Below are 452,561 nucleotides of genomic sequence, written 5' to 3' on the forward strand. Positions count from 1 at the left end.
GGATCCGGTCGCGCTGCTGCGCCGGGCCACCGCATGGTCGGCGGCGGCGGTGCTGATGCCGCTGGCGGGCGAGATCCACCCGTCGTGGCCCGACCTCGAATCCGCTGTGATGGTCGACAGCCCGTCGTTGACCGCGCTGCGCCGTCCGTCCGTCGAAAGGACCCCCCGATGACCCTCGTCTCCGCCCGCGACCTCGTGCACGACGCGGCCCGCCGCGGCACCGGCGTCGGAGCCTTCAATGTGATCCACCTGGAGACCGCGGAGGCGCTCGTCTCCGCATCGGCCCAGGCCGGCCTGCCCGTGATCCTGCAGATCTCGCAGAACTGCGCCGACTACCACGGTGCGCTCGAGCCGATCGCACTCGCGACGCTCGCCGTCGCACGCCGCGCGTCGACGCCGGTGGCGGTGCACCTCGACCACGCCGAGCGCCCCGAGCTCGTCGACGAGGCCATCGCGCTCGGATTCGGATCCGTGATGTTCGACGGCGGCACGCTCGACTACGCGGACAACGTCGCGCTCACGGCGCAGGTCGTCGAGCGCGCGCACGCGGCGGAGGTCTACGTCGAGGGCGAGCTCGGCGAGGTCGGCGGCAAGGACGGTGCGCACGCCCCCGGGGTGCGCACCGATCCGCGGGAGGCGCGCGCGTTCGTCGAGGCGACGGGGGTGGACGCGCTCGCCGTGGCGGTCGGCTCCTCGCACGCGATGACCGATCGCACCGCCGCCCTCGACCTCGACCTCATCGCGCGGCTCCGCGAGGCCCTGCGCGGCGCCGGGGAGGACGGGGCGGACGTGCCGCTCGTGCTGCACGGGTCGAGCGGGGTGCCCGACGACACGATCGCGGCGGCGGTGCGGGCCGGGATGACGAAGATCAACGTCTCCACCCACCTGAACGGATTCTTCACCCGTGCCATCCGGCAGAGGCTGGAGGAGGACGAGCGCCTCGTCGACTCCCGGAAGTACCTCGCGCCGGCCCGCGACGCCGTCGCCGGCGAGGCCGCCCGCCTGCTGCGCCTCTTCGCCGGACCGACCCCGTCATGATCCTCCCCTTCGCATTCGAGGAGCGATGTTCGTCGCCGTCTACGCTGTTCCGGGGCGGACATCGCTCCCCGAAACCCGAAGGGGCGGCATGAACCGGGCCAATCGCCTCACGGCCATCCTCGACCTGCTCGCCGTCCGCGGCGACGTGTCGGTCGAGGAGCTCGCGGAGCGCTTCGACGCGTCGGCCGCCACGATCCGGCGCGACCTCGACAGCCTGTCCGAGCGGCGGCTCCTCACGCGCACGCACGGCGGCGCCGTCGCGCAGTCGGTCGCCTACGAGCTGCCGATCCGCTACAAGAGCCACCAGCGCACCTCCCAGAAGGAACGCATCGCGCAGGCCGCCTCGGCGCTCGTCTCCCCCGGGGCTGTCGTGGGACTCTCCGGCGGCACCACGACCACCGCCATCGCCACCGCGCTCGCGGCACGGGAGGACCTCGCCGAGCAGGGCCTCACCGTCGTCACCAACGCGGTGAACATCGCCGCACAGCTCGCCACGCGCCCCGACTTCAAGGTCGTGGTGACCGGCGGCGTGATCCACTCCCGCAGCTACGAGCTCGTCGGGCCGTTCGTGGAGCAGCTGCTCGCGGGCGTCAGTCTCGACATCGCCTTCATCGGCGTGAACGCGCTCTCGACGAGCGGCGTCGCGACCACGCACGACGAGCGCGAGGCCGCGGTGAACCGGATGATGGCGAGCCGTGCCCGCCGCGCCGTGATCGTCGCCGACTCGTCGAAGGTGGGGGCGTCGGCGTTCGCGGCGGTCGGCGGATCCGACCTCTTCCCCACGCTGCTCACCGACGACGGCCTCGCGCCGGACGATCGGCGCGCCCTGCGCGACGCCGGCTACGAGGTCGTCCTGGCGGACTGACGCACGGGATCCGGCCTCACGCCAGCGGGAAGTCCGCTTCGGCGCGCAGGCCGCCCTCGGGGCGGGCGGTGAGCATGCGTGCGATCCGCTCTGCCATCGCCGTCGGATCCCAATCGTGCCAGGCGCCGCGAAGCTCCTCCGCGGTCCCGTTCGCGTCCGACTCGGCGACGGCGGAGGCCGCTTCGGTCATGCCGGGGAACGTCTCCGTGCCGACGAGGGCCAGCACCGGGGCGTCGATCCCGGAGAGGAAGGCGCGGGGAGAGCGCTCCTCGACCAGGGCGAGCGCCGTGCCGTCGGGGATCCAGCTGTGCACCAGTGCAGGGAACTGCGGGGATGTGCGCAGCTCGTCGATCCACTCGGGGGGCATGCCCGCCATGTACCGGACGATCGCACCCTCGAGGTCCCCTGCGTCGATGCTTCTCTTCACGCCGGCCCACCACGCGGGCGCGCCCTCGGGGAACTGCCACAGAGGCGCCTCCCACAGCATCACCCCGGCGAGCGTGGGGACGCCGGCCGCGGCGAGGATCGCCAGGGCGCATCCCGACGAGTGCCCGATCAGCACGACCGGGGCGCTGAGCGCCTCGGAGACTGCGGTGATCGCGCTGAGTTCGCGGTCGAGGTCGACGGGACCGGAGGCGGCCGATTCGCCCCGTCCGAGGCGCTCGGGCACGGCCGCCCGGTATCCGCGTCCGGCGAGCAGACGCGCGGTAGACGAGGGGATCGGGTTCTCGGCCCGCCCCGGTCCCGCTCCCTGGACGAAGAGCGCTGCGGGGGCGCCCTCGGGCCCGTGCAGCTCGACGTCGACGGCGTCGCCGTAGGGCGTGCGCACTCGCATCATGCCACCGGTCCGTTCAACCGCACGCGCACCAGGTCGCCCGCGGCCTTGCCGAGCGCGGCCCGCGTGGCGGCCTTGACCGGACCGACGTGGGCGCCGTTGCCGATCGGCATGAGCGTGATCGCGACCGGCTGGTCGTCGATGGTCCCGGTCACCCGCACCGGCCTGCCGGTGCCGAAGAAGGCGCGCGATCCGGGAACGTCGAACACCGTCCAGGATGCGGCCTCGGGTGCGACGCGAAGACGGGCGTCGAACTGAAGAGCGGACTTCTCTGCCATGGGGCACCTCCACTTTCTAGACTGTTGAGTCTTGTTTTGGATATTAGACTCGCGAGTATGATTTGCGCAAGGAGGTGATCGGATGCGCCCGAGTTCGCAGCCGAAGCGAGCCGCGGCCCTCGCGGCGGCAGAGCGGCAGTTCCTCGCGACGGGATACGAGTCGGTCACGATGGAATCGATCGCGCAGGAGTCGGGGGTCGCGAAGCAGACGCTGTACAGCCACTTCGGCAGCAAGCGCGACCTGTTCCTGGAGATCGTGCGCGCCCAGACCGAAGGAGCGAGCGCCTCCGTCCTCGATCCCGCGCCGACCTTCCCCGACGCTTCCCATGCGCGCGAAGGCCTGCACGACCTTCTCGTCGCTCAGCTGACCGCCGTCCTCGATCCGCGGATCCTCGCGCTGCGTCGTCTCGTGATCGGCGAGCTGCGTCGTTCGCCGGAGCTCGCCGAGGCACTCTACGAGCTGGGACCGCGACGCGCGATCCTCGCTCTCACCGCGGTGGTGGACGAGCTCTGCGCCGCCGGCGTGGTCCGTCCGGTCGATGCCGAGCAGGCCGCCACGCAGCTGAACTGGCTGGTGATGGGGGAGCCGATCAATCGCGCCATGCTGCTCGGCGACGCGGCGGCGCTCTCCCCCGCGCAGATCCCCGCGCACGTCGAGGCCGCGCTCGACATGTTCTTCGCCGCCTACGGGGCGTGAGGGCTCCCTCCCGTCGTGGGGCGGCCCGAGACCCTCATGCCAGAGGGAAGCTCGCCTCGACGCGCAGGCCGCCCTCGGGGCGCGCGGTGAGCACGAGGGATCCGCCGAGCACCTCGACGATCGATCCCGCGATCGCCAGCCCCAGCCCGGATCCGCCGTGACCGCCGTCGCGCGCCCGTCCGGAGCCGCGCTGGAACGGCTCGACCAGCGTCGCGACGAGATCCGGGTCGAGCCTCTCGCCGGTGTTCTCCACCACAAGCGCGCCGCGGCCGCCCAGGCTCACCGTGCGCACGGTGGCCGAGCCGCCGGACGGCAGGTTGTGCACCAGCGCGTTCTGCACGAGGTTCAGGGCGAGCTGGTCGAGCAGCGCCGCATCGCCGCGCACGAACACCGGGTCGCCCACGGCGTCGATGCGCACGTCGTGCGCCGCCGCGACCTCGTGCAGCAGCTCGATCGCACCCTCCGCCGCGAGCGACAGGTCGACCTCGACCTGCTGCGGCGGGCGCGCATCCAGCCGTGCGAGCAGCAGCAGCGCCTCGGTGAGCGCGACCGCGCGCTCGTTCGCGGTGCGCAGCCGTTCGAGCAGCTGCGGCACGTCCGGATCCGGCTCGGCCTGCGCGACGTCGAGCAGTGCCCGCGTGATCGCGAGCGGGGTGCGCAGCTCGTGCGACGCGTTCGCGGCGAACCGCCGTTCGCGCTCCAGATCGGCCTGGATCCGGTCGAGCATCCCGTCGAACACGTCCGACAGCCGGCGGAACTCGTCGTCGCGTCCAGGCAGCGCCATCCGTGCGCTCAGCTCTCCCTCGCCCACGGCGCGGGCGGTGTCGGCCATGATCGCGAGCGGGCGCAGCACCCGGCCGGCGAGCAGCCAGCCGCCGAGCACGCTCAGCCCGATGAGCGCGAGCAGCGCCCAGGTCGCCGCCGGCACGAAGGCGCGAATCAGGTCGGTGCGGTTCGGTGCCCAGCTGCCGCCCGCCAAGGGGTCGCTGCTGTAGACCTCGCCGTCGGGCACGTAGCGCAGCAGCCAGAGCGCCACCACGCCCAGCAGCACGGCCCCGGCGATCGCGACCAGGGCCACGTAGCTGAGGGTGAGCCGCCATCGCACCGAGAGTCCGCGGCTCCGCTCGGCGTGCGGCCCGAGGGGCACGGGTGCCATGGGCTCAGGCACGGGGAGCGGATTCCGTCGTGTGATCGTCGACGGGGCGGGCCGCCGCGTCGTCCGCGTCGATCCGGTAGCCGACGCCCGGCACGGTGAGGATCACCCACGGTTCCCCGAGCCGCTTGCGCAGCGCCGACACGGTGATCCGCACCGCGTTCGTGAACGGGTCGGCGTTCTCGTCCCAGGCCCGCTCCAGCAGCTCCTCCGCGCTGATCACCCCGCCCCCGGCCTCGACGAGCACCTGCAGCACGGCGAACTGCTTGCGGGTGAGCGCCACGTAGCGGCCGTCGCGGTAGACCTCGCGGCGGAAGGGATCGACGGTGATGCCCGCGAGCTCGTGCACGGGCGGGGTCGATCGCGGTGCGCGGCGGGCGAGCGCGCGGATGCGCAGCACGAGCTCGCGCATCTCGAAGGGCTTGGTGAGGTAGTCGTCGGCCCCGAGCTCGAAGCCGGTCGCCTTGTCGTCCAGCCGGTCGGCCGCCGTGAGCATGAGGATCGGCAGCCCGGATCCTGCGGCGACGATCGCGCGGGCGATGTCGTCGCCGCTCGGCCCCGGGATGTCCCGGTCGAGCACGGCCACGTCATAGGAGTTCAGGTCGAGCAGCTCCAGGGCAGTGTGGCCGTCGCCGGCCGTGTCCGCCGCGATCGCCGCGAGGCGCAGTCCATCACGGACCGCACCGGCCAGGGCGGGTTCGTCTTCCACGATCAGCACGCGCATGCCAGAAGCCTAGGCACCCGCGCGTATCGGGAGCGTATGCGAAAGCGCGTACGACCCGGCAACGTCCGCATCGATGGGGTGGAGGCATGGACACCCCCACGAGAACGACCACGTCCCTGCGGCCCGGCACGGCGCCCGAGTGGATCCTGGATCCGTCCGGCTCCACGGATCGGGAGCAGCGCGCGGGCGGGCGTCCTCCCCGCCCGCGTCGCCGGCTGTTCCGGCTGCTGGTCGTGCTGCTGGTGCTCGTGACGATCGGGGCGGGCGCGGCGGCAGCCGTGGTCACCGCGGCGATCGCCGCCCGGCCCGACTATCCGGACACGGTGGTCTCAGGCGGGACGGACGCCGGATCCGCGGTCGCCCGGGGCGGCGGCCGGCCGACCGCGGAGGACGGGTACATCGCGGACGGCGACTCGCTCGCCGTGTCGGACGCGGCGCCGGCGGTGGCCCGGCTGGATCCTGCCCTGCGCGAGGCTCTGCAGCAGGCGCACGCGGCGGCCGCGGAGGACGGCGTCGATCTGCGGGTCGGCGGGGGCTGGCGCTCGAAGGCGTACCAGGCGTGGCTGCTGCGCGACGCGGTGCGCACCTACGGGTCGGCCGCGGAGGCCGCGCGCTGGGTCGGCACTCCGGAGACCTCCCTGCATGTGAAGGGGCAGGCGGTCGACGTCTCGCCCTATGACGCGGCCGACTGGCTGAACCGCCACGGCGCGCAGTTCGGACTGTGCCGCACGTACGACAACGAGGCGTGGCATTTCGAGCTGAGCCCGTCGGCGGTCGGCGCCGGGTGCCCCCCGATGTTCCGCGACCCGACCGAGGACCCGCGCATGCAGGGCTGAGCGGGTATCCCCCTCTTCGCTGGTCGCAGATTGCGGGTTTCAGCCCGTGGAAGTCGCAATCCGCGACCAGCGAGCAGCCGGGCGGGGAGCAGTCAGGGAGTTGCCGCCGACGGGTCGGGCTCAGTCCTCGGGGGCCATCTCGAAGTCGTACCACGACGGGACCGGGCGACCCGGGAAGGCCTCGTGCCACAGGGCCGACATGCTCAGCTCGCCCTCGCGGAGGTTCGGCACCTCGAAGCGCTCCTCGAGGATCCGCCCCGCGGTCTCCCGGTCGCCGACGGCCAGGGCCGCGCGGATTTCCACCACGCGGAACCGTCCGAGCCCGCGGAGCTCCGCCGGAAGTCCGCCGATCAGTGTGCGCACCTCGTCGGCCCGGCCGTCGGACAGCAGCGCCTCGGCGAGCTCGAGGGCCAGCGGGGCGAGATCGGGGGCGAGCTCGCGCGCCTCGGCGAGTCGATGGATCCCCTCCGCCTGCGCCGCGGTGCCGCCGTCGGACTGGCGCAGGGCGAGTCCGAGTCCGCGCAGCGCCCAGGGGCTGCGCCGGTGCCGCAGGGACGCCTCGTAGTGCGAGACCGCGGTGCCGTGCTCGCCGCGCGCGTGTGCCGCGACAGCACGGTGATAGTGGGTCAGCCAGGTCGAGGGCGCCTCGGCGAGCACGTGGTCCCACTCGTCGCCGGTGACGTACGAGTCAGGGGCGACGAGCGGATCCGGCTCCGCGATCCCGCGTCCGATGCGGTCGGACGGAGCATCCAGAAGGGCGGCCCAGTAGGCACCCTCCTCGCCGTCGCGCACGAAGCGCACTCCGGCCGGCGACGCGAACGCCGTTCCGGTGCGCGCGGCGAGCTCCTGCTCGAGCGCTCCCCAGGGCGACCCGATCGAGATCAGCGCCTCCGGGGCGACGTCGACGGAGGATTCGAGCCGGGCGATCCCGGCCGAGCCGATCCGCTCCGCCGCCTGCACCACCTGGGGGCCGACCTCGGCGACGGCGTCGTCCCAGCCCCCGTCGAGACGCGGATCCGCCAGCTGTAGCGGCAGGAAGGTCTCCGTCCACTCCCACGTCGCGCCGCCGGGCATCCGCAGATGCTCGTACTGCGTCGTGGCCAGCCCGGCCTGGATCTCGAAGTAGGCACCGGTCTCGCCGCCGAGCCAGTCGCACCAGCGGCGCCCGCCGGGGGTGTCTCCCCAGACGAAGAGCTTGCGGCCGGTGAGCGGCGCGGTCGAGACGTGAGCCAGGCCGGATCCCTCGGCGTCGACGGCGGCGATCCACGGGCGCGGCGCCGGGGCGTCTGCGGCGTCGGCGGAATCCGCGAGGCCGGGCGCGAGGTCGAAGAAGTAGTCGGCCGCGGCGGGCGCGGCGGCCGGGAAGCGCGGGTCGGCCTTGCGCAGATCGACGCGGCCGAGCGTGCCGTCGTAGCCCGTCATGTATGCGTGGGTGGCGGGCGCGAACACCCGGCTGCCCTCCGACTGGGCGACGGCGATGTTCGTCCACCAGTACATCCCGGTCTCACGGTCGCGCGGGTTGCGCACCCGCACGTGCACGTGCAGGGCGGGGCCTTCCAGCGTCGCGTCGATCTGCAGGATCAGCCCGCGCACCCGCTCGTACTCCCACAGGCGCAGGATCGGCTCGCCGTCGTCCCCGGTGAGCTCGGCGGCGTAGAGCGGATCGACCGTGAGCGGCCAGTGCCCACGCATGCCGATGTTCCATTCGGCGCCGCCGGAGAACCAGGCGTCGCGCAGGGCGAGGTTCGCCGGCTGCAGGATCGCGTTGCGATAGACGAGGTCGCGCCCCGTGGTCTTGTCGAAGAGGCGCACGAGCCGGCCGCCCAGATCGAGGGCGAACTCTGCCCGCAGCTGCTCGTTCTCGAGCACGGCGACGCGCATCGGGGCGGGCGTGCGGGTGCGGTCGTAGCCGTCCTGGATCAGGTACGGATGGATCGACGACACCTGTCCGTACCGGATGTTCGCCGCCATCTCGGCGGGGAGCCCCTCGGCGGAGGCCTCATAGGGCGCCTGCGGCATCCCCGCGATCGCGGGGAGGGGGTTCGGGGATCCGACGGGGGCAGTGGGGAGGACGACCTGGGTGACGGTCAACGTTGCGCTCATCGTTGACCAGTATCCTCGCCCGGGCGGTGCGCCGGGAAGGAGCCGGACCCGTGAATTTCCCCGGTTCCGGGGCGAGCGGCGACCCCGCGTACTCTGGGCGGGTGCCCGAGTTCCCGTACGCGCGCCTGCGCCGGTTCCCCGATGTCGAGGCGCCGAACCTGCAGGCCTGGGACGCGACGGACGAGCTGCTCGTCACAGCGGCGCTGGCCGAGGCTGCAGACCGCGACATCGACGGATCCGCGATCGCCGTGATCGGCGACGGGTACGGCGCCCTCACGCTGCCCCTCGTCGCCGCGGGCCTCGCCGGCGTGCGCGTGCATCAGGATCTGGTGACGGGCCGCCGTGCGCTCGCCCGCAATGCCGCCGCCCTCGACCTGACCGGTTTCGCGCCGCACGAGCTCGACGCCGAGCTGCTGCGCGGCGCGCGGCTCGTGCTCCTGCAGCTGCCGAAGGGGCTCGCCGAGCTCGAGGAGATCGCCGACGCGGTCGCCCGCTGGGCGGCGCCCGACGCGGTGCTGCTCGCCGGCGGCAGGGTGAAGCACATGACCCTCGCGCAGAACGAGGTGCTCGCCCGGTTCTTCGCGCGCGTGCAGCCGCAGCGCGGGGAGCGCAAGTCGCGCCTGATCCTCGCCGCCGAGCCGCGACCGGTCGCCGCGGATCCGCCCTTCCCGGTGTCGTCGCCGCACCCGGAGTTCGGGCTCACGCTCTGCGCGTACGGCGGAGCGTTCGCCGGCGATCGCGTGGACATCGGCACGCGGGTGCTCCTGGAGGTCATGCGCGAGCGTGCGCAGGATCTCGTGGCCCTCGCCCGGCGTGACGGATTCACAGCGGTCGACCTCGGCTGCGGTACCGGTGCGCTCGCCGCATCCCTGGCCGTCGCGGCACCGCAGGCGCGGATCATCGCGACCGACCGCTCGGCCGCCGCCGTGCGCTCGGCCCGCGCCACGATGGCGGCGAACGGCGTGGCGGCCCGCGTGGACGTGACCCTCGACGACGCGGGATCCGCGATCCCGGAAGGATCGGTGGATCTGATCCTGTTGAACCCGCCGTTCCATCTGGGCGCGAGCGTGCACGAGGGCGCGGGCCGCCGGCTGATCGATGCCGCCGCGCGGATGCTCCGTCCCGGGGGCGAGGCATGGACCGTGTTCAACTCGCACCTCGATCACCGTCGGGCGCTCGCGGCGGCGGTCGGAGAGACGGTGCAGCTGACCCGCACCCCGAAGTTCACGGTGACCCGGTCGGTGCGGCGCTGACCGTTCCCGGTTCGAGGAGCGATGTTCGCTGCGGATGAGGCCGATCGAGGGCGAACATCGCCCTTCGAACGCGCGGCCCGCGGGCGGATCCGTCGAATCCCGTCAATCTCGCGCAACTTTCTTCCACACGGCCACACATTGCGTTCGGAGCTCTCTCGCGGCGCCTCCAGCCCCCGGGTCTGGTGACGAAGGTCACGGATTCGAACGGAGGCGTGACGGCCAAGGAGTACGACGGGAACCAGAACCTCACGAAGGTGACCGACCCGACCGGCGCGGTCACGTCGTACGCCTACGACAGCATGAACCGGCCGACGACCGTCACGGACGCGAACGGCGAGGCGACCGCGTACTCGTACGATGCCGCGGGACGTGTGACGAAGGTCACCGACCCGACCGGTGCCGTCACGACCTACGCGTACGACAAGGCGGGCAACGCGACCGGCAGCACGGATCCGCTCGGGCGGACCACCACGACCGCCTACGACAAGCTCAACCGTGCCGTCTCGGTGACGAGCCCCGCGGGGGGCGTGACGTCCTACGAGTACGACGCGGCGAGCCGGGTCACGAAGACCACCGACGGCGCGGGCCGCACACAGCAGTTCGGCTACGACCCGGCGGGTCAGCTCACCTCGGTGACGGACGGCGACGGCGCGGTCACGAACTACGCGTACGACCCGGCCGGCAACATCACGGGCGTCACGGATCCTCGCGGCGGCACCATCAGCCTCGGCTACACGCCGACGAACCTGCTGGCGTCGCAGTCGAACCAGAACGGCGAGACCACCCAGTACGCGTACACCGCGGCGGGGGTGCTGAAGTCCGAGACGAACCCGCTCGGCGTCGTCACGACCTACGGGCATGACAAGAATGCGAACCTCACCCAGGTCGTCGAGAACGCCCAGGCAGGTGCAGGGTCCTCGGTGGACACGAACGTGACCACGACGTACGCGTACGACCCGGCGAACCGTCTCACCCAGGTGACGGACCCGAAGGGCGGAAAGACCGGGTACGAGTACGACCCGCTCGGCGCGTTGACGAAGTCCACGAACCAGGTCGGCGACACGACGAAGTACACGTACGACGCGGCGTCACGCACCAGCACCGTCACCGACGGCAACGGGAAGAAGACGACCTACTCGCGGGATGCGGACGGTCGCATCACCAAGGTGGCTCCGACGGATGCGGATCCGGCGTCGTACACGTACGACAAGGCCGGGCAGCTGACCCAGATGGTCGATCCCACGGGGAAGACCACGTGGGAGTACACGCCCGACGGGCTCACCAAGGTGGAGACCACCAAGGCCGGCACGGCGGATGCGAAGTCGGTGTCGTACGGGTACGACGCCGGTGGTGCGCGCACGAGCCTGACGTACCCGGACGGCACGCAGGTGGGTTACACGCTCGATGGTGCCGGGCTGGTCACGGCGATCACGGATCCCACCGGCACTAGCAGCTACGCCTACAACGCGTCCGGGCTGGTGACGACCGCGAACCGGTCCAACGGCACCGCCAGCACGTATGGGTACGACCCGGTTGGGCGCATCACCGACATCCTGCACACGGGATCCACGACGGTGAATGCTGACGCGAATGCCCCGGGCGCGGGCGCCGCTGCAGCGCTGCCGGCGGATCCGGCACCGAACACCACGGTGACACCGGGCGCAGCGGTCGTTTCTGCTCCGGTCGCGCCCACGACGGCACCAGCGACCCCCGCGGCGACCGCGCCGTCACCGAGCCCGACTCCGTCCCCGTCGCAGACGCCGTCGGCGAAGTCGACACCGACACCGAGCCCGTCGATCACTCCGGCACCGAGCCCGACTCCGTCGACCACGCCGACGCCCACACCGACTCCGTCCCCGTCGACGCCGTCGGGTGGGACCACCGGTCCCGGGTGCGGCAACGGCGGTGTGACCCCGGGATGCCCGACCGCTTCGCTCACCGCGGCGGACGGACTCCCGCTGCACTTCACGTACACCTACGACAAGGCAGGGGATACGATCCGGTTCGTGCAGACGGGGGCAACCACGTCTCTGACGACGGACTACACCTATGACGCCCTCGGCCGGTTGATCGGCTCGAGCCGCACGGACGGGGTGAAGGCGACTTACGGGTACGACGCGAACGGGAACCAGACCTCTGGTACCGACACGGATCGGCTCAAGCGGGGGATCCCGCGGTCAGCGCGTCGGCTCTGATCGAAGACAATCTCGCCTGTGTCGCCGACATACCTGATTTGGGCGCGACTCTCGCCACCGTCATCCTCGTGCGCGAGAGCGCACGCGACAGTGCCCGAGCAGGCGAGGGCAGCGATTGGCTAGACCTGTGCCGACCTCTCGGCGCGCTAGCCAACCTCGACAATCGAGTCGGCGCATACCCCCTCGGCGATGTCTCGGACTCCAGCAGGTGGCGGCGGCCGATCGAGTCATGGTTCGAAGGCATCGCAACAGCAGTATTCGATGCGGTTCCGTTCGTGTATGCCGTCACGGGAAACGAGGTATCGGGACTCGCGCCCTCAGAACAGACAAGCGGGAACGTTGGACTCTTCGCGCCGGATGCGAACGGGAACCTTGCGATTCGGCCGGTGACCTCTTGGAACTGGTGAGCGCCCGCCAGCCTGGGGTGACGGCGATCGCGGTGGCAACAGCGAGAGGCAGAACGGCAAGGGCGGTGGCAGCGGGGCCGGGAAACGCCGTGTCGAATCAGACTCTGAGCGCTGTGACGCGCTCGATGCGGCGCCCGCGCTCGTGGAGCGGAAGATCGACGATTACACGCGCCGTCTCGGCTAGTCTGTCCCCCGCCGCGACTGCGCACCGCACTCTCGGCATACCGACGGATTTGCCTCCGGATCAGGATCTCGTTACGTTGGAATGCGGGCCTTGTGGCCCCAAGACCAGTCCGCGGCCGCGTCCTTCTTTCGACTCTGCTGTGCACGAAGAGGCGCGGGCGTACGGTCGATGATCTCTGTCGAGGATCCGAAATCCTCCTCCTGCGCCGCCTGCACGGCTTCGTCGAAGCGGCCCCGTGATCGTCACCCGGGCGTGACCGATGCAGGCCTCCCGAACGGTGAGGCCGCGGGGGAAACGTGTCCGAAACCGCTCTGGAAGCGCGTCATCTGTTCAAGGTGTTCGGGAGGAATCCGAACCAGGCCATCCGGCGCCTCAAGGCCGGCGAAACCCGATCCGAGGTGGCCGACGCCGGCACCGCCGCCGTGATCGACGCCAGCTTCACCGTCAACCGCGGCGAGATCTTCGTCATCATGGGCCTGTCCGGATCCGGCAAGTCGACGATCATCCGCATGCTCAACGGCCTGCACGAGGCGACCGACGGCTCCGTCCTCGTCGCCGGCAACCCCATCACGGGCATCCCCGCCTCGCGCCTGCGGGAGATCCGCCGCGACCGCGTGTCGATGGTGTTCCAGCACTTCGCGCTGCTGCCGCACCGCACCGTGGCCGCGAACGTGGCCTATCCGCTCGAGCTCAAGGGCGTCGGCAAGGCCGAGCGCCTGGCCAAGGCCGAGGAGATCCTGGGCCTGGTGGGGCTCGAGGGGCAGGGCGAGAAGCTCCCCTCCGAGCTGTCCGGCGGGATGCAGCAGCGCGTCGGCATCGCCCGCGCGCTCGCCGCCGACACCGACATCCTGCTCATGGACGAGGCGTTCAGCGCGCTGGATCCGCTGATCCGCCGCGAGATGCAGGAGCAGCTGCTCGAGCTGCAGCAGAAGCTCCACAAGACCATCGTGTTCATCACGCACGACCTGAACGAGGCCATGTTCCTCGGCGACCGCATCGCCGTGATGCGCGACGGCCGCATCGTGCAGATCGGCACGCCGGAGGACATCCTCACCGACCCGGCGAACAGCTACGTCGAGCAGTTCGTGCAGGACGTCGACCGCGCCCGCGTGCTCACGGCGGCGAACGTCATGGAGCGTCCGCGTCCGGTCGTCTCGGAGAACGCCGGACCTCGCACCGCGCTCAAGCAGATGCGCGACGCGTTCATGTCGGCCACCTATGTGGTCGGGCGCGACCGCAAGCTCATCGGCATCGTCACCGACCGCGACGTGGTGAAGCTGATCCGTCGCGGTGAGAGCAGAATCACCTCCGCGCTCAAGCCCGCCGCGCAGGTGGTCGACGAGGACGAGATCCTGATGAACCTGTTCATCCCCGCCGTGGAGTCGCCGCTGCCGCTCGCCGTGGCGGACGCGGAGGGACGCCTCGTCGGCGTCATCCCGCGCATCACGCTGCTCGCGGCCCTCGGCCCGGGCGCCGGCGCCACGGGCGAGATCAACCTGCCGGTGCTGCCGCTGCCGCAGGCGGAGGTCGACGCCGTGCTCGACGACGGCTGGACGGCCCCCGCCCCCGGCTCCTCGCCGACCACGCCGGATGCGCCGACCGAGGAGGTCACCCGATGAACGTCCTTCCCCTCGGATCCTGGGTCGCCGTCGCGGTCGACTGGATCAAGGCCAACCTCGACGGCCTGCTGCACGTCATCTCGACCGTGGTCTCCTTCCTCGTCGACGGCCTGAGCTTCGTGCTGCTGATGCCGTGGTTCTACGTCGTGATCCTCGTCGCCGCGCTCATCGCGTGGCTGGTGCGCTCCTGGAAGCTCGCGATCGGCACCGTGCTCTCCTTCGGGGTGATCGTCGCGATGGGCCTGTGGGTCCCCGCGATGCAGACGCTCGCGCTCGTGCTCGTCGCCGGTGTCGTCACCGTGCTGATCGCGATCCCGCTCGGGATCTGGTCCGCGCGCAACGCCACGGTGCGCGCGGTGCTCAAGCCCGTGCTCGACTTCATGCAGACGATGCCCGCCTTCGTCTACCTCATCCCCGCGATCGTGTTCTTCAGCATCGGCGTCGTGCCGGGGCTCGTCGCGACGGTGATCTTCGCCCTTCCCCCGGGCGTGCGCTTCACCGAGCTCGGCATCCGCGGAGTGGACTCCGAGACGGTCGAGGCAGGGCAGTCGTTCGGTGCGACGCCGGGCCAGATCCTCCGCGGGATCCAGCTTCCGCTCGCGATGCCGACCATCCTCGCCGGCGTCAACCAGGTGATCATGCTCGCGCTGTCGATGGCCGTCATCGCCGGAATGGCGGGGGCCGATGGGCTCGGCAAGCTCGTGGTCGAGGCGATCTCGACCGTGAACATCGCCAAGGGCGTCGAGGCAGGTCTCGGGGTCGTGCTGATCGCGGTCTTCCTCGACCGGGTCACCGCGTCGCTGGGCTCGCTCGGTCAGCAGCCGTCGTCGCTGCTCGGCGTTCTCGCGCGCCGTCGCGCCGCGCGGCGCCTGGCGGCGGTTCCCGCCGTCGCCGGCGACACCCCCGCACCGACCATCGAAGAGAAGGAGCTGCAGAATGCGTAAGTCCAAGATCGCCGCCGTCGCGGCACTCGGCGTCGCGGCCGCCCTCGCCCTGGCCGGATGCGCGAGCGACGGCGCGGGCGGCACGCTCGAACTGGCAGGCAAGGCGCCGGCGAAGAGCTCCGGATCCGGAGACAAGGGCACGATCACGATCGGCTTCCTGCCGAGTTGGACCGACGGGCTGAGCACCGCGTACCTGCTGCAGGATCAGCTCGGCAAGCTCGGCTACGACGTGAAGATGCAGACGCTCTCCGACGCCGGTCCCCTCTACGCGGGCCTGTCCCAGGGCGACGTCGACATCTTCCCGTCGGCCTGGCCCGAGGTCACGCAGAAGGCGTACATGGACAAGTACAAGGGGTCGATCGACGATCTCGGCACGTACTACGACAACGCCCGCCTCACGATCGCGGTGCCGACCTACAGCGACATCGACTCGATCGACCAGCTCACGGGGAATGCCTCGAAGTTCGGGGGGAAGATCATCGGCATCGAGCCGGGAGCCGGTCTCACCGCGCAGACGCAGAAGATGATGCCCGCGTACGGTCTCGACAGCGAGTACCAGCTCGTCACGTCGTCGACCGCGGCGATGCTCACGGAGCTGAAGTCGGCGACCGACAAGAAGCAGGACATCGCCGTCACGCTGTGGCGTCCGTTCTGGGCCAACAGCGCCTTCCCGGTGAAGGATCTGAAGGATCCGAAGGGCGCGATGGGCAAGCCGGAGGGCCTGCACTTCCTGGGCGCGAAGGGCTTCGCCGAGAAGCATCCCGACGCCGCGGAACTGATCTCGAAGATCACGCTCGACGATGCGCAGTACGGCTCGCTCGAGGACCTGGTGGTGAACCGGTTCGGCGAGGGCAAGGAGCCCCAGGCGATCGACGCGTGGGTCGAGAAGAACGCCGGCCAGTTCGACTGGGTGAAGAAGTAGGGCCCTTCGCTCGTGTGACGCCCGTCTCTCGTGCGACGCCTGCAGGACCCCGATACGGAGGCATGACCAGATCCGCGAACGGGCCCTGCAGGCGTCGCACGATCCTGCAGCCGTCCCAGCCCGTCGCCGGCGCTCCCACCGGGCCGAGGCGGCTATGCTGTACCCCCGTGGGGTATTGGATCCGGAGCCGCGACACGTCGTCGACGTGGTCGCTGCGGATCCTGCTCCTCGTCTCCGCAGTGATCGTCGGACTGCTCGGCATGCATATGCTCGCAGGGCATGGCACGCCGGCAGCCGGGGAGCACCCCCTGCCCGGCCCGACCTGGAGTGCCGTGATCGCAGATCACGCGATCGCCGAGCCCACGCACGGCTGCGCCGATTGCGCCGAGCATGCGTCGATCGCGTCCTCCTGCGTGCTCGCGCCGATCGCTCCCGCCGCCCTTCCTGGGCCTCCTGCGGAAGACCTCCGTCCCGCGCTCGCCGTCGTCGTCGCCTCCACGGCGCCGGTCTCGGCGGATCCGCGTCCGCCGAGCATCTCCGTGCTCTGCATCAGTCGCAGATGAGTCGACGCCGGAGCGTCCCGTCATCGCCGGAAGCCGGTGGACGCCCCGGGAGAGACCACGCGCCCGCTGTCCAGCGGGGCGCGTCATCGACGACGAAAGCAGAGACACCATGACCATCCGCACTGTCCACCGCGTCCTCGCGATCGGCGCGATCGCCATCGCAGGAACCGCGCTCACCGCGTGCGCGCCGACCACCACCCACTCAGGGATGCCCGGGATGACGCACGCTGCGGGGCCGACCCCCTCGGCGACGGCGAACGACGCCGATGCGATGTTCGCGACCATGATGATCGAGCACCATCGGCAGGCGATCGAGATGAGCGATGCCCTGCTCGCCAAGACAGGCGTCGACCCCCGGGTCGTCGATCTGGCGACCAGGATCAAGGTCGCGCAGGCGCCGGAGATCACGACGATGCGCGGGTGGCTCGCCGACTGGGGCGTGCCGTCCGCAGCCCCGGGATCCATGGATCACGGGGACGGCATGATGAGCGACGCCGACATCGCCGCGCTCGACGCCGCGTCCGGCCCGGAGGCGGCGAAGCTGTTCCTCGAGCAGATGATCGCGCACCATGAGGGCGCGGTCGTGATGGCGCGCACCGAGAAGGCCGACGGCCTGGATCCCTCCGCCGTCGCGCTCGCGGTCGCGATCATCCGTGCGCAGACCGCCGAGATCGCAGAGATGAAGGAACTCCTGGCGCAGCTCTGACGACCACCGCGGCTGTCCGCTCCTCGGCGGACGCCCTCCCGCTCGCTGGTCGCGGATCGCGCTCATTCCGCAGGGAAAGCCGCGATCTGCGACCAGCGAACGACCGGGGCGCGGGCGGAAGTCAACCGGCTGTCCGGATCCGGGGGCCGCGCGTAGCCTTCCGGTATGGACGGCTTCGCGGCGGTCGACTTCGGCTTCGCGCGTGAGGTGCTCCAGCGGGGCATCGCAGCGCTCTACCTCGTCGCGTTCCTCAGCACGCTGAACCAGTTCCGTGCGCTGCTCGGCGAGCACGGCCTGCTGCCCGCGCCCGAGCTCCTCGCCTGGGCGGGGAACTCCGACCGAGCGCGCCGGCTGCTGCGCCCGACCCTCTTCCTGCGCATCCGGTACACCGACCGGCGGCTCGTGGCGCTCTGCACCGCGGGGATCGTCGTGTCGCTGTCGCTCGTGACCGGGATCCCGCAGCTCGCACCGTCCTGGGTGCCGATGGCGTGCTTCCTGCTGCTCTGGCTCGGGTACATGTCGATCTCGTCGATCGGGCAGACCTTCTACGGGTTCGGCTGGGAGATGCTGCTGCTCGAGGCCGGGTTCCTCGCCGCATTCCTCGGATCCGCCTCCGAGCCGCCGCCGACCGTCGTCATCGTGCTGTTCTGGTGGGTGGTCATCCGGCTCGAATTCGGCGCCGGCATGATCAAGATCCGCGGCGGGCACGAGTGGCGCAACCTCACCGCGCTCATGTACCACCACGAGACGCAGCCCATGCCCGGGCCGCTCAGCAGACAGGCGCATCTTCTGCCGCCGTGGTTCCACCGGCTCGAGGTGGTGGGCAACCACGCGGCCCAGCTCGGCGCCCCGTGGCTGCTGCTCGCGCCGGTCCTCGGGCTGTGGATCCCGGGGCCCGTCCCCGCGATCATCGGGGCGGTGGGCGCCGGCATCGTGATCGCGACCCAGCTGTGGCTCGTGTCCACCGGAAACTTCGCGTGGCTGAACGGGGCGACGATCGTGCTCGCGTTCTCGGCGATCGGGATGCCTTCGGGCGCTCCGCGGCACACGATCACGGCTCCGCCGTGGGTCATCGACGGGCTCTGGCTGCCCTGGCTCGTCGTCACCACCGGCGTCGGGGCGCTGTACGTCTGGCTCTCGGTCCCCGCGGTGCGCAATCTGTTCTCGCGACGACAGGCGATGAACGCCTCGTTCAACCGCTGGCAGCTCGCGAACGCCTACGGCGCGTTCGGCACGGTGACCAAGGAGAGGATCGAGATCGTCGTCGAGGGCACGATGCTCGTCGACGCGGATCCGGATCCGGTCGGAGGGCAATGGCGCGAGTACGGGTTCAAGGGCAAGCCCGGGGATCTGCATCGGGTCCCTGCGCAGTTCGCGCCGTACCATCTGCGCCTGGACTGGCTGATGTGGTTCCTGCCGCTGGGGCGCATGTACGAGGACTGGTTCGCGATGCTGCTGATGCGGCTGCTCGAGGCGGACCCCCCGACGCTCCGGCTGCTGCGGCACGATCCGTTCGACGGCGCCCGGCCCGCGCAGGTGCGCGCCGTGGCCTATCGCTACCGGTTCGCCACCCGTGCCGAGCATCGCGAGAGCGGGCGGGTGTGGATGCGCGACCGTCGCCGCGTCGTGGTGCGGCCGCTGTCGCTGGGCGAGGACTGACGGCGCGCGGCGGGCGCGTGCGCATATCGTCCGCGTATCGATAACCGGATACGCCCGGGCAACGCCGGGCTCGGTTGACTCGTCCCATGCGATCGCCGGCTTCGGAACTCGTCGTCCATGAGGACGCGCTCCGCGAGAACACCGCGCGGTTCCATGCCCTCACCGGGGGCCGGCTGATGGCGGTCCTCAAGGCCGACGCGTTCGGGCACGGGGACATCGTCTCCTCGGTTCTCGAGTCGGGGGCGGGATCGATCGGCGTGACCAGCATCGACGAGGCGCTCGCGCTGCGCCGCGCGGGCGTCGGCGCTCCGATCCTGAGCTGGCTCAACACGCCGGACGCCGACGTCGAGACGGCGCTGCGAGCGCGCATCGATCTCGCGGTCCCGAATCTCGAGCTGCTCTTCGCGATCGCCGCAGCAGCGCAGGCGACGGGGACCGTGGCCCGCCTTCACCTGCACATCGATGTCGGCACCGGTCGCGACGGCTGCCCGCCGCGCGAGTGGGCGACGCTGTGCGCCCTCGCGCGGGAGCACGAGGGCACGGGTGCCGTGCGCGTCGTGGGCGTCATGGGGCACCTGTCCTGTGCCGACGACCCGCGGAGCGGCCAGAACGTGCGCGAGCGGCTGATGTTCGACAACGCGGTCCGCACCGCCCGTCGGCGCGCCCTGCGTCCGCACCTTCTGCACCTCGCCGCCACCGCGGCGACGCTCACCGGCACCGCAGCCGGATATGACCTGCATCGCATCGGCGCGGGGCTCTTCGGCATCGATCCGTCCCGCACGACCGACGACCTGCGGCCCGCCCTGACGCTGACCTCGACGGTCGTGTCGTCCCGTGAGGCGCCGGCGGGCACCGGTGTCGGATACGGCCACGACTTCGTCACCCCTTCCCGCACCTGCCTGGCGCTGCTGCCGCTCGGCTACGCCGACGGGCTCCCGCGTGCGGCGTCCGGGCGGGCGGAGGTGCTGGTGCGCGGCCGGCGGCGACCGCTCGTGGGCAGGTTCTCGATGGACATGGTCGTCGTCGACACCGGCGACGCGCTGCTGCGGCCCGGTGAGCGTGTGACGGTCTTCGGCCCCGGCCGCGACGGGGAGCCGACCGTCGCCGAGTGGGCGGCGTGGGCGCGCACGATCGAGCACGAGATCGTCACCGGCGTGGGCGCCCGCGGATCCCGCATCCGTCGAACCCTCGACGCATCCCCCCGAACCACGTCCCTGCCAGGAGAAGCACGATGCCTCAGCACACCCCCCGCCGGATCGCCGTCATCGGAGGCGGCGCGAACCCCGAGCATGCGGTCTCCCTCGCGTCCGCGGCCGGCGTCACGCGAGCCGTCCGCGCGCTGAGGCACACGGCGGTCCCGCTCACCATCGGCCGGGACGGCGCGTGGCGGGACGAGCAGGACGTCGCACTGCCCGCCGCTCGCGCGGTCGAGATCCTCACCGGCTGCGACGTCGCGTTCCCCGTCCTGCACGGCGCCCACGGCGAGGACGGCGCGATCGCGGGTCTGCTCGAGCTGTGCGGCGTCCGCTTCGCCGGATCGCCGGTCCGGGCCGGCGCCCTGGGGATGGACAAGCACGCCACGAAGCTGATCGCCTCCTCGCTGGGGATCGCGACGGCGGACGCGCGTCTCGTCGGGGCCGGATCCGACGCGGTGGGCACCGGCTTGACGCTCCCTGTCGTCGTGAAGCCCGCGGGCGGTGGATCCAGCAACGGGGTCTTCGTGGTCGCAGATCCCGGCCGTGTGGCCGACGCCGTGGTACGGGCGAGGGTGTTCGGGGATCCGGTGCTGATCGAGGAGTACGTGACCGGCCGGGAGGTCGACGTCGCCGTCTTCCGTGATCGGCACGGCGCGCTGCGCATCGGCGCCACGCTCGAGATCTCCGTGGCGCCGGGGGACGTGTTCGGGGCGACGGAGAAGTACGACGGCAGCGCCCGCTTCACGGTGCCCGCACCGATCGGCGACGCCGACGAGGCGGGCGTCCGTTCGGCGGCGACGCGCCTCTACGACGCACTCGGGTGCGCCGGGGTCGCCCGGTTCGACTTCTTCGTGACCGCCGACGGGCCGGTGCTCAACGAGGTGAACACGACACCGGGGATGACCGAGCTGTCCCAGGTGCCGCTGATGTACGCGGCGACGGGTCTCGACTACACCGGTCTGATCGCCGAGCTCCTCGACGCCGCGCACCCGCGGGTTCAGGAGGGGGAGCGCGGTGATGAGCGGCACTCCGGCGTGCCGAGCGAGTCCGGATCCGCCGCGTGACCGGTGCCGGGACGACGCCCAGGCCCCGGTTGGCCTGGGCGGACACCGCCAAGGGTCTGCTGATCGTCCTCGTCGTGTTCTGGCACGTCGTGATGAAGAGCTACCTCACGATCGACTGGAGGCTGGGGATCCCCCTCCCCGGAGTGTGGGGGCTCGTCTCCGACATCGCGTACCCGGTGCGGATGCCCCTGTTCTTCCTCATCTCCGGGTGCTTCGCCGCGAACGCCGTCGTCCGGCCGTGGGCTGCGGTCTGGCGCAGCAGAGTCGTGCGCTTCCTGTATCTGTACCTGCTCTGGACGCTCATCCACACGGCGACGATGCAGGCGTTCCCCGACTTCCCGACCCTGGTCCCGAGATCCGTCGCGGAGTTCGTCGAGGCGATCACGATCAGCCCGCCGAACGCCTGGTACCTCTACGCACTCGCGCTGTACTTCCTCGTCGCGAAGGCGCTGCGGCGCCTGCCGGCCTGGATGCCCCTGGCGGCCGCCGCCGCGCTGACGACCGCCGTGGGGGCGGGGCTCATCGACGTCGTGAGCAATCGCGGATCGCTGCTCGCCAACCTGCTCTACTTCCTCATCGGCACCACGTTCTCGCGGCGGATCATCGGTTTCGCGGCCCGCCCGCGTCCTCTGCTCGCGACCGCGTCCGCGGCGCTCTACCTCGGCGCCTTCGCGGTGGTGCGGGCGACCGGGACGGACCGGGTCCCCGGGGTGTGGCCGGCGGTGGCCCTCGTCGGCGTCGGGGCGGGGATCGCCGTGGCCCCGCTGCTGGCGGCGGTGCCCCGGCTCGGTCGAGGTCTGGCGCGGCTCGGCTCGCGCACGCTGCAGATCTACGTGATCCACATGCCGGTCCTCGCGCTCGCCGACTCCCTCGTCGCGCAGCCGGTGTCGGACGCCGGCCGGCCGGTGCAGCTGGCGGCGGCCGTGCTGCTGCCCGTCGTCCTCACGGCGGCGGTCATCGCCGCCAGCGTCGCCGTCGGTGCGCTGATCACCCGGGACAGGCTGTCATGGCTCTTCGACCTGCCCGCGCTGCGCCTCGCCCGGGGATCCCGTTCCCCGCGACGCCCCCCGCAGCCGCACGCCCGGCCTCGCATCCCGTGGCGCACACCCGCGGCGGTGCTGGGGCTCGTGGCCGTCGGCATCGTCGCGACCGGGGCATCGGCGCTGCCCGCGCCTCCGGCCACGATCCCGCAGCAGTCCGCACACCGCGCCGGCGAGGTGAGCATCGGGGCGACCGGAGACATCCTGCTCTACGACGCGAGCCGCTCGGTGCCCTCCGACGGCGGGGCCGGCCATTTCGACCGCGTGCGCCCGTGGTTCACGGAGGACATCGTGACCGGCAACCTCGAACAGGCGATCTCGCCCGACACGGGGCACGACAAGTGCGGGAAGGATCCGGACTGCCTCGCCTTCCGCAGCGATCCCGGCTCGGTCGCCGGCCTCCGCGGCTTCGACATCCTCAACCTCGCGAACAACCACAGCCGGGACTTCGGGCAGACCGGCTACGACGACACCCGGGCGACGCTCGCCGCGGCCGGGATCCGCGCCGTCGGCGGGCGCGACGAGATCGTCTACTCGCGGATCGGAGCGGTCACCGTGGCGATGATCGGCTTCGCACCCTATGAGGACTTCACTCGCGTCACCGACCTCCGGCACGTGCGCGCCGTCGTCCGCGCTGCGGCCGCGCGGGCCGACGTCGTGGTCGTGCAGGCGCACATGGGGGCCGAGGGGCCGAACGCCGACGCGGTCACTCCGGGCACCGAGTCGATGTACGGCGAGGACCGGGGGGATCCGATCGCCTTCTCCCACGCGGCCGTCGACGCCGGCGCCGACCTCGTCCTGGGTCACGGCCCCCACGTGCTCCGCGGGATGGAGTGGTACCGCGGCCGCCTCATCGCCTACAGCCTCGGCAACTTCGGCGGCGGGGGAGTGTTCGGCAAGGATCCGGCGACGCGGTACGGCGCGTACCTCTCGATCCGGCTGCGCGCGGACGGGACCGTGATCTCGGGGCAGGTGCACTCGGTCCGGTTCGACGACGCCGACGGCATCCCGATGCCCGACCCCGCCGGCGGCGCGGCGCAGCTCGTCGACCAGCGCGGGCGCCGCGACTTCGGGGGGAAGGCGGTGAAGCTCGACCCGGACGGCACGATCGCCGTGCCCTAGGTGCTTCCGCGACGGCCCTGCTCCCGACCTGAAATCTTCTTGCGACGGAAACCGTAAAAGGATAGGTTTTCACGCACGAGGGCCGGAGCCCCTGGCGGCGCAGTGTGGCGTCCGCTCTCCTCCTCGACCGGCCAAAGGAGGCAGGTATGAGTTCTGTCAGCGGTTCCGCTGCAGGCAATCCGTCCGGGATGACGGCCGCGAGCCGGACGCTCGGTGCGCACGAACACCATTGGTTCACGGAGCCGACCGAGCCGGCGAAGAAGAGCTTCGTCTTCTGGCTGATCCTCGCGCAGTTCATCTTCTTCGTGGCGCTCCTCGGGCCCGCGATCGTCGGAATCGGGCTGAAGATCCTCGACCTCCAGCACATCGGCGCCGTGGAGAACACGGGTGCCGGACTGAACTCTGCTCAGGCGATCCTCGGCGGCGTCGGGGCCCTGTTCGCCACGCTCGCCAACGTCGTGTTCGGTCGGGTCTCCGACCGCACGACCAGCCGCTGGGGTCGACGCCGGATCTGGATCGTGCTCGGCACGATCATCATGACCATCGGGTTCGTGGTCATGGCGACGGGGACGAGCCTCCTGATCGCGACCGTCGGCTGGGCCATCGCACAGCTCGGCGCGAACATGACGCTCGCGCCCTTCGTCGCGACCCTTGCCGATCAGGTGCCGAAGTTCCAGCGGGGCAAGATCACCGCGGCGCTGGGCATCGCACAGAACGCCGGCATCGTGGGCGGTGTCTACGTCGCCGGATGGTTCTCGTTCAACCTCTTCATCGTGTTCGTGATCCCCTCGATCCTGGCGATCGGCGCGATGATCGTGTTCGCATTCGTGCTGCCGGACAAGGTCCTTCCGGTGAAGCCCCCGAGGATGACCTTCGGCGAGATCATCCAGACCATCTGGGTCAGCCCCGTCAAAGAGCCCGACTTCGCCCTCGCCTGGTGGTCGCGGTTCCTGATCACGTTCGCCTCCTTCGGCTTCACCGCCTTCCGCTTCGGCTACCTGATCAACCACCTCAAGGTTCCGGAGAAGGAGATCGGGCTCCTGATCGCGAACACGACCCTCGTGTACACCGGAGCCCTGATCGTCACCGCGTGGCTCGCGGGCATGCTCTCCGACAGGATCGGGAAGCGCAAGGTCTTCGTCTGGGTCGCCACGGCACTCTTCGCCGTCGGCACCTTCGCGCTGATCTTCGTCCAGGACGTCCCGTCTTATTACATCCTGGAGCTGTTCCTCGGGGCTGCGTACGGCATCTACGTCGGGGTGGATCTCGCGCTCGTCATCGACGTGCTCCCCAACCCGGACGACTCGGGCAAGGACCTGGGTGTGCTCAACATCGCGAACGCACTGCCGCAGACGCTTGCGCCGACGATCGGAGGCTTCGTGCTGCTCGCCACGGGCGGCGCCAACGGGTCGAACTACGCCGTCTGGTTCACGGTCTGCGCGATCGCGGGATTGATCGGCGCGCTCGTGATCTTCCCGATCAAGAAGGTCCGGTGACGCGGGGGACGGGCCGGCCGTGGCCGGCCCGTCCCGAGCACGTAGTGTGGCAGTCGTGAAGCGAGGCCCGTACGCCAAGGGGACGGCCAAGCGCGAGGAGATCCTCTCCGTCGCGCTCGAGGTCGTGGCGGCGAAGGGGTGCCGGAAGGCGTCGAACCGCGAGATCGCCGAGCGCGTCGGCCTCACCCAGGCCGGGCTCATGCACCACTTCGCGTCGCGCGAAGAGCTGTACCAGGAGGTGCTGCGCGCGCGCGACATCCGTGATCACGAGATGTTCTTCGCGCCGGATCCGACCATCGAGGGATTCCTCGCCGTCATCGCCCACAACGCCGAGGTGCCAGGGTTGGTGCGGCTGTACGTCGAGTTCTCCGCCGAGGCGAGCATCCCCGAGCATCCCGCGCACGCGTTCTTCCTGGAGCGGTACGCATGGCTGCGCGATGGACTCTCCGGGGTCATCCTGCGTGCGCAGGACGCGGGCGTCATCGGCCCCGCGGTCGACGTCTCCGCCGCGGTCGACCTGATCGTGGCCGCCGCAGACGGCCTGCAGCTGCAATGGCTCAACGACCACACGGTCGACATGGTGGCGCGCCTGCGCCGCCTCTGGGACGGGCTCGTGGCGGTCTCGCACGCCGCCTGACCGCATCCGTCCCGACCGCGACCCCGCGTTTCCCTCCTCTGCCCGTCGTTCCCTCCCCTGGTGGGCGCCCCTCAGGGGAGGGAACGACGCTGCGGCGAGGGAAACGCGGACGTGGATCCGGATCTGCGGGCGCTGCGGGGAGGGAGACGCGGACGTGGATACGGCGCTAGGCGGGGACCGCGGCGCCGCCGGCGGCGATCGAGGCGTAGGCCGCCTCCACGACGGCCACGGCCGCGACACCGTCGGCCGGGGCCACCCGTGCGGGGCGCCCCGTGCGGAGCGCATCGGCGAAGTCGGCGATCTGCGCGCGGTAGGGGTGGTCGTCGGTCGGCGGCGGGAGGTAGCCGACCTCGCCGGAGCGGGACGCGCCGGCGTCGGCGTCGGTCGTCTCTGCGCTGTCGTGCGCGAGCGTGCCGTCGGAGCCGACCGCCTCGATCGTGGTGCGGAACGGCGCCTCCTCGCCCAGCCAGCCGCCGTCGATCCGCGTCGTGACGCCGTTCGCGTGCGTGAGCTCGACCGTCGCGGTCACCGGTGCCGCCAGCCGTCCGTCGACGCTCGGCGGATCCTGCCGTGCCGAGACCGAGACCGCGGGCCCCGCGAGCCACAGCGCCTGATCGATGTCGTGGACGAGCAGGTCGCGGATGAGCCCGCCGCCGGCGTGCTCGTCGTAGAACCAGGTCGAGGAGGGACCCGCGCCGGATCTGCTCAGCCGCAGGGAGCGCAGCGCACCGATCCCACCGGCCGCGAGCTGCTGCTGGATCCGCCGGTACGCGGCGAAGTAGCGCACCACGTGGGCGGGGAACAGCCGCACTCCGGCGGCCTCCGCGGCATCGGCCATGCGCCGCGCGTCTGCAGCGCTCACCGCGAGCGGCTTCTCGCACACGATGTGCTTCCCCTGGGCGATCGCACGTCGCGCGAACTCGGGATGCGTCGGGGTCGGGGCGAGGATCCCCACGACGTCGACCCGCTCGATCAGCCCGTCGGCGTCGTCGGCGATCTCCACGCCGAACCGCGCGGCGAGCGCCTCGGGTCGCGTGCGCGAGAACAGGATGCACTCCGCGCCGAGCGCCTGCCAGGCATCGAGGTGGGCCGCGGCGATCCCGCCGGCGCCGAGGAGTCCGACCCGCAGTGGCGCGTCCCGTCCCGCCACCGGTTCAGGACTCCGGATGCGGCAGCGGCGCGGCCTGCCGGAGCGGCTCGGCCGGAGCGAGCGGATCCCGCACCGGGACCGGCTGCGGCTCCGCCTGCTCGGCCTGCTCCGCGGGTGCGGACGCGGCCGCGGGACGCGACTCGAGCTGCAGCGCGACCTTCTTCTCCAGGTTCTCCACAGCGGCGTCGGAGAGGTCGATGAGACCGTCGAGCTCCTCGCGCACCCGGCGGTAGGCGGTCTGTCGCTCGGCGGGGGTCGCGGACTGGTCGACCGCCACCTTCAGCAGGTGCTGCGCGCGTTCCAGGCGTTTGCGCTCGTCGTCCGTGAAGGTCGAGTCGCGCAGGCGCCGGGCGTCCTTCTCCGCGATCTCGAACGCCACCGCATAGGCGCCGACCGCGTCGAGGTACTCCGACACCTGCTGCTCGGTCACCGACGCGTCCGCCGATGTCGGCCGCAGCGCGTCCGCGGTCTTCTTGGCCCGCAGGAATGCCGCGGTCAGGGGCTGACGGCCGTCGCTCATCGCGGGGAAGGCGATCATCTTGGCGACATCGAGCTCGTAGTCCAGCCAGCGCGCGGTGATCGCGTCGTGCTCGGCGAACAGCCGCCCGAGCAGCTCCTTGGCCGAGTTCTCCTGCTGTCGCGCGGCCTGGCGCGGCGAGACCGGGGGAGCGATCTGGCCACGGGCGGCCAGTTGTGCGGCCTTGATCTCGCTCTTGAGACGCAGGGTCTCCAGCTTCTGCTTGTGCCGCTGGCGCGACAGCGCCTGCCACCGTCCGGCCATGGCGCCGCCCACACCCATGAGGGGGAAGATGATCCACCAGTGGTCGCCGAACCAGCCGAAGATCTGCTGCAGGGAGTCCATGATGCCCCTCAGCCTATGCCGCCGGAGTCCCCGACGTCATCGGCGAGGGCGCAGATCTCAGCGCTCTCCTCAGGATCCACGCCGTCCAGGATCCGTCGCGGTGCCGACGCGGCCCAGGATCCACGCGGTCCGAGATCCACGCTGTGCGCGGGCTACGGGTCCAGCCGGCCGGCCGCGACGTCGGCGCGGAGCTGCGGGAGCACGCGAGACCCGGATGGATCCAGTCCCAGCACGGTCGCCACCTCCAGGGCGATCGCCGCGTGCCCGGTGGCATTGGGGTGGAACGGGTCGTTCATGAGCCCCCAGGGCACGCCGCCGTTCCCGAGGTCGGCGAAGCGCGTGAAGATGTCGACGAGGACGGTCTGCTCGGCCACGGCGACGTCGCGCACCGCCTGCGCGAACTGCGCGATCCGGCTGCGCTCCGGTGCGTTCGGCACGTCCACCGCGGGCTGCGTGAGCAGCACGGGGGTCGCGTCGAGCGCGCGCACCCGGTGCACGAAGTCCGTCAGCGACGCCGCGAACTCGGCGGGCTGGACGGCCGGCGAACCGCCGTCCTCCACGCAGTCGTTCGTGCCGATCATGAGCGTCACGACCTGCGGGCGCCAGGTGGCGACCCGGCGGTCGAAGTCGTCCAGGATCTGCGTGATCCGCCACCCGCTGATCGCCGTGTCCAGGACGGCGTCGTGCACGCGGCCGAGCTCGCCGCGGATGATCTCGTGCAGATGCTCCGCGTACGTGCGGGCGCCCTGCGTATGGACCGTGCCGTGGGTGATCGAGTCGCCGGTGAGCACCCAGGTGAGGGGTGCGTCGGCGGCGAGGGCGCGGGCGAGGTCGTCGGCGGTCATGGGTCCATTGTGGTGGCTCCGTGCCGACGGCGATGACCGCACCACCGCCGGCGCAGTCCGTCAGGCCGTGGTCGTGGCGGCGTGCTCCGGCGGGGCGACGTCGAGGTGCGCCACGGTGAGACGGATCCGCACCGGGACCGAGGCGGCGCGGCGGATGATCCGCTGTGCCGCCCGCGCGGTCTCGCCGGCGGGCCGGGCGTCGTCGAGACCGAGCGCGACCTCGACCTGCGCGACCTCGCCCGGGCGCACCACGACGCGCGCGGCGTCGTCCGCGCCCCGCAGCTTCGCGGCGACCTCGCGCAGCCGTCCTCCGCCCGATGCCGGATAGACGGCGCTGATCCCGGGCTCCGCGAGCAGATCCTGCTCGATCCGCGCCGCCAGCTCGGCGGCCTCTGCCTCGGTCATCGCGCACTCCCTCCGCCGCTCGGAAGGTCCCTCACATCGTGCACCACGATGTCGATCCCGGTGAGGTTCAGCTCGGTGTGGGTGCGCAGGCGCTCGCCGATCTCGTCGCGCAGGCGCTCCGCGAGACGGGAGATCGGCAGCCCGTAGGGGACGCTGGCCTCGACCTCGATCCGCACGGGAGCGCCGGGAGTGGCGACCTCGCCGTCCAGGCGGCACCGGCCGATGAGCACCCCGGGGACGCCGTCGCCCGCGGCGCGGATGAGGCCGCGGACCGCGCCCTCGGTGATCCCGAGATCGTCGTCCGGCTCTGCGACCGGGAACGGGATGCGGCGTCCCGCACGCGCGTCCCGGGCGATGCCGTCGAGGATCGAGCGGACCCAGTTGTCGTCGGGCTGCGGCTCCCCTGCCGTGTCCTGGTCGAGCAGCGCCGGTCCGAGCCGCCGCAGCCGCTCGAGGGCGTCGAGCGCGATCCTGCAGCCCGGCGAGGCGTCGATCGACGGGTCGGCGGGCTGCCGGCCGGCGTCGAGGTAGTCCGACAGCTCGTCCATGGTGTGGCCGTCGAGGTCTTCGGGCTCGAAGCCGAGGGCGTTCGCGCCCGTGCTGTCGTCGCGTGTCATCGCCACTCCTCCATTCGCACGATGATGTGCTTTCGGGCGCGCGCCAGCAGGCCGCGCACCGTGCTCACCGGCTGGTCCAGCTGCTCCGCGATCTCGTCGTACGAGCATCCGCCGAGCTCCCGCAGCACCCACGATTCGCGCTGCGGGCCGGGCAGCTCGTCCAGGGCGTCGGCGAGCGCGGTCAGCTCGGCGCGGTGCTCGGCGCGACGCGCCGGCCCGTCGTCGGGGCGGGCGCTGAGGTCGATGCCGTCCACGGCGTCCAGGTCGAGGTGCGGGCGGGTCGCGCGCACCTCGTCGATCGCCTTCCTGCTCACGATCCGCATGAGCCAGCCGCGCACGCGGCCCGGGTCGTCGAGCTCCGGCAGGCGCTGCCAGGCCGTGACGAGGCTCTCCTGCACGATGTCGTCCAGGTTCGCCGTGCCGCTGAGGATGCGGCGGGCGTACGCGCGCAGGAGCGGCGTGTAGCGGCGCACGAGCACGGCGAAGGCGTCCACATCCCCATCCGCCGCGCGTCCCGCGAGGGTGCGGTCGTCGGCGGTCTCGAGGGCCGGTCCGTCATCTAGGCCGGTCATCGATCACTCTCCCTTCGAGGCGGCGGTTCTGACGCGCCTGCGGGGCCGGTGCCGGAGCACCGACCCCGAGGCGGCTCACCGGGACGAACCCGGCGAGCGCGGCGCGACCCGTCAGGCCTTGCGCCGTCCGACGACGAGGCCGTAGATCAACAGGACGACCAGCGAACCCCCGATGGCCAGCAGCCACGTCGTGAGACTGAAGAAGGACTCGAGGCCGACATGGAAGATCAGGCCGCCGAGCCATCCGCCCAGCAGCGCGCCGACGACGCCGAGCAGCAGGGTCACGAACCAGCCGCCGCCCTGCTTCCCGGGCAGGATTAGCTTGGCGATCGCCCCGGCGATGAGGCCGAGGAGGAGGAATCCGAGGAATCCCATGGGTTGCTTCCTTTCGTCTGCTCCGGCGTGCGCCGGAGCGGGTTTCACTTCTTGAAGAGACGTCCTGCCTTGTCGGCCAGGTCCTCCGCGGCGTCCTTGACCTTCTCCGCGGCGTCCGCGACGGTCTCGGTGACGTCGGCGACGACTTCCTTCAGCCGTCCCTCCGCGTGATTCTCGCGGCCCTGTTCGGCGATCCGGTCGTTCCCGGTGGCGTCGCCGACCTTCTCCTGCGCCGCTCCCAGGATCTGCTGACCCTTCGCTTCCGCCTTGTCCTTGAGGCTCATGCTCGTTCCTTTCTGTCATCCGGCACCGACCAGGCGCCGGTCGTCGTTCCCGCGATGCGCACCCCGCGATGCGATCGCGTCGCTTCAGCGCACCTTCGCCCCGAACCGGAGGCGATCGAGACCTCCGCGATCGGCCAGGTGCAGCACCATCGGGCTCTGACTCCCGCTGAGCGCGTCCCAGTCCGCGGCCGTGCGCTGCACCTCGGAGACCAGTGCGGCCAGATCCGCCCCGGCGCGCGGCACGACGGCGACGCGCAACGCCGTCCGCCTGGCCACCCGGTACGCCCGGGTGCGCGAGGAGAGCACGTCGGCCCGCGACCGCAGCGGATCCGCGAGCACCGCGTCGGCGACCGACTCGTCGACCGCCGTGCGTCCGGCGGTGTCCTCGAACGTCGCCACGGTGCGCGTGCGGCGGCGGCGCCGCGTGCCGAGGAACGCGATGAGGATCACCGCGACCCCGGCGCCGAGGGCGCCCAGCGCCACCGCGCCGCCGTCCACGACCGTCCCCGTCGCCGGGATCCGCCATGACGGGGCGACGCGGGCGAGACCGTCGATCGCGTGACGGACGGGCTCCCACCACGATGAGACGAGGAGCGGCGGGAGCAGAGGCTGCGCGGCCAGCAGCGCGGCGGCCAGAGCGAGCGCTCCGGCGAGCAGCAGCACCACCCGATTCAGGATCCGGGATCTCGTCCTCATGCCAGCACCCCCTTCGACGATACGATCACGACGGGCTGGAGCGGGAAGCCGAGCCGTTCCAGCGCCCGCTCCGCGGCACCCGCCGCCGCGCGCTCGTCGACGGGGACGCCGCTGATCGGCTGGATCCGCACGCGTGCGCGCCGTGCCGTCACGGTGACCGAGACCTGCGACGGCGCCAGTGCGCACCGCTCCGCCACCGCGTGGGCGGCGGCGTCGGCGAGCAGTCCGTCGTCGACCACCAGCTCCACCCTTCCCGCGGTGCGTCCGTGACGGGCGCGATGCCCCGGGACGACCGCCAGCGCCAGAAGGATCAGCCCGACGACGGCCGCCGCCAGCGCCACGGTCGCCCGTACGGCCGGCTCCTCCCATGCCGACCGCACGAACGCGACCGTGTCGCCGGCGGCTGCCCCCGCCCGCGCGTCCCCCGCGGTCCACAGGCACAGCGCGGTCGCCCCGACGACCGCCGCCAGCAGCACCACCGCGACCACGACCGCGGGAGCCGTGCGCGAGGCGCGGAGCTCACGGTGCAGGAGACGTCGTCCTGCATGTCGCTGCTCGTTCACCGCACCCTCCTCCTCTCGACGCGGCGGACCCCCGAGTAGCGGAGATCCACGCCGTCCACCCTTCGCCCTGCCAGATCCGCCATGCCGGCCGTCAGGGCCGCCCGCAGCTCGGCCCCCTGTTCGACGAGCGTGCGCTCGGGCGCGTGCCCCTGCACCAGCGGCAGGCTCACCGCGGCGTGCAGGCCGCCCCGCGCGTCCTCCCACCGCACCACGACCTCGCGCGCAGACGCCCCCGATGCGTCTGCGACGAGGCCCGTGGCGAGACGCCGCAGCGCCTGCGCGGTGAGCGTCGTGCGTCCGCGCTGCGCGGACCCGGCGTCCGTCGCAGCCTCGGCGCTCATGACGACGTGCGTCGCCCGCGCAGCGCCTGGGCGAGCCCGCGCAGGTCGATCTCGCCCTTCACGACCCGGGCGACACCCAGGCCGGCGAGCATCGCCAGACCCACGAACAGGAAGGCCCAGAAGCCGAAGGCGACCCAGGTCAGCGCCAGCACCGCACCGACGGCGGCGCCGATGGTGCTCGCACTCACTGGACTCGCGCCTCCTGGGCGTCGTCACCCTCGTCGTCGGACGGGATGTGCACGTCGTTGACGGTGACGTTGACCTCGGTCACCTCGAGGCCGACGAGCTTCTCCATCGCCGTGTACACCGCTGCGCGGACGGCGGAGGCGAGATCCTGCAGCGAGACCGGATACTCGGCGACGAGCGTCACGTCGACCGCGACCTGTCGTTCGCCGACCTCGACGCCGATGCCCTGAGCGAGGTCGGTGGAGTTCAGCGCGTCGCGGATCGCGCCGACGACCCGAGCGGCACCGCCGCCGAGCGCGTGCACCCCCGGAACCTCGCGCGCCGCGATGCCGGCGATCTTCGCGACGACCGCATCCTCGATCGTGGTCTTGCCGGACTGGGTCCCCGTCGCCTGAGCGGTCTGCTTGCCGGTGGTGATGTCGTTGGCCATGTGCTCTTCCCCTTCATGCTGCGCACCTCCGTGCGCATCCCCTCCGTGGGCGCCGCTTTTGCGACGTCATCTCTTTGACGCGCCGACGCACGGATTCGTCACAAAAAAGTTCCCGAGGGGCTGGAGCCGGCGGCAGGGCGGGTCAGCGACCGAGCTTCTCCGCACAGGCGACGCAGTGCTCGGCGAACGGGCGCACCTCGAGGCGCCCCGCAGGGATGGGGCGCCCGCACGATGCGCAGACGCCGTAGGTGCCCGCGTCCACGCGCGCCAGCGCGTCGTCGACCTGCTGCAGCTTGGCGGCGGCCGCGTCGGCGAGCCCGGCGAGGCGCGACCACTCGGACGAGAGCGTCACGCCTTCCGGGTCGTGCTCGTCGTCGTCGTGGGATCCCTCCCGGTCGTGCAGCAGCGCGCGGAGCGCCTCGTCGGCCGCCGCGACCTGCGCCTGGGCCTCGGAGCGGAGCTCTTGCCCGCGCCGCCATTCCCGGTGTCGCCTCAGCAGACGAGTCTGTGCGTGTAGGTCGCGATCGGGTCTGTGCCGCCGTAGAGGTGCACGACCGCGCTCGTCACACCCGTGTCGAGGACGATCGGCGCGTTGGCTCCCGCGTTGTAGTAGACCAGCCGGCCGTCGGGCGCGAGATACGTCGCGTGTCCGACGACGACGGAGTCCGCGGGGACGCCCGTCGCGGTCTGATACGTGCCGTTGGTGACGCCGTAGACCGCGGGGATGCCGGTGGTCACATAGGTCACATACGGATCCGTGCCGCCGTAGAGCGCCGTCGTCGCGCTGGACACCCCGGAGCTGACCACGATCGCGGTGCCGGTGGCCGCTCGGTAGTAGTAGAGCAGCCCGTCGGGGGCGAGGAAGGTGGAGTGGCCGACGGCGGTCGTTCCCGCGGGGACGCCGGTCGCGGTGACGTAGCTCCCCGTCGTGGCGTTGTACGCCCTCGCCACGCCGCCCGCCACGAAGGTCAGCACCGGCTGTGTGCCGTTGAAGAGCGACACCTTCGCGCTCGACACGCCGGAGGCGACCAGCACGGAGGAGTTGGTCGCCGAGTTGAAGTAGTAGAGGTCTCCGTTGGCAGCCAGGAACGTCGCGTGCCCGACCGCGGTGGATCCGTTCGGCACGCCTGCCGCAGCGATCGTGACGCCGGTCGCCACGTCCTGCACTCGGGCGACCCCGCCCGACACATACGTGGAGTAGGACTGCGTTCCGCCGATGAGGACGGTCGTGCCGCTGGTGACATTCGTCGCGAGCGGGATCGCCTGCCCAGCGACGGTGTTGAAGTACACGAGGCTGCCGTCGGGGTTGAGGAAGGTTCCGTGGCCGACGGCGACCGAGCCGAGGGGGATCCCGGTCGCCGGCGGGTTCCCGGTCGACACGACGTCGTAGATCTTGGCGCCGACCTGAGCCGTGACGGTCACCGGCGCGTTCGCGTTCGCGCCGGTCATCGATGCGCCCATCGACACCGCGGAGGTCGTGTTGGGGGATGCGGTGATCGCGGGCAGGACCACCTTGCCGTTCGGATCCGTGGTGAAGCTGCGAGGGCCCGTGAACCCGTCCTTCCAGGCGAGTCCGCTCGGCAGGACGACGGAGACCGTCGTGTTCGCCGCCGGCGACGTGCCGTTCGTCGTCGCCGCAAGGGTCACGTCGTTCAGATCGCCGCACCCGCCCACGGAGTAGGGGCCGTTGACGAATCGCAGGGTGGGGGAGCCCACAGACGCGGCGGCCAGTGGCGTCGCCGCGGTGGCCGCGATCACGGGGACGCTCCACGCGACGCCGCGAACGATCGTGCGTCGGCTGATCGGTCCCGCCGAGGTCGCCGGGCGGCCGCTTTCGATGGTCTCCGGTGCTTGCCGCGATTCAGCCGTCCGCCTGTGCAACATCTTGGTGTGTCTCCTTCGTCTCACGCTCTGGTCTTCCGTTCACGGCGCGGGCGGCAGACACGATAGTCGCGTCCCGACCTCCGTATCCTGCCCTCATGTCGGCAGAGCGCGACCCCACTCCCCACGTCCGCGGGTACCGGACACTGAACAGACTGTCCGAGAGACACGGAGCGAGCGACGGTTTCCGGGGTGAAATGGGGGTGAAAGCAGAGCACCGCGCCACGTCGGCGGGGCGAGGGTGCCGCTAGACGTGCGGTCCGCTCACCGGGCCTGCGCGCGTCGCCGGCGGATGTCCGACGCGAGCGCGAAGACGATCCAGCCCGACGGAATGAGGGCGAGCAGCAGGAAGAGAGCGGAGTAGTCCGGAGTGCCCGTGATCGCGATCACCGCGCCCAGGGCGAGCGAAGGACCGATGAGCTGGCCGATGCCGGTGACGGCGCTGTACACGCCGAGCCTCCAACCGGCCCGCTCCGATGTCGTGAGGGCCAACGCCGCAGTGAAGAGCAGGGTCGTGCTGATGCCGATCGCGATTCCGCTGAGAAGACCGGAGAGCATCAGCGGCGCCAGCGAAGCCGTCATCGCCCGCAGGATCAATCCCGACAGCAGCAACGCCCCTGCGAGGGACAGGAGAGGCAGCGTGCGCCTCAGCACGCGGGGGAAGACCATCATGACGACGGACGCTCCGACGAGACCGACGAGCGCGACCGCCAGCACGAGCGCTCCCGCTCGCACCGCCTGGTCCCATTCGAGACCGAGCCGCGCGACGACGTCCAGCGGGTGATAGGTCAGGTACGCGGACAAGGCGACCTGAGCGCTGAAGCCGAGCGCGAGCACCGACCCCCAGGACATCCGTGGGGTCGCCGTGCGGGCACCGTCACGCGCGGGCGGGGTCGTCGGCGCGCGAGACGCGCCGGCTGCGGGCAGGGAGGGTCGCCGCAGGGCGATCGCCGCCACCGCCACCGCGCACACCGCGAGGCAGATCGACGTGATCCATGCCGATCCGGGCAGGAGGATCAGCAACCCGAGGGGGACGAGCAACCCCACGGATGAGATCGCGATCATGATCACCGCGCTGCGTTCTCGGCGCACGGCCGGCACGTGCGTCAGCAGAGCCCGCGACACGGCGATCGCTCCCGACAGGCCTGCCTGTGCCAGCCCCCAGCCGGCCGCGAGCTCGCCTCCGGTGCGGGCGAAGCTCATCCAGGCGAGCGCGAGGACTCCCAGCACGGTCCCGCCGAGGAGAACCCACCAGCGGCTGCGCGCGGACCGCCGTCCCCGGTCGGCGGCCCACCCGGCGAGCAGCGAGCCCGCGATCCCGCTGCCGGAGCCGACGGCGATGCTGAGCGCGGTCCAGCCGGCAGCGCTGTCGGGTCCGCCGATCTCCGACGCCCGTCGCGCGATCGCCACGGTCGCCGGGGGAACGAGGGCGGCGAGCAGGAAGAACTTCGCGAGGTTCGCCTTCAGGCCGAGCATCCGTGTCTCGTCCGGCGGTGCGTCCTGGCGATCGTCGAGCAGCGGTTCCCCCGCGACGTGCTGCATGACGACCTCTCGTTCGGAGTGCCCGCCACAGTCCTGGGCGGCATGATCTGGGGCATCGGCTCGGGCGAGCAACGAGCTGCGTCCGCTGTCGGCCGGGATGTGACGACTCCGGCAGAATATCGGTTATGGAGAGCACGCCCGCTCGGGGAGACGGACACGCGAGCGGGACGGGCGCAGACGATCTCCGGCATCGCGTCGAGCTGGCCGTGCCCGCGACGGTGCAGAAGATCTCGAACGCCGTAGCGGACGAGGACTACGACGCCGTCATGGATCTGCTCCGGGCCGACTGGTTCCCGCTGATCGCGGTCCATTCGGATGAGCTCCGCAGCCTGCTCCGGGACATGCCGCCGTCCGACCTCCAGAGCCGTCCGCTGCTCGGATTCGCCTACGGACTGTCGTTCTACGGACTTCCGCACCACCGGCTCCGATCGGCCCGGATCCTCGTCTCCGTCCTGCGGGCGGCGCACAACCGGAAGCGCGAGCTCCCCGCGATCGATCGCGCTCTCATCCGGGCCAGTGAAGCGGTTGCGTACCGCCTCATCGGGCGTCCGCGTCTGGGTCTCCGCTCCGCGCGGGCGGCGGTGCGCGCGCTCGACGGCCTGAGCGAGGACCAGCGAGAAGAGGTCGGCGACATCCCGCGGATCTACAGCCAGATCGGCACGTCCTTCTATTGCGCGGGCAACGTCGAGGAGGCGCTCGGGACGTTCGTGAAGGGCTACGCCGAAGCGGCCCCCGAGCGGCCTCATAACGGCTTCGGGAACATCTCGATGCTGGCGGGCATCCACGCCTTCCGCGGTGACATGGGGCTCGCCGCGCAGTACGCGGAACTGGCGCGCGAGGACTGCTGGACGGAGATCCAGAGATCGATGTACTCGGGCACCTTCTACCGTCTGGCGGAAGCGATGATCGCCCTCGAGCGATTCGACAGCACCTCGGCGCGCGAGCATCTGGCGAGCATGGTCCATGATCGCGACACGATCGAGTTCTGGGCGGAGATCGCGATCGTCGAAGCCTGGACGGAGCTCGTCGATGGACGACCCGGGGAGGCGATCGCGCGTCTGGATGCGTTCGTCACCCGACGAGGCGCCGAGGGACGGTCCGTCGGGGCGCGGCACCGGCTCGCGGGCGTCCGCGGAGTGATCCATCTCGCCCTCGGCGACCCCCACGCCGCCTGGGCCGCCCTTCGCCGGGATCTGGGTTCCGGCGCCGATGCCCACATCCAGCGGGCGCGTGTCGCCCTGGTTCTCGGCCGCATCGATGTGGCTCTCGACGAGTCGCGACGCTCCGTCGTCGCGGGGCTCACGTCGCGCTCGGAGGCGGAACGGCTGACGATCGAGCTCGCCGCCCTGCTCCGCACGGCGCCGTCGACGCGCACTGCACGGCTCGCGCTCCACCTGGCCGCTGTGCTGGAGCACACCGGTCAACGCCTGGCACTCGCGCTGATCCCGCGAGCCGACCTCGAGAGAGTCCGCAGAGCGCTCGGAGACGTCGGTCGTGAAGACCTCGTCCAGAATGTTCCGGTGCGCTCGCTGCTGCTCTCCTGGGACGACCAGACGAGTCTGACCGAGCGTGAAGCCGTCGTGCTCGACGAACTCGTGCACACGTCATCGATCAAAGTGCTGGCGTCGACCCTCTACGTTTCGTCGAACACCGTCAAATCCCAGGTCAGGAGCATCTACCGCAAGCTCGGAGTGACCAACAGGGGCGATGCGATCGCCGTCGCCCGCGGTCGCGGCCTGTTGCGCGACGACGATCTCTCGCCGCTGCGCCCGCGGGACAGCAGGTCGAACGCGACGGATCGGTCATAGCGCCCGCTCGCCGCCCGTCGGCGGCGGACCGCGCTCGGTGCGGGCAGGGACGGGACGGCGCCGCTCGCGGTGGCGGACGCGGAGGGGCGCCTCGCTCGGAACACAACGCAGGGGAACCCGCCACCGGCATCGGCCCAGCACGCCCACACAGGGGTTTCTCCTGCGTCGTGTGCCGCCCCACCGCCCAGCCCGACCTCGACCGTGCTCAGCGTCCTGCGGTGGCCACGCCGTCGACGAGGGTGAGGAGCACCCGCGCGGCGAGGAGGTCCTCCGGCGAGGCGTCCAGCGGATCGCGGTCGACGACGACCAGATCCGCCGGTGCTCCGGGGGCGAGGCGACCGCCGTCGGAGCCGACCGCCCGGTGCGCATGGGTGGTGTACCCCTCGAGGGCCTGGAGGGCGGTGAGCGCCTGGTCCGGCGCGACGGGTGCCGAACCCGCGCTCGCGACACGGCGGCGCCCCTGGGCGTCGGCCATGATCTCCCACGGATCGAAGGGCGCGACGGGCCAGTCCGAGCCGAGAGCGAGGATCGCTCCGCTGCGGCGCACGTCGGCGGTGCGCCAGGCCCGCGCCGCACGCTCGGGGCCGAGGCGGCGGGACCAGTCGTCGGAGCCGTCGCTGCGTACGTGATGCGTGCAGTGCGTGGGCTGCATGCTCGCGACGATGCCGTTCGCGCCGATCAGCGCGATGACGTCGTCCTCCGCCGACTCGATGTGCTCGATGCGGTGCGGCACGCCCCCCGGCGGCAGTGCCGCGAGCGTCTCCGCGACGAACCGGATCCCCTGGTCGCCGATCGCGTGCGTCGCCGTGGGGACTCCCGCCCGGTCGAACCGCCGCACCCGCTCGGCATAGGCCTCGGCGGGCGCCCAGGCGGAGGAGAGCCCCTCGCCCTCGGCGTCGGGGGAGGCCAGCCACGCGGTGCCCCCCTCGACCGTGCCGTCGATGAAGAACTTCACTCCTTCGACCCGGTAGCGCCGCCCGCCGTGACCCTGCAGCGCGATGAGCGCGGCGACCTCGTCGTCCGTCGTCTCCGGGGTGACCCAGGGCGAGATGCGCAGCCGCACGGGAAGTTCGCCCGATGCCTCGATCGCGGCGAGCAGGTCGAGCGCATCCGCGTCCTGCAGGTCCATGACGTGCGCCGCCGTGATGCCGACCGCCGCCATGTCCGCCAGCAGGCCCCGCAGCTGCGCGACCCGGTCGGAGAATCCGAGCTCGGGAAGAGCGCGCTCGAGGATCTCCATCGTCGGGAACTCGATCAGATGCCCGGTGAGCTTCCCGTCCTGGTCGCCCACGGCGCCGGATCCGTCCGGGTGCGTGACCGGCGCATCGATCCCGGCGCGGGCCAGCGCGGCGGCCGACGCGATGCCCGAGTGCGCGTCGAACATCGTGATGTAGGCGGGACGCTCGTCGCCGAGCACCTCCTGCAGGACCGCGTTGCCGAGGGGACGTCCTTCGAAAGCGGTCGGATCCAGTCCCCAGGCGAGGAACCACTCGTCGCCGGCCTGCTCCGCGCGCCCTCGTTCGAGCGCGGCGACCAGCTCGTCGTAGGTGTGCACGTCCGTGAGCGACAGCCCGCGGACGATGCCGAGGCTGAAGACCGGGTGGCTGTGCGCGTCGACCAGCCCCGGGATGATCGTCGCCGTGGGGTGGGTGACGAGCGCGGTGCCGGGGCCTGCGAGCGGAAGGATCTCGGATCGGGGCCCGACGGCGACGATCCGTCCGTCGGCGATCGCGACGGCGTCCGCGCCTTCCGGGGTCTCGGGGGCGAGCGAGCGCACCCGGGCGGCGATGACGATCGTGTCGATCACGTCACTCCTTCAGATCGAGGGTCGGGGTCGGGCGGCGGAAGAACCGCGTCACGATGAGCAGGAGCACGAAGCCGATCGCGAGCCAGGACAGCCCGACCACGAACGTCATGCCGGTCAGGTTCGTCCACAGCCACACGGTGAGCGCGAAGCCGATCCCCGGCAGCACCAGGTTGTTCACGGCATGCCGGCCGCCGCGCTCGCCGCGATCGACGAAGTAGTGCTTGATCGTGGACAGGTTCACGCAGGAGAACGCGATGAGGGCGCCGAAGCTGATCATGTTCGAGACGGTGAGCAGGTCGGCGAACAGCGCAGAGAGCGAGACGGCCGAGACGATCAGGATGGGGACGACCGGGGTGCCGAACCGCTTGCTCAGGTTGCCGAAGACGGCACGCGGCAGCACGCCGTCGCGGCCCATGGCGAACAGGATCCGCGCGACGGAGGCCTGCGAGGTGAGCGCGGATCCGACGCTGCCGGCGATGAAGCCCGCGATGAACAGGACGGACAGCCACTGCTGTCCGAGCGACGCCACGACCTCGATGCTCGCGGTGTCCGCCGACGTGAAGCGGTTGGACGGGTAGGCGATCTGCGCGACGTAGGTGAGCAGGATGAACAGCAGGCCGGCGACGACCGTGACGATCATGATCGCGCGCGGCACGGTGCGCCGGGAGTCCTTCGCCTCCTCGGAGAGCGTCGAGACGGAGTCGAATCCGAGGAACGACAGGCAGAGGATCGCGGCGCCCTGGAACAGCGGGAAGAAGCTGCCCACGGTGCCGTCGCCGCTGAACGGCGCGAGCAGGTTCGCTCCGTGACCGGCCGCCGCCCCCAGGGACAGCGCGACGAAGGCGACGATGAACACGGTCTGCACCGCGATGATGACGAAGTTCGCGCGGGCGACCGAGACGATGCCGATGACGTTGAGCACGGTGACCACGGCGATCGCCACGACGATCCAGACCCAGGACGGGACGCCGGGGAAGCTGCTTCCCATGTAGAGGCCGATGATCAGGTAGTTGATCATCGGCAGGAACAGGTAGTCGAGCAGCAGCGCCCAGCCCGCGAGGAAGCCGATCGCGCCGCCGAACGACTGCTGCGTGTAGACGTAGGCGGATCCGGAGTACGGGTAGGCCACCGACATCCGCGCGTAGGAGCGCGCCGTGAACACCATCGCGACGAGCGTGATGACGTAGGTCGCGGCGACGCGTCCGCCGGTGAGCTGGGTGACGATGCCGTACGTGGTGAACGCGGTCAGCGGCACCATGTAGACGAGGCCGAACAGCACGAGCGAGGGCACGCCGAGGACGCGGCGGAAGCGTCCCTCGGTGACCTGGGCGGTGAGTTCGGTGGGCGCGGCCAGGGATTCGTCGGACGTTGACATGGGGGGCTCCTGATGGCGGACGCGACATCGTCGTCGGCCGCAGAGGTCAGCGGATCAAGGTGCTTGAAGAGTAGCAATATCGATAAAGCATCGCAAGCGCGTCGTTCGGAAGGCGCCGCAGGGCGGATCAGGCCGAGCCGCGGGTGGAGGCGCGGCGGTGCACGGTGATCGGCACGACCTCCCGGATCGGCGCGCCCTCCTCGTCGGCGGTGCCGTCGAGCACCGCGAGCGCGGCGCGCACGCAGCGCCGCCCGAACTCGCGGGCGTGCAGGTCGATCGCCGTGATCGAGGGACGCGTCAGCGAGAGCACCTCGGTGTCGACGAGGGCGGCCACGAGCAGGTCCTCGCCCACGCGGCGGCCGAGCTGCTGCGCGCTGGTCACGACGCTCAGCACGGTGCCGTCCGAGACCGACACGATCGCATCGACCGGATCCTCGTCGTCCTCGGCGAGGAGGTCGGAGACCGCGGCATGGATGACCTCGGGCGGCGCCGGATGCTCCACCTCGCTGATGCGGGGGTGCAGGCCGTGCTCGGCGCACCACTGCTCGAACGCATCGCGCACCGTGAGCGCCCAGTAGCCGCGCAGCTCGGGGAAGAGCATCGCCGGGCGGCGCATCCCGCTCTCGAGGAGGTGGTCCATGAGCTCGCGCACCGCGGGCGCGTGCTCGCTGGTGACCCAGGCGCGGGGCTCGGGGAGCCCGGCGGGCGTCGGCTCTCCGGTGATCACGGGCAGGCGGCCGGCGAGCAGCGTGTGCACGACCGGATCGTTGAGGTCGGGGTCGAGCAGGATGACCGCGTCGGCGGTGAGCTGGTCGGCGCGGTCGGCGCCCTGCTCGGTCGGCAGCATGATCACCGTCATGCCGGCGCGGTTCGCCTCCTCGACGATGCCGAACGTCGCCTCCATGTAGTACGACATCGTGGTGCTGTCGGGCGGGAGGCGCAGGGCGAGCATGCCGGTGCGCGAGCCCTTGAGATGGCGGGCGACGGTGTTGGGGCGGTACCCGAGCTCATCGGCCACCTCGTGCACGCGGCGCCGCATCTCCTCCGACACGCGCCCCCGTCCGGTGATCGCGAAGGACGCGGTCGAGCGGGAGACGCCGAGGCGATCGGCGATGTCCTGCAGGGTCACCGCACGGTCGGGTCGCATGCTGTCGAACCTACCCCGTGCGTCGGGGCGGTCGCGCCGCGAGGGCGTCGGCCGCCGCGTGGGGAGGACGTTCTGCAGGGACCCGGTGCTGTTCTGCAGGGTGGGTCTGCCGGGAGTGGGTCGAATCAGGCCGCGGCGCCCGTGTTGCGGCTTCGACACCCGGCCGAACCGCGAGACCTCCCTGCAGAACGGCCGAGCCTCCCTGCAGAACGGCGCGCGAGGAGCGGTGCCCGACCCCGGGTCAGCCCAGAAGCACCGTGAGCACCGTGGACCCGCCGCCCACGAGGATGAGGGCGACGATCACGACCCAGGCCGTGATGCGGATCCGGCGCTGCCGGCGGGCGCTGTAGATCGAGAGGTCCTCGGTGGCCCGTGAGCCTGTCGAAGGGTCGGGCGTGCTGTTCACGTGGTCTCCCGCGGCGTCAGGCGCCGACGGGCTCCGCGACGGTCGGTCCGAACGCGGCCGGCAGGGTCGCCTGCGCGGTCGCGCGCAGCTCGTCGACGGAGAGGGTGAACACGTCCTGCACCTCGAGCTGCGGCGCGCTGTCGGTCACGCCGATGCGCAGCGCCGGGTAGCCCCGGCCCTCGCACAGGCCGCGGAACTTGACGTCGTCCTCGCGCGGCACGGTCACGATCACGCGACCGGTCGACTCCGAGAACAGGGCGGTCGCAGCGTCCACGCCGTCGCGCTCCATGAGCTCGGTCAGCCATACGCGGGCGCCGACGCCGAAGCGCATCACGCCCTCGGCGAGCGCCTGACCCAGGCCGCCCTCGCTCAGATCGTGCGCGGAGGAGATCAGCCACTCGTCGCGGGCGGCGGCGATGAGGCCGGCGAGGCGCTTCTCGGCCGCGAGGTCGACCTTGGGCGGCAGCCCGCCGAGGTGGTCGTGGATGACGTCGGCCCAGGCGGATCCGCTCAGCTCGGTCGACGTGGTGCCGAGCAGGTAGATGTTCTGGCCCTCGTCCTGCCAGCCGGACGGGATCCGGCGGGACACGTCGTCGATGATGCCGAGCACGCCCACCAGGGGGGTCGGGTGGATCGGCACGTCGCCGGTCTGGTTGTAGAACGAGACGTTGCCGCCGGTGACGGGGGTGCCGAGCTCGTAGCAGCCGTCGGCCAGGCCGTCGACGGTCTGCCCGAACTGCCACATGACCTCGGGGTTCTCCGGGGAGCCGAAGTTGAGGCAGTCGGTGATCGCGGTCGGCTCGGCGCCGGTGACGGCGACGTTGCGATAGGCCTCGGCGAGGGCGAGCTGCGCGCCCGCGTACGGGTCGAGCTGGCTGTAGCGGCCGTTCGCGTCGGTCGAGATGGAGAAGCCCAGGCCCGACTCCTCGTCGACGCGGATCATGCCGGCGTCGTCGGGGAAGGCGAGGGCGGTGTTGCCGAGGACGTAGTAGTCGTACTGGTTGGTGATCCAGCGGGTGTCGGCGAGGTTCGGGCTCTCCAGCAGGGCGAGGAACTGCTGCTTCAGCGCTTCCGGGTCGTTGTCGCGGGGGAGCAGCTCGGCCGCATCGGCCTGCAGCGCGTCGATCCAGGTCGGGTAGGCGACGGGACGGTCGTAGACCGGGCCGTCGACGGCGACCGTGGAGGGATCCACGTCGACGATCCGCTCCCCCTGCCAGTCGATGATGAGGCGGCCGTCTCCGGTGACCTCGCCGAGGACGGAGGTCTCCACGTCCCACTTCTTCACGACCGCGAGGAACGCGTCGAGCTTCTCGGGCGCGACGATCGCCATCATGCGCTCCTGCGACTCCGACATGAGGATCTCCTCAGCGGTCAGCGTGGGGTCGCGCAGCAGCACGTTGTCGAGCGACACATGCATGCCGGAGTTGCCGTTGGCGGCCAGCTCGCTCGTGGCGCAGGAGATGCCGGCCGCGCCGAGGTCCTGGATCGCCTCGACGAGCTCGTCGCGGTACAGCTCGAGGCAGCACTCGATGAGCACCTTCTCGGCGAAGGGGTCGCCGACCTGCACGGCGGGCCGCTTGGTCGGGCCGGTCTCGTCGAACGAGTCGGAGGCGAGGATCGACGCGCCGCCGATCCCGTCGCCGCCGGTGCGGGCGCCGAAGAGCACGACCTTGTTGCCGACGCCGGTGGCGTTCGCGAGCTTGAGGTCCTCGTGGCGCAGCACGCCCACGGCGAGCGCGTTGACGAGGGGGTTCGCCTGGTAGACGGCGTCGAACACCGTCTCGCCGCCGATGTTGGGCAGGCCGAGGCAGTTGCCGTAGAAGCTGATGCCGGCGGTGACGCCGTGCACGACGCGGGCGGTGTCGGGGTCGTCGATCGCGCCGAAGCGCAGGGCGTCCATCACGGCGACCGGACGGGCGCCCATCGAGATGATGTCGCGGACGATGCCGCCGACGCCGGTCGCGGCGCCCTGGAAGGGCTCGATGAACGACGGGTGATTGTGCGACTCGGCCTTGAACGTGACGGCCCAGCCCTCGCCCACGTCGATGACGCCCGCGTTCTGCCCCATGCCGACCATGAGGCGCTTGCGCATCTCGTCGGAGACCTTCTGCCCGAACCGGCGCAGGTAGTTCTTGCTGCTCTTGTAGGAGCAGTGCTCGCTCCACATCACCGAGTACATCGCCAGCTCGCCCGAGGTGGGGCGGCGGCCGAGGATCTCCCGGATCCGCGCGTACTCGTCGTCCTTGAGACCGAGCGCCGCGTACGGCTGCTCCTTCTCCGGCGTCGCGGCGGCGTTCGCGACGGAGTCGGGGACGTGGGCGGTGGGGGTGTTCGGGGTGGTCACACGCACTCCAAGATCGGGCCGGCGGGGCGGGATCCAGTTTAGGTGTGTTTCAGCGGTTGATCGCCGCCCTCACTTTCATAGCCCTGCCTGCGAGGTGACCCAATCGCGGGCCAGCGTGCGCCCGCGCGACGATCAGCACACCATGCGACGATCAGCACGCGGATCCGGCGAGATCGTGTGTCGGTCGTCACGCCGTGTGCAAATCGTCACGTGGTTCGGATCCGAGCCGGGCGGGAGGGGGCCGTTGCCGTCGTGCCCGGCCTTCTTCCAGGCGCCGCGAAGCAATCCTCCAGCGAACCCATAGACTCGACGGGGGGACGCAGCGGGGCGACCGCCCTGCGACGCAGCATCCGTGGCGATGTCCACGTGCGGGAAGGCAGGATCCTGATGAGTGTGAAGTACGACCAGGGAGCGCCCGACCCGGCGACGCGCACGCTCGACTCGGTCACGGGCATCAGCAAGAAGGGCCTTCCGACCGGCACCGTCGGGGTGCTCGGCGCGCTGGTGATCGGGATCTCGACGTGTGCACCGGCGTACACGCTGACCGCCGCGGTCGGCCCCGCGGCGAGCGAGGTCGGGTACCAGACGCCCGCGATCTTCCTCATGGGCTTCATCCCCATGCTGCTCGTCGCACTCGGCTACCGCGCTCTGAATTCCGCGATGCCCGACTCGGGCACCTCCTTCACATGGGCGACGCGCGCGTTCGGCCCATGGGTGGGATGGATGGCCGGATGGGGCCTGATCGCGGCGACCGTGCTCGTGCTGTCGAATCTCGCCGGCATCGCCGTCGAGTTCCTGTTCCAGTCGATCAGCATCCTCGTCGGGGATCCGTCGATCGCCGACCTCGCGGCGAACAAGTTCATCAACATCGCGGTGTGCCTGGCGTTCATGGCCCTCGCGACGCTCATCTCATACCGCGGCATGACCTCGACCAAGGTGTTCCAGTACATCACCGTGATCTTCCAGATGGCGGTCATGGTGTGGTTCGTCGTCGCGATGTTCGTCGGGGCGGGCGACCCCGCCAACAAGGAGGCCAAGCTTCCTGAACTCAGCTGGTTCAACCCGTTCGAGGTGTCGAGCTTCAGCGCCTTCGCCGCCGGCATCGCGGTGTCGATCTTCGTGTACTGGGGCTGGGACACGGTGCTCACGATGGGTGAGGAGACCAAGCCGTCCAAGGGCCGTCTGTCCACCGAGAGCAAGGCCGCGATGATCCTCGTCGCGATCCTGGTCGTCCTCTACGTCGGCACCGCGACGGCCACCGTCGCCTACGCGGGTCTCGGCGACGGCCCCACCGGGCTCGGCAACCCCGACATCATCGAGAACGTGTTCGCGGCGCTCGCGCATCCCGTCATGGGCCCGGCCGCGATCCTGCTCTCCCTCGCGATCCTCGTCAGTGCCATGGCGTCGATCAACTCGACCGCCATCTCGCCGGCGCGCACGCTTCTCGCGATGTCGCACTACGGCGCGCTGCCGCCGTCGCTCAAGAAGGTGCACCCGAAGTACAAGTCGCCGCACGTGGCGCTGCTCCTGTCGTCGATCGTCGCCTCGGTGTTCTATGCGGTCATGCGCTTCATCAGCGAGGACGTGCTGTGGGACACGATCACCGCGCTCGGCATGATGGTGTGCTTCTACTACGGCGTCACCGCGCTCGCGAGCCCCTGGTACTTCCGCAAGTCCGCCTTCCGTGAGGGCTTCGGCTCGATCATGATGAAGGTCGTGCTGCCGGGCCTCGGCGGGATCCTGCTGCTGGTCGTCTTCGTGAAGACGACCATCGACGCGATGGATCCGGAGGCCGGATCTGGAAGCAGCATCGGCGGGATCGGCCTGGTGGGCATCATCGGCGTGACCGTGCTCGGCCTCGGCGTGATCCTCATGTTCGTGCAGGCGAAGGCCTCGCCGGAGTTCTTCCGCGGCACGCGCCTGGCACGCACCGACGCGACGAACGACACCTCCGCGCTGCAGGTCTTCGACGACGGCCTGGGCGGCTGACGCCGCAGGGATCGCGCAGGGACGTGAGGGGCGCCGGCCGCGGGCGTTACGCTCTCGGCATGGCGATGGAGCACGCTTGACGGATGCGGTGCTGCTCGACCGCGCCCGGGGCGGCGACGAGTCGGCGTTCGCCACGCTCGTCGGTCCGCACCGTCGGGAGCTGCAGGGGCACTGCTACCGGATCCTGGGCTCGCTCGCCGATGCCGAGGATGCGACGCAGGAGGCGCTGATGGCCGCCTGGCGCGGCATCGCCGGGTTCGCGGGCCACAGCTCGCTGCGCACCTGGCTGTACCGGATCGCGACGCGCACGAGCCTGCGGATCGCGGAGCGTCGACCCGCGCGGCTGCTGTCGTGGGACGCGCATCCGGCGCGGGATCCGCTCGGCGATCTCGGCGCTCCCGACGATGCGACGGCGTGGCTGGAGCCCTGGATCGCGTCGGCCGACGACCCCGCAGAGGCGGCGGAGCGCCGCGATGCGATCTCGCTCGCCTTCCTCGCGGCGCTGCAGCAGCTCCCGCCGGGTCAGCGAGCGGTGCTCATCCTGCGCGACGTGCTGGACTTCTCCGCCGCCGAGACGGCCGAGGCTCTCGAGACGAGCGTCGCCGCCGTGAACAGCGCCCTGCAGCGGGCCCGCGCGAGCAGAGCCGGCGCCGAAGCGGCCGCGGACCGAGGAACCGTCCGTAATCCGGCTCAGCAGCGCGCCGTCGACGCGTTCGTGGCCGCCTTCGAGGCGGGCGACGTGCCGGGGATCGTCGGGTTGCTCACCGAGGATGTCCGCCTCACGATGCCGCCCCTCCCCGCCTGGTTCGACGGGATCGCCGATGTCACCGCGTTCTTCGCCGAGCGGTCGCTCGTCACGCCCTGGCGCGTGCGCGAGCACGTGCTGGTCAACGGCATGCCGGCGCTCGTCGCCGATCAGCAGACCGACGGCGCCTGGCGGCCCGGCGCGGTCATGGCGCTCGGCTTCCGCGGATCCGAGATCTCGTGGATCGCATCGTTCCTGGATCCGCGGGTCATCGAACGCGCGGGATCCGAGCGCTGAGCCCGGCGACCGCGCCAGGTCGGCGGCGCGGCGCTCACGCCGGCGGCAGCAGGGGCCGGGGCGGCAGCGGGGACGAGTAGACGACGCTCGTGGTCACGCTGCCGAGTGTGCCGATCCTGCCGCTCACCTGTTCGAGGTGCTTCATGCTGGTCGCGACGACCTTCATGATGAAGCAGTCGTCTCCGGTGACGTGATGCGCCTCGATCACTTCCGGCAGGCCCGCGAGCAGCTCATGCAGCGGTTCGTAGACGCTGCTCGGGTAGCGCAGGCGCAGGTAGGCGAGGATGGTGAACCCCAGCCGCTCCGGGTCGACCTGAGCGGCGTAGCCGCTGATGACGCCGGCCTCCTCGAGCCTGCGCACGCGCTCGGCGGCGGCGCTGTGGCTCATGGTGATGCGTCGGGCCAGGTCGGCGATGCTCTGGCGGCCGTTGGCCTGCAGCTCCTTCAGGATCGCTGCGTCGACCTTGTCGGGCTGAAAGGGGAGATTCACGGCCATGCGCCAAGATTGCCACGAAATCGACGCCGTTTTCTTCGGACTGCCGTGGGAGCGGCCTTCACATCGCTGAAGCGCGTGAATAGCGTTTCAGGCATGACATCGACTGCTCCTTCTGCCGATCTGCTCGTTGCCCATTTCGCCGGCAAGCTGGCCTTCGAGACCGACGCCTCCGACGTGCACGCCGCACAGGAGCAGGGGGCGGGCTTCGTGCTGATCGACTCCCGCGGCGGCGCGGCCTGGGCGCAGGGACGGATCGTCGGAGCGGTGCACATGCCGACCGCCGAGATCGCCGAGCGTGCGCTCGCCGAGATCCCCCTCGACCTGCCCGTCGTCACGTACTGCTGGGGGCCCGGCTGCAACGGTTCGACGCGCGCCGCGCTGGAGTTCGCTCAGCTCGGCTACCAGGTCAAGGAGATGATCGGCGGATTCGAGTACTGGGCCCGGGAGGGCTATCCCGTCGAGGACGCGCACGGGCCCGTCGTCCGCGCCAAGGATCCGCTCACCGCGCCGCTGAGCACGATCACCTGTGACTGCTGACGCACCCGAGATCCGTCGCGTCCGCCGGGAAGACCTGCCCGCGCTCGTCGAGCCGATCCGGGATCATGCGCGCTACGAGCGTGCCGGGAGCTGCGGGAGGATCTGAGGGAGGACCTGGGGAGGCGCTCGGGCGGTCGCTGCCCTGAGCTAGCACGCCGGGGGCGCGGTGACAAGACCGCAGACGTCGCGGCGCCGCGCCCCTAGCGTGTGCGGTGCGCCCGGTGCGGCGTCCTTCACGGAGGACGGTTCCGGCCGGACGCCCGAACGCGAAGGAGCAGGCCGTGACGAACAACCCGCAGATGCCGCTGGTGCCCGAGGACCCGGAGGACAAGCTCTCCGACCCGCCGCTCGTGGAGGAACCGGACGGTCACGAGAAGCTCGACCCGGACCGCGACGACGACGCGATCGACAGCGCGGAGGCCGACCGGATCGCGGCCGAGACCGGTTCCGACGACCGCGAGAACTGACCGAAGCCGCGCGACGGCATCGGGATGTCCCGCAGCGCGCCGCGCATCGGGCGGGATCCCGGCTCCCCTGGCTGGACATGACGCAGGAGATCCTGCAGGTCAGCGGGCGGAGGGAGGCGGAGTGTGACGATTCTCCTGCGCTGTGTTCGGGAAAGGGAGGAGACGGGGCCGTCCGTACGCGAGGACCGGTCGACGGCTCCGTGGATTCCGAAGAATCTTCCGGGTGACCGATGAGTTCCGCGGATCCGGTGTCTCTGCACCTGTGTACGCACCTCTTCAGCCAGGAAAGGAACGCTCATGCGCTCGCTCATCGTCTCCAACGCCATCACCCTCGACGGCTTCTTCGCCGGCTCGGGCGGCAATCCCCTCGTGCTGAACCTCGACGCGGGGTTCGACGCGCACAACCTCGACCTGATGCGCGGGGCGGGCACGGTGCTGCTCGGCCGGAAGTCGTTCGAGCTGTTCAGCTCGTTCTGGCCGCTGATCGCCGATGCGCCCGAGGACCCGTCCAACCCGGCGCTGAGCGCCGTCAACCGTGAGTTCAGCCGGCTGTACGGCGACGTGCCCAAGATCATGGTGAGCGACGGGTTCGTCGTCCCCGCGGACAACCCGTGGCACGGGACCACGAAGGTCGTGGGCCGTGCCGGGCTCGCGGCGACGCTGGCCGAGGAGAAGGCGTCAGACGGCGGCGACATCGTCGTGTTCGCGAGCGCGACGCTGTGGAACGGGCTGCTCGCCGAGGGAGCGGTCGACCGGCTGGACCTGATCATGGGCCCCGACGCGATCGGCGAGGGCGTCCCCGCGTTCCGGGCCCCCGCGCGTCTGCGCCCCCTCGGCGCGACCCCGATCCCCGGCTCGTCGAACGTGCTGCTGCAGTACACGCCGGTGAGGGGCGAGTAGGCGCGCTACTGCACCGACCAGCCGCCGTCCGACGCGAGGATCGCGCCGTTGATGTTCACCGCGTCGTCGGAGAGCAGGAAGGTGATCGAGGCGGCCAGTTGCTCGGCGGTCGCGACGGTGGGGATGGCCTGCTGGAATGGGGCGAGCCGGCCGGATCCGTACTCCGACATGTGCGGAGGCATCGGGATGCCGGTCGCGACGCCGCCGGGGGCGACCGAGTTCACGCGGATCCCCTTCGGTCCGTACATGAAGGCCGCCGACTTGGTGACGCCGATGATGCCGTGCTTGCTGGCCGTGTAGGCGTTGCCCGAGGCGTTGCCGCGCAGGCCCGCTTCGCTCGAGACGTTCAGGATGGATCCGCGTCCGTTCGCCTCCATGATCGGGAGCACGGCGCGCATGAGCTTGAACGGCGCCGTCAGGTTGATCGCGATCACGCGGTCCCAGACGGCGTCGGGCGTCTCGCCGGCCGGGGAGAAGTCGTCGTTGATGCCGGCGACGTTCGCGAGTCCGTCGATGCGGTCGCCTGCGGCGGCGACGACACGGTCGATCGCGTCCTGCTGCGTGAGGTCTCCGGCCACCGTGACGACTCCCGGGAGGTCGGCGGCCAGCGCGTCGAGCTTCTCGGCGGCGATGTCGCACGCGATGACGCGACCGCCCTCTCGTGCGATGCGGGAGGCGGTGGCCTTGCCGATGCCGGACGCGGCCCCGGTGACGATCACGGTCTTGCCGGTGAAACGACCGGGAGTGACCTGCTCGATCCAGCCGTGCGGCGATGCGTCCTCGGGGATCTCGCCGCCGTTGACCGCGCGCACGAGGTCGTCGACGACCGATTGCGGCATCGCACCCTGGCTCATCACGACGAGCTGCTGCAGGGGCAGCCCCAGCACGGGGGTGAGCGAGTCGGCGCTCGCCCCCGACTGCGCGAGCAGCCCGCGGATGAGTTCGCCGCCGGCCGGATCGGCCAGCCAGTCGCCGATGGAGGAATTCGCGGTCAGGGCCATGGGTGTCTCCTTTGTTCGCCGTGGATCCGCTCCGCCGCACGCGACGGCTGCTGCGATCGGGTTTCGCAACGGTGCGTCCACTTATTGCTGAGCGTACACCTCGATACGCTCGGAGGGTGCCCCGTCCGCGCAGTGAGAACGCCCGCCAGTCCGTGCTGGCGGCGATGCGTCGTGCGCTGGCGGCCGACGGCTACGACGCGGTGACCATCGAGGGGCTCGCGGCGGAGGCCGGGGTGTCCAAGCAGACGATCTACCGGTGGTGGCCGTCGAAGGCGGCGATCCTCGGCGAGGCGCTGCTGGAGGGCAGCCTTCCGGGCGCCGACGTCGCGCTGCCGTTCTCCGACGACCTGACGGCGGATCTGCGCGGCTGGTTCACCCTGGCGGGCGAGAACCTGTCGCGTCCCGAGAACGTGGCGCTCGCGCGGGCGCTCATCGCGGTGACGGCGACGGACCCGGAGCGGGGTGCGGCGCTGAACCATCGCTTCGCGGATCCGGTCGTGTCGTGGATCGTCGCACGCGTGACCCGTGCGCAGGAGGAGGGGGACGTGCGCCCCGATGTCGATGCGGCCGCCGTCGCGGACCAGTTCCTCGCGGCGACGTCGTACTCCGCCTTGCTCGGGCGCCCGCTGACAGCGGCGCGCGTGGACGCCCTCGTCGAGCTCGTCACGCAAGGAATCGCCGCCCGCCCTGGGGGTCGTTGAGCGAGCGAAGCGAGGCGAACGCGGTGCTCGTCCGAGTAGGCCGCCTGTGGATAACTTCCGCGGCGGTGAAACGGATCTGGCTACGGTGTGGGGATGAATCGACGGCGAAGTGCACCCAAGACCACAGCCGGTCGAGCAGGCCTCGTCCGGGAGGCGCTACGCCAAGTCGTTGCGATGGTCCTGGCCGCTGCTGCCATCAGCCTGGTTGGCTGCACGCCCAGCCCTACGCCCCGACCCACACCAACCCCGCCGTTTGCAACCGAGGCGGAGGCTTTTAGGGCGGCGGAGCAGGTGTTTCACGAGTTTGTGAACGCCAAGAACCGTATGCAGAACGGCGATGAGACCGTACACCCCCAGAAGTTCCTTGCCGGCTCGGCTCTGGACAGCGACATTCGGTCGTCAAGGGATGCGGCGACGAAGGGTACTCATATCGAGGGGACCACCACCGTCCTTAGTTTTGTTCCTAAGCACTTTGGCGCTGCAGCCCGATCGGTGGAGGCGCTGGCCTGCATGGATATTGCTCAGAGTCGCTTAATGAGTTCGGGTGGCAAGGACCTCACCTCACCTGACCGTCCACCCGTGGTCGCAGTAGTGATCAAGGCGATGCCGGTGCGCGCTGAGATGCGCATATTCGAGATCTCGGGGGGTAATGCACCGTGTTGAACATGGGTGTAGTCGGCCTTGAAAGCCGCCGATCAAAGTTCGCGCTGGGGCTCTTTGTAACGCTGTTCATGTTCGGCGGCGTGCCTCCAGCGTCGGCAGTGCCCTTACCTTTGAGTGCTCCGTGCGATTGGCAGTTGGTTCAGGCTGGTCAATGTCCGGCGGATGGGAGCGGAGTTTCGATCACCGACACCCAAGCCGAAGGAGACCCCGGTGCAGAGACTCGCGGCGGCAAGCCCGACTCCGGCGATCCGGGCGCGCCTGCCGACGGCGGCACTCCGGCCCTAACCCCGCAGGAGGTCTGCGAGGCCACCCCCGGCCCACCGAGCGCCTTCTGCCGCTCGCTGACTCCAGTCGGTGTCGCGAGCGGGTTGCCCTCCGCGCCGACCGCTCCGGGGTGGAGCGTCACCGTCTCCGATCTCGCCCGGTTTGTCCCCGCCACCGCGACCGTCGTGGGAGAGCCCGACAACATCGCCGTTGTCGGATTGCCCGCGAACTTCGTCAGCAGCGCGATGACCGAAACGATCCCGGGCACCGTCCTCGGGCGGGGGCTGAACATCCGGTTCACTCCCGTGGGCTACGCGTTCGACTACGGCGACGGCGGGAAGCGCACGAGCAGCACGGCGGGAGCCCCCTGGGGCGCCATCGGTCTAGCGCAGTTCACCCCGACCGACACGAGCCACGTCTACACGCAGCCGGGCACGTACACCGTGACGGTCACCGTCACCTACGCCGCCGAGGTCGACCTCGGCGCGGGCTGGATCCCGATCAACGGCACGCTGATCGGCCCGGCTGCGAGCCAGCAGGTCCGCGTGGTCAGGGCCCACACCGCGCTCGTCCAGGGCACCTGCAGCGAACGTCCCGGCTCACCAGGATGCTGACCGCGCCCGGCCCCGCGTTACTGAAGAAGCGCTCCGACCGCTCAGGCGCGCACGCTGCGTCGCTCCCGGATCCGCGGCCCATCCGCAGACGCCGCCGCCAGCGCCCCGTGCGCAGGCATGCGGAAGTCCAGCGGCACCGGGCTGCGGAACTCGGAGGCGAACCGCCCGGTTCCGTGCAGGTCGGCGCCCAGCTCGCGCACCGTCGCGACGAGCTGCGTGAGCTGGTGCGACGACGGGCCCGCCGCTCCACCCGACTGCGCGTCCAGGAGCGCCTTCTGGATGGTGCGCACCGAGGCGATGCGCGTTGGCTCCGCATGCTCGGTCTCGTCGAGGCCGCCCGTCCAGACGCGGGCATCCGGGTGCGAGTAGAACACGCAGGTCTGCAGGGAGGGCGCGGATCCATGCTGCCCGACGAGGTGCTGGTGGAAGAGGTGCGCCTGCTGGCGCACCTGCGAGGCAGGGGAATCAGCGTCGAGCAGCGTGCGCACATCGAGGCGCTCGTTGCCATCGCGAGAGATCGCGATCGCGAACGATGTCGGAAGGGCGCTCTCGTCGAACAGCACCCCGAGCGCGCCGGCGAGCGTCGAGGGCTTCTTGCCGTCGAGGATGAGCCCCTGCCAGTACTTGCTCTCCACGAGCACGATCGCCTTCTCGGTGATCACCAGATGATCGAGCTGCGCGCAGTACGGGGCGATGGATCCCTCGTCGCGCGGCGAGAAGACGATGTTCGTCGCGATGATCGCGTCGAGGCCCGCCGCATCGCAGGCGTCCACGAGCACCTCACGCGAGGCGAGGTCCCAGCGCAGACCGCGGCCGGCAAGCAGCCGGGATCCTTCCTCGTTCGCGACCGCGGCGTCGCACTCCGCGATGAGCGAGCGCACCTGCTCTTCATGCGCCTGGATCCTCTGCGAGATCTCGGTGTGGTGTTGCGCGGTCAGCGCGGCCAGCGTCTCGTCGTGCGAGCTCTGCAGCTCACGCGTCACGTCGGCCTGACGCTCGATGAGCGTGTTCTCGCCCTCCGCGTAACGGCGCTGGAGCTCGTCCGTGACCCGCCGATTGCGTCGGCTCAGCATCCAGACGGTGACGATGAACGTGACCACCAGCACGGCGACGGCGATGAGCAGGACGAGAGTGGGGATCTCCATCCGTCCAGCCAATCAGCGGCCGCAGACTTTCCCGGCGCGTCGTCCGCGCGTGGCGTGGACTGCGTGGCTCAGCAGGTCGACGCGGCCGTCACGCCGACGTGTCTCTGCCCCCGGCGCGCTCGGCCGCGAGCTGTGTGTACTTCACCATCCGCCCGCGCGCCTGTTCGGTCGGGTACTTCTGTCGGCTGGATTCGAGCTTGCGCAGCACGATGTCGTCGAGGTCCACGCCGATCCGGTTCGCGAGATGGATGCAGTACGTGACGACGTCGGCGAGCTCCTCCTCGACGCGCGTCCGATCGAAATCGCCGCCCCATTGGAAGCACTCCAGCAGCTCGCCGGACTCGATCGCGATGCTCTTCGCGAGGTTCTCCGGGGTGTGGAACTGGTCCCAGTCCCGCTCCTCGACGAAGGCGCGGAGGGCGGCGAGAGTCGACGGCGACGGCATGGGGGTGAGGCTAGCAGAGCGCTCGAGCCGCGAACTTCGGCGCCAGACCGGGGTATCCAGCCTGGCCGGTGCCGACTCGGAGCGAGGCGGCGCGTGCCAGCGCGCGGCGTAGGCGGAGATCAAAAGGACCGGCAAGATAAATCATTTTGCATCAAATAGCTTTATCAACGATGGTCAGTACATGTCTATCTGATCCACGATTTGGTACGCCTCGTGTCTCGGGCGGATACTCGACCCGTCCCGGCCGTCTATTCCGGTCGGGGTCCAACAATGAACGAGACCTTCTCCTCCCTCCCCGCCGCGCCCGTCCGCGACATCGCCGTCGTCGGTGCCGGACGGCTCGGCCGTGTGCTCGCGCGGGCGCTGACGGCAGCCGGCTTCAGCGTCGCCGGACCTCTTCATCGGGGAGACCCGATCCCCGCGGTCGACGCCGCGATCCTCTGCGTGCCGGATGCGGCGATCCACGACGCGGCGCTCGCAGCGCGCCCGCACGCGCGGCTGGTCGGCCATGTCTCCGGGGCTACGGGCCTCGATGACGTCGACTTCAGCGTCCACCCGCTGCAGACCTTCACCGGAATCGAGGCGCCGAGCGTGTTCCACGGAATCGGCGCCGCGGTCGACGGACGCACGCCCGAGACCCTCGCCGTGGCGGAAAGGCTGGCCGTCGCGCTCGGAGCTCACCCGTTCCAGGTCGACGACCGGCACCGCGCGGGCTACCACGCGTCCGCGTCGATCGCCTCGAACCTGATCCTCGCCGTGTTCGACGCCGCCGAGCGGGTGGCCGGATCCGCGGGGATCCCGTCGGCGCAGGCACGCGCGGTCCTCGCGCCGCTCGTGCGGCAGACGGTGACGAACTGGGCCGATCGTGGCGCGGCCGGGGCCCTCACCGGGCCGATCGCCCGCGGCGATGAGGCCACTGTCGCCCGGCAGAGGGTGGCTGTCGCGGAGGGCAATCCGGAGCTCCTGGAGCTCGTCGATGCGCTGACGGCGCAGACCCGCGTGCTCGCGGGTCGCGAAGGAGACGGCGTTTCGTCTCGCTTCGCTCGCTCAACGACCCCGGGTGCTGACCAGGGAACGACCACGGGAGAGACCGGGAGGACCCGCGCATGAGGATCATCCGCACGATCGCCGAGGTCCGCGAGGCTGTCCGTGCGGCCAGGATCCAGGGCGGCAGCGTCGGTCTCGTTCCGACGATGGGCGCCTTCCACGCCGGCCATCTGGCGCTGATGCACGAAGCGCGCAGGAGCACCGACCTCGTCGTGGTCTCGCTGTTCGTGAACCCCACCCAGTTCGGCCCGAACGAAGACCTCAGCCGCTACCCGCGCGACGAGGCGCGGGACGCGGCCCTGGCGGAAGGTGCCGGCGTCGACATCCTGTTCGCACCCGCGCCCGCCGAGATCTACCCCGACGGCTTCGCCACGACGATCCACATCGCGGGCATCACCGACGTGCTCGACGGCGCGAGTCGCGGCGCTCACCACTTCGACGGGGTCGCCACCGTGGTCGCCAAGCTGTTCGGCATCGTCGCCCCCGACATCGCCTTCTTCGGGCAGAAGGATGCGCAGCAGGTGCTCGTCGTGCGCCGGCTCGTGCGCGACCTCGACATCGATGTGCGGATCCAGGCCGTCCCGACCGTGCGCGAACCCGACGGACTCGCCATGAGCTCGCGCAACGTCTACCTCGACCCCGCGGCCCGACGGCAGGCGTCGGCTGTGAACCGCGCTCTCGCGGCCGCCGCCGTCGCCGTCGAACAGGGCGAGCGCGAGGCCGCGGTCGTCATGGATGTCGCGCGGCGCGTGCTGGACGATGCCGGCATCGTCCCCGAATACCTCGAGCTGCGCACCGCCGACGATCTGCGGCCGGTCACGACGCTGACCGGCGACACCCTTCTCGCGGTCGCCGCGCACGTCGGCGCCGCCCGCCTCATCGACAACCGCCTCCTGAGAGTGAGCGCCTGATGCGACGCACCATGCTGAAGTCGAAGATCCACCGGGCGACGATCACCGGATCCGACCTGCACTACGTCGGATCCATCACGATCGACCCCGACCTGCTCGACGCGGCAGACATCCTTCCGCACGAGCAGGTGCACGTCGTCGACGTCGACAACGGCTCGCGGTTCGAGACCTACACGATCGCGGGCGAGCGCGGCTCCGGAGTGATCCAGGTCAACGGCGCGGCCGCCCGGCTCGTGCACACGGGCGATACCGTCATCGTCATCTCGTACGCCGACTACGCGCCCGAAGACCTCGTCGGCTACGCCCCGACCGTGGTGCACGTCGACCGGGCGAACGCGATCATCCAGGTCGACACCGCCGTGGACGCACTGCTCACGGAGGCCCGTGCGCACGCCGCACTGAGCGACCGGGGGGAGACGAAGTGAGCGCGCACGCCGCCCCGGACCGCCGGCTCGGCCTGGGCGATCTCGCGGCGAAGAAGGCCGCCGGCGAGCCGATCGTCATGGTCACGGCCTACGATCACCCCGGCGCGCAGATCGTCGAGGCGGCCGGCGTCGACATCGTGCTCGTCGGCGATTCCGCAGCGATGACGGTGCTCGGCTACGACAGCACAGTGCCCGTCTCCGTCGACGAGATGATCATGCTCACCAAGGCTGTGCGCCGAGGCCTCACGAAGCCGCTGCTCGTCGCCGACCTCCCGTTCGGTTCGTACGAGACGTCGGACGCGCAGGCCCTCGCGACAGCGCAGCGCTTCGTGAAGGAGACCGGCTGCGACCTCGTCAAGATCGAGCGCGGCGGCACCTCGGTGCAACGCGCACGAGCCCTCGTGGAGGCCGGGATCCCCGTCGTCGGCCACGTCGGGCTCACCCCGCAGACCGCCACCTCGCTCGGCGGCTACCGCTCGCAGGGGCGTACGGCCGAGGCCGCGCTCGCCCTGATCGACGACGCCCTCGCCCTGCAGGATGCGGGTTGCGCACTGCTGGTGGTCGAGGCGGTGCCGAGCGAGGTCACCGCAGCGCTCATGCCCCTCCTCGACATCCCCGTGATCGGGATCGGAGCCGGATCCGCCACCGACGGGCAGGTGCTGGTCTTCCACGACCTGCTCGGGATCTACGACGGCGGCGCGGCCCGGTTCGTCAAGCGGTACGCCGACCTGCGCAGGGCGGCGATCGACGGGGTCACCGCTTACGCGGACGAGGTGCGCGACCGCGTGTACCCGGCTCCGGAGCACATGTACTCCATGCCGGCCGCTGAGGCCGAGCGCCTGGAGGAGCTGCTCGCCGGGCGCTGAGACGCTCAAGGGGAGACGAGCGCGCCGACGCCGCCGGCGAGCACGACGGCCCCGAGCCCGATCACGACGAGCGACGCCAGGATCCCGATGAGGCGGGCCGCGCGCGCTCCGATCAGATGGCCGAAGGCCGCGCCGACGCCCGCCAGCACGAGCTGCCAGGCGAGCGAGGCGATCCCCGCGGCGACCACGAACACCACGGGTCCCGACAGCGAGGCGCTGCGCGCGGTGACGGCGCCGCCGAGTGCGAGGAAGTAGATCAGCGTCATCGGGTTGATCGCCGTGAGGCCGAAGAACCGCGCGTACGCGCCGAGCCCCGAGATCCTGCCGACCTCGGGCTCATCGGATCCGGCATCGCGTCGGATCCGGAACAGCTGCAGGATCCCGATCCCGACGACCAGGACCCCGGATGCGATCAGGAAAGGGCCACGGAAGCCCTCGATCACCGAGGCGAGGAACGCTCCCGCGGCCGTGGCCGCGGCGCAGTAGAGGAGGTCGACCGTCGCCACGCCGGCCGCGCCGGCCGCAGCGACGCGGAACCCGTTCACGATGCCCTCGCGCAGAAGGAGCGCGCCGATCGCGCCCAGCGGCATCGCGACACCGAGCCCGGCCAGCATGCCGGCCACCGCCGGGATCCAGAACCCCTCCATGCCGTCCAGTGTGACGGCTTCGTGCCGACCGATCGGGGATTCTGTCGGTTCAGTGGTTAGTCTGACCAACATGGACGCCATCGACGAGCAGATCCTCGGTCTGCTGCAGGAGAACGCACGCCGTTCGTTCAGTGAGATCGGGCGCACCGTCGGGCTCAGCACCAACGCCGCCGCCGTCCGCGTGCGTCGTCTCGAGCAGAGCGGCATCATTCTCGGCTACACGATCCGGACGGGGATCGACGCCCCGGATCCGCGCGGCGGGCTGGAGGTCTTCATCGACGTGCGACTGGACGACGCCACCGACTTCGACGTCTTCGCGGAGCGGGTCGGATCTATCTCGGAGATCGTCGACGCCGTGCACATGACCGGCGCCTACGACGGCATGGTGCGCGCGTTCACCCGCGACACCGCGACCCTGGACCGGCTACTGCGCCGCCTCAAGAAGGAGTGCGGGGCCGCGCAGACGCAGACGCGGGTGGCGCTGCGGTCGTACTGAGAGAGGATCGGCGCCACCCTCGCTCACGCCGCGCGCTTACGCCGAGCGGCGTCGCGCTCGCCTGCGCTTCAGATCAGCCGGCGCAGCGCCTCTTCGAGGGTCACGCCCTGGGCGTCCGCGCGGTCGCGGAGACGCGCGTGCTCCTCGGCGCTCAGGGCGACGTGCAGGTCGATCGGGGGAGTGCTCGCAGGCAGGTCCAGCCCGTCGAGCAGATCCGTCGCCTCCGCCCACAGCGTCTGCGCCGGTGCCGGCGACGGTGCGACGGCCGGCGCTTCGTGGCCGCGCGGGGGGAGCGCAGGCTCCGGCTCCGCGAGCACGACAGGGGCCTCGTCGAACGGCGTCGCCGCGGTGAACCCGGGTCCGCGGTCGGGCTCCTGCTTGCGTTGGTACGCGGTCGCGGCGGCGTTCGCGCGCAGGTCCGCGGCCTCGTTCAAGGGGTGCCCTGCGTGGCCCTTGACCCAGGTGAAGGAGACGTCGCGGCCGCGCAGCTCGACGTCGATGCCCTCGAGCAGGTCCCGGTTGAGCACGGGGCCGCCGTCGGACTTGCGCCACCCTTTGCGCTTCCACCCCGGCATCCACTTGGTCACGGAATCGATCACATAACGGCTGTCGCACTCGATCACGAGCTTCTCGCCGGCGACGACCGAAGTCGCGCGCAGCAGTTCCAGCACGGCCTGCAGCTCGCCCTGGTTGTTCGTGCCGTGCGGGGATCCGCCGGCCGCCCAGTTCGCGTCGTCGATGTACCAGGCCCAGCCGTTGGGCCCGGGGTTGCCCAGGGCGGATCCGTCTGCCGCGGCGGTGATCGTCATGCCTCCACCGTAGGGCGTGGCGGGATGCCGCCCGGGCGTGGCGGCTACTTGTCGCAGCCGATGCCGTCGCCGTCGCGATCCAGGTCGTAGATGTCGGTGCCGACCACCCGCACCGGACCCTGCACGTAGGCCGGGCCGTTGCCCTTTCCCCCGGCGCAGTCGACGTCGCTGGCGATCGGCACGCACGCGTCCGCATAGTTGGGATCGCACTGCGCCGCGGGCTCCGCGGCGACGAAGGGTGCAGGGGCCGCCGCCTGCGGCTCCCGGGTGCCGTGCGCCGTGACCTCCGTGACGGGCGCGACCGTCACCGTCTCGCCCACCAGCGTCCGCGCGGCCTCCACGCCGTCGACCCGCGTCACGCGGTAGGTGGAGACCTTCGTTCCGAGCGCGCCCGGTGTCACGATCTCGGTGACGCCGGCGTCTCGCTCGGGGTCGTCGACGGTGGTGCGTTCGAACGGGATGGAGGCGCTGACCTCGACGGTCTCGAACGTGGTCGCCTTCGGCGAGGGGCCGGCGGACGCCGGAGCGGCGAACGCATGCGGAGTCTCCGGGGCCGGATCGTGCGCAGTGCCGCCGCAGCCCGCCAGCACGAGGAGCGAGGCGGCCACCACGGCGATGGTCGCGGGTGTGCGTCGGAGGGCTGAGAGTGAGAGCGTGCGTCGCGGGGCGGTGAGACGCACCTCAGCGCCGGTTCGTGGGGACATCATCGTCACCATTCGTTCGATCGGCATCGGGTGCTCGGAGCCTAGCGACTCGCCGGGCCGAAATTCTACGGTCGGTGAGAATCGCCTCGGATGCGGATCCGGATCCTCTCTTCCCTTCCGATACATAGCGACATATCGTTAACTATCGCTCGACAAGGGGCAGACCTGAGGAGGTCGTCATGGACAACAACTATGCATCTCGTGGTTTCGGAGGACCGGGGTTCGGACCGGGCGGTGGCCGTGGCTTCGGCGGACGGCCCGGCATGAACCCGACGGCGGGGCTCTGGGAGGCGATGGAGCACCTGCGCTCGGTCTTCGACCAGCGGCCGCAGGCTCCGCGCATGGCCCGCGGCGACGTGCGCGCCGCCGTGCTCGCGCTGCTCGCCGAGCAGCCCATGCACGGCTACCAGATCATCCAGGAGATCGAGGAGCGCAGCGGCGGCTCGTGGAAGCCGAGCGCCGGATCGGTGTACCCGACCCTGCAGCTGCTCGCCGACGAGGGCCTGATCGAGGCTGCCGAGCAGGGTGGCCGCAAGACCTACTCGCTGACCGAGGCGGGCCGCGCGGTCGCCGATGAGGCCGGCACGCCGCCATGGGAGGGATCCGGTGCGCGCGCCGGTGCTGCCGCGTTCGGGGCGCTGCCCAAGGCCGGGGTGGACCTCGCGGGTGCGGCGGCGCAGGTCGCGCGCACGGGCACCCCGGAGCAGGTGCAGCAGGCGATCGAAGTGCTCGACGAGGCCCGCCGCAGGCTGTACGCGATCCTCGCCGACTGATGGCGGGAGGAACCGCAGCGCGCACCGAGCTCCCGGTCCCGACTGCGGTGGGGGAGGCCGCCTCGATCCCCGGGGCGATCTCCTCTCCCGGCGCGGCGGTCGCGAGGGGGATGTCCAGGGCGGCCCAGGGCACGAAGATGGGACCGGAGGCACATCGTGATGGTCGTTGATCGGAGTCCGTCGCCCTCGCCGCGCACCGCCGGGGCAGAGGGGCAGAGTGCTCCGCTGCGCGCCCGCTATCGGCGCATCCTCGCCTTCGCCGCGCGTGTGCTCGCGCAGACGTGGTGGTTCGAGATCGCGCTGCCGCGGATCGGCCTGGCGCGGGTCGCCGAGAGCAGCCGCGAGCGGCGGATGCGCACCCTCGCGCAGCGGTTCCACGTGCTCGCCGTCGAGCTGGGCGGTCTGATGATCAAAGTCGGCCAGTTCCTGTCGTCACGGCTCGACGTCCTGCCGCCCGAGATCACCACGGAGCTCGCGGGCCTGCAGGACGAGGTGCCCGCGGTGCCGATCGACCAGATCCGCGCGCTCGCCGAAGCGGAGCTGGGCGTGCCGCTCGCGCGCGCCTTCGCGTCGTTCGACGAGGTGCCGCTCGCCGCCGCCTCGCTGGGACAGGCGCACCGTGCCCGGCTCTCCGCGCAGGATGCGGCCGACACCGGGTTCTCCGAGGTCGTCGTCAAGGTGCAGCGGCCGGGGATCGACCAGGTCGTCGCCACGGACCTCGCCGCACTGCGCCGCGTCGCCGGGTGGCTGCGCCGGATCCGGTTCGTCGCCGATCGCGTCAACGCGCCCGCGCTCGTCGAGGAGTTCGCCCAGACGAGCCTCGAGGAGATCGACTACATCCACGAGGCGTCGGCCGCCGAGCGCTTCGCGGAGGCGTTCCGAGACGACCCGCGGGTCGACGCCCCGCTGGTCGCCTGGGAGCGCACCACGCGCCGTGTGCTCACGCTCTCGGATGTCACCGCGATCAAGATCAACGACGTGGACGCCCTCCGCGCGGCCGGCATCGATCCGGCCGACGTGGCCCACGTGTTCGCCGAGGTCATGTTCGACCAGGTCTTCACACACGGCTTCGTGCATGCGGATCCGCATCCCGGCAACATCTTCGTCACGCCGCACGAGGACCAGGTCCCGGAGAGTGCAGATCCTGCGGAAGACGGCGTTTCGTCTCGCTCCGCTCGCTCAACGGCCGGGCGCCGCTGGCGGCTGACCTTCATCGACTTCGGGATGATGGCGGAGGTGCCCGAGGGCATCCGGCACGGGCTGCGGACCCTGTTCATCGCGGCCGCCTCCCGCGACGGCAAGGGCATGGTCGCCGCAGCCCAGGAGATCGGCGTGCTCATGCCGTCGGCCGAGAACCGCGAGCTGGAGCGGGCGCTCACCGCCCTGTTCGCCCGGTTCGGGGGCATGGGGTTCGCCGAGCTGCGCGACGTGGATCCTCGCGAGTTCCAGGGGTTCGCCGAGGAGTTCGGCGACACCATGCGCTCGCTTCCGGTGCAGCTGCCCGAGGGGCTCCTCCTGCTGATCCGGGCGGTGTCGCTCACCTCGGGAATGTGCAGCGGGCTGGATCCGCAGTTCAACATCTGGGAGTCGATCGAGCCGTACGCCACCCGGCTGCTGGCCGACGAGAGCGGCAACATCGTGCAGGATCTCGCCGGTCAGGCGGTCGCGAACGCGGCGACGCTGTGGCGGCTGCCGAAGCGGATCGACGACATCATCACGCGCGTCGACGAGGGATCCGTCACGTTCGACACCTCGCGCATCGAGCGCCGCCTCGACCGCATCGACGGCCTCATCCGCCGCGGCGTCTCGGCGCTGCTGTTCGCCGCGCTGCTCATCGGCGGCGCGCTCGTGCTGACCGCAAACCCTCCGCTCGGCGTCGTCCTGATGAGCGTCTCGGTGCTGCCGCTGCTGCACACCCTCTTCGCGGGCCTGTTCCGGCGCGGGCCGCGCTGACCGGGAGCCCGCGGCGCGACGAGGAAGGGCGCACGACCGGATCGCGGTCGTGCGCCCTTCCTCGGGTGCGGCGTCAGTCCGCGTCGAGGTCGGCGCGGCGGCGGGCCAGGAGCAGCACACCCGCGGCGATCACGACGACGCCGGCGATGCCGAGCCCGATCGGCGCCTCGGATCCGGTGGTCGCGAGAGAACCCGCGGAAGCGGATCCGGATCCTGCCGAGCCGCCGGATCCGGAGCCCGGCGTGGAGCCGCCGCCGTTCCCGGCGCTCGCCGGGACGACCGTGAACGACGCGGAGGCGACCGTGGTGCCGCCGAACGAGACGGTCACCGTGTGGGCGCCCGCGGGGAGCGAGGCGGGCAGGGCGGCCTGCAGCGTGAAGGCGCCGGCGGCGTCGGTGGATCCCGTGCCGAGCGACACCGGATCCGAGTGCACCTCGACCGCGAAGCCCGCGACGTCGGACGCGAGTCCGGTCGCCGAGACGGTGACCGTGCCTCCCGGACGCAGGTCGCCCGAGATCGCCACCGCGCCCTGCACCGCGGCCGGGTCGGCCACCGCGACCGGCGTGGCGGCGGACGCCGTGGATCCGATCGCGTTGTGCGCCGTGACGGTCGCCGAGTACGAGCCGGGGGCGACGCCGTCGAACGTGAACGACGTGCTGCGCGCATCGACGTCCGCCGTCAGCCCGGCGCCGAGGGACACCGTGTAGCCGGTGATCGGGGATCCGCCGTCGGCGGGGGCCGTCCAGCTGAGCGTCACGTGCGACCCGGCGGACGAGGCGCCGCCGACGACAGCGGAGGGCGCGGCGGGAGCGGACGGCGCCGTGGGCGCGGGCGTCACGTGGCGCAGCCGGTACTCGGTCATGTACGCGAGCTTGCCCGGCTTCGCGTCGGTGTAGGGCTTGGCCAGTTTCGCCCACTCGCCCTTGCCCTCCGCCTTGCCGTCGTTCCAGGCGCTCAGCACGCTGAGGTCGCCCGCGGTGTAGCCCGACTGCGGGTCGACGACGGTGCTCGCGCCGAGCGCGACCTGCGCCTGGGTGAGCTGCTTCACGAGGGCCAGGGATCCGGCCCAGTCGTCCTGGTTCCAGCCGGCGACGGGGATGTCGGCCCGGGTACGCAGCCACGTCCCCCAGTAGAACTCCTGGAACGGCACGGCGCCGTCGGCCGAGTAGCCGATGTCGCGGGCGAAGTAGAGGATGCTGCGGAAGCGGTCGTCCTCGAAGTTCGAGAGCCCGACGTTCGACGGCAGCTGGGCGGGGGTGATCGCGTCGCCGTTCACGTCGCGCAGCCAGGTCCACTTGTTCGCCTGCATCGCGTTCCAGAAGTCCGCGTCGGACAGCCCGGACAGGTTGCCCAGCACACGCAGCCGCACGCGCACGTCGGGGCCGCTGTTCTCCTGGAAGGACGTGAGCGTGTGGTGTCCGTCCGTGAGGTAGAGCACTCCGTGGGGACCGATGACGACCGTCTTCATGGGCTCGATCGTGGCGGCGGTCTCCCCGCCGACGGGCACCGTGCACGTGAAGGTGGACGGATCCGTCAGCGTCGCGTCCGGCTGTGCGCTCGCGACGTCCTGCTGGCCGTTGGCCTCGCACCAGTCGGCGAACTTCTTGTTGATCGCGTCCTTCGACAGCTCGGCGTCGTAGCGGCCGAGCTTGTAGTAGACCTCGTCGTAGCCCAGCGAGGGCTGCGTCGGGTGCACGTCGCCGATGCGCACGTCGAGCAGCTCGCCGACGGGCGCGCAGAGGTCGCGGGTGTCGCCGACCGCGCACGACGCGTCCTTCACGTCGGTCGGCGCGTCGGCGGCGGAGGCGGGTGCGGCGGCGAGCACGGATCCGCCGAGGGTGAGGAATGAGGCGAGCGCGACGGCGAGCGTGCGACGCGAGCGGAGCAGGGGCACGGGGTCTCCAGAGGACGGGGGACGGGAGTCTCCCCCGAGCCTGGTCAGCCGAGGCGGACGAAGGGTTGCGGCCGAGTGAACGGTGGGTGACGCGCCGTGCCGATCAGCGCGCGGTGCCGCCCCGGCGAGACCGTCGTGCGAGGCGCACGTCGCCCGGCGCGAGCGCCGTCGCGGCAGCCGCGCGCACGTCGCCCGGCGCGAGCGCCGTCGCGGCAGCCGCGGGTCAGGCGGGGCGGCGCACGCGCAGGACGAGCGCGAGCAGCGACAGCGCGATAACGATGACGCCGTAGCCGACGCAGACCGTGCCGAGCCCCACCGGTGCGACCAGCACGCCGGCGATCACGGCCGGCACCCCGAAGGCGAGATACGCGAGCAGGTACAGCACGGCGAAGGCGTCGGCGCGCTGGGTGGCCGGGATCCGCGGGGCGAGGGATCCGACCACGCCGAAGAACGCGGTGCCGAAGCCCATGCCCGTCACGGCGGCGGCCACCAGGTAGGCGGGCAGGGATCCGAGCCCCAGCGCGATCAGCGACAGCGCGGTGCCGGTGGCGAGCGCCGCGGTGCCGAAGATCACGATCGTGCGGGCCGTGCGCCGCCGGATCGCGAAAGCCGTGACCGCCCCGACGCCCGCCAGCAGCGCGACGGCCAGCCCCTGCCACAGGTGCGCGGTGCCGCCGAGCTCGCCGTGGACGATGCTCGCGCCGAGGGAGAGGAACAGCCCTCCTGTCGCCCAGCCGGCGATGACTGCGGGAGCGGCCCGCCAGAACTCCGACCTGATCTCGGCGGGCACCGAGAGGCGGAAGCGCAGCGACGCCCAGGCTCCGGGCAGCAGCGGCGCGGTCTCGGGCGCGATGAGCACCAGCCCCGCGATCACGAGGTACGCCGCGGTGAGCGGGTCGAACACGTCGGGGAGCGCGTCGGCGGTCGCGTCGAGCGCGAGGGCGGAGACGAGGGCTCCGGAGGCGAGGCCGATCCCGGGGCTGAGCGCGTTCCAGAGCGCCGCCGTTCCGGGGCGGGCCGGCGGCGCGAGGTCCAGGACGGTCGCCGAGAGGGCGGCGATCAGCAGGCCGCTCGCTATGCCCTGCAGGATCCGGGCGAGCACGAGCAGCAGCACGGATCCTGCGTTCCCGAACAGGATCATGCTGACGGCGAGCACCACGAGTCCTGCGACGATGACGGGCCGTCGTCCGACGTGATCGGAGAGCGACCCGGCCGCGAGCAGCGTGAGCAGCAGTGCGGCGGCGTACACGGCGAAGACCACCGTGATGACGATCGCATCGAATCCGAGGCGCTGGGCGAGCACGGGGTAGAAGGGCGAGGGTGCGCTCGCCCCCGCCATCATCAGGATCTGCGCGACGATCGCGAGGACGAACCCGAACCGCGTGCGCGCGGAGCGCGCGGGCAGCGCGGCGGACTCCCCGATCCGAGGCGTCGCGATCGGCTGGGTGGTCATGGCGTCTCCTCATCCGTTCGAGAATTGTCGAACGTTGTGCACATTACTCGCCCACCGATGAATGTTCAAGTATTATCGAACCATGCCAGGCGCCGTCGATCTTCCGCATCCGGAACGCTCCGAGATCGAGCTCACCGCGGTGCTCTTCGCGCTGAGCGATCCCGAGCGCCTCTCGATCGCCCGTCAGCTCGTCGACGGTCCGCTCGACATGGCGGCGTGCCACGCGACGGATCCGAACCTGCCGAAGTCGACCAAGTCGCACTTCATGAAGGTGCTGCGCGAGGCGGGCGTGATCCGCAACGAGCCGAACGGCCGCCGGCGCATCCTCACGCTCCGCCGCGACGACCTCGAGGCGAGGTTCCCCGGACTGCTCGACGCGGTGCTGGGCTCTTCGGAAGCCTGACCGGTCCGAGCGGCGACCAGTGCCGCCGCTCGCGGAGATGGCGGGCAGGTCGTCGTCGGCCGGGCGTCAGTCCGTCAGGATCGCGAACACCGTCGTCCGAGTGGTGCCGGTCGCATCCGTCGTCTCGTATCGCACCGGCATGCCCGGGTGCGCGAGCGCGAACCAGAACACCGACCCGCCGTCCTCGTCTGCGACGTCGTAGCGTCGGCATTCGAGCCGGCCGAGCGGGTGCTCGATGACCTCGGTGGCCACGGTCGTGCGGTCGGCCGGGAAGGCGGCATGGGCCTGCAGCTCCCGCCAGGTGACGCGCGCGCCCTTCGCCGCCTCGGGCGCGTCGGCCGGATGGCTCTCCAGCAGCGCCCCGTCGTCGTCGCCGGCGGAGTATCGGCTGATCCGCTCGGTCGTGGTGCCGTCGGGCGCCTCGGTCCGCACACGGATGACGGCTCCGGTGCGCAGTGCGTCGCGGATCTCGGCGGCCGTGAACGGCGTCGGCAGCAGTGCCTCGGCGACGACGTGCGGATCCGGGTTCTCGGTCATGCGGCCAGGATAGGCGCCTCGCCGCCCGTTCCCCACCGATTCGTCGACGATCGGGTCAGGCGCGCGCTCCGAGGATGCGCTCCCGCTCGTCGCGTCCGCGGGGCGTCATGATCCCGGTCAGGAAGATCCGCAGCAGGTCGTCGACGCGGCGGGGCAGATCCTTGCGCGCCTCCAGCACATGCGACACGACCTGCGTGCCGGTGTAGGAGGCGACCAGCACGCGGGCGGCGGCGTCCGCGTCCACCTCCGCGTCGATGACGCCCTCGGACTGGCCCTGCCGCAGCAGGTCGGCCATCACGGTGATCCAGCCGAGGTACGGATGGACGGGGCTGTCGTCGAACGCGAGCTCCATCGTGAGCCGGATCCCGCCGCGCACCAGAGGATCGTCGAGGATCTGACGGGCCAGCCCATGGCTCATCATCACCAGCTGCTCGATCGGTCCGGCGCCGGTCGCGGCGGCCGCTTCGGTCAGACGGGACGAGGCGCGGTGCTGCTCGTCGATGACCGCATCCGCGATCTCGCGCTTGGTGGTGAACTGGAAGTACATCGCGCCGCGGGAGACGCCGGAGCGCTGCTCGATCAGGGACAGGGTGGCAGCCGAGTATCCGACCTCGTCGAACACGGCGGCGGCGCCGAGGAGGAGCTGCTCGCGCTTCTCGATCGCGCGCGACTGCACGACGCTCCTGCCGCGCCCTTCGGCTCGCACGTTCGACTCCGCCGCCACTGTGGACTCCTGTCTGCTCGGGCCCAGGCTACTGGCGTTGTCGAGGCGAGAACTGTGCGCGGCGGGCGGAGGAATCGAATCAAGGTGACCGGCTCGGTCCTGGTTAGGATCGGTCCGCAGAGCTCGCGTGACGACGGTCCCGTCGGCATGCCGACGAACCGCGTCCTCGAGAGGTACGACCATGACCACGATCCAAATCGTCGTGTGGAGCGTCTGGGGTGGATTCGTCCTCCTGATGATCGCCGTCTCGGTGTTCCAGCTGAGCAGGATCCGATACCGCGAGCGCGGGATGCGCCACTGGCCGCACGTGCCGGCCGTCGTCGTCGGTCACCAGGAGGTGCCGGGTCTGAGCGAGCCGGGCGAGATCTCGCAGCTGCCGTCGTACCTCAGCGTCTATCGGTACACAGCCGCCGACGGCCAGAGCTTCACGGGGAAGACCGTGTGGAGCGCCGGGCGACCGCTCCCCGAGTCCGAGCGGCTGACGGTGTGCGTCAACCCCGCCGATCCACGCGAGTCGTATCCGGTCGAGCGCACCAGCCGGGTCGTGCTCGTCAGCGCGCTGGGCGCCATGGCCCTGTTCGTCATCGGCTCGTTCTTCTTCGTCCGGGTGCTGGTCGGATCCTGAGGTCGCAAGTGCGACGGCACTCTTGACACGGGGATCCGGCCGCCGTAATCTACAACCAAATGGTTGTAAGAAATGAACTGAGCGATGAACAGATCGACCGAGTGTTCCAGGCCCTGGCGGCGAGCACGCGGCGCGACATCCTGCGCCGCACGATCGCCCAGGAGCAGTCCGTCTCCGAGCTCGCCCGCGACTACGACATGTCGTTCGCGGCGGTGCAGAAGCATGTGGCCGTCCTCGAGGCGGCCGAGCTCATCATCAAGCGCGCCGAAGGACGCGAGCGGCTCGTCCGCGCGAATCCCGAGATGATCGCCCGCGCTCGCGCCCTGCTGTCCCGCTACGAGGACCTCTGGCGCTCCCGGATCTCCCGCCTCGACGACCTGCTCGCCGAAGACGCCCCCGACTCCGGATCCGCTCCGCGCGGATCCTCGACCCCCTGACTCACACAGAAGGAGAGTGACATGCCCGTCACCGATGTGATCACCGATCCCGAGAATCTGACGCTGACGATCCTCGCGGACTTCGCCGCGCCGGTGGAGCGCGTATGGGCCGCGTACGCGGACCCGCGCCAGCTCGAGCGCTTCTGGGGCCCTCCGGGATGGCCCGCCACGTTCACCGAGTTCGACCACACGGTGGGCGGCTTCGCGCAGTACCGCCTGATCGGTCCTCGCGGGGAGAAGTCGTCCGGGCGGTGGGAGTTCACCCGCATCGAGGCGCCGACGATGTTCGAGGTGCTGGACTCCTTCGTCGACGACGACGGTCAGCCCGTCGAGGGCTTCCCGGCGATGCGGATGCGCCTCGAGTTCTCGCCGACCGCGGAGGGCACCCGAATGACCGGGACAAGCCACTTCGACTCGGTCGAGGCGCTCGAGCAGGTCGTCGCGATGGGCGTGATCGAGGGCACGAAGGCCGCGATGAGCCAGCTCGACGCGGTGCTGCAGGATCTGCGCGACTACGCCCAGGGCAAGGGCACCCGCCTCGAGGTGCTCGACGACACGCATGTGCGGATCACCCGGCTGGTCGGCGGCCCGCGGGACCTGGTGTGGCGTGCGCACAACGACCCGGAGCTGATGAGGAAGTGGCTGCTCGGTCCGGACGGCTGGGAGATGACGGAGTGCGTGATCGCGACCGAGCCCGGCCAGACCTACCGCAACGCGTGGGCGCCGGTCGGCGACACCGCCGGGCAGGCCTTCGGGTTCGAGGGCGAGGCGCTGCTCGTGGAGGCCCCGCGCCGGATGGTGACCACCGAGCGGATGCAGGGAACCGACGGCCCGACCACGCTGAACGACGTCTCGCTCTATGAGGAGGACGGCGCGACGCTGATCACGCTGCTCGTCGAGTATCCGGACGCCGCGACGCGCGACATGATCCTCGCCACGGGCATGATCGACGGCATGGAGGCTTCCTACGCCCGCATGGAGGACCTCGTCCTGGTCTGACCCACCCGGGTCTGATCCCCCTGGATCCGACTCATCCCGGTCTGAGAAACACAACGCAGAAGATCCCGGTCGATATCGCCCTCCGGGGCGGATTCCGACCGGGATCTCCTGCGTCGTGCACGGCCGGGGACCGAGACCGGGGGCCGACGGCCGGGTTCGACGCCGGGGCGACGCCGGGCCGCGGGCCGCAGCCACCACCCCGCGCCGGCCGAAGTCCCGGGACGCGGTACGGTCGGAGGATGTCCGCCTTCGTGGTGAAGATCCTCCTCGTGCTCGCCGTGCTCATCCTCGTGGCGGCGGCCGTGTCGAGGATGCGCGGGCGCCGATCGGTCGGCCCGGTGCGGCAGCGCATGCCGATGCTCGTGCTCTTCGTCGGCGTGCTCCTCGTCGCCATGGGCGGGCTGATGGCGCTCGCATCGTTCACCGCGCAGAATGCCGACGGTATGCTCTGGCCCTTGCGGGTCGCATCGGTCGTGATCGCGCTGGGCGGCGCGTGGTTCCTCGTGATGTACCGCAACTTCTACGTCGAGCCGCGTGCGGACGAGGTCGCCTTCCGCACCGTCTGGGGCAGGGAGGGCGTGATCGCGTATGCGGACATCACCGACTTCTCGGTGCACGCCTCCGGCGGTCGGCTGCGGCTCACCGTGCGCGCGGCGTCCGGCGCGCGACTGCGCCTCACCCCGAATCTGTACGACCTGTCGCCCCTCCTGCGGGCGAACGAGTTCCGGCAGCACAACGGCCGCTGGCCGGTGCGCGGCGAGCTGTACGGCGGGCCCGGCCCCCGCTGAGACGGCGACGCGGGTCGGATCCGGTCTCCGCGGACCGGCGCGTCGGCGACGTCCGCGGCGCGTGGTTCGATGACGGCATGGACACCGCCGAACGCCTGCGCGCCGAGACCCGCACGGTCTGGGCGACCGCGCTCTGCTTCGCCGCAGGCGCGATCGCGGGCTTCATCGTGCTGCAGGGACCGCCGCGTCCCCTGACCGGACCCGGCTCTCTGAGCCAGCCCGTCGCGGCGATCGCTGCCGTGATCGCCGCGGCCGCGTTCGTCACCAGCACGCTGCAGCACCGGCGCGGCGAGACCGCCCCGATGCCGCCGTGGCAGAGCGCCGTCTCGCACGTCTCCGCGGTCGCGCTTACGATCGTGTTCGCCGCCGTGACCGCGCTCGGAGTGCTGCTGGCGGGACTCGTGTTCGGCGCCGGGCTGCACGACTTCACGGCGCCGTCGCTCGGCGGGGGACTCATCGCGGGAGCCGCCGCCGCGCTGGGGGGCCGCTTCGCCTACACGGCGGGGATCGGGATCCGCACGCGGGACCTGTCCGCCCTGCTGTTCGGCTTCCTGGCCATCGGCACCCTGTTCGCGATGGCCACCGCGGCGGACCCGCTGTGGTGGCAGCAGAACTTCTCCCAGCTCGGGCTCGGCACCGGTGGCTGGGCGTTCAACGGCACCCTCGTGGTCGCGGGGCTGCTGTTCGCGACGGTGGGCTCCTACATCGGCCGCGACCTGCACCGGCTGCGCGGCGACGCCGCCCTCCGCGGGATCGCCGTGGTCGTCGCACTGTGGGCGGCGACCGGACTGGCCCTCGCCGTCGTCGGTCTCGTGCCGATCGAGCTCAGCCGGGTCGTGCACTGGATCGCCGCGGTCGGCACGCTCCTGCTGTTCGCGGCGGCCGCGGCGACCTCCGCGGCCGCGCTGCCCGGACGACCCCGTGCGCTCGCGATCGCGACCATCGGACTCGGTGTGCTGCTGGTCGCGGCCGTCGTGCTGCACTGGCCCGTCCGGCTGTACTCGTCCACCGGGCTCGAGGCGATCGCCGTGGGGCTGGGGCTGGTCTGGATGACGACGTTCGTGCGCGTGCTCGCCGTGCTGGTGCCCGACCTTCCGCGGGTCTCGGCGCGGGCCACGCTCCTGCGGGGCTGACCGCACCGGGCCGGGCTCGAGGGAGCCGACGCCTCGATCGGTCCGGTCGGCCGCGCACGGGCGCACAATGGAGCCATGGGCATGTTCACGCAGAAGCCGCAGGAGCCGAGCGCGTGGGCCGCGCTGCCCGGAGAGCCCCTCGACCGCGACGACGACCTGCTGCCCGAGCCGGCGGCGGATCCGTTCGGCATCGGCCTCGGCGCGACGACCTCGGCGACGAGCGTCGCGATCCCCCTCCCGCCCGAAGCGGGCGCGGTCGACGGCGAACCCGCCTCTGAGGGACAACCCCGCTAAGCCTGTTCATAGGTTCATGCCCCACGATCCCCGACGGGGACAGAATGGTCGCCGGCTGGGACAGATTGACTCATGCCGGCACGGACTGAGTTGGGGAAACATCACATGAGCAGATACCTGGTGCTCTACCGGTCGAATGTCTCGGCCGCAGACCAGATGCAGAACGCGGATCCTGAGGCAGGTGCCGAGAGCATGAAGGCCTGGATGGAGTGGGCGCAGCGAGCGGGCGACGCGATCGTCGACCTCGGCTCGCCGACGCAGACCGTCGACGGCGCCGACCCGGGCGCCACCTCCTTCATCGGTGGATACTCCATCGTCCAGGCGGAGTCGCTCGAAGCGCTCACAGCGATCTTCGACGGCCACCCGCACCTCGCCTGGGGCGGCACGATCGAGACGCTGGAGCTGCTCGAGATCCCCGGGATGTGACCCGGGCATCACGCGCCGCGAAGGCCTCCCTCGGTCGGAGGAAGGCCTTCGCGTCATGGAGGCGCTGAGCGCGTGCGGCTTATCCGACTCCTCAGCAGGTGCCGGTCTGGTTGAAGTTGACGAAGTCGGCATGCGAACCCTGGTCGCCGCCGTAGTACCCCTGGGCAGAGGTGACTCCGGACGCGACGACGGTGTTCTTGTACGACAAGGTCCCGTTGCTGAGGAAGTAGTGGTTCTTCAACGGGGTCGCCCCCGCCGGAACCGTCGCGTAGGTCTCGCTGAGGCTGCCGTCCCGGTAGCTCTTCCAGACGCCGTTGACGAGGGCGTCGGCGTAGTTGTTGTTCGGGCTGCGGAACGCAACGGCCTGCGTGACTCCGGTGGTCACGAGCGCATTGCGGAAATACAGGTTTCCCGCGTCGAGGAAGTACTGGTTGCCCAGAGGGGTCGCGCCGGCCGGCACCACGGAGTTCGTGTAGAGAGGATTGGTGAAGCCGTTCTGGTTGTTGTACGTGTACCAGACGCCGTTGATCAGCACGTCCACGTAGTCGGCATTGCCGCCGTACGAACCGAAGGCATCGGTCACGTTCGACAGCACAGGGGTGTTGCCGTAGTAGAGGGTGGTCCCGTCCAGGAAGTAGAAGTTCTGGAGCGCCGTCGCCGTCGCGGGCACCGCGGGGTAGGTCGCGTAGGTGCCGTTGGATCCCGTGGTGCCGTAGAAGCTGGTCCACGTGCCGTTGACCAGCATCGTCACCCAGTCGGCGTCGTGGCCGTTGCTGTCGGAGTGGAAGGCGACGGCCTGGGTGACGCCGGATGCGACGATCTTGCCGCCCTTGTTGGTGCTGTTCCCCCACCAGACGGCGCCGTCGGCCAGGAAGAAGTTGTTGCCGAGGGGCGTCGCCGAGGCTGGAATGTTCGCGTAGGTGGTGCTGCGATCGCTCGTGGTGTTGTTGTAGTTCTGCCACACGTAGGTGGTCGTCGTGCTTCCCGTCACGGTGACGCTCGCGGTGGCCGTGGTCGCGCCCGCCGCGGCGATGATCGCGTACGTGCCGTTGTTCGCGGGCGCCTTCAGGGCCAGGCTCACCTGACCGGCGGAGTTCGTCGTGAAGCTCTTCGGCCCCGTGGTCCCGTCGGGCCACATCAGGCCGTCGGGCAGCGACACCGTCACCGCGGCGTTGGCGGAGGGGGAGGCGCCGTTCATCGCCTGGATCGTCGCGGTCATGGTTCCGCACGCGCTCGCGGCGTAGACGGCCGCCGTGAAGGAGAGGGTGGTGATTCCCGATGCGGAGGCAAGCGGCATGGCCGCGGACGCCGCGATCACCGGGATCGACCAGCCCACCCCCTTGACGATCGTCCTCCTCTTGATCGGAAACGCAGCGCCTCCGACATTTCCGTTGATCTCGTTGTTCATTTCTCTCCCCCGTCATGAAAAGGACGGAAAGCGCGACGCGCATTCTCGATGATTGGATCCCACCCGGAGCGTGAATTGCACAGAGAGTGCGATTCGAAATGCATTCCGAGGTGTGGCCCAGCCGATGCTACTCCGCGCATTTTCCCGGAATTCGTAAACATATTGATATGTGGGTCATTGCGTCCGGCATGCCGGACAGTGCGTTATCTCGATATCCAGACGAGGGAGACGCCGCAATGCCCGCACGAAGGATGTCGTTGTGCCATTCACCCATCGAGCCCTGCTCGCCGTGCCGGAGCGCAGGCTGGGCGCCGACTCGCTCCGCCATGCCTTCGGTGCCGCCGAGCTGCTGCGCGCACCGGATCGCTCGACGCTCTCGGTGAGCGCCTTGATCATGCCGAAAGTCGCGATCGTCGAGATGGCGACCGACGCGCTGGCCGTGCGCTTGAGCGGCGGGGCGATGCGCGATTCCTATCCGAACGTCCTGTGCATCGTGACCGCCGGCGCGATGAGATATTCCGACGAGAGCCGGCACGTGGATGCCGGCGTCGGCGACGTCATCCACGTCGAGCCGAACATTCCCGCCGATCACCGGGTGACCTATGAGTTCGACGACGGCTTTCGAGGGATCTTCCTCATGGCGAGCCTCGCTGACAAGCCGGTGGCCGCCGGGCCGGGAGGGGGCGCCGATGTCCTTGCCTACGTCTCGCCTCTCGGCGACGCGTATGTGGCCTTCCTCGAATCGCTGACGAAGTCGGCGGACCTTCACGCCCGGGAGCAGGATCCGGAGACCGTCGCGGCCGCCGACGACATCGCCTCGTACATGTTCAACTCGCTGGTGAAGCGCGGCGGAGCGGCAGGCGAACCCGACGACCACCCGCCGGACGGCTCGCTTGCGCGGGCCCTGGCCGCGATACGCGAGACGGCGAACCTCGTCGAGACCACGCCGTCGGCGATCGCCGCTCGTCTGAACTACTCACTCGGACACATGCACCATCTCTTCGAAGGGCATGCGCGCACCATCGCGGAGGAGATCCGCTTCCAGCGCACGAGCCTGGCGTTGGAGGCGCTTCGGGATCCCCGTCTGCGGTCCGTCGGGCTGGAGTCCATCTCGACGTCGGCCGGATTCTCCAGCCTGCGCTCGATGAGGCGAGCCGTCACGGCGACGACGGGGATGAGTCCGTCCGAGGTGCGCAGGAACGCCCGGGCACAGCGCCTCGAGAGAAGAGACCGCCAGAGGGTCAAGCAGTCGGAGTGGCCGTGGCAAGGTCCCGGCAGCACCTCCGGCGCGAGACCGCTCGGGCCGACGTCGACGAGCACGAGCCGCGGCGGAACCGGCCGGTCCGAGACCGGCGTGCGCGGATGACGTCCGGCGGCACGAAGCCCTTATGACGGAGCGGCGCCTCCGCCGTCGGCGGCGCGCACGGCGTCGACGAGCTCACGCCAGGGGCCGGAGAGATGCTCCTCCGGGATCACCTGCTCGCGCCGCACACGGCGGACGCGGGCTTCGATGCGCCATACGAAGCGATCGGCGCCGGAGCCGGACGGCGGCTTCTCATCCCACGGGCAGCGGTCGACGAGCAGCAGCCACTGCTCCCTGTCGTCGCCGGCGGGCTGCACGCTCCACCGCCGCGTCATCCCCGCGATGCCTCCGCTGCGCGCGACACGGATCGCGACGCCGTCGTCGTCATCGGCGTCGGACGGGATCCCGACAGGCGGGTCAGCCGGCGGAGCGCCCATCGCCCGTCGCCTTGATCACTCCCACCGACGCCCAGGCCATGCGCGCCGCATCGCCTGTCGCTCGGCTGACCTTGTCGGCCTCCGCGATGGTCGCGCGGGCGAACTGCGCGAACGTCGACGACGCCGGCAGGCCGCCCGACAGCGCGCGGTACCAGACGGAGCCCGCTGTCTCCCAGGCGTTGCCCCCGAGCTCCACCGCGAAGAGCGCGAACGCCCTGTTGGGGATGCCCGAGTTGATGTGCACCCCGCCGTTGTCGTCGGTGGCGGTCACGTAGCCGCTCATGTCGGCCGGCTGCGGATCCTTGCCGAGCTCGGGGTCGTCATAGGCGGTGCCCGGATGGAGCATCGACCGGAGCGCCTTGCCGTGCACGGCCGGTGTGAAGATGCCCGCGCCGATCAGCCAGGTCGCCTCGTCGGCCGTCTGGTCGAGGAGATGCTGCTCGGTGAGCGCCCCGAACACGTCGGCGATCGACTCGTTCAGCGCGCCGGGCTGCCCCTGGTACTCCAGACCGGCGGTGTACTGGACCACGCCGTGTCCGAGTTCGTGCCCGATCACCGTGGTCGAGGCGGTGAAGCCCTGGAACACCTGGCCGTCGCCGTCGCCGAACACCATCCGCTCGCCGTTCCAGAAGGCGTTGTCGTATCCGGATCCGTAGTGCACCGTCGCGTCGAGCGCGAGGCCCTTGCCGTCGACGGAGTTGCGCTGGAACGCGTCGAGCAGCAGCTGGAAGGTCGCCCCCAGCCCGTCGAAGGCCTGGTTGACGGCGACATCGGCGACGGTCGGCTCGTCCTCGGTGCGCACGACCGTGCCGGGAAGGCTCTCGGTGCCGTGCGCGTCGCTGATGGTGCGGTTCGGCGCGGCTTCGACCGTCGCGACGAGGGATCCGTTCTCGTCGATCGACAGACGGAGCTGGGACCGATGGGCCGCGGGCGTCGGCGCGATCAGCGTCTGCCGCGCCGCCTCCGCCGCCTGCGTGTAGCGCTCCGACTCCGCCAGCTTCGCCAGAAGGTAGGACGGGATGATCCCCTGATGCAGCAGGGGCCGTGCCGATGCTGGTTCGCGTTCGTGAATGGTCATTGGCGGGCCTCCGATCGCTGGGTGTCTTCGACCCTACGCCGGGTCGCCGACACCGGCACCGGTTCTACAGGCGGTCCACAGCCTTCACGACGACGACCGCTTCCCCCGCCTCGTCGGAGGCGTCGAGATCGACCGTCGCGGTGATCCGCCAATCGTGGTCGCCCGCCGGATCGTCGAGGATCTGCTGCACCGACCACGCCCGCGCCGGCCGCTCCTGGTCGGGGCCGCCGGTCTCGTCGATGACGAGCAGCGCCGCACTGCGGGCGTCGGGGCCGGTGCGGATCTCGTCGTGCTCGGCGAAGTACGCGTCCAGAGCCGCGTCCCAGCCCTCGGCGCCGAACTCGGGATCGAGCGCGGCGAGGGCGTCGAGATCCTCGCGGGCGGCGAGCTGCACGCGCCGGAACAGCTCGTTGCGCACCAGGATGCGGAACGCCCGGACGTTCGTGGTGAGGCGCTGGGGCGCGGGGGGCACCACGGGCTCGTCGTCGTGGGCGACGGGGTGCCCGGAGACGAGTTCCTCCCACTCGTCGAGCAGGGAGGAGTCGACCTGGCGGACGAGCTCGCCGAGCCACTCTATGAGGTCGCGTAGCTCTTCGGTCTTCAGGTGCTCCGGGATGGTCTGCGACGCCGCCCGATAGGCGTCGGAGAGGTAGCGCAGCACCACGCCCTCCGACCGGGCGATCTTGTAGAGGGCGACGTACTCCCCGAACGACATGGCCCGTTCGTACATGTCGCGCACCACGGATTTCGGATGCAGCTCGAAGTCGCGGATCCACGGCTGCGCGGCCCCGAAGGTCTCGAACGCGGCGGTCAGCAGCTCGTCGAGCGGCTTCGGATACGTGATCTCCTCGAGCGCCTCCATGCGCTCCTCGTAGTCCATGCCCTCGCGCTTCATGGCCGCCACGGCCTCGCCGCGTGCGAGGAACTCCTGCTGGCTGAGCACGGCCCGCGGGTCGTCCAGCGTCGCCTCCACGATCGACAGCATGTCCAGGGCGTAGGCGCCGCTCCCCGTGCCCGACGAAGGATCCGGATCCAGCAGCTCGAACGCCGCCAGCGCGAACGGCGACAGCGGCTGGTTCAGCGCGAAGTTCGGCTGCAGGTCCACCGTGAGCCGGACCGTGCCGTCAGGGGCTCGCTCGACGATCCCGGACTCCCGCAAGGTCCGGTAGATCCCCAGCGCCCGCAATGCCAGGATCCGCTGCCGGGCGCGCGGCTCGTGGTTGTCATATACCAAGGCGCGCATATTCGCGAAGACGTCGCCGCCCCGCCCGATCACGTTGAGCATCATCGCGCTCGTGATCTGCATGTGCGAGGTCAGCGTCTCGGGCTCGGCGGCGATGAGCTTCTGGAAGGAGGGCTCACCCCAGGAGACGAATCCGTCGGGGGCCTTCTTGCGGATGATCTTGCGCTTCTTCTTCGGGTCGTCTCCCGCCTTGCGGATCGCGGCGAGGTTCTCCGTCTCGTGCTCCGGCGCCTGTGCGACGACCGTGCCCGCGGTGTCGAATCCCGCGCGGCCCGCCCGCCCGGCGATCTGATGGAACTCCCGGGCGTTGAGCTGGCGCATCCGCGTGCCGTCGAACTTCGTCAGAGCCGTCAGCAGCACGGTGCGGATCGGCACGTTGATGCCGACGCCGAGGGTGTCGGTGCCGCAGATCACGCGCAGCAGACCCCGCTGCGCGAGCTGCTCGACGAGACGGCGGTACTTCGGCAGCATGCCGGCGTGATGCACCCCGATGCCCATCCGCAGCAGCCGTGCCAGCGTCTTGCCGAAGGAGGTCGTGAAGCGGAAGCCGCCGATGAGCTCGGCGATCTCGTCACGCTGCTCGCGCGTGGCGACTTTCGCGCTCGCGAGGGCCTGGGCGCGCTCCATGGCCGCCGCCTGGGAGAAGTGCACGATGTAGACGGGCGCGCGGTCGGTCTGCAGCAGATCCTCGATCGTCTCGTGGATCGGCGTGGTCTCGTAGAAGAAGTGCAGCGGCACCGGGCGCTCGACCCCGGTGACGACCGCGGTGCCCCGGCCGGTGCGCCGGGTGAGGTCTGCGGCCAGTGCGGTGACGTCGCCGAGGGTCGCAGACATGAGCACGAACTGCGCCTGAGGCAGGGTGAGCAGCGGAACCTGCCACGCCCAGCCGCGATCCGGGTCCCCGTAGAAGTGGAACTCGTCCATGACCACCTGGCCGACCTCGGCGTCCGGCCCCTCGCGCAGCGCCAGGTTCGCCAGGATCTCCGCCGTGCAGCAGACGATCGGCGCATCCGCGTTCACGGCGGAGTCGCCCGTGACCATGCCCACGTTCTCCGCACCGAACACCTCGACGAGACTGAAGAACTTCTCGCTCACGAGGGCCTTGATCGGGGCCGTGTAATAGGTGCGCCGTCCGTCGGCGAGGGCCGCGAAGTGGGCCGCCACGGCGACCAGCGACTTGCCCGTCCCGGTCGGGGTGCTGAGGATCAGGTTCTGCCCCGACACGATCTCGATGACCGCCTCGTCCTGCGCGGGATAGAGCGTGATCCCGCTCTGCTCGACCCATTCCACGAACGCGAGATAGACCGCGTCGGGATCCGGATCCCCCGCGGCCGGGCGGACGACGGACGGATCGAGGCGCGCAGACATGATGTGTCGATCATCCCACCGCCCGGTGCGGGCGCGGCCACGCCGGGTCAGGCGGCGGTCGCGGCCTCGAGCGCGATGCGCACCATGTCGCCGAAGCTCTGCTCGCGCTCCAGGGAGGTCGTCTCCTCGTGCGTGACCAGGTGATCGGACACCGTGCAGATGCTCAGCGCACGCCGGCCGAAGAAGGCGGCGAGCGTGTAGAGCGCGCTGGTCTCCATCTCGACGGCGAGAGCGCCGTGCTGCACCAGCGGGTCCGTCAGCTCCGGGCGCGTGTTGTAGAACTGGTCGCCGGAGAACAGCAGGCCCACGTGCACGGCGTGCTCCAGATCCATCCGCTCGCTCGCCTCGACGGCGCGGCGCAGCAGGCTGAAGTCGGCGACCGGGGCGTAGTCCTGGCCGTGGAAGCGGATCCGGTTGATCCCGGAGTCGGTGCACGCGCCGTTCGCGATGATGATGTCGCGCATCCCCACCTTCTCCGTGAGCGCGCCGCAGGATCCCACCCGCACGATCGTCTGCACGTCGTACTCGCGGAACAGCTCGTTCGCGTAGATGGACATCGACGGCTGCCCCATGCCCGAGCCCTGCACCGACACGCGGTGCCCCCGCCAGGTGCCCGTGAAGCCGAGCATCCCGCGCACCTCGGAGTACAGCTCCGCGTCGTCGAGGAAGTTCTCCGCGATCCACTTCGCGCGCAGCGGATCCCCGGGGAACAGGACGACGGGGGCGATCTGGCCGGGGGCGGCGGCGATGTGGGTGCTCATGCGCTCAGCGTATGTGGCGCCTCGAGCGGCCGCGACGCAGCGCGCAGATGCGCGGGGATCCTGCGTCGTGGCGCACGCGGGGCGGGCTCATCCCTGGCGGCGCACACGGACCGCGAGGGTCATCCCTGGCGGCGCACCATCTCGGCGATCCACAGCGGCGCGAACGGCGACGTGCAGTTCGGCGGCACCGGATAGTCGGCGAGCACCTGCAGGCGCTCGCCGATCGCGATCGCCCGATCGCGCAGCGCGGGATGGTGGATCCCGATGGTGGCGAGGGTCTCGTTCATCGCCCACTGCTCGCGCGACGGGGCGTCCGCCAGCTCGCGCTCGATCCGGTCCAGCAGCGCGTCGAGATCGAGACCGTCGGGGTTCTTCGCGACCCGGGCGCTCGTGAGCGACCACGCGGCGGCGCGCGCGTTCGGATCCGCGTCGTCGATCCAGCGCCGGCGCAGCTCCTCGGCGAGCGGCGACTTCTTCACGACGTACGCGACGAGCCAGTCGTGCGCCTTGGCGCTCTCCGTGGCGCGGATCATGGCGTCGAGCTCGTCGGCGTCGAACGCGCGCGGCTTCGCGAGCAGGATCCCCAGCAGCTGCCCGGCGACGTCGCCGGAGGCCCAGAGTTCGCGGGCGAGATCCGGGTCGGTGCCGATCTTCTTGGCGAGGCCGCGCAGCTTCGTGAGGTTCACGCCGTGGGCATCGCCGTGCCGCTCGTTGATCGCGCGGGCCTTCGGGTCCTCGAGCGCGGCGAGTTCGGCGAGGGCCTCGGGCAGGGTGGTCGGCATGCCGCCAGCCTACGGCGGGCGGATCCGGTCGGCAGGTGTTCCCGCCCGCCGGTGGGCCGCCCCCGCCCGCGGGTGCTCTTGCCTGCGGAAGAGGCGGAATCTCCTGCGTTGTGCGCGGAAGAGTGCGCGCACCCGTCGAGTGCGCCAGAATGGTGACGCAAACATGACCCACGGCACGCCAGGAGAGCCATGACCGAGACCCCGCGCGCCGCGCTCACCCACGAGGACGGCGTGCTGCTGCGGCACGGCACGCCTTTCCGGATGCTGTCGGGGGCCGTGCACTACTTCCGCATCCACCCCGACCAGTGGGAGGACCGGCTGCGCCGTCTCGCGGCGATGGGCGCGAACACCGTCGACACGTACGTCCCGTGGAACTTCCACGAACGTGCCGAGGGTGACGTCGACTTCACCGGCTGGCGTGACGTGGAGCGGTTCATCCGGCTGGCCGGCGACGTCGGCCTCGACGTGTTCGTGCGTCCGAGCCCGTACATCTGCGCGGAGTGGTCGAACGGCGGGATCCCGTCCTGGCTGAGCGCTCGCACGCGTGCGCTGCGCACGAGCGACCCCGTCTTCCTCGCCGCGGTCGACGCTTGGTACGACGCGCTGGTCCCGCGGCTCGCGCCTCTGCAGGCCGCGCACGGCGGACCCATCACGGCTGTCCAGATCGAGAACGAGTACGGATCCTTCGGCAGCGACCACGACTACCTCGTGCACCTGCGGGACGGACTGCGCGCACGCGGCATGGTCGAACTGCTGACCACGGCCGATGGCACGACGGCCGACATGGTGCGCAACGGCAGCGTCGACGGGGCGATGGGCTCGTTCACCTTCGGCACCGGGGTGGCGCTCGCCGAGAAGCTCCGCAAGCCCGGCGACGCGCTGCTGTGCGCCGAGCTGTGGGGCGGCTGGTTCGACCACTGGGGCGAGCAGCACCACGTGCGCTCGGCCGCGAGCATGATCGGCACGGTCGAGGAGCTGCTGGCCGCGGGCGGATCCGTGAGCCTGTACATGGCGCACGGCGGCACGAACTTCGGACTCTGGGCGGGCGCCAACCATGACGGAGCGCTGCAGCCGACGGTCACTTCCTACGACTCGGATGCGCCGATCGGCGAGGACGGATCCCTGAACGCCAAGTTCCACGCGCTGCGCGCCGCGTTCGCGCCGTTCCACGCGGGCGACCTGCCGCCGGTCCCCGAGGCGCCCCGTCGGCAGGCGGCGGCCACGGCTGCGCTGACGCCGATCGGGACGCTGCTCGACGTCGTGGGAGCGGTGCCCGCTGCGCGCACCGCGCCGATGCCGCTGTCGTTCGAGGAGCTCGGCGCCGAAGACGGGCTGGTCGCGTACGAGGCGGAGGTGTCCTACGAGCCCGGGGCGGTGCTGAGCGTCGACGTGCTGCACGATCGCGCCGTGGTGTTCCTGGACGGCGAGCGCCTGGGCGTGCTGGAGCGCGACGGCGAGCGCTCGCTCGTGCTGCCGGCGGACGGCGGATCCGGCCTGCTCACGCTGGTCGTGGAGAGCCAGGGTCGCGTGAACTACGGCCCGCACACGGGGGAGCGCAAGGGCATCCTGGACGGCGTCCGTATCGGCCGCCGCTTCGCGCACGGGTGGACCCACCGCGTCCTGCCGCTCGATGCCCCCGTGGACGCGGGTGCGGACGCGGTCGCGCCGGCGGCGGCCGACGGTCTCGGCGTCGCCGTGTTCGACGTCGCCGATCCCGCCGACGCGTGGCTGGCCTTCCCCGGATCCGCCAACGCCCTGGTGTGGCTGAACGGCTTCCTGCTCGGCCGGTACCGGGCAGTCGGACCGCAGGTCACCCTGTACGCGCCCGCTCCGCTGTGGCGCACCGGGCGGAACGAGATCCGCGTGCTCGACACCGACGCGCTCGGATCCGCCGTGGAGATCCGCGAGGAGCCCGACTTCGGCCCGGTCGAGGAGTTCATCGGATCCTGACCGCACCGGCCGCGACGGCGGGGGCTCCGGCCCTCAGGCCTCGTCGCGGAGCCCTGCGCGGATGCGGCGCAGGTCTTCCGTGAGCGAGCCGATGAGCACCCAGTTGCGCGACGACGGCGGGCGGATGTCGAGCGGCGAGGTGAGCGCCGGGATCGCGGACGTGAGCGCCTCGGGCTCGGGGACCACCTCGGCGACCTGCACGGCGAGGCGCACGTCGTGGCCCGCCCGGTGCAGCTGCTCCGCGATCGCGGGGACCGCCGGCTCGGCGGGCAGCGTCGTGTCGTACTGGTCGACATAGGCGCGGGTCATCCCGATCACCTGGGTGACGATCGGCCCGAGCCTCTCGAGCAGGGCGCCCATGGCGGCGAGCTCCGTGCGGTGCCGGGATCCGCGCGGGTTCAGGGTGAGCGACTCCTCGCCCGCGCCGAGGGACGCGTCCGCAGCGTCCTTCATGGGGCGGAGCAGGCGCGCCTTCAGCATGAGCTCCTGCAGGTGCGCCTGGCTCTGGTCCTCGGTGATCGCGTCGCCGAGGCGGTCGAGCGTCGCGGCGAGCTCGGCACCGAGGAGCGCCAGATCGCGGCGCACCGGGTCGACCAGCACGGGCGGCACCACGGCCACGTTGACCACGAAGCCGATGGCGGCGCCGATGAGCGTCTCCAGGATCCGGTCCACGGCGTAGTCGGGGCTCGCGGAGCCGAGCGCGAGCACGAGCATCGCCGAGATCGCGACCTGGTTCGCGGTTCCCGGCGTCGCCTTGAACGACCACGCCACCACCATGGCCACGACGACCGCGAGCAGCACGACCCAGCTGAGTCCTCCGAGCGCGAGGCTCAGCAGCACCGCGATCACGACGCCGGCGATGACGCCGATGCTGCGCTCGACGGCCTTGGCGAACGACTGGTTCACGCTCGGCTGCACCACGAGCAGCGCCGCGATCGCCGCGAACACGGGAAGATGCCCCGGCACGAGCCAGCCGGCGACGAGCCAGGCCGCGATCGTCGCGGCCGCCGACTTCGCGACCTGCAGCAGCGGCGCGCGCCGGGCGGCACGGAGGGCGGCGAGCGGACGCATGCTTCCACGGTAGTCCGCCCCTCCGCCCGGCGCGCGAGCTGCGGGGTAGGCGGGGTCGGTTCGTGCGCGCAGTGCCGGGGCGACCGAACACAACGCAGGAATTGCTGCGGACGCACCAGGAGCGAGCCTGGGGATTCCGCGGATCCTGGCCGCCGCAGACGCCGACTCGAGAGTGCACTCCTGCGTCGTGTTCGAGGGCTGCTGCGGTTCGGGCCGGGATCTGAGGTGGGTGCTGCCGAAGATAGGGCATCTGCCCGATGGGGGAGGGGTGCCTTAGCGACGAGTGTATGAGTACCGGAGAAGGAGAGATCATGACCATGCACCCCTCGATGAGCTACCGCATCACGACGCTCGAGATCGAGCAGGCCGCGATCCGCGCCGAGCGCGCGCGGATCGCCGCCGAGCACGCCGACCAGATCGTGCGCCGCGACGGGATCCTGCGTCGCGCACTGCGCCGCCTGCAGAACAGCCGCGCGACGGCGACCGCCGTGCGCCCGGCCGTCCCGGCGACGGCCGTGGCGGAGGCACCCGTCCCCGCGGCGCCCGTCGCGGAGCTCGCGTCGGCGACCGTCGAGGCGTCGACGGCGGGCACGGCGCGCGACCGCGAGCTGGTCGGCTGCGCCCCGCACGCCGCGTGACCGGCGCCGCCGACGGGCACGTCGCACCGCCCGCCCGCACCCTCGCACCGAAGAGCCTCCCGACGTTGGATCCGATCCCGGATCCGGCCCCGGGAGGCTCTTCTGCCGCGCTACCCACGACCGCGCCCTCGGCCGTCTCCTCTGAGGCGTCCTCCGCCGATGTCTCTGCCGACAGCGGCGAGAGCCTTCCGGGGACGCCCGATGTCGGTGGCAGGTGGCACGATGAAGACATGTCCCTCGCCACCACGTCGGCCGCCATGGTCGGGCGCGATGCCGAACTCGCCGTCCTCGACACGGCCCTGCGCCGCGCCGTCGACGGCGAGAGCTCCTCGGTGCTCGTCGGCGGCGAGGCGGGGATCGGCAAGTCCCGGCTGACGGCGGAGTTCCGTCGTCGCGTGGCCGACGAGGCGACCGTGCTCACGGGCTGGTGCCTCGACTACGGCTCCACGCCGGCGCCCTTCGGTCCGCTGCCGGCGATCCTGCGCGCGGTGATCGACGAGCTCGGCGACCGGGCTGACGAAGCCGCGGGTCCGGGGCGCGACGCGCTGCAGCTTCTCCTTCCCGAGCGTGCGACGTCTCCGGTCGACCGCTCTGCGATCCGCCCCGAGGGCCTGCGCGAGACGATCGCGAACCTGCTCGAGGCCGCCGCTGCGATCCGGCCCGTGGTCGTGATCGTGGAAGACCTGCACTGGGCCGACGCGGCGACGCTGTCGATGCTGTCGTTCCTGCTGCGCGCACTCGCCGGCCGCCGTGTGCTGTTCCTCTTGACCTGCCGCATCGACGAGGTGCGCCGCGGCGGCGCCGTGCGCACGTTCCTCGCGGAGGCCGAGCGGGCGCGCCTGCTCGACAGGGTCACGCTCGAGCGCCTCGACGCGATCGCGGTGCGCGATCTGGTGCTCGGGCTGCGCGGCGCCGTCGACGACGCCGCCCTCGCGCGGCTCATGGAGCGCAGCGAGGGCGTGCCGTTCTTCATCGAGGAGCTGCTGTGCAACGTGCAGGGCCCCATGCCCGACACGCTGCGCGACGTGCTGCTCGCCCGGTTCGACGCCCTCGGCGACGACGCCAAGCGCGTGGTGCGGGTGGCCTCGGGATCCGACGGCGCGATCGCGCACGACCTGCTCGCCGCGCTGGCGGGTTTCGGCGACGAGCGGCTCGACGAGGCTCTGCGCGAGGCGATGGGCGCCGGGATCATCGGGGTGTCGGATCGGGAGAGCTACGGATTCCGGCACGCGCTGCTGCGCGAGGCGGTGCACGACGACCTGCTCCCGGGCGAGCGGGCGCGCCTGCACTGGGCGTACGCCGATGCGCTGGAGACGGCAGGGGGAGCGCCGTCGACGCTGGCCTTCCACTGGCACCGCTCGCACGACTACCCGCGCGCGCTGGCCGCCGCGGTCAGCGCCATGCAGGAGGCGAAGAACAGCTACGCGTTCTCCACCGCGGCGCGGTTCGGCGAGCTGGCGCTCGAGCTGTGGGATCAGGTGCCGGACGCGGCAGAGGTCGCGGGCGTCGAGCGGATCCCCCTCCTCGCCCAGGTCGGCTCGATCCTGCGCAACGGCGGCGACGGGGAGCGCGCGCTCGCCGTCGTCTCGCTCGCGCTCGCCGAGATCGACCCGGCGACGGAGGACCGCTCGGTGCACGCGCGGCTGCTGCGCGACAAGGCCCTGTACCTGCAGAACCTGGGCCGGGGCGGATCCGTCGATCTCTTCCTCGAAGCGCTCGCGATCATCGAGGACGAGCCGGGGCAGGAGCGGCTGCGCGCCGCTCTGCTCGGCTATCTCGCAGGTCGTTATCTCATCGGCGCCCGGCTCGAAGAGGCCGTCGCGACCGCCGACGAGGCATACCGGATGGCGGAGTCGATCGGCTTCGACAACGTGATGTCGGTGGCGGCGAACCTGCGCGGCTGCAGCAGGATCCACCTCGGCGAGGTCGAGGCCGGTCTCGCCGACTTCCGTCTCTCCTGGGAGCATGCGGTCGACCACGACGCCCAGCTGCGCTACCGGGTGAACTACGCCGACAGTCTCAACATGCTCGGCCGCTTCCGCGAGGCGGTCGAGGTCGCCGAGGCGGGGGTCGCGCACTCGCGCACGCTCGGCGTCGAGCGATCGACGGGCGCCATCCTGTCGCACAACATGGTCGAGCCGCTCCTCGAGCTCGGCGAGATCGACCGTGTGGAGGAGATCTCCGCGCGGGACCTCGCGGTGCGCACTCTGCAGGTGTTCCGGATGTACTCGACGATGTCGCGTATCCGGGCTCTCACGTGGCGCGGCGAGATGGACGAGGCGGTCCGCGTGCTGCGCGAGTGGCGCTCGATCGCCGAGGGCGTGGCCGCGGTCGAGCGGCAGGTCTGGTACTCGCTGCACGACGTCGAGATCCTGATCGCGCTCGGGCAGGGCGACCCCGTGCGCGCGGCCGCAGAGCTGCGCGTCGTGATCGAGGATCCGGGTCCGCGGCTGGCCCTGCTGGGGCGGATCCTGCTCGAAGGCGGCCGGGTCGTGGCGGATCTGCGCGCCGACGGCCACGATGCGCTCGCGCACTCCACGGCGGAGCTGGTGCGCGCCCGGTGGGACTCCCTGCCGGTCGAGCTGCAGCATCCGCAGTGGGGCACCGTGCTCGGCGTGGTGCTCGACGGCGATGCGGATCGGCTGCAGACGGCCGTGCCCGCGGCGGACGGCGACGACGTACCCGCCGTGTTCCGCGCGGTCGTGCGCCTCGAGCGCGCGAGGGCGCTGGTGGCGGCGGGCGACCGTGCGGCGGCGCTCGATGCCGCGGCCGAGGCCGCCGCGGTGGCGGAGGCGCTCGGCCACGATCGGCTGCGGCGCCGCACGGCGGAGTTCATCGACGCGGCGGGCCTGAGCCGGACGTCGTCCCGGGGTGCGCATGTCGCGGAGAGCGTGGAGCTCACCGCCCGCGAGCAGCAGGTGCTCGACCTCATCGCGGAGGGTCTCAGCAACCGCCAGATCGGCGAGCGGCTGTTCATCAGCGGCAAGACCGCGAGCGTGCACGTGTCCGCGATCCTGCGCAAGCTCGGCGTCTCCTCGCGCACCGAGGCCGCCGTGGCCCAGCGCGCCCGCTGAGACCGGGCGCCGCCGGTCAGAGCGCGAGCGTGCCGAGCAGGATCACCTCGATCGCACGCGCGAAGGATCCCTCGAACCGCTCCGGGAGGAAGATCAGCGACGGGTCGAGGGCATACGCGTCCTGAACGGCCTGCGGGGGATGCGTGTGCGTCCAGTAGGCGCCGACGGCGATCAGGATCGACCGGGCCGCGTCGCCCGCCTGCGCCGGTGTCAGCTCCGGGACGACCTGACGCAGCAGCGCGCCGAAGCGATCGAGGGCCTCGTATCCGTTCCGCTTGAAGCGCGTGATCGTCTCCACGGAGACGTTGTGCTCGAGGACCCCGGCCTGGGCGGCGATGAGCTCGCAGAGCATCTCGTGCCGCGCGAAGGCCGACGCGAGGGATGCGGCGGTGGCCGCCACGCGCCGTCTCACGTCGCCGTCGGTCGGGATCTCCGCGGGGAGGCTCACGTGCACCTCGGTGAAGAGCACCTCGGCCTGCTCGCCGAGCAGGTCGAGCAGCACCGCCTCCCGCGATTCGAAGTAGCGCAGCACGTTCGACTTGGCCAGGCCCACGCGGCGGCTCAGTTCGTTGAGGCTCACTTCGGCCACGGGCAGCTCCGTCAGCATCGCGGCGGCCGTGTCGAGGATCGCTCGCCGGCGGACCTCGCGCTGCTCCTCGGTGCGCGCGCGCTGGAACGTGGTCATGCCCTCACTCTACAGACTGCCGGTCTCTTGACAAAGGACCATCGGTTCTTTAACTTAGAGACCACTGGTCCGATAAGGACGTGGATAAGACGAGAGCGGGAGAGACGGACATGGCAGCGAAGGTCGCATTGGTCACGGGGGCCTCCTCCGGCATCGGGGAGGCGGCTGCGCGACACCTGCGCGACGCCGGGTTCACCGTCTACGCGGCGGCGCGAAGGGTGGACCGGATGGCGCAGCTGCGCGCCGTCGGGGTCCATACGATCGCGCTGGACGTGACCGACGACGACTCGGCGCGCGTGGCGGTCGAGCAGATCCTCGCCGAGCAGGGGCGCATCGACGTCCTGGTCAACAACGCGGGATACGGATCGTACGGCGCGCTGGAAGACGTGCCTCTCACCGAGGCGCAGGCGCAGCTCGACGTGAACGTGCTGGGTCTGGCCCGGATGACGCGGCTCGTGACGCCGCACCTGCGCGCCCAGCGCAGCGGCAGGATCGTCAACATCTCCTCCATGGGCGGCAACTTCACGACGCCGCTCGGCGCCTGGTATCACGCCAGCAAGTACGCGGTCGAGGCGATCAGCGACGCGCTGCGCATGGAGCTCGCGCCGTTCGGCATCGACGTGGTGGTCGTGCAGCCCGGATCCATCCGCAGCGAGTGGGGTGCCATCGCCGCGGCCAAGGTGCTCGAGACCTCGGGCGACGGCCCGTACCGGGAGCAGGCCGCGGCGGTCGCCAACGCGCTCGGCAACAGCTCGCGACCCGACGCCCGGCTGACGTCCTCGCCCGCGGTCGTCGCGCGGGCGATCGTGCGGGCCGCGACGGCGCGGCGACCGCGCACCCGCTACCGGATCGGATTCGGCGCGAAGCCGCTCGTGCTCGCACACCGGATCCTGCCCGCGCGCGCCTTCGACCTCCTCATCCAGCGCGCGGTGGGCGGCGGGGCCTGACCCGCCGGGCGAAGAGGGCTGCAGTCGCCGTCGGGCCCTCCGTCAGAAGTGCATCTGACGGAAGGTGCCGTACTTGATGAGGATCTCCTCGAGGTCCGGGTCGCCGTCGGGGATCTCGATCCGGATCGTCTTCGAGGATCCGTTCCCCAGGACGATGTCGTTGCCGTTCGAGAAGGTCAGCTTCTCCCAGGGCGCCGACCACACGACGTTCTCGGCGCGGTCGACGGCGCGGGCGCCCGACGCGTCCAGGTCGATGCTCGTCGCTCCGTCGGTCCCCGTGACGACGAAGCGCGCAGGGAACTCGCTGTGCTCCCACTCCTGGAAGTACACCGAGAGGCCGAGCTTCGCCTGCGGCCAGCCGGCGCGGAGGCTGCGACCGATCCGCGAGACGTGGAGCTCCCGCTCGATCGGCTCCCCCTCGGCGTCCGCGCCGCTCACCACGATGCTGCCGCCGACGGGATACGTGAGGCGGAACAGCTCCTCCTGGCGCGTGTCGGAGGCGTCGAGATCGGAGCTCTCGAGGAACGGCTGATCGCCGATCCACCCCTGGCGCACGGTGAAGGTGCGCTTCGTCGCGGAGCGCTTGCGACGAGAGCTCAGCACGCCGAAGACGACGATGCCGATGAGCACCAGCACGCCCGCTGCGAGGAAGATCAGGATCCCGGTGTCATCGTCCACGACCCGCACGCTACCATGAACTGAATCGTCATTCAGTCAATCTCGGATGCGCCTCTGACTGTCAGCGTGCCGGCGAGATCGAGATCGGCCGCCGAGCCCTGCACCCCAGCCTGCGCGAGCAGGGCGCCGCCCAGGGCCGCGCTCCAGAAGGTCCGGGCCTCCTGTGCGATCGGTCGGTCGGCGGTCCAGCCGCGGCTGTCGAGGATGGTGTGCAGGTATCGCTCCGACTGGCGGAACAGCAGCTGCAGATGGCGGTCGATGACGGGGGCGAGCTCGCTCCGCCCGATGCCGAGGGCGAGCGCCCCTGCGACGAGGGGCAGTGACGGGAGGGCGAGCACCACGCGGGCGATGCCGCGGCGGAACGCCTCGGGATCGGCGGCCTGACGTCCGACCCGCTCGACCCGGCGAGTGTCGTGGAGCAGCGCGAGGAACGCCGCGTGCACGAGGAGCGAGTCCTTGGAGCCGAAGTGGTAGGTGATCTGGTTGGGGAAGACGCCGGCGGCCTCCGCGATCTCGGCGACGCTCGGCTGGCCCCCGGATCGCTCACGGCCCAGCCGTGCGGCGGCCTCGATGATCGTCTGCCGGGTGGAGCGCGTGCGCTCGGTCCGTGGAGTCGACGTGTCGCCCGTCATCGCCTTCCGCGCCATCCCTCGATTGTATGTGATACAAATAGATCCGTTGTTTGTATCGCATACAAGAAGGAGGAGCGCGCATGAGTGGGATCGACGTCGTCGTGACGGGGCTCGGAGCGATCACGCCGCTCGGGGGTGACGTGCGATCGACCTGGGAGGCGCTCCTGGACGGGCGCTCCGGGATCCGCGGCGACGTGCTCGCCGGGACGGAGGATCCGGTGCTGTCCGGGGTGGCGGCCGGCACGATGGCCGTCGATCCGGCGGGCCTTCTCCCCGCGGTGCAGGCCAGGCGGCTGGATCGCTCGCAGCAGGCCGCGCTGGCGGCCGCCGCGGAGGCGTGGGCGGACGCGGGTGCTCCGGTCGTCGACCCGGAGCGGCTCGCTGCCGCGGTGGGCACCGGCATCGGAGGGGTGGGCACCCTCCTGAGCGAGGACGATGTGCGGGAGCGGTCCGGCGCGCGCCGTGTTTCTCCGCGCACCGTGCCGATGCTCATGCCGAACGCCGCGGCGGCCCTCCTGAGCATCGCCTACGGGGCCAGGGCCGGTTCGTACACCCCCGTCTCCGCCTGCTCGTCGGGTGCCGAGGCGATCGCGCTGGGCGCGCGGCTGATCCGGGCCGGGGAGGCCGACGTGGTGATCGCCGGAGGCACCGAGGCGGCGATCACGCCTCTCACGATCGCCGGCTTCCGCCAGGCCCGCTCGCTGTCGCACCATGCCGGCGACCCTGCCTCGGCCTCGCGGCCGTTCGCGAGCGATCGGAGCGGATTCGTGCTCGCCGAAGGGGCGGCGATCCTGGTGCTCGAGAGTGCCCGGCATGCGGCCGCCCGAGGGGCCCGGGTCCACGCGGTGGTCGCGGGTGCGGGGATCGCGGCGGACGCCCATCATCTGACCGCGCCCGCGCCGGACGGCTCGGGGCAGGCCTCGGCCATGCGCAAGGCACTGGCGCAGGCGCGCCTGTCGCCGGCGGAGATCGCGCACGTCAATGCGCACGCCACCGGTACGTCCGTCGGCGACGCCGCCGAGTCGCGCGCGATCCGCGAGGTGTTCGGACGCGTGCCGGTGACCGCCCCCAAGGCGTCCCTCGGACACCTCTTCGGTGCGGCGGGGGCGATCGAGGCGCTCATCGCCGTGCTCAGCGTGGAGCACGGCGTGATCCCGCCGACGCGCAACCTCACGCCCGAGACCGTCGATCCGGAGATCGGCCTCGACGTCGTCACCGATCGGCGCGAGGCCCCGCAGGGAGCGGTGCTCAGCAACTCCTTCGGCTTCGGCGGGCAGAACGTGTCGCTCGTGGTCGCGGCCGCCTCGGCGTGAGCGCGCGGCGGCTCAGGCCGCTTCGGCCCGTCCGCGGCGCCAATAGCCCATGAACGCGATCGAGCGGCGGTCGATCCCCAGCTCGCGCACGAGGTGTCGGCGCAGCGCCGTGATCGTGGACGCCTCGCCGGCGAGCCAGGCGTAGCAGGATCCACTCGCGGCCTCCGGCACCTCCCACAGCACCTCGTCCTCGTGCGGCTCGGCGAGGTCGACGGGCGCTGCGTTCGCGTGCGGGGCGGCCTGCGCGGCCCGCGTCTCGCCCCACGCGTGCACGGCGGCGCTCAGGCGCAGCCCGTGCGGAGTGCCCCCGCGGGCCAGCCAGGTGACGGCGACGCCCGCCGGAGCTGCGAGCGGGAGGGCGTCGGCCTCGGTGGGCACCTCGATGTAGACGGACCCGGTGAGGTGGGCGGGCAGCGATTCGACGATCGCGCAGATCGCGGGCACCGCGGTCTCGTCGCCCGCGATGAGCACGGAGCCGGCGTCGCCGGGATTCCACTCCAGACCCCCGGTCTCGTCGGAGCGGGCGTCCGGGCCGACGACCACCAGCGGCGCGCCCGGCGTCGCGGACGACGCCCACGCCGACGCGGGGCCCTCTGTGCCGTGCAGCACGAAGTCGACGTCGATCTCGCGGGCCTCCGGCCGCACCGCGCGGATCGTGTACGTGCGGATCGGATTGCGCTTCTCATCCGGGAGTTCTCGCCAGCGGCGGTACCACTGCATCATCCCGACCGACTCGTCGAACTGGCCGACGTCGGTGAAGGATCCGTCGGGGAGCGGCAGCACGAGTTTGATGCGCTGATCGAGTCCGGCGGTGCCGAAATGGACGAGGTCGGGGCCGGTCAGCGTCAGGCGCAGGAAGTTCGGCGACAGCTGCTCGCGACGGGCGACGGTGGTCCGGTAGGTCCGGTAAGGATGGTGGGGCACTCGTCCAGGATAGGTTAGGCTCCCCTAACATGACGAATCGCAGACAATCCGCCCGGCCTGCGCCGACCCGTCCGACGGGGCTCGTGGCGCACGGTCTGGCCCTCGACTACGGCCGCACGCCCGTCGTGCACGACGTCGCGCTGACGCTGGTCCCCGGTGAGGTGACGGCCCTCATCGGCCCCAACGGGAGCGGCAAGTCCACAGCCCTCCGCGCCATCGCCCGGCTCCATAGGATGCGGTCCGGCACCGTGCGGCTCGGCCCGTCCGGACGCGAGCAGGACGCCGCCGCGCTCGATGCCCGCGAGTTCGCCCGCACCGTGGCGATGCTCTCGCAGTCGCGCCCGCACCCGTCGGGTCTCGAGGTGCGCGACGTCGTCGCGTTCGGGCGTCACCCGCACCGCGGACGGTTCAGCGGCCTGCGCGACGAGGACCGGGCGGCGATCGACCGCGCGCTCGGCGTCACGGGCCTGACCGCGATGGGCGCGCGGCCCGTGGACGAGCTCTCCGGCGGCGAGCTGCAGCGCGTCTGGCTGGCCACCGCGCTCGCGCAGGCCACGCCGATCCTGCTGCTGGACGAGCCCACCAACCACCTCGATCTGCGCTACCAGATCTCCACGCTCGACCTCATCCGCGATCTCGCCGATGCCGGCACCGCCCTGGGCGTCGTGCTGCACGACCTGGACCACGCCGCCGCGATCGCCGACCGGATCGTGCTGTTGCACGACGGACGGGTGCGTGCCGACGGCACCCCGGCCGAGGTGCTCACCGGCGAGCACCTGTCGGCGGCCTACGGGCTGCCCATCGACACCGCGATCGATGACGACGGGCGCGTGCGCGTGATCCCGCGCGGACGGCACGGCGTGCGTCGCGTCATCCCGCAGCCCGCCTGATTTCGCCCCCGACGTCGACCGGCCCGACCGGATCCCCGCCCTCGATCGATCCCGACCCTGGAGAACCATGCGCAAGCCCCTCGTCCTCGCCCCGCTGCTCGCCGTGACGGCGCTCGTCCTCGCCGGCTGCGGCACGACCTCCGTCGCAGAACCCCGCGGCGGTACCACCGCGACGACCGCGGAGTGCGCCGCCGACGCGAAGGCCGCCACCGGACCCGTCACCCTGACCGACGCGATCGGCCGCACCGTGAAGCTCGACAAGCCCGCCGAGCGCGTCGCCGTGCTGGAGTGGCAGCAGGTCGAGGATGCGCTCACCCTCTGCGTGACGCCCGTCGCCGTCGCGGACGCCGCCGGCTACCGGCAGTGGGACACGTCGATCGCGCTCCCCGACGGGGTCGCCGACGTCGGCAAGCGCCAGGAGCCCAATCTCGACGCGCTGTTCGCCACCAAGCCGGATCTCGTCATCGTCGAGGCGCAGACCCGCGACGACGCGATCATCGGGCAGCTGGAGAAGTACGGCGTGCCCGTGCTCGTGACGGTCGGCGCCGACGCGAAGGATCCGCTCCGGCAGCTGCGCGCGACGTTCGACCTGATCGCGCAGGCGACGGGCCGCACCGAACGTGCCGAGGCGGTGACCGCCGAGCTGAACGCGCATCTCGAGACGGCGAAGCAGACGATCGCCGCGGCGAAGCCCGCGAGCACCGACTTCGTCTACATCGACGGCTGGGTCGACGCCGGCACGGTGTCGCTGCGGCCGTTCGGATCCGGGTCGCTGATCGGGGCGATCGGCGCCGAGCTCGGCCTCACCAACGTCTGGAAGGGCGAGACCGATCCCGCGTACGGCCTGGGCAGCACCGACATCGAGGGCATGACCACGATCGGGTCCGCGACCCTGCTGCACACCGGGACGGACGACCCCGACAGCACGAGCTTCATCGCCGCCGCGGAGAAGAACCCGGCCTGGGCCACGATCCCGGCCGTGAAGGAGAAGCGCGTCCACGCGTTCCCCACCGGGATCTGGACGTTCGGCGGCCCGCGTTCGGCGGAGCGCATCGCCGACGCCTATGTCGACGTGTTCGGCAAGTGACCCGGATCCGATGAGCGCGATGCGGACGGCGGGGACGACGGAGGCGGCCGAGGCGGGTGCGGATCCGCGGACGACCGGAGATCCGGGCACGAGCCCGGCGACCGGGGTCCGCGCCCGCCTCGGCGTCGTCGGCGTGCTCGTCGTGCTCGCTCTCGCCCTCGTCGCGTCCGCGGGCTGGCACCTCACCCAGGGTACGAGCGGGGCGGTCTGGGCGGAGCCCGAGATCCTGCTCGGCGCACGCGTGCCGCGCCTCGCCGCGGGCATCGCCGTCGGCATCGCCCTGGGCATGGCTGGCCTGCTCATGCAGTCGCTCGCCCGCAACGCGCTCGCCTCCCCCGACACGCTCGGCGTCACGGCGGGCGCATATCTCGCGATCACCGTCGTCGCCGCCTTCGGGATCTCGCTGCCGTTCTGGGCATCGGGCGTCGTCGCCTTCGCGGGCGGCCTCGCCGCCGCCGTCATCGTGCTGGGCCTCGCCGGCGGATCCGGATCCTCGACGACCCGCCTGGTGCTCGCCGGATCCGCTCTGGCACTGGCCTTCCAGGCCGCGACCTCGGCGCTGCTCATCCTGTTCAGCGAGCAGACCAAGGGCCTGCTCGCCTGGGGCAGCGGGAGCCTGTCGCAGCTCGGGATCGAGGCGTTCCTGCGGGCTGCGCCGGTGGTCGTCGTGGCGGCCGCCGCCGCGCTCCTGCTCGCCCGGCGACTCGACGTGCTCGCCCTCGGCGACGACCTGGCCTCGAGCCTCGGCGTGCCGATCCGGTCCACGCGGATGCTCGGGATCGTGCTGTCGGTGGTGCTCACGGCGACCGCGGTGACGCTGGCCGGCCCGCTCGGCTTCGTCGGGCTGTGCGCGCCGGTTCTGGCCCGGCTCCTGGTGCGTGTCGTGCCCGGACTCGGCCGGCACGCGCTGCTGCTGCCAACCTCCGGTCTCCTCGGCGCGCTCGTGGTGATCCTCTCCGACGCGCTGCTGCGGCTCATCATCGGCGCGGAGGGCGCGATCGCCGTGCCCACCGGGGTCGCCACGACGCTGCTCGGCGCGGGGGTGCTCGTGGCGATGGCGCGGCGACTGCGCGACTCCGGACCCACACGCCGTCCGCCGTCGATCCGGTTCGGTGTGCGCGGACGACGGCGCTTCGCGATCGTGCTGGCGGTCGCGGCCGTGCTGCTGGGGGCTGCCGTGCTCGCGGGCCTGCTGCTGGGCGCGACCCGGCTGCTCTCCGGCGACGTGCTGCTGTGGCTGCAGGGTCAGGCGCCCCCGCAGATCGCCTTCGCCCTGGACGAGCGCGCGCCGCGCGTGCTCGCCGCGGTCACGGCGGGAGCGGCCCTCGCGCTCGCCGGATGTCTCACGCAGGCCGTCAGCCGCAATCCGCTGGCGGATCCCGGTCTTCTCGGCATCACCGGCGGCGCGGGACTGGGCGCCGTGCTCGTGGTGACCAGCGCGGCGGCGACGACCGCGGGCATGCTCGTGGCGGCCGTCGTGGGGGCGCTCAGCGCCTTCGCCCTCGTGTACCTGCTCTCCTGGCGGGGCGGGCTGAGCGCCGACCGCTTCCTCCTGATCGGGATCGGCGTCTCCTCCGCCGCGGTCGCCCTCACGTCGTTCGTGCTGCTGCGGGCGAGCCCGTTCGACACCCCGAAGATCTACACCTGGCTGAGCGGCACCACCTACGGGCGGATCTGGGAGCAGGTCGTCCCGCTGGCGGTGGTGCTCGCGATCGCGCTGCCGGTCGTGCTCCTGCGGGCGCGGGAGCTGGATCTGCTCGCGCTCGACGAGGACACCCCACGGCTGCTCGGCGTGCGTCTGGAGCGCTCCCGGCTGCTGATCCTCGCGGTGGCCGCCGTGCTCGCGGCGTTCAGCGTGGTGGCGGTCGGCGTGATCGGGTTCGTGGGCCTGGTCGCCCCGCACGCCGCCCGTGCGCTCGTCGGCGCGCGTCACGCCAGGGTCGTACCGGTGGCGGTGCTGCTCGGCGCGGTGATGGTCGGGGCCGCCGACGCCGTGGGCCGCACCGTGATCGCCCCCGCGCAGCTGCCGGCGGGGCTCGTGGTGGCGCTCCTCGGCGCGCCCTACTTCGTGTGGCTGCTCTGGCGCTCCCGCGCGTGACCTCGGGATCCGAAGCGCCTGCCCTCCGGCCCCTTCCGTCTGTTTGCGTCAAACGGTGGGTTTCAGGCCCCGAACGCCACGGATCGGCGCAAACAGACGGAAGGAAAGGGGCGGCTCGCCCGGGGGTCAGGCCGGATCCAGCACCAGACGGTATCCCATGCCCTGCTCGGTGAGCAGATGCTCCGGAGCGCTGGGGGTGCGCTCGAGCTTCTTGCGCAGCTGCGACAGGTACAGACGCAGGTAGCCGGTGTCGGTGACCTGCTCCGTGCCCCAGATCTCCCGGAGCAGCTCCTGCCGGGTCACGAGCGCCCCGGGGTGGCGGGCGAGGTGCTCCAGGATCTGCCACTCGGTGGGGGTCAGGTGCACCCGGGATCCGTCCCGCGTGACGGCCTTCGCGGCCAGATCCACCTCGACGTCGCCGAACGAGACGGACGACTCGGACGGTGCGCCGCCGCGACGGCGGGCGAGGGCGCGCAGCCGTGCCAGCAGCTCGTCCACCTGGAACGGCTTGGTGACGTAGTCGTCGGCGCCGGCGTCGAGCGCCTCGACCTTGTCGGCGGACCCGGTGCGCCCGGAGACGACGAGGATCGGCACGTCGCTCCATCCCCGCAGGGCCTCGATCACGGCGATCCCGTCGAGCTTGGGCATGCCGAGGTCCAGCAGCACGATGTCGGGGTGCGCCTGCGCGGCCATCGCGATCGCGGCGGCCCCGTCGGGAGCGGCGATGACGTCGTAGCCGTGGGCGGCGAGGGTGATCCGCAGCGCGCGCACGAGCTGCGGATCGTCGTCGGCGACGAGCAGTTTCATCGGGTCCCTCCCTCGTCGTCGGAGCGCGGCTCCCGGTGCGAAGTGCGCAGAGTGTCGTACTCGGCGCCCGGATCCGGCCGAGTACTCACGTCGAGACCAGCATCGTCCAGAGGCAGCGACACCACCATGGTCAGGCCTCCGCCGGGCGTGTCCTCGGCGGTCAGCGTACCGCCCATGCCTTCGGCGAAACCGCGGGAGAGGGCCAGGCCCAGGCCCAGGCCGGTGGTGTTGTCGGTGTCGCCGTGCCTCTGGAACGGCAGGAACGCGCTCTCTCGCTGATCCTCCGGGATGCCCTCGCCGCGATCGGCCACGCGGATCTCGGCCCGCTCGCCGAGCCGGCTCGTCGACACGATCACGCGGTCGCCGGCCGGCGAGTGCCGCACGGCGTTGGTCAGCAGGTTCACCAGCACGCGCTGCAGGAGCACCGGATCCGCGCGCAGCGGCGGGAGCGCCGGGTCCAGGGCGAGCTCGACCTCGTCGGGGCCCAGGGACAGCTCGTCGAGCGCCGACACGACGCCGCCGCCCGCGTCGACCCGACCGAGCGAGACCGCCAGCACGCCGGCCTGCACGCGGCTCACATCGAGCAGATCGGTGACGAGGCGCGACAGCGTGGCGAGGCTCTCGTCGGCGGTCTCGACGAGTTCCGCGCGGTCCTCGGCGGAGAGCCGGTGGGCGCCGCGCAGCCCGCCGACGGCGGCGACGGCCGCGGCCAGGGGACGGCGCAGATCGTGGCTGAGCGCCGAGAGCAGGGCGCTGCGCACCTGGTCGGTCTCGGCGAGCACGGCGGCCTCCTTCGCCGTCTCGCGCAGGTCGGTGTGCTCGATCGCCGCGGCGAGCTGCGCGACGATCGCGTCGAGCAGGCGCCGGCCCGCGGCGTCGAGGTCTCCGCCGTGCAGCTCGAGGATCGCCCGCGGGCGCCCGTCCGCAGCGGTGCCGACCGGCACGGTCTCCACACGCGGCGGCCGCGGGGGCTGGGCTCCGTCCGCCGTCGCGGACGCGCCCGCCGTCGCGGTGGTCGTCCGCGCCTCCGGCCCGTGCGCGTCGTGCGCCGCGTGCTCCGGGTCTCCTCCGGGGACGTTGCCGCCGAGGGGTTCGCCGTCGACCGCGAGCACGTCGCCGTCGGGGGAGAGTAGCCGGATCCCGCTCAGTCCGAACGCCTCGCGCGCGCGGGCGACGAGCGCCGTCGGGGCACTGTCGCCGCGGAGCACGTTGCCGGCCACGGCGGCGAGCAGCTCGGCCTCGCCCGAGGCGCGCTGCGCGGCGCGGGCACGTCGGGCGGCCTGGTCCACGACGATGCTCACGAGCACCGCGATCACGACGTAGAGGACGAGTGCGAGGGCGTGCAGCGGATCCGCGATCGTCACCGTGAACAGCGGCTCGACGAAGAGGAAGTCGAGGGTGAATCCGCTCAGCACCGCCGCGAACAGCGCGGGCCGCAGGCCGCCGATGAGCGCGACCACGACGACGAGCAGCTGGTAGCTGAGCACGTCGGAGGTGATGGATCCCGGTGCTTTGAGCGAGAACAGCAGCCAGGACAGCAGCGGCCCGCCGATGAGCGCGACCGCGAAGCCGATGAGCTGGCGCCGCCAGCCCAGGGCGCCGCCGCGGATCGTCGGGAGCGGCCCGCGCCGGCCCGCCGCCGAGTGGGTGACGATGTGCACGTCGATGTCGCCGGAGCGGCGGATGATCTCGGCGCCGATGCCGGGGCCGGTGAGCGCGGCCGAGAGGCGACTGCGCCGGCTGACGCCGATGACGAGCTGGCTGGCGTCGACCGACTGCGCGAACTCGACGAGCGTGCCGGCCACGTCGTCGCCCACGAGCTGGTGGTAGCTGCCGCCGAGCGACTCCACGAGACCGCGCTGCTCGGTGAGGGCGCCGGGACGGTCGCCGCGCAGGCCGTCCTGCGTGGTGACGTGCACCGCGAGCAGCTCCCCGCCGGCCGAGCGGGCCGCGATCCGCGCGCCGCGACGCAGCAGCGTCTCGCCCTCCGGCCCTCCGGTGAGGGCGACGACCACGCGTTCGCGGGTCTGCCAGGCACTGTCGATGCCGTGCTGGCTGCGGTAGCTGCGCAGGGCGCTGTCGACCTCGTCGGCGAGCCAGAGCAGGGCGAGCTCGCGGAGGGCGGTGAGGTTCCCCAGACGGAAGTAGTTCGACAGGGCCGCGTCGATCCGCTCGGCCGGATACACCTGCCCGGCGGAGAGCCGGTCGCGCAGGGTCTGCGGGGCGAGGTCGACGACCTCCACCTCGTCGGCGTCGCGGATCACCTCGTCGGGCACGGTCTCCTGCTGCACCACGCCGGTGATCTTCTCCACGACCGCGTTCAGCGACTCGATGTGCTGCACGTTCACCGTGGTGATCACGTCGATGCCCGCGTCGAGCAGCTCCTGCACGTCCTGCCAGCGCTTGGCGTTGCGGGATCCGGGTGCGTTCGTGTGCGCCATCTCGTCGATCAGGGCGAGCTCGGGGCGGCGGGCCAGCACGGCGTCGAGATCGAGCTCGTCGAGCTGCACGCCGCGGTGCGACACGATCCGGCGCGGCACCTGCTCGATGCCCTGCGTCTGCGCGAGAGTCGCGGCGCGGCCGTGCGTCTCCACGACGCCGATCACGACGTCGCGTCCGAGCTCGTCCAGACGCCTGCCCTCGCCGAGCATCTCGTAGGTCTTGCCCACGCCGGGCGCGGCGCCGAGCAGCACGCGCAGGCGTCCCCGCGCGGACCCGCCCTCTCGCCGCCGCTCGGCCATCGCCGACACCCCTTCGCTCACCGACATGCCGGCCTGCTCACCGACCCTCGCGCATCGACCCGGATCCTCATCGCGGCAGGGCGTCCAGCGCCTGGTTCAGCTCGAGGACGTTCACCCGCGCCGTGCCCAGGAAGCCGAGGTCGCGCGTCTGAATCCTAGACTCCACCAGGCGGCGCACGGCGGACGCATCGAGGCCGCGCGCCTCGGCGACCCGGTTCACCTGCAGCAGGGCGTAGGCCGGGCTGATCTGCGGATCCAGTCCGGAGCCCGATGCGGTGACGGCGTCGGCGGGCACCGCCGATTCGGCGACGTGCTCGCGGGCCGCGATCGCCGCACGGCGCTCGGAGATCGCCTTCACCAGATCGGGGTTGTTCGGTCCGAGGTTGCTGCCCCCGGACGCGGTCGGGTCGTAGCCGTCCTTGCCGGCCGCCGAGGGCCGCGGCTGGAAGTACTGCGGCAGGGCATCGCCCTTAGAATCGGTGAACGACTGGCCGACGAGGGTGCTGCCGACCGGGGCGGACCCGCCGGTCCATCCGCCGGTCGGCGCGCCCTTGGCGTCGACGAGCGAGCCGTTCGCCTGCCAGGGCAGGGCGAGCTGGCCGATGCCCGTGACCACGAGCGCGTAGCCGACGCCGAGGACGAGGGTGAGCACGAGCATCGCGCGGACGGCGACGCCGGTGACGCGGACGGTGCCGCGGAGGTTCGACATGGGAGGTGCCTTTCGGGAGGGCCGCCGGACCGGCTCAGAAGCCGGGGATCAGGGCGACGACGAGGTCGATGAGCTTGATGCCGACGAACGGCAGGATGACGCCGCCGATCCCGTAGATCAGCAGGTTGCGCTGCAGGATCTGCGCGGCGCTCGCCGGCTTGTAGGCGACGCCCCGCAGAGCGAGCGGGATGAGGAAGACGATCACGATCGCGTTGAAGACGATCGCGCTCGTGACGGCGGACGCGGGGGAGTGCAGCTGCATGATGTTCAGCGCGGCGAGGCCGGGGAACGCGCCCATGAACATCGCGGGGATGATCGCGAAGTACTTGGCGATGTCGTTCGCGAGCGAGAACGTCGTGAGCGCCCCGCGGGTGATCAGTAGCTGCTTGCCGATCCGCACGATGTCGATCAGCTTGGTCGGATCCGAGTCGAGGTCGACCATGTTCCCGGCCTCCTTGGCGGCCGAGGTGCCGGTGTTCATCGCGACGCCGACGTCGGCCTGCGCGAGCGCCGGGGCGTCGTTCGTGCCGTCGCCCGTCATCGCGACGAGGCGGCCGCCCTCCTGCTCGCGCCGGATGAGGGCGAGCTTGTCCTCGGGCGTGGCCTCGGCGAGGTAGTCGTCGACCCCGGCCTCGGCGGCGATGGCCTTCGCCGTGAGCGGGTTGTCGCCCGTGATCATCACGGTGCGGATGCCCATGCTGCGCAGCTCCTGGAAGCGCTCGGACAGGCCCTCCTTCACGACGTCCTTGAGGTGCACGACGCCGAGGATCCGGGTGCCTCCCTCGGTCGACGACCTCGGGGCGCTGACCGCCACCATGAGCGGAGTGCCGCCCGACGCGGCGATCTCGTCGGCGAAGCGCGCGGCCTCAGCGGCGGCCCCCGCGCCGGTCCCTGAGGCCCCCGCGCCGGTCCCTGAGGCCGCCGCGCCGGTCCCTGAGCCTGTCGAAGGGCCCTCCGACTCGATCCAGGCGCGGATCGCGGATCCTGCCCCCTTGCGGATCTGCGTCCCGTCAGCGAGATCCACCCCGCTCATGCGGGTCTGCGCGGTGAACGGCACGGTCTCGGCGCCCTCGGGAGCGGCGACCACGATGCCGCGGCCCGCGGCGAGCTCGACGATCGAGGCGCCCTCCGGCGTGGGGTCGGCGAGCGACGACAGGGCCGCCGCGTGCAGCAGCTCGTCGGCGGTGACGCCCTCGACCGGGCGCACGTCGGTCGCGCGCCGGTTGCCGTACGTGATGGTGCCGGTCTTGTCGAGCAGGAGCGTGGTGACGTCGCCCGCCGCCTCGACCGCGCGGCCGGACATCGCGAGCACGTTGCGCTGCACGAGCCGGTCCATGCCCGCGATGCCGATCGCGCTGAGCAGCGCGCCGATCGTGGTCGGGATGAGGCACACGAGCAGGGCGATGAGCACGGGGACGCTCACGGGGGACGCGGAATACGACGCGATCGGGTTCAGCGCCAGCACGACCACGAGGAAGACGATCGACAGGCTCGCGAGCAGGATGTTGAGCGCGATCTCATTGGGGGTGCGCTGCCGGTCCGCGCCCTCGACGAGGGCGATCATGCGGTCGACGAAGGTCTCGCCCGGCTTCGACGTGATGCGCACCACGATGCGATCCGACAGCACCCGGGTGCCACCGGTGACGGCACTGCGGTCGCCGCCCGATTCGCGCACCACCGGGGCGCTCTCGCCGGTGATCGCGGACTCGTCGACCGTGGCGATGCCGGCGATGATGTCGCCGTCGCCGGGGATCGGCTCGCCCGCCGCGACGAGCACGACGTCGTCGCGGTGCAGTTCGCTCGAGGCGACCTCCTCGGTCGCGGCGCGGACCGCATCCGGGTCGGCGGCGGGGTCGTAGCCGACCACGCGCCGGGCCATCGTGCTGGTGCGCGTCTTGCGCAGCGTCGCCGCCTGCGCCTTGCCGCGTCCCTCCGCGACCGACTCGGCGAGGTTCGCGAAGAGCACCGTGAGCCAGAGCCAGACCGCGATCGACCAGGTGAATCCGCTCGGCGCGGGGGTGCCGCCGGATGCGGCGGCGCCCGGGCCGAGGAACGGCTCGGCGATCGCGAGCACCGTGGTGAGCGCGGCGCCGGCCCAGACGAGCAGGATCACGGGGTTGCGCAGCAGCGTCGCCGGGTTCAGCCTGCGCAGTGCGCCGGGGAGCGCCTGCACGAGCTGGCTCCAGCCGAAGGCGCGCTGCGGGCGCTCGGTCGCTGAGGCTCTCGAAGCGGCCGGCCCGGCGTTCGTCCCTTCGAGATCCTCGGGGAACGGGGTGGGTTCCGGGGCCGGGGTGGTCTTGAACAGGGCGTTCATCGGACGAGTCCTTCTGCGAGCGGCCCGAGCGTGAGCACGGGGAAGTAGGTGAGGGCGGTGACCACGACGGAGACCGCGATGAGCAGCCCGACGAACTGCGGGCGGTGGGTGGGGAGCGTGCCCGCGGTCTCGGGCACGTGCTGCTGCTGGGCCAGGGATCCGGCCAGGGCCAGCACGAACACGATCGGGACGAAGCGTCCGAGCAGCATCGCCGCGCCGAGCGCCGTGTTGAGCCACGGCGTGTTCGCGGTGAGCCCGGCGAAGGCGGATCCGTTGTTGTTGGCTGCCGAGGTGAAGGCGTAGAGCACCTCGCTCAGTCCGTGCGGGCCCGGGTTCAGGATCGACGTCTTCTCGACGTCGCTGCGGATGCCGGGGATCGCGAAGCTCAGGGCGGTGCCGGCGAGCACGAGGGTCGGCGTCACCAGGATGTACAGGCTGGCGAGCTTGATCTCGCGCGGGCCGAGGCGCTTGCCCAGGTACTCCGGGGTGCGCCCGACGAGCAGCCCGCCGACGAACACGGCGATCACGGCGAGGATGAGCATGCCGTACAGGCCGGATCCGACGCCGCCCGGGGCGACCTCGCCGAGCATCATGTTGATCATCGGCATCATGCCGCCCAGAGGCGTGAACGAGTCGTGCATCGCGTTGACGGCGCCCGTGGACGTGAGCGTGGACGCGGTGCCGAAGAGCGTGGATCCGAGGATCCCGAACCGCTGCTCCTTGCCCTCCATGGCCGAGCCCGCCAGCTGCGTGGCGGTGCCGCCGCCGCCGAGCTCCAGGGCGCTGAGGGCCACGAGCGACACGAGGAAGATCGTGCCCATCACCGCGGCGATCGCGTAGCCCTGGCGGTGGTCGCCGACCATGCGGCCGAACGTGCGCGGCAGGGCGAACGGGATCGCGAGGATGAGGACGATCTCGAGCAGGTCGGTCCACGGCGTCGGGTTCTCGAAAGGGTGGGCCGAGTTGGCGTTGTAGAACCCTCCGCCGTTGGTGCCGAGCAGCTTGATCGCCTCCTGCGAGGCGACGGGCCCGCCGGGGATCGACTGCGCCGTACCGGCGAGCGTGTGCACCTCGGTGAAGCCGGACAGGTTCTGCACCGCTCCGCCCGCGATGAGGGCGAGTGCCGAGAGCACCGCGAGGGGAAGCAGCAGGCGGATCAGTCCGCGGATGAGGTCGACCCAGAAGTTGCCGATCGTGGCGCTGCCGCGACGGGCGAAGCCGCGCACGAGGGCGATCGCGATCGCGATGCCGACCGCGGCCGAGGTGAAGTTCTGCACGGCGAGGCCCGCGAGCTGCACGAGGTGGCCCATGGTCTGCTCGGGCGAGTACGACTGCCAGTTGGTGTTGGCGACGAACGACGCGGCCGTGTTGAACGCGAGCCCCTCGGGCACCGCGGGCAGGCCGAGCGAGAGCGGGAGCACCTGCTGCACGCGCTGCAGCAGGTACAGCAGCAGCAGGCCGACCACGGAGAACGCGAGGACGCTGCGGGCGTAGGCGCGCCAGGTCTGCTCCGACGACGGATCCACGCCGATGAGGCGGTAGAGGCCGCGCTCCACGCGCAGATCCCTGGCCCCGGTGTAGACCCGCGCCATGTAGTCGCCGAGCGGGCGGTACAGGAGCACGAGGACGGCGATGAGGGTGGCGGCCTGGAGCACGCCCAGCCAGATGTCCGCGGCGCCCATCAGAACTTCTCCGGGGCGACGAGGGCGACCACGAGGTAGCCGATCGCGACGACCGCGAGGGCGGCCGCGATGATCTCGATGACGATCACAGCTTCTCCACCCCTCGGGCGATCAGCGCGACCAGGGCGAACAGCGCGAGCGTTCCCGCGACGTAGATGATGTCGAGCACGGATCCGATCGAACCGGGTCCGTCACCGCGGGAACGGCGTCCTCACGGATTCCCTACGGCTCCCCGCCGGATCCATACGGCCTGCCGACGGACGCGGGCGGGAGCGGCCCGCGAAACGCCGATGCCGTCAGCGCACGAGCGAGCGCAGCCGCCGCAGCGCGACCGACAGCACGGCGATGCCGGGGTGGGGGACCGCGGAGGCCGCCGCGAGCGCGGTGGCGGCCCGCTGCGCCGTGCTGCCGCCGCCTTCGAGCCACCGGGCGTACCGCTGGTCGAGCTCGACGTCGCCCGCATGGGTCTGCACCGAGGCGGTCAGGTCCACGAGCACGGCGTACAGGTCGTCGCGCAGGGACGCGCGGGCCATCGACTGCCAGCTGTCGTCCTGCGGGAGCTCCGAGACGCTGGTGAGCAGGTCGTCGAACCGGATCTCCCCGGAGAGCAGGAAGTAGGTGCGCGCGACGTCCTCGAGATCCCACCCCCTGGCCTGGGCGAGCTCGATCACGTCGAGCAGTCGCAGCGCCTCGAGCAGCCGGGCGCCGCGATGCGCGAGATCCTCGGGCACTCCCGCGGCGGCGAGCGCCGCCTGCCGTGCCGCGAACTGAGCCGCCTCGTCTCCGTGGAAGAACCCGGCGAGCCGTTCGGACAGGATCCGCACCGGCTCGGCGAACCGGGCGATCTCCGCACCGATGTCGACGCCCTCCGAGCGGTGCTGCACGAACCAGCGCGCCGCACGGTCGAGCAGTCGCCGGAAGTCCAGGTACAGCCGGGTCTGGGTGGCGGTGTCGACGAGGTTGTCGGTGGCCTCGACGGCGACGACGAATCCGCGAAGGTCGAAGATCTCCCGTGCCGCGACGTAGGCCCGGGCGATCTGCTCGGCGGTGGCGCCGGTCTCGGCGGCCGCGCGGTCGGCGAACGTGATCCCGCCGCGGTTGACCATCGAGTTCACGACCGTGTTCACGATGATCTCGCGGCGCAGCGGATGCTCGGCGAGCCGCTCGGCGAACCGCTCGCGCAGGGCGCTCGGGAAGTACTCCGCGAGCGTTCCGGCGAACCACGGGTCGTCCGCGAGGTCGGTCGCGGCCAGGTCCGTCTTGAGCGCGAGCTTGGCGTACGCGACGAGCACCGCGAACTCCGGACGGGTCAGGCCCTCGCCGGCCTCCACACGCTCCTGGACAGCGAGCCGGTCCGGCAGGAACTCGATGTCGCGGTCGAGTTCGTCGCGCGCCTCCAGGCTCTCCATCAGCCGCTCGTGCACGGGCAGCATGATCGCGGCGTTGGCGCGGGAGTTGCCGAGCAGCACGTTCTGCTCGTAGTTGTCGCGCAGCACCTGCACCGCCACCTCGTCGGTCATCGACGCGAGCAGGGCGTTGCGGTCCTCGATGCTCAGCACGCCCTCGCGCACGAGCGCGCCGAGGAGGATCTTGATGTTGACCTCGCGGTCGGAGGTGCCCACGCCGGCGGAGTTGTCGATGGCGTCGGTGTTGATCTGCACGCCCGCATGCGCCGCCTCGATGCGGCCCCGCTGGCTGACGCCGAGGTTGCCGCCCTCCCCGACCACCCGCACCCGGAGGTCGCGTCCGTCGACGCGGATCGCGTCGTTCGCCCGGTCGCCGATCTCCGCGTGCGACTCGGCCGAGGCCTTCACGTAGGTGCCGATGCCGCCGTTCCACAGCAGATCCACCGGGGCGAGCAGCACGGCGCGCTTGAGCTCGTTCGGGGTGAGCGCCACCACGGCGTCATCGAGCCCGAGCGCCGCGCGCAGCTGCGGCGACACCGGGATCGACTTGGCGCTGAGCGGGAAGGCGCCGCCTCCCGCGGAGATCAGCGCGGGGTCGTAGTCGCCCCAGGACGAGCCGGGCAGCCGGAACAGCCGCAGCCTCTCCGCGAAGGACGCGGCGGGATCCGGATCCGGGTCGACGAAGACGTGACGATGGTCGAACGCCGCGATGAGGCGGATGTGCTCGGAGAGCAGCATGCCGTTGCCGAACACGTCGCCGGACATGTCGCCGATGCCGACGACGGTGAAGTCCTCGGTCTGCGTGTCGTGGCCCAGCTCCCGGAAGTGCCGTTTCACCGACTCCCACGCGCCGCGGGCCGTGATGCCCATCGCCTTGTGGTCGTAGCCGACGGAGCCGCCCGAGGCGAAGGCGTCGTCGAGCCAGAAGCCGTACTCCTGGGAGATGCCGTTCGCGATGTCCGAGAACGTGGCGGTGCCCTTGTCGGCGGCCACGACGAGATACGGGTCGTCGCCGTCCTTGCGCACGACGCGATCGGGCGCGACGATCCCGGCTCCGATGCGGTTGTCGGTGAGGTCCAGCAGCCCGCGGATGAAGGTCCGGTATGCGGCCTTGCCCGCCTCCAGCCAGGCCCCGCGGTCGGCGGCCGGGTCGGGCAGCCGCTTGCCGACGAACCCGCCCTTCGAACCGGTCGGCACGATCACGGCGTTCTTGACCATCTGCGCCTTGACCAGCCCGAGCACCTCGGTGCGGAAGTCCTCGCGTCGGTCGCTCCAGCGCAGGCCGCCGCGGGCGACCGCGCCGAAGCGCAGATGCACGCCCTCGACCTCGGGGGAGTAGACCCAGATCTCGACCATCGGCCGCGGCGCCGGAAGATCCGGCACCCGCTTGCTGTCCAGCTTCATCGACACCCACGGCTTCGGATGCCCCTCGGCGTCGCGCTGGAAGAAGTTGGTGCGCAGGGTCGCGTCGATCACGCCGAGGAACGCGCGCAGGATGCGGTCCTGGTCGAGGCTCGCGACACCGTCCAGCCCCTGGAGCACGCCCTCGCGGATGCGCGCCTCCGCGGCAGGGTCGGCCGTGTCGGGGTCGAAGCGCGCGGCGAACAGCTGCACCAGCGACACCGCGATGGCCGGGTTCGTGATCAGGGCCTGATCGATGTAGCCCGTCGAGAACGCGGATCCGATCTGCTGCAGATAGCCGCCGATCGCGCGCAGGATCACGATGTCGCGCCAGTCCAGCCCGGCGTGCACGACCAGGGCGTTGAGGTTGTCGTTCTCCGCGGCGCCCGTCCAGATCGCCAGGAACGCGTCCTCGAACTGCGCCGCCCGCCTCTCGTCGCCCCACAGCGCCGCGTCGGGCAGCCGCAGGCCGAAGTCGGAGATGTGCCGCCGGCTGCCGTCCGGGAGGGTGACGGTGTGCGGGCGGTCGTCGACGACCTCGACGCCGAGCGCGGTGAGCATGGGCAGCACCTCGGCGAGCGGGCGCGGATCCACGCTGACAACGGTCAGGAAGCGCTGCGCCGGGTCGTCGCCCTCCGCGTACAGGTGCACGGCGATCCCGCCGGACTCGTCGAGCCGCTCCAGGCGCTCCACGTCGCCGACGGCCTCCTCGGGAGTCGCGAACTCCTTGTAGGACTCCGGGAACGCCGCGCTGTAGCGGGCGTGCAGGCTCCCGGCGGTCTCCTCGTCGTACGCGCTGTGCAGGGCGTCGACGAACTCCGAGTCCCAGGTGCGCAGAGCGGCCGCAAGGCGCGCGTCGAGGTCGGCGGGATCGACCGCCGGGATGTCGCGATCCTTCGGCATCCGCATCACGACGTGCAGCTGAGCGAGCGGCGACTCGCCCACCTTCGCCGTGTACTCGAGGGCGTCGACGCCGTAGGCGTCCTTCAGTAGCGCCTCGATCCGCAGCCGCACGGGGGTGTTGTAGCGGTCGCGCGGCAGCAGGACCAGCGCCGAAACGAACCGGCCGAACTCGTCGCTGCGCGCGAAGATCGCCGCGCCCCGGCGTTCGCGCAGCCGGCTGATCCGGGTGGCGACGGCGAGCAGGTGCTCCGGCGAGTCCTGGAACAGCTCGTCGCGGGGGTAGTCCTCGAGGATCTGCTCCAGCTCCTTGGCCGAGTGCGACCCCGGCGCGTGCCCGGAGGCCGCCAGCACCGCGGTCACCTTCGCGGCGACGATCGGCAGCGCGGTCACGGAGGAGGCGTAGGTGATGGACGTGAACAGCCCCAGGAAGCGGTGCTCCCCGGTCACGTTCCCCGCCTCGTCGAACGAGCGCACGCCGATGTAGTCGAGGTATACGGGCCTGTGCACGGTGGATCGGGAGTTGGCCTTCGTGATCGTCAGGATCCGCGGCTCGTGCGCGGTCGCGCGGGCCTCGGGCCGCAGATGGACGACGCGGCTCGGCGCGTCGCGGAGGATGCCGAGGCCGGTGTCGTCGATGGGGCGGAGCACGTCCTCCCCGTCGATCGCGTCGAGCGCGTAAGCGCGGTAGCCGAGGAACGTGAAGTGGTCGTCGGCGAGCCAACTCAGGAACTCCGTGCTGCGGGCGATCTCCGCGGGAGCGGCGGTCGGCGGCGGGGACGTGCGCAGCGCGGTGACGATGTCGAGGCAGGTGCGTCGCAGCACGCCCCAGTCGGCGACCGCGGCGTGCACGTCGGCGACGACGGAGAGGATCCGGGAGCGCAGCGCCTCGCGCTGCTCGGCCGTCGGGATCCGGTCGGTCTCGAGGTGCATCCACGACTCGGACCGGCCGCCCAGGCCGCCGACCTCGAGGATCCCGCCCTCGTCGTCGCGGCGGACGGCCACCACCGGATGCAGGAGCAGGTGGACGGTCGGGCCCTCCTCGGCGACGGCGGCGGCGACCGAGTCGACCAGGAAGGGCACGTCGTCGGTGCAGATCTGCACAATCGTCCGGCGCGACGTCCAGCCGTTCTCCGCGACGGTCGGCGTGAACACGGCCACGCGCGTCTCGCCGGCACGGCGGCCCTCGGCGAGGTCGATCATCGCGCTCAGGGCCCCGGTGACGTCGCGGGGATCCCGGTCCTCCAGCCCGTCCTGCGGGAGCCTGCTGCGGAGCCGGTCGATCAGGGCACTGGTCTCGGGCATCATCGTCCTTCCGCCGCCGCGCGGTGGTCGTTCACCCGCGGTCAGCCCGAGTGTCCCGCCGGGCGGGGCGTCATGTCAACGGCCGACCCGGGCGGGCGCTCAGCCCTTCTCGGGCGGTCCGGCGGGGCGCTGCACGCGGCGGGCGGCCTTGGAGTCCTCGCCGCCGTAGAGCGGCACAGGGCGGCCTGCGCGCTGCTGGCCGGGCACCGGGCGCGACCGGCGGCCGTAGATGAGCTCGGACGAGTCGAGCAGCCACGGGACGAGCGTGATCGTCACGCCGTGCACGAGCATCAGCTGGTTCGCCACACGGCGGGCGCGGCGGTTGTGCAGGATCGACTCCCACCAGTGGCCGACGATGTACTGCGGCAGGTACACGGTGACCACGGCGGGGCCGTGCTTCTGCCGGTACTTGTTGATGTACGCCTCCACGGGCGCCGCATAGTGGCGGAAGGGCGACTCCACGATCACGAGCGGGATCGGGATCCGGTGCTCCTGCCAGTCCTTCTGCAGCTGCACGCCGTCCTCAGGGTTGGCGGCCACGTGCAGGGCGATCGTCTTCTGGTGCTTCGCCGCGATCGCGTAGTCGATCGCCTTGATCACCGGCTTCTGCAGGCGGTTGACGAGGATGATCGCGACGTCGCCCTCGGATCCGAAGTGGGTCGTGTCATCGATCGCGATCTCGTGCTCGACGTCGCGGTAGTAGCGTTTCACGCCCATCATGAGCAGGGCGAGGAGCGGGATCGCGATGAAGACCATCCACGCGCCGTGGGTGAACTTCGTGATCGTGACGATCACGAGCACGGCGATCGTCAGCGAGGCGCCGAGCGAGTTGATCACGAGGCCCGTGTACGCCGTGCGCCGCACGGGCAGCGCATCCTTCACGCTCATCGACTTGGTGCTGCGCAGCAGCGCCTTCCAGTGCCTCACCATGCCGACCTGGCCCAGCGAGAACGACACGAACACGCCGATGATGTACAGCTGGATGAGGTTCGTCAGGTTCGCCTGGAACAGCACCAGCACGCCGATCGCGGCGATGCCGAGCACGATCATGCCGTTGGAGAAGACGAGGCGGTCGCCGCGCGTGTTCAGCGCCTTGGGGGCGTAGCCGTCGCGCGCGAGCACGGCGCCGAGCAGCGGGAAGCCGTTGAACGCGGTGTTGGCCGCGAGCAGCAGGACGCACGCGGTCGCCGCCTGGATGATGAAGAAGGGCAGGGAGCCGCCGCCGAACACGGCCGACGCGATCTGGGCCATGAGGCTCTGCTGCGGCTGGCCGCACGCGTAGCCGACGAGGTCGCGGCACGGGTCCTCCGCGTAGTGCACCTGCGTGATGAGGCCGAGCGCGGTGAGGCCGGTGAACAGCAGGATCGCGATGCCGCCCATCATGGCGAGCGTCGCCTGCGCGTTGCCGATCTTCGGGATCCGGAACGCCTGCACGCCGTTCGACACGGCCTCGACGCCGGTCAGGGCGGAGCAGCCGCTCGAGAAGGCGCGCAGCACCAGCAGGATCACGGCGGCGTTCGCGAGCTGGTCGCCGTGCATCGCGTACTGCGAGCTCTCGGCGATCGGCACATCGCCGAGGAAGGTGCGCACGAGACCCGTGACGATCATCACGGCGACGGATCCGATGAAGATGTAGGTCGGCACCGCGAAGAACGTCGACGCCTCACGCACGCCGCGCAGGTTCACGATCACAATGAGGATCACGAAGCCCACGGCGAGCTCGACGCGGAAGGGATCGAGCTGGGGGACCGCGGAGATGATGTTGTCGACGCCCGAGGCGATCGACACCGACACGGTGAGGATGTAGTCCACCAGCAGTGCGGCGGCCACGACGACGCCGGGGATCTCACCGAGGTTCTTCGAAGCGACCTCGTAGTCGCCTCCGCCGGAGGGGTAGGCCTGGATGAGCTTGCGGTAGCTCAGCACGATCACGATCAGCAGCAGCACGACGGCTGCCGCGACCCACGGGGCGAACGCGAGGAACGCCAGCCCGCCGATGCCCAGAGTCATCAGCATCTCCTGGGGGCCGTAGGCCACGGAGGAGAGCGCGTCGGATGCGAAGATCGGCAACGCCATCCGCTTCGGGAGGAGCTGCTCGTTCGCCTTCTCTGTGCTGAGCGGCTCGCCGAGCAGGATGCGTTTGGCTACCTGCGGGGCGTCGGCGCTCTCACGGCTGTCATTTGCCACGAGCGGCTAAATTACGCCTGGAACGGGGCCGATGCAATTTCGCGCGCGCGTTGTTGCATCACTGTTCCATCACTCTTTGCCCCGGTCCGGCGCCGGGCGTGTCCCGGGGCGCTACGGGAGAGCGTTCTCCGGTGCGTCTCGTCGCTCCCCGATCCGCTCAGAACGAACACACAGGAGATCCGAACGCCCGTTGCGTAGCGTCGCAGTCATGAGCACGGTCCCCCTCGACGACGACGCGCTGAATCAGACCCTCTCGGAGGCGCGGGAGCTGCGCGACGAGTTCCAGCGCTTCCTGCACGAGTACGAGTTCGGGATGCGGGAGATCGAGACCAAGATCTCGATCCTCCGGGACGAGTTCACCCACCACCACTCCTACAACCCGATCGAGCACGTGAAGAGCCGGGTGAAGTCGCCCGACAGCATCGTGGAGAAGGTGGCGCGGCGCGGCGTCGAGCCCGACTTCGCGTCGATCCGGCAGCACATCACCGACATCGCCGGGGTGCGGGTGACCTGCAGCTTCGTGGCCGACGTCTACCGCCTGTTCGACCTGCTCACCGCGCAGGACGACATCACGGTGCGCATCGTGAAGGACTACATCGCGACGCCGAAGGCCAACGGCTATCGCAGCCTGCACGCGATCCTCGAGGTACCCGTCTTCCTGTCCTCCGGGCCGATCATGGTGCCGGTCGAGGTGCAGTTCCGCACGATCGCCATGGACTTCTGGGCGAGCCTGGAGCACAAGATCCACTACAAGTTCCAGGGACAGGTGCCCGCGCACCTCGTCGACGATCTCACCGCGGCCGCCGATGCCGCCAGCGAGCTCGACGGCCGCATGGAGCGGCTGCACCACGAGGCGCACGCCCCGCTCGCCGCCCTTCCGACGGTGCCCCTCGACGTCTGAGGCGGGGCTGCTGCGCCGTTCACAGCCGCCTCCGCGACCCGCCCCTTGGCGTGGCTCATGCCGTGCCCGTCTCCGAAAGGCGATCGAATGAGAACGAGCATCCCCAGCCCTCCTGAGCAATGGGCGCAGTTCCAGGTCGGTCCGCTGACGATCCATGCGTACGCGCTGTGCATCATCGCCGGCATCATCGCGGCGACCCTCATTCTCGGCAGGCGTCTGAGGAGGCGCGGCATCGAGCCGGGATTCGCGATCGACATCGCCCTCTGGTCGGTGCCCCTCGGGATTGTGTGCGCGCGTTTCTACCACGTGTTCACGCACGTGGGCGACTACTTCGCTCCCGGGGACGACCTGTGGAACGTGTTCGCGATCTGGGATGGGGGCAACGCCCTCTACGGCTCCCTGATCGGCGGCACCGTCGGCATCGCCATCGCCTGCCGCCGCGCTCGGGTGCGGTTCTGGAGCGTGGCGGACGCCCTCGCACCGGCGCTGCTGGTCGCCCAGTCTCTCGGCCGACTCGGCAACTACTTCAACCACGAGCTCTTCGGGTTGCCGACCACGCTGCCCTGGGGCCTTGAGATCGAGGCGACGAACTCCAAGTTCCCGCCCGGGCTGCCGGCGGGCACCCTGTTCCAGCCGCTGTTCCTCTACGAGATCGTCTGGAACCTGCTCGGTTTCGCCGTGATCCTCTGGGCCGAGCGCCGTTTCGCGTTGCAATGGGGCAAGGTGCTCGCGCTGTACCTGATCTGGTACGGCGCGGGCCGCAGCTACCTCGAATCGATCCGCATCGATCCTTCGAGCATCGGCTTCCTGGGCGTCCCCGCCAACGTATGGGCGTCGCTCGCCGCCGTCGCGCTCGGCATCGTCCTGTTCGTGGTGCAGACCCGGCGCCACACGGGCGCGGAGCCATCCGCCTTCACCGGGGCATCCCGGTTCGCGCTCCCGGCCGGAGGGTCGGGCGCGCCGGTGGGCCGCCGTGAGCCCCTCGACGAGACGACGGATGCAGGAGAACCGGCGGGGAGGGCGTCGAGACCGTAGTGCTGCCCTGATCCGGACACGGCGCGACGTCAGGCCACGAGGACCTCGTCGCCGAGCACCGCCCGGGCCGTGAGCATCCCGCCCGACAGCGACGCGGAGTCGAAGCCCGACTGCGTGAGGAGCCGGTGGGCGATGTGCGACCGCACGCCGGAGCCGCACAGCACTCGCACCGGGCGGCCCGCGGCGGCGGCGCGCACCTCGTCGAGACGGCCCCGCAGCTCGGTGTGCGGGATGTGCAGGGCGCCCGGCAGGTGCCCTGCGGCGTACTCCGCCGCGCTGCGGACATCGAGGACCAGCGTCTCGCCCCGGAGCCGCTCCCAGTCCTGGGCATACCACAGCGCGAGGGTGCCGTCGGTGACGTTCGCGCCCACCATGCCGACGAGATTCACCGGATCCTTCGCGCTGCCGTAGACGGGGGAGTAGGCGAGGTCGAGGTCGATGAGGTCGGCCGCGGTGAGCCCCGCTCGGATGGCCGTCGCGAGCACGTCGATCCTCTTGTCCACGCCCTCGCGGCCGACCGCCTGCGCGCCCAGCAGGAGACCGTCGCCGCGGCGGATGTGGACGACGAGCGCCATCTGTGTCGCTCCCGGGAAGTAGCCGGCGTGCTGGGTGGGGTGCAGGTGAAGGGTGTCGGTGTGGATGCCTGAGGCGCGCAGCGCGTCCGCATTCGCCCCGGTGAGCGCCGCGGTGATCTCGCCGACGCGCAGGATCGCCGTGCCGACGGGGGCAGGGAGCGGGCGAGCCGATGCGGGGCGGAGGATGTGGTCGGCGATCCCGCGCCCCGCCCGGTTCGCAGGGCCGGCGAGAGCCACCGGCCGACGCAGTCCCGTGACGGCATCGGCGGACAGGACCGCGTCTCCCGCGGCATACACGTGCGGGACGTTCGTGCGGCCGTGTTCGTCGACGAGGATCGCACCGCGCTCGCACGCGACGCCGGCCGTCTCGAAGACCGCGGTGTCGGGGCGGACGCCGACGGAGAGCAGGATGAGATCGGCCTCGATTCGTCGCCCGTCCGCGAGCACCAGGGTGTCGTGTCCTTCGTGCTGCTCCACGGCCTGTGCCGCGACGCCCGCGTGCACGGAGATCCCGAGCCGCTTCAGCTCGGTCGTCACGGGGGCGGCCATCACGGCTTCCAGAGGGGGGAGGACATGCGGGGCGAGCTCGACGAGATCGACCTCGAGGCCCTGGCGGCTCAGAGCCTCCGCGGCCTCCAGGCCGATGAAGCCGGCGCCGAGCACGACGGCGCGTCGTGCGGGGCGGGAAGCCTGCGCGTCGATGCGCGCTCGCAGACGCACCGCATCCTCGACGGTCCGCAGGGTGCTCACCCGCGGCGAGTCGAGTCCGGGTAGCGGGGGGCGCACGGCGGCCGCGCCCGGCGCGAGGATGAGCGCGTCATACCGCAGCTGCTCCTCGCCCTGAGGTCCTCGTACGGCCACTGTCCGGCGGGCGGGGTCGAGGGCGATGACATCGTGACGCACGCGCACATCGAGGTCGAGGGCGTCGCGCAGCTTCGCCGGCGTCTGCACGAGCAGCGCGGCCTCATCCTGGATCTCGCCGCCGACGTAGTAGGGAAGCCCGCAGTTGGCGAACGAGACGTGCTCGCCCCGCTCGAGGACGATGATCTCGGCGTCCTCGTCCAGGCGGCGTGCCCGGGCGGCGGCGCTCATCCCGGCCGCCACGCCGCCCACGATCACGATCCGGCGCGGCGGCGTCGTGGCCGCGCTCATCGACCGAGGATCCGGGACAGTAGACCACTCCGAGCGGGGCTGGTCGCGTCGATCTGCGCCTGTGTGTGCCGGCCGTCGCACCACTGTGCCGCCGGCACGGAGCGCTTCACCTCGGACACGTGCTGGCCGCACCCGGCCCAGGTGGTCTTCCCGCACGTCTTGCACGTCACTGCACGGCACATCTCTGCTCCTTCATCCCGGCATGGTCGAATACTCCCGGGAGTATCACCGTAACATACTCCCCCGGGTATAGTTGGCTCCATGGTCAGCAGGGAGACGACTCAGGGCATCGCAGACGACGAGACGCGCGCAGCGGGGCACGATCCGGACGCGGTGCGCAAGATCGCGAACCGGTTGCGACGTGCGCACGGTCAGCTTGCGGCGGTGATCGCCGCGGTGGAGGGAGGCGAGGACTGCCGCGCGATCGTGCAGCAGCTCTCCGCGGTCACAAAGGCGCTGGACCGCGCCGGTTTCCTGGTGATCTCCACGGCGCTGCGCGAGTGTCTGACCGACCCCGATGCCGCGGGGTCTCCGAGTGCGGAGGAACTGGAGAAGCTCTTCCTCACACTCGCCTGAACGACGACGCCTCGCCGGTCGACGGCAATCGGGCCGGAATGCATTGAACAGGCATTCAGTTGATCGGTAGGCTCTGTGCCTATGCGACGGCACCGGGGAGGGCGAGGGGGCGGTCTTCGGCAGGGCGGCGCAGGGGCCCGCCGTGCGACAGCCGCCCTCACTGTGCTGACACTGCTGGGCGCCCTCACCGCGTGCTCGGCGCCGGGGGACGTCAGGGAGGCTGAGCGCGCCGCCGCTGCGACCTGCGAGGCACTGAAATCGTTGCCCGGGGTCGCCTCGGCGAAGTGCGTCGTGGACGACGGCGGGTTCGATGCGGGGATCGCACGCGACACGGACGTCCGGCTCGAGCGCGGCGTCACGGCCGGCGAGGCGCATCGCGTGATCACGACCTGGCTGTCCGCGAAGGGCGGCGGAGGTGCCGAGTACGGGATCCCAGGCTCACGTGCACGATCGCTGCACCTCGCGCTGGAGGCTGTCGCCGAGGCGTCGTTCACCGTGGCCCCCGGCTCTCCGCCGCCCGGGGTCCGTTTCGTCGGCGAATGGCTCAGCCGGGCGGAACGCGGAATCCCGCTCTCCGGATCCGTCGGCGACGGCCGCGCCCTGCGGATCGCCGACGAACGGCTCTCGCCCTCGGCGCAGGCCGCGCTGCTCGACGAGTTCTCGATGCAGACGCGCACCGATCGACTGACCCTCTCGCTCGGCGAGGACTCCACCATCGAGTCGCCTGTTCCTGCGTCGCTGGGGGCGATCCTGCGAGGTTTCGACGCCGGCTACCGCGGCTTCGCCGCGGCCGATCCTGACCACGAGCTGCGGTTCGCCGTCGACGTGTTCCCGAGTGGGCCGCCGCGGCTCTCCGTGAGGATCCCGACATCGGCGGCGCCGGCGCTCCCGTCGGATCTCGCGCTCACGGATGCGCCCGGGTGGCCGGCCATCCGCACGGTTCTCGAGAACGCCGCGCCCGGCGGCGACGTCTACACCGTCACCCTCACCGCTCGCCCCGGGCAGGTCATCGGGGGGTTCAGCACCTCCGGATGCACGCCGGAGCTCCCCGGCCCTGCGCCCCAGTTCGGCGACGAGCTGCAGGTCCAGTGGGCGACGATCCACGGCATCGCACCGGCGCGGACGTGCGACTCGGGAGGGCAGTGAGCGTGGACGGAGAGGCGCGAGCGGCGGGATGCGGAGCTGGCGAGGCGCTGGAACGGAGCCACGATCTGGAACCCGGACACCACGGCGAGGGTGGTCCGGCTGTCGCGGGTCGAGCCGGGTCGCGGATCTGCTACCAGAACGCTCCGACGAACGCGCGCCAAAATGCGACGTACCGGCGTCGATTTTGTGAATCACCCGCACGTGTCGTAGCGTCTTGAACAGATCCACTGTCCGCGCGCGGTAGTGCATCCGTCCCTGGGGCCGGATGCGGGCGAGGACGGGATCCAGGTCGCCAGGGGATTGGCGGTCGTAGGGGACTCACGGGAAATGGGTTCCCGACAGCGGGCCAGGGGATGGTCCGATGGGGAGGAGAGAGCCGAGTGATCGGCTCTCGTGAAGGACGTTCCGCGGGGAGCGGACGCCCTTCTTCTGTGGCTGGGGAGCACAATGAAGCTTGGGGACCACTTTGCGCGCGCCGTCGTGGCGCTGGGGGCGAGCATCGCGCTGGCATTCGTCGCAACGCCCGCCGCGCAGGCCGCACCCGCATCGCTCTCGCTGAGCGGATCGCCGGCGACGACCTCGGTGCACTCTGCCGCGCTGGGCCCGCTCGCGGCGCGCACCGCACCGGCCGCGAGTGCCGGCCTCGTCTGCGCGACCGGAACGTTCTACGCGCTGTCGGGCACCGGCCAGCTGCAGCGCGTCGCGAACGGCGCCGTCACGTCCGTCGGCACGCCGGCGCTCGGGGTCTCGTCGTTCAACGGCCTCGGCATCGGCGCGAACGGCTCCACCGCGATCGCGTACGAGCGGACGAACAACAGCCGCACCGCGACCATCTGGTACTTCGACGGATCCACGTGGAAGTCCACGGGGGACAGCTACACCACGTCCGCGACGCTCATCGCCGGTGCGATCGACCTCAAGACGGGCGACTACTTCTTCGGCGGGTTCGCGTCGGGCAGCTTCTACATCTACAAGTACGTGCTGAGCACCGGCGCCTTCTCGCTCGTCGGCACGATCGACACCTCGGCTGCCGGCGGCACCAACGGCGACATGGCGTTCGACGCCAACGGCAACCTGTACGTGGTCGGCAGCGCGTCCACGACGACCGTCTACTCCGTCACCGCCGCCGCGCTCGCCGCGGGCACCGGCGGGCAGCTCGCGTCGTCGCCGTCGTTCTCCTTCACGCCGGCCGGGTTCTCCAACATCAACGGCATGGCGTTCAACACGACCGGGTCGATGTACCTCGGCAACGCCTCGACCGTCCGCGAGTACAACGCGTCGACCGGCGCCCAGATCGGCGGCGACGTCACCAACAGCCTCTCCAGCACGGATCTGGCGAGCTGCAACTCGCCCGCGAACCTGACGGTCAAGAAGAACGTCGTCGCCCGCGCCCACGTCGGCGACCAGTTCCGCCTGTCCGTCAAGAGCGGCGCGACCGAGTCCGCGACCGCGACGACCACCGGGGCCGCCACCGGGATCCAGACCGCGCAGATCGGCCCGCTGCCGGTGATCCAGAACAACACCTACACGGTGTCCGAGGCGATCGCCGCCGGATCGCCCGGCACGCTGGCCGACTACGCGAGCTCGCTCGCCTGCGTCGACGACCTCGGTGCGACCGTGCCGACCAACGCCGCCGGCCAGCTCACGATCCCGAACCGCTCGGGCGCCAGCGTCGTCTGCACCATCACGAACGCGCCGCTGCTGGCGACCGTCGCAGTGCACAAGACCGTGCTCGACATCGCCGGCAACAACCCGGCGCCGGGCTCCGGCTGGACCCTCGGCGCGGCGACCACCGCGACCACCGGGACCGCCACCTCGACGCCGGCCGCGACCACGCAGACGACCCCGGCCTCGGGCGACGCGAACTGGACCGTCGTGTTCGACAAGACGACCTCGCGGGCGACCGTGCGGGTCTCCGAGACGCAGAAGAGCGGGTGGGACTTCGTCAGCGGCAGCTGCACCGTCACCTCGCTCGGCGGCGCGCAGCGCTCCGTGACCCTGCCCGGCGCCGCCGGTGCGGACATCACCGGCGTGGCCCCCGGTGACGCGGTGGCCTGCACCATCACGAACAAGCCCTCCGCGGCGAACCTGACCCTCAAGAAGCAGGTCGACAACACCTACGGCGGCACGTCCACGATCTCCGACTGGACGCTCACCGCGACGGGCACGCAGACGATCACCGGCAAGACCGGCGACGCGAGCGTGACGGGCGCGATCGTGTCCCCGGGGACCTACGCGCTGTCCGAGAGCGGCAGCCCGGCGGGCTACGCCGCGGGTGCGTGGACCTGCACCGGCGCGACCGTGAGCGGATCCTCCGTCACCGTCGCGGCGAACGCGAAGGCGGTCTGCACGATCACCAACGCGAGCAAGCCCGGATCCGTCGTCTGGACCAAGACGTCCAAGGCGACCGGCGGCCAGCTCGCCGGATCCGAGTGGACCCTCACCGGCCCCGGCCTGCCCGCCCAGGGACTCGTCGTCAAGGACTGCACCGCGGCTCCCTGCGCCGGCCCCGACCTCGACCCGGCACCGGGCGCCTTCCGCCTGGACAAGCTCGCCTGGGGGACCTACTCGGCGAAGGAGACGCTGGCTCCCGCCGGCTACATCGCGGCCGGATCGTTCACCTTCACGGTGAGCGCGGCCAACGCCGGCACCACGCTCGACATCGGCGCCCAGCCGAACGAGCAGCAGCCCGGCGCGGTGCTGCCGCTGACCGGCGGCATCGGAAGCGACGCGTTCCTCCTTGCGGGCGGCGCGATCGTGTTCGCCGCCCTCGCGCTCCTCGGATTCCTCCGACTCCGCCGCACCTCGCGCCGCACCTCCTGACCCCTCACCCACCTCAACCGACAGCACGACAACTGTCGGCCGACGGGTGTCGGTCGACGAACCACAAAGAAAGCAGGAACGGAAATGACCAGCAGGTCTCTCGGGCTGCGCAAGCTCGCAGCCGGGCTCGGAGTCGCGGCCCTCGCCGCCCTCGGCGCCCTCGCGGTGTCGCCGGCCGCCAACGCCGCCGACACCCTGAGCCCGTCGAACATCACGGGCACCACGGGCACCCTCACCATCCACAAGCACGCCGGTGACCCCGGCGCCGCGGGCGACGGCACCCAGATCACCGACCCGGCGAAGATCGCCGCGCTCGGCCAGGGCCTCGAGGGCGTTCAGTTCAGCGTCCAGCGCGTGAGCGCGAACGGCACCCCGATCGACCTCACCACCGCTGCCGGCTGGGACCAGGCGAAGAGCGCGACCCCCGCGAACGTGTCGTCGGCACCGTTCTCGCTCGGCACCGGCACCACCGCGACCACCGACGCCTCCGGGCAGGCCGTGGTCTCGAACCTGCCGTACGGCCTGTACCTCGTGACGGAGACGAGCCCCGGCGCGAACCCCATCGTCTCGCCGGTGCAGCCGTTCCTGGTCTCGGTGCCCTACCCGAACCAGGGCACGTGGCTCTACAACGTCCACGTCTACCCGAAGAACAAGCTGAACTCGACGGAGCCGACGAAGACCGTCGCCGACCCGAAGGCGCCGGTGCTGGGCTCGCAGATCGTGTGGACGGTCAACGCCCCGATCCCCGCCCTGGCCGCGGGTGACACCTACCGCAGCTTCTCCATCACGGACAACCTCGACCCGCGCCTGACCTACGTCGGCGCCGTGGTCAAGGTCGACGGCACCACCCTCACCGAGGGCACGGACTACACCGTCTCCGGCAACACCGTGATCACCTTCACCGCGACCGGCCTCGGCAAGCTCGCCGGCAAGACCGCGGTGACCGCGGACATCACCACGACCGTGACCTCGCTCGGCGCCGACGGCCAGATCCTGAACACCGCCGTCGTCAACACCAACGGATCCGACCGCACCACCAACACGCCGCAGACCAACTGGGGCCCGCTCAAGGTCGTCAAGCAGGACGGCAACACGAAGAACACGCTGCAGGGCGCGATCTTCGAGGTCTACGACGCCAAGAACGGTACCAAGGTCGCCGGCCCCGTCACGACCGACGCGAACGGCCAGATCCTGGTCGACGGCCTGTGGGTCGGCAACAACGATGTGAAGAGCAAGGACTACTGGCTCAAGGAGGTCCAGGCCCCGGCCGGCTACGTGCTGCCCGCCGACCCGTGGACCCAGGTCACGGTGACCGCGAACGGCTCGGCCAACCCGACCAGCATCACCATCTCCAACACCCAGCAGGTCGGTCCCAACCTGCCCCTGACCGGTGGTGCGGGCAGCACCCTGTTCGCCGTCATCGGCGGACTGCTGGTCGTGGCCGGTGTCAGTGCGATCCTGGTGCGCCGCGTGCGCGCTCGTCGTCACTGAAACCCTCGTCCGTCGGTGACTCCTCACGCAGGGGTCGCCGACGGGCCCGAGGAGGGCAGAGCCCCCAGAGCTCCTGCCCTCCTCCCCCCAATCCCGTGATCCCGCTCGCGTCGCGCGCCCGGGATCACGGGACCCTTCACGTCAATCCACCGAGGCCGAGAGAGGAGCCGTCGTGACGCAGACCGCTCCGCTTCGTCGTCGGGACGTGAGGCCCGCGCCGCCTGCGCGGTGGCGGATGCCCTGGGCGACCGCGATGCTCGCCGCGGTCGCCTTCGTCGGCGTCCTGGTCCTGATGTATCCGACGGTGGCGAGCTGGTGGTCGCAGTACAACCAGTCGCAGCTGATCGTGAAGGTGGACTCCGAGGTCGGCGGCTCCGCGCCCGATGCGCGGCAGAAGGCGCTCGACGAGGCGCGGGCGTACAACCGGGCCCTCGTCGGCGGAGCGCTCGTCGCGCCGGGATCGCGCGTCCCCACCAGCACTGCGGCCGCGCCCGGCTTCGACTACTCCCGCATGCTCAAGGCCGATGCCGACGGCGTCATGGGCCGGCTGCGCATCGCCGCGATCGGCGTCGACCTGCCGATCTACCACGGCACCTCCGACAGCACCCTGACCAAGGGCGTCGGGCATCTCGAGGGCACGTCCCTCCCCATCGGCGGCGTCGATCAGCACTCCGTGCTCACCGCGCATCGCGGCCTCGCCGGCGCGACGCTGTTCGACAACCTCGATCAGCTGAAGGTCGGGGACACGTTCACCGTCGAGGTGTTCGGCCAGGTGCTGACCTATCGGGTGCGCGACACCAAGGTGGTCCTCCCCGAGGAGACGCAGGCGCTGAGCGCCCAGCCGGGTGAAGACCTCGTCACGCTCGTGACCTGCACCCCGCTCGGCATCAACACCCACCGGATCCTGGTCACGGGCGAGCGCGTGACGCCGACCCCGCAGAAGGATCTGGACGCCGCCGGTGCGGCGCCGGACATCCCCGGCTTCCCCTGGTGGACCATCGTGCTCGGCGGGGCGTTCCTCGTGCTGGCCGGCGTCGTCGTGGCCGCAGGGCGCCCGCGTCGCGACGCCGCCCGCAATGCCGAGGCGCCCGTCGCGATGCCGGGATCGGACGACCCGGAGACGGACGCGCCGATCGGCGTGTGACCGTCGCCCGTCAGTCCAGGAATTCGCGCGCGGCGACGGTGAGAGCCTGGACGCCCACCTCGATCGTCGGGTGGATCTCGACCGCGAAGAACGGGGAGTGGTTGGTGGCGATCTCGCTGTCGACCGTGCCCTGCGCCACCGCGGCGGCGTAGCGGGCCGGCGCGATGCCGCCCCAGAACCAGAACACCAGCGGCACGCCGGCATCGCGGGCGAACCACGACACGTCCTCGCTGCCGGTGAAGAGGCCGGGATCGATCACGTTCTCCTCGCCGAACGCGGCGCGGAAGGCCGCGGTCGCGCGCTCGGTCGCCGCGTCGTCGTTGATCGTGGCGGGCAGCGTGTGCAGGGTCTCGATGGTCGGGTCGACGGTCGCGCCGCTCGCCATCGCCTCGGCCTTGATCACGCGCTCGACCTTCGCCAGTACCCGGGAGCGCAGGACGTCGTCGGGGTAGCGCAGGCTGAGATCGAGCGTGGCCTCGGCCGGGATGATGTTGTTCTTGGTGCCGGCGTGGATGGCGCCCACCGTGACCACGGCCAGGTCATGCGGATCCACTTCGCGCGAGACCACCGTCTGCAGGCGCATCACCGTGGCGGCCGCCATGACCACCGGGTCGATCGTGGAGTGCGGCCGGGATCCGTGTCCGCCCCGGCCGTGCAGCACCACGTGCAGACCGTCGGAGGCCGACATCTGAGGCCCGGGCCGCACGCCGATCACGCCGGCGGGGAACGGCGTCACGTGCTGCCCGATGACGATGTCGGGACGCGGGAAGCGGTCCAGCGCCCCGTCGTCGAGCATCGCGCGGGCACCGGCGCCGAACTCCTCGGCGGGCTGGATGACGACGACCAGGGTGCCGGACCATTCGTCGCGGGTGCGGACGAGCTCCTCGGCGGCGCCGATCATGGCGGTCACGTGCATGTCATGGCCGCACGCGTGCATGATGCCGACCTCGTGCCCTTCGGCGTCGACGCCCTTGGCAGTGCTGGCATAGGGCAGCCCCGACTCCTCGACGACGGGGAGGGCGTCCATGTCGGCCCGCGCCCACACGACGGGCCCCGGGGCCTCTGAGGCTCTCGAAGGGGTCCCTGAGGTTCTCGAAGGGGTCCCTGAGGTTCTCGAAGGGGTCCCTGAGGTTCTCGAAGGGTTGCGCAGCACGCCGACGACGCCCGTCCGTCCGACCCCCTCGGTGACCTCGAACCCCAGATCGCGCAGGTGACCGGCGGCGATGCCCGCGGTGCGCACCTCCTGGAACGAGAGCTCGGGGTTGCGGTGCAGGTCGATGAAGAGCGCTTCGAGGTCGATCGTCATAGGGCTGAGCCTACGCGGATCCGGCGGCGGGCCCGTGTCAGCGTCCTGCGTAGGTCTCCAGTGCGGGCCCGGGGTGCAGCACGCCGTTCACGATCGCCCGGATGGCGAACGCGCTGGCCTCGGCGAGCCCGACGGCGGAGGGATCCAGCAGCCACTGCAGCTGCAGTCCGTCCATGACCGCGAGGATCGACGCCGACGCCGTGCCGATCGCGGCGGTGTCGGTCACGCCCTCCTGCGCGCACAGCTCGCGGAACGCGGCGGACACCTCGGTGCGGAGCTTCTCGTAGCGGTGCTCGAAGAAGCCGCGCGCGGGATGGCCGTCCGTCACCGACTCGTTGGACAGCACGGTGTACGTCTGCACGATGCCCGGACGATGCTCGTTGGCGAACGCCGTCTTCACCAGGTGCAGGAACAGCTCGGGGCCGTCGGGGATGTGCTGATCGGCGAGCTCGGCGACGTCGCTCTTGTCCCGGTAGTCGAGCACCTCGAGCAGGAGCTTCTGCTTCGACCCGAAATGGTGCAGCACCCCGGCGTGCGTCATGCCGACCTGCTCGGCGATGTCGGCGAGGGTTCCGTTGGTGGATCCTTTCGCGCCGAAGATCTCGATCGCCGCGTCCAGGATCTCGGTGCGCTTGCGCTCGGTCTCGGGGCGTGATTTCACGCGCGCCGACGTCGTCGTGACCATTTCGTCCCCTTCGCCGCTTGTCATCCAGCTTACTCGTCGGTAACCTCACATCTACTTACTTTCTCGCTAGTAAGTAAAGTTCCGGAAGCGAGACCCCGCACCAGGTGGCGCACGATGGCCGTGCCCCAGAAGGAGAAGCAATGAGGCTCACCAAGACCCTGCTCGTCGTCTCGGCGATCGCGGCCCTCAGCGCCGTCGCGCTGACCGGCTGCTCGTCGGGCTCCTCCGCCGGCGCGTCCGGCGGCGGCTCGCTCACCGTCGCCAAGCCGGACGGCGCCGCGATCCTGTCGACCCAGACCAACAACCCGTTCATCTCCACGGGCTCGGGGATGTCGCTCGGATACGACCGGATGATCTACGAGCCCCTCGCGATCGTGAACCCGGTCGGCAAGAACGAGACCACCCCGTGGCTCGCCTCCAAGGTCGAGTGGAACGCCGACTACACCCAGCTCACCGTCACTCCGCGCAGCGGCGTGAAATGGAGCGACGGCAAGCCGTTCACCGCCGACGACATCGTCTTCACCTACACGATGATCAAGAACACGCCCGCCCTCGACCTCGCCGGCCTCAAGCTCGCCGACGTCAAGAAGGACGGCGGGAACGTCGTGCTCTCGTTCAGCGAGTCGAAGTTCGTCAAGCAGGGCGACGTGCTGCAGGTCACCATCGTCCCCGAGCACCAGTGGAAGAGCATCTCCGACCCGTCCAAGGATCCGGTCAAGGACGCGGTCGGCACCGGCCCCTACACGATCAAGAGCTTCTCCTCGCAGGGTGTGGTGCTGAAAGCGCGCACCGACTACTGGGGCGGCAAGGTGCCGGTCGGCCAGCTCAAGTACCTCGAGTACAACGACAACACGGGACTCCTGCGCGCGCTGCAGAGCAAGGAGGCCGACTGGGCGCAGATCTTCATCACCGACTACCAGAAGAACTACGTCGACAAGGATCCGAAGCACAACGTGTTCTGGGGGGCGAACGTGCTGAGCCCGGACATGGTCCTGGTCAACACCACGAAGGCGCCGTTCAACGACGTCGCCTTCCGCAAGGCCGTGAACATGGTCGTCGACCGCAAGGCGCACGCGGAGAAGGCACGCAGCAACGCCGGCCCCGAGCTCACCAGCGTCACCGGCATCCCGCAGCCCACGGGCGACCAGTACATCGCGCCCGAGTACAAGGACAAGACCTTCTCGATCGACGTCGACGGCGCCAAGAAGGTGCTCACCGACGCGGGCTACACCTGGAAGGACGGCGCGCTGATCGACCCGGCCGGCAACCCCGTGTCGTTCACGCTGCAGGATCCGCAGGGCTGGAACGACTACGTCACCGGGATCCAGCTCGTCGCGACGCAGGTCAAGAGCACGCTGGGCGCGGACGCCAAGGTGGCCACGCCGGACGCCGACACCTGGTTCACCAACATGGCGACGGGGAACTTCGACGCCGCGCTGCACTGGTCGGGTTCCGGCTCCAACCCGTGGCACATCTACGACGACGTGATGAACGGGGCGTACCTGGAGCAGGCGGCCGACGGCAAAGTCTCGGACAACTTCGGCCGCTACAGCAACCCGGAGGCGACGGCGCTGCTCAAGCAGTACGCGCAGGCGTCCGACGACGCGACCCGCACCGACGCGCTCAACAAGATCCAGAAGATCTTCGTCGAGGACGTCCCCGCGATCCCGATCGGCACGCACCCCCAGCTCGGCGAGTACAACACCCGGACCTTCACGGGGTGGCCGAGCGAGAAGGACCAGTACGCGACCGCCGACCCGACGCAGCCCTCGGCCGTCCAGGTCATCATGAACCTGAAGCCGGCCGGCAAGTAACCGTCCATCCCTCTCGGTCGTTGAGCGAGCGCCCCGCGTTTCGTCTCAGTCGCGCTGCGCGCGGCCTCGCTCAACGACCGCTACCGGAGCATGCCCTCATGACAGACACCCTTCTCTCCGTGCGCGACTTCTCCGTCGTGTACGACGTGGATCCGCCCGTGCGGGCGGTGAAGAACGTCACGATCGACATCCGTCGCGGTGAGATCGTCGGCCTCGCCGGCGAGAGCGGCAGCGGCAAGACCACGCTCGCATACGGTGTGCAGCGGCTGCTCAAGCCGCCGGCCGTGATCACCGGCGGCAGCGTGGTCTTCCACGACGCCGACGGCACGGACGTCGACCTGCACGCCCTCGACACCGAGCAGATGCGCCGGTTCCGCTGGGACAAGGTGTCGATGGTGTTCCAGGGCGCGATGAACGCCCTGAACCCCGTGGCGACGATCGGCGCGCAGCTCGACGACGTGTTCCGTGTGCACCGCCCGGGCATGAGCCGTGCACAGCGGCGCGCGGAGGTCGTCGACCTGCTCGAGATCGTGAAGGTCGGCGGCCAGCGGATCCGGTCCTACCCGCACGAGCTGTCCGGCGGCATGCGTCAGCGCGTGATGATCGCGATGGCCCTCGCGCTCCGGCCGCAGCTCATGGTCATGGACGAGCCCACCACGGCGCTGGACGTGCTGGTGCAGCGCGAGATCCTGAAGCAGATCTCCCAGCTGCGCCACGAGTTCGGCTTCTCGGTCGTGTTCATCACCCACGACCTGCCGCTGCTGCTGGAGATCAGCGACCGCATCGCGGTGATGCGCGAGGGCGAGATCGTCGAGCTCGCCGACGCCGAGCGGCTGTGGACGGATCCGCAGCACGAGTACACGCGCGATCTGCTGCGCTCGTTCCCGCGCCTGACCGGCGAGCGGGGGGTGGTGGTGCGATGACCACGCTCGAGTTCCGCGGCGTCACCAAGATCTACAACGTCCGCGGCTCCGGCCAGCTGAAGGCCCTGGACGACGTCAGCTTCACCCTGAGCTCCCGTCAGACGATCGGACTGGTCGGCCAGTCCGGCAGCGGCAAGTCCACGATCGCCAAGATCCTCACCCAGCTCGAGACCCCCACGCACGGAGACGTGCTGCTCGATGGGGCGCCGATCCCGCGGCGGGGCAAGGGCCTGCGCACCTACCGGCAGCAGCTGCGCATGGTGTTCCAGGATCCGTTCGCCTCGCTGAACCCGTACCACTCGATCCGCCATCACGTGGAGCGCCCGCTGCGCCTGGACCGCGTCGTCCCTCGCGACCAGGTCGAGGCCGAGGTGCGTCGCCTGCTCGAACGCGTGCGCCTGGATCCGGACGCCGTGATGGAGCGGCGGCCCCATGAGCTCTCCGGCGGCCAGCGTCAGCGCGTCGCGATCGCGCGGGCGCTCGCGTCTCGGCCGGCGCTGCTCGTCGCGGACGAGCCGGTGTCGATGCTGGACGTGTCGATCCGTCTCGGGGTGCTCAACCTGCTGGCCGATCTGCAGCGCGAGGAGGGGCTGGGCGTGCTCTACATCACCCATGACCTGGCGACCGCACGCCACTTCAGCGACGAGATCATGGTGCTCAACCAGGGCCGGGTCGTGGAGCGAGGGCCCGCGGACGACGTCATCCTGCGCCCGCGCGACCCGTACACGCGGGAGCTGCGCGCCGCTTCGCCCGACCCGGAGGAGTTCTTCCGCCGCCGGGAGGCACAGACCACGGGAGGTGCGCGATGAGCGCCGACACGTCCGCACCTGCGACCGAGGCCTCGCCCGGCGCGCCCGAACCGGTGGACCCGACGCTCGTCGGCACCACCGCGACCCGCGCCGAGCGCGGACGCATGCGCGTGCCGTGGCGCTTCATCGGGGGCAGGGCGGCCTTCTACGTGTTCACCGCATGGGCGGCGATCACCATCAACTTCTTCATCCCGCGGCTGATGAAGGGCGACGCGGTCGACGCGTACATGGCGCGCAGCCAGGGCCAGCTCACGCCCGACGCCGAGAAGGCGCTGCGCCTCATGTTCGGACTCGACCACTCGGTGCCGCTGTGGCAGCAGTACCTCGACTACTGGGGGATGCTGCTGCGCGGCGACCTCGGCGTGTCGATCTCGACGGGCATGGCGCCGGTCGGCGACGCGATCGCCGCCGCCCTGCCGTGGACGCTGGGGCTGGTCGGCTTCGCCACGATCGTCTCCTTCCTCATCGGAACGGTGCTGGGCGCCGTGATCGGGTGGCGACGCGGCGGACGCCTGGACGTGCTCGTGCCGGTGACGACGTTCCTCGGCACCGTGCCCTACTTCTGGCTCGGGCTCATCTTCATCGCGCTGTTCTCGACGCTGCTCGGCTGGTTCCCCGCCGGACACGCCTACGAGGTCGGCGTGGATCCGGGCTGGAACGCCGAGTTCATCGGGCAGGTGCTCTCGCACGCCGCGCTGCCGGTGATCACGATCGTGATCGCCTCGCTCGGCGGCTGGGTGCTCGGCATGCGGAACATGATGCTCACCGTGCTCGACGAGGACTACATCACCGTCGCCCAGGCCAAGGGCATGCCCAACCGCCGGGTGCTCTGGCGCTATGCGGCGCGCAACGCGGTGCTGCCGCAGATCCAGAGCTTCGCCCTGTCGCTCGGCTTCATCGTGGGCGGCACGATCGTCATGGAGATGGTGTTCTCCTACCCCGGCATCGGGCTGCTGCTGCTCGGCGCCACGAACGCGAAGGACTACGCGCTCATGCAGGGCATCTTCCTGGTGCTCGTGATGGCGGTGCTCGTGGCGAACATCATCGCCGACATCGCCTACGCCATCCTCGACCCGCGCACCCGGCAGACGGAGGCCTGATCATGACGACTCCCGTTCCCCCCGAGCTCGCGCAGCCGGCCGCCGGCGCGCCCGAGACCGCGGCGCTGCTCACCGCCGAGCGCCGACCCGCGCCGCGGCGCACCTTCTGGACCCAGCTGCGCGCATCGCTCGCGATGTTCGGCAACCGCAAGTCGGCCGCCGGGCTGATCATCCTCGGGGTGTTCACGCTCGTGGCGATCTTCGCACCCCTGATCGCGCCCTACAGCCCCACCGCGCAGCACCTCGACGCGACGCTGGAGCCGCCGTCCTGGCAGCACCTGCTCGGCACGACCCACATCGGCGAGGACGTGTTCAGCCAGCTCGTCTACGGCACGCGCGGCGTGCTCGTGGTCGGCTTCCTCGCCACGATCATGGCGACCGTGGTCGCGATCGTGGTCGGCGTGACCGCCGGCTACCTGCGCGGCTGGAAGAGCGAGTCGCTGTCGGTGCTGTCGAACGTTTTCCTCGTGCTGCCCGGCCTGCCGCTGATGATCATCATCGCCTCGCAGTTCCAGGATCCGCCTCTCGTCGTCATCGCGGCGGTGCTCGGCCTGACCGGGTGGGCGTGGGGCGCGCGGGTGCTGCGCGCGCAGACGATGTCGCTGCGCAACCGAGACTTCATCCAGGCGGCCCGCGCGAACGGCGAGCCGCTGCACCGGATCATCCTGGTGGAGATGCTCCCGAACCTCATGGCGATCATCGCGTCGAGCTTCGTGGGCACCATGACCGCCGCGGTGCTCGGACTCACGACCCTCGCGTTCATCGGCGTCATCCCGGTGTCGAACCTCAACTGGGGCACCATCCTGTTCTGGGCCCAGCAGAACAGCGCGTTCCCGGACTACTGGTGGTGGTACGTCCCCGCGGGCCTCTGCATCGCGCTCCTCGGGGTCGCGCTCGCGCTGATCAACTTCGGCATCGACGAGTACGTGAACCCCCGCCTGCGCTCCGCCGGAGAGCGGGCCCGCGCCCTGAAGAAGCGCGGCATCGACGCGAACGCGGCCGTGACCGCGGTGCGCACCGAATCCTCCCCGGCGAAGACCGGATCCGATACAGAGAGCACCACTGCATGAGCGACGCCCTGCCCTTCCGCGACCCCCGACTCAGCACGGCCGAACGCGTGGCGGATCTCCTCGGCCGGATGTCGGTGGAGGAGAAGGTGGGTCAGATGCTGCAGCTGGATGCGCGCGACGACCTGGCCGATCACGTGCTGCGCCGGCATGCGGGGTCGATCCTGCACACGTCGCCGGAGCGGATCGTCGAGGCGAACCGGCTCACCGCGCAGACTCGACTCGGAATCCCGCTGCTGGTGGCGGAGGACTGCATCCACGGGCATTCGTTCTGGGAGGGGGCGACGATCTACCCGACCCAGCTGGGGATGGCCGCGTCCTGGGATCCGGCACTGATCGAGCAGGTGGCGCGGGCGACGGCGGTGGAGGTCTCGGCGACGGGGATCCATTGGACGTTCTCCCCGGTGCTCTGCATCGCCCGGGATCTGCGGTGGGGACGGGTGGGCGAGACGTTCGGGGAGGACCCGTTCCTGATCGGCGAGCTCGCCAGCGCGATGGTGCGTGGATATCAGGGCGAGGGGCTCGCGGATCCGACCGCGATCCTCGCGACGGCGAAGCACTTCGCGGGGTACTCGGAGACGCAGGGCGGGCGGGACGCGTCCGAGGCGGACATCTCCCGCCGCAAGCTGCGGTCCTGGTTCCTGCCGCCGTTCGAGCGGGTCGCCAAGGAGGGATGCCGCACCTTCATGCTCGGGTATCAGAGCATGGACGGGGTGCCGATCACCGTCAACGACTGGCTGCTCAGCGAGGTGCTGCGCGGTGAGTGGGGATACACGGGCACGTTGATCACGGACTGGGACAACGTGGGCCGGATGGTGTGGGAGCAGAAGGTGCAGCCCGACCACGCGCACGCCGCCGCGGCCGCCGTGAAGGCGGGCAACGACATGGTGATGACCACGCCGGGGTTCTACGAGGGCGCGCTCGAAGCCGTGCAGAACGGCATGCTCGCCCCCGATGCCTTCGATGCCGCCGTCGCGCGGATCCTGACCCTGAAGTTCGACCTCGGGCTCTTCGAGGATCCCCGCCTGCCGTCCGAGCGTCTCGACACCGTCATCGGTTCCTCCGCGCACGCCGTGCTCAACCTCGACGTCGCCCGCCGCTCCCTCGTCCTCCTCGAGAACGACGGCACGCTCCCTCTGAGCCCCGCGGCCGGGACGGCGGATCCGGTCCGCGTCGCCGTCGTGGGCCCACTGGCCGACGACGCGCAGACGCAGCTGGGCGACTGGGCCGGCGGCTCGGGACAGGCCGGATGGCTGGAGGGCCAGCCGCGCGAGATGATCACCACCGTGCTCGACGGGCTCCGCGGCGTCGAGGGCCTTGCCGTGCAGTACGCGCAGGGCGCCGACATCCTCACGCTCGAGGAGGATCCGCTCGGGCCGACGTTCCCCGACGGGCAGCCGCGACCGCCGGTGGTGGTGGCGGCCCCGATCGACGATGCGCAGCGGGCGCACGCGGTGGCCGCCGCCGAGGCCGCGGACGTCGTCGTCGCGGTGGTCGGCGATCGGATCGAGGTCGTCGGCGAGGGGCGTTCCACGGCGACGCTCGAGCTCCTCGGCGGCCAGCAAGCCCTGCTCGACGCGGTGATCGCGACCGGCACGCCCGTCGTCGTGGTGCTGCTGGCCTCCAAGCCGCTCGTGCTGCCGGCCTCGGTGGCGAACGCCGCGGCCGTGATCTGGGCGGCGAACCCGGGGATGCGCGGCGGGGCGGCGATCGCCGAACTGATCACCGGGGCGATCGAGCCGTCCGGACGGCTGCCGATCTCGTTCGCGCGGCACGCCGGGCAGCAGCCGACCTACTACAACCAGATCCGCGGACAGCACGGCGCCCGCTACGCCGACCTCACGCAGGCGCCCGCCTGGGCGTTCGGCGAGGGCCGGTCGTACACGACGGTCGAGTACTCGGGCCTCGCGCTCGCCTCGGCGACGCTCGGCGCGGAGGACACGATCGTCGCCGAGGTCACCGTCGCCAACACCGGATCCCGTCCCGTGCGCGAGACCGTGCAGGCGTACGTGCGCGACGTGGTCACGAGCGCGAGCTGGACCGACAAGGAGCTCAAGGGGTTCCGTCAGGTCGAGCTCGCGGCGGGGGAGTCGGCCCGGGTTCGGCTGGAGCTGCCGGTCGCCGCGTGCACGATCGTCGACGCCGCAGGGATCCGCCGGGTCGAGCCGGGGGCGTTCGAGCTCCTGGTGGGGCCGTCGTCCCGTGAGGAGACGCTGCTGGCGGTCGGCTTCGAGGTGCAGGGCTGAGCCGGATCCGACAATTCGTCCGGAATCCTCGCAAAAGTTTCCGGGCGGCGGATCCGCTCTGCTTGGATGACCTGGTGCGAACGACTGCTGACGACACCGGCTTCCGGGCCGGCGCCCTGATCTGGCTCGCCGTCGCGACCTTCTCGATGGGGATCGACGGCTATGTGCTGGCGGGGCTGCTGCCCCAGATCGCCACCGACCTGCGCGTGGACGCCGCCGCCGCCGGACAGCTCATGAGCGTGTTCGCGGCGACCGGGGCGATCGCCGGACCGGTGCTCGGCGCGCTCACCGGACGCTGGGAGCGCAAGGCCACGATCGTGCTCGCCCTGGCCGTCTTCGTGGTCGGCAACCTGCTGGTCGGCCTCGCGCCGTCGTACTTCTGGGCGATGACCGGCCGCGTCGTCTCGGCGCTGGGCGGCGCGCTGCTGAACGCGGTCATCGGCTCCTACGTGATCGCACGCACCCCCGAGCACTACCGCGGACGCGCGCTCTCGCTCGTGATGGGCGGCTTCCTGTTCGCGACGGCCCTCGGCGTGCCGATCGGGCTGGTGATCGGCCAGGCCGACTGGCGGATCCCGCTGTTCCTCGTCGTGGGCGTCGGCACCGCGGCGCTCATCGGAATCCTCGCGCGCGTACCGCGCCTGCACCTCCCGCCGCTCTCGCTGCGCGCCGCGCTGAGTCCGCTCACCCGGCCGGCGATCCTCGCCGTCCTCGTGGTGCCCATGGGGCTCATGTGCGCGAGCTACCTCTGCTTCACCTACGCGACGCTCATCCTCGGCCCGCGCATCGGCGAGGGGTATCCGATGATCGGCGCCCTGTTCGGCTACGGCATCGTGAGCCTGGTCGGCAACATCGTGTCGGGCCGCGTGACCGACCGCCGTGGTCCGGTCGCCGTGCTCACGGTGATCGTGGCCACCGTGCTCGCCGCCGCCCTGCTCGGCTGGGCGGGCCTGATGCTGCCCGGCATCGCGGGGGCCGTCGCGGGGCTCGCCTGGTTCCTCGCCTGCGCCTTCTTCAACGGCGGATCCGGCGTCGCCGCGCAGACGCGCCTCGCGACGATGGTGCCGCCCGCGGTCGCCGCGCTGGTGCTCGCTCTGAACAACAGCGCCATGATGCTCGGCAGCGCGCTGGGAAGCGCCCTCGGCGGCGTCGCCCTGGCCGCGGGCGCCCTGCCGGATCAGCTGCTGCCGCTGTCGGGCGTCGTGCTGGCGGTGACCCTCGCGGTGCAGCTCGCCACGGCGGTGACGCATCGGCGGCGTCGCTCGTCCGACGTGGTCGGCGCCGCCGAGCCGCCGCTCGGGGCGGTCGAGCCCGCCTGAGCGGATCCGGATCCCTCCTCGGAGGGATCGCTCGCGCCGGAATTCCGCAGACTCGTCCGCGGGCGGGGGGATCCCGGACGCCGGAGCCGCGGCGGCGGCCTCAGGCGAGCGTGTACCAGGCGGCGGAGTCGGGCGGCAGCACGGCGCCGGCGTCCGGTGCGCTGTGCACGACCACCGTCGCCCCGGCGGGCAGCGCGAGGGGCGCGGTGCCGAGGTTGGCCGCGACGTGCAGCTCGCCGCGGCGGAACGCGACCGCGTCGGATCCCAGGTCCTCCCAGACCAGCGAGCCGGATCCTAGCCCGCGCGCGCGGCGCAGGCGCAGCAGCTCCCGGTACAGCGACAGGGTCGAGGCGTCGGACTGCTCCTGGAGCGTGCGGGCGTACTCGGCCCACTCGGCCGGCTGCGGCAGCCACGAGGCGCCCGTGTCGTTGAAGCCGTACGACGGCGTGGTGCCGCTCCACGGCAGCGGCACGCGGCAGCCGTCGCGGCCGTAGCGCTCGCCCTCGGTGCGGAACCAGGTGGGATCCTGCCGGAACTCGTCCGGAATCTCCATCGCCTCGGGCAGGCCCAGCTCCTCGCCCTGATAGAGGTAGGCGGATCCGGGCAGCGACAGCATCACGGTCGTCGAGGCGCGGGCGCGCGCGAGGCCGACGGCGCGGTCGGGCTTGGGCTCGTCGCGCGGACCGATGCCCTCGCCCTGCGGGTTGTCCCAGGTGAGGGCGAGGCGCGAGGCGTGCCGCACCACGTCGTGGTTCGACAGCACCCACGTGCTCGGGGCCCCGACCGCGCCGAACGCGTCGAGGGAATCGCGGATGACGTCGCGCAGCTCGTCGGCCTTCCACGGCGTCATGAGGTAGTTGAAGTTGAACGCCTGGTTCATCTCGTCGGGGCGCACCCAGAGCGCGATCTGGTCGAGCGTGGGCATCCAGGCCTCGGCGCACAGCGCGCGGTCGCCGTCGTAGGCGGCGAGGACCTCGTGCCAGTCGCGGTAGATCTCGTGCACGCCCGGCTGGCCCCAGTAGGGCACGTCCTCCTGGTCGCCGCCCATCGAGTCGGCGCCGTCGTCGGGCGTGTAGTCGGGCAGCCCGGCCTTCTTGATCATCCCGTGCGCGACGTCGACGCGGAATCCGTCGACGCCCCGGTCGAGCCAGAACCGCAGCACGCCGCGGAACTCCTCGCGCACCTCTTCATTGGTCCAGTCGAAGTCGGGCTGGCTGGTGTCGAAGATGTGCAGGTACCACTGGCCCGGCCGGCCGTCGGCCTCGGTCACGCGGGTCCACATGCCGCCGCCGAACACGCTCTGCCAGTTGTTCGGCGGCAGCTCGCCGTTCTCGCCTCGGCCGTCGCGGAAGATGTAGCGCGCGCGCTCCGGGCTCCCCGGGGCGGCGGCGAGGGCCTCCTGGAACCAGGCGTGCTGGTCCGAGGAGTGGTTCGGCACGAGGTCGACGATCACGCGGATCCCGCGCTCGTGCGCCGCGGCGAGCATGGCGTCGAAGTCGTCGAGCGTGCCGAACAGCGGATCCACGCCGCGGTAGTCGGAGACGTCGTAGCCCGCATCCTTCTGCGGGCTCGGCATGAACGGGCTCAGCCAGATCGCGTCGACGCCGAGCTCGCTGAGCGCGTCGAGGCGCGACGTGATGCCCGGCAGGTCGCCGATCCCGTCGCCGTTCGCGTCCGCGAAGGACCGCGGGTAGATCTGGTAGATGACGGCGGTGCGCCACCACTCGGATCCGGGGGCGGACTGCTGCTCGATCTCGGCCATGCGATCAGGGTACCGGGACGGCGCTGTTCCCGGAAACTCGCGGATCGAATCGGTTCGATCCCGCCCCCTGCCGCGGTTCGCTGGTCGCGCTTTGCGGTTTCGGAGCGGTGTAACCCGCAATCCGCGACCAGTGAGCGGAGGGGGATCCGGGCTCAGGGCGAGGGGGCGGGTTGGGTCATCTCGTTCGCCGGTCGCGTTCTGCGGCTTAGGGGCCTGGTAATCCGCAATCCGCGACCAGTGAGCGGAGGGGGATCCGGGCTCAGGGCCAGGGGCGGGGATCCGTCATTTCGTTCGACCAGTGGGCAGGAGCGGATCCGCCATCTGGTTCGGTGGTCGCCCTCTGCGGCTTAGGGGGCCGGACACCCGCAATCTGCGACCACCGGGCGGAGGGGGTGCTCTTTGTGCGGTTCGCTGGTCGCGCTTTGCGGTTTCGGAGCGGTGTAACCCGCAATCCGCGACCAGTGAGCGGAAGGGGGATCCGGGGTCAGCGGCGGATGAGGTTCACGGGGGGCTCGCCCGCGAGCATGCGGTCGATCTGGGTGCGCACGAGCGCGGCGATGCGAGGCGCCATCGCGGTCGACGCGCCGCCGACGTGCGGGGTGAACAGCACGCCGGGCGTCGTCCACAGGGGGTGGCCCTCGGGCAGGGGCTCGGGATCCATGACGTCCAGCGCGGCGCGGATCCGGCCGTTCTCGGCGACGAGGGCGTCGGTGTCGACCAGCGTGCCGCGGCCGACGTTCACCAGCAGGGCGCCGTCCGCCATGCGCGCGAGCATGGCGGCGTCGAACAGCCGGTGCGTCGCCGGCCCGCCCGGCAGCGACAGGATCACGATCTCCGCCTCGGGGAGCACCGCGGGAAGGTCGGCCAGCGCGTGCACCGCGATCTCGCCCAGCCCGTCGATCATCTCGGTGCGCGCGGTCTGGGCGACCGCCGTGACGCTGACCTCGAAACCCGCCAGCCGCCGGGCGACGGCCTTGCCGACGCCGCCGATCCCGACCAGCAGCACGCGTCGGTCGGCCAGGCTCGACGTGAACGCCCGATCCCAGACACCGGCGTCCTGCGCGCGCACGAACCGCGGCAGCTCGCGCTGCGCGGCGAGGGTCAGCGCGAGCGCGAGCTCGGCGGTCGCCGGCTCGTGCACGCTCGCGGCGTTCGCGAACAGGACCCCGGCCGGGATCCGGTCGATCACGGCCTCGTACCCGATCATCTGCCCCTGCACGAGACCGACGTCGAGGTCATCGAGCGCGGTGAGGTGCTGCCGGCCCAGATACGACGGCACGACGATGTCGATGCGCGAAGCCGGGGGCGGCGTCGCCATGTCCCACACGCGCACCTCCACTCCGTCGGGCAGGGGGCCCCGGGCGATGACGTCGGCGGCGAGTTCGGCGGTGGGGACGGTGACGAGGAAGCTCACCCCTCGAGCGTATGCCCGTGCGCGCGGTGTCCGGCGGGCCACCCGCCCGCCGGTGGACGTCCGCGGTGCGCCCGCGGGGAGAAGGCGGCTGGGGTCTCAAGGGCGGCGGCCAGGCCATCTCGTACTGCGCCTCGAAGGGCGCCGTCGTGAACATGACCCGCGCGCTCGCGATCGACCACGGCCCGCAGGGCATCCGCGTCAACTCGGTGAACCCGGGCGACGTCGACACCGGCATGCTGCGCGACGAGGCGCGCCAGCTCGGCCAGGACCAGGCGGGCTTCCTCGCCGAGGCCGCCGAGCGACCGCTCAACCGCATGGGTCAGCCCTCCGAGATCGCCGCGGCCGTGGTGTGGCTCGCGAGCGACGAGTCGTCGTACGTGACCGGATCCGCCCTCGTCGTCGACGGCGGCGGCATCGCCTGAGCCGCCCGGACCGCGGCGGGCCGGTGCGCGTTTTCCCTCCCCGAGTCGTCTTTCCCTCCCCGTGGACACGCAGCTGCGGGGAGGTAAAGCCAGTCAGGGGAGGGAAACGACAATCGTCCCGGGTACCGCCGCGAGCGGATTACCGGACGGCCCGGGCTCTCGTCCCGCCGGCTCGCGTAAAATCGTGACAATGACCGACGCCCCCTCCGACACCCCGTCGACGCAGAGCGACCGCAGCGGCACGACAGGCGGCGACGTCGTCGGATCCGGGATCGACCCGCACGATCTCGCCACCACCCTGCGGGTGCTCGCCGAGCTGCACGAGCTCGACCAGGAGCACCCCGACTTCATCGCGGTGCGCCGCGCGACGTCCGCGATGTTCAAGGCCGCCAAGCGGGTGCGCCGTCGCGAGATCCGCGACGCGATCGCGGAGGCCGACAAGGCCGTGATCGCGGCGACCGCCACCGGCGCGCCGGACCGTATCGACGACGAGACGCGCGGGCTCGACCTCGCCAGCAGCGTGGTCGACGCCCCCGTCGCCGGGGAGCTGCTGAAGCCGCGCAACTGCTACATCTGCAAGCAGCCGTACACGACGGTCGACGCGTTCTACCATCAGCTCTGCCCGGACTGCGCCCGGTTCAGCCACGGCAAGCGCAACGCCCGCACCGACCTCACCGGCAAGCGCGCGCTGCTCACCGGCGGCCGCGCGAAGATCGGCATGCACATCGCGCTGCGCCTGCTGCGCGACGGTGCGCACACCACGATCACCACGCGCTTCCCGCGCGATGCCGTGCGCCGATTCGCGGCGCTGCCCGACTCCGCCGACTGGCTGCACCGCCTGCGCGTGGTCGGCATCGACCTGCGCGACCCCGCCCAGGTGATCGCCCTCGCCGACTCGGTCGCCGCGCAGGGCCCGCTGGACATCCTCATCAACAACGCCGCGCAGACCGTGCGCCGCTCGCCGGGTGCGTACTCGCTGCTCGTCGACGCCGAGCTGCAGCCGCTGCCGGACGGCCCGCTGCCCGAGATGGAGACCTTCGGGCACACCGCGGATCCGCATCCCGAGGCGCTGCAGGCCTCGGTCGACGCGCACCCACTGCTGTCGATCGCCTCGCTCGGAGGCACGATCGCCGAGCAGGGCGGCCAGGCGCTCACCGCCGAGGAGCTCACACGGCTCGCGATGGCCCCCGGCTCCTCGTCCCTCGCGAAGCACGCCGACGGCACCGCCATCGACGCGGGCGGTCTTGTCCCCGACGTCAACCGGGTCAACAGCTGGGTGCAGAGCGTGGACCAGGTGGATCCGCTCGAGATGCTCGAGGTGCAGCTCTGCAATACGACCGCGCCGTTCCTGCTGATCAGCCGGCTGCGCCCCGCGATGGCGGCGTCGCCCGCGCGGCGCAAGCACATCGTGAACGTCTCGGCCATGGAGGGCCAGTTCTCGCGTCGGTACAAGGGCCCGGGGCATCCGCACACGAACATGGCGAAGGCAGCGCTGAACATGCTCACTCGCACGAGCGCAGGCGAGATGCTCGAGACCGATGGGATCCTGATGACCGCGGTCGACACCGGGTGGATCACCGACGAGCGCCCGCACTACACCAAGGTGCGCCTGGCCGAGGAGGGCTTCCACGCCCCGCTCGACCTGGTCGACGGCGCCGCGCGCGTGTACGACCCGATCGTGCGCGGCGAGGCGGGGGAGGACATCCACGGCGTGTTCCTGAAGGACTACGAGCCCAGCCCCTGGTGACGCATGGTCAGCGCTCCCCATCGCGGGAGGCCTGCGGCCGTCCGTAGGGTGGCAGGGTGACGTCTCCCGCCTCGAAGCCGAAGAGTCCCTACAAGGGCACCGGGTACTGGGTCTCGCAGCTGCTCATCTCGGGGTTCTTCCTGCTGGCGGGGACGGCGGGCGGCCTGTTCATCCTGTTCGCGCCGGACTGCTGGCTGAACACCCGCACGTGCGCCCCGGAGGGACGCGGCGAGGGCGTCATGCTGCTCCTGGTCGGCATCGTCTTCGGCATCATGTTCTTCGCGATGCTGCGCGCCTGGCGGCGCATGTCGAAGGAGCAGCGCGCGGTGTACGCCTGGGCCATCATGCAGCAGCACGCCACGCGCACCGACGGGCACCCGGTGAACCCGCGCGCGGTGGTCGACGACCTGGCGATCATGGGAGTCGCCGCGCGGGCGAAGCGCGGCGACCTGTCCGTCGCCGAGATCCGCCGGCTGCAGGAGCTGCGCCCCGACGTGCCATACCCCGGCTCGCTGCCCCTGCCTCCGACCCGTCGCGAGGACTGATCCGGCGAACCCGGGCGGCTCACCGCGACGGCGCGGGCCGTGCGCGCGGCTCAGCGGCGCACGGCGTAGCGATGCAGCGTGACGCCCTCGTCGTAGGAGGCCTGCTCGAGGAGGTCGACGATCACCGGTGGGCGGCTCTCTCCGGGCCTCGGATCGTCGAACAGCGGCCGACCGGATCCGAGGATCGCCGGATGCGTGAACAGCACCAGCTCGTCGAGCAGGCCGGCGTCGAGCAGCGCCGTCGCGATCGTCGCTCCGCCGACCCCGATGTCCCCGTCGGTCGACTCCCGCACCTCCGCGAGCCGGGCGACCGCGTCCTCGCCGATCACGCGCGTGTTGTAGGGCGCCTCGGTGCGGGTGCGCGAGATGAGGATCTTCGGCTTGTCGGTCCAGATCGCGCCGTACTCGCGCATGTACGCGGGGAGGGATGTGTCGTCCCGCGCCGCGGGCCAGAAGTCCTCCATGATCTCGAACACGCGTCGCCCCTGCACCATGAGGGCCAGCTCGCCGGCCCTCCGGTTGAACTCGCGATGCAGCGGCTCGCCGATCCGCATCCAGTCGCCGCCGCCGTCCTCTCCCGGCACGGCCTCGATCCGCAGATCCAGCGACACGTTCATCCAGTACACGAACCGGCCCATGGGATCCTCCGCTCCTCGGCGTCGTCGATTCGACGCTAGACCGCGGTGCCACGGGGTGCAACGGATCCCGGCGACGCGATGACGTGGCGCGGTGAGGGGGCGCGGTTGCAGGCGCGCGCGGGTGCGCTGCGCGTGCGGGCGGTGGGGCGCGTCTGCAGGAGCGCGCGACGCCTGCAGGACGAAATCGCGGATCCGAACCTGCAGGCGTCGCCGGATCCTGCATCCGTCGCGGGGACGGCGGGACCGGTGTTATGCGGCGACGCGTGCGACCGCGGCGATCGCGCTCGTGAAGAACGGCAGTCCGTCGACGCCGCTGCGCATGGCGGCGGCCGTGTCGGGGCCGAAGCCCGGCTCGGTCGCGTGCTCGGGGTGCGGCATGAGCCCGACGACGTTGCCTGCGGGGTTCGTGAGGCCGGCGATGTCGCGGAGGGATCCGTTGGGGTTCACCCCGGCGTAGCGGAAGGCGACGAGACCCTCTCCCTCGATGCGGTCGAGCGTCTCGTCGGCGGCGATGTAGCCGCCCTCCGCGTTCTTCAGCGGGATGATGATCTCCTGGCCGCGCGTGAACTCGTTCGTCCAGGCCGTGTCGGCGTTCTCGACCGTGAGCTTCTGGTCGCGGCGCACGAAGTGCTGGTGGTCGTTGCGGATCAGGCCGCCGGGCAGCAGGTGCGCCTCGACCAGCATCTGGAAGCCGTTGCAGATCCCGAGGATCGGCATGCCCTTGGCCGCCGCGTCCTTGATCTCGGTCATGATCGGCGAGAGCGCCGCGATCGCCCCCGAGCGCAGGTAGTCGCCGTAGCTGAAGCCGCCCGGCAGGATGACCGCGTCGACGCCCTCGAGGTCGTGCGAGCCGTGCCAGAGGGCGACGGGCTCCGCGCCGGCGATGCGCACGGCGCGCTGCGCGTCGCGGTCGTCGAGCGAGCCGGGGAACGTGACGACCCCGATGCGGACGGTCACTCCGCGACCTCGACGCCGACGACGTCCTCGATCACGGAGTTGGAGAGCACCTCTTCGGCGACGCGGCGCGCCTCGGCGAGCACGGCGTCGGTGACCTCGCCGTCGACGGTGAGCTCGAAGCGCTTGCCGATGCGGACGTCGCTGAATGCGGTCACGCCCGTCCGGGCGAACGCGCCGGAGACGGCCTTGCCCTGCGGGTCGAGCAGTTCGGACTTGGGCATGACGTCGACGACGATGGTGGGCATACCAGGAATCCTCAAGTGGTCGCGCGGGCGGGGCGCGTCCAGTCTACCCGTCGCCCTCCCCCGCTCGGTCGCGACCTCGTCGGGCGCCCGATCTCGGTTTCAGAGCGCTCACCTGGCCGGATCCGGGGTCCGGAAGCAGCCAGGTGAGCGCTTCGAAACGGGAGAGGGGAGGGGTCAGCTGTGGAAGACGGTGTGCACGTCGCCGACGACGTCGCGCCCGCCCAGCCCGTCGATCTCGAAGAGCACCGAGATCCCGGCGACCGTGTAGCCGAGCTCCTCCACGATCCGCCGGCCCGCGGCGAGGGTGCCGCCGGTGGCGAGCACGTCGTCGATGAGCAGGATCCGCGCGCCGGCGGGGAGGTCGTCGTGCATCTCGATCGTCGCCGTGCCGTACTCGAGCGCGTAGTCGACCGACGCCGCCGGCAGCGGCAGCTTGCCGGCCTTGCGGATCGGCACGAACCCGGTTCCGGCCTCGATCGCCGCGGCTCCGGCGAGGATGAACCCGCGGGCCTCGATCCCGGCGACCACGTCGAAGGCCCCGCGGAACGGCGCCACCAGGGCCTCGGTCGTCGCCTGCAGCGCCTCGCGGTCGGCGAGCAGCGGCGTGATGTCGCGGAACAGGATCCCCGGTTCCGGATAGTCCGGGACGGAGCGGATGAGCGATTCGGCGCGGGCCAGGGCGGGCGAGAAGGTCACCGGACCAGGGTACGCGCGTGTGCCGGTGTGCCCGTGTGCGTGCCGGAGTGGGGCGCCGGGGCGGGGTGGGTCGTAGCGCGCGAACACGACGCAGGAGATCCCGCCCCTAAGGCGATTCGGTCGGGCTTCGCCGGCGTCTCTCCTGCGTGGTGTCTCCGGAGAGGGGGTGGCTCCCGGAGGGCGGGCTGTTGACAGTCGTGGGAGCGCTCCCATAGCCTGGCCGGGATGCGCGGGCGCCTGGTCCGATCAGCCCCGCACACGACCGACGAGCGGCCCGAGGCCAGAGCCGCACGGCCGAAAAAGCCAAACCCGAAGAGCCGCCCGCCCAAGGGTCGCCCACCCAGAGCCACCCACCCAAGAGCCGCACACACCGAAGGAGCATGCGCCCGCATGAGCACCGTGGATCCGTCCGTCCGCCGCTTCCCCGACGGGTTCCTGTTCGGAGCCGCCACCGCCGCCTATCAGATCGAGGGCGCCGCGTTCGAAGACGGCCGCACCGCCTCGATCTGGGATGCGTTCGCGCGCGTGCCGGGAGCCGTGCAGAACGGCGACACCGGCGACGTGGCGTGCGACCACTACCACCGCTACGCCGACGACGTGCGGCTCATGACCGACCTCGGGCTGCAGTCGTATCGCTTCTCGACGTCGTGGGCGCGCGTGCGGCCCGACGGCGGCGCGGTCAACCCCGCCGGGATCGCGTTCTACGACCGCCTCGTCGACGAGCTGCTCGCGAACGGGATCGTGCCGTGGCTCACGCTGTACCACTGGGACCTGCCGCAGGCGCTGGAGGAGAAGGGGGGCTGGACCTCGCGCGACACCGCGGACCGCTTCGTCGAGTACGCGCTCAGCGTGCACGACGTCCTCGGCGACCGCGTGCAGCACTGGACCACCCTCAACGAGCCGTGGTGCTCGTCGTTCCTCTCGTACACCGCGGGCGTGCACGCCCCCGGCCGGCTCAGCATCGAGGACGGCATGCTCGCCGCCCACCACCTGCTGCTCGCCCACGGCCGCACGATCCGGGAGCTGCGCGCGCGGGATCCGAAGCTCGAGCTCGGGATCACCCTCAACCTCACCGTCGCCGATCCCGCCGACGCGCGCGACCCCGCCGACGTCGACGCCGCCCGTCGCATCGACGGACAGTTCAACCGCTGGTTCCTGGATCCGGTCCTGCGCGGCGCCTACCCGGCCGACGTCGTGTCCGACATCAGGGACGTCGATCCGGAGGCCGTGCGCCGCTGGGCGGCGGCGATCCAGGAGGGCGATCTCGACACGATCGCCGCACCCCTGGACTGCCTGGGCGTTAACTACTACCACGGCGAGCTGCTGTCCGGCTCGCCCCAGCCCGGCAGCGAGGGCACCCCGCACGACGGCGGTGGTGACGGCGCGAACGCCCGGCCCACGCGGTCCCCGTTCCCCGCAGCCGACGATGTGCACTGGGTCGAGCGTGGCCTGCCCCGCACCGGCATGGACTGGGAGGTGCAGCCCGAGGGGCTCACCCGCCTGCTGCGGCGTCTCGGCACCGAGTACGCACCGGGCCTGCCCCTCTACGTGACCGAGAACGGATCCGCCTACGACGACGTGCTGGAGGACGGACGGGTCCACGACTCCGAGCGGGAGATGTTCCTGCGCGAGCACGTCGCCGCGACGTACGACGCGATCGAGGAGGGCGTGGACGTGCGGGGCTACTTCGCGTGGTCGCTGCTGGACAACTACGAGTGGTCCTGGGGGTACGACAAGCGGTTCGGGATCGTGCGGGTCGATTACGACACCCAGGAGCGGATCGTGAAGGACTCGGGGCTCGAGTACGCCCGGATCATCGCGGCACGGGCGGTCTGAGCGATGGCGGCGCGCGCGGGGAGCGGATCCGGCGAGGCGCCTGCGCCGGATCCGATCCGGTCCGGGAGGGCGACCATCGAGGAGGTCGCGGCGGCGGCCGGGGTCTCCCGTTCGACCGTGTCCCGGGTGGTGAACGGCGCGACCGCCGTGAGCCCCGAGGCGCTCACGGCGGTGCAGGACGCGATCGCCCGGCTGGGCTACGTGCCGAACCGGGCAGCCCGCTCGCTCGCGCTGCGGCAGACGCACGCGATCGCCCTCGTCGTGCCGGAGGACACCCGGCGCTTCTTCGGCGATCCGTACTTCGGCGCGGTCGTGGCGGGCATCAGCGACAGGATCGCCCGCTCGGACTACATCCTGAACCTGCTCATCGCCAGTGACGACCCGGGCGGCCGGATGACCGGCTTCGTGCGCAACGGCGGCGTCGACGGCGCGATCATCCTGTCGCACCACACGAGCGACGCGTTCGTCGACCGTATCGTCGAGGCCGTACCCGTGGTCTTCGGAGGACGCCGCTCCGGCGGGGGCGGGGAGGACTGGTTCGTGGACGTGGACAACGTCGCCGGCGCCCGGCAGGCCGTCGGGCATCTGCGGGACACGGGCCGGCGACGCATCGCGACGGTGACCGGCCCGCTGTCGATGGCAGGTGCCGTGGACCGTCTCGCCGGCTTCCGGGACGCGCTGGCCGAGGCGGGGCTCACGCCGTTCGCCGAGATCACGGGGGACTACTCCGAGGCCAGCGGCGTGCGGGCCGCGCAGGAGCTGCTCGCCCGCGCCGCCGGGCCGGGCGGCGAACTGCCCGACGCCGTCTTCGCGGCGAGCGATCTGATGGCCCGGGGCGTGCTGCGCACCCTGCGGAGCGCGGGGGTGCGCGTTCCCGAGGACGTCGCGATCGTGGGGTTCGACGACTCCGCGGTGGCCCTGTCGACCGACCCGCCGCTGACCACGGTCCGTCAGCCGATGCACGCGCAGGGCGAGGCCCTCGCCGGGGTGCTCATCGACCGCCTCACCGGATCCGCGCCGCCGCGGCGCACGATCCTCGGCACCGAGCTCGTGGTGCGCGGCTCGGCCTGAGGCGCCGAGGCGCGCCCCGCCTCCGGGCCGGGGGACCGGGAGGCGGGGCGTCGGCCGCCGAAGTCCCCAGCACTCCGGCGTCCCGCGATCACCCTCCGAAGGATCGCAGGAGGTTCCCCCCGAACAGCGCGAACGCGGTGATCCCCGCCGAGAGGATCACCGCCGCCGCGGTGGCGGCGACGGCGAGCAGGGACACGCCCTGCCCGCCCAGGCGCTGTCCGCCCAGACCGATCGTGACGCCCTCCGCGTGCGCGATCTGTCGGGCGGTCTCGTCGCGGTAGGCGGCCGTCCGCGCCGCGAGGCGGCGGTGCAGCTCCTCCGCGAGCTCGATGATCCCGCGCATGACGTCCGGCTCGTCGAAGCGGGTGCGCGCGGGAAGGTACAGGTAGGCGCGGTCCTCGACGAGCTCGAGCTCGCCGCCCGAGCCGAGGTCGAGGACGCGGGCCATGAGATCCGGCGTGAAGAGGTAGAGCGCGTCGCGCTGATACCCCTCGGGCACGAGCAGCTGGAATGTCGTCGCGAAATGGCCTTCGAGATCCATGCGCGCGCCGCGCAGCCCGAGCGTCGGCACGATGCTGCGGCGCCGGTTGCGCAGCACGATGTGCGGGACCTTGGCGGCCAGCGGGAGCTCGACGAAGGCGAAGGGGCGCTGCAGGGTCGCCCGCTCGTCGCGGCTGCCGACCGAGTGCGCCGTGCCGAGCTCGAACGGGATCCGCGGATCGTCGGACGCCACGACGCCACGCTCGACCGAGCGCCGCATCCGGGCGAACGCCCCGCCGGGCCGGCGGGTGCCCTGCAGCAGGTCGGCGTAGGCCCAGCCGTTCGTCCAGGCGAAGAGCGCGAGCTTGGTGCGGCGGGACAGCGCCACGGCGTACCAGAGGAAGCCGGCGGCGCCGAGCAGCCCGTAGCCCACCCCGAACGCGGCGATCAGCGGCACCCGCGCGAGAACGCCGATCCGTCCCAGCCACCAGAGCCCGACGACGATCGCCGCGGTGAGCAGGAGCACGCCCGCGAGCACCACGAGGAAGCGCCGATGCAGGGGGATCCCGGCCGCGCGCTCATAACCGAGCAGGGTGCGGATGCCCGGTGCGGAGCGCAGCGGCGAGAGGTCGACGCGGATCGGATCCGCAGGGGGCACGGGTGCGCTCGGTGTCGCCCCGGTCACCCGATCCGCCAGGGCAGGCTCGCCCAGGGGCCGTTGCGCTTGGCGGTCGCGGCGGCCTTGAAGTCGCTCCACCCGTCGCCGAAGCGGTCGAAGGTCTTCTCGCCGATCGTGCCGTCGCTCCAGTGCATGACGCGACCGACGATGTAGCTGAGGCCGAAGTCGGCCCAGGAGGTGAACCCGGGACGTCCCTCCTCGTTGATCCGGCGGATGAGGGCGCGCGCCTCCGGCACCTCGGCGTAGCCGAGCGCGACGCCCCACGTCGCGAGGGCGACGGCCTGCCCGAGCGCGTAGCCGTCGAGGGTGCGCACGTACACGTCGGGCGTCACGATGTCCTTGCCGACGAGCTTGCGCACCTGCGCCTCGACGCCCTCGATCGCGGCGACGAATCCCCGGGCGTCGCGCTTGTCACCTCCGGCCTCGACGATCGCGGCGATCCACTCCTTCGACCGGGGGACGCGGCCGAGGCGCTGAGCGAGCTCGGACCGGATCGACAGGCAGGAGACCCACAGGTCGCGGCGACGACGGCCGTTGACGAGGCGCTCGATCCCGGCGAGCCATTGCTCGCGGTCCGGCACGCCCCACATCTCGACGAGCTGCTTCTTCTCGTTCGCCGTCAGCGCGGGGGCGGTGGGGTCGTTCCAGGGGCCGGACGGCTGGTTCACGATCTGCAGGAAGCCGAGGGCGATCTCGTTCGCCTCGCGGTCATCCGTCGAGTACTGCTCGGAGGGCTTGACCTTCGCGGCGGGCATGAGCCAGACCACGAGGATGAGGAGCACCACGACCCCGACGATCACCCACACCCACCACTGGGCGGCGAGCCAGCCGAGGATGCTGCCGAGGTCGTTCAGGTCCACGCGGGCGCTGCCGTGCATGGGTGTTCCTCCGTGGGGGATTCTCGTAGGTTGAATACGTATTCAGTCATTAATGTAGCGAAAGGATCCGTCACCCGGCAACGGACCCGGAAGGCGCCGCACATGGCACGCTCCCCGGAGCAGAACCGCCTGGCCAGGGAGCGCTCGCATGAGGCCCTGCTGCAGGCCGCGATCGACGTGTTCGCCGAACGCGGCATCGAGGGCGCCACGATCGCCGACATCACGGGTCGCGCGGGCGTCGCGCAGGGCATGGTCAATTACTACTTCGGAGGCAAGGAGCAGCTCGTCGAGGCCGTGATCGACCGCTGGTTCGCGATGCTCCTCGGGATCGCGCGCGGCGAGGGGATGGATGCGCCCGCGGCCTCTCCCGCACCCGCGGAGGACGCGCCCGCCGAAGTGCGGCTGGCGGCCATCATCGACACCGCGCTCGGCATGACCGCGGTCGCGCTGCCGCTGCAGCGCGTGGTCGTCGCCCTGCAGCAGCAGCCGGCGACCCGGGCCCTGTTCGCGGCCGCCGAGCAGCGCCACATCGCCGGCGTGGCCGCCGCGGAGGACGCGGTCCGCGGGATCTTCCGGGAGCGCGGTGCCGACGACCCCGCCATGGAGGAGATCATGCTGCGCAGCGTGCTCGACGGCATCGTCGGGCAGTGCATCATCTACGGCGAGTCCTACCCGCTCGAGGCGGCGCGCCGGTGGGTGCACCGCAGCTACGGGCTGCCCGAGCCCGTCGCCCCGCTCCCGGGGACGACGATGCCCGTGCCGGACTCGGGATCCGAGCCGCGGGCACGGGCCTCGCGCTGATCAGGCCGGGTCGCCGCCCATCGGGCCGACCGCCTCGAGGGGCCGCGGGTCGTCCGCGCCGCTCTTGCGCAACCGCGCGATCGCGTTGCCGCCGTGGTAGATGACGATCGCGGCGACGGTGGCGATCACGATGCCGCCGAGCATGAAGCCCGAGTCCTTGATCGAGATCGAGAAGCCGCCGACGGCGATGATGAGCGCGACGGCCGCCGTGTACTGGTTCACCGGACGGGAGAAGTCGACGCGGTTGTCGACCCAGATCTTGATGCCGATCACGCCGATGAGACCGTAGAGCCCGGTGGTGATGCCGCCGAGCACGCCCGCGGGCACCGAGTTGATGATCGCGCCGAACTTGGGCGAGAGGCTGAGCAGGATGGCCGCGATGCCGGCGACCCAGTACGCCGCGGTCGAGTAGACGCGGGTGGACGCCATCACTCCGATGTTCTCGCCGTAGGTCGTCGTCCCGGATCCGCCGAAGAAGCCGGCGAGCGTGGTGGAGACGCCGTCGGCGATGAGAGCCTTGCCGGTCTGCGCGTTGATCTGCGGATCCTCGACCATCGTGGCGACGCCGCGCACGTGGCCGACGTTCTCGGCGATCAGCACGAGCACGACGGGGAGGAACATCGCGATGCCGCTCCACACCGTGGGGGTGCCGAAGTCCGGGAGGTGGAAGGTCGGCAGGCCCACCCAGGCCGCCTTGTCGACCGCGGAGAAGTCGAGCTCGCCGCGGAACGCCGCGAAGACGTAGCCCGCGATCACGCCGAGGAAGATCGAGATCCGCCCGAGGAATCCGCGGAACAGCACCGCGAACACGATCGTGATCGCCAGCGTGAAGGTCGCCGTGACCGGGGCCTTGGCGAAGTTGCCGTAGGCGGCGCCGGCGAGGTTGAAACCGATGAGCGCGACGATCGTGCCGGCCAGCACGGGCGGCAGGAAGCGGTCGACCCATTTGACGCCGGCGACGTGCACGACGACGCCGATGAGGGCGAGCAGCACGCCGACCGACACGATGCCGGCCAGCGCGGCGCCGATCCCCTTGTCGGCGCCCGTCGCGTGCGCCGTCGTCGCGGCGGTGACCGGGGCGATGAACGCGAACGAGGATCCGAGGTAGCTGGGCAGCTTGTTGCGCGTGATCAGCAGGAACAGGATCGTGCCCACGCCGCTGAACAGCAGCGTGGTGGGCACGGGGAATCCGGTGAGGATCGGTACCAGGAATGTGGCGCCGAACATCGCCACGACGTGCTGCACGCCGATCGCGATCGTGGCGGGCCAGTTCAGGCGCTCGTCGGGGCGGACGACGGCACCGGGCTCGACGGTGCGTCCGTCGCCGTGCAGGGACCACAGGGCCATGCGGGCTCCTCGGGATCGGGGGAAGGGGCTGCCCAAACCCTATCCTGGGCGTTCCCTGGGCACGGGAGCGCGGCGCCCCGCCCCCGTGTTCCGTCTGTTTGCGTCAAACCGTGGGACTTGGGCCTCCGGGACCCCGGTTCGACGCAAATAGACGGAAGAGGGGATCCGGTCAGGCCGTGAGGCGGTGCAGCAGCTCCGCGTAGCGCTCGGCCGTCCGGGCCACGACGTCGGCGGGCAGCGCGGGCGGGGTGCCCTGCTTGTCCCAGTGCGCGGCGAGCCAGTCGCGCACGATCTGCTTGTCGAAGCTGGCCATGCGCTCGGCGGGCGTGGATCCGGTGCGCCAGGCCTCGGCGTCCCAGTACCGTGACGAGTCGCTCGTGAGCACCTCGTCGGCGAGGCGCAGCACGCCGTCCTCGCCGGCACCGAGCCCCGTCGAAGGTTCGACGCCGAACTCGAACTTCGTGTCCGCGAGGATCAGGCCGCGCTCCGCGGCGAGGGCCGCAGCCCGGCGGTACACCGCGAGCGAGACGTCGCGCAGCTGCGCGGCGCGCTCGGCGCCGACGAGCTCCTCGGTGCGGGCGAACGTGATGTTCTCGTCGTGCTCGCCCATCGGCGCCTTGTAGGCAGGGGTGAACAGCGGCTCGGGCAGGCGGTCGCCGTTCTGCAGGCCGGCGGGCAGCGGGATGCCGCACACGGTGCCTTCGGCCTGGTACTCCGCCCAGCCGGATCCGGTGAGGTAGCCGCGCACGACGCACTCGATCGGCAGCATCTCGAGCTTCCTCGCGAGCATCGCGCGGTCGGCGACCTCGGCGGGGATCTCGCCGGCGACGAGGTGGTTCGGGATCGGGTCGGATCCTTCCGCGAGGCGGTCGAACCACCAGCGGCTGAGCGCGGTGAGCAGCGCGCCCTTCTGCGGGATCCCGGGCTCGAGCGCGAAGTCGAAGGCGCTCACCCGGTCGCTCGCGACGACGAGCAGCCGCTCGTCGGACGGATCCTCCGGCGCGTACAGGTCGCGGACCTTGCCGGAGTAGAGGTGACGCCAGCCGGGGAGATCGAGGGGTGTGCTCACGCGTCCATTATCGCGGTGCCCGGAGCGGCCGATGTCCGTGGCCGCGCGTAGGGTGCACGGGTGAGCGCCGCCGACCCCTCCGAGATCACCACCGACCGACTCCTGCTGAGCAGGCCTGTGCCCGGCGACCTCGCCGCGGTGTTCCGGATCCACGCCGATCCGCGGGTGTGGACGCACTTCCCGAGCCTTCGGCCCTCGGATCCCGAGGAGATCGAGACGATGATGGCGCGCTGGCGGCGCAGCTGGGAGCGCGCCGGGCTCGGCACCTGGACGGTGCGGCTGCGCGAGACCGGCGAGATGATCGGCAACGGCGGCTGCACGCTGCTCGCGCCCGACCCCGACGATCCCGCGGCGCACGTGTGGAACCTCGGCTACCGGCTCTCGGCCGACCACCACGGCCACGGCTACGCGACCGAGCTCGCCCGCGCGGCGCGGACCGCGGCCGCCGGGATCGCCCCCGAGCGCCCGGTGATCGCCTACCTGGTCGAGCACAACCGCGCCTCCGCGGCGGTCGCGGAGAAGGCGGGGCTGACCCTCGTGCACCGCGCTCCCGACGCGGGCAATCCCGATCCCGCCGTGATGCGGCTGGTCTACGCCGACCGCGCGCTGACCGACGCCCAGCTCGACACGGCCCTGCGATGAGCGGCGGATCCGGGCTGGTGCCGGCGGGCGTTCCGGCGTATAGTCCAAAACGGATAGTCCACATGGACTAGTTGGAATGGAGTGAACGTGAAGGATCCGGCGCTCACCCCCCTGGGGGTGATGGTGCTCGCACTGCTGCGCGAGGGCGACATGCATCCGTACGAGATGGCACGGCTGCTGCGCGCGCGCCGCGACGACCGGATCATCCCGATCTCCCACGGCACGCTGTACCACACGGTCTCCCGTCTGCACGGGCAGGGCCTGCTCGAGGAGGTGGGCGTCGACCGCGACGGCAACCGCCCCGAGCGCACCACCTACGCCGTCACACCCGCGGGCACCGAGGCCGTCCGCGAGTGGGTGCGGCGCGAGCTCGGCGGCAGCCGGCGGCAGACGCCGTTCCGGGTGGCGCTCGCCGAGGCGCACAACCTCGAGCGGGACGAGGTCGTCGACCTGCTCACGCAGCGGCTCGCACTGCTGAGGGACGAGCTCGAGACGCTGAGCACCTCGCTGGACGGCGCCGCGACCCGCGCCGTGCCCGAGCAGTACCTGATCGAGGTCATCCGGCACCGGCTGCTGCTGCAGGCGGAGGTCGACTGGCTCGACACCCTGATCCCCCGGATCGCCTCCTCCGACCTCGCGTGGGGGCCGGATCCGGACCACCTTCTTGCCAAGCGAAAGGCACATCACCATGGCTGAATCCGTCAGCACGTCGACCGGGGCGTACGCCGCCGGTCACAAGCCGAAGAGCCCGTGGCCCGCCCTCTGGGCCCTGGTCATCGGCTTCTTCATGATCCTCGTCGACACCACGATCGTCTCGGTCGCCAACCCCGCCATCAAGGCGGCTCTGGATCCGGCGACGAGCAACCTCGACAACGTCGTGTGGGTCACGAGCGCGTATCTGCTCGCCTATGCGGTGCCGCTGCTGATCACCGGGCGTCTCGGCGACCGGTTCGGCCCGAAGAACATCTACCTCATCGGTCTCACGATCTTCACGCTCGCCTCGCTGGGCTGCGGCCTGTCCGGCACGCTCACCGCGCTCATCGCGTTCCGCGCGGTGCAGGGCCTGGGGGCGGCGCTCATGACGCCGCAGACCATGGCCGTGATCACGCGCACCTTCCCGGCCGAGCGCCGGGGTGCGGCGATGGGCCTCTGGGGTGCGACCGCCGGCGTGGCGACCCTCGTCGGCCCGCTGGCGGGCGGCCTGCTCGTGGACGGCCTGGGCTGGGAGTGGATCTTCTTCATCAACCTGCCCGTCGGCGTGATCGGCTTCGTGCTGGCCTGGATCCTGGTCCCGCGCCTGCAGACGCACGAGCACCGGTTCGACGTGGTGGGCGTGTTCCTCAGCGCCATCGGCCTGTTCCTCATCGTGTTCGCACTGCAGGAGGGCGAGCACTACGACTGGGCCGGCTGGATCTGGACCATGATCGCCGCGGGCGTCGTCGTGATGGCCGTGTTCCTGTGGCAGCAGGCCAAGACGCGCAGCGAGCCGCTCGTGCCGCTGGAACTGTTCCGCGACCGCAACTTCTCGGTCGCGAACCTCGGCATCGCGGCCGTGGGCTTCACCGTCACGTCGATGTCGCTGCCGATGATGTTCTTCTACCAGCTCGCCCGCGGCCTCACCCCGACGGAGGCGGCGCTGCTGCTCATCCCGATGGCGGTGCTCTCGGGTGTGCTCGCCCCGCTCGCCGGCCGGATCCTCGACCGCGTCGATCCGCGACTGCTGCTCGTGCCCGGCCTCGGCCTGACCGTGCTCGCACTCGTCTGGTACGCGCTGCTGATGAACCCCGACACCCCGATCGGCATGTTCCTGCTGCCGTCGGCGCTCATGGGCATCGGCCAGGCCGGGATGTGGGGGCCGCTGGCCACCACCGCGACGCGCAACCTCGCGCCGCGTCAGGCCGGCGCCGGCGCGGGCATCTACAACACCACCCGCACGATCGGCTCCGTGCTGGGATCCGCCGCGATCGCCGCATTCATGCAGAACCGTCTCGTCGAGAACCTGCCCGGGGCGGCCGGTCACGGCGGCGACTTCGGCGCGGGCAAGCTGCCCGAGTTCGTGGTGAAGGGCTTCGCCGCGGCGATGTCGCAGACCATGGTGCTGCCGACGCTGGTGCTGGCCGCCGGCGTGATCGCGATCCTGTTCATGAAGCGCCCGGAGCACCTCCGCGCGCGCTGAGCCTCCGGGTCGGGACTCTCCACCCCTGGCGTTTCCCTCCTCCGACCGTCATTCCCTCCCCCACGGACGCCCGGAGGGGGGAGGGAATGACGGTATGCGGGGGGAAACGCGCGCTCGCGCCGCGGTGGCGTCGCGCGCCGCGGCCGCTACTCCGCGGCGGCGGCTACTCCGCGACGGCGGCTACTCCGCGACGCGGGCGGCGATGTCGGTGCGGTGGTGGGCGCCGTCGAGGCGGATCCGTCCGAGCGCCTCGTACGCGCGGGCGCGCGCGTCCGCGAAGCCGGATCCGGTCGCGACCACGTTCAGCACGCGGCCGCCGGTCGCGATGAGGTTGCCGCCGGGCGCGTCGGGGCCTGCCGTCGCCGCGTGCACGATCCCGACCCCTTCGACGGCGGCGGCCTCGGCCAGGCCCTCGATCGGCCTTCCGGTCTGCGGCGCCTCGGGGTAGCCCTCGCTCGCGAGCACCACGGTGATCGCGACCTCGTCCGAGAACTCCGGCTGCGGCTGGTCCTCAAGCGTGCCGGTGGCGGCGGCGAGCAGCAGCTGCGACAGCGGCGTGCGCAGCCGGGGCAGCACCACCTGGGTCTCCGGGTCGCCGAAGCGCGCGTTGAACTCGATCACGCGCACGCCGGCGGGGGTGAGGATGAGGCCCGCGTAGAGCAGGCCGATGAACGGCGTGCCCTCGGAGTCGAGCTGCTTCACGACGGGGAGCGCGACGGTGCGGGTGACCTCCTCGACGAACGCCGCCTCACTGCCGAACTGCTCGGCGAGCCAGGGCAGCGGTGAGTACGCGCCCATGCCGCCGGTGTTCGGGCCCTCGTCGCCGTCGAAGGCGCGCTTGAAGTCCTGGGCGGGGCTCAGCGCGCGCACGGTGTCGCCGTCGCTGAGGAAGAACAGGGAGACCTCGGGGCCGGTGAGGAACTCCTCGATCAGCACCGGGCCGTGCGGCAGGTAGTGCTGGGCGTGCGCGAGGGCGGCCTCGCGATCGTCGGTGACGATCACGCCCTTGCCCGCGGCGAGGCCGTCGGCCTTGACCACGTACGGGGCGCCGAGGTCGTCGAACGCGGCCTCGACCTCGGCGGCGGTCGCGGCGCGGACGGCACGGCCGGTCGGCACCGAGGCGGCCTCCATGATCCGCTTGGCGAAGGCCTTGGAGCCCTCGAGCTGTGCGGCCGCGCGCCCGGGCCCGAACACCGGGATGCCATGCTCACGGACCACGTCGGCGACGCCGGCGACCAGCGGCGCCTCGGGTCCGATCACGACGAGATCCACGCCGTGCTCGTCCGCGAAGGCACGCACGGCGGAGCCGTCCATCGGGTCGACCTCGACCAGGGTCGCGTCCTGCGCGATGCCGGCGTTGCCCGGCGCGCAGAGGATCTCGTGCGCGGACCCTTCGGCGCGCAGAGCGAGGATGATCGCGTGCTCACGAGCACCGGAACCGAGGACGAGGATCTTCACCCGCCCAGCCTACCGAGCGGGACTTCGGCGGCGCGGCGCGTTTCGCGGGGCCGTCTCCCTCGACGCGCGGCCATTCTGCAGGGCGCCGTGGTGTTGTGCAGGGTGAGAGGAGCGACCAGCCCGGTCTTCCGGGCGGATCTCCGCGGATTCGGCGGGGTCACCCTGCAGAACGGCCGGCCCTCCCTGCACAACGGCCCGGACGCTCCCGTGACCTCTGCCGCGCTGGTCAGACCTCGAGGCGGATCGGGCGCTCGTCGGCGCGGTCCCAGGGCAGCGTCCACCCGGCGGCGTCGAAAAGCCCGTCCAGGACCATCGCGGTGAAGCCCCAGACGATCGTGCCGTCGACGTCGAACGCCGGACCGCGGAACGTCTGCCCCATCCGGGTCAGCGTCGAGGTGAACCGGGTCGCCGGGTCGAGCAGCGTCGCCACGGGCACCCGGAACACCTGCACGGTCTCGGCGTGGTCCACCGCGACGACGCGGGAAGGCTCGCGCCACCACCCCAGCACCGGCGTCACGAGGTGGTTGCTGGCGGCGAGGGGGATCTCCGGCAAGGTCGCCAGGATCTCGACGCCGGACGGATCCAGTCCGGTCTCCTCCTGCGCCTCGCGCAGTGCGGTGGCGGCCGCATCCGCATCCTCCGGCTCGCTGCGCCCGCCGGGGAACGACACCTGCCCCGGATGCGAGGAGAGGGTCGCGGCGCGGCGCTGCAGGAGGACGTCGAGGTCCGCCGGCACGGTGATCGCGTCGGCGTCGGAGGGCTCGTCGTCGAGCCGGCCGAAGAGGATGAGCACCGATGCCGGGTTCGGCTCGTCGACCGCGGGAAGGCGGTCGAGCCCGATCGTGCCCCGTGCCGCCGCCGCGAGCAGATCGGCGCGCGCACCCGCGGCGGCGCCGGCGGCGGAGGTCTCGGTCGAGGAAGTCATCACGCCGAGCCTATGCCCGCGTGCCTAGGCTGGATCCATGGCCAGCAGGATCGACACGACCGCGGGGCGCGCCGCGCTCGACGCCGCCCGTGCCGCGCTCGCGGCCGGGGAGAGACCCGCGCGCGCCGACTACGCCACGGCGGTGCGCTATCTGCTGCAGCTGCTCGACGAGAAGGCGCCCGGCAACAGCGTCGAGGTGCGGGTTCCGCCGTTCGGGGCGGTGCAGGTGGTGCAGGGCCCCCGTCACACCCGGGGCACACCGCCGAACGTCGTCGAGCTGGATCCCGCCACGTGGATCGCGGTCGCGACCGGATCCGAGACGTGGGCGGCGGCGGTCGACGCGGGCCGGATCCACGCGTCCGGGACGCGCGCCGACCTCACCGAGCTGCTGCCGCTGCGCCCCTGATCCGGCGACGCTGCGCGCCGTGCGCGCCTGCCGAGATCCGGTGACCTGACCGAGATCAGGCGATCCTCCCCGAATCCTCCTGTTCTCGGTCACCTCGCCTGTTCCCGGGTATCGATCCTGAGAGACCGTGGGAGGCCGGGGGACCCCGGGGCGGCGCACAGACCGGCGTGGGACAATGGATCCATGAGCACGTCGCAGCCGCACCGCACGCCCGAGATCGAGATCGCGCGTGTCCGTCGTGCGCCGCGCTGGGGCGTCTTCCTCGGGATCGGCGTGGGCGTGGGCGTGGTCGTCGCGTTCCTGCTGACGGCGTTCGGCAGCTTCGAGGCATCCAAGGCCACCCAGGTGGCCTATCCGTTCGGCCAGGTCTTCGGCTTCCTGCTGCTGTGGACGGTGCCGGCCGGGATCGCCGTGTTCGGCGTGATCGCCCTGCTGCTCGAGCGCGCCGCGCGCCGCAGCGAGCGCGTCGTGCGCGTCGACCACGAGACGATCGCCGAGTAGTCCGCATCCGCGGGCGCTCTGAGGCGCGGGACGCGCAGGCCGTAGGTCGAGGCCGTCTCAGGCCACTTCGGCGATCACGGGGCGGATCGCGGTGTCGAAGTCGACCGGGTCGTGCCGGAGCGTGTCCGTGACCGCGATGCTGAACGCGCCGATGCGCCAGATGCCGCGCTGGGCGAGCGGCAACACGTGCACGTTCAGCTCGAACGAGTGCGCCCGGCGCCCGGTGTCGCGCTCGAACTCCGCGAGCGCCGCCGCATACGCGCGGTAGGGATCCCCGGTGCCGGAGACCGAGCGGGCGTAGCGCTGCTGCGCGTCCTTCGCGTAGTGCAGCACGTCGGCGGCGAACGGCATGATCGCGGTGCGCAGCCGCTCGGCGCCGCGGGCGGGCAGCGCCACGATGGTCTCGAAGCCGTCGATCAGCTCCAGCGGCGTCGCGGACGGGTGGGTGACGGGCTCGACGGTCATCTCCCAGTACGCCCGCCACTGTCGCTCGAGCGCGTCGTCGGCCTCGCCGTCGTCGAAGGCCCGGCGCGGATGGTCGCGCAGCGGGGGCAGCTCGGCCGGCACCTTGATCCCGAGCCGCTGACGCAGGGCGAGGGCGACCAGCACCGGGATGCCGGCCTCCTCGCGCACAAGCCACTGCGGCTTCTCCGTCATGGCCTAATGGTACGGATTCCCGGGCTCCGTGGAGCGGCCGATTCCGGTTTCGAGGAGCGATGTCCGTCGTGGAGCCGCAGGGAGGCGACGAACACCGCTCCTCGGACGGAAGGGCGGGTCAGCCGATCGTGCGTGCGACGGCGTCGAACGCGCGGATGGTCCACAGCAGGCGCTCGCCGTCCTGCGGCGTCGGCCAGCTCGAGAGCTTGGCGGCGACGACGTCGGCCGCACGGTTGACGTAGACCATCTGGCCGTGGATCCCGAGCGCGAGGAACACGTCGGATCCCGGATACGGGAACCAGAAGCCGTTGCGGTACATGCCGCCCGGCATGAGGGTGGGTTCGGCCGCGTTGGCGAACGCCGCGCGCGAGTCGGGCGCGCCGGCGACGGTCTCCGCGATCCAGGAGGACGGCAGCACCTGCCGGCCGTCCAGCGCGGCCCCGTCGCGCAGGAACAGCGTGCCGAAGCGCAGCAGATCACGCAGCGACGCCGAGACGCCGCCGTCGAACATCCCGGATCCGACCGCGTCGACACCGACGTTGGCCCCGAACTCCGCGCCCATCGGACCCCACAGCCGCTCCGACATCAGGTCGGCCGCGTGGATCCCGGTCGCTCCCTCGAGCACGAACGCCAGCGCGTCGGTCTCGCACGACTTGTAGTCGAAGCGCCCGCCGTGCGGGCCGTCGGCGCCGAGCGTGGCGAGGAAGTCGCGGAGGGTGTGCGGGGTGTCCGGATGCCGACGCGGCGCCCAGCCGATGGCCTCCTCGAGCAGGCGCACCTCGGCGTTCTCGTCCAGATACGCCTCGGAGAACCGCACCCCGGTGCGCATGTCCAGCAGATCGCGCACGCGCGCGCCGTCGTACCCGGAGCCGGCCAGCGCCGGGACGTAGGCCGTGACCTGCGCACCCGGATCCAGCTCTCCCGCGCCCATGAGCGTGCCGGCGACGGCGGTGGTCAGCGACTTGCTCACCGACATCAGCAGATGCAGCACGCTCGGCGACATCGTCCCGACGTACTGCTCGCCCATCACCGCGCCGTCGCGGGCGACGATCCAGCCGTCCGTGAAGGTCGAGGCCATCACGTCCTCGAACGGCGCCGAGCGGGGCTCCCACGGATGCGGGACGTCGATGTGCGCGAGATCCGCGGGCACGCTGGGCAAGGCCAGGGTGCGCCCGTGCGAGGAGATCTCGTGCACCGGCAGGAAGTCGGCCATGTGCTGCATCGACCAGCGCAGGTTCGGCTCCTGCTGCCACGCTTCGAGGGGTGGGATGAACCCGTCGACGGGGCGTCCGTCCGGGGCGGGCGGGGGCACGGCTGCCGCGGCCGGGGTCATGCCGTTCCAGAGGTCCGTCGACGGGGGCGTCACATCACCGCTCATGGTGTCGATTCGGTTCCGATCAGTTCAGGCTCAGAGGGTTCCATCGCGGGCGGCAGCGGCGTGGCCGCGTACATCGCCCTGATGGACTCGATGAGGTGCTTCGCGCGGATGGACAGACGACCCGTGGGCGTCTGCAGCCGGCCCTTGGTGACCAGGATCCCCAGATCCGCGCCCTTCCAACGGTAGTCGCCCGGCCCGTAGATCCGCAGGAAGAACGACTCGGACTCGTTTCCGAGCAGGTGCCAGTCGAGATCCCCCTGCGAGAACGCGAGGCGGCCATAGGCGTCGAAGACGTACCGTCCGGTCGGGGGCGCCACGTCGATGTGCTCCACCGTCGCGTCGGTGTGCTTGATGATCATGTGGCTCCACTGGTCGGCCGCGGCGAGCTCCTCCCAGCGGTCGTTGATCTCGTCGACGTCGAGGTCGAACTCGACGCCGGAGTACTCCAGCAGGTGGAACAGGAACAGCGGGATGTCGGCGTAGGCCCCCGCGGTGACGTTCGTGATGGCGGAGGCGCCGGAGATGCGCGGGTTCAGCTCGCCGAGGTAGACGTCGCCGGTGTCGGTGTCCAGCAGCACGTCGACCTCGAAGAAGCCGCGGTACCCCTCCGCGCCGAGCCGGTCGCCGAGCGTGCGCACGAGCCGCGCGGCCGTGCGCCGGGTGCGCTCGTCGAGGACGTCGGGGAACATCTCGTTGCCGGCCCAGCCGCCGCGGTAGGGGGTCAGGTCCTTGTGGCCGGTGATCTCCGTCATGAACGGGCCCACGATGGTGCCGTGGCGGGTGAGCACCGCCTCCACGGCGATCGGGCGGTTGTTGATCCTCTTCATGACCTTGAGCTCGTGCCCGACGATGTCGTCCTCGTGCTTGGCGAAGGAGGCGGCATCGGTGACGAAGTAGGTGGTCTTGCCGGAGTCCCCGTACGCGGTCTGCACGACCAGGTCGGATCCGAGTCCCGCCTTGGTGGCCTGCTCCTGCAGATCCTCGTAGGAGCCGGCCGTCGTGATCACGTGGGGGACGCTCGGCACGCCGACCGATTCCGCGATGCGGGTGGTCACCATCTTGGAGTCCAGGTGCTCGCGCAGGGCGGCCGACGGCAGGATCAGCTCGTAGCCGAGCTCCTCGCAGATGGCCTCGGTCTCCGCGTCGAAGAACACCATCGCGATCCGCGGCCGCTCTCCCGCGGGCGTGAGCCGTGCGATGTGCGCGCGCACCTCGTGGTGGCGCAGCAGCCAGTTGTTGATCTCCTCGCCGCTCTGGAACTCGATGTACGGCTTGTGGATCGGGCTGAACACCCGGGGGTGCGCGCCCTGCCAGCCGTCGTAGTACGTGATGTACGAGAACCCCCGCACCCAGCGGTCCAGGCCCAGCAGGTTGAACGCCGAGGCGCCTAGGAAGAAGATCGGCGCGCGGTTGGTGCGGAAGAAGTGCCGGATCTCCGACATGTTGCGCAGGCCGTGGGTGCGTGCCGGCTTCTCGCCGGGCGCGGTCTCCGGATCCAGCGTGGGCAGCGCCACCGGAAGCGGGTTGGTCGCCGGCCCGGCGGTCGTGGCGGAGCTCGGCACGGGCTTGCGGGCCCGGGAGCGGGCGGCGCCCGTCTTCCTGGGCGCTGCGCCCGCCGCGTCCTTCTTCGCGAGCGAGGCGCTCGACGCACGTCTGCGAGGCGACGGTGTGACGGCTTCGGATGTCTCCTCGGCCGGTGTCTGCGCCGACCCCGGGTCCTTCTGAGTGCGTGCCACGATGGTCCTCTCCATTCGCGAAGGCGCGGCCTCGTTGCCGCGCTGCAGAGTTCTCTCGGGATCGGGGGAGTCAAGTAATACCAGTTCTCCCGCGGCAGCACCAGAGCCGGGGCGCGGCCCTCCCTGCGGCGGTCCAGGGCGGTCCCGGCACGGGGCGACGGCGGAGTCCGACGCCGGGCGCCGGCACAGCCGCCCGCCGGTAGGATTGCCTGGTGTCCTCCCGCACCTATGCTGAGGCCGGCGTCGATACGGCTGCCGGCGATCGCGCCGTCGAACTCATGAAGTCCGCCGTCCGTGCCACGCACGGACCCGAGGTGCTCGGCGGGGTCGGCGGATTCGCCGGTCTCTTCGACGCCTCGGCCCTGCTCGGCTACCGCCGGCCGCTGCTCGCCTCGAGCACCGACGGCGTCGGCACGAAGGTCGCGATCGCGCAGGCGATCGACAAGCACGACACGATCGGCCACGACCTGGTCGGCATGGTCGTCGACGACATCGTGGTCGTGGGCGCGAAGCCGCTGTTCATGACCGACTACATCGCCTGCGGCAAGGTCGTGCCCGAACGCATCGCCGACATCGTGCGCGGCATCGCCGAGGCCTGCGAGCTCACCGGAACCGCCCTCGTCGGCGGCGAGACGGCCGAGCACCCCGGCCTGCTCGGCGTCGACGACTACGACGTCGCGGGCGCGGCGACCGGCATCGTCGAGGCCGACCGGATCCTGGGCTCGGAGCGCGTGCGGGACGGCGACGTCGTGCTCGCCCTCGCCTCCAGCGGCCTGCACTCCAACGGCTACTCGCTCGTGCGCCACATCCTGGCGAAGGCCGGCATCGGCTACGGAGACCGCTCCGACGAGCTGGGCACCACGTGGGGCGAGGCGCTGCTCACCCCGACCCGCCTGTACACGACGCCGCTGCTCGGGCTCACCGAGCGCTTCGAGGGCGCGGTGCACTCGCTCAGCCACGTCACCGGCGGCGGCATCGCGGCCAACCTGGCGCGCGTGCTCCCGCAGGGATCCTGGGCCGAGGTCGACCGCGCCACGTGGTCGCCGGCCCCGGTGTTCCGCGTGCTGAGCGACATCGCCGGCACCTCGCTGGAGTCCAGCGAGGGCACCTGGAACCTCGGCATCGGCTTCCTCGCGGTCGTCGACGCCTCGTCCGCCTCCGCGATCGCCCAGGCGCTCACGGCCGGCGGCATCGACACCTGGCAGGTCGGGACGGTGCGGCTCGACGCCGTCGCCGCGCGCCCGGCCGGCGCATTCGAGCAGGGCGCCAAGGGCGTCGACGGCGGTGCCGTGCGCCTGGTCGGCGCCTACGCGAACGGAGCGAACTGACCCCCATGTGCGGCATCGTCGGAATGGTCGGGCACGCCCCCGTCAACCAGGACATCTACGACGCGCTCCTGCTCCTGCAGCACCGCGGACAGGACGCGACCGGCATCGCCACCGCCGAGCCGAACGGGGTCATGCACCTCGCCAAGGCGCAGGGCATGGTGCGCGAGGCCTTCCGCACCCGCGACATGCGGTCGCTGCTCGGCAACGTCGGCCTCGGCCACGTGCGCTACGCGACCAAGGGCACCGCGTCGAGCGAGGAGGAGGCCCAGCCGTTCTACGTGAACGCGCCGTACGGCATCATCCTCATCCACAACGGCAACCTCACCAACACCCGCGAGCTGACGGCCGACATGGCGCAGCGCGACCGCCGTCACCTGAACTCGTCGAGCGACACCGAGCTGCTGCTCAACGTGCTCGCCCACGAGCTGCAGACCACGACGTCGACGGTCGACCTCGACTCCGAGCGCATCTTCGAGGCGGTCGCGCGCACGCACGAGCGCATCGAGGGCGCCTACGCGGTGATCGCGATCATCGCGGGCTACGGCCTGCTCGCGTTCCGGGATCCGTTCGGGATCCGTCCGCTGATCCTCGGCAAGCGCATCCGCCCTTCGAGTGCCTCAGGGACCCCTTCGAGTGCCTCAGGGACCCCTTCGAGTGCCTCAGGGACCCCTTCGAGTGCCTCAGGGACCCCTTCGAGTACCTCAGGGACCGACCGGGAAGAGTGGGTCGTGGCGAGCGAGTCGCTCGTGCTGGAGAACGGCGACTACGAGGTCGTGCGCGAGATCGCGCCCGGCGAGGCCGTGTTCATCGCGAACGACGGGACGCTGTTCTCGAAGCAGTGCGCGGCGGATCCGACCCTCGCCCCCTGCGCCTTCGAGTACGTGTACCTCGCGCGTCCGGACTCGGTCATGAACGGCGTCTCCGTGTACGAGTCGCGCCTGCGCATGGGCGACCGCCTCGCCGACACGATCGCCAAGCACGTGCCGCTGGACGAGATCGACGTCGTCATGCCGATCCCCGACTCCTCGCGCCCCGCCGCGATGGAGGTCGCCCGCAAGCTCGGCAAGGAGTACCGCGAGGGCTTCTACAAGAACCGCTACGTGGGCCGGACGTTCATCATGCCGGGCCAGGCGGTGCGCAAGAAGAGCGTGCGCCAGAAGCTCAACGCGATGTCGACCGAGTTCAAGGGCAAGAACGTGCTGCTGATCGACGACTCGATCGTGCGCGGCACCACGTCGAAGCAGATCATCCAGATGGCCCGCGACGCGGGCGCTGCCTCGGTGATCTTCGCCTCCGCCGCGCCGCCGATCCGGCATCCGCACGTGTACGGCATCAACATGCCGTCCAAGCACGAGCTCATCGCCCACGGCCGCACCATTCCGGAGATCGCCGAGGAGCTCGGCGCCGACCGGCTCGTCTACCAGGAGGTCGACGACCTCAAGGCGGCGATCACCGAGGGGTCCGAGCTCACCGACCTCGACCTGAGCCCCTTCGACGGGCGGTACGTGACGGGAACCGTGACGGCGGAGTACCTGGCCTGGCTCGAGGGGTCGCAGACCTCGTGACGGGCGATGACCGGCCCCTGAGGAACTCGGAGGTCCGGCCGCTCTGGCGCGGGCGGGCACTGGCGGTGCTCGGCATCGTGCTCGTCGCGTTCTCGCTGCGCTCCGCGGTGGCGTCGCTGTCGCCGGTCGTCGACCACGTGGCGCGGGACTTCCCGATGCCGTCCGCCGTGGTCGGCCTGATCGGCACCGCGCCGCCCGTGTGCTTCGCCCTGTTCGGGCTGCTCACGCCGCTCATGGAGCGTCGCCTGGGCCTGGAGCGGGTCGCCGTGATCGCGCTCGGCGCCGTCACGGTCGGGCTCGTCGCCCGCGGTCTCGCCGTCGACTCGTCCACCCTGCTCATCGCGACCGCCCTCGTGTTCGCGGGTGTCGGGATGGCGAACATCCTGATGCCGCCGCTCGTGAAGAAGTACTTCCCCGACCGGCTCGGGCTCATGATGACGCTCTACACGACGGTCATGGCGTTCTCGACGTTCCTGCCGCCGCTCGTGGCGGTCCCCGCGGCCGACGCGGCCGGCTGGCGGGTGTCGCTGGCGATGTGGGCGGTCTTCGCGCTCGCCGGCACCATCCCGTGGATCGTGATGCTGCTGCGCTCCCGCACCGAGGCCGCGGCGGCCGCAGCCCCGCCCGCCGAGTCGGGGGATCCGGTCGCGGCAGGATCCGACCGGCTGTCGTTCGAGGACGCCACGGCCCTGTCCACGGGGCCGATCGTCACCGCGCCGTCGAGCTCCCGGGTGTTCTCGCGCCTGGCCCGGATCCCCTTGGCCTGGACCCTCGCGGGCGTCTTTGGCACCTCCGCGAGCATGGCCTACACCGCGTTCGCCTGGCTGCCGACGATCCTCGTCGAGCACGCCGGCACGACGCCGCAGCAGGCGGGCCTGCTGCTCTCGCTGTTCGCGTTCACGGGTCTGCCCGCGTCGCTGATCGTGCCCGTGCTGATCGTGCGCTTCCGCGCGACGACCGCGCTGTACGTGATCGGCGCTCTCGGCGCCGTCGTCGGCCTCCTGGGCCTGCTGCTCGTGCCGGCGCCGTCGATCGTGTGGCTGTGGGTGCTGCTGTACGGCCTGGCGGGCCTGCTGTTCCCCCTCGCTCTCGTGCTGATCAGCATCCGCGCCCGCGAGCCGGAGACGGCGGTGGCCCTCAGCGGCTTCGTGCAGAGCACCGGCTACGTGCTCGCGGCGGTGTTCCCGTTCCTGCTCGGCGTGCTGCACACCACGACCGGCGGCTGGCAGGTGCCGCTCATCGTGCTCACCGCGCTGCTCGTGGCCTCGATCCCCGCCGGCGTCTATGCCGGGCGGCACATCACCGTCGAGGCGGCGTGGGAGCGCCGCCACGGCCGGATCTGGTAGCACCGGGACTCCGTCACCCTGAGAACGGTCGCACGCTCTCCGACGGGGTCAGCGTCTCCGCGAGCACCAGGGCGCCGTCGAGCGTGCGCATCTCGAGGCGCAGGGCCTCGGGATACGCCCGCACGTCGATCCAGGTCGCGGCCTCGGGGGACGCGGCGTCCAGGTCCGGGCCGCCGGCGACGACCTGCGCGTACGGGAACGCCGCGTCCGCGGGGATCAGGGCGGGCTCGTGCGTGTGGCCGGAGACGATCAGCTGCGCGCCCCACGCGACCAGGGCATCGTGCCAGGCGTCGCGGCTCATCCGGCTGAACCAGTCGTACCCGTCGCGGTCGTAGTCGGCCGGGGTCTCGTCGGTCCAGCGCAGCGGGATGTGGCAGAACACGAGACGGTACGGGGCATCACGGATCTCGGGCCGTGCGATCTCCTCACGCAGCCAGTGCGCCTGCTCCGCGCGCAGCGGCTCGAACGCGACCCGTCCCCGGAAGGTCGGATGCGCATCGGGCTTGTCCTCGCCGGTGTGCAGGAAGACGCACGCCACGGGGCCGATCCGCACGGCGGAGAAGGGGCGGCCATCCCGCATCGCCACGTAGTCCTGCAGCTGGAACGCCCAGTCGCCGCGCACGTCGTGGTTGCCGATCGTGACCTCGAGCGGCCGGTCGGCGCTGATGTCGCGCTGGGCGGGGGAGAGCACGGTGCTCACGAACTCGCCGGGTGTGGTCCAGTCGTTGCAGAGATCCCCGTTCCAGACGAGGAGGTCGACCGCGGGCGTCTGCGCGTCGAGCGCACGGATCGTGTCGTCGCGCTGATGCGTGTCGTTCCACACCGCGATCCGGGCCCTCTCGGCGGATCCGTCCGCCAGGCGCACCGTCTTCCAGGCGCTCACGTGCTGCGCGCCGGGCGCGGCGACCGCGTCGGTCACGGCGCGCACCTGCACGGTCGCGCCGGGGCGGAACCCTTCGGTGCGCACGCGCAGCACGTGATCGCCCTGCGGGGTCATGCCGAACGCGTCCATGCGCGCCTCGCCCTCGCCGTCGTCGGTGCGCCACTCCAGCCGGCCCCGGCTGAGCCGGCTCACCGCCCACACCCCTTCGAAGCCGTCCGGGCGCACCGCCATGATCACCAGCGGGCTCGTCACGAGCTCGCTGTCTGCGGTGGACGCGCGGGGGGCGGGGGTCATCGGTTCTCCTCATCGGGATCGGGGGCGCCGCCGAGGTCCAGCTCGAACCGATAGCGCAGGTCGTCGTCGAACCACATCCGGAAATTGGTGCCCCACACATTGTTGTGCAGATTCACGGAGAACCCGTCGGCGGGATCCGGGATCGCGTCGTCGAAGCGCAGCAGGGCCGGGGCGCCGACCGCGACCAGGGGCGCGTCGATCGCGCGCAGGCGCAGAGGCCGCGATCCGCTGCGCACGACGGCCGTCGCCGCGTGCAGGGTGCGGTTGCCGCGGCTGACGACGCGCTGCGGGTCCACGGGCGCACCGAGCTTGTGCAGCGTCCAGGTGTCGTCCGCCGCGGGTGAGCCGGGGGCCGGGCGGAAGCCGAACCAGCTCGCCTCCGGCAGTCGAGACGCCTCGCGGCCGCACACGTCGAGAAGGATCCGGATCGGGCCCTCGATCGCGGGGAAGCGGTACTCGATGCGGATCCGGGCCGGCGCGCCCGTCGCCGCGACGAGTCGCGCCGGAAGGGACAGGTCGGCCGTCGCGACGCCGGTGCCGTCGGCGTTCGTGACGACCCGCAGGGTCCGCACGGCGGGTGCCGTGACGCGCGCGGGGAGGCGGTCGGCGATCGCCAGGCCGGGGCTCGCCTGGTCGGGGATCGCCCAGAAGCCGTGCTGGTCGAGGTCCCGGCAGTACTGCCGCAGCCAGCGCTGCTCGTCGCGTTCGTCGAAGGTCTGGTGGCGGAACGCGCCCATCGCGTGGTCGTCATCCGCCCACACGCTGCCGTGTGCGTCGCGCAGCCCGGTGATCGACCCGTCCGCGCCGAAGCGCACCGCGAACCGTCCGAGGAGCACCTCCTCGCCGACGGCGAGGGTGCGCTCGATTCCGTCGACCGGCGTCGCGCCCTCCGCCGCCGCGTCACCCCGGGGCTGCAGCTCGGCCAGTGCCGCCCGCGCCTCGGCCGCGCGCGCGGGCGCCAGTGCGGCGATCGCCGCATCGAGATGCGCGCGCTGCTCGGCCCAGGACTCCTCGAATCCCGAGTACGTCAGGGGGCTCCGCGACGGGTGCTCGGCCCACGCCCAGTCGTAGGCGTGCGTGTCCGCGGGGTTCGATGAGGGATCGACGACGTCGCGGGCGCGAGCCGCGCGGAACTCGTCCTTGAGGTAGTTCGCGTAGTCGGGGAGGTGGGTCTTCAGGTCCTCGCCCCACGTGTGCTCGGCGATGCGCAGCAGCGCCACCCCGAAGTCGTGGTGCTCCGCGGAGGCGGGACCGAGAGTGCCGTCGCGGACCCACGCGGTCCGCAGCCGCTGCAGGGCGCCCAGGCCGGCGGTCAGGAGAGGATCGGCACCGGCCCCGTGGATCCAGGTGTCGCCGATCTCGTCGGTGAGCACGGGCAGCGCGTCGCGGTGCGCGAGCACCGCGCGAGCGAAATCGTCCAGGTTCGAGGCGACGATGCGCGCCCCGGGGTGCGCGGCCGCGAGGGCGGCGAAGAGCTCTTCCACCTCGTCCACCGTGGGCGGGCCGTCGTTGTCGCCGGTGTGCGCGAGGTGCAGCGCGTCGGTGCCGCCCGGCACGACGGCGAGCGCGAGCCCCTCCGAGCCGTAGGAGCGCGCGTAGTTCACGACGACCTCGGCGCCGTCGGGGGCGCGCCAGACGAAGAACTCCGGCACGTCGGGCACCGCCGAGGCGCCGTTCACACCCAGGTGCAGGTACTCGATCCCGGCGGCGTCGAGCACGGGCACGAGCCCGATCGTGTGACCCGGCACGTCGGTCATCTTCGCGGCGATGGTGCGGCGGCCGTAGCGCGCGTCGAGATCCTGCGACAGCGACGTCGCGAACGCGGCGAGCGACGGATCCAGGAGCTCGGTGTGCGTCGTGAGCGGCAGCGCGTGCCACCGGATCCGCCCCTGCCGCAGGGCGGCGTCGAGCCGGGCGACCTGCGCTGCGCTGCCCGTGCGCAGCACGTGGTCGATCAGCCAGGAACCGGTCGTCCACACGAAGCGCGCAGGTCCTCCGCGGCGTTCCAGCTCCTCGGAGAGCTCGATCGCGCGGGGCAGGTAGCGCTCGGTGTAGCCGGCGATCACGTCACGGGCGAGGGCCGTGAAGCCGATGTCGAGGTGGGTCTTGAAGACGACGTGGATCGTGTCGATCACGGCGGATCCTTCCGGGGGTCAGGGGCGGTCCTGCGAGGCAGGTCGAACATCGCGGCGGTCGCGCCGCCGGGGGACGTGCCGCTGTCCCGGGTGGGTCGCATGGCACCCGGAACAGCGGCGTCGGATCAGTGCAGCGGCTTGCAGAGCAGCGCGCTCGGCACGCCGCCCTGAAGGCGCTGATAGGTGTAGGCGACGCCGGCGATGTACTCGCCGTCGGCGCACTGGCCCTTGAAGCGCCCGGGCGCCCAGTCGCTCGCGGTCGAGCCTCCGCCGGCGGGCCGGTTGTCGGCGCGGTCGAACCAGAGGGTGCGGCCGTTGCTCGACGGCAGCGCGGATGCGCTCGGTGCGCAGAGCAGCCGGGAGGCCGCCCAGCGGTTGACGGTGCCGATCGTCAGGCTGAGGCCCACGGCGATCTCGCCGTTGGCGCACTGCAGCTTGCTGTAGCCGCCGGCCCAGTCGACCTGCACGTTGGCCTCAGTGCTCACGACATGGCGGACGGTCGTGAGGCTCGGCTGTCCCGCATCTGTGCACAGACCGCGGTTGCTGCTGCGGGAGAGGCCCTGCAGCCGCTCGGTGTCGGGGCAGACGCCCTTCCACTGACCCGGATCCCAGTCGGGCCGGTCCTGCATGAGCGCGGAGGCGTTGGTGTCGGGCAGGTAGCTGTCGCTGCCGAGCATGTTCCAGCGCACGGCGGGGTCGACGTGTCCCGTCCTGCCGGGGGAGGTGACGAGCTTCTGCCAGCCCGCATACCGCCAGTCGTCCGCGATGCTGATCCGGCTGCCGTCCGGCCGGTAGCCGAGCAGCGCATAGGTGTCGGCGAAGTCGCCCGCGGCGTCGGCCTGGGTGACCAGGGGCCAGGCGGCGAAGTCGGTGTCGTTCGCCGCGAGGAGGTCGGTGAAGTTGTTCCACCAGTCGATGTTCTTCTGATCGGTCTCCCCGGCTCCGCGGATGCCGAATTCGCTGATCCACACCGGAGCCGTGTAGTGCTGGCCGGCCGTGGTCACGAACAGCGCCTCCTGCGTCACCGCGTCCGCGAGCTGTGTCGCGGTCATGTCCCGATAGCGCAGGTCGTGGGTCTCGCCCAGCCCCGTCGCGCCGGTGTGCTGCGGACCCGTGTAGCCGTACACGTGCGCGGAGTACACGAGCTTGTCCGGGTGCAGGATCGTGTTCGACGTGTTCGCGACCGGCTTGAGCATGGGCCGGTCGTGGAACAGGCCGTCCAGCGGCACGCCCTGCCAGTTGATCCCCTCCATCACGATGAGGACGTCGGGGCTGACCTTCTGGATCGCGATCGCCGCCTGCTGATACGCCTTGTACAGGTCGTTGCCGTCGCCCATTCCCCAGTTCGCATCGTCGGTCACGTCGCGGCGCACCTCGTTGCGCAGATCCATGCCTACCACCCGCGGGTTGGCCCGGTAGCGCTGGGCGAGCATCACCCAGTCGGAGATCCACTTCTCCGTGGTCTGGCTGCTGTACCACTTGGTGTTCGCGTCGACACCGCAGCACCACAGCGACGTGGTGGTGTGGTTGTTCAGGATCACGGCGAATCCGTCGGCGGTGAGCGCGTCGACCACGGCGTCGAAGACCTGGAGCGGCGTCTTGCCGCGCAGCTGCGGGTTGGCTGCGACCGCCGCATCGGGCACCGCCGCCGTCATCCCGAGCATCTCGTTGGAGAATGGCAGGCGGATGCTGTTGATCCCGATCGAGTGGAAGTCGCTCATCAGGGTCGGCAGCGCCACGCGGTCGAGCCCCATCGGGATGTCGTAGCTGTCGCCGCTGTTGTGCGTGGCGGGGTCGTCCTTGGATCCGCTGCCGCTCCAGTGCCCCTGCGCTCCATCCCAGTTCGCGGAGATGAGCTTGAACCGGTCGCCGTCGGCGTCGACCACGTACCGTCCTCGGGTGCTCAGCGGTGCGGTCCATGACGCGGAGAGCTCGGCGCCGGTGAGCACGGGGATCGTCGTGGCCCGCGCCTGCGCGGACGTGGCCTGCGCCTGCGGCTGCGCGGCTGCGGGGATCGGCGCGGCGAGGCCCGTGGCCAGCGCTGCGGCGCCGAGCGCCGCGAGCACCTGATTCCGTCGTCGTTGCATGGATCCAACTCCTTTGTCTTCTGTCCATCTGGTCGGACTCCGTCTCCTCCGCACATCGTCCATGCGGTGGATTCTCGACGGATTGGCAACGTAAACATCACTTTTTCGAGGCGTGAGTTGTTTACGTAACCATAGTGTGCCTATAGTGCTCTTGGTAACGCAACCAATCACGAGGAAGTGAGACACGGATGTCGATCGCGACGCCGCTCCGACGCTCCCGCCCGTCCTGGGCGGGCTGGTGGTTCGTCGGTCCGTTCATGCTCGTGTTCGCGCTGGTGCTCATCGCGCCGCTGCTCTACGCGATCTATCTCAGCCTGTTCCGCGACTCGCTGATCGGCGGCACGCACTTCGTCGGCCTGGAGAACTACGCCACGGCGATCGTCGACCCGAAGTTCTGGGACGCGACCGGACGCGTCGTGCTGTTCCTGGTCGTGCAGGTGCCGATCATGCTGGCGCTCGCCCTGGTGGCCGCGTTGGCGCTCGACAGCGCACGGCTGCGGTTCGTGCCCTTCTACCGGCTGAGCATCTTCCTCCCCTACGCCGTCCCCGGCGTGGTCGCGGTGATGATCTGGGGCTACATGTACGGCGACCAGTTCGGACTCGTGGCGGATCTGAACCGCTGGCTCGGCGACATCGTGCCCTCCCCGCTGTCGTCGACGTGGATCCTGCCCGCGATCGGCAACATCGTCACCTGGGAGTTCGTCGGCTACAACATGCTGATCTTCTTCTCGGCGCTGCAGGCCGTGCCGCAGGAGCTCTACGAGGCGGCTGAGATCGACGGGGCCGGCGCCCTGCGCACGGTGTTCAGTATCAAGCTCCCGGCCATCCGCGGCGCGATCGTCGTGGCGACCATCTTCTCGATCATCGGCAGCTTCCAGCTGTTCAACGAGCCGGCCGTGCTGCAGAAGATCGCGCCGAACTCGATCTCGAGCTACTTCACGCCGAACATGTACGCCTTCAACCTGTCGTTCGCCGGATCGCAGTTCAACTACGCGGCCGCGATCGCGATCATCTCCGGCGTGATCACCATGATCATCGCGTTCTTCGCGCAGTCCCTCGGATCGAAGGAGCAGAAGTGATGAGCGTCATGACGTCCCAGGGCGCGGAGCCGCTGAACACCGAGGCCGTCGTCACCGGCCGCCGACCCAGCCGGCTCGCGAGCGGCCGGATCCAGGGTCGTCCCGCCCGCCGCGCCGGCCGGCGACCGGCGCGCCGCACGCGCACCTCGATCACCCTCATGATCGTGATGACCCTGATGCTGCTCTACAGCCTGGGCCCGCTGTTCTGGCTCGTGGTGAACTCCACGAAGTCGCGGCAGGACCTCTACACCACGTCCGGCCTCTGGTTCGGGCCGAAGTTCTCCCTCTTCACGAACATCGCCGACGTGTTCGCGTACGACGACGGGGTGTTCCTGCGCTGGTTCCTCAACACCGTGCTCTACGTGGTGGTCGGCGCCGGCGGCGCCACGCTGCTGGCCACCCTGGCCGGGTACGGGCTCGCCAAGTACCGCTTCCCGGGCCGGCGCGCGGTGTTCGCGATCATCCTCGGCGCCCTCGCGATCCCCGGATCCGTGCTCGCCGTGCCCCAGTTCCTGCTGTTCAGCAAGCTCGGGCTCACGAACACCCCGGCCTCGGTGCTCATCCCGTCGCTCGTGAGCGCCTTCGGTCTGTACCTGGTCTGGGTCTACGCGGCCGAGGCGATCCCGGACGAGCTCATCGAGGCGGCGCGCCTGGACGGCGCCGGCGAGCTGCGGATCTTCTTCTCGATCTCGCTCCGGCAGCTCGCCCCGGCCTTCATCACCGTGCTGATGTTCGCCGTCGTCGCCACCTGGAACAACTACTTCCTGCCGCTCATCATGCTCTCCAGCCCCGAGTGGTACCCGCTCACGGTCGGACTCAGCCAGTGGGCGTCCGCGTCCGCGTCGATCGGCACGCAGCCGATCCCGCAGCTGGTCATCACCGGCTCGCTGCTGACGGTGCTGCCCATCTCGGCCGCCTTCCTCTATCTGCAGCGCTACTGGCAGTCCGGCCTCGCCGCCGGAAGCGTCAAGTAGCCGCAACCCCTCTGTTCACCTCCCCCGCACGAAACTCTGCATCACCTCCGGAAAGGACCCCGCAGTGAAGAAGAACATCTGGATGCGCGCCGCCGTCGTCGTCGGCGCCGCCTCGCTCATGATGGGCGCCCTCGCGGGCTGCCAGGGCGGCAGCGACGCCGCCCAGGGCGGTTCGAAGGCCGACATCGACGCCGCTCTCAAGAAGGGCGGCGAGCTGACCTGGTGGACCTGGAGCGACGCCACGCAGAAGCAGGCCGACGCGTTCACCAAGGAGCACCCCAACGTCAAGATCAAGGTCGTGAAGCTGGACAACCCGGATGCTGCGGTGACGAAGCTGCAGAACGCCGTCAAGGCGGGATCCGGTGCTCCCGACATCGTGCCCGTCGAGTACCAGACCATGCCGCAGCTGACCATGGCCGGGGCGCTCGCCGACATGACCTCCTACGGCTTCGACGGCTACAAGGACCAGTTCACCGCGTCGACCTGGAGCTCCGTGAACGTGAACGGCAAGCTCGTCGGCATCCCGATGGACTCCGGTCCGATGGTCTTCATCTACAACAAGGACCTCTATGCCGCCGCCGGCATCACCGAGGCGCCGAAGACCTGGGACGAGTTCGTCAAGGACAGCGCGGCCATCCACGCGAAGGATCCGAACACCTACATCGCCACCGGCGGCGACGCCGGATTCTTCACCAGCATGATCTGGGCGTCCGGCGGCCATCCGTTCAAGACCGACGGCGAGAAGGTCACGATCGACCTTCAGGACGAGGGCAGCAAGAAGTTCGCCGACATGTGGGGCGGCATGCTGCAGCGCGGCGAGCTCTCTCCGCTGGCCACCTGGTCGGACGAGTGGAGCAAGGCACTGAACCAGGACAAGCTCGCCACGCTCATGATGGGTTCCTGGATGATCTCCGGAATGGATGATCACGGCGCCGGCAAGTGGCAGGTCGCCCCGATGCCGACGTGGGACGGGACTCCCGGATCCGCCGAGAACGGCGGAAGCGGACTGAGCGTCACCGACCAGAGCAAGAACAAGGCCCTCGCGGCCGCCGTGCTGCAGTTCATGGCCGACGGCACCGGCCGCACGCTCATCAACCAGAACGGTTTCCCGTCGACGGTCAAGGAGTTCGACAACGCCGACTGGAAGAACATGACCTTCGCGGCGTACGGCGACCAGAAGCCGAACCCGATCGGCGCGGACTCGGCGAAGTCGGTCATCGCGGGCTGGCAGTACCTGCCGTTCCAGGGATACGCCAACAACGTGTTCGGCGACTCGGTCGGCAAGGCGATCGGCGCCAAGGGCGATCTGAACGCGGCTCTGAAGGAGTGGCAGAAGACGCTCGTCGACTACGGGAACCAGCAGGGCTTCCAGGTCAACAAGTAACCCGCCGCCGCTCGGTGCGGGGTCCGCTGCGGCGGGCCCCGCACCTTTCCCGCCGCCCTCCACGACCCCTCGATCCTTCCCGGAGTCCGCAATGCCCACCTTCGCCATCGGCGAGACCGACTTCCTGCTCGACGGAGCGCCGTTCCAGGTGATCTCGGGCGCGATGCACTACTTCCGCGTCCACCCCGGCCTCTGGGAGGACCGTCTGCGGACGGCCCGTCAGATGGGCCTCAACACGATCGAGACCTACGTGCCGTGGAACGCGCACGAGCCGGTGCGCGGTGAGTTCTCCGCGGAGGGCGACCTCGACCTCGGCCGCTTCCTCGACCTCGTGCAGGCGCAGGGGATGCACGCGATCGTGCGCCCCGGCCCCTACATCTGCGCCGAGTGGCACAACGGCGGGCTGCCGGAGTGGCTCATCGCGGATCCCGGGATCCGCGTCCGCTCGCAGGATCCGCGCTATCTCGCCGAGGTGGAGCGCTATCTCACGCGCGTGTACGACATCGTCCGGCCGAGGCAGATCCACCGCGGCGGGGGAGTCATCCTCGTGCAGATCGAGAACGAGTACGGGGCGTACGGCTCCGACAAGGCGTACCTGCGCGCCCTCACCGACCTCACCCGTGACGCCGGCATCGAGGTGCCGCTCACGACGGTCGACCAGCCCGCCGGCTCCATGCTCGACGACGGGACGCTGCCCGATCTGCACAGCACCGCGTCGTTCGGATCGCGCGCGGCGGAGCGCCTGGCGGCGCTGCGCCGGCACCAGCAGACGGGGCCGCTCATGTGCTCCGAGTTCTGGTGCGGCTGGTTCGACAGCTGGGGCGAGCCGCACCACACCACCTCCGCGGCCGACAGCGCGGCAGAGCTGGAGACCCTCCTCGCCGCGGGCGCCAGCGTCAACATCTACATGGTGCACGGCGGCACGAACTTCGGCTACACGGCGGGCGCCAACGACAAGGGCGTCTACCGGCCGATCGCGACGTCGTACGACTACGACGCGCCGATCGCCGAGGACGGCACGCCCACCGAGAAGTACTGGCGGTTCCGCGACGTGATCGCCGCGTATGCGCCGGTGCCGGAGGACCTCCCTGCGCCCCGGACGCCCGCGCGCGTCCTGGAGGGGCCGCTGGTGCGCGCCGTCGCGCTCGCCGACGCGGGGCTGGAGAGCTGGACCCGGCACGAGACCGCGCCCGCCGCGACGGCCTTCGGTTCCCCGCGCGGCTACTCCCGGTATGCGGTCGCGGTCCCGCACGGCGGCGCGCTCACCGTGGGCGAGGCGCGCGACCGCGCACATGTGTTCCTCGACGGACGCCCCGTCGGGATCCTGGATCGCGAAGCGCACGACCGCGTGCTCACGGTGCCGGCGGCGGGCGAGCTCTCGATCCTCGTCGAGCATCTCGGCGGCGTGAACTACGGTCCGCGGATCGGCGAGGCCAAGGGCCTGATCGGCCCCGTGCGTCTGGACGGCGAGGAGCTGCACGACTGGGCCGTCTCCCCCCTCGAGCTGACCGCCGACGCCGTGCGCGCGGCACTCGCCGCGCACGGGACGGCGGTGCGCCCCGGCGTTCCCGTCGCCGGTCCGGTGCTGCTCGGGGGCGTCTTCGACGCCGACCCCTCGGGCGACCTGCATCTCGACGTGAGCGGCTGGGGATCCGGCGCGGTGTGGATCAACGGTTTCGCACTCGGCCGCCACTCCGCGCGCGGCCCGCAGGAGACGCTGTACGTCCCCGCGCCCGTGCTGCGCGCCGGAGGCAACGAGATCCTCGTGCTGGAGCTCCGTGGCGCGGAGCGGCCGACGGTGCGCTTCGCGGAGTGGCCGCGGCTCGGCCCGACCGAGTTCTGAATGCGGTCAGGTCAGAGCCGGAGCGGGACCGGTGCTGTCCCGCACCACGAGCCGGGTCGGGATGAGCGGGTTGTCGGGCAGGGGATCGCCGTCGATCATCGCGATGAGCAGCTCGGTCGCGCGCTGGCCGACCACGTCGAAGTTCTGGTGGACGGTGGTCAGGGCGGGCCAGTAGCTGTCGCTGTCCTCGCTGTCGTCGAAGCCGATCACGCTGAGATCCTCGGGGATCCGCAGTCCCGCCTCGTGGGCCGCGTGCATCACGCCGAGCGCCATCTGGTCGTTCGCCGCGAACACCGCCGTCGGGCGCGGGCTCTCGGCGAGGATCTCCCGACCGGCGGCGCGGCCCGAGGCGGCGGTCCAGTCGCCGCGGTGCAGCGTCGGCGCGTCGAGCCCGCGCTCCTGCAGCACATGTGCGTAGGCGTCCTCACGGCGGCGTGCGGAGAACGACTTGAGCGGGCCCGCCACGTGCGCGATGCGGGTGTGGCCGAGGTCGAGCAGGTGCTGCATGGCGATCCGGGCGCCCTGCTCCTGGTCGGTGTCGACCAGGGTGTGCTCCGCGGTCGCCGTGGAGTCGACGATCACGAGCGGCAGGCCCGCGGTCAGGGCGTAGTCGTCGGGCGAGCCGAACTCGGCGGACATGATCAGGATGATGCCGTCGACGGCCTGCTCCTCGAGGCGCCCGAACGCGCCCGTCACCGAGACGCGCGTGGGGTCGGCCACAGGGATCAGGGTGGTCGTGTAGCCGGCCGCGGCGCCGGCCTCGGCGACCGCTTCGAGGGTGCGCTCGTTGCCCAGCGTCGTGATGTTGAACGTGACGACGCCGAGGCTGCGGAAGCGGCCGGACTTCAGATTGCGCGCGGCGCTGTTCGGGCGGTACCCGAGCTCCTTCATCGCGGCGAGCACCTTCTCGCGCTTCTCCGGGCGGACGTGGACATAGCCGTTGGCCACGCGCGACACGGTCTGCGGAGAGACGCCCGCGCGCTGGGCAACGTCCTTGATCGAGGCGCGCGGAGCGCCGTCCTTGGTCCGTTGCACATTGGTCCCTTGCATGGCAACGTAAACAATACTCGAACCGCTGAGGAAGAGGAATCATGTCGTCATCGACCGTCGACCACGCCGTCGTGGATCTCGGCATCGTGCTCCAGACCGAGGACGTCGCCCTCGTCCTGGACATCCGCGGCGGCGGGCTGCCGGAGGTGGTGCACTGGGGCGCGGCCTGCGGACCCCTCGACGCCGCGTCCTTCGACGCGCTGACGCGCACCGGCGTCTTCCCCGACGCCGGCAGCGAGGTCGACGCGGTCGTGCCCGTGTCGCTGCTCCCCGAGCTCTCCCGCGGATGGAGCGGGACGCCGGGGATCAGCGGCTCCCGGGACGGCGCGCACTGGTCGCCGCGCTTCGAGGTGACCGGGGTCCGGGTGGACGGCGCCCCGCTCGAGGACGGATCCGGCCCGGTGCCGACCGGACGCCGCCTCGTCTCCCTCGGCCCTGCTTCGGTGCAGGTGTCCGCCCGCGACGACGAGGCGCAGCTGGAGCTCGAGCTCGACGTCGAGCTCACCGCCTCCGGCGCGATCCGCACCCGTGCGGCCCTCCGCAACGCCGGCGTCGACGGGTACGCGCTCGACGCGCTCCTGCCGACGCTGCCCGTGCCGCTGGAGGCAGACGAGGCGCTGGACTTCGCGGGACGCTGGGCGGTCGAGCGCGTTCCGCAGCGGCGCCGCCTCGGCGTCGGCGCGCACCGCAGGGAGAACCGGCGCGGGCGCACCGGCCTCGGGAGCGCGCTGGTGCTCGCCGTCGGCCGGCACGGCTTCGACGAGGCCTCGGGCGAGGTGTGGGGGATCCACGTCGGCTGGTCCGGCGACCACGTGCATCAGGTCGAGCGGGTCGCCGAGGGCCGCCAGGTGCTCGCCGGGGGCGAGCTGCTGCTGCCCGGCGAGATCCGGCTGGGTGCCGGCGAGGAGTATCGGAGCCCGTGGCTGTACGGCTTCCACGGGCAGGGTCTCGACGCGCTCGCGGCGCAGTCGCACCGGATGCTGCGCGCGCGGCCCCAGCACCCGCTGTCGCCCCGCCCGGTCACCCTCAACGTGTGGGAGGCCGTGTACTTCGACCAGAACGAGCAGGATCTCGTGGAGCTGGCCGATGCCGCCGCGTCCGTCGGGGTGGAGCGCTTCGTGCTCGACGACGGCTGGTTCGGTGCGCGCCGCAACGACCGCGCCGGGCTCGGCGACTGGACCGTGTCGCCCGAGGTGTGGCCGCAGGGGCTGCATCCGCTCATCGACCATGTGCGCGGCCTGGGCATGCAGTTCGGGCTCTGGGTGGAGCCGGAGATGGTGAATCCCGACTCCGACCTGGCCCGCGCGCATCCGGACTGGATCATGTCGGCGCGCTCGGAATGGCCGCTCACGGGGCGCCATCAGCAGGTGCTCGATCTGGCGAACCCGGCCTGCTACGCGCACGTGCGCGACGCGCTGATCGCGCTGCTCGACGAGTACGACATCGCGTACCTGAAATGGGATCACAACCGCGACCTCGTCGAGGCGGGCACCGGATCCCGGCGCGCACCGGGCGTGCACGGGCAGACCCTCGCGTTCTACGCGCTCGTGGACGAGCTCAAGCGCCACCAGCCGGGGCTCGAGATCGAGTCGTGCTCCTCGGGCGGCGGACGCGTCGACCTGGGCGTGCTCGAGCGCACGGACCGGGTGTGGGGATCGGACGACAACGACCCCCTGGAGCGCCGGCGGATCAACGCATGGACGGCCCAGCTGGTGCCGCCGGAGCTCATCGGCGCGCACATCGCGTCCGCCCCCTCGCACGTCACCGGCCGCACCCACACCCTCGCGTTCCGCGCCTCCGTCGCGCTCTTCGGCCACCTGGGCGTCGAGGCGGACATCCGCGGCTGGAGCGACGACGAACGCGCCCAGCTGGCGGAGTGGATCGCGCTGCACAAGCGCGAGCGCGCGCTGCTGCACGGCGGCAGGACGGTGCGCGCGCAGACACCGGATCCGGCCTTCGCGCTGCAGGGCGTGATCGCCGAGGACGGCGGACGCGCGCTCTACCTGTTCACCGCGCTCGCCCTCGGTGCGACGGCGAGCGCGGGGCGCTTCCGCCTGCCCGGGCTCGACGACGGCCGGCGCTATCGCGTCGAGATCGAGCCGCTCAGCCTGCGGGGGCTCGCGGGCAACGCCGCGGCCTGGCAGCAGGACGGCGTCGAGCTGACCGGGAGGATCCTCGGCCGGATCGGCATCGTGATGCCGTCGGTGCATCCCGAGACCGCCGTCATCCTGAGGGCGACCGCGGTCGACTGAGCGCAGGCGCCGCGCCCTCAGCCCACGAGCACCTCGTCGCCCACGCGGATCGTGCCGCCGACGCCCGCGGACTCGCCGACCGCGCCGCTGATCCCGGGCAGCACGAGCAGGCGGCCGAGCGTCGGCTCGTCCTGGCCGAGGGATCCGGTGAGCGTCTTCAGCACGCTCGCGTCGCGCTCGCCGGTGTCGGGGTTCGCGTGCGTCGCCAGGCAGCGCACGATCGGGCCGGCTGTGTGCAGCCGCACGTCGCCGATGCGCACCTCGCCGTGCCAGTCCAGCTCGTCCCACGCGTCGACGCCCCCGATCACGACGTTCGAGCGGAACCGGCGATCGTCCACCTCCTGTCCGAGCGCGGCGCCCAGCGCGGCGACGCTCGACTCGCTGTGCAGCGACACGTAGCCGCGTCCCCGGTCCTGGAACCGCGAGCGGGTGCCGTCGCCGACCAGCGCCAGCGGGAGGCGTCCCGGCCGCTGCAGGCGCTTGGCGTCGGGGGAGTCGAGCACGAAGGCGGTGACGGCCTCGGAGAGCGCGTGGCGTCCGTCGTCGTCCAGATCCGCGTCGGCCAGCGTCTCGTCCGCGTGCTCGATGCGCACGCGCCGCGCGTCGTGGTCGTAGGTCAGCCGCAGCTGCGCGAGCGCGGGGAAGGACTCGAGCGCGAGCCCCTTCGACTTCGGCCAGTGATCGAGGCCGTCGCGCTCCTCGGGTGTCGCCGCATCCGCGAAGCGGAACGCGAGCACCCGGTCGCCGGCGATCCGGCCGTCCGCCTGCACGGTGAGCGAGGAAAGGCTCTCGGGCGTGAATCCCTTGACGGGGTGGCGATAGAGCGCGACGACGTGAGGCATGGATCCATCCTCGCAGGGACGCGCGGACGACCGGTGCCAACGACGAACCCCGCCGCGAGCATGCTCGGGCGGGGTTGCGGATGAGAGAGCTCAGGCCCTTTCGAGCTCGTCCTCGTCTTCGTCGGCGTACTGATCCGCCCACTTGTCGACGTACTGGTCTTCGGTCTCCGGATGACCCAGCTCGCGCTCCAGCGCGGAGTAGTTCACCGACGGACTGTAGGACTTCAGTTCGCGGGCAATCTTGGTGTGCTTTGCCTTCTGACGGCCACGGCCCATGCGCGAGACCCCCTTACTGTAAGCAGCGGACGAAACGGGGCCCGCTGTCTATTTCCGGCACCGGCTCGCGGCCGGTAAGAGTAGCATCCAGGATAGCACGAGGGCCACCTCACCTCGCCGTGACGGGGGTCGCAGCAACCCGGCCGGAAGGGAACGATGAGATGAGCGACACCGCCCCCACCCCTGAGGAACGAGAACTGCAGAACACGCAGCTGCAGAAGGCCGTGATCGTCGCCCTGCGACCCGGTCAGCCGCCGCGCGTGCTCGCCGAGGCGATGCGCTACGCGACCCTGCTCTCCGCGCCCCTCCTGATCGTGCACGTCGACGTCACGCGCTTCGTCACGTTCGAGGATCCGGACGGCATGGTGCACTCCGCGCCGATCGACCTCAACATCGACACGGGCGCCGAGGAGTTCGCCGAGCTGCGCGCCGAGGTCGAGAAGGTGCTCGCCGGATCCGGCCTCACCTGGACCGCGCGTCAGCTGGTGGGTGACCCCGCGCTCGCGATCAAGCATCTCGCGGGCGAGGTGGATGCGCAGCTGATCGTGGTCGGCACGCGCAGCCGCGGGATCGGGGAGTCGATCCGCGAGTTCTTCACCGGATCCGTCGCGGCACGGCTGTCGCACCGGCAGTCGCGGCCGATCCTCGTCGTGCCGCTCGAGGAGCCCGTACCCGACACGCAGAAGGAGATCTGGCCGGAGTAGCCGGATCCGGGTCGGCGCCTTCCCTTCCCGGTCGTTGAGCCGAGGACGCGCAGTGCCCGACCCTTCCGGCCGTTGAGCGAGGACGCGCAGCGCCCGAGACGAAACGCGGTCACCCACCAGGGCGCCGCGTTCCGTCCCGTCGGCCGTCGGCCGTGCTCGCTCGCCGACCCGGTGAAGGGCCTCAGCTGCGCAGCCCGGCCAAGGCCGACGTCACCGCGTGGGCGGCGGCGTCGAGCGCCGCGTCGAGGTCGCTCACCACCTGGGCGGGCAGCAGGCCGCCTTTGGCGACGTGCGTGCGCAGATCGGCGCGCACGCGGGCGCGGAACTCGTTGATCGACGCATCGGCGCGACGCAGCTCCTCCCGGCTGGCGATCCGCTCGTCGGCGCGCGCGGTCGCCTCCCGGTAGGAGGAGGCCGTCCCTCCGGAGCGCTCTTCGCGGGCGGCGGCGGCGAGGTCGGCGCGCAGGCTCCGCATGGCCTCCTGCACGCTCTGGCGCACCTCGTTCGCGATCAGGCGCACGGAGTCGTTGAGTCCGGCCTCGATGCCCTGCAGGTCGCCCTCGCGCGCGGCGAGCTCGGCCCGCCCCGCGTCGGTGATGGCGTAGATCGTGGTCCGGCCGTCGGCCGTCTTCGTGACGAGTCCCTCCTCCTCGAGCTTCGCCAGGCGGGGGTAGATCGTGCCGGCGCTCGGCGTGTAGGTGCCGCCGGTGCGATCGGTGAGCGCCTGGATGATGCCGTAGCCGTGCTGCGGGGACTCGGCGAGCAGTGCCAGCAGGTACAGGCGCAGGTCGCCGTGGGAGAAGACCGCGGGGCTCACAGCAGATCCTCCCCGTCGGAGGTGAACGACACCGGCGCCTCGGCCGCGTCGCGGCGCAGCACGGTGACATCGCCGGAGACGGTGTTCACGCGCACGTCGGCGAAGGTCCCGGACAGCTCGCCGCGCGAACCGGCGAAGTTCGACGGGCCGGAGGTGCCGCGCGGCACGCCGTCGATCGTGATGCGGCCGCTCAGCGTCCGGGCCACGTAGTTCGCGGCGAGTTCCTCGTCCAGGCGCACGGTCGCATCGCCTGAGACGCTGTTGAGCGACACCGTGTTGACGGGGCCGGTCGCGTCGATGAGCATCGCGCCCGAGACGCTGTCGATCGTGGCCTTGCGGATCTCGCCGGTCAGCGCGACGCCGCCCGAGACCGTGTTGGCCATGGCGGTGCCGGTCAGGCCCCGCACCTGCACGTCGCCCGAGACGGTGTTCACGTTCAGGTCGCCGCGGTGGGTGTCGACGATGAGATCGCCGGAGACGGTGTTGAGGCGGGCGTCCTCGGTGAGGCCGGAGACGAGCGCGCCGGCGCTCACGACGCCGAGGGTGAGCGCGATGTCCCGCGGGACGGCGACGCTGATCTCGGCCTTGGGGCCGCCTGCGCCGAAGTTGCGGAACACCTCGAGGAAGTTGTCCCACCCGATCTGCGGGTGGTCGATCTCGATCTGGGTGCCGTCGGACTCGATGCGAAGGTCCTTGATGGTGACGTTGTGCACCTCGATACGGATGCCGGGCTCGTCGTGGGCGATGACGTCGACCTGCCCGCCGACGAGTCCGATCTTGAGCTTCGACGCGCGCTCGATGTCGATCACGCGCTCCTGCCCGGGGGCGATGAGCCACTTCTCGGTCATGTCTGTTCTCCTGGTTGGGGATGCATATCCCGAGGATCGAGATATATCGTGTTTCCGAGCATAACACGATATATCTCGAATCCGTCAAGAGGTCTTCGCAGAACCGTTCGCTCCGAGGCCGAGAAAGGGCGGACCCTGTGAGGAGTCCGCCCTTCGCCGCCGGCTCAGAGGTCGACGTAGTTCTGCGGATCGCGCTCCCGCTGACCGCTCGCGAAGCTGACCAGGGCAGGTGCGTCCGACGTCTCCCTCCTCCTGTCGTCTTTCCCTCCCCCTGCGGGCGCACGTGTGAGGAGGGAAACGCGCTGCGGGGAGGGAATCGTGGTGGGGGATGACGGGCGCGGGGTGGGTCAGATCATCGGCGGGGTGTGCCAGATCCGGTCGATGTAGTCGTGGATCGAGCGGTCGGAGGAGAAGAACCCGCAGCGCGCGACGTTCAGGATCGCGGAGCGGATCCACCGGTCGCCGTCGCGGTAGGCGGCGTCGACGCGGTCCTGCGCGGCCATGTAGGACGCATAGTCCGCGAGCACCATGAAGCGGTCCTCGTAGAGCAGGTTCGACACGATCGGCTCGAACACCGAGCGGTCGCCGGCCGAGAACGAGCCGGACGCGATGAGGTCGATCGCGCGCCGCAGCCCCGCGTCGGCCTGGTAGAACTCGCTCGGGCGGTATCCGCGGGCGGACAGCGCCTCGACCTCGGGCTCGGCCATGCCGAACAGGAAGAAGTTCTCGTCGCCGACGAGCTCACGGATCTCGACGTTCGCGCCGTCGTCGGTCCCGATCGTCAGCGCGCCGTTCAGGGCGAACTTCATGTTGCCGGTGCCGGAAGCCTCCTTGCCGGCGAGCGAGATCTGCTCGCTGAGGTCGGCGGCCGGGATCACGCTCTCCGCGAGCGTCACGTTGTAGTTCGGCGGGAACAGCACCTGCAGGCGGCCGTCGAGGCGGGTATCGGCGTTGACCGTGGACCCGACGGCGTTGATCAGGTGGATGATCCTCTTCGCCATCGCGTAGCCGGGCGCGGCCTTCGCTCCGAACACCACGGTGCGCGGCTGCAGCTGCTCGAGCGGGATCCGTCCCGAGATCACGCCCTCGTACTCGCTCACCACGTGCAGCACCTTGAGCAGCTGGCGCTTGTACTCGTGCAGGCGCTTCACCATGACGTCGACGAGGTGCCCGTCGCCGACGCGCATCCCGTCCCGGGCGTGCAGCACATCGTTCAGGCGGCGCTTGTTGGCCGCCTTCACCTCGGCGAACGATGCGCGGAAGCCGGCGTCGTCGGCGAACGGCTCGAGCTCGCGCAGGCGCTCGAGGTCGGTGACCCAACCCTCGCCGATCGCCTCCGTGATGAGCGACGACAGCGCGGGGTTCGCGAGCCGGAGGAATCGCCGCGGGGTCACGCCGTTGGTCACGTTCGTGAACTTCCCGGGGTAGAACGCGTCGAAGTCGGGGAGCACCTTCTCCCGCAGCAGCTGCGAGTGCAGCTCGGCGACGCCGTTGACCTTGGAGCCGGCGACCGTCGCGAGATAGGCCATCCGCACGGCGCGCTCGGGGAACTCGGCGATGATCGACATGTTCCGGATCCGCAGCTCGTCGTCGCCGAAGCGCGCGCGCACCGCCGCGAGGAACTCCTCGTTGATCCGGTAGATGATCTCCAGATGCCGGGGCAGCAGGCGGCCCAGCAGATCGACCGACCACACCTCGAGCGCCTCCGGGAGCAGGGTGTGGCAGGTGTAGGCGAAGCACCGGCGGGTCACCGCCCACGCCGCGTCCCAGTCCATTCCGCGCTCGTCGACGAGCACCCGCATCAGCTCGGGCACGGCGATCACCGGATGGGTGTCGTTGAGCTGGAAGATGACGCGGTCGCCCAGCTTCGCGAGGTCGTACCCCTCGGCGAGCATGGTGTCGAGGAAGTCGTGGATCGACGCGGCGACGAAGAAGTACTGCTGCTGCAGGCGCAGCTCCTTGCCCTGCGGCGTGGAGTCCTCGGGGTAGAGCACCTTGGAGATGTTCTCGGCGAAGGTCTGCGCGCGGACGGCCTCCTCGTAGTCGCCGGAGTTGAAGATGCGCAGGTCGAAGGCGTCGGTGGCCTTCGCGCGCCACAGTCGCAGGGTGTTCACGCGGCCGTTCTCGAACCCGGGGACCATGTAGTTGCATGGGATCGCGCTCACGTTCCACGCCGGCACCCAGCGGGTGCGGGTGACGCCGCCGTCGTCATAGGTCTCGGTGTGCCCGCCGAACGACACCAGCTGCGCGCGCTCGGGATGCGGGAACTCCCACGGCGAGCCCAGCGTCAGCCAGGCATCGGGCTGCTCCACCTGCTGGCCGTCCTCGAAGGTCTGACGGAAGATGCCGTACTCGTAGCGGATCCCGTAGCCGATGCTCGGCACGCCGAGCGTCGCGAGCGAGTCGATGAAGCACGCGGCGAGCCGGCCGAGGCCGCCGTTGCCGAGGCCCGGCTCGATCTCGTGCTCGCGCAGCTCGTCCAGGCTCAGCCCGCAGGCCGCGAGCGCCTCGGCCGCGATCTCGGTGAGCCCCGACGCGAGCAGGTTGTTGTCGAGCTGGCGGCCCAGCAGATACTCCGCCGAGAGGTAGCAGACGCTCTTGGCCTGCGTCTCCTTCTGCTGGCGCAGGTCTTCCAGCCAGCGGCCCATCAGGTAGTCCCGCACGGTGTGGGCGAGGGCGACGTAGCGGTCGTTGGCGGTGGAGGCGCTCAGCGCGACGCCGCAGTCGAAGTTGAGGGTGCGCAGGAACTCCGCCACGAACCCGTCCACGGTCGCGGGCGGCGGGGTCACCGGGGCCAGGGCGAGCGGGTGCGTCGCCCCCTCCGGGTGCGGAGCGGCAGCGTCGTGCGGGTGCGGGGCATCGGCGGTGGTCACGGTACGAACGTACCGCGCGGGAGGTGCGCCGCGGAGAAGCAGTTGACATTGACGCGACGTCAACTTCTAGCCTGGTTTCACCGACGACGGAAGGAGGATCCATGGAGCATCGGGACTGGTCGATCCAGGAGATCGCGCGGCTGACCGGGACGACGAGCCGCACCCTGCGGCACTACGACGACATCGGCCTGCTGCCGCCCACCCGGATCGCGCCGAACGGGTACCGGCACTACGACGAGGGCGCGCTGGTGCGCCTGCAGCGCATCCTGCTGCTGCGGGAGCTCGGTCTGGGCCTTCCCGCCATCGCGGATGTCGTCGGCGCGGATCCGCGTCCGACCGACGTCCGCGGAGCCGCCGTCGAGGCGGCGGCCCTCGAGAGGCACCTGGCGCAGCTGCGCGCCGAGCAGGAGCGGCTGGCGCGGCAGATCGCGTCGGTCGAGCACACCATCACCACACTGAGAGAAGGAGAGGACCTCATGCCTGAGAACATGTTCGACGGCTTCGACCACACGCAGTACAAGGAGGAGGTCGAGACGCGCTGGGGCACGAAGGCCTACGCCGACGGCGACCGCTGGTGGCGCGGGCTGAGCGCCGACGAGAAGGCCGCCTGGCAGCAGCGCGTCGCCGATCTCGGCGCCGACTGGATCGCGCTCGCCGCGGCGGGAGCGGATCCCGCATCGCCGGAGGCGCAGGACGTCGCCCGGCGTCACGTCGCGTGGCTGACCGGCATCCCCGGCACCCCCGCGTACGGCGCGGGCGGGGACCGCAAGGCCTACGTGACCGGGCTCGGCGAGATGTACGTGGCGGATCCGCGCTTCGGCGCGAACTACGCGACGCCCGCCGATCGGGCGGCGCAGTCCGACACGGGCACGATGGGGACGGGCGGGGCGGAGTTCGTCCGCGACGCGCTGCGCATCTACGCCGAGGCGAACCTGTAGGCGGATCCCGGGCACCCGTAGGCGGACCCGGGCTCGATCCGGGGCCCGAGAAGAGGGAAAAGGGCGCTCGGGCGGCCCTGCTGCCGACCTTCTCCATCCCGTGCCGAGCCGACGGCACCCGCAGAGGTGGAAACGCCGCTCCCGAGATCCGGGGAGCGGCGTTTCCCATCTCGTGCAGCCTGCAACGGCGACGACGGTGGCCGGGCGCCGCGAGACCAAGGGCGGCCCCGACGCCGCCCGGGATAGGCTGGCACCACGATGGGCATCACGCGGCGAAACCTGCTCGTCGGCGCCGGATTCGGTGCCGTCGCAGTCGTGCTCGCGGCGTGCACGCCCGAGCCGCAGCCCACGAAGCCGCCGACCTCGCGTCCGCCCACGCCCACCCCGACGGTCCCGCCGGGCGCCGCGCCCGCGCCGTCGGCGTGGATGCGCAGCACCTGGTCGACGGACCCCTACGCGCGCGGGGCGATGAGCTACCTGCCGGTGGGGGCGTCCCCGCAGCTGCGCGCGGACCTCGCCGCGTCGATCGGCGACCGCGTGTTCTTCGCGGGAGAGGCGACCGACCAGGACCATCCGGGCACCGTGCCGGGGGCGATCGCCTCGGGACGACGCGCCGCGCGGGCCGTGATCGACGCGGCGGCCGGCGGGGAGCGGATCGCGGTCGTGGGTGCCGGGGCGGCCGGGGCCGCTGCGGCCCGTGCGCTCGCCGACGCCGGACTGACGGTGACCGTGTTCGAGGCGCGGGAGCGCACCGGAGGGCGGATCCGCTCGGTCGCGGATAAGAACTGGCCGCTCCCGGTGCAGCTCGGCGCCTGGCTCTCCGCGGGCGAGGACGACGGCACCCTGGGGGCGGAGCTCGCCGCGCAGGGCGTGCACCGCCTGCGCTTCGACACCGCGACGGGCTGGTCGAAGGACGGTGCCGCGCACACCGTCGACGAGGGCCCCGTCGAGCGTGCGGTCGCCCAGGCGGCGAACGGACCCTCGGACGCGACGATCGTCGCGGCCCTCAAGGCGTCGGGTGCGGATCCCGCCGAGCCCGGGCTGGCGGCCGCGCTCTCCTGGCTGCAGGCGACGACAGGCGCCGACGCGGCGAAGGCGTCGAGCTGGTACCCGCCGGCCTTCGTCCCGGATGCGCTCGTCGGGGCCGACGGCGACGTGGGCGTGCTGGTGGACGCCCCGCTCGCGGGGCTCAAGGTCACGCTCGCCTCGCCGGTGTCGCGGATCGCGCACGACGACTCGGGTGTGAGCCTGCGCCTCGGCACGGGCGAGTCGCTGTCGTTCGACCGGGTCGTGGTCACGGTCCCGCTGGGCGTGCTGCAGCATCAGGCCGTGGAGTTCTCGCCCGCGCTCCCGTTCACGCAGCGCGGTGCGATCGCGGCGCTCGCCTCGGGGTACGTCGAGACCGTGTGGGCGCAGTTCGACGAGACGTTCTGGAACGTCGACGCCGACGTCTGGCACGTCGTCGGCGGCGATGCGCCGATCCGCACCTGGCTCAACCTGCAGCCGGTCACCGGCAAGCCCGTGCTCGTCGGTCTCGTCGGCGGACCGGAGGCGGAGGCGTTCGCGAAGCTCGGCGACGGTGAGGCGCAGGCCGTCGTGCGGGAGTCGCTGCGCTTCTTCGTCAGGGCGACGCCGACGCCCTGACGATCGCGTCGGACCGATCGGGATCCGGATCCGCGGCGTCGGCCGGATCCGCTCCACCGGGATCCTCGGGATCGCCGGGTGCGGTCGGGTGCAGCCGGCTCACGGCGACCAGCCCCGATGCCACGAGCGCGAAGATCGCCAGCGCGATCGCGCAGGTCAGGATCATCTCGGGCGGACCCGACACCTGACGCGGATCCAGGAAGTAGTAGGGGTACCAGCCCACGAGGCCGCCGCGCCAGATCGTGAACACGCCCCAGAGCACCGGATACAGCAGCACGTAGGGAACGATCCGCCAGGAGGCGGCCCGTCGGCCGGGGCCGAACACCCATGCCACGATCGTCCACGCCGGCAGCACGAAGTGCAGGACCACGTCGGACCACGGCACCCAGATCGGCACCCCGTGCACGCCCGCCTGCCAGACGATGAGCGCGAACGCGAGGCCCGCGGTGATCGTCCAGCTGAGCACCACCGCCCGCGCCGTGGTCAGCCAGCGTGGATCCTCGGGGGTGCGCAGTGCGATCACGCCCGCGACCACGGCGAGGATCGCGAAGGCGATGTTCGACTCGATCGTGAGGTACGCGAGGAAGTTCTGCCCGGCGATGGTCTGCGAGCCCAGGCCCCAGAACAGCCGGTCCACGAGGGCGACGACGCACACGGCCGCGGTGAGGAGCCGCGCCCAGCCGAAAGCCGACCTGTATGTCACTCGCGCGTCGTCCTCCTCGGTCGCTCCGAACCGATCGGCGGGACCCCGGGCCGGGTCCTCCCGCCACCTGGCCGAGTCTACGTAACCCGGCCGGACGCGGCTCCCGGATCCCGGGGTTAGGCTGACGGGCGTGACCTCGCCGATCCCTCTCCGCCTCGCCCTGGTGGTGGCGGGCGGCGCGATCGGCACCGCGGCACGGCTGGGCCTGGGGCTCGCGCTGCCGGCCCCCGCGGGCGGCGGACTCGGCGCCGTTCCCTGGGCGACCCTGGTGGCGAACCTCCTCGGGGCCTTCCTCATCGGCGTCCTGGCGGCGCGGCTGCCGGGGTCGAGCGCCGTGCGGATCCTCCTCGGGACGGGGGTGCTGGGCGGCTTCACCACCTACAGCGCGTTCGCCGTCGGCACGGTCACGCTGTGGCATGCGCAGCCGTGGCTCGCTGCGGCATACGCCGCGGGCAGTGTCGTGCTCGGCATCGGGGCGGCCGTGCTCGGACTCGCGCTGGCTCGTCCTCGCTCGGCGCACGCGCAGGCGCACGGATGAGCCCGCTCCTGTTCGCGGTCGCCGCGCTCGCCGGCGGCGTCGGCGCGGGGCTGCGCTATCTCGTCGACCTCGGGGTGGCCCGGCTCGTCGGCGCTCGCTATCCGTGGGGCGTGCTCGCGATCAATCTGAGCGGATCCTTCGTGCTCGGCGTGATCACGGGAGGATTCCCCGCAGCGGCCTTCATCGTCGGCGCCGGACTGCTCGGCGGCTACACCACGTTCAGCACGGCCATGCTCGACACGGTCGCGCTCTGGCGGGACGGATCCCGGCCGGCCGCGGTGTTCAACGCGGCCGGGATGCTGGTGCTCGGGATCCTCGCCGCGATCGGCGGGCTGGCGCTCGGCGCGACCCTCGCGGGCTGAGCGCGGGGGAGGGCGCGCTCAGCTCAGTCGCGCACCCGCACCGACAGGCACGTCACGCAGCCCTCGAGCTTCTCGAACTCGCTGATCGGGGTCTCGATCACGGTGAGGCCGCGGTCGCGGAACAGCTGCGCGCTCTGCGGCGCATCCGACGACATCAGCACCGTGTCGTCGTCCAGGACGACGACGGCCGTGCCGTGCTCCTCGGGCACGGCCAGGAACTCCGGGTAGATCGAGGCGTCGTCGACGAGGGGCGGGTAGCCGATCACCGTGCCGTCGGGGAGGGCGGTGACGCCGCTCTTCAGGTGCAGCACCTTGGTGACCTCGACGGGTACGACGGTCCAGCCGCGCGGCGCCAGCAGGGCATCCATCTGCCGGACGGCCTCGGCGTTCGTGCGCAGGGTCTGCCCGACGTACACGGTGCGACCCACCTTGAGCACGTCGCCGCCGTCGAGCGTGCCGGGCGCCTCGATCGCGGCGTACTCGATGCCCGCCTTCTCCAGCGCGGCGCGGGTGGTCTCGATCTCCCCGCGACGCGAATCGGCGCCGGGGCGGGTGAGCAGGGCCAGGTCGCCGAACATCACCACGGTGTCCTCGACGAAGACCCCGTCGGCATGCGCGTCGTCGGGATCGATGTCGATCACATCCCAGCCGAGTGAGCGGTACACCTCGACATACGCCTCCCACTGGCGCTGAGCGAGCTCCGGGTCGACCGGGACGCGCTCGAGGTGGGTCAGCTCGCCTTCGGCGAGACGGGGCGAGGGACGGCGGACGAGCAGACGCGACATGCTCCCAGACTAGACGCGCGCCTCGGCTCCCCGCGCCGTGTCACGGCGTGACCGGGGCGGCCTGCGGCGGGTGCCAGAGATACCCCGACTCGGTTGCGAGGGCGACCGCCTCCGCCGCCGAGGACGCGCCGAGCTTGCGGTACAGCGAGCGCTGGTGGGTCTTCACCGTGTTGATCGAGCGGAAGAGCTCGCGGGCGATGTCCGGTCGCTTCATCCCTCGCGCCAGTCTCGTCAGCACCTCGAGCTCGGGGCGTGTGAGCGACGGCTTCTCGAGCACGCCCGCGCGGTCGAACGGGTAGCCCTCCGGCAGCAGCTCCGGCACGAGATCCGCGACCACGCCGAGGACGCCCGGCGCCAGGGTGTCGAGGACGGAGATCTCGTAGGGGCTGCACCGGCGGGCGCTGACCGGGAGCAGGGCGATCGTGGCCGAGGCGCTCCCCGTGTCGCCGCTCAGGTAGTGCGCGAGCGCCGTGACCTGGTGCCGCTGCCGGTCGGCCTTCACCAGACCGGTCGTCGCATCGGCCGCAGCCCCGAGGCTGTCCCTCGCGCGGCCCGGCGCGGCGGAGCCGATGTCGATCAGCGCGCGGACGACCGTCGCGATCCAGTGATCCTCGTGGACGTCGTGGATCTCGGCGCGCGCCCGGGGCAGGTCGCCGTTGAGGACCGAGTCCAGCGCGAGCATGAGCGGCAGGACGGAGCCGATGAGGCCCGTGCCGTCGCGCCCGAACCCCGCGTTCGCCATCGCCTCCATGCGTGAGCGCGCGGCGTCGCGACGGCCGGTGACGGAGCCCCAGGCGTGCAGCGCGATCACCGCGAAGGGCCACAGCTCGCCGAGATCCGAATACGTCAGGTCCAGCAGCTCGGAGAAGGCCTCGTCGGAATCCTCCGTCGCGATCAGGGCCTCGACCAGCCGCTGGTCGCCGTCCAGCCGCTTCTCCACCCAGCTCGCGGTGCGCGGCACCCCCTGCGCCTGCTGCAGATGGGAGCGGGCGGCGCACGTGCTCCCGTAGAGGTGGTGGATGAGCGCGCCTCGCAGGTGCGCTCTGCGGGCGAAGAACTCCATGCCGGCCGACCGCGGCGCCGCGGCGAGCTCCTCGAACAGGCTCAGCGCCTCCCGCAGGCGTCCGGCGAGGAGCGCCGACTCGGCGGTCTGCATCAGGACGAACGCCAGAGCGGGATCGGTCGGGCCGACGCCGGAGCGAGACGCCCCCGCGATGTTCTCCCGGAGGCCCGCGAGCAGCTCGTAGGCGCCGACCGGATCCCCGGCCACCCGTCGCCGCGCCGCCTCGAAGATCGAGGCGCGACGGTGATGGTTCGCCGGCAGAGGCCCCCGTCGGCGCGGCATCCGGAAGGTCGTGTCGTCGGGCGTCAGGGCCCGCGACAGCAAGGAGACCGTCGGGCTCAGACGGTGCGCCTCCGGGGAGAGGCGCGCCAGGAGCGTGCCGAGCTGGTACGGGGGAAGCGAGTACCAGAGCTCGATCGGCCACATCTCCACGAGCGCGGCGGCGTCCGCGTCCCGGTTCTCCAGCGCCGCCTCGATGAACCGTTCCCCGATATCCACGTTCGTCCCCACGAATCACCCCGCACGCCCCGGTCCGCCGGTGCCTGCGCACGCATGCCTCACACTCACTGACACGCTACGGGCTCGATGCGACCCGCCGCTTCGCCAGGTGGGTGAAAAGGGGGGTGATTCTCCGCCGGACGGCACGGGCGCCCTCCCCGCGGAGGCGAACGTGGAAGGACCGGACGGCACGCCCGAGCGCCGTCCGAGCCGCGCCTGGGGCTGCGCATCCGCATGCCCGCGCGTCATCGCATCCATGCCTGCGTCGCGCCCGCGCGCCCGCGGGCGACGACATCAGGGGAGAGAACCATGTCCGAGCAGGTCACCAGAACCACCCGTACGCTGAGCCGCCGCACGATCGTCAAGGGAGCGGCCTGGAGCCTCCCTGTGATCGCCGCGGCCGCCGCCGTGCCCCTCGCGTCCGCCTCGACGAAGGGCTCCGCGGATCCCGTCGTGACGTGCGGCAGCGCGGCGGCCGGAGACAACGGCAGCTACACGATCTCCGGCGAGCGCGTGATCGTCAGCTACGACAGCGCCCCGGACGTCTACGAGCTGAACGCCCACTTCCGAGACGGCACCTCGGCGTCGTACGGCACCAACGACGGCACCGCGCCCGCCCAGGGCTCGCAGCAGTGGAGCGTGGAGACGGGCAAGCCCGTCGCCTGGGTGCAGGTGCACTCGTTCAACACCCACTACCAGAACGGCGTCTGCCAGTAACGGGCGTCAGGATCCCGGCGCGGGCGAGTGCCGGGATCCTGTGACGGGGGTGAGGGCGAGGCGCTCTAGAATCTGGCCTGTAGGCCCGGTCCTCCGCACCGGGGCACGAAGGGGGACCCGTGTCGAAGCTCGCCGTCCTGAGTCTGCGCAACCGCGCGCTGATCGCCCTCGTCACGATCGTGGCGGCGGTGTTCGGCGGTCTCGCGCTCACGAACCTGAAGCAGGAGCTCATCCCGTCGATCGAGTTCCCCCAGCTCGCGATCGTCGCCAGCTACCCCGGAGCCTCGCCGGAGGTCGTCGAGCATGACGTCTCCACACCCGTCGAGACGGCGATCCAGGGCGTTCCGGGCCTGGACACCTCTACCGCGACGAGCACCACGAACTCCTCGGTGATCCAGGCGTCGTTCGCGTACGGCACCAATCTCGCCACCGCCGAGCAGAAGGTCAACCAGGCGATCGGGCGGATCAAGTCGCAGCTGCCCGACGGCGTGGATCCGCAGGTCATCACCGCCTCGATCGACGACTTCCCGGTGATCCAGCTCGCCATCACCGGCTTCTCCGACGCGGAGACGGCGCAGCAGCGGCTCACGAACACGATCATCCCGAAGATCGAGCGGCTCAAGGGCGTCAACGCGGCCTCCCTCGTCGGCGGGCAGGGCAAGCGCGTCACCATCACCCCCGACAACACGGCGCTGCTCGCCGCGGGACTGGCCCCCACCGCGATCAAGGACGCCCTGCAGCAGAACGGCACGCTCTTCCCGGGCGGATCCATCACCGAGAACGACGACACGCTCACGGTGCAGACCGGCGAGAAGCTGACCAGCGTCGAGCAGATCCAGGCCGTGCCGCTCCTCGGCGCCACGACGCCCGGCACGACCATCGGATCCGTCGCGAAGGTCGCGATCGACGGCAACCCGGTCACCTCGATCTCCCGGGTCGACGGCAAGACCGCCCTCACGATCGCGGTCACGAAGCTGCCCTCGGCGAACACGGTCGACGTCTCGAAGGCCGTCACCGGGCTCATCCCCGAGCTCAAGAAGGACCTGCCGGGAGCGACGTTCACGACCGTCTTCGATCAGGCGCCGTTCATCCAGCAGTCCATCGAGTCGCTCGCCCAGGAGGGTCTGCTCGGGCTCGTCTTCGCCGTGCTGGTGATCCTGGTGTTCCTGCTCTCGGTGCGCTCGACGCTGGTCACGGCGATCTCCATCCCGACCAGCGTCCTGATCACGTTCATCGGGATCCAGGCGTTCGGATATTCGCTGAACATCCTCACGCTGGGCGCGCTCACGATCGCGATCGGACGCGTCGTCGACGACTCGATCGTGGTGATCGAGAACATCAAGCGGCATTACGTGCAGGGCGCCGACAAGAAGAGCGCGATCCTCAGCGCCGTGCGCGAGGTGGCGACCGCCGTCACGGCCTCGACCATCACCACGGTCGCCGTGTTCCTGCCGATCGCCTTCGTCGGCGACATGACCGGCGAGCTGTTCCGCCCGTTCGCGCTCACCGTGACGATCGCGATGGCCGCGTCGCTGCTCGTCGCCCTCACGATCGTGCCGGTGCTCGCGTACTGGTTCCTGCGTCCGGGCAAGCCGCTGCTCGACGCGGACGGCCGCGCGATCGACCCCGAGCACGAGGACGCGCCGCCGACCCGGCTGCAGAAGGCGTACCTGCCGATCCTGAGCTGGACGCTGAAGCACTCCTGGATCACGGTCCTGCTCGCCGTCGTCGTGCTCGTGGGAACCCTGGCGGCGGCGCCGCTCATGAAGGTCAACTTCCTCGGATCCAGCGGGCAGAACACGTTCCGGATGACGCAGTCGCTGGGGCAGTCGCCCAGCCTCGACGCCGAGGACAAGGCGGCCCAGAAGGTCGAGGAGGCGATCAAGGACATCCACGGCATCAAGACCGTGCAGGTCTCGATCGGCTCGAGCGGCTCGGCGCTGCGCGACGCCTTCTCCGGCGGCGGCTCCGGCATCACCTACTCGATCACGACCGATCCCTCGGCGGACCAGGACGCCGTGCAGGCCGACGTGCGCGCCGCCGTGAAGAAGCTCGACGGCGTGGGCGACATCACGATCGCCGCCAGCGAGGGCTTCGGATCCAGCGACATCCAGGTCAAGATCACCGCGCCCGACGACAAGACCCTGACGACGGCGGCCGACGCGCTCGTGAAGGAGCTCAAGGGCTCGGCGGGCGTGAACCAGGTCTCCAGCAACCTCTCCGCGTCGCTCCCGTACATCTCGGTGCAGGTCGACCGCGCCGCCGCGGCGCAGCGCGGCCTGAGCGAGGTGGCGGTCGGCGGCATCGTCTCGCAGGCCATGCGCCCGCAGCAGATCGGATCCGTCGAGATCGACGGGAGCTCGCTCACGGTCTTCCTGCAGAGCGCGAACCCGCCGAAGACCGTCGACGAGCTCAAGGCGCTCACGGTCCCGAGCCGCGCCGGACTCGTCCGTCTGGATCAGATCGCCACCGTGCAGCAGAGCGAGAGCCCGGCATCGGTCACGACCCAGCGCGGACAACGCACGGCGACCGTGTCGGTCACCCCGAAGGGCAACGACCTGGCGAGCGCCTCGGCCTCCGTGTCGAAGGCGATCGCGAAGGCCGACCTCCCGTCCGGCGCCGATGCCTCCCTGGGCGGCGTGGTGACGCAGCAGCAGGATGCGTTCGGTCAGCTCGGGCTCGCGATGCTCGCGGCCATCCTGATCGTCTACATCGTGATGGTGGCGACGTTCAAGTCGCTGCGTCAGCCGATCCTGCTGCTGAGCTCGGTGCCGTTCGCGGCGACCGGCGCCATCCTGCTGCAGATCGTCACGGGCGTGCCGCTCGGCGTCGCCTCGCTGATCGGCGTGCTCATGCTCATCGGCATCGTGGTGACGAACGCGATCGTGCTCGTCGACCTCGTCAACCAGTACCGCGAGAAGGGGATGAGCGCGCACGACGCCACGATCGCGGGCGGATCCCGTCGTCTGCGCCCGATCCTGATGACCGCGCTCGCGACGATCTTCGCGCTCACCCCGATGGCGCTCGGGATCACCGGTCATGGCGGCTTCATCTCGCAGCCGCTCGCGATCGTCGTGATCGGCGGCCTCGTCTCGTCCACCGTGCTGACCCTGCTCGTGCTGCCGACCCTGTACAACCTCGTCGAGGGTGCCAGGGAGCGGCGGGCGGCGAAGCGCGCGGGTCGCCGCGGCGATTCGCCGGCGGCGCCGGACGCCCCCGGACCGGATGCTCCCCGCCCGGACGCGCCCCTGGATCCCGGCACTCCCGCCCTCGTCGAGACCGGGACGGATGCCGCGGCGACGGTCGCTCCCGCGGAGGCCGCTTCTCCTGCGGAGACCGTCGCCCCTGCGACGCATCCCGCGGACACGGTCGATCCCGCCACCTCGTCCGAGCCCCCGACCTCGACATCGCAGCTGTCCGCGATCGCAGCCGCGTACGTGGAGGGCGCGGAGGCGCCGACCCATCACCCGACCCGCCGCGAACTGCGCGAGCACGGGATCCCGGGCGCGGGCACCGAGCCCGCCGCAGACGCCCGCGACGAGACGCGGTAGCGCGGCGTCGCCGCCTCGCGCGGCGGGCGCGGGCTCCGGCCGCGGGGTCGGCGAGATGGAAAACGGTGCTCCGGAGCACCGGGGAGGTGCGTGATCCATCTCGCCGGGTCGAGGATGGGCGCGGCGAGATGGAAAACGCCGCTCCGGAGCGCCCGGGAGGTGCGTGATCCATCTCGCCGGCGCGCGGCGTCGGGAGAGCGTCGAGAGGGACGAAGGCGGCGGGTCAGCCGAGCTCGTGCTCGTGCACGGCGGTGGTGAGCGTGGTGCCGTTCAGATCGAGGTAGAGCACGCGCTCGGTGACGGTCATCGTCACGGTGTTGCGGCGCTCGAGCAGCGGCACGGCCGCATCGATGAAGCCCGGGTCGAAAGAGTAGACGCGGATGTCGTCGGACCGGTGGATCCGCTTCCCCTCCCACGGGGCCATGACCTTCGCGGGATCCCGGTGCGTGTAGACGACGGTGCGGTCGGCCAGCCGCGAGCCGTAGTGCAGGCGCTCCGCGTCGGGTGCTCCCACCTCGACCCAGGCGGTCGTGCGCCCGGTCAGGTCGCGCACCACGACCGCGGGCTCCTCGGTGGAGGAGAGGCCTTCGCTGAACGCGATGCCCTCGACGAACTCCAGGCCGTACGCGAGCAGGCGGGTGAGCATGTACGCGTCGGTCTCGGACGGATGCCGCGCGACGCGCAGCGAGTACTCCTCGTAGACGCCGCGGTCGGTGTCCGCCAGCTGCACGTCGAACGTGTGGATCGTCGCCCCGATAGCCATAGAGATCCACCCTAGGGGGTGCCCCCGTCGCGGAAGCCCGGCCGAACGGTCAGTGGTCGCGGCGTCCGCTCAGCTGTCCGAGCAGATGGTCCAGGATCGGATCCAGCACCGCGAGGCCGTCGCGCACTCCGCCGCGCGAGCCGGGGAGGTTCATCACGACCGTGCGGCCGGCGACTCCGGCCACGCCACGGGTGAGCAGCGCCATCGGCGTCGCGGCGAGGCCGCGCCGCCGCAGCTCCTCCATGAGGCCAGGGATCTCGCGGTCGAGCAGCGCGGCCGTGGCCTCGGGCGTGCGGTCGTCGGGGGACAGGCCGGTGCCGCCGGTCGTGAGCAGGACGTCGGGGGATCCTGCCAGGGCGGAGGCGAGCGCCTCGGCCACGGCCGCGTCGGGCACGACGACCGGGTCTCCCGTGGCGAATCCGCGGGCCTCCAGCCAGTCGCGGATGATCGGCCCGGTCTCGTCGGCGTACACGCCGGCGGCGGCGCGCGTCGAGACGACGAGCACCGTCGCCGTGCGCCCCTCCGTGCGGGATCCGGACGCGGCGGCGGTCATTCCGTGGTCCAGTCGCCGCTCTTGCCGCCCGACTTCGCGAGCACCCGGATGTCCCCGATCACGGCGTGCTTGTCGACGGCCTTGATCATGTCGTACAGGGTCAGCGCGGCGACGCTGGCGGCCGTCAGGGCCTCCATCTCCACGCCCGTGACGCCCTTCGTCACCGCCGTGGCGAGGATCCGCACCCGATCGCCCTCGGGGATCAGGTCGATCTCCACCCGGCTCAGCGGCAGCGGATGACAGAGCGGGATGAGGGCCGAGGTCTGCTTCGCTCCCATGATCCCGGCGATGCGGGCCGTGCCGAGCGCCTCGCCCTTCGGGAGCGTGCCGTCGGCGATCTTCGCGACCACCTCGGTCGTCGTCTGCAGCACGGCCTGTGCCCGCGCCTCGCGGCGGGTGACGGCCTTGTCGGTCACGTCGACCATGTGCGCGGAGCCGTCGGGACGCAGGTGGGTCAGGTCGCTCATGCTCGTCTCCTCCGGCTCGTCCTGGAAGACCGAGCCTTTCACGTTTCGCGGATCCCATCCCCCGAGCGAGCGTCCGAGGCGGCTCGGGGAATCGTGGCCTCGGGGTTCAGCCGCCCGCGAAGGGCGGCAGGATGTCGACGACGGCGCCGAGCGCGCGACCGTCGTCGCGGCTGACCTTTCCGTCGATGAGGAAGGATCCGGATCGCAGCACGGCCGCCATCGGCGCCCCGTAGCGCTCCAGGAGCTCCGCCCGCAGCGCGCCGACCGTCGGGGCGGGGCCGTCGCCGACCAGCGTCAGCTCCTCCTGGTCGCGTCCTGCGGCCTCGGCGGCCGCCGCGAAGTATCGCACGGTGATGGTGGCCATGTTCTCAATCTAGACCGTATTGCGGAAAACGGCATCCGCATCTTGGAAAAGCGGGGATCCCATCGCGGGATCCCCGCGTACACTCGATCCTATGATCGCGCTCGTCGAGCCGGGGCCGGAACTGCCGCCCGAACGCATCGCCCGCTACAGCCGCCAGCTCATGCTTCCCGGCTTCGGCGAGTCCGCGCAGCGCCGCCTCGCGGCCGCCCGCGTGCTCGTGATCGGCGCCGGAGGCCTCGGCAGCGCGCTCATCCCCGCGCTCGCCGGCAGCGGCGTGGGAACGATCGGCGTGATCGACGACGACGTCGTGGAGCTCTCCAACCTGCATCGCCAGCTCAGCCACGGCATGGCCGACATCGGCCGTTCCAAGGTCGGCTCGCTCGCCGACACGGTGCGCGACATCGATCCCGGCGTCCTGGTGCGCCCGTACCGCGAGCGCGCCACGTCAGAAACGCTGCCCGCGATCCTCGCGGAGTACGACCTCCTCGTCGACGGCAGCGACAACTTCCCCACTCGGTATCTCGCCGACGACGCCGCGCGTCTCGCCGGAAAGCCCCTGGTCTGGGGCTCGATCCTGCGCTTCCAGGGGCAGGTCGGCGTCGCGGTGCCCGAGGTCGGGTTCCGGGATCTCTTCCCCGTGCCGCCGGACCCGTCCGAGGTGCTCTCGTGCGAGCTCGGCGGGGTGCTCGCGAGCCTGTGCACCGCGATCGGATCCTTCATGGCCACCGAGGTCGTGAAGCTCCTCACCGGAATCGGGGATCCACTCGTCGGCCGGGTGCTGTTCTACGACGCGCTCACCGCGCGCACCCGCGAGATCGCCTACGAGCGCACCGACGACGCACCCGCCGTCACGGAGCTCATCGACTACGGGCTGTTCTGCGGCACCGGTGCCGCCTCCGATGAGGCGCTGAGCGTGTCGTCCGCCGAGCTGCTGCGCCGGCGACGGGAGGGCGACGTGCGCCTCCTCGACGTGCGTGAGCCGCACGAGACGCTCCTGCGCGGCATCCCCGGCGCCGCGTCGCTGCCCCTGGGGGCGCTCGAGGCCGGCGCGCCACTCCCGGAGGCGATCGGGGACGGGCCCGTCGTGGTGTTCTGCGAGAGGGATCCGCGCTCGCGGCGCGCGGTGCGCGTGCTGCGGGACCGCGGCATCGACGCGCGCTACCTCGCGGGCGGGATCAGGGCGTACGCCGCCGTGGGCGGCGGAACCGAAGGCGCGGGCGCCGCCGATGCGCCGACCCGGGAAGGGGAGTCGGAGTGAGCGAACGAGCGTTCATCAGCGATCAGCCGCTGGATGAGGCGGTCATCCGCGCCGCCGTCGGAGACGCCGCGCACGGCGCGACCGTGATGTTCTGCGGCATCGTGCGCGACCACGACGGCGGTCAGGCGGTGAGCGCCCTCGACTACCGCGCGCATCCGGACGCCCAGCGCTTCCTGGAGGAGATCGTCGACCGCGTGACCGCCGAGACGGGCCTGCGGGTCGCGGCGGCGCACCGCATCGGCGACCTGCGGATCGGGGATGTCGCGCTGTTCGCCGCCGCTTCCGCCGGGCACCGCAAGGAGGCGTTCGACGCATGCGAGCACCTGGTCGAGGAGATCAAGCGCGGGGTGCCGATCTGGAAGCGCCAGCACTACGCCGACGGCGTCTCGGAGTGGGTCGGCCTCTGACCCGGTCCCGGTCCGCGGGACGTCTCAGCCGCCGATGTAGCTCATCTCGATGCGGTGGCGGTCGGCGCGCAGCTCCGGCGTGAGGCTCGAACGGATCTCGGAGTACCGGTCGTCACGGACGCCCCAGATCCGCGCCAGCGTCGCCGTGAGCTCATCGTCGTCGGCGCCCCCGCGCAGCAGGGCGCGCAGGTCGTGGCCCTCGGTCGCGAACAGGCACGTGAACAGGCGTCCCTCGGTCGACAGCCGGGCGCGGTTGCAGGTGCCGCAGAACGCGTTCGTCACGGAGGAGATCACGCCGATCTCGCCGGATCCGTCGGCGTAGCGCCACCGCTTCGCGGTCTCGCCGGGCGCGGACGGTGCCACCTGCTCGAGCGGGAAGCGGGCGGCGATGGTCGCGACGATCTCGGCCGACGGGACGACCTCGTCGAGACTCCAGCCGTTCGTCGCACCGACGTCCATGTACTCGATGAACCGCAGCACGTGGCCGGTGCCGCGGAAGTGCTCCGCGAGGCTCAGGATCTCGCCGTCGTTGAGCCCGCGCTTGACCACCGTGTTGAGCTTCACCGGCATGCCCGCGGCCTGGGCGGCGTCGATGCCCTGCAGCACCCGGGCGACGGGGAACTCCACGTCGTTCATACGACGGAACAGCTGATCGTCGAGCGAGTCGATCGACACCGTGACGCGGTCGACGCCCGCGGCCTTGAGCGCTTCGGCTTTGACGGCGAGCGCGGATCCGTTGGTGGTCAGGGCGATCTCGGGCTTGGATCCTCCGAGCGTGCGCAGGGCGGCGAGGCGTGAGACGAGCTCCTCGATGCCGCGGCGCAGCAGCGGCTCGCCGCCGGTGAGGCGGAGTTTGCGGACGCCGTTCGCGAGCGCGGCGCGGGCGATCCGCTCGATCTCCTCGAACGTGAGCAGTTCATGCCGTTCGAGGAATGCATAGTCGCGGCCGAACACCTCGCGCGGCATGCAGTACACGCAGCGGAAGTTGCAGCGGTCGGTCACGGAGATCCGCAGATCGCGCAGCGGGCGGTCGCGGGTGTCGAGGACGCCGGTCGACGGCAGCTTCAGGGGTGACATCGGTCGGCCTCCTTTCGAGGGGCAACCGTAGCACCGGAGCGGCAGTGCGGGATCCGAACGGCCGCCGGTTCGGTCCGGCGGACAACGCGCGTGGTCCCGTGCGAGGCGCGTTCGCTCAGGAACCGGCGGGGCGCTCGCTCAGATACCGGCGCGGACCGAGACGTCGGCCTCGTCGACGCGGAACGCCAGGCGCTGCCCCGGATGCAGGCCGAGGGTGACGGCGTGCGTCGACGGGCAGTCCACCGCGATCGTCGGATGCTCGGCGGTGCGCAGCCGTATCCCGCCGGGGATCGGTTCCAGCTCCGTGACCCGACCGTCCCAGCGGTTCGGGACGGATCCGGCCCCGTCCGCCGGCGTCGTATCCACGCGCACCGACCCCGGCGCGAACACGACGCTTCCCGCCGCCCCCGCGCCCAGGGCGTCGCCGTTCCCGCGCAGCGCGAGACCGTCCGGCGTCCGCACCGCTCCGTCGCCCGCGCCGACCGCCGCGAGACGGTTCACCCCGGCGAGGGCGGCGACGAAGTCGGAGCGCGGATGGCCGATCACCTCGGCGGTGCGCGCCGACTGCTCCACCGCCCCGTCGTGCATCACGAGCGTGCGCTCGGCCAGGATCAGCGCATCCATCGGGTCGTGCGTGACGAGCACGATCGGCATCGCCCGCCCGCCGGCTCCCGCCGTGTGCGCCTGCGCGGCGATGAGGCGCCGGGCCTGTGCGGCGGAGGGGGCGTCGAGGGCGGCGAACGGCTCGTCCAGCAACAGGGCGTCGGGCTCGGAGGCCAGCGCACGGGCGATCGCGGCCCGCTGCTGCTGTCCGCCCGAGAGCTCGGCGGGCCTCCGGGATGCGAGTCCGCCGAGACCCACCTCCTCGAGCCGCTGCTCGGCACGGCGCCGCGCCTCGCCGCGGGCGACGCCCTGCGCGCGCGGCCCGAACGCCACGTTCTCGCGCACCGACAGGTGCGGGAACAGGAGGGGGCGCTGCCCGAGCAGGGCGATGCGGCGGCGCGACGGCGGCACGTGCACCCGTCGCGCCGTCGCGTCGTCGTTCCGCGAGCCGGCCGGCGCATCGAGCACGCGGCCGGCCACCTCAACGGTCCCCGAGGCGGGCAGGATCCCGGCGATCGCGTCGAGCAGGGTGGACTTGCCGGATCCGTTGGGCCCGATCACGGCCAGGATCTCGCCCGGATGCGCCTCGAACGCGGCGGAGAGCGCGAAGCCGCCGCGCCGCGCCCGCAGGTCGACCCTCATCGCACGGCCCCCGGACGCCATCCGCGCACCAGCACCAGGGCGGCGACGGCGACGAGGATCAGCATGAGCGAGAGCGCGATCGCCGTGTCCTCCTCGACGCCGGCGCCGTTGAACGCGGTGTAGATCGCGAGCGGCATGGTGCGGGTGACACCGGCGGAGTTGCCGGCGAACAGCGCCGTCGCGCCGAACTCTCCCAGTGCGCGTGCGAAGCACAGCACGGTGCCCGCGACGAGGCCTGGAGCGGCGAGGGGCAGCGTCACCCGGCGGAAGACCGTGAACCGGCCGGCACCGAGACCCGCGGCCACGTGCTCGTGCTCGGTGCCGATCGCGCGCAGCGCTCCCTCGATCGAGATCACCAGGAACGGCAGCGCCACGAACGCCTGCGCGATCACCACCGCCGTGGTGGTGAACGGGATCTGGATCCCGGCGATCGCCAGCGTCGCGCCGAGCAGGCCGTTGCGGCCGAGCAGTGCGAGCAGGGCGATCCCGCCGACCAGGGGCGGCAGCACCAGGGGCAGCGTGGTCACCGTGCGCAGCACGGCCGCGAGTCCTGCGGGGCTGCGGGCGATCACGACCGCGAGGGGGATCCCGAGGAGTGCGCAGAGCGCGGTGGCGATCGTCGCGGTGACGAGCGACAGCCCGAGGGCCTGCAGGGCCGCCGGCGAAGTGACCGCAGCGGGCACGGTCGCCCAGTCCAGCCGCACCAGGAGCGCGACGAACGGCAGGACCAGCAGGAGCACGGCGATCAGGGCCGGCACCAGCAGCCAGGCGGGCAGGCGCTCGCCGCGCGGGGACAGGGCGGCGCCGCGCGCGGTCGGCCGCTCCGGCGCCGTGCGCGGTCCGCTCCGGCCCGCCGTACTCATTCCCCGCCGAATCCGAGCCCGGTGAGGATCCGCCGGCCCTTGTCCGACAGCACGAACGCCTGGAACGCGGCGGCCGCTTCGGGGTTCTTCGACGCCTTCAGCACCGTGATGGGGTACTTGTTCACGGCCTTCTCGGCACCGGCGATGGCGACGCCGGTCACGGCGGATCCCGCCGCCTTGACGTCGGTCGTGTAGACCAGGCCCGCGTCGGCCTCGCCGGCCTTGACCTTGGCGAGCACGGCGCTCACGTTCTGCTCCTCGCTGACCGGCGTGACCGTGGCGCCGGCGGCGTCGAGCAGCGTCTTGGCCGCGTTGCCGCACGGCACGGCCGGGGCGCACAGCACCACCTTGAGGCCGGGGTCGGCGAGGGAGGCCAGATCCTTCACCTTCCGCGGGTTGCCGGGGGCGACGGCGATCTGCAGCACGTTCGTCGTGAAGACCGGCGCCGGCCCGGCCAGCCCTGCCTGGGCGACCTTGTCCATGTTCTTCTGGTCGGCCGAGGCGAAGACGTCGACCGGGGCGCCCTCGATGATCTGCGTCGCGAGGGTCGAGGATCCGTCGTAGGTGATCGGGTTGACGTGCACCTTCGGGTTCTCGGCCTCGAACTCGGCGGTGATCTGGTCGAACGCCTTGCTCAGCGACGCCGCGGCGAAGACGGTGAGCTCCCCGCTGGCCGCCGACGCAGAGCCGGTGGGGGTCGGTGTGGGAGTCGACGCGGGTGCGGCGGGAGAGCACGCGGCCAGGGCGAGCGTCGCGGCGAGAGCGGTGGCGGCGAGCGCCGCCAGGCGGAGTCGGGTGCGGGTCATTCGAGATCAGGCCCTCTCGGCTTCGATGATCATCATGGTGGCCTTGGTGACGGCGACGGCCTTGCTGCCGACTTCGAGCCCGAGCTCCGCGGCTCCTTCGGCGCTCATCAGCGACACGATGCGGTGCGGACCGCTCTGCAGCTCGATCTGCGCCATCAGCCCTTCCACGCGCACGGCGGTGACGAGCCCGACGAAGCGGTTGCGCGCGCTGCGCACCAGGTCGTCGCCGGGATCGGGTTCGCTTGCGAGCGCCTGGGCGCGCTCGGCGAGCTCCGCACCGGGCACGACCTGGTGCCCGGTGGCGTCGGTGGACAGGCTGAGGATCCCGTCGGCCGCCCAGCGACGCACGGTGTCGTCGCTGACTCCCAACAGGCTGGCGGCCTCGCGGATCCGAAAATGCGTCATGAAGATGACCATAGCGCCGCAGATGCGGCGAGGCAATCGCGATTACCGCAATGTGGAATCGGGATTTCGAAAAGTGGTGGACGGGTGGCGGGAACGCTGTTACTGTCGAGCCAGCCCGACGCCGCATCCACGGCCGAAGGCGGGATGACAACCTAGCGGTTCGACGTACTTATCTCGAGGAAGGGCCCGACGAGGGGCCCGACCGGAAGCCGTATCACTGCGACGACAGCAAGGAAGCTCTCCATGAACAGCACCCGTGTGCCTTCGGACAGCAGTGCGCCTTCGGACAGCAGCGTGCCCTCGGCCGCCGCGGCGACCACGCCGGCCGAGTACCTCGCTCAGGCGGTCGCCCTCGCCACGGACAACGTCCGAAACGCCGGAGGTCCGTTCGGCGCCATCATCGTCTCGGCCGACGGCCGGGTCTTCGAGGGCGTCAACCGGGTCACCGCGAATCTCGACCCCTCGGCGCACGCCGAGGTGACCGCGATCCGCAACGCGTGCCAGCAGCTCGGCACGTTCGACCTCTCCGGCGCCACCCTCTACACGAGCTGCGAGCCCTGCCCGATGTGCCTGGCCACGTCGCTCTGGGCGCGCATCGACCGCGTCTACTTCGCGGCGAACCGCGACGACGCGGCCGACGCAGGCTTCGACGACGCGGTGTTCTACCGCTACTTCGAGGGCGGGCCCGAGGACCGGGTGATCATGCCCGTGAGTGACATCGCGCTTCCTCCCGAGGAACGCGTCGCGCCCTTCACCGAGTGGAGCCTCACCACCACCCGTATCGAGTACTGACCGAACCGACCGATCCAGGAGCAGACAATGACGTCCCACACTCCCTCCCCCGACACCGAGGGCATGCCCGCCGTCTCCGGCGGCGACGTGTTCTCCCGCAGCACGGAAGACCTCCCGCCGCTGAAGACCGGCGCCAGCGCCACCGTCGATGCAGAACCGGCGAACGCCTTCGACCGCTTCTTCGAGATCACCCGCCGAGGCTCGACCGTCGGCCGGGAGATCCGCGGCGGCATCGTGACCTTCGTCACCATGGCCTACATCGTGATCCTCAACCCGCTGATCCTCGGCGGGACGAAGGATGTGGTCGGCCATGCGCTGCAGGCCGCGCAGATCGGCGCCGCGACCGGCCTCACCGCCGGCGTGATGACGATCCTCTTCGGCGTCGTCGCGCGCCTGCCGTTCGCGATCGCGGCGGGCCTCGGCATCAACTCCTTCCTCGCCGTCTCGGTGGTCGGCCAGGTCACCTGGCAGGAGGCCATGGGCCTCGTGGTCATCAACGGCGTGCTGATCGTGCTGTTCGGGGCCACGGGGATCCGGACCGCGATCTTCAAGGCCGTCCCGCAGGCGCTCAAGGCGGCGATCACGGTCGGCATCGGCCTCTTCATCGCCTTCATCGGGTTCGTCGATTCCGGCTTCGTCAACCGCACCCCGGCAGGGCCCCCGGTCCAGCTCGGCAACGGCGGATCGCTCACCTCGGTGCCCACGCTGATCTTCCTGCTGGGCGTCGTCGTCATCGCGATCCTCGTGGCGCGCAAGGTGCCCGGCGGTATCCTGATCGGCATCGTGGCCACGACCGTCGTCGCGCTCATCGCGCAGGCGGTGCTGAACCTCGGGCCCTCGTTCAAGGATCCCAACGGCTGGCACATGACGATCCCGCAGCTGCCCAGCACGTGGATCACCGTGCCCGACTTCGGGCTGATCGGCCAGTTCGACCTGTTCGGCGCCTTCGGCCGCATCGGCGCGCTGTCCGCCACGATGCTCGTCTTCACCCTGGTGTTCTCGAATTTCTTCGACGCCATGGGCACCATGACCGGCCTCGCCAAGAACGCGGGCCTGGCCTACAAGGACGGCACGTTCCCGCGGCTGCGCTCGGCATTCGTCGTCGAGGGCTTCGGCGCCGTCGCCGGCGGCGTGACCTCGACCTCGTCGAACACGGTCTACGTCGACAGCGCCTCCGGCATCGGCGAGGGCGCCCGCACGGGTCTCGCGTCGCTCGTGGTCGGTGCGCTGTTCCTGCTCTCGATGTTCGTCACACCGCTCACGCTGGTCGTGCCGATCGAGGTCGGATCCGCGGCGCTGGTGGTCGTCGGCGCCATGATGATGGCCCAGATCCGCGAGATCAGGTTCGACAAGTTCGCGGTCGCGCTGCCCGCGTTCCTCACCATCGTGACCATGCCGCTGACCTACTCGATCGCGAATGGCATCGGCGTCGGCTTCATCTCCTGGGCGCTCGTCAACGCGCTGTCGGGACGCGCGCGCAAGGTGCACTGGCTCATGTGGGTCGTCGCGGCAGGGTTCGCCCTGTACTTTGTCCGCGGGCCGGTGGAGCAGCTGCTCGGCCACTGAGCCCCCCCAGCCCCGAGCGTCGCCGCGGGAGGGGCCTGGGGGAATTCCGGGTCAGGATCCACGGCGTCACACAGCCGGGGACGCCCGCGGGCGCGAGAACGGCGCCCCGACAAGGATCGTCGGGGCGCCGTTTCGTGCAGCTCGCTCAGACGAGCTGGATGTTCGCCGCCTGCATGCCCTTCGGGCCGCGCTCAGCGTCGAAAGAGACCTTCTGGTTCTCTTCGAGGTTGCGGTAGCCGTCGCCGGTGATCGCGCTGAAGTGCGCGAAGACGTCGGCGGTCCCGTCGTCGGGGGAGATGAAGCCGAAGCCCTTCTCGGAGTTGAACCATTTGACGATGCCCGTGGCCATGACGTCATTCCTTCGTTGTCTGGGACCAGCGAGTGATCCGCGAGTGCGCGGCAAACCTGCCGCGACGTGGGGGGGAGATCGGGATTCGATCGGCGAAGCGCATCACAATGGCTGATGCGACCAGAGCCACTGAACTGAATACCCGCCCGGCGCGCAGCCGGGGCCAGAAGATGGTCCGGAGATCACTCCGGCAGAAACCACAACTTCAATAACCTGAACCCGAGCCTACACGAGATCCGATCCTCTCCGGACAGCGGTGCATCCCGGCTAGCGTGGCACGAGGAGGAACCCATGAGCACCGACCCCGAACTGCACGCCCGGCTGGACGAGATCTTCGCCGCGCGGGATCGCGCACGGATGGCGCCGACGATCGCCGCGTTCCTCGACGTGCTCGCCGAGCATCCCGACGATCCGGCCGTGCTCTACGAGGTGGGCGGCGCGTACGACACCGACGGTCAGGAGGAGACGGCGCTCGGCTACTACCGGCGGGCGATGGCGGCGGGACTGGAGGGGCGCCGGCTGCGGCAGTGCTTCCTGCAGCTCGGCAGCACCCTGCGCAATCTCGGCCGTCTCGACGAGAGCCTCGCCGCGTTCGACGAGGGCATCGCGCTGTTCCCCGAGTCGGAGTCGCTCGGCCTCTTCCGCGCCCTCACGCTGCACGCGATGGGGCGGCCGAGCGCTGCGCTCGGAGCCGTGCTCACCGTGATCGCCGACCGGTTCCCGACCGCGGAGGTGCGGCGCTACGAGGCGGCGCTCCGCGGCAACGCGGCCTACCTCGCGTCTCTCGACGACTGAGCTCCTCGGCGCCGGTGCGGCGACGTCACCGGCGGCACCCGTTCACCACGCCCGGACCACGGCCGCCTTGGGGCCGGCCACGAGGGAGCGCGCGGGAACATCGTCGGCCACGACCGAGCCCGCCGCGACGACCGCGTCCCGGCCGATCGTGACGCCCGGCAGGATCGTCGCACCCGCACCGATCCAGACGTTGTCCTCGACGAGGATCGGCGCCCCGGAGAGGTACTGCCGCCGCTCCTCGGGATCGACGGGGTGCCCCACCGTGATGAACGTCGCCTTCGGCCCGACCATCACGCCGTCGCCGAGCCGGATCCCGGCGAAGTCGAGGAAGGTGCATCCCTGGTTGATGAAGACGCGCTCGCCCAGCTCGAGGCGCAGGCCGTGGTCGGTGTAGAAGGGCGGGTAGACGGTGAGACGCGGTGGAAGGGGGCGCCCGAGGATCTCCGCGAGCACTGCCGCGCGGCCCTCCTCGTCGTCGAACGGCAGCAGGTTGAGACGCGAGGTCAGCGCGCTCACCGCGAGCACGCGCTCGCTCATCGCGCGGAACTCGGCGCCCAGCACGCGCTCGCCGGCCGCCAGGAGCTCGGGGTCGTGGATCGGCAGGAAGCGGTTGCGCGTCATCCCTCCAGTATGCGAACCGCGGCGGACGACCGGGACTCCTCCTCGTCGGTGCCGAGCCGTCGTCCGCTGATGCTCATCGCGCAGCCGAAGAAGTATCGCCGCACCTCGACCTCCAGGCCCGGTTCGGCGCGGAACGCCGCGACGGCGCGAGAACCGTCGCCGAACCCGGCGAGGTAGCGATGCAGCATGCGGTACTCGGTCGGGTCCGAGAGCAGGAGCAGCCCGGCGAGGGGCACGATCCAGCGCAGGTAGGAGCGGTAGGCCACGCGCAGCGGGCCGCAGGCGGGCTCTGTCACGTCGACGAAGGCGAAGGATCCGCGCGGGCGAAGGGTGCGCGCGACCTCGGCGGCCAGGCGCTCCAGCTGCCGGGCGTCGAACGTCTTGAGACCGTATGCGCTGACCACGACGTCGACCGAGCCGCTCGGTGTCGTCTGCTCCAGGGCGTCCTCCTGGCGCAGCCGCACCCGCCCGGCGAAACGGCCGAGATTGCGCCGCTGCGCCTGCGCGAGCATCTCGTCGGAGAAGTCGAGCGCCGTGATCTGCGCCTGCGGGAGCCGTCGCTCGATGGTGGCCCAGGTCTCGCCGCGGCCGCTCATGAGGTCGAGCACCCGGCGGGGGGAGCCCGTCGCCGGCACGAGGCGCAGCAGTCGGTGGCGCCACAGCACCGAGAAGCCGAGCGACAGCATCACGTTCATCCGGTCGTAGGAGCGTGCCATGCGGTCGAAGAGGTGGCGCACGCCGGCCGGGTCGTAGAGCGGGTCGGGCGTGCACGGCACGTCGTCGGAGGCGGGGAGGGCGACGGCGGAGGCTGCCGGGATCGTGGGCATGGGACGACCCTATCGGTAGAACTGAACATGTTCAATAATCAGAGTCGGCGAATCACCGGCAACGGCGACGCCAGGCGGCCTACTCGACCGCGGCGGCCTCGTCGATGAGCTGCAGGATCCGGGCGGCGACGCTCACGGCGATCACCGCGGGCTGCTTGCCGGAGACCTCGGGGATCCCGATCGGCGTGGTCACCCGGGCGAGGTCCGCGTCCGTCTGCCCCAGCTCGTGGAGCTTCGTGCGGAACCGCGCCCACTTCGAAGAGGATCCGATGAGGCCGACGGATGCGAGTCCCGGACGGCGCAGGGCCTGGTCGACGATCGCGAGGTCCTCGACGTGATCGTGCGTCATGACGAGCACGTGCGCACCGGGGGCGAGATCCGCGAGCGCGGTCTCGGGGACCGGCGCGTGCACGACGCGCACTCGGGCGACCGCGTCGCCGAGCGGACCGTGCTCGCCGGGTGCGCCGATCCGCTCCTCGGCCAGCATCTCGTCGCGCGAGTCCACGAGCACGAGATCGAGCTCGTGGCGGGCGAGGATGCGGGCGAGCTCGAGGCCGACGTGGCCGAGGCCGAACACGGCGACGGTCGGGGTGACCCGGATCGGCTCCAGCAGCATCGTGACCTCTCCTCCGCAGCACTGCACGCCGTACTCGGTGACGGCCTTGTCGCTGAGCGTGAGCGCGAGCAGCTCCGGCTCCGCGGTGCCGTCGGCGAGCATCCGCCGCGCCTGCTCGATCGCCGTCTGCTCGAGGTTGCCTCCCCCGACCGTGCCGTGCACGGCGTCGGGGGAGACCACCATCTTGGCGCCGCCGTTGCGCGGCGCATGCCCGCGCACCGTCGCCAGGGTGACGATCACCGCGGGGATCCGCCGCGACCGCAGATCCTGCAGCGCGTCGAGCCAGTGCATCGTCAGTCGCCGGCCGCGCCGACGAGCGTGCGCCCGTCGGCGTGATCGACCGCGGCCGCCGCCGCCTCCTCCTGTGCGCGGCGCACGGCCCAGAACACGGCCTCCGGCGTCGCCGGCGAGCCGAGGTCGACGGAGTGTCCGGCCGGCCCGAACGCCGCGACGGCGTCGCGCAGGGCCTCGCGGGCGCTGAACGCGAGCATGAACGGCGGCTCGCCCACGGCCTTGGATCCGTAGACCGCGCCCTCCTCGCGCGCGTTCTCGAACAGCCGCACGTGGAACTCCTCCGGCATCTCGGAGAAGCTCGGCAGCTTGTACGTCGACGCCGACTGGGTCTGCAGCCGGCCCCGGTGCGGACCGTCGCCGGTGTCCCAGCGCAGCTCCTCGAGGGTCAGCCAGCCCACGCCCTGCACGTATGCGCCCTCGATCTGGCCGATGTCGAGCATCGGCGAGAGGGAGTCGCCCACGTCGTGGATGATGTCGACGCGGCGCACGCGGTAGGCGCCGGTGAACTCGTCCACCTCGACCTCGGTGGCGGCGGCACCGTACGCGAAGTACTTGAAGGGGGAGCCCTGCATGATCTCCGGGTTCCAGTGCAGGCCCTCGGTGCGGTAGTAGCCCGCGGCGAACAGCTGCACGCGCTGGAAGTACGCGGCCTTGACGACCTCGTTCCACGAGACGCGGTTCACCGGGGCGCCGAGCGCGGTCACGAAGCCGCCGCCGAAGCGCACGTCGCGCTCGTCGACGCCCAGCATGCGACCGGCCACCTTGGCGAGCCGATCGCGGATCTGCTCGCACGCGTTCTTCACGGCGCCGCCGTTGAGGTCGGCGCCGGACGACGCGGCGGTCGCCGAGGTGTTGGGCACCTTGTCGGTGCGGGTCGGGGCGAGCCGCACCCGGTGCAGCTCCACGCCGAGCGCGGTCGCGGCGACCTGCAGCATCTTCGTGTGCAGGCCCTGGCCCATCTCGGTGCCGCCGTGGTTGACCAGGATCGAGCCGTCCTTGTAGACGTGCACGAGCGCGCCCGCCTGGTTGAAGGCCGCGAAGTTGAACGAGATCCCGAACTTGATGGGCGTCATCGACAGGGCCCGCTTCACATGGGGGCTGGTCTCGTTGAACCGCGCGATCCCCTCGCGCCGGGCGGGCACGTCCGCCTCGTCCGAGAGCTGGCCCCAGATCGTCTCCAGGCGGCCGGCGTCCTTCACGAGCTGGCCGTAGGGGGTCGTCTGACCCGGCTGGTAGAAGTTGCGCCGGCGCAGCTCGAGCGGATCGATCCCGAGCGTCGGGGCGACCCGGCCCAGGATGTCCTCGATCAGGAAGACGCCCTGCGGGCCGCCGAACCCGCGGTACGCGGTGTTCGAGGTCTTGTTCGTCTTCACGATCTGCCCGTACGCGTGCACGTTCGGAATCCAGTAGGAGTTGTCGAGGTGGCAGAGCGCCCGGCCCAGCACCGGCTCCGACAGGTCGATCGACCATCCTCCGTCGCAGGTCAGGGTGGCGTCGAGCGCCTGCAGCAGGCCGTCCTCGTCGAAGCCGACCTTCCACGCGATGTGGAACGGGTGCCGCTTGCCGGTCATCGTGATGTCCTGCGTGCGGTTCAGGCGCAGCCGCACCGGACGCCCGGTGAGCTTGGCGCCGAGGGCCGCGATCGCCGCGAAGCCGTGCGGCTGCATCTCCTTGCCGCCGAACCCGCCGCCCATGCGCAGGCACTGCACCGTGACCTCGTGCGCGGGGATCCCGAGCACGTGCGAGACCAGATCCTGGGTCTCGGTGGGGTGCTGGGTGGAGCACTGGATGAAGTACTGCCCCTCGGAGTCGCGCACCGCGAACGACGCGTGGGTCTCCAGGTAGAAGTGCTCCTGGCCGCCGAACTCCGTCACGCCCTCGAACACGTGGGCGGATCCGGCCAGGCCCGCGGCGGCGTCGCCGCGCTGCACGGTGCGCGGGGTGCCCTGGAACGACTGGGCGTCGAGCGCGTCCTGGACGGTGATGAGGGAGGGCAGCGGCTCGTACTCGACGGCGACGCGCTCGGCGCCGAGGCGCGCGGCCTCCTGCGTCTCGCCGAGAACCCACACCAGGGCGTGGCCGTAGAACATCGCCTCGCTCGGGAACAGAGGCTCGTCGTTGCGGATCCCGGCGTCGTTGAGACCCGGCACGTCGTCGGCGGTGAGCACGCGCACGACGCCGGGCACCTCGTAGGCACCGGACACGTCGATCGTGACCTTCGCGTGCGCGTTGGTGGACTGCACCGGCCACGCGGTCAGCACGCCGTGCGTCTGCTCCGCGATGTCGTCGGTGTACATCGCCGCTCCTGTCACATGCAGGGCGGCGCTCTCGTGCGCGGCCCGCAGGCCGACGACGGGGTTCTCCGGGCGGTCGGCGAGGGTGCTCATGCCGACACCTCCTTCGATGCGAGAGCGGTCTGGCTGTAGAGCTTGAGCAGTGCGGTGTTGAGCATGAGTGAGCGGTACTCGCTGCTCGCGCGGTGGTCGGACATCGGGGTGCCCTCACTGCGGAGGATCTCGGCCGCGGCCTTCACCGTTGCGATGTTCCAGGGCTTGCCGATCAGCGCGTCCTCGGTGGCGCGGGCGCGCAGCGGGGTGGCGGCGACGCCGCCGAGACCGATGGTCGCACCGGTGACGACGCCGCCGTCGATGTCGAGCGCGAACGCGACGGCGACGCTGGAGATGTCGTCGAAGCGGCGCTTGGCGATCTTGTGGAAGGCGGTCGTCGTGGACAGCGGCAGCGGGATCCGGATGGCCTTGATGAGCTCGTCGGGGTGCTTGACGGTCTGCCGGTAGCCGGTGAAGTACTCGGCGAGGTCGACCTCGCGCAGGACGACGCCCGAGGCGTCCTCGGACAGTGAGGCGAGCACGACGCTCGCGCGCAGGGCGAGCAGGGCCGGCGGGGTGTCGCCGATCGGAGAACCGGTGCCGAGATTGCCGCCGAACGTGCCGCGATTGCGGATGAGGCGCGAGGCGAACTGCGGGAAGAGCTGCGCGAGCAGGGGGATCCGTCCGTCCAGGCGCTTCTCGACTTCGGACAGGGGGAGGGCGGCGCCGATCTCGACGAAGCCCTCGGCGCCGGAAGCGATCCCGTCTTCGATCGTCAGGGTGCGCAGCTCCGGGAGCTGTTCGATCGCGACGACGAGGGGTGCGCGGCGGCCGCGGATGTTGACCTCGACGCCCCAGTCGGTGGATCCGGCGACGAGCAGGGCGTCCTTCTCGTCGTGCAGGATCCGCAGCGCGTCGGCGAGCGTGGCGGGACGCACGAAGCGGGCGCCGTCGACCTCGGCATCCGTGGCCACGGGTCGCGGAGCGGGCTGTGCCAGCCGCTGCTGCAGCGGATCGCCGGCCTCGGGCGAGCCGAGCGCGTAGGCGGCGTCGCGGATCGGGCGGTACCCCGTGCAGCGGCACAGGTTGCCGCTCAGCGCGTGCAGGTCGAAGCCGTTCGGTCCGTGCTCGGCATCGCGGACCGGGCAGGACGCGTCGTCGGCGCCTTCGGCGGCCGCGGGCGTGCGATCGGCCCGGTAGTACTCGCCGGCCATGCTGCACGCGAAGCCAGGGGTGCAGTAGCCGCACTGGGATCCGCCCGCCTCCGCGAGCTTCGCCTGCACGGGGTGCAGGTCGTCGGGGGAGCCGAGGCCCTCGGCCGTGACGACCTCCTGGCCGTCGAGGGCGTAGACCGGCACGAGGCAGGCGTTGACCGGCGTCCACGCGGTCCCGCCGTCGGGGGTCGGGGTGGCGAGCAGCATCGCGCAGGCGCCGCACTCGCCCTCGGCGCAGCCCTCCTTGCTTCCGGAGAGCCCGTTGTCCCGCAGCCAGTCCAGGGCGGTCGCGTGCGCCGGGGTTCCGGCGAGCGGACGCTGCTCTCCGTTGACGGTGACGGCGATGTCGGTCATGGCGAATCTCCTCGATTCCGGCGACAGTGTGCGATGCGGCGCAGGCCGTGCCTCTGTGAGACGGAGCCTAGGCCCGAGGGCCTCCGCGTGGGGTCTTTCTCCTGTTGAGAGGAGCGCAACGCTGTGTGGTCAGGCGTCGTCGCCTTGGCCTTACCGCCAGTAGATTCGCGCTGTTTCCGATATACGGAATCCGTGTTCCGAAAACATCGTCAGCCTACGACGACGGGCCGGATCCGTCAAGACGCGGTCCGATCGCGGGTGCCGACCCCCGCGCGGAGGCGCGTCAGTACGCGTTCGTCGCGGCGGAGATGTCCGCCACGACCTCGCGCAGCATGGGGATCGCCTGCTCCGCGAAGTCCTCGCCCACGCGGGACATGGGACCGGAGACGGAGACGGCGGTGAGCACCGGCATGTTCGGCACGGCCATCGCGAAGCAGCGGACGCCCACCTCGTGCTCGCCGTCGTCCACCGCATAGCCGCGCTCGCGGCTCACGGCCAGATCCGCGAGGAGCTCGTCGATGGTGCTCAGGGAGCGCTCCGTCGAGTGCGGCATGCCGGCGCGGCCGATGATCTCGCGCACCTGGTCGTCGCTCAGCTGGGCGAGGATCGCCTTGCCGACGCTCGTGGAGTGCAGCGCCGCACGGCCGCCGACCTCGGTGAACATCCGCATCGCATGCGGAGACGGCGCCTGCGAGACGTACACGACGTTGTCGCCGTCGATCGTCGCGAGGTTCGCGGTCTCGCCGAGGCGTTGCACGAGCGACTTGAGCTGCGGCATCGCCAGCTGTCCGAACTGGCGATTGGCGACCTCGCCGAGGCGCACGAGCTTGGGACCGAGGGCGTACCGGCGGTTGGCCAGCTGGCGCGCGTACCCCTGGGAGACGAGCGTGCGCAGCAGACGGTGGATCGTGGGCAGGGGCAGCCCGGCCGAGGCCGCGAGCTGGCTGATCGTGGCGTCGCCGCCCGCGTCGGCGATGAGCTCGAGCAGATCGAAGACGCGCGAGACCGACTTCACGCCGGTCGAGCCCTCAGCGGCCATGCGGATCCTCTCGCCGTGGGTTTCCGGCGCGGGTTATCCGCATGCCGGAAAGGTGATTTCCCGACGAGAGTATCCCATCGGTCCGCTCAGCCGGCGAAGGTCACGCCCCACTCGACTGACCACGTGTCGGCCGGTGCGAGCCGGCGCAGTCCGCGGCCCGAGTTGAACGCCTCCGCCGGAGCCGACATCGGCTCGAGCGCGACCACGAGCTCCTGACCGGGGAAGCCCGTGCTGGTGTAGGCCTGGAGGAAGTCGAGGCCCTCGCCCTGCCAGAGCGTCACCGTGCGGCCGTCCGGCGCGGTGAGGGTGCTGCGCACGAGGCCGTCGTGGTCGCGGCGCAGCGTCGCGAAGCCGGTGTCGAGCTGCAGGTCGCCGAGGCGGCGCGGAGTGCGCAGATCGGTGCCGCCGGACACCGGCGACTCCCCGATCGGAAGCAGGCGGTCGTCGGTCTCGAAGAACGTCTCGGCAGGGAGCTGCAGCAGCAGCGCCCGCGGATCCGCACCCGAGATCGTGAGGAACGGGTGCGTGCCGAGGGCCACCGGGGCGGGGGCCTCGGAGCGGTTGGTGATCGTGTGCTCGACCGAGACGCCGTCCGGGGTGAGCGTGTAGCGCACGCTCGTCTCCAGGAGGTAGGGGTAGCCGATCTGCGGTACGACGTCGGCGCGCAGCAGCACCGTGGTGTCGCTGCGCTCGGCGATCTCGTAAGCCGTGTAGCGGAGGAGCCCGTGGATCGCGTTGCGCAGCTTCGGCTCGGTGATCGCGAGCGCCCGCGTCTCGTCGCCGTCGATCCAGACGCCGTCGCGGATCCGGTTCGGCCACGGCACGAGTACGACGCCGGCGCAGGATGGGGCGGGCCGGTCGTCGGGATAGGGCGGCACGACCGTGGTCCCGTCGACGACGAGGTGGCGCAGCGACGCGCCGACCTGGGAGATCTGCGCGCGCACTCCGCCCGCGTCGAGGTGGATCTGGACGCCGGTCGGAGTGGTCATGTCGCCATCGTAGAGCGGCGAGGGGGCGGGATGGGGCCGCGGGGCGTCCTGCATATCGGCGCACGCGACCGAGGGGGACGTGCATGCGCGTGACGCGGACAGGGGGATTCCCAGCCGGATCCGATAGAATCGCGTGTCGGCTTCGGGCGACCGCGGCCTCGGGATCCCCGATGGTGCGCGGCTGTGTGCGAATGTGTGTGAGCCTCTCGTGAGGGGCGGCCCAGGGCCGATGGTGAGCTCGGCGGACGTCGCCGGGCGCGACATCCATCACCTGAATGGCCCCCGGCCGACGACTGCCCGGGTTTCCCCGCGCCCCACGAGGGCGATGGGGCGCTGTTCTCGTGCGAGAACCAGACAAGGACCAACCCCGTGCCCAAGAACCACAAGCCCAAGGGCGGACGCCCCTCGGCCAACTTCGAGCCGCGCTACGCGAAGAAGACCTCCTTCCACGATCGCCACCGCCAGGGCCGCCCGGTCCGCGACGCCGAGACCGGCCGCGGCGCCGAGCGCGACGCCCGCGGCTACGACCGCGACGCCCGCCCAGCGCGCGACGACCGTCGCGCCGACGCCCGCCCCGGCAGCCGTTCCCCCGGCCATCGCGGCTACCGCGCGGAGCCGGCCGCCGGCGAGCGGGCGCCCAAGCAGCGCTGGTCGGCGCAGGAGCGCGCAGGTCGCGACGAGTCGCGCGCGATCCGCAACCGCGCGGAGTCGGGACGTGTCGACGCCCCGCACCGCCGCGACGACCGTCCGCGTTTCGACCGGGACGACCGTGCCCGCCGGGATGACCGTCCGCGTTTCGACCGGGACGACCGTCCGCGTCGGGATGACCGTCCGCGCTTCGAGAGCACCGAGCGGCCCCGCTTCGACCGGGACGACCGTGCGCGTCGGGACGACCGTCCGCGTCGTGACGATCGTTCGGACCGTCCCCGTTTCGACCGGGACGACCGTGCGCGTCGTGACGATCGTTCGGACCGTCCCCGTTTCGACCGGGACGACCGTGCGCGTCGTGACGATCGTTCGGACCGTCCACGCTTCGAGCGCACCGAGCGGCCCCGTTTCGACCGGGACGACCGTGCCCGCCGGGACGACCGTCCGCGCCGTGACGACCGTTCGGACCGTCCGCGGTTCGACCGGGACGACCGCGCCCGCCGTGACGACCGTCGCGCCCCGCGCCCGGCTCGGGACGACTGGAACCGCGGCACCGACCGCGCCCCGAAGCACGATGCGATCGAAGACGTGGTGCACGAGCGCCTCGCCGCGCAGAGCGTGCAGGCCGCCGAGGTCGCGGGCGTGACCTTCGGCGACCTCGGACTCGGATCCAACATCGTCGAGATCCTGAGCAACATGGGGGCGGAGACGCCGTTCCCGATCCAGGCCGCGTCGGTGCCCGCCGTCCTCGAGGGCCGCGACGTGCTCGCCCGCGGGCGCACCGGATCCGGCAAGACCATCGCCTTCGGCGCCCCGCTCGTGGAGAGCATCCTGCAGTCGCAGAAGGGCAAGAAGCGCGAGTTCGGCCGCTCTCCGCGTGCGATCGTGCTCGCCCCGACCCGCGAGCTCGCGCTGCAGATCGACCGCACGATCCAGCCGATCGCGCGCAGCGTCGGCCTGTTCACCACCCAGATCTACGGCGGCGTCCCGCAGGCGCGCCAGGTCGGTGCGCTCAAGAAGGGCGTCGACATCGTGATCGGCACCCCGGGGCGCATCGAGGATCTGATCAACCAGGGCAAGCTCGACCTCTCCGACGTACGGATCGCCGTGCTCGACGAGGCCGACCACATGTGCGAGCTCGGCTTCGTGGAGCCGGTGCAGCGGATCCTGCGCCACACCGGCACGGCGCTGCCCGGTGGCGCGTCCAGCCAGAAGCTGCTGTTCTCGGCGACGCTGGATCGCGAGGTCGCCGCGCTCGTCGACGAGTTCCTGGTGGATCCGGCTGTGTTCGAGGTCGCGGGCGAGACCCAGGACTCCGGCACGATCGAGCACCGCGTGCTCGTGATCGAGCACCGTGACAAGGCCGAGATCCTGGCGTCGCTGGTGGATCGCGACGGGCGCACGCTCGTGTTCTCGCGCACGCGCGCCTTCGCGGAGCAGCTCGCCGAGCAGTTCGAGGACGCCGGGATCCCCGCGGTCTCGCTGCACGGCGACCTGAATCAGGCCAAGCGCACGCGCAACCTGCAGAAGCTCACCTCGGGCCGGGTCAACGTGCTCGTCGCGACCGACGTCGCCGCGCGCGGCATCCATGTCGACGACATCGACCTGGTCGTGCAGGCCGACGCCCCGGACGAGTACAAGACCTACCTGCACCGGGCCGGTCGCACCGGTCGCGCGGGGAACGCCGGTCGTGTCGTGACCCTGATCACCCGTCAGCGCCGCCGCCGCATGAGCGAGCTGCTGGACCGCGCGGAGATCGACGCGCCCTTCGAGGAGGCGCGCGTCGGCGACGACCTCCTCGAGGAGATCGCGGGACGCGTGCCGACCGCGGCAGACCTCACCTCCTGAGTCCGGCCCCGCGGCGGGGTCTCAGAGTGTCAGCGCCCAGTCGTTGACCACGAGCTCCCCGCCGCGGAACGGGAACCGCCGGGTCTCGCGCAGCGTGAACCCGGCGCGCGCGCAGAGCGCGTTCGAGGGCGCGTTGTCGACCGAGGGATAGGCATGGATCTCGTCGTGCCGTCCGTCGGCGCGTACGACCGCGAGCAGCTCCCGCACGGCCAGGGCCGCGAAGCCGTGGCCCTGATGCGCGGGAAGGACGCTCCAACCCGTCTCCCAGACGACGTCGCCGGTCTCCTCGTGGACCTCCCAGTAGCCGATCGAGCCGACGGCGTCGGATCCGTCGACGATCACGAGCATCCGCCCCGGCAGATCGTCGTTCAGATAGCGCTGGTGTCGACGATCGAGCTCGTCCGTGCTCTCCGCTGCGACGAGATGGGCGGTCATCGCGGGCGTGTTGAAGGCGTCGAGCAGCGGACGGTCCTCGTCGCGCCACGGGCGCAGTGTCACCATGCCGCCACGGTAGCCGGGGGTGCGGACACGGTGATCGGTGTGCGCGCGTCCCTGGCGGGGCGAGACGTGATCCTGGGAATCGGGCAAAAAATTCTGGTGCATCCCGGCGAAACTCGGGAACCTCCCAGACTGAGTGATGCAGGATCGTTACCTTGTGCGCCCGACCCGAGGGCGTTCACGTCACCACCCGAGTGACGCCGAGGACTTCAAGGATCGTTACTTCGTCATGTCGAGAAACCCGTTCTTCCGCTCTGCCCGCCGCAAGACCCTCACCATCGTCGGCGCCACCGCCGTGCTCGGCGCCCTCGCCGTCGGCGGGGCCGTGCTCATCGCGCCGGCCGTCGCCTCGGCCGCTCCGGCCGCCGCCCCGGTCGACGATGTGACCTCGTACAACCAGCGCGTGCAGGTGCGCGCCGCCCTCGACACGGCCAAGACGGCGATCGCCGATGCCACCGCGGTCAATGCCGACGTCAAGTCCTCCGGGCTCGACCTCGGACAGGCGCGCAAGCTCGTCGACGTGACCGGCCTGCAGTCGGCGCACGAGGTGCTGTCGGATGCGGCGTCGGACAAGGGCGCGGTGAACACCACGCTCGCCGTCGTCGTCACCGACTACTCGGAGAAGATCGAGTCGCAGGTAGCCGAGGTGCGCACCAACCTGAACAACGCGGTCGCCCAGAAGCAGGCGGCCGATGCGGCCGCCGCCCAGGCCGCCGCTGCCGCGCAGGCCGCTGCCGAGGCGCAGGCTGCCGCGAACACCCCCGACGGCGCCCGCGCCGCCGCGCAGCAGATCATGGCGAGCGAGTACGGCTGGGGCGACGACCAGTTCCAGTGCCTGAACTCGCTGTGGAACAAGGAGTCGGGCTGGGACTACCAGGCGTACAACCCGTCCGGCGCGACCGGGATCCCGCAGGCGCTGCCGGGCGGCAAGATGGCGAGCGCCGGCGATGACTGGGAGACGAACGCCGTCACCCAGGTGCGCTGGGGTCTCGGCTACATCTCCAGCGTCTACGGGACCCCCTGCTCGGCCTGGGGTCACTCGCAGGCCACGAACTGGTACTGAGCCCCGCAGCGGCATCGACCGCGGGCGCGATCAGAACAGCATCGCCGACGGCTCCGGAGTGCGCACCACGCGCTCCGGAGCCGTCCTGCGTGCACGGGCCGGGCGGTCGTCGGAGTGCAGCGCCTCCAGACCGTGCATCCGGATCAGGGGCTTGACCCGTCGCCCGAGCCATTGCCGGTAGTCCTTAGGAGCCTCGGCCGCCGCGCCCGGATACAGGGCCCGATACGACGACAGCAGGTCGGGCCGATGCTCGGAGAGCCATTGCAGGAACCACGGCTTCACCCCGGCGCGCAGGTGCAGCGCGCCGTAGATCACATGGTCGGCACCGGCCTCCCTGATCCGGCGCAGCGCGCCGTCGATCGCGTTCACCGAGTCTGTCAGGTGCGGCAGGATCGGCATCAGGAACACCCCCACCCGGAATCCGGCGTCGCTCAGCGCTCGCACGGTGTCGAGCCGTGCCTGCGTGGACGGGGCTCTGTGCTCGATCGCCTCGCGCAGCGTCTCATCGAACATCGCGATCGACAACTGCACATCGACGGGGACCTGCGCGGCCGCGTCGACGAGCAGAGGGATGTCGCGGCGGATCAGAGTGCCCTTGGTCAGCACGGAGAAGGGCGTGCCGGACTCCGCGAGCGCGCGGATGATCCCCGGCATCAGGCGGTACCGTCCCTCGGCGCGCTGATACGGATCGGTGTTCGTCCCGAGAGCGACGGTCTCGTGCCGCCAGGATCCGTGCCGCAGCTCTTTCTCGAGCGTCTCGACGACGTTGACCTTGACGACGATCTGCGAATCGAAGTCGCGCCCCGCGTCCAGGTCCAGATACGTGTGGGTTCCCCGGGCAAAGCAGTACGAACATGCATGACTGCAGCCCCGGTAGGGGTTGACCGTCCAGGAGAACGGCATCTTCGACGGACCGGGCACGTGGTTCAGTGCGGACTTCGCGAGCACCTCGTGGAACGTCATCCCGGCGAAGTCGGGCGTGGTCACGGTGCGCAGGAAGCCTGTGCGGTTCTCCATGCCCGGCAGTGCCTGAGCGTCGGTGTCGTCGATCCTCTGCCCTTGCCATCTCATGCAGACATTCGAACATAACGACGATACTGAGTCAAGCATCGATCGGTCGAAGATTCGAAAGTGGGCGATCTTCAGGTCGGGCGGTGAGAATGGAGCCGTGGCTTACCCGAGGCAACCGACGCGCGGTCGCGGCATGCATCCGCGTCTGGTGCTCGTGGCGTCCGTCACGATCGGTCTGGCGGTCGCGCTGATCGGCGCGCTCTGGTCGCTCGCCGACGGCTCGGCGCAGAACGGGCCGCGCGGCGCGGGCGTGAAGGATCCGGATCCGGCCGCCGCGGCGCGCATCGAGATGCCTGCGGCCGCCACCAGCCTTCCGGCGGTGCGGCTGCGTGCGGTCACGGCGGCGGATCCGTGCGCGCTCCCGGCCGTGCAGCAGGCGCTGGCGTCCGGCGGGGACGACGCCGTGATCGGTGCGTTCGGTGGAGGCGCCGCGTTCCGCGCGGCGGTCGCGACCGGGAACGCGCCGTGCATCGACCTGGCCGACCCGAACCGCGACTGGGTCGTGGTGAACAAGATCCGTCCGCTGAACCCGATCACCTTCGCGCCGTCGTCGTTCGGCGATCCCGCGCTCTCGGTGGACGGAGCCGGATCCGTCCGCTCGGACGTGGCCCAGGCCCTCGACCGGCTCTCCGCGGGGGCGGATGCCGCGGGCGTGGGCTCGATCGCGCTCGCCAGCGGATACCGCTCCTACGACACCCAGGTGCAGACCTACTCGGGGCAGATCGCGCAGTACGGGCAGGCGCAGGGAGACGCGCTGTCCGCCCGTCCCGGGCACAGCGAGCACCAGACCGGTCTGGCCGCCGATGTCGTCTCCTGCGCGGGCGGCTGCGGCAGCATCGACTCGTTCGGCGGCACCGACGCCGGCGCATGGGTGGCGCAGAACGGCTGGCAGTACGGCTTCATCGTGCGCTACGTCGCGGGGCAGACGCCGATCACCGGGTACGACGCCGAGCCCTGGCACCTGCGCTACGTCGGCGTTCCCCTCGCGACCGCCTATCACGACGGGGGATACGCCACCCTCGAGCAGTTCTTCGGGCTCCCCGCGGCTCCCGCCTACGCGGGATGACGGAGCGCGACGGCCGCCGCGAGAGGGTATGGACCGTTCGCACAAAGCGTGACACGCAGTCTCACCCGTGGTGGGATGCATTCCCACAATCGAGGCGGAGATCCCCGGAAGTCCGCATAGGATCGCGAGTGCGAAGACGCACACACGATCTGGAGGAGCGCGATGGAACGCGACATCTACGACGAGGATCACGAGGCTTTCCGGGGTCTCGTCAAGGAGTTCATCGGTCGCCACGTCACGAATGAGGCCATCGAGCGCTGGGAGGCGGCCGGCGAGATCGACCGCGCGACCATGCTCGCGGCCGGCGAGGCGGGCCTGATCGGGCTCTCCGTGCCGGAGGAGTTCGGCGGCGCCGGGATGCTTCAGGACTACCGCTTCCGCACGATCGTGATGGAGGAGGTCATCGCGGCCGGAGCCGGGTCGCTGGCCGGCGCGTTCGGGATCCAGGACGACCTGGCCGTGCCGTATCTCGTGCACATGGGCACGCCGGAGCAGAAGGCGAAGTGGCTGCCCCGCATGGCGACGGGCGAGGTGCTCGGTGCGCTCGCGATGACCGATCCCGGCGCGGGCTCCGATCTGCGCGGCATCAAGACCAATGCGAAGAAGGTCGACGGCGGGTACATCCTCAACGGAGCCAAGACCTTCATCTCCTCCGGGACCACGGCCGACATCGTCGTCACGTTCGTCAAGACCGGCGAGGGCAACCGCCCCGACGCCTTCAGCCTGCTGATCGTCGAGAAGGGCATGGAGGGCTTCGACCAGGGCAAGAAGCTCAGCAAGATGGGCTTCCACGGCTGGGACACGGCGGAGCTGAGCTTCACCGACGTGTTCATCCCCGACGAGAACCTGATCAGCGGCAAGGAGGGGCAGGGCTTCATCCAGCTGATGATGAACCTTCCTCTCGAGCGCCTCTCGATCGGCGTGGCCGCGGCGGCCGCGGCCGAGGCGGCGACGAAGTGGACCATCGCCTACACCAAGGATCGCGAGGCGTTCGGCGAGCGCATCGCCGACTTCCAGAACACGCGCTTCCGCCTCGCCGACATGGTCACCACGACCGAGGTGATGTGGGCGTACGTCGACCGCGCGCTGCTCGCCTACAAGGACAGCAAGCTGTCGGCCGAGGATGCCGCGAAGGTCAAGTTCTGGACGACCGAGCGCGAGTGGGAGGTGCTCGACACGGGTGTGCAGCTGCACGGCGGCTACGGCTACATCATGGAGTACCCGATCGCCAAGGCCTTCACCGACGCCCGCGTGCACCGCATCTACGGCGGCACGAACGAGATCATGCGCGACCTGGTCGGTCGGCAGATCGCCGGCAAGCGCTGAGCGCCCGACGCACCTTCTCGAACGCCCCTGGATCCACGGATCCGGGGGCGTTCGTCGTCGATCGATCGAGCGGTCTCCACAATCGCGGATCCTGCACAGGTGTGCACCGGTTGCGTGCTCTGCGGACCGCGGGCCCTGCCCGGGCGTCAGGCTGGCCCGCATGAATCCAGAGACTCTGCGCGATCAGGCGCTCACGGAAGACGACGACCTCCGCGACGCGGTGGAGCTGCTGCTCCACCGCGCGGGCCAGCGACGGCTGTGGCTGCTCTTCCTCGACGGCCGCGGGCGGCTCGGGGATCCGCTCATGCCGATGGCCGACTACCCGTCCGACCCGCTCGACCCGGTCTCGATCGAGGATGTCGACGACGTCACGCAGGCGCAGGTGCTCGCGCATCGGATCGAGATGCTCCGCGAGCTCACCGGCAACGCGGCCGTCGTGCTCGTGTGGGAGCGCGTCGGCGATGAGACGGTGGGCGGCGAAGGCGACGAGGTCCGGCTCTGGGCCAGGGCGATGCGGCGGCAGGCGTCGTCTCTCGGTCTCCCCCTGCGCGCGCAGCTTCTGCTCCACGAGGACGGTGCGCGGCTGCTCCGCGCCGTCGACGGAGCCTGACGATCGCGCGCATCGCGCGCATCGTGCGCTCGCCGCCTTCGTGTCGACCTGATCGTGCGACGGTGCCACCCCGGATCCTCGGATCCGGGGTGTTCGTCGTCGTCCTGAGGGTGCCCGCGGGAGCGGGAAAAAAAGATCGCTATTCAGTGTTGCTATGTACCGGTACTCAGTGTTACTGTCTACCGGTAGTCAACATCACTGAGTAGAAGAAGGAGGCGATCGCGATGGCGAGTCAGATGACCGAGATGCTCAAGGGCACTCTCGAAGGGATCGTCCTGGCGATCCTGGCCGAGCGATCGGCCTACGGATACGAGATCACCACGCGGCTGCGGGACGGAGGGTTCTCCGACATCGCGGAGGGCACGGTCTACGCGCTGCTGGTGCGCATCGAGCAGAGGGGCCTCGTGGACGTGGAGAAGGTCCCCTCCGAGAAGGGGCCGCCGCGCAAGGTGTACTCCCTCAACAGCCAGGGGCGGGATCAGCTCGCCGAGTTCTGGAGGACGTGGAGCTTCCTCGCAGAGCACATCGAACAGCTCCGCCACACCGACAGCAGCACGACCGACACGAATGAAGGAGCCTGACATGGCCGCCAAGTGGATCGAAGCCCTCACCGGGTCCCTCGAGCAGAAGAAGCAGTACCGGCAGTACAAGGCCCGCATCGAGGCCCTTCCCGAGCCCTACGGCACGGTCGCCAAGGCCACGGACCGCTACCTGATGGTCGCCGGCGGCATCGTCGACGGCGATGTCATGGTCACGATGCTCACCGACCTCGCCGATCTCTGGGAGCGCGCGGCGGCCGACGGCACGCCGGTGCGCGACATCGTGGGCGACGACCCGTCCGAGTTCGCAGAGACGTTCGCCCGCGCCTACAACGGCAAGGTGTGGCTCGACAAGGAGCGCACCCGCCTCAACAAGGCGGTCGACGACGCCGCCCGGAAGGAGAAGTGATCATGGCCACCACCCTCGCCCCCGCGATCCGCGTGCAGGGCGTCACCAAGGCGTTCAAGGACCTGCAGGTGCTCCGCGGCGTCGACTTCGAGGTCGAGCGGGGCAGCATCTTCGCCCTGCTCGGCTCGAACGGCGCAGGCAAGACCACCCTGGTGCGCATCCTCTCCACGCTGCTCAAGGCCGACGGCGGCACCGCCACCGTGCAGGGCCACGACGTCGCCGCCGCGCCGAACGACGTGCGCGAGTCGATCAGCCTCACGGGGCAGTTCGCCGCCGTCGACGAGGTCCTCAGCGGACGCGAGAACCTCGTGCTCGTCGCGAAGCTCCGTCACCTGAAGGATCCCGGATCCGTCGCCGACGCCCTGCTCGCCCGGTTCTCGCTCACCGACGCGGGCGGGCGCCGGGCGGGCACCTATTCCGGCGGCATGCGCCGGCGCCTCGACATCGCGATGAGCCTGATCGGCAACCCGCCGATCATCTTCCTCGACGAGCCGACGACCGGTCTCGACCCGCAGGCGCGGATCGAGGTCTGGGACACCGTGAAGGAGCTCGCTGACGGCGGCACGACCGTGCTGCTGACCACGCAGTATCTCGATGAGGCGGAGCAGCTGGCCGACCGGATCGCGATCCTGCACGAGGGCACCATCATCCAGAACGGCACCCTCGAAGAGCTCAAGAAGCTGCTGCCCCAGACGACCGTCGAGTACGTCGAGAAGCAGCCCACCCTCGAGGAGGTCTTCCTCGCCCTGGTCGGCCCGTACGCGACCGGCGACACCACGGAGGCACGCCCCGTGAACCAGAAGGAGGCATCGAAATGACCAGTCACGTCCTCAGCGACACCGGCACCCTGACGGGCCGATCGCTCAAGCACATCCTGCGCAGCCCCGACACGATCATCACCACCGCGGTGACCCCGATCGCCCTCATGCTGCTGTTCGTCTACGTGCTCGGCGGCGCGATCCACACCGGATCCGACGAGTCGTACATCAACTACATGCTCCCGGGCATCCTGCTGATCACGATCGCCTCGGGCATCGCCTACACCTCGTACCGGCTGTTCCTCGACCTGCAGGGCGGGATCTTCGAGCGGTTCCAGTCGATGCCCATCGCACGTTCGAGCGTGCTGTGGGCGCACGTGCTCACCTCGGTGGTCGCGAACATCGTCTCGGTCGCGATCGTGGTCGGGGTCGCGTTCGCCATGGGGTTCCGCACCGGAGCCTCGGTCGGAGCGTGGCTGGCGGTGGCGGGGATCCTCATCCTGTTCACCCTGTCCCTCACCTGGCTCGCGGTGATCGCCGGGCTCAGCGCCAAGACCGTGGACGGCGCGAGCGCCTTCAGCTACCCGCTGATCTTCCTGCCGTTCATCAGCTCGGCGTTCGTCCCGACGTCCTCGATGCCCGGACCCGTGGCCTGGTTCGCCGAGAACCAGCCGGTCACCTCGATCGTGAACACGATCCGCGCCCTGTTCGCCGGCACGCCGGTGGGATCGAGCATCTGGATCGCGCTCGCCTGGATGGTCGGGATCCTGGTCGTCGCGTACATCGCCGCGATCGCCATCTACCGGAAGAAGATCAGCTGATCGAGCCGCTCCGCTCATGCGAATAGGCTCGGCAACCGGATCCTCCGAACCGGATCGAACCGCCTTCGGCGCCCCGTGCGCCCGGAGGCGGTTCGAGGCGGTTCGGCCCCAGGCCGCGGCTTGTCCCGTTTCGAAGCGCGCATCTGACCCGATCTCCCCGAGGGATGCAGCCAATTGCGCGCTTCGAAGTCGGCTATGACCGCCAGGTGACGATGAGTATCGCGGCGGAGGCGGCGAGCATCAGGACGATGAAGACGACGTCGCGGGTGCGGAAAGGGACTTCGTGCCGCTCGGTGCGGCCGGGGTAGGCGCCGAAGGCGCGTCCGTCCATCGCCAGCGCCACGCGCTCGGCATGCCGGATCGCGCTCGCCAGCAGTGGCACGATGTAGCCCCAGCCGCGCGCGAGGCGGGCGAACGGGCCCCGCCCTCCGTGCGTGCCGCGCACCCGGTGCGCCGCACGGATCACGCCGAGCTCGTAGCCGAAGCGCGGCACGAACCGGTACGCCGCGAGGGCGGTGTAGCCGATCCGGTACGGCACACGCAACTGCTGCACCGCGGAGCGCGCCACGTCCGCGCCGACGGTGGTCAGCCCCGGGATCAGGCTGAGGCCGAGGATCGCGGCGAGCCGAAGACCCGTGGCGAGCCCTGCCTCGAGTGCGCCCGTGTACAGCGTCCAGTCCCCGATCCGCAGCGCGGCCGGTGACGCGGAGACCTGACTTGGATCCGTCCACAACGCCATCGCGGCCGTGAGCACGAGCACCCCGGCCGGCACCCCCAGCAGGAGCACGGCCCAAGCCCGGCGGCTCAGCCGCGCCCCGGTGAGGACCACGCCGTACGCGAGCGCCAGGAACGCGGCGGGCGTCGCGATGTCGCGCACGAACAGCAGCACGACCAGGGCGGGCACCACGGCCCCGAGCTTCGCGAGCGGGTTCAGTCCGTGCAGCCAGGCCCCCGCCGGATCCGCCGCTCCCGTCGCAGATCCCGCGCCCTCAGGATGCAACGCAGGAGAAACCCCCGTGTCCGCGTGCTGTGGCCGCGAAGGAGCCGGATTCTCCTGCGTCGTATTCCGGGGAGGCGCCGAAGGGGGCATCAAGGGAGACGCCGAAGGGTCGGCCGGGGGAGATGCCGGAGAGGGCGGCTCGTCGGCGAGCAGGCCTCGCAGGGGCGGCGGCACGGCCGCGTAGGCCGCCGGGAGCGGGATCCGTCCGTCGCGGACGAGCGCCTGCGTGGGGCCGGAGGCGACGACGGCGCCGTCGTCGACGAGCACCGCGTGCGTCGTGTGCCGCACGACGAGGTCGAGGTCGTGGGTCACGAGCAGGATCGTGGTGCCGTCGGCGCGCAGCTCGCGGAACAGGGCCAGCAGCTCGTCGGTGCGCCGCAGATCCTGTCCGAAGGTCGGCTCGTCCAGCACGAGGATCCGGGGCCGGGCGATCAGGGCGGTGCCCACCGAGAGCCGGCGCTTCTCGCCGCCGGACAGCAGATACGGGTGCGTGTCGGCCTTGTCTGCGAGGCCGAACCGGTCGAGCATCGCCGCCACCCGCACCGCGATCTCCTCCGGCGGGGTGCGGCGCAGCCGGAGGCCGTGCGCGAGCTCGTCGAACACGGTGTGCGCGACGAACTGGTGCTCCGGGTTCTGGAACACGAACCCCAGGTGGCTCGCCATCACCCGGGGCGACGCGGTCGCCGGATCGACGTCGTCGACGAGCACGCGCCCTCGGGGCGGTGGGATGACGCCTGCCAGCGCCTGCACCAGGGTCGTCTTGCCCGCGCCGTTCGGGCCGATCACTGCGGTGATCGACGCGGGCGCGATGTCGAGGTCGATGCCGCGCAGCACCGGGACGCCCCCGCGCGCCAGGTCGAGCCCGCGCGCCGTGATGATCGCAGCCGGAGGGCGGGTCTCCGCGTCCGGGGGGCGAAGTCGGTCCGGATCGGGGCGGAAGTCCGTCGAACATCGCTCCTGGAAACGGGACAGCGACGCGGCGAGCTCCGCGGGCGTGAGCGGGAGGGGGAGCGGATCCGCAGCGAGCTCGGGGATCCGCTCGTTCAGCCGTCGAGCGGCGAGTGTCGCGGTCGGCAGCCGCACGCCCAGGGCCACGAGGGCGTCGGCATGCTCGTGCAGGAGCTCCGCGGCTGGGCCGTCGAAGGCCAGCCGTCCGGTGTCGTCCAGCACGATCGCGCGGGTCGCGAGCGGGACGGCGCCGTCGAGGTCGTGCTCCACGAGGACGATCGCGCGCTCGGGGGCGGCGATGCCGGCGAGTGCGGCGTGCACCTCGGCGGTGCCCTGGGGGTCGAGGTTGGCGGTGGGCTCGTCGAGGATGAGCACGGGGGCGGCGGTGGCGAGCGCGGCCGCGATCGCCAGGCGCTGCTTCCCGCCTCCGGACAGGCGATCCGGGTTCTCCTCGCGCCGCGCCCACAGGCCCATCGCGCGCAGCGCCTGCTCTGCACGGGCCAGCACCTCGCCGACCGGCAGGCACAGGTTCTCCAGGGCGAACGCGGCCTCGTCGAGCACGGATCCGGTGACGATCTGTGCATCCGGATCCTGGAACACGGTGCTGACCTGCCGGCTCAGCACGGCGGCCGGGGTGGTCGCCGTGTCGTGGCCGCCGATCGCGACCGTGCCGGTGACCTCGGCCTCGAGGGAGTGCGGGATCAGCCCGGCCAGCGCGAGGGCGAGCGTGGACTTGCCGGAGCCGGAGGGGCCGAGCAGCAGCACGACCTCGCCGGCGTGCACGTCGAACGAGAGGTCGCGCACGGCGGGGGCGCCCGCGCCGCGATGCGTGATCGTGAGATCGCGCACGCGCAGGAGCGGGACGGCGGGCATGGGGTTCCGTTTCGAAGGCGACAGCTTAGGCAAGCCTAACCCGGAGGTCCCGGGGGCCGTCCTTGGCTCCGCGGTCAGTGCGGGGCGACGCCGGCGCGGCGCAGCGAGATCCCGATCCGCAGGCCGATGGCCGTCCAGGCGATCGGGCCGAGCACCGCGAGCGGCAGGTACACGATCCGCGCCCAGAGGGGCAGCTTCTCGAGGTCGACCGCGAAGAACACCACGACCGCGATGATCACGCCGATGATCGCCGCAGAGACGAAGAACCGCCACGCTCCCCACGACCGGTACCGGGTGAGGGCCGCGACGCCCTCCTGGATCAGGCCGAACAGCAGGGCGGTGCCGAGGAACCGCGGGAACCAGATGGGGTTGAAGGCGCTCGCGACGAGGGCGGCGAGCACGTGCGTGAGCAGTGCGACCAGGGGGCGGCGCAGCACCTCCTGCGCGATGATCCCCGGCAGCACGTGCGAGCCCAGCACCAGGCCGTAGGCGAAGGGCGCGCCCGCGATCACGGGGATCGTCACCCAGCCCGCGGCAGCGCCGAGCAGTCCCGTGGCGACCCCGATGGCGGCGCAGACGAGCAGGATCCGCGTAGGCAGCGGGGAGCGGACGGCGGGCACCCGTCCAGCGTACCGGCGGCCCCCGACGCGGCGGTCTCGTGCGGATGTGCCCGACGCGGCGGTCTCGTGCGGCGCGAGCCTGTCACCGCCGGGAGCGGTCAGATGCGGCGGCGCCTCGGCATGAGCTGCACCGGGGGGATGGGCGGTGCCGGCACCCGCTCGTCGCCGTGGCCGACGACATGGCCGAACCGGTCGGATCCGGCCTCCCAGTCCTCGCGTGCCAGGGCGATCTCGTCGTGGCTGCGCGCGGCGAAGTTCCACCACATCACGAGATCCTGCTCGAACGGCTCGCCGCCGAGGAGGAAGAGGAGTGCGCCGCCGTCGCTGGCCACGATCGCGCTCTGGCGGGAATCGCCCAGGAACAGCACGTCATCGGCGGAGAGGGCCGTCTCGTCGAGGTCGGCGGCGGACACCCGGGCGTCGCCGTCGACGAGCACGAGACCGTGCTCCCAGGCGGGGTCGAGCGGCAGGGCGACGCGCGATCCGGGCTCGAGGCGGATCTCCGCACCGACGATCGGCGTGTAGGCGGTCGCCGGCGAGGCGACCCCGGCGTACGTCCCCATGACGACGGTGACGTCGGCGTCGGATCCCCGCTCTGCCGACAGTGCGAGCCCGGGCAGCGACAGGTGCTGCTCGAAACCAGGGGATCCGGTGGCCGCGCCGTCGGGCAGCACCACCCAGAGCTGCAGGGCGTCGAGCGGGCCCGCCTCCTCGCCCACGGAGTACTCCGAGTGCGCGATGCCGTTCCCGGCCGTCATGAGGTTCAGCTGTCCGCGACGCAGCACGACGTCGCTGTCGAGGGTGTCGCGGTGACGGATCTCCCCCACGAGCGGCCAGGTCACGGTCTGCAGGCCGATGTGCGGATGCGGCTCCACGCGCATGCGCACGTCCGCCGGGCCGAACCGGTCGAGGAAGCACCAGGCGCCGATCGTCGGCACGTCCTTGCTCGGCAGGGAGCGCATCACGTTCATCGCGCGCACGCCGCCGAGGGGCACCTCGCGCGCCTCCAGCACGACCGCGCGCGGCCCGTGCAGGGTCATTCCGCGCTCTCCGCCGCGGCGGGCGCGGAGGGGAAGCGCACCTTCGCCCCCGGGACCTCGTGCGTGCGCAGGTACTTGTTGATGTACGGGCAGTAGGGCACGATCGTGTCGCCCGACGCGACCGCGTCCGCGAGCGCTCCGGCCGCGAGCTTCGAGGCGAGCCCCTGACCCTGGAATTCCGGATCCACCTCGGTGTGCACGAACAGGATCATCCCCGGTCGGCGCTGGAACTCGGCGAACCCGGCGAGGGCGCCGTCGCTGGTGATCTCGTAGCGGGACTCGGCCTCGTTCAGGGTCACGGCGGTCTCGGGCATGACGCTCCTTCGTGCAGTGCGGCGGTTCGCGTCCAACCTACGCCCGGCGGCGCACCCCGGGTCGCGCCTGTGGACAGCCGCCCGAGGTGTCGGCGCACCTGGTTACCCTGGAGGCATGCCCCAGAACGATCCGCGAGACCCCTATGCGGATCTGCCGTGGTCCGATGCGCCGCTCGACGACCCGTACGCCGACCTCCCGTACGCCGACGAGCCCTGGGACGCCGCACCTCCGCCCGAGGAGGGGGAGTGGGCCGGATCTCCGGGGGCCGTCCCGCAGGGCAGCTTCGCGCCGCCCGCCGCGCGGCGCCCGTCCTCGGAGCCGGCGACGTCGGCGCCGAGCCGGTTCGCCACTCCGCTCGAAGCGCTGCGCACCGTCTACGGATACGACGCGTTCCGCGGCGACCAGGCGGCGATCATCGATCAGGTCGTCGACGGCGGCGACGCCGTCGTGCTCATGCCGACCGGCGGCGGCAAGAGCCTCTGCTACCAGATCCCCGCGCTGGTGCGCGAGGGCACGGGCCTGGTGGTCAGCCCGCTGATCGCCCTCATGCACGACCAGGTCGACGCGCTGCGCGCCAACGGCGTGCGCGCCGCCTACCTCAACTCCACGCAGAGCGCGGCCGAACGGGCCGAGGTCGAGCGGGCCTATCTCGCGGGCGACCTCGATCTCGTCTACGTCGCGCCGGAGCGCCTCTCGAACGCGCAGACCCTGCAGCTCCTGCAGCGCGGAGCGCTCAGCGTCATCGCGATCGACGAGGCGCACTGCGTGTCCCAGTGGGGACACGACTTCCGTCCCGACTACCTCGCCCTGGGCGGTCTCGCCGAGCGGTTCCCGGGGGTTCCGCGCATCGCGCTCACGGCCACCGCCACCCGCGAGACGCACCGCGAGATCACCGAGCGCCTGCAGCTGCCGAGCGCGAAGCACTTCGTGGCCAGCTTCGACCGGCCGAACATCCAGTACCGGATCGATCCGAAGATCGACGTCCGCAAGCAGCTCGTCGCCTTCATCCGTAGCCAGCCCGCCGGATCCGCGGGCATCGTCTACGCGCTCAGCCGCTCCTCGGTGGAGCAGACCGCGGAATTCCTCCGCGCGCAGGGGCTCGACGCGATCCCGTACCACGCGGGGCTCGACGCCGCGACGCGTGCGGCGCACCAGTCGCGGTTCCTCCGGGACGACGGCGTGGTCGTCGTCGCCACCATCGCCTTCGGGATGGGGATCGACAAGCCCGACGTGCGCTTCGTCGCGCACGTCGACCTGCCGAAGTCGGTCGAGGGCTACTACCAGGAGACCGGTCGCGCGGGCCGCGACGGAGAGCCTTCGGTCGTGTGGATGGCGTACGGGCTCGGCGACGTGGTGCAGCAGCGCCGCTTCATCCAGCAGGGCGACGGCGACCGGGTGATCAAGCAGCGCCAGAACCAGCACCTGGACGCGATGCTGGCGCTGTGCGAGACGGTCGACTGCCGCCGGCAGAACCTCCTCGGCTACTTCGGCCAGGCCTCCGAGCCGTGCGGCAACTGCGACACCTGCCTCACGCCGCCGGACAGCTGGGACGGCCTCGTCCCCGCGCAGAAGCTGCTCTCCACGATCGTGCGCCTGCAGCGCGAGCGGCGCCAGTCGTTCGGCGCCGGACACCTCATCGACATCCTCCGCGGCGCGTCCACCGAGAAGATCCGCAAGTTCCAGCACGACGAGCTCGCGACCTACGGGATCGGATCCGACCTCACCGACGCGCAATGGCGCTCGGTCGTGCGGCAGCTGCTGGCCCAGGGGCTCATGCAGGCGCAGGGCGAGTACGGCACCCTGGCCGTGAGCGAGGCGAGCGGCGGCGTGCTCGCCGGCACCACGCCGGTCAAGCTGCGCCACGACGTGGTCACCCGTGCCGGGGCGTCCGGGTCGCGCGCGACCAAGCGGAGCGCCGCCGACGCGCTCGCCGAGGGCGACCGGACGCTGTTCGAGGCGCTGCGCACCTGGCGGGCGCAGACCGCCCGGGAGCAGGGGGTGCCCGCGTACGTCGTGTTCGGGGATGCGACCCTGCGTGCGCTCGCCGAGCATCGTCCCGCCCGTGCCGAGGACCTGGTCGGCATCAGCGGCATCGGGGAGAAGAAGCGCGAGGCGTACGGCGAGGCCGTGCTCGAGGTCATCGCGGCCGAGGGCTGAGCGCCCGCGTCACCGGTCGCGCTCGAGGCGCCCGACGGGGCGTCCTGTGGGGAGGCGACAATCGGCCGGATCCTCGTCGCCGGGATGGATTGGCGGATCCGCACAGCCCGCTTCGCTCCCCGTTGTGCCAGACCTACCATGAAGGCATCCCAAGAAACCTCACGAGAGGATCCTCATGGTCGACGCCGCCCTTCGCACGAACACCGCGAACAGCACCCCGGACGACTCCGCGACGCACATCGATGTCGACGCCGTCGGAGAGCTGCTGCTCGGCACCTGGGCGGGCACCCGTCGTGAGGCCCGCGAGATGATCAAGGATCCGGCGTTCTGGCGCGACGACTCCCTCGGCAAGGACGAGCACCGAGAGCGCGTGCTGAGCCAGATGCACCTGCTCGTGCAGAACAAGGCCGTGCACCGGGCGTTCCCGAAGCGCCTCGGCGGCGAGGAGAACAACGGCGCGAACATCGCCGGCTTCGAGGAGCTCGTGGCGGCCGACCCGAGCCTGCAGATCAAGTCGGGCGTGCAGTGGGGACTCTTCGGATCCGCCGTGCTGCAGCTCGGCACCGCGGAGCACCACGACCGCTGGCTGCCGGGGATCATGAGCCTGGAGATCCCCGGCGCGTTCGCGATGACCGAGATCGGGCACGGCTCCGACGTCGCCTCGATCGGGACCACCGCGACCTACGATCCGGAGACCGAGGAGTTCGTCATCAACACGCCGTTCCGCGCGGCGACCAAGGAGTACCTCGGCAACGCGGCACTGCACGGCGTGGCGGCGACGGTGTTCGCGCAGCTCATCACGAACGGCGTGAACCACGGCGTGCACTGCTTCTACGTCCCGCTCCGCGGCGAGGACGGCATCGACCTCCCCGGCGTCGGCCGCGAGGACGACGGCCTCAAGGGCGGCCTGAACGGCATCGACAACGGACGGCTCAGCTTCGATCACGTGCGCGTGCCCCGCACGAACCTGCTCAACCGGTACGGCGACGTCGCGCCCGACGGCACCTACTCGAGTGCGATCGACAGCCCCGGCCGCCGCTTCTTCACGATGCTCGGCACGCTGGTGCAGGGCCGCGTCTCGCTCGACGGTGCGGCGTCGTGGGCCTCGGCGCTCGGCCTCTTCATCGCGATCACCTACGCCACGCAGCGCCGCCAGTTCAACGGCGCGAGCGGCGAGGAGACCACGCTGCTCGACTACGGCAAGCACCAGCGCCGGCTGCTGCCGCGCCTGGCCACCACGTACGCCCAGCTGTTCGCTCACGACGAGTTCCTGCAGAAGTTCGACGGCGTCTTCTCCGGGCGCACGGACACCCCGGACGACCGGGAGGACCTGGAGACCCTCGCCGCGGCCCTCAAGCCGCTGTCGACCTGGCACGCCCTGGACACGCTGCAGGAGTGCCGCGAGGCGTGCGGCGGCGCCGGGTTCATGTTCGAGAACCGCTTCGTCGGCCTCCGCGCCGACCTCGACATCTACGCCACCTTCGAGGGCGACAACAACATCCTGCTGCAGCTCGTCGGCAAGCGGCTGCTGACCGACTTCGCCCGGCAGTTCAAGGGGGCGGACGCCAAGACGCTCGCGAAGTACGCCGTGGGGCAGACGGCGGGCAAGGTCTTCCACGGCGCCGGGCTGCGTCAGTTCGGCCAGGCGGTCGCGGATCTCGGATCCACGGCGCGGTCGGTCGAGAACGGCCTGCGCGCCGAGCAGCAGCACGAGCTGCTCACCGACCGCGTGCAGCAGATGGTGGCGGACATCGCGGGACGCCTGCGTGCGGCGGGCAAGGACAAGGTGCTCGGCGAGAAGCTGTTCAACGAGAACCAGGCCGAGCTCATCGAGGCGGCGCGCGCGCACGGCGAGCTGCTGCAGTGGGAGGCGTTCACCGACGCCCTCGGCCGCATCGAGGACGAGCAGAGCCGGACGGTGCTGACCTGGCTGCGCGACCTGTTCGGCCTGCAGCTCATCGAGAAGCACCTCGCGTGGTACCTGATCAACGGGCGCCTGTCGACGCAGCGCGCGGCCTCGGTCTCGCGCTACATCGACCGCCTCTGCGCCCGTCTGCGGCCGCACGCGCTCGACCTCGTGAACGCGTTCGGCTACGAGCCCGAGCACGTGCGCGCTCCGCTCGCCTCGGGTGCGGAGCAGATGCGCCAGGACGAGGCCCGTGCGTACTACGCCGCCCTCAAGGCCTCGGGTGAGGCGCCGGTCGACGAGAAGGCGCTGAAGAAGGCGCGCCAGCTGTAGCGCACCCCGCGGCGCGCGGCGAACGCGGGAAGACAGCCGCACCGCGAGTGTGATGGGATCGGCGCATGAGCCTGATCGATCCGGACGTCACGGCGCCAGGGCCTCGGTCCTGGGAGACGAACGCGGTGACGCCCGCGATGGTCCTGCGACTGGTCCTGTGGGGCGTGGTCCTGGCCGGTGCGGCCGTCGTGGTCGGCTGGGGGCTCACCCGCGGTGCCGCCACGGGATTCTCCGACGCGCCCGGTGAGCAGGACGAACCGGCCACGGCGGCGACGATCATCGCGAGCTTCCCGCTCCTGGTGGCCCTCGGCGGATGGGTCGCGGGAGCCTCCCGGAACCCGCGCCTGCCCGGCTGGGCGACCGCCGTCGGCATCGCCCTGCTCGGTGCGGCGACCGGACACGCGGTCGCGGCGCCGCCGCCGCGCATCCTGCAGGAGCCGGCCATCGATGCGGTCACCGTCGGGCTGGGCGTCGCCGCGCTCGCCCTCCTGGTGCTGGGGGCGGTCTTCCGTCGGACCCGGGTGCGTCGCGATGCCGCGCGCAGGGCGCTGGTGCGCAGCACGCCCCCGGTGACGGGAACGGTGACGAATCCGGGGAACATGGAGTTCGACGATGACGAGGGCTCGGCGACGTGGATCGTCACCGGGGTGTCCTACGCGTTCCGCGACGCCTCTGGCACGGAGCGCTACGTCACCCGGACGGCGACCGTGCATCGCGACAGCCCGATCGTGATCGGCGAGGAGGTCGACATCTGGTACGACCGTCAGGATCCGTCGAACGAGGACCTGCTGGTGATCCGTCGGCGCGGGTGAGACGTCGTCGGCCGGTCTGCGCGGCGACCGGTGTGGGATCGGGATCGAGCCGTATGTCGACGGTCTCGCCTAGCCTGGTCGTCATGACGACGCCTGCCTCCGACGACCGCGTGCGCTGCTCCTGGGCCGGCGACGACCCGGAGTACCGCCGGTATCACGATGAGGAATGGGGAAGGCCTCTGCACGGGGATCGCGCGCTCTTCGAGAAGATGTCGCTCGAGGGCTTCCAGGCGGGCCTCAGCTGGATCACCATCCTGCGCAAGCGTCCGCGGTTCCGGGAGGTGTTCGCGGGGTTCGATCCGGAGGTCGTGGCGGAGTTCGGCGAGGACGACATCGCGCGGCTCATGGCGGATCCGGGCATCATCCGCAACCGGGCGAAGATCGAGGCGACCATCGGCAACGCCGCGCTCGTGCGGGAGATGGCCGACGGCGAGCTCGACGCGCTGATGTGGTCGTTCGCCCCTGCCGCGGTCCGCGGTGCGCGCCCGCGGACCATGTCCGAGGTCCCCGCGGTGACCGCCGAGTCGGAGGCCATGAGCAAGGCTCTGCGCAAGCGGGGATTCCGCTTCGTCGGCCCGACGACGATGTACGCGCTCATGCAATCCGCCGGCATGGTCGACGACCACCTCGAGGGGTGCTGGCGCGCGGCATGAGATCCGCGGGCCGGGTCAGGACGCGGGATCTGCTGCTGAGGAGCCGGGGTCCGCTGCCGCCTCGGGCTTGCGGAACACCCGGCGCATGTGGTCGCTGGTGAGGAAGTCGGCGACGCCGATCATGATCAGGCTGAACACGATCTGCTCGGTCACCATCCACGCCGGGTAGAGCCCGGGGATCGCCGCCATCACGAGCGTGATCACGGGGAAGATCTGGGCGAACAGCCGCAGCCGCTGATACGCCCAGCGCCAGCCGAGGGCGGCGCGCCAGGCGAAGTAGAAGAGCGTGGCCGTCATCGCGAGCACGATGAGCGCCCGCATCCACACGGCGAACGGCACGGCGGCCATCGACCCCGCCTGCACGGCGATCACGACGGCCACCACGACCGCGGCGACGCCGATCACGAGCTCGAGCGCGAGCAGCCAGAACACCCAACGGAAAGCGCGGACGGTGCGCTCATGGTCGCGGTCGGACTCGACGATCTTCTCGTGCGCGTTCCGGCCGCCGGCGATGCGGTCCACGCGCAGCAGCAGCGGCTCCGCACGCCGGAGGACAGGGTCGAGGAACATGCTCCGAGCGTACGTCGCGGGCCTATGCCCGGAGCCCGGATCCGGGCCTCGGAAGGCGAAATCGATCGAAGGATGGATGGGTAGTCCTCCCCATCGCGGCTCCCAGACTCGCGGTTTACACTCTTACAGTCCCCTGACAATTGCTCATGGGACGGCTGTATCGCACTTTCGGGGGGAAATTCGTGCTGAAGTCGTTCGCCTGGCTGCGGATGCGTCCGAAGACCCTCGCCTCGGTCGCCGGAGTGACCGCGGCGGCTCTCGCCGTCACCGGAATGGCGTTCGCCTACGAGGGCAACCCGACCGCGGAAGTGGATCTGCACGACGGCGGCGTCTGGCTGACGAAGACCTCGAGCCTCCTCGTCGGGCACTTCAACAACGAGTCCCGCGTGCTGGACGGCGGGCTGCGCACCGGCGGGGAGAACTACGACGTCCTCCAGTCGGGCGGCACCGTGCTCGTCACCGACCGCTCCGCCTCCACGCTGACCAGTGTCGACCCCGCGCGGGTGGTGCTCAGCGACGCCGTGCTCGTGCCCGGCGGGGCGAAGTCGGCGCTCGGCGGCACCACGGTCGCGATCCTCGACCCCGAGGGCAAGCTCTGGGTGCGTCCGGCGTCGTCGCTGAGCGGCTTCAAGGCGGCGAGCACGAAGCCGACCGCCACCCTCGGCAAGGACGCCGACGTCGCGGTCGGCAAGGACGGGACCGTCTACGCCGTCTCCGCCAAGGACCAGAGCATCGTGACCGTGCACGTGGACGAGCAGGGCGAGCCGCAATCCCCGTCCACCGAGAAGATCGAGCTCGCCGCGAAGGCCAAGCCCACGATCACGGTCGTCGGCAGCACCCCCGTCGTGCTCGACGCCGAGGCCAAGACCGTGTTCGCCGCCGGCCACCGCACCGCGCTCGACGGTGCGGACGTGAAGAGCCTCGACGCCGCCGTGCTGCAGCAGCCGTCCGCCGAGAGCACGTCCGCGGTGCTCGCCACCGCGGACGCCCTGATCTCCGTGCCGCTGGACGGATCCGCGCCGTCGGTGCAGGATCCGGGCGGGACCGGGGCGCCCGCGGCGCCCGTGTTCCTGAACGGCTGCACCTACGCCGCCTGGGGCGGATCGGCGAAGTTCCTCCGGGACTGCGTCGGCTCGGGCAACGACCTCAAGACCTCGATCGAGGGCGCCGAGAGCAGCTCCACCCTCGTCTTCCGCGTGAACCGCGACGTGGTGGTGCTGAACGACACCGCGAGCGGCGCCGCCTGGATGGCCACCGACAACCTGCAGCGCGTCGACAACTGGCAGGACATCGTCCCGCCGGAGGGCGACACCGAGAAGCAGGACGAGACCACCGACGACCAGGTCGAGACCACGCTGCCCAAGCGCACGCCGGAGAACACGGCGCCCGTCGCACACGACGACGAGTTCGGCGTGCGTCCAGGACGCACCACGATGCTGCCCGTGCTCGACAACGACACGGACGCCGACGGCGACGTGCTCGTCGCCTCGCTCGCCCAGCAGCAGCCCTCGATCGGGGAGGTGCAGCCGATCAACAACGGCGGCGCCCTGCAGATCGCGGTCCCGGAGGACGCCACCGGCTCCGCGTCGTTCCAGTACCAGGCCGACGACGGCCGAGGCGGCAAGGCGATCGCGACCGCGACGGTCAGCGTGCACGACTGGAGCGTGAACGCGCCGCCGAAGCAGCGGCGCACGCCCGCGCTCCTCGTCGAGGCCGGCGGCACCGTGACGTACAACGCGCTGCCCGACTGGATCGACCCCGACGGCGACGACGTGTACCTCAAGGACGTCGAGGCGGCCCCCGGCGACCAGGTCGACTTCACGCCGGACGGCCAGCTCACCTATCGCGCGGTGGCGAGCCTGCCCGGACGCAAGGAGATCCGGATCCAGGTCGCCGATGCGATGGGCGAGCTCACCAGCGGCACGATCCGCCTGGACCTGCGTCCCGCGGGAACCACGGAGCCCAAGACGAACGCCGATCACTACGTCACGCGCGCCGGCGAGCAGGTCACGGCCACCCCGCTGCTGAACGATTCCAGCTCGGGCAAGGAGCAGCTGCGCCTGACGCGGGTCGACGAGACGCCGGGCGCCGTGATCACCCCGAACTTCGCCGAGGGCACCTTCACCTTCCAGTCGCAGGTGCCGGGCACCTATTACATGCAGTATCTCGTCAGCGCCGGGCCGAACGCCGTGCCGGGCCTCGTGCGCGTCGACGTGCTGGACAAGACGGCCGAGGCGGCGCCGCCGATCGCGGTGCGCGACGTCGCGCTGCTGCCCAGCGGCGGCGACGTGCTCGCCGGCGTGCTGAACAACGACATCGACCCCGCCGGCGGGATCCTCGTCGTGCAGTCCGTGACGGTGCCGCCGCACAGCGGCGTGGCCGTGTCGGTGCTGAATCACGAGACCCTGCGCATCACCGACCAGGGCAACCTCGACAAGGAGGTGCGGATCAGCTATCGCATCTCCAACGGCTCCAAGACGGCCGACGGCGATGTGATCGTGATCCCGATCCCCGCGCCCGCGAAGCTCGACCCGCCGACCGCGAACGACGACACCGCGGTGGTGCGCGCGGGCGACGTGGTGACGATCCCCGTGCTCGCGAACGACAAGCATGCGCCGGGCACGACCCTGCACGTCGCGCCGAAGCTCGTGGAGCCGCTGGTGGACCCCAAGTTCGGCGAGGCTTTCGTCTCGCAGGACACCGTGCGCTTCCGGGCGGGCGACACGCCGCGCACGGTCTACGCGACCTACGAGGCCGTGGACTCGAACGGCCAGAAGGCGGCCGGATACATCACGATCCAGATCCTGCCGGTCGATGAGAAGACCAACACGGCGCCGCGGCCGCACGACATCACGGTGCGCGCGCTGAGCGGCACGAGCGTGCGGATCCCCGTGCCGCTGGACGGGCTCGACGCCGAGGGCGACTCGGTCGAGCTGGTGGGGCTCGACTCCGCCCCGAAGCAGGGGCACGTCACCGAGATCGGCTCGAACTACCTGACCTACGACGCGTTCGCCAAGACGAGCGGCATCGACACCTTCACCTACAAGGTGCGCGACCGCCTCGGCAAGGAGGCGACCGCGACCGTCCGCGTCGGCATCGCCCCGGGAGCGAACATCAACCAGGCGCCCTACGCGGTCAAGGACTCGATCGTGATGCGGCCGGGCCGCACCGTGGCCGTCGCGGTCCTGACGAACGACTCGGATCCCGACGGCGACACGATCGGCCTGGTCAAGAACGGCATCGAGGTGCCGCCGGGGGTGGACGGCCTCAAGGCGACCGTGTCGGGCGACCGGGTGCTCATCACCGCGCCGAACCGCCCGCTGCAGACGTCGGTGCAGTACACCGTCTCCGACTCGCGCGGCGCCACGGCCACGGCGCCGGTGCAGATCACGGTCGCCGAGGACGTGCCCCTCGTCGCGCCGATCGCGCGCGATGACCGCATCCAGGCCTCCGACGTCAAGGGCGAGAGCCTGCAGGTCGAGGTGCCGGTGCTGGACAACGACGAGGATCCGGACGGCACGGTCGACGCGCTCAAGCTGAGCGTCTCGGATCCCACCGCGAAGGTGATGCCCGACCGGAAGATCCAAGTCACCGTGACCGACAAGCGCCAGCTGGTGCAGTACTCGGTCACGGATCAGGACGACCAGACCGCCTCGGCGTTCATCTTCGTCCCGGCGCTCTCGGAGCTCGCCCCGACGCTGCGCTCGACCAAGCCGGTCGAGGTCAAGAGCGGCGAGACGATCGACCTCCCGCTCTCGAAGTACGTGGCCGTGGCCGGCGGCGGCGAGGTGCGCATCACCGAGGCGGGCAAGGTCAGCGCGGTGAACAGCAACGGCGCGCCGCTGCTGAAGGACGAGCACACGCTCGTCTACACCTCCAAGCAGGGCTACTTCGGCGACGACGCGCTCACCTTCGAGGTGACGGACGGCACCGGGCCCGACGACCCCAAGGGGCGCAAGTCCACGCTGAGCCTGCCGATCACGGTGCTGCCGCCGGACAACCAGCCGCCGGCGTTCACGAACGCGCAGGTGTCGGTCGCCCCCGGCGAGGAGGCGCAGAAGGTCGACCTCGCCGCCCTCACGAAGGACCCCGATCCGGGGGACGCGAAGAAGATCAGCTACAAGATCACCGGTCAGCCCGAGAACGGCATCAAGGCGAGCCTGGACGGCTCGACCCTGAGGGTGGAGGCGGATCCGTCGACGCCGAAGGGGTCGGGCTCCACGGTGCAGCTGAGCATCACCGACGGCAAGACCGACCCGGTGTCCGGCACCGTCGCCGTGACGGTCGCCGCGTCCACGCGACCGCTCGCCGTCGCCAACGAGGACACCGTGCCGCAGGCGGATCAGGGCAAGTCCGTCACGATCCCGGTGCTGCAGAACGACGTCAACCCGTTCCCGGACAAGCCGCTGAAGATCCGCTCCGTCGACGTGCAGACCGGCGACGCCGACGGCGCCTCGGTGCAGGGCGACAAGATCGTGATCACCCCGTCCGCCAAGTTCGTCGGTCAGATCGTGGCGTCGTACCGGATCCAGGACGCGACGAAGGATCCCGACCGTGAGGTCGACGGGCGCATCGTCGTCACCGTCCAGGGCGTGCCGGATGCGCCGGGCGCTCCGCAGGTGACCAGCGTGCAGGACCGCACCGTGGTGCTGAACTGGAGCCCGCCGTCGAACAACGGCGCCGAGATCACGGGCTACACGGTGCGCGCGACGAGCGGCGGCAGCTACACCAAGCCGTGCACGTCGACGACGTGCACCCTGGACGGGCTGACCAACAACGTCGAGTACACCTTCGCGGTGACCGCCACGAACCGGGTGGGCGAGGGCAAGCCGTCGCCGACGTCGGCCGTCGCGCGGCCCGACGCGCGTCCGGACACCCCGAACCCGCCGACCCTGAAGTTCGGCGACAAGTCCCTGGCCGTGTCGTGGACGACGCCGACGACCCCCGGATCCCCGGTGTCCTCCTACAACCTGGAGATCTCGCCCGCCCCGCCGAGCGGCGTCGCGACCAAGACGGGCGTCACCGGCAACTCGCTCAAGTGGGACGGGCTGGAGAACGGCGCGAACTACCAGGTGCGCGTGCAGGCGGTGAACCGCGCCCCCGAGCCGTCGAGCTGGTCGGGCTGGTCGGCGTCGGAGATCCCCGCCGGTCCGCCGACGGCGCCGGGGACCCCGCAGGCGCAGAGCGCGCCCTCGGTGGGAAGCCAGTCGCAGATGAACGTGACGTGGACGGCGGCCGGCGCGAACGGCGACGCGATCTCGAGCTACGACCTGCAGGTGATGCAGGGCGGATCCGTCGTGCGCACGATCAGCGGGATCCCGGGCAGCACGCTCAGCCAGGCCGTGACCGTCGGCAACTCGACCTCGGACTACACCTTCCAGGTGCGTGGCAACAACAAGGCGGGCGCCGGTGCATGGTCCGCCGTCTCGAACGCGCAGCGCGCCTTCGGGCAGCCGGGCGCCACGACGATCACGAGAGCCGACGAGGGGAACAACAACATCTACGTCGAGTACTCGCTCGCGGACGCCAACGGTGCGAGCGGTTCCGAGATCCGCTACGAGTATTCGACCGGCAGCGGCTGGAACCGCGACTGGGACGGACACAACATCCCCGCCGCCAACAACGGCACCTACACGGTGTCGGTGCGCGCCTACTCGGTCGTCGGGGGCCAGGAGTCGCAGCCGGGTGCCGCCGGCTCCCGGGGCAGCCTCCGGCCGTACGGGCCGATCGGGGACCCCACGGTCAACGCCAGGAACAACGGCCAGAGCATCACGTTGTCCTGGAACGCCCCCGCGCCGAACGGACGTCCGGTGACGATGAAGATCAGCGTCGACGGCGGCGGCTGGGAGTCGGTGGCAGACAGCGGCTCCCGGACGGTCGGCAACGGCTACGACCAGACCCACTCGATCAGGGCGCAGGCGTTCACGAGCATCCCGCAGCAATCGAACGTCGCATCGGACCAGGCCAAGACCGACAGCCCGCCGCCGCCGCGCGTGTGGGTGACCGAGGGCGGCGCCGCCGGCAGCGGCTGCGTCAACGGCTGCCGCTACTTCGTCGTGAACTGGCAGAACCTCGGCATCGGCACGTACAGCGTGACCTGCCACTCCAGCGTCGACGGGCAGATCGGATCCGCCAGCTACCGGATCAACTTCAACGGCGCGGGATCCCAGCAGCTCGGCTGCTGGAAGGGCCGCGACGGCGTGGACGTCTGGATCGACATCATCGGATGGGGCGGATCCGTGGACACCGAGAAGAACTTCTGGCCGAGAGGCTAGCCGCGGTCTCACCGCGGCCGGCCCTCCCCAGACACACACCCCGAGCTCAGAGGAGCACACAGACATGACGATGACCCCCGAACAGGCCACCTGGTTCCAGGGCACCTTCAGCCGCCTGGCCGACAATGTCGATCGCGCCCTGCAGGGCAAGCGCGACGTGGTGAGTCTCGTGCTCGCCTCGATGCTGGCCGAGGGGCACGTGCTCCTAGAGGACGCCCCGGGGACGGGCAAGACGAGCCTCGCGAAGGCGCTCGCCGCGACCGTGCAGGGCACGAGCACGCGGATCCAGTTCACGCCCGACCTGCTGCCGTCGGACGTGACCGGCGTCACGATCTACGACCAGAACACGCACACGTTCGAGTTCCACCGCGGTCCGGTGTTCGCCTCGATCGTGCTCGCCGACGAGATCAACCGCGCCTCGCCGAAGACGCAGTCGGCGCTGCTGGAGGTCATGGAGGAGTCGCGCGTGACGGTGGACGGGGTCGCCCACGAGGCCGGCCGTCCGTTCCTCGTGATCGCGACGCAGAACCCGATCGAGCAGGCCGGCACCTACAAGCTGCCCGAGGCGCAGCTCGATCGCTTCCTCATCAAGACCTCGATCGGCTACCCCGACCTCGACGTCACGGCGACGATCCTCGCGGGTGCCGCGGAGCGCAACCCGTCGGCGAAGCTGAGCCCCGTGATCACGACCAGCGCCGTCGCCGACATGGCCGACCTCGCCGCCGCCGTGCATGTGGAGCCGGCCGTGCTGCGCTACATCGCCGAGCTCGTCGAGGCGACCCGCGAGGACACCGCGATCCGCCTCGGCGTCTCCGTGCGCGGCGCGCTCGCGATGGTGCGCATCGCCAAGGTGTGGGCCGCAGCACACGGCCGCCACTATGTGCTGCCGGACGACGTGAAGGCGCTCGCCCGCCCGGTGTGGCTGCACCGCCTGCTGCTCGACCCCGAGGCCGAGTTCGCCGGCACCACCGCCGAGACCGTGATCGCGCGGGTCGTCGACAAGGTCGCCGCCCCCCAGGCGCGCGCCGCCGCCTGAGCGGCCGGTCCCTGAGCCTGTCGAAGGGGGCCCCCACCAGACCAGGTCCCTTCGACAGGCTCAGGTCCCGATCCGGATCCCTCCGAAGACAGAGAGCACGTATGACCACGACCGCCCAGGCGAGCGGCACCGACCGCCCGGCCGGATCCGACCGCGACGCCGGCTGGCGCGACATCGCGGCTCTCGTGCTCGCGCGCGCCGGCGCGCGGCTGCGCCTGATCGCCTCCGCCGTGCGCCCGCTCGCGTGGGTGCTGGGTGGGATCGCGCTCGGCTGTCTCGTGATCGCCCTGCCGCTCGGCTGGATCGAGCTCGCGGTGATCGCTCTCGTGCTGGGCGTGGTGCTGGCGCTGTGCGCGCTGTTCCTGATCGGCCGCACCGCCTACGACGTCACGCTCGACCTCGCCCGCACCCGGGTGGTCGTGGGGGAGCGCGCGGTCGGAGCGCTCACGCTCGCCAACCGCGGCACCCGGGCGATCCTGCCCTCCCGCGTGGTGCTGCCGGTGGGCGCGGGGCGCGGCGAGTTCGGCATCAAGCGGCTCGCCCCGGGGGAGGAGGCGGAGGAGCTCTTCGCGATCCCCACGCACCGCCGAGGCGTGGTCTCGGTCGGGCCGGTCAGCGTCGTCCGCGGCGATCCGCTCGGGCTGTTCGAGCGTGCGCACCGCCGCGACGACCCGATCGATCTGTTCGTGCACCCGCGGACGATCGTCTTCGACGGGCAGTCGCTCGGCTTCCTGCGCGACCTCGAGGGTCTGCCGGCGGCGGACCTGTCGCGCGACGACGTCTCCTTCCACGCGCTGAACGAGTATCAGCCGGGCGACGACCTGCGCCGCGTACACTGGCGCTCGTCGGCGCGCACCGGCGTGCTCATGGTGCGCCAGTACGAGGAGACGCGGCGCTCGCATTTCGTGATCGGCCTCAGCCGTGCCGCGGGCGAGTACGCCGAGCCGGACGAGTTCGAGCTCGCGATCTCGCTCGCCGGATCCGTCGGCCTCCGCGCGATCCGCGACTCGCAGCACGTCGACCTGCGCGTGCAGGGCAGGGCGCTGCCGTCCGGCACCGGGAAGCAGCTGCTCGACTCGCTCGCCGGCGTCGAGGAGGGGCGTGCGAAGGACGGCACCCTGTCTGCGCTCGCCGGCACGGTCGCCGCGCACATGCCGCTGTCCAGCGTCGTGGTGCTGGTGGCCGGCAGCCGCACGTCGCCGGAGGAGCTGCGCGCCGCGTGCGCCCGGCTCCCGTTCGGCTCCCGCGTGCTCGCGATCGTCGCGGACCTCGGCGAGCCGCCGTCGCTGCGTCGCATCGGGGACGCCGACGTGATCACCGTGGGCGCACTCGAACAGCTGCCCCTCGCTCTCGGGAAGGTGCTCGCATGACCGCGCCCGCTCAGCCAGGATCCGACCGCTCCGCAGAGACGTCGAAGGGCTCCCGCGGCTCGAAGGCGAAGACCGTGCGTCGCCCGCTGTCCGTGCGCCGCACGGTCGTGGACCTGGTCGCCGTCGCCCTCCTCATGGGCGCCGGTCTCGTCGGCTGGTGGCCCTCGTTCGCCGGCGGCTCCTTCCTGCCGGCCGCGATCGGCGGTGTCGTGCTCGGCCTCGGCATCGCGCTGCTCTGCGCCTGGCGCGGATGGGGCGTCCTGGCGACGGCCGGGCTCACGCTGCTCGTCTACTACCTGTTCGGCGGCGCGCTCGCGCTGCCGCAGACCACGCTGTTCGGCGTCGTGCCCACCGGTCAGACGCTGGGCGCGCTGTCGGCCGGCGCGATCACGAGCTGGAAGGCGATGCTCACCACCGTCGCCCCGGTCGCCGTCGCCGACGGCTACGCGCTGGTGCCGTTCCTGGCGGCCCTGGTGTTCGGCGTGGTCGCCGCCGCTCTCGCGCTCCGGCTGCGCAGGGCCGCGTGGGCGCTGATCCCCGCCGCGGCGCACCTGATGCTGGTGATCGCGATGGGCGTTCCGGCGCCCGCGGCGCCCATCGCCCAGGGCGTCGCCTTCGCCCTCGTGGCGGTGGCCTGGCTCGCGCTGCGCGGAACCGGGGAGCAGACCGACGCCGCCGTGTCGGTCGCGGCCGACGGAACGCACTCCACGGCGCTGCGCCGGCGTCGCATCCTCGCCGGCGCCGCGGTGCTCGTCGTCGCAGGCCTCGCCGGCACCGGGGTCGCGACCGCGACGACGCTCGCCGAGCCGCGTCACGTGTTCCGCGACGTGGTGCTGCCGCCGTTCGACGTGCACCAGTACGCGAGCCCGCTGCAGTCGTACCGCGGGTACGTCAAGGATCACCGCAAGGACACCCTGTTCACGGTGAAGGGGCTGCCCGAGGGGGCGCGCATCCGCGTCGGCACGATGGACGCCTTCAACGGGGTCGTCTACGACGTCTCGGACAAGGGCGTCGGCTCGTCGGGCGCGTTCAGCCCGATCCGCGACAACATGTCCGCCGACGCCACCGGATCCTCGGCCACGCTCGACATCACGATGGACGCGTACAAGGGGGTGTGGCTGCCGGACGCGGGTCAGGTGAGCCGGATCGCCTTCGCCGGATCCGATGCGGATGCGCTGCGCCGCGGCACCTACTACAACGAGTCCACCGGCACGGCGGTCGCCACCTCGAAGCTGCGCAAGGGCGACACCTACACGGTGGACACCACGATCCCCCGCACCTGGACCGACAAGCAGCTCGAGGGCCTCGACTTCGGCACGGTCGCGATGCCCAAGTCGGCCGAGGCCCCGGAGAAGCTCGCCGCGCTCGCCTCGGACACGGTGGCGGATGCGAAGACGCCGATCGCGCAGGTGCGCGCGCTCGTGAAGAAGTTCTCCGAGGAGGGGTTCTTCAGCCACGGGCTGGAGGGCGAGGCGCTCAGCCGCGCCGGACACACCGAGGAGCGGATCTCCACCCTGATCGGCGGCCAGCAGATGGTCGGCGACGACGAGCAGTACGCCGTCGCGATGGCGCTCGCCGCGCGCTCCCTGGGCATCCCGGTGCGCGTCGTGATGGGCTTCTACCCGGACAAGGGCCAGAAGGGCACCTTCTCGGCCAACGGCGACAACCTGCACGCGTGGGTCGAGGTGAACTTCGAGAAGGCGGGCTGGGTGGCCTTCGACCCGACTCCGCCGAAGGACAAGGTCCCGCAGGACCAGATCACCAAGCCGAAGGTCGTCCCCAAGCCTCAGGTGCTGCAGCCGCCGCCCCCGCCGCAGGATCCGGTCGAGCTCCCGCCGAGCGTGCCCGATCAGCGCGGCAACCAGGACGGGCCGAGCGACCTGCTCGGGATCCTCGGGGCGGTGCTGGCCATCGGCGGCAGCGTGCTGCTCGTGCTCGCGATCCTCGCGTCCCCGTTCATCGTGATCGGCGCGTGGAAGGCCGCCCGGCGACGCAAGCGGCGCGCGGCCGCGCTGGCCGCCGACCGCATCAGCGGCGGCTGGGACGAGCTCACCGACCGCGCCGTCGACTACGGGGCGCGCCTGCCCGTCGGCGCCACGCGCGCCGAGGAGGCGCAGACCGTCGCGACCTCCCTCACCGTGCCCGCGGTCACGACGCTGGCCGACCAGGCGGACGCCCAGGTGTTCGGTCCGAGCGAGCCCACGGCGGAGGACGTGGACGCGTTCTGGCGCGAGGTCGACGGCATCGTGGCCGGGCTGGGCAAGGAGGCGAGCTGGCGGCGTCGCATGCTCGCGCGCCTGAGCCTGCGCTCCCTGCTCGGCGGAACACGGCTGTCGACGGGCGTCCAAGGGCTGCGCGATGCCGCCGCCGAACGGATCCGCCGACCGCAGAGCGGCTCTGGCGCGAGCGCGGCCGCACCTGGCACGATCGAGAACACGGCAGGGCGGCAGAGCGGCACCCGGGCCGCGCGCCCCGGATCCGAGAGCGAGAACTCATGACCAACGCCCCGAGCGGGACGGGCGCGGACGCCGCGCCCGTCGCGCCGATCCGACGGCGCGCGATCGCCTGTGCGATCGACCTCGCCATCCCCGCGGTCATCCTCCTCGCCGGATATCTGATCTCTTTGGGGGTCACGATGTCGGCGAAGCCGGACACCCTCACCGGCGCGCTGTTCGTCCTCATGCTCGGCATCGGGACGACCTTCGTGATCGCGCTGGTGTGGTTCGTGATCTCCACCATCCTGCAGGGCGCCGGCGCCTCGGTGGGCATGCGGATCATGCACCTGCGCGTGGTGCGCGAGGGCAGTGAGGCGCCGCTCGGCTTCGGACGGGCGCTCCTGCGCAACCTCGTGTTCGGGCTCAGCGCCTCGATCGTGGTGGGGTACTTCACGCCGCTCTTCGACGGCTCCGGCCGGTTCCAGGGCTGGCACGATCGCGCCGCAGGGGCTGTCGTGCGCGACGCGCGCGCCGCCGCCCCCACGCCTGCCCCGGCGACCGGGGGAGGGCAGCCCGCTCCGGCCGGCCCGACGCCGGCCGCTCCGCTCGGCTCCCCGCAGCCCGCCCCCGCCGGCGGTGCTCTCGCCTCGGGGTTCGGCGGCTCCCCGATCCCGTCGCCGACGCCCGGATCCGCCCCCGCGCCCACGGCCTCGTTCGCGCCGCCCGCCGCTTTCGCGCCGCAGGGCGGGGCCCCTACCGGACACACCCTGCCGAATGCCCCCAGCGCCGCGGGCACCGTCGTCCCGGCGGAGCCCGAGGTCGATCCGCATGACGCGACCGTGCTGTCGGCCGCTGCGCAGGCCGCCGCCGACGCCGCTCACGCGATGATCACGGTCGTACCCGGGGTGAGCCCGTCGGTCCCCGCGCCCGCCGCGCCGGTCGTGTCGGGCCCCGAGACCGTGACGCCCGCGGGTCCGCCGGCACCCGCCGCGCCCCCGGCGACCGTCGCGGACGCCCTCGCGCGGGGGCCGATCGCGCCGGCCGCCGAGGAGGAGGATCTGGAGGAGACCCGGATCTCGATCCCGGGGCACCGTCTGCAGTTCGTCTGGGACGACGGCGCGCGGGCCACGGTGTCCGGGCGCACGCTGTTCGGCCGCAACCCGGCACCCGAGCCCGGCGCGACGGTCGTCGTGGTCCGCGATGAGACGCTCTCGCTGTCCAAGACCCACTTCGAGGCGGCGGCGGAGGCCGCGGGCGGCTGGGTCATGGACCGGCACTCGACCAACGGGATGACGATCGTGCGCGACGGCGTGCGCATCGCCTGCCCGCCTGGCGAGCGCGTGCGGATCCGCCTCGGCGACGCGATCGAGATCGGCGACCGGATCGTGACCGTGGGCGGCTACGCATGACGCCGGCGATCGTGGCGCGCGCCGGCGCCGCCACGCACACCGGCCTTCGCCGCTCGCTCAACGAGGACGCGCTGCTCGCTCAGGCGCCGCTGTTCCTCGTCGCCGACGGGATGGGCGGGCATCAGGCGGGCGACGTCGCCAGCAGTACCGTGATCGACGGGTTCGCGCAGCTGCGCGGCCGTCCGGTCCTCACGATCGACGACGTCAGCTTCACCCTGGCCCGCGTGCGCGCGGCGGTCGACGCGATCGGCGGCACGGGCGTCTCGAAGGCGGGTACCACCCTCAGCGGGGTCACGATCGCGGCGGTCGACGGGGTCGGCTACTGGCTGGCGGTCAACATCGGCGACTCGCGCACCTACCGCCTCTCCGGCGGCACGCTGGAGCAGATCTCCGTCGACCACTCGGTGGTGCAGGAGCTCATCGACGCCGGGCAGCTGCGGGCGGCGGATGCGTCCACCGATCGCCGCCGCAACATCATCACCCGGGCGATCGGCGCAGGCAGCGCCGGGGAGGCGGACTACTGGATGATCCCGGCGCGCGTCGGCGATCGGATCCTGGTCTGCTCCGACGGCCTGAGCAGCGAGGTGGGCGACGACGAGATCCGCACCCTGCTCACCGTGCACGAGGATCCGCAGGCCGCCGCCGACCGTCTGGTCGACCGCGCCCTGGAGCTCGGCGGGCGGGACAATGTGACCGCGGTCGTCGTGGACGCGGTCCACGTCAGCACGCGTCCGGGCAGTGACGGCACGACCGGCATCGACGACGAGGACATCGACTCCGACACGCGACCGCGTGCCGAGGCCATGGGAGGGATGCGCTGATGAACACCGTCTACCGCACAGGGTCCTGGTACGCGCTGATCGGCCCGCGGGCCGTGGTGGCGCTCCCTCCGGACGCGGACGCCGCGCTCGTCGGCACGCTGTGGGAGCGGGTCGCCGCCGAGGAGGTGTCGTTCGCCGAGGTCGTCGACGCGCTGACCGCCGCGGGCGGGGGCTCGTTCTCCGCCATCCCGCCGTTCGCCGCCGTCGTGCGCGAGGGCGAGCACGCGCGCATCGCCGTGCGCGGCCGGGTGCGGGCGCGCGTGACCACCGCGGACGACGAGCGCGAGATCACCGGCGCCGAGGTCACCACCTGGAGCGAGCGGTTCGTCCCTGCCGTCACAGGGATCGAGATCCGCGTCGAGGACGGGGCGGAGGATCCGGCGCTGCCGATCGTCGCCGGCGTCGTGCGCGCCGGCGCGATCGCTGCCGGAGCCGCCGTCCGGGTTCCCGCCCCGTCGGTCCCTGAGCCTGTCGAAGGGTCCGAAGCGCCGGACGAGGTCGCTCCTCTGGTCCCTGAGCCTGTCGAAGGGCCCGAAGCGCCGGACGAGGTCGCCCCTCTGGTCCCTGAGCCTGTCGAAGGGTCCGAAGCGCCCGACGAGGTCGCCCCTCTGGTCCCTGAGCCTGTCGAAGGGCCCGAAGCGCCTGACGAGGTCGCTCCTCTGGTCCCTGAGCCTGTCGAAGGGCCCGAAGCGCCCGACGAGGTCGCCCTCGGCACCACGACCACCGGCGCCACGACCCAGGATCCCGAGCCCGCGCTGCACCCGGCCGAGCTCGCCGACGCCGACGACCTCGGCGACCTCGGCGACACCGTGCTGAGCGCCCCGGCCGCGGCGGAGACGATCCTGCCTCCGGCCGACACCATCGCGGAGCCGGTCGGCGGCCACACCCTCGACTTCCGCCCGTCGGCCGCCCCGGCGCCCGCGGGTCATGTCACCGCCGCGGACGTCGACGGCGACCACGACGGGGCGACGATCTCCCTCGCCCAGGCGCGGGCGATGCGCGCCGATCTGCCGCTGGCGCCGACCGTCTCGGACGCCGCCCCCGCACCGGCGGCGCCGATCCCGGCGCCCGTGTCGGCCGTGCCGGGGATCACCCTGGAACCGGCGCGTCCGGTCAGCGCGGATCCGGTCGCCGCGCGCGTCGACGGATCCGGGCCGCGGGTGAGGCTGTCCACCGGGCAGGTGGTCTCGCTCGACCGCACCGTCGTGATCGGCCGGCGCCCTCGGGCTTCCCGGTCCAGCGGGTCCACGCTGCCGCACCTGGTGGCGGTGGACAGCCCGCAGCAGGACATCTCCCGCAGCCACCTCGAGATCCGTCCCGAGGCCGACGCGGTGGTGGTGCTCGATCTGCACACGACGAACGGATCCACCCTGCTGCGACCCGGCGCCGAGCCGGTGCGGCTGCACCCCGGGGAGCAGACCATCGTGGTCACCGGGGACGTGATCGATCTCGGCGACGGAGTCACCGTCGCCTTCGAGGAGCTGCCGTGAGCCGTCCGCCGTCTCCGCCGCCGCAGCTGGAGGGCTTCGACTACGTCGAACCGCTCGGCACCGGCGGCTTCGCCGACGTCTTCCTGTACGAGCAGCAGCAGCCGCGGCGGCGCGTGGCGGTCAAGGTGCTGCTCGCCGACCGGCTGGCCTCCGGCGCCGCGCAGGAGTTCGCCGACGAGGCGAACGTGATGGCGATGCTGTCCACGCATCCGGCCATCGTCACGATCTACCAGACCGGCGTCGCGGCCGACGGCCGTCCGTACCTGGTCATGGAGTACTGCCCTCGGCCGAACCTGCAGCAGCGCGCCCGCAAGGAGCCGTTCAGCGTCGCAGAGGCGCTCCGGGTCGGCGTGCAGGTCGCGGGGGCCGTGGAGACGGCGCACCGCGCCGGAGTGCTGCACCGCGACATCAAGCCGGCGAACATCCTCGTCACCGCCTACAACCGGCCCGCGCTCACAGACTTCGGCATCGCCTCGACCACGGGTGCCGTGAGCGAGGCGGCCGGGATGTCGATCCCGTGGTCGCCGCCGGAGTCGTTCGCGGATCCGCCGCAAGGCGGGGTGCGCTCCGACGTCTACGCGCTCGCCGCGACCCTCTACACGCTGCTCACCGGACGCAGCCCGTTCGAGAAGCCGGGGCAGCGCAACAGCGGGGCCGACCTGATCTCGCGGATCGAGAGCGAGCCGCTGCCGCCGCTGGGACGCGCCGACGTGCCGGAGAGCCTCACGCGGGTGCTCGAGCGCGGCATGGCGAAGAACCAGGACGACCGCTTCGGCAGCGCCGTCGCCTTCGCCCGCGCGCTGCAGAAGGTGCAGATCGAGCTGTCGCACTCGGTCACCCCGATCGACATCGTCGACGACCACCAGCCCGAGCCCGATCACGACGATGACGACGACGGCCTCACCCGGGTGCGGGAGGTCGTCAGCATCGATCCCGGGCACACCGCCACCCGCCCTTCGGCGACGACAAGCCCCGTGCTCCCGCCGCCCCCCGCGGCGACGCCCGGACCGCGGTTCGACGCGCCCACGGCGTCCTCGGTCGATGCGGCGGATGCGGAGCAGACCATCATCCGGGTGCCGCAGGAGGCGCCCGCTCCAGAGGCGCCGGTCACCGGCGTGCCGACGCTCGCCGCGCCGCCCGCTCCGACGCCCCCGGTGCCGCCCGCGACGGAGCAGGGTGACGACGCCCCGACGCTGCTGCGGGTGCCCCGCACTGTCAGCCCCCTCGCTGCCGGCCCGGGCGCGCCCTCGACGCCGGTGCTCGCCGCCGCTCCGGGAGCATCCGTCGGAGTGGCGCCCGCGCCCGACGCCGCTCCCGGCGAGCGCCGTTCGCGCCGAGCCCTCGTGTGGGGACTGCTCGCCGTGGCCGCGGTCGTGGTGCTCGCCGGCGGGTCGGTGCTGACCGTGAACCTGCTCAATGCGAGCCCCCCGAAGCCTAAGCCGACGGCCGCCCAGAGCGCGGATCCGCAGGATCCGCTCGGCGACATGGCGGCCGCGCCCAAGGACGTCACGGGGACGCCCGACGGCGCCGGTTCGGTGCGGTTCACGTGGACCAACGCGACCCCGAAGACCGGGGACTCGTACCTCGTCACCGTGGTCACGCTCGCCGGAGACGGGGACACGACCTCGGTCGACGAGCCCCAGATCACCGTGCCCGCGCAGCCCGGTGGGAAGACCTGCATCGATGTGATGCTGCGGCGCGAGAACGGGTCCGCGTCCTCGACGGTGAGGGGATGCACGCCATGACCCTGGATCCCGAGGCCACGCAGGATCCGTCCCGCGCTCAGGTGACGGTCGAGTTCGCCGGGGAGTATTTCCCGATCGAGGCAGGCGGCAGGTTCGTGGTGGGGCGCGAGGGCGACCTCGCGATCGACGACAATCTGTTCCTGCACCGGCATTTCCTCGAGATCGCGGAGTCGGGCGGGCTGTGGTGGCTGGCGAACATCGGCGCGCGGCTGCAAGCGACCGTGACCGATGCGTCGGGCGGCGTTCAGGCCTGGCTCGCCCCGGGGGCGCGCCTGCCGCTGGTGTTCGCGACGACGAGCGTCGTGTTCTCCGCCGGGCCCACCACCTACGAGTTCACGATCCATGCGTCCGAGCCGACCTTCCGCGAGACCCGGCGCGAGCGCGAGGTCGACGGCGACTCCACGATCGGGGAGGTGCCGCTCACGCTCAGCCAGAAGCAGCTGCTCGTCGCCCTGGCGGAGCCGCTGCTGCGGCGCGACGGCACCGGGATGAGCGCCATCCCGTCCAGCGCCGATGCGGCCGCTCGCCTCGGGTGGACGGTGACGCGGTTCAACCGCAAGCTCGACAACGTCTGCGACAAGTTCGATCGGATCGGAGTGCCCGGGATGCGCGGCGGCGCAGGCGGGTCCGCGACCAACCGTCGTGCCCGGCTCGTCGAGCACGTGATCGCCTCGCGCCTGGTCGGCAAGGCCGATCTGGCGCTGCTCGACGCGACCGAGACGGACCCGACGGATCCGGAGTGAGGGTGGGGGGGGATGGGGAGTTGTCCCCATCGACGGGTGTGGGTGGGGTTGTTAGCTTTGTGGGTGTCGGGCCGGTGGGGTCCGGTCCAGTGGATTACCGGAGGTGTTGAGGATGGCTGATTTCGGGGCGTCTTATGCGGAGATGGAGCAGGTGGCGTCGTCGCTGTCGCAGGCTCGTGATGACATTCAGGGTCAGTTGGACACTCTGAAGGGTCAGGTGGACAACCTGCTGGGTGAGGATTTCAAGACGCAGCATGCGTCGGGGAAGTTCGGTGAGGGGTATGGGGAGCTGACGACGGGTCTGAAGCAGGCGGTGGACGGCATCAATGACATGTCGGAGTCGCTGCTGGGCATGATGCGTGCGATCCAGGATCTGGACACGCAGCTCGCCGGCGGCTGAACCGGTCGTATCGCGCGATCGGGGGGCGCTGCGCCGGAATCGCTTCGCGCGGCGCCCCTCGATCACGGCATTGGCACGTTTGCAGGCGCCCGCATGGGCGATGACACGGAGGGCATGACATGGCGGGGGACCGGGTTCTCTACCCGATCGACGACTTGAAGACGACGAGCGCGCAGCTGATCGCGATCGTCGACGAGTTCGAGGCGGCGTCGGCGCGGCGAGACGATCTCGAGCATGCGGTGGGTCGCCCGGACGGCGACAGCCGCCTGAAGGACCGCGTCCACGACTTCGAGGGCAGCTGGAACGACAGCCGCGACAAGCTGCTGTCCAAGCTCAAGGAGATCTCGGATCGCGTCAAGGGCACCGTCGAGGAGGTCACCAAGACCGACACCGACATGGCCAACTCGATGCAGCAGTCCGGGCACGGCGCCGGCGCCGCTCGCGGCCGTGCCGTGGCGAACTGAGGGGGAGCGGGATGAAGACGCACAAGGGGCACGAGGTCGCCGTCGTCGAAGGCGATGCGGGCGCGATCAGCGCCCGGGGCACGACGATCACGACGCTCGCGACGCAGATGACGACGGCGGCGCAGACGCTGCAGGACATCAAGAGCGGCAAGCTCGTCGGCGAGGGCTACGCGATGGACAAGATCAAGGACGTCATCGGCGACGTCCACGGCGATCTCGACGAGGCCGGGCGCCGTTACAAGCCCGCGGGCAGCACGCTCACGACCTACGCGGGTGTGCTCGCCACCGTGCAGGCGCAGATGAAGACCATCGTCAGCGACTGCGAGAAGAGCGAGAAGGCCCTGGCCACCGCGCAGACCGATGCGGATCAGGCGAACCACGCGCTCGCGTTGCATGAGACGGCCGTGGCCGACCACCCGCCGACACCGGATCAGGAGGCCTCCTCCAAGAAGACCGGCGAGAACCTCTCCGGGGCCGCGAGCTCGGCGCAGTCGACGCTCGCGACTGCCGGCAGGGAGCACGACGGCAACCTTCACCGCTTCGACACCGCGTACGACACCTGGCACGAGGCCTACGAGAACGCGGTGAACGGCCTCAGCGACGCCAACAAGATCGGTGAGGACAGCACCTGGGAGAACATCGCGGGCGTGCTCGCCGTGATCTCTGACTGGGTCGGCTGGATCGGCCTCGCGATCGCCGTGCTCGGCCTCATCATCGGCGGCCCGTTCTTCGCGATCGCGGCTCTCGTCGTCGGCGTCATCGCGCTGGCCCTGACCGTGGCGCTCATGTTCGACGGCAGGAAAGACGGGTGGGATCTGGCCTGGGCGGTGGTCGGCATCCTGCCGATAGGCAAACTCGGGAAGGTCTTCGGCGCTGGCAAGGGCAACATGCTCAGCAAGTTCGGGTCCGAGTTCGTCGGGCAGTTCCGCAATCCGGTCCAGCAGATGCGCGGCTTGAAGAGCTTCGCGGACGCGGGGATCGAGTACGGCTCGCGGGGATTCAAGGAGTACTACGCGGGTGTGAGGGGTCTGCGCCGCCTCGGTGTCAATCCCATCACGGGCTTCGTGGACGGCGTCACCGAACGCATGCTGTTTGGGCCCGGACGTTCGTTCTCGGTGGCCTTCCACGAAAGCGTCAGCTCCGGCAGCACCTTCTTCCAGAAGGTGCTGACCGAGTCGTTGCCCAAGGGTTTCCAAGGCATCGCCGATGCGCCGTCCTTCTCCACGTTCGAGGCGATGTGGAACACGTACAAGTGGACTGACCGCGGGGTTTCCGTCGGCGTCGACGGCAAGCCCTCGGGTGCGCTCTCGCCCGTCGGCTTCGTCCGAGGGCTGTTCTGATGACGGACCAGGGTCAGCTGCCCTGGGAGCTTGACTACGACGCCGCCCAGTTCGTCGAGATTCCATACGTGGACGCCACCGACGCCGAGGGCGCCGACGTCTGGATCGGGACGGTTCTGGATCGATACGGGATCCGTCCCGATGCGGCCCCGGGACCGGCGGAACAGATCGCCGCCACGGCCCGAATGATGCTCGGTAACGCCCGCCCCGGTGCGGCGCGCCTGTGGTTCGCGCCCCCTGGCATCTACAGCGATCTCCTGGTGAGCATCGCCGTCGAGTCGTCGGCAGATCGTCCCGACACCGAAGAACTGTTCGCCGGGGCCACCTCGTCGACGGCGGTCGATGTCACACCGCTGCGCACCGAGACCCACGGCGCCGGCTACATCGTGCGCTGGGGGGTGTTCCTCGAGGACGGTACGGAAGAGGACGGTGCAGAACAGGACGGGACGCTCGTCGCTCAGTGGACCGTGTTGCTGAACGACGGCACCTGGACCATCCTGATGGATGTGCTCGGTACGACACTGCCCGCGTTCCTGCTTTTCGAACAGCAGCTGCCTCAATTGATCGTGGGCGTCCGCGTTCCCGGCGCGGTGGTTCGATGACGTCGGTACGCGATCTCGTCGCCCGAGAGGAGCGGTTGCTCGCGGCGTCGCGGCAGCTACGCGGCATCCACGCAGATGCGGTGCAGCGAGCACGGGCCGCAGTGATCGCGCTGCAGCAGGACGGCGGCATCGACATCGACGAGGCCGAGGCCCGGCTAGGACCGCTGTGCGCGGAACTACTGGACGACTACGCGTCGCGCGCGGCTGCTCTCGTCGCCGAGCAGGACATCCGCGCCTGGCGCGAGCTCGCGTCCACGCTGCCTTCGGACTCGCCTTTCGATCCGGTGCGGACGAACGACCTCCTGCGGGCACACGGAACGCCGGGGGCAGCGAGGCTGCTCGCAGCCGTGGAATCCGTTCGAGGCGGGGCTGCGCCGTCCGACGACCTGGACCGCAGTCTCGCGGCCGCCGCCGGCAGGTGCGTCTGCGGATACGCGAAGACGAGGGTCGTTCCCAAGCGCCTGTGCCAGCCGTGTGCGACCGCCGTCGCCACCGCGTGGGAGGCGGAGGAGCAGCGACTCCTGCAGGGTGCGTCGGGCCTCCGTGCCGAGACCGTGCGCATCCTCGACGAGGCGAGGTCGGCGATCGCGAAGGCGCGTGCGATCGGGACGGATGATGCGTACAGCACGGAAGAGGCGTTGCTGTTCAAGACGCGGCGTGCGCTCGCGCGGGCGAACCGACGGCATCGGGATGAGGTGTCGCGACTGGATCTGACCCGGTGGCGCGAGCTCGCTGCCCTTACTGCACGCGCTTCGATGCCGACGATGGCCGGCGAGGCGCGTCGCGCTCGTCGTCGCCTCGGTATGGCGCAGCTGTCGCGACTCGCCCTGCGCGGCCGTCCCGGCGCCGCGCGATGAGCATCGCGCCCTGGTTCGACGCGGCGGCCGAGTTCGAACGGGCGCTCCTGGAACGGAATGCTCCGCTGGCGGAACTGCACCGGCAGGCGCAGCTCGACGGCGCGGCGCGTCTGAGGGCCGCAGGGTCGCTGCGTGCGCCGTCGCCCTGGCAGGGGACCACCTCGGTGTCGGGGATGCGGCAGGCGATCGTGGAAGCGGAGGTGTACGCGCTTCTGCGGGAGTACGCGGCACAGGCGGCCGCCGTGACGGACGGCGCTGACAGCGCACGGTGGACGGCGCTCGTGGATGAAGGGCTGACGCGTTCCAGACGAGGACTGCTCGTCGACGAGGTGCGTGACAGCGCCGCCGGCGCGCTCCTGCTTCGCGACTCGTGGGGCCTCCGGCCCGTCGTTCCGAACGCTCCTGTGATCGACTGCGCCTGCGGCTATGCCGAGAGCGGGGTCATCGCCAAGGGGCTGTGCATCGAGTGCGGCGAGCTCGTGGTGCGGCGATGGAGCGCCGAGGAGCTTCGGCTGCTCGCGCTGGTCCCGGAGTACCGTGCTCGGGTCGAGGAGATCCTCTCCGACACGGAGGCGCGTCAGAAGAAGCAGATCGGTGTGCCCAGTGACACGCCGATCTCGGATGTCGCATCGAAGCGCGCGCGCGGCGGTCGGGCATTGGGCCGGCTGCGGCGGTCGGGTCGCCGCCTCCTCGTAGCGGGGCGCGATCTGCCGTCCGAGCGCTGGAAGCAGCTGGCAGCCTTGACGGCGAAGGCTTTGCAGATCCAGGTGGGTGCCGAAGGGCGGCGTGCGGGCAGGAGAGGCCTCGGGGCAGCAGGTCTCGCCGCTCTGGCAGTGAAGAGCGATGATGCGATCCACGGCTGATCCGGCGCGGGAGTGTCGCCGGCCCGCGGCCGTCGTGCGGGCGAGATCGTCGACGGTTTCGGCGAAGATGAAAAGGATCGCTCGCCGCTCGGGCGATCGACGAGGGGGAACTGACATGGGTGCGATGAATGATCTCGGAGTCGAGCTGCGGTTCGGCATCCCGGCCTTCCGCTTCGTCCTGCCGCCGGGCTGGGTGCAGCATGTGCCGACCAACGCGGCGCAGGAGGAGGACGTCAAGCGGGCGAGCGCGATCTTCCGGCAGGCGAACCGGCCGGATCTGGATGCGGAGTTCCGCGGTCTGATGGCGCAGACGAGCCAGGCGATGGCGCGCACCAAGGTGTTCGCGATCTACCGCCAGGAGCAGGTCGAGATGGACGAGCTGCTGCCGATGTCGATCACGGCGTCGGCGCTGAACGCCGCCGACGGGGAGAACCTCGACGGCTGGGTGTCCGAGGCCTTCCGCACGAAGGGCGCCCAGTTCCTCGACGAGGACGCCCCCCACATCGTGCGCTGGCGGTCGGAGCCTCAGCGGCCGGCGAACGCACGCCGTATCGAGGGGGTGAGCGGACGAACGCTCACCTACGTGATCCCCGCACCGGGCACCCAGCGGCGCAAGGCCCTCGTCTTCACGACAACGATCGTGATCCCCGACGGCGACGTCGTGCCCGCGGAGGTCGTCGACTCGCTGGAGCTGCTCAGCGACGCGATGATCTCCACGTTCACCTGGGAGAGCGAGCTCGAGGAGCCGGTGCTGCCCGCCGGCCCGGCAGGCGACGACCCCGCCGAGTGAGGGTGGGGGGATGGGGAGTTGTCCCCATCGACGGGTGTGGGTGGGGTTGTTAGTTTTGTGGGTGTCGGGCCGGTGGGGTCCGGTCCAGTGGATTACCGGAGGTGTTGAGGATGGCTGATTTCGGGGCGTCTTATGCGGAGATGGAGCAGGTGGCGTCGTCGCTGTCGCAGGCTCGTGATGACATTCAGGGTCAGTTGGACACTCTGAAGGGTCAGGTGGACAACCTGCTGGGTGAGGATTTCAAGACGCAGCATGCGTCGGGGAAGTTCGGTGAGGGGTATGGGGAGCTGACGACGGGTCTGAAGCAGGCGGTGGACGGCATCAATGACATGTCGGAGTCGCTGCTGGGCATGATGCGTGCGATCCAGGATCTGGACACGCAGCTCGCCGGCGGCTGAACCACGCCGATCCAGAGGCGAGGGGCCGGTGCATCACACCGGCCCCTCGCGGCGTCCGGGTGCGGGACACCGGATTGATAACGTGAGGGGATATGAGCCTGTCGAACGACATCTGGGAGATTCCGGCCCAGACCACCGACATCGAGGGTCTGGACGCGCAGGGGCGTCCTGACCCGGCTTACGCGCAGGCGATCGGCCTGGTGCCCGCCCGCGCCGGGATGCGGGTGATGGCGACCGTGCTCGAGCTGATCGTGGCGCTCCTCGTCTCGATCCCCGGAGCAGTCGCCGGCGTGAACGCAGTGCTGCTGAGCACCGCGGACCCGGGTGCGTTCCTGGCCCGCAAGGATCTCATCTGGCTCCTGCTGCCGCCGCTCGTGTCGTTCGTGCTCATGTTCGTGTTCACGCTCGTGCAGCTAGTCCTGCACGGGCTGAAGGGCGTGACGCTCGGCAAGGCCGCCTTCGGGATCCGTACGGTCAACGTACGCACTCTCGAGAAGCCGGGCTTCTGGCGCGGCGCCGTGGTGCGCTATCTGATCCTCGCCGTATCGTTCGTGGTACCGCTGATCGGGCCACTGCTCGTCGTCGCGCTCTCGCCGCTTTTCGACGCCGAGCGGCGAGGCCGCGGCTGGGCCGACCGCGCCGCCGCCACCTGGCTCGTCGACGTGCGCCGCGGACTCAACCCGTACGACGCCAAGCGGATGCGCATCGCCCGCAAGCAGATCACCGCCGAGGTTCACGAGGCCGCGCCGGTCCTTCCATCGCTCGCCACCCCCGTCGACCGGGACGCCCCGGCGGTGTACGTGCCGACCGGACGTTTCTCCGGCGGCGTCGTGGGCGCGCATCGCGCGACGGCTCCGACGCCCGCGGTCTCCGCGTCGGCCCCGGGCGTGCCGGCTCCCGTCGCGCCGACCCCCGCTGTGCCGGTCCCGGCTGTGCCGGCCCCCGCCACGCCGGTGCCCGCTGCTGCCGCCGAAACCGCTGTGCAGGTTCCCGCGGCAGGGGCCGCGCCCGCCGCGTGGCAGCCGCCCGAGATCGCCCCGATCGTCGCCGCGCCTGCCCCGGCGGCAGCTGCTCCGGCGGCGACCCCTGTACCTGACGCGCCCCGGGCGGTGCTCGTCATCGACAACGGAGAGCGCGTCGAGGTGCGCACGGCCACCCTCATCGGCCGCGCCCCGGCGGCTGGCGCGGGCGACGCACCCTCGTCCGTTGCCGCGACCGGCGAGGGCGAGCCGCAGCTGGTGCGCGTGTCCGATGAGACGCGCTCGGTCTCCAAGACCCATCTCGCGATCCTGCTCTCACGACGTGGTGTCGTCGTCGTCGATCGCGGCTCCACCAACGGCAGCTCGATCGTCCGCGAAGGGGCCGAGCTCCCGCTGACCCCGGGGCACCCTGCCGAACTCCGCGCCGGCGACGTGCTGCGGTTCGGCGACCGCAGCCTGCGCGTGGAGCAGGCATGACCGGCGGCATCCGCACCGTCGCCCTGCAAGGGATCGCGACTGCCGGGGGAACGGCCCTTCGCGCCGTCTCGGGAATCCACCGGCCCCTGGCCGTCGACGCGCGCGTGCCGCGCCCGGAGGGACATCGATGAAGGTCAAACTCACCCTGCGACGGTCGGGCGCACCGCTCACCGACATCGTCGTGACCGCCGACTCGACGGCGACGGTCGCGGACGTCGCCCATCACATCGCGACGACCGACCCGATGCGCTCGATCCACGTGGCGCCGGGCGAGACGCTCACGCTCTCGGTCGCGCCGCCGACGAGCGAACGGCTCGTGGCGCTGAACCCTGACCTCGCGATCGGCGATGCGCCCGTCGGGTCGGGCTTCCTCGCCGAGGTCGTGAACCTCGGCGCCGAGCGCATCGTGACGGGTACCGCCGGGGCTCGCCCTGCGGCGCACCTCGGGGTGCTCTCCGGTCCGGCGGCAGGCCAGGAGTTCTCCCTGCCCGTCGGCCATTTCGTGATCGGTCGCGAGGCATCTGCCGACGTCCACCTCGCCGATCCGCTGGTCTCCAAGAGGCACGCCCGCATCGAGGTCGCGGCGACGTTCGTCGAGCTCGTCGACCTGAACTCGGCGAACGGGATCCTCGTCGACGGCGGGCTGGTGCAGCGCCTTCGGGTGATCCCGGGACAGCCGTTCACCCTCGGCGACAGCGAGATCGTGGTGCGCCTCGTGGGCGACTTCGACGGCACCGCCGCCGACGAGGACCCGGTGCTCGAACGCGGCGGCGCGCTGCTGTTCAACCGCAGCCCGCGCGTCGAGGAGCGCTTCGCGGGCGAGGAGATCGACGAGCCGCGGTACCCGCGAGACCAGGTGCAGCGACTGTTCCCGTGGCCCATGCTGGTGGCCCCGATCCTGCTCGCCATCACGATGTGGGCGTTCACGGGGCGCAGCCTCTCCCTGCTCATGGCGGCGGCGAGCCCGATGATGATGTTCGGCAACTTCATCTCGCAGAAGACCAACCTCGGCCAGCGTCTGCGCAAAGAGGCCGAGATCTTCGAGGACCAGTTCGAGCGCCTCGAGGAGAAGCTGTACCACGCCCGTCCGCGCGAGCACGCGGTGCGCAACAGCGAGGTGCCCGCGGTCGCGGTCGTGTTCGACGAGGCGATGAAGCTCGGTCCGCTGCTGTGGACCCGCCGCCCGGAGCACTGGAACTTCCTCGCCGTGCGGCTGGGCACCTGCGCCGACGTGTCGCGCACCTCGATCACCCGCACCGAAGCGGCCGAGGCGCTGCCCGAGTTCGTCGAGCGCGTCGACCGGCTGGAGGAGCGCTACCGGATGATCGAGGACGTGCCGATCCTCGAGTCGCTGCAGAGCGTGGGATCCATCGGCGTGGCCGGCCCCACCTCGGTCGCCGGCGACGCGCTGCGCGGGCTCGCCGTGCAGCTGTTCGGGATGCACTCTCCGAACGAGCTCGTCGCCGTCGCGCTCACCGAGCCGGGCTGGGCGAACGAGCTGGACTGGCTGACCTGGCTGCCGCATACCTCCAGCGAGCGCAATCCGTTCCAGGAGATGGCGCTGGCCGATTCCGCCTCGACCGGCACCGCCCTGCTCAACGGTCTCGAGGAGATCGTGATGCGTCGCTCGACCGCGACCTCGTCGCTGCGGCCGCCGTACGGCGACGACTGGTATCCCACTCGCTACGGCACCGACGTCAAGCGCGCCGCCGAGGAGTCGACCTTCGAGGGGCAGGCGGCGGTGCTCGTCATCGTCACGAACGATGCGCCCGTCGATCGCGCGCGGCTCACCCAGATCCTCGAGCGCGGCGCCGACGTCGGCGTGTACGCGCTGTTCGTGGCCCCCGTGGTCGAGGCGCTCCCGGCCGCGTGCCGCAGCTTCATCGACGTGTCGGCCGGGCTCGAGCACGCGAGGGTCGGCACGGTGCGCAACGGCGTGAGCTACCCCGACGTGATGGTCGAGGGCGTCTCGCACGCCTACATGACGATGTTCGCCAAGCGCCTGGCGCCCGTGGTCGACGCGTCGACGGTCGTCGAGGACTCGTCCGACATCCCGAACTCGGTCATGTTCCTGTCGCTCGTCGGCGCCGAGACGGCGTCCGATCCCACCGCGGTCATCGACCGCTGGAGGCAGAACAACACGATCATCGACCGCTCCGGCGTGCCGCAGCCGCGCCTCAGGAAAGCCGGCAACCTGCGCGCGATCATCGGGCAGGCGAAGACCGATGCGATGACGCTCGACCTGCGCACGCAGGGCCCGCACGCCCTCGTCGGCGGCACGACCGGGGCGGGCAAGAGCGAGTTCCTGCAGGCGTGGGTGCTCGGCATGGCCGCCGCGCACAGCCCCGATCGGGTGACGTTCCTCTTCGTCGACTACAAGGGCGGATCCGCGTTCGCCGACTGCGTCGAACTGCCGCACACCGTCGGCCTCGTCACCGACCTGAGCCCGCACCTGGTGCGCCGCGCCCTGACGAGCCTGCGAGCGGAGCTGCACCACCGCGAGCACCTGTTCAACCGCAAGAAGGCGAAGGACCTGCTCGAGCTCGAGAAGCGCCGCGACCCCGACACCCCGCCGGCACTCGTGCTGGTGATCGACGAGTTCGCAGCCCTCGCCGGCGAGGTGCCCGAGTTCGTCGACGGCGTCGTCGACATCGCCCAGCGCGGTCGTTCGCTCGGCATCCACCTCATCATGGCGACGCAGCGCCCCGCCGGCGTCATCAAGGACAATCTCCGCGCCAACACCAACCTGCGCGTGGCGCTGCGCATGGCCGACGAGTCCGACTCGAAGGACGTCGTGGACGACCCGGTGGCCGCCTCCTTCCCGCCCTCGATCCCGGGCCGCGGCATCGCGAAGACCGGCCCCGGTCGCCTCGTGCCGTTCCAATCCGCCTATGCCGGCGGCTGGTCCACGGACGAGGTGCAGGCGGCCGACGTGCGCGTGGCCGAGCTGCGGTTCGGGTCCACGCAGCTGTGGGAGCCCGACCAGGAGCCCGAGTCCGACAGCCACGACGAGGATCTCGGCCCCAACGACCAGAAGCGCATCGTCGCGACGCTCGTCGCCGCCGCTCGGCAGGCCGGGATCCCCGCTCCGCGCCGGCCCTGGCTCGACGATCTCGAGCACGCCGTCGACATCCGCGATCTGCCGACTCTCGGCGACGGGCAGATCCTGCTCGGCAAGACCGACGTGCCGGCCCGTCAGCTGCAGGAGCCGACGTACTTCGTGCCCGACCGCGACGGCTCGCTGCTCGTGTACGGCACGAGCGGCGCCGGCAAGTCGACGGTGCTGCGCACGCTCGCGATCGCGGCGGCCTCGCAGGCGTCGACGAACGTGGAGGTGTACGCGCTGGACTTCGGATCCGGTGCGCTGAAGAGCCTGGAGATCCTGCCGCAGGTCGGATCCGTGATCTCCGGCGACGACGCCGAGCGCGTGCAGCGCCTCCTGCGCTCGCTCGCGCGTGTGCTCGACGACCGCGGCAAGCGGTTCAGCGCCGCCAACGCCGCAAGCCTCACGGAGTACCGCGAACTCACCGGCATCGACGAGCCGCGCGTCCTGTTCCTGCTCGACGGTTTCCCGCAGTTCCGCGGTGACTGGGAGTCCACCACGGCGCGCATGCCGTTCTATCAGATCTTCATGCGGATCCTCGGCGAGGGGCGACCGCTCGGCGTGCACGTGATCGCGACCGCGGACCGCTCGGGCTCGGTGCCCACCGCGGTCAGCGCGAACGTGTCGCGTAAGGTCGTGCTGCGGCTGTCCGACGAGTCGGGCTACGCGATGCTGAACGCGCCGAAGGACGTGCTCGACGAGCGCTCCGCGCCGGGGCGCGCGATCGTGGACGGGTTGGAGACGCAGATCGCGACCCTGGGTGGCACCCCGAACGTCGCCGAGCAGACCAAGCTGCTCGAGGCGATGGCCGCGGCGCTTCGCGCCAACGGCGCCCGCGAGGTTGCCGAGATCGGCGCGCTGCCGACGCGGCTCGGTGTTGCCGCCCTGCCCGAAAGGATCGGCGAGTTCCCTGTGCTCGGCATCGCCGAGGATACGCTCGCTCCGCGCGAGTTCGACCCGGTCGGGACGTTTCTCGTGGCAGGTCCGCCGTTGTCGGGCAAGACGACGGCGCTCAAAGGCATCATCACGTCGATGCGCCGCTTCGACCCGGCGATCAAGCTGTTCCACTTCGGCGGACGCCGGTCGCAGCTCAAGGACTATGCCGACTGGACGCGCAGCGCCACGACGCCCGAAGCGGCCAAGGAGCTCGCGGCGGAGCTCACTGAGCTCGCCGGTGACGAGTCGATGCCGGTACGCCTGCTCGTCGTGGTCGAGGACGTACCTCAGTTCGCCGACACCCCGGCCGAGCGCGACATGAAGGCGCTGTTCCAGGCGATCAACCGCAGTGACCACTTGCTGATCGGTGATCTCGACGTGACACAAGCCACGAGCGGGTTCGGCTATATCGGCGACTTCAAAGCCGGCCGCAAGGGCATCGTGCTCAAGCCCGACGCGTTCGACGGCGACGCCGTGTTCAAGGTGCCGTTCCCGAAGGTCAAGCGCACCGACTTCCCCGAGGGGCGCGGGATCTTCGTCCAGGCCGGACGACAGGTCATCGTGCAGCTGCCGCTCGTGGAGGGAGGGCGGCTCGCGGGAGCCTAGGCTCAGCGACCGGCGTCGGCCAGGTGGCGCGCGTCGTGGCTGAGCACCTTCACCATCACGCCGTGCCGACGGAGGGTGGCGACGGTGCGGGTCTCCTCGTCGAGATCGCGACCCAGCGCGTGGATGTTGGCGACGACGAGCACGTCGCCCGCCTGCAGGGTGTCGATGAGCCGGCCGATCCGGTCCGTCCAGCTCTCCAGGATGTCGGGCGCGGGGTGGCGGAAGCCCTCGATCGGCACGCCGAAGCGGGTGAGGTCGTCGCGCTGCTGCACCACCGAGGGCATGCCCTCACGCGCCACGACGAGACCGACGAGGCGGGATCCGTCGGGCTTGGCCGACCACCAGTCGCGATTCTGCTGCAGCTCGGTGAAGCACTTGGGGCACTCCGCCGCGGCGTGCGGCAGGTGCAGGGGGCTGGTGAGGGCGGCGTCGAGCGGAGCCCCGGTCGTGCCGTCGGCGTCGCCGTGCGCGTGCGTGGTCGCTTCCATGTCATCCGCCTCCAGGACTATTGTGCCTTCTCCCGCCGACACCGGCGTGCCGGGCGTCCAGTTCGCGACCATCGGCCCTCTCCTCAGAGGGGCGGGGTACTCTCGCACATGTCCGCCACGGAGTTCGAGGAGTACGCATGCCTGTCGTCGCCGCCTATGCCGCACCGAGCGAGGGTGCTCCCCTCGCGCCCACCACGATCGAGCGGCGCGAGCCGGGCCCGCACGACGTCGTGATCGACATCGCCTTCGCCGGGATCTGCCATTCCGACATCCACACCGTGCGCGGCGACTGGGGGCCGCAGCGGTATCCGCTCGCTCCGGGCCACGAGATCGCCGGCGTCGTCGCGGCGGTCGGGTCCGAGGTCACGCGGTTCGCGGTCGGCGACCGGGTCGGCGTCGGCTGCCTGGTCAACTCCTGCCGCGAGTGCGACGCCTGCCTGCGCGGCGAGGAGCAGTACTGCACCGGCGGCTCCGTCGGCACCTACGGTTCGATCGACCGCGACGGCACGGTCACGCAGGGCGGCTACTCGCGCCAGGTCGTCGTCACCGAGGACTTCGTCCTGCGGATCCCCGACGCCATCCCGCTCGACCGCGCGGCGCCGCTGCTGTGCGCCGGGATCACCACCTACTCGCCGCTGCGGCACTGGAAGGTCGGGCCGGGGACGCGCGTCGCCGTCATCGGCCTCGGCGGCCTCGGGCACATGGCGGTGCAGATCGCGCACGCCCTGGGTGCGGAGGTCACGGTGCTCTCCCAGTCGCTGCGCAAGAAGGACGAGGGGATCCGCCTCGGCGCGGACCGCTACCTCGCCACGTCGGACCCGGAGACGTTCTCCGGGAACCGCCGCGCGTTCGACCTGATCCTGAACACGGTGAGCGCTCCGCTGCCGCTCGACGACTACCTGCGCCTGCTCGACACCAACGGAACCCTCGTGTGCGTCGGCGCGCCGCCCGAGCCGATGTCGGTCTCGATCAACCAGCTGCTCGGATACCGCCGGTCGCTGGCCGGATCCGCGATCGGCGGGATCGCCGAGACCCAGGAGATGCTCGACTTCTGCGCCGAGCACGGCCTTGCCGCGGAGATCGAGCTCATCGACGCCGCGGGCATCAACGACGCCTACGAGCGCGTGCTCGCCAGCGACGTGCGGTTCCGCTTCGTGATCGACGCCGCCACGATCTGACACCCTCCCTGCTTCAGGGGGAGCCGTCAGATCAGGCCGAGGGCGCGCACGGCGTCGCGCTCCTCGACGAGCTCGGCGACCGAGCGGTCGATGTGCTCCCGCGCCCAGTCGTCCGGATCCAGACCCTCGACGATCCGCCACTCCCCCTCGGCCGACTGCACCGGGAACGAGCTGATCAGCCCTTCCGGCACGCCGTACTCGCCGTGCGAGACGACCGCGGCGCTGGTGCGGCGCTCGCCGGTGCCGAGCGCCCAGTCGCGGACATGGTCGATCGTCGCGTTCGCCGCGGAGGCCACCGACGAGGATCCGCGCACCTGGATGATCTCCGCGCCGCGCTTCGCGACGCGGGGGATGAAGGTGCTCTCGAGCCAGGTGCGCACGTCGCCGGTCTGCTCGGCGAGCGCCTCCCGGACGGGGCGCCCCGCGACCGTGGCGTGCGCGACGTCGGGGAACTGCGTCGCGGAGTGGTTGCCCCAGATCGTCACGCCGGCGATCTCGGCGACCGGCGCGTCCAGAGCCGCGGCGAGCTGACCCCGCGCGCGGTTCTCATCGAGGCGCGTGAGGGCGCTGAACCGCTCGGCGGGGACCCCGTCGGCCGACGCGGCCGCGATGAGGGCGTTGGTGTTCGCGGGGTTCCCCACCACCGTGACGCGCACGCCCGCGGCCGCGTGCGCGGCGATCGCGGATCCCTGCGGGCCGAAGATCGATCCGTTGGCCGCGAGCAGGTCGCCGCGCTCCATGCCGGGGCCGCGCGGACGCGCTCCGACGAGGAGGGCGTGATCGGCGCCGTCGAACCCCACCGCCGGGTCGTCCGTCACCTCGACGTGCTCCAGCAGTCCGAAGGCGCCGTCCTGCAGCTCCAGCGCCGCACCCTCGGCGGCTGCGAGTCCGGCGGGGATCTCCAGCAGCCGCAGACGCACCTTCTCGTCGGGGCCGAGCATGTCGCCGGCGGCGATCCGGAACAGCAGCGCATATCCGATCTGCCCGCCGGCACCGGTCAGAGTCACCGTGGTGGTCACTTTCGGGCTCCCTTCGATCGCGGACGCGACCCTCAGTGCGAGCCTATGCCTCGCCGTCGGGGCGCGGACCGTGGAAAACTGTGCTCATGACGTTCAACCCGGATGCCGATGTCTCAGACAACAAGGTCCAGCGGCGAGGCGGCGGGCGCACTGCCGCGATCGCCGGCGGCGGCGTCGTCGGCCTCGGCGCGGTCGTGGTGCTGCTCATCAGCGCGTTCACGGGCGTCGACCTGACCGGCCTGATCGGCGGCGGGACGGGCGCGCAGCCGCAGGCGACGTCGTCGTCCGAGGGCTCGGTGCAGAGCTGCAACACCGGCACCGACGCGAACAACAGCGTCGACTGCCGCGTCGCCGCCGTCTCGCTGGTGCTCAACGACTACTGGTCCAAGCACGTGAAGGGCTACGTCGAGCCCGGCCAGGTCAACGTCGACGGTTCGACGTCGACCCCCTGCGGCACCGCCTCCAACGATGTGGGTCCGTTCTACTGCCCGTCGGATCAGACCGTCTACATCGATCCCACGTTCTTCCAGCTGCTGCACCAGCAGTTCGGCGCCGAGGCCGGGGATCTCGCCCAGGTGTACGTGGTGGCGCACGAGTACGGGCACCACATCCAGAACCTCACCGGCACGATGGAGAAGTACCCGAACAACGGCACGGGTCCCACGAGCAACGGCGTGCGCACCGAGCTGCAGGCCGACTGCTATGCCGGCGCCTTCATCGCGTCGATGACGCAGGAGAAGGACAAGAAGGGCGTCCCGTACATGAAGACGCCGACAGAGGCTCAGATCAGCGATGCGCTCGACGCCGCCGCGGCGGTCGGAGACGACCACATCCAGCAGCAGTCGGCCGGATACACGAATCCGGAGAGCTGGACGCACGGATCCAGCGACCAGCGGAAGAAGTGGTTCGCGACCGGCTACAAGAACGGTCTCGGCCAGTGCGACACGTTCTCGGTGGGCACGCCGTAGTCCTCGGCATGAGCACTCCGCCTCGTCCGAGGTGCGAACGCCTGTGCCCGCCTCCTGATCGCGGCCTGCCGTTGAAGAGGGAAGCCGTCGATCGTGGCGGACGGGGAGCGACCTTATCCATCTTCTGGACCGACGGGGGCCGTCGTGAAGATGGATTTCGCTGCTCCGATCGGGCGGCGAGCGACGTTATCCATCTCGCCGAACGCGGCCACCGGACGCGCCCACGCCGAACGCGGCCCACGCCCATCGCCCGCGCCGAAGCCGGCTCGCGTGCGGACCGCGGCTAGGCGCGCATCGCCTGCACGAGCGTGCGCAGCAGCGCGAGCACCCCGCCCTGGGCGCGGAAGCGGGTCAGGCCCTCGCTGACCTCCGCCGCAGTGCGGGAGGAGGCGAACCACGGCGGCTTCGGCAGGATCGTGAACCGGCCGCCGTCGCGCACGATCGACGCCGAGCGCGGGAACGGCCGGAACGGGCCGCGCACCACGGAGCGCTCCACGTCGGCGAGCAGCAGCGCGTTGTGCACGACCCCCAGCCCGCTTCCCACATCGGCGATCGTGTTGCCCGGGAACGCGCCCCAGGTGACCGTGGGGGTGATGAAGCCGAAGGCCGTCCAGGTGTTGATCGCGATGGATCCGTAGCGCAGCGCCGTGATCGCCCGTTCGAAGCCCGCCCCGAGCGAGGCCTCGGTGGCGGGATCGATCAGCACGTTCGCACCGAGCGTGCCCTGCAGCCGCTCGTTCGCGTGCGCGACGGCCGCGTCCAGGAACGCCTGGCCGGTGCCGGGCAGCTGCTCCACCCCCAGGACGGGTGCGAAGTACTCGGTCTGCTCCAGCGCGGTGGCGTCGTCGCCGTCGTCGACCTCGACCAGCAGGCGGTCGGCGAGCACGAGTGCGTCCGGATACGACTCCGCCGCCTGCGCCATCCGCTCGTCGGAGCGGGGGTACCAGATCGGGCGCTCCGGAGCGATCGCGTAGGCGCGGCGCAGCTCGGTGAGGAACTGGTCCTTCTGCGCCCAGTCGTGGGACAGGATCACGACCTGGCCGGCGATGCAGTTGTGGCCGGCGTTCTGCAGGCGCATCGTCGCCACGTGCTCCGCCTGGAAGCGCAGATCCTCGTCGCTCCAGGCGCCGGGGACGACGATGATCGGCGAGACGCCGCCGAGCTCCGCGGTGATGGGCTTCTTGAGCTGGGGCCGGTTCTCGCGCCGGCGGCGCTTGCCCTGCGCGCCCGTGCCCCACACGATCGCGTCGAACGTCGGGGCGGATCCGGTGATGTGCACGTGCGAGAACGCGTCGTTCGCGGTCAGGTACGCGCCGACATCGGGGCCGCCGCGCACGATCCGCAGGAATCCCGGAGCGATCAGCGGCGCGAGCGCCTTCTCGAACACGGGCACGAGCGCGTCCTGCGTCGGGTTGACCTTGAGCAGCACCACCCGATCGTGCGCGAGCAGCTCGTACAGCACGTCGAGCACCGGGATGGAGGTGATGTTCCCCGCGCCGAGCACGAGGCCGATGCCGCCGTCACCGGGCTGCGGCGCGCGCTGGGCGAGGCCCGCGCGGGCCCGGGCGTCGCCCGGCGTGGTGCCCGGGGTGAGCCACACCTCGCCGGTGAAGCCCGACAGCAGCAGCTTGTCGATGCCCACGAGGGGGAAGGAGTGCACGCGGGTCTGACCGCTCGCGGTGCGGTCGATCGGGATCCCGTCGAGCGGATTGCGCCCGTTCGCGATCCGGTCGAGCGTCTCGATGTAGGCGTCCAGCGCGCCGAGCGTCGCGTACGGGCCGCTCAGCCACTCCTCGCCGCGCAGGGGGTGGTCGTCGCCCAGCTGCTTCGACCGCACCGCGGTGCGAGCCCAGGTGCGCGCGTTCGCGGCGACCGTGCGGCGCACGCCGCGCAGCAGCGTGACGCGCTGCCCGACGGTGAGGGCGGACCATGCCGTGGATCCCTTGCGAAGAGCGGTGATGTCCGCCTCGATCGGGGCGCGGACGTCGTCGGCGAGGGTGTCGGGCATCGGATCTCCTTCGGCGCGGTCTGGGAGGCGAGACACGCCCAGCGTACGCCGTCCGTGGGACTCAGTCTCAGCGATCGGCGCCGTCGATGTCGTGACGGCGCAGTCCGTAGCGGGCCAGCGTCACGAGGCTCAGCAGCATGAGCACCGCCGGGACCACGCTGAAGATCAGCACGATCCCGGTGACGGCGCTCGTCGGCTGCGCGATCGCGGTCGCGTCGCCGGCCGTGCGCGAGACGTATCCGGTGATCGCCAGCACGACCGCGACGATCGTCGTGCCGAGCGCGAACCCGACCGTCTCGGACGCGGTCCACATCCCGGTGAAGGTGCCCGCCTGGCCCGGGCCGTTGGAGCGCTCGTCGTGCGAGATCACGTCCGGCAGCATGGCCATCGGCAGCGCCTGCATCCCCGCATAGGCGACGCCGGCGATCGCGACCGAGACGTAGATCCAGGATCCGGGAGTCCACAGGGCGAGCACGATCGAGGCCGACGCGAGGAGGAAGATCGCCGAGGCGATGCGGAACGCCCTCTCCTTGCCGATCCGGCGCGACACCCGCTCCCAGACCGGCGTCGCGATCACGGCGGGGGCGACGAGCGCGACGAACAGCAGCGTCACCGCGCTCTCGGAGCGCATCACCCAGGTCGCCACGTACTGCGCCCCGGCCAGCATCGTGCCGGTCGCGAGCGCCTGCAGCAGGTAGGTGCCCAGCAGCGCGCGGAACGGCTGCGAGCGGCGCACCGCGGCGAAACCGGCGGCGTACTGCGCGCGGATGCCGACGTGCTCGACCGCGGACGGCGCGGCAACGGCGTCGTCGGCGGTGCGCGCCGCGATGAGCATGCCCACGCCGATCACGACGCCGGCGACCACGCCCATCACGAGGTAGCCCGTCACGGGGTCGCCGGTGAGGCGGCGCAGCTCGGGCCCGCCGCCGCCGAACAGCAGGATCGTGACGGTCAGCGCGATGACCCGCCAGCTCAGCAGCCGGGTGCGTTCGTCGTAGCTCGGCGTGAGCTCGGCCGGGAGGGCGATGTACGGCACCTGGAAGAGGCTGAACGCCGAGGCTGTGGCGAGGAACGCGATCAGCACGCAGATCACCCCTGCGACCGGGCCGAAAGCCGGCGGCACGGCGAAGGTGAGGGCGAAGAACACCGGCAGGGTGAACGCGCCGATCAGCATGAACCGCTTGCGGCTGCCGGTGCGGCGCAGGCTGCGGTCCGACCAGGCTCCGATCACCGGATCGATCACGACGTCCCAGATCTTCGCCAGGGTCACGATCGTGCCGGCGAGGATCGCGGCGACGCCGAGGTTGTCGGTGAGGAAGTACGCCAGCACCAGGCCGGGCAGCGTCGCGAAGCCGCCCGTGCCCAGGGAGCCGGCCGCATAGCGGGCGACGGTGCGGGCAGGAAGGCGCGTGGAGGCTCGTCCGGCGCGAGCGGCGGTGCTCATGCGCGTCAGTGTATCGGCGCCCTCGGCCCGGCCGACGTGGAGCTCAGGAACCGCGCGGCGTCAGATCAGCGAGAGCTCGCGCAGCTTCGCCTCGACGTCGGCGTTGGACGGCTCGACGTGGTGGGAGGAGTCGGGGTACACGACCACCGGGATGTTGGTGCGACCGGAGATCTCCTTGGCGACGTCGGCGGCCGCCGGGTCCTCCACGAGGTCGATGTAGGTGTACTCGATGCCGAGCTCGTCGAGCTGCTTCTTGGTGCGGATGCAGTCGCGGCACCAGTCGGCGCCGAACAGGGTGATCGAGTCAGAGGCGGGGGTGGTCATGCATCCAGGGTACGGCGGATCCGAGGGGCCGGCGCGATCGGAGGGAAGGGCTCCGCACCCCCGTTCACCTGCCGTTCGCCTGGGTCGGGAAGGCTGGCTGACACCAAACGCGCAGGTTTCGCATGGTTTCACGTGGGATCATGGCGAGTCAGGCGAACGGAGGAGGGGCATGGAGGACATGTCTGCCGGGGACCCCATTCTCGGCGCCACGGTCATCATCCCGACCTTCAACGAGCGAGACAACATCGCGGCCCTCGTCTCACGCGTCTCCGGCGCGCTGGTCGATCGCGACGTCGAGATCCTCTTCGTGGACGACAGCTCCGACGACACCCCTGACGTGATCCGGCGGATCGCCGCCGGCGCGCCGGTGCCGGTGCGGCTCCTGCATCGCGACAAGCCCGTCGGCGGTCTCGGCGGTGCCGTGGTCGAGGGGATCGCCGCCGCGTCGTACGACGTCTGCATCGTGATGGACGGCGACCTGCAGCACCCGCCCGAGCTCCTGCCCGAGATGATCGACCGCTTCGAGGAGGGCGACGCCGACGTCGTGATCGCCTCCCGCTACATCGGCGGCGGCGACAACGGCGGTCTCGCCGGAGCGGTCCGTGTCGGCGTCTCGCGCGGCGCGACCCTGCTCACCAAGGCCATGTTCCCGATCCGGCTCTCCGGCGCCTCGGATCCCATGACCGGCTACTTCCTCGTCGACCGCCGGCGCATCGACCCGGAGGCCCTGCGGCCCAACGGCTTCAAGATCCTGCTGGAGATCCTGGTGCGCTCCGACGTGCGGATCGCCGAGGTGCCGATGGAGTTCGGCGAGCGGCTGCACGGGCAGTCCAAGGCGTCGTTCGTGCAGGGCATGGAGTTCCTCAAGCACCTTGCGCGCCTGCGGTTCGGCAAGATGTCGCTGTTCGCGATCATCGGCGGCGTCGGCGCGCTGGCGAACCTCGCCATCATGTGGGCGCTGACCCATCTGGGCGTCGAGTACGTCTGGGCGGCGATCATCGCGGCCGAGGTGACGATCATCGGCAACTTCATCCTGCAGGAGCGCTACGTCTTCAACGACATGCGCGGCGACGCCTCCGCCATCGGCGTGCGGTTCGCGCAGTCGTTCACGTTCAACAACGTCGAGGCGGCCGTGCGGATCCCGGTGCTCGCCCTCATGGTCGAGACCTGGCACATCTCCAGCATCCTCGCCGCCGCGATCACGCTGATCGCCGCGTTCTTCGTGCGCTTCCTCTTCCACTCCCTCGTGGTCTACGCACCGCGGCGCTCGGTGCGCCTCGCGCGCAAGTCGGAGGAGCGCCAGCGTCTGCGCCTCGAGGCGGAGGCCGCCGCGGCGGAGTAACCGAGGACGGGCCCGCCCCGGGGTCAGCCGATGTTCTCCTTGAGTCCCTGCACCGTGTCGCCGTAGTTGATGCGGATCACGGGAAGCTCGAGCTTGTGCGTGCCGATCTTCACGTAGCCGTGCTCGATCGTGCGCGCCAGCAGGAACCCGGCCTTCGTCACGCCCTCCTCGGCGGTCGCGTTGTAATGGCCGTACGGGTAGGCGATGACCTCCTTGGCGCCGAGCACCTTCGCCGACTCCTCCAGATCCGCGGCGACCTCGTCGGCCGACAGGTTCACCATCCGCCCCTTGCCGTTGTCGCCGGCACGGTGCATGTCGTTGGTGTGCGAGCGCTGCAGCACGTAAGGGGAGGGGGATCCGTCCTTGCGCTCGCCCGTGATGACGAACGACGTGGTGAGCAGCTTCCGCTCGGTCACGACCGGCACCGCGAGCTGCAGCCAGGTCGGATCCGCGTCGTCGTCGGTGATGATGAGGGAGTGCTGCGGCAGGAACAGCTTGCCGTCGATGAACGCGTTGAGCTCGTCCCAGGTGGGCAGGTAGAACTTCTGCGCGGCGACGTAGTCCATCTGCGCCTTGAAGTCCTCGATGTACACGTAGTTGTTGCGCAGCCAGTTGTCCTCGCCCTCGGGCTTGGTCGTGAACTGGTGGTACATCAGGATCGGGATCTTGGCCGCCGTCGCGACGTTCTGCTCCGGCGTGGTCCACGCGGCGTACAGGGTGCGCTGGTGATCCGTGCAGGCGGTCAGCTGCGAGCCGTTCACGCGGTCGGTCTGCACCTGCGACGTCGCGGTCTCCGGTGTCGGATACCAGCCGGCGAACACCGCGCCCGCGCGCTCCGGGATCGGCAGACCGGTGTACAGCACGCCCTCGGTCTGCAGCATCGGCGCCTGGGTGACGCCTTCACCCGAGAACGACACCGCGCACGCCTTGGCGGGATCCGCGGCGGTCTTGAGCAGCTGCTCGGCCGGGGTGAGCGGCGTCGAGGTCGGCGTGGGGGTGGGCGTGCCTCCGGTGCCGATCGTCGCAGCCTTGGGATCCCCGCCGGAGAAGGCGCGCACGGCGATCGTCGCGAGCACCGCGACCAGGGCGATCGCGAGGACGACGATCAGCCCGACCACGAGGCGACGACGGCGGATCACCGCGGGGGAAGGGCGCGGAGGGCGCGACGAAGTGGGGGAGGCTCCGGTCATGGTGCCGAGTGTAAGGGATCGAGGGGTCGGGATCCTGAAGCGATGACGGCGCCTCAGAGCAGCCAGCCGCGCTCCTGTGCGATGCGCGCGGCGTCGGCGCGCGTGCGCGCCTCGAGCTTCTGCATCGCGGAGGAGAGGTGGTTCCTGGTCGTGCCCTCGGAGAGGTGCAGGGCGCGGGCCACGTCCGAGATCGTGCCGCCGTCGCGGGCTGCGGCGAGCACCTCGGTCTCGCGCGGCGTGAGCGGCGAAGGCCCGGCCGTCAGCGCGTCGGTGGCGAGGGCGGCGTCGATGACGGTCTCCCCCTTCATCACCCGGCGGACGACGTCGGCCAGCTCGGAGGCGGGCGTGTCCTTGACCACGTACCCCGCGACGCCGGCCGCCAGCGCGCGGGACAGGTATCCCGCCCGGCCGAACGTCGTCACGATCACGATCCGCACGCCGGGCAGCGCCCGGCGCAGCTGCGCGGCCGCGGTGAGCCCGTCGACGCCGGGCATCTCCACGTCGAGCAGCGCGATGTCGGGCCGATGCTGCTCGGCCGCGGGGAGGACCTCGTCGCCGCGGCCGACCTGGGCGATCACGTCGAGGTCGTCCTCGAGGCCGAGCAGGGTCGCGAGCGCACCGCGCACGAGGGCTTGATCGTCGGCGAGCAGGATGCGGATGCCTCCGGTTGACGCGGTGGTGGTCTCGGGCGTCATGCGATGACCTCCAGGAGGAACCCGCCACGGCGGGAGCGGCCGATCGTGAGCGCGCCTCCGGCGTCGGATGCACGCTCGGCGAGCCCGTGCAGCCCGGTGCCGCCCGCGGCCTCGGGGGAGCGCGCGGCCGGGCCGATCCCGTCGTCCTCGACCGTGATGCGCCCGGGGGCGAGGGTGACCCAGCAGTTCTCCGCGCCGGCGTGCCGGATCACGTTCGTGGCGGCCTCGCGCAGCGCCCAGCCGAACAGCTCGCGGTTGCGCTCGGGGACCTCATCCGTCGTGGTGGGCAAGTGCGCGGTGATCCCGGCGGCGGGCAGGAGCGTGCGCAGCGAGGCCAGCTCGCTCGCGATGCGCACCTGCCGATAGCCGGAGACGACCGCCCGCATGTCGCTGAGCGTCGCGCGGGCGAGGGTCTGCACCTCGTGGATCTCAGCCGAGGCCGCGGCGGGATCCCGCTCGGAGAGCTTGGCGGCCAGGTCGGCCTTGAGGGCGATCGCCGACAGCGAGTGGCCGAGGATGTCGTGCATGTCGCGGGCGACGCGGTTGCGCTCCTCCTCCACGGCGACCGTGGCGAGCTCCTTCTGCGTGCGCCTCAGCTGGGAGAGGGTCTGCAGGTTGCGGGTGAAGGCGGCCATGAGCGTGCCGATGGACAGGATGATGAGCGGCATCGTCCACGGCGGGGTGTTCGACGGCTGGAGCGCGCCGTCGATCAGGTTGATCACGAACGCGACTGCCGAAAGGCCGAACACGGAGAACACGGCGCGGCGGTCTCCGCCGAAGCACATCGCCGCAGAGACCGCGACGTAGGTCCAGAGTCCGGACAGGTCGGGGCCGAGCACCAGCAGGAACGGCAGCGACAGCAGCAGCAGCCCCGCCGGCGGCACCCACCGCCAGCGGTCGGGCAGGGCCATCGCGATCGGGAAGGAGACCGTGAACAGCGCGCCGTAGACGATCACCCCGAGCCCCCAGAACCAGGAGGCGGGGGCGGGCAGCTGGGTGAGCAGCGGGACGAGGATGAAGCCGACGATGAACAGCTGGCTGATGAGCGCGCCGGGGTACCACCGCTTCGCGCCCGGTGCGCCGAGCGTGAGGCGCAGCCGCGGCCACCCGGTGACGCCGTCGAGCGACGGGGCGTCGAGGAAGCCGCCCTCGCCGATCCCGATCCGCCCGAGCAGGCCGAACCGGTGCTCGCGACGAGCAGGGCGGGCGGCCGCAGCCGCCGCGCCCTGCTCGTCGCAGACGTCGTCCGTCATCTCAGACGCGCTTGGTGTCCCGGCGGAACATCAGCACCGCGAGAGCCGTGAAGACGACGAACCACACGATCAGGTTCGGCACCGCCCAGCCGTTCGGCGCGACGCCGATGATGGCCGACTGGGAGAGCTCGGCGATGCCCCACAGCGGGGTGAACTTCGCGCCGATCTGCACCGCCTCGGGCATGATCGCGAGCGGCACGAACAGGCCGCCCATGAAGCTCAGGATCGGCAGGATCGGACCCAGGTAGCGCATCGCGTTCTGCGCCGGGAAGGCGTAGCCGACGGCGAGGCCGAGGCTGGTCAGCATGAGCGAGCTCAGCCAGGCCAGCAGTCCCGCGGCGATCAGGTTCCCCAGCGGGGCGGTGATGCCGAGTGCCGCGCCGACGATCAGCGTCACCACCACGGCGATGCCGCCGAGCACCAGGCCGCAGATGACCTTGACCAGGATGTAGACCACCGGGTTCAGCGGCGTCAGCCGCAGCTGGCGGCTCCACCCCTGGGCGCGTTCGGCGGCGACGGAGACGCCGGTCATCGTGCTCGCCACCATCGCGCCGTACACGGCCATCGAGATCATGATCGGCACGGCGGCCGACAGGCCGCCCTGGCTGACCGGCACGTTCGTGATCGCCGTGTTCTTGTTCGGCAGCCCGATCATCACGAGCATCGCGATCGGGAAGATCAGCGTGAACACGACGACGCTCGAGTTGCGGAAGATGCGCTTGAGCTCGACGCCGAGGAAGGTGAGGCTGAAGCCGCCCAGGGGCGGCACGCGGCGGGTGGACGGATCGATCCGGTCCAGGCGCTCTGCAGCGGTGGTCATGGTCATTCCCCTTCCTGGTCGTCGCCCGTGAGCTGCAGGAACGCCTGCTCCAGGTTCTGGCTGGTGATGGTCACGTCGTGCGCGCTCGTGCGGGTGAGCAGGTGCCGCGCGACCGCATCGGAGTCGTTCGCGCGGATGATGATGCGGGGGCCGCGCACCTCGACCGAGTCGACGCCCGGGAGAGCGGCGATCTCGGCCTGCGCGGATCCGGACGCCTCGTCCCACTCCGCCTCGACGGTGCGGCCAGCCGCCATCGCCTTGATCTCGGCGGTGGTGCCGTCGGCGACGATCCGGCCCCTGCGGATCAGGATGATCCGGTCGGCGTACTGGTCGGCCTCCTCGAGGTAGTGCGTGGCGAAGAGCACCGTGCGGCCGCGCTGCGCGTCGGCGTGGATGGCCTGCCAGAACGAATGGCGTCCCTCGACGTCCATCCCGGTGGTCGGCTCGTCGAGCACGATGAGGCCCGGATCCGACACCAGCGCCATCGCGAAGCGCAGACGCTGCTGCTGGCCGCCGGAGCACTTCTGCACCTTGCGGTCGGCGATGTCGGCGATGCCCGCCCGCTCCAGCGCGGCGTCGATGCTCGTGGTGTGCGCGAACAGCGACGCGGTCAGCTTCATCGTGTCGCGCACCGTGACGTCGCTGAGCAGGCCGCCGGTCTGCATGACCGCGGAGACGAGACCGCGTCCGATCGCCTGCCGCGGGGTCAGCCCGAACAGCGACACCGCGCCGTCGTCGGGCTGGGAGAGCCCGAGCAGCATGTCGATCGTGGTGGTCTTGCCGGCGCCGTTGGGCCCGAGGAACGCCACCACCTCGCCCTGCGCGACCTCGATGTCCACGCCGTCCACGGCGGTGAAGCCGCGGAAGCGCTTCGTGAGACCACGCGCGGAGATCGCGGCAGGAGGGGTAGCGGAGGTGCGGGTGACGGACGGGGCCGTCCGGGTGTCGCTCATGATGTCGCCTCGTTCATGTCATCCAGTCTGCTCCGCAGCGCGCGCGGGGCACGATGAACGATGTCACGGATCCGCTATGACATCCGTCACGGATCCGCGTCCTGTCGCGGGGCGGGCCGGATCCGCGAGGCGCGCAGGCGTCAGGGCGCGAGCGCGGCGACGGCGCCGACCTCGATGAGGGCGCCGGGCACGCCGAGACCGACGACGCGGGCCGCGGTGACGAGCGGCGGAGCCCCTTTGCGCGCGAGCGTGGGCCCGACCGCGCCGTAAGCGGCGCGCAGATCCGCGTCCTGATGGATGAGCACGGTCCAGCCGACCACGTCGGCAAGCGTCGCGCCGGCCGCCGCGAGGGCCGCCTCGGCGTTCTCGAGGGCGCGGGCCGACTGCACGGCGACGTCGTCCGAGACGACCGCGCCCGTCTCGTCGACGCCGTTCTGCCCGCCGACGTGGATGAGGGTGGATCCCGGCGGGATCACCGCGACATGGCTGAAGCCCGGGCTGTTCACGAGCCCCGGCACGGAGGGGTAGGAGATGCTCATGGCGCGAGCGTAGCGAGGGGTGCCGACACCGCGGCGGGGCCGGGGGCGTGGGCGTGGGCGTGCGACGGTTGCAGGACCGTGCGACGCGTGCAGGACGGAATCGGGCGAACCGTCATGCCGGCGTCGTCGGATCCTGCAGGCGTCGCGGCAGATGCGCGATGGACGCAGGGGAGCGGGGGCGGGTCGAGGCCGCACGTCGCGATAGACTCGAGAGGCTCAACAGGAGGTTGCCCGGTGATCCTTCACTACATCGTGTTCGGAATTCTTTTCCTCGGCGGATTCGTGCTGCTGGGCATCGCTCCCGGCCTGCCCGCGTGGCAGGGCCCCGTCTTCGTCGCCGGAATCCTGGCGATCAGCCTCGCGCTCGCGTACATGATGCGTGAGCCCGGCGGCGCCACCAAGCGCTCGCGCTCCTGGGAGAACTGAGCCCGCCCGCAGGCCACGCGGTTCAGCGGGCCTGGCGTGCGCGCCACTCCTCGGCGAGCATCGCGTAGGTGAACCCGTCGATCCACCCTCTTTCGGCGTGCCAGGAATCCCGGACGCCGTGCTGCTCGCGGCGCATGCCGAGCTTCTCCATCACCCGCCACGACGCGACGTTGTCGGCGAAGCATCCGGCGGTGACCCGGTGGACCCCGAGGTCGTCGAAGGCGAGCGACAGCAGCGCGGAGGCGATCTCGGTGGCATATCCCCGCCCCGCGTGCGCCGGGTCGATCATGTAGCCGATCCCGGCTTCGGCCTTTCGCCATGGACCGTCCGGCACGTGCATCTGCCCGAGGCCGTCCGGCCGCCTCCCGCTCGGCGCTACTCCCCGGGGAGTATGCGGGGTGCGCCCCGCGGACGGATCTGCGTCCGCGGGGCCGCGCGTAGCATCGGAGGATGCCCGACCAGCCCCACGACAGCGCTCCGAGCGCGTCGACCGCGTGGTTCGGCCCCGACACCGGTCGCGTTCCGCTCGGACCGTCGCAGCGTGTGCAGCTGATCGCGCCGATGGTGCTGAGCCTGCTCGTGCAGGTGCCGGCGGGCGTCTGGGCCGCGGCGCACGCGCCCGGTCACGGCCTGCACTGGCGACTCGCCCTGCACCTGGCGCTCGCGGTCGCCGGGCCGTTCGCGCTCCTCGCCGCGCGGCGTCTGCCGGGCCCGACCGTCGCGCTGGTCTCGGCGTTCGCCCTGGTCGACGTGCTGACGGCACCGGTGTACGGCCCGCCCTACGTGGCGCTCGCCTTCGCGATCGCCCTCGCGGTCGCGCGCGGCGCCGTCATCTGGGCGGCCGTCTCCGTCGCCACCGGGTGGGCGACGGCGATCCTCGTCGGCGTCGCCATCGGGCGGATCTGGCATCCGGGACTCATCGTCGCCGCCACGGTCGGCCTCGCGCTGAGCTTCGCCGTCGGCGCCTTCGTGCGCACGCGCGGTGCACGGATGGCGCAGGTGCGGGCCGACGCGCAGCGGCGACGGCGCAGCGCGGAGGAGCGCGAGCGGGTGCGCATCGCCCGTGAGCTGCACGACGTGCTGGGGCATGCTCTGTCGCAGATGAACGTGCAGGCCAGCGTGGGGCTGCACCTGTTCGATCGGGATCCGGAGCAGGCGCGCGCCGCGCTGCAGAACGTGAAGGACACCTCCAAGCTCGCGCTGGAGGAGGTGCGCGGCGTGCTCGGCGTGCTCCGCGACGGCGAGGTGCCGCTCGTGCCGCAGGCGGAGCTCGCCGAGCTTCCCCGGCTCATCGCGGGGCTCACCACGCCGGGCCTCGAGATCGCGCTGGACGATCGCCTGCAGGGCACCGCGCCCAGCCGTGCGACGCAGTTCGCCGCCTACCGCATCGTGCAGGAGGCGCTCACCAACGCGGTGCGGCATGCGCAGGCCGGGCATGTGCGTGTCGTACTGGAGCGGCGGGACGAGCCGGATCCGGTTCTCGTCGTGACGGTGACCGACGACGGGCGCGGCTTCGCCGGGGCGGATCCGACGGTCTCCGGGCGCGGCGGCGTGCTCGGCATGCGGGAGCGTGCCGCGCTCCTCGGCGGCGGCGTCGACGTGGGCGACGGCCCCGAGGGAGGTGCGCGCGTGGTCGCGACGCTTCCGTGGGGGAGGGCCTCGTGATCCGGGTGGCGCTGGCCGACGACCAGCTGCTGGTTCGCGCGGGGTTCCGCGCCCTGCTGGACGCGGAGGACGGCATCGAGGTGGCCGTCGAGGCGGCGGGCGGGCGAGAGCTGCTGGAGGGGATCCGGCGGACGCCGGTGGACGTCGTGCTGATGGACATCCGGATGCCGGACGGGGACGGGCTGTGGGCGACCGAGCAGATCGCCGCGGATCCGGCGCTCGCGGGCGTGCACGTGGTGATCGTGACGACGTTCGAGCTCGACGAGTACGTGGTGCGGGCGGTGCGCGCGGGCGCCGCGGGCTTCCTCGTCAAGGACACCGAGCCGGCCGATCTCGTGCGCGCCGTGCGCGTCGTCGCGGCGGGCGAGGCGCTGCTCTCGCCCGGGGTCACCCGGCGTCTGCTCGAGCGGCTCATGGTGGGGCTGCGCGATGCGCCCGACCAGCGCCTGCTCGAGGGCATCACGGAGCGGGAGCGCGAGGTGCTGCGTCTGGTCGGACAGGGCCTCACGAACGACGAGATCGCGGTGCAGCTCTTCCTCAGCCCCCTCACCGCGAAGACGCACGTCTCGCGGATCATGGCGAAGCTGCACGCCAGGGATCGGGTGCACCTCGTGGTGCTCGCGTACGAGACCGGACTCGTCGCACCCGGCTGGCAGTAGGACCCGGCGTCCGTGGCGGGAACGTGATTCAGGGAGCGAAGTCTGCTCCGGGTCCGGGCTGCGGAGAGCGAACATCGCTCCTCGAACAGGACCACTACTCCCCGGGGAGCACGCGGAATCACTCCCCGGGCCGGATTCGGCGGCGGGCACGGATCGCGAGGCTGGAGGCATCGGTCGAGATGCGACCGAACCGATCCAAGGATGGTCACTCATGATCGCAACCGTCGCGGCCGTCGCCGCGCATCCCGGCCACATGGGGTTCCACCCCTTCTGGCCTGTCTTCATCATCGGCCCGCTGATGTTCCTCGTCATCGTCGGCCTGCTCGTCGCCCTCCTCGTGCGCCGCCGCCGCGGGGGGTACGGACCCTGGGGCGGACCGCACGGTGCTCCGGGCGCTCCCGGAGCCTCGGCGCCGTGGGCGGCCAGACCGCAGACCAGCGGCGCGGAGCAGGTGCTCGCCGGCCGCTTCGCGAACGGCGACATCGATGAGACCGAATACCGGGCGCGGCTCGAGGTGCTCCGCGCGAACCGTCCGGAGGCCTGAGCTCGACGATTCGGGCCTGAGCCCGATCACGGTGGCCCGTCATGCCCGCGCACGGCGGGCCACCGATGCGCGCGAGAATGGAGGCATGCCCCTGCCGCCGATCCTCCTCCCCGCGCACGGAGGCGGGAGATGACGGAGGGCGCTCGCGACAGCTCGCGGACGGCGCAGATCTCGTCGGATCTGCGCCGGCGGATCGCGGAGGGCGGCTTCGCCGCCGGAACCCGGCTGCCCAGCGAGGCAGCGCTGAGCGCGGAGTACGGCACGACCCGCAGCGTGATCCGCGGGGCGCTCGCACGGCTCGCGCGGCTCTCGCTCGTGGTCTCCCGCCCACGCGGCGGCTGGATCGTGCAGGCCGCGCACCAGACGCAGGGCTTCGACCGCATGCAGTCGTTCACGGAGTGGGCGAGCGAGGGCGGCCGGGTCCCGGGAGGATCCATCACCTCCCGCACCGTGGGGCCGGCGGATGCGCGCGAGGCGCAGCTGTTCCGGATCCGGCTCGGCGAGCCCCTGCACCGCTTCGTGCGGCTGCGCACCCTCGACGACCTGCCGGTCATGATCGAGCGGTCGGTGTGGGCGCCCTGGGTCTCCGACGTCGTGGCGCTCCTGCCGGACGACGTGCGGTCGACCACGGCCGCGCTCGCCGATGCGGGGATCCGCGTCGCGTCGACGAACCACCGGATCGAGGCGGCCGCCGCGACCACCGAGGATTCCGCGCTGCTCGGCGTGCGCCGTTCCAGCCCGCTGCTGCAGGTGGGGCGCACGACCACGACGCGGGAGGGACGGCTCGTGGAGATCGGCGTGGACCGCTACCGCGCCGGGGCGATCGCGTTCGAGATCGAGGCGGGGCAGACGGTCCGCACCGCGCTCTGAGCGGGGCGCCGGGCGGAGGCGGCGGACCGGCCTCCGGGGGCGTTTCGTCTCGGTCGGCTGCGCCGCCCTCGCTCAACGACCGGGGCGCGGCGAAACAGCCCAGCGAAGCGGCCGAAACAGCCCAGCGAAGCGGCCGGAACAGCCCAGTGTGCACGCTCGGCGGCCGGATCCGGGGCTGCGGCGGCCGGGGCCACCGGCTCGTCCTCGTGCGTTCACCGGCTGTTCCCCTGCCCTTGCTCTCCTCGAGGTCGGCGCCGCATCCGGGTGCCGCCCCGCCGTTTCGAGGAGCGTCCATGTCCAGCGAGCCCGTCCCCTTCACCCCGGACCCCTACGACCGGCCGCAGACCGTCCCGGACGAGGTGCTGCGCAGCGGCATGACCCGTCGTGGCATGCTGCGCGCGCTCGGCCTGCTCGGCGGTGCGGCCGCCGTGGGCGCGGGCCTGGGCGCAGGGGTCTCGGCTTCGTCCGCCGCGGCCGCTGCCGCTCGCGGCGGAGCGCAGGCCGCGGGCACGTCTCGCGCCTACGCGCTGCCGGAGGGTTTCTCGGGCGACATCACCGACATCAAGCACGTCGTGATCCTCATGCAGGAGAACCGCTCCTTCGACCACTACTACGGAGCCCTCCCCGGAGTGCGCGGCTTCGACGACAAGCAGGCGCTGCGCTTCCCCAACGGCACCGACGTGTTCTCCCAGCCGCAGGGCTCGTCCTTCGTCAAGCCGAGCCGGGTGACCACGGTCGCCGGGACGACCACGGGGCTCGACCACTCGTACTCGGGCGGCACCTCGGCCTGGGCCGGCGGCCGCTACAACAACTGGGTCGGCGCGAAGGGCGCCAACACCATGCACTACGTCTCCGGCGAGGAGATCCCTTGGCAGTACTCGCTGGCGAGCGCCTACACGATCTGCGACAACTGGCACTGCTCGGTGATGGGGCCCACCACGCCGAACCGCCTGTACGCGTGGACCGGCACCTCGGGCGGCGTCGTCGACAACGGCGGCGAGTCCAACGGCACCCGCGCGTGGCAGACCTACCCCGAGGCGCTGCAGGCCGCGGGAGTCTCGTGGCGCATCTACGTCGACAACACGAACAACGGATCCAGCTGGGTGGGCGACTACACCGACAACCCGATCCGCGGGTTCTCGGCGTTCACCACCTCCGGTTCGACGGCGACCGACCTCGCGAACTGCGGCGATGCGGCCAAGAACGCCCCCGGCACGGGCCTCGTCTGGCGCGCGGGCTCCGCGCCCTATGCGTCGACCGGCGTCGTCAACAACGACAGCGACGCGAACCTGAACGGCGTGCTGAAGGACTTCATCGCGGCATGCAAGCCCGGCGCTCAGTACCCGCTCCCGCAGGTGTCGTGGATCGTTGCCCCCTACAGCTGGTCGGAGCATCCCTCCGCCAACCCCGAGCACGGCGCGCACTTCTCGAACCGGGTGATCCAGACCCTGCAGTCCAACCCGGACATCTGGAAGAGCACGCTGCTCATCATGACGTTCGACGAGAACGACGGCTACTTCGATCACGTGCTGCCGCCGTTCGCCGAGCCGGGGACGCCGGGCGAGTACAACGGATCCACCCCGATCGGATACGGCGCACGCATCCCGACGATCCTCGTCTCGCCCTGGACGCGCGGTGGCTGGGTCGGCACCGAGACCTTCGACCACACGTCGCTGATCCGGTTCCTGGAGACCTGGACCACGGCGATCGGCACCCCGGCGCTGTCGACCACGATCACCGCATGGCGGCGCGGGATCAGCGGCGACCTCACGAGCGCGATGGACTTCGCGCACCCCGTGATCGACATCCCCTCGCTGCCCGACACCGACGCACTGGTGCAGATCGCCAGGGCGGGCGGCACGATCGGCACCCAGGTGCCCCCGGCGGACAAGTGGTCGAGCACGCCGCTCAAGCACCGCCCCCTGTCATACCACCCGCACGGGGTGTTCGTGGAGGACCGCAAGACGGGGAAGGTCAGCGTGCAGCTGAGCCTCGTCGGCGGCCCCTCGGGCAAGGCGGTGAGCCTGCAGGCGTTCCCCGACAGGTACCTGCCGTTCGCCAACACGCCCTACACGGTCTCGGCGGCGAAGCCGGCGGCGCACGTGTGGGATGCGACCGCGCAGGACGGCCGGTACGCGTTCTCGGTGTACGGGCCCGACGGATTCGTGCGCTCGCACGCCGGCACGGTGGTCCCGGCGGGCCAGAACGGGGCGGGAGTCCCCCGGGCCGAGGTCGACCTGGTCGCCGGTGAGAACCCGACCGTCGAGATCTCCCTGCACAACGACGGCCGCCAGCGGGTGCACTTCGAGCTCGTGCCCAACGACCACGCCGGCACGGCGCAGCGCGTCTGGGTGAAGCCGGGCGGGACCGAGAAGGTCACCTGGCCCACCGACGAGGGCTACTACGACGTGGTCATCACCGCCGACACCGGCGCTGGCTGGCGGCACCGCTACGCCGGCCGCGTCGCGCAGCTCCCCGCCTGACGGCCGCCGCCCGAGCGCCGTCCTCGCCGCCCCCGATCCGATGGAGACCCGCATGCCCCTCCCGCGCCGGCCCCTGCGCCGCTTCGTCCTCGCCGCCCTCGCCGGGGCCGCACTCGTCGTCTCGACGCTCGCCGCGTCTCCGGCCGCGGTCGCGGATCCGGTCCCCTCTCCCTCGTCGACCGCCGCGCCCTCGCCGACCCCGACGCCGGATCCCGCGCCGTCCGCCTCGCCGACACCGGATCCCGCCCCGGCGCCCACCTCGGCCCCCTCGCCGACGACGCCCGCGGCGCCTCCGGCACCGGCTCCGCGCGCCGCCGTGCCGGGCGCCATCGCGCCGGTCGCGGCGTACACGTTCGACGCCGACGCCGGATCCACGGTGAAGGACGTCTCCGGCAACGGCAACGACGCGACGTGGATCGGGTCCCCGGGGTATCGCCCCGGCGTCTCGGGGTCGGCGGCGACGATCGGGCTCGGCGCGAACTACGTGAAGCTGCCGCTGGTGGCGGGCAAGACCGACGGATCGGGGAGCTTCTCCTACGAGTTCTGGATGTCCGAGCAGAACCGCACCTCGTACGGCACGCTCATGAGCAACCAGGACTTCGCGTCCTGCAACAACGCGGGGCTGACGCTCTACAACCAGACCACGCAGGGCGTGCTGCAGGCCTGCTGGGGCACGACGGCGGGCGGCACGAAGCGCTACCTCAACGGCGCGTCGCCGAACATCGCCGGATCCTGGCATCACGTCGCCGTCACGGTCGACCGCACCGCGAACGTCATCATCGTCTACACCGACGGCGTCGAGACCAAGCGCTCGGCCGCCGGCGAGGTGACGGCGTCGACGAACCTGAAGAGCGGCTACGCGTTCAACATCGGCGGATTCAGCGGCAGCGAGAACGACGTCAGCGACGGCTACGTCAACGCCGCGATCGACGACCTCCGCTTCTACAGCGCGGTGCTGCCGCCGGCGCAGATCGCCGACGACTACGCGGCGCTCAAACCCGACACCGGCACCTACACGGTCGCGTTCGACGGCAACGGCGCGACCTCGGGGACGATGGCGACGCAGACGCTCACGATCGGCAGCACCTCGGCCCTCCCCGCCAACGCCTTCGTGCGACCCGGGTACCAGTTCCAGGGGTGGGCCCTGAGCCCGCGCGGCCAGGTCGTCTACACCGACGGGCAGTCGGTCGCCGATCTCACCGTCCGCGCCGGCACCACGGTGACCCTCTCCGCGATCTGGAGCCGGCTGCGGGCGCCCGGCGACACGGTCGCGCCGTTCGCCTCCTACGACTTCGAGACCTCCGACGGCGCCACGATCGCCGACTCGTCGGGGCGCGGCAACGACGCGACCTGGTCGGGGACGCCGTCGTACGTCGCCGGCACGACAGGCAAGGCCGCGTACGTCAATGCACCGGACGGCAGCACGCGGGGTGTGAACTTCTTCTCCCTGCCGCTCGTCCCCGGCCGCACCGACGGATCCGGCAGCTTCTCGTACGTGTTCTGGCTCAAGGAGAAGTCGTCGAGCTCCGACTCGCCGATCGTCTCGAACCAGGACTTCCGGCACTGCTACAACCGCGGATCCACGCTGTACAACACGGCGGGCAGCCCAGGCATCCTGCGCGGATGCTTCGGGCAGGACGGCACCTCGACGACGCAGAACTACCTCGCCGGGGCGAGCCGCACCTCGGTGATCGGCGCCTGGCATCACGTCGCGGTGGTCGTGGATCGCTCTGCAGGCACGATGACCACGTTCGTCGACGGGGAGCAGACCGCGCAGAGCACGAGCCTCGGCTCGGGGTTCTCGCTCGTCAGCGGATACCCGTTCCGCGTGGGCGCCGAAGGATCGCTGCTCGACGACGGCGACGGCTTCGTGAACGCCGCGATCGACACCTTCGACTTCTACGACCGCGCGATCTCGGCGGCGCAGATCCAGAACGACTACACGGCGACGCACTCCGGCGACGTCGTGACGGACGGATCCACGCTCGCCACCGGCTTCGTCTCCGGCGTGCTGCGCGCCCCGGCCGTGCGTGCAGGGGGACAGGTGTCGCAGACCGTCGCCGGCCTCTGGAACGGCGGGACCGTGACCTCGTTCACGAAGGTCGAGGGCGACGACTGGCTGAGCGTGGACGATCACGGCGTCGTCTCCGGCACCGCGCCCGCGCAGGCCCCGGCCGATCCCGGCTTCCTCGTCGTCGAGGCCGCGGACGGCACGACCACGGCGCGGATCGAGGTGGAGGTCCCCGTGATCGCGGCCGACGCGGCCACGCCCTTCGACGCGGTGACCTGGAACCTCTGGGACGCCGGAGGGCATGTCAACGACGCCGCGCTGAAGAACCTCGCCGTGATCGCCGAGAACGGCTTCGACGTGATCGGCGTGCAGCAGGACGGCGGCACGGCCGCCACCGCTCTCGCCAAGGCCCTGGGATGGAACGCGCTCGAAGGGCCGGGTGGCGTCGGGCTCCTCTCGCCGCATCCGCTCACCGCGCGCACGGTCGTCGGCGAGCAACCGGGTCTCGGAGCGACGGTCGACGTGCTGGGCCGCCCGGTGCGGGTGTGGGCCATGGGGCTGGACCGCACCGGCTACGGTCCCGAGGCCGCGTGCCTGTCCGGTGTCACCGACCCCGCCGCGCTCGTCGCCTCCGAGCGGGGGAGCACCCGCTACGCGCAGGTCGACGCGCTCGCGTCGGCGATCTCGGGCGAGACGTCCGGCGCGACCCCCGTGGTGGTCCTCTCGGATCTCGAGTCCCCCTCCGGAGCGGACTGGACCGCGGCGACCGCGGATGCGCACTGCGGGGTCGGCGCCGTGGACTGGCCCGTGCCCGCGCGCCTGCGCCAGGCCGGCCTCACGGACGCGTACCGCACCGCGAACCCCGATCCCGTGGCCGACCCGGGCGACACGTGGTCGCCGCTGGTCCTCAAGACGCCGGCCGGCGCCGACGAGCCGCAGGACCGCATCGATGCCGTGCACTGCGCCGGATCCTCGCTGCAGGTGCTCGGCGCGAACACGGTCGTCGCCGGCTGGCCGTCGCCGACCGCGGTGCTGCGCAACGCCTGGGCGAGCAATCATCGCGCCGTGGTGGCGTCGTTCTCGATCGGCAAGGCCGCTCCGGATCCGTCGTCGCTGCCCGCCGTCGTGGCGAGCGCCGACGGCCGCACGGTGACCCTGCACACCGTCCCCGCGGGGGCGGCCGGCATCGAGTACCGCGTCGGCGGGGGCGCCTGGCAGCCATACGCCGCGCCCTTCGCGGTGCCCGGCACCGCGGCCGCGCTCGTCGAGTACCGTGCCACCGACCAGGGCGTGAGCGGGCCGATCTCGAGCCTGGTCCTCGCGGCCGGCGGTGCGGAGGCGGTGCAGGATCTGCAGCCTCTCGGATCCGCCAAGACCGTGCTGCGCGGCGAGGCCATCACGGGTCTCGGCGCGCGCGTGACCGACGCGTCCGGCAACGGCGTCGCCGGCGTCGACGTGGTGTTCACGATCGCCGGCGGGGTCTTCGCCGGGGGAGCGACCACGGCGACCGTCGCGAGCAACGCCGCGGGCATCGCGGTCGCGCCCGGTGCGACGGCGGCGACGGCCGGCGCGGTGACGATCACCGCGGCCGTCCGCGACCGCACCGCGACCCTGCCGCCGATCACGGTCGTCGACGCCGCCACGACGCTGACCGCCGACGTGCAGGTCACCCCGTCCGTGGTCTCCGGCAAGGTCGTGCTCTCGGTCACGGTGAAGAACACCGGATCCGCCGCCGCCGACGTGAAGATCGCCACCAAGTACGGCACGCGCTCGTTCCCGGCGGTCGCGCCGGGGGCCACGGCGTCCGCAGCGGTCAGCACGTTCCTGACGGCGATCCCCGCGGGAACCGTGACCGTCACGCTGACGAACGGATCCGGCATGGCGACCATCCCGACCCCGTATCCGGCCACGCGATGAGCGCCGGCACCGGATCCCCTCCGCGGCCCACCCGACGCCGCGCACACACCCACGCAGGAGGCAGGACCATGACCACCCGGAACTCGACGACGGATCGCGGCGGAGCCGTCGCAGGCGACCGCGGCTGGACGCGACGGCGCGCGCTCGCCGCAGGCGCCTGGTCGGTGCCGGTGGTCGCGGCGGCCGTCGCCCTGCCGCAGGCCGCGGCGTCCGCGCCGATCGTCGTCGACCTCGTCGGCGCCGTCGACGACGCGCAGACCTATCCGTTCTCCGCCGCCGGGGACACCGCGCCCCTGATCTTCCAGGTCTCGGGGAGCGGGCCGATCCCCGCCGACGGCACCGCAGAGCTGGTGAACGCCGCCGCGATCGCCTCGTGGGACGAGTCCGTCCTCCTGCAGGGTGCGACGGCCTCGGCGACGATCGACCCCGACGGGACCCTGATCCTGCCGATCGTGGCGCTCGCCGCCGGCACCTTCCCGGTCGTGGTGCACGTGGGGCCGGTGAGCCGCACCTTCGTGATCACGCTGGTGCAGGCGTGACCCGCATCGCGCGGGGCGGCGCCGTTGCGCTCGCGGTCGCGCTCGTCGCGCTCGCCGCGGGGCTGCTCAGCGGCTGCACCGCGGGGGCGCCCGGTGGGGCGGGGCCGTCGCCGTCGTCCTCCGCCGCGCAGCGCGGGCCCACGATCCGCGTGGTCTCGCCGGAGGGCGGGGTGCGCGCCGGCGACGAGGTGCGCCTCGTCGTCCGCGCCACCGACGACGGGGCGCCGCTCGCGGGGCGGGACGCGACGTTCGAGGTGGTCTCGGGACCGGCGGAGTACCCGGGCGGATTCGAGACCTCCACCACCGACGCGGACGGGGTGGCGAGCTCTCTGGGCCTGCGCGCGGAGGGGACAGGCCGGGTCACGATCCGGGTCGCGGTGGGCGCGATCCGCAGCGACGTCACGATCGATGTAGGGCGGCCCTGACCTCGAACGGCGCACATGAGCGGGCTGGGAGATCCTGATGCGTGCGCTGTGAGCCGGGCTCTGCGGGGTCGCGAGCTCTCGCGCCGCCGCCGCGCGCGGGAATAGCATCGCCCTCGGTCAGCGGCGACCGCCGATGGCCGAATCAGAGTCTGGAGATCCCGGATGCGCAGAAAAGTCCTCGGCGTCGCCCTCGCGGTCGTCGCCACCGTCGCCGCCACGTTCGCCGGAGCGGGAGCCGCCAATGCGGCGCCGCCGCCGAAGAGTCCCATCCCGAACTCGACACCGGGCTGGCTCAGCCATGCGACCAAGGGAGGACCGGCGACCGGATCGGTGAGCGCGCGCGTCTACCTCGCGCCCGCCGGAGGCCTGGACGCGCTCACCGCGTTCGCGTCCGCGGTGTCGACGCCCGGATCCGCGCAGTACAAGCAGTTCCTCACGGCGGCCCAGTACCACGCGAAGTTCGACGCGCCGCAGTCCACCGTCGACGCCGTGACCTCCTGGCTCCAGGGCGCCGGGCTCAAGACCACGGTCGACGCCGCGCACCGCTACGTGGACGTCACCGGCGGCGTGGGCAACGCGAGCAAGGCGTTCGGGGTGACGATCTCGAACTACACGCACGACGGGCTCACGGTGCAGGCGCCCGACGGCGCCGCGAGCACGCCGGGCGCGCTCGCGGGCGCGGTGATCGCGGTCGGCGGTCTGGACACGACGCCCACGCTCGTAGAGCCGAAGACGCAGAAGCCCGCACCGCCGGACGGCGGCTTCCGCAACTCGCCGATCTGCGGCAAGACCTACGGATCCGCGACGCCGGGCAACCTCGCGACGCCCGACGGCACCGTGCTGCCGCCGTTCGACGGCAAGACGCTCCCGTACTCGCCGTGCGGCTACACCGGACCGCAGCTGCGCAGCGCCTACGAAGCCGGGCTCACCGGCGGCTGGGACGGCACGGGCGTGACGGTCGCCATCACCGACGCCTACGCGTCGCCGACGATCGAGGCCGACGCGAACCGGTACGCGAGCGACACGGGCGACAAGCCGTTCGCGGCCGGCCAGTTCTCGCAGAACCTGCCGAACGCGTACACGAACGTCAACAGCAACAAGTCCAATCACCAGTGCGGCATGGCCGGCTGGTACGGCGAGGAGACCCTCGACGTCGAGGCCGTGCACGCGATGGCACCCGGTGCCAACATCCGTTACTACGCGGGCAAGAGCTGCATGGATCCGGATCTCCTCGACACCTTCACGCGCATCAACGACGAGAACGTCGCGAACGTCGTGACGAACTCGTGGGGCGGGACGGGCGACGTCGTGAAGCCGTCGCTGCTGCTGGCCTACCAGACGGCGTTCCTGCAGGGCGCCGCCCAGGGCATCAGCTACGTCTTCTCCTCGGGCGATGACGGCGACAACGTCGCCAAGATCGGATCCGCGCAGACCGATTACCCGGCCTCCGACCCGTACGTCACGGCCGTCGGCGGCACCTCGACCGCGATCACCGACGCGGGCATCACGGGCGAGACCGGCTGGCAGACCTCGAAGTACGTGCTGAAGGACGGCGCGTGGTCGCTGAGCAACGCGTTCCTGTACGGCGGAGGCGGCGGCTACTCGTCGAACATCGCCGAGCCGCAGTACCAGAAGGACGCGGGCATCGTCAGCCCCAACGGCGGGCGCGCGGTGCCGGACGTCTCGATGGACGGCGATCCGACCACGGGCATGCTCGTCGGCCAGACGCAGACCTTCACCGGCCAGGCGGCCTACGACACCTACCGGATCGGCGGCACGAGCCTGGCATCCCCGCTGCTCGCCGGCATCACGGCGCTGAAGATCCAGGCGGGCGGCGGCACCGGGCTGGGCCTGCTGAACCCGACGATCTACGGCACGCAGGGTCAGGGCTTCCACGACGTCACGGGCGCCGGCATCGACGAGGGCGCCATCCGCGTCGACTACGCCAACGGCCTCGACGCCACCGGCGGCTACGTCTACTCGGTGCGCACCTTCAACGGCGCCACTTCGACGCAGACCGTCGGCACGGGCTGGGACACGGAGACCGGCTGGGGCAGCGCCCGCGCCGGCTGGGTGCAGTAGCCGCCCTCCGGGGCAGGGGCGCCCTTCGTCTCGTCGGTCGCTGAGCGAGCGGCGCGAGACGAAGGGCGTCACCGACGCCGCGCGACGTACCGGTGCTCGGGGCGTCCCGTGCTGCCGTAGCGCAGCTCGAGGCGCACGAGGCCCGACTGCTCGAGCTGCGTGAGGGCGCGCTGCGCGGTGGTTCGGCTGATGCCGATGTCGGTCGCGATCTCCTGCGCCGAGGCGTCCGTGCGCCGCGCGGTCACCGCGTCGAGCACGGCCTGCAGGGTGGGCGCGAGGCGGCGTCCCTCGTCGGGGACGGACGCGGGGGCCGGGCGCAGGAGGTCGAAGAGCCGGTTCACGTCGTCCTGGGTCGCGGCGTCGCCGAGCGCGGCGATCCGCTCCTGCGCCTGGCGGAAGGCCGTGAGCCGCTCCGCCAGCTCGGCGAACCCGAACGGCTTCACCAGGTAGTGCAGTGCGCCGAGCTGCACCGCGCGCCGCACGGTCGCGAGGTCGTTGGCGGCCGAGATCACGATCACGGCAGGCCCCGTGCCGGATCCTGTCGACGGATCCGGATCCGGATCCGGATCCGCCAGCAGCTGCCGCACCACGTCGAGGCCGTCGCCGTCGGGCAGGTACACGTCCATGAGCACCAGGTCGGGGCGCAGCTCGCGGGCCTGCCGCAGCGCCTCGGCCGCCGAGCCCGCCTGTCCGACCACGCGGAAGCCGGGCACCGCCTCGACGAAGCCGACGTGCACGCTCGCGACCCGGAAGTCGTCGTCGACCACGAGCACCGTGGAGTCCGCCAGGCTCACCGTTCTCCTCCCCTCACGTCTATTTGCGCCGAACCGTGGCGTTCGGCCCCGGTTTCCCACGGTTCGGCGCAAATAGACGGAGCGGTGGGGCGGGGGATCACGACCGTGAAGGCGGCGCCGCCGTCGCGGGCCACCGACACGGTGCCGCCCAGCCGCGAGGCCGTGGTGTGCACGAGCGAGAGGCCCAGGCCGCCGTGCCGGGCGAGGGATCCGCGCTTGGTCGTGTAGCCGCTCTCGAAGATGCGCGGGATGGATCCGTCCGGCACGCCCGGACCGTTGTCGGCGACGCGCACGGTCAGCGTCTGCGGGGTCTCCACGATCGCGACCGTCACCCGGCGCGGCGCGGGGGAGTCGGCCAGGGCGTCGAAGGCGTTGTCGATGAGGTTGCCGAGGATCGTGACGAGGGCCTGCAGCCGGTCGGGGGCGGATCCGAGATCCGTCTCGGGAGCGATCACGAGGTCGATGCCGCGCTCGTTCGCCTCGGCGGCCTTGCCCAGCAGCAGCCCGACGATCATCGGCGCCTCGATGTGCGTGCGCAGCGTGCGGTCCAGGTCGGCCGACGTGCCGCGGATCTCGTTCAGGTACTGCAGCGCCTCCGGCGCCCGGCCGAGCTCCAGCAGCCCGGCGACGGCGTGCATCCGGTTCGAGAACTCGTGCTGCTGCGCCCTGATCGACTCGGCGAAGCTGCGCTCGCCGTCGAGCTCCTGGCTGAGCCCGGTCACCTCGGTGCGGTCCTGCAGGGTGAGCACGGCGCCGTGCGGCCGGCCGGCCAGCGTCACCGGCATACGGTTGAGCACGAGCACGCCGGAGTCGGTCACGGCGATCGCGTCCTTCACCTCGGTGGTCCCGGTGAGCGCGTCGCGGATCGGGCTCGCCGCGAGCACGTCGTCGAGCCGGCGTCCGCGGGCGCCGTCGGGCAGCCGCAGCAGGCGCTGAGCCTCGTCGTTGACGACCGTGATGCGTCCCGCCGGGTCGATCGCGATCACGCCCTCGCGGATCCCGTGCAGGGTGGCCTCGCGCTCCTGAAGGAGGTGCGCGATCTCGTCCAGCTCGAGGCCGAACGTGCGGCGCTTGAGCACGGCGGCCAGTCCGAAGGACACCGCCGTGCCGATCGCGAACGCGAGCACGATCCAGGTCGCGTAGATGGGGAGCTGGCCGAGCAGCTCCGCAGCGACGCTCGACTCCCTGATGCCCACCGAGACCTCGCCGATCACCGTGCGCGAGGTGCCCGCGAACACCGGGACCCGGGCGTTCGCGGTGGTGCCGGTCGCGCCGACGTCGGTGCCGCGGTGCACCTGTCCGTCACGGGCGACGACGTCCTCCGACACCTTCCGGCCCACGAGCGTCGGATCCGGATGCGAGTGGCGCACGCGATCCATGTCGATGACCACGACATAGGCGGCGCCGGTGCGCTGCTCGGTCGCGGTCGCCAGCTGCTGCACGTCGCCGTCGCAGGAGGAGGGGCCTGACGAGAGGCAGCGCTGCACGGCGGGCATCTCCGCGAACGTCTGCGCGATGTCGGCCGCGCGGTCCTGATAGTCGCTGGTCAGGTTGGCGCGGGCGGTGACGGCGAACAGCACGAAGCCGATCAGCAGCGAGGCGCTGAGGATCGCGACCTGAGCCAGCAGGATCAGGCTCGACAGTCTTCGGATCCGTCGTCGCATCACCTCCGGATTCTCTCATCGTCGCCCCTGTGCGAACCGTGCGCAGAACGCCCAAAAGGTGCGGCAACGCCCGAAACGACGGGCAATGCGCGCAAGCGCGACAGCGCCGGGGGCGCGGGACGAGCATCGATCCATCGCCCGGCGTCGTCGCCGCGGCGAGCAGACACAGACAGAGAGGTCTTCGTGCCATGAGCGACACACGTTCCCCGGGTGCCGGCCGCACCCTCGATGCCGGCGGACCCGCCGCGGGCATCGAGATCGTCGGCCTCACCAAGCGCTTCCTCACCCCGAAGGGCGACACGTTCACCGCGATCCGCGATGTGACCCTGAGCGTCGAGCCGGGGCAGTTCTGCGCGATCGTCGGCCCGACCGGCTGCGGCAAGTCGACCACGCTGGCGCAGGTCTCGGGACTCGAGCGTCCCAGTGCCGGATCCGTCAGCGTCGGCGGTCGCATCGTCGACGGGATCACGCAGGGCGTGAGCTACATGTTCCAGGCAGACTCGCTGTTCCCCTGGAAGACCGTGCTCAACAACGTCATGGTCGGCCCGGTGCTCACCGGCACGCCGAAGAAGGAGGCCACGGTGCTGGCGCTGGACTGGCTGCGCCGGGTCGGGCTGGCCGGCTTCGAGGACCGCTACCCGCACCAGCTGTCCGGCGGCATGCGCAAGCGCGTCGCGATGGCGGCCGCGCTCATCAACCGGCCCCGGATCCTGCTCATGGACGAGCCGTTCGGCGCGCTGGACGTGCAGACCAAGGCGATCATGCAGACCGAGCTGCTGCAGCTCTGGGAGGAGCTGCGCCCCTCGGTGCTGTTCATCACGCACGACCTCGACGAGGCCGTCGCGCTCGCCGACCGGGTGGTCATCATGACCTCGAGCCCCGGCACCGTGAAGGACGTGTTCGACATCGACCTGCCCCGCCCGCGCGGCGACGTGCAGCAGATCCGGCACGAGCGCCGCTTCCTCGAGCTGCAGGGGCAGATCTGGGAGTCGCTGCGCGAAGAGGTCGACCGTGCTTACGCGCAGACGGCGGCGGTGGCGGCATGAACGACGTGCTCTCGACCCCGCCCCAGACGGACCTCACGGGTCAGCTCGGCTACGCGGCCGACGACCCGCGCAACGTCTTCCGTCCCGAGGCCCAGACCGAGGCCGAGCTGCAGGCGGCGGGCCGCCGCGCACGCCGCCGTCACACCACGTGGGTGTGGGTCGGGCGGATCGGGTTCGCGGTCGTCGTGTTCGGCGGCTGGCAGCTGTTCACCGAGCTCGGCTGGGTGGACAGGTTCTTCTTCGGGCAGCCCACGGCCGTGTGGGACAGCCTGGTGCACCTGTTCACCGTGGGCACGGCGTTCGGATCCATCTGGGAGAACCTGTGGGTCACGGTGCAGGAGGCGCTGCTCGGCTTCGCGGTCGGCACGCTCGCGGGCATGGTCGTCGGGATCCTGCTCGGCAGCAACCGCTACCTCGCGGAGGTATGCGGGCCGTACATCAAGATCGTCAACGCGATCCCGCGCATCGTGCTCGGCTCGATCTTCATCGTCGCCTTCGGCCTCGGGATGCCTGCCAAGGTGCTGCTGGCGGCCGTGCTGGTGTTCTTCGCGGTGTTCTTCAACGCCTTCCAGGGCGTGCGCGAAGTGGATCCGAACCTCGTCTCCAACGTGCGGGTGCTGGGCGCGTCGCCGCTGCAGGTCGCACGGCACGTCACGATCCCTTCGGCGATGACCTGGATCATCGCGAGCCTGCACACCGCGTTCGGCTTCGCGATCATCGGCGCGCTGGTCGCGGAGGTGCTCGGCGCCCAGCGCGGCATCGGCCTCATCATCAGCCAGGCGCAGGGGTCGTTCGATCCGAACACGGTGTTCGCCTGCATGGTCATCATCGCGGCGTTCACGCTCGTCGCCGAGTACCTGATCTCGCTGCTCGAGAAGCGGGTGCTGCGCTGGCGTCCCCCCACCCGCTCCGAGGCGTCGTCGATCTGACGAGCCGGAGCAGAACCCTCCCTCACCAGGAACGCCGACCCGATCGGCGCAACGAAAGGAAAACCACATGAACAAGCGCGGCATCGTCGCCGTCGCGGCGGCCGGAGCACTGGCGCTCAGCCTCGCAGCCTGCAGCGGCGGAGCATCCGGATCCTCCGGATCCTCCAGCTCGGCGGGAGCCGGCAACGGCACCCCCGAGACCGTGAAGATCATGGTCGGCGGCATCGACAAGCAGATCTACCTGCCGTACAAGCTGGCCGATCAGCTCGGCTTCTACAAGAAGTTCGGCGTGAACGTCGAGCTCTCCACCGAGCAGAACGGCGGTGTCGGCGCCGAGGATGCGATGATCTCCGGCCAGGTCGACTTCGCGGGCGCCTGGTACAACCACACGATCGAACTGCAGCCGAAGGGCAAGGAGGTCATCGACGTGGTGCAGCTGTCCGGGGCTCCCGGCGAGCGGCTGATGTGCACCGACAAGAGCGGGGTGAAGAGCGCCGCCGACATCAAGGGCAAGAACATGGGCGTGACCGACCTCGGGTCGGGCACCGACAAGCTCACCCAGTTCATCGCGCACAAGGCGGGCCTCTCCACGAGCGACTACCAGACCGTCGCGGTGCACGCCGGCGCGACGGCGATCGCGGCGCTCAAGCAGGGCTCCGCCGACTGCGCGATGACGACGCAGCCGACCGTGACCGCGCTCACGAGCCAGAAGGTCGCTGACACGGTCGTCGACCTCGCCTCGACCGAGGGTGCGAAGAAGGCCCTGGGCGGTGCATGGCCGGCCGCCGGCCTGCTCGGTCGCTCGGAGTGGGTGAACAAGCACAAGGACGCGACGCAGCGCGTCGTGAACGCCCTGGTGGCCACGATGCACTGGATCGACGAGCACTCCGCCGCCGACATCGCGAACAAGCTGCCGGCCGAGTACGTGAACAACTCCACGATCACCAAGGACCAGTACATCGCCGGTCTCACCACCGACAAGGGCCAGTTCCTGCCCGACGGCATCATGCCCGCCGGTGGACCCAAGACGGTGCTGGACATGGAGAAGCAGCTGGGTCTGGACACGTCCAAAGTCGATCTGAGCAAGACGTTCACGAACGACTACGCGCAGAAGGCCAACAAGGACGCCGGCACCAAGGTGTCGACGACCCCGGCCGGATCCGACGGCTGAGCCGGATCAGATCCGTCCACACGGCGGAACCTGATGCCGGGCGCTCCCCCGCGGGGCGCCCGGCATCCTCGCGCGTCTGTCGCCCCCAACCCCTCGCGGAGAGCGCTCGCCGCAGGTCAGACGAGCATCTCGGTGCGGGCCCTCCCGCCGAGTCGGGGCGTGCGCAGCCGATCCGCCGAGGGAGGGGGCAGGAACCACACCTTGGCCCTCACGCCCACGCCGTCCACGCGGATGTCCCAGCCGTTGTCATGGATGAGGTGGTGGCAGGTCTCGCAGAGCAGCACGCCGTTGTCCAGATCGGTTCTTCCGTGATCGCGCGCCCACCAGGCGATGTGATGGGCCTTGGTCATGCCGGGGGGAAGACCGCAGAACGCGCACCCGCCGTCCCGCTCGGCGAGGGCCAATCTCTGGGCCGTGGTGAAGAAGCGCTGCTTCCTGCCCCAGTCGAGGATGTCGCCCTTGGACCCGCAGACCCAGGGGATGACCCCGCCGCCCGCCGCCATGCGCCGCACGGTCGTGGTGCTGACCGGCTGCTCGATGCCGTCGATGAGGCCATGGCCCGTGCCGTTGCGGAGGTCGTCGAGCCCGATGCGCACGACGACGGTGGCGCCGTTGAGGGAAGCGGTGCTCTCGCAGGTCAGGGTGTGCTCGGCGAGATGCACGAGGGCGTCGGCCTGGATCGCAGACACGCTGCGTCGGTCGGCATCCGGCGCGGACGGGTCGCGCCCGTCTCGCTTCGCCGCGAACTCGGCGGAGACGAATCCCTGGATCGCCGCTTTTACCGGGGCGCCGCGTGCGGGGTCGAGCGTCGCGTTGATGTGCAGCATCCCGTCGCGCTCGAACATCGACAGCGCCGCCCTGGCTCGCAGCTCGTCTTCGCGGGGAGCGACGCCGTCGGGATCGAGATGGGCCTCCCACCGCGTGATCATCCTGCGCACGTCGTCGTGCGACAGCCCGGGTGCGCGCTCTGTGAGCGCCCTTTCGGCGTCCGCGGCGCGGGCGCCATCCGTCGTGCGTCGGATCCTGTCGAGGAAGACGATGATCGCGCTCGCGGCCGCCGCGCTCAGCCGTCCCTCGCGCATCGCGGCCTGCACCAGCGGGAACCGGGAGGGGCGGGTCTGCCCGAGGAGGTTCGTTCGCGGCGCGATCGCCTCGCCGACCTTGACCAGTCTCGCGGCCTCGCCCGTGGACGCCCCCGTCGTGGTCGCGATGAGCTGCGCCGCGTTGCGGAAGCCCTGCTGCCGCGCGAGTGACTGCGGGCCGAGCTCGGGGCGCGACTCGTATGAGATCCGGTTGCCTACGACGGACTGCAGGCCCTCGGCGAGACGCTTCACGAGGCCCAGTGCGTCGTTGACGGCGAGCAGTTGCGGACGGCTGAGCGCGGTCGATGTCGGCGCAGCACCCCACGCATCCTGGAGGAGCCGAGTGGCTTCCAGAAGCGGATCGAGGGTGATCTCCATGCCACGACTCTAGTCGAGATTCGAAGATAGCTTCGAAGTTATCCACAGGTTCGCGCCTGGGGAGTTCGGCGTCAGCCTGCGGCCCGTCCTCATGCGCGTTCTGTTCAAGCGTGCGGCGCGGGGCGTCCGTACGGTCGGAGGCATCCACGAGCGGGAGGTTCGATCATGAGCAAGGTCATCTGCGGTCTGTCCGTGTCTGTCGACGGGTTCATCACGGGACGTGATCCCCGGCCGGGGCACGGCCTCGGCGACGGCGGCGTGCTGTTCGACTGGTACGGCAGCGGGGATGTGCCGAGCGCGGTGTTCGCGGGCTTCCGGCTCTCGGCGCCTAGTGCGAGGGTGTTCGACGCGCTCGCGTCGCGCGTGGGGGCGAGTCTTGCGGGGCGCACGACCTATGCCGATTCCGACGACTTCGCCGGAGGCGCTCCGCATCCGACGGCCCCTCTCGTGGTGCTGTCCCATGAGGCGTTCGCCCCGGCCAACGAGCGGCAGACGATCGTGAGCACCGGCCTCGCCGACGCGGTCGCGGAGGCCAGGCGGCTCGCCGAAGGCAAGGACGTCGGACTCATGGGCGGCGTGCTCGTCACCGAGGCGCTCGAGGCCGGGCTCGTCGACGAGCTCATCCTGCACCAGGTGCCGGTGCTGCTGGGGGCGGGCCGGCGCTTCTTCCACGAGCTCCCGCGGCACATCGCGCTGCGGATCCACGAAGTGGTGCCGGCGCCCGACGTCACGCACCTGCACTATCTCGTCGAGCACGCCGGCCGCGCCGACGAGGGGGGCGCGCGATGATCCTCGTCACGGGCGGGCTCGGGATGATCGGCGCGCACACCGCGGCGGCGCTGGCCGACCTCGGCGAGGAGGTGGTGATCACGGCGCATCGCCGCACCGACGTGCCCTCGTTCCTCGCCGGACGGGCGACCGTGGAGACGGTCGACGTCGCGGACCGCGATGCGTTCCTCGCCCTCGGCGAGCGTTACGACATCGGTGGCATCGTGCATCTCGCCGGCAGCATCCCGGAGCCGGATCCGATCCCGTACTTCCGTCGCGACACCGCGGCACTGCTCACCGCGCTCGAGGCTGCGCGCACGTGGGGGGTCGCGCGCTTCGCCGTCGCGGGCAGCATCAGCTCCTACGAGGGGCTCGCGCAGAGGCCGTGGACGGAAGACCTCGCCCTGCCTTCGGCGGTGCCGCCGCATCCGATCGCCGCGTTCAAGAAGGCCGTCGAGCCGCTGACCCTGTTCGCCCTCGCGGGCACCGGAGTGCATCCCGTGCTGCTGCGGATCGGCAGCACGTGGGGGCCGCTGATGGATCCGGAATCGCCGTTCAACCCGGTGCCGTCGACGGTCGGCGCCATGCTGCGGGGTGAGCGCCCGCGTCCGCTTCCTGCCGCGGGAGGGGACTTCGCCTACGCACCGGATTCGGGAAGGGCGATCGCGCTGCTCATGACGGAGCCCTCGCTCGCGCACACCGTGTACAACGTGTCGAGCGGTGTCCCGTTCGCCGCGGGAGAGCTCGTCGAGGCGCTGAACGCCGCGCTGCCCGGATCCGGTGGGGCGTCGGTGCCCGTGGAGACTCCGGAGGGGACGCCGGAGGATGCGCCGTATCTCGACACCGCGCGGCTGCGCGCGGAGACCGGCTTCGCGCCGGCGTTCGACCTGCGCGCGGCGGTGGCGCACTACGTCGGCTGGCGTCGGGAGAACGCGCGCTGAGGCGCCGCGCACAGGGTCTTGCCTAAATTACTCAAATGAGTAATCATGGATCCATGACACCGACGCGCAGCTACCGGACGACGCAGGAGCGCCGTGCCGAGATCATCGAGGCGACGGTGCGGGTGCTCGCGGAGCAGGGCTTCGCGGCCGCGTCGTTCGCCCGGATCCGCGAGGTCGCCGAGCTCAGCAGCACCCGCATGATCTCCTACCACTTCGTCGACAAGGCAGCCCTCATGGGCGCCCTCGTGGAGCACATCGTGCAGCAGGCCGCCGCCGTCATGGTGCCGGCCATGGAGGCCGAGGTCACGTGGCGCGGCAAGCTCGGGGCGTACCTCACGAGCAACCTGCGGTTCCTCGCCGACAACCGGCTCGCGGCCCGGGCCGTGATCGAGGTCATCCGCAACGCGCCGCGCACCGACAACGACCTGCGCGAGGACACCTCGGCGCTCCTCCTCTCGCTGCTCCTGACGCAGGGGCAGGAGGCGGGGGAGTTCCGCGCCTTCGATCCGCTGGTGATGGCGCGCTCCATCCGCGCCACCATCGACGCCTTCGCCATGACCATGCCATCCGAGGAGGCGGCGACCGCGGCGGCGATCGACGAGATCGTCGCGCTCTACCACCGGGCCACCCGCCCGGAAGGAGGATCCTGATCATGACCCTTACCGTCGACCGCCTCGCCGCGGTCCGTCCGGCCCTCGACGCCGTGCGCCGGCTGTGGTGGCTGTGCGCCGCGGTCTCGCTGATCGCTCTGGCCGTCGCCGCGGTGCTCGCGATCGTGGATCCCGCGGAGGTGAACTGGGTGGTGTGGCTGCGCGGTTCGGTCGTCGCGGTGGCCAGCCTCGTGTTCGTCGTCGTCACGAGGGCCGCATCGCGCGGCAGTCGTCGTGCCTTCACGCGGATGCGATGGATCTCGATCATCGCGCCGATCGGGATCGGGCTGATCATCATCTCGCCCGACTCGGGGTATCCGCTCTGGATGAAGATCGAGCAGGGGGTCATCGGGATCCTCATCGTCGCGATCGCGGTGCTGCTGAACCGCGGCTCGACGCGGGCGGCCTTCCCCAAGCAGGGCTAGGCGTCATGGCCGACACGTACCGGGAGCGGGCGCCGAGCGCCGCGCTGGGCGGTGCGGTGCGCACGATCTGGGTGCAGAGCGTCGGCGAGGTCCCCGCCGTCCATCGCCATCTGCCCACGGGCGGCGTGGAGATCCATGTCGTGGTAGGGCAGGGGGCGCGGCTCCTCGGTCCGCTCACCGGGCATCGGCTCGAGGTCATCCCGCCGCGCACCACGATCCTGGGGGTGCGCTTCCGCCCGGGTGGCGCGCCGCCGCTGCCTCTGCCGCTCGAGGAGCTCGTCGATCAGAGCGTGCCCCTCGCGGAGATGTGGGGCGGTCTCGCCGACCGTCTGCAGCACGACGTCGCCGCCGCAGGCACCCTCGAGCGCGCGATCGGCGCGCTCGAGGCGTTCCTCCTGCAGTGGTTCCGGGTCGGCCGTGCGGCGGATCCGGTGCTGCGGGCCGCGGTCGCGGCGCTCATGCCGTGGCGGCCGGTCGAGGTCGGCGCCGTCGCGGCAGGAGTGGGCCTGTCGGAGAGCCAGCTTCGGCGACGCGCGCTGAGTGCCATCGGACTGAGTCCCAAGGTGCTGCAGCGCACCCTGCGGTTCCAGGGCTTCCTCGCGCTGGCCCAGGCTCACGCGACGCCGAGCGGACGTGTCGGCCGCGACGGCATCGCCGGACTCGCCGTGGATGCGGGATATGCCGACCAGGCGCACCTCAGCCGCGAGTGCCTGCGGCTGACGGGGCAGACTCCGCGAGAGCTGCTGCACGGCGACGTCGAGCGCTGCGCCTGCGGGCACGACCACTCCGCGTCGTATCGCCCGTTCCTCGCGGGCCGGCTCCGCGCGGGTCCGGTGCCGGTCACGACCGTCTGACGCGATCGACGGGCGGCCCGCACGACGAACGGCGGCCCTCCGCAGAGGCGCCGCCGTTCGCGTCCGTGCGTGTCAGCGTCGCGTGGTGACGGGATCCGCGGATCCTGTCTCCTGACCGGGCCGGTTCCGATCGTCCGCGTCGAGCGCGCGCAGGTCGGCGCCTTTCGTCTCGCGCGCTGCGGCGACGGCGACGAGCGTGATCGCGCAGGCGATCGCCACGTAGACCGCGACCGGAGCGCTCGAGTGGTACTGCGCGAGCAGGCTGGTCGCGATGATGGGGGCGAGCGAGCCCGCGAAGATCGATGTGACCTGGTAGCCGAGGCTGACTCCCGAGTAGCGCATCCGGGTCGGGAACATCTCGGCCATCAGCGCCGGCTGGCCGGCGTACATGGCGGCGTGGAAGACGAGGCCGAGTGCGATGGCCGCCCAGATGACGATCGGGCTGCCGGTGCTCATCATCGGGAAGGCGAAGAAGCCCCAGACGGCGCCGAGCAGGGCGCCGGTCGCGTAGACGGGCTTGCGGCCCCAGCGATCCGACAGTCGTCCCCACAGCGGGATCACGAGGAAGTGCACGACGTGGGCGCCGGCGAGGATGAGCAGCGTCGCCGAGGTCGCCTCCTTCACGGTCTGCGTGAGGTAGACGATCGAGAAGGTCACGACGACGTAGTAGAGGATGTTCTCCGCGACGCGGAGGCCCATCGCCACGAGCACGCCGCGGGGGTAGCGGCGCACGACCTCGAGGGGTCCGAAGCTCTTCGCCGCCTCCTGCTCCTGCTGCTCCTTCATCTCCAGGAAGATCGGCGCCTCGGTCACCTTGGTGCGGATGTACCAGCCGATCAGCACGATCACGGCCGACAGCCAGAACGCGATGCGCCAGCCCCATCCGAGGAACGCGTCATGCGTGAGGGTGGACGACAGCACGAACAGCACCAGTGTCGCGAGCAGGTTGCCGACCGGTACGGCGGCCTGCGGCCAGCTGGCCCAGAAGCCGCGTCGCTCCCGGGGGCTGTGCTCGGCGACGAGCAGCACCGCGCCGCCCCACTCGCCGCCGATCGCGAAGCCCTGCGCGAAGCGGAGCAGCACCAGCAGCGCGGGTGCCGCATAGCCGATCTGCGCGAACGTCGGCAGGCAGCCGATCAGGAACGTCGCCGCCCCGATGATGAGGATGCTCGCCTGCAGGAGGCGCTTGCGTCCGTACCGGTCGCCGAGGTGGCCGAACACGATGCCGCCCAGCGGCCGCGCCACGAACCCGATCGCGTAGGTGACGAAGGCGGCGATGATGCCGCTGAACGGGTCGTCCGACGGCGGGAAGAACACCGTGCCGAGCACGAGCGTCGACGCGGAGGCGTAGAGGAAGAACTCGTACCATTCGACGACCGTGCCCGCCATCGATGCGGCCACGACCCGTCGCAGACCCGAGGGGGATGCTGTCTCGTATGCCATCAGTGCTCCTTTGCACGTCCAGTTCGGCTGTCGACTCCCCAGCCTGCGGGCAACGCGACGATGCGACAATGGCCATTTGCGGCGAACACGATGTGCAGAATCGCACACCGCGACCGGATCCGCCCGATGATGTCCTGCAGGCTGAGCATCGCGTGTGAAGGGCGCTGGGCGTCGCGTGTGAGAAGCCCGCGATCCCGGCGGCAGCCCGGGGCGGCGCGTAGCGTCGAAGAATGAGCACTCTCTATTACGGAAGCTCCGAGCACGCCATCGAGATCGAGGACTACGCCCTCGCCCACCTCAAGGTCGTGATCGCGACGAAGCTCCGGCGCAACGAGAGCTTCACCCTGTCCTGGCGGCACGACGGCGATCAGCCGCTGGGTCGCTCCACGATCTGGCTGCACCCGTCGATCCAGCTCCGGTTCGAGTTCGACGACCCGAATCCGCCCGAGCTGGACCCGGCGCGCATCCAGGCGATCGCCAATTCGGCGAACACGTCCGGCGGGATCCTGATTTCGGAAGAGGCGACCCTCGCTCTCGCCTGATCCGCGACGACCACCCCGCCTCCCGGAGAGGCGGGGTGGTCTCGTTCCCGTGGTCCTTTCCGGATCCGGATCAGGCGCTCGTGGCGTGCTCCGCGGGGAGCGGGTCGGCGGAGGAAGCAGTGCGCGCGCGTCTCCGGCGGCCGACGAGGATCCCGGCGGCGAGCGGGGCGGCGATCCCGATGAGCACAAGGGCCAGTCCGGTGAGCTGTCGGGCCTCCAGCACCTCGCCGGCCACGAGCACGCCGAGGAGCACGCCCGTCACGGGGTTGAGCAGCCCGATCAGCCCCACGGTGCCGGAGGGCAGGTGCTTCAGTGCGGCGAACCACGCGACGTTGGCGAGTGCCGTCGCGACCAGCGCGAGATAGCCGTAGGCCGCGAGGGTCACCGCGTCGAGACGGGGTGGAGGGCCCTCGACGGCGACCGCGATCGGAAGGAGCGCGAGGCCGCCGAAGACGAGCTGCCAGGCCGTCGAGGGGAGGATCCCCACCTCGCCGTTCCAGCGCTTGGCGAGGATGAATCCGATCGACGACATGGCCATCGCTGCGATCGAGGCGATCACGCCGCGGGGATCCGCCGCGGTGGTGGTGCCGAGGAGCATGAGCGCGACGCCGGTGATGCCGACCGTCGCGCCGAGCAGGCGCAGGACGCCGGGGCGCTCGCGCAGGATCGCCCACGCAGCGAGGGCGATCGCGACCGAGGAGGTCGCCATGATCGTGGAGGCGATGCTCGTGGGCAGCAGCTGCGCCGCCGCGTAGACGAGCACGAAGAAGGCGCCGACGTTGAGGGTGCCCAGCACGGCGGATTTCCACCACCAGGAGCCGCGCGGCAGGCGCCGCACGAGTGCGAGGAGCAGCAGTCCCGCGGGCAGCGCGCGGATGGCCGCGCCCCAGATCGGGGAGTCGGGCAGCCACTCGCGCGTGACGAAGTAGGTGCTGCCCCAGGCGATCGGCGCGATCATCGCGACCCCGAGCCATCTCCAATTAGCTTCCATGGAAGACACTATAGCTTCCAAGGAAGATATAGTGAAGGGGTGACCGAGATCGATGACCAGGTGGCGCGGATCCAGCAGGCGTGGCGCCGCGAGCGCCCCGACCTCGACGTGACGCCGATCGGCACCATCGGGCGGCTGCATCGTCTGGCGCTCGCGCTGACCGAGGAGCTCGTGACCGTGTACCGCGCGCACGGGCTGTCGGAGGGCGACTTCGACGTGCTGGCGGCGCTGCGCCGCACGGGAGAGCCGTTCGAGGCCAGCCCGAGCGACCTCGCCGCGTCGACCATGGTGACGAGCGGCGGCATGTCCAAGCGGCTCGATCGTCTCGAGGGTGCAGGCCTCATCAGCCGCCGGGTCGGATCGGGCGACGGGCGCGGCCGGGTCGTCGCGCTCACCGGGCAGGGGAGGGAGCTGATCGACGCGGCGTTCGCCGACCACGTGGCGAACGAGCAGCGGCTCCTGTCGATGGTGCCCGCCGAGGAACGCCCAGCGCTCGAGGCGACGCTGGCCGGCTGGCTCGCGCACTTCGAGGGATCTGCCTGACGGGCCCGGGCTGATCTCGTCGCGCGTCGGATCCGCCGATCGTCCGTGCGGTCAAGCGCGAACGGTCCGCGCCACGACCCAGCGATGCGGAGAGAGCGGGCGGATGCGCTGGAAGCCCCACTTCTCGAAGGTCGGCATCGTCCCCGTGTGCAGGAAGGATCCGGAGACGCGGCGGTCGTCGGTCTCCTCGGGGTAGCCCTCCACGATGCCGCCGCCGAGGTCCGCGATCGCCGTCAGCGCGCCCCCGAGCGCGGCGGACGCGACGCCCCGCTTGCGGTGGCCCTTGCCCGTGAAGAAGCAGGTGATCCGCCACGCGGGGAGCGCTGTGAGGCCTTTCCCATACGCACGGCTGCTCTTGATCCGCGGCACCTCGGTCGGGCTGCCGAACTGACACCATCCCACGCAGGCGTCGCCCTCGAACACCAGTGCCGCGTGGGTGGTTCCGGTAGTGACCCGTTTCCGCTTCTCGGCGCGGTTCCGTTCCGCGGTGCGCGAGGGGTGGTTGACGTCCACGTGGAACGCCATGCACCAGCAGCCGCCCCAGACGCCGCCGTGGGCTTCGACCAGGGCGGCGAACGCGTCCCACGTGTCCTCGTCGAGCGACCGGACGGTCAGTCCGTCGGAGGTCTCATGGAGAGGGGCGCCCATCGTCTCATTCTGCGACCGGGGCCGGGCGGGATCCAGCGCGATGTTCGGAGGGCAGTCCACCGGTGTGGTGCCCCGGCGGACCCGAGCCGTTGTCAAGGGGGGTGACGGTGCGCTCGCGCCGGACGTAGCGTGCCGATGAGGGAGGAGATGAGGAGGAACCATGGACGGCGACGCTCTCCAGGGAGACGGCACGGGCGCCTCGAACGAGCAGACCGAGGGGCGCTACACGGACGTCGACGGAAAGCCCGTGACGCGCCGCTCGCTGCGCGGCCGGTACACGCGGACCGAGCATGCCGGGCCCGACCGAGAGGACAAGGGCGCCTACACCGACGCGGAGCACGCGGACCGCAGTGCACCCCCGCCTCACTCGGTGCACGATCGTCTCGGGAAGTACACTCGTCGCGACCAGTAAGCGCGGGCGCTCAGGGGCGGCTCGACGGCACCGTGTAGAGGGTGTGCAGCACACCCTCGCCCTGCACGACGACCGTCGGGCCCTCCAGCAGGTGGGGGCCGTCGAGGTCGCCGAAGTAGGGCCTTCCGGATCCGAAGACGGCAGGCACGACGTCCATGGCGACCTGATCGACGAGCCCGGCCGCGAAGATCTGGCCGCCCACCCGGCCCGCGTTCACGGCGACGATGCGGTCGCCCGCCAGATCCTGGGCCACGGCGATGGCTTCGGCGACGTTGTCGACGAAGTGGTACGACGCCTCGGGATGCCAGCCCTCCGGCTTGGGCCGGTGGGAGACGACGACCACGTGCTCGCCCGCCGGCGGGCGCCCCTCCCAGCCGTCGACCAGGTCGAACAGGTGCCGCCCCATCACGATGCAGCCGATCGACTGCCAGAACCCGCGTACATACTCGGCCGATGCCGGGGACACCCGGAAGCCGCTTCCGGATCGCGAGTGGTCGAAGTCGCCGTCCGCGGCGTCCGGCTCGGGGAGGATCGGGGTTGTCCCGTTGAAGTACCAGTCGTGGAGTGGCCCGACCGCGTCGTGATCGTCGGCGATGTAGCCGTCGAGGCTCGTGACGCTGTGCATGATCACCGTGCCCATGAGGGGATCCCTTCGGTTGCTGAACGCTGGTGCGACGATCCTCGCCGAGCCTCAGGAGTGCCGGCTTGGAAAAAATCACTCGGCGGGCATCGGCCCCATGTCGGGCGGGAACGACGGCTCCGGTGGGAAGCGGCGCCGCAGGGCCAGGTAGTCGGTCGGCGTGCGGCCGGTGAAGTCGCGGAACTCGTTGATCAGGTGCGGCTGATCGAAGTAGCCGACGGTCTGCGCGAGGTCGGCCCAGGCCGGCGGGCTCGCCGCGTCGACCGACAGCACCACGCGCGCGAACCGGTAGATGCGCGCCAGCCGCTTCGGGGTGACGCCGACGACCGAGGTGAACCGGGAGGCGAGGCGGTTGCTGCTGAGCCCGGTCTCGCTCGTCAGCGCCGCGACGGTTCCGGATCCCCAGGACGACTCGAGCCGTCGCGCGGCGTGCTGCGCCGGATCCCGCTCGTCCGGACTGGCGTCGGCGAGGCGCGACAGGAGCTCGGCTTCGATCACGGCGAGTCGGTCGGAGGGGGTGGCTGAGTCGGCCAGCCGATCGCGGAGCCCTCGGATCCCCGACCCCCAGAGCGCGTCGGCGGGCACACAGCGGTCCCGCAGCTCGCCCATCGGCGCGTCCACGAAAGGCGCCAGGCCCCACGGCTTGAGATGCACGCCCACCACGTTCACGTGGCGCCCGTACTCGATCACGTACCGGCGGGTCCAGATCCCGAGGAACCACGCGTCCACCAGCGACTCGGGCGGCCGCTCGCCCGACGGATCATGGAGCACGACCGGATCGCCGAGGTTGATCATGAGGTGCGCGGACGGCATCGGAGGCACGAGCAACCGGCGTCGATGCCCCGGGTCGCCGAAGAGGCAGTAGACGTCGTCGGCGTAGCGATCCAGCGGAGGAGCCGGCTTCCTGCCCACATAGCGCACGCTGCCAGTCTGGAGCGCGAACGCCGGCGGGGGACAGCCCCAGGCGGCGTCTCAGAGACCGCACCTCACCCAGGAAAAGACGAAACCCCCGCGATGTAGAAGCTACGCGAGGGTTCCTGGGGTGATTGTAACGATCACCCGTGTGGCTCCGACCGGCATCGATCCGGTGACCTTTCGATTTTCAGTCGAACGCTCTACCAACTGAGCTACAGAGCCGCACAAGTCGGAAGGTGGAAGCTTCTGACCTGCGTCCTAGACGAAAGGCCTTTCCGAAGAAAGGCCCGTCGCTTGGAGCGACCCTGACGGGACTTGAACCCGCGACCTCCGCCGTGACAGGGCGGCACGCTAACCAACTGCGCTACAGGGCCAGAACTATGAAATTGTATCGGAAAGAGTGACCCCAACGGGATTCGAACCCGTGCTACCGCCGTGAAAGGGCGGCGTCCTAGGCCGCTAAACGATGGGGCCGGAGGCGAACCTCGGGGGTTCCCTTGCCGACGCTCAAGCATAAGGGGTTCTTGAGGCAAAACGCCAATCGAGGGCGAGTTGGGCTGGATCCCGGGCGTGTCCAGGAGCAGTATGGAGGGTGGTCCCGTTCCGTCCCCTTGAACATGACCAGCACCCGAAGATCCGAAGAATTCCCGATCCCGACCCGGATCCGATGGTTGCGCACGGGACTGATGTTGCTAATGTGACATGAGTGAAACCGGCGAAAGGGAGCCGCGTGAACAATCCGAACATCAGAGACGTCCGTCGCGACCCGGCACGGACGTCCGGCGTTCCGCGCGCCGTCGCCGGCGGCCGCGCGCGCCGCAGCGGCGTCGCCCTCAGCATCGCCACGGTCGGTGCGCTGATCCTGGGTCTCTTCCTCGGGGCGCCGGCCGCCTATGCCGACGACTACCCCAGCTGGGACGACGTGCAGGCGGCCAAGGCCAACGAGGCGGCCACCGCGAGCGAGGTCTCCCGGATCCAGGGCCTCATCGCGGGCCTCACTCAGAACGTCGCCGACACCAAGGCTGCGGCCGAGGCAGCGGGCAACGAATACTTCGCCGCACAGCAGGCCGTCGACGCGCAGGCGCGCCGACTCGCCGATCTGCAGTCGCAGGCCGAGACGCAGAAGAAGGCCGCCGACGACGCGGCGGCAAAGGCGGGGCAGATCGCCGCGCAGCTCTCGCGCGACGGCGGCGACACCACAGCGCTGCAGCTCTTCTTCTCGAAGTCCACGGCCAACAAGGACGAGCTGCTGCACCGCCTCGGCCAGATGGACCGCGTGCTCTCCGGCACCCAGGCGATCTACGACAAGGCGCTCACCGCGAAGAACACCGCGCAAGCGCTGACGGATCAGGCCACCGCGGCGAAGACCGAGCGCGACCGTCTCGCGAAGATCGCCGAAGACAAGATGCAGAAGGCGCAGGCGGCGGCCGACGCGGCCGCCAAGGCCCTCGCCGACCAGCAGGCCAACCTCGGTCAGCTGCAGGCGCAGCTCGCCGCACTCCAGGACACCACCGCCAAGACCGTCGCCGGCTATCAGGCGGGCGAGGCTGCCCGTGCTGCCGCCGAGGCCGCACGCCAGGCCCAGCTCGCCGCGGAGCGCCAGGCCGCGATCGACGCCGCCAAGAACAACGGCGGCGGTGGCGGGGGCGGCGGAGGCGGCTCGAGCGGCGGCGCGTGGGTGCGTCCGTTCGGCGGCTACCAGTCCTCCGGCTACGGCTGGCGCGTTCCCGACTGCTCCTCGTGGGGCTGCTCGTCCAGCTTCCACGCGGGCGTCGACCTCGCCGACGGCAGCTGCGGATCCCCGATCTACGCTGCGCACTCCGGCACGGTCGTCTACGCCGGCTGGAACGGCGGCTACGGCAACTACATCAAGATCGACAACAGCGACGGCTCGGGCCTCGCCACCGGCTACGGCCACATCCTCGACGGCGGCTTCAACGTCTGGTCGGGGCAATGGGTCAACGCCGGCGACGTGATCGCCTTCGCCGGCAACACCGGCGGATCCTTCGGCTGCCACCTGCACTTCGAGGTCTACCAGTGGGGCAGCACGATCAACCCCATCGACTTCATGCAGAACCAGGGCGTCTACATGGGCTGATCCCCGGATCCCTCACGCAGAAGACCCCCGGCCGCCGAAGCGGACCGGGGGTCTTCTGCGTCGTCGGCCGCGCGATCGCAGCCGGACGGACTCAGTGGCCGTCGTTCTTGAAGCGCTCGATGGCCTCGTCGAGGATCCGCTGCGCCTCTGCGGCGTCGCCCCACGCGTCGACCTTGACCCACTTGTTGGGCTCGAGGTCCTTGTAGTGCTCGAAGAAGTGCGCGATCTCCTTCTTCGTGTACTCGGCCAGGTCGTCGACGTCCTGGATGTGCGACCAGCGCGGGTCCTTGCTCAGCACGGCCACGAGCTTGTCGTCGCCGCCGGCCTCGTCGCTCATCTTCAGCACGGCGACGGGGCGCACGTTCACGACCACGCCGGGGAAGATCGCCTGGTCGAGCAGGACGAGCACGTCCAGCGGGTCGCCGTCCTCGCCGAGGGTGTTGTCGAAGTAGCCGTAGTCGGCCGGGTACCCGAAGGTCGTGTAGAGCACGCGGTCGAGGTGGACTCGTCCGGTCTCGTGGTCGACCTCGTACTTCACGCGGCTGCCGCGCGGGATCTCGATGACGGCGTCGTGTGCGCCCATGCGTGTGCTCCTCAGAAAAGACGGTTGGATGCCGCGGACAAGCCTACTTGCGCAGAACTCCCCGCGTGTCGCGGATCCGCCCCGCACCGAGCGGGGAGCAGCGCGCCCGGTACCGTGGGGGACGTGCCGTCGCTCTCCCCCGCCACCGCCTCGATCCGTCGCGCCGTGCGCACCGCGCTGGCCGCGCTGCCCGAACAGCCGGCCGCGGTGGTGGTCGCGCTCTCCGGGGGCGCCGACTCGCTGGCGCTGGCCGCGGCGACCGCGTTCGAGGCGCGATCCGCAGGCATCGCCGTGCACAGCGTGACCGTCGACCACGGTCTCCAGGAGGGATCCGACCGCGTCGCCGCGGACGCCGCCGTCGTCGCGACGTCGCTGGGCATCGCCGCTCGCGTGCAGCGCGTCGAGGTGACGCCGACGGGGGAGGGGCCCGAAGCGGATGCGCGCGCGGCGAGGTACGGAGCGCTTCGCGAGATCGCCCTGGCCGAGGGCGCACCGGTGCTGCTCGGGCACACGCTCGACGACCAGGCAGAGACCGTGCTGCTGGGGCTCGCCCGCGGATCCGGCGCGGGCAGCCTGCAGGGCATGGCGCCGGCACGGATCGACGACGACGGGATGACATGGATCCGGCCCCTGCTCGCGGTGCGTCGCGAGACGACGCGGGAGGCGTGCGCGGCCGAGCGGCTGACGCCCTGGGACGATCCGCACAACACCGACCACCGCTACCTGCGCGTGCGGGTGCGCGAACGCGTGCTGCCGGTGCTCGAGGCGGAGCTCGGACCGGGGATCGCCGAGGCCCTCGCCCGCACCGCCGAGCAGCTGCGTGAGGACGCGGAGGCGTTCGACGAGATGATCCACGAGACGATCGAGGACATCGTCGAGCACGCCGAGGCGGGCATCTCGGTGAGCGCGGCGGCCCTGGCGGCGAACCCGGCGGCGCTGCGGAACCGCATCATCCGCCTCGTGGTGCAGAGCGAGTTCGGGGTCGGCCTGAGCCGCGGCCAGACCGTCGAGGTGGCCCGGCTCGTCACGGACTGGTCGGGGCAGGGACCCATCGACCTCCCGGGCTGCACGGCCGCGCGCGTCGGCGGCCGCATCGTCTTCGCCGCACGCTAGAGCCCCAGCGGAGGGAGCCCCTGGACGCACGGAACGCGGTGCCCGAGGGACACCGCGTTCCGGGAACGTCTGCGCGGGTTCTACTTCTTGCCGCCCAGGAGGCCGCCGATCAGGCCGCCGATGTCGATGCCGCCGCCCGAGCCGGAGTTGCCGCCGCCGCCGAGCAGCCCGCCGAGGCCGCCGAGGATGTCGCCGAGCCCGCCGCCGCCCGAGGCCTGACCCTGCTGCTGCTGGCCGCCGCCGAGCAGCCCGCCGAGGATGTCGCCCAGACCGCCGCCGCCTCCGTTGGAGGCGCCCTTCTGGCCGTTGGCGATGAGCCCCATCACGATCGGCGCGAGGATCGGCAGCAGCTTGCCGAAGTCGATGCCGGCGGTCTTCTGGTCGTTGGTCAGCGTCTGCGCGACCTGATCGGCGTTGCCGCCGAACACGTGCGACACGATCTTCTGACCGTCGGCCTCGTCGACGTCGTCGAGCGACGCCGCGCCGGAGAAGCCGTCGTGCTTGGCGAGAGCGGCCTCGATCGCCGCGGAGCCCTCGGGCGTCTCGGCGTTCTTGGCGAGGCCTCCGAGTAGCGCGGCACCGCCCTCCTGCGCCGCCTGACGCGCGACGTCCTCGCTGACGCCGAGCTTCTGGGCGATGTCGCCGATCGGCACCTGCTTGAGGATCTCGTCGATGTCCATGGGACTCCTTCCGTCCACGGCGGAGGCTCGGTTCCCCCAAGCGCCACCCCGCCTCACCGCTCACAGTAGCGCTCAGGGGGTGCCCGCGGGGGAACGCATCCGGTCCCGTAAAATCGATCCATGCGCGCTGCGGACATCCCCGACGACCTGACCGACATCCTCGTCACCGAGGAGGAGATCATCGCCAAGCTCGACGAGCTGGCCGCGCGCGTCGCGACCGACTACGCCGGGAAGGACCTGCTCCTGGTCGGGGTGCTGAAGGGTGCGGTCATGGTGATGGCCGACTTCGCCCGCGCGCTGCCGTTCTCGGTGCCGATGGACTGGATGGCCGTGTCGAGCTACGGCGCGTCGACGAAGTCGAGCGGCGTCGTCCAGATCCGCAAGGACCTCGACACCGACCTGCACGGCAAGCACGTGCTCATCGTCGAGGACGTGATCGACTCCGGCCTCACGCTCAGCTGGCTCCTGGAGAACTTCGCCTCCCGCGGCGCCGAGTCGATCGAGGTGCTCGCGCTGCTGCGCAAGCCCGAGGCCGCCAAGGTCGAGATCGACTGCAAGTACGTCGGCTTCGACATCCCGCCGGAGTTCGTCGTCGGCTACGGCCTCGACTACGCCGAGCGCTACCGCAACCTGCGCGACGTGGCCGTGCTGGCCCCGCACGTCTACGCCTGAGGCGGCGCGGATCCGGTCCCGGCGTCCCGCGCCTCGCGGGCAGCCGGCTCCCGGTACGCCGTGGGCGAATCCCCAGGAGGGGCCAAGCACGCGCGCGCTACGCTGAACGGATCATGGATGTCAAGAAGATCACGCGCAGCTGGTACACGTATGTGGTGCTGATCGGAGTGCTGCTCGTCGGCGGTTTCATGCTGATCACGAGCCTCGGATCCTCTTCGCAGGTGTCGACCCAGGAGGGCCTCGACCTGCTCAAGGGCGGCACCGTCACCAAGGTGGTCAACACCGACGGCGACCAGCGCGTGGACATGACCCTGTCCAAGCCCTACAAGGGCACGGAATCCGTGCAGTTCTACTACGTCCAGGCGCGTGCCGCCGACGTCGTGAAGGCGATCGACGATGCCGCCCCCAAGGACGGCTACAACGACTCGGTGCCGAAGGCGAGCTGGTTCGACGGCTTCCTCTCGATCCTCATCCCGATGGTGCTCCTCGGCCTGCTGTTCTGGTGGCTGCTGTCGAGCGCGCAGGGCGGCAACAGCAAGATCATGCAGTTCGGCAAGTCGCGGGCGAAGCTCGTGAACAAGGAGAACCCGACGGTCACGTTCGCCGACGTCGCGGGCGCCGACGAGGCGATCGAGGAGCTCCACGAGATCAAGGAGTTCCTGCAGGATCCGGGCAAGTTCCAGGCGATCGGCGCGCGCATCCCCAAGGGCGTGCTGCTGTACGGCCCTCCCGGAACCGGAAAGACCCTGCTCGCCCGCGCCGTCGCCGGTGAGGCGGGCGCCCCCTTCTACTCGATCTCCGGATCCGATTTCGTCGAGATGTTCGTCGGCGTCGGCGCTTCGCGCGTGCGCGACCTGTTCACGCAGGCGAAGGAGAACGCCCCGGCGATCATCTTCATCGACGAGATCGACGCCGTCGGCCGGCACCGCGGCGCGGGCCTGGGCGGCGGCAACGACGAGCGCGAGCAGACGCTCAACCAGATGCTCGTCGAGATGGACGGCTTCGACCCGAACGCGAACGTCATCGTGATCGCGGCGACCAACCGGCCCGACATCCTCGACCCCGCCCTCCTGCGCCCCGGGCGCTTCGACCGCCAGATCGGCGTGGACGCGCCCGACCTCAAGGGTCGCCAGCACATCCTCGAGGTGCACGCGAAGGGCAAGCCGCTCGCGAACGGCGTCGACCTCGAGGTCGTCGCCCGCAAGACGCCCGGCTTCACCGGTGCCGACCTGGCGAACGTGCTGAACGAGGCCGCCCTGCTGACCGCGCGCTCCAACGCGCAGCTCATCGACAACCGCGCGCTCGACGAGGCCATCGACCGCGTGATCGCCGGCCCGCAGCGCCGCACCCGCGTGATGAAGGACAAGGAGAAGCTCATCACCGCGTATCACGAGGGCGGGCACGCGCTCGCCGCGGCGGCGATGAACTACACCGACCCGGTCACCAAGATCACGATCCTGCCGCGCGGCAAGGCCCTCGGCTACACGATGGTGCTGCCGCTGGACGACAAGTACTCGGTGACCCGCAACGAGCTGCAGGATCAGCTCACCTACGCGATGGGCGGACGCGTGGCCGAGGAGCTCGTGTTCCACGACCCGACCACCGGCGCCTCCAACGACATCGAGAAGGCCACGTCGATCGCCCGCAAGATGGTGCTCGAGTACGGCATGACGACCGATCTCGGTCCGGTCAAGCTCGGCTCCGAGGGCGGCGAGCCGTTCGCCGGCCGCGACATGGGCCGCGGACGCGAGTACTCCGAGACCATCGCGGAGCGGGTCGACACCCAGGTGCGCGCGCTCATCGAGCAGGCACACAACGAGGCGTACGAGGTGCTCAGCGCCAACCGCGACATCCTCGACCGGCTCGCGCGCGAGCTGCTCGAGAAAGAGACGCTGGACCACAACCAGATCGCCGACATCTTCACCGATGTGCGCAAGCTCCCGGAGCGTCCGCAGTGGCTGTCCAGCGAGGACCGCCCGGTGTCGCTGCTGCCCCCGATCGAGATGCCGCAGCGCGGCGTCGAGACCGGCGCCGCCGCGAACGAGGCCGCTCCGTCCACCGCGGCAGGGCGCAAGCCCGCTGCGGGCGGGAAGCCGCGTCCCGCGACGGCCTGAGTCATGACCGTCGACCGGGAGCGCGTCGCCGCGCTCACCCGCGAGCTGCTGCTCGCGATCGGCGAGGATCCGGAGCGCCCGGGGCTGAAGCAGACCCCGGCGCGCATGGCCGACCTCTACGCCGAGTTCTTCGCGGGCGTCGGAGAGGATCCGGCGGCGCCGCTCGCGCACACCATCAGCGTCTCGCACGGGCCCGCGCCGGACACCCTTCCCTCGGGGGCGGTGCTGCTGCGCGGGATCCGGTTCCGTTCGGTGTGCGAGCACCATCTGCTGCCGTTCGCCGGGCACGCGCACATCGCGTACCTGCCCGGGGAGCAGGTCGTGGGCCTCGGGGCGCTGGTGAAGGTCGTCGAGATCCTCGCCTCCCGCCCGCAGGTGCAGGAGCGGCTCGGCGAGCAGGTCGCCGACGCGATCGCCGCGCACCTCGATGCGCAGGGCGTGCTCGTGGTGATGGACGCCGTGCACGGCTGCGTCACGATGCGAGGGGGGCGCCAGACCGAGGCCTCGACGCTGACCATCGCGGCCCGCGGCGTGTACACGGATCCTGTCGCCCGGGCGGAGCTCATCGCGCTGATCGGCGCGGGGACCGGCGCATGACCGCGATCTGGGGGATCGTCAACGCGACGCCGGACTCGTTCAGCGACGGCGGGCGCCACGCCGATCCGGACGGCGCCGTCGCGCACGGGCTGCTGCTGCGCGCCCAGGGCGCGGACGTGCTCGACATCGGCGGAGAGTCCACCCGGCCCGGCGCCGAGCGCGTGCCCGTCGCCGAGGAGCAGCGCCGGGTGCTCCCGGTGATCGAGCGTCTCGCCGCAGAGGGGATCCCCGTGAGCGTCGACACCCTGAACGCCTCGACCGCGGTCGCCGCCGTCGAGGCGGGCGCCAGGATCGTCAACGACGTGTCGGGCGGCCTCGCCGACCCGGACATGCTGGCGGCTGTCGCCGGCACCGGCGCCGACATCGCGCTCGGCCACTGGCGCGGGCCCTCCGCCGACATGTACGCACGCGCCGAGTACGCGCGCGTCGGCCGGGAGGTGGCCGGCGAGCTGCGCGAGCGCGTCGCCGCGGCGGCTGCCGCCGGCATCGCGCCCTCGCGCGTCATCGTCGATCCCGGCGTCGGCTTCGCGAAGACCGCCGGGCAGAACTGGGACCTGCTGCGCGAGCTCTCCGACGTGGTGGCGCTGGGGCCCCGCGTGCTCGTGGGCACCTCGCGCAAGCGGTTCCTCGCCGAGGCGCTGGGAGAGGACGCCGACGAGCGCCGCCGTGACCTGGCGACCGCGGTGACGAGCGTGCTCGCCGCCCGCGCGGGCGCGTGGGCGGTGCGCGTGCACGACGTCGCCGCCACCCGCGACGCGCTCGCTGTGCTGGGCGCCTGGGACGGCTGACGCACCCGCGCGCGGTCGCGGGCGCGTCGCGAGCCGGGCCGTTGTGCAGGGAGGCTGGGCGTTCTGCAGGGAGCGCGGCGTGCTGTCGACACGGGGCGGCCGGAATTCCGCGGCGGACGAGGCGGTGCAGCGTTCCTTGAGGGCGGCGACCCTGCAGAACGCCGGGTGGTCCCTGCACAAAGGCCGCCGTCGTGGACAGCCGCGATGAGGCGGCCCGCCGTAGGCTGGGGGCATGGAATTCCTCGACGGCATCACGCTCACGGGCCTGACCGTGTTCGGCCGGCACGGCGTGTACGACCACGAGCGTGAGGACGGTCAGGACTTCGTCGTGGATCTGCGCCTGCACCTCGCGCTGCGCGCCGCCGCGGCGAGCGATGACGTCGCCGACACGGTGCACTACGGCGAGCTCGCCGAGCGCGTCGCCGCGATCGTCGCCGGAGAGCCGGTGAATCTCCTCGAGACCCTGGCGGTGCGGATCGCCGACGCCGTGCTCGAGGACGCGCGGGTCAAGATCGTCGAGGTCACCGTGCACAAGCCGCAGGCGCCCATCCCGCTCACCTTCGGCGACGTGTCGGTCACCGTGCAGCGCGTGCAGCACGGTCATGAGCAGCGCCCCCTGACAGGAGCAGCATGACGCCCCCGAGCCGTCCCCTCCCGCCCGTGCCCCGCGGTCGTCGGCTGCCGGCGCTCGACCCGCGCCCCGAGGAGGAGCCGGTCGAGGCCGTCGTGGCGCTCGGCTCGAACCTCGGCGACACGGCCGGCACCATCGACGAGGCCGTGCGCGCGATCCGCCGGCTGCCGCTCGTCGACGACGTGCGCGTCTCCCGGACCTTCACCACCGTCGCCCTGCGGCCGGACGGGCCCGATCCCGACGCGCCGGCGTTCGCCAACGCGGTCGCGATCGTCACCACCCGCCTCGCGCCGCAAGTGCTGCTCGGCATGCTGCATGCGATCGAGGAGGAGCACGGGCGCGTCCGCGCAGAGCGCTGGGGCGACCGCACCCTCGACCTCGACCTGATCACCTACGGCGATGCGCGCAGCGACGACGAGCACCTGCTGCTGCCGCATCCGCGCGCGTTCGAGCGCTCCTTCGTGCTGGAGCCGTGGCTCGACGTGGATCCGGATGCCGAGCTGCCGGGGCGGGGTCGGGTCGCCGACCTGCTCGCCGCCCTCGAGGACGGCTCATGAGGCGGATCTCCCCCGTGCTGCTGCTCGTGCTGGCGCTCGCCGGCGCGGCGGCGGGCTTCCTCATCGACCACGCGCTGACCACCGCGGGACGGCCGACCTTCACACCGTCGATCGTGCTGCCGATCTTCCTCGTCCTGCTCGCGGTCGCGGTGCTCGCGCTCGCCTGGCCGATCCGTCGCAGCACCCGCTCCGCCACGAGCCGTCGGGTCGATCCGTTCCGCGCGGTGCGGATCGCCATGCTGGCGCGCGCCTCGAGCCTGGTCGGCGCCGTGATCACCGGCTTCGGCGCGGGGCTCGGCGCGTACCTGCTCTCGCGGCCGATCACGCCGCCGATAGGCTCGATCATCGCGACCGCCGTCGCCGCGCTGGTGCTGACCATCGCGGCGGTGATCGCCGAAAGCTTCTGCCTGCTGCCCGGAGACGGGCCCCCCGACCCCGACGGCCAGAACGGGCCGCGCCTGGAGGACGACGATGACGATTCCCGAGCCGCCGCAGACACCGGGCACTGAGGCGACGCCGAAGACGGAGAACGCCGGACCGGCTTTCCTGCCGCCGTCCGCACACCCCGCGCCGTCTGCGGACGCCGCAGGGGCCGCGCACACTGCGCCGTCGGCGCACACCGCGCCGGCCGGCGCCCCGGTCCTCGACGAGGACACCTATCCCGCACTGCGCACCCCGACGGGGCGCGGCGCACTGGCGCTGGACGGGGCATGGCACCAGATCTCCCCGAAGTACGTGGTCGCCGAGGTGCTGCTGCGCGTGATCCTGCTCGTCGTCATCGCGGTCGGCGCCTACGCGGCGACGACGCTCCTGGCGCAGCCGTGGCCGTGGGCGTGGGCCGCCGCCGGCGTGATCGCGGTCGCGATCCTCATCGAACTGGTGATCCTGCCGCGCCAGGCGCGCGCGATCGGCTACATGCTGCGCGCTGACGACATCGTCTTCCGGCGCGGGATCCTGTGGCAGCGCATGATCGCCGTGCCCTACGGCCGGATGCAGCTCGTCGACATCACCCGCGGGCCGGTCGACCGTGCGTTCGGGATCGCGAAGCTCAAGCTCGTCACCGCCGCCGCGACCACCGGCGTCGAGATCCCGGGCATGACGGAGGACGCGGCCGAGGCCCTGCGCGACACCCTGATCGACGTCGCAGAGATGCGCCGGACGGGTCTGTGAGCATGCCGGAGGAGCAGCCGCACGGCGCGCACGGACCCGGTGCCGCGGCGCCCGTTCCGCAGACCGCGCCCGGGTCGTGGTCGCCCGCGACGGCGACGACGCTCGCGGACGGCGAATGGCACCGGATGCACCCGCTCACGCCGCTCATGAAGGGCGGGCTGGTGCTCGTCATCGTGCTCGGCTACCTGATCGCGAACCTGCGCGAGCGGATCCTGGAGTGGTTCATCTCGGTGGTCACGCCGGCACACGTGCCGAGCTTCGGGGGAGACCCCGTCGACTGGGTGGTCGACAACAACCTCGTGATCGTGGTGCTGCTCGGCGTCCTCGGACTCGCCGTGCTGCTCGTGGCGCTGTTCTGGCTGTCGTGGCGCTTCCACCAGTTCCGCATCACCGACGCCCACGTCGAGGTGCGCAAGGGCGTGATCTTCCGCGCTCACCGCCGAGCTCCGCTCGACCGGGTGCAGGGCGTGAACCTGACCCGTCCGTTCCCCGCGCGTCTCATCGGGCTGGCGAAGCTCGAGGTCGACGGCGCAGGAAACGACGCCAACGTCCCGCTGGAGTACCTCTCCACCGCCAAGGCCGAGTCGGTGCGCAGCGACATCCTCCGCCTGGCCTCGGGGGCACGGCACGCGCGGGAGGCGACCAGGGGCGCGGCCGATCCGGCGGCGGCGCGCACCATGCGCGCCCAGCTCGCGGCCTCGATGGACGCGGGTGTCACCGGGCTCATCGCCGGGGTCGACCTCGACGACATCGCGCCCGAGCACGTGCTGCGGATCCCCGCGGGCCGCCTTGTCGGCTCGCACGTGCTGTCGGGCCTCGTCTGGCTCGCGGTGTTCGGGGCGATCTTCGTCGCCGCGATGATCGGGATCCTGCCCGGGGTCATCGCCGATGCGGGTCCGGCCGCGGGCGCGATCGCCGGCGGGATCGCGCTGGCGATGGGGATCCCGCTGCTGCTCGCGTCGATCGCCGTCACCTGGAGCCGGATCGCGCGGGCGCTGCGCTATTCGATCGCGCCGACGCCGGACGGGGTGCGGATCACGTTCGGCCTGTTCACGACCGTGACCGAGACGATCCCGCCCGGACGCATCTTCGCGGTCGAGGTGATGCAGCCGCTGCTGTGGCGCCCCTTCGGCTGGTGGTCGGTGCGGATCAACCGGATGAGCGGCAAGACCGCGTCACAGCAGCAGTCCAGCCAGGCGCAGCAGTTCAACATCGTGCTGCCGGTCGGTGTCCGTGCCGATGTGGAGCGGGTGCTGGGCCTCATCCTGCCGGATGTCCCTGCCGACGTGCTGCCCCTGATCTGGGAGCAGGGCGTGCTCGGCCCGGTGGCCGACGACCCGTACGCCACGATCCCGCCCCGAGCCTGGTGGCGCCGGCCGCTGTCCTGGCGGCGCCAGGGCGCTGCGCTGACGGACTTCGCCCTGCTGCTGCGGCGCGGGCGCATCTGGCGGCAGCTGGCCGTGTTCCCCCTCGCGCGGATCCAGGGCTTCTCGCTTCATCAGGGCCCGATCGATCGTGTCCAGGGCGTGGCCAAGGCGCAGGCGCACTCCGCGATCGGTCCGGTGCGCGGCGGCGTCTCCGGGCTGGACGCCGAGGTTCTGCTCGGCATGCTGAACACGCTGCCGGCAGCTGCGGCCCGGGCGGCCGCCGCCGATCGCGCGCACCGCTGGGCGGAGGGGCGCGAGGCGGTCCCCGCTCCGGGCGGCCCCGTCCCGGACGTGACCACGGACGCCGCGGGCCACGGCCTTCCGAACGGCCTCGGCGGAACCGGGGAGCGCGCCTCGTGACCCGGGCGGGACGGCTCAGCGTCGGCATCGTCGGCGCCGGACATGTGGGACCGGTGATCGGTGCGGCGCTCGCCGGTGCCGGGCATGCGCTCGTCGGGGTGACGGCGGGCTCGGACCCCGACCGCACGGCCGCCGTGCTGCCCGGGGTCGCGGTGATGGAGCCGCCCGAGCTCGTCCGCGCCGCGCAGCTCGTGGTGATCGCGGTGCCGCACGACCAGCTCCCCGGGCTCGTGTCGGGGCTCGCCGAGCTGGGCGCCTGGCAGCCGGGGCAGCTCGTGCTGCACACCGATCCCGCGTACGGCACCGATGTGCTGGAGCCGGCGGTGCGGAGCGGGGCGATCCCCCTCGCGGTGCATCCGGCGATCTCCTTCACCGGCACCACGCTCGACCTCCGGCAGCTGCAGGCGTCGTACGCGGCGGTGACGGCGCCCGCGATGGTGCTGCCGATCGCACAGGCGCTCGCCGTGGAGCTCGGGTGCGAGCCCGTGGTGATCGAGGAGGCGGATCGCCCGGCCTACGCGGAGGCGATCGCGACCGCGTCGGAGTTCGCGCGATCGATCGTCGGGCAGGCGACCGGGATCTTGCGCGGCATCGGGGTGGAGAACCCCGGTGGCTACCTGTCGGCGCTCGTCTCGTCAACGTTCGATCGTGCGCTGCGCGAGGCGTCCTCGCCGGATCCGCTCTCCCCTCCGGACCTGGGCTGACCGGGCTGTCGGGTGCGGGGCTCCCGGCGCGGTCTCGGCGCAGCGGGAGCGCAGGCGCGCGCCGGTAGACTTGTCGGCGACTTCCGAGGAGCCCCACCCATGACTGACGCGCCGGCGCCGACCCCCGACAGCAGCGACCCCGCGGAGGGTCCCACCGCGGAGGACACCTTCGAGCAGCGGGCGGTGCGACTGGCCAAGCGCGAGCGCCTGATCGCCGATCGCGCCGACGCCGCCGGCGGCGCGTTCCCGGTGGCCGTGCCGGTGACGCACACGATCCCGCAGCTGCGCGCCGAGTACGGCGAGCTCGAGCCGGGCGCCGAGACGGGCGTCACCGTCGGCGTCGCCGGACGCGTGGTCTTCAGCCGGAACACCGGCAAGCTCTGCTTCGCCTCGCTGCAGGCCGGCGACGGATCCCGGATCCAGGCGATGATCTCGCTCGCCAACGTGGGGGAGGAGTCCCTCGCACGCTGGAAGGAGCTCGTCGACCTGGGCGACCACGTGTTCGTGCACGGCGAGGTCATCTCCAGCCGGCGCGGCGAGCTGTCGATCATGGCCGACGACTGGGCGATCGCCTCCAAGGCGATCCTCCCGCTGCCCAACGCCTACGGCGAGCTCAGCGAGGAGGGCCGCGTGCGCAGCCGCTTCCTCGACCTGATCCTGCGCGACCAGGCGCGGAGCACCGTGCGCGCCCGCGCCGCGGTGAACGCGAGCCTGCGCCAGACCTTCACGAGCCACGGCTTCCTCGAGGTGGAGACCCCGATGCTGCAGGTGCAGCACGGCGGTGCCTCGGCACGCCCGTTCATCACGCACTCGAACGCCTTCGACACGGAGCTGTACCTGCGCATCGCGCCGGAGCTCTACCTCAAGCGCGCCGTCGTCGGCGGGATCGAGCGCGTCTACGAGATCAACCGCAACTTCCGCAACGAGGGCGCCGACTCCACGCACAGCCCCGAGTTCGCGATGCTCGAGGCCTACCAGGCCTACTCCGACTACAACGGGATCGCCGATCTCACGCAGGAGCTGATCCAGAACGCCGCGATCGCCGTCGCCGGCTCCACGCTCGTCACCTGGGCCGACGGCACCGAGTACGACCTGGGCGGCCAGTGGGACCGGATCTCCATGTACGGCTCGCTGTCCGAGGCCGCGGGGCGCACGTTCACGCCGTCCGACCCGGTGGCCGAGCTCATCGCTTTCGCGGAGGCGAACGGCGTCGAGGTCCCGCCGCATGCCACCCACGGCAAGCTCATCGAGGAGCTGTGGGAGCACTTCGTCAAGGGCGGCCTGGAGCGGCCGACCTTCGTCATGGACTTCCCGGTCGACACCTCGCCGCTCGTGCGCGATCACCGCTCGATCCCGGGCGTGGTGGAGAAGTGGGATCTCTACGTGCGCGGCTTCGAGCTCGCCACCGGCTACTCGGAGCTCGTCGACCCGGTCATCCAGCGTGAGCGCTTCATCGAGCAGGCCAAGCTCGCCGCGGGCGGCGACCTCGAGGCCATGCGGGTCGACGAGGAGTTCCTGCGTGCCCTCGAGCACGGCATGCCGCCGACCGGCGGCATGGGGATGGGCATCGACCGCCTGCTCATGGCCGTGACCGGCCTCGGCATCCGCGAGACCATCCTCTTCCCGCTCGTGAAGTGACGCGCTGCGCCGTCGCGCTCTCATGATGCGGCGGTGCGGAACGCCCAGTCGGGCAGCACGCCGGCGTCGATGACGGCGCGCAGCAGCTGCGCGAACGTAAGCCCCGGCTCGACCTCCTGTGCCTGATCCAGGTATCGGACGGCGTGGGTCGAGCGACCGGTCGCCCACGACAGCCACGCGACCGCCGCGAGCGGGCCGCCCCGGGCCTGCCGCGGCGCGAGCGCGACCGTACGGCGCAGCAGGGTCAGCGCCACCCCCAGCCGGTCGAGGTCGGGGCGCGGTCCGTGCCCGATCAGGATCCCTCCGACGTCGACGGGAACCTCGCGGCCGGTGGCCGTGTGGCACAGCTGCGCCGCCAGCGCCCGGTCGCCGTGCTCGATGCTGCTCGCCCACTGCACGAGGGCGACGTCGCGCAGAGCGGGACGGTTCAGGATCCAGATCAGCGCGGCGGCCGCGAACGGCGACGGCGTCTCGGGCGCGTCGAGCAGCTCCTCCAGGAAGGACGGCAGATCGTCGAGCAGGGCGGCCGTCTCCTGTGCTCGCGGATCGACGCGGTCGACGGCGGTCGGGAGTGTGCGCCGGGGTCCGGCCGGGCCCAGCACCCGCTCCAGCGAGATCAGCGCCCTCCCGACCGACTCCGTGGCGAACAGTCCGGGCTCGGGGAGGTCCGTGCCGCTGAACTGATCCGGCGCAGGGCCGGCGAACCCCGGGACAGGGGGAGGCGCGGGGACCTCGGCGAGCGGATGCGGAGGCGCCAGCGGATCCCGGTAGTCGCGCCAGGCGCTCGCGCCGACGTGCAGCGCCTCGATGACGTGAAGCCCGCGGGCGACCGCCTCGCGGAGGAGCGCACCGACCAGGTCGGGGACCGGCGGGCCCTCACCGGTCGCCGTCTGCTCGGTGCCGTCGGCATAGACGGCGATCGCGAGGCCGTCCGCCTCGGGGATCCGGCGCACGAGCCCGAGGGCGGTCGCGGCGAACTGCTCGACGGTGGGGGACGGCACGCCCCCGGCGTCCGAGTCGCCGGCCGGAGGGAGGTCGAAGCGCAGCGCGCCCGCGGTGCGCGAGCGGCGGAACGGCAGCAGCACCACGGAATCGCGGGGCGTGAAGCCGGTGAGGACGGGGATGGCGGCGAGCAGCTCGGCGGCGCCCGCGGCGTGGACGATCGTTGTCATGGATCCACGATCGGCACCCCGTCGGATCCGATTCCGCGTCAGGAACGGAACGGGGGAAAGAATCCTCCCGGATCCGATTGTGCGGACCGATCGGGAGTCGCCCGGGCCGTGGCGCGGCGTACGGTGCCGCGGGGGCCGGGCTGCGCCGGCCCCCGCGGGCGTTCAGGCGGCGGCGCGCAGCCCGTCGACGAGCGTCGTGGTGGGGCGCCCGATCAGGCGCGCGAGCGTGCCGTCGGTCTCGGCGAGGTCGCCGCGGCGGATGTCCGCGTCGAGCGTGGTCACGAACCAGATCGTCCCGGAGTCCAGCCCCGCGCCCTCCAGCGCGGCCGTGTGCTCCTCGGTGCTCAGCGGCGTGTACCGCACGTCGCGACCGGTGACCTCGGCTGCCGCGGCGGCGAGCTCGTCGAAAGTCCAGGCGACATCGCCGCCGAGCTCGTAGACCTGGCCGAGGTGGCCGTCCTCCGTGAGCACCACGGCGGCCGCCTCCGCGAAGTCGACGCGGCTGGCCGAGGCGATCCGACCGTCGCCGACGCTGGCCGCGATGACGCCGGTCGCCTTCGCCCGCGCGACGTCCGCGGCGTAGTTCTCGGTGTACCAGTTGTTGCGGAGGATGACGGCGGGGATCCCGGAGGCCGCGATCGCCTCCTCGGTGGCCTTGTGCTCCGGCGCGAGCACCAGATCGCTGGTCGTCGCCTTCGGGGCGCTCGTGTAGACGAGCTTCGCGACGCCCGCGTTCTTCGCAGCGTCGATCACGGCCTGGTGCTGCGGGGCGCGCTTGCCCACCTCGCTGCCCGAGACGAGCATCACGGCATCCGCACCCGCGGCCGCCGCCGCGACGGTCTCCGGCACGTCGTAGTCGAGTGCGACGACCTGCACGCCCTGCGCCGCGAGGTCGGACGCCTTGGCGATGTCGCGCGCGCCCGCTCGGATGCTCGACGCTTCGACGCCGCGGGCGAGGAGGCGGTCGATGATGAGGCGGCCGAGGTTGCCGGTGGCACCGGTGACGAGGATGGTCATGGCGTTCCTTTCCTAGAGGGTTCGCTCCTCGCAACGCCTCGTGGATCCGTCACCTTCCCGAAGAGAGGTACCCACTTTCCGGTAAGGTACCCACATGACGGTTAGTTTTGCGCAGATCCGGTCGTCTCAGGACCGGCTTTTCGAAGAGGGCTGCCAGACCCGCGTCGTCCTGGACCACATCATGAGCAAGTGGGGCGTCCTGGTGCTCTCGGCGCTGTCGGACGACACCCTGCGCTGGGGCGAGCTGCGCCGTCAGGTCGACGGCATCAGCGAGAAGATGCTCGCGTCGACCTTGCGCACGCTCGCCTCGGACGGCCTCGTGCACCGCGAGTCGCTCCCCGCCGTCCCGCCCCACGTCGAGTACAGCCTGACCCCGCTCGGGCGCGACCTCATGGAGAGGATGCTCCCGCTCGTCGCCTGGGTCGCCGAGCACGCCGAAGAGATGGTCTAGCCCCACGCCGCATCCGACCGCCGGTGCGCCCGGGAGCAGGGCGGCGGCCGCCGCTCTCAGCCGGCGCACCGGACCCGCGGGTAGGATCGAGGCATGGACGAGTTCTGGGTGGCGGCCGCCTGGTCGGTGATTCCCACGATCGTCGTCTGCGTCGTGTTCTGGTTCGTGCTGCGGGGGATCCTGCGCTTCGACCGCACCGAGCGGCAGACGCACGCGCGCATCGAGGCCGAGGAGCGCGCCGCCCGCGGCCTTCCGCCCCGCGCCTCCTGACGCGCCGCTGAGCGCGTCCGGGAGCGCCGCCGACCGATCGTCCGGCGATGAGCCGCCTCCGGGCGTTGTCCGCGTCAGCCGCTACTGTGGGACGAAGTCGCCGATCGGCGGCGCACCCCGGCTCAGGAGTACGTGCATGACGCCCGATGCGTGGCCCTGGTGGATCGTCGCCTTCGGCATCGCGGTCGACATCACGATCCGCGTGATCGCGATCATCGTGGTGCCCCGCAACCGTCGTCCCACCGCCGCGACGGCCTGGCTCCTGGCCATCTACTTCATCCCCTACATCGGGGTGCTGCTGTTCCTGCTGATCGGGAATCCGCGCCTGCCGCGCGCACGGCGCAAGAAGCAGGAGCTCATCAACGAGACGATCGCCGAGGTCACCAAGGATCTGCATCTCGGCACCCCGCGTCCCGGCACCCCGGAGTGGCTGGGATCGCTCATCGGGATGAACCAGCGTCTCGGCGCACTGCCCCTGTCCGGCGACAACGGCGCGCACCTCATCTCCGACTACCAGACCTCGCTCGACACGATGGCCGACGCGATCCGCAGTGCACAGAAGTACGTGCACGTGGAGTTCTACATCCTGCAGTCGGACGCCTCCACCGACAACTTCTTCCGTGCGATGGAGGAGACCGCCGCGCGGGGCGTGCCGGTGCGCGTGCTGCTGGACCACTGGGCGAACCGCTGGAAGCCGCGGTACAAGCAGACCATCCGCCGCCTCGACGCGATGGGGGCCGACTGGCATCTGATGCTCCCGGTGCAGCCGCTGAAGGGGCGCACCCAGCGCCCCGACCTGCGCAACCACCGCAAGCTCCTCGTCGTCGACAGCGAGGTCGCCTTCCTCGGGTCGCAGAACGTGACCGACTCGACCTACAACCTGCCCAAGAACATCAAGCGCGGGCTGCACTGGGTCGACCTCATGGTCCGCGTCGACGGCCCGGTCGTCGCCAGCGTCAACGCGGTGTTCCTCTCCGACTGGTACAGCGAGACCGACACCGTGCCCGAGACCGTCGACTTCATCCCCCTGGGCAGAGGATCCGGAGACCTCGACTGCCAGATCGTGCCGTCCGGCCCCGGTTTCGAGGCGGAGAACAACCTGCGGCTGTTCCTCGGCCTGCTCTACGGCGCGCGGCGCAAAATCATGATCGTGAGTCCGTACTTCGTGCCCGATGAGGCGCTGCTGCTCGCGGTGTCCACGGCCTGCGACCGCGGTCTGCAGGTCGAGCTGTTCGTCTCGGAGGAGGGCGACCAGGCCGTCGTCTACCACGCGCAGCGCAGCTACTACGAGGCGCTGCTGCGGGCCGGCGTGCGGATCTGGATGTACCGCAAGCCCTACATCCTGCACACCAAGAGCCTGACGATCGACGACGACATCGCCGTCATCGGATCCAGCAACATGGACATGCGCTCGTTCGGTCTCAACCTCGAGATCTCGATGCTCGTGCGCGGCGAGGAGTTCGTGCAGGAGGTGCGCGCGGTGGAGGACCACTACCGGGCGCTGAGCCGCGAACTCACCCTCGAGGAGTGGCTGCAGCAGCCGCTGCGGTCGACCGTGCTCGACAACCTGGCCCGCCTCACCTCCTCGCTGCAGTAGTCAGGAGGACGGGTGCGCGGCCCATAGCCCGGACGCGCGCGCCTGGATAGCATGAGCCCATGAGGATCCGCATCGCTCTGACCGCCGCGGCGCTCGCCGCCTCGATGTCCCTCGTGCTGGCCGCATGCGCGCAGCTCGAACCCGTGAACGCACCGATCCCGACGGATCGGGCGACCACGGCGCCGGAGCCGTCCACCGACCCCTCCGCGGCCTGGCTCGACGGCGGCCACGGGATCGGCCTGGTGACGTTCGGCTCCTCCTCGCTCGCCTGCACGCCGGCCGTGCAGGACGTGAAGGCCGAAGGGCAGACGGTCACGGTGACGCTCGCCGAGCAGGACCCGAACGCGGTGTGCACGGCCGACTTCGCGCCACGGGCGACGTACGTCGCGGTGCCCGAGGGCATCGACGCGTCCAAGGACGTGACGGTGGCGTTCGACGGCGCGGGCGCACAGGGGCGGCTGACGCTGGCGGGAAGCAGCGCGCTCGGCGCATCGACGCAGGGCAAGCCCAGCGCCGGCTGGTTCTCGTCGACCGGGATCGTGCTGCTGACCTGGGGATCCTCGACCTGCCCTCCCGTCGTCTCCGACCTCGCGGAGGAGAAGGCCGGCGCGACGGTGACGTTCCAGGCGGACGCGACCAAGCCCTGCACCATGGACTACGTGCCCCGGCTCACCGTGCTCGGCGTGAACCCGCCGACGGACCCGTCGGACTACACGCTCACGCTCAAGGGCGGGAACCTGGACGGCGAGGTGAAGGTCCTGGGCTGACCCGGCTCACGCCGGGCTGATCACGTGCCCCGGCGGCACCGCGATGAGCAGCGCGCCGGGGTCGATGCGGCAGCGGATCCGCACCGCCTCGCCGAACTCGTCGCCGTCGAGCTCGACCGGCGCGGGCTCGGTGGTCGCGGCCTCGGCGTCGCGCCCGCGCAGATAGTGGATCGAGCTGCCGGATCCGGTGAGCTCGATCATCCGCCGGCCGGCCTTGCTGCGGCGCAGCACCGAGTTCTGCCACCAGACGGTGCGCCACACCGCCAGCCAACCGAAGGGTCCGCGCGCCTGGATGACCGCCACGTCGAGGTCGCCGTCGGTGATCGACGCGTCGGGGATGAGCGCGATGCCGGCGGGAAGGGCGCCGCAGTTGGCGAACAGCATGCTGTGCACCTTGACGGAGTGCAGCCGGCGGTCCTCGACCGCATACATGATGCGGAACGGCTTGGCGCCGGGCAGGGAGCGCGCTGCGCCGTCGACGTAGGCGACCCACCCGACCGACTTCTTCAGCCCCGGGCGGGTGTTCGCGATCATGTGCGCATCGAGGCCGATGCCGGCGAGCACGACGAAGCCGTGCTCTTTCACCTCGCCGTCGGCACGCGTCAGTTCGGCCCAGCCGATGTCGACCGGATGGCGGTCGCCACGGAACACCGCGTCGATCACGGCGGACGGGGCGTCGAGGGCGAGGCCCAGGTTGCGTGCGAGCAGGTTGCCGGTGCCGCTGGGCACGATCGCGAGGGGGACGCCGGTGCCGGCCATCGTCTCGGACACGGCGCGCACGGTGCCGTCCCCGCCCGCGACGAGCACGGCCGCGGCGCCCTGGTCCAGCGCGGAGCGCGTCGCGCTCTGACCGGGATCCTGCACCGTCGTCTCGAGGACCAGGGGCTCGTCCCAGCCGGCCTCGGCGGACAGCGAGCGCAGCAGGCCGACGAGCCGTGGGGCATCGGCCTTCACCGGGTTGACGACGAGCGCGGCGCGCGGGCGTCCGGCGTCGTCATCCATGCGCTCAGCCTAGTCCGCGGCCCACGGGGGCCCGCCGTGCGACGCCCTAGACTTGACGGGTGATCGACCTCGCCCTTCTCCGCGACGAGCCCGAGCTCGTCCGTCAGTCCCAGGCCGCGCGCGGCAACGCGCCGGACACCGTCGACGCGGCGATCGAGGCCGACCGATCGCGTCGTGCGGCGCTCTCCGCGTTCGAGGAGCTGCGCGCCGAGCAGAACGCGTTCGGCAAGGAGGTCGCGAAGGCGCCGAAGGAGGAGAAGGCCGCCCTCGTCGCTCAGGCGAAGGACCTCGCCGAGCGCGTGAAGCAGGCGCAGGCCGCGTCGAACGAGGCTTCCGAGGCCGCCGCCGAGGCGCTCGCCCAGATCGAGAACATCGTCATCGACGGCGTTCCCGCCGGCGGCGAGGACGACTTCGTCGAGCTGCGCCGCGTCGGCGAGACCCCCACGTTCGACTTCGAGCCGCGGGACCACCTCGCGATCGGCGAGCTGCTGGGCGCGATCGACATGGAGCGCGGGGCGAAGGTCTCCGGCGCCCGCTTCTACTTCCTCACCGGCATCGGTGCGCGCCTCGAGATCGCCCTCATGAACCTCGCCCTCGACAAGGCGCTCTCCGCCGGCTTCACCCCGATGATCGTGCCCACGCTGGTGCGGCCGGAGGTCATGCAGGGCACGGGCTTCCTCGGCAAGCACGCCGACGAGGTCTACCACCTGGACAAGGACGACGACCTCTACCTGGTCGGCACGAGCGAGGTCGCCCTCGCGGGCTACCACATGGGCGAGATCGTCGATCTGTCGCGCGGTGCGCTGCGTTACGCGGGCTGGTCGACCTGCTACCGCCGCGAGGCCGGCTCCTACGGCAAGGACACCCGCGGGATCATCCGCGTGCACCAGTTCAACAAGCTGGAGATGTTCGTCTACACGACTCCGGAGGACGCGGAGGCGGAGCACCTGCGCCTCGTCGCGCTGCAGGAGGAGATGCTCACCGCGCTCGGCCTGTCGTACCGGGTGATCGACGTCGCCGCCGGGGATCTCGGATCCAGTGCGGCGCGGAAGTACGACATCGAGGCGTGGGTGCCCACCCAGGGCGCGTTCCGTGAGCTGACCTCCACGTCGAACTGCACCACGTATCAGGCGCGGCGGCTCGACATCCGGCATCGTCCGGAGGCGGCCGAGGGAGCCGCGAAGACGCAGCACGTGGCCACGCTGAACGGAACCCTCGCGACCACCCGATGGATCGTGGCGATCCTCGAGACGCATCAGCAGGCCGACGGATCCGTCCGCGTGCCGGAGGTGCTGAGGCCGTACCTCGGCGGGCTCGAGGTGCTGCGGCCGCTCGGCGCGGAGACCGCGGGCGCGGACGCATGACGTCGCCCTGGCTCATCGCCCTCGACATCGACGGCACGATCCTGCTGCAGGACGAGACGATGAGCCCGGGCGTGGTCGACGCCGTGGCCCGCGCTCGCGACGCCGGGCACGAGGTCATGCTGGCCACCGGGCGCAGCTGGATGGGGACGCACCGCTTCCTCGACGCCCTCGCGATCCGGCCGGAGTACGTCGTGTGCTCCAACGGCGCGGTCACGATGCGCCGGAAGGACGACGTGACCGGCGGCCCGGCCGCGGAGGGCTACGAGCGCTGGAACGTCGAGACGTTCGACCCGACCGCGGTGCTGGAGCTGCTGCACGAGCGTCTGCCCGATGCGCGGTACATGGTGGAGCTCGGATCCGGTCAGCGCCTGTACACGGCGGAGCTGGACGACTGGACGCTGGACGGCGGACGCGAGGTCGAGTTCGCCGAGCTCGGCGCCCAGGAGGTGTCGCGCGTGGTCGTCGTCTCCCCGGGGCACGACGAGGACGACTTCCACCGGCTCGTGCAGGACGCGGGCCTCAACGAGGTGTCGTATGCGATCGGCTGGACCGCATGGCTCGACATCGCCCCGCGGGGCGTCGACAAGGGCACCGCGCTCGCGCGGGTTCAGGAGGCGCGCGGCGATGCGGGAGACCGGGTGTTCGTCGCCGGAGACGGCCGCAACGACCTGGGGATGTTCTCCTGGGCACGCGGGATCGGCGGCCGGGCGGTGGCCATGGGACAGGCGCCCGACGAGGTCATCGCGGCGGCGAGCGAGGTCACGGACGACGTCGAGGACGGCGGACTCGCGGCCGCGATCGAGCGCATCGTGCTCTCGGTGCCCGCGGCGGGCTGACCCGTTCCCAGGGGTGACCTGGGCATTCACTCAGGGGTCGCCCAGGCGGTCGCGGCACAATGGGGGAGCGCTCACCGGGCGCGACCGTGTTCTCCGTTAGACTCGACGCCTGATCGGCGTGCGCAGGCACACCGAGGGAGAGTTGTCCGAGCGGCCGAAGGACCTGGTCTTGAAAACCAGTGAGTAGCAATACTCCGTGGGTTCGAATCCCACACTCTCCGCGAGTGAGCGCAGGGTGGCGCGATTCCCCCGCAGATCCGTGAAAGGCATCGAGTGAGCGTGACGTCCCGAACCCGGCGCCCGGTCGCGGCGCATGGGCAGCTGAGCCGCCCGAGTGCGTGGAGCCAGCTCCTCAAAGTCCTCGGCATCGCGATGGCCGTGGTGCTGGTGTCCGGCGTCGGCGTCGCGGCCTATGTGGGCTACGACCTCACGCACACCTACGTCGCGAAGGCGGTGACGCTCGACGGCGAGTCGTCGGTGCCGCCGGACATCGGCGCGATCAAGGGCGGCGTGAACATGCTGCTCGTCGGCAGCGACGCCTGCGAGCCGGAGTTCGCGGCCGAGTTCGGCGACCGCTGCTCCGATCCCGAGAACGCCGGCGAGCGCAACGACACGAACCTGCTGCTGCACATCTCGGACAGCCCGCGACGCGTGACCGTCATCACGTTCCCGCGCGACCTGATGGTTCCGATCCCGTCGTGCATCGACTCCGACGGGAACGACACGAGCCCGGCCTCGAAGCAGGCGATCAACACGACCCTGGAGACCGGCGGGCCCAAGAACGGCCTCGCCTGCGTGGCCCGCACCATCAGCAAGCTCTCCGGCCTCGACATCCAGTTCGCGGCGAAGATCACCTGGGGCGGCGTGATGAAGGTCACCGACGCGATCGGCGGCGTCGACGTGTGCGTCGCCAACGGCATCACCGACCCCGACACCGGGCTGAACCTGGAGGCGGGCACCCACACGCTGCAGGGCTACTGGGCGCTGCAGTTCCTGCGCACGCGGCACGGCGTCGGCGACGGCAGCGACCTCGGTCGCGGCAGCAACCAGCAGGTGTACATGTCGTCGCTCGCGCGCAAGATGGTCTCCGCGAAGGTGCTCGGAAACCCCGGCACGCTGCTGAAGCTCGCGAACACCGTGATGTCGAACGTCACGCCCAGCACCACCCTGACCAGCCCGACGCTGCTCGTGCAGATCGCCCTGGCGATGAAGGACGTGCCGCTGGACCAGATCAACTTCGTCAACTACCCGGTGTTCACCGACCCCGACGACCCGAACAAGGTCGTCCCGGACTACGACAGCGCCGACCAGCTCTGGGCCGCACTCGCCGCGAACGAGCCGATCCAGGTCACCGGACAGCGCAGCGATGCGGTCGTCTCCGCGACTCCCGCGCCGACGGATCCGGCGACGGGCCCGAGCGCGGGCCAGGGCGCGACGACCGACCCGTCCGCGACGCCCACCCCGGGCGCCACCTCGGGCCCCGTCGAGCTGTCGAAGAACATCTCGGGCCAGTCCGCCGCGCAGCAGACCTGCTCGAACGGCAACGGCTTCTCCGGCTGACGTCTACCGGGGCGCCCCTGCACGCCGCTGCCCGGTCGGCCACGACTCGGCGGTCGGTTCGCAGCATCCCGAAGCGTCCGTTAGGATGGTCCCTGGTGTTCGGCGAGCCGGACATCTGGAGACGTCGCATAGTCAGGCCTAGTGCACCACCCTGCTAAGGTGGAGTCCTCGCAAGGGGACCGAGGGTTCAAATCCCTCCGTCTCCGCCATGAAACCCCCGGTCGATCCGGGGGTTTTCGCGTTGATCCGCGCCGCGTCGGGTGTGCGGGCAGGAACCCGAGGGCCGGCCGCCCGACGCGATCTACCTGGCGTCGAACTCGCGGCGCAGATACTGGGGCGCCTGCACCCGCCATGCCTCGGTCACGAGCTCGACGAGATGATCGTCGTCGATGGCCCGCATCCGGAACGCGATCTTCGGCTCGCCCCACCGTGTCGTCCGGCGGAGGAACACGTCGGGCGCCATTTCGCGCAACGCGAGCGCATCGAGCTCGTCGGCGACCTTCACGCCGACCACGAGCTCGGACGCGATGACCTCACGGAGGTCTTCCGGGATGCTCGGCCAGGGCGAGCATCCCCAGGTGAAGAGCTTGTTCCGGACGAACCAGGCGGCACCGCCGGTCATCGCGCGCTCCTCGCTCCCGGGCAGGCGGGCGGCGACACGACGCAGATCATCGAGCGTGGCCATGCGTCGAGACTAGGCGCCCCCTCGGACACGAACGGAGTCGTCCCGGATCTCGGTCGGTCCTCGGGTGATTGCGGCTCTCGCGTCCTGCGGGGAAGAAACATATACCTCCAAGTGGAGGTTTCTGATACTCTGGCCGCACGGGCAGGGAGTGCCCGTGCCCTTGCAGAGAAGGAAGGTCACCGTGGCCCTGCCGGAAACCTCGGTTCAGCTGTACACACTCGCGGCGGAGTTCTCCGCCGACATGTCGGGCTCGCTCGACAAGCTCGCGGCCATCGGGCTGCGCAACGTCGAGGCGTTCGACTTCGTGCGCCGCCCGGACGAGATCCGCGCCGCCCTGGACGCGTCGGGGCTCGCCTCGCCGACCGGGCACGCGCCGCTGCTCTCGGACGAGCTGTGGACGCCGGACGGATCCATCCCCACGCCCGCTCCCGAGGTCGTCTTCGAGGCCGCCGCGAAGCTCGGCATGACCACGGTCATCGACCCGTTCGTCGCGCCGGAGCGCTGGTTCACGCTCGACGGCGTCACCGAGATCGCCGACCGTCTCAACGCACTGGCCGATACCGCGGCCGGCTTCGGCCTCGCCGTCGGCTACCACAACCACGCGCAGGAGTTCGTGGCCGACTTCGACGGCCAGAGCGCCTACGAGCGCTTCGTGGCGCTCACCGACGCGCGGGTCGCGCTCGAGCTCGACCTGTACTGGGCGCTCGTCGGCGGGCAGGACGTCACCGCCCTCGTCTCCCGCCTGGGCGACCGTCTCGTCGCCGTGCACGTCAAGGACGGCATCGCGCCCGAGAGCAACCCGTTCGCCCCGGGCGCCGCCGAGTTCGGCTCGGACAGCCTCGACCAGCGCCACGCGGGCGACGGCGACGTGCCGCTCGCCGATGCCCTGCGCGCGGCGTCGGCGGTGCAGTACGCCGTCATCGAGTACGACAACGCGCCGGGTGACGTCTTCGCGGACATCGCCGCGAGCTACGCCTTCCTCACCGACGGCGGTCTCGCCCGATGAGCGCGGTCGGGATCGGCGTCATCGGCGTCGGCGTCATCAGCGACACCTACCTGCAGAACCTCGCACGGTTCCCCGACACCGAGGTGCTCATCGTCGGCGACCTGCTGCTCGACCGCGCGCAGGCGCAGGCCGAGAAGTACGGCGTGCCGGCGTTCGGATCCGCCGACGACGTGCTGGCGCACCCCGGCGTGGACCTCGTGATCAACCTCACCATCCCCGCCGTGCACGTGGAGGTGTCGCGTGCCGCGATCGCCGCGGGCAAGCACGTCTGGACGGAGAAGCCGCTCGGACTCGACCGCGACGGCGCGGCCGCGCTGCTGCGCGAGGCCGACGCGGCGGGGCTGCGCGTCGGATCCGCCCCCGACACCCTGCTGGGCCCGGGGTTCCAGGCCGCGCGCAGGGCCATCGAGAGCGGCGTGATCGGGCGCCCGCTGTTCGCACAGACCGCTTTCCAGACCCAGGGCCCCGACCTGTGGCACCCGAGCCCCGCGTTCCTCTTCGCCGAGGGCGCGGGCCCGCTGCTCGACATGGGGCCGTACTACTTCTCCGCGCTCGTGAGCCTGCTCGGCCCCGTCGCGAGCGTCGCGGCCGTCGGCAGCAAGGCGCGCGAGGAGCGCGAGATCCGCACGGGTCCGAACGCCGGAACCCTGTTCCCGGTCGAGGTGCCCTCGACGATCCAGATCGTCACGGCCTTCGAGCAGGGCGCCCAGGCGCAGAGCCTGCTGAGCTTCGACTCCGCGCTGGAGCGCCACGGCATCGTGGAGATCCACGGCACCGAGGGCACGATCGTGATCCCCGACCCCAACATGTTCGCGGGGCGGATCGCGTACGTGAAGCCGCTCGGCGTGCTGCGCGACGGCATGTCGTTCGAGCAGGAGTGGGTGGAGATCTCCCACGAGGACATCGAGATCGGCCGCGGCCTCGGCGCCCTCGACATGGTGCGCGCCATCGCCGCGGACAGGCCGCACGTCGCCTCCGGCGAGCTGGGCTTCCACGTGCTCGACGTGCTGCTGTCCGCCCAGGAGTCGGCCCGCACCGGACGCGCCGTCGCGGTCGAGAGCACCGTCGGCCCCGTCCCGCTGCTGCCCGAGGGCTTCGACCCCTTCGTCGCCACGCTCTGAACCGGAGCACGGTGATGGCCAGGGGAGGAACGATTCCCTCCCCTGGTCATGTTTCCCTCCCCGTGTTCGCGCGTTTGCGGGGAGGGAAAGGTGGTGCGGGGAGGGAGACAGGATCCTGGATCACCGCTCAGTCGGTGGCGCCGCCGGAGAGCAGCCGGTCCAGCATCTCGAGCGCGGCCTCGTGGTCGACCGTGTCGTCGAGCAGCCACTGCGTCTGCAGTCCGTCCGACGCGGCGATGACCAGTGCGGCGACGAGCTCCGGATCCAGGTCCGCGCGCAGCTCTCCCGAGGCCTGGAGTCGCCGCACCTGGGCGGCCATCGCGGTGCGGATCCGGGCGAAGCGCTGCGTGATGAACTCCTGCGCGGCCTGGTGCGTATCCTCCAAGGCGGTCGACACCAGGGTCGAGTACAGCTGCACGAGGCCGGGGATGCGGCGGTTGCGCTCCGCCGCCGTGCGCATCGACAGGGCGGGACGGACGTCTTCGGGGAGCGGATGCGCCGCGTCCGTCGCGCTCTCCGACGCGCGATAGACCTCGACGAGCAGCTCCTCGAGCGATCCGAAGTAGTGCGTCAGCGCCGCGTGCGTGACGCCGACCTCCTGGGCGATCGCGCGCAGGCTCGTCTTCTGCGAGCCGCGCCGGGCGAACACCTCGATGGCCTTGTCCAGGATCTCCTGGCGGCGGGCGATGCCCTTGCGGTAGCGGCCGGTGCTGCGGGGCGCTGCGGAGGATTCGGCCATCACCCGATGATACCGAGGGCGTCGTGCGGGCTGGCGGGGAAGACAGCGGCATGGAAGGCTCTCTGATCGGGGCGCCGACGGGCGCCGGGATCCGAGCCGCGCGGACGGCGGAGGATCGCAGGAGAGGATGCAGCGCATGGCGGTCGAGCCGGGGATCTATCAGCACTTCAAGGGCGCCCGATACGAGGTGATCGCCGTCGGACGGCACAGCGAGACGGAGGAGCAGCTGGTGTTCTACCGCAAGCTCTACGACGACTACAGCCACTGGGCGCGGCCGCTCGCGATGTTCGAGGAGCACGTCGACCGCGACGGCTACCGCGGCCCCCGGTTCACGCGCATCGCCTGAGCCGCCACCGCGTGCCGAGCGCCGGATCGGCTGCGACCCCCTGCGCTGTGTCCGTGCGGTGCGCCATGATGGCTGCATGGCCGAGATCAAGACCCAGCCCACGGCCGCCGACGTCTCGGCGTTCCTCGAGGCGGCGACTCCGGAGCGTCGCAGGATCGACGGACTCGCGCTCGCCGGGATCTTCGGCGAGGTGACCGGTGCCGAGCCCGTGATGTGGGGACCGAGCATGGTCGGCTACGGCACGTACCGCTACCGCGGCGCGAGCAGCGAAGGGGACTGGCCCAGGGTGGCCTTCTCGCCCCGCAAGGCGCAGCTCTCGCTGTACGGGCTGAAGGATCTGCCCGAGGGCGCCGCGCTCCTCCCCAGCCTCGGGACGTTCACCGAGGGGCGCGGGTGCGTCTACGTGCGCAAGCTCGACGACATCGATCTCGGCGTGCTGCGGCGGCTGATCGCGATCGCCTGGGATCGCGACGACGACCCGGAGCGCTGAAGCCATGACCGACGACCGTGCCGCCGCCTTCCTCGCCCTGCACCGGGGCACCGGGTTCGTGCTGCCCAACGCCTGGGATCCGGGATCCGCGCGGATCCTCGCCCAGCTCGGCTTCCCCGCGATCGCGACCACGAGCGCCGGGATCGCGTGGTCCCTGGGCGTGCCCGACGGCGGGGCCCTCGACCTCGACACGATGCTCGAGAAGGTCGCGGCGATCGTCGCGGCGGTCGACGTGCCGGTGACCGCGGATCTCGAGGCGGGCTACGGCGACGATCCGCAGGACGTCGCGCGCACCGTCCTGCGCGCGACCGACGTCGGCGTGGTCGGGGCCAACCTCGAGGACGCGGTGGACGGCGTGCTGTTCGGCATCGATGAGGCGGCCGAGCGGATCGCGGCGGCCCGCGACGCGGCGCCCCGCAGCACGTTCGTGATCAACGCGCGCACCGATGCGTACTTCCGGTCCGGCGTCCACGATCCGTTCGACGAGACCGTCGCGCGGGCGCAGCGCTTCGTCGAGGCCGGAGCGGACTGCGTGTTCGTGCCCGGTGTGAACGACGAGGAGACCGTTCGGCGCCTCGCCGCGGAGATCCCGGCCCCGCTGAACATCGTGGCGGGACTCGCCGCGCACCTCATCCCCGTGCCCGAGCTCTTCGCCCTCGGCGTGAGACGGGTGAGCCTGGGTGGGAGCATTGCACGAGTCGCTCTCACCGCCGTCGAGCGCGCGGGGCGCGAGCTGCTCGAGAGCGGCACGCTGGGCTTCCTCGACGGGGCCCTTCCGTACGCAGAGGTGCAGCGCCGGTTCGCCGACGGAGTGTGAACCGGCGCCGCCGACCTCAGCGGCCGATGCTCGACATGTCGGCGTAGCGGTCGCCCGCGGCCGAGGGCAGCGCCCCGAGCGCGGCGAGCTGCTCCTCCGAGAGCACGAGCGCATCCGCGGCGACGTTCTCCTCGAGACGGGAGACCCGCTTCGTGCCCGGGATCGGTGCGATGTCGTCGCCCTGTGCGAGCACCCACGCGAGGGCGACCTGGGCAGGGGTCGCGTCGAGCTCGGCGGCGACCTCTTCGACGGCATCGACGATGCGCAGGTTCGCGTCGAGGTTCTCGCCGACGAAGCGCGGGTTGCTCCGGCGGAAGTCGCCGGCGTCGAGGGTGTCGGCGGAGCGGATGGCGCCGGTGAGGAAGCCTCGCCCGAGCGGGGAGTACGGCACGAGGCCGATGCCCAGCTCGCGCAGCACCGGCAGCAGCTGCTCCGCAGGATCCCGGGTCCACAGCGAGTACTCGGTCTCCAGCGCGGTCACCGGATGCACCGCGTGCGCACGGCGCAGGGTCTCCTCACCGGCCTCCGAGAGCCCGTAGTGCAGGATCTTCCCCTCGGCGACCAGCTCGGCCAGGGCGCCCACGGTGTCCTCGATCGGCGTCTGGGGATCCATCCGATGCTGGTAGTAGAGATCGATCCGGTCGGTGCCCAGGCGGCGCAGCGACCCCTCGACCGAGCGGCGCACGTTCTCGGGGGAGCCGTCGAGCCGGCGGCCGCCGTCCGTTCCCGGCAGGATGCCGAACTTGGTCGCGATCACGACGCCGTCGCGTCGCCCGGCGAGAGCTCGGCCGACGAGCTCCTCGTTCGTGTGCGGGCCGTACATCTCGGCGGTGTCGAGCATGGTGACGCCGAGGTCGAGCGCGCGATGGATCGTGCGGATGGACTCGGCCTCGTCCGTGTTCGCACCGGAGTAGAAGGCCGACATCCCCATGCAGCCGAGGCCGAGCCGGCCGACGGAGAGGGTGCCGAGAGTCGCGTTCTTCATGAGAGCCTTTCGGAGTAGAGGGCGATCTTGATGTCGATGGCGCCGAGGGCGTCGTCCAGCTCCGCCCGCCGGGCCAGCACCGTCTCGCGGTGCTCGCGCAGCAGGGCGAGACGGGCAGCGCTCGTGCCGTCTCCGGCACGGGCGAGCTCGACATAGCGCCGGAGCGTGGCGATCGGCATGGCGGTGGAGCGGAGCTTGCGCAGGAACCCGAGCCACGCGATGTCGTCGTCGGTGTAGCGCCGGCGATCGGACGATTCGCGGTCCACGGGCGCGAGCAGGAGCCCCTCGCGCTCGTAGTAGCGCAGGGTGTGCGCGGTCAGCCCGAGCTCGTGCGCCGCCTCGGAGATCGAGCGCGTCGTGGTGGTTTCCGGCATGTGCCTCACGCTACGACTTCGAGCGCACTCGAAGTCAAGGCGGCATCCGGATCAGACGGCGGCGAGCACCGACAGCACGTTGCCGGCCGGGTCGGTGAACCAGGCGATGTCCGGGCCGCGCCCCGGTGCGCCGTGGGCGATGCCCTTCTCATCGGTGCCGAAATCCGGATCCGTGTAGATCTTGGTGACGACCCCGCGGGCGTTGAGGTCGTCGACGGCCGCCTCGACGTCCTCGACCGGGAAGTTCAGGATCGTGAAGCTCGCCGGGGTGTGGTTCGGCTTGGCGTAGACGAGGACGGATCCGCCCTGGGGCAGCCGGATGTCGAGGAAGCCCATCGCGTTGGTGCTCACCTCGAGACCGAGGGTGTCGCCGTAGAACGTGCGGGCCGCATCGATGTCGTCGACGCTGAAGCCGCTGAAGGCATGCGTGGTCTGGAAGCCGGTCATGGCTCCAGCATGCGCCCGGCCGGGCCCTGCGTCCAGGCCCGGGGCCGGCAGCCCGCCGCTCAGGCGTCCTGGAAGCGCGCCGGATCCACCACCGTCAGCTGGGGCCGGATCCGGTCGATCACGTCGAGCACCGCGACGACCTCGTCCAGCGGATGCAGCGGCGATTCCGTGCGCCCTTCTCCCACGTACCGGGCGAGCGCGCTGGCCTGGTAGCCGAGCCCGTCGTAGCGCTCGGTGAAGGCCTCGTCGCGCCACTCCTCGACCTCGTTCCTGCCGCCGATCCGGCGCGTCACGCGCAGCCCGGTCGGCGCGAAGAAGGACGGCAGCACGTCGACCCGCGCGGCCGCGCCGATCACCTCGGCGCGCTCCGCGGTGCGCGAGACCATCGACGTCGACACCACGGCATCCGCGCCGTTCGCGTAGCCCAGCAGCGCGGTGGCGCGCAGGTCGATGCCGTCGGGGGTGACGAGCCCCGACGCCTGGATCCGTTCCGGCACGCCCAGGATCGACGAGGCGAACGAGACCGGATACACGCCGAGGTCGAGCAGGGCTCCGCCGGCGAGAGCGGGATCCCACATCCGGCCGGTCGGGTCGTAGGGCGCCACCGAGCCGAAATCGGCGACGACCTGGTGGATCTCGCCGAGCGCGCCGTCGGAGATCAGCTGCCGCAGCACGTCGCTCTGCGGCAGATACCGGGTCCACATCGCCTCCATCGCGAGCACGCCCGCGGCGCGTGCGTCATCGACGACCTCGCGCGCCTCGGCGGCGCTCGTGGCGAAGGGCTTCTCGACGAGCACGTGGCGGCCGGCGGCGATCGCCTCCCGGGCGACGGCGGCGTGCGCGCTGTGCGGCACCGCGATGTAGACCGCGTCGACCGCGTCCAGCAGCGCCCTCCGGTCCGTGACGGCCGTCTCGATGCCGTGCGCGGCGGCGAACGCGAGGGTGCGCGGGAGATCGCGTGCGGCCACGGCGACCACGCGCTGCGCGGTGTGCCGGTGCAGCGCGTCGGCGAAGCGACCCGCGATCCAGCCCGTGCCGATCACGCCCCAGCGCAGTGCGGGCGCGGAGGAGGGGTCGATCGGGCGGGGCGAGGGCAGCGGCACGAGGACCTCCGGAGAGTGGGATGAGACCACCAGAGTCTCATGGGGCGGATCCGGTCCAGTACCGTGTCGTCTGTGACTTCGGGAGGATCGGCCGCGCGGGCAGAGGACCCCGATCACGCGGGGCGCGAAGAACCGGTCGACGACGGCGGGCACCTGCGCGTCTGGTTCCGGAGCCTCATGACGCTCGCGCCCGCGCCCTCCCCGCGCTGGTCCATCGCCTTGCAGGCCGCGCTGTCGATGTTCCTGCCGCTCGGGCTGTTCACCGCGCTGGGCCGCGGCGACCTCGGCCTGCAGGCGGCGGGCGGGGCGTTCGTGGCGACGTACCTCACCGCGGTCGCCCCGGCGACGAGGGCGCGTGCGCTCCCTGTCCTCGGCGCCGCGCTGGTGGCCTGCGCCGCCGCGGGCGTCGCCCTCGCCCCCTTTCCGCTGCTCGCCGCGCTCGGGCTGGTCGTGGTCACCCTCGTGATCGCGGTGCTGCACTTCGGCTTCCGCCTCGGCGCCCCCGGTCCGGTCTTCTTCGTGCTCGCCTACGGCATCGCCACGCACGTGACGGCGGTGGTCGACGGGCGCAGGCACGCGGATCCGGTGCTGTTCCTCGTCGCCCTGACGGCGGGCGTGGCGATCACCTGCGCCACGGCGGGCGTATTCGTGCTGGTGCGACGCGTCGTGCGGCCGGGCTCCGAGAGGATCGGGCAGTCGATCGAGCGCCGCTTCGCCCTGGGGCCCGACTCGCGGGCGCTGCTGGTGCGCGTGGTCGTGGTCGCCGCGATCGGGACGCTGCTCAGCCTGCTGCTCGTGGATGCGGAGCGCGCGTACTGGGCGGTGTGCGCCGGGGTGGCGGTGATCGGGGTGAACGCGGGACGCCGGGTGGCGTTCATCCGCGGAAGTCAGCGCCTGGTCGGCACGGTGGTGGGGGCGGGCCTCTTCGCGGCCCTCGCCGCGCTGCCGCTGCCCGGATTCGCGCTGCCCGTCCTGTTCGGGGCGCTCCAGTTCGGCGCCGAGCTCTTCGTGATCCGCAACTATGCGCTCGCCCTCGTCTTCATCACGCCGCTCGTGCTGCTGCTGATCGTGTCGACCTCGCCCGCGGGCGGCGGCGCCGCGCCAGGAGCGCTCATCGCGGAGCGGGTGGTGGACACGCTCGTGGGCGCGACGCTCGGTGCGCTCTCCGGGTTCGTGCACCCGCGGGCCGACGCCCGGCGCGGCTGAGCCGGGTCAGGCGCTCAGCCGGAGGGACTCGGCGGTGACCTCCTCGTGCAGCGGCGCGCCCGCGGCGAAGCGCTCGAGCTCGTCGAGAGCCGCATCGGTCATCCGATGCAGCTCATTGCCGAGGGATCCGGCCAGATGCGGCGTGATCATGACGTTGGGAAGGCCGTACAGCGGCGAGTCCTCGGGGAGCGGCTCCGGATCGGTCACGTCCAGGATCGCGTTGAGGCGCCCGGCGGTGCATTCACGCACCAGCGCATCGTTGTCGATGAGGCTGCCGCGCGCGGTGTTGATCACCGTGGCGTGGTCGGGCAGCGCCGCGAGTTCGCGGGCCCCGATCATGTGCCGCGTCGACGGCAGGGCAGGGGCATGCAGCGAGAGCACGTCGACGCGCGGGAGCAGCTGCTCCAAGGGCGTCGGGATGCCGCCCGCGGCGCGGACCTCGTCCGGATCCGCGAACGGATCCGCCACGAGGACCGTGACGGAGCTGAGCTGCTGGACGAGGGCGACGACGCGGCGGCCGATGCGGCTGAACCCCACGACGCCGATCGTCACCCCGAAGTTTCCGAGTCGCCCGAAGCGGGCGGTGCCGGCCTCGCCGTCCCGCCGCGGGTCGCGATCCGCCGCGAGGAAGGGGGCCTTCTTCCCGGCAAGGATGATCGCGGCCAGCGTGAACTCCGCGACCGGCACCGCGTTGACCTCGGCGACCGCGGCGACGCGGATGCCGCGGTCCCAGAGCTCGTCGGTGACGTGCGGGCGGACGGATCCGGCGCTGTGCAGCATCGCCTGCAGCCGCGGCATCTGCTCCAGTCGCCGCTGCGTGAGCTGCGGGGCGCCCCAGCCGGTGATCAGCACCTCGACCGATGCGAGGCGGTCGGCGACGGCCGGGTCGTCCAGGTCGTCCACGAAGACCGGATCCGGCACGCGGGCAAGGGCGCGCAGCCGGGAGATCCGCTCGGAGTCGAACTGGTTGCGGAAGGCCTCGCGCGACATGACGACGAGCGCTTCGGGCACGGGGGCGTCGGTCATCCGGGATCCATCCTCTGGGCTGTCGTGGTGCTCGGGAAAGCGTATACCCTGAGCCTCGTGACCGCCTTCGACCCTGCCCGTCTCACCCTTCCTCCCGAGGATCGCGCCCTCTCCCCGCACACCGGGTGGACGCGCGCGCACTGGGCGGCCGTGGCCGACCACCTGCTGCTGTCCCTGCGGCCTTTCTTCACGTCGACGCGCAGCCAGGTGCGCCTGCCGGGTCCGGTGAGCAGCAGCGGTGCCGACAGCGACGGGCTCGAGGGCTTCGCGCGCTCCTTCCTGCTGTTCGCGTTCCGTCTCGCCGGCGAGCGGGGGGCGGATCCGCACGGCTTCCTCGACGGGTATCGGGACGGGCTCGTGGCCGGCACGGATCCGCGGAACCCCGAGCGCTGGGTCCTGCCTGCGGAGCAGGCGCAGGCGGAGGTGGAGGCCGCGTCGATCGCGCTCGGGCTGCAGCTCACCCGGCCGTGGCTGTGGGACTCGCTCGACGACGAGGCCCGGCAGCGGGTGGTGGACTGGCTCGCTCTGAACCCCGTCGGGTGGTACCCCGACAACAACTGGCTGTGGTTCCGGATCACGGTCGAGACGTTCCTCGCCTCGGTCGGCGGTCCGCACGATCCCGCCCGGATCGCCGCCGACCTCGCCCGCATCGAGGACTACTACCAGGGCGACGGGTGGTGGGCCGACGGAGCGCTGCGCAACTACGACTACTACTGCGGCTGGGCGATGCACCTGTATCCGCTGCTGTGGGCGGGATCCGAGGGATCGACGGCGTTCGGGTCCGCGTCGCTCGCCCCGGTCTTCCGGGCGAGGCTCGCCGACTTCCTCGACGACTTCACGGCCCTCATCGGAGCGGACGGCATGCCCGTGCTGCAGGGGCGCAGTCTGATCTACCGGTTCGCGACCGCGGCGCCGCTGTGGATGGGCGCCCTCTCGGGGGCGTCCCGGCAGTCGCCCGGGCTGCTGCGCCGGGCCGCCTCGGGCGAGCTGCGCGCCTTCCTCGAACGGGGAGCCGTCGACGCGCGCGGTCTGCTCACGATGGGGCTGTACGGGGAGTGGCCCGCGATGGCGCAGACGTACTCGGGGGCGGGATCGCCGTACTGGGCGTCGAAGGGCTTCCTCGGACTGCTGCTGTCCGCCGACCATCCCGTGTGGACCGCCGTCGAGGAGCCCCTGCCGATCGAGCAGGGCGATGTGCGACGGGTGATCCGGCCTGCCGGCTGGCTCGTCAGCGGCACCGCGGCGGATGGCATCGTACGGGTGATCAACCACGGCTCGGACCACGCCCTGGAGGGCGACCGCACCGGTGATTCGGCGCTGTACGGCCGGTTCGGCTACTCCAGCGTCACCCTGCCGCCGCTCACCGGGGACGCGATCGACGACCCGGCGGACAGCATGGTCGGAGCGGTCGACGCGGCAGGACGCTCCACGCACCGCACGGGGTTCGCGCGCGGCGCGATCGGCGACGACGGCGTGGCCGCCTATGCCGTCTCGGTGGCCGACGCCCACTGGGTGGACTCGAGCGCCGACGGCCCCGCGTACGACCACGGCGCCGGTCGGACCGGCCGCGTGACCGACGGCCCGCTTCTCGCGACGGCGAGCGTCGTGCGCGGCTCGTGGGAGGTTCGCGCGACCCGGCGCCTGCCCCGTGTCGGCACGGTCGCGGATCCGCTGCCGGTGCGGGTGAGCGGCTGGCCGCTGACCGACGACGCCGAAGCCGTGACGGAGACGGGGCACGGCATGGTCGCGATCCAGGCCGACGGGCTGCGCTCCGAGCTGCGCGCCCTGCCGGGCATCGGCGGCGGGGAGATCGCTGCGTCGGTGCGCACCGAGACGGGCGTCTCGCCGATCGGGAGGATCACCGCGATCCCGCGGCTGGAGTTCGCGGAGGTGGCCGAGGGCGACGTGGTGGTCGCGGCGGTGCGCCTCGGGCGCGGGGCGGAGGAGGCGCCGTCGTCGCGGGTCGTCGTGACGCGAGACGACGTCGCGATCCTCCAGGTCACCTGGCCGGACGGGGCGCTCAGCACCGTGCGGATCGGCTGAGGGCGCCGGGCTCCGGCGCCTGCGCACGTGGCGCCGCGCGGCGGGGGCTCACCGAGCGGCGCGAGATGGAAAACGTGGCTCGGAGCGTCAGCAGAGCGGCGTTATCCATCTCGTCGGCGACCGGCGTGATCGCACGGGACGGAAAACGTCGCTCGCGGTGCCTTCGGAGCAGCCTTTTCCATCTCGCGTGAGGGCGCATGCCCGCCAGCGCGGCCGGAGCGCCCGCGCTCGCGTGCACGGCGGCGCGCGGCGCGTCCGCCGCGCCGGGGCTCAGACCGCGGCGGTCAGGCGGATCGCGTTCGCCCAGGGATCCTCGAACGCGAGCGTGCGGCCGTCGTCGCGCACGGTGACGCCGTAGTGCGTCATGCGCTCGGCGACGGCGCCGAGGTCGTCTGCGCCCGGCAGCACGATGTCGACGAGTCCGAGCCCCAGTGCGGGGCTGCGGCGGCCGGCGCCGGCACTGTTCCAGGTGTTCATCGCCATGTGGTGGTGGTAGCCGCCCGCGCTGACGAAGAGCGCGGATCCGCCGAGCTCGGCCGTGGTCTCGAAGCCGAGACGGTGCACGTAGAACTCCCGGGCGGTTGCGACATCCCCCACCGAGAGGTGCACATGTCCCACACTCGCTCCGCCGATCACGGGATCCTCGCCCGCGGTCTCGGGGAGGTGCTCGGCGAGGAAGGCGTTCGGATCCAGGGACAGCGTGTCCATCTCGATCCGCCCGTGGGTCCAGCTCCACTGCGTGCGGTCGCGATCCCAGTACAGCTCGACGCCGTTGCCCTCGGGGTCGGTGAAGTAGAACGCCTGGCTGACGAGGTGATCGGCGCTGCCGGTGAAGGTCCCGGGTGCACGGCGCGCCACGGAGTACAGCGCGGCCGCGAGCGCCTCCTGCGTCTCGAAGAGGATCGCGGTGTGGAACAGTCCCGCGGCGCGGGGTGCGGCGTGCGCCAGTTCCGGGCTGTGCTGCAGGATCACGACGGGGGTGGTGCCGCGGCCGAGGACCACGCGGTCGCCCTCGGCGGACAGCACCCGCAGCGTCACGGCGTCGCGGTAGTACGCGGTCATGGCGTCGAGGTCGGCGACGAGCAGCGTGACCGCGCCCATCGCGGTGTCGGCGGCGAGGAGGTCGGCGGAGAGTCTCACGGTATATGCAACCGCATGGACACGGGATCCATTCCGCACCGGCCGTCCCGTGCCGTGGCCCCGGCGGGGCATCCCGGCCGTGTCAGGAGCGCAGAGCCGCCTCCCAGCGAGCGCCGGCGTGCAGCAGCCGGGGCAGGCCGGCGACGAGCCCGCGTCGGGGCAGCGAGTTCATCAGATCGCGTTCGGCGGGCAGTCGTTCCTGCTCCCCGTGCGCGAGCCGCTCGAGCGCGTGCAGGAGGGCGAGCGGGTGCGACTCGAGGGCGCTGTGCCCGTTCTCGATCTCGACGAGCACGGTGTCGGGAGCCGTCGCCGCCACCCGCTGCGCGACCGCGGCGGGAGTGCGCAGGTCCCTCGTGCCGGTGAGCAGCACGATCGGCCAGTCGAAACCGGCGGCCGCGGAGGTCAGGTCGAACGACTCTCCGGCGAAGCGGGGGAACCGGTCGGCCACCGGGGCGTAGGTGAGCGACGGGTCGAGCGGCGAGCCGTCGGGATCCGGGCCGAAGCCGAGCTCCCGGAAGGCGATCGCGCCGACGAGGTCGAACTCGTAGAACCCCGGCACGTGCGCCTCGGACTCCGCCTTGTCCACGTACGCCTCGAGCGCGGTCCACACCGATCCGTGGGATCCGCCCCGGCGTGCTCCGTCGTCGTGGGTCGAACGGTGCGAGTCGTGCAGTCGCTGGCGCAGGAGGCGCTCCAGCAGATCCTCGCCGCCCAGCTCGTAGGCGGCGCGGAGCACGCCCAGGAGGATGCGCGGATCCGACCCCTCTTCGAGCAGCTCCCGCACGGCCGCGGCGATGCGGGTGTCCGCGTCGACGAACAGCTCCTGGATCATCGCGCGTTCCGCGTCGCGATCGGCGACCGACTGCAGGGCGGAGTCGAGCAGCATGCCGGCGACGCGCTCGGGGTGGCGGGCGCCGAACGCGGCCGCGAGGTAACTGCCGTACGAGGAGCCGCTGATGTAGGCGCGCTCGACGCCCTCCTGATCCAGCACGGCGGCGAGATCGTCGACGACGTCGACCACGCGCATCGCCGACAGCGGCAGGCTCCGACCGTCGAGGTCGGCGCGGGACAGGCCGACGCCGCGGTGCTCCATCATGATCACGTCGAGTCCGCGCGCCGCTGCCTCGCGCCGGAACCTCCGGTAGGGGAGGACGGAGCCGAGCCCGGGTCCGCCCGGGATCACGACGATCGGCACGGCGGCTCTGCGTCCGCTGCGCACATACGAGAGATCGAACGCGGGCGAGGTGGGCGAGGCGGGGCGTCGCACACGGCGGACGCCCTTGATCCTCGCCGCGAGCAGGCGTGGCAGCGCGCTCGGGGCGTGCTGACGCGGGGTACCGGTCGCTCTGCTCATGGCTCGATTATGCGCGCACGCCGGTAGGCGGGCGCTGGCGGGCGCCTATCAGCCGGATGAAGAAAGGCCGCGCGAGCCGTCGCCGGCCGTAGGCTCAGCGATCCGACGACGCGGAAGACGCCATCGCCTCGACGGCGTCGTCGGCCTCGGCGACGATGGCGGCCATCGCGGCGGCGGCGGCTTCGGGGTCGCGCGCCGTGATCGCGGAGGCGACCTCCTGGTGCAGGCGGAGCGCGGTCTCGTCGGCGCGCTTCGGCATGAGGGCGTGCGCGGTCCGGCCGTGCAGCAGCGCGGCGACGGCGTCGGCGAGGCCGGCGAGGTAGGGATTGCCGGAGCCGCGCAGCACGGCGGCGTGGAAGTCGACGTCGTGCTGGAGGTATTCGGGCTCGTCCGCGCAGTCGCCGTGCTCGACCATGCCGAGCACGGCCTTCACGAGGGCGGCGCGTTGTTGCGGGGTGGCGTGGGCGGCGGCCAGTCGGGCGGCGAGGGGCTCGATCGCGGAGCGCAGCTGGCTCAGCTCGTGCAGCGCGTGCAGCCGACCGGATCCGTCCAGTCGCCAGCGCAGCACCTCGGGGGCGTAGGCGCTCCAGCGGTCGGCGGGCAGCACCTCCACGCCGGCGCGGCGGCGCACCTCGACCATGCCCATGGTCTCGAGCACGCGCACCACCTCGCGCATCGCGGAGCGGGAGGCGCCGAGTTCGGCGGCGACGTCGGCGGTGAGCAGTCGTGCCCCGGGCGCGAGCTCGCCCTCGACGATCCGCATGCCGATCGTGTCGAGCAGCCGTCGATGCTGCGCCGACGCGGCGTCGCGAGTTCCCTCACTCATATGTCCATTATGGCGATCGTCGGGCAAAACCTCGGATGTCTCTTAGGACATCAGGCATATCCGACATTCGATCTTGATTAAGTCCTACTTATGATTTACGCTGAGGCGAAATCTCTCCGCCAGACCAAGGAAGCTCATGGCCATGTCGAACCTGCTCGCCTCCGTTCCCGGAATGCTCGTGTCCGCCGCCGATCCGGTGCCGCCCACGACGACCGCCCCCGAATGGGTGCTGATCCTCGCCGCTCTCATCGGCATCGCGACGATCGTGGTGCTCATCACCTGGGTGAAGCTGCATCCGTTCCTCTCGCTCGTGATCGGCGCGATCGTGACCGGCCTCGTCGCCGGGATGTCCGCGACGCAGACCGTCACGAGCTTCTCCAACGGGTTCGGCTCCACCGCCGGCGGCGTCGGAGTGCTCATCGCCCTCGGCGCCATCTACGGGAAGCTGCTCGCCGACTCCGGCGGCGCCGACCGGGTCGTCGACACCCTGATCTCCAAGGCGAGCACCGCGGCGCTGCCCTGGGTGATGGGCCTCGTCGGCGCGCTCATCGGCTTGCCGATGTTCTTCGAGGTCGGCCTCGTGCTGCTCGTCCCGGTGATCATCCTCGTCGCCCGTCGTTCCGGCGTCTCGCTCATCAAGATCGCCATCCCGACGCTCGCCGGACTCTCCGCCATGCACGGCCTCGTGCCGCCGCACCCCGGACCGCTCGCCGCCATCGGCCTGATCGGCGCGAACCTCGGCCTCACGCTCGCCTTCGGCGTGCTCATCGCGATCCCGACCGTTATCATCGCCGGTCCGCTGTTCGGCCGCCTCGCTGCGCGCTGGGTGGACGTGCCGGTCCCGGCCCTGTTCCAGACCGCGGAGGACACGGCGCAGGCCGGTGAGACCGCGACGGTCCAGGCGCGCAAGCGCCCCGGCTTCGGGGCCACCCTCTTCAGCATCCTGCTGCCGGTGTTCCTCATGCTGCTCGCCGCGATCGTCGACATCGTCGCGCCCACCGACACCTCGGTGCTCAAGGGCATCGTCGACTTCCTCGGCAAGCCGATGATCGCGCTGCTCATCGCCGTGCTCGTGGGCATGGTCGTGCTGGGCCGCGGCGGCGGGATGAGCGCGAAGCAGGTCGGCGCCTCGGTGTCCTCCTCGCTGCCCGCGATCGCCGGGATCCTGCTCATCGTCGGCGCCGGCGGCGGCTTCAAGCAGGTGCTCGTCGACTCCACGATCGGCACGGTCATCGCGCACGCGATCTCCGGCATCGGCGGCGCGCTGCCCATCGTGCTGTTCTTCGCCTGGCTCGTCGCGGTGCTGATCCGTGTCGCCACCGGATCCGCCACCGTCGCGACCATCACGGCAGCCGGCATCCTGCAGCCGCTCGTGCACGACCTGGGCCTCTCGTCCGCGGGATCCGCCCTGCTGGTGCTGGCGATCGGCGCGGGATCCGTGTTCCTCTCGCACGTCAACGACGCCGGTTTCTGGCTCATCAAGGAGTACTTCGGCCTGAGCATCCCGCAGACGCTGAAGACGTGGTCGATCATGGAGTGCCTCATCTCGATCGTCGGCCTCGCGGGAGCGATGATCCTCGGCGTGTTCGTCGGCTGATCGAAGGGAGCGGACGATGACGACGCAGAAGACGCCGCCCCGGATCCTCGTGGTCATGGGGGTCTCCGGATCGGGCAAGAGCACGCTCGCCGGCCTGCTGGCCGGCCGGCTGGGCTGGCCGCTGCAGGAGGGGGACGACCTGCACCCGGCGGCGAACGTCGCCAAGATGGAGGCGGGGATCCCGCTCACCGACGAGGACCGCTGGCCCTGGCTCGCACTGATCCGCGACTGGATCTCGGCCCGGATCGACGCCGGCGAGTCCGCGATCGTCACCTGCTCCGCGCTGCGGCGCAGCTACCGCGAGATCCTGGCGCTCCCGGGCGTGGAGTTCGTTCATCTCGAGGGCACCCGCCACGACCTCGCCGAGCGGCTGGGCCGGCGGCTCGGCCACTTCATGCCGGCCTCGCTGCTGGACTCGCAGCTGGAGACCTTGGAGCCGCTCGGACCCGACGAGGCGGGCTTCGTCGTGGATGCGGCCCTGCCCGCCCAGGAAGCGGTGCAGCAGGTGCTGAACTGGCTCGACGCGCACGGCACGCCGACCGGGCGCTGACGACCACCGCGGGGCGCCGCCGACGCGCGGCGCCCCGCAGCCACGCGGAGCCGGACGCGGTGCGACAGGTTGCGGCCTCCGGCGACGGTGCCACAATGTCCCCATGGGGAACGCGGCGAGCGTGGAGCTGGAGTCGGCGAGGGTGGTGCGACTGCTGCGCGAGTCCATCCTCTCCGGGCAGCGCCGTTCCGGCGATCGCCTGATCGAGCGCGACATCGCCGACGAGCTCGCCGTGAGCCGGCTGCCGGTGCGGGAGGCGATCCGCCAGCTGCTGAGCGAAGGGCTGCTCACCGCCCGACCGCGATCGTGGGCCGTGGTGCGGCGGTTCACCGAAGACGACGTGCGCGACATCGCCCAGGTGCGCGACGTGCTCGAGGTCCTCGTCTTCGAGCTCGCCGCGGTCCGTCACGACTCGGAGGGCCTGGCCAAGGTCGAGGCGGCGCTGAAGCGGGAGTTCGCCGCGGCCGGGATGGGCGACGCGGCTGCGGCGCACACGGCGGGCGCGGAGTTCCACCTGGTGATGGCGGAGCTCGCCGAGAACGCGACCGTCAACGAGATCCTCGGCATGATGCGCGGACGCCTCCTGCTGCTGTTCCGCGAGCACGACGACCTGGTCGGGATGGCCGAGGACCACGCGCGCATCTTCGAGTCGTTCGCCGCCCGCGACACGGCCACGCTGCGCCTGCGCGTGCAGCGGCACCTGAGGGCGGGCACGGAGAACGCGCTGCGCAAGCTCGCCGAGTACAACGCGGAGACGGCGGCGATCCGGGAGCAGGTGGCGGCCGAACGCGGCGCCGCCGAGCGGGTGGACGCCGAGTCTATCCCGGCGTTGGAGCAGATCCCCGTCGCGGGGGAGTGACGGCCTCCGATCGGCGCGGCGACATCGGAGTGGTGGTGTCGATCGCCTCGCGCAGCGGTCGGCGCATCGGCCCCCAGTAGCGCACCGGGGCGAGCCGCACGAGAGCGTCGACCAGGCGGGTCTCGCGCCCGATGAGGGTGCGGGGGCGTCGCCGGAGGGTCGCCCGCACGATGCGCTCCGCGGCCTCGGAGGGCTCCATGTGGTACATCGCGGCCTGTGCCGCGGCGGCACGCCCCGCGACGCCCGGATCGATCGCCGCCGCGTAGCGTCCGTGCAGGATGATGCCCGTGCGCACGCCGGCGGGATACACCGCTCCGACGCTGACGGACGAGCCCTCGAGCTCGTGCATGAGCGCTTCGGAGAAGGCGCGCACCGCGAACTTCGTCATCGCGTAGGGGATCCGGCCGCCCGGCGAGGCGAGGGCGTAGATGCTGGCGATGTGCGTGATGTGCGCTGCGGGAGAGCGCCGCAGCGACGGGAGCAGAGCCTTGGTGATCGACACCGTGCCCCACAGGTTGATGTCCATCAGCCAGCGCATCTCCTCCATCGTGAGCTGATCGAGGGATCCGAGCATCGAGGATCCGGCGCAGGTGATGAGCGTCTGCAGCTGAGGGTGGGCCGCCTCGATCTCGGCCCCGGCGGCCGACACGGCGGCGTCGTCGCGCAGATCGACGGGGTGCACGGTCACTTCGGCTCCCGATGCGCGCAGCTCCTCGGCGAGCCGGTTCAGGCCCGCGCGATCGCGGTCGATCAGGGCGAGGCGGGCTCCGCGGCGGCCGAGGGCACGCGCGACCTCGGCACCGATGCCGTTGGCGGCACCGGTGATGGCACTGCTGCGCCCTGCTGCGTCGAGAACGGGCAACGCTCCTCCTACGGCTGCGCCCTCGCACGCGTCGTCGCGGGCGTCGGGTGGGCGCAACGCTGGTCCCCATCCTGCCCCATCGCCCTGCTGTTGCGGAACGGGAACCGGTACGCTCGATGCAGAGGGAGGTCGGAGTGGGAAAGAGCGCTGACGCCATCGCCGAGGGCGTGGCGATCGCCACGTCGGCCGCCCGACTGACCGTCAAGAACCACATCCTGGTGGGCACGATCGCGCAGGGCGGCTCCTTCGACGTCGCCAAGTACATGAACGACGCCCACGAGGCGCTGCTCGCGCTCGCCGCGGAGTCGGAGGACGCGGCGGAGCTGGCCAACAAGCTGCGCAAGCGCGCCCACGGACGGTACTCCGATCCGCACGGCACCCACGACTACCGCGACCGCGACGTGCGCAACCTCAAGAAGCGGGCCAAGCAGTCCTCCGCCGTGGCCGACCGGCTGCGGGAGATGGCCGACGACCCCGAGACGCTGCGGTTCCTCGTGGAGGCGGCGCGGGCGGCCGCGTGGGGCGACGTGGCGGGCAACCTGCAGAGCCGGCTCACCGTCGAGGCGATGAGGCCGGACGAGGATCCCGACTACGAGACCATGCGCGAGGCGCGGATGCAGGCCCTGCGTCTGGTCGACCTGCAGGCGCTCGCGTCGGAGCAGCGCGCGAGGAAGAAGAACCGCGAGAAGGCGGACAAGGCGGCGGAGAAGGCGGACAAGGCCGCGGCGAAGGCCGCCGAGCGCGAGGAGAAGCGCGCCGCCAAGCAGCTGCGCTGACCTCCGCCACGCCCGGGGGATCCGCGCGCGGACCTCTCGATTCGCGTTCGGGGCCGCCTCTGGGGTATTGTTGACGAGGCCCGCGAGAGCGGGCGGTCTTGTGAAAGACCGGATGCGCCTGTAGCTCAATGGATAGAGCATCTGACTACGGATCAGAAGGTTGGGGGTTCGAGTCCCTCCAGGCGCACACTGTGTTGAGACAGTAAGAAACGGCCCGCTTCGGCGGGCCGTTTCGCTGTTTCCGGAGGTATGCGCGAGCGGCTCGGCCGGCACGGGGTCCCCGCGCCGGCCGAGTCGGATCCTCAGGCGAACGTCTCGTCGAGGGCCGCCCGCAGGTCGGCCAGGAGATCCGCCGTGTCCTCGAGGCCCACCGAGAGGCGCAGGTGCCCGAGCCGGCGGAACGGCTCCGGGTACGCGGCCACCCGCCCGCCCTCCGTGCCGGTGTGCACGATCAGCGAGTCGTCGTGGCCGAGCGAGAAGCCCGACGTGATCAGGCGCAGGTTCGCGACGAACCGGTTCTGCGTGTCCGGGTCGCCGTCGACGGCGAAGGACATCATCCCGCTGAAGCTGCGGCCGAACTGGCGCACGGCCAGCTCATGCTGCGGGTGCGACGGCAGCCCGGGGTAGGAGACGTACGCGACGCGCGGATCCGCGTCCAGGAGCTCGGCGATCGCCTGCGCGGACTCGCTGTGCTGGCGCATGCGCATCGGCAGCGTCACCGAGCCGCGCTGGATCTGCCATGCGTTGAACGGGGAGATGATGCCGCCGACGTCGATCATCGCGTCGGCCTTGATCGGGTCGATGAGCGCGCGGCTGCCGACGACCGCTCCGGCCATCGCATCGCCGTGACCGTTGACGTACTTGCTGAGCGAGTGCACGACGAGGTCGGCGCCGTCGCGCAGGGGCCGGTAGACGGGCGGCGGCGTGTAGGTGGAGTCGACCATGAGGATCGCTCCGGCCTCGTGCGCGATGGCGGCGATCGCCGCGACGTCGGTGACCTGGGTCGTGGGGTTCGCGATCGTCTCGACGCACACCAGGCGGGTGTTCGGGCGCATGGCCGCGCGGACCGCGTCGTGGTCGGTGATGTCGACGAACGTCGCCTCGATGCCGTAGCGCTGGGGCAGCAGCTCCGACCACAGACGCCACGTCGCCTCGTAGGTGACGTCGCTGACGACGACGTGGTCTCCGGCGCGGACGTAGGTGAAGAACACGGCGTGAAGCGCCGCCACGCCCGAGGCGAGCGCCACCGCGTCCTCCCCGTCGTCCAGGGCGGCGAGCTTCTCCTGCAGGGCCTGCTGGTTCACACCCGTGTTGCGCGTGTAGAGCCCCGGCGCATTCGCCGACCAGCTGATCTCGCTCGGGTCGTCCGGAAGCTGGTACGAGTTCGCCATCACGAGCGGCGTGCGCAGCGCCAGGGTCGAGTCGAGTTGGATCCCGCCGTGCACGGCGAGGCTCGAATCGGACAGGGTGCCGGGCCGGGTGCGGTCGGGGCGTTCGGACATGGGATCCTCCTGGGCTGGGGCGGGCACGGTGGCGTCCGCGGCATCGAGTGTGTTATATCTGCATCTTCAGTTGTTTATATTGCACGACACGAGCAGGGGCAAGATGGACGGCACGGACCACAGGATCCTGTCCGAACTGACGGCGGACGCGCGCACGCCGCTGGTGACCCTCGCAGCGCGGGTGCACCTGTCCCGCAACGCGGTGAAGCAGCGCATCGAGCGGATGGAGCGCGACGGCGTCATCGGCGGCTACACCGTCGTCTCGGGGGCGGGATCTCCGCGACGCGTGACCGCGATCGTGCTGGTCTACCGGGAGGACCGCATGCGAGGCGCGCATGTGGTGACCGAGCTCTCCCGGATCCCGGAGATCGTGCGCTGCGACGTCCTGTCCGGGGAGTTCGATCTGCTCGCCATCGTGCAGGCCGAGGGGATGGACCGCGTCGGCGAGATCTGGGAGCACATCGCCGCCCTCCCGGGAGTGGCGAACACGGTGACGTCGGTGTCGCTCGCGCAGGTCATCGACCGCCCGTGACGACGCGGTTCCCCGCGTCGCCACGGCGAACGGTCAGGCGGTGAGGCAGACCACCTTGGGCTGCGTCATCTCCTCGAACGCGAAGCGCACGCCCTCGCGGCCCATGCTCCCGTACTTGGCGCCGCCGAACGGCATGCTGTCGATGCGGTAGTCCGACGAGTCGTTGATCATCACGCCGCCGGCCTCGATCTGCTCCGACACCCGCAGCGATCGGGACAGATCCGACGTGAAGATCCCCGCGTGCAGCGCGTACTCGATCTCGTTGGCCCGCGCGACGGCCTCCTCCTCGGTGTCGAACGGCGACAGCACGGCGATCGGCGCGAACGCCTCGTCGCACCACAGCGCGCAGGAGGAGGGCACGTCCTCGACGACGGTCGGCCAGTACACCGAGCCCTCCCTGCGGTGCCCGGCGAGCACCCTCGCCCCGGCGGAGACGGCGTCCTCGACGAGACTCTCGGCGCGTGCGGCGGCCTCGGGCGAGATCATCGGGCCGACATCGGTGCGCTCGTCGGACGGATCCCCGGCGACGAGCTCGCGAGTCCGCGCCGTGAAGTCCGCCCGGAACTGCTCGTACACGTCCCGTTGGACCAGGATCCGCTGCGCTCCGACGCAGTTCTGGCCCGCGGCCCAGAAGGCTCCCGAGACGCAGGCGTCGACGGCGGCGGTGATGTCGGCGTCCGAGAACACGACGACGGGCGCATTGCCGCCGAGCTCCATCGCGAGCCGCTTGAGTCCGGCGCCGCGGGCGATCGCCTCGCCCGTGGCGAAGCCGCCCGTGAAGGACACCAGGCGCACATCGCGCGCGGCGACGAGGCGCTGGCCGAGCTCGCGGGCCCCGTGCACAACGGTGACGATCTCGGGCGGCATCCCGGCGTCGACGAGCACCTCGACGAGGAACCGGGCGGTGAGCGGCGTGAACGGAGAGGGCTTGAGGATCACGGAGTCGCCCGCCGCCACGGCGGGACCCAGCTTGTGGGCGACGAGGTTGAGGGCGTCGTTGTACGGGGTGATCGCGACGACCACGCCGAGCGGCTCGCGGGTGAACCAGCCGCGCCGGTTCGTCGAGCCCTCGAAGGCGTCGAACGGGATGACCTCGCCCGCGTTCGAGCGCGCCGCCTCTGCGGACAGCGACAGGGTCGTCACGGCACGGCGCACCTCCTTGCGCGCCTGCCGGATGGTCTTGCCCGCCTCGCGCACGATCAGCCCCGCCGCCTCATCGGCGCGGGCGCGCAGCAGGGCGGCGGCGCGCTCGAGGATGCCGTGGCGCTCGAACCGGGTGAGGCCTCGCGCGATCTCGAAGCCCACCCGGGCGCCCGCGAGGACGAGCTCGACGTCTTCGGCGGAGCGGCAGGGCACGGCGCCGATCACCTGGCCGGTGTAGGGGTCGTGGACGAGCAGCTCGTCGGCGGACGCGTCCGTACCCAGCGCGGCGGGAGCGCTCATCGCGCGGCCTCCACGCCGGCGCGCTGGTGCGCGTCGATCGCGATGATGTCGGACAGCAGCGCATACGCCGTCTCCATGCGGCCGGCGCCGGGACCCGACACGGTCACCGTGCCGAGGAGGTCGGTGTCGAACGAGACCGCGTTGGTGGCACCGGACACGCCAGCCAGCGGGTGCGCGAGCGGCAGCGCCACGGGCTCGACCGATGCGGCCACGCCGCCGTCGGGCGTGCGGACCGCGGAGCCGATGAGCTTCCAGCGCCGTCCCTCCGCCGCGGCGGCGGCGATGTCCTCCGGCGAGATGGCGGAGATCCCGCGACGCACGACGTCGGTGGTCGTGATCCCGGCGCCCAGGATCTCGTTGGCGAGGATCACGACCTTGAGCTGCACGTCGGAGCCTTCGATGTCGGCGGTCGGGTCGGCCTCCGCGTAGCCCAGCGCCTGCGCCTCGGCGACGGCCTCCGCGAGCGTGGCGCCGGCCTCCATCCGGCCGAGCACGAAGTTGCTCGTGCCGTTCAGGATCCCCTCGACCCCGGAGATCCGGGTGCCGCGGAGCATGTCGGAGGCGAAGCGCAGCACGGGCGTGCCGCTCATCACGGCGCCTTCGTGCTCGAAGCGCGCGCCGTGCTCCTCGGCGATGCGGCGCAGCTCGGCGCCCGCGAGCGCGACCGGCCCCTTGTTGGTCGTGGTCACGCTCTTGCCGCTCTCCAGCGCCGCGCGCACGTGCGACACCGCAGGCTCGCCGTCGACGGGATTGGTGAAGGTGGCCTCGACGACGATGTCCGCCGTGGTGCTGCGGATGACGAAGTCGTTCTGCGGAACGGCGGCGCCTCCCGGCATCCCGGCGAACGTGGCGCCCTCGGCCATCGCGAACACCGCTCCGAGATCGATGCCGTCTGCCTGCATGAGTGATCCGAGCCGAAGGTCGGTGATGGCCACGACGCGGAGCTCGAAGCCCAGGTCGTCGGCGAGCGCCGTTCCCCGGGAGTGGATGATCTCGGCGAGGGCGCGATTGACGCCGCCGAAGCCGATGAGGGCGAGGTCGTGACGATGCACGGCGGACTCCTTCGAGAGTGGATGGATACTGCGGCCCCCATCCTCGGTGCGCGTACGGGCAGGCCGCGCCTGCCGGAGTGGGCGTGCGCGCTGCCGATGCGGCAGTGCGGGTGACGATGTGCCCCGACCTTCCGCCGGAGCTGATCCGAGGGGCGGGAACGCTTGTGCGGCGCCGGGACGCCGGGTAATGTCCGGAAACAATTCGTGCGACATCAGCACACTGGTGTGGTGATATGGCACGATCCTTTCGTCTCAGCCCCTCCCGACCTTGAATGCGAGACCTCATGAGCCCATTGCCCGGGGAGAAGGAACTCCCCAACGCGCTGCCCCGCACCACGGCCACCCAGGTGCCGCTGCGCCGACTACAGCGGTCGATGGACGCACGCCACCTCATCATGATCGCCCTGGGCGGGGTGATCGGATCCGGGCTGTTCCTCAGCTCCGGCTACACGATCAGCCAGGCGGGACCGCTGGGCGCGATCATCGCGTACCTGATCGGCGCCCTCGTCGTCTACCTCGTGATGGCGTGCCTCGGCGAACTCGCCACGGCCTACCCGGTCTCCGGCGCCTTCCACATCTACGCGGCCCGTTCGATCGGCCCGGCCACCGGCTTCACCACGGCCTGGCTGTACTGGCTGTGCTGGGTGGTCGCGCTCGGATCCGAGTTCACCGCGGCCGGCATCCTCATGCAGCGCTGGTTCCCCGGAGTGCCGGTGTGGGTGTGGTGCCTCGTGTTCGCGGCCGCGCTGTTCTCGATCAACGCGATCTCCGCACGCGTGTTCGGTGAGACCGAGTTCTGGTTCTCGCTCATCAAGGTGCTCGCGATCGTCGTGCTGATCGTGCTCGGCGCCGCCGCCATCTTCGGCTTCACGCCGCTGTCCGACGAGCACCCCGCGGCGCTGCTGTTCCGCAACTTCGAGACGCCGCACGGGCTCTTCCCCGGCGGGGTCGGCGGCGTGCTGATGACCTCGCTCGCCGTGTTCTACGCGTTCAGCGGATCCGAGCTCATCGGCGTCGCCGCCGGCGAGACGAAGGATCCGGGGCGCAACATCCCTCGCGCGCTGCGCTCCACGGTGCTGCGCCTGCTGGTGCTGTTCGTGGGATCCATCACGGTGATCGCCGCGATCCTGCCCTACGACAAGGCCAGCGTGACGAGCAGCCCGTTCGTGGACGTGTTCCAGTACGTCGGCGTGCCGTTCGCGCCCGACATCATGAACTTCGTCATCATCACCGCCCTGCTGTCGGCGGGCAACAGCGGCCTGTTCTCGTGCGCGCGCATGCTGTTCTCGCTCGCCGAGGAGGGCCATGCGCCGAAGGCCTTCACCCGGCTCACCCGCCGCGGCATCCCGATCGTCGCCCTCAGCGTGAGCATGGTGCTGGGGCTCGTCTCGCTGCTGTCCAGCGTGATCGCCGCGGAGACGGTCTACCTCGCGCTGGTGTCGATCGCGGGCTTCGCGGTCGTCGCCGTGTGGATGTCGATCGTCGCCGCGCAGTTCTTCCACCGCAGGGCGTTCCTGCGCCGGGGCGGGGATGTCTCGACGCTGCCCTACCGTACGCCGCTGTACCCGATCGTGCCGATCGTCGCGTTCGTGCTGCTGCTGGTCTCGGTCGTCGCGATCGCGTTCGACCCGAACCAGATCGCCGCGCTGTACTTCGGCCTGCCGTTCGTGGGCCTCTGCTACCTGTACTTCTGGTGGCGGTACGGACGGCGCGGCGCCGCACGCGTCCACACGGTCTCCGAGGAGGCCCCGGTCGATCGCGCGGAGGACCCGGCGGCCGAGGAGCCCATCGCCGGCATCGGACGATGACCCGCGGGCCGGGATGGATCGAGGTCGACGTCGACGCCATCGCGCACAACGTCGCGGCGGTGCAGCGAGAGCTCGGCACCACGCCGCTCTGCGGAGTGGTCAAGGCGGACGCGTACGGCCACGGCGTCGACCTCGTCCTCCCGGTCCTCATGGCAGCGGGGGTCGGCATGATCGGCGTCACCGCGAACGACGAGGCGCACGCGGCGAGGAGGCTCGGGTTCCGCGGGCGGATCGTGCGCGTGCGCACCGCGCTGCGCGAAGAGATCGAGGACGCGGCCCCGGCGCACGTCGAGGAGTGGATCGGCGGACTCGCCCACGCGCGTGAGGTCGACGCGGCGGCGCGCGCGATCGGTCGCCGCATCGGGGCGCACGTCTCGATCAACGCGACGGGGCTCAGCCGGGACGGCATCGACCTGCGCCGTGCGGGCGGCCCCGAGGAGGTCGCCGCGGTCGGCGCCCTGCCGGGCGTGCATCCGATCGGCGTCTGCGCGCACTTCCCCTGCGAGGACGAGCACGACGTCGCCGAGGGGGCCGAGGAGTTCCGCTCCCAGTCGGCGGAGGCCGCGGCGCTGCTGGCCGCCGGCGTAGGGCGGCGGCTCGAGCGGCACTGCGCGACCTCGTTCGCGGCGCTGTCGGTGCCCGCCTCGCGGTTCGACCTCGTGCGCGTGGGCGCCGCGCTCTACGGCGACACGTCCGCCGCGCCCGGGCTCCTCCGGCCCGCGATGCGCCTGCTCTCGCGGGTCGCCGCGATCAACGTCTATCCGCCCGGACGCACGGCCGGATACGACCGTACGCACCACACCGCCCGCACGTCGCGCCTCGCCGTCGTGCCGCTCGGATACGCCGATGGATTCCACCGTGTCCTCGGCGGCCGCGCCGAGGTGCTGGTGGGCGGGCGGCGGGCTCCCGTGGTCGACAGGCACGCGATGAACACCCTGCTCGTCGACGTGACCGACCACCCCGCCGTGCAGGTCGGGGACGAGGTGACGCTCGCGGGCGCCCAGGGCGGCGACGCGATCACGATGCAGGATCTGGAGCGCGCCTCAGGCCAGATCGCGGCCGACCTCTACACCGCGTGGGGGCGCCTGCTGCCCCGCCTGGCGCGGCGCGGAGGACCGACGTGAGGAGCGCGCAAGCGCCGGGTAGGCTGGCCGGATCCGGCTCGCCGCGCCGCGGCCGGGCGACGAAGGGAGGCGGGGTGTCTGCTCCCTCGTCCCTGTCGCAGGGACTGACGCTGCTCGAATCGGCGGCTGAGCGGGAGCGCTCGGGCCGTGCCGGGCACAACGCCTCCCGGCTCGCGGAGACGACCGGGATCGAGCGCAGCAGGGTGTCGCGGCTGACCGCCGAACTGCGGGCGCTGCGCTTCCTCGATCGCGACGAGGCCGGCGTGCTCAGCGCCGGGGATGCCTACTTCCGCACGGCGCGTGCCCTCGACCAGCCCTGGCTGCGCGCCGCGCGACAGGAGCTGCGGATCCTGGCCTCGACGCTGAGGATGACCGCCCTCCTCGCCGCGGCGGACGGCCCGCGCGCACTGCTGCTGCGCTCCGCGGCGGGAGCGGGGTCGACCGACGTCGCCGTGCCCTACGGCATCGCCCCGATCTGGTGCACGGCCGCCGGCCGGGCCCTGCTCTGGGACGACTCCCGCTCGGAGCTGGAGGAGCGGCTGCGGGAGGTGCAGTTCGTCGGCATCGGCGGTCCGGCCGCCGCGCGGACCGCCGGCCAGGTGCACGACCTCATGGAGCGCGACCGGGCGGACGGGCTGATCGTGGCCTCCGACGAGTATGCGGAGGGGGTGGCCGAGATCGCCCTGCCGATCCGCGGGCGGGACGGGATCGTCGCCTCGATCGCCCTGAGCGGTGCACGCCACGGCCGAGGGCCCGTCCGTGCCGCCCGCGTGGCGCTGGCGGAGGCCCGCGATCGGCTGAGCGCGCTGGCGACCGCTCAGTGAGCGGTGTGGCTCCCGCGGCGCTCCTCGGGGGCGCCGAGCGCTTTCGACAGCGCCTCCGCGGCCGCGACGCACGCCTCCGCGAGCTCCGCTGTGCGCGGACGCAGAGCGCGTCGCTCGCCGACGATCTGCACGCCCGCGGCCACCTCGTCCCGGAAGTCCCAGACCGGCGCCGAGACCGAGTACAGCTCCGGCTCGGCCTCCTGGTCGACGACCGCGTATCCGAGCGCACGCGAGGCGCGCAGCCGATCGAGGAAGTCGTCGACGGAGGCGGGGGCGTTCGGTCCCGGGCTCGAGAACGAGGTCCGGGCGAACACGGCGCGCACCTCCTCGTCGGACGCGTCCCACAGCACCGCACGCCCCGCGTCGCTGCAGAACGCGGGATAGGCGCGGCCCACCCACGACCCGATCATGCGGGATCCGGCGGGGATGCTCTCCACGACGGTCAGCGTGCTGTCGCCCTGCAGGACTCCGAGGAAGCACGCCTCGCCTGTGGCCTCGGCGAGCGCGTCGAGCACCGGCAGTCCGGCGGTGTGCAGCCGTCGCTCCGTCAGCTCCTGCGCCGTCGCGTACCAGCTCCACGCGAGGCGGTAGCGGTGGTCGTCGCCGCGCACGACGAGGCCCCGATCGGCGAGCGCGGAGAGGGTGCGGGACACCTGCGAGCGTTCCCGGTCGAGCGCGAGGGCGACGTCCCGGACCGCCACGCCGTGCGGAGCAGCGGCCGACAGCGCCGCGAGCTCCGAGAGCACGTCCAGGCCGCGGCCCATGCTCGTCCGGGGCAGGTCGGGATCCTCGGCGAACGGCATGGCATGAGCGTACTCGACCGCCGGCGCGCGTCCGGCGGCTCGGGCGGAGGGAAGGCGGAGCGATGACCGGGACGAAGACGACGGGCGCGGAGGGCGGGATCCTCCCGCTCACGATCCTGGACGGCGGGATGTCGACCGCCCTGGAGCAGCAGGGGATCGAGGTGGGCGGCGCGCTGTGGACGGCACGCCTGCTGGCCGACGAGCCGGAGCGCATCGCACGCGCCCACCGCGCCTTCTTCGAGGCCGGAGCCCACGTCGCGACCACCGCCACCTACCAGGCGAGCGAGCGCGGCTTCACCGCGGCGGGCCTGGACGCCGCCGAGGCGAGGACGCTCATCGGCCGCGGGGTGACCATCGCGCGGGAGGTGCGCGACGAGTGCGCCGCGTCGAGGCCGGGGCTGCTCGTGGCGGCGTCGGTGGGCCCCTACGGCGCTGTGCTCGGGGACGGCTCCGAGTACCGGGGGCGATACGGAGTGGCCCCGTCGCGGCTGCGCGACTTCCACGGCCCGCGGCTGGAGGCGCTCGCCGAGGCAGGCCCGGATCTGCTCGCCGTGGAGACCATCCCGGACCTCGAGGAGGCGGTGGTGATCGCGGCGCTGCTGGACGAGCTCGGCGTTCCGGCGTGGTTCAGCTATTCCGTGCGCGGCGAGGAGACCTGCGCCGGACAGCCGCTGGCCGAGGCGTTCGCCGTGCTCGCCGGCCGCCGCTCGCTGGTGGCTGCCGGCGTCAACTGCTCGGATGAGGGCGACGTGCTCGGCGCGGTGGAGGCTGCCGTGGCGGAGACCGGGCTTCCCGCGATCGCCTACCCGAACCACGGCGGCGTCTGGGACAGCACCACCAAGACCTGGTCGCACGCGCGACCGCTCGACGTCGACCTCGTGGACGCCTGGATCGCCGCGGGTGCCCGCTACATCGGCGGCTGCTGCGGCTTCGGCCCGGCCGACATCGCCGCACTCTCCCGGCGCGTGACGGCGCCGTCGGTCGCGTCTTAGCCCGTCCATAGGGTCGCCAAAGGGCTCGTCCCGGGGCGGTGCCGAGCATGGATCCCATGACCCAGGATCCCGCTCCCGACCTCGACCTCGACGTCGTCGTCCCCGTGCACAACGAGCACGAGACGCTCGAGCAGAGCATCGCGCTGCTGCACGCGCATCTCAGGGCCGAGGCACCGGGCTCCTGGCGGATCACGATCGCCGACAACGCCAGCACCGACGGCACGGCGGCGATCGCCGAGGGGCTGGCCGCCCGGCTCGACCGCGTGGTGGTGGTGCACCTGGCGGAGAAGGGGCGGGGTCGCGCGCTCAAGGCGGCCTGGTCGGCATCGCCGGCCCGGGTGCTCGTCTACCTCGACGAGGACCTGTCCACGGATCTGCGTGCGCTGCAGCCGCTGGTCGCGCCGCTGCTCAGCGGCCATTCCGACCTGGCGATCGGATCCCGCCTGGCGAGCGCCTCGCGCATCGTGCGCGGCGGCAAGCGCGAGTTCGTCTCGCGCTCCTACAACGCGCTGCTGCGCGGCACGTTCGGCGCGCGGTTCAGCGATGCGCAGTGCGGGTTCAAGGCGATCAGGGCCGACGTGGCCCGCCGCCTGCTGCCGTATGTCGAGGACACCGGGTGGTTCTTCGACACGGAACTGCTGATCCTCGCGGAGCGCGCGGGGCTGCGCATCCACGAGGTGCCCGTCGACTGGGTCGACGATCCGCACAGCTCGGTCGACATCGTCGCGACCGCGACCGCCGATCTCAAGGGCATGGTGCGCGTCGGCACGGGCCTCGCGCGCGGGCGGATCCCCGTCGACGACCTCTACCGGGACATCGGGCGGCACCCGTTCGCGCAGCCCCGGACTCCCCTGATCGCCCAGGTCGTGCGCTTCGGCGTCATCGGCGCGCTGTCCACGATCGCCTATGCGCTGGTCTATCTGGTGCTCCAGGTCGTGATGCCGGCGCAGACCGCGAACTTCCTGGCACTGCTGGTCACCGCGATCGCCAACACCGCCGCCAACCGCCGCTTCACCTTCGGCATCCGAGGCAGAACGGGCGCCACGACGCACCATCTGCAGGGGCTCGTGGTCTTCGGGATCGCCTGGGCGCTCACGAGCGGATCCCTCGTCCTCCTGCACGCGGCGGATCCGCATCCGGGAGCCTTCGTGGAGGTGGGCGTGCTCACCATCGCGAACCTCGTCGCCACGCTGCTGCGGTTCGCGCTGCTGAAGATCTGGGTGTTCCGCGATCCCGGGCGCCGCAGGGGCGAACCCGCGCCCGACGAGCCCGTCGAACCGCTGTCCACCCGTCACCACCTCACCCTGCTCGCTCAGGAGGCGAACCGATCATGAACGCATCCGTGGCTGTCGCGCCCGCCCTGCCCGCCCCTTCGGTGACCGGACCGGATCCCGCCGCCGCGAACTCCGTCGCAGCCGCGATCCCGAACGCGCGGTGGGAGGCGCCGGCCTTCGCCGGGGCGCTCCTGCTCACTGGGATCCTGTATGTCTGGAATCTCGCCGCGAGCGGCTGGGCCAACGCGTTCTACTCGGCCGCCGTGCAGGCCGGCACGCAGAACTGGGTCGCGTTCTTCTACGGATCCAGCGACGCCGGCAACTCCATCACGGTGGACAAGCCGCCGGCGAGCCTGTGGGTGATGGAGCTGTCGGCGAGGATCTTCGGGCTCAGTTCGTGGAGCATCCTGGTTCCCGAGGCGCTCATGGGCGTGGCGACGGCCGTGATCATCCTGTTCACCGTGCGGCGGCGTTTCGGCGCGGCCGCGGCGCTGGTCTCGACGGGCGTGTTCGCGCTGACCCCCGTCGCCGCGCTGATGTTCCGGTTCAACAACCCCGACGCGCTGCTCCTGCTGCTGCTGACCGCATCGGTGGCGATGACCTTGCGCGCGATCGACCGGAATCGGCTGCGCTGGCTGCTGCTCGCCGGGGTCGCTGTCGGCTTCGGGTTCTTGACCAAGCAGCTGCAGGCGTTCCTCGTGCTGCCGGTGCTCGCCGGTCTGTACGCCGCGTTCGCGGGTGTCCCGATCCTGAAGAGGCTCTGGCATCTGCTGGCCGCGCTGGGCGCCGTGATCGTCTCGGCCGGCTGGTGGGTCGCCGTGGTCGAACTGGTGCCGGCGTCGGCGCGGCCCTACATCGGCGGCTCGCAGACGAACAGCTTCCTCGAGCTCACCTTCGGCTACAACGGCCTGGGACGGCTCACCGGGAACGAGACCGGAAGCGTCACCGGGGGCGGTGGCGCGGCCGCCGCCGGCGGTGGCGGGATGTGGGGATCCACGGGCCTGTTCCGCCTCTTCGAGAACGAGATCGGCGGGCAGATCTCCTGGCTGATCCCCGCGGCCCTGATCCTCTGCGTCGGCGCCCTCGTGCTCATCGGCCGGGCGCCGCGACGGGATCCTCGCCGCATCCTGATCGTCGCGTTCGCGAGCTGGCTCCTCGTCACGATGCTCGCGTTCAGCTTCATGGCCGGGATCTTCCACGCGTATTACACGGTCGCGCTGGCCGCGCCGCTCGCCGGGCTCCTCGGGGCATCCGGTGCCGTCCTGTTCCGGCACCGGGAACGGCTGTGGGCGCGCATCCTGCTCGCCGTGTCGGCGGTCATCACGGCCGCCTGGGCCTGGGTGCTGCTGGACCGCGCGGGGTCCTGGCTGCCCTGGCTGAAGGTCGTCGTGCTGATCGTCTCGGCCGCCGGTGCCCTGCTCGTCCTCATCCCGCCGCGGTCGCGGATCCTCACCGCCTCGACCCTGTCCGCGCTGCTCGTGGGCGCGCTGCTGGCCCCTGCCGCGTACACGATCGAAACGGTCGGCGCGGCCCACTCCGGCTCCATCGTGACGGCGGGGCCGACGGTCCAGGGCGGCATGGGTGGATTCGGCGGGCGCGGCTTCGCCGGCGGGACGCCGGGTGGAAACGGCGGCTTCGGAGGCTTCGGCGGCGGCGCGCCCGGCGGGAACGGCGGCTTCCCCGGAGGCCAGCCCGGTGCGGCGACCCCCCGCGGCACCGGCGCCGGAGGCGCTGGCCGTGGCGGGATGGGCGGCGCGGGCGGACTGCTCGAGGCCTCCACCGTCGGTTCCGCCATGAAGACGCTCCTCACCGCCGGCGCCTCGACCTACACCTGGGCGGCCGCGACGATCGGGTCGCAGACTGCGGCCGGCTATCAGCTGGGTACGGGGGCGGCCGTGATGCCGATCGGCGGATTCAACGGCAGCGACCCGTCGCCGACGCTCGCCCAGTTCCAGGCCTACGTCACGGCGGGACGGATCCACTACTTCATCGCCGGCGGGCGGATGGGAGGATCGAACGGCGGCAGCGACGTGTCCTCCCGCATCCAGCAGTGGGTTGAGGCGAACTTCACGGCGAAGACCGTCGACGGCGTGACGGTGTACGACCTGACGGCGCAGAATTGAACCGGCACGGGCGAGGGGAGCAGATCATGGCCGATGCCACGACCGAGTCCGGATCCGCCGCTGCCCCGATGCCGCTCGGGCTGCCGCCGGTGGTGCGTGCGGACGGATCACCGGCGCGGGCGCTGGTGGTCGACGATGAGCAGGCGCTCGCCGCGGCGGTGGGCGGGTCTCTGGTGGCCGACGGCTGGGAGGTGCGGATCGAGCACCGAGGGCGGAGTGCGCTCATCGCGGTGCGCGAGTTCCAGCCCGACGTGGTCGTGCTCGACATCATGATGCCCGACATCGACGGGCTCGACACCCTCGAGCGCATCCGGGCGATCCGGCCGGAGATCCGGGTGCTGTTCCTCACGGCGCTGGACAGCCACGACGATCGCATCGCGGGGCTCCGCGCCGGCGGGGACGACTACCTCACCAAGCCCTTTGCGATCGCCGAGCTGCAGGCGAGGGTGCGCGTTCTGGCCCGCTCCGCCGTGGCGATCGCCCGGCCCGCCGAGTCGCGGCTGCGGGTCGGCGACCTCGCGGTGGACACGGGCGAATCCACGGCCGAGCTCGCCGGATCGCCGCTCGAGCTGACGCCCACCGAGTTCGAGCTGCTGCTCCTACTCGCCAACAACGCCGGGCGGGTGCTGCGCCGGGCGCAGATCCTCGAGGCGGTCTGGGGGTACGACTTCGGTACCGAGTCGAACCTCGTCGAGGTCTACGTGTCGAGCCTGCGCCGCAAACTCGCCGCATCGACGGCGCTGAACCTCGAGACGGTGCGGCTGGTCGGCTATGTGCTGCGCGTGGCGGACGGCGCCGGATCCGGCTCCGGGGGAGGCGCATGAGACGTCCTCGCAGTCTCCGTCTGCAAGTGGTGCTCATCGCCTCTGCCCTGGTCGCGGCGGTGAGCATCGTCGTCGGCGTGGTCGCGGTGCTGTCGCTGCACGACTACATGCTGGGTCAGGTGGATGCCCGCCTGAACGGCGCCGCCGCGCGGGGGGCCGACATCGCCGGGGGCCGGGGGCCCGGCTCGACGCCGGGCTCGACTCCTCAGATCAGCCCAGGGCCCACCTCGACGCCGCCGGCCACGCGCCCCAACCGCGACGACGTGGTCGGCGCCCCGGGCCAGTCCGGCGGCACGATCACGGCGATCTTCCGCGACGGCACGTTCGAGATCGGCGGCTGGATCGGGTCGGACGGCGTGCGGCACGACCTCACCGCCGCACAGAAGAAGCTCCTCGCCACGCGCCTGCCCACCGGATCCGCGGACCGCACCGCACCGGTCACCGTCGACCTCGGCGGCTCCCTCGGCGAGTACCGGGTGGCCGGGCGCACCACGCCGACCGGCGCGGGCGTGGTCACGGCGCTGCCGTTGGAATCGGTCACCGCCGTGACCGGGCGGCTGACTCTCGTGGTGGCACTGGTGGGGGTCGCCTGCATCGTGCTCGCGCTCGCCGCCGCGGCGGTCGCGATGGGCCGGGCGCTGCGCCCGCTGCGTCGCGTCGCACACACCGCCGCCGCGGTGACGGCGGTGCCGCTGGACCGGGGCGAGGTGCGGCTCGCAGAGCGCGTCGCGGCACGCGACATCGCCTCGACCGCCGAGGTCGGCCAGGTCGGTGCCGCCCTGAACGACCTGCTCGACCACGTCGAGGACGCCCTCGCCCAACGCGAGGCCAGCGAGTCGACCATGCGGCGCTTCGTCGCCGATGCGAGCCACGAGCTGCGCACCCCGCTCGCGACGATCCGCGCGTACGCCCAGCTCTCGGGTCGATCGGACGCCGAGGAGCGGGAGATCCGCGGCAACGCGGCGCTCATCGACGTCGAGGGGGTGCGGATGGGTGCGCTCATCGATCAGCTGCTGCTGCTCGCGCGCCTCGACGCGCTGCCCGAGCTGGCGCGAGACGAGGTCGACGTCCGATTGCTCGTCGCCGAGGCGGTGCTCGCCGCTCGCCTCGCGGGCCCCGACCACGTCTGGGTCATGGAGCTCGGGGAGGATCCGGCTCTCGTGCTCGGCGACGCGGCGGATCTGCGCCGCGTCGTCGACAACCTCCTCGCCAACGCCCGCGTGCACACCCCGGCCGGAACGACCGTGCGGGTGCGGCTCGACGAGGTGCGCACCGGAGAGACGGTCGGGTCCGTGCGACTCACCGTCTCCGATGACGGCCCGGGCCTTCCCGATGCGGTGCGGGAGGCCGTGTTCGAGCGCTTCGCCCGGGGCGAGACGTCGCGCTCGCGGGAGGGCGGCGGCACTGGCCTCGGCATGGCGATCGCCCGCGCCGTGGTCGAAGCGCACGGCGGCACGATCGCCGTCGCGCCGGGGCCGGGCGCGACGTTCGTGGTGACGCTGCCCGCCGCCTGATCCCTGCGCGGTCCTTCCGTTGCCGGGGCGCACGGAACGTCCCGGAAGGGACCGGGACGTTCCGTGCGGACTACCCTGGAGGGGTGACTGCGTACGTCTCGGCCTTCGATCTGTTCTCCATCGGTGTAGGACCTTCGAGTTCGCATACGGTGGGGCCGATGCGCGCCGGCGTCGACTTCGCCGCGCGGCTCGCGGCCGACGGGGTGCTCGACCGCGTCGCTCGCGTCACCTGCTCGCTGTACGGCTCCCTGGGCGCCACGGGTCTCGGCCACGGCACGCCCGATGCGGTCGTCGCGGGCCTGCGCGGGCTCACCCCGGAGACGTGCGATCCGGCCGATGTGCGCCGCGCCTGGGCGGACTGGACAGACGGCTCCGCGCTGGCGATCGACGGCACCCACGACGTGGTCTTCGCGAAGGACGACATCACCTTCGAGCCGCGCACCCGCCTGCCCGGCCACCCGAACGCGATGACGCTGCGCGCTCTCGACGCCGACGGAATCCATGTCGCACAGGAGACGTACTACTCGATCGGAGGCGGGTTCATCCGCCGCGACGGCGAGGACGACACGCGCACCCTGGCGACGGCGGGCTTCCCGTTCGCATACCGCGACGCGGCGTCGCTGCTCGAGCTGTGCGACGAGAACGGGCTCACGATCGCCGAGCTCGCGCGCCTCAATGAGACGGCGCTGCGCAGCGAGGAGGACGTCGCCGCCGGGCTCGACGCCATCTGGGACGCCATGGCCGCCTGCGTCGACGCGGGTCTGCACGCGGAGGGCACCCTGCCCGGGATCCTCAAGGTCAAGCGCCGTGCGGGGGCGATCCGTGCGCAGCTCGACGAGGTCGAGGCCGAGGGGCACCCCGCCGTGCCGGGCGAATGGCTCGGCGCGTTCGCGCTCGCCGTGAACGAGGAGAACGCCGCCGGCGGCCGTGTCGTGACCGCCCCCACCAACGGCGCCGCCGGGATCCTGCCCGCCGTGGCGATGTACTGGTGGAGGTTCCTCGCCGACTCGGGCCTCGGCGCAGGCAACGCCGTCACCCCGTACGGCGAGCTGGTCGGCAGCGCCCTGCTGGGCTTCGGGGCCGAGGCCTCGCTCGTCGCCGTCGGCGCGATCGAGGACCCCGATGCGCTGAGCGAGGCGAACCGGCGCCGCGGCATCCGCCGCTTCCTGCTCACGGCGACCGCGCTCGGATCCCTGTTCAAGGCCAATGCCTCGATCTCGGGCGCGGAGGGCGGCTGCCAGGCCGAGGTCGGGTCCGCGTGCGCGATGGCGGCCGGCGGCCTCACCGCGGTGATGGGCGGCACCAACCGGCAGATCGAGAACGCCGCCGAGATCGCGATGGAGCACCACCTCGGGCTGACCTGCGATCCCATCGGCGGTCTCGTGCAGATCCCGTGCATCGAGCGCAACGCCATCGCCGCCTCGACCGCGGTGACCGCCGCGCGGCTCGCGCTGCGCGGCGACGGCGAGCACTACGTCTCGCTCGACGCCGTCGTCGAGACCATGCGCCAGACCGGTCTCGACATGTCCACGAAGTACAAGGAGACGAGCGAGGGCGGTCTCGCGGTCAACGTCATCGAGTGCTGAGATGGGCGCATGACCACGACACGGCGCAGGGGACGCCCCAGGGGCGAGTCCGGATCACGCGGCCGGATCGTGACCGCCGCCGAGCACGAGTTCGGCGAGAACGGCTATGACGGCGCGACCATTCGCGCGATCGCGGGCCGCGCGGGCGTCGACTCCGCGCTCGTGCACCACTACTTCGGCACCAAGGCGGATCTGTTCGCCGAGGTGATCGGCATCCCGCTGCGTCCCGACGTCGATGTGCCCGCGATCCTCGAAGGGCCGCGCGACCAGGTCGGCGAGCGCGTCGTGCGCTACGTGCTGGAGGCGTTCGAGCGCCCGGAGGTGCGCCGGCGCGGCGTGACGATGATCCGGGTCGCTCTCGGCTCCAAGGTGATGTCGCCGCCTCTGGTCGGCTTCCTCTCCCGCGAGCTGATCGGGCGGATCACGGCACGGCTGGACACCCCCGACGCCGCCCTCCGCGCGACGCTCGTCGCCTCGCAGATCGCGGGCATGCTCGTCACGCGGTACGTCGCGAAGCTGCCGCCGATCGCCGACGCCCCCGTCGAGGAGCTCGTGGCGCGCGTGGGGCCGACGCTCCAGCGGTACCTGTTCGACTGACTCCCGGAGGTCGTGACCGTTCTCGGAACGGATCCCTTGACCCGTCGCGCTCCCGGATCCATAATTCATCACATGATGAATAACGCGGTGGTGATCGACGGACTGCGGGTGCGGCGCGGCCGCCACGACGTGTTCGACGGCCTGTCGCTGAGCATCCCCCGGGGCGAGGTGACCGGGCTGCTGGGGCCCTCGGGCTGCGGAAAGACGACTCTCATGCGCGCGATCGTCGGCGTGCAGCGGATCCGGTCCGGATCCGTCCAGGTGCTCGGGGAGCCGGCGGGATCCGCAGCGCTGCGCCACCGCGTCGCCTACGGCACGCAGGGCGCGGCGGTCTACTCCGACCTCACCGTGCGGCAGAACCTGCGCTACTTCGCGTCGGTGCTCGGGGTGGGCCGCGCCGATGCCGACCGCGTCATGGAGCAGGTCGGGCTGACGCCGTACGCCGGGCAGGAGGTCGCGGCGCTCAGCGGCGGGCAGGCGAACCGCGTGTCGCTCGCGGTGGCGCTGCTCGGCTCGCCCGAGCTCGTCGTGCTGGACGAGCCGACGGTGGGGCTGGATCCGGTGCTGCGTGCCGAGCTGTGGGATCTCTTCCGGCGGATCGCCGAGGCCGGCACGACGATGGTCGTCTCCAGTCACGTGATGGACGAGGCGCTGCGCTGCGATCGGCTGCTGCTGATGCGCGAGGGGCGGATCGTGTCCGACACGACGCCGGCCGAGCTGCTGGCGGACACCGGCAAGACCGACCCGGAGCAGGCGTTCCTCGTGCTCATCGCGCGCGACGCGGCCGACGAGGCCGCCGCGCAGCCGCATACCCGCCGGGCGCGGCGCGAGGAGGTCGGATCATGAACGGGCGACGGCTGTTCGCGACGGCGGGCCGGGTGCTCACGCAGCTGCGGCACGACCCGCGCTCGATCGCGCTCATGGTGGTCGCGCCGAGCCTGCTGGTCGGGCTGTTCGCCTGGCTCTTCACCGACTCGAGCGGCGTGTTCGACACCTTCGGCGGCGCGATCCTGGCGCTGTTCCCGTTCATCGTGATGTTCCTCGTGAGCTCGATCACGACGCTGCGCGAGCGCCGCTCGGGCACGCTGGAGCGACTCATGACGACCCCGCTCGGCAAGGCGGACTTCGTGCTCGGCTACGCGCTGGCGTTCGGGGTCATGGCGGTGCTGCAGGCCGTGGTGACGGTCGCGTTCGCGGTGTACGTGTGCGGCCTGACCGTCGACGGGCCGCTGTGGCAGCTCGGGCTCGTCGCCGTCGTGGATGCTCTGCTGGGCACCTCGCTCGGGCTGCTCGCGAGCGCGTTCGCCCAGACCGAGTTCCAGGCCGTGCAGTTCATGCCGCTGCTGGTGTTCCCGCAGATCATCCTCGGCGGGCTGTTCATGCCGCGCGACAAGATGCCCGACGTGCTCTACGCGATCTCGGACTGGCTCCCCCTCAGCCACGCGATCGACGCGATCCAGGCGGTCACGGCGGGGACCGGGGACGGGGATCTCTGGCATCCGGTGCTGATCGTCGCGGCCTTCGCCGTGGCGTTCCTGGTGCTCGCGCCGCTCACGCTGCGCCGGCGCACGTCCTGAGCGACTTTCGTCCCTGATTTCTGTGCCTCGATGACTTAGAACCTGTGTGGTAGCGTCAAATATTCTTTGAATCTCCCGTAAGACGTGACAGGTCCCCCACACAGGAAGCCGGTGCCGAACTATGACTTTTCAGCCGCCCATGACGCCCGAGCAGCAGCCCTACGTGCCGCAGCCACCACAGAAGACGGGTAGTGGTCTGGGTATCGCGGCTCTGATCCTGGGCATCCTCGCGCTGGTCGGTGCGGTCATCCCTTTCCTGAACTACGTCGCGTGGATTTTGGGTTTGGTCGGCCTTATTCTCGGCATCGTTGCTCTTGTCCAGAAGAACCGGCGCAAGGGCGTCGCCGTCGCGGGGACGATCATCTCCGGTGTGGCGATCATTCTCTCGATCGTGCTGGCGATGGTGTACACCGCTGCATTCGCCAGCGCAGTCAGCGATGCCATGGAGTCCGCGGCCGCCAGCGCCGGGCCGAGTTCCGCCCCGTTGTCCAGCGCCGACAGCACGCCGGCTGCTCCGCTTGCCGGTGACGTGACGATCGTCTACGAGATCACCGGCACGGTCCCGGACGCAACGGTCACGTACTCGACGTTGGACAATGGCAACGTACAGTCTGCGTCAGCTTCTGGTCAGGCGCTGCCCTGGACCAAGACACTGACGGCCAAGAAAGATGGCCTTCTCGACGTGAACGTCTTCTCGGTGAGCGCGGTCGGCGGCATCGAGAGCGGCGACATCAGTTGCAAGATCACGGTCGATGGCAAGGTCGTCTCAGAGCAGACCGCGAGCGGACAGGCTGCTGTTGTTTCGTGCACCGCGACCAATGTCGGCCACTGATGGCGTGATCGCTGGTACTGGCTCGACCAGTCTGACCGATTCAGAGGGGCACGGCACGGTCCCAGATCGTCGTCGAGGAGTCAATCCTGACGGTCGTCTTCAGGCCTGACGGATAAGCCGCCACTCCTAGACGTCCTCGTCGCGGGCGGCGCGCCGGGAGGTGTGCCGGGTGGGCGCCGCCTGCCACGGATCCTCGGGCCACGGGTGCTTCGGGTAGCGTCCGCGCATCTCGGCGCGCACCTGCCGGTAGGGGCCGGACCAGAACGAGGCGAGGTCGTCGGTGACCGCGAGCGGGCGCCCGGCGGGGGAGAGCAGGTGGAACAGCACCGGCACGCGGCCGCCCGCGAGGCGCGGCGTCTCGGCCCAGCCGAAGCACTCCTGCAGTTTGACGGCCACCACGGGACGCGCCGCGGGGTCGTCGTGCGGCGGGTAGGCGATCCGGATCCGTGAGCCGGTGGGCACCTCGAGACGTTCGGGGGCCAGGGCGTCGAACTCCGTCGCGGCCGGCCACGGGAGCACCCGGCGCAGGGCGGACGCGAGGTCGATCGCCGTCGTCGAGGTCCCCGTCGCGAGGGCGTCGATCTCCGGTGCGAGCCAGTCGTCGAGCGTCGCCGTCAACGCTTCGTCCGACACATCTGGCCACGGGGCGCCGAGGGCGTGGTGCAGCAGCGCGAGCCGGCGGCGCAGCGCGTCGGCCGCGTCCGACCACGTGAACACCTCGAGCCCGCGCGCCTGCAGCGCCCGCCGCACCGCGTCCCTGCCCTCCTCGGCGGTGGGCCGCACCGGCACGGAGGAGCGCACGATCGCCCCGACGCGGCGTTCCCGGCGGGCGGTGACGCGGGTGCCCGCGAACTCGGCCTCGACACGGTCGGTGACGAGGTGATCGGCGGCGCGCTCCACCTGCGCTTCGGTGATCGCGGCGGCCGCGCGTATGACGGCTCCGGATCCCGCAGCCGCGCGGCCGGAGGCGCGCGCCACGTCGGCGACCGCCAGCCACTCGGCACCGGCGAGCGTTCCGCGCACGCCGGCGCGCGTGCCGGAGGCGAGCAGGAACGTCGCGCCGTCGGCGGTCCGCTCGACCCGACGTGCGATCCGGGAGGGGTGGGCGAGGGCGACCACGAGACCCGCGTCGTCTGCGGCGCTCGCCGCGCGGGCCGAGTGCGTGGCGGACGGGGTGAAGCGGCGCAGGCGCTCGGTCTCCTGCGCCCACCGGCGCGCGTCCGGTCCGCGGCCGTGGCGCAGCGCGACGATCGCCGCGGCGACGTCTGCGTCGGGGACACGCAGGTCTCCGCCGAGCAGTGCCACGACCTCGGCCGCCAGCTGGGATCCGACGAGCGCGCTGCCTTCGATCAGAGCCCGCGCGAGGCGGGGGTCGACGGGTATGCGGGCGAGCGCCCGGCCCTCCGCGGTCGCGCGGCCGTCGGCGTCGATCGCGCCCAGGTCGTGCAGCACGGCCCGTGCCTCGGCGAGGGCGTCGGTCGGCAGCGGATCGATCAGCCGGAGACCCGTCCCGCCCGGGGCGCCCCAGCAGGCCAGCAGCAGCGCCGCGTCGGCCAGGTCCGCCGTCGCGAGCTCCGGGGCGGGACGTGCGGGGGCCGCGGCGAAGGTGCGCTCGTCGAGGCAGCGGATCACGGTTCCCGGGCCCTGTCGGGTGGCGCGGCCGGCGCGCTGCACGGCCGACGATCGGGCGGCGGCGGTCGTGACGAGCCCGCTCATGCCACGCGCGGCGTCGCGCTGCGGATGGCGCGAGAGCCCGCTGTCGATCACGAGCCGCACGCCCGGCACGGTGAGCGACGACTCGGCGAGGGACGTGGTGACGATGATGCGAGGGGCGTCGTGCGCGTCCCGGCCACGGATCACGGCATCCTGCTCTGGGGCCGGGATCTGCCCGTGCAGTTCGCGGACGTCGAACCCGCTCACGTCGTCGCGGAGTCGTCGGGCGATCTCGGAGACTTCGCGCGCCCCCGGCGCGAAGACCAGCACGTCGGCGGAGGGGTCGTCGCGCCTGAGGTCGCGGGCGGCGGATCCGGCTGTGCGGGCGACGTGGTCGAGGAAGCCGAACGTGACGCCGCGCTCGTCCAGCCGCGGCACGGGGCTCGGCGCCCAGAGCTCGGTCAGCGGGTGTGCGGGCACGGTGTGCTCGATGATCGGCGCCGGCGCATCGGCGGATCCGAGCACGGCGGCGATCCGCGCGGCGTCGAGCGTCGCGGACATCGCGACCAGGGTCAGGTCGTCGCGCAACTCTCGGACCTCGCCGAGGAGGCCGATCAGCAGGTCGGTCTCGAGGGCGCGCTCGTGCACCTCGTCGATGACGACCGCGTCGACGCCGTCCAGACCGGGGTCGTCCAGCATCCGGCGCAGCAGCACGCCCGCGGTCACGAACTCGACGCGGGTGTCGCGACCGACCGCGCGCTCGCCGCGCACCGTGAAGCCGACCCGGTCGCCCAGGGAGGAGCCGTCGAGCTGCGCGAGGCGACGTGCGGCGGCGCGGGCGGCGACCCGGCGCGGCTGCGTGACGATCACGCGCCCCGTCGTGCGGGAGGCGAGCAGTGGCGGGACGAGTGTCGTCTTGCCGGTGCCCGGCGGCGCGGTGATGACGAGCGCCCCGCTTCGGTCGAGTGCGGCGGAGACGTCGTCGAGCGCCGCGGCGAACGACAGTCCTGCGCCGATCGCGCGGAGATCGAAGGCGGCGGAGGTCACCTGTCCAGTCTGCCGTGCGGTTCCCCGAGGGGGTGCCGTCGCTCTGGTCGACTCAGACGAGGGCCGGTCGAGAGGTCGCCGCAGCTCATGCGACCACGTCGTATCGGGCTCTTCCGCCGAGCCGGGGCGTCCGGTTCGGATCCACGTGCGGGGGAGGGATGAACCAGACCCGGCTGCGGCGCCCCGTGCCCTCGATCCGGATCTGCCAGTCGTTGTCGTGGATCCGATGGTGACAGCTCTCGCACAGCAGCACGCCGTTCTCGAGGTCGGTCGGCCCCGCGTCGCGCTTCCACCAGCGGATGTGATGGGCGCGGGTCATCGAGGGCGGGAGGCCGCACATCGCGCAGCCGCCGTCGCGTTCGGCGAGGGCGAGACGCTGCGCCCTGGTGAAGAACCGGCGTTCGCGTCCGTAGTCGAGGATCTCGCGATCGGTGCCCAGCACGCAGGGGATGACGCCTCCGCCGGCGGCGAGCCGGCGAGCGGTGCTGACGCTGATCGGGAGGTCTGATCCGTCGATCGTGGCGTAGCCGGTGCCGTCGGCGAGGTCGTTCAGGTCGATGCGCACCACCACGCTCGCGCCGGCGAGTGCGGGCCCTTCGTCCTCGCAGCCGAGCGCGTGGGCGCAGAGGACGCTGAGCGCTTCGGCGCGGAGCGCGGCGACCGAGCGTCGCGCCGCGTCGGGCGCTTCCGGATCGATCTGCTCCTTCTGTGCGGCGAACAGCGCCGACACGTAGCCGTTCACGGCGGCGACGATCGGGGCTCCGCGCGCGGCATCGAAGTCTCCGTCGAGATGGATCCGGCCGTCGCGCTCGAAGATCGACAACGACGTGCGATCGCGCTGCTCCTGTTCGCGTGGCGCGACGCCGTCGGGATCGAGCCAGGCCTCGGCGCGGGTGACCAGACGCCGCACGTCATCGAGCGACAGGCCTTGGGCCCGGTCCACCAGCAGGCGCTCGGCCTCGACGGTCTCGCCCGCACTGAGCGTCAGCCGCACCCGGTCGAGCAGTGCGATGATCGCCGCGACCGCCGGCGCGCTCAACGTTCCTGCGGCGAGGGCCCGCTGCGCTGCGGGGTACTTCGGCGGCGTGGCCTCACCCAGGAGGTTCCTCCGCGGCGCCGTCGCCTCGCCGACCTTCACCAATCGTGACGCATCGCCCGCGGTCGCGCCGGTCGTCGTCGCGATCAGCTGCGCGGCGCTGCGGAACCCCTGCTCCTTGGCGAGCGACGCGGCGCCCAGCTCGGTGCGGGACTCGTGCGCGACGCACGCCGCGACCTCCGCGAGCATCGCCCCCAAACGGCGATGCAGCAGCCCGAGGGCCTCCGTGACTGCGATCAGTTGACGGCGCGACAGCTGCCCCGCCTCGTCGGCATCGCCCCACGCCTCATCGAGGCGTTCGAGCGCCTCGTGCAGCGGGTGGAGATGTCCGGTCATTCCTCGACTCTACGGCGGATCGAGCAGACATTCGTACAGAGATTCGATATCTGTGGAGAAGTTCTCGCCTCGATCCGATGTGTGGATCAGGCGCCGCCGACGGCCGCCCGGTGTCGCCGATCAGGCGGGGGAATGGCATGACCGGCGTCGCCGCTCAGCGCGCGCGCAGCTTCTCCGCGAGGGTCGTCAGTGTGCGCAGCTCATCGTCGTCGAGCGTGGACATGCGCTGCGCGATCGAGCGTCCGTGGACCGTGGCCAGCTGGCGGAAGGCGCGCGTGCCGGCCTCGGTCGCGTGCACGAGGGCGCCGCGGCCGTCCTCCGGATCCGGGCACTTCTCGAGGAGGCCGCGGGCGACCATCCGGTCCACCAGGCGGGAGACGCTGGGCTGGCTGATGAGCATGTTCGCGGTGACCTCGCGCAGGCGGGCCGTGTGGCTGGCGCAGCGCGTCACGGTGAGCAGCACGTCGTACTCGGCGGCGGACAGCTCGGCGCCTTCGAAGTCGTTCGACATCTCGGCGAAGATCTCGTGCTGGGCACGGAACAGGCTCTCCCATGCCGAGAGGGCAAGCTTCCGATCGCTCATCGCCTCAGGATATCCGCCGGCGGGGACGTCGGGCGCGAGCGCAGTAAAGGCCGGTCGGAGAGGCTTCCGGCCGGCCTTTGTCCCTTGCACCAAGAGTGTCCTGCAATCACATGCGATGAGAGCCACAGCAAACTTTCACCGTGCGATCACTGTATAACGGCGGGGTAACGAATGCAACGGTTTGGTCACGGTCTGGGCGGATTCATAAAGTGACTGCTCGACCCGAGTCGACGGAGACCGTGCTCGAGCCGGCGGCGCTCGCCGAGCCTGACGTGCTGTCCGCGGGGCGGTGCGACGATATCGTTCGAGCGCGATTCAGGCGGCACAGCACCAGCAGTCGGGCCGTGCCTGCTCGTCAACGGATGGCGCTTCCCTACGGCCGATGAGGCCGGCGTGTCGATGGGCGTCGGTAGCGTGGTTCGGTGCGTATAGGCGACATCGACATCGAGCCCCTCTTCGACGGCACCGGGCAGGAGGACGCGAGCGAGATCATCTCTCGCTTCGGCATTCCGGATGCCTGGCGCTGTCACCCGGAATCGTTCGGGTCCGATGGGCATTGGGAGTTTCCCGTCGGAGGTTTCCTGGTCCGCACCGGTGATCGCGTCGTGCTCGTGGACGCCGGCGTGGGCCCCGTCGACGCGGACGGCTATCGTGGCGGCGATCTGCTCGTCCAGCTCCGCAGTCATGGGGTCGCGCCGGCCGACGTCACCGACGTCCTCTTCACCCACCTGCACTTCGACCACATCGGCTGGGCCACCGTCGAGGACCGGGTGACATTCGTGAACGCGACCTATCGCGCGCACGCCGCCGACTGGGAGCATTTCGTCACAGGTGCGCACGCGGTCGGCGCCGCCGCACAGAAACTGACGCCGCTCCGGAAGCAGCTCGAGCTCTTCGACGGCGACCATGTCGTTGCTCCCGGCATCGATGCCCGCTGGGCCGCCGGGCACACGCCAGGCACCACGGTCTTCGTGCTCTCGTCCGATTCCGAGCGGGCGGTGCTGCTCGGCGACGTGGTCCATTCGCCGGTGCAGTTCGGCGAACCCGACTGGACCGTCGTCTGGGACGTCGACCCTCAGACGGCCTCCGCGGTCCGCAATCGCCTCGCCGACGACGCCGCCGTCACCGGCGACCTGCTCGTCGCAGCGCACCTTCCCGGGATGCGCTTCGGACGCATCGTCGTGACAGACGGCGCGCGGCGGTTCGTCGCGATCTGACTGCATCGCGGACTGTCTTGCGTGCCGGGGCACGCCTCGTCGTCAGGGCAGTCCACAGAGACGGATCGCGGATGCAGGAGAACTGCGCGTCGGGTTCCGCCATGGAGATGGCTCCGACGACACGCCCGCACCTATGCCAAGGCCTCCGCGAACGACTTCTGGTCCGCAGAAAGACCGGTTCGACCAGATCCCGCGTCCGGTCACCGTCTCTGGCTGCGGTTGATCACTCGACGGGTGATGCCGATGGCCACGGTGCCGATGAAGAGGACGATGCCGACGATGGCAAGCCACAGGAGCCCCTTGAACGCGAACCCGACGATCGCGACGATCGCCCAGATCACGGCGAGGAGGATGATGACGGTCATATGCTCTGCCTCATTTCCAGGAGGGGGCATGCGAACGGATCGTGCTCTCCGAGGCCCACCCGGTTGATGTAACGCAGGACGATCCCGTAGGAGGCCCAGAGTCCCGTCTGCACGTACGGGACGTCGTGACCGCGGCAGTACGCGGCGATGATCGGTGCGGCATGCTTCAGATAGGGCCGGGCCATCGAGGGGAACAGGTGGTGCTCGATCTGGTAGTTCAGCCCGCCCATCGCGACATCGACGAACCAGTTCCCGCGGATGTCCCGGCTCATCATCACCTGACGACGGAGGAAGTCGAGACGCATGTCATGCGGCACGAGCGGCATGCCCTTGTGGTTCGGGGCGAAGGAGACGCCCATGTAGAACCCGAACACTCCGAGCTGCACGGCGAGGAACACGGCGCCCTTGTCCGGAGAGAGCACGAGGAAGACGAGCGTGAGGTATCCCAGGATCCGGATCGACAGAAGGGCGATCTCGACCGGGCGCCGCGCGAGCGGTTCCCGATGGAAGACGCGGTACACGCTCGAGGCATGCAAGGACACCCCTTCGAGCAGCAGGACGGGGTAGAAGAAGACACCCTGGTGGGAGATGACCCAGCGCGCGAACGGCGGCCGCTCCCTCGCGGCCTGTTCCGGGGTGAAGGCGATCACGGGAAGATCGATGTCGGGGTCGGATCCGATCATGTTCGGGTTGGCGTGGTGCCGGGTGTGCTTGTGCTGCCACCATCCGTAGCTCATTCCGACGAACAGGTCTCCGAGGATGACGCTGACCCAGTCGTTCCAGCGACCGGAGCGGAAGATCTGGCGATGCGCGGCATCGTGCCCGAGGAAGGCGATCTGCGTGAAGAGGACGGCGAAGAGCACTCCGGTGAACATCTGCCACCAGGTGTCGCCGATCACGATGAACAGCACGACGGCCGCGGCGACCACCACGGGCACGCAGACCAGCTTCGTCCAGTAGTAGCCGTATCTGCGGCGCATCAGCCCCGCGGACTTCACCATTCGCGCCAGATCGGTGTAGTCGCTGTTGCCGGCCTGGCGAACCGGGCCCACTCTCGATGCAGGGCGACCGGCGTTCCGGACTGTCATGATCCCGCTCCTCTCGGCGTCGCGCCGGGGTCTCGAGCGGATCTGCTTCCCAGGCTACTCCTGTTTGCGCGCGGCGGGTCGGCGAGAGCTCATACGCTCGTCCTCGTGCGATGTCGTCAGGGCCGAGATCGGGAGGGAACGGTTCGTGATCGCCTCCGCGAGGGCGTGGAGGGAGAGGTTCCGATCGCGGGCGTAGCGTCGCAGCAGTGTGAAGGACTCGTCCATGGACGTGCCGTTGACCTGGGCGACCGCCCCCTTGGCCTGCTCGATGAGGACCCGGCTGTCGAGAGCCCTCTGCAGTTGTTCAGCGATGAGCTGCGCGTGCGCGGAGATGCGTTGCTGCAGGATGCTGATGGTGGCGACATCCGCGAGCGCTTGGGCCGCGCTCGCGTCACGGGCGCTCAACGCGCCGACCGACGTGCCGAAGAGGTTCATCGTCCCGATCGTGTCGCCGCGCAGCCGCAGGGGGATCGCGTGCACGGAACGGAAGCCGCGCCGCAGTGCCTCCTCCTGGAACGCAGGCCATCGGGCGGCCGCGGCGACATCGGGCACGGAGACCTGCTCGCCCGTCGCGAAACAGTCCAGACACGGGCCGGCTCCGGCGGCGAGCTGCAGGACCTCGACGAGTTCGGCGCTCTCCGTGGTCGAGGCGACCACCTGGAGCTCCCCGTCGGCATCGAGGAGCAGGAGCCCGCCCGCCTGCACGTTCACGATCTCCGTGCACTCGCTGACGAGCGTGTGAAGCAGGTCGACGACGTCGTAGTCATCGGTGAGCGAGTCGGCGACCATCACGAAGGCGGCGTTGAGACGGTGCTCTCTGGATGCGCTGGTCATGTGCCGCCCTTCCTTGTCTGACATGGTAAGCCGGGGATCAGCCGGGCAGATCGCGGAAATCGAGCGCCCGGTCGACGACGTCGAGGGCGACGTCCTCGAGCGGACGCCCCGTCGAGAACGCGTACGCCCGCAGAAGCTCGAGAGCCTCGGCCGTGGTCACGTCCAGTTGGACGAAGACCATGCCGACCGCCTGATGCACCTCGCGGCGCAGGCTATGCCGCTTCGCCTCCGGGCTCCCTTCATCGGCGGCGGCGCGCATCGCCTCCCGCACCGCCGGGGCCGCGACGCGTCTCGCGAGGGAGAGTGCCCGAGCTGTCGCATCGCGATCGAGCGCCCCTGGTGACCGTCGATACAGGTCGACGACCCCCAGCAGCACCGGGCCGGTCAGAATCGGGAAGGCGAACAACGCACCGACGCCGAGCGTCGGGAGGCCGGCGCCGAAGACAGGCCAGTCCGGGTGGCTCTCCCGGGCGACATCTGTGCTGAAGGATGGCTTCGCCGTGCGCGCCACGACCCAGCGCGGGCCCTCACCGAGGGCGAATTGCATGGCGTCGAGACGTTGCGCAAGGGCATCGCTCGTGCACACCGTCGTCGCGTCGCCGTCACGGCGAAGCACGGAGATCGATGCACCGGAGACCGGCAGCAGCTCAACGAAGGGCGCACAGAGGTCATCACCCCACTCCCACTCGGGGATACCCGCCGGGGGAGCGCCGCTCCCCGTATAGAACGCGTCCGTCATGAACCGCTCGCCATCGCTCTCGAGGGAGTCAGCGTCCCTCACGCGTCCCCTCACCCTACTCGTCCCCACTCGCGGGGGCGCGAGGTCTTGACCGAGATCTCCGCGTGCGCGTACTCTGGGCGCGTTGCTCCAGTCCCCGGCAGCGTCCACTGACGCTGAACCAGGAGACCCGATGGACGTTCCGCAGCCCCTTCATTCGGGCGTGATGCACGCCTCCACGATCCGCCCCGCAGATATAGAACTCCCGCGGACTCAGCAGATCGACATCACCCCCCTGCCCACCCGGGTATGGCGCACACCATCGCGTGCGGATCCGAAGCCCGCTGCGACATCGTGAGCCTGTGCGCAGCGCGATCGGAGGCAGGCAGGGGGCGCAACAGGGCACGCCCCCGTTGAGGGGAGCGAGGCGGTACCCGCATGGGAACGATCTACTACGGCGGGTCGGCGTTCGCCGTTCACATCGAAGGCCGTACTCTCGCCCACGTGCACGTCGTGGTCACGACGAAGCTGCGCCGCGGCGAGAGCTTCACCCTGTCCTGGCCGCATCGCGACGATGAGCCGCCCGGGCGCAGCACGATCTGGCTCCACCCGGGCATCCCGCTGAGGTTCGAGTTCGAAGACTCCGATGGGACGGAGCTGAGCCGCCAGTATCTCGAGGACCTGGCGTACTCGGCGAGTACGCCAGGGGGCATCCAGCTCACCAAGGAGGATGTGGGCCCCTGCCGGTGTGCTTTGGCTCTGGGCGCGAGCGAGGTCCTTGTGCGGTGAGCGTTCCCGGTGAACCCCGAGCGTCGCGCGATGCCCTGGAACGCGAGTCGAGTCCCGATCCGTGCCCACCCGAAGCGCCCCTTCGGACGCATCATCACCACTCCCCGTCGATTTCGACACGGACGTCCTCGTGAGCCTCGACCATCGCTTTCTCGCGATGCTCGAGTCGACGCTCGACGAACCCGGCGGAGTCGTCGTGCTCGATATCGCACCCTCGTGATCACTTCGCAGCGGCAGACGCCGCGAGCAGCCCGGCCAGCCGCAGCAGCGCCGCGAGGGCGGGAAAGCCCTGGCGTGCACAGAGTCGCGGGGCGAACCGCAGGGGAGAATCGGGCGCGGCCCCCCTCTCGCGTGAAGTGCGCGTAGACTCCGGACAGGAGCTCGACCAACTTGGGGCCGGGGACGCAGGGCTGAGCTCCTGTTCGGTGGGACGTTCATCGTACGGGCGTGCAACGACGCATGGTGGTGCGGTGGACGTCCTTGAATGCGTGTGCGAGCAGCGCCGTTGCACTGGCCCGCGCTCGTGCGAGAGACCATGCGAGTGTCTGGGAACCTCGGCAGCATGAGTTGTTGCTCCGGAGTGTTCGAGCACGGGCCGAGTCGATCCTGACACCTGCCATGAGACAAGTTGCGAACGAGGATCCATCCGGATCCGCGAGCAGCGCGGCGTGCCGGCCCGGGACGCGTAACATATCTGCGTATGAGTGCAGATAAGCAGCAATGTGGATATTCGACCGAGAGTCCGTACGTGGAGCTCGCGGTCGAGGTGTTCGCAATGCTCGCCGATGCGACCCGGGTGCGGATCGTCCTTGCCTTGCAGGATTCGGGGGAGCTGTCGGTGAATCATCTCGCCGACATCGTGGACAAGTCGCCCACATCGGTCTCGCAGCACCTGGCGAAGCTGCGCCTGGCCCGGATCGTCTCGACGCGGCAGGACGGGCAGCGGGTGTTCTACCGGCTCGAGAACGAGCACGCCTCCCGTCTCGTCGCCGACGCGATCTTCCAAGCGGAGCATTCTCTCGGTGGGACCCCCCGCCACCACCACGCCGATCAGGACACCCGATGAGCCACCCGCACGAGCATCGTGCTCACGACCACGACCACGACCACGACCACTCACCCGGCCACGGTCATGATCATCCGACCGGGTTCAAAGGGTTCCTGCATGGGTTGTTCGTGCCGCATACCCATGACGCGGCGGACTCGATCGACGATGCGATGGAAGCCAGTCACGAGGGCGTGCGTGCTCTGATCATCAGCATGGTGATCCTGCTCGTGACGACGACCCTGCAGGCGGTGGTGTTCTTCCTCAGCGGGTCGGTGGCCCTGCTGGCAGACACGGTGCACAACTTCTCCGACGCGCTCACCGCGATACCGCTCTGGGTGGCGTTCGTCCTCGGTCGTCGCGCTGCCACCCGCCGGTACACGTATGGGTTCGGCCGTGCAGAGGACCTCGCCGGCCTGTTCATCGTGTTCGTGGTGCTGCTGTCCGCGGTGGTCGCGGCCTGGCAGTCCGTCGACAGGCTGCTTCATCCGCAGCCGTTGCAGAACGTGTGGTGGGTGATCGTCGCAGGCATCATCGGCTTCGCCGGCAACGAGGTCGTCGCGATCTATCGGATCCGGATCGGTCGTCGGATCGGATCCGCGGCTCTCGTCGCGGACGGGGTCCATGCCCGAACCGATGGGTTCACCTCCCTCGCGGTCGTGATCGGCGGGGCCGGGGTCCTGCTCGGCTTCCCGCTCGCGGACCCGATCGTCGGCATCGTCATCTCGATCGCGATCTTCATCCTGCTGCTCGGAACGATCCGCTCCATCGGGCGACGCCTCATGGACGCGATCGAACCGGATCTCCTCGGCCGCGCCGAGCATGCTCTCGCGCATGTCGACGGCATCGATCGCGTGGATCGGGTTCGGCTGCGCTGGGTGGGGCACCGCCTCGAAGGCGATGCGATCATCACCGCGACTGCCGAGCGTACCGGCATCCGGGAGCAGGCCGAGGCCAGTGTCCGTGCGCATCTGCCCAACGTCGACGAGTTCCTCGTCAGCGTCCGGAACTGACCGGGCACAGAGCGAGGGCGGGATGCTGCGGTGAGCGAACTCGATCACGATCGGTTGCTGCGGACGGGGTTCGTGCTGGAGTGGATCACTCTCGCGTGGAACGTCGTCGGGGTCGTCGTCCTCGCGTTCCTGGCGATCACGTCGGCATCCACGGCGCTGGCGGGGTTCGGGCTGGACTCGTTCATCGAGATCGGAGCGAGCGCGGTCGTGCTGTGGGAACTCTCCGGCAGCGGTGCGAAACGGCAGAAGCGGGCCCTGCGATTCATCGGAGCGGCGTTTCTGCTGCTCGCCCTCTATCTCCTGGCTGAGTCCGTGCTCGCGTTCTCCACTCAGCACCGGCCGGAGGGAAGCATCGGCGGGATCATCTGGACCGCCGTCACCGCTGTCTGCATGTTCACGCTCGCGGCGCTGAAATCCCGGACGGGAAAGGCGCTCGGCAATCCGGTGCTGGAAACCGAGGGGCGTGTCACGTTCATCGACGGGCTGCTGGCCTGCGCGGTGCTGGTGGGTGTCTTGATGAACACCTGGCTGGGGTGGTGGTGGGCCGACCCGCTCGCCGGGCTCGTGATCGTCGCCTACGCGATCCGTGAAGCCGGGGGGATCCTCCGCCCTGCTCACTGAGAAGGCGGGTGAAACGCATCGGTCGAGAGCGATCGCTCGGGCGGGTGGCACCGCATAGCCGCACCTGGTATTAGTTGTCTTCCCCCCGATCCTGAGAGAACCCCGAGAACGTTCCCGAAGGAGAGAACTGTGGCACCCAAGGTACAACCGCTCGCGCAGGGCGGCGCCACGCTGAAACGCACTCTGGGGCTGTGGGCCATCGTCGGCCTCGGCCTCGGCTACATGACCCCGACGATCGTCTTCGACACCTTCGGCATCGTCTCGCAGCAGACCGACAACCTCGTGCCGCTGGCCTACGTGCTGGCGCTCGTCGTGATGATGTTCACGGCGGTCAGCTACGGCAAGATCGCGGGCGCGATCCCGAGCGCCGGATCCGCCTACACCTACGTGCGGGAGTCGATCCATCCCAACCTGGGCTTCCTGGTCGGCTGGACCTCGCTCATCGATTACATCCTGCTGCCGATGGTGAACTGCCTCATCATCCGCAACTACCTGGAGCAGCTGATCCCGGGGATCTGGCCGGGCGTCTGGGTGATCCTGTACTGCGTCGTCGTGACGTCGATCATCTACCTGACCATGCGCGGCACGTCGAACCTGAACATGATCCTGATCGTGTTCGCCGGCATCGTGATCATCGCGTTCGTGGCGCTCGTGTGGGTGCAGCTGGCCGGCGGCGCGGGCGCGGGGACGGTCGTGTCCGTCACGCCGTTCTTCCACGGCGGCGCCGACCTCGGCGCCGTGCTGGCCGGTGCGACCGTCGTCTGCTTCTCGTTCATCGGCTTCGACGCCGTGACGATGTACGCCGAGGAGGCGAAGCATCCGAGCATCATGCCCAAGGCGATCCTCTACACGGTGATCCTGGGCGGTGCGATCTTCCTCGTCTCCAGCTACTTCACCCAGCTGCGGTTCCCCGACTGGCACCAGTTCGACGACGCCTCGCTGACGGACAGTTCTCTGACCCAGATCGGCGACGTCGTCGGCGGTCGTGTGTTCCAGATCGTCCTGACCGCGGCCGGATTCGCGGCCACCGTCGCCTCGGGCCTCGCCTCGCACGCCTCGGTCTCGCGCATGCTGCTCGTCATGGGGCGCAACGACGTGCTGCCCAAGAAGGTGTTCGGCTACATCAACCCGCGCACGCACACCCCGACCTTCAACGTCGTGCTGGTCGGCGCGATCTGCTTGCTGGCGATGTCGTTCAGCCTGGATCTGATCGCCTCGTTCATCAACTTCGGTGCGCTCATCGCGTTCACCTTCGTGAACATCTCGGTGATCGCCTGGTTCGCCTGGCGCAAGAACCTGCGGCACACGCCGCGCGACGTGTTCCGGTACATCGTGATGCCGGTGATCGGAATGGCGCTCACGGGGCTGCTCTGGGTCAACCTCAGCGCCGACGCCCTCATCGGAGGATCGGTCTGGCTGGGCATCGGCATCGTGTATCTCGTCGTCCTCACGCGTGGCTTCCGGCGCAAGGTCGCCTCCTTCGACGAGAACGACGCGGTCACCGGCTACAACAAGCTGCCCACCGATGCGCTCGACGTGTTGTCCGAGGAAGGGGCGGACCCCGATCCGGATCCCGTCGTCCGGCGTTAGTCGCGTCCGGCGTTCCCGGGGGATCAGACGCCGCCGTCCTACGCCTGCGCGACGACGACCGGCCCGTCCACCCCCGCGATGAGGCGCAGGTGCGGCGTCTTCTCGCCGGCGAGGATCCGCGTGCGGATCCGGTTCTCGCGCGGTGCCAGCGCGCACGTCGTCATGTCGCTGTAGGCGCAGGGCAGATTGCTGGCGCGGGTGAAGTCGATCCTCACGGACTCGCCGTCCGACACCGGATCGATCACGACGTCGCGGCCCCAGACGGTGGTCTCGCGCCCCGAGGTGGCGTCGCTGAACGGCAGGCGCCAGCCGTTGCCGGACACGCTCTCGAAGACGGCGAGCTCGTGCACGCGCCCGTCGACGGTGAAGCGCAGCGTGCCGGGGGACTGCAGCAGGTGCAGGAAGTCGCCGACGGCGGCGTCCACCTCGTACTCGCGCGCATCGGCGTGGAACACGGCGGGGACCACCCACGCCTCGTCCGGCGGGAAGGCGGGCGTGCCCACGAACGCCTCCAGGAACGGGCTCGGCCGCAGCCGGCTCCGCAGCACCGCATGGCCGCCGAGCCGGGCGAACTCCGCGGCTCCGCCCTCGAACTCGAGGGTGCCGTTCTCGGCGGGGTCGATGCGGGTCTCGCCGGCGAGCTCGACGCCGGCGTAACGTGCGCGCTCGTCGGGATCGAGGGAGAGGATCACGGCTCCGCGGACCACGCGGAAGGATCCGGGCACCCTCGGCACCCGCTGCGCGCGAGCACCGAGCCAGTGCAGCCCGGTGTACGCGAGCGGCCCGAGCGGATCCCGTCGCCGCTGGTCGAGGTCCTCGTGCCAGCGCTGCCAGTCCTGCGCGAAGACGTACGAGCCGAAGCTCTCGGATCCGAGGTCGTAGAGCAGCGGATCGGGCGACATCGAGGCGGAGGAGAGCCCTGCGAAGGTGGCGTCCGCCAGCTCCGAATACCATTCACCGGTCACCATGACCCCTCCCGCGATCGACTGCTGCGCTCTTCTCACCGCGACGCTAGGACGCCGTCCCGCGCCGCACTTCGGATGTCGTCACCCGACGTCATCGCGCGCAACAGTTCTGCACCTGGCGACACAGAGGCGTGCGCGCGCCGTCACGGAGGCAGGCTGGGCGCCACGACGCCGGCATCCGCCGCGCGTCCCCGCATCGACTCGAGCAGGAGCAGGGATCCGTCATGGCGACTCAGCAGATCGAACGGCCGAAAGGCGTGGAGAGCCCCTGGCGGGAGAGCAGCGACCTCGATCGGGCAGAGGCCCTCTCCGCCGACGACTTCCGCCGCGCGTTCCGGGAGCATCCCGCGGGCGTCGCTCTGGTCACGGCCGACGCCGGACGCGGACCCGTCGCGCTGACCGCGACCAGCGTCTCGTCGGTCAGCGCCGATCCGCCGCTCCTGGTGTTCTCGATCTCCGATCAGTCCTCGGCGTCGTCCACGATCAACAGCGCCGACACGGTGGTGGTCCATCTGCTGTCCTCGGCGCAGCTGGGCCTTGCGAAGCTGGGCGCGACGAGCGGCATCGACCGGTTCGCGGACCGCGCCAGCTGGAGCCGCCTGGACACGGGAGAGCCCTACTTCCCCGCAGCGCGCACGTGGATCCGCGGGCGCGTCCTGCACCGCCTGCGGGCGGGCACGTCCACGCTGGTGGTCGTGCACGCGCTCGACGCCGCGCTCCCCGAGCCGTCCGGGAGCGAGGCGCCGGCAACGCCGCTGGTCTACGTGAGCCGCACCTGGCACGCCCTGGGCGAGCCGTCCCGGATCGAGTGACGGCGGCCGGTCAGGTGCCGCAGGAGGTGACATGCCGCGGCGAGCCGCCGGGCGCGGGGAGGGCGAAGCGGCGGTACTCCCGCCCTGCGCGCTCGGCGAAGGGAGCCCGGAGCAGGCCCAGCAGCTGTGTGTACGGCGCGATGTCCCCGTCGACCGCGGCGGCGAGTGCCTCCTCCACGAGGTGATTGCGCGCGATGTAGACCGGGCTGATGGCGCGGATCCGGTCCTCGTCCGGTCGGAGGGCGCGCCAGCGGCGCAGCCAGGCGTCGAGGCCGGGGACCGTACCGAGGAAGCGGCTGCGGACCGGGCGCTCGTCGCCGGACGCGGCCGCCGCGAGATCCCGCCAGAATCCCGTGAAGTCGACGGCGTGCTCGGCGAGGAGCGCGAGGGCCGCATCGGTCAGCTCATCGGTCTCCGCCCGATCGGCGCCGCGGCCGAGGCCGAGCTTGCGGCGGAACGCCAGGGATCGGTGTGCGCGGTACCGGTCGTCGAAGGAGGCGGCGATCTCCGCCCCGGTCCGCTCGGCGGTCGCCGGGTCGGCGTCGAGCAGCGGTGCGATCGCCTCCGCCAGGCGCTCGAGGTTCCAGCGCATGATGGCCGGCTGCCGGTCGTAGGCGTAGCGGCCGAGCGCGTCGAGCGAGCTGAAGCGCGCGCCGGGCTCATAGGCGTCCAGGAACGCGCAGGGGCCGTAGTCGATCGTCTCGGCGGAGACCAGGACGTTGTCGGTGCTGAGCACTCCGTGGACGAAGCCGATCCGCATCCAGTGCGCGGTGAGCGCCGCCACCGCCTCCACGATCTCCGCGAGCAGGGCGCGGTAGGGATGTTCCGCGCGCGCGGCCTGCGGGTGGTGCCGGGCGATGACATGGTCGGCGAGGCGCCGGAGCAGGCCGGGGTCCTCGTGCGTGCGCGCGTACTCGAACGAGCCGAAGCGCACATGGCTCGCGGCGGTGCGGGCGAGCACCGCGCCCGGCAGCACCTGCCCGTCGCGGTCGCGAGGGGCACCGGTCGAGACGACCGCGAGGGCTCTCGTCGTGGGCACGTCGAGCGCCTGCATCGCCTCGCCCATCAGATGCTCGCGCAGCATCGGCCCGAGCGTGGCGAAGCCGTCGACGCGCGACATCGAGGTCGGCCCGATGCCCTTGAGGTGCACATCGCGCAGGCGGCCCCGGCGGTCGCGTCCCTCGCCGAGGAGAGCGGCACGGCCGTCGCCGAGGATCGGGCGGAACTCGCCCCACTGGTGGCCCGCGTAGACCTGCGCCACGGCGCTCGTCCCCGCCGCCCGGTGCTCACCGGTGAGGAAGCGCACGCCGTCGTCCGACCGCAGCCAGCCGGCGTCGAGGCCGAGCTCTTCGGCGATCTCGTCGTTCAGCACGATCAGCCGGGGATCGGGCGTGCGCGCGGGGGAGACGGGGCGGGACAGCTCGGGCAGCAGCCGCCCCCAGTTCTGCTCGAGCACCGGCGGACGACGCGCGGCGCCGGGGGCGGTCTGAGGCGTCATGCGACGAGTCTCTTCGGTCGCGGGAGGGAGGGGACCGCGAGCGAAACCCGGCGACATCCGGCGGAACATTCCGTCGTGGAAGTCGCCGTGAGACGCCCGATGACGGCGTGCTTCGGAACGGCCGCGCACCCCGATTAGCGTGAGGGCGCGCCGTGCCCCTGCGCGGCCGGGACTCCGAGGAGAGCACGTGTCGGACTACTTCGATCGCACCGCAGACAAGACCTTCACCCGCGTCTACAAGAGCGAGACGCCCGACATCCTCGCCGCGTTCGCCGCGTTCGATCAGGCGGTCTTCGCCGCGGAGGGGCGTGCCATCCCGCTGAAGTTCCGCGAGCTGATCGCCCTGGCGGTGGGGATCACCACGCAGTGCGCGTACTGCATCGACGCGCACGCGCAGAACGCGGTGCGCGCCGGCGCCACCGAGGCGGAGCTCGCGGAGGCCGCCTGGGTGGCGACGGCCATCCGCGCCGGCGGGGGCTATGCGCACGGCCGGCTCGCGTTCAAGCTCGCGGGTGACGCGCGGATCGAGCACGAGCACGCGGGCGCGCGGTGACGACCCCGTCGCCCGTCGAGGCCGAAGCCCTCGAGCTCATCCGCGACCTCATCCGCATCGAGAGCGTCAACACCGGCGACGACGCCACGATCGGCGACGGCGAGACCCGCGCGGCGCTCTTCGTGAAGCGCAAGCTCGAGGAGGTCGGCTACCGCGTCGACCTCGTCGAGCCGCGTCCCGGCCGTGCGAGCGTCGTCGCGCGGCTGGCCGGCGCGGATCCGCAGGCCGGGGCGCTCGTGGTGCACGCGCACCTCGACGTCGTTCCCGTGGTGGAGGCGGACTGGACCCATCCGCCGTTCGGCGCGGAGATCCACGACGGGATCCTGTACGGACGCGGCGCGGTCGACATGAAGAACTACGCGGGGACCATCCTCGCCCTCGCGCGGTCGTACCGCCGAGAGGGCGTCGTGCCCCGCCGGGACCTCATCTTCGCGTTCTTCGCGGACGAGGAGGCGGGCGGCGTCTGGGGAGCGCGCTGGATCGTGCGCCACCGGCCCGACCTCTTCTCCGGTGCCACGGAGGCGATCAGCGAGGTCGGCGGGTTCTCCATCCCGCTCACCGACGACCGGCGGGCCTACCTGGTGGCCACCGCCGAGAAGGGCGTCACGTGGGCGACGCTCACCGCCCGCGGGCACGCCGCCCACGGCTCGCGCCCGACACCGGACAACGCGGTGGTGCGCCTGTCGCGCGCCGTCGCGGCGGTGGGCGCCCACCGCTTCCCCGTGGTGGCGACACCCGCCCTGACGCGGTTCCTGCAGGTGTTCGGCGAGCACCGCGGGATCCGGTTCACCGACGAGGGCCTGGACGGACAGCTCGCCGGGCTCGGGTTCGTCTCCTCGATCGTCTCGTCCTCCGCGCGCAACACCGTCTCGCCGACGGTGCTCAGCGCCGGCGGCAAGACCAACGTGATCCCCGCCGAGGCCACGGCACGGCTGGACATCCGCGCGCTGCCGGGAGCGGACGCCTCCCTGCAGGAGGAGCTGGCCGCGCTCGTCGGAGACGACGTGGACCTCTCATGGGGGCGGCCGGTGCCCGCGATCGAGTCGCCGATCGACACCCCGCTGCTGGAGGTGCTCCAGGACGCGATCACGACCGAGGATCCCGACGGCCTCGTCGTCCCCTACCTGCTGCCGGCGAGCACCGACAACAAGCATCTGGCGCCGCTCGGCATCCACGGGTACGGCTTCGTGCCGCTGCGGGTTCCCGCGGACTTCGACGTGTTCGGGGAGTTCCACGCCGCCGACGAGCGCATCCCGGTGGACGCGCTGCACTTCTCGACGCGGGTCACGGATCACATTCTCCGCAACGCCTGAGCGCCGGGAACGCCTGAACGACGACACGACGCCGGCGCCGATCCGACCAGGACCGGCGCCGGCGTCGTCCGTGCATCGGTGACGCGGGGAATCCCTCCGTTACGCCGCGTATCAGCCGATTGCGTCGCATATCAGCCGGTTGCCGCGTGTGAATGCCCGGCTGTGGAGGGCGCGACGGGTGCTCATACCGTGACTTCACACAGCACGCCCCGTGCTGAGGGAATCACGAGGGAGCATCATGACCGACACCGCCGCACCGCCTCTCGGCCGCTCGGTCGACACCGTTCCGGACCGTCCGAAGGATCCGGCCCGGAACAGGGTCGACATCAGTGCCGTCCCCGTGGTGCACACCCGCCACTGGTGGCGCTGGACCTTCGCGGCACTCATCCTCTTCGTCGTGGCGCAGTTCGGCTGGAGCCTCGTCACGAACAGCCGCTACGAGTGGGGGACGTTCGCGGAGTACTTCTTTTCCGGACCTGTGCTCATCGGCATCGGCTACACGCTCGCGATCACGGCCGTCTCGGCGATCGTCGGCTTCGTGCTCGGCACGATCATCGCGCTGGGACGGCTCTCGAAGTCGACGCTGCTGAGCTCGGCCGCGTGGGCGTACATCTGGTTCTTCCGCTCGGTGCCGCTGGTCGTGCAGATCATCGTCTGGTACAACCTCGGCTACCTGTACCCGACGCTGGGTCTGGGCACCCCGTTCACGACCGACTTCTGGATCGTCGAGTTCCCCACCGTCCAGCTGGTCAGCGCGTTCGCCGCGGCGATCCTGGGCCTCGGACTGCACCAGGCCGCGTACTCGGCGGAGATCATCCGCGGCGGCCTGCTCTCGGTCGATCAGGGCCAGGCGGAGGCGGCGGCAGCCCTCGGCATCCCGGCGGGCCGGCGGCTGTTCCGGATCATCCTCCCGCAGGCGGCGCGCTCGATCGTCCCGAACGCGACGAACGAGGTCATCGGCCTCGTCAAGGGCGCGTCCGTCGTCTTCGTGATCGCGATCCCTGAGCTGTTCTACGCGGTGCAGGTCATCTACAACCGCAACAGCCGCGTCATCCCCCTGCTCCTGGTCGCGGTCGTCTGGTACACGATCATCACCACGATCCTCAGCATCGCCCAGTTCTACATCGAGCGGCACTTCGCCCGCGGCTCCGCACGGGCGCTGCCGCCCACCCCGCTGCAGCGCGCCAGGCGCTGGGTGCGGGAGCAATGGAACCGGCTCGGCGATGATCCCGCACCGGGCGTCGGCGCGGTCCGCACCACCGGGGAGGCGAGCGCATGAGCACCGTCATCGCAGAGACCGCGACCAGCGGACTCGTCGAGATCCACAACGTCCACAAGAGCTTCGGCGGGGTCGAGGTGCTGTCCGGCATCGACCTCACGGTGCAGCCGGGAGAGGTCGTCGCGCTGCTCGGCCCGAGCGGCTCGGGCAAGTCGACCCTGCTGCGCACGATCAACCATCTGGAGAGCGTGGATCGCGGATCGGTCACCGTCGACGGCGAGCTGATCGGCTACGAGCTGCGCGGCGGCAGGCTGCACGAGCTGCACGAGCGTGAGATCCTGCGGCGCCGCACGCAGGTGGGGATCGTCTTCCAGCACTTCAACCTGTTCCCGCATCTCACCGCGCTCGAGAACATCGTCGAGGCGCCGCTCGCGCTCAAGCGTCTGGGCGCCTCCGACGCCAGGGAGCTCGCCCTCGGCCTGCTCGACCGCGTCGGCCTCGCCGACAAGGCCGACGCCTACCCCCGGCAGCTCTCCGGCGGCCAGCAGCAGCGCGTGGCGATCGCCCGCGCCCTCGCCCTGAAGCCCAAGGTGCTGCTGTTCGACGAGCCGACCAGCGCGCTGGATCCCGAGCTCGTCGGCGAGGTGCTCGAGGTGATCAGCGACCTCGCCCGGTTCGGCACCACGCTCATCATCGTCACCCACGAGATCGGCTTCGCCCGCCAGGTCGCCGACCGCGTCGTCTTCCTCGACCACGGGACCGTGATCGAGGAAGGACGTCCCGCCGACGTCCTGGACCACCCGACGCACCCTCGCACCCGGGAGTTCCTGGCCAAGGTCCTGAACTGACCCCACGTTCCACCCGCACCCGCACCACCCGCACCCCCACAAGCCCGCACCCGCACAAGGAGAGACACAGCATGGCACTCAGCAAGAAGCAGGGCGTGGTCGTCGGCGTCACCGCCGCCGCGATCGCCGCGATCGTCGCCGTCGGCGCCGTCGTCGCCCTCAACCAGCCGGCGGCCGCCACGGCCGCCGACAGCACCCCGAAGCCCACGAAGAGCGCGGCCAAGATCTCGGCCGACAGCGTCCCCTGGGTCGAGGGCGACGTCGTGCCGAAGGCGGTCGAGGCCCTGAAGAAGAGCGGCTTCACCCCCGTCGAGCCCGGCAAGCTCACCGTCGCGGTCGGTGCCTTCGTGCCGCCGCTCAGCTACGTCCCCGACGGGAAGACCCTGCCCGCGGGCACCGAGCCGAACATCGGCAGCCTGATCGCACAGGGGCTGGGCCTGAAGTACAACCCGGTGGTCGTCGCCTGGGCCGATTGGCCCCTCGGGATCCAGTCCGGCAAGTACGACCTCATCACCTCGAACGTGACGGTCACCGAAGCGCGCAAGGAGCTCTTCGACTTCGCCAGCTACCGGCAGGATCTGCTCGGCTTCTACGTGAAGTCCGACAGCAGGATCACCAAGATCGAGAAGGCCGCGGACATCTCCGGCCTGAAGATCGTCGTCGGATCCGGCACCAACCAGGAGCAGGTGCTGCTGAAGTGGAACGACGAGCTCAAGACGGCGGGGAAGGCGCCGGCCGACCTGCAGTACTACGACGACAACGCGGCCGCGACGCTCGCGCTGCAGTCGGGGCGCGTCGACGCGGTCTTCGGCCCCAACGCCGCCTACGCGTGGGCGGCCAGGGAGACCGGCGCGACCAAGCTCGTCGGCATCGTGCCCGGCGGGTGGCCGCAGGCGGCGGCGATCGCGGCGGGGACGGCGAAGGGCAACGGTCTCATCGAGCCGGTCAACATCGTCCTGAACGAACTGATCGCGGACGGCAAGTACGCCCAGGTGCTCAAGGGCTGGGGGCTCGACTCGGAGGGGGTCACGACCTCGGAGATCAATCCGCCGGGACTGCCCAAGTCCTGAACCCACGGGGCGCGAGCCGGCCTGAGCGCCGGTCCGCGCCCTTCCGCGCATCCGCACCCGAGAAGGACGAACACATGACCAACCGTGCACCGCTCAGCATCCTCGACCTCTCCCCGTTCTCCGAAGGGTCGACAGCGGCCCAGGGGCTCCGGGACACGATCGCGCTCGCGCAGACCGCAGAACGGCTCGGCTACCGCCGCTTCTGGCTCGCCGAGCACCACCTGAACCCCGGTGTCGCCGGCGCCGCCCCGCACGTGCTCCTCGCCGCCATCGCCGCTGCGACCGAGCGCATCCGGATCGGCACCGCCGCGACCATCATCGGCAACTACGCCGCCCTCCAGGTCGTCGAGGCCGCCGGCGTCGTCGCCGCGCTCCACCCCGGGCGCTTCGACCTCGGGATCGGGCGGTCCGGATCCACGTCGCGTCCGTCGTCGTCCGCCGGGCCGGCCCTGGCGGAGGCCAGGGTCGTCGACGGTCTCCTGCTGCCCGCCGCGAAGCCGTTCGCCTTCGACTCCGCCCGGTTCGCCGCGCAGGCGAGACTGCTGCGCCGCACCGCCGGCGACGCCGACCGGTTCGAGCAGGACGTGCACGACATCCTCGCCCTCGTCGCGGGCACCTACGTCGCGCCGGAGGGCGTGCCGATCCACGCGACGCCGGCCGAAGGCCAGGACATCCAGGTGTGGCTGCACGGCAGCACGGCGGGGATCAGCGCCGAGCTCGCGGGACGGCTGGGGCTGCCGTTCGGCGCCAACTTCCACGTCGCGGGGACCTTCGTGCTCGACGCCGTGGAGGCCTACCGGCGCGCGTTCCGTCCCGGTGCGCTCGCCGAGCCGCACGTGATCGTCTCGGCCGACGTGCTGGTCGCGGACACGGCGGCGGACGCGGAGCGCATCGGCCGCGGGTACGCCGAATGGGTGCACAGCATCCGCGCGGGTCAGGGCGCGATCGCCTATCCGCACCCCGACGACGCCCTCGCCGCGCCGTACCCGGCGGACCTCGTCGAGGTGGTCGGCGACCGCCTCGACACGCGTTTCGCGGGCGATGCGGAGATCGTCGTGGAGCGGCTCGACACCCTCCAGCGCGTCACGGGCGCGGACGAACTGCTGCTCACCACGATCGCCTACGACCCCGCGGACCGCACGCGTTCGTTCGCCCTGCTCGCCGACGCCTGGGGCGTCACGAGCGACGCGCCGCGGCCTCTCGAGGGTGCACTCGTGGCGTAGGCGCGACGACGAAAGGGCCTCGGCGCCGTATCCGCGATCGCGGGCGGCGCCGAGGCCCTTTCGGTCGTTGAGCGAGGCGCGCGCAGCGCGACCGAGACGAAACGCGGCGCTCTCGAGGAGATGCCGCGTTTCGTTCGATCGTGCTCGCTCAACGACCTCAGGCGCGGGGGACGAGCCCCTCGGCGGAGACCTCCGCGTGCACGCGCCGCTCGGGCGTGCGCTCCCCGGCCGTCACCGGGATGCCGAGCCGGTTCTCCGCGGGCGGCAGCGGGCAGGTGGCGAAGTCGGTGTACGCGCACGGCAGGTTCGTCGCGCGGTTGAAGTCGATCACCACCGCATCGGATCCCTCGTCCACCTCGAACGACACGGTCCGGTTCGCGGCGTACGTGGTGACGCCGCTGGTCGCATCCGTGAAGAGGGCGAACAGCGCCCCGGGCTCGTGCCCGCGGAACGCGAGCAGCCGGAACGGCTCGTCGTCGAGGACGAACTCGACGTAGCCGGGGGAGTCGTACACGTGGCTGAGGCCGTCCACGGCCGCGCCCACCTCGATCGCCCGCGGCGCCACGAACCGGACGAACCGGCCCGTGATCCGCCAGCGGGGATCCGGTGGGAACGCGGCCGTCCCCGTGTAGGCCGACAGGAACGGGAAGTCGGGGCGGCGCGGTCGCAGGAGGTCCTGTCCGCCGCGCTTGGCGACCTCGACCACGCCTCCCTCGAACCCGACCGTCACGCCGCCGCGTTCGGCGAGGGGCCCGAAGGCATGGGTCCCGGTCGCCTCGGCGCCGTCCACCGTCAGGGCCTCGTCCTCCGCGAGCACCACGACCGGCCCGGTGACCCCCGTGAACCACTCCCCGGGGAGTCCCGGGAAGCGGCGCGGTTCGGCGGTCAGCCAGAACAGGCCGGTGACGGCGAGGAAGCCGTGCGGATCCGCCCGGCGCTCCTCGTGCGCGTCGTGCCAGCGGTCCCACTCGCGCGCGAACGGATCCTGCGCCGGCGAGTCCGTCGTCACGACCGGCGCCGGGAGCGTCATCGGCCCGTCTCCGTCTCCGCGGAGAGGAGCTCCGCGGAACGCACCGGCAGGGGCAGGCCCAGGTTCTCGCGCAGGGTCGTGCCCTCGTACTCGCTGCGCAGCGAACCGCGCTCCTGCAGCAGCGGCACGACCTGGTCGACGAACTCGTCGAGGCCGGAGGGGACGAGGTGGGATCCGAGGACCACGCCGTCGCCGCCGTCCTCCTGCACGAACGTGTCGAGCTGATCCGCGATCTCCGCGGCGGTGCCGACGTATCCGGGGCCACGGCTGATCTCACGCGCGAGCTCGCGGAACGTGAGACCGCGCTCGTCGGCGAGCGCGCGCCAGGTGCGCACCGTCTCGAACCGGTCCTGGAACACGAACGCCCGGCCCTGGATGATCGAGGGCGCTTCGGGGTCCGGATCCACGTCCGGAAGCGGTCCGTCGAGGTCGTAGGCCGACAGGTCGCGGTTCCACACCTGCTCGAACGTCACCTGGATGGTCTTGTCGGTCAGCTGCTGCTCGAGGATGTGGCGCGCCTTCTCCTCCGCGTCCTTCGCCGAGTCCCCGATCACGAATCCCGCCGCCGGCAGGATCTTGATCTCGTCCGGTCCGCGACCGAAGCGCGCGGCGCGCTCCCGGATGTCCGCGGAGAAGGCCTTGCCCTCGGGCAGCGACGAGTAGGGCGAGAAGATCGCATCCGCGGTCGCGGCCGCGAAGTCGCGGCCCTGCGGGGAGACCCCCGCCTGCACGATGACCGGGCGGCCCTGCGGGCTGCGCGGCACGGTGAAGCGGCCCGCGATGTCGAACTGCGTGGTGGACTGGGCGAACGCGCCGGCGTCGGCGTCGGCGAGGAAGACCCCCGCCGCCTTGTCCGCGACGATCGCCTCCTCGGCCCACGAGTCCCACAGCCGGCGGACGGCCGCGACGGTCTCCTCGGCGCGCACGTAGCGCTCGCTGTGCGGAAGGAAGCCGCCGCGGCGGAAGTTCGCCCCGGTGAACGCGTCGAACGAGGTGACGACGTTCCACCCCGCCCGGCCTCCGGAGAGGTGGTCCAGACTGGCGATCTGACGGGCGAGCTCGTACGGCTCGTTGAACGTGGCGTTCAGCGTGCCCACCAGGCCGAGGTGGTCGGTCACCGCGGCCAGTGAGGCCAGCACGGCGAGCGTGTCGGGGCGGCCGGCGATGTCGTGGTCGAAGATCCGGCCGGCCCGGGCGCGCAGGGCGAGGCCCTCGGCGAGGAAGAAGTAGTCGAAGCGCCCGCGCTCGGCGGTCTGCGCGACGTGACGGAAGGTGGAGAAGTCGATCTGGCTGCCCGCATCCGGGTGCTCCCAGAGCGTGTGCTCGTTGACTCCGCCGACGTACGCGGCGAGGATGATCTGCTTGCGTGCTCTCGTGGTCATGGTGTTCTCCTCAGATCGGTCAGACGCCGGCGTAGCGACTGGGAACGTGCTCCGGCAGGCCGAGCAGCCCGCGCAGTGTGTCCGCCTCGTAGGCGTCGTGGAAGAGGCCTCGGGCGCGCAGCTCGGCGGCGAACGCGCCCGCGATGCGGGGCAGGTCGTCGGTCAGCACCCCGGGGCGCAGGCGCACCCCGGCGTATCCGAGGGCTCCGAGCTCGGCGACGAGGTCTGCGAGCTCGGAGGCGGAGCCGGTGAACACGCGGGCATCGCTCACGAGCGGCCGGCCGAGGTCGTCGAGACGTCGGAGCCGATCGGCCGCGCGCTCGCCGTCCGGGTCGTCGAGGAAGACGACGAGGTCGGCGAAGACCTGCAGAGGGGCGCCCTCGCGCTCCTCCGCCGCGTCGGCGACGTCGGTCAGGATCCGCTCCGCCTGCACGGCGTCGGCCGGGGTGACGAAGACGAGATCCGCCGAGCGGGCCGCGAGCCGGTAGGGCACCTCGGCGTGCGCGAGGGCGGCGACGACCGGCTGGCCCTGGGGCGGGCGCGGCGTGATCGACGGGCCCCGGACGCTGAACCAGCGACCCTCGAAGTCGATCTCGTGCACCTTGTCCGCGTCGAGGAACCTGTCGGTGGCGACGTCGCGGATCTCGGCGTCGTCCTCCCAGCTGTCCCAGAGCCGGCGAACGACCTCGACGGCGTCGGCGGCCTCGTCGAAGAGCTCGTCGACCAGGGCGGCGAAGGCCGGATCGCCCCAGCCGACCTGGTCGCCGGGGTGGGCCCGGCGTCCGAAGTGGGCGGCCTCATCGGCCCGTCCCGAGACCTTCGCCTGCCACCCGGCTCGCCCTTCGCTGGTGTAGTCGAGCGTCGCAATGCCGGTGGACACGTGGAAGGGCTCCGTGTGCGTCGTCGTCACCGTCGGGATCAGCCCGATGCGGGAGGTGACCGGCGCCACGCGGGAGGCGATCAGCAGGGCATCCAGGCGTCCGCGCACCTCGTCGGTGCGATCGTCCCCGCGGACGGGATCCGAGGACTGCAGCGCGAGCGAGTCCTCGATGGTGACGAAGTCGAGGAGCCCCTCCTCCGCCGTGCGGACGAGGTCGGTCCAGTACCGGGCGGTGAACAGCTCGGCGGGCCGCGAGGACGGCTCCCGCCATGCCGCGGGATGCCAGCCGGCGCCCTCGAGGGCGACGCCGACGCGAAGTCGTGAACTCATGATGTGCTCCTTGTCTGAGACGGTCGATGTGTCTGGGGCGGTCGAGGGGACGGTCGAGGGGATCCGCTAGACGGCGGCCGAGGCGAGTGCTCCCGCTGCCGGCACCCAGCCGAGGCGGGGCAGGACCGCGTGGCGGATGTCGGAGAGGATCTGGCGGTAGTCGTCGAGCGACAGCGCGTACGGCAGGGCGATGCGCAGCTCGGTGAGGCCGTCGATCGCGGGGTCGGAGGCGAGCCGTTCGACGATCTCCTCGGCGGTGCCGAACAGATCCCGCTGGAACACGTGCCCGTTCGTGGGCTGCTCGGTGCGCGCCTGCCTGCTCTCCGCGTACGCCGTGTACCGCGCGCGCTGGTCGGCCGTGGCGCTGTCGACCGGCAGGATCACCCGCTCGACGCCGACCGATCCCGTGCCGGGACCGGCGAAGTGCGCGTGGTAGTCGTCGATGTGGGCGCGCTGCGCGTCCTCGAAGGAGGCGGCTCCCGCCGCGGCGGTGATGTTCCCGAGCAGGAGCTTGAGCCCCTGGTCGGCGGCCCAGCGCACCGAGCGGGCGGAGCCGCCGCCGAGCCACACCCTGTCCCGGAGGCCGGCGATGTGCGGCTGCACCCGTGGCGTCTGCGGGCCGTAGGGCGTGGGGATGTCCGCACCGAGGCTGCGGCCCTCCAGGGCTTCCAGGAAGCGCCCGATCAGGACGTAGGGGTCGATGTCGCCGTCCTCGACCCGGCCGAGGTCCCGCAGCAGCGCTCCGTGCGGCGCCGACGAGCTGATCCCGACGTTGAGCCGGCCGCCGGAGAGGGCGTCGACCGTGCCGAAGTCCTCGGCCAGGCGGAACGGCGTCTCGTAGCCGAGCGGCACCACCGCCGTCTCCAGGCGGATGCTCCGGGTGCGCTGCGTGGCCGCGGCGAGGAAGGTCAGCGCCGACGAGACGCCGCGCTCGAGATGGCGCTGGCGGATCCCGGCCACCTGGAGCCCGATCTCCTCGGCGAACTCGAACAGCCGCAGCGTGTCCTCCAGACCCGCCGCGGGGTCGGTCTCCGGGTAGTTCCCGGCCAGGGTGAAGCCGGCGGAGGCGATGGTCGCGGTGCTCATCAGCGGGCGTCCTTCCAGGCGGAGACCAGCGAGTCCAGGCGCGAGTCGGCGCCGAGCCTGATGCCGTGCACGGTGGACTGGGTCGAGAGGATCGACGTCAGCTCGTGCACCGGGATCTGGTAGTACTGCGCCGCGATGCGCGCCTGCGCCTCGGCGAGGATCTTGTCGCGCGCGGCCGGGTTCCCCGCGGCCAGCTGGCCCTGCAGCAGGGTCTCGAGCTCGGGGTCGTCGATGTGCAGCTTCGTGGTGGCCTTCGAGTACTGGGTGCGCAGCACGTCTCCGTCGGCGCGCGAGAGGTTGCCCCACACGATGTCGAAGTCGCCCGAGGCCTGCTTCGCGAGGAACTCGGGTACGGTGCTGCCGGAGAGCACCACGCCGATCCCGACCTGCTTGAGCTGCTGCTGGATCAGCTCGAGCGAGGTCTGGTTCGGCCCGAAGTTCGTGATCCACGCCAGCTGCAGGGTCAGCGGAGTGCCGCCCTTCGTGCGGATCCCGTCGGAGCCCTTGGTCCAGCCCGCCTTGTCGAGGATCGCCGCGGCGTGCTTCGGGTCGTAGGAGAAGTGCTTGCTCTCGTCGGCCCAGGAGGGCGTGTTCTTCGCCAGCGTGCTCGTGGCGACCGCGAAGAGCTTGTTCAGGGACGTGTCCCGCACGACGGTCGGGTCGATCGCGGCGGCGATCGCCTCCCGCACGGCGATGTCCGAGACGATGGGGCGGGCGAGGTTGAACGAGAGGCCGAAGCTGATGCCCGGATTGCCGCGGGAGATCAGGGGGTAGCCCGCGTCCTGAAGCGTCTGCACGTCGGTGGGCTGGACGCCGCCGATGACGTCGACCTGACCGCTGGTCAGGCTTCCGGTGCGCACGCCCGCCTCGGGCGCCACCTGGAAGGTCACGGTGTCCAGGTGGGCGCGCCCGGTGTTCCCGAGCGGCTGGGGCGCCCAGGCGTAGTTCTTGCGGGCGGCGAGCACGGTCGAGACGTTCTTGGTGTAGCTGTCGAGCGTGAACGGGCCGGTGCCGACGATGGCCTTGCCGTCGGCGCGGTTCGCGAACGGCACGGCGAGGGTGGCGTTGCCGACGATGCCGAGGCCGACGCTCGCGGTCGAGTTGGGGAACGCGGCGTTCGGGGTGCTGAAGTCGACCTCGACGGTGTCGTCGTCGATGACCTTGGTCTCCTTGTACCCGACAAAGTTGCTGGTGGTCTGCGTCAGGGCCCCCGCGGTCTGGATGTCGTCGAAGGTCGCCTTGACGTTGGCGGCGGTGAAGGGCGTGCCGTCGGAGAAGGTGACGCCGTGGCGCAGCTCGAAGGTGAACGACGTGGCGTCGGCGTTGCTCTTGTACGAGGTGGCGAGCCAGGGCTCCAGCTTCCCGGTGTCGGGGTCCTGGTAGAGCAGGGAGTCGACCAGCTGCCGCGTGACGTACCAGGTGTCGTTGCCGGAGCCGATCCCGGACGGGTTCAGCGAGATCGGGTCGTTGGCGATCGCGAACGTGAGCGCGCCGCCGTCGACGGGCTTCGCGGAGTCGCCGGTCGGGGCTCCCGCGGGCGCGGGGGCCGAGCAGGCGCTCAGGGCGAGGCCGGCGACGACGGCGATCGAGGCGAGCGCCGTGGTTCGCAGGCGCAGGGCGGCGCGGGGGCGCGACGCCGTTCGGGTCGGGTTCATGGTGGCTCCTTGGTGGGGGTGCGGTCCGGTGCAGGACGGAAGGGGTTCGGGAGGAGGAGACGGTCAGCGGGGGATCCGCAGGCCGCCGGGGATCGCGTCGAGCAGGGTGCGGGTGTACTCGGTGCGCGGATGGTCGAAGATCTCCTGGGCGCTGCCGGACTCGACGAGGCGACCGCGCTGCATCACGCCCACGGTGTGCGCGATCTGGCGGACCACGGCGAGGTCGTGGGAGATGAAGAGGTAGCTGACGCCGAACTCGCACTGGATGGTGCCGAGCAGGGTGAGGATCTGGTGCTGGATCGACACGTCGAGGGCGGAGACCGGCTCGTCGAGCACGATGAGCTCGGGCGAGATCGCGAGGGCGCGGGCGATCGCGACGCGCTGCCGCTGCCCGCCGGAGAGCTCCGACGGCCTGCGCTGCAGCACCGAGGACGGGAGCGCGACGACGTCGGTCAGCTCGGCGGCGCGGGCGCGGCGCCGCGTCCGGTCGCCGAGCCGGTAGGCGACGAGCGGGTCGCTGATGATCTGCTCGATCGTCAGCCGCGGGTTCAGCGCGGCATAGGGGTTCTGCTGCACGAGCTGCACCCGGCGGCGCAGCTGTCGCAGCTCCGCGCCGTGGAGGGCGGTGACGTCGGCGCCGTCGAATCGCACGGTGCCGGAGGTCGGGTCGGTGAGGCGCAGCGCCAGCCGGGCGGTGGTCGTCTTGCCCGAGCCCGACTCGCCGACGAGGGCGAGCGTCCGGCCGCGCTCGATCCGGAAGCCGACGCCGTCGACGGCGCGCTGGACGGCGCCGCCCGAACCGGGCAGCGCGAACTCCTTCACCAGCGCGTCGACCTCCAGGACGGGGTCGCCGGGGGCGGGAGGCGCGGCCACGTCGCGGGGAGCGAACGGATCGCCGGGACGCCCGCGCAGCACGATCGGCGACGACGTGTCGGCGACCAGCGGCTCGTGGCGCGCGTTCAGACCGGGCGCGGCCGCGATGAGCTGGCGGGTGTAGGGGTGCTCGGGGGTGAGTAGCACCTGATCCGGCGTGCCCTGCTCGACGATCCGGCCCTGGGACATCACGACGATGCGGTCGGCCCGGTCCGCGGCGACGCCCAGGTCGTGCGTGATGAGCAGGAGGCTCGCGCCGCGTTCGCGCTTGAGCTCGTCGAGATGGTCCAGGATCTGCCGCTGCACGGTCACGTCGAGCGCGCTCGTCGGCTCGTCGGCGATGATCAGCTGCGGATCGGCGGCGATCGCGATCGCGATGAGGACGCGCTGACGCATCCCGCCGGACAGCTCATGCGGATATTGCCGGGCGCGCAGGGCGGCGTCCGGCAGGCCGGCGCGCTCCAGCGCCTGCACGGCGCGCTGTGCCGCGTCGCGCCGGTCGGCGAGCCCGTGCACGCGCAGCACCTCTGCCACCTGCGTGCCGATCCGCTGCACAGGGTTGAGGCTCACGGTGGGGTCCTGCGGCACGAACCCGATCCGGCGCCCGCGCACCGACCGCAGAGCGGAGGTCGACGCGGTGGCCAGGTCGATCCCGTCGAAGCGGATGGCGCCCGAGGCGATCTGCGCCGCACCCGGCAGCAGCCGGATCACCGCGTGCACGGTCGTCGACTTGCCGGATCCCGATTCGCCGACGATCGCGACGGTCTCGCCGGGCGCGACGGACAGGCTCGCGTCGCGCACCGCGTCCACGCGGCCCCGTGCCGTGCGGTACGCCACGGAGAGGGACTCGATCTCGAGCAGAGGCGCCTGCGCGGTCATGAGGCATCCGTCCGTTCGGTGTCGAGCGCCCGGGCGAGCCGGTTCGCGGCCAGCACGGTCAGGGCGATCACGAGCCCCGGGAAGGTGGTGAGCCACCAGGCGTTGCGGAGGAAGTCGCGGCCGCCCGACACCAGGGCGCCCCATTCGGGGGCGGGCGCGGGCGCGCCGTAACCGAGGAAGCTCAGCGCGGAGACGGCGAGGATCGCGCCCCCGAGCTCGAGCACGCCGAGGGCGATGACCGGTCCGGTCGAGTTCGGCAGCACGTGCCGCAGGAGCACCCGGATCCAGCTGTTCCCCGAGGCGCGCGCGGCCTCGACGTAGGCGGAGCTGCGCACCTTGATGACCTCGGCGCGCATGATGCGCGACACGGAGGCGACGCTGGCGGTGCCGACGGCGATCGCGACGTTCACGGTGCCGAAGCCCAGGGCGGTGATGACGGCGAGCGAGAGCAGCAGGCTCGGGATCGCCAGGAGCACGTCGGCGATCCGCATCAGGACGGCGTCGGTCCGCCCACCGGCGAATCCGCTCAGCAGGCCGATCGCGGAACCCGCGATCACGCCCACGGCCACGGCCAGCGAGGCGGCGCTGATCGTCAGCGAGGTGCCGTGCACGATCCTCGTGTAGAGGTCGCGCCCGATCTGGTCGGTGCCGAACCAGTGCGCGGCGGAGGGCCCCTGCAGGTGCTCGGCGGGCACGCCCGCGAGCGGCTCGCCGGGAGCGAGCAGGGTCGGGGCGAGCGCGGCGACGATCACGACGACGAGCCAGATCAGGGAGACGGCGGCCGCCGGCCGTCGTGCGAGCCAGGTCACCGCGCGGGGAGCGGGGGCGTCGCGCTCGCGACGCGACGCCCGCTCGGCGACCGCGTCGTCGAAGCGGTTCGCGGCGGTCCCGCCGAAGCCGTCCGCGGGATGCTGCGTGCCGTCGGGCAGCAGGGCGATCGTGTCGCTCATCGGGCATCCTCCAGGACGGCATCGATCACGGGCGGGGTGTCCGCGTGCGCCGGGACCGCCGTACGGTCCACAGAGCGCGGGCGACGTGAGGGCCGCGGGGGCCGCGGTGTCGCGGTCAGATCGATCCGCGGGTCCAGGAGCGGATAGACGAGATCTACGGCGAGGTTGACGACGACGAAGACGAGGGCGGCGAAGAGCACGACCCCCTGGACCACGGGGATGTCCTGCTGCTGCACGGCCGTGGCCGTGACGCGGCCGATCCCCGGACGGGAGAAGACCGTCTCGGTGACGACCGTGCCGCTGAGCAGCTGGCCGACGATGAGCCCGGTCACCGTCAGGGCGGGCAGCGCGGCGTTGCGCAGCGCGTGGCGCAGGTGGATCCGCACGCGGCCCGCACCCTTGGCGAGAGCGGTGTCGATGTAGGGCTCGCGCAGCGCGGCGGCGAGGCTCTTCGACAGCAGCTGGGCGATCATCGCCCCGGTCGGCAGCGCCAGGGCGACGGCGGGGAGGACGAGCGATGGGAACCCGCGGTCGCCCATCGCGGGGAACAGCGGCAGCTGGAACGAGAGCAGCTGGATGAGGATCAGCCCGAACCAGAAGGAGGGGATCGCCACGCCGAGCGGCGGGAGCCCGAGCAGGAAGGTCGAGAGCGCGCGGCTGCGCACGTACGTCGCGACGACCGCGAGCGCGGTGCCGGTGAGCACCGCGATCAGGAGGCCGAAGCCCGCGAGCAGGAGCGTCGGGGGGATCGCCTCGCCGATCACCTGCGACACCGGGCGTCCGGTGTCGATCGACGTGCCGAGATCGCCGGTGAGCACGCCGCCCAGGCGCAGGACGTACTGCACGAGGAGGGGCTGGTCCAGGCCGTACTTCGCCTTCAGGACGGCGAGCTGCTCCGGGGTGACGTCGCTGGCATCGCCGCCGGTCTTGAGGGCCACCGGATCGCTGGGCAGCGCGTAGAGCACGAGGAACGACACCGTGTACGCGGCCCACAGCACGATCACCGCCTGGCCGAGCCTCGACGCGAGGTAGCGCGCGATGCGGGATCGAGACGCGTCCGTCATCGACATGGGGTGCTCCTTTCGCTCTTCGCGGCACGGATCGGGGGATTCCGCGGTGCCCGAGGGGCTCCGTTCGAGCGATGCTCCCATCGGCGGCGACCGGGATCGCGGGCAGGGGTCATGCGCTGATGCAGACGGTCAAGAAGCGTCGTGCTCCGTCACGTGGCGTCGCACCGTGTCACCGGAGGACACAGTCCGCGCCGCCCCTCGCCCGGAGCGCCGGCGCAGTCCGTAGCGTGAGGTGTCCCGGTCCGCATCCCAGAGAGACGAGAGGGGTTCGCATCATGGCGTCCACATCCCCGACCGACGATGTCCTCGACAACCCGGCGTGGCATGCACTGACCGGCCCGCACGCGTCGTTCGCGCTCGGGGGCGACCTGGTGCGCCGGTATCCGGCCGACGTCGCCCCCTTCGTGGCGGTGCGCACCTGGGACGACCCCGGCGTGTGGCAGGCCCTCGTCGACCTCGTCGGACCCGGGCAGGAGATCGGCCTCTCCGGCGCCGACCCCGACCTCCCGGAGGGATGGGAGGAGCTCGGCCGCGGCGAGGGGGTGCAGCTGGTGCAGACCGATGCGCTGCAGCCCGTGCCGTTCGACGAGGCGATCGAGCTGGGAGCCGCCGACGTGCCCGAGATGCTCGCCCTCGTCGAACGGAACCAGCCGGGGCCCTTCCGGCCGCGCACCGTCGAGCTGGGCCGCTACATCGGGATCCGGCGCGACGGCCGCCTCATCGCGATGGCGGGGGAGCGGCTGCATCCGCAGGGCTGGACCGAGATCAGCGCGGTCTCGACGGATGTCGAGCACCGGGGTCAGGGTCTCGCCTCGCGTCTCGTCCTCGACGTCGCGTTCCACATCCAGCGGCGCGGCGACAGGGCGCTGCTGCACGCGGCGGCGACGAACGTCGGCGCCATCCGCGTCTACGAGCGACTGGGCTTCACGCTGCGCCGGCACACCACGTTCCTTGCCGTGCGCACCCCGGCCACCGCGGGCGACCGTGTCCTCGTCGGCTGACGATGCGCCGCGGAAGCGGATCCTTCCGCCGATGACCACGTGTGACGGCGACCGTGCACGCGGCCGCAGGCCCGACCTACCATGACGCAACCGACCCGCCCCTCCGGGTGGCGGAACGACTCTCGGAGGGAGATCCCATGACTCGGATCGCAGTGCTGGTGGGGAACCCCCAGCCGGCTTCGCGCACCCGTCTCGTCGCGGAGGAGGTGGCCGCGCAGCTGGGCGCCCGCAGCGGCGCCGACATCGACGCCACGATCGATCTCGCGGACGTGGCGGAGACGCTGTTCCGCTTCCCCGAGCCGCGGCTCGACGAGCTGCGGGAGCGGATCGCGAGTGCGGACGTGGCGGTCATCGCGAGCCCCACGTACAAGGCCGCCTACACGGGGCTGCTCAAGGCGTTCCTCGATCGCTACGGATCCGACGGGCTGCGTGGGCTCGTCGCGGTGCCGCTGCTCACGATCGGGGCGCCGACCCACGCGCTCGCCGTGGAGACGACCCTTCGCCCGCTGCTCGTCGAGCTCGGTGCGAGCGTGCCGACCCGCGGGCTGGCGTTCCCCGCCGCGGCCGTGGAGGAGCGTTCGCAGGTCGTCGCGGACTGGCTCGAGGCCGAGTGGCCGCGGATCCGGCACGCGTTCGCCGGCGGGACGCAGCCGGGCCGCTGAGGGTCGGTCTCTCAGCGGCCGACCGTGCGGATGTCTCCCGTGTCGCAATCGCACAGCGCCTCGGCGAGCAGAGCATCGGACCGGGCGATCAGGTTCCTCCGCTGCAGCTCGGGCACGGCCAGCGGGAGCGGTGCCAGGCGCAGCCCGACGTCGATCAGCAGCCCGCGCAGGCGGTGAGGGATCTTCATGGGTGCCTCCTCAGCGGTCGACGTAGCCCATGTGCTGGGCGTTGTAGCGGTCTCCGTGCACGCCGAGGCGACGGACGAGCGCGTCGAGGTCGGCGCGCTCGTCGGCGGAGAGGGCGAGCCGGGTGGCGGCGGCGTTCTCCCGGATCCGGGACGTGCGCCGGGTGCCCGGGATGGGGACGATCCAGGGATGCTGCGCGAGCAGCCAGGCGAGCGCCACCTGCCCCGGCGTCGCCCCCTTCGCCTCGGCGAGAGCTCTCACATGGTCCACCAGCGCCTGATTGGCGGCGAGGTTCTCGGCCTCGAAGCGCGGCACGCGGGCGCGGATGTCGCCCTCTGCGAACGCCGTGCTCGTGTCGACGGTGCCGGTGAGGAAGCCCTTCCCGAGCGGGCTGAACGGCACGAATCCGATGCCGAGCGCCGCGAGGGTCGGCAGCACCTCAGCCTCGGGGTCGCGGGTCCACAGCGAGTACTCGCTCTGCACGGCGGTCACCGGGCAAACGGCGTGGGCGGCGCGGATCGTCGCGGCGGAGGCCTCGGAGAGCCCGAAGTGCCTCACCTTGCCCTCGGCGATCAGCTGGGCCACGGTGCCGGCGACGTCTTCGATCGGCACCGCCGGGTCCACCCGGTGCTGGTAGAACAGGTCGATGGTCTCGGTGCGCAGACGCGTGAGCGAGGCCTCGGCGACACGGCGGATCTGCTCCGGGCGGCTGTCCAGGCCGACGCTCTGCCCGTCGCGGATGTCCCAGCCGAACTTGGTGGCGATGACCACCTGGTCGCGGATCGTCGCGAGCGCCTCCCCGACGAGCTCCTCGTTGACGTACGGACCGTAGACCTCCGCGGTGTCGAAGAACGTGACGCCCTCGTCGAGCGCCGACCGCAGCACCGCGATCATCTCGCCGCGGTCGCCGGGGTTGGGTCCGTAGCTCTGCGACATGCCCATGGCGCCCAGCCCGATCGCCGAGACTTCGAGGCCCTGTCCGAGAGTCCTGGTGTGCATGCTCACTCCTTCGTCGTGGTGGTCTCGCGGCGCACGGCGGTGTGCGGTGGCGTCGCGGTGGTGGCGGCGAGACTGGCGAGCAGATCCAGTCGCTCCTGGCTCGCCGAGCCGGCCTCGGCCGTGTAGATGAGGAACGAGAGGCCTGGTTCGTCTGTCAGCTCGAGCCCCTCGTAGGTGAGGGTCAGCGCGCCGACGTCGTGGTGGTGGAACTGCTTCGTCCCGGATCCGTGACGGCGCACGTCGTGCGCGCCCCAGCGGGTGCGGAACGCGTCGGAACGCGTCGAGAGCTCGCCCACGAGGTCGTGCAGCTGCTTGTCGCGCGGGTCGTGTCCGGCCTCGGCGCGCAGGATCGCCACGGTGATGTCCGCGGCCGTCTCCCAGTCCGGGTAGAACGCCTTCGCGCGCGGGTCGAGGAAGCAGTACCGGGCGAGGTTGCCCTGCCCCGGCCCGTCGAAGACCTCGTCGTAGAACGCCCGGCCGAGGGCGTTGACCGCGAGGACGTCGAGGCGCCCGTTGCGCACGAAGGCCGGCCCGTGCGTGATCGCCTCCAGGGCGCGCACCAGCCCCGCCCGTGGCTCCCACGTCTTCGGCTTGCGGCGGCGCACCGGCCGCACCCCGCCGTTCGCCGTGCGGGCGAGGTCGAACAGGTGCTCGCGTTCAGCGTCATCGAGCTGCAGTGCGCGCGAGATCGTCTCGAGGACCGTGTCCGAGACTCCGACGAGGTTGCCGCGCTCGATCTTCGCGTAGTACTCCGGGCTCACGTCCGCGAGCATCGCCACCTCGCTGCGCCGCAGGCCCTCCACCCGACGGTGACCGGTGGCGGTGAGCCCCGCCGCTTCCGGGCTGAGGCGTGCGCGACGGGACATGAGGAACTCTCGCGCCTCGGCTCTGGTGTCCATGTCCCCACGGTAGGACGCTCGGCCCCGCACCAGGGAGTCTCCGCTGGTACACCCTTCAGGAGAGACTCCCCGTCCCACCGGCCGTGGCGGCTCAGAGCGGTCACGCGACCGACGGCGCGGCGCCGTCGGCGAAGGCCGGCACGCGCACGGGCTGCCGGTGGGGGATCGGGATCGGCGTGCGGGAGGGGATCCGCGTCGGGCGCCCGGAGTGCAGGCGGATGGCCTGGAGCGCCTCCTGCGGCGACGCCCAGGTGGCGGGGAGCCCGAGGTCCTGCAGCCAGATCGTGTCGTACTCGGATCCGTCGGTCTCGTAGAGGCACGCGACGGTGCGGTACGGATCGCCCGGCCCGCGGCTCGTGTCCACCACGATCCACTCGATCGGGGTCAGCTGCTGCAGCAGATAACGGTCATTCGACATCGGGGCTCCTCGGGGATGGGGGTCTGCCGCGCGACGCGGCGAGGAGGGCAGCCACCCGGCTCGCTCTCGAGGGGGCGCGGACTGCGCGCGGGTGCCGTTCACCGGGAGCACCCGGGATTCGAAGGCGCGGGCGGGGTGGCTGTCACCTCGGCGTCGCACGGCGGGGCCTGGTGACGGGGTCGCGGAGCGACCGGAGGGGAGCGGGCGAACACCAGCCCGCTGCTCGTCGGGAACGGCTCCCTCGTCTCGGTGCGGGATCGGGGCGCGCGCGGTCGATGATCGCCGCCGGTGGCGCGGCCGTCCGCGGTGGCCGCGCACGTGCTGTCGACGGGCGGCGGGACGGCCCACTCCGCGGCGACGATCTCATCGAACTCGGCCTGCATCAGCTCGTCGTCCGCGCAGATGAGGTCGATGAACTGCTCGTCGACGCGTCGATCGATCCTCGCCCCAGGGGTGGAGGAGAACATCGTCTTCCGTCCCGTCGGCTCAGGCGCTGATGGCGAGGCTGTCCGCCTTGCTCGAGATCTCGACCTTGCGCGGCTTCGCCTCCTCGGCGACGGGGATCTGCAGGGCGAGCACGCCGTCGTCGTAATTCGCGCTGATCCGGCCGGTGTCCAGGTTGTCGCCGAGCACGAGCTGGCGGCTGAAGACGCCGCGCGGGCGCTCGGCCGCGAGCATGTTCGCGTCGCTGGCCCGGATCGGCCGCTCGGCCTTGACGGTCACCACGTTGCGTTCGACGTCCAGGTCGATCGACTCGCGATCGACTCCGGGCAGGTCGAACTCGACGTGGAAGACGTCGCCGTCCCGCCAGGCGTCCATCGGCATGACCGAGGGCTTCGCCAGGGTTCCGTCTGCTCCGAAGATCTGCTGGGTGAGTCGGTCCAGCTCACGGAACGGATCGGTGCGCATCAGCATCATGACCACCTCCATGTCCTCATCGAAGATGCTTCGGGGGCACGGATCCCGTCGTCAGGATCTATGCCCTGCGCTGTAGATTTTTTATAGCACCGCGATCAATTCGATGCAAGTCCCGCCGCATGACGCGACTGTCGCGGGACGGAGGGCGCCAGGATGCTCTCCTGGAGGAGCCGAAGGGCGTCGGCGGAGCTGCTTCCCGGGACGACGGTGTGGGTGAGGAGTCTCTGCCCGTCCGCCTCCGGCAGGTGCAGGGCCTGATAGTGCGTGTCGAGGTCGCCGATCTCGGGGTGGTGGAGCTGCTTGACGCCGCGGGAGCAGAGCTCGACCGTGTGCCGGGACCAGAGCGTCGCGAACGTCGCGCTGCGCATGCTCAGCTCGCCGACGAGTTCGGCCAGCGCCCGGTCGTCGGGATGCTGTGCGGCGACGAACCGCAGCGACGAGACCACGAGGACCGCCTCGGCATCCCAGTTCCGGTAGAGGTCGCGCGTGTGCGGATCCAGGAACATCATGCGGGTGAGGTTCGGGCGCGTGGCGGGGTCGGCAGGAGAGGCGATGTCCAGGTGCCCGGCGAACAGCGCGTGGCCGAGCGGGTTCCAGGCCAGCACGTCGCTGCGGCGGCCCAGGATCACCGCGGGCACGCCCGGCATGGCGTCCAGCAGCGCGAGTCCCCCCGGCGTCGGCTGCTCGGGGCGCGGCGCGCGGCGCCGGCGGCCGGCCTGAGGGCGGGCGAGGGCGAGGAGGTGACTGCGCTCGTCGTCCCGCAGCTGCAGGGCGCGGGCCAGCGCGTCGAGCACGCCGTCGGAGGCCGTGAGCGAGAGCCCCTGCTCCAAGCGCGTGTAGTAGGCGACCGAGACGCCCGCGAGCTGGGCGAGCTCCTCGCGGCGCAGGCCGGGCACCCGGCGCAGGCCGTAGCCGACCACGCCGGCGTCCTCGGGGCGGAAGGCGTCGCGCCGGGAACGGAGGAACTCGCCGAGTTCGCCGGGGCCTCGGGGGCGGCTGGTCGTCGATGCAGAGGACATGAGGCCCATTCTCCGCGCATGCCGTCGATGGTGCCTGACCCTGTCATTGGTAGGAACGCGCGGGATCTGGCTGGCCCCCCGTCGCCGACGGCACCGTGGAGCCCCTCGTCCCTCTCGACCAAGGAGTCCCATGACGACGACCTCCTCCCGTCCCGCTGCGCCCCGGGCGGCGTCGACCGCACGCGAGCGCATCGCGCTGCTGATCCTGCTCACCGCCGGATTCACGCTCGCGGTGGACTTCTCGATCCTGACCGTGGCATTGCCGCGCATCGGCCGCGACGTCGGCATCCCCACCGCGAACCTGCAGTGGATCGCGACGAGCTACGCGCTGTGCGCCGCCGGGTTCACCCTGCTCTTCGGCCGGGTGGCGGATCTGGTCGGGCGCAAGCGGATGTTCCTCATCGGCATGGCGCTGCTCGGGGCCGCCTCGCTCGGCGGCGGGCTGGCGGGCGAGCCGATCCTGCTGCTGACCGCACGGGTCGCACAGGGCCTGGCGACCGCCATGGTCACCCCCGCCGCCCTGTCCCTGCTGACGGCGGCGTTCCCGGAGGGGCCGGCGCGCGATCGGGCGTTCGGACTCAACGGGGCGCTCATGGCTGCCGGCTTCACGACCGGTGCGGTCGTCGGCGGAGTCCTCACCGACTCGCTCAGCTGGCGGTGGGCGTTCTTCCTCAACGTCGCGGTGGCGGCGGTGGTGCTCTGCCTCGCGCCGGCGGTGCTGCGCGAGAGTCGCGCCGCGCACCGTCCCCGGCTCGACCTGCCGGGTGCGCTCACGGTGACGCTGGGCCTCGTCGCGATCGTCTACGGGGCGACGTCGGCCGGCCGGTACGGCTGGGCGAGCCCGCTCGTGTGGGCCTGCTTCGCGGTCGCCGTGCTGGTGCTCCTCGCGTTCTGGCTCGTCGAGCGCCGCGTGCCGAACCCCCTGGTGTCGATGTCGCTGCTGCGGATGCCGAACGTGGCGTGGGGCAACGCCGCGGGCGTCGTCGCCTTCGCGACGGAGACGGCGCTGGTGTTCCCCCTCACCCTCTACCTGCAGGAGGTGCGGGGGATCCCGCCGCTCCTCGCCGGCCTGTCGTTCGGGGTGCTCGGCGTCGGCACCGTGCTCGGCGGGCTGCTCGCGCCGCGGCTGATCGGCCGCGCCGGCGCGAGGAGGGCGGTCGCCCTCGGGTTCGCGGTGCAGGCCGTGGCGACGGCGCCGCTGGCGCTCGTCGGCGCCGACTCGGCCTGGATCGTCCCCCTGCTGGCGCTCACCTTCCTCGGCGGGGTGGCGAACCTCGTCGCGATCGTCGGGTACGTCGTCGCCTCGACGACCGGGATCCCGGACGGTCAGCAGGGCCTCGCGACCGGGCTGGTCACGCTGAGCCAGCAGATCGGCATCGCTCTGGGGACGCCCGTCCTCGCCGCGATCGTCGCGAGCGGCGCCGCGTCGGGCGCGCACGGCCTGCTCGCCGGGATCCGCGCGGCGGTGCTCGTGGACGCCCTCGCGTGCGCCGTCGCCGCGATCATCGCCGGCATCCTGGGTGCGCGGACGCGGAGCGGCCGCTGACGGCGGCGGACGCGCGACGTTGCACGGCCGACTCGCGCCCGTAATGCCGGCGAAACGTGCGGGTGGAAGGGTCCATGCATGGAAACGTCTTTCGCCGGCTACTGGAGCCGCCGGGCAGCGGCAGCTGGCTCCGGCTCGCCCTGGGACGAGATGTTCGACGCCGCCGACGCGGCCGTCGGGCTCGCGGCCCGGGATCCGTACCGCTCGATCCATCGGGCGCTCAGCGACATGTCCGCCGAGGATCTGCGCGGGAGGGTCGAGGCGCTCGCCGGAGCGTACCTGTCGCAGGGCGTGACCTTCGACTTCGCCGGTGAGGAGCGCCCGTTCCCGCTCGACGTCGTCCCGCGCGTGATCGCCTCCGACGAGTGGCGCGAGGTGGATCTCGGAGTCGCTCAGCGGGTGCGGGCGCTGGAGGCCTTTCTCGCCGACGTCTACGGTGCGCGCCGCTGCGTGGCAGACGGCGTCGTGCCGGCGCCGCTGATCGCCTCGTCGAGCCACTTCCATCGTGAGGCCGCGGGGATCGTGGCGGCGAACGGCGTGCGGATCCAGGTCGCCGGCATCGACGTCATCCGCGACGAATCCGGCGGGTGGCGCGTGCTCGAGGACAACGTGCGCGTGCCGAGCGGCGTGAGCTACGTGCTCGCCAACCGGCGGGCGCTCGCGCAGATGGTGCCGGAGATGTTCGCGGACATGCGGGTGCTCCCGGTGGTCGGCTACCCGAACCGGCTGCTCGGCGCGCTGCGCGCTGCAGCGCCGTCGGGCGCCGACGATCCGACGGTCGTGGTGCTCACGCCCGGCGTGTTCAACTCGGCCTACTACGAGCACACCCTCCTGGCGCGGCTGATGGGGGTCGAGCTCGTGGAGGGCCGCGACCTGTTCTGCTCCGCCGGACGGGTCTGGATGCACACCACGACGGGCCCGCGACGCGTCGACGTGATCTACCGTCGCGTGGACGACGAGTACCTCGATCCGCAGCAGTTCCGTCCCGACTCGATGCTCGGTGCGGCGGGGATCCTGAACGCCGCGCGGCTCGGGAACGTGACGATCGCGAACGCCGTGGGCAACGGCGTCGCCGATGACAAGCTCGTGTACACCTACGTGCCGGACCTGATCCGCTACTACCTCGCCGAGGAGCCGATCCTCGCGAACGTCGACACGTGGCGCCTCGAGGACCCCGGGGCTCTCGAGGAGGTGCTGGACCGCCTGGACGAGCTCGTCGTCAAGCCGGTGGACGGCTCCGGCGGGAAGGGCCTGATCATGGGACCCGCGGCGACGCGGGCGGAGCTCGACGCGGCCCGCAAGACGCTGGCCGCGGATCCGCGGGGCTGGATCGCGCAGCCGGTCGTGCAGCTGTCCACGATCCCGACCCTCGTCGACGGCGGCTTCCGTCCGCGGCATGCCGACCTCCGGCCGTTCGCGGTCAACGACGGCGACGGCATCTGGGTGCTGCCCGGCGGGCTCACCCGGGTGGCGCTGCCGGAGGGGCAGCTCGTCGTGAACTCGAGTCAGGGCGGCGGATCCAAGGACACCTGGGTGCTGGAGGATCCCGCGATGCCGCGGGGATCGTCCACGATCCGCGCGGACAGGGTCGCCGCGCCGTCCGCCGCCGACCTCGCCGGCGCCGACGTCGCGCCGCTGCCCGTGCCGCCGCTCGACGATCCGCAGCGGCAGCAACAGCAACAGCAACAGCAGCAGCAGCAGCAGGAGGGATCATGCTGAGCCGGATCGCCGAGGCGCTGTTCTGGATCGGACGATACGTGGAGCGCGCCGACGGCACGGCCCGCATCCTCGACGTGCATCTGCAGCTGCTGCTCGAAGACCCCTGGGCCGACGAGGAGTCGGTGTGCCGGGGTGTGCTGGCGGTGATGGGCGTCCCCGACGCCGCCGGCGGGAACCCGCGGCGGGCGGATGCGCTCCGCGCGCTCGCCACAGATCGGACGAGGGCCATCTCGGTCGCGCATTCGCTGTCGTCGGCACGTGAGAACGCGCGGCGGGCCAGGGAGGTCATCTCGCAGGATCTCTGGGAGGTCTTGAACACGACCAACGCGCGGCTGCCGCAGCGCGTCGACTTCGAGAGGTCGCACTCGTTCTTCCGGTGGGTGCGGGAGCGCGCGGCCCTGACCTACGGCGTGGCGGAGACATCGATGAGCCGGGACGAGGCCTGGTACTTCTTCGTGCTGGGGCGAGCCCTCGAGGCCGCGGACATGACGGCCCGCCTGCTCGTCTCGGCGGCGCGGGCCGACGGCGGGAGCACCATCAACTGGATGACGCTGCTGCGCAGCTGCGACGCGTACGACGCGCATCTGCGGGTGCACCGCGCCATGCCGACCGGGACCTCGGCCACGGAGTTCCTGCTGGTCGACCGGCACTTCCCCCGGTCGGTCCTGTCGAGCGTGATCCGCGCCGAGGAGAGCCTGCGGCGGATCGGACAGAGCTCGCCCCTGCTGCCGCCGGACGCGGTGGGCCGGGCGATCGGCCGCCTGCGGTCGGAGCTGGAGTACCGGCCGGTCGCAGACCTCGTGCTCCTGCTCGAGAGCAGCATGCGGCACGTGCAGGAGAGCGTCTCCGAGATCAGCAACGCCGTGCAGGACCAGTACTTCCCATCGATCGCCGCTCCCGTCTGGACCGAGGAGACGCTATGACCCGGCTCAGGATCGTGCATCGCACGGGCTTCCAGTACGCCTCGCCCGCGACCGCCTCGTACAACGAGGCGCGGATGCTCCCGCGCACGCAGGACCGCCAGCTCGTGCTGCAGGCCCGGGTGGAGACCACCCCCGCGACGCATCCGAGCACCTACAACGACCACTGGGGCACGCCCGTCGCCTCGTTCGAGGTGCTCACACCGCACGACGAGCTCTCAGTGGTCGCGACGAGCGTCGTCGAGACGCGGGCGCTCGCTCCCCGCGGCCGGGAGCTCGGCTGGGAGGAGCTCGCGCACGCCGCCGCGACCTCGCTCGACGTCGCGGAGATGCTGATCCAGACCCACGCGACCGAGCCCGACGCGCAGATGCGCGAGCTCGCGGCGCGGTCCCGCGCCGAGCACGACGGCATCGACGGCGCGGCGCGGGGGATCTGCCGGATCGTCGGCGAGGCGATGACCTACCGGCGCGGCGTGACCGGGGTGAACTCGACGGCGCGCGACGCGTGGCCCGCGCGGGCGGGCGTCTGCCAGGACATCGCCCATGTGACGCTCGGGATGCTCCGCGCGGCCGGGATCCCGGCGCGCTACGTCTCCGGCTACCTGCATCCCGATGCGGATCCGAAGGTGGGGGAGACGGTCACGGGGGAGTCGCACGCCTGGGTGGAGTGGTTCTCCGGTGCGTGGCGCGGCTACGACCCCACCAACCTCGTGGAGATCGGCCCGTCGCACGTGTTCGTCGGCGTCGGCCGCGACTACTCCGACATCGCCCCGCTCCGCGGGGTGTATGCAGGATCCGGCGCCTCGGACATGTTCGTCTCGGTCGACATCACGCGCCTGGAGTGACGGCGGGGCGCACGCGGGCGTGAGCCGTGAGCGATGATGCCTCTGGCAGAGGTATCATCGCTCACGTGGAGAACTTGACGCCGACAGCGCACACGATCCTGGGCTATGTCGCTTCGCACCCGCGAAGCGGGTACGAGATCCGCCAGGCCGCCTCGCGCAATCCGTTCTGGGGCATCAGCGACGGACAGCTGTATCCGCAGCTGCGGCTGCTGGCGGGCACGGGGCTCATCGAGTCCGACGGCATGGACGGGCCCCGGGGCAAGACGATCTGGCGGATCACGCCGTCGGGGCGGCAGGCCCTGCGAGACTGGCTCGGCGAGGAGACGCCGCCCGTCGTGATCCGGGACGAGAACCTGGTGAAGCTGCTGTTCGCCGCTCCGCTCGACCGCGGGCTCGCCAGGGCGCTGGTGGAGGAGCGCCGGGCGCAGTTCGCGTCGTTCCGGGACCTCATCGCGGCGGTCGCGCCGGGCGCCTCCTGGACGGAGGCGGAGCGGAGTGCCGCGGCGACCGTCCCGGCGCTCGTGCGCGACTACGGCCTGGAGTTCGCCGACGACGCCGTGGCCTGGTGCGACCGCGTCCTCGACGCGCTGGACGGCGACGCATGACCGCGCCGCTGCGCCCCGTGCGGATCACCGTGTCCCGCGTGCTCTACCTCCTGGGCGGAGCGATCGGGATCGTCAACGGCGTCATCGAACTGGGTCCGGATGCACGCCCCTCGGTGCAGGCCGCCGGGTGGCCGCTGATCGTGTCGGGAGCGGCCGCGCTCGCTCTGGTCGTCGTGCTCCGTCGACCGCGGCGGTGGCTCCCGATCACGGCCGGTGCGGTCTCCGCAGCCCTGATCGGCGCACGCGTCCTGCAGGCGGTGGCGGTCGGGTCCCCGGCGGTGCTGATCGCCTGCCTCCTCCCCGTGGTGGCTCTCCTCGGGGTGATCGGATCCGAAGGCCGCGCCTGGGCGCGCATGCCGGCTGCGGACTGGGCGGCTCGCCGCGCCGCCCACCGTGAGCGGCGTTCCGGTCACGGGGCCGTGCGCCGCACCGTGGGGGCCGTCGGCGCGGTCGGGCTCGTCGCGGGCGTGCTCCTCGTCGGCGTCGGCGCGGGGATCGTCGCCGCCGTCGCGCCGTGCTCTCTGCCGGGGCCCGCCGCGCGCAGCGGTCTGGACACAACGGACGGCTCGGCGCAGCCGGACGCCGCGCCCACGGGATCCGTACCCGCGACAGACGGGGTCCGCCTCGCCTACTACGCGTTCATCCCCCGGGCTCCACGGGCGAGCCTGGTGTTCTATCACGGCTCCGGGGCGAACAGCGCTGCCGGATACCTCGGCATCGGCCAGGCCCTCCGCGCGCAGGGGATCGCCGTCTACCTCTTCGACATCCGCGGTCACGGCGCCTCGGGCGGGCCCCGTGGCGACACTCCGAGCACGCCTCAACTGGAGCAGGACACGGCATCGGCGGTCTCGTTCGTGCACCATGAGCAGCCCCACGTGCCGGAGTTCGTCGGCGGTCACTCCGCCGGCGCCGGGGTCGTGCTCAACAGCGCGCAGCGGCTGTCGACGCCCATCGCGGGCTACGTGTTCCTCGCCCCCGATTTCGGACTGCACTCGGGCACCGAGCGCGAGGGCGACGCCTCCAACTTCGCGACGATCTGCCAGCGGCCGCTGATCGCCGCGACCCTCACGAACGGCCTGCTGGGCGCGCACACACCGGCGGTCTCGTTCGCCTACACGCCCGCTCAGATCGCCGCGGGCCTGATCCCGCAGTACACCGCCGCCATGGCGATCGCCCAGAACGCCGATGACAGCGCGGCGGTCCTCGCACGGCTCGACCGGCCCGTCGGGGTGTGGATCGGGGGCGACGACGAGGTGTTCGACCCCTCGCGCGTCGCCGCCTACGCCGAGGCGCACACGGGGAACCGGGCGGCCGTGTCGATCGTCCCCCACGAGAGCCACCTCGGGATCCTCGACGACCCGGCGCCGGTCGGAGAGTGGATCCTGGCCCATCGGGGAGGCTAGGCGGCCGGCTGCCCGCTTCGCCCTCACCGTGCCTGCGGTCGCATGCCGCGGCGACGGCGGATCCGGCTGAGCAGCGCGGGGACGATGCCGGCCGCGATCGCGAGGATCAGGGAGGTGATCGCGATCACGGTCACCCGCACGGGCGTCCCGTCCTGCCGGGGGAGCGCAGGCAGCGGGTACTCGATGTACTTCGCGGCGGTCTCGGCGACGTGGCGCCCGTCGGTGCGCGCGATGTCGGCGAGGATCGGGTCGAAGCTCGCGTTGCCGCTGCCCGAGGCCGCGGCCGGGAGGAACACCGGCACGCCGGGGGCGGCGTCCGCGAGCGGCGCGGGTGACGTCGCGCCGGGGATGACGAGGCGATCGAGCCGGCCGGCGTCTCCGATCGGGGTGGCGAGGAGCGTCATGCCGTGCCGGGTGACGACCTCCTCACGCTCGGCGACCGGCACGACGTGCGCGGTGAAGGCCGCCCCGCCGTACAGCTCGGCGGCCGCCGCGACGTCGATCTCGTCGACGCCGGGCGTGAGCCCGAGGCCGTAGCGGGGCTGCCCCCATGGCAGCGTCGCCCCGAGCACGTACGGGTAGTCACCGAGCGACACCGTGTTGACCGGGATGTCCGTCGACCCGTCCGGCGCCCAGTGCGGGTAGCGCACCTCGTCGGCGATCCGCACGGCCTCGGCGGTGCCGGCCCGCTGCTGCACGACGTGCAGACTCGCGGCGATCCCGGAGCTCACGCCCGCGGTGGTGAGCACGTCGCCGTCCTCGACCCAGCGCTGCCCCCGCACCCACGTGGTCTCCGGGTGCGCCGAGGTCATCCCGTCGATGTCGGACCAGAACGACGTCGCCCGCTTGCCGTGGAGCACCGGGGTCTCGACGAGCACGCGGGCGCCGGCGCACACGCCCATCACGCGGGCGCCGGCGTCGTGCGCGGTCTCGATGAAGGCGCGCAGCTCCGCCTCCCCGGCGCCGGACGGATCGGCGATCGCGGGGACGACGACGAGATCGGGGCGGGGCAGCCGGCCGGACGCGTAGTCGTCGAAGGTCGCGTCGGGCACGGTGGTGAGCCCGCCGGACAGCGCGACCGGGGCGCGCGACGCCGCGACCGTGCGCACGTCGAAGCGGTCCGACGCGGCGAAGACGCCATAGGGGCCCATCGCGTCGGTCGCGACGGTGCCGCTGCGTCCGAGGAGGATGGCGACCTGGATTCGGTCGGGGGCGGCCGGCCGAATGGCCGCGGTCGCGGCGGCATGCGCGGGGAGCGGCGCGAAGTCCTGCGCCATGGTCGTGGCGAAGCCGGCGGCCGCGGTGCCGCCGAGCACGGCGGCGGAGAGGGCGATGCCGCCGGCCGTGAGCAGGGCGCGCCGAAGGAAGGTGTTCATGGGGGCTCCGATGGGTCGGTGAAGGGACCGCGACGGGACGTCGCGGGTCGGGGTGTGAGGGTGCGGCGGGTCGGGCTAGCGCAGCGAGGCGCGGTACTCGCGCGGAGACAGGCCCTGCACCTGGGAGAACATGCGCCGCAGCTGGCGGGCGTCGGCGTAACCGCAGGCCAGCGAGATCTCCTCGATCGAGAGGCCGGTGCATGACAGCAGGGCCTTCGCGTGGCCGATGCGCAGGGTCTGCTGGTACTGCAGGGGCGTCATGCCGACCGTGCGGACGAACTTGCTCGTCAGGGTGCGAGGTGCGAGATGCACGGCCTGCGAGAGCTCCTCGAGCGTGTAATGCTCCGCGAACCCGTCGGCGAGGATCTGCTGCACGGCCTGCACCTCCGGGACGACGTGGTCGCGGAACTCGACGAAGGGGCTGGTCGGGGCCGCCGTGCCGTTGCGGCGGAGATAGACCACCAGCTCGCGAGCGACCCGGGCCGCGAGCGGTGCGCCGTGATCCTGCTCGATGATCGCGAGCGCGAGGTCGATGCCCGACGCGATGCCCGCGCTGGTGAGGATCAGGCCGTCCATGACGAAGAGCACGTCGTCCACGACCCGGGCGCGCGGGTACCGCTCGCGCATGTGGTCGATCACGCTCCAGTGCGCCGTGCAGCGGTGCCCGTCGAGCAGGCCCGCCTCGCCCAGCAGGAACGCCCCGGTGCAGACCGACGCGATCTGCGCGCCGGCGTCCGCGGCCTCCCGGATCCAGCGGATCACCCCCGGGTCGATCTCCAGCGACATGGTCAGGTCGGCGCCGGGGATCAGGACGAGATCGCCGTCGTGCACCGGCGCCAGCGCGCCGAGGCCGGACAGGTCCAGTCCCTGAGCCGACGACACGAGCGGATCCGAGGAGACGAACGCGAGGTCGTAGCCGGCGCCGAGGCGCGCGGCCGCCGAGAACGCCTGCACGGGACCTGACAGATCCAGCAGGTTCACATGGGGCAGCACCAGCACGACGATTCGCTTCGACACCCTTGAAATCTACGGTCGACGGGCCGCCGCTGCCAGGCGGAATCGGGCGGCATTACCGGACGGATCTGGCAATCGAGGTAGGCAGCTGCACCGCGCACCCAGGCCTGGGTCGAGAGGAGGGGAGGAGTCGCGCGACAGATCTGTGGCGAGCTTGTATAGTGGCAAGTACGTCACGTACATCATGTACGTTACGTCCGGATCTGCCGGCGCTCGCCGCCGGCTTCACTGCACACCAGAGAGACACCATGAGCCCCTCGGCTGCCGTCGACTACCCTTCCTTCACGTCTGCTCGGACCCACTTCAAGGACGTCCTCGATGCGACCGAACAGGGCCGTTCAGTCACGGTTGCGCGTGACGGGCAGGTCTCGGTCGTCGTCCCTGCAGACAGGCTCCGAGGGTTCTTCTTCCGAACCGTTTCGCCTCGTGTCGAGGTGACGAGCGATCACGGGCGCATCATCGCCCTGATGTCGGGGCGCCCCTTCGTCTCGGAGGGCGCCACGGTCGACGACGCACTGAGCGACCTCGTTCTCTCCCTTCGTGAATACGCGGAAGACTGGGAGGCTCGCCTTCAGCAGGCGCCCAACCACCGCGACAACTGGTCCCTCGTGCAGCTGGTCAAGCTCTCCTCGGATGCCCAGCTCCTGGAGTGGTTCGAGCGCGGAGGTGAGTAAGCATCCGGTGGCGACGCGGGAGGACCATGACTCCTTCTGCGTCAACGAGAACTGGGACCTGGTCAGAGGCGCCGTCGGGAGGCCTGTCACCCACCACAAGACGTACGAGCTCGCACTGTGGGACGGCAGGATCCTCCGCACGAGGATCTCGCGGCCGGTGGATCGCACCGACTATTCGGCCGGAATGTGGTCGCATATTCTCCGCCAGCAGCTTGAAGCCACCGCGGAGGTGTTCTGGCGCTGCGTGAGGGACAGCGTCATTCCCGACCGGGGAGCACCCGATGCGGTTCCCATCCGCAGCGCTGTCCCGCTTCATCTGGTACGCGAGCTGACCCGCCTCGGGATGCCCGAGCGCGAGATCCTCGAACTCGACGCGGCTGCCGCGGCGCAGCGATACGCCGACTTGCTGGCCGGCGAACAGCGCGGCGCCACGCCGTAGAACCGGATCGCGAACCGGGAGCCGCCGGTCGTGCTCTGAGCGTCAGGGACTCGGGGGGTGCTTCTCACACACCCCGCAGTCGCGCCGCCCGCTGCGCGTCGATACCGCCGCGCCAGCCGGAGAGCGGCGGTGTGATGTCGGATCGGGGTCCGCCCGACCATGCCTCAGCGAACGCCGTGCGGGTCACGAACCCATCCCAGCTGGGAGAGAGCGTGCTCGGCAGCAGCCCGTATTCGGCGAGTCCGATGAGGATGCCATAGCGCTGGTACTTGTCCGTGCCTGGCACGATCTTGGCGCGGGCGACCGCCTTCTCGAGCCCACTCGCGGTCGTCCCTCCGGGCTGGACCGAGATCACCTCGAGCAAAGCGCCCATCCGCTCTCTGTCTTCGGCGGTGGGAGAGGGCAGACCCGTCGCGGCGGCGGTCTCGAGATCCGGGAGGTAACGATGCGGCTGCTCGTTCCAGGCCCAGCCGAGCGCGAGACGGAGAAGCACCTCGGTCGAGTCCAGTTCGAGCTCCTCGTCTTGGCCCAGGCCGCAGTCCGGCAGCTCGTTCCCCCTCCTCGGTGCAGAGGCGAGGTGCCGTGCCCATGCGAAGGAGATCAAGGTCTGGCGGCCATGCGGCGCGCTGCCCAGGCCGGCCACGAAAGCCCCGAGCACGGCGTCCTCGTCGAGCGTCGATGTAGCGGCGATCGACCGCTCGAAGACCTCCACGGGCGCGAGGTGCTCGGCGGTGCCGACCGGCCAGCCGAAGGATTCGGCTTCGGCGATGTCTCCGTGGTCTTTCGACTTCTCTGCACCCGCCACGCCACCGGTCCGGATGAAGCGGTATCCATACACTCGCATCAGAACGTCGAGCTCGGCTCCCGCGGGGATGTGTCTTCGTGCAGCGCTCACCCGGCCAGCGTAGAGCAACGGGGCCCGGCGACCCGCTGGGTCACGTCTCACCGGACGCCCGCTCTCGCCGTCAGATAGCATTCCCGGATGCCGACCATCGACCCCGCCCTGATCGACCGCGCGGCGGGGCTCGCCCGGCGGGCGGAGCGCGTCGCCCTCGGCATCGCGGGGGAGCCGGGATCGGGCAAGACGACCCTGACGCTGGCTCTGATCGCCGCTCTCGAAGAGCGCGGCGTCGCCGTCGCCTGGCTCCCCATGGACGGCTTCCACCTCGGCGATGCCAGCCTCGACGCGCAGGGGCTGCGCGGGCGCAAGGGCGCGATCGAGACGTTCGACGGCTGGGGGTACGCCGCGACGCTGCACCGGGTGCTCACCGACATCGAGCACCCGGTCTACGTGCCCGGGTTCGAGCGCACCCTCGAGCAGCCGATCGCCGCGAACCGGTGCATCGCGCCCGGGCCCGCCCTCGTCGTGACCGAGGGTAACTACCTCCTGGACGCCGACGCGCCGTGGCAGGCCGCCCGCCGCCTGCTCGCCGAGGTCTGGTTCGCCGAGACGCCGGCACCGCTGCGGCACGAGCGGCTGGTCGCCCGGCACGTCGCGTTCGGCAAGACGCAGGGCGAGGCCGAGGCATGGGTCGCTGCGGTCGACGACCCCAACGCCGAGCGGATCCGGTCTGCGCGCGAGGCGGCGGATCTGATCGTCCCGGTCGCCTGAGCCGGTCCGCTCAGGCCGACGGAGGGCGGATCTCGCCCGAGCCGCGCGGGATCAGGTCCACCGGCACGATGATCGGGGCCGGATCCAGCCGTCGCCCGGCGTCGAGCGACGCGAACAGTCGCGCGGCCGCGACGTCGCCGATCTCCTGGGGGCGCTGGGCGACCACGCTCACGCCGGGGTCCATCAGGTCGGCCAGCTCCAGGTCGTCGAAGCCGATGAGCGCCACATCCCGATGGCGGCCGAGCTTGCGCAGGGCATGCACGGCGCCGACGGTGATGAGGTTCTGACCGCTCACGATCGCGGTGGGCGCGTTCGGTGCGCCGAGCACCGACAGCACGGCGCGCTCCGCGGCCACGTGGTCGGACAGCCCGTCCAGGATCGTGGCGGTCTCGGGCGCGATGCCGAACTCGTCGAGGGCGAGGAGGAACCCGCGCTCCCGCTCGCGCGCGGTCCAGATCTCGCGCCGGTCGATCAGCAGTGCCAGGCGACGGTGCCCGAAGCCGAGGAGGTGGCGGGTCGCCATCCGTGCGCCCTCCACGTTGTCGGAGTGCACGGTGTCGGCGGCGAACTGCGCCGGTTCGCGGTCGATGAAGACGATCGGCATGTCCGGCGGCACGAGCTCCCGCAGGTACGCCTGGCTCGCCGCGACGCAGGTGAGGATGAGCCCGTCGACCTTGCGCCGGACGAAGGCCTCGACGGCCGCGACCTCGCGGGCGGGATCGTCGTCGAGGCTCGACGCGAACACCGCGACGTCGCGGTGCGCCGCCACGTCTTCGATCGCGCGGTGGATCGCCGCCGCGAACGGATTGGACACGCTTCCGAGCAGCAGGCCGATCGTGCGGGTGCGGGTGGTGGTGCGCCGCAGGTTCGCGGCGAGCGCGTCGGGCTCCCAACGCAGCTCCTCGATCGAGGCGCGCACGCGTGCCGCCGTCGCGGGGGCGACGTTCGGCTCGTTGTTGACGACGCGCGAGACGGTCTTGATCCCCACGCCCGCGTGCTGGGCGACCTCGCGGATCGTGGTGCGCGACGGGCGGGGATCCGATAACGGTGTCATCATCTTCCTCCGGAGGGTTGCGCATCGTGCGTCGGTAGGTTAAACATAGCTGTTGACACCGTTGTCAGGGTGTCATGGACGCCCCCCTCCTGTAAGGACAGCAAAGATGCCTCTGCACATGACTCGCCGCACGAAGCTCGCGGCCGCGGCCTCGTTCGCCGCCATCGCCGCGCTCTCCCTGAGCGCCTGTTCGTCGACGGGCGGCGGTGGCGCCACCGCCGGGCCGAACGACGAGGTCGGCGTGACGCTGATCGTCAAGACCACCACGAACCCGTACTTCGTCTCGATGGAGGACGCCGCCCAGGCCGACGCCAAGAAGGCGAACGTCAAGCTCACCCTCGCCGCCGGCAAGAAGGACGGCGACACCGACAGTCAGATCCAGGCGATCGAGAACGCGATCTCCCGCGGCGACAAGGGCATCCTGATCACACCGAACGGATCGGCCGTCAACAACGAGATCGCCAAGGCGCGCAAGGCCGGGCTCTACGTGATCGCCCTCGACACCGTGCCCGACCCGGCCGACTCCGTCGACATCACCTTCGCCACCGACAACTTCGCCGCCGGCGAGCTGATCGGCAAGTGGACCGCCGCCAAGCTCGACGGCAAGAAGGCGACGATCGCGATGCTCGACCTGTTCAGCGACCAGATCGTCTCGGTCGACCTCAACCGCGACCAGGGCTTCCTGAAGGGACTCGGCATCGCGGTGCCGGACAAGAGCAAGAACGGATCCGAGGCCAAGAGCGGCAGCTACACGGGCGGCAAGGGCGGCGAGTACACCATCGCCGGCCACCAGGCCACGCAGGGCGCCGAGGACGGCGGCCGGTCGGCCATGGAGACGCTGCTCTCCAAGAACCCCGACATCAACGTCGTGTACACGATCAACGAGCCCGCCGCGTACGGCGCGTACCAGGCGCTCAAGGCCGCGGGCAAGGAGAAGGACGTCACGATCGTCTCGATCGACGGCGGCTGCACGGGCGTCGGCTACGTGAAGGACGGCATCATCGGCGCGACGGCGCAGCAGTACCCGTCCAAGATGGCGTCGCTCGGCATGGAGGCCATCGCGAAGATCGCCCGCGGCGGTGAGAAGCCCAAGACCACCGATGGCCTCGACTTCTTCAGCACCGGTCAGAAGCTCGTGACCGACCAGGCCCAGACCGGCCTGGAGAGCCTGACCTCCGCCGACGCCGCCGGCACCTGCTGGGGCAAGTGATCCCCGGGGCGCCGGCGGAGCAGCCGGCGCCCCTCCCTCCTCTGTCTCGGATCTCTCTCGAACGGGAAAGCCCTCATGTCTGACACCACCACGACCACGCCCGAGGCGGGGCCGCCGACCTCGGCGCTCCACCTCGCCGACGAGTTCCTCGCCCGGCAGACGCCGTTGCAGCGGATCCGCGCGATCCTCTACCGCTACCCGGCGATCAGCCCGGCCATCGTGCTCGTCGTCGCGATCATCATCTTCGGCGTCATCAACCCCCGGTTCCTGGCCCCGAACAACCTGTCCCTGGTCACCCAGCAGGTCGCCGTCATCGGCACCCTCGGCGTGGCCCAGACCCTCGTCATCCTCACCGCCGGCATCGACCTCTCCGTCGGAGCCGCCATGGTGCTCAGCTCGGTCGTGATCGGCAACGCCGCCGCCGGGCTGGGGATCCCCGGGATCCTCGCGCTCCTGGTCGGGCTCGTCGCCGGTGTCGTCACCGGCGTCATCAACGGCTTCCTGGTGACCCGGCTCAACCTGCCGCCGTTCATCGTCACGCTCGGCACGCTGAGCATCTTCACCGCGCTCACGCTGCTGCTCTCCAACGGCGCGACGGTGCAGGGCAGCAAGCTGCCCGACATCATCACCTGGACCGGATCCACGTTCCACCTGGGCGTCGACGTCACCTACGGCGTGCTCATGATGATCCTGCTCTACGTGGTCGTCGCGTTCGCGCTCGGCCGCACGGCGTGGGGCCGTCACGTGTACGCGGTCGGCGACGACCCCGAGGCCGCCCGCCTCAGCGGCATCCGGGTGAACCGCGTGCTGCTGAGCGTCTACGTGGTCGCCGGCGCGATCGTCGCGCTCGCCGCCTGGATCCAGATCGGCCGCGACTTCGGGTCCAGCCCGAACGCTGCCGTCGACGCCAACCTCAACGCCATCACCGCCGTCGTCATCGGCGGCACGAGCCTCTTCGGCGGCCGCGGCAACGTGTGGGGCACCCTGCTCGGAGCGCTCATCGTCGGCGTCTTCCGCAACGGCCTCGCCCTCGCAGGCCTGGACGTGCTGTACCAGACCCTCGCCGTCGGCATCCTCGTCATCGTCGCGGTCTCCATCGATCAGTGGATTCGGAAGGTGCGCAAGTGAACGCCGCAACCACCACGGAAACCCGCACGCCGGTCCTCTCGGCCAAGCGGCTCGTCAAGACCTACGGGCACGTCGTCGGTCTCGACGGCGTCAGCCTCGACCTGTACGCGGGGGAGGTGCTCGCGATCATCGGCGACAACGGCGCCGGCAAGACCACCCTCATCAAGTGCCTCACCGGCGCGGAGATCCCCGACGGCGGCGAACTGCTGCTCGACGGCAAGCCGGTGCACTTCCGCCGTCCGCAGGACGCTCGCGACGCCGGCATCGAGACCGTGTACCAGTCGCTGGCCGTCTCGCCGGCGCTCGACGTGGCCAGCAACATGTACCTGGGCCGCGAGCTGCGCCGTCCGGGCTTCCTCGGATCCGCGCTGCGCATGCTCGACACGAAGGCGATGCGCCGCAACGCCCGCGAGGAGCTCACCCGGCTCGGGATCTCGACGCTGCAGGACGTCACGGTGCCGATCGAGAACCTCTCCGGCGGACAGCGTCAGGCCGTCGCCGTGGCCCGCGCCGCCGCCTTCGGCTCGAAGGTCGTCGTGCTCGACGAGCCGACCGCCGCGCTGGGCGTGCGCGAGGGCAACCAGGTGCTCGAGCTCATCAAGCGCCTGCGCGACACCGGCGTGCCCGTGATCCTGATCAGCCACAACATGCCGCACGTGTTCGAGGTCGCCGACCGGATCCACATCCAGCGGCTCGGCAAGCGCGCGGGCACGATCACGCCCCAGTCGCACACCATGGGCGAGGCCGTGGCGATCATGACGGGCGCGCAGACGCTGTGACCTCGATGCATCTCTACGCGGAGTTCCAGGCGGTGCCCGGTGCGGGGGACGCGGTGGCGTCCCTCGTGGCCGGGTACCGCCGGAGCGTGGCGGAGGAGTCGGGCGCCGTGCGCTTCGACGCGCATCGGCTGCGGGACGATCCCGACCGCTTCTTCGTCTACGAGGAGTACGCCGACGACGCGGCGTTCCGCGCGCACGTCTCGGCCCCCGCGAACGCGGTGTTCAACGCCGCCCTGGCACCCCTCGTGGTCGGCGGCGGCTCACGGTTGACCTGGCTGGCGGAGATCCCGGACGCGCACGGCGTCGCAGAGGCGGCGGTCGCATGACGGCCGGCGCCGAGCGGATCCTCGTCATCGGCGAGGCGCTCATCGACATCGTCGACCGGGGCGGCCGGCAGGCCCGCCACGTCGGCGGCAGCCCGCTGAACGTCGCCTTCGGGCTCGCACGCCTCGGGCTCGCCACGACCTTCGCGACGGCGTTCGGCACGGACGAGGGCGGATCCGCGATCGTGCGGCATCTGGCCGAGGCCGGAGTCGCGATCGTGCGCACCGCCGACGCCGGCCGGCCGACGTCGACCGCGCTGGCCAGGATCGGCGCGGACGGATCCGCGAGCTACGAGTTCGATCTCACCTGGGCGTTCTCCACCCCGCCGGCGACCGCGGGATTCGACGTGGTGCACGTCGGATCCATCGGCGCGCTGCGCGCGCCCGGCGCCGACGGCGTGCGGGAGCTCGTCGCGGGACTCCCCGAGCAGGTGCTCGTCACGTTCGACCCGAACATCCGCGCGGCGCTCATGCCGCCGCGCGAGGAGACCAGGGCGCGGGTCGAGGCGTACGCCGCGCGCGCCGCGGTGGTCAAGCTCAGCGACGAGGACGCCGCGTGGCTGTACCCCGACGATGCCCAGGCCGCGCCGGAGCGCCTGCTCGCGGCCGGGGCGCGCCTCGTCGTCATGACCCGAGGTGCGGAGGGCAGCGTGCTGCATACGGGCGATCTGCGCGTCGAGGTGCCGGTGCGGCCCACGGTCGCCGTGGACACCATCGGCGCCGGAGACGCGTACATGTCGGGGCTCATCGCCGCGATCGTGCGGAGGGTCGGCATCGACGACGCGCGAGCGGGCCGGTTCACCCGGGCGCAGCTCGCCGAGATCGGCGCCGTCGCCGCCGCATCGGCCGCGCTGACGGTCGGCCGTGCCGGCGCCATGCCCCCGACCGCCGCGGAGCTCGACCGGGCGCTCGATCGGGCGCTCGCCGCGGATCCGACTCCGGCGGCGGAGCAGGGCTCAGTCGTGCCGCTCCGCTGACGCCGGGGTGAGGTGCAGGGCATCGCGGTCCAGGCGCGTCTGCAGCCGGTGCAGCGTGGCGTCGCTGATCGCGCCGTGGTTGCGCAGCCGGATCACGACCTCGCGCGTGTGGTCCACGAGGGCGAGGCTCAGCGCGGCGTAGTCGTGGTCGAGATCCCGGCGGGTGCTGCGCCCCGGCTCCGGGGCGGCGCCGATCCGCTCGAGACGGTCGCGATACTCCTCCACCACGCGCTCGCGCACGTGCTCCGGCACGTCGATCTCCCGGGCGAGCCCGGGCGAGGCGTGGATCGCGGAGAGCAGTGCGGCGCGGTGCGCGCGCGTGAACTCGGCGGCCACCATCGTGTCGGGCTCGAAGCGCGCCCACCGGATCACGGCGGGCAGGAGCATCCCCTGCGCGAGGATCGTGAGGATGATGACGCCCGTGGCGACGAAGATGATCTCCGCGCGACCGGGCATGTCGGCGGGCACGGCGAGGGCGACGGCCAGGGAGATCGCGCCACGGAAGCCCGCGACCGTCGAGACGACCCTGGCGCGATGCGTCATGCGCTTCTGGCGCTGAGCGGGGCTCCGGTCCACGAGCCGGATCCCCCAGGTCGTGATCATCTGGAACCCGAAGCGGATGAGCAGGATCGCGATCCAGATCAGCACGCACAGCACGAGCAGCATCGGGATGCTCGTGAGCGGCACCGAGCGCATCGCCGACTGCGCCTCGATCCCGATCAGCACGAAGAGGGCGCCGTTGAGGGTCGAGGTCGCCAGGGTCCAGAAGCCGTCCCGCTGCTGCCGGGACTGCGGGGTGCCGGAGCGCGGACCCGTGCGACTCAGGTACAGGCCGGCGATGACGACGGCGATGACGCCCGAGGCGTGGATCTGCTCCGCGGCGAGGAACGATGCGAACGGCACCAGCACCAGGGCGGCGTTGTGCAGGAGCGGGTCGGTCAGGCGGCGCAGCACGAACGTCCCCAGCAGACCCGCGAGGAGCCCGACGACCGCTCCGCCGCCGTACGCCAGGCCGACCAGGCCCGTGATCTCCCAGCCGCTGTAGTGCGCGCCGCTCGCGGCCAGTCCGATCACGATCGTGTAGATCACCAGGGCTGTGCCGTCGTTGACCAGGCTCTCGGCCCGCAGCTGGATCACGTTGCGATGGGGGAGGGCGCGGGCGAGCGCCCCGACGGCGGTGGCGTCGGTCGGGGCCAGCGCGGCGCCGAGGACGAGCGCCGGCAGCCATCCCCATCCGAGCGCGACGCCGATGCCGGCGGTGCCGAAGGTCGTCGCGACCACGAGCAGCGTGCTCAGCAGGAGGATGACCCGCAGGTCGCGGCGCACTTCGCGCAGCGGCGTCATCAGCGCCTCCCAGAACAGCAGGGCAGGCAGGAACAACACGAGCACCGCGTCGGAGGGGAGGTGGATGCTGCGCACTTGGGGGAGGAGCCCGACGAGCAGCCCGAGCAGGAGCTGCACCAGCGGCGCGGGCAGCCGGAGCCGTGGCGCGAGCCAGGCGGCGGCCACGACGAGAGCGCCGATCAGGACGAAGGTGGTGAGCGGATCCATGAGCAGTCCTCTCCGGGAGGCGGGACGATGCGGCGAAACAGGATCCCGCCATCGCGACGCCGACTCGAGGAGCTTCGCCGTGCCCAGCGTCGCACCCCGGTGTTTCGGCGCCGTTACGGGTTCAGGAGCGAACGGTTTCGTGCGCCTCGCCGGTGGTCCGCGCTCGGTCGCGATGCGGTGCCGCACGGGCTCAGCCGCCGTGCCGCGGGCTCAGCGACCCGCCCGGTCGAGCAGCATCGCCCGCTCGGCGGCATTCGCGGTGAGCTCGGCCGCCCGCAGGAGCTCCGCCTGCGCCGCGGCCGAGCGTCCGAGGCGCTGCAGCAGGTCGCCGCGCACGGCGTGCAGCAGGTGGTAGTCGTCGATCGCACCGCCGTCGACGAGCGCATCCACGAGCTCGAGGCCCGCGGTGGGCCCGTGCACCTCGGCGACGGCCACCGCGCGGTTGAGCTCGACGATCGGCGAAGGGAACCGCGCGGCGAGCACCGCGTAGAGGCCGGCGATCCGGCGCCAGTCGGTGTCGGCCTGCGTCGCGGCCATCGCGTGCGCGGCGGCGATCGCCGCCTGCAGCGCGTAGCGGCCGGGCGGCCGTCCGCGGTCCCGGGCGAGCGCGTGCGCACGCGCGAGCGCCGCATAGCCGCGGCGGATCAGCAGCCGGTCCCAGCGGGTGCGGTCCTGGTCGCGCAGCAGCACGAGGCGCCCGGACGCGTCGTGCCGGGAGCGCAGCCGGGACGCCTGCAGCTCCAGCAGCGCGGCGAGCCCGTGCACCTCCGGCTCGGCGGGCATCAGGGCGCACAGGAGCCGGGCGAGGCGCAGCGCCTCTGTGCACAGATCGATGCGCATCCAGTCGTCGCCGGCCGTCGCGGCGTAGCCCTCGTTGAAGACGAGGTAGATCACCTCGAGCACTGCGTCGAGCCGGGCTGCGAGCTCGGCGCCCGAGGGCACCTCGTAGGGGATCCGCTGGTCGCGGATCGTCTTCTTCGCGCGCGAGATGCGGCGCACGATCGTCGGGGTCGCGGTCACGTACGCCCGGGCGATCTCCTCGGTCGTGAGCCCGCCCACCATGCGCAGCGTCAGCGCGACCTGGGAGGTGCGCGGCAGCACCGGGTGGCACGCCGTGAAGAGCATCCGCAGCAGGTCGTCGGAGATCTCGCCGTCCACGACCGACCCCGGATCCGGTGCCGACGCGGCGTCGGCGAGCAGCTCGCCCTCCAGCAGCGGCAGCTTGCGGGCGAGGGTCGCGTCGCGGCGGATCCGGTCGATCGCCCGGCGCTTCGCCGTGACGGTCAGCCAGGCGCCCGGATTGTGCGGGATCCCGTCCCGGGGCCACTGCTCCAGCGCCGCCAGGTGCGCGTCCTGCGCCAGATCCTCGGCCAGTGTGATGTCGCCCACGAGACGGGTCAGCACGGCGACGAGCTGCGGCCATTCGATCCGCCACGCCGCGTCGACCGCGCGCGGCACCGCGCGGTCGACGGGCGGGTCGGTCGCCACTATTCGCCGTCGAGTTCGCGCAGCTCGAGGGCCATCGTCCACTCGGGGCCGTGGATGCGCAGGAACCGCGTGCCCCATTCGACGGCCTCGTCGCGCGTGCGGGTCTGGAGCAGGCAGTAGCCGCCCACCATCTCCTTCGACTCGGTGTACGGGCCGTCGACGACGGTCACGTCACCGCCGGAGAGCCGGAGCACCGCGCCTTCCTCGGGCGGACGGAGCCCGGCCGTGTCCAGCAGCACACCGGCCTTCGTCATCTCTTCGAGCAGGTGGCCCATCTCCTCCTCGAGACGGGGGTCGGGACCCCAGTCGGCGGGCAGTTCCTCGACGTCGGGCCGGATGAGCAGCAGGTATCGCATGGTCTGATCCTCTCTCAGGCGACGCTGTAGCGCAGGTAGGTCGCCCCGGCGGCGAAGGAGCGGGACTCCTCGAGGGTCAGCTCGAGGTCGGTGCCCGTCGGGAACAGCGGCGTGCCACCGCCGATGACGACGGGATGCAGGACGATGCGGAACTCGTCGATCAGGCCCAGGGCGAGGAACGAGTGCACGAGCTTGGGACTCGCGTAGATCGCGATCGTGCCTCCCGGCTGCTCCTTCAGGCGCCCGAACTCCTCGGCGAGGTTCCCTCGGACGAGCCGCGTGTTGTTCCAGTCGGCCGACTCGAGGGTCGTCGACACGACGATCTTGTCGACCGCGTTGACCCACTCCGCGTGCGCGCGCTCGGTGGGCGTGCTCTCGGCGGTGGGCTGCGTGCTCCAGTACCCGGACATCCCGAGATACGTCTCGCGCCCGTAGACGGGGAGGTCGATGTCCTCCTGGATGTGCTGCGCGTAGGCGGACAGCTCCTCGTCGTACGCGCGGTTCGTCCATTCGAACCCCATCCCCTTGCCCGACGACACGTATCCGTCGAGCGTCATGTGGTCGAAAGCCACGATCTTTCGCATGTGCGTTTCCTTCCGGTGCGGGGCCGCCCTTCGGCCCCTTCACCTGTTCCGTCGAACGGGCAGGGCGGATCCGGACACAGGCGGGGAGGAATCTGCTCACGCGATGCGTTCGGTGCGGGCGCGCCCGCCGAGCCGGGGCGGCGCACCGGTGCCGGGCGGCGGCAGGAACCAGACCTTCGCACGGATCCCGACGCCGTCGATGCGGATGACCCATCCGTTGTCGTGGACGAGGTGGTGGCAGGTCTCGCAGAGCAGGACCCCGTTGGCGAGATCCGTCGTGCCGAGGTCTCGAGCCCACCATTCGATGTGGTGGGCCTTCGTCATCGAGGGCGGCAGCCCGCAGAAGGCGCATCCCCCGTCGCGTTCGGTCAAGGCCAGGCGCTGGGTCCTGCTGAACAGGCGCCGATTGCGCCCCCAGTTCAGGATCTCCCCCTCCTGTCCGCAGGTCCACCGAATGACGCTGCCGCCGCCGGCCATCCGCCGCACGGTGTCGATGCCGACCGGCTGCTCGATGCCGTCGATCCGCCCGGATCCGGTCCCGGCTTCCAGATCGGCCGCGTTCACCCGTACCACGACGGTCGCCCCGTTCAGAGTCTGGTTCTTCAGGCAGGTGAGGCCGTGCTCGGCGAGGTGCACGAGCGCGTCGGCCTGGATCTGCGCCACGGTGCGGCGGTCGGAGCCCGGGTCGTCGCTCTCGTGCTTCGCGGCGAACCCGGCCGACACGAACCCTTCGATCGCGGTCTTGACGGAGGCGGCCCGGGCAGGGTCGAGGGTGGCGTTCACGTGCAGCATCCCGCCCCGTTCGAACATCGACAGGCCCGCCTGCGCACGCAGTGCGTCCTCCCGCGGAGCGACCCCGTCCGGATCCAGATGTGCCTCGGTCCGGGTGATCGCTCGGCGGACCTCGTCGGCGGACAACCCCGGAGCGAGGCCGACCAGCAGCCGTTCGGCCTCTGCGGCCGCGTCGCGACCGACCTTCGGGATCATGCGATCCAGGAAGGCGACGATCATCCCCGCCGCCGCGGCGCCGACCCGTCCCGCGGACAGCGTCTCCTGCAGAGCGGGGAACTTCGCAGGAAGCGCCTCGCCGATCAGGTTCGTGCGCGGCGCGGTCGCCTCGCCGACCGTCACGAGTCGGAGCGCCTCCCCGGTCGACGCCCCCGTGGTCGTCGCGATCAGCTGTGCCGCGTTCCGGTAACCCTGCTGCTTCGCCAGCGACGCCGGTCCGAGCTCGTGCCGCGACTCCCGCGCGATCCGGGCCGCGACCTCCGCGTGCACCGCATCCGCAGCGCGCTTGAGCCGCCCGATCGCCTCGTTCACCGCCAGCAGCTGCGTCCGTGACAACGCCGCCCCGGACTCCGCGCCCGCCCATGCCTCATCCAGGAGCCGAGTGGCTTCCCGGATCGGGTCGAGGGTGCTGGTCATGCTCCGATTCTAGCGAGATTCGAAGATTTGTTCCCATTTATCCACAGGTGGATCTGGCCGCAGACCTGGGAGCATCCTGCGATCGCCTCCTCCCGATGTCGTGGAGCGCCCATACTGCCGAACGCCCGTCCTCCGACGGATTGCGCATCGCCACGCCAGGAGTCTGATGCAGCCCTGGCGCCGGCCGTCCGCGAGTGACAGGCTGAGCGTGTTCACGTCCCGGCGTCTTCCCGCGAGAGGGGTTCGCGATGTCGTTCATCACCCGAGGCTTCACCGGTCGGCGCCGGGATCAGGACGACCGGCTCCCGCCGGGTCAGACCCTCGTGCACGACTTCCCGGTGCTCTCGGCCGGTCCCACGCCGCAGGTCTTCACCGAGGACTGGGAGTTCACGATCCGCAGCGCCGCGGGCGTGCGGCGGTGGAGCTGGGGCGAGTTCCAGCAGCTCGAGGTCGAGGACGTGGTCGTCGACATCCACTGCGTCACGCACTGGTCGAAGCTCGGAACCCGCTGGCGGGGCGTCTCGATCGACACACTGCTCGCCGACGTCGAGGCGTCGGAGGAGTTCGCGATGGCGCACAGCTACGGCGGCTACACGACGAACGTGCCTCTCGAGGATCTTCGTGACGGCAAGGCCTGGGTCGTGTTCGAGTTCGAGGGCGAGCCCCTCGATCCCGAGCACGGCGGGCCCGCCCGGCTGCTCGTGCCGCATCTGTACTTCTGGAAGAGCGCGAAGTGGATCCGCGGACTCGACCTCCTCTCCGACGACGAGCCGGGCTTCTGGGAGCAGAACGGATACCACCTCCACGGGGATCCGTGGAAGGAGGAGCGCTACTGGTGAGCGTCGTGACGGAGCGCGTGCTGCCGCGCGCGGCCTGGCACACGGCCGACGTCGTCGAGGTGCGGCGCGAGACGCCCACGGCCGCGCGCATCGTGCTCGACGTGGCGGGCTGGCCGGGGAACCTGCCGGGCCAGCACCTCGACGTGCGCCTGACCGCGCCCGACGGCTACACGGCGACACGGTCGTACTCGATCGCCTCCGCGGGCGATGGCGCCCGGGTCGTGCTCGCCGTCGCCCGGGTCCCCGACGGCGAGGTGTCGCCGTTCCTCATCGACGAGCTGAGGGCGGGGGACCGGCTGGAGGTTCACGGGCCGCTCGGCGCGTACTTCGTCTGGCGCGCCCCTGCGGACGGCGGAGCAGGACGGCCGGTGCAGCTCATCGCCGGCGGATCGGGGGTGGTCCCGCTGTATGCGATCGCTCAGGCGCACCTGGACGCGGCGGACGCCACGCCGTTCCGCCTGCTGTACTCGGTACGCACGCCCGATGACGTGTTCTTCGCGCAGGAGCTCGATGCGGCGGCGCACGGATCCGTGCCGTTCGTCGCGGACTACGTCTACACGCGACGCGCGCCCGCGGGCGACGACGCCCCGGTCGGACGCCTCACGCGCGAACGCCTCGCCGCGGCGACGTTCGGCCCCGAGGGCGACCCTCTCGTCTACGTGTGCGGCGCGACGGCCTTCGTCGAGCAGGTCGCGACGTGGCTCGTCGACCGGGGGCACGATCCGCGCGCGATCCGCACCGAGCGCTACGGAGGAACCTGATGCAGCACTTCGACGGGAACCTGCTGGCGGGGGCGCTGACCGACCTGCTGGCCTTCGATGCCACCACCGCGCGGGCGCGATGCAACGGCTGCGGCAACGTCGGCGAGATCGCGACGACGATCGTGTTCCGCAGTGGCGCCGGGATCGTCGCGCGATGCCCCGCCTGCGGACAGGTGCTGCTCACGATCGTCGAGACCGGGGACCGCACCTTCGTGAACTTCACCGGCACGGGCGCGATCGAGATCCCGGCGCGCTGACCCGGTCGGCCGACGCGCTGATCCGCCCGGCCGGCGGAGGAGCGCCCGAGGGCGCCTCTTGCGCGGACTATGACGCTCGTCATACTATGACGATCATCATAGAACGAAAGAGCTCGTCATGCCGATGATCGATCTGTACGCGACGGAGGGCACGTTCGCGGATCCGCAAACCCTGGGGCGCCGTCTGGCCGAGATCGTGATGCAGGTCGAGCAGGTGCCCGACATCCCGATGTTCCGCAAGAACACGGCGGCGTTCGTGCACGAGCTCCCCGCCGGGGCGATCCGCAACGTCGACGGCGACAGCGACCACGTGCGGGTCCAGGTGCTCACCAACGCCGGCGCGCTCGACCGCGACAAGCAGCTCGCAGTCGTCGCACGGCTGACCGATGCCGTCGCCGAGGCCGCCGGCGACCCGTCGCTGGCGGAGCGCACCTGGGTGCTGCTCACCGAGGCGGTCGAAGGCGGCTGGGGCCTGTGGGGCACGGCGCACACGAACGCGGACCTCGTGCAGGCGGCCAGGGCCGAGATCGCGAAACTGCAGGGAGCCTGACCCATGGCGACGGATGCGCGCGCGGCGATGATCGACGCCGCGATCCGGATCCTCGCGGAGGACGGCTATCAGGCGGCGTCGTTCACCGAGGTGATCGCGCGATCGGGAGCACCCCGGGGATCCATCTACCATCACTTCCCCGGAGGCAAGGACGAGCTGGTCGCCGCGGCCCTCGACGTGCAGAGCGCGCGCACCTTCGAGCGGCTCGAGCAGTTGACGGGGCAGGATCCGGTCACGGTCGTGCGGGCGTTCACGGACGGCTGGCGGCGCGGGCTCGAGCTGACCGACTTCGCCGTCGGCTGCTCTCTGCTCGCGGTGAGCACGTCGACGGGCGAGGGGGAGCTGCGGGCGAAGGCGGGCGGTCTGTTCCGCGACTGGCGCGGGCTGCTGGCGCGGCTCTTCGTGGCGGGCGGGATGGACCCCGCGCGGGCGCAGGGATTCGCTGCGCAGGTGCTGGCGGCCACCGAAGGAGCCGTCGCGATCTCCCGCGCGGAGCGCTCTTTCGAGAGCTTCGACCTGGTGACGGCGCAGTTGCGGGGCGCCGCGGGGTAGCCGGTTCTGTCCGGGTCCCGAGGGCTCAGCCTCGGCCGCTACCTCCCCGCAGCGTCATCGCCGCGGAGCGTCATCACGACGCTCGTCACCGCCGCCACGGGTTTGCCGTCGGCCCGCGTGATCGCGCAGTCGAAGTGGCTGAGGGTGCGCCCCGCATGCGTCACGGTCGCCACGGCGGTGAGGCGCCCCGACCACACCGGGCGCAGGAATCGGGCGCTCAGCTCCACGCTCGCGAACGACTCGCCCTCGGTCAGCAGGGTCGATTGGGCGGTGCCGATCGCGGCGTCGGCCAGCTCGACGAGGAACCCGCCGTGCACCGTGCCCTGCTGATTGCCGTGCGATCGCGGATCCGCCTCGACCTCGATCGTCGCGGATCCGCGGCCGACCGCGGTCGTGCGGAACCCGAGCAGCCCCGAGATGGCGGTCGGATAGCGCAGGTGGGTGCGGTCGCCGGGTCGCAGCGTGCCGTCGATCTCGCGACGCAGATAGTCGAGCACGGGGAGCGGCGCGGTGCCCGCCTCCTCGGAGTCCGCGGACCGCGGATCCGGATCCAGTCGCCGCTCCATGAGGATGTCGGCCCGCGCGTAGTAGTCGGCGACGGGCAGCTGCTCGCGGGTGATGCGCCGGAACCCGGCCTCCTCGTACAGGTGCACGGCGGGGGCGAGTCTGCCGTTCGTCCCGAGGAACAGCCGTCGGCCGCCCAGCTCGGCGGCGCGACGGACGCCCGCCTCGACGAGGCGCCGTCCGATCCCGCCGCCCTGGGCCTCCGGTCGCACCCCCATCTTCGCGAGTTCGAACACGCCGTCGCCGTACGCGATCACCGCGACGCAGCCGAGGGCCTCACCCGATCCGTCGCGGGCGATCAGCACATCCCCGCCGGGCTCGACGATGCGGGTCACCGGATCCGCGAGCAGCGTTCGATCGGAGTCGGTGAGGGTGAACATGCGGGAGATCCAGTCCTCGTTGATCTCCCGGAACGCACGCGCGTCGGCGGCGTCGCTCAGGGGCGTGATGCGGATTTCGGGAGTCGGCATGCTTCGAGCCTGCACCGTTCGTGACGGGGAGGGGCCGTCCGCTTCGCGTCGGGGCCCGGCCAATCGAAGGATGCTGGCCTGGTCGCGGGTGATGCGTCGGAACCGGCCTGCTCGTCGGATCCGGAGGCGCGGAGCCGGGGCCGTCAGTCCTGCGGGCGGCTCACGCCGAGCAGCAGCGCCGGCAGGGTGTGGCGCACGTAGCTCGACTCCGGGAACGACTTCTCGTTGCCGCCGGAGGCGATCCACGACTCGAACGACCGCTCGTAGGTGAGGATCACGACCCGCACGCCGAGCGCCGGCTGCCACTCGAACCGGCGTCCGATGCGCGACAGCAGCAGCTCGAACGCCTCCAGCAGCGCGGGCAGGAACGCGCGCTCGGACTCGATCACGTCCTCGCTGCGCGCGCCGGTGGAGGCCGCGAGCTGCCGCTCCCGCAGCCGGATCGTCAGAGAGCTCCAGTCGAGCGGCCGTGCCTGCGCGAGCGCGGCGGAGATCGCGACCTCCGGTGCTTCGCCGGGGTGCGCCTGCGGATCGAACGACTCGGCGGCCGACCGCACGCGCTGGGCGCACTCCTCGAGCAGCTCGTGGTCGACGGCGTGCAGGAGGTCGCGGTCGCCGGGGAAGAGAGTGCGGAACGCGCCGTCGGTGAGACCGGCCTCGCGGCGCAGCTCCGCGGTCAGTGCCGGGAGGGATCCGTCCCAGGTGGGCAGCAGGATCCGCGCCATCGTGATCACGCGGGCGCGGCTCTGACGGCGCGAGGCGTTCACGCGCGACGTGTGCTCGTCGGTTGACATGGGTGCGTCCTCTCCGTGATCGAGCGTAGCGGCGTGCCGCGACGGCGTCGGCCCGCCGGCGCTGCGAGAGGATGGTCCGGTGAGCTACGACGCGGCCGAGTCCGTCTTCGAACACGCCGGGCGACGGATCCGGCTCGAGACGAACGCGCAGTTCGACGCGCTGGTCGGGGCGTTCGAGGCCGCGGTCCCCGCGCTGTCGGACGAGGATGCGCTCGCCGAGGTGCGCGGCGGCGACTGGGCGGCCTTCGTGCGCGGGCTGCAGTGGGAGGCGCCGAGCGGGTTCGTCCGGGTCTGGACCTGGCGCCCGGATGCGCTCATGGAGCGCGCCGGCGGCGGCTCCCGCAGCGCGGTGTGGCTGATCGCGCACCACGGGATCGCCGCGCGGCTGTTCCGGCACGATCCCGGCACGATGCTCTATGCGCCGCTGCGCATCGAGGCGCACACCTCGGGCGCTCCGGGGACCACGCTGAGCTTCGAGGCGCCGGGCGCCCGGCTCGCCGGCTTCGGCGTCAACAAGATCACGCAGGCGGGCGCGGAACTCGATCGCGCCCTCGGCGACCTCCTCGAGGAGATCGGGCTGCCGCGCCCTGCTGCGCTGCGTCGCTGACCGGCCGCGCGGGGGATGCGCTGGCTACGATGGCGGCGTGGCGGACGAGGCACCCCGGATCGAGACGCTCGGCATCATCGGTGCCGGCAGGGCCGGCGGCGTGCTCGCCCGGCTCGCCGTGGCGGCCGGCTACCGCGTGCTGCTCGCGGGCTCGTCCGATCCCTCGAGGATCGAGCGCACGGCGAAGGCGCTCGGCGCCGCCGCCGTCGATGTCGCAGAGCTCGTGGACCGATCCGACGCGGTGCTCCTCGCGCTGCCGCTGAGCCGGCACACGACGCTGCCGGCCGACCGGCTGCACGGCACGCTCGTGATCGACGCCATGAACTACTGGTGGGGCGCAGACGGCCTGCGCGCCGAGCTCGACGACCCGCGCACGTCGACGAGCGAGATCGTCCAGCGGTTCCTCGCCGGATCTCGCGTCGTCAAGGCCCTCAACCACATGGGCTACCAGGATCTGGAGGATGAGGCGCGTCCGGCGGGGGCGCCCGACCGCAAGGCCATCGCCGTCGCCGGAGACGATCCCGCGGACGTTGCCCGCGTGGCGCGGCTCGTCGACGACCTGGGGTTCGACCCCGTGATCGCCGGCGACCTTGCCGCGGGGATCATGCTGGAGCCCGGAGCGGAGGCGTTCGGGGCGGACGTCGGCGCCGCCGAGCTGCGGGCCATGCTCGACCGGTTCCCTGCCTCGCAGCGGGGCATCGTCGTGGCGCGGGCGCGCGCGGCCGGCTGAACGGCTCCGTGTCGTCCTGCGCGCAGGAACCCCTGGTGGCCGTCGTCGATCGCGCTCAGTCGACGGAATGCTCCTCGCGTTCATCGCGCTGCTCGCGTCGCACGATGAGCACCGGGCAGTGCGCATGTGTGGCACAGGTTGCGCTCACAGAACCCAGAAGCAGACCGACGAAACCTCCGCGTCCGCGGCTGCCAAGGACGAGCATTTCTGCACCGCCGCTCTCCTTGATCAGTGCGGCCGCCGCCGGACCGGCCAAGACGGAGGTCGACAGTTCCGCCGGCGGATTCGCTCCGAAGACATCCTTGACTGCCGTTTCCAGGATGGTGGCGGCATCCACGTCGGGCGCCCAGCCCAGGGTCGGATAGAGGTCGATGAGAGCCGGGTAGTCCCACGTCGTGATCACCCGCAGCGGCGCCCCGAGTGCAGCCGCGATCTGTCCCGCGTAGCGAAGGGCGTCACGCGAGGATTCGGAGCCGTCGACACCGACGAGGACGGGAGCGTTTGCAATCGTGTTCATGGTGCAATCCTTCGACTCCCGATGCGCACTGGCTGGGACGAAAGTCCGTTCGGCTTCGAGGTTCGCGCGGTGCTGCATGCCCGGACCTCGGAAGATGAGGTACGTGAGCAGGGCGAGCACGGGAAGGAAGACGAGGGCGATCACCCAGAGTGCCTTCGCGACGCCGCCGAGCGTGTGATCACGCCTCGTCCGGGAGTTCCCGGGGGTGGACCACCAGGACCGGTGCGTGCGCGTGCAGGACGCACGCGGCGCTCACCGAGCCGAGCAGCAGGCCGACGAAGCCGCCGTGGCCGCGGTTGCCCAGGACGAGCATCTCGCAGGTCCTGCTCATCTCGATCAGGGTGCGCGCCGGCGGTCCGCCGGCCACGGTGCGGATCAGCCCCGCCGGCGGGTCGTCGCCGAACGCCTGGTCGACGGCCGCCGCCAAGGTGTCCGTCGCATCCTGTTCGGGCGTCCACTCCATCACGAGCCTCGCGCCCGAGAGCGATGAGTAGTACCACGTGGTGACGGCCTCGAGCGGGGCGTCCAGGGCGTCCGCGAGCCGGGCCGCGTAGCGGAGTGCGGCGATCGAGGAATCCGACCCGTCGACGCCGACGATGATGCGCTTTCTCTCGTTGGTTTCCATGGGATCACGCTCCTCCGTGCGTCGCCCCGCGGTCGGGACGAAGGTCATCCGGATCCGCTCAGTCGGCGGTCTCGACGTCGAAGTCGAAGACGAGGCGGGCGGGCACGGTGCCGTCGAGCACCTCCTGCATCGACGTGGCCGCCGACGAGAGATCGCGGGTCTGGGCCACGACGGTGGTGCGCCCCAGCGCGTGCAGGCGGAACACTTCGGCGAGGTCTTCCCTCGTGCCGACGATGGATCCGATGATCTGGATGCCGTTGAGCACCGTGTCGAAGACGGGGAACGTCAGCGTGCCGTCCTTGGGAAGGGACACGAGCACGAGCCGGCCACCGCGCGCGAGGGCTCGATAGGACTGATCGAACACCGCCGGCGCGACGGCGAGCACGATGCAGGCGTCGGCGCCGCCGAGCGCTGTGATCGCGGCGACCGGGTCGGTCTCGGCCGCGTTGACGACGTGGTCCGCGCCGAGCATCGTGGCGAGCTTCAGCTTCTCGTCGCTCACATCCACCGCGATGACCTCGGCGCCGACCAGCCGGGCGTACTGGATCGCCAGGTGTCCGAGGCCGCCGATGCCGAACACGGCGACGCGCTCGGACGGCGTCACCCGCGCGGCCTTGATCGCCGCATACGTCGTCACGCCGGCGCAGGTCAGCGGCGCGGCGTCGAGCGAGGTGACGGCGTCAGGAACGGGGACGGCGAAACGGGCATCGATCACCGCGTACTCGGCATGAGCGCCGTTCACCGCGTAGCCGGTGTTCTTCTGGGCGAGGCAGAGGTTCTCCCGCCCCGTCACGCAGTACCGGCAGGAGCCGCAGGCCGAGCCGAGCCAGGCCAGCGCGACGCGGGTGCCGATCGACGGCGCGGAGACCCCCTCGCCCAGCCCGTCGACGCGGCCGATCCCCTCGTGCCCGGGGATGAACGGCAGAGACGGCTTCACCGGCCAATCGCCGTGCGCAGCATGGATGTCGGTGTGGCAGAGGCCGCTCGTCTCGATGCGCACGAGCACCTGCCCGGGCCCCGGAACGGGGACGGGGACCTCCTGCACGGCGATGGGCTCCGTGAACGAGGACACCACGGCGGCGCGCATGGTCGCCGGCGTGGAACCGCGCTCCTCGTGCCTCGTCGGTGCCGCCGCCGGGGGCACGCTCGCAGGAGCGGTGTCGGCCGCCGCGACCGCAGCACCGTTCCGGGATGCGCTCAGCGGGACGACCTCGTCGAGGCGCGGCACGCGCACGTTCCCGTTCAGGTCGCGCCTGATGCGCCGCCGCAACGCGTCGGCGGCGGTCGGTTCGCCGTGGGTCAGGAAGACCTGTCGAGGCGCTGTGGGCGCAGTCCGCATCCATTCCACGATCTGTCCGGCGTCGGCGTGCGCGGACATCATCTCGAGCGAATGCACCTCCGCCAGGATCGGGATGTCCTGCCCGTAGATGCGCAGCGTGCGCTCTCCGCGCTGCAGGGCGTCCCCGCGAGTCCCCCCGGCCTGGAACCCGGTCAGCACGATCGCGTTCCGGGGATCCGGCCCGTACGACGCGATGTGGTGCAGGATCCGCCCTCCCTCGAGCATGCCGCTGGCCGAGATGATGATCGCCGGTCCTCCCCGGGTGTTGAGCGCCTTGGACTCCTCGACGGAGTGCACGAGCGTGGCGCCCTCGTACATGCGGTGGAACTCCTCGGGCGAGATCCGGTGCTCTTCGGGGTGGCGGGCGTACATCTCCGCGCCGCTCACCGCCATCGGGCTGTTCAGGAACACCGGCACCTCGGGGATCCGTCCGGTGGCGCGCAGCCGACTGAGGTGGAGCAGCAGCGACTCGGCGCGGCCGATCGCGAACGCGGGCAGCAGCACGACGCCCCCGCGCGCGCAGACGCGCGTGATGATGTCGGCCAGGGCGGCCTCGGCATCCGTGCCCGGATGCGTCCGATCGCCGTAGGTGGACTCCGACACGAGCACATCCGTCTGCTCCAATGCCCGCGGCGGGCGCATCAGCGCATCGTCCGTGCGTCCGAGGTCGCCGGTGAAGTGCACCCGGCAGCCGTCCGCCTCCAGCAGCACCTGCGCCGCGCCGAGGATGTGCCCGGCCGGTACGAACGTGACCCGGGCATCTCCGATCTCGACCGGGGCGTCGAACGCGTGCGGGGCGAAGTGCTCGAGTGCGGCGGTCGCGTCCTCCTCGGTGTACAGCGGCAGCGGGCGCGCATGCGTGGAGCTGTGGCGCCGCGCCGCGTACGAGGCCTGCTCCTCCTGCAGGCGTCCGCTGTCCGGCAGGATGAGGGTGCTGAGCTCGGCGGTGCCGGTGGTGGTGTGGATCGGGCCGTCGAAGCCGTCGCGCACCAGCGCCGGCAGATAGCCGGTGTGGTCCAGGTGCGCGTGGGTGATGACGACGGCGTCGATGCTCGACGGGTCGACGGGGAACCGGGCCCAGTTGCGCTCGCGCAGGGTCTTGTAGCCCTGGAAGAGACCGCAGTCGATGAGGATCCGCGTCGTGCCGGTGTCGACGAGGTAGCGGGATCCGGTGACCGTGTCGGTCGCCCCGAGGAATCTCAGTGTGGCGCTCATGCTGCGACTCCACACCCGCCGGGCGTCCCCGTGCGGGACTTTGGTCACCCGAGGGACGGAACGTCAGGGGCGGGCGTCGCCGCCGCGCGGCAGCGGTGCGCTCCAGCGCACGCGGACGCCGCCCTCCTCGCGGTTCGCGACCGTGAACGCGCCGCCCAGGCGTTCCGCTCTCGCGGCGAGGTTCGAGATGCCGCTGGCGTCGATCGTCGGGGGCAGGCCGTCGCCGTCGTCCTCGATCATGGCGACGACCTCCGCCTCCGAGACCACCACGGTGACCAGCGCCGTGGTGGCGTTCGCATGCCGGGTGATGTTCGCGAGCGACTCGCGGACGACGGCGACGAGATCGTCTGCGAGGTCTCCGGTGACCGCGAGGTCGACGGGGCCGGTGAAGCTGATCCGGGGGCGCGGGGACACCCCCGAGACCAGCGCGAGCAGGCGACTGCGGAGGGCATCATCGCTGTCCGGGCGATGCCGCAGAGCGAAGATCGCGGTCCGGATGTCCGCGATGGCCCCGTCGACCTCGTCGATGTGCCGCTCGAGGGCCACCGCGAGCGACGGATCGGCGGCCGCGATCCCCTGCAAGCCCAGCGTCGTCGCGAACAGCCGCTGGATGACGTGGTCGTGGAGGTCGCGGGCGATGCGCCCTCGGTCTTCGACGATCTCGAGCCGCTGGTGCTGCTCTCGGGCCCTGGCCAGTGAGATCGCGATCCCCGCCTGGGAGGCGAAGTCGGAGATGGTGAGGAGCTCGGCAGGGCTGTAGGTGGCGCTGCTCCGGGACACGCAGAGGGCGCCGACGGGGGCGCC

422 protein-coding genes and 6 tRNA genes (2 of these 428 only partly in view) are annotated in these 452,561 nt (G+C 71.4%); 236 read left to right on the plus strand and 192 right to left on the minus strand.

The window, feature by feature from the left end:
- The 3 genes from NFX31_RS00805 to NFX31_RS00815 all read left to right on the plus strand — a co-directional run.
- Positions 1–172: the end of a 1-phosphofructokinase family hexose kinase gene (locus NFX31_RS00805; protein WP_091477809.1), read on the plus strand. The gene continues 806 nt to the left of window position 1, outside the view; only the last 172 of its 978 coding nucleotides appear in the window; its start codon lies beyond the left edge, outside the window; it ends in the stop codon at positions 170–172.
- Positions 169–1,038: a class II fructose-bisphosphate aldolase gene (locus NFX31_RS00810; protein ID WP_045248935.1), complete on the plus strand. Its 870-nt coding sequence runs from the start codon at positions 169–171 to the stop codon at positions 1,036–1,038. The genes NFX31_RS00805 and NFX31_RS00810 overlap by 4 nt, the downstream gene beginning before the upstream one ends.
- Before the next feature lie 88 nt (positions 1,039–1,126).
- Positions 1,127–1,903 carry a DeoR/GlpR family DNA-binding transcription regulator gene (locus NFX31_RS00815; RefSeq protein ID WP_045248934.1) on the plus strand — a complete coding sequence of 259 codons (777 nt, stop codon included), beginning with the start codon at positions 1,127–1,129 and terminating at the stop codon, positions 1,901–1,903.
- A 16-nt stretch (positions 1,904–1,919) separates the two neighbouring features.
- Here NFX31_RS00815 and NFX31_RS00820 read toward each other — a convergent pair whose 3' ends face one another.
- Both NFX31_RS00820 and NFX31_RS00825 read right to left on the minus strand, forming a co-directional pair.
- Positions 1,920–2,741, minus strand: coding sequence for an alpha/beta hydrolase (locus NFX31_RS00820; RefSeq protein ID WP_262956464.1), 822 nt, complete (start codon positions 2,739–2,741; stop codon positions 1,920–1,922).
- Entirely contained in the window at positions 2,738–3,016 is a 279-nt protein-coding gene (locus tag NFX31_RS00825; protein WP_045248932.1) for a DUF1905 domain-containing protein, read from the minus strand. The genes NFX31_RS00820 and NFX31_RS00825 overlap by 4 nt, the downstream gene beginning before the upstream one ends.
- 82 nt (positions 3,017–3,098) lie before the next feature.
- Between NFX31_RS00825 and NFX31_RS00830 the strand changes: the two genes are divergently transcribed.
- Positions 3,099–3,713, plus strand: coding sequence for a TetR/AcrR family transcriptional regulator (locus tag NFX31_RS00830; protein WP_045248931.1), 615 nt, complete (start codon positions 3,099–3,101; stop codon positions 3,711–3,713).
- A gap of 34 nt (positions 3,714–3,747) precedes the next feature.
- Here the strand turns inward: NFX31_RS00830 and NFX31_RS00835 are convergent, their stop codons facing one another.
- Both NFX31_RS00835 and NFX31_RS00840 read right to left on the minus strand, forming a co-directional pair.
- A complete protein-coding gene (locus NFX31_RS00835) occupies positions 3,748–4,869 on the minus strand; it encodes a sensor histidine kinase (RefSeq protein WP_091477805.1) in 1,122 nt (373 codons plus the stop codon).
- Between the two features lie 4 nt (positions 4,870–4,873).
- Positions 4,874–5,590: a response regulator transcription factor gene (locus NFX31_RS00840; RefSeq protein ID WP_045248929.1), complete on the minus strand. Its 717-nt coding sequence runs from the start codon at positions 5,588–5,590 to the stop codon at positions 4,874–4,876.
- Positions 5,591–5,676: 86 nt separating this feature from the next.
- On the opposite strand from NFX31_RS00840, the gene NFX31_RS00845 reads away from it, so the two are divergent.
- Positions 5,677–6,426 (plus strand): M15 family metallopeptidase, encoded by a 750-nt coding sequence (locus NFX31_RS00845; RefSeq protein WP_262956465.1) that lies wholly within the window; start codon positions 5,677–5,679, stop codon positions 6,424–6,426.
- A gap of 120 nt (positions 6,427–6,546) precedes the next feature.
- On the opposite strand, the gene NFX31_RS00850 is transcribed toward NFX31_RS00845, so the two are convergent.
- Complete coding sequence (locus tag NFX31_RS00850) at positions 6,547–8,529, minus strand: DUF5107 domain-containing protein (RefSeq protein WP_262956466.1); 1,983 nt, start codon at positions 8,527–8,529, stop codon at positions 6,547–6,549.
- Positions 8,530–8,630: 101 nt separating this feature from the next.
- On the opposite strand from NFX31_RS00850, the gene NFX31_RS00855 reads away from it, so the two are divergent.
- The 13 genes from NFX31_RS00855 (at position 8,631) to NFX31_RS00915 (ending at position 25,536) form a co-directional block, all read left to right on the plus strand.
- On the plus strand, positions 8,631–9,782 hold the full coding sequence (locus NFX31_RS00855; protein ID WP_045251119.1) for a class I SAM-dependent methyltransferase: 1,152 nt from the start codon (positions 8,631–8,633) through the stop codon (positions 9,780–9,782).
- A 212-nt stretch (positions 9,783–9,994) separates the two neighbouring features.
- Positions 9,995–11,977, plus strand: a complete 1,983-nt coding sequence (locus NFX31_RS00860) for an RHS repeat domain-containing protein (protein WP_420847421.1) — start codon at positions 9,995–9,997, stop codon at positions 11,975–11,977.
- Between the two features lie 887 nt (positions 11,978–12,864).
- The gene (locus NFX31_RS00865; protein ID WP_091477802.1) at positions 12,865–14,187 is read left to right on the plus strand and encodes a quaternary amine ABC transporter ATP-binding protein; all 1,323 of its coding nucleotides are present in this window, start codon (positions 12,865–12,867) and stop codon (positions 14,185–14,187) included.
- Positions 14,184–15,131 (plus strand): ABC transporter permease, encoded by a 948-nt coding sequence (locus NFX31_RS00870; protein ID WP_262956468.1) that lies wholly within the window; start codon positions 14,184–14,186, stop codon positions 15,129–15,131. The genes NFX31_RS00865 and NFX31_RS00870 overlap by 4 nt, the downstream gene beginning before the upstream one ends.
- Positions 15,124–16,053, plus strand: a complete 930-nt coding sequence (locus tag NFX31_RS00875) for a glycine betaine ABC transporter substrate-binding protein (RefSeq protein ID WP_262956469.1) — start codon at positions 15,124–15,126, stop codon at positions 16,051–16,053. The genes NFX31_RS00870 and NFX31_RS00875 overlap by 8 nt, the downstream gene beginning before the upstream one ends.
- 167 nt (positions 16,054–16,220) lie before the next feature.
- A complete protein-coding gene (locus NFX31_RS00880; protein ID WP_045251115.1) occupies positions 16,221–16,616 on the plus strand; it encodes a DUF6153 family protein in 396 nt (131 codons plus the stop codon).
- A 109-nt stretch (positions 16,617–16,725) separates the two neighbouring features.
- Positions 16,726–17,322: a DUF305 domain-containing protein gene (locus NFX31_RS00885; RefSeq protein WP_262956470.1), complete on the plus strand. Its 597-nt coding sequence runs from the start codon at positions 16,726–16,728 to the stop codon at positions 17,320–17,322.
- A gap of 165 nt (positions 17,323–17,487) precedes the next feature.
- On the plus strand, positions 17,488–18,981 hold the full coding sequence (locus NFX31_RS00890) for a lipase maturation factor family protein (RefSeq protein ID WP_262956471.1): 1,494 nt from the start codon (positions 17,488–17,490) through the stop codon (positions 18,979–18,981).
- Positions 18,982–19,067: 86 nt separating this feature from the next.
- Positions 19,068–20,324, plus strand: a complete 1,257-nt coding sequence (gene alr, locus NFX31_RS00895) for an alanine racemase (protein WP_262956472.1) — start codon at positions 19,068–19,070, stop codon at positions 20,322–20,324.
- On the plus strand, positions 20,213–21,241 hold the full coding sequence (locus tag NFX31_RS00900; protein WP_262956473.1) for a D-alanine--D-alanine ligase family protein: 1,029 nt from the start codon (positions 20,213–20,215) through the stop codon (positions 21,239–21,241). Before alr (NFX31_RS00895) ends, NFX31_RS00900 begins: the two co-directional genes overlap by 112 nt.
- Positions 21,238–23,403: a CapA family protein gene (locus NFX31_RS00905; RefSeq protein WP_262956474.1), complete on the plus strand. Its 2,166-nt coding sequence runs from the start codon at positions 21,238–21,240 to the stop codon at positions 23,401–23,403. The genes NFX31_RS00900 and NFX31_RS00905 overlap by 4 nt, the downstream gene beginning before the upstream one ends.
- A 146-nt stretch (positions 23,404–23,549) precedes the next feature.
- On the plus strand, positions 23,550–24,899 hold the full coding sequence (locus NFX31_RS00910) for an MFS transporter (protein ID WP_091477794.1): 1,350 nt from the start codon (positions 23,550–23,552) through the stop codon (positions 24,897–24,899).
- A gap of 55 nt (positions 24,900–24,954) precedes the next feature.
- Positions 24,955–25,536, plus strand: coding sequence for a TetR/AcrR family transcriptional regulator (locus NFX31_RS00915; protein ID WP_248700465.1), 582 nt, complete (start codon positions 24,955–24,957; stop codon positions 25,534–25,536).
- A gap of 166 nt (positions 25,537–25,702) precedes the next feature.
- On the opposite strand, the gene NFX31_RS00920 is transcribed toward NFX31_RS00915, so the two are convergent.
- The 16 genes from NFX31_RS00920 to NFX31_RS00995 all read right to left on the minus strand — a co-directional run bounded on the left by NFX31_RS00920 (position 25,703) and on the right by NFX31_RS00995 (position 36,285).
- On the minus strand, positions 25,703–26,686 hold the full coding sequence (locus NFX31_RS00920; protein ID WP_262956475.1) for a Gfo/Idh/MocA family protein: 984 nt from the start codon (positions 26,684–26,686) through the stop codon (positions 25,703–25,705).
- 4 nt (positions 26,687–26,690) lie between these two features.
- Positions 26,691–27,548, minus strand: coding sequence for a hypothetical protein (locus NFX31_RS00925; RefSeq protein WP_262956476.1), 858 nt, complete (start codon positions 27,546–27,548; stop codon positions 26,691–26,693).
- A 152-nt stretch (positions 27,549–27,700) separates the two neighbouring features.
- The gene (locus NFX31_RS00930; protein ID WP_262956477.1) at positions 27,701–28,393 is read right to left on the minus strand and encodes an SGNH/GDSL hydrolase family protein; all 693 of its coding nucleotides are present in this window, start codon (positions 28,391–28,393) and stop codon (positions 27,701–27,703) included.
- Positions 28,394–28,453: 60 nt separating this feature from the next.
- Positions 28,454–28,798, minus strand: a complete 345-nt coding sequence (locus tag NFX31_RS00935; RefSeq protein WP_262956478.1) for a hypothetical protein — start codon at positions 28,796–28,798, stop codon at positions 28,454–28,456.
- Positions 28,795–29,415, minus strand: a complete 621-nt coding sequence (locus NFX31_RS00940) for an Asp23/Gls24 family envelope stress response protein (RefSeq protein ID WP_045251106.1) — start codon at positions 29,413–29,415, stop codon at positions 28,795–28,797. Before NFX31_RS00940 ends, NFX31_RS00935 begins: the two co-directional genes overlap by 4 nt.
- Positions 29,412–29,987 (minus strand): RNA polymerase sigma factor, encoded by a 576-nt coding sequence (locus tag NFX31_RS00945; protein ID WP_091477790.1) that lies wholly within the window; start codon positions 29,985–29,987, stop codon positions 29,412–29,414. The genes NFX31_RS00940 and NFX31_RS00945 overlap by 4 nt, the downstream gene beginning before the upstream one ends.
- A 111-nt stretch (positions 29,988–30,098) precedes the next feature.
- Positions 30,099–30,362 (minus strand): GlsB/YeaQ/YmgE family stress response membrane protein, encoded by a 264-nt coding sequence (locus NFX31_RS00950; protein ID WP_262956480.1) that lies wholly within the window; start codon positions 30,360–30,362, stop codon positions 30,099–30,101.
- A gap of 44 nt (positions 30,363–30,406) precedes the next feature.
- Entirely contained in the window at positions 30,407–30,646 is a 240-nt protein-coding gene (locus NFX31_RS00955) for a CsbD family protein (protein ID WP_045251103.1), read from the minus strand.
- 84 nt (positions 30,647–30,730) lie between these two features.
- Positions 30,731–31,342, minus strand: a complete 612-nt coding sequence (locus tag NFX31_RS00960; RefSeq protein WP_262956481.1) for a hypothetical protein — start codon at positions 31,340–31,342, stop codon at positions 30,731–30,733.
- Positions 31,339–31,905, minus strand: coding sequence for a hypothetical protein (locus NFX31_RS00965; RefSeq protein WP_091477787.1), 567 nt, complete (start codon positions 31,903–31,905; stop codon positions 31,339–31,341). Before NFX31_RS00965 ends, NFX31_RS00960 begins: the two co-directional genes overlap by 4 nt.
- Complete coding sequence (locus NFX31_RS00970) at positions 31,902–32,246, minus strand: hypothetical protein (protein ID WP_091477786.1); 345 nt, start codon at positions 32,244–32,246, stop codon at positions 31,902–31,904. The genes NFX31_RS00965 and NFX31_RS00970 overlap by 4 nt, the downstream gene beginning before the upstream one ends.
- The gene (locus NFX31_RS00975; protein WP_045251099.1) at positions 32,243–32,434 is read right to left on the minus strand and encodes a DUF2273 domain-containing protein; all 192 of its coding nucleotides are present in this window, start codon (positions 32,432–32,434) and stop codon (positions 32,243–32,245) included. The genes NFX31_RS00970 and NFX31_RS00975 overlap by 4 nt, the downstream gene beginning before the upstream one ends.
- The gene (locus tag NFX31_RS00980) at positions 32,431–32,862 is read right to left on the minus strand and encodes an Asp23/Gls24 family envelope stress response protein (protein ID WP_045251098.1); all 432 of its coding nucleotides are present in this window, start codon (positions 32,860–32,862) and stop codon (positions 32,431–32,433) included. Before NFX31_RS00980 ends, NFX31_RS00975 begins: the two co-directional genes overlap by 4 nt.
- A 142-nt stretch (positions 32,863–33,004) precedes the next feature.
- Positions 33,005–33,214, minus strand: coding sequence for a TraR/DksA family transcriptional regulator (locus NFX31_RS17445; protein WP_338101480.1), 210 nt, complete (start codon positions 33,212–33,214; stop codon positions 33,005–33,007).
- 140 nt (positions 33,215–33,354) lie between these two features.
- Positions 33,355–34,620 carry a hypothetical protein gene (locus tag NFX31_RS00990; RefSeq protein WP_262956482.1) on the minus strand — a complete coding sequence of 422 codons (1,266 nt, stop codon included), beginning with the start codon at positions 34,618–34,620 and terminating at the stop codon, positions 33,355–33,357.
- Positions 34,621–35,007: 387 nt separating this feature from the next.
- The gene (locus tag NFX31_RS00995; protein WP_262956483.1) at positions 35,008–36,285 is read right to left on the minus strand and encodes an MFS transporter; all 1,278 of its coding nucleotides are present in this window, start codon (positions 36,283–36,285) and stop codon (positions 35,008–35,010) included.
- Between the two features lie 125 nt (positions 36,286–36,410).
- On the opposite strand from NFX31_RS00995, the gene NFX31_RS01000 reads away from it, so the two are divergent.
- Positions 36,411–38,093: a LuxR C-terminal-related transcriptional regulator gene (locus tag NFX31_RS01000; protein ID WP_262956485.1), complete on the plus strand. Its 1,683-nt coding sequence runs from the start codon at positions 36,411–36,413 to the stop codon at positions 38,091–38,093.
- Positions 38,094–38,298: 205 nt separating this feature from the next.
- Here the strand turns inward: NFX31_RS01000 and NFX31_RS01005 are convergent, their stop codons facing one another.
- The 5 genes from NFX31_RS01005 to purL form a co-directional block, all read right to left on the minus strand.
- The gene (locus tag NFX31_RS01005; protein ID WP_262956486.1) at positions 38,299–39,900 is read right to left on the minus strand and encodes an amidohydrolase; all 1,602 of its coding nucleotides are present in this window, start codon (positions 39,898–39,900) and stop codon (positions 38,299–38,301) included.
- Between the two features lies 1 nt (position 39,901).
- On the minus strand, positions 39,902–41,275 hold the full coding sequence (locus NFX31_RS01010) for an APC family permease (protein ID WP_262956487.1): 1,374 nt from the start codon (positions 41,273–41,275) through the stop codon (positions 39,902–39,904).
- Positions 41,276–41,402: 127 nt separating this feature from the next.
- Positions 41,403–42,422 carry a LacI family DNA-binding transcriptional regulator gene (locus tag NFX31_RS01015; protein ID WP_262956488.1) on the minus strand — a complete coding sequence of 340 codons (1,020 nt, stop codon included), beginning with the start codon at positions 42,420–42,422 and terminating at the stop codon, positions 41,403–41,405.
- Positions 42,423–42,663: 241 nt separating this feature from the next.
- Positions 42,664–42,828: a hypothetical protein gene (locus NFX31_RS01020; RefSeq protein WP_262957255.1), complete on the minus strand. Its 165-nt coding sequence runs from the start codon at positions 42,826–42,828 to the stop codon at positions 42,664–42,666.
- Between the two features lie 16 nt (positions 42,829–42,844).
- Complete coding sequence (gene purL / locus NFX31_RS01025; RefSeq protein ID WP_262956489.1) at positions 42,845–45,172, minus strand: phosphoribosylformylglycinamidine synthase subunit PurL; 2,328 nt, start codon at positions 45,170–45,172, stop codon at positions 42,845–42,847.
- 387 nt (positions 45,173–45,559) lie between these two features.
- Between purL and NFX31_RS01030 the strand changes: the two genes are divergently transcribed.
- A complete protein-coding gene (locus NFX31_RS01030; RefSeq protein ID WP_262956490.1) occupies positions 45,560–47,161 on the plus strand; it encodes an APC family permease in 1,602 nt (533 codons plus the stop codon).
- A gap of 76 nt (positions 47,162–47,237) precedes the next feature.
- Positions 47,238–48,203 carry an RNA polymerase subunit sigma-70 gene (locus NFX31_RS01035; protein WP_262956491.1) on the plus strand — a complete coding sequence of 322 codons (966 nt, stop codon included), beginning with the start codon at positions 47,238–47,240 and terminating at the stop codon, positions 48,201–48,203.
- Positions 48,204–48,237: 34 nt separating this feature from the next.
- Here NFX31_RS01035 and NFX31_RS01040 read toward each other — a convergent pair whose 3' ends face one another.
- Positions 48,238–48,699 (minus strand): Lrp/AsnC family transcriptional regulator, encoded by a 462-nt coding sequence (locus tag NFX31_RS01040; protein ID WP_045251090.1) that lies wholly within the window; start codon positions 48,697–48,699, stop codon positions 48,238–48,240.
- Positions 48,700–48,792: 93 nt separating this feature from the next.
- Here NFX31_RS01040 and NFX31_RS01045 point away from each other — a divergent pair, with 93 nt between their 5' ends.
- From NFX31_RS01045 to NFX31_RS01055, 3 genes are all read left to right on the plus strand, one after another.
- The gene (locus NFX31_RS01045; protein ID WP_262956492.1) at positions 48,793–49,236 is read left to right on the plus strand and encodes a rhodanese-like domain-containing protein; all 444 of its coding nucleotides are present in this window, start codon (positions 48,793–48,795) and stop codon (positions 49,234–49,236) included.
- Positions 49,237–49,517: 281 nt separating this feature from the next.
- The gene (locus NFX31_RS01050; RefSeq protein WP_262956493.1) at positions 49,518–49,703 is read left to right on the plus strand and encodes a hypothetical protein; all 186 of its coding nucleotides are present in this window, start codon (positions 49,518–49,520) and stop codon (positions 49,701–49,703) included.
- Between the two features lie 297 nt (positions 49,704–50,000).
- Positions 50,001–50,603 (plus strand): dihydrofolate reductase family protein, encoded by a 603-nt coding sequence (locus NFX31_RS01055; RefSeq protein ID WP_262956494.1) that lies wholly within the window; start codon positions 50,001–50,003, stop codon positions 50,601–50,603.
- A 5-nt stretch (positions 50,604–50,608) separates the two neighbouring features.
- Here NFX31_RS01055 and NFX31_RS01060 read toward each other — a convergent pair whose 3' ends face one another.
- Entirely contained in the window at positions 50,609–51,604 is a 996-nt protein-coding gene (locus NFX31_RS01060; RefSeq protein WP_262956495.1) for an SDR family NAD(P)-dependent oxidoreductase, read from the minus strand.
- A 116-nt stretch (positions 51,605–51,720) separates the two neighbouring features.
- Between NFX31_RS01060 and NFX31_RS01065 the strand changes: the two genes are divergently transcribed.
- From NFX31_RS01065 to NFX31_RS01075, 3 genes are all read left to right on the plus strand, one after another.
- Positions 51,721–52,305 (plus strand): TetR/AcrR family transcriptional regulator, encoded by a 585-nt coding sequence (locus NFX31_RS01065; RefSeq protein WP_262956496.1) that lies wholly within the window; start codon positions 51,721–51,723, stop codon positions 52,303–52,305.
- 306 nt (positions 52,306–52,611) lie between these two features.
- Complete coding sequence (locus NFX31_RS01070; protein WP_262956497.1) at positions 52,612–52,968, plus strand: hypothetical protein; 357 nt, start codon at positions 52,612–52,614, stop codon at positions 52,966–52,968.
- A 509-nt stretch (positions 52,969–53,477) separates the two neighbouring features.
- Entirely contained in the window at positions 53,478–53,846 is a 369-nt protein-coding gene (locus NFX31_RS01075) for a PKD domain-containing protein (RefSeq protein ID WP_262956498.1), read from the plus strand.
- Between the two features lie 41 nt (positions 53,847–53,887).
- Here NFX31_RS01075 and NFX31_RS01080 read toward each other — a convergent pair whose 3' ends face one another.
- Complete coding sequence (locus NFX31_RS01080; RefSeq protein WP_262956499.1) at positions 53,888–54,991, minus strand: nuclease-related domain-containing protein; 1,104 nt, start codon at positions 54,989–54,991, stop codon at positions 53,888–53,890.
- Between the two features lie 88 nt (positions 54,992–55,079).
- A complete protein-coding gene (locus tag NFX31_RS01085; protein ID WP_262956500.1) occupies positions 55,080–55,436 on the minus strand; it encodes a nucleotide pyrophosphohydrolase in 357 nt (118 codons plus the stop codon).
- A gap of 270 nt (positions 55,437–55,706) precedes the next feature.
- On the opposite strand from NFX31_RS01085, the gene NFX31_RS01090 reads away from it, so the two are divergent.
- From NFX31_RS01090 to panB, 4 genes are read left to right on the plus strand one after another with little or no spacing between them, the layout of a single operon-like run.
- A complete protein-coding gene (locus NFX31_RS01090) occupies positions 55,707–56,546 on the plus strand; it encodes a Rossmann-like and DUF2520 domain-containing protein (protein WP_262956501.1) in 840 nt (279 codons plus the stop codon).
- Positions 56,543–57,394, plus strand: coding sequence for a pantoate--beta-alanine ligase (gene panC, locus NFX31_RS01095; RefSeq protein ID WP_262956502.1), 852 nt, complete (start codon positions 56,543–56,545; stop codon positions 57,392–57,394). The genes NFX31_RS01090 and panC overlap by 4 nt, the downstream gene beginning before the upstream one ends.
- Entirely contained in the window at positions 57,394–57,819 is a 426-nt protein-coding gene (gene panD, locus NFX31_RS01100) for an aspartate 1-decarboxylase (RefSeq protein ID WP_091477770.1), read from the plus strand. The genes panC and panD overlap by 1 nt, the downstream gene beginning before the upstream one ends.
- Positions 57,816–58,685 carry a 3-methyl-2-oxobutanoate hydroxymethyltransferase gene (panB, locus tag NFX31_RS01105; RefSeq protein WP_045251081.1) on the plus strand — a complete coding sequence of 290 codons (870 nt, stop codon included), beginning with the start codon at positions 57,816–57,818 and terminating at the stop codon, positions 58,683–58,685. The genes panD and panB overlap by 4 nt, the downstream gene beginning before the upstream one ends.
- Before the next feature lie 5 nt (positions 58,686–58,690).
- Here the strand turns inward: panB and NFX31_RS01110 are convergent, their stop codons facing one another.
- A complete protein-coding gene (locus tag NFX31_RS01110) occupies positions 58,691–59,332 on the minus strand; it encodes a LysE family translocator (protein ID WP_262956503.1) in 642 nt (213 codons plus the stop codon).
- A 70-nt stretch (positions 59,333–59,402) separates the two neighbouring features.
- Here NFX31_RS01110 and NFX31_RS01115 point away from each other — a divergent pair, with 70 nt between their 5' ends.
- Entirely contained in the window at positions 59,403–59,828 is a 426-nt protein-coding gene (locus NFX31_RS01115) for an Lrp/AsnC family transcriptional regulator (RefSeq protein WP_262956504.1), read from the plus strand.
- Positions 59,829–59,896: 68 nt separating this feature from the next.
- Here NFX31_RS01115 and NFX31_RS01120 read toward each other — a convergent pair whose 3' ends face one another.
- Both NFX31_RS01120 and NFX31_RS01125 read right to left on the minus strand, forming a co-directional pair.
- Positions 59,897–60,637: a ribonuclease H family protein gene (locus tag NFX31_RS01120; protein WP_262956505.1), complete on the minus strand. Its 741-nt coding sequence runs from the start codon at positions 60,635–60,637 to the stop codon at positions 59,897–59,899.
- Between the two features lie 44 nt (positions 60,638–60,681).
- Positions 60,682–61,245, minus strand: a complete 564-nt coding sequence (locus NFX31_RS01125) for a G5 domain-containing protein (protein WP_338101481.1) — start codon at positions 61,243–61,245, stop codon at positions 60,682–60,684.
- A gap of 275 nt (positions 61,246–61,520) precedes the next feature.
- Here NFX31_RS01125 and NFX31_RS01130 point away from each other — a divergent pair, with 275 nt between their 5' ends.
- Complete coding sequence (locus NFX31_RS01130; RefSeq protein WP_045251077.1) at positions 61,521–62,114, plus strand: PadR family transcriptional regulator; 594 nt, start codon at positions 61,521–61,523, stop codon at positions 62,112–62,114.
- A 159-nt stretch (positions 62,115–62,273) separates the two neighbouring features.
- The gene (locus NFX31_RS01135) at positions 62,274–64,067 is read left to right on the plus strand and encodes an ABC1 kinase family protein (RefSeq protein ID WP_091477767.1); all 1,794 of its coding nucleotides are present in this window, start codon (positions 62,274–62,276) and stop codon (positions 64,065–64,067) included.
- 73 nt (positions 64,068–64,140) lie between these two features.
- Here the strand turns inward: NFX31_RS01135 and NFX31_RS01140 are convergent, their stop codons facing one another.
- Both NFX31_RS01140 and NFX31_RS01145 read right to left on the minus strand, forming a co-directional pair.
- On the minus strand, positions 64,141–65,961 hold the full coding sequence (locus NFX31_RS01140) for a ParB-like protein (RefSeq protein WP_262956507.1): 1,821 nt from the start codon (positions 65,959–65,961) through the stop codon (positions 64,141–64,143).
- Between the two features lie 223 nt (positions 65,962–66,184).
- Positions 66,185–67,414, minus strand: a complete 1,230-nt coding sequence (locus tag NFX31_RS01145; RefSeq protein WP_045251075.1) for an MFS transporter — start codon at positions 67,412–67,414, stop codon at positions 66,185–66,187.
- Positions 67,415–67,496: 82 nt separating this feature from the next.
- Here NFX31_RS01145 and NFX31_RS01150 point away from each other — a divergent pair, with 82 nt between their 5' ends.
- Entirely contained in the window at positions 67,497–67,817 is a 321-nt protein-coding gene (locus tag NFX31_RS01150) for an ArsR/SmtB family transcription factor (RefSeq protein WP_091477766.1), read from the plus strand.
- A gap of 66 nt (positions 67,818–67,883) precedes the next feature.
- Here NFX31_RS01150 and NFX31_RS01155 read toward each other — a convergent pair whose 3' ends face one another.
- Both NFX31_RS01155 and NFX31_RS01160 read right to left on the minus strand, forming a co-directional pair.
- Positions 67,884–68,354 (minus strand): hypothetical protein, encoded by a 471-nt coding sequence (locus NFX31_RS01155; RefSeq protein WP_262956508.1) that lies wholly within the window; start codon positions 68,352–68,354, stop codon positions 67,884–67,886.
- A gap of 55 nt (positions 68,355–68,409) precedes the next feature.
- Positions 68,410–69,078, minus strand: coding sequence for a ScbR family autoregulator-binding transcription factor (locus NFX31_RS01160; protein WP_262956509.1), 669 nt, complete (start codon positions 69,076–69,078; stop codon positions 68,410–68,412).
- Between the two features lie 181 nt (positions 69,079–69,259).
- On the opposite strand from NFX31_RS01160, the gene NFX31_RS01165 reads away from it, so the two are divergent.
- The 7 genes from NFX31_RS01165 to NFX31_RS01195 all read left to right on the plus strand — a co-directional run bounded on the left by NFX31_RS01165 (position 69,260) and on the right by NFX31_RS01195 (position 73,780).
- The gene (locus NFX31_RS01165; protein WP_045251072.1) at positions 69,260–69,703 is read left to right on the plus strand and encodes a DUF3592 domain-containing protein; all 444 of its coding nucleotides are present in this window, start codon (positions 69,260–69,262) and stop codon (positions 69,701–69,703) included.
- Positions 69,704–69,762: 59 nt separating this feature from the next.
- Complete coding sequence (locus tag NFX31_RS01170) at positions 69,763–70,140, plus strand: ArsR/SmtB family transcription factor (RefSeq protein WP_045251071.1); 378 nt, start codon at positions 69,763–69,765, stop codon at positions 70,138–70,140.
- 21 nt (positions 70,141–70,161) lie between these two features.
- Positions 70,162–71,139 carry an SRPBCC family protein gene (locus NFX31_RS01175; RefSeq protein ID WP_091477763.1) on the plus strand — a complete coding sequence of 326 codons (978 nt, stop codon included), beginning with the start codon at positions 70,162–70,164 and terminating at the stop codon, positions 71,137–71,139.
- 239 nt (positions 71,140–71,378) lie between these two features.
- Entirely contained in the window at positions 71,379–71,927 is a 549-nt protein-coding gene (locus NFX31_RS01180) for a hypothetical protein (protein ID WP_052674355.1), read from the plus strand.
- Positions 71,928–72,004: 77 nt separating this feature from the next.
- The gene (locus NFX31_RS01185) at positions 72,005–73,060 is read left to right on the plus strand and encodes a DUF998 domain-containing protein (RefSeq protein WP_262956510.1); all 1,056 of its coding nucleotides are present in this window, start codon (positions 72,005–72,007) and stop codon (positions 73,058–73,060) included.
- A gap of 75 nt (positions 73,061–73,135) precedes the next feature.
- The gene (locus NFX31_RS01190) at positions 73,136–73,354 is read left to right on the plus strand and encodes a hypothetical protein (protein WP_045251069.1); all 219 of its coding nucleotides are present in this window, start codon (positions 73,136–73,138) and stop codon (positions 73,352–73,354) included.
- A 105-nt stretch (positions 73,355–73,459) separates the two neighbouring features.
- Positions 73,460–73,780: a YciI family protein gene (locus NFX31_RS01195; protein ID WP_262956511.1), complete on the plus strand. Its 321-nt coding sequence runs from the start codon at positions 73,460–73,462 to the stop codon at positions 73,778–73,780.
- 91 nt (positions 73,781–73,871) lie between these two features.
- On the opposite strand, the gene NFX31_RS01200 is transcribed toward NFX31_RS01195, so the two are convergent.
- A complete protein-coding gene (locus tag NFX31_RS01200) occupies positions 73,872–75,188 on the minus strand; it encodes a hypothetical protein (RefSeq protein WP_262956512.1) in 1,317 nt (438 codons plus the stop codon).
- Positions 75,189–75,447: 259 nt separating this feature from the next.
- Between NFX31_RS01200 and NFX31_RS01205 the strand changes: the two genes are divergently transcribed.
- On the plus strand, positions 75,448–76,554 hold the full coding sequence (locus NFX31_RS01205) for a helix-turn-helix domain-containing protein (protein ID WP_262956513.1): 1,107 nt from the start codon (positions 75,448–75,450) through the stop codon (positions 76,552–76,554).
- Between the two features lie 20 nt (positions 76,555–76,574).
- On the opposite strand, the gene NFX31_RS01210 is transcribed toward NFX31_RS01205, so the two are convergent.
- From NFX31_RS01210 to NFX31_RS01230, 5 genes are all read right to left on the minus strand, one after another.
- A complete protein-coding gene (locus tag NFX31_RS01210) occupies positions 76,575–76,928 on the minus strand; it encodes a protealysin inhibitor emfourin (protein ID WP_258955343.1) in 354 nt (117 codons plus the stop codon).
- The gene (locus tag NFX31_RS01215; protein ID WP_262956514.1) at positions 76,909–78,006 is read right to left on the minus strand and encodes a M4 family metallopeptidase; all 1,098 of its coding nucleotides are present in this window, start codon (positions 78,004–78,006) and stop codon (positions 76,909–76,911) included. The genes NFX31_RS01210 and NFX31_RS01215 overlap by 20 nt, the downstream gene beginning before the upstream one ends.
- Before the next feature lie 64 nt (positions 78,007–78,070).
- Entirely contained in the window at positions 78,071–80,617 is a 2,547-nt protein-coding gene (locus tag NFX31_RS01220) for a DEAD/DEAH box helicase (protein ID WP_262956515.1), read from the minus strand.
- A 47-nt stretch (positions 80,618–80,664) separates the two neighbouring features.
- On the minus strand, positions 80,665–81,378 hold the full coding sequence (gene deoD, locus NFX31_RS01225) for a purine-nucleoside phosphorylase (RefSeq protein WP_045251063.1): 714 nt from the start codon (positions 81,376–81,378) through the stop codon (positions 80,665–80,667).
- Between the two features lie 119 nt (positions 81,379–81,497).
- Positions 81,498–82,160: a DNA alkylation repair protein gene (locus tag NFX31_RS01230; RefSeq protein WP_045251062.1), complete on the minus strand. Its 663-nt coding sequence runs from the start codon at positions 82,158–82,160 to the stop codon at positions 81,498–81,500.
- Between the two features lie 189 nt (positions 82,161–82,349).
- On the opposite strand from NFX31_RS01230, the gene NFX31_RS01235 reads away from it, so the two are divergent.
- The gene (locus NFX31_RS01235) at positions 82,350–84,110 is read left to right on the plus strand and encodes a glycoside hydrolase family 35 protein (RefSeq protein ID WP_262956517.1); all 1,761 of its coding nucleotides are present in this window, start codon (positions 82,350–82,352) and stop codon (positions 84,108–84,110) included.
- A gap of 33 nt (positions 84,111–84,143) precedes the next feature.
- Here NFX31_RS01235 and NFX31_RS01240 read toward each other — a convergent pair whose 3' ends face one another.
- Entirely contained in the window at positions 84,144–85,181 is a 1,038-nt protein-coding gene (locus NFX31_RS01240; RefSeq protein ID WP_262956518.1) for an FUSC family protein, read from the minus strand.
- 311 nt (positions 85,182–85,492) lie between these two features.
- Between NFX31_RS01240 and NFX31_RS01245 the strand changes: the two genes are divergently transcribed.
- Together NFX31_RS01245 and NFX31_RS17435 are read left to right on the plus strand one after the other, a co-directional pair.
- Complete coding sequence (locus tag NFX31_RS01245; RefSeq protein ID WP_262956519.1) at positions 85,493–85,819, plus strand: hypothetical protein; 327 nt, start codon at positions 85,493–85,495, stop codon at positions 85,817–85,819.
- Positions 85,820–86,049: 230 nt separating this feature from the next.
- Positions 86,050–88,893, plus strand: coding sequence for a helix-turn-helix transcriptional regulator (locus tag NFX31_RS17435; RefSeq protein WP_276553873.1), 2,844 nt, complete (start codon positions 86,050–86,052; stop codon positions 88,891–88,893).
- Positions 88,894–88,909: 16 nt separating this feature from the next.
- Here NFX31_RS17435 and NFX31_RS01260 read toward each other — a convergent pair whose 3' ends face one another.
- On the minus strand, positions 88,910–89,578 hold the full coding sequence (locus NFX31_RS01260) for a TetR/AcrR family transcriptional regulator (protein ID WP_091477754.1): 669 nt from the start codon (positions 89,576–89,578) through the stop codon (positions 88,910–88,912).
- 110 nt (positions 89,579–89,688) lie between these two features.
- On the opposite strand from NFX31_RS01260, the gene NFX31_RS01265 reads away from it, so the two are divergent.
- Positions 89,689–90,525 carry an oxidoreductase gene (locus NFX31_RS01265; RefSeq protein WP_262956520.1) on the plus strand — a complete coding sequence of 279 codons (837 nt, stop codon included), beginning with the start codon at positions 89,689–89,691 and terminating at the stop codon, positions 90,523–90,525.
- Between the two features lie 42 nt (positions 90,526–90,567).
- Here NFX31_RS01265 and NFX31_RS01270 read toward each other — a convergent pair whose 3' ends face one another.
- Together NFX31_RS01270 and NFX31_RS01275 are read right to left on the minus strand one after the other, a co-directional pair.
- Complete coding sequence (locus NFX31_RS01270) at positions 90,568–91,203, minus strand: hypothetical protein (RefSeq protein WP_045251056.1); 636 nt, start codon at positions 91,201–91,203, stop codon at positions 90,568–90,570.
- Between the two features lie 32 nt (positions 91,204–91,235).
- Entirely contained in the window at positions 91,236–91,850 is a 615-nt protein-coding gene (locus NFX31_RS01275) for a TetR/AcrR family transcriptional regulator C-terminal domain-containing protein (RefSeq protein ID WP_045251055.1), read from the minus strand.
- Between the two features lie 65 nt (positions 91,851–91,915).
- Here NFX31_RS01275 and NFX31_RS01280 point away from each other — a divergent pair, with 65 nt between their 5' ends.
- On the plus strand, positions 91,916–93,148 hold the full coding sequence (locus NFX31_RS01280) for a beta-ketoacyl-[acyl-carrier-protein] synthase family protein (RefSeq protein ID WP_091477751.1): 1,233 nt from the start codon (positions 91,916–91,918) through the stop codon (positions 93,146–93,148).
- A 12-nt stretch (positions 93,149–93,160) separates the two neighbouring features.
- Here the strand turns inward: NFX31_RS01280 and NFX31_RS01285 are convergent, their stop codons facing one another.
- Positions 93,161–94,072, minus strand: a complete 912-nt coding sequence (locus tag NFX31_RS01285; RefSeq protein WP_262956521.1) for a siderophore-interacting protein — start codon at positions 94,070–94,072, stop codon at positions 93,161–93,163.
- A 29-nt stretch (positions 94,073–94,101) separates the two neighbouring features.
- On the opposite strand from NFX31_RS01285, the gene NFX31_RS01290 reads away from it, so the two are divergent.
- The 3 genes from NFX31_RS01290 (at position 94,102) to NFX31_RS01300 (ending at position 98,147) form a co-directional block, all read left to right on the plus strand.
- A complete protein-coding gene (locus NFX31_RS01290; protein ID WP_262956522.1) occupies positions 94,102–94,962 on the plus strand; it encodes an ABC transporter ATP-binding protein in 861 nt (286 codons plus the stop codon).
- A gap of 67 nt (positions 94,963–95,029) precedes the next feature.
- Positions 95,030–96,049 (plus strand): ABC transporter substrate-binding protein, encoded by a 1,020-nt coding sequence (locus tag NFX31_RS01295; RefSeq protein ID WP_262956523.1) that lies wholly within the window; start codon positions 95,030–95,032, stop codon positions 96,047–96,049.
- Positions 96,050–96,059: 10 nt separating this feature from the next.
- Entirely contained in the window at positions 96,060–98,147 is a 2,088-nt protein-coding gene (locus NFX31_RS01300) for an iron ABC transporter permease (RefSeq protein ID WP_262956525.1), read from the plus strand.
- Between the two features lie 126 nt (positions 98,148–98,273).
- Here NFX31_RS01300 and NFX31_RS01305 read toward each other — a convergent pair whose 3' ends face one another.
- The 8 genes from NFX31_RS01305 to NFX31_RS01340 all read right to left on the minus strand — a co-directional run bounded on the left by NFX31_RS01305 (position 98,274) and on the right by NFX31_RS01340 (position 113,599).
- The gene (locus NFX31_RS01305) at positions 98,274–98,954 is read right to left on the minus strand and encodes a response regulator (RefSeq protein ID WP_045251049.1); all 681 of its coding nucleotides are present in this window, start codon (positions 98,952–98,954) and stop codon (positions 98,274–98,276) included.
- The gene (locus NFX31_RS01310; RefSeq protein WP_262956526.1) at positions 98,951–101,722 is read right to left on the minus strand and encodes an ATP-binding protein; all 2,772 of its coding nucleotides are present in this window, start codon (positions 101,720–101,722) and stop codon (positions 98,951–98,953) included. Before NFX31_RS01310 ends, NFX31_RS01305 begins: the two co-directional genes overlap by 4 nt.
- 40 nt (positions 101,723–101,762) lie before the next feature.
- The gene (kdpC, locus tag NFX31_RS01315) at positions 101,763–102,404 is read right to left on the minus strand and encodes a potassium-transporting ATPase subunit KdpC (protein WP_262956527.1); all 642 of its coding nucleotides are present in this window, start codon (positions 102,402–102,404) and stop codon (positions 101,763–101,765) included.
- Between the two features lie 34 nt (positions 102,405–102,438).
- Positions 102,439–104,718, minus strand: coding sequence for a potassium-transporting ATPase subunit KdpB (kdpB, locus tag NFX31_RS01320; protein WP_262956528.1), 2,280 nt, complete (start codon positions 104,716–104,718; stop codon positions 102,439–102,441).
- Entirely contained in the window at positions 104,715–106,400 is a 1,686-nt protein-coding gene (kdpA, locus tag NFX31_RS01325) for a potassium-transporting ATPase subunit KdpA (protein WP_262956529.1), read from the minus strand. Before kdpA ends, kdpB begins: the two co-directional genes overlap by 4 nt.
- Positions 106,400–106,489 (minus strand): potassium-transporting ATPase subunit F, encoded by a 90-nt coding sequence (locus NFX31_RS01330; RefSeq protein WP_045251045.1) that lies wholly within the window; start codon positions 106,487–106,489, stop codon positions 106,400–106,402. The genes kdpA and NFX31_RS01330 overlap by 1 nt, the downstream gene beginning before the upstream one ends.
- A 207-nt stretch (positions 106,490–106,696) precedes the next feature.
- A complete protein-coding gene (locus NFX31_RS01335) occupies positions 106,697–111,412 on the minus strand; it encodes an NAD-glutamate dehydrogenase (protein ID WP_262956530.1) in 4,716 nt (1,571 codons plus the stop codon).
- 99 nt (positions 111,413–111,511) lie between these two features.
- Positions 111,512–113,599, minus strand: a complete 2,088-nt coding sequence (locus tag NFX31_RS01340) for an APC family permease (protein WP_052674352.1) — start codon at positions 113,597–113,599, stop codon at positions 111,512–111,514.
- A gap of 208 nt (positions 113,600–113,807) precedes the next feature.
- Between NFX31_RS01340 and NFX31_RS01345 the strand changes: the two genes are divergently transcribed.
- Positions 113,808–114,500 carry a GTP pyrophosphokinase gene (locus NFX31_RS01345; protein WP_262956531.1) on the plus strand — a complete coding sequence of 231 codons (693 nt, stop codon included), beginning with the start codon at positions 113,808–113,810 and terminating at the stop codon, positions 114,498–114,500.
- An 87-nt stretch (positions 114,501–114,587) separates the two neighbouring features.
- Positions 114,588–115,535, plus strand: a complete 948-nt coding sequence (gene lgt / locus NFX31_RS01350) for a prolipoprotein diacylglyceryl transferase (protein WP_262956532.1) — start codon at positions 114,588–114,590, stop codon at positions 115,533–115,535.
- A gap of 29 nt (positions 115,536–115,564) precedes the next feature.
- Here lgt and NFX31_RS01355 read toward each other — a convergent pair whose 3' ends face one another.
- Entirely contained in the window at positions 115,565–117,262 is a 1,698-nt protein-coding gene (locus NFX31_RS01355; RefSeq protein ID WP_262956533.1) for an FAD-dependent oxidoreductase, read from the minus strand.
- A 261-nt stretch (positions 117,263–117,523) separates the two neighbouring features.
- On the opposite strand from NFX31_RS01355, the gene NFX31_RS01365 reads away from it, so the two are divergent.
- The 5 genes from NFX31_RS01365 (at position 117,524) to NFX31_RS01385 (ending at position 124,442) form a co-directional block, all read left to right on the plus strand.
- Positions 117,524–117,838, plus strand: coding sequence for a metal-sensitive transcriptional regulator (locus tag NFX31_RS01365; protein ID WP_045251041.1), 315 nt, complete (start codon positions 117,524–117,526; stop codon positions 117,836–117,838).
- A 291-nt stretch (positions 117,839–118,129) separates the two neighbouring features.
- Positions 118,130–118,984: a hypothetical protein gene (locus tag NFX31_RS01370; protein WP_045251040.1), complete on the plus strand. Its 855-nt coding sequence runs from the start codon at positions 118,130–118,132 to the stop codon at positions 118,982–118,984.
- A gap of 447 nt (positions 118,985–119,431) precedes the next feature.
- Positions 119,432–121,807 (plus strand): SpaA isopeptide-forming pilin-related protein, encoded by a 2,376-nt coding sequence (locus NFX31_RS01375; RefSeq protein WP_262956535.1) that lies wholly within the window; start codon positions 119,432–119,434, stop codon positions 121,805–121,807.
- An 84-nt stretch (positions 121,808–121,891) separates the two neighbouring features.
- On the plus strand, positions 121,892–123,298 hold the full coding sequence (locus tag NFX31_RS01380; RefSeq protein WP_045251039.1) for a SpaH/EbpB family LPXTG-anchored major pilin: 1,407 nt from the start codon (positions 121,892–121,894) through the stop codon (positions 123,296–123,298).
- 172 nt (positions 123,299–123,470) lie between these two features.
- Positions 123,471–124,442, plus strand: coding sequence for a class C sortase (locus tag NFX31_RS01385; RefSeq protein ID WP_248700461.1), 972 nt, complete (start codon positions 123,471–123,473; stop codon positions 124,440–124,442).
- 10 nt (positions 124,443–124,452) lie between these two features.
- On the opposite strand, the gene NFX31_RS01390 is transcribed toward NFX31_RS01385, so the two are convergent.
- A complete protein-coding gene (locus tag NFX31_RS01390; protein ID WP_045251037.1) occupies positions 124,453–125,748 on the minus strand; it encodes an amidohydrolase in 1,296 nt (431 codons plus the stop codon).
- Between the two features lie 37 nt (positions 125,749–125,785).
- On the minus strand, positions 125,786–126,433 hold the full coding sequence (locus NFX31_RS01395; RefSeq protein ID WP_045251036.1) for a TetR/AcrR family transcriptional regulator: 648 nt from the start codon (positions 126,431–126,433) through the stop codon (positions 125,786–125,788).
- Positions 126,434–126,573: 140 nt separating this feature from the next.
- Between NFX31_RS01395 and NFX31_RS01400 the strand changes: the two genes are divergently transcribed.
- The 7 genes from NFX31_RS01400 (at position 126,574) to NFX31_RS01430 (ending at position 135,711) form a co-directional block, all read left to right on the plus strand.
- Positions 126,574–128,247 carry an ABC transporter substrate-binding protein gene (locus NFX31_RS01400; protein WP_262956536.1) on the plus strand — a complete coding sequence of 558 codons (1,674 nt, stop codon included), beginning with the start codon at positions 126,574–126,576 and terminating at the stop codon, positions 128,245–128,247.
- Positions 128,248–128,345: 98 nt separating this feature from the next.
- Positions 128,346–129,170 carry an ABC transporter ATP-binding protein gene (locus tag NFX31_RS01405; RefSeq protein ID WP_045251034.1) on the plus strand — a complete coding sequence of 275 codons (825 nt, stop codon included), beginning with the start codon at positions 128,346–128,348 and terminating at the stop codon, positions 129,168–129,170.
- On the plus strand, positions 129,167–129,979 hold the full coding sequence (locus tag NFX31_RS01410) for an ABC transporter ATP-binding protein (protein WP_091477700.1): 813 nt from the start codon (positions 129,167–129,169) through the stop codon (positions 129,977–129,979). The genes NFX31_RS01405 and NFX31_RS01410 overlap by 4 nt, the downstream gene beginning before the upstream one ends.
- Positions 129,980–130,083: 104 nt before the next feature.
- Positions 130,084–131,079, plus strand: coding sequence for an ABC transporter permease (locus NFX31_RS01415; RefSeq protein WP_211256053.1), 996 nt, complete (start codon positions 130,084–130,086; stop codon positions 131,077–131,079).
- Between the two features lie 2 nt (positions 131,080–131,081).
- Positions 131,082–132,149 (plus strand): ABC transporter permease, encoded by a 1,068-nt coding sequence (locus NFX31_RS01420; RefSeq protein ID WP_420847422.1) that lies wholly within the window; start codon positions 131,082–131,084, stop codon positions 132,147–132,149.
- Positions 132,146–134,392: an exo-beta-d-1,3/1,6-glucosidase gene (locus NFX31_RS01425; RefSeq protein WP_091477696.1), complete on the plus strand. Its 2,247-nt coding sequence runs from the start codon at positions 132,146–132,148 to the stop codon at positions 134,390–134,392. The genes NFX31_RS01420 and NFX31_RS01425 overlap by 4 nt, the downstream gene beginning before the upstream one ends.
- A gap of 74 nt (positions 134,393–134,466) precedes the next feature.
- Positions 134,467–135,711, plus strand: coding sequence for an MFS transporter (locus tag NFX31_RS01430; protein WP_248700460.1), 1,245 nt, complete (start codon positions 134,467–134,469; stop codon positions 135,709–135,711).
- A gap of 100 nt (positions 135,712–135,811) precedes the next feature.
- On the opposite strand, the gene NFX31_RS01435 is transcribed toward NFX31_RS01430, so the two are convergent.
- Complete coding sequence (locus NFX31_RS01435; protein WP_262956537.1) at positions 135,812–137,473, minus strand: glycoside hydrolase family 13 protein; 1,662 nt, start codon at positions 137,471–137,473, stop codon at positions 135,812–135,814.
- A gap of 484 nt (positions 137,474–137,957) precedes the next feature.
- Positions 137,958–138,887, minus strand: coding sequence for a 2-hydroxyacid dehydrogenase (locus tag NFX31_RS01440; RefSeq protein WP_045249276.1), 930 nt, complete (start codon positions 138,885–138,887; stop codon positions 137,958–137,960).
- Positions 138,888–138,904: 17 nt separating this feature from the next.
- Between NFX31_RS01440 and NFX31_RS01445 the strand changes: the two genes are divergently transcribed.
- From NFX31_RS01445 to NFX31_RS01455, 3 genes are all read left to right on the plus strand, one after another.
- Positions 138,905–139,309 (plus strand): SDR family NAD(P)-dependent oxidoreductase, encoded by a 405-nt coding sequence (locus NFX31_RS01445; RefSeq protein ID WP_258955337.1) that lies wholly within the window; start codon positions 138,905–138,907, stop codon positions 139,307–139,309.
- 190 nt (positions 139,310–139,499) lie between these two features.
- The gene (locus NFX31_RS01450; RefSeq protein ID WP_262956539.1) at positions 139,500–141,056 is read left to right on the plus strand and encodes an SDR family oxidoreductase; all 1,557 of its coding nucleotides are present in this window, start codon (positions 139,500–139,502) and stop codon (positions 141,054–141,056) included.
- A gap of 56 nt (positions 141,057–141,112) precedes the next feature.
- The gene (locus NFX31_RS01455; RefSeq protein WP_045249277.1) at positions 141,113–141,601 is read left to right on the plus strand and encodes a hypothetical protein; all 489 of its coding nucleotides are present in this window, start codon (positions 141,113–141,115) and stop codon (positions 141,599–141,601) included.
- A gap of 50 nt (positions 141,602–141,651) precedes the next feature.
- Here NFX31_RS01455 and NFX31_RS01460 read toward each other — a convergent pair whose 3' ends face one another.
- From NFX31_RS01460 to NFX31_RS01475, 4 genes are all read right to left on the minus strand, one after another.
- Positions 141,652–142,239 (minus strand): dihydrofolate reductase family protein, encoded by a 588-nt coding sequence (locus tag NFX31_RS01460; RefSeq protein WP_045249278.1) that lies wholly within the window; start codon positions 142,237–142,239, stop codon positions 141,652–141,654.
- Positions 142,240–142,488: 249 nt separating this feature from the next.
- Positions 142,489–143,196, minus strand: a complete 708-nt coding sequence (purQ, locus tag NFX31_RS01465) for a phosphoribosylformylglycinamidine synthase subunit PurQ (RefSeq protein ID WP_045249279.1) — start codon at positions 143,194–143,196, stop codon at positions 142,489–142,491.
- A complete protein-coding gene (gene purS / locus NFX31_RS01470) occupies positions 143,193–143,441 on the minus strand; it encodes a phosphoribosylformylglycinamidine synthase subunit PurS (RefSeq protein WP_045249280.1) in 249 nt (82 codons plus the stop codon). Before purS ends, purQ begins: the two co-directional genes overlap by 4 nt.
- Before the next feature lie 174 nt (positions 143,442–143,615).
- Complete coding sequence (locus NFX31_RS01475) at positions 143,616–144,137, minus strand: adenine phosphoribosyltransferase (RefSeq protein WP_045249281.1); 522 nt, start codon at positions 144,135–144,137, stop codon at positions 143,616–143,618.
- 390 nt (positions 144,138–144,527) lie between these two features.
- Between NFX31_RS01475 and NFX31_RS01480 the strand changes: the two genes are divergently transcribed.
- Positions 144,528–145,973: a glycoside hydrolase family 1 protein gene (locus NFX31_RS01480; RefSeq protein WP_262956540.1), complete on the plus strand. Its 1,446-nt coding sequence runs from the start codon at positions 144,528–144,530 to the stop codon at positions 145,971–145,973.
- 3 nt (positions 145,974–145,976) lie between these two features.
- On the plus strand, positions 145,977–147,044 hold the full coding sequence (locus NFX31_RS01485) for a LacI family DNA-binding transcriptional regulator (RefSeq protein WP_091477687.1): 1,068 nt from the start codon (positions 145,977–145,979) through the stop codon (positions 147,042–147,044).
- Positions 147,045–147,132: 88 nt separating this feature from the next.
- Here the strand turns inward: NFX31_RS01485 and NFX31_RS01490 are convergent, their stop codons facing one another.
- Positions 147,133–148,182, minus strand: a complete 1,050-nt coding sequence (locus tag NFX31_RS01490; RefSeq protein ID WP_262956542.1) for a hypothetical protein — start codon at positions 148,180–148,182, stop codon at positions 147,133–147,135.
- Positions 148,183–148,205: 23 nt separating this feature from the next.
- Positions 148,206–149,081 carry a DUF1266 domain-containing protein gene (locus NFX31_RS01495; RefSeq protein ID WP_091477683.1) on the minus strand — a complete coding sequence of 292 codons (876 nt, stop codon included), beginning with the start codon at positions 149,079–149,081 and terminating at the stop codon, positions 148,206–148,208.
- A 102-nt stretch (positions 149,082–149,183) separates the two neighbouring features.
- Here NFX31_RS01495 and NFX31_RS01500 point away from each other — a divergent pair, with 102 nt between their 5' ends.
- Positions 149,184–149,882 (plus strand): TetR/AcrR family transcriptional regulator, encoded by a 699-nt coding sequence (locus NFX31_RS01500; RefSeq protein WP_262956543.1) that lies wholly within the window; start codon positions 149,184–149,186, stop codon positions 149,880–149,882.
- Here NFX31_RS01500 and NFX31_RS01505 read toward each other — a convergent pair whose 3' ends face one another.
- Positions 149,883–151,229, minus strand: coding sequence for a uracil-xanthine permease family protein (locus tag NFX31_RS01505; protein ID WP_262956544.1), 1,347 nt, complete (start codon positions 151,227–151,229; stop codon positions 149,883–149,885).
- Positions 151,230–151,398: 169 nt separating this feature from the next.
- Entirely contained in the window at positions 151,399–152,298 is a 900-nt protein-coding gene (locus tag NFX31_RS01510; RefSeq protein WP_262956545.1) for a phosphoribosylaminoimidazolesuccinocarboxamide synthase, read from the minus strand.
- A 60-nt stretch (positions 152,299–152,358) separates the two neighbouring features.
- Between NFX31_RS01510 and NFX31_RS01515 the strand changes: the two genes are divergently transcribed.
- The 3 genes from NFX31_RS01515 (at position 152,359) to NFX31_RS01525 (ending at position 155,116) form a co-directional block, all read left to right on the plus strand.
- The gene (locus tag NFX31_RS01515) at positions 152,359–152,940 is read left to right on the plus strand and encodes a GNAT family N-acetyltransferase (protein ID WP_262956546.1); all 582 of its coding nucleotides are present in this window, start codon (positions 152,359–152,361) and stop codon (positions 152,938–152,940) included.
- An 87-nt stretch (positions 152,941–153,027) separates the two neighbouring features.
- Positions 153,028–153,636: a PadR family transcriptional regulator gene (locus NFX31_RS01520; RefSeq protein ID WP_245762924.1), complete on the plus strand. Its 609-nt coding sequence runs from the start codon at positions 153,028–153,030 to the stop codon at positions 153,634–153,636.
- Positions 153,629–155,116 carry a DHA2 family efflux MFS transporter permease subunit gene (locus NFX31_RS01525; RefSeq protein ID WP_262956547.1) on the plus strand — a complete coding sequence of 496 codons (1,488 nt, stop codon included), beginning with the start codon at positions 153,629–153,631 and terminating at the stop codon, positions 155,114–155,116. Before NFX31_RS01520 ends, NFX31_RS01525 begins: the two co-directional genes overlap by 8 nt.
- A gap of 180 nt (positions 155,117–155,296) precedes the next feature.
- Here NFX31_RS01525 and purD read toward each other — a convergent pair whose 3' ends face one another.
- Both purD and NFX31_RS01535 read right to left on the minus strand, forming a co-directional pair.
- Positions 155,297–156,574, minus strand: coding sequence for a phosphoribosylamine--glycine ligase (gene purD, locus NFX31_RS01530; RefSeq protein WP_045249290.1), 1,278 nt, complete (start codon positions 156,572–156,574; stop codon positions 155,297–155,299).
- Between the two features lie 226 nt (positions 156,575–156,800).
- Entirely contained in the window at positions 156,801–157,499 is a 699-nt protein-coding gene (locus NFX31_RS01535) for an NUDIX hydrolase (RefSeq protein ID WP_045249291.1), read from the minus strand.
- Between the two features lie 37 nt (positions 157,500–157,536).
- Here NFX31_RS01535 and NFX31_RS01540 point away from each other — a divergent pair, with 37 nt between their 5' ends.
- Complete coding sequence (locus NFX31_RS01540) at positions 157,537–157,905, plus strand: sterol carrier family protein (protein WP_045249292.1); 369 nt, start codon at positions 157,537–157,539, stop codon at positions 157,903–157,905.
- Positions 157,906–158,088: 183 nt separating this feature from the next.
- A complete protein-coding gene (locus NFX31_RS01545; protein WP_045249293.1) occupies positions 158,089–158,406 on the plus strand; it encodes a hypothetical protein in 318 nt (105 codons plus the stop codon).
- 57 nt (positions 158,407–158,463) lie between these two features.
- Here NFX31_RS01545 and NFX31_RS01550 read toward each other — a convergent pair whose 3' ends face one another.
- The 3 genes from NFX31_RS01550 to NFX31_RS01560 all read right to left on the minus strand — a co-directional run bounded on the left by NFX31_RS01550 (position 158,464) and on the right by NFX31_RS01560 (position 162,177).
- Positions 158,464–159,063: a zinc-binding alcohol dehydrogenase gene (locus tag NFX31_RS01550; protein ID WP_262956548.1), complete on the minus strand. Its 600-nt coding sequence runs from the start codon at positions 159,061–159,063 to the stop codon at positions 158,464–158,466.
- 118 nt (positions 159,064–159,181) lie between these two features.
- Entirely contained in the window at positions 159,182–160,441 is a 1,260-nt protein-coding gene (locus tag NFX31_RS01555) for a serine hydrolase domain-containing protein (protein ID WP_262956549.1), read from the minus strand.
- Positions 160,438–162,177 (minus strand): biotin carboxylase, encoded by a 1,740-nt coding sequence (locus tag NFX31_RS01560; protein WP_262956550.1) that lies wholly within the window; start codon positions 162,175–162,177, stop codon positions 160,438–160,440. The genes NFX31_RS01555 and NFX31_RS01560 overlap by 4 nt, the downstream gene beginning before the upstream one ends.
- A 278-nt stretch (positions 162,178–162,455) precedes the next feature.
- Here NFX31_RS01560 and purM point away from each other — a divergent pair, with 278 nt between their 5' ends.
- Genes purM through NFX31_RS01575 form a run of 3 tightly spaced genes read left to right on the plus strand, consistent with a single transcriptional unit; the run spans position 162,456 to position 166,416 of the window.
- Positions 162,456–163,505, plus strand: coding sequence for a phosphoribosylformylglycinamidine cyclo-ligase (gene purM / locus NFX31_RS01565; RefSeq protein ID WP_420847443.1), 1,050 nt, complete (start codon positions 162,456–162,458; stop codon positions 163,503–163,505).
- Positions 163,506–163,510: 5 nt separating this feature from the next.
- The gene (locus NFX31_RS01570) at positions 163,511–165,070 is read left to right on the plus strand and encodes an amidophosphoribosyltransferase (RefSeq protein ID WP_262956551.1); all 1,560 of its coding nucleotides are present in this window, start codon (positions 163,511–163,513) and stop codon (positions 165,068–165,070) included.
- The gene (locus NFX31_RS01575) at positions 165,067–166,416 is read left to right on the plus strand and encodes an MFS transporter (RefSeq protein ID WP_248700354.1); all 1,350 of its coding nucleotides are present in this window, start codon (positions 165,067–165,069) and stop codon (positions 166,414–166,416) included. The genes NFX31_RS01570 and NFX31_RS01575 overlap by 4 nt, the downstream gene beginning before the upstream one ends.
- A gap of 13 nt (positions 166,417–166,429) precedes the next feature.
- Here the strand turns inward: NFX31_RS01575 and NFX31_RS01580 are convergent, their stop codons facing one another.
- From NFX31_RS01580 to NFX31_RS01590, 3 genes are all read right to left on the minus strand, one after another.
- Positions 166,430–167,593, minus strand: a complete 1,164-nt coding sequence (locus tag NFX31_RS01580) for a metallophosphoesterase family protein (protein ID WP_091477661.1) — start codon at positions 167,591–167,593, stop codon at positions 166,430–166,432.
- The gene (locus tag NFX31_RS01585) at positions 167,590–169,728 is read right to left on the minus strand and encodes a DUF5054 domain-containing protein (RefSeq protein WP_262956552.1); all 2,139 of its coding nucleotides are present in this window, start codon (positions 169,726–169,728) and stop codon (positions 167,590–167,592) included. Before NFX31_RS01585 ends, NFX31_RS01580 begins: the two co-directional genes overlap by 4 nt.
- Positions 169,729–169,853: 125 nt before the next feature.
- A complete protein-coding gene (locus NFX31_RS01590; protein WP_262956553.1) occupies positions 169,854–171,815 on the minus strand; it encodes a glycoside hydrolase family 5 protein in 1,962 nt (653 codons plus the stop codon).
- A 188-nt stretch (positions 171,816–172,003) separates the two neighbouring features.
- On the opposite strand from NFX31_RS01590, the gene NFX31_RS01595 reads away from it, so the two are divergent.
- The 4 genes from NFX31_RS01595 (at position 172,004) to NFX31_RS01610 (ending at position 177,095) form a co-directional block, all read left to right on the plus strand.
- The gene (locus NFX31_RS01595; protein WP_262956554.1) at positions 172,004–172,894 is read left to right on the plus strand and encodes a carbohydrate ABC transporter permease; all 891 of its coding nucleotides are present in this window, start codon (positions 172,004–172,006) and stop codon (positions 172,892–172,894) included.
- The gene (locus tag NFX31_RS01600; RefSeq protein WP_082071988.1) at positions 172,894–173,868 is read left to right on the plus strand and encodes a carbohydrate ABC transporter permease; all 975 of its coding nucleotides are present in this window, start codon (positions 172,894–172,896) and stop codon (positions 173,866–173,868) included. Before NFX31_RS01595 ends, NFX31_RS01600 begins: the two co-directional genes overlap by 1 nt.
- A 64-nt stretch (positions 173,869–173,932) precedes the next feature.
- Positions 173,933–175,252, plus strand: a complete 1,320-nt coding sequence (locus NFX31_RS01605) for an ABC transporter substrate-binding protein (protein WP_091477631.1) — start codon at positions 173,933–173,935, stop codon at positions 175,250–175,252.
- A gap of 91 nt (positions 175,253–175,343) precedes the next feature.
- On the plus strand, positions 175,344–177,095 hold the full coding sequence (locus tag NFX31_RS01610; RefSeq protein WP_262956556.1) for a glycoside hydrolase family 35 protein: 1,752 nt from the start codon (positions 175,344–175,346) through the stop codon (positions 177,093–177,095).
- A 6-nt stretch (positions 177,096–177,101) separates the two neighbouring features.
- Here NFX31_RS01610 and NFX31_RS01615 read toward each other — a convergent pair whose 3' ends face one another.
- The gene (locus tag NFX31_RS01615) at positions 177,102–178,130 is read right to left on the minus strand and encodes a LacI family DNA-binding transcriptional regulator (RefSeq protein WP_258955335.1); all 1,029 of its coding nucleotides are present in this window, start codon (positions 178,128–178,130) and stop codon (positions 177,102–177,104) included.
- Positions 178,131–178,186: 56 nt separating this feature from the next.
- On the opposite strand from NFX31_RS01615, the gene NFX31_RS01620 reads away from it, so the two are divergent.
- Positions 178,187–180,397 carry an alpha-galactosidase gene (locus NFX31_RS01620; RefSeq protein ID WP_262956557.1) on the plus strand — a complete coding sequence of 737 codons (2,211 nt, stop codon included), beginning with the start codon at positions 178,187–178,189 and terminating at the stop codon, positions 180,395–180,397.
- 17 nt (positions 180,398–180,414) lie between these two features.
- On the opposite strand, the gene NFX31_RS01625 is transcribed toward NFX31_RS01620, so the two are convergent.
- Positions 180,415–181,239: an MOSC domain-containing protein gene (locus NFX31_RS01625; protein ID WP_262956558.1), complete on the minus strand. Its 825-nt coding sequence runs from the start codon at positions 181,237–181,239 to the stop codon at positions 180,415–180,417.
- Positions 181,240–181,329: 90 nt separating this feature from the next.
- Positions 181,330–181,515 (minus strand): DUF3073 domain-containing protein, encoded by a 186-nt coding sequence (locus tag NFX31_RS01630; RefSeq protein ID WP_045249305.1) that lies wholly within the window; start codon positions 181,513–181,515, stop codon positions 181,330–181,332.
- A 161-nt stretch (positions 181,516–181,676) separates the two neighbouring features.
- Between NFX31_RS01630 and NFX31_RS01635 the strand changes: the two genes are divergently transcribed.
- Complete coding sequence (locus tag NFX31_RS01635) at positions 181,677–182,219, plus strand: universal stress protein (protein ID WP_045249306.1); 543 nt, start codon at positions 181,677–181,679, stop codon at positions 182,217–182,219.
- A gap of 181 nt (positions 182,220–182,400) precedes the next feature.
- Here the strand turns inward: NFX31_RS01635 and NFX31_RS01640 are convergent, their stop codons facing one another.
- The 3 genes from NFX31_RS01640 to NFX31_RS01650 all read right to left on the minus strand — a co-directional run bounded on the left by NFX31_RS01640 (position 182,401) and on the right by NFX31_RS01650 (position 186,673).
- Positions 182,401–183,036, minus strand: a complete 636-nt coding sequence (locus tag NFX31_RS01640) for a PadR family transcriptional regulator (protein ID WP_262956559.1) — start codon at positions 183,034–183,036, stop codon at positions 182,401–182,403.
- Positions 183,033–183,884 (minus strand): DUF4097 family beta strand repeat-containing protein, encoded by an 852-nt coding sequence (locus NFX31_RS01645; protein WP_045249308.1) that lies wholly within the window; start codon positions 183,882–183,884, stop codon positions 183,033–183,035. The genes NFX31_RS01640 and NFX31_RS01645 overlap by 4 nt, the downstream gene beginning before the upstream one ends.
- Positions 183,885–184,231: 347 nt before the next feature.
- Positions 184,232–186,673, minus strand: coding sequence for a glycogen/starch/alpha-glucan phosphorylase (locus NFX31_RS01650; RefSeq protein WP_258955375.1), 2,442 nt, complete (start codon positions 186,671–186,673; stop codon positions 184,232–184,234).
- A 185-nt stretch (positions 186,674–186,858) separates the two neighbouring features.
- Between NFX31_RS01650 and NFX31_RS01655 the strand changes: the two genes are divergently transcribed.
- Both NFX31_RS01655 and NFX31_RS01660 read left to right on the plus strand, forming a co-directional pair.
- Positions 186,859–187,695, plus strand: a complete 837-nt coding sequence (locus NFX31_RS01655) for a MerR family transcriptional regulator (RefSeq protein WP_045248893.1) — start codon at positions 186,859–186,861, stop codon at positions 187,693–187,695.
- 258 nt (positions 187,696–187,953) lie between these two features.
- The gene (locus tag NFX31_RS01660; RefSeq protein ID WP_262956560.1) at positions 187,954–189,339 is read left to right on the plus strand and encodes a flavin monoamine oxidase family protein; all 1,386 of its coding nucleotides are present in this window, start codon (positions 187,954–187,956) and stop codon (positions 189,337–189,339) included.
- On the opposite strand, the gene NFX31_RS01665 is transcribed toward NFX31_RS01660, so the two are convergent.
- Entirely contained in the window at positions 189,317–190,042 is a 726-nt protein-coding gene (locus tag NFX31_RS01665) for a Pr6Pr family membrane protein (RefSeq protein WP_262956561.1), read from the minus strand. The two genes, NFX31_RS01660 and NFX31_RS01665, sit on opposite strands and share 23 nt — an antisense overlap.
- Before the next feature lie 130 nt (positions 190,043–190,172).
- Here NFX31_RS01665 and NFX31_RS01670 point away from each other — a divergent pair, with 130 nt between their 5' ends.
- Together NFX31_RS01670 and NFX31_RS01675 are read left to right on the plus strand one after the other, a co-directional pair.
- On the plus strand, positions 190,173–190,580 hold the full coding sequence (locus NFX31_RS01670; protein WP_091477608.1) for a fluoride efflux transporter FluC: 408 nt from the start codon (positions 190,173–190,175) through the stop codon (positions 190,578–190,580).
- Entirely contained in the window at positions 190,577–190,942 is a 366-nt protein-coding gene (locus tag NFX31_RS01675; RefSeq protein WP_045248895.1) for a fluoride efflux transporter FluC, read from the plus strand. The genes NFX31_RS01670 and NFX31_RS01675 overlap by 4 nt, the downstream gene beginning before the upstream one ends.
- A 23-nt stretch (positions 190,943–190,965) precedes the next feature.
- On the opposite strand, the gene ddaH is transcribed toward NFX31_RS01675, so the two are convergent.
- The gene (gene ddaH / locus NFX31_RS01680; protein ID WP_045248896.1) at positions 190,966–191,727 is read right to left on the minus strand and encodes a dimethylargininase; all 762 of its coding nucleotides are present in this window, start codon (positions 191,725–191,727) and stop codon (positions 190,966–190,968) included.
- 40 nt (positions 191,728–191,767) lie between these two features.
- Positions 191,768–193,288 (minus strand): helix-turn-helix transcriptional regulator, encoded by a 1,521-nt coding sequence (locus NFX31_RS01685; protein ID WP_262956562.1) that lies wholly within the window; start codon positions 193,286–193,288, stop codon positions 191,768–191,770.
- A 309-nt stretch (positions 193,289–193,597) separates the two neighbouring features.
- On the opposite strand from NFX31_RS01685, the gene NFX31_RS01690 reads away from it, so the two are divergent.
- Together NFX31_RS01690 and NFX31_RS01695 are read left to right on the plus strand one after the other, a co-directional pair.
- Positions 193,598–194,005, plus strand: a complete 408-nt coding sequence (locus NFX31_RS01690) for a hypothetical protein (RefSeq protein WP_045248898.1) — start codon at positions 193,598–193,600, stop codon at positions 194,003–194,005.
- Between the two features lie 119 nt (positions 194,006–194,124).
- Positions 194,125–197,556: an efflux RND transporter permease subunit gene (locus tag NFX31_RS01695; protein ID WP_262956564.1), complete on the plus strand. Its 3,432-nt coding sequence runs from the start codon at positions 194,125–194,127 to the stop codon at positions 197,554–197,556.
- 223 nt (positions 197,557–197,779) lie between these two features.
- Here the strand turns inward: NFX31_RS01695 and NFX31_RS01700 are convergent, their stop codons facing one another.
- The 4 genes from NFX31_RS01700 to NFX31_RS01715 form a co-directional block, all read right to left on the minus strand.
- Complete coding sequence (locus NFX31_RS01700; protein WP_045249603.1) at positions 197,780–198,319, minus strand: YaeQ family protein; 540 nt, start codon at positions 198,317–198,319, stop codon at positions 197,780–197,782.
- Between the two features lie 49 nt (positions 198,320–198,368).
- Positions 198,369–198,872 carry a MogA/MoaB family molybdenum cofactor biosynthesis protein gene (locus NFX31_RS01705; protein WP_045249604.1) on the minus strand — a complete coding sequence of 168 codons (504 nt, stop codon included), beginning with the start codon at positions 198,870–198,872 and terminating at the stop codon, positions 198,369–198,371.
- Entirely contained in the window at positions 198,869–199,339 is a 471-nt protein-coding gene (gene moaC / locus NFX31_RS01710; protein WP_045249605.1) for a cyclic pyranopterin monophosphate synthase MoaC, read from the minus strand. Before moaC ends, NFX31_RS01705 begins: the two co-directional genes overlap by 4 nt.
- Positions 199,340–199,445: 106 nt before the next feature.
- Positions 199,446–199,703: a MoaD/ThiS family protein gene (locus NFX31_RS01715; RefSeq protein WP_045249607.1), complete on the minus strand. Its 258-nt coding sequence runs from the start codon at positions 199,701–199,703 to the stop codon at positions 199,446–199,448.
- A 91-nt stretch (positions 199,704–199,794) separates the two neighbouring features.
- Between NFX31_RS01715 and NFX31_RS01720 the strand changes: the two genes are divergently transcribed.
- Both NFX31_RS01720 and NFX31_RS01725 read left to right on the plus strand, forming a co-directional pair.
- A complete protein-coding gene (locus NFX31_RS01720) occupies positions 199,795–200,961 on the plus strand; it encodes a ThiF family adenylyltransferase (protein ID WP_262956566.1) in 1,167 nt (388 codons plus the stop codon).
- Positions 200,958–201,368 (plus strand): molybdenum cofactor biosynthesis protein MoaE, encoded by a 411-nt coding sequence (locus NFX31_RS01725; protein WP_045249609.1) that lies wholly within the window; start codon positions 200,958–200,960, stop codon positions 201,366–201,368. The genes NFX31_RS01720 and NFX31_RS01725 overlap by 4 nt, the downstream gene beginning before the upstream one ends.
- A gap of 24 nt (positions 201,369–201,392) precedes the next feature.
- Here NFX31_RS01725 and moaA read toward each other — a convergent pair whose 3' ends face one another.
- The 5 genes from moaA to NFX31_RS01750 all read right to left on the minus strand — a co-directional run bounded on the left by moaA (position 201,393) and on the right by NFX31_RS01750 (position 205,764).
- Complete coding sequence (moaA, locus tag NFX31_RS01730; RefSeq protein ID WP_045249610.1) at positions 201,393–202,445, minus strand: GTP 3',8-cyclase MoaA; 1,053 nt, start codon at positions 202,443–202,445, stop codon at positions 201,393–201,395.
- Between the two features lie 138 nt (positions 202,446–202,583).
- The gene (locus NFX31_RS01735) at positions 202,584–203,690 is read right to left on the minus strand and encodes a sulfate/molybdate ABC transporter ATP-binding protein (protein WP_262956568.1); all 1,107 of its coding nucleotides are present in this window, start codon (positions 203,688–203,690) and stop codon (positions 202,584–202,586) included.
- Positions 203,687–204,553 carry an ABC transporter permease gene (locus tag NFX31_RS01740; protein WP_262956570.1) on the minus strand — a complete coding sequence of 289 codons (867 nt, stop codon included), beginning with the start codon at positions 204,551–204,553 and terminating at the stop codon, positions 203,687–203,689. The genes NFX31_RS01735 and NFX31_RS01740 overlap by 4 nt, the downstream gene beginning before the upstream one ends.
- Positions 204,550–205,359 (minus strand): molybdate ABC transporter substrate-binding protein, encoded by an 810-nt coding sequence (gene modA, locus NFX31_RS01745; RefSeq protein ID WP_045249612.1) that lies wholly within the window; start codon positions 205,357–205,359, stop codon positions 204,550–204,552. Before modA ends, NFX31_RS01740 begins: the two co-directional genes overlap by 4 nt.
- 6 nt (positions 205,360–205,365) lie before the next feature.
- Complete coding sequence (locus NFX31_RS01750; protein ID WP_045249644.1) at positions 205,366–205,764, minus strand: TOBE domain-containing protein; 399 nt, start codon at positions 205,762–205,764, stop codon at positions 205,366–205,368.
- A gap of 243 nt (positions 205,765–206,007) precedes the next feature.
- Between NFX31_RS01750 and NFX31_RS01755 the strand changes: the two genes are divergently transcribed.
- On the plus strand, positions 206,008–206,556 hold the full coding sequence (locus NFX31_RS01755; RefSeq protein ID WP_082072066.1) for a nucleoside deaminase: 549 nt from the start codon (positions 206,008–206,010) through the stop codon (positions 206,554–206,556).
- Positions 206,557–206,583: 27 nt separating this feature from the next.
- A complete protein-coding gene (locus tag NFX31_RS01760) occupies positions 206,584–208,122 on the plus strand; it encodes an NCS2 family permease (protein WP_091477591.1) in 1,539 nt (512 codons plus the stop codon).
- Positions 208,123–208,267: 145 nt separating this feature from the next.
- Here the strand turns inward: NFX31_RS01760 and NFX31_RS01765 are convergent, their stop codons facing one another.
- On the minus strand, positions 208,268–208,471 hold the full coding sequence (locus NFX31_RS01765) for a cold-shock protein (RefSeq protein WP_045249613.1): 204 nt from the start codon (positions 208,469–208,471) through the stop codon (positions 208,268–208,270).
- 291 nt (positions 208,472–208,762) lie between these two features.
- Between NFX31_RS01765 and NFX31_RS01770 the strand changes: the two genes are divergently transcribed.
- On the plus strand, positions 208,763–209,266 hold the full coding sequence (locus NFX31_RS01770; RefSeq protein WP_091477589.1) for a tetratricopeptide repeat protein: 504 nt from the start codon (positions 208,763–208,765) through the stop codon (positions 209,264–209,266).
- Positions 209,267–209,308: 42 nt separating this feature from the next.
- Here NFX31_RS01770 and NFX31_RS01775 read toward each other — a convergent pair whose 3' ends face one another.
- From NFX31_RS01775 to NFX31_RS01805, 7 genes are all read right to left on the minus strand, one after another.
- A complete protein-coding gene (locus NFX31_RS01775) occupies positions 209,309–209,887 on the minus strand; it encodes a DapH/DapD/GlmU-related protein (RefSeq protein WP_045249615.1) in 579 nt (192 codons plus the stop codon).
- On the minus strand, positions 209,884–210,714 hold the full coding sequence (locus NFX31_RS01780; protein WP_262956574.1) for a class I SAM-dependent methyltransferase: 831 nt from the start codon (positions 210,712–210,714) through the stop codon (positions 209,884–209,886). Before NFX31_RS01780 ends, NFX31_RS01775 begins: the two co-directional genes overlap by 4 nt.
- Positions 210,715–210,793: 79 nt before the next feature.
- Positions 210,794–211,621: a xanthine dehydrogenase accessory protein XdhC gene (gene xdhC / locus NFX31_RS01785; RefSeq protein WP_262956576.1), complete on the minus strand. Its 828-nt coding sequence runs from the start codon at positions 211,619–211,621 to the stop codon at positions 210,794–210,796.
- A gap of 2 nt (positions 211,622–211,623) precedes the next feature.
- Positions 211,624–214,011, minus strand: coding sequence for a xanthine dehydrogenase molybdopterin binding subunit (xdhB, locus tag NFX31_RS01790; RefSeq protein ID WP_262956577.1), 2,388 nt, complete (start codon positions 214,009–214,011; stop codon positions 211,624–211,626).
- Complete coding sequence (locus NFX31_RS01795; protein WP_262956578.1) at positions 214,008–215,519, minus strand: xanthine dehydrogenase small subunit; 1,512 nt, start codon at positions 215,517–215,519, stop codon at positions 214,008–214,010. Before NFX31_RS01795 ends, xdhB begins: the two co-directional genes overlap by 4 nt.
- Positions 215,520–215,802: 283 nt before the next feature.
- Entirely contained in the window at positions 215,803–216,558 is a 756-nt protein-coding gene (locus NFX31_RS01800) for an IclR family transcriptional regulator (protein WP_262956579.1), read from the minus strand.
- A gap of 86 nt (positions 216,559–216,644) precedes the next feature.
- Entirely contained in the window at positions 216,645–217,547 is a 903-nt protein-coding gene (locus tag NFX31_RS01805; protein ID WP_045249620.1) for an aldose 1-epimerase family protein, read from the minus strand.
- Between the two features lie 369 nt (positions 217,548–217,916).
- Between NFX31_RS01805 and NFX31_RS01810 the strand changes: the two genes are divergently transcribed.
- Complete coding sequence (locus NFX31_RS01810) at positions 217,917–220,043, plus strand: DEAD/DEAH box helicase (RefSeq protein WP_262956580.1); 2,127 nt, start codon at positions 217,917–217,919, stop codon at positions 220,041–220,043.
- Between the two features lie 21 nt (positions 220,044–220,064).
- Here the strand turns inward: NFX31_RS01810 and NFX31_RS01815 are convergent, their stop codons facing one another.
- Entirely contained in the window at positions 220,065–220,544 is a 480-nt protein-coding gene (locus NFX31_RS01815) for a GNAT family N-acetyltransferase (protein WP_262956582.1), read from the minus strand.
- A 226-nt stretch (positions 220,545–220,770) separates the two neighbouring features.
- On the opposite strand from NFX31_RS01815, the gene NFX31_RS01820 reads away from it, so the two are divergent.
- The gene (locus NFX31_RS01820) at positions 220,771–221,604 is read left to right on the plus strand and encodes an aggregation-promoting factor C-terminal-like domain-containing protein (RefSeq protein WP_045249623.1); all 834 of its coding nucleotides are present in this window, start codon (positions 220,771–220,773) and stop codon (positions 221,602–221,604) included.
- 30 nt (positions 221,605–221,634) lie between these two features.
- On the opposite strand, the gene NFX31_RS01825 is transcribed toward NFX31_RS01820, so the two are convergent.
- The gene (locus NFX31_RS01825) at positions 221,635–222,675 is read right to left on the minus strand and encodes an Rv2578c family radical SAM protein (protein ID WP_262956583.1); all 1,041 of its coding nucleotides are present in this window, start codon (positions 222,673–222,675) and stop codon (positions 221,635–221,637) included.
- 97 nt (positions 222,676–222,772) lie between these two features.
- Between NFX31_RS01825 and NFX31_RS01830 the strand changes: the two genes are divergently transcribed.
- From NFX31_RS01830 to NFX31_RS01860, 7 genes are all read left to right on the plus strand, one after another.
- Positions 222,773–223,741 (plus strand): M15 family metallopeptidase, encoded by a 969-nt coding sequence (locus NFX31_RS01830; RefSeq protein WP_248700370.1) that lies wholly within the window; start codon positions 222,773–222,775, stop codon positions 223,739–223,741.
- Positions 223,742–223,903: 162 nt separating this feature from the next.
- Positions 223,904–225,067 carry an acyl-CoA dehydrogenase family protein gene (locus tag NFX31_RS01835; protein WP_045249625.1) on the plus strand — a complete coding sequence of 388 codons (1,164 nt, stop codon included), beginning with the start codon at positions 223,904–223,906 and terminating at the stop codon, positions 225,065–225,067.
- Positions 225,068–225,227: 160 nt separating this feature from the next.
- Positions 225,228–225,677 (plus strand): hypothetical protein, encoded by a 450-nt coding sequence (locus tag NFX31_RS01840; protein WP_091477565.1) that lies wholly within the window; start codon positions 225,228–225,230, stop codon positions 225,675–225,677.
- A gap of 224 nt (positions 225,678–225,901) precedes the next feature.
- On the plus strand, positions 225,902–226,258 hold the full coding sequence (locus tag NFX31_RS01845; RefSeq protein ID WP_045249627.1) for a PadR family transcriptional regulator: 357 nt from the start codon (positions 225,902–225,904) through the stop codon (positions 226,256–226,258).
- Position 226,259: 1 nt separating this feature from the next.
- Positions 226,260–226,625 (plus strand): DUF1048 domain-containing protein, encoded by a 366-nt coding sequence (locus NFX31_RS01850; protein WP_091737479.1) that lies wholly within the window; start codon positions 226,260–226,262, stop codon positions 226,623–226,625.
- A gap of 2 nt (positions 226,626–226,627) precedes the next feature.
- Complete coding sequence (locus tag NFX31_RS01855) at positions 226,628–227,443, plus strand: ABC transporter ATP-binding protein (RefSeq protein WP_262956588.1); 816 nt, start codon at positions 226,628–226,630, stop codon at positions 227,441–227,443.
- A complete protein-coding gene (locus NFX31_RS01860; RefSeq protein ID WP_045249630.1) occupies positions 227,440–228,204 on the plus strand; it encodes an ABC transporter permease in 765 nt (254 codons plus the stop codon). The genes NFX31_RS01855 and NFX31_RS01860 overlap by 4 nt, the downstream gene beginning before the upstream one ends.
- 193 nt (positions 228,205–228,397) lie before the next feature.
- Here the strand turns inward: NFX31_RS01860 and NFX31_RS01865 are convergent, their stop codons facing one another.
- The 4 genes from NFX31_RS01865 to NFX31_RS01880 all read right to left on the minus strand — a co-directional run bounded on the left by NFX31_RS01865 (position 228,398) and on the right by NFX31_RS01880 (position 232,999).
- Positions 228,398–231,025, minus strand: a complete 2,628-nt coding sequence (locus NFX31_RS01865; protein ID WP_262956591.1) for an ATP-binding cassette domain-containing protein — start codon at positions 231,023–231,025, stop codon at positions 228,398–228,400.
- A gap of 74 nt (positions 231,026–231,099) precedes the next feature.
- Positions 231,100–231,645 (minus strand): ECF transporter S component, encoded by a 546-nt coding sequence (locus tag NFX31_RS01870; RefSeq protein ID WP_045249631.1) that lies wholly within the window; start codon positions 231,643–231,645, stop codon positions 231,100–231,102.
- A gap of 98 nt (positions 231,646–231,743) precedes the next feature.
- Positions 231,744–232,685 (minus strand): pirin family protein, encoded by a 942-nt coding sequence (locus NFX31_RS01875; RefSeq protein WP_262956593.1) that lies wholly within the window; start codon positions 232,683–232,685, stop codon positions 231,744–231,746.
- Positions 232,682–232,999, minus strand: a complete 318-nt coding sequence (locus tag NFX31_RS01880) for a GNAT family N-acetyltransferase (RefSeq protein WP_045249633.1) — start codon at positions 232,997–232,999, stop codon at positions 232,682–232,684. The genes NFX31_RS01875 and NFX31_RS01880 overlap by 4 nt, the downstream gene beginning before the upstream one ends.
- 115 nt (positions 233,000–233,114) lie before the next feature.
- On the opposite strand from NFX31_RS01880, the gene recQ reads away from it, so the two are divergent.
- The 4 genes from recQ to NFX31_RS01900 all read left to right on the plus strand — a co-directional run bounded on the left by recQ (position 233,115) and on the right by NFX31_RS01900 (position 238,861).
- Positions 233,115–235,157 (plus strand): DNA helicase RecQ, encoded by a 2,043-nt coding sequence (gene recQ / locus NFX31_RS01885; protein WP_262956595.1) that lies wholly within the window; start codon positions 233,115–233,117, stop codon positions 235,155–235,157.
- A 175-nt stretch (positions 235,158–235,332) separates the two neighbouring features.
- Positions 235,333–237,396, plus strand: a complete 2,064-nt coding sequence (locus NFX31_RS01890) for an acyl-CoA dehydrogenase family protein (RefSeq protein ID WP_045249635.1) — start codon at positions 235,333–235,335, stop codon at positions 237,394–237,396.
- A gap of 65 nt (positions 237,397–237,461) precedes the next feature.
- Entirely contained in the window at positions 237,462–238,208 is a 747-nt protein-coding gene (locus tag NFX31_RS01895; protein WP_262956597.1) for a DUF3592 domain-containing protein, read from the plus strand.
- 83 nt (positions 238,209–238,291) lie between these two features.
- Positions 238,292–238,861: a DNA-3-methyladenine glycosylase I gene (locus tag NFX31_RS01900; protein ID WP_262956599.1), complete on the plus strand. Its 570-nt coding sequence runs from the start codon at positions 238,292–238,294 to the stop codon at positions 238,859–238,861.
- A gap of 15 nt (positions 238,862–238,876) precedes the next feature.
- Here the strand turns inward: NFX31_RS01900 and NFX31_RS01905 are convergent, their stop codons facing one another.
- On the minus strand, positions 238,877–239,431 hold the full coding sequence (locus NFX31_RS01905) for a hypothetical protein (RefSeq protein ID WP_045249637.1): 555 nt from the start codon (positions 239,429–239,431) through the stop codon (positions 238,877–238,879).
- A 182-nt stretch (positions 239,432–239,613) separates the two neighbouring features.
- Here NFX31_RS01905 and NFX31_RS01910 point away from each other — a divergent pair, with 182 nt between their 5' ends.
- The 19 genes from NFX31_RS01910 (at position 239,614) to NFX31_RS02000 (ending at position 268,571) form a co-directional block, all read left to right on the plus strand.
- Positions 239,614–245,706, plus strand: coding sequence for an Ig-like domain-containing protein (locus NFX31_RS01910; protein WP_262956600.1), 6,093 nt, complete (start codon positions 239,614–239,616; stop codon positions 245,704–245,706).
- A gap of 64 nt (positions 245,707–245,770) precedes the next feature.
- Positions 245,771–246,742, plus strand: coding sequence for an AAA family ATPase (locus tag NFX31_RS01915; protein WP_045249638.1), 972 nt, complete (start codon positions 245,771–245,773; stop codon positions 246,740–246,742).
- A 101-nt stretch (positions 246,743–246,843) separates the two neighbouring features.
- Positions 246,844–248,112, plus strand: a complete 1,269-nt coding sequence (locus NFX31_RS01920; RefSeq protein WP_045249639.1) for a DUF58 domain-containing protein — start codon at positions 246,844–246,846, stop codon at positions 248,110–248,112.
- Positions 248,109–250,610, plus strand: coding sequence for a transglutaminase TgpA family protein (locus NFX31_RS01925; protein ID WP_262956603.1), 2,502 nt, complete (start codon positions 248,109–248,111; stop codon positions 250,608–250,610). The genes NFX31_RS01920 and NFX31_RS01925 overlap by 4 nt, the downstream gene beginning before the upstream one ends.
- Positions 250,607–251,956, plus strand: a complete 1,350-nt coding sequence (locus NFX31_RS01930) for an RDD family protein (protein WP_262956605.1) — start codon at positions 250,607–250,609, stop codon at positions 251,954–251,956. The genes NFX31_RS01925 and NFX31_RS01930 overlap by 4 nt, the downstream gene beginning before the upstream one ends.
- Entirely contained in the window at positions 251,953–252,777 is an 825-nt protein-coding gene (locus tag NFX31_RS01935) for a PP2C family protein-serine/threonine phosphatase (protein ID WP_045249641.1), read from the plus strand. The genes NFX31_RS01930 and NFX31_RS01935 overlap by 4 nt, the downstream gene beginning before the upstream one ends.
- Positions 252,777–254,267: an FHA domain-containing protein gene (locus NFX31_RS01940; protein WP_262956608.1), complete on the plus strand. Its 1,491-nt coding sequence runs from the start codon at positions 252,777–252,779 to the stop codon at positions 254,265–254,267. The genes NFX31_RS01935 and NFX31_RS01940 overlap by 1 nt, the downstream gene beginning before the upstream one ends.
- Positions 254,264–256,012, plus strand: coding sequence for a serine/threonine-protein kinase (locus tag NFX31_RS01945; protein ID WP_262956610.1), 1,749 nt, complete (start codon positions 254,264–254,266; stop codon positions 256,010–256,012). Before NFX31_RS01940 ends, NFX31_RS01945 begins: the two co-directional genes overlap by 4 nt.
- On the plus strand, positions 256,000–256,755 hold the full coding sequence (locus tag NFX31_RS01950) for a hypothetical protein (RefSeq protein WP_248700312.1): 756 nt from the start codon (positions 256,000–256,002) through the stop codon (positions 256,753–256,755). The genes NFX31_RS01945 and NFX31_RS01950 overlap by 13 nt, the downstream gene beginning before the upstream one ends.
- A gap of 112 nt (positions 256,756–256,867) precedes the next feature.
- Entirely contained in the window at positions 256,868–257,155 is a 288-nt protein-coding gene (locus NFX31_RS01955) for a WXG100 family type VII secretion target (protein WP_052674178.1), read from the plus strand.
- A gap of 119 nt (positions 257,156–257,274) precedes the next feature.
- Complete coding sequence (locus tag NFX31_RS01960; RefSeq protein ID WP_045249549.1) at positions 257,275–257,619, plus strand: hypothetical protein; 345 nt, start codon at positions 257,275–257,277, stop codon at positions 257,617–257,619.
- 11 nt (positions 257,620–257,630) lie between these two features.
- The gene (locus NFX31_RS01965) at positions 257,631–258,959 is read left to right on the plus strand and encodes a hypothetical protein (RefSeq protein WP_045249550.1); all 1,329 of its coding nucleotides are present in this window, start codon (positions 257,631–257,633) and stop codon (positions 258,957–258,959) included.
- Positions 258,959–259,561 (plus strand): hypothetical protein, encoded by a 603-nt coding sequence (locus NFX31_RS01970; RefSeq protein WP_045249551.1) that lies wholly within the window; start codon positions 258,959–258,961, stop codon positions 259,559–259,561. Before NFX31_RS01965 ends, NFX31_RS01970 begins: the two co-directional genes overlap by 1 nt.
- Complete coding sequence (locus NFX31_RS01975; RefSeq protein WP_045249552.1) at positions 259,558–260,418, plus strand: hypothetical protein; 861 nt, start codon at positions 259,558–259,560, stop codon at positions 260,416–260,418. Before NFX31_RS01970 ends, NFX31_RS01975 begins: the two co-directional genes overlap by 4 nt.
- Positions 260,415–261,281, plus strand: coding sequence for a YciI family protein (locus NFX31_RS01980; protein ID WP_262956615.1), 867 nt, complete (start codon positions 260,415–260,417; stop codon positions 261,279–261,281). The genes NFX31_RS01975 and NFX31_RS01980 overlap by 4 nt, the downstream gene beginning before the upstream one ends.
- 115 nt (positions 261,282–261,396) lie before the next feature.
- Positions 261,397–262,071, plus strand: a complete 675-nt coding sequence (locus NFX31_RS01985; protein WP_045249554.1) for a hypothetical protein — start codon at positions 261,397–261,399, stop codon at positions 262,069–262,071.
- A 110-nt stretch (positions 262,072–262,181) separates the two neighbouring features.
- Positions 262,182–262,469, plus strand: coding sequence for a WXG100 family type VII secretion target (locus tag NFX31_RS01990; RefSeq protein ID WP_052674178.1), 288 nt, complete (start codon positions 262,182–262,184; stop codon positions 262,467–262,469).
- Between the two features lie 92 nt (positions 262,470–262,561).
- Positions 262,562–263,926 carry an RDD family protein gene (locus NFX31_RS01995; RefSeq protein WP_262956616.1) on the plus strand — a complete coding sequence of 455 codons (1,365 nt, stop codon included), beginning with the start codon at positions 262,562–262,564 and terminating at the stop codon, positions 263,924–263,926.
- Between the two features lie 127 nt (positions 263,927–264,053).
- Positions 264,054–268,571 carry an FtsK/SpoIIIE domain-containing protein gene (locus NFX31_RS02000; RefSeq protein WP_262956617.1) on the plus strand — a complete coding sequence of 1,506 codons (4,518 nt, stop codon included), beginning with the start codon at positions 264,054–264,056 and terminating at the stop codon, positions 268,569–268,571.
- A 2-nt stretch (positions 268,572–268,573) separates the two neighbouring features.
- On the opposite strand, the gene NFX31_RS02005 is transcribed toward NFX31_RS02000, so the two are convergent.
- Positions 268,574–269,059: a recombinase family protein gene (locus NFX31_RS02005; RefSeq protein WP_052674174.1), complete on the minus strand. Its 486-nt coding sequence runs from the start codon at positions 269,057–269,059 to the stop codon at positions 268,574–268,576.
- Positions 269,060–269,196: 137 nt separating this feature from the next.
- Here NFX31_RS02005 and NFX31_RS02010 point away from each other — a divergent pair, with 137 nt between their 5' ends.
- Positions 269,197–270,237 (plus strand): NAD(P)-dependent alcohol dehydrogenase, encoded by a 1,041-nt coding sequence (locus tag NFX31_RS02010; RefSeq protein WP_045249557.1) that lies wholly within the window; start codon positions 269,197–269,199, stop codon positions 270,235–270,237.
- A 26-nt stretch (positions 270,238–270,263) separates the two neighbouring features.
- On the opposite strand, the gene NFX31_RS02015 is transcribed toward NFX31_RS02010, so the two are convergent.
- Positions 270,264–271,256, minus strand: a complete 993-nt coding sequence (locus NFX31_RS02015; RefSeq protein ID WP_262956618.1) for a malate dehydrogenase — start codon at positions 271,254–271,256, stop codon at positions 270,264–270,266.
- An 86-nt stretch (positions 271,257–271,342) separates the two neighbouring features.
- Here NFX31_RS02015 and ypfJ point away from each other — a divergent pair, with 86 nt between their 5' ends.
- Positions 271,343–272,224: a KPN_02809 family neutral zinc metallopeptidase gene (ypfJ, locus tag NFX31_RS02020; protein ID WP_262956619.1), complete on the plus strand. Its 882-nt coding sequence runs from the start codon at positions 271,343–271,345 to the stop codon at positions 272,222–272,224.
- A gap of 283 nt (positions 272,225–272,507) precedes the next feature.
- Here the strand turns inward: ypfJ and NFX31_RS02025 are convergent, their stop codons facing one another.
- From NFX31_RS02025 to NFX31_RS02035, 3 genes are all read right to left on the minus strand, one after another.
- A complete protein-coding gene (locus NFX31_RS02025) occupies positions 272,508–274,232 on the minus strand; it encodes an aldehyde dehydrogenase family protein (protein WP_262956620.1) in 1,725 nt (574 codons plus the stop codon).
- A gap of 67 nt (positions 274,233–274,299) precedes the next feature.
- On the minus strand, positions 274,300–275,676 hold the full coding sequence (locus NFX31_RS02030) for an MFS transporter (RefSeq protein ID WP_262956621.1): 1,377 nt from the start codon (positions 275,674–275,676) through the stop codon (positions 274,300–274,302).
- Positions 275,677–275,736: 60 nt separating this feature from the next.
- On the minus strand, positions 275,737–276,000 hold the full coding sequence (locus tag NFX31_RS02035; RefSeq protein WP_091478971.1) for a glutaredoxin family protein: 264 nt from the start codon (positions 275,998–276,000) through the stop codon (positions 275,737–275,739).
- Between the two features lie 169 nt (positions 276,001–276,169).
- Here NFX31_RS02035 and NFX31_RS02040 point away from each other — a divergent pair, with 169 nt between their 5' ends.
- A complete protein-coding gene (locus NFX31_RS02040; protein ID WP_420847423.1) occupies positions 276,170–277,342 on the plus strand; it encodes a glycosyltransferase in 1,173 nt (390 codons plus the stop codon).
- A gap of 23 nt (positions 277,343–277,365) precedes the next feature.
- On the opposite strand, the gene NFX31_RS02045 is transcribed toward NFX31_RS02040, so the two are convergent.
- The 6 genes from NFX31_RS02045 to NFX31_RS02070 form a co-directional block, all read right to left on the minus strand.
- A complete protein-coding gene (locus NFX31_RS02045) occupies positions 277,366–278,532 on the minus strand; it encodes a polysaccharide deacetylase family protein (RefSeq protein WP_262956622.1) in 1,167 nt (388 codons plus the stop codon).
- Positions 278,533–278,585: 53 nt separating this feature from the next.
- A complete protein-coding gene (locus tag NFX31_RS02050) occupies positions 278,586–279,227 on the minus strand; it encodes a response regulator transcription factor (protein WP_262956624.1) in 642 nt (213 codons plus the stop codon).
- Entirely contained in the window at positions 279,224–280,480 is a 1,257-nt protein-coding gene (locus NFX31_RS02055) for a sensor histidine kinase (protein ID WP_262956625.1), read from the minus strand. Before NFX31_RS02055 ends, NFX31_RS02050 begins: the two co-directional genes overlap by 4 nt.
- A 1-nt stretch (position 280,481) precedes the next feature.
- Positions 280,482–281,300, minus strand: coding sequence for an ABC transporter permease (locus NFX31_RS02060; RefSeq protein ID WP_045249564.1), 819 nt, complete (start codon positions 281,298–281,300; stop codon positions 280,482–280,484).
- 2 nt (positions 281,301–281,302) lie between these two features.
- Complete coding sequence (locus NFX31_RS02065) at positions 281,303–282,253, minus strand: ABC transporter ATP-binding protein (protein WP_045249565.1); 951 nt, start codon at positions 282,251–282,253, stop codon at positions 281,303–281,305.
- 140 nt (positions 282,254–282,393) lie between these two features.
- Positions 282,394–282,792 carry a RidA family protein gene (locus NFX31_RS02070; RefSeq protein ID WP_045249566.1) on the minus strand — a complete coding sequence of 133 codons (399 nt, stop codon included), beginning with the start codon at positions 282,790–282,792 and terminating at the stop codon, positions 282,394–282,396.
- 234 nt (positions 282,793–283,026) lie between these two features.
- Here NFX31_RS02070 and NFX31_RS02075 point away from each other — a divergent pair, with 234 nt between their 5' ends.
- On the plus strand, positions 283,027–283,218 hold the full coding sequence (locus tag NFX31_RS02075) for a hypothetical protein (RefSeq protein ID WP_045249567.1): 192 nt from the start codon (positions 283,027–283,029) through the stop codon (positions 283,216–283,218).
- 22 nt (positions 283,219–283,240) lie between these two features.
- Here the strand turns inward: NFX31_RS02075 and NFX31_RS02080 are convergent, their stop codons facing one another.
- Positions 283,241–283,507 (minus strand): GNAT family N-acetyltransferase, encoded by a 267-nt coding sequence (locus tag NFX31_RS02080; RefSeq protein ID WP_420847424.1) that lies wholly within the window; start codon positions 283,505–283,507, stop codon positions 283,241–283,243.
- 161 nt (positions 283,508–283,668) lie between these two features.
- On the opposite strand from NFX31_RS02080, the gene NFX31_RS02085 reads away from it, so the two are divergent.
- The 9 genes from NFX31_RS02085 (at position 283,669) to NFX31_RS02125 (ending at position 296,413) form a co-directional block, all read left to right on the plus strand.
- On the plus strand, positions 283,669–284,883 hold the full coding sequence (locus NFX31_RS02085; RefSeq protein WP_262956630.1) for a sensor histidine kinase: 1,215 nt from the start codon (positions 283,669–283,671) through the stop codon (positions 284,881–284,883).
- A complete protein-coding gene (locus NFX31_RS02090) occupies positions 284,880–285,542 on the plus strand; it encodes a response regulator transcription factor (protein ID WP_262957232.1) in 663 nt (220 codons plus the stop codon). Before NFX31_RS02085 ends, NFX31_RS02090 begins: the two co-directional genes overlap by 4 nt.
- Positions 285,543–285,753: 211 nt before the next feature.
- Positions 285,754–286,086, plus strand: a complete 333-nt coding sequence (locus tag NFX31_RS02095) for an SHOCT domain-containing protein (protein WP_262956631.1) — start codon at positions 285,754–285,756, stop codon at positions 286,084–286,086.
- Positions 286,087–286,215: 129 nt separating this feature from the next.
- Entirely contained in the window at positions 286,216–286,956 is a 741-nt protein-coding gene (locus tag NFX31_RS02100; protein WP_045249570.1) for a GntR family transcriptional regulator, read from the plus strand.
- Between the two features lie 293 nt (positions 286,957–287,249).
- Complete coding sequence (locus NFX31_RS02105; RefSeq protein WP_262956632.1) at positions 287,250–289,439, plus strand: alkaline phosphatase family protein; 2,190 nt, start codon at positions 287,250–287,252, stop codon at positions 289,437–289,439.
- A 52-nt stretch (positions 289,440–289,491) separates the two neighbouring features.
- Positions 289,492–293,367, plus strand: coding sequence for a LamG-like jellyroll fold domain-containing protein (locus tag NFX31_RS02110; RefSeq protein ID WP_262956634.1), 3,876 nt, complete (start codon positions 289,492–289,494; stop codon positions 293,365–293,367).
- Between the two features lie 68 nt (positions 293,368–293,435).
- Positions 293,436–293,906 carry a hypothetical protein gene (locus NFX31_RS02115; protein WP_045249571.1) on the plus strand — a complete coding sequence of 157 codons (471 nt, stop codon included), beginning with the start codon at positions 293,436–293,438 and terminating at the stop codon, positions 293,904–293,906.
- Entirely contained in the window at positions 293,903–294,331 is a 429-nt protein-coding gene (locus NFX31_RS02120; RefSeq protein WP_262956635.1) for a DUF4198 domain-containing protein, read from the plus strand. The genes NFX31_RS02115 and NFX31_RS02120 overlap by 4 nt, the downstream gene beginning before the upstream one ends.
- 162 nt (positions 294,332–294,493) lie before the next feature.
- The gene (locus NFX31_RS02125; RefSeq protein ID WP_262956637.1) at positions 294,494–296,413 is read left to right on the plus strand and encodes a S53 family peptidase; all 1,920 of its coding nucleotides are present in this window, start codon (positions 294,494–294,496) and stop codon (positions 296,411–296,413) included.
- A gap of 68 nt (positions 296,414–296,481) precedes the next feature.
- Here the strand turns inward: NFX31_RS02125 and NFX31_RS02130 are convergent, their stop codons facing one another.
- Positions 296,482–297,207: a response regulator gene (locus NFX31_RS02130; protein ID WP_248700369.1), complete on the minus strand. Its 726-nt coding sequence runs from the start codon at positions 297,205–297,207 to the stop codon at positions 296,482–296,484.
- The gene (locus NFX31_RS02135; RefSeq protein ID WP_262957233.1) at positions 297,204–298,871 is read right to left on the minus strand and encodes a sensor histidine kinase; all 1,668 of its coding nucleotides are present in this window, start codon (positions 298,869–298,871) and stop codon (positions 297,204–297,206) included. Before NFX31_RS02135 ends, NFX31_RS02130 begins: the two co-directional genes overlap by 4 nt.
- A 188-nt stretch (positions 298,872–299,059) precedes the next feature.
- Here NFX31_RS02135 and NFX31_RS02140 point away from each other — a divergent pair, with 188 nt between their 5' ends.
- From NFX31_RS02140 to NFX31_RS02150, 3 genes are all read left to right on the plus strand, one after another.
- Positions 299,060–299,917 (plus strand): ABC transporter ATP-binding protein, encoded by an 858-nt coding sequence (locus NFX31_RS02140; protein ID WP_045249574.1) that lies wholly within the window; start codon positions 299,060–299,062, stop codon positions 299,915–299,917.
- A complete protein-coding gene (locus tag NFX31_RS02145) occupies positions 299,914–300,846 on the plus strand; it encodes an ABC transporter permease (protein WP_082072060.1) in 933 nt (310 codons plus the stop codon). The genes NFX31_RS02140 and NFX31_RS02145 overlap by 4 nt, the downstream gene beginning before the upstream one ends.
- A 67-nt stretch (positions 300,847–300,913) precedes the next feature.
- Positions 300,914–302,017: an ABC transporter substrate-binding protein gene (locus tag NFX31_RS02150; protein ID WP_262956639.1), complete on the plus strand. Its 1,104-nt coding sequence runs from the start codon at positions 300,914–300,916 to the stop codon at positions 302,015–302,017.
- Between the two features lie 116 nt (positions 302,018–302,133).
- Here the strand turns inward: NFX31_RS02150 and NFX31_RS02155 are convergent, their stop codons facing one another.
- On the minus strand, positions 302,134–303,477 hold the full coding sequence (locus tag NFX31_RS02155) for an HNH endonuclease (protein WP_262956640.1): 1,344 nt from the start codon (positions 303,475–303,477) through the stop codon (positions 302,134–302,136).
- Between the two features lie 165 nt (positions 303,478–303,642).
- On the opposite strand from NFX31_RS02155, the gene NFX31_RS02160 reads away from it, so the two are divergent.
- Genes NFX31_RS02160 through NFX31_RS02180 form a run of 5 tightly spaced genes read left to right on the plus strand, consistent with a single transcriptional unit; the run spans position 303,643 to position 307,115 of the window.
- Complete coding sequence (locus NFX31_RS02160; RefSeq protein WP_262956641.1) at positions 303,643–304,266, plus strand: dihydrofolate reductase family protein; 624 nt, start codon at positions 303,643–303,645, stop codon at positions 304,264–304,266.
- Complete coding sequence (locus tag NFX31_RS02165; protein WP_262956642.1) at positions 304,263–305,186, plus strand: NAD-dependent epimerase/dehydratase family protein; 924 nt, start codon at positions 304,263–304,265, stop codon at positions 305,184–305,186. The genes NFX31_RS02160 and NFX31_RS02165 overlap by 4 nt, the downstream gene beginning before the upstream one ends.
- Positions 305,187–305,239: 53 nt before the next feature.
- Positions 305,240–305,836: a TetR/AcrR family transcriptional regulator gene (locus tag NFX31_RS02170; protein WP_262956643.1), complete on the plus strand. Its 597-nt coding sequence runs from the start codon at positions 305,240–305,242 to the stop codon at positions 305,834–305,836.
- A 2-nt stretch (positions 305,837–305,838) separates the two neighbouring features.
- Positions 305,839–306,261, plus strand: coding sequence for a hypothetical protein (locus tag NFX31_RS02175; RefSeq protein WP_091478937.1), 423 nt, complete (start codon positions 305,839–305,841; stop codon positions 306,259–306,261).
- A gap of 5 nt (positions 306,262–306,266) precedes the next feature.
- The gene (locus NFX31_RS02180; protein WP_262956645.1) at positions 306,267–307,115 is read left to right on the plus strand and encodes a helix-turn-helix domain-containing protein; all 849 of its coding nucleotides are present in this window, start codon (positions 306,267–306,269) and stop codon (positions 307,113–307,115) included.
- Positions 307,116–307,187: 72 nt separating this feature from the next.
- On the opposite strand, the gene NFX31_RS02185 is transcribed toward NFX31_RS02180, so the two are convergent.
- Complete coding sequence (locus NFX31_RS02185) at positions 307,188–308,558, minus strand: MFS transporter (protein ID WP_262956646.1); 1,371 nt, start codon at positions 308,556–308,558, stop codon at positions 307,188–307,190.
- A 230-nt stretch (positions 308,559–308,788) separates the two neighbouring features.
- On the opposite strand from NFX31_RS02185, the gene NFX31_RS02190 reads away from it, so the two are divergent.
- Complete coding sequence (locus tag NFX31_RS02190) at positions 308,789–309,100, plus strand: DUF7882 family protein (protein WP_045249583.1); 312 nt, start codon at positions 308,789–308,791, stop codon at positions 309,098–309,100.
- A 70-nt stretch (positions 309,101–309,170) separates the two neighbouring features.
- Here NFX31_RS02190 and NFX31_RS02195 read toward each other — a convergent pair whose 3' ends face one another.
- Entirely contained in the window at positions 309,171–310,091 is a 921-nt protein-coding gene (locus NFX31_RS02195) for a DMT family transporter (protein WP_052674180.1), read from the minus strand.
- 39 nt (positions 310,092–310,130) lie between these two features.
- On the opposite strand from NFX31_RS02195, the gene NFX31_RS02200 reads away from it, so the two are divergent.
- Complete coding sequence (locus NFX31_RS02200; RefSeq protein WP_045249585.1) at positions 310,131–310,634, plus strand: MarR family winged helix-turn-helix transcriptional regulator; 504 nt, start codon at positions 310,131–310,133, stop codon at positions 310,632–310,634.
- A gap of 51 nt (positions 310,635–310,685) precedes the next feature.
- Here the strand turns inward: NFX31_RS02200 and NFX31_RS02205 are convergent, their stop codons facing one another.
- Positions 310,686–311,282, minus strand: coding sequence for a putative GNAT family N-acetyltransferase (locus NFX31_RS02205; RefSeq protein WP_262956648.1), 597 nt, complete (start codon positions 311,280–311,282; stop codon positions 310,686–310,688).
- Positions 311,283–311,442: 160 nt separating this feature from the next.
- Here NFX31_RS02205 and NFX31_RS02210 point away from each other — a divergent pair, with 160 nt between their 5' ends.
- Positions 311,443–311,694 carry a hypothetical protein gene (locus NFX31_RS02210; RefSeq protein ID WP_262956650.1) on the plus strand — a complete coding sequence of 84 codons (252 nt, stop codon included), beginning with the start codon at positions 311,443–311,445 and terminating at the stop codon, positions 311,692–311,694.
- Positions 311,695–311,704: 10 nt separating this feature from the next.
- Here the strand turns inward: NFX31_RS02210 and NFX31_RS02215 are convergent, their stop codons facing one another.
- The 5 genes from NFX31_RS02215 to NFX31_RS02235 form a co-directional block, all read right to left on the minus strand.
- The gene (locus NFX31_RS02215; protein WP_262956652.1) at positions 311,705–312,334 is read right to left on the minus strand and encodes a dihydrofolate reductase family protein; all 630 of its coding nucleotides are present in this window, start codon (positions 312,332–312,334) and stop codon (positions 311,705–311,707) included.
- Positions 312,335–312,409: 75 nt separating this feature from the next.
- Positions 312,410–313,255, minus strand: a complete 846-nt coding sequence (locus tag NFX31_RS02220; RefSeq protein WP_262956654.1) for a helix-turn-helix domain-containing protein — start codon at positions 313,253–313,255, stop codon at positions 312,410–312,412.
- 143 nt (positions 313,256–313,398) lie between these two features.
- Positions 313,399–313,471, minus strand: a tRNA-Phe gene (locus NFX31_RS02225).
- Positions 313,472–313,549: 78 nt separating this feature from the next.
- Positions 313,550–313,623, minus strand: a tRNA-Asp gene (locus NFX31_RS02230).
- Positions 313,624–313,650: 27 nt separating this feature from the next.
- Positions 313,651–313,723, minus strand: a tRNA-Glu gene (locus NFX31_RS02235).
- Between the two features lie 256 nt (positions 313,724–313,979).
- On the opposite strand from NFX31_RS02235, the gene NFX31_RS02240 reads away from it, so the two are divergent.
- Positions 313,980–315,347 (plus strand): M23 family metallopeptidase, encoded by a 1,368-nt coding sequence (locus tag NFX31_RS02240; RefSeq protein ID WP_262956656.1) that lies wholly within the window; start codon positions 313,980–313,982, stop codon positions 315,345–315,347.
- Positions 315,348–315,438: 91 nt separating this feature from the next.
- Here the strand turns inward: NFX31_RS02240 and ppa are convergent, their stop codons facing one another.
- Positions 315,439–315,930 (minus strand): inorganic diphosphatase, encoded by a 492-nt coding sequence (ppa, locus tag NFX31_RS02245; RefSeq protein ID WP_045248825.1) that lies wholly within the window; start codon positions 315,928–315,930, stop codon positions 315,439–315,441.
- Positions 315,931–316,053: 123 nt separating this feature from the next.
- On the opposite strand from ppa, the gene tilS reads away from it, so the two are divergent.
- Positions 316,054–317,043 carry a tRNA lysidine(34) synthetase TilS gene (gene tilS / locus NFX31_RS02250; RefSeq protein WP_262956657.1) on the plus strand — a complete coding sequence of 330 codons (990 nt, stop codon included), beginning with the start codon at positions 316,054–316,056 and terminating at the stop codon, positions 317,041–317,043.
- An 80-nt stretch (positions 317,044–317,123) separates the two neighbouring features.
- Here tilS and NFX31_RS02255 read toward each other — a convergent pair whose 3' ends face one another.
- On the minus strand, positions 317,124–317,723 hold the full coding sequence (locus NFX31_RS02255; protein ID WP_262956658.1) for a DUF937 domain-containing protein: 600 nt from the start codon (positions 317,721–317,723) through the stop codon (positions 317,124–317,126).
- Positions 317,724–317,843: 120 nt separating this feature from the next.
- Here NFX31_RS02255 and hpt point away from each other — a divergent pair, with 120 nt between their 5' ends.
- From hpt to lysS, 11 genes are all read left to right on the plus strand, one after another.
- On the plus strand, positions 317,844–318,395 hold the full coding sequence (hpt, locus tag NFX31_RS02260; protein WP_045248823.1) for a hypoxanthine phosphoribosyltransferase: 552 nt from the start codon (positions 317,844–317,846) through the stop codon (positions 318,393–318,395).
- Positions 318,396–318,508: 113 nt separating this feature from the next.
- Positions 318,509–320,509, plus strand: a complete 2,001-nt coding sequence (gene ftsH / locus NFX31_RS02265; RefSeq protein WP_045248822.1) for an ATP-dependent zinc metalloprotease FtsH — start codon at positions 318,509–318,511, stop codon at positions 320,507–320,509.
- Positions 320,510–320,512: 3 nt separating this feature from the next.
- Positions 320,513–321,106, plus strand: coding sequence for a GTP cyclohydrolase I (gene folE / locus NFX31_RS02270; RefSeq protein WP_045248821.1), 594 nt, complete (start codon positions 320,513–320,515; stop codon positions 321,104–321,106).
- Complete coding sequence (gene folP / locus NFX31_RS02275; RefSeq protein WP_045248820.1) at positions 321,103–321,894, plus strand: dihydropteroate synthase; 792 nt, start codon at positions 321,103–321,105, stop codon at positions 321,892–321,894. The genes folE and folP overlap by 4 nt, the downstream gene beginning before the upstream one ends.
- A 232-nt stretch (positions 321,895–322,126) precedes the next feature.
- A complete protein-coding gene (folB, locus tag NFX31_RS02280; protein WP_045248819.1) occupies positions 322,127–322,528 on the plus strand; it encodes a dihydroneopterin aldolase in 402 nt (133 codons plus the stop codon).
- Positions 322,525–323,082 (plus strand): 2-amino-4-hydroxy-6-hydroxymethyldihydropteridine diphosphokinase, encoded by a 558-nt coding sequence (gene folK, locus NFX31_RS02285; protein ID WP_262956662.1) that lies wholly within the window; start codon positions 322,525–322,527, stop codon positions 323,080–323,082. The genes folB and folK overlap by 4 nt, the downstream gene beginning before the upstream one ends.
- On the plus strand, positions 323,079–323,591 hold the full coding sequence (locus tag NFX31_RS02290) for a DUF3180 domain-containing protein (protein WP_045251488.1): 513 nt from the start codon (positions 323,079–323,081) through the stop codon (positions 323,589–323,591). The genes folK and NFX31_RS02290 overlap by 4 nt, the downstream gene beginning before the upstream one ends.
- The gene (locus NFX31_RS02295; RefSeq protein WP_262956664.1) at positions 323,554–324,252 is read left to right on the plus strand and encodes a PH domain-containing protein; all 699 of its coding nucleotides are present in this window, start codon (positions 323,554–323,556) and stop codon (positions 324,250–324,252) included. Before NFX31_RS02290 ends, NFX31_RS02295 begins: the two co-directional genes overlap by 38 nt.
- A 2-nt stretch (positions 324,253–324,254) precedes the next feature.
- On the plus strand, positions 324,255–326,039 hold the full coding sequence (locus NFX31_RS02300; RefSeq protein ID WP_262957234.1) for a PH domain-containing protein: 1,785 nt from the start codon (positions 324,255–324,257) through the stop codon (positions 326,037–326,039).
- Positions 326,036–326,743: a DUF2520 domain-containing protein gene (locus NFX31_RS02305; protein ID WP_045251489.1), complete on the plus strand. Its 708-nt coding sequence runs from the start codon at positions 326,036–326,038 to the stop codon at positions 326,741–326,743. Before NFX31_RS02300 ends, NFX31_RS02305 begins: the two co-directional genes overlap by 4 nt.
- Before the next feature lie 99 nt (positions 326,744–326,842).
- A complete protein-coding gene (lysS, locus tag NFX31_RS02310; protein ID WP_045251490.1) occupies positions 326,843–328,381 on the plus strand; it encodes a lysine--tRNA ligase in 1,539 nt (512 codons plus the stop codon).
- 20 nt (positions 328,382–328,401) lie between these two features.
- Here the strand turns inward: lysS and NFX31_RS02315 are convergent, their stop codons facing one another.
- Both NFX31_RS02315 and NFX31_RS02320 read right to left on the minus strand, forming a co-directional pair.
- Complete coding sequence (locus tag NFX31_RS02315) at positions 328,402–329,553, minus strand: DUF4192 domain-containing protein (RefSeq protein WP_262956666.1); 1,152 nt, start codon at positions 329,551–329,553, stop codon at positions 328,402–328,404.
- Between the two features lie 162 nt (positions 329,554–329,715).
- Positions 329,716–330,570 carry an SDR family oxidoreductase gene (locus NFX31_RS02320; RefSeq protein ID WP_262956668.1) on the minus strand — a complete coding sequence of 285 codons (855 nt, stop codon included), beginning with the start codon at positions 330,568–330,570 and terminating at the stop codon, positions 329,716–329,718.
- A gap of 94 nt (positions 330,571–330,664) precedes the next feature.
- Between NFX31_RS02320 and NFX31_RS02325 the strand changes: the two genes are divergently transcribed.
- From NFX31_RS02325 to NFX31_RS02340, 4 genes are all read left to right on the plus strand, one after another.
- On the plus strand, positions 330,665–331,021 hold the full coding sequence (locus NFX31_RS02325) for a winged helix-turn-helix transcriptional regulator (RefSeq protein WP_045251493.1): 357 nt from the start codon (positions 330,665–330,667) through the stop codon (positions 331,019–331,021).
- Positions 331,022–331,114: 93 nt separating this feature from the next.
- Positions 331,115–331,291 carry a hypothetical protein gene (locus NFX31_RS02330; RefSeq protein ID WP_169748240.1) on the plus strand — a complete coding sequence of 59 codons (177 nt, stop codon included), beginning with the start codon at positions 331,115–331,117 and terminating at the stop codon, positions 331,289–331,291.
- A gap of 136 nt (positions 331,292–331,427) precedes the next feature.
- A complete protein-coding gene (gene cls, locus NFX31_RS02335; RefSeq protein WP_045251494.1) occupies positions 331,428–332,888 on the plus strand; it encodes a cardiolipin synthase in 1,461 nt (486 codons plus the stop codon).
- A 59-nt stretch (positions 332,889–332,947) separates the two neighbouring features.
- Positions 332,948–333,655: a hypothetical protein gene (locus tag NFX31_RS02340; protein WP_262956672.1), complete on the plus strand. Its 708-nt coding sequence runs from the start codon at positions 332,948–332,950 to the stop codon at positions 333,653–333,655.
- Positions 333,656–333,661: 6 nt separating this feature from the next.
- On the opposite strand, the gene NFX31_RS02345 is transcribed toward NFX31_RS02340, so the two are convergent.
- Positions 333,662–334,657, minus strand: coding sequence for a diacylglycerol/lipid kinase family protein (locus NFX31_RS02345; RefSeq protein WP_091478881.1), 996 nt, complete (start codon positions 334,655–334,657; stop codon positions 333,662–333,664).
- 59 nt (positions 334,658–334,716) lie between these two features.
- On the opposite strand from NFX31_RS02345, the gene serS reads away from it, so the two are divergent.
- The 5 genes from serS to NFX31_RS02370 all read left to right on the plus strand — a co-directional run bounded on the left by serS (position 334,717) and on the right by NFX31_RS02370 (position 338,626).
- Entirely contained in the window at positions 334,717–336,021 is a 1,305-nt protein-coding gene (serS, locus tag NFX31_RS02350) for a serine--tRNA ligase (RefSeq protein ID WP_091478879.1), read from the plus strand.
- Positions 336,018–336,857, plus strand: coding sequence for an HAD family hydrolase (locus NFX31_RS02355; RefSeq protein ID WP_045251498.1), 840 nt, complete (start codon positions 336,018–336,020; stop codon positions 336,855–336,857). Before serS ends, NFX31_RS02355 begins: the two co-directional genes overlap by 4 nt.
- A 136-nt stretch (positions 336,858–336,993) precedes the next feature.
- Positions 336,994–337,078: transfer RNA gene (locus NFX31_RS02360), tRNA-Ser, on the plus strand.
- A gap of 58 nt (positions 337,079–337,136) precedes the next feature.
- Positions 337,137–338,417, plus strand: coding sequence for an LCP family protein (locus NFX31_RS02365; protein ID WP_338101484.1), 1,281 nt, complete (start codon positions 337,137–337,139; stop codon positions 338,415–338,417).
- A gap of 117 nt (positions 338,418–338,534) precedes the next feature.
- Positions 338,535–338,626 (plus strand) — tRNA-Ser (locus tag NFX31_RS02370).
- 92 nt (positions 338,627–338,718) lie between these two features.
- Here NFX31_RS02370 and NFX31_RS02375 read toward each other — a convergent pair.
- Positions 338,719–339,102 (minus strand): MmcQ/YjbR family DNA-binding protein, encoded by a 384-nt coding sequence (locus NFX31_RS02375; protein ID WP_262956678.1) that lies wholly within the window; start codon positions 339,100–339,102, stop codon positions 338,719–338,721.
- A gap of 181 nt (positions 339,103–339,283) precedes the next feature.
- On the opposite strand from NFX31_RS02375, the gene NFX31_RS02380 reads away from it, so the two are divergent.
- Both NFX31_RS02380 and NFX31_RS02385 read left to right on the plus strand, forming a co-directional pair.
- Positions 339,284–340,108 (plus strand): sugar phosphate isomerase/epimerase family protein, encoded by an 825-nt coding sequence (locus NFX31_RS02380; protein WP_262956680.1) that lies wholly within the window; start codon positions 339,284–339,286, stop codon positions 340,106–340,108.
- Complete coding sequence (locus NFX31_RS02385) at positions 340,105–341,229, plus strand: Gfo/Idh/MocA family protein (RefSeq protein WP_045251513.1); 1,125 nt, start codon at positions 340,105–340,107, stop codon at positions 341,227–341,229. The genes NFX31_RS02380 and NFX31_RS02385 overlap by 4 nt, the downstream gene beginning before the upstream one ends.
- Positions 341,230–341,356: 127 nt before the next feature.
- Here the strand turns inward: NFX31_RS02385 and NFX31_RS02390 are convergent, their stop codons facing one another.
- Positions 341,357–341,968: a TetR/AcrR family transcriptional regulator gene (locus NFX31_RS02390; protein WP_091478768.1), complete on the minus strand. Its 612-nt coding sequence runs from the start codon at positions 341,966–341,968 to the stop codon at positions 341,357–341,359.
- Between the two features lie 136 nt (positions 341,969–342,104).
- On the opposite strand from NFX31_RS02390, the gene NFX31_RS02395 reads away from it, so the two are divergent.
- The 3 genes from NFX31_RS02395 (at position 342,105) to NFX31_RS02405 (ending at position 343,621) form a co-directional block, all read left to right on the plus strand.
- Complete coding sequence (locus tag NFX31_RS02395; protein WP_045251515.1) at positions 342,105–342,314, plus strand: DUF1653 domain-containing protein; 210 nt, start codon at positions 342,105–342,107, stop codon at positions 342,312–342,314.
- Between the two features lie 76 nt (positions 342,315–342,390).
- Positions 342,391–342,804, plus strand: coding sequence for a DUF1801 domain-containing protein (locus tag NFX31_RS02400; protein WP_045251516.1), 414 nt, complete (start codon positions 342,391–342,393; stop codon positions 342,802–342,804).
- A 4-nt stretch (positions 342,805–342,808) separates the two neighbouring features.
- A complete protein-coding gene (locus NFX31_RS02405; RefSeq protein WP_262956683.1) occupies positions 342,809–343,621 on the plus strand; it encodes an isocitrate lyase/PEP mutase family protein in 813 nt (270 codons plus the stop codon).
- A gap of 16 nt (positions 343,622–343,637) precedes the next feature.
- Here the strand turns inward: NFX31_RS02405 and NFX31_RS02410 are convergent, their stop codons facing one another.
- Genes NFX31_RS02410 through NFX31_RS02425 form a run of 4 tightly spaced genes read right to left on the minus strand, consistent with a single transcriptional unit; the run spans position 343,638 to position 346,560 of the window.
- Positions 343,638–344,606, minus strand: a complete 969-nt coding sequence (locus tag NFX31_RS02410) for an aldo/keto reductase (RefSeq protein ID WP_091478760.1) — start codon at positions 344,604–344,606, stop codon at positions 343,638–343,640.
- Complete coding sequence (locus NFX31_RS02415) at positions 344,603–344,980, minus strand: MerR family transcriptional regulator (RefSeq protein ID WP_091478757.1); 378 nt, start codon at positions 344,978–344,980, stop codon at positions 344,603–344,605. The genes NFX31_RS02410 and NFX31_RS02415 overlap by 4 nt, the downstream gene beginning before the upstream one ends.
- Before the next feature lie 51 nt (positions 344,981–345,031).
- Positions 345,032–345,427, minus strand: coding sequence for a VOC family protein (locus NFX31_RS02420; RefSeq protein ID WP_045251520.1), 396 nt, complete (start codon positions 345,425–345,427; stop codon positions 345,032–345,034).
- 59 nt (positions 345,428–345,486) lie between these two features.
- A complete protein-coding gene (locus NFX31_RS02425) occupies positions 345,487–346,560 on the minus strand; it encodes a Gfo/Idh/MocA family protein (RefSeq protein WP_045251521.1) in 1,074 nt (357 codons plus the stop codon).
- Positions 346,561–346,602: 42 nt separating this feature from the next.
- Between NFX31_RS02425 and NFX31_RS02430 the strand changes: the two genes are divergently transcribed.
- Positions 346,603–347,736 carry an FUSC family protein gene (locus tag NFX31_RS02430; RefSeq protein ID WP_262956685.1) on the plus strand — a complete coding sequence of 378 codons (1,134 nt, stop codon included), beginning with the start codon at positions 346,603–346,605 and terminating at the stop codon, positions 347,734–347,736.
- 6 nt (positions 347,737–347,742) lie between these two features.
- Here NFX31_RS02430 and NFX31_RS02435 read toward each other — a convergent pair whose 3' ends face one another.
- Positions 347,743–348,762 (minus strand): hydroxyacid dehydrogenase, encoded by a 1,020-nt coding sequence (locus tag NFX31_RS02435; protein WP_045251522.1) that lies wholly within the window; start codon positions 348,760–348,762, stop codon positions 347,743–347,745.
- A 57-nt stretch (positions 348,763–348,819) separates the two neighbouring features.
- Here NFX31_RS02435 and NFX31_RS02440 point away from each other — a divergent pair, with 57 nt between their 5' ends.
- Positions 348,820–350,805 (plus strand): DUF2264 domain-containing protein, encoded by a 1,986-nt coding sequence (locus tag NFX31_RS02440; RefSeq protein ID WP_262956687.1) that lies wholly within the window; start codon positions 348,820–348,822, stop codon positions 350,803–350,805.
- Between the two features lie 270 nt (positions 350,806–351,075).
- Here NFX31_RS02440 and NFX31_RS02445 read toward each other — a convergent pair whose 3' ends face one another.
- The 3 genes from NFX31_RS02445 to NFX31_RS02455 form a co-directional block, all read right to left on the minus strand.
- Positions 351,076–351,906: a VOC family protein gene (locus tag NFX31_RS02445; protein WP_045251654.1), complete on the minus strand. Its 831-nt coding sequence runs from the start codon at positions 351,904–351,906 to the stop codon at positions 351,076–351,078.
- Positions 351,907–352,027: 121 nt separating this feature from the next.
- Complete coding sequence (locus tag NFX31_RS02450) at positions 352,028–353,299, minus strand: alpha/beta hydrolase (protein ID WP_262956688.1); 1,272 nt, start codon at positions 353,297–353,299, stop codon at positions 352,028–352,030.
- Positions 353,300–353,393: 94 nt separating this feature from the next.
- Positions 353,394–354,125 carry a FadR/GntR family transcriptional regulator gene (locus NFX31_RS02455; protein ID WP_045251523.1) on the minus strand — a complete coding sequence of 244 codons (732 nt, stop codon included), beginning with the start codon at positions 354,123–354,125 and terminating at the stop codon, positions 353,394–353,396.
- Positions 354,126–354,261: 136 nt separating this feature from the next.
- Here NFX31_RS02455 and NFX31_RS02460 point away from each other — a divergent pair, with 136 nt between their 5' ends.
- From NFX31_RS02460 to NFX31_RS02470, 3 genes are all read left to right on the plus strand, one after another.
- A complete protein-coding gene (locus tag NFX31_RS02460) occupies positions 354,262–355,722 on the plus strand; it encodes a GntP family permease (protein WP_374700560.1) in 1,461 nt (486 codons plus the stop codon).
- Between the two features lie 16 nt (positions 355,723–355,738).
- Positions 355,739–356,272, plus strand: a complete 534-nt coding sequence (locus NFX31_RS02465; RefSeq protein ID WP_045251524.1) for a gluconokinase — start codon at positions 355,739–355,741, stop codon at positions 356,270–356,272.
- A 103-nt stretch (positions 356,273–356,375) separates the two neighbouring features.
- Complete coding sequence (locus NFX31_RS02470; protein ID WP_262956689.1) at positions 356,376–357,131, plus strand: GntR family transcriptional regulator; 756 nt, start codon at positions 356,376–356,378, stop codon at positions 357,129–357,131.
- Here the strand turns inward: NFX31_RS02470 and NFX31_RS02475 are convergent.
- Positions 357,091–357,993 (minus strand): SDR family NAD(P)-dependent oxidoreductase, encoded by a 903-nt coding sequence (locus tag NFX31_RS02475; RefSeq protein WP_091478738.1) that lies wholly within the window; start codon positions 357,991–357,993, stop codon positions 357,091–357,093. The genes NFX31_RS02470 and NFX31_RS02475 overlap by 41 nt on opposite strands.
- A gap of 134 nt (positions 357,994–358,127) precedes the next feature.
- On the opposite strand from NFX31_RS02475, the gene NFX31_RS02480 reads away from it, so the two are divergent.
- The gene (locus NFX31_RS02480) at positions 358,128–358,769 is read left to right on the plus strand and encodes an asparagine synthase (RefSeq protein WP_175526292.1); all 642 of its coding nucleotides are present in this window, start codon (positions 358,128–358,130) and stop codon (positions 358,767–358,769) included.
- A gap of 114 nt (positions 358,770–358,883) precedes the next feature.
- Positions 358,884–358,956 (plus strand) — tRNA-Arg (locus NFX31_RS02485).
- A 115-nt stretch (positions 358,957–359,071) separates the two neighbouring features.
- Here NFX31_RS02485 and NFX31_RS02490 read toward each other — a convergent pair.
- A complete protein-coding gene (locus NFX31_RS02490) occupies positions 359,072–360,271 on the minus strand; it encodes a trans-sulfuration enzyme family protein (protein ID WP_091478733.1) in 1,200 nt (399 codons plus the stop codon).
- Between the two features lie 103 nt (positions 360,272–360,374).
- Here NFX31_RS02490 and NFX31_RS02495 point away from each other — a divergent pair, with 103 nt between their 5' ends.
- Positions 360,375–360,803, plus strand: coding sequence for an Lrp/AsnC family transcriptional regulator (locus tag NFX31_RS02495; protein ID WP_045251528.1), 429 nt, complete (start codon positions 360,375–360,377; stop codon positions 360,801–360,803).
- 33 nt (positions 360,804–360,836) lie between these two features.
- Here NFX31_RS02495 and NFX31_RS02500 read toward each other — a convergent pair whose 3' ends face one another.
- The gene (locus NFX31_RS02500) at positions 360,837–362,246 is read right to left on the minus strand and encodes an aldehyde dehydrogenase family protein (protein ID WP_262956693.1); all 1,410 of its coding nucleotides are present in this window, start codon (positions 362,244–362,246) and stop codon (positions 360,837–360,839) included.
- Positions 362,243–363,298 (minus strand): homoserine dehydrogenase, encoded by a 1,056-nt coding sequence (locus NFX31_RS02505; protein WP_262956694.1) that lies wholly within the window; start codon positions 363,296–363,298, stop codon positions 362,243–362,245. Before NFX31_RS02505 ends, NFX31_RS02500 begins: the two co-directional genes overlap by 4 nt.
- A gap of 284 nt (positions 363,299–363,582) precedes the next feature.
- Here NFX31_RS02505 and NFX31_RS02510 point away from each other — a divergent pair, with 284 nt between their 5' ends.
- From NFX31_RS02510 to NFX31_RS02520, 3 genes are all read left to right on the plus strand, one after another.
- Positions 363,583–365,106: an amino acid permease gene (locus NFX31_RS02510; protein WP_091478727.1), complete on the plus strand. Its 1,524-nt coding sequence runs from the start codon at positions 363,583–363,585 to the stop codon at positions 365,104–365,106.
- Positions 365,103–366,230 carry an alanine racemase gene (gene alr, locus NFX31_RS02515; protein WP_262956695.1) on the plus strand — a complete coding sequence of 376 codons (1,128 nt, stop codon included), beginning with the start codon at positions 365,103–365,105 and terminating at the stop codon, positions 366,228–366,230. Before NFX31_RS02510 ends, alr (NFX31_RS02515) begins: the two co-directional genes overlap by 4 nt.
- A 74-nt stretch (positions 366,231–366,304) precedes the next feature.
- Complete coding sequence (locus tag NFX31_RS02520; RefSeq protein ID WP_045251532.1) at positions 366,305–367,054, plus strand: IclR family transcriptional regulator domain-containing protein; 750 nt, start codon at positions 366,305–366,307, stop codon at positions 367,052–367,054.
- On the opposite strand, the gene NFX31_RS02525 is transcribed toward NFX31_RS02520, so the two are convergent.
- The gene (locus NFX31_RS02525; RefSeq protein ID WP_091478721.1) at positions 367,048–367,857 is read right to left on the minus strand and encodes an IclR family transcriptional regulator; all 810 of its coding nucleotides are present in this window, start codon (positions 367,855–367,857) and stop codon (positions 367,048–367,050) included. The two genes, NFX31_RS02520 and NFX31_RS02525, sit on opposite strands and share 7 nt — an antisense overlap.
- A gap of 62 nt (positions 367,858–367,919) precedes the next feature.
- Here NFX31_RS02525 and mmuM point away from each other — a divergent pair, with 62 nt between their 5' ends.
- The 10 genes from mmuM (at position 367,920) to NFX31_RS02575 (ending at position 379,176) form a co-directional block, all read left to right on the plus strand.
- Positions 367,920–368,849: a homocysteine S-methyltransferase gene (gene mmuM / locus NFX31_RS02530; protein ID WP_262956696.1), complete on the plus strand. Its 930-nt coding sequence runs from the start codon at positions 367,920–367,922 to the stop codon at positions 368,847–368,849.
- Positions 368,850–368,905: 56 nt separating this feature from the next.
- Positions 368,906–370,183 (plus strand): bifunctional glycosyltransferase family 2/GtrA family protein, encoded by a 1,278-nt coding sequence (locus tag NFX31_RS02535; protein ID WP_082072416.1) that lies wholly within the window; start codon positions 368,906–368,908, stop codon positions 370,181–370,183.
- The gene (locus tag NFX31_RS02540; protein WP_262956698.1) at positions 370,180–372,246 is read left to right on the plus strand and encodes a glycosyltransferase family 39 protein; all 2,067 of its coding nucleotides are present in this window, start codon (positions 370,180–370,182) and stop codon (positions 372,244–372,246) included. The genes NFX31_RS02535 and NFX31_RS02540 overlap by 4 nt, the downstream gene beginning before the upstream one ends.
- Positions 372,247–372,272: 26 nt before the next feature.
- On the plus strand, positions 372,273–373,070 hold the full coding sequence (locus tag NFX31_RS02545) for a response regulator transcription factor (RefSeq protein WP_262956699.1): 798 nt from the start codon (positions 372,273–372,275) through the stop codon (positions 373,068–373,070).
- On the plus strand, positions 373,067–374,584 hold the full coding sequence (locus NFX31_RS02550; RefSeq protein ID WP_262956700.1) for a sensor histidine kinase: 1,518 nt from the start codon (positions 373,067–373,069) through the stop codon (positions 374,582–374,584). Before NFX31_RS02545 ends, NFX31_RS02550 begins: the two co-directional genes overlap by 4 nt.
- 83 nt (positions 374,585–374,667) lie before the next feature.
- A complete protein-coding gene (locus NFX31_RS02555) occupies positions 374,668–376,170 on the plus strand; it encodes an L-serine ammonia-lyase, iron-sulfur-dependent, subunit alpha (RefSeq protein WP_045251537.1) in 1,503 nt (500 codons plus the stop codon).
- Between the two features lie 9 nt (positions 376,171–376,179).
- Entirely contained in the window at positions 376,180–376,767 is a 588-nt protein-coding gene (locus NFX31_RS02560) for a TetR/AcrR family transcriptional regulator (protein ID WP_045251538.1), read from the plus strand.
- Positions 376,768–376,839: 72 nt separating this feature from the next.
- Entirely contained in the window at positions 376,840–377,613 is a 774-nt protein-coding gene (locus tag NFX31_RS02565) for an ABC transporter ATP-binding protein (RefSeq protein WP_262956702.1), read from the plus strand.
- Positions 377,610–378,344: an ABC transporter permease gene (locus tag NFX31_RS02570; protein ID WP_262956703.1), complete on the plus strand. Its 735-nt coding sequence runs from the start codon at positions 377,610–377,612 to the stop codon at positions 378,342–378,344. The genes NFX31_RS02565 and NFX31_RS02570 overlap by 4 nt, the downstream gene beginning before the upstream one ends.
- Positions 378,345–378,483: 139 nt before the next feature.
- Positions 378,484–379,176 carry an MmpS family transport accessory protein gene (locus NFX31_RS02575; RefSeq protein ID WP_052674434.1) on the plus strand — a complete coding sequence of 231 codons (693 nt, stop codon included), beginning with the start codon at positions 378,484–378,486 and terminating at the stop codon, positions 379,174–379,176.
- A 126-nt stretch (positions 379,177–379,302) separates the two neighbouring features.
- Here the strand turns inward: NFX31_RS02575 and hrpB are convergent, their stop codons facing one another.
- The 3 genes from hrpB to NFX31_RS02590 form a co-directional block, all read right to left on the minus strand.
- Positions 379,303–381,876: an ATP-dependent helicase HrpB gene (hrpB, locus tag NFX31_RS02580; protein ID WP_262956704.1), complete on the minus strand. Its 2,574-nt coding sequence runs from the start codon at positions 381,874–381,876 to the stop codon at positions 379,303–379,305.
- Between the two features lie 85 nt (positions 381,877–381,961).
- Entirely contained in the window at positions 381,962–383,308 is a 1,347-nt protein-coding gene (locus NFX31_RS02585; protein ID WP_262956705.1) for an HNH endonuclease, read from the minus strand.
- Between the two features lie 154 nt (positions 383,309–383,462).
- On the minus strand, positions 383,463–383,891 hold the full coding sequence (locus NFX31_RS02590) for a MarR family winged helix-turn-helix transcriptional regulator (RefSeq protein WP_091478699.1): 429 nt from the start codon (positions 383,889–383,891) through the stop codon (positions 383,463–383,465).
- A gap of 422 nt (positions 383,892–384,313) precedes the next feature.
- Between NFX31_RS02590 and NFX31_RS02595 the strand changes: the two genes are divergently transcribed.
- On the plus strand, positions 384,314–385,108 hold the full coding sequence (locus NFX31_RS02595; RefSeq protein WP_262956706.1) for an MBL fold metallo-hydrolase: 795 nt from the start codon (positions 384,314–384,316) through the stop codon (positions 385,106–385,108).
- A gap of 200 nt (positions 385,109–385,308) precedes the next feature.
- On the opposite strand, the gene NFX31_RS02600 is transcribed toward NFX31_RS02595, so the two are convergent.
- From NFX31_RS02600 to NFX31_RS02615, 4 genes are read right to left on the minus strand one after another with little or no spacing between them, the layout of a single operon-like run.
- A complete protein-coding gene (locus NFX31_RS02600) occupies positions 385,309–385,473 on the minus strand; it encodes a hypothetical protein (protein ID WP_045272785.1) in 165 nt (54 codons plus the stop codon).
- A complete protein-coding gene (locus NFX31_RS02605; protein WP_262956707.1) occupies positions 385,470–386,561 on the minus strand; it encodes a fatty acid desaturase family protein in 1,092 nt (363 codons plus the stop codon). Before NFX31_RS02605 ends, NFX31_RS02600 begins: the two co-directional genes overlap by 4 nt.
- A gap of 54 nt (positions 386,562–386,615) precedes the next feature.
- A complete protein-coding gene (locus NFX31_RS02610; RefSeq protein WP_082072419.1) occupies positions 386,616–387,395 on the minus strand; it encodes a GAF and ANTAR domain-containing protein in 780 nt (259 codons plus the stop codon).
- Between the two features lie 37 nt (positions 387,396–387,432).
- The gene (locus tag NFX31_RS02615; protein WP_262956709.1) at positions 387,433–388,134 is read right to left on the minus strand and encodes a GAF and ANTAR domain-containing protein; all 702 of its coding nucleotides are present in this window, start codon (positions 388,132–388,134) and stop codon (positions 387,433–387,435) included.
- Positions 388,135–388,551: 417 nt separating this feature from the next.
- Between NFX31_RS02615 and NFX31_RS02620 the strand changes: the two genes are divergently transcribed.
- The 5 genes from NFX31_RS02620 to NFX31_RS02640 all read left to right on the plus strand — a co-directional run bounded on the left by NFX31_RS02620 (position 388,552) and on the right by NFX31_RS02640 (position 393,171).
- The gene (locus NFX31_RS02620; RefSeq protein ID WP_045251548.1) at positions 388,552–388,902 is read left to right on the plus strand and encodes a DUF7882 family protein; all 351 of its coding nucleotides are present in this window, start codon (positions 388,552–388,554) and stop codon (positions 388,900–388,902) included.
- Between the two features lie 700 nt (positions 388,903–389,602).
- Entirely contained in the window at positions 389,603–389,968 is a 366-nt protein-coding gene (locus tag NFX31_RS02625) for an ArsR/SmtB family transcription factor (RefSeq protein ID WP_091478605.1), read from the plus strand.
- Positions 389,965–390,960, plus strand: a complete 996-nt coding sequence (locus NFX31_RS02630; protein WP_262956710.1) for a cation diffusion facilitator family transporter — start codon at positions 389,965–389,967, stop codon at positions 390,958–390,960. The genes NFX31_RS02625 and NFX31_RS02630 overlap by 4 nt, the downstream gene beginning before the upstream one ends.
- A 30-nt stretch (positions 390,961–390,990) precedes the next feature.
- Positions 390,991–391,581 (plus strand): cation efflux transmembrane domain-containing protein, encoded by a 591-nt coding sequence (locus tag NFX31_RS02635; RefSeq protein ID WP_262956711.1) that lies wholly within the window; start codon positions 390,991–390,993, stop codon positions 391,579–391,581.
- A gap of 189 nt (positions 391,582–391,770) precedes the next feature.
- The gene (locus NFX31_RS02640; RefSeq protein WP_262957235.1) at positions 391,771–393,171 is read left to right on the plus strand and encodes an APC family permease; all 1,401 of its coding nucleotides are present in this window, start codon (positions 391,771–391,773) and stop codon (positions 393,169–393,171) included.
- A 38-nt stretch (positions 393,172–393,209) separates the two neighbouring features.
- On the opposite strand, the gene NFX31_RS02645 is transcribed toward NFX31_RS02640, so the two are convergent.
- Complete coding sequence (locus NFX31_RS02645; RefSeq protein WP_091478598.1) at positions 393,210–394,139, minus strand: DUF1684 domain-containing protein; 930 nt, start codon at positions 394,137–394,139, stop codon at positions 393,210–393,212.
- A gap of 221 nt (positions 394,140–394,360) precedes the next feature.
- Between NFX31_RS02645 and NFX31_RS02650 the strand changes: the two genes are divergently transcribed.
- Positions 394,361–394,948: a flavin reductase family protein gene (locus NFX31_RS02650; protein WP_091478596.1), complete on the plus strand. Its 588-nt coding sequence runs from the start codon at positions 394,361–394,363 to the stop codon at positions 394,946–394,948.
- Between the two features lie 10 nt (positions 394,949–394,958).
- On the opposite strand, the gene NFX31_RS02655 is transcribed toward NFX31_RS02650, so the two are convergent.
- A complete protein-coding gene (locus NFX31_RS02655; RefSeq protein ID WP_262956712.1) occupies positions 394,959–396,446 on the minus strand; it encodes a protein adenylyltransferase SelO in 1,488 nt (495 codons plus the stop codon).
- A 187-nt stretch (positions 396,447–396,633) separates the two neighbouring features.
- On the opposite strand from NFX31_RS02655, the gene NFX31_RS02660 reads away from it, so the two are divergent.
- The 6 genes from NFX31_RS02660 to NFX31_RS02685 all read left to right on the plus strand — a co-directional run bounded on the left by NFX31_RS02660 (position 396,634) and on the right by NFX31_RS02685 (position 402,672).
- Complete coding sequence (locus tag NFX31_RS02660) at positions 396,634–396,999, plus strand: carboxymuconolactone decarboxylase family protein (protein ID WP_045251553.1); 366 nt, start codon at positions 396,634–396,636, stop codon at positions 396,997–396,999.
- On the plus strand, positions 396,996–398,312 hold the full coding sequence (locus NFX31_RS02665; RefSeq protein WP_091478588.1) for a M20/M25/M40 family metallo-hydrolase: 1,317 nt from the start codon (positions 396,996–396,998) through the stop codon (positions 398,310–398,312). The genes NFX31_RS02660 and NFX31_RS02665 overlap by 4 nt, the downstream gene beginning before the upstream one ends.
- Before the next feature lie 238 nt (positions 398,313–398,550).
- A complete protein-coding gene (locus NFX31_RS02670) occupies positions 398,551–399,591 on the plus strand; it encodes an amino acid ABC transporter permease (RefSeq protein ID WP_091478586.1) in 1,041 nt (346 codons plus the stop codon).
- Positions 399,588–400,379, plus strand: a complete 792-nt coding sequence (locus tag NFX31_RS02675; RefSeq protein WP_091478583.1) for an amino acid ABC transporter ATP-binding protein — start codon at positions 399,588–399,590, stop codon at positions 400,377–400,379. The genes NFX31_RS02670 and NFX31_RS02675 overlap by 4 nt, the downstream gene beginning before the upstream one ends.
- A gap of 71 nt (positions 400,380–400,450) precedes the next feature.
- A complete protein-coding gene (locus NFX31_RS02680) occupies positions 400,451–401,449 on the plus strand; it encodes an ABC transporter substrate-binding protein (protein ID WP_262956713.1) in 999 nt (332 codons plus the stop codon).
- 74 nt (positions 401,450–401,523) lie between these two features.
- Positions 401,524–402,672, plus strand: a complete 1,149-nt coding sequence (locus NFX31_RS02685) for an LLM class flavin-dependent oxidoreductase (protein WP_262956714.1) — start codon at positions 401,524–401,526, stop codon at positions 402,670–402,672.
- Positions 402,673–402,829: 157 nt separating this feature from the next.
- Here the strand turns inward: NFX31_RS02685 and NFX31_RS02690 are convergent, their stop codons facing one another.
- From NFX31_RS02690 to NFX31_RS02725, 8 genes are all read right to left on the minus strand, one after another.
- The gene (locus NFX31_RS02690) at positions 402,830–403,702 is read right to left on the minus strand and encodes a DUF1684 domain-containing protein (RefSeq protein WP_262956716.1); all 873 of its coding nucleotides are present in this window, start codon (positions 403,700–403,702) and stop codon (positions 402,830–402,832) included.
- The gene (locus NFX31_RS02695) at positions 403,699–405,084 is read right to left on the minus strand and encodes an NtaA/DmoA family FMN-dependent monooxygenase (RefSeq protein WP_262956717.1); all 1,386 of its coding nucleotides are present in this window, start codon (positions 405,082–405,084) and stop codon (positions 403,699–403,701) included. The genes NFX31_RS02690 and NFX31_RS02695 overlap by 4 nt, the downstream gene beginning before the upstream one ends.
- Before the next feature lie 19 nt (positions 405,085–405,103).
- Positions 405,104–406,294, minus strand: coding sequence for an LLM class flavin-dependent oxidoreductase (locus NFX31_RS02700; protein WP_262956718.1), 1,191 nt, complete (start codon positions 406,292–406,294; stop codon positions 405,104–405,106).
- A gap of 66 nt (positions 406,295–406,360) precedes the next feature.
- Positions 406,361–407,380 (minus strand): LLM class flavin-dependent oxidoreductase, encoded by a 1,020-nt coding sequence (locus NFX31_RS02705; RefSeq protein WP_262956719.1) that lies wholly within the window; start codon positions 407,378–407,380, stop codon positions 406,361–406,363.
- Entirely contained in the window at positions 407,380–409,035 is a 1,656-nt protein-coding gene (locus tag NFX31_RS02710) for an ABC transporter substrate-binding protein (RefSeq protein WP_045251561.1), read from the minus strand. Before NFX31_RS02710 ends, NFX31_RS02705 begins: the two co-directional genes overlap by 1 nt.
- 63 nt (positions 409,036–409,098) lie before the next feature.
- Complete coding sequence (locus NFX31_RS02715) at positions 409,099–410,787, minus strand: dipeptide ABC transporter ATP-binding protein (protein ID WP_045251562.1); 1,689 nt, start codon at positions 410,785–410,787, stop codon at positions 409,099–409,101.
- Positions 410,784–411,737 carry an ABC transporter permease gene (locus tag NFX31_RS02720; protein WP_262956720.1) on the minus strand — a complete coding sequence of 318 codons (954 nt, stop codon included), beginning with the start codon at positions 411,735–411,737 and terminating at the stop codon, positions 410,784–410,786. Before NFX31_RS02720 ends, NFX31_RS02715 begins: the two co-directional genes overlap by 4 nt.
- Complete coding sequence (locus NFX31_RS02725; RefSeq protein WP_052674440.1) at positions 411,734–412,807, minus strand: ABC transporter permease; 1,074 nt, start codon at positions 412,805–412,807, stop codon at positions 411,734–411,736. Before NFX31_RS02725 ends, NFX31_RS02720 begins: the two co-directional genes overlap by 4 nt.
- Before the next feature lie 275 nt (positions 412,808–413,082).
- Here NFX31_RS02725 and NFX31_RS02730 point away from each other — a divergent pair, with 275 nt between their 5' ends.
- Positions 413,083–413,808, plus strand: coding sequence for a GNAT family N-acetyltransferase (locus NFX31_RS02730; protein WP_045251564.1), 726 nt, complete (start codon positions 413,083–413,085; stop codon positions 413,806–413,808).
- Between the two features lie 137 nt (positions 413,809–413,945).
- Positions 413,946–414,470, plus strand: a complete 525-nt coding sequence (locus tag NFX31_RS02735) for an NADPH-dependent FMN reductase (protein ID WP_045251565.1) — start codon at positions 413,946–413,948, stop codon at positions 414,468–414,470.
- Between the two features lie 11 nt (positions 414,471–414,481).
- Here the strand turns inward: NFX31_RS02735 and NFX31_RS02740 are convergent, their stop codons facing one another.
- The 7 genes from NFX31_RS02740 to NFX31_RS02770 form a co-directional block, all read right to left on the minus strand.
- The gene (locus NFX31_RS02740; protein ID WP_156156809.1) at positions 414,482–414,658 is read right to left on the minus strand and encodes a hypothetical protein; all 177 of its coding nucleotides are present in this window, start codon (positions 414,656–414,658) and stop codon (positions 414,482–414,484) included.
- Between the two features lie 10 nt (positions 414,659–414,668).
- Positions 414,669–415,655, minus strand: a complete 987-nt coding sequence (locus NFX31_RS02745) for an aldo/keto reductase (RefSeq protein ID WP_262956721.1) — start codon at positions 415,653–415,655, stop codon at positions 414,669–414,671.
- Positions 415,656–415,657: 2 nt separating this feature from the next.
- The gene (locus NFX31_RS02750; RefSeq protein WP_091478559.1) at positions 415,658–416,554 is read right to left on the minus strand and encodes a helix-turn-helix transcriptional regulator; all 897 of its coding nucleotides are present in this window, start codon (positions 416,552–416,554) and stop codon (positions 415,658–415,660) included.
- Positions 416,555–416,654: 100 nt separating this feature from the next.
- Complete coding sequence (locus NFX31_RS02755) at positions 416,655–416,972, minus strand: hypothetical protein (protein WP_262956722.1); 318 nt, start codon at positions 416,970–416,972, stop codon at positions 416,655–416,657.
- 98 nt (positions 416,973–417,070) lie between these two features.
- Positions 417,071–417,439, minus strand: coding sequence for a hypothetical protein (locus NFX31_RS02760; protein WP_262956724.1), 369 nt, complete (start codon positions 417,437–417,439; stop codon positions 417,071–417,073).
- 19 nt (positions 417,440–417,458) lie between these two features.
- Positions 417,459–417,887, minus strand: a complete 429-nt coding sequence (locus NFX31_RS02765; protein ID WP_262957236.1) for an Hsp20/alpha crystallin family protein — start codon at positions 417,885–417,887, stop codon at positions 417,459–417,461.
- Between the two features lie 98 nt (positions 417,888–417,985).
- On the minus strand, positions 417,986–418,909 hold the full coding sequence (locus NFX31_RS02770) for a helix-turn-helix transcriptional regulator (RefSeq protein WP_262956726.1): 924 nt from the start codon (positions 418,907–418,909) through the stop codon (positions 417,986–417,988).
- 130 nt (positions 418,910–419,039) lie between these two features.
- On the opposite strand from NFX31_RS02770, the gene NFX31_RS02775 reads away from it, so the two are divergent.
- The 6 genes from NFX31_RS02775 to NFX31_RS02800 all read left to right on the plus strand — a co-directional run bounded on the left by NFX31_RS02775 (position 419,040) and on the right by NFX31_RS02800 (position 425,947).
- Entirely contained in the window at positions 419,040–420,455 is a 1,416-nt protein-coding gene (locus NFX31_RS02775) for an MFS transporter (protein WP_262956728.1), read from the plus strand.
- Positions 420,456–420,533: 78 nt separating this feature from the next.
- Positions 420,534–422,174: a circularly permuted type 2 ATP-grasp protein gene (locus NFX31_RS02780; RefSeq protein ID WP_262956730.1), complete on the plus strand. Its 1,641-nt coding sequence runs from the start codon at positions 420,534–420,536 to the stop codon at positions 422,172–422,174.
- Positions 422,168–423,097 (plus strand): alpha-E domain-containing protein, encoded by a 930-nt coding sequence (locus NFX31_RS02785; protein ID WP_262956732.1) that lies wholly within the window; start codon positions 422,168–422,170, stop codon positions 423,095–423,097. Before NFX31_RS02780 ends, NFX31_RS02785 begins: the two co-directional genes overlap by 7 nt.
- The gene (locus NFX31_RS02790) at positions 423,094–423,939 is read left to right on the plus strand and encodes a transglutaminase family protein (protein WP_091478546.1); all 846 of its coding nucleotides are present in this window, start codon (positions 423,094–423,096) and stop codon (positions 423,937–423,939) included. Before NFX31_RS02785 ends, NFX31_RS02790 begins: the two co-directional genes overlap by 4 nt.
- A gap of 65 nt (positions 423,940–424,004) precedes the next feature.
- Entirely contained in the window at positions 424,005–424,544 is a 540-nt protein-coding gene (locus NFX31_RS02795) for a PadR family transcriptional regulator (RefSeq protein ID WP_262956734.1), read from the plus strand.
- The gene (locus tag NFX31_RS02800; protein ID WP_262956735.1) at positions 424,541–425,947 is read left to right on the plus strand and encodes an alpha/beta hydrolase; all 1,407 of its coding nucleotides are present in this window, start codon (positions 424,541–424,543) and stop codon (positions 425,945–425,947) included. Before NFX31_RS02795 ends, NFX31_RS02800 begins: the two co-directional genes overlap by 4 nt.
- 23 nt (positions 425,948–425,970) lie before the next feature.
- On the opposite strand, the gene NFX31_RS02805 is transcribed toward NFX31_RS02800, so the two are convergent.
- Both NFX31_RS02805 and NFX31_RS02810 read right to left on the minus strand, forming a co-directional pair.
- The gene (locus NFX31_RS02805) at positions 425,971–427,323 is read right to left on the minus strand and encodes a DJ-1/PfpI family protein (RefSeq protein ID WP_262956737.1); all 1,353 of its coding nucleotides are present in this window, start codon (positions 427,321–427,323) and stop codon (positions 425,971–425,973) included.
- A gap of 75 nt (positions 427,324–427,398) precedes the next feature.
- Complete coding sequence (locus NFX31_RS02810) at positions 427,399–428,340, minus strand: GlxA family transcriptional regulator (RefSeq protein WP_262956738.1); 942 nt, start codon at positions 428,338–428,340, stop codon at positions 427,399–427,401.
- Positions 428,341–428,771: 431 nt separating this feature from the next.
- Between NFX31_RS02810 and NFX31_RS02815 the strand changes: the two genes are divergently transcribed.
- Complete coding sequence (locus NFX31_RS02815; RefSeq protein WP_211256064.1) at positions 428,772–429,011, plus strand: hypothetical protein; 240 nt, start codon at positions 428,772–428,774, stop codon at positions 429,009–429,011.
- A gap of 157 nt (positions 429,012–429,168) precedes the next feature.
- On the plus strand, positions 429,169–429,450 hold the full coding sequence (locus tag NFX31_RS02820; protein WP_262956739.1) for a hypothetical protein: 282 nt from the start codon (positions 429,169–429,171) through the stop codon (positions 429,448–429,450).
- 64 nt (positions 429,451–429,514) lie between these two features.
- Here the strand turns inward: NFX31_RS02820 and NFX31_RS02825 are convergent, their stop codons facing one another.
- The gene (locus NFX31_RS02825; protein WP_262956740.1) at positions 429,515–430,345 is read right to left on the minus strand and encodes a hypothetical protein; all 831 of its coding nucleotides are present in this window, start codon (positions 430,343–430,345) and stop codon (positions 429,515–429,517) included.
- 87 nt (positions 430,346–430,432) lie between these two features.
- Between NFX31_RS02825 and NFX31_RS02830 the strand changes: the two genes are divergently transcribed.
- On the plus strand, positions 430,433–431,062 hold the full coding sequence (locus tag NFX31_RS02830) for a nucleoside/nucleotide kinase family protein (protein ID WP_262956741.1): 630 nt from the start codon (positions 430,433–430,435) through the stop codon (positions 431,060–431,062).
- A gap of 10 nt (positions 431,063–431,072) precedes the next feature.
- Here NFX31_RS02830 and NFX31_RS02835 read toward each other — a convergent pair whose 3' ends face one another.
- Positions 431,073–432,116 (minus strand): LacI family DNA-binding transcriptional regulator, encoded by a 1,044-nt coding sequence (locus tag NFX31_RS02835; protein ID WP_262956742.1) that lies wholly within the window; start codon positions 432,114–432,116, stop codon positions 431,073–431,075.
- Between the two features lie 118 nt (positions 432,117–432,234).
- Here NFX31_RS02835 and NFX31_RS02840 point away from each other — a divergent pair, with 118 nt between their 5' ends.
- The 5 genes from NFX31_RS02840 (at position 432,235) to NFX31_RS02860 (ending at position 436,533) form a co-directional block, all read left to right on the plus strand.
- Positions 432,235–433,326, plus strand: a complete 1,092-nt coding sequence (locus NFX31_RS02840; RefSeq protein ID WP_175491270.1) for a substrate-binding domain-containing protein — start codon at positions 432,235–432,237, stop codon at positions 433,324–433,326.
- Between the two features lie 75 nt (positions 433,327–433,401).
- Positions 433,402–434,454 (plus strand): ABC transporter permease, encoded by a 1,053-nt coding sequence (locus NFX31_RS02845; protein WP_262956743.1) that lies wholly within the window; start codon positions 433,402–433,404, stop codon positions 434,452–434,454.
- Positions 434,451–435,233 (plus strand): ATP-binding cassette domain-containing protein, encoded by a 783-nt coding sequence (locus NFX31_RS02850; protein WP_045251582.1) that lies wholly within the window; start codon positions 434,451–434,453, stop codon positions 435,231–435,233. Before NFX31_RS02845 ends, NFX31_RS02850 begins: the two co-directional genes overlap by 4 nt.
- 5 nt (positions 435,234–435,238) lie before the next feature.
- Positions 435,239–435,559 (plus strand): putative quinol monooxygenase, encoded by a 321-nt coding sequence (locus tag NFX31_RS02855; RefSeq protein WP_262957237.1) that lies wholly within the window; start codon positions 435,239–435,241, stop codon positions 435,557–435,559.
- Positions 435,556–436,533 carry a carbohydrate kinase family protein gene (locus NFX31_RS02860; RefSeq protein ID WP_262956744.1) on the plus strand — a complete coding sequence of 326 codons (978 nt, stop codon included), beginning with the start codon at positions 435,556–435,558 and terminating at the stop codon, positions 436,531–436,533. Before NFX31_RS02855 ends, NFX31_RS02860 begins: the two co-directional genes overlap by 4 nt.
- On the opposite strand, the gene NFX31_RS02865 is transcribed toward NFX31_RS02860, so the two are convergent.
- The 5 genes from NFX31_RS02865 to NFX31_RS02885 all read right to left on the minus strand — a co-directional run bounded on the left by NFX31_RS02865 (position 436,513) and on the right by NFX31_RS02885 (position 441,937).
- Positions 436,513–438,084, minus strand: coding sequence for a Na+/H+ antiporter (locus tag NFX31_RS02865; protein WP_091478519.1), 1,572 nt, complete (start codon positions 438,082–438,084; stop codon positions 436,513–436,515). The genes NFX31_RS02860 and NFX31_RS02865 overlap by 21 nt on opposite strands.
- Positions 438,085–438,294: 210 nt before the next feature.
- Positions 438,295–439,572, minus strand: coding sequence for an RNA polymerase sigma factor (locus NFX31_RS02870; RefSeq protein ID WP_338101486.1), 1,278 nt, complete (start codon positions 439,570–439,572; stop codon positions 438,295–438,297).
- Entirely contained in the window at positions 439,572–439,928 is a 357-nt protein-coding gene (locus NFX31_RS02875; protein ID WP_091478513.1) for a YciI family protein, read from the minus strand. The genes NFX31_RS02870 and NFX31_RS02875 overlap by 1 nt, the downstream gene beginning before the upstream one ends.
- A 14-nt stretch (positions 439,929–439,942) precedes the next feature.
- On the minus strand, positions 439,943–440,512 hold the full coding sequence (locus tag NFX31_RS02880; protein WP_045251588.1) for a dihydrofolate reductase family protein: 570 nt from the start codon (positions 440,510–440,512) through the stop codon (positions 439,943–439,945).
- Positions 440,513–440,608: 96 nt separating this feature from the next.
- Complete coding sequence (locus NFX31_RS02885) at positions 440,609–441,937, minus strand: HNH endonuclease (protein ID WP_045251589.1); 1,329 nt, start codon at positions 441,935–441,937, stop codon at positions 440,609–440,611.
- Between the two features lie 248 nt (positions 441,938–442,185).
- Here NFX31_RS02885 and NFX31_RS02890 point away from each other — a divergent pair, with 248 nt between their 5' ends.
- The 5 genes from NFX31_RS02890 (at position 442,186) to NFX31_RS02910 (ending at position 444,896) form a co-directional block, all read left to right on the plus strand.
- A complete protein-coding gene (locus tag NFX31_RS02890; RefSeq protein ID WP_262956745.1) occupies positions 442,186–442,776 on the plus strand; it encodes a molybdopterin-dependent oxidoreductase in 591 nt (196 codons plus the stop codon).
- On the plus strand, positions 442,773–443,537 hold the full coding sequence (locus NFX31_RS02895) for an FAD-binding oxidoreductase (RefSeq protein ID WP_248700482.1): 765 nt from the start codon (positions 442,773–442,775) through the stop codon (positions 443,535–443,537). The genes NFX31_RS02890 and NFX31_RS02895 overlap by 4 nt, the downstream gene beginning before the upstream one ends.
- A complete protein-coding gene (locus NFX31_RS02900; RefSeq protein WP_045251591.1) occupies positions 443,537–443,794 on the plus strand; it encodes a DUF6510 family protein in 258 nt (85 codons plus the stop codon). Before NFX31_RS02895 ends, NFX31_RS02900 begins: the two co-directional genes overlap by 1 nt.
- A 118-nt stretch (positions 443,795–443,912) precedes the next feature.
- Positions 443,913–444,344, plus strand: a complete 432-nt coding sequence (locus NFX31_RS02905) for a tautomerase family protein (RefSeq protein WP_045251592.1) — start codon at positions 443,913–443,915, stop codon at positions 444,342–444,344.
- Between the two features lie 3 nt (positions 444,345–444,347).
- Positions 444,348–444,896 (plus strand): TetR/AcrR family transcriptional regulator, encoded by a 549-nt coding sequence (locus tag NFX31_RS02910; protein ID WP_045251593.1) that lies wholly within the window; start codon positions 444,348–444,350, stop codon positions 444,894–444,896.
- A 38-nt stretch (positions 444,897–444,934) separates the two neighbouring features.
- Here the strand turns inward: NFX31_RS02910 and NFX31_RS02915 are convergent, their stop codons facing one another.
- Both NFX31_RS02915 and NFX31_RS02920 read right to left on the minus strand, forming a co-directional pair.
- Positions 444,935–445,930, minus strand: coding sequence for a GNAT family N-acetyltransferase (locus NFX31_RS02915; RefSeq protein ID WP_248700483.1), 996 nt, complete (start codon positions 445,928–445,930; stop codon positions 444,935–444,937).
- A 143-nt stretch (positions 445,931–446,073) separates the two neighbouring features.
- Positions 446,074–446,724 (minus strand): hypothetical protein, encoded by a 651-nt coding sequence (locus tag NFX31_RS02920; RefSeq protein WP_045251594.1) that lies wholly within the window; start codon positions 446,722–446,724, stop codon positions 446,074–446,076.
- A 79-nt stretch (positions 446,725–446,803) separates the two neighbouring features.
- Here NFX31_RS02920 and NFX31_RS02925 point away from each other — a divergent pair, with 79 nt between their 5' ends.
- Positions 446,804–447,331, plus strand: coding sequence for a DUF302 domain-containing protein (locus tag NFX31_RS02925; protein WP_262956746.1), 528 nt, complete (start codon positions 446,804–446,806; stop codon positions 447,329–447,331).
- A gap of 37 nt (positions 447,332–447,368) precedes the next feature.
- A complete protein-coding gene (locus NFX31_RS02930; RefSeq protein WP_211256067.1) occupies positions 447,369–448,061 on the plus strand; it encodes an NADPH-dependent F420 reductase in 693 nt (230 codons plus the stop codon).
- Between the two features lie 55 nt (positions 448,062–448,116).
- Here NFX31_RS02930 and NFX31_RS02935 read toward each other — a convergent pair whose 3' ends face one another.
- From NFX31_RS02935 to NFX31_RS02960, 4 genes are all read right to left on the minus strand, one after another.
- Complete coding sequence (locus tag NFX31_RS02935) at positions 448,117–448,722, minus strand: universal stress protein (protein ID WP_420847425.1); 606 nt, start codon at positions 448,720–448,722, stop codon at positions 448,117–448,119.
- A 34-nt stretch (positions 448,723–448,756) separates the two neighbouring features.
- Positions 448,757–449,203, minus strand: a complete 447-nt coding sequence (locus NFX31_RS02945) for a universal stress protein (protein ID WP_045251679.1) — start codon at positions 449,201–449,203, stop codon at positions 448,757–448,759.
- Between the two features lie 58 nt (positions 449,204–449,261).
- On the minus strand, positions 449,262–451,757 hold the full coding sequence (locus NFX31_RS17525) for a zinc-binding dehydrogenase (protein WP_338101487.1): 2,496 nt from the start codon (positions 451,755–451,757) through the stop codon (positions 449,262–449,264).
- Between the two features lie 63 nt (positions 451,758–451,820).
- On the minus strand, positions 451,821–452,561 hold the 3' end of the coding sequence (locus NFX31_RS02960; RefSeq protein WP_262956747.1) for a sensor histidine kinase. It continues 933 nt past the right edge of the window; only the last 741 of its 1,674 coding nucleotides appear in the window; its start codon lies beyond the right edge, outside the window; it ends in the stop codon at positions 451,821–451,823.

It is taken from the genome of Microbacterium azadirachtae, assembly GCF_025583665.1.
Classification (GTDB): Bacteria; Actinomycetota; Actinomycetes; order Actinomycetales; family Microbacteriaceae; genus Microbacterium; species Microbacterium azadirachtae.

Excerpts from the sequence above, each read along its gene's own strand:
- NFX31_RS00810 (WP_045248935.1), top strand. The coding sequence starts at position 169 with ATGACCCTCGTCTCCGCCCGCGACCTCGTGCACGACGCGGCCCGCCGC.
- NFX31_RS00815 (WP_045248934.1), top strand. The coding sequence starts at position 1,127 with ATGAACCGGGCCAATCGCCTCACGGCCATCCTCGACCTGCTCGCCGTC.
- NFX31_RS00820 (WP_262956464.1), bottom strand. The coding sequence starts at position 2,741 with ATGATGCGAGTGCGCACGCCCTACGGCGACGCCGTCGACGTCGAGCTG.
- NFX31_RS00825 (WP_045248932.1), bottom strand. The coding sequence starts at position 3,016 with ATGGCAGAGAAGTCCGCTCTTCAGTTCGACGCCCGTCTTCGCGTCGCA.
- NFX31_RS00830 (WP_045248931.1), top strand. The coding sequence starts at position 3,099 with ATGCGCCCGAGTTCGCAGCCGAAGCGAGCCGCGGCCCTCGCGGCGGCA.
- NFX31_RS00835 (WP_091477805.1), bottom strand. The coding sequence starts at position 4,869 with ATGGCACCCGTGCCCCTCGGGCCGCACGCCGAGCGGAGCCGCGGACTC.
- NFX31_RS00840 (WP_045248929.1), bottom strand. The coding sequence starts at position 5,590 with ATGCGCGTGCTGATCGTGGAAGACGAACCCGCCCTGGCCGGTGCGGTC.
- NFX31_RS00845 (WP_262956465.1), top strand. The coding sequence starts at position 5,677 with ATGGACACCCCCACGAGAACGACCACGTCCCTGCGGCCCGGCACGGCG.
- NFX31_RS00850 (WP_262956466.1), bottom strand. The coding sequence starts at position 8,529 with ATGAGCGCAACGTTGACCGTCACCCAGGTCGTCCTCCCCACTGCCCCC.
- NFX31_RS00870 (WP_262956468.1), top strand. The coding sequence starts at position 14,184 with ATGAACGTCCTTCCCCTCGGATCCTGGGTCGCCGTCGCGGTCGACTGG.
- NFX31_RS00875 (WP_262956469.1), top strand. The coding sequence starts at position 15,124 with ATGCGTAAGTCCAAGATCGCCGCCGTCGCGGCACTCGGCGTCGCGGCC.
- NFX31_RS00885 (WP_262956470.1), top strand. The coding sequence starts at position 16,726 with ATGACCATCCGCACTGTCCACCGCGTCCTCGCGATCGGCGCGATCGCC.
- NFX31_RS00890 (WP_262956471.1), top strand. The coding sequence starts at position 17,488 with ATGGACGGCTTCGCGGCGGTCGACTTCGGCTTCGCGCGTGAGGTGCTC.
- alr (WP_262956472.1), top strand. The coding sequence starts at position 19,068 with ATGCGATCGCCGGCTTCGGAACTCGTCGTCCATGAGGACGCGCTCCGC.
- NFX31_RS00900 (WP_262956473.1), top strand. The coding sequence starts at position 20,213 with ATGCCTCAGCACACCCCCCGCCGGATCGCCGTCATCGGAGGCGGCGCG.
- NFX31_RS00910 (WP_091477794.1), top strand. The coding sequence starts at position 23,550 with ATGAGTTCTGTCAGCGGTTCCGCTGCAGGCAATCCGTCCGGGATGACG.
- NFX31_RS00925 (WP_262956476.1), bottom strand. The coding sequence starts at position 27,548 with ATGGACTCCCTGCAGCAGATCTTCGGCTGGTTCGGCGACCACTGGTGG.
- NFX31_RS00930 (WP_262956477.1), bottom strand. The coding sequence starts at position 28,393 with ATGACCGCCGACGACCTCGCCCGCGCCCTCGCCGCCGACGCACCCCTC.
- NFX31_RS00935 (WP_262956478.1), bottom strand. The coding sequence starts at position 28,798 with ATGACCGAGGCAGAGGCCGCCGAGCTGGCGGCGCGGATCGAGCAGGAT.
- NFX31_RS00940 (WP_045251106.1), bottom strand. The coding sequence starts at position 29,415 with ATGACACGCGACGACAGCACGGGCGCGAACGCCCTCGGCTTCGAGCCC.
- NFX31_RS00945 (WP_091477790.1), bottom strand. The coding sequence starts at position 29,987 with ATGACCGGCCTAGATGACGGACCGGCCCTCGAGACCGCCGACGACCGC.
- NFX31_RS00950 (WP_262956480.1), bottom strand. The coding sequence starts at position 30,362 with ATGGGATTCCTCGGATTCCTCCTCCTCGGCCTCATCGCCGGGGCGATC.
- NFX31_RS00955 (WP_045251103.1), bottom strand. The coding sequence starts at position 30,646 with ATGAGCCTCAAGGACAAGGCGGAAGCGAAGGGTCAGCAGATCCTGGGA.
- NFX31_RS00960 (WP_262956481.1), bottom strand. The coding sequence starts at position 31,342 with ATGAGGACGAGATCCCGGATCCTGAATCGGGTGGTGCTGCTGCTCGCC.
- NFX31_RS00970 (WP_091477786.1), bottom strand. The coding sequence starts at position 32,246 with ATGAGCGCCGAGGCTGCGACGGACGCCGGGTCCGCGCAGCGCGGACGC.
- NFX31_RS00980 (WP_045251098.1), bottom strand. The coding sequence starts at position 32,862 with ATGGCCAACGACATCACCACCGGCAAGCAGACCGCTCAGGCGACGGGG.
- NFX31_RS00995 (WP_262956483.1), bottom strand. The coding sequence starts at position 36,285 with ATGCAGCACGTCGCGGGGGAACCGCTGCTCGACGATCGCCAGGACGCA.
- NFX31_RS01000 (WP_262956485.1), top strand. The coding sequence starts at position 36,411 with ATGGAGAGCACGCCCGCTCGGGGAGACGGACACGCGAGCGGGACGGGC.
- NFX31_RS01010 (WP_262956487.1), bottom strand. The coding sequence starts at position 41,275 with ATGTCAACGTCCGACGAATCCCTGGCCGCGCCCACCGAACTCACCGCC.
- NFX31_RS01015 (WP_262956488.1), bottom strand. The coding sequence starts at position 42,422 with ATGCGACCCGACCGTGCGGTGACCCTGCAGGACATCGCCGATCGCCTC.
- NFX31_RS01030 (WP_262956490.1), top strand. The coding sequence starts at position 45,560 with ATGAGTGTGAAGTACGACCAGGGAGCGCCCGACCCGGCGACGCGCACG.
- NFX31_RS01040 (WP_045251090.1), bottom strand. The coding sequence starts at position 48,699 with ATGGCCGTGAATCTCCCCTTTCAGCCCGACAAGGTCGACGCAGCGATC.
- NFX31_RS01045 (WP_262956492.1), top strand. The coding sequence starts at position 48,793 with ATGACATCGACTGCTCCTTCTGCCGATCTGCTCGTTGCCCATTTCGCC.
- NFX31_RS01055 (WP_262956494.1), top strand. The coding sequence starts at position 50,001 with ATGCGCTCGCTCATCGTCTCCAACGCCATCACCCTCGACGGCTTCTTC.
- NFX31_RS01060 (WP_262956495.1), bottom strand. The coding sequence starts at position 51,604 with ATGGCCCTGACCGCGAATTCCTCCATCGGCGACTGGCTGGCCGATCCG.
- NFX31_RS01075 (WP_262956498.1), top strand. The coding sequence starts at position 53,478 with ATGACCGAAACGATCCCGGGCACCGTCCTCGGGCGGGGGCTGAACATC.
- NFX31_RS01080 (WP_262956499.1), bottom strand. The coding sequence starts at position 54,991 with ATGGAGATCCCCACTCTCGTCCTGCTCATCGCCGTCGCCGTGCTGGTG.
- NFX31_RS01085 (WP_262956500.1), bottom strand. The coding sequence starts at position 55,436 with ATGCCGTCGCCGTCGACTCTCGCCGCCCTCCGCGCCTTCGTCGAGGAG.
- NFX31_RS01090 (WP_262956501.1), top strand. The coding sequence starts at position 55,707 with ATGAACGAGACCTTCTCCTCCCTCCCCGCCGCGCCCGTCCGCGACATC.
- panC (WP_262956502.1), top strand. The coding sequence starts at position 56,543 with ATGAGGATCATCCGCACGATCGCCGAGGTCCGCGAGGCTGTCCGTGCG.
- panD (WP_091477770.1), top strand. The coding sequence starts at position 57,394 with ATGCGACGCACCATGCTGAAGTCGAAGATCCACCGGGCGACGATCACC.
- NFX31_RS01110 (WP_262956503.1), bottom strand. The coding sequence starts at position 59,332 with ATGGAGGGGTTCTGGATCCCGGCGGTGGCCGGCATGCTGGCCGGGCTC.
- NFX31_RS01115 (WP_262956504.1), top strand. The coding sequence starts at position 59,403 with ATGGACGCCATCGACGAGCAGATCCTCGGTCTGCTGCAGGAGAACGCA.
- NFX31_RS01120 (WP_262956505.1), bottom strand. The coding sequence starts at position 60,637 with ATGACGATCACCGCCGCGGCAGACGGATCCGCCCTGGGCAACCCCGGG.
- NFX31_RS01130 (WP_045251077.1), top strand. The coding sequence starts at position 61,521 with ATGGACAACAACTATGCATCTCGTGGTTTCGGAGGACCGGGGTTCGGA.
- NFX31_RS01135 (WP_091477767.1), top strand. The coding sequence starts at position 62,274 with ATGGTCGTTGATCGGAGTCCGTCGCCCTCGCCGCGCACCGCCGGGGCA.
- NFX31_RS01145 (WP_045251075.1), bottom strand. The coding sequence starts at position 67,414 with ATGACCACCCAGCCGATCGCGACGCCTCGGATCGGGGAGTCCGCCGCG.
- NFX31_RS01150 (WP_091477766.1), top strand. The coding sequence starts at position 67,497 with ATGCCAGGCGCCGTCGATCTTCCGCATCCGGAACGCTCCGAGATCGAG.
- NFX31_RS01155 (WP_262956508.1), bottom strand. The coding sequence starts at position 68,354 with ATGACCGAGAACCCGGATCCGCACGTCGTCGCCGAGGCACTGCTGCCG.
- NFX31_RS01165 (WP_045251072.1), top strand. The coding sequence starts at position 69,260 with ATGACCACGATCCAAATCGTCGTGTGGAGCGTCTGGGGTGGATTCGTC.
- NFX31_RS01170 (WP_045251071.1), top strand. The coding sequence starts at position 69,763 with ATGGTTGTAAGAAATGAACTGAGCGATGAACAGATCGACCGAGTGTTC.
- NFX31_RS01175 (WP_091477763.1), top strand. The coding sequence starts at position 70,162 with ATGCCCGTCACCGATGTGATCACCGATCCCGAGAATCTGACGCTGACG.
- NFX31_RS01180 (WP_052674355.1), top strand. The coding sequence starts at position 71,379 with ATGTCCGCCTTCGTGGTGAAGATCCTCCTCGTGCTCGCCGTGCTCATC.
- NFX31_RS01185 (WP_262956510.1), top strand. The coding sequence starts at position 72,005 with ATGGACACCGCCGAACGCCTGCGCGCCGAGACCCGCACGGTCTGGGCG.
- NFX31_RS01190 (WP_045251069.1), top strand. The coding sequence starts at position 73,136 with ATGGGCATGTTCACGCAGAAGCCGCAGGAGCCGAGCGCGTGGGCCGCG.
- NFX31_RS01195 (WP_262956511.1), top strand. The coding sequence starts at position 73,460 with ATGAGCAGATACCTGGTGCTCTACCGGTCGAATGTCTCGGCCGCAGAC.
- NFX31_RS01200 (WP_262956512.1), bottom strand. The coding sequence starts at position 75,188 with ATGAACAACGAGATCAACGGAAATGTCGGAGGCGCTGCGTTTCCGATC.
- NFX31_RS01210 (WP_258955343.1), bottom strand. The coding sequence starts at position 76,928 with ATGGGCGCTCCGCCGGCTGACCCGCCTGTCGGGATCCCGTCCGACGCC.
- NFX31_RS01215 (WP_262956514.1), bottom strand. The coding sequence starts at position 78,006 with ATGACCATTCACGAACGCGAACCAGCATCGGCACGGCCCCTGCTGCAT.
- NFX31_RS01220 (WP_262956515.1), bottom strand. The coding sequence starts at position 80,617 with ATGTCTGCGCGCCTCGATCCGTCCGTCGTCCGCCCGGCCGCGGGGGAT.
- deoD (WP_045251063.1), bottom strand. The coding sequence starts at position 81,378 with ATGAGCACCCACATCGCCGCCGCCCCCGGCCAGATCGCCCCCGTCGTC.
- NFX31_RS01230 (WP_045251062.1), bottom strand. The coding sequence starts at position 82,160 with ATGCCGACCACCCTGCCCGAGGCCCTCGCCGAACTCGCCGCGCTCGAG.
- NFX31_RS01235 (WP_262956517.1), top strand. The coding sequence starts at position 82,350 with ATGACCGAGACCCCGCGCGCCGCGCTCACCCACGAGGACGGCGTGCTG.
- NFX31_RS01240 (WP_262956518.1), bottom strand. The coding sequence starts at position 85,181 with ATGCGTCCGCTCGCCGCCCTCCGTGCCGCCCGGCGCGCGCCGCTGCTG.
- NFX31_RS01245 (WP_262956519.1), top strand. The coding sequence starts at position 85,493 with ATGACCATGCACCCCTCGATGAGCTACCGCATCACGACGCTCGAGATC.
- NFX31_RS17435 (WP_276553873.1), top strand. The coding sequence starts at position 86,050 with ATGTCCCTCGCCACCACGTCGGCCGCCATGGTCGGGCGCGATGCCGAA.
- NFX31_RS01260 (WP_091477754.1), bottom strand. The coding sequence starts at position 89,578 with ATGACCACGTTCCAGCGCGCGCGCACCGAGGAGCAGCGCGAGGTCCGC.
- NFX31_RS01265 (WP_262956520.1), top strand. The coding sequence starts at position 89,689 with ATGGCAGCGAAGGTCGCATTGGTCACGGGGGCCTCCTCCGGCATCGGG.
- NFX31_RS01275 (WP_045251055.1), bottom strand. The coding sequence starts at position 91,850 with ATGGCGCGGAAGGCGATGACGGGCGACACGTCGACTCCACGGACCGAG.
- NFX31_RS01280 (WP_091477751.1), top strand. The coding sequence starts at position 91,916 with ATGAGTGGGATCGACGTCGTCGTGACGGGGCTCGGAGCGATCACGCCG.
- NFX31_RS01290 (WP_262956522.1), top strand. The coding sequence starts at position 94,102 with ATGACGAATCGCAGACAATCCGCCCGGCCTGCGCCGACCCGTCCGACG.
- NFX31_RS01295 (WP_262956523.1), top strand. The coding sequence starts at position 95,030 with ATGCGCAAGCCCCTCGTCCTCGCCCCGCTGCTCGCCGTGACGGCGCTC.
- NFX31_RS01300 (WP_262956525.1), top strand. The coding sequence starts at position 96,060 with ATGAGCGCGATGCGGACGGCGGGGACGACGGAGGCGGCCGAGGCGGGT.
- NFX31_RS01305 (WP_045251049.1), bottom strand. The coding sequence starts at position 98,954 with ATGAAACTGCTCGTCGCCGACGACGATCCGCAGCTCGTGCGCGCGCTG.
- NFX31_RS01310 (WP_262956526.1), bottom strand. The coding sequence starts at position 101,722 with ATGTCGGTGAGCGAAGGGGTGTCGGCGATGGCCGAGCGGCGGCGAGAG.
- kdpC (WP_262956527.1), bottom strand. The coding sequence starts at position 102,404 with ATGTCGAACCTCCGCGGCACCGTCCGCGTCACCGGCGTCGCCGTCCGC.
- kdpB (WP_262956528.1), bottom strand. The coding sequence starts at position 104,718 with ATGAACGCCCTGTTCAAGACCACCCCGGCCCCGGAACCCACCCCGTTC.
- kdpA (WP_262956529.1), bottom strand. The coding sequence starts at position 106,400 with ATGGGCGCCGCGGACATCTGGCTGGGCGTGCTCCAGGCCGCCACCCTC.
- NFX31_RS01335 (WP_262956530.1), bottom strand. The coding sequence starts at position 111,412 with ATGCCCGAGACCAGTGCCCTGATCGACCGGCTCCGCAGCAGGCTCCCG.
- NFX31_RS01345 (WP_262956531.1), top strand. The coding sequence starts at position 113,808 with ATGAGCACGGTCCCCCTCGACGACGACGCGCTGAATCAGACCCTCTCG.
- lgt (WP_262956532.1), top strand. The coding sequence starts at position 114,588 with ATGAGAACGAGCATCCCCAGCCCTCCTGAGCAATGGGCGCAGTTCCAG.
- NFX31_RS01355 (WP_262956533.1), bottom strand. The coding sequence starts at position 117,262 with ATGAGCGCGGCCACGACGCCGCCGCGCCGGATCGTGATCGTGGGCGGC.
- NFX31_RS01365 (WP_045251041.1), top strand. The coding sequence starts at position 117,524 with ATGGTCAGCAGGGAGACGACTCAGGGCATCGCAGACGACGAGACGCGC.
- NFX31_RS01375 (WP_262956535.1), top strand. The coding sequence starts at position 119,432 with ATGAAGCTTGGGGACCACTTTGCGCGCGCCGTCGTGGCGCTGGGGGCG.
- NFX31_RS01380 (WP_045251039.1), top strand. The coding sequence starts at position 121,892 with ATGACCAGCAGGTCTCTCGGGCTGCGCAAGCTCGCAGCCGGGCTCGGA.
- NFX31_RS01390 (WP_045251037.1), bottom strand. The coding sequence starts at position 125,748 with ATGACGATCGACCTCGAAGCGCTCTTCATCGACCTGCACCGCAACCCC.
- NFX31_RS01395 (WP_045251036.1), bottom strand. The coding sequence starts at position 126,433 with ATGGTCACGACGACGTCGGCGCGCGTGAAATCACGCCCCGAGACCGAG.
- NFX31_RS01400 (WP_262956536.1), top strand. The coding sequence starts at position 126,574 with ATGAGGCTCACCAAGACCCTGCTCGTCGTCTCGGCGATCGCGGCCCTC.
- NFX31_RS01405 (WP_045251034.1), top strand. The coding sequence starts at position 128,346 with ATGACAGACACCCTTCTCTCCGTGCGCGACTTCTCCGTCGTGTACGAC.
- NFX31_RS01410 (WP_091477700.1), top strand. The coding sequence starts at position 129,167 with ATGACCACGCTCGAGTTCCGCGGCGTCACCAAGATCTACAACGTCCGC.
- NFX31_RS01415 (WP_211256053.1), top strand. The coding sequence starts at position 130,084 with ATGCGCGTGCCGTGGCGCTTCATCGGGGGCAGGGCGGCCTTCTACGTG.
- NFX31_RS01420 (WP_420847422.1), top strand. The coding sequence starts at position 131,082 with ATGACGACTCCCGTTCCCCCCGAGCTCGCGCAGCCGGCCGCCGGCGCG.
- NFX31_RS01425 (WP_091477696.1), top strand. The coding sequence starts at position 132,146 with ATGAGCGACGCCCTGCCCTTCCGCGACCCCCGACTCAGCACGGCCGAA.
- NFX31_RS01435 (WP_262956537.1), bottom strand. The coding sequence starts at position 137,473 with ATGGCCGAGATCGAGCAGCAGTCCGCCCCCGGATCCGAGTGGTGGCGC.
- NFX31_RS01450 (WP_262956539.1), top strand. The coding sequence starts at position 139,500 with ATGACCGACGCCCCCTCCGACACCCCGTCGACGCAGAGCGACCGCAGC.
- NFX31_RS01460 (WP_045249278.1), bottom strand. The coding sequence starts at position 142,239 with ATGGGCCGGTTCGTGTACTGGATGAACGTGTCGCTGGATCTGCGGATC.
- purS (WP_045249280.1), bottom strand. The coding sequence starts at position 143,441 with ATGCCCACCATCGTCGTCGACGTCATGCCCAAGTCCGAACTGCTCGAC.
- NFX31_RS01480 (WP_262956540.1), top strand. The coding sequence starts at position 144,528 with ATGAGCACCGTGGATCCGTCCGTCCGCCGCTTCCCCGACGGGTTCCTG.
- NFX31_RS01485 (WP_091477687.1), top strand. The coding sequence starts at position 145,977 with ATGGCGGCGCGCGCGGGGAGCGGATCCGGCGAGGCGCCTGCGCCGGAT.
- NFX31_RS01495 (WP_091477683.1), bottom strand. The coding sequence starts at position 149,081 with ATGCACGGCAGCGCCCGCGTGGACCTGAACGACCTCGGCAGCATCCTC.
- NFX31_RS01500 (WP_262956543.1), top strand. The coding sequence starts at position 149,184 with ATGGCACGCTCCCCGGAGCAGAACCGCCTGGCCAGGGAGCGCTCGCAT.
- NFX31_RS01505 (WP_262956544.1), bottom strand. The coding sequence starts at position 151,229 with ATGGCCCTGTGGTCCCTGCACGGCGACGGACGCACCGTCGAGCCCGGT.
- NFX31_RS01525 (WP_262956547.1), top strand. The coding sequence starts at position 153,629 with ATGGCTGAATCCGTCAGCACGTCGACCGGGGCGTACGCCGCCGGTCAC.
- NFX31_RS01535 (WP_045249291.1), bottom strand. The coding sequence starts at position 157,499 with ATGACTTCCTCGACCGAGACCTCCGCCGCCGGCGCCGCCGCGGGTGCG.
- NFX31_RS01540 (WP_045249292.1), top strand. The coding sequence starts at position 157,537 with ATGGCCAGCAGGATCGACACGACCGCGGGGCGCGCCGCGCTCGACGCC.
- NFX31_RS01545 (WP_045249293.1), top strand. The coding sequence starts at position 158,089 with ATGAGCACGTCGCAGCCGCACCGCACGCCCGAGATCGAGATCGCGCGT.
- NFX31_RS01550 (WP_262956548.1), bottom strand. The coding sequence starts at position 159,063 with ATGACGGAGAAGCCGCAGTGGCTTGTGCGCGAGGAGGCCGGCATCCCG.
- NFX31_RS01555 (WP_262956549.1), bottom strand. The coding sequence starts at position 160,441 with ATGAGCGGTGATGTGACGCCCCCGTCGACGGACCTCTGGAACGGCATG.
- purM (WP_420847443.1), top strand. The coding sequence starts at position 162,456 with ATGAAGTCCGCCGTCCGTGCCACGCACGGACCCGAGGTGCTCGGCGGG.
- NFX31_RS01570 (WP_262956551.1), top strand. The coding sequence starts at position 163,511 with ATGTGCGGCATCGTCGGAATGGTCGGGCACGCCCCCGTCAACCAGGAC.
- NFX31_RS01580 (WP_091477661.1), bottom strand. The coding sequence starts at position 167,593 with ATGACCCCCGCCCCCCGCGCGTCCACCGCAGACAGCGAGCTCGTGACG.
- NFX31_RS01590 (WP_262956553.1), bottom strand. The coding sequence starts at position 171,815 with ATGCAACGACGACGGAATCAGGTGCTCGCGGCGCTCGGCGCCGCAGCG.
- NFX31_RS01595 (WP_262956554.1), top strand. The coding sequence starts at position 172,004 with ATGTCGATCGCGACGCCGCTCCGACGCTCCCGCCCGTCCTGGGCGGGC.
- NFX31_RS01600 (WP_082071988.1), top strand. The coding sequence starts at position 172,894 with ATGAGCGTCATGACGTCCCAGGGCGCGGAGCCGCTGAACACCGAGGCC.
- NFX31_RS01610 (WP_262956556.1), top strand. The coding sequence starts at position 175,344 with ATGCCCACCTTCGCCATCGGCGAGACCGACTTCCTGCTCGACGGAGCG.
- NFX31_RS01620 (WP_262956557.1), top strand. The coding sequence starts at position 178,187 with ATGTCGTCATCGACCGTCGACCACGCCGTCGTGGATCTCGGCATCGTG.
- NFX31_RS01625 (WP_262956558.1), bottom strand. The coding sequence starts at position 181,239 with ATGCCTCACGTCGTCGCGCTCTATCGCCACCCCGTCAAGGGATTCACG.
- NFX31_RS01630 (WP_045249305.1), bottom strand. The coding sequence starts at position 181,515 with ATGGGCCGTGGCCGTCAGAAGGCAAAGCACACCAAGATTGCCCGCGAA.
- NFX31_RS01635 (WP_045249306.1), top strand. The coding sequence starts at position 181,677 with ATGAGCGACACCGCCCCCACCCCTGAGGAACGAGAACTGCAGAACACG.
- NFX31_RS01645 (WP_045249308.1), bottom strand. The coding sequence starts at position 183,884 with ATGACCGAGAAGTGGCTCATCGCCCCCGGGCAGGAGCGCGTGATCGAC.
- NFX31_RS01655 (WP_045248893.1), top strand. The coding sequence starts at position 186,859 with ATGGAGCATCGGGACTGGTCGATCCAGGAGATCGCGCGGCTGACCGGG.
- NFX31_RS01660 (WP_262956560.1), top strand. The coding sequence starts at position 187,954 with ATGGGCATCACGCGGCGAAACCTGCTCGTCGGCGCCGGATTCGGTGCC.
- NFX31_RS01675 (WP_045248895.1), top strand. The coding sequence starts at position 190,577 with ATGAGCCCGCTCCTGTTCGCGGTCGCCGCGCTCGCCGGCGGCGTCGGC.
- ddaH (WP_045248896.1), bottom strand. The coding sequence starts at position 191,727 with ATGTCGCGTCTGCTCGTCCGCCGTCCCTCGCCCCGTCTCGCCGAAGGC.
- NFX31_RS01690 (WP_045248898.1), top strand. The coding sequence starts at position 193,598 with ATGTCCGAGCAGGTCACCAGAACCACCCGTACGCTGAGCCGCCGCACG.
- NFX31_RS01700 (WP_045249603.1), bottom strand. The coding sequence starts at position 198,319 with ATGGCTATCGGGGCGACGATCCACACGTTCGACGTGCAGCTGGCGGAC.
- NFX31_RS01705 (WP_045249604.1), bottom strand. The coding sequence starts at position 198,872 with ATGACCGCCGCCGCGTCCGGATCCCGCACGGAGGGGCGCACGGCGACG.
- moaC (WP_045249605.1), bottom strand. The coding sequence starts at position 199,339 with ATGAGCGACCTGACCCACCTGCGTCCCGACGGCTCCGCGCACATGGTC.
- NFX31_RS01715 (WP_045249607.1), bottom strand. The coding sequence starts at position 199,703 with ATGGCCACCATCACCGTGCGATACTTCGCGGCGGCCGCCGAGGCCGCA.
- NFX31_RS01720 (WP_262956566.1), top strand. The coding sequence starts at position 199,795 with ATGATCGCGCTCGTCGAGCCGGGGCCGGAACTGCCGCCCGAACGCATC.
- moaA (WP_045249610.1), bottom strand. The coding sequence starts at position 202,445 with ATGTCACCCCTGAAGCTGCCGTCGACCGGCGTCCTCGACACCCGCGAC.
- NFX31_RS01735 (WP_262956568.1), bottom strand. The coding sequence starts at position 203,690 with ATGAGGGTCGACCTGCGGGCGCGGCGCGGCGGCTTCGCGCTCTCCGCC.
- NFX31_RS01740 (WP_262956570.1), bottom strand. The coding sequence starts at position 204,553 with ATGAGTACGGCGGGCCGGAGCGGACCGCGCACGGCGCCGGAGCGGCCG.
- modA (WP_045249612.1), bottom strand. The coding sequence starts at position 205,359 with ATGACCCGCACCCGACTCCGCCTGGCGGCGCTCGCCGCCACCGCTCTC.
- NFX31_RS01750 (WP_045249644.1), bottom strand. The coding sequence starts at position 205,764 with ATGACGCATTTTCGGATCCGCGAGGCCGCCAGCCTGTTGGGAGTCAGC.
- NFX31_RS01755 (WP_082072066.1), top strand. The coding sequence starts at position 206,008 with ATGAACAGCACCCGTGTGCCTTCGGACAGCAGTGCGCCTTCGGACAGC.
- NFX31_RS01760 (WP_091477591.1), top strand. The coding sequence starts at position 206,584 with ATGACGTCCCACACTCCCTCCCCCGACACCGAGGGCATGCCCGCCGTC.
- NFX31_RS01765 (WP_045249613.1), bottom strand. The coding sequence starts at position 208,471 with ATGGCCACGGGCATCGTCAAATGGTTCAACTCCGAGAAGGGCTTCGGC.
- NFX31_RS01770 (WP_091477589.1), top strand. The coding sequence starts at position 208,763 with ATGAGCACCGACCCCGAACTGCACGCCCGGCTGGACGAGATCTTCGCC.
- NFX31_RS01775 (WP_045249615.1), bottom strand. The coding sequence starts at position 209,887 with ATGACGCGCAACCGCTTCCTGCCGATCCACGACCCCGAGCTCCTGGCG.
- NFX31_RS01780 (WP_262956574.1), bottom strand. The coding sequence starts at position 210,714 with ATGCCCACGATCCCGGCAGCCTCCGCCGTCGCCCTCCCCGCCTCCGAC.
- xdhC (WP_262956576.1), bottom strand. The coding sequence starts at position 211,621 with ATGCACTGGCTCGACGCGCTGCAGGATCTGCGGTCGCGGCGGATCCCC.
- xdhB (WP_262956577.1), bottom strand. The coding sequence starts at position 214,011 with ATGAGCACCCTCGCCGACCGCCCGGAGAACCCCGTCGTCGGCCTGCGG.
- NFX31_RS01795 (WP_262956578.1), bottom strand. The coding sequence starts at position 215,519 with ATGACCGACATCGCCGTCACCGTCAACGGAGAGCAGCGTCCGCTCGCC.
- NFX31_RS01800 (WP_262956579.1), bottom strand. The coding sequence starts at position 216,558 with ATGGCCGCTGAGGGCTCGACCGGCGTGAAGTCGGTCTCGCGCGTCTTC.
- NFX31_RS01805 (WP_045249620.1), bottom strand. The coding sequence starts at position 217,547 with ATGACCACTCCGACCGGCGTCCAGATCCACCTCGACGCGGGCGGAGTG.
- NFX31_RS01815 (WP_262956582.1), bottom strand. The coding sequence starts at position 220,544 with ATGGTGACACTGCGCCCGTGGCGCGACGAGGACCGTCCGCTGCTCGAC.
- NFX31_RS01820 (WP_045249623.1), top strand. The coding sequence starts at position 220,771 with ATGTCGAGAAACCCGTTCTTCCGCTCTGCCCGCCGCAAGACCCTCACC.
- NFX31_RS01825 (WP_262956583.1), bottom strand. The coding sequence starts at position 222,675 with ATGAGATGGCAAGGGCAGAGGATCGACGACACCGACGCTCAGGCACTG.
- NFX31_RS01835 (WP_045249625.1), top strand. The coding sequence starts at position 223,904 with ATGGAACGCGACATCTACGACGAGGATCACGAGGCTTTCCGGGGTCTC.
- NFX31_RS01840 (WP_091477565.1), top strand. The coding sequence starts at position 225,228 with ATGAATCCAGAGACTCTGCGCGATCAGGCGCTCACGGAAGACGACGAC.
- NFX31_RS01845 (WP_045249627.1), top strand. The coding sequence starts at position 225,902 with ATGGCGAGTCAGATGACCGAGATGCTCAAGGGCACTCTCGAAGGGATC.
- NFX31_RS01850 (WP_091737479.1), top strand. The coding sequence starts at position 226,260 with ATGGCCGCCAAGTGGATCGAAGCCCTCACCGGGTCCCTCGAGCAGAAG.
- NFX31_RS01855 (WP_262956588.1), top strand. The coding sequence starts at position 226,628 with ATGGCCACCACCCTCGCCCCCGCGATCCGCGTGCAGGGCGTCACCAAG.
- NFX31_RS01860 (WP_045249630.1), top strand. The coding sequence starts at position 227,440 with ATGACCAGTCACGTCCTCAGCGACACCGGCACCCTGACGGGCCGATCG.
- NFX31_RS01865 (WP_262956591.1), bottom strand. The coding sequence starts at position 231,025 with ATGCCCGCCGTCCCGCTCCTGCGCGTGCGCGATCTCACGATCACGCAT.
- NFX31_RS01875 (WP_262956593.1), bottom strand. The coding sequence starts at position 232,685 with ATGACCCTGCACGGGCCGCGCGCGGTCGTGCTGGAGGCGCGCGAGGTG.
- NFX31_RS01880 (WP_045249633.1), bottom strand. The coding sequence starts at position 232,999 with ATGCCCGAGACCGCCGTGACCCTGAACGAGGCCGAGTCCCGCTACGAG.
- recQ (WP_262956595.1), top strand. The coding sequence starts at position 233,115 with ATGCCCCAGAACGATCCGCGAGACCCCTATGCGGATCTGCCGTGGTCC.
- NFX31_RS01890 (WP_045249635.1), top strand. The coding sequence starts at position 235,333 with ATGGTCGACGCCGCCCTTCGCACGAACACCGCGAACAGCACCCCGGAC.
- NFX31_RS01895 (WP_262956597.1), top strand. The coding sequence starts at position 237,462 with ATGAGCCTGATCGATCCGGACGTCACGGCGCCAGGGCCTCGGTCCTGG.
- NFX31_RS01900 (WP_262956599.1), top strand. The coding sequence starts at position 238,292 with ATGACGACGCCTGCCTCCGACGACCGCGTGCGCTGCTCCTGGGCCGGC.
- NFX31_RS01905 (WP_045249637.1), bottom strand. The coding sequence starts at position 239,431 with ATGTTCCTCGACCCTGTCCTCCGGCGTGCGGAGCCGCTGCTGCTGCGC.
- NFX31_RS01915 (WP_045249638.1), top strand. The coding sequence starts at position 245,771 with ATGACGATGACCCCCGAACAGGCCACCTGGTTCCAGGGCACCTTCAGC.
- NFX31_RS01920 (WP_045249639.1), top strand. The coding sequence starts at position 246,844 with ATGACCACGACCGCCCAGGCGAGCGGCACCGACCGCCCGGCCGGATCC.
- NFX31_RS01925 (WP_262956603.1), top strand. The coding sequence starts at position 248,109 with ATGACCGCGCCCGCTCAGCCAGGATCCGACCGCTCCGCAGAGACGTCG.
- NFX31_RS01930 (WP_262956605.1), top strand. The coding sequence starts at position 250,607 with ATGACCAACGCCCCGAGCGGGACGGGCGCGGACGCCGCGCCCGTCGCG.
- NFX31_RS01935 (WP_045249641.1), top strand. The coding sequence starts at position 251,953 with ATGACGCCGGCGATCGTGGCGCGCGCCGGCGCCGCCACGCACACCGGC.
- NFX31_RS01940 (WP_262956608.1), top strand. The coding sequence starts at position 252,777 with ATGAACACCGTCTACCGCACAGGGTCCTGGTACGCGCTGATCGGCCCG.
- NFX31_RS01950 (WP_248700312.1), top strand. The coding sequence starts at position 256,000 with ATGCACGCCATGACCCTGGATCCCGAGGCCACGCAGGATCCGTCCCGC.
- NFX31_RS01955 (WP_052674178.1), top strand. The coding sequence starts at position 256,868 with ATGGCTGATTTCGGGGCGTCTTATGCGGAGATGGAGCAGGTGGCGTCG.
- NFX31_RS01960 (WP_045249549.1), top strand. The coding sequence starts at position 257,275 with ATGGCGGGGGACCGGGTTCTCTACCCGATCGACGACTTGAAGACGACG.
- NFX31_RS01965 (WP_045249550.1), top strand. The coding sequence starts at position 257,631 with ATGAAGACGCACAAGGGGCACGAGGTCGCCGTCGTCGAAGGCGATGCG.
- NFX31_RS01970 (WP_045249551.1), top strand. The coding sequence starts at position 258,959 with ATGACGGACCAGGGTCAGCTGCCCTGGGAGCTTGACTACGACGCCGCC.
- NFX31_RS01975 (WP_045249552.1), top strand. The coding sequence starts at position 259,558 with ATGACGTCGGTACGCGATCTCGTCGCCCGAGAGGAGCGGTTGCTCGCG.
- NFX31_RS01980 (WP_262956615.1), top strand. The coding sequence starts at position 260,415 with ATGAGCATCGCGCCCTGGTTCGACGCGGCGGCCGAGTTCGAACGGGCG.
- NFX31_RS01985 (WP_045249554.1), top strand. The coding sequence starts at position 261,397 with ATGGGTGCGATGAATGATCTCGGAGTCGAGCTGCGGTTCGGCATCCCG.
- NFX31_RS01990 (WP_052674178.1), top strand. The coding sequence starts at position 262,182 with ATGGCTGATTTCGGGGCGTCTTATGCGGAGATGGAGCAGGTGGCGTCG.
- NFX31_RS01995 (WP_262956616.1), top strand. The coding sequence starts at position 262,562 with ATGAGCCTGTCGAACGACATCTGGGAGATTCCGGCCCAGACCACCGAC.
- NFX31_RS02000 (WP_262956617.1), top strand. The coding sequence starts at position 264,054 with ATGAAGGTCAAACTCACCCTGCGACGGTCGGGCGCACCGCTCACCGAC.
- NFX31_RS02005 (WP_052674174.1), bottom strand. The coding sequence starts at position 269,059 with ATGGAAGCGACCACGCACGCGCACGGCGACGCCGACGGCACGACCGGG.
- NFX31_RS02010 (WP_045249557.1), top strand. The coding sequence starts at position 269,197 with ATGCCTGTCGTCGCCGCCTATGCCGCACCGAGCGAGGGTGCTCCCCTC.
- ypfJ (WP_262956619.1), top strand. The coding sequence starts at position 271,343 with ATGACGTTCAACCCGGATGCCGATGTCTCAGACAACAAGGTCCAGCGG.
- NFX31_RS02025 (WP_262956620.1), bottom strand. The coding sequence starts at position 274,232 with ATGCCCGACACCCTCGCCGACGACGTCCGCGCCCCGATCGAGGCGGAC.
- NFX31_RS02030 (WP_262956621.1), bottom strand. The coding sequence starts at position 275,676 with ATGAGCACCGCCGCTCGCGCCGGACGAGCCTCCACGCGCCTTCCTGCC.
- NFX31_RS02035 (WP_091478971.1), bottom strand. The coding sequence starts at position 276,000 with ATGACCACCCCCGCCTCTGACTCGATCACCCTGTTCGGCGCCGACTGG.
- NFX31_RS02040 (WP_420847423.1), top strand. The coding sequence starts at position 276,170 with ATGGAGGACATGTCTGCCGGGGACCCCATTCTCGGCGCCACGGTCATC.
- NFX31_RS02045 (WP_262956622.1), bottom strand. The coding sequence starts at position 278,532 with ATGACCGGAGCCTCCCCCACTTCGTCGCGCCCTCCGCGCCCTTCCCCC.
- NFX31_RS02050 (WP_262956624.1), bottom strand. The coding sequence starts at position 279,227 with ATGACGCCCGAGACCACCACCGCGTCAACCGGAGGCATCCGCATCCTG.
- NFX31_RS02055 (WP_262956625.1), bottom strand. The coding sequence starts at position 280,480 with ATGACGGACGACGTCTGCGACGAGCAGGGCGCGGCGGCTGCGGCCGCC.
- NFX31_RS02060 (WP_045249564.1), bottom strand. The coding sequence starts at position 281,300 with ATGACCACCGCTGCAGAGCGCCTGGACCGGATCGATCCGTCCACCCGC.
- NFX31_RS02065 (WP_045249565.1), bottom strand. The coding sequence starts at position 282,253 with ATGAGCGACACCCGGACGGCCCCGTCCGTCACCCGCACCTCCGCTACC.
- NFX31_RS02070 (WP_045249566.1), bottom strand. The coding sequence starts at position 282,792 with ATGAGCATCTCCTACCCCTCCGTGCCGGGGCTCGTGAACAGCCCGGGC.
- NFX31_RS02080 (WP_420847424.1), bottom strand. The coding sequence starts at position 283,507 with ATGATCGACCCGGCGCACGCGGGGCGGGGATATGCCACCGAGATCGCC.
- NFX31_RS02085 (WP_262956630.1), top strand. The coding sequence starts at position 283,669 with ATGCCCGACCAGCCCCACGACAGCGCTCCGAGCGCGTCGACCGCGTGG.
- NFX31_RS02095 (WP_262956631.1), top strand. The coding sequence starts at position 285,754 with ATGATCGCAACCGTCGCGGCCGTCGCCGCGCATCCCGGCCACATGGGG.
- NFX31_RS02100 (WP_045249570.1), top strand. The coding sequence starts at position 286,216 with ATGACGGAGGGCGCTCGCGACAGCTCGCGGACGGCGCAGATCTCGTCG.
- NFX31_RS02105 (WP_262956632.1), top strand. The coding sequence starts at position 287,250 with ATGTCCAGCGAGCCCGTCCCCTTCACCCCGGACCCCTACGACCGGCCG.
- NFX31_RS02110 (WP_262956634.1), top strand. The coding sequence starts at position 289,492 with ATGCCCCTCCCGCGCCGGCCCCTGCGCCGCTTCGTCCTCGCCGCCCTC.
- NFX31_RS02115 (WP_045249571.1), top strand. The coding sequence starts at position 293,436 with ATGACCACCCGGAACTCGACGACGGATCGCGGCGGAGCCGTCGCAGGC.
- NFX31_RS02125 (WP_262956637.1), top strand. The coding sequence starts at position 294,494 with ATGCGCAGAAAAGTCCTCGGCGTCGCCCTCGCGGTCGTCGCCACCGTC.
- NFX31_RS02135 (WP_262957233.1), bottom strand. The coding sequence starts at position 298,871 with ATGCGACGACGGATCCGAAGACTGTCGAGCCTGATCCTGCTGGCTCAG.
- NFX31_RS02140 (WP_045249574.1), top strand. The coding sequence starts at position 299,060 with ATGAGCGACACACGTTCCCCGGGTGCCGGCCGCACCCTCGATGCCGGC.
- NFX31_RS02145 (WP_082072060.1), top strand. The coding sequence starts at position 299,914 with ATGAACGACGTGCTCTCGACCCCGCCCCAGACGGACCTCACGGGTCAG.
- NFX31_RS02150 (WP_262956639.1), top strand. The coding sequence starts at position 300,914 with ATGAACAAGCGCGGCATCGTCGCCGTCGCGGCGGCCGGAGCACTGGCG.
- NFX31_RS02155 (WP_262956640.1), bottom strand. The coding sequence starts at position 303,477 with ATGGAGATCACCCTCGATCCGCTTCTGGAAGCCACTCGGCTCCTCCAG.
- NFX31_RS02160 (WP_262956641.1), top strand. The coding sequence starts at position 303,643 with ATGAGCAAGGTCATCTGCGGTCTGTCCGTGTCTGTCGACGGGTTCATC.
- NFX31_RS02165 (WP_262956642.1), top strand. The coding sequence starts at position 304,263 with ATGATCCTCGTCACGGGCGGGCTCGGGATGATCGGCGCGCACACCGCG.
- NFX31_RS02170 (WP_262956643.1), top strand. The coding sequence starts at position 305,240 with ATGACACCGACGCGCAGCTACCGGACGACGCAGGAGCGCCGTGCCGAG.
- NFX31_RS02175 (WP_091478937.1), top strand. The coding sequence starts at position 305,839 with ATGACCCTTACCGTCGACCGCCTCGCCGCGGTCCGTCCGGCCCTCGAC.
- NFX31_RS02180 (WP_262956645.1), top strand. The coding sequence starts at position 306,267 with ATGGCCGACACGTACCGGGAGCGGGCGCCGAGCGCCGCGCTGGGCGGT.
- NFX31_RS02185 (WP_262956646.1), bottom strand. The coding sequence starts at position 308,558 with ATGGCATACGAGACAGCATCCCCCTCGGGTCTGCGACGGGTCGTGGCC.
- NFX31_RS02190 (WP_045249583.1), top strand. The coding sequence starts at position 308,789 with ATGAGCACTCTCTATTACGGAAGCTCCGAGCACGCCATCGAGATCGAG.
- NFX31_RS02195 (WP_052674180.1), bottom strand. The coding sequence starts at position 310,091 with ATGGAAGCTAATTGGAGATGGCTCGGGGTCGCGATGATCGCGCCGATC.
- NFX31_RS02205 (WP_262956648.1), bottom strand. The coding sequence starts at position 311,282 with ATGGGCGCCCCTCTCCATGAGACCTCCGACGGACTGACCGTCCGGTCG.
- NFX31_RS02210 (WP_262956650.1), top strand. The coding sequence starts at position 311,443 with ATGGACGGCGACGCTCTCCAGGGAGACGGCACGGGCGCCTCGAACGAG.
- NFX31_RS02215 (WP_262956652.1), bottom strand. The coding sequence starts at position 312,334 with ATGGGCACGGTGATCATGCACAGCGTCACGAGCCTCGACGGCTACATC.
- ppa (WP_045248825.1), bottom strand. The coding sequence starts at position 315,930 with ATGGGCGCACACGACGCCGTCATCGAGATCCCGCGCGGCAGCCGCGTG.
- NFX31_RS02255 (WP_262956658.1), bottom strand. The coding sequence starts at position 317,723 with ATGGACATCGACGAGATCCTCAAGCAGGTGCCGATCGGCGACATCGCC.
- hpt (WP_045248823.1), top strand. The coding sequence starts at position 317,844 with ATGCGCGCTGCGGACATCCCCGACGACCTGACCGACATCCTCGTCACC.
- ftsH (WP_045248822.1), top strand. The coding sequence starts at position 318,509 with ATGGATGTCAAGAAGATCACGCGCAGCTGGTACACGTATGTGGTGCTG.
- folE (WP_045248821.1), top strand. The coding sequence starts at position 320,513 with ATGACCGTCGACCGGGAGCGCGTCGCCGCGCTCACCCGCGAGCTGCTG.
- folP (WP_045248820.1), top strand. The coding sequence starts at position 321,103 with ATGACCGCGATCTGGGGGATCGTCAACGCGACGCCGGACTCGTTCAGC.
- folB (WP_045248819.1), top strand. The coding sequence starts at position 322,127 with ATGGAATTCCTCGACGGCATCACGCTCACGGGCCTGACCGTGTTCGGC.
- folK (WP_262956662.1), top strand. The coding sequence starts at position 322,525 with ATGACGCCCCCGAGCCGTCCCCTCCCGCCCGTGCCCCGCGGTCGTCGG.
- NFX31_RS02290 (WP_045251488.1), top strand. The coding sequence starts at position 323,079 with ATGAGGCGGATCTCCCCCGTGCTGCTGCTCGTGCTGGCGCTCGCCGGC.
- NFX31_RS02295 (WP_262956664.1), top strand. The coding sequence starts at position 323,554 with ATGACGATTCCCGAGCCGCCGCAGACACCGGGCACTGAGGCGACGCCG.
- NFX31_RS02300 (WP_262957234.1), top strand. The coding sequence starts at position 324,255 with ATGCCGGAGGAGCAGCCGCACGGCGCGCACGGACCCGGTGCCGCGGCG.
- lysS (WP_045251490.1), top strand. The coding sequence starts at position 326,843 with ATGACTGACGCGCCGGCGCCGACCCCCGACAGCAGCGACCCCGCGGAG.
- NFX31_RS02315 (WP_262956666.1), bottom strand. The coding sequence starts at position 329,553 with ATGACAACGATCGTCCACGCCGCGGGCGCCGCCGAGCTGCTCGCCGCC.
- NFX31_RS02320 (WP_262956668.1), bottom strand. The coding sequence starts at position 330,570 with ATGACCATCCTCGTCACCGGTGCCACCGGCAACCTCGGCCGCCTCATC.
- NFX31_RS02325 (WP_045251493.1), top strand. The coding sequence starts at position 330,665 with ATGACGGTTAGTTTTGCGCAGATCCGGTCGTCTCAGGACCGGCTTTTC.
- NFX31_RS02330 (WP_169748240.1), top strand. The coding sequence starts at position 331,115 with ATGGACGAGTTCTGGGTGGCGGCCGCCTGGTCGGTGATTCCCACGATC.
- cls (WP_045251494.1), top strand. The coding sequence starts at position 331,428 with ATGACGCCCGATGCGTGGCCCTGGTGGATCGTCGCCTTCGGCATCGCG.
- NFX31_RS02340 (WP_262956672.1), top strand. The coding sequence starts at position 332,948 with ATGAGGATCCGCATCGCTCTGACCGCCGCGGCGCTCGCCGCCTCGATG.
- NFX31_RS02345 (WP_091478881.1), bottom strand. The coding sequence starts at position 334,657 with ATGGATGACGACGCCGGACGCCCGCGCGCCGCGCTCGTCGTCAACCCG.
- NFX31_RS02355 (WP_045251498.1), top strand. The coding sequence starts at position 336,018 with ATGACGTCGCCCTGGCTCATCGCCCTCGACATCGACGGCACGATCCTG.
- NFX31_RS02375 (WP_262956678.1), bottom strand. The coding sequence starts at position 339,102 with ATGGCCACGCTCGATGATCTGCGTCGTGTCGCCGCCCGCCTGCCCGGG.
- NFX31_RS02385 (WP_045251513.1), top strand. The coding sequence starts at position 340,105 with ATGAGCGCGGTCGGGATCGGCGTCATCGGCGTCGGCGTCATCAGCGAC.
- NFX31_RS02390 (WP_091478768.1), bottom strand. The coding sequence starts at position 341,968 with ATGGCCGAATCCTCCGCAGCGCCCCGCAGCACCGGCCGCTACCGCAAG.
- NFX31_RS02395 (WP_045251515.1), top strand. The coding sequence starts at position 342,105 with ATGGCGGTCGAGCCGGGGATCTATCAGCACTTCAAGGGCGCCCGATAC.
- NFX31_RS02400 (WP_045251516.1), top strand. The coding sequence starts at position 342,391 with ATGGCCGAGATCAAGACCCAGCCCACGGCCGCCGACGTCTCGGCGTTC.
- NFX31_RS02405 (WP_262956683.1), top strand. The coding sequence starts at position 342,809 with ATGACCGACGACCGTGCCGCCGCCTTCCTCGCCCTGCACCGGGGCACC.
- NFX31_RS02410 (WP_091478760.1), bottom strand. The coding sequence starts at position 344,606 with ATGAAGAACGCGACTCTCGGCACCCTCTCCGTCGGCCGGCTCGGCCTC.
- NFX31_RS02415 (WP_091478757.1), bottom strand. The coding sequence starts at position 344,980 with ATGCCGGAAACCACCACGACGCGCTCGATCTCCGAGGCGGCGCACGAG.
- NFX31_RS02420 (WP_045251520.1), bottom strand. The coding sequence starts at position 345,427 with ATGACCGGCTTCCAGACCACGCATGCCTTCAGCGGCTTCAGCGTCGAC.
- NFX31_RS02435 (WP_045251522.1), bottom strand. The coding sequence starts at position 348,762 with ATGACCGACGCCCCCGTGCCCGAAGCGCTCGTCGTCATGTCGCGCGAG.
- NFX31_RS02445 (WP_045251654.1), bottom strand. The coding sequence starts at position 351,906 with ATGGGCGCGGTCACGCTGCTCGTCGCCGACCTCGACGCCATGACCGCG.
- NFX31_RS02450 (WP_262956688.1), bottom strand. The coding sequence starts at position 353,299 with ATGAGCAGAGCGACCGGTACCCCGCGTCAGCACGCCCCGAGCGCGCTG.
- NFX31_RS02455 (WP_045251523.1), bottom strand. The coding sequence starts at position 354,125 with ATGAGTGAGGGAACTCGCGACGCCGCGTCGGCGCAGCATCGACGGCTG.
- NFX31_RS02460 (WP_374700560.1), top strand. The coding sequence starts at position 354,262 with ATGGCCATGTCGAACCTGCTCGCCTCCGTTCCCGGAATGCTCGTGTCC.
- NFX31_RS02465 (WP_045251524.1), top strand. The coding sequence starts at position 355,739 with ATGACGACGCAGAAGACGCCGCCCCGGATCCTCGTGGTCATGGGGGTC.
- NFX31_RS02470 (WP_262956689.1), top strand. The coding sequence starts at position 356,376 with ATGGGGAACGCGGCGAGCGTGGAGCTGGAGTCGGCGAGGGTGGTGCGA.
- NFX31_RS02490 (WP_091478733.1), bottom strand. The coding sequence starts at position 360,271 with ATGTCCGAACGCCCCGACCGCACCCGGCCCGGCACCCTGTCCGATTCG.
- NFX31_RS02495 (WP_045251528.1), top strand. The coding sequence starts at position 360,375 with ATGGACGGCACGGACCACAGGATCCTGTCCGAACTGACGGCGGACGCG.
- NFX31_RS02500 (WP_262956693.1), bottom strand. The coding sequence starts at position 362,246 with ATGAGCGCTCCCGCCGCGCTGGGTACGGACGCGTCCGCCGACGAGCTG.
- NFX31_RS02510 (WP_091478727.1), top strand. The coding sequence starts at position 363,583 with ATGAGCCCATTGCCCGGGGAGAAGGAACTCCCCAACGCGCTGCCCCGC.
- alr (WP_262956695.1), top strand. The coding sequence starts at position 365,103 with ATGACCCGCGGGCCGGGATGGATCGAGGTCGACGTCGACGCCATCGCG.
- NFX31_RS02525 (WP_091478721.1), bottom strand. The coding sequence starts at position 367,857 with ATGCCGTTCGCCGAGGATCCCGACCTGCCCCGGACGAGCATGGGCCGC.
- mmuM (WP_262956696.1), top strand. The coding sequence starts at position 367,920 with ATGACCGGGACGAAGACGACGGGCGCGGAGGGCGGGATCCTCCCGCTC.
- NFX31_RS02535 (WP_082072416.1), top strand. The coding sequence starts at position 368,906 with ATGACCCAGGATCCCGCTCCCGACCTCGACCTCGACGTCGTCGTCCCC.
- NFX31_RS02540 (WP_262956698.1), top strand. The coding sequence starts at position 370,180 with ATGAACGCATCCGTGGCTGTCGCGCCCGCCCTGCCCGCCCCTTCGGTG.
- NFX31_RS02545 (WP_262956699.1), top strand. The coding sequence starts at position 372,273 with ATGGCCGATGCCACGACCGAGTCCGGATCCGCCGCTGCCCCGATGCCG.
- NFX31_RS02550 (WP_262956700.1), top strand. The coding sequence starts at position 373,067 with ATGAGACGTCCTCGCAGTCTCCGTCTGCAAGTGGTGCTCATCGCCTCT.
- NFX31_RS02560 (WP_045251538.1), top strand. The coding sequence starts at position 376,180 with ATGACCACGACACGGCGCAGGGGACGCCCCAGGGGCGAGTCCGGATCA.
- NFX31_RS02565 (WP_262956702.1), top strand. The coding sequence starts at position 376,840 with ATGATGAATAACGCGGTGGTGATCGACGGACTGCGGGTGCGGCGCGGC.
- NFX31_RS02570 (WP_262956703.1), top strand. The coding sequence starts at position 377,610 with ATGAACGGGCGACGGCTGTTCGCGACGGCGGGCCGGGTGCTCACGCAG.
- NFX31_RS02575 (WP_052674434.1), top strand. The coding sequence starts at position 378,484 with ATGACGCCCGAGCAGCAGCCCTACGTGCCGCAGCCACCACAGAAGACG.
- NFX31_RS02585 (WP_262956705.1), bottom strand. The coding sequence starts at position 383,308 with ATGACCGGACATCTCCACCCGCTGCACGAGGCGCTCGAACGCCTCGAT.
- NFX31_RS02590 (WP_091478699.1), bottom strand. The coding sequence starts at position 383,891 with ATGAGCGATCGGAAGCTTGCCCTCTCGGCATGGGAGAGCCTGTTCCGT.
- NFX31_RS02600 (WP_045272785.1), bottom strand. The coding sequence starts at position 385,473 with ATGACCGTCATCATCCTCCTCGCCGTGATCTGGGCGATCGTCGCGATC.
- NFX31_RS02605 (WP_262956707.1), bottom strand. The coding sequence starts at position 386,561 with ATGACAGTCCGGAACGCCGGTCGCCCTGCATCGAGAGTGGGCCCGGTT.
- NFX31_RS02610 (WP_082072419.1), bottom strand. The coding sequence starts at position 387,395 with ATGACCAGCGCATCCAGAGAGCACCGTCTCAACGCCGCCTTCGTGATG.
- NFX31_RS02615 (WP_262956709.1), bottom strand. The coding sequence starts at position 388,134 with ATGACGGACGCGTTCTATACGGGGAGCGGCGCTCCCCCGGCGGGTATC.
- NFX31_RS02620 (WP_045251548.1), top strand. The coding sequence starts at position 388,552 with ATGGGAACGATCTACTACGGCGGGTCGGCGTTCGCCGTTCACATCGAA.
- NFX31_RS02625 (WP_091478605.1), top strand. The coding sequence starts at position 389,603 with ATGAGTGCAGATAAGCAGCAATGTGGATATTCGACCGAGAGTCCGTAC.
- NFX31_RS02630 (WP_262956710.1), top strand. The coding sequence starts at position 389,965 with ATGAGCCACCCGCACGAGCATCGTGCTCACGACCACGACCACGACCAC.
- NFX31_RS02645 (WP_091478598.1), bottom strand. The coding sequence starts at position 394,139 with ATGGTGACCGGTGAATGGTATTCGGAGCTGGCGGACGCCACCTTCGCA.
- NFX31_RS02650 (WP_091478596.1), top strand. The coding sequence starts at position 394,361 with ATGGCGACTCAGCAGATCGAACGGCCGAAAGGCGTGGAGAGCCCCTGG.
- NFX31_RS02655 (WP_262956712.1), bottom strand. The coding sequence starts at position 396,446 with ATGACGCCTCAGACCGCCCCCGGCGCCGCGCGTCGTCCGCCGGTGCTC.
- NFX31_RS02670 (WP_091478586.1), top strand. The coding sequence starts at position 398,551 with ATGACCGACACCGCCGCACCGCCTCTCGGCCGCTCGGTCGACACCGTT.
- NFX31_RS02675 (WP_091478583.1), top strand. The coding sequence starts at position 399,588 with ATGAGCACCGTCATCGCAGAGACCGCGACCAGCGGACTCGTCGAGATC.
- NFX31_RS02680 (WP_262956713.1), top strand. The coding sequence starts at position 400,451 with ATGGCACTCAGCAAGAAGCAGGGCGTGGTCGTCGGCGTCACCGCCGCC.
- NFX31_RS02685 (WP_262956714.1), top strand. The coding sequence starts at position 401,524 with ATGACCAACCGTGCACCGCTCAGCATCCTCGACCTCTCCCCGTTCTCC.
- NFX31_RS02690 (WP_262956716.1), bottom strand. The coding sequence starts at position 403,702 with ATGACGCTCCCGGCGCCGGTCGTGACGACGGACTCGCCGGCGCAGGAT.
- NFX31_RS02695 (WP_262956717.1), bottom strand. The coding sequence starts at position 405,084 with ATGACCACGAGAGCACGCAAGCAGATCATCCTCGCCGCGTACGTCGGC.
- NFX31_RS02700 (WP_262956718.1), bottom strand. The coding sequence starts at position 406,294 with ATGAGTTCACGACTTCGCGTCGGCGTCGCCCTCGAGGGCGCCGGCTGG.
- NFX31_RS02705 (WP_262956719.1), bottom strand. The coding sequence starts at position 407,380 with ATGAGCACCGCGACCATCGCCTCCGCCGGCTTCACCCTGGCCGGGAAC.
- NFX31_RS02710 (WP_045251561.1), bottom strand. The coding sequence starts at position 409,035 with ATGAACCCGACCCGAACGGCGTCGCGCCCCCGCGCCGCCCTGCGCCTG.
- NFX31_RS02715 (WP_045251562.1), bottom strand. The coding sequence starts at position 410,787 with ATGACCGCGCAGGCGCCTCTGCTCGAGATCGAGTCCCTCTCCGTGGCG.
- NFX31_RS02720 (WP_262956720.1), bottom strand. The coding sequence starts at position 411,737 with ATGAGCGACACGATCGCCCTGCTGCCCGACGGCACGCAGCATCCCGCG.
- NFX31_RS02725 (WP_052674440.1), bottom strand. The coding sequence starts at position 412,807 with ATGTCGATGACGGACGCGTCTCGATCCCGCATCGCGCGCTACCTCGCG.
- NFX31_RS02730 (WP_045251564.1), top strand. The coding sequence starts at position 413,083 with ATGGCGTCCACATCCCCGACCGACGATGTCCTCGACAACCCGGCGTGG.
- NFX31_RS02735 (WP_045251565.1), top strand. The coding sequence starts at position 413,946 with ATGACTCGGATCGCAGTGCTGGTGGGGAACCCCCAGCCGGCTTCGCGC.
- NFX31_RS02740 (WP_156156809.1), bottom strand. The coding sequence starts at position 414,658 with ATGAAGATCCCTCACCGCCTGCGCGGGCTGCTGATCGACGTCGGGCTG.
- NFX31_RS02745 (WP_262956721.1), bottom strand. The coding sequence starts at position 415,655 with ATGCACACCAGGACTCTCGGACAGGGCCTCGAAGTCTCGGCGATCGGG.
- NFX31_RS02750 (WP_091478559.1), bottom strand. The coding sequence starts at position 416,554 with ATGGACACCAGAGCCGAGGCGCGAGAGTTCCTCATGTCCCGTCGCGCA.
- NFX31_RS02755 (WP_262956722.1), bottom strand. The coding sequence starts at position 416,972 with ATGTCGAATGACCGTTATCTGCTGCAGCAGCTGACCCCGATCGAGTGG.
- NFX31_RS02760 (WP_262956724.1), bottom strand. The coding sequence starts at position 417,439 with ATGTTCTCCTCCACCCCTGGGGCGAGGATCGATCGACGCGTCGACGAG.
- NFX31_RS02765 (WP_262957236.1), bottom strand. The coding sequence starts at position 417,887 with ATGCTGATGCGCACCGATCCGTTCCGTGAGCTGGACCGACTCACCCAG.
- NFX31_RS02770 (WP_262956726.1), bottom strand. The coding sequence starts at position 418,909 with ATGTCCTCTGCATCGACGACCAGCCGCCCCCGAGGCCCCGGCGAACTC.
- NFX31_RS02775 (WP_262956728.1), top strand. The coding sequence starts at position 419,040 with ATGACGACGACCTCCTCCCGTCCCGCTGCGCCCCGGGCGGCGTCGACC.
- NFX31_RS02780 (WP_262956730.1), top strand. The coding sequence starts at position 420,534 with ATGGAAACGTCTTTCGCCGGCTACTGGAGCCGCCGGGCAGCGGCAGCT.
- NFX31_RS02785 (WP_262956732.1), top strand. The coding sequence starts at position 422,168 with ATGCTGAGCCGGATCGCCGAGGCGCTGTTCTGGATCGGACGATACGTG.
- NFX31_RS02790 (WP_091478546.1), top strand. The coding sequence starts at position 423,094 with ATGACCCGGCTCAGGATCGTGCATCGCACGGGCTTCCAGTACGCCTCG.
- NFX31_RS02800 (WP_262956735.1), top strand. The coding sequence starts at position 424,541 with ATGACCGCGCCGCTGCGCCCCGTGCGGATCACCGTGTCCCGCGTGCTC.
- NFX31_RS02805 (WP_262956737.1), bottom strand. The coding sequence starts at position 427,323 with ATGAACACCTTCCTTCGGCGCGCCCTGCTCACGGCCGGCGGCATCGCC.
- NFX31_RS02830 (WP_262956741.1), top strand. The coding sequence starts at position 430,433 with ATGCCGACCATCGACCCCGCCCTGATCGACCGCGCGGCGGGGCTCGCC.
- NFX31_RS02835 (WP_262956742.1), bottom strand. The coding sequence starts at position 432,116 with ATGACACCGTTATCGGATCCCCGCCCGTCGCGCACCACGATCCGCGAG.
- NFX31_RS02840 (WP_175491270.1), top strand. The coding sequence starts at position 432,235 with ATGACTCGCCGCACGAAGCTCGCGGCCGCGGCCTCGTTCGCCGCCATC.
- NFX31_RS02845 (WP_262956743.1), top strand. The coding sequence starts at position 433,402 with ATGTCTGACACCACCACGACCACGCCCGAGGCGGGGCCGCCGACCTCG.
- NFX31_RS02855 (WP_262957237.1), top strand. The coding sequence starts at position 435,239 with ATGCATCTCTACGCGGAGTTCCAGGCGGTGCCCGGTGCGGGGGACGCG.
- NFX31_RS02860 (WP_262956744.1), top strand. The coding sequence starts at position 435,556 with ATGACGGCCGGCGCCGAGCGGATCCTCGTCATCGGCGAGGCGCTCATC.
- NFX31_RS02865 (WP_091478519.1), bottom strand. The coding sequence starts at position 438,084 with ATGGATCCGCTCACCACCTTCGTCCTGATCGGCGCTCTCGTCGTGGCC.
- NFX31_RS02875 (WP_091478513.1), bottom strand. The coding sequence starts at position 439,928 with ATGCGATACCTGCTGCTCATCCGGCCCGACGTCGAGGAACTGCCCGCC.
- NFX31_RS02880 (WP_045251588.1), bottom strand. The coding sequence starts at position 440,512 with ATGCGAAAGATCGTGGCTTTCGACCACATGACGCTCGACGGATACGTG.
- NFX31_RS02885 (WP_045251589.1), bottom strand. The coding sequence starts at position 441,937 with ATGACCAGCACCCTCGACCCGATCCGGGAAGCCACTCGGCTCCTGGAT.
- NFX31_RS02890 (WP_262956745.1), top strand. The coding sequence starts at position 442,186 with ATGTCGTTCATCACCCGAGGCTTCACCGGTCGGCGCCGGGATCAGGAC.
- NFX31_RS02900 (WP_045251591.1), top strand. The coding sequence starts at position 443,537 with ATGCAGCACTTCGACGGGAACCTGCTGGCGGGGGCGCTGACCGACCTG.
- NFX31_RS02905 (WP_045251592.1), top strand. The coding sequence starts at position 443,913 with ATGCCGATGATCGATCTGTACGCGACGGAGGGCACGTTCGCGGATCCG.
- NFX31_RS02910 (WP_045251593.1), top strand. The coding sequence starts at position 444,348 with ATGGCGACGGATGCGCGCGCGGCGATGATCGACGCCGCGATCCGGATC.
- NFX31_RS02915 (WP_248700483.1), bottom strand. The coding sequence starts at position 445,930 with ATGCCGACTCCCGAAATCCGCATCACGCCCCTGAGCGACGCCGCCGAC.
- NFX31_RS02920 (WP_045251594.1), bottom strand. The coding sequence starts at position 446,724 with ATGTCAACCGACGAGCACACGTCGCGCGTGAACGCCTCGCGCCGTCAG.
- NFX31_RS02945 (WP_045251679.1), bottom strand. The coding sequence starts at position 449,203 with ATGGAAACCAACGAGAGAAAGCGCATCATCGTCGGCGTCGACGGGTCG.
- NFX31_RS17525 (WP_338101487.1), bottom strand. The coding sequence starts at position 451,757 with ATGAGCGCCACACTGAGATTCCTCGGGGCGACCGACACGGTCACCGGA.